The organism is Cyanobium sp. ULC082, from assembly GCF_977927535.1.
On record NZ_OZ376398.1, the window covers coordinates 776,587 to 1,140,949 of the forward strand.

Sequence of the window (364,363 nt, forward strand, 5' to 3'; positions counted from 1 at the left end):
CGGCCCGTGCCGCCGAGCTGGCCCTGCTGGCCGGCCAGGGGCTGGGCAGCGAGGCGCTGGAACCCCTGCTCAACCCCGCCGATCTTGAGGAGCTGCAACGGCGCTCCGCGGCGCAACGGGCCGAACCGGCGCTGATCGCCTACGTGCTCGACCTGGTGCAGCTGAGCCGCCAGGCTGGATTCAATGGTGCACCGCTTTCGCCGCGGGCTGCCCAGGCCCTGCTGGCCGCTGCCCGGGCCTGGTCGCTGCTGGAGGGCCGGGAGTATGTGATCCCCGCCGATGTGCAGGCCGTGCTGGCCGCGGTCTGCGATCACCGCCTCGATGGCGGTGAACCGGGCTCATCCAGCAGCCGCCAGCTTCAGGCCGGAGTGGATGGTCTTCGCTGAACGGTCCGGGAGGCGGTGGTTGCCAGGGGGTGGCGGCCGCCGTCTGTTCCGCCCCCAGCAGGGGACGCGGCTGCGCCTGAATGGCTGGAACCTCTACATCCTCCCCACCGGCTTCGGTTTCCTGTGGCTCACCGGGGCGGGGGTGCTGCAGCTGGTGGGCATTCAGCAGCAGAGCAACGGGCCGCTGTTCATGTCCTTCCTGCTGCTGGGACTGTTCGTGCTTGCCCTTCACCTCACCGCCGGCAACCTGCAGGGACTGGAGCTGGCCTGTGGCGAGCCGGCGGCTGGCTTCGCCGGTGATCCCCTGCCCTACCCCCTCCAGATCCGCAGCCGCTTCCGCCGGTACCAGGTGGAGCTGAGTTTTGAACCCGCGTCCCGCTCCTGGGGAGCGCTGCAGGGGCGGGGTGAGGCCAGGGGGCTGGTGATCGAGCCAGGGGATCAGTGGCTGGCGATCGCCTGGCCCGCCAGCCGCCGTGGACTGCAGCGCCCCGGCACCCTGCGGGTCCGTTCCACGGCGCCGCTGGGGTTGTTCCGTTGCTGGTCACTCTGGCAACCGGAGGTGGCGCAGCTGGTCTACCCGGCCCAGCGCCCCGGGCCGGTGCTGGAGCGCAGTTCCGCTCCGCTCGGCCCCGAGGCGGAGGCGGCCGGTTCCGGCCTGACCAGCGGTGCGGGCGACTGGTGCGACCTGCGGCCCCACCGGGCCGAAGAGGGAGTGGCGCGCCTGGCCTGGAAGACCTTGGCGCGGGGGCGTGGGGCCCACAACAAGGTGTTCGACGCGCCGGCGCCCCAGGCCTGCTGGCTCAGCCCGCAGCCCGGGCTGGCCAGGGAGCAGGCCCTCGAGCACCTCTGCGAGCGTCTCTGCCGGTTCAGTGCCGCCGGGCTGCCCTTCGGACTGGCCGTGGGGGAGCAGACGATCGCGCCGGGGCTGGGACCGCGCCACCGCGACCGCTGCCTGGCCGTGCTGGCCCTTCTGCCATGAGGCGGGTGCGGCGGCTGCACTGGCTTGGACTGGGGCTGCTGGGGCTGCAGCTGCCGGGCCTTGACACGGCCCTGCCGCTCAGCTGGGGGGCGATCGCCCTGGTGGTGCTGGGCGCCCTGAAGCTGCGGGAAGCCCGCCGCGCCGCCGAGCTGCGCCGGATGAGTCTGCTGCTGCTGGTGGCCACGGGGGTGATGGCGGCCCTGTTGCCCGGCCTGGGTCCAAGCCTGCTGCAAGTGCTCACCACCCTGGTGGCCCTCGCCGCGCTGCTGGCCCAGGAGCTCGGCGATGGCCTGCTGCCACGGCAGTTGCTCGGCAGGAGTTTCCGGTTGCTGGCCGCGGCGCTGCCCCTGGTGCTGGTGCTGTTCCTGTTGCTGCCGCGGCTGGGTCCGGTGTTCAGCGTGCCGCTCAACCAGGCGGCCCGCACGGGGCTCAGTGACCGGATCGAGCCCGGCTCGATCGCCAGCCTGGTGGCGATCGACGCGCCGGCCGTGCGGATCGGCTTCGAGGCGGGCCAGCCACCGGCCGAGCCGGAGCGTTATTGGCGGGTGCTGGTGCTGAACCGCTTCGATGGGCGTCGCTGGGAGCGGGACGCCCCCGACCCCCCGTTCCGCGGTACCCGCCCGCCGCTGGCCGCCAGCCGCGACGAGCTGTGGCTGGCGGAACCCTCCAGGTTGCCGCTGCTGCCCTGGAGTGGCCGGGGGCAGCCGCTCCAGTCGGAGCTCTCCGTCGGCAGCGCCGGCGAACTGATCAATGACCGGCCGCCAGGCGAGCGGCGGGGCTATGCCCTGGGCGCCACCGACCGAACCAGCGACTGGCAGACGGCGCCGCTCTCGGCGGGGGCGGTGGCGGCGGCGACGGCTTTCCCCACGGGAGCCAATCCGCGCCTGGAGGGCCTCGGCGCTGGCTGGGCCTCCGGCCAGCCGCCGGAGCGGCGGCTGGAGACGGCGCGGCAGTGGTTCCTGAGTCAGTCGTTTCGCTACACCCTCCAGCCCGGCTCCCTCTCCGGCCAGGCCCCGCTCGATGCCTTCCTGTTCGACACCCAGGAAGGCTTCTGTGAGCACTACGCAGCCGCCTTCACCGCCCTGATGCGGGCGGCGGGGGTGCCGGCCCGGGTGGTGGCCGGCTACCAGGGAGGGCGCTGGGTGCCGCAACTGGGCGGCGGTGGCTACCTCGATGTGCGGCAGAGCGATGCCCATGCCTGGAGCGAGGTGTGGCTGGCGGGGGTCGGCTGGCAGCGGGTGGACCCGACCGGCTGGGTGGCACCGGCCCGGATCAATCCGGGCCTGCCAGGCAGCACGGAGCGTCGCGCGGCCGAGACCGGTCCGCTCGTCTGGCTGCAGCAGCAGTGGCGCGGCCTCGACCTGCGCTGGACCGGCTGGGTTCTCGGCTTCAACCGTCAGGCCCAGGCGGCCCTGCTGGAGCGGTTGCTCGGTGCCCGCCGCGACTGGCTGGGGCTGCTGCTGCTGGCGGCGGTGGCGTTCTGCCTGGCGGTCACGTTGCCCCTGCTGCGCTGGGGCCAGAACCGTGGTGGCGTCGACCCTTTGCGCCGCGAGCTGGAGCGTGGCCTGGTGCGGCTGCGGCGGCTGGGCTTCGAACCGACAGCCGGCGAGGATCTGGGCGGGTTCTGTGCGCGGGTGGCGGCTGATCGGCCTGAGCTGCGCACCCCGTTGCGTCGCTTCGCCAACCTCTACCTGGCCCAGCGCTTCGGCCCGCCGGGCTCAGCCGCTGAGCAACGGGCTGCCCGGCGCCTCCTGGGGCGATTGCTGCCCCGGGGGCTGGCGGCGCGCCCCGATCAGCCGGAAACTGGTTAGACAACCTTCCTGCCGCCGCCTTCGGCCGTGATCCCAGCCACCGCTCCCCCTGCCCGACTCCCGTTGCCGGGCCTGATCGGGCTGGCCTCGCTGGTGTTGCTGCTGCCGGCGGCGGCGCTGGCGGCCGACAGCCAGGCCCTGATCCGTCTGTTGAGCACGAAGCGCTGCGAGCAGTGCCGCCTGGCCGATGCCGATCTGGTGCAGGCCGATCTGCGGGATGCCGAGCTGAATGGCGCCCAGCTCCAGCGCGCCAACCTCAGCGGCGCCCGCCTCGATGGCGCCCGGCTGGCCGGCGCCGATCTGAGCTTCACCAGCCTGCAGGGGGCCTCCCTGCGGGGGGCCGATCTGCGGGGTGCCCGCCTGCTTGGCACCGATCTGCGCGACGCCGACCTGGGCGGGGCCCTGCTCGATGCCAGCGCGCTCGCCAGCAGCCACTGGCAGGGCGCCCGGGGCATCGACCCGGCCCAGCAGAGCTATGCCACCCTCCACAACGCCGGTGTGGACGCCGCCACGCGGGGCCGCTTCCCGGAAGCGGAGCAGTTCTTCAGTGCGGCGATCGGCCGGCAACCGGAGGCGGCGATCAGCTGGGTGGCGCGGGGCATCAGCCGCAGTGAGCAGGGCAACACGGTGGCGGCGGCCCAGGACTTCACCTATGCCGCTGGCCTCTACGCCCAGGAGGGTCAGATCGACACGAGCAAGCAGCTGAAGGAGGCGGCCCTCCAGCTCGATGCCACCCCCGACAAGGGGAAAGGCGGCAACGGGCTGGGTCCCCAGATCCTCAGCGGCACGATGGGAGTGCTGCAGTTCCTGGCACCGCTGGCGATCAAGGCCTTCGTGCCGCTGGCGTTCTGAGCTACCGGGGGTTGCTCACGAACTGACGCATCTCGCGGCTGGAGGGCTGGAACCCGTAGCCGAAGGTTCCGCCGTCGTCGTCGCGGATGATCCGCGGGGTGACCATGATCACCAGCTCCCGTTTCTGGCGCTGGTTGCTCGAGGCCCGGAAGAACTGGCCCACCAGGGGCAGATCGCCAAGGATCGGCCACTTCGAAACCTCCGCCACGTCGAAGTCGGAGATCACGCCGGTGAGGATCAGGGTCTGCCCCTCCCGCACCCGCAGGGCGCCGGTGTCAAGGCGCCGCACGCTGAGGATGCTGATTTCCGAGGTGCAGGAGGGAGGGCCCGGCACCGTGTCGGTGACAGCGGAAACCGACGGGGAGAGCGAGAAGGTGACGAAGCCGTTGTCATCGATTTTCTCCACCCGCGCGCCGAGCGTCAGCCCGGCTGTGGAGAGCTCGAGCTGGCACTGGGCGCTGCCGCTCACTGAATCGGAGGGGGTGACCTCCACATTCGTGATCACGTTGGTGCCGACACGGACGGCCGCCTCATTGGCCTGGCTGCGGCCGATCGGAGAGTCGATCGTGTATTCATCCAGGCCGCCGGTGCTGCCTGAAGCGGACGCACCACCAGCGGCTCTCAGTTGGGAAGCATTCTCTTGGAGGATCAGGGTGGGGCTGGCCAGCAATTTGGTGTTGCGGGAAACGATCTGAGCCTGAACGAAGTCAAAGAAGGCATCTTTGGGGTAGTTCAGGGCAGGATTGGGCCGTCGAAATCCTGAGAAATCAGAAGATGATGAATTCGTCGAATTGGAGCTTTGTTGTAAGTTAATTGTGCGACCAAGAGCATTCGATAAAATCCCTTCGATCGATGAAGTCAGGCTAGATCCAGTGCGGGTAATCTCCGAATTAATCTGAAGCAATGTCCCGGAAGGTAAAAGTTCAAAACCTGTCTCCCGAGCCAAGCTCGCATTGATTGAAGAAAGTTGTTTTAGCGTGAGGTTGTTTGTGATGGAAGAATCAAGTGTAAGTTGTCCAGAGGATGATGAATTTGATGAACTTGATCGCGTGATCGATTCGGTTGCCGAAAAGCTGTCTGCGGTGGCGGGTAGGTTTCTTCCGAACGCACCCAGTAGCTGGCCGTTGTCATTGACGATGAAATTGTTGCCCCAGCGGAAGGCGAAGCTGTTGGCGATTTCCTGATCGTTCTCTAGATTGACATCAAGCAGCCGCACCGAAAGAGCCACCTGGCGCTGGCGCAGATCCAGTTGTTTGAGATAGTTTTCGGCGATCAATACGATCGAGGAATCGCCCACCAGGGTGATCGTGCCCAGGCGGGAGTCGGTGGTGCCGATCAGACCAAGCAATGGCCCCTGGCCGGCTCCAAAGGAGTTGATCTCCGTGGTTGTGGCGGTTGTGGCGGTGGAATTGGCGGTGTTGTTGGCGGGTGTGCCGGTGGACAACACCTCACTGGAGGTGGAGGTGGTGGTGTAGGTCTTGTTGATCGTGGCGCCAAGGCTGGCGAGATAATCGGCAGCGGAATTGGCCGAAACCTGATTGAGCCGATACACCTTCGAGAGCTGGGTGCCGAAGGTTTTGCTCAGCACTTTCGGACCGGCAATGATCAGATTCCCCTCCAACTTGCCCTGAAGGCCGGCGGCCAGCAGGATCGAGTTCACGGCCCTGGCATAGCCCTCATTCCGGAAGGCGATCGATACCAGCCTCTGGGCGCTACTTGGTGGGCTCAGCGCTCCTGGTGAAGGAGTATTTGTCAATGTGTCATCCACATACACGAAGCCGTACCCTCCCAACTGGGCCACGGCCATCAGGGCATCTCGGGCGGGAGCATTCCGCAGGGTCATCGTGACGCTCGGCCCCCGCACGTTCACATAGCTGGGGTTGCGCAGCACCATGCTCCCCACCGCCATGTCCCCCAGCGGTGGCGCGGCGGCCCGGGGCTGCAGCGGCGGCACGAAGGCGGCCTGGGGCACCCGGCCAGGGGTGTTCAGGTCGAGCCGGCCGGTCTGGAAGGACGACTGGGGAACGGCGGGAAAACTGAGGATCAGATTGCGGCCATCGGCGCTCACAACGGGCCGGTTCACCGGGCCGTTCGCCACCGGCGTGACCTGAATCACGAAGCGATCGCCCACCCCTTCCAGGCTGATCGTCTTGAAGCCGGCCTCCGGCAGGGCCAGTTGCTGCGGCCCCCGCCGCAGGCCACTCGGCCTGGGCAGGATCAGCTGGCCTTCCCAGCCGGCGCTGTTGGTGAACTGCTGCAGCTGGGGACCCGGGCCGGTGCCCTCGATCACCACCTCCACCGCATCAGGCAGCCGCCGCACCTTGAGCTCCAGTGCTCCTTCCCCAGGCAGGGTTTGCACCGGAATCGGTTGGATGGCCTGGGCCAGGGCGGCGGGTCCGTTGAGGAGCCCCGCCAGGGGCAGCGTGGCAGCCAGCGCAAGCGGCAACGAAACAGCCCGGCGCAGAGCCGCAGCCGGATGGCACCCCGTTGGCTTCTGGTTCACGCGATGCAGCATCGGAGCTTTGCTGGGACGTTATCGCTCTGCAGTGCCCTCAACCAGAGGGGGATCCGGTGGATTCAGCTCAGCTGGCGGGTTTGGCGGCAGGGGGCGCTGGCTCCTTGCTGTAGAGGGACAGGTTCAGCTTCAGCTCGGTGAGTGGTGGCGGCGCGTCCGCCTTGACCTCCTCGGTGGTGAGGGTCAGGTCGCTCTGCACCACCAGCAGGCCGAGCCGCTCCAGCCGACGAACAAAATTGAGCAGGTTCGGAAACCGGCCCCGGGCACTGAGCAGGGTGGTGGATTTCTTCAGGCCCTGCGCTTCCAGCGGGTCCGGCGGTGGCGGTGGCGGCTGCCCTTCCGCCGGGGTGGCCGCAGGTGGTGGTGTGGAGGGATTGGCGCCCTTGGCATCAGCTGCCGGCGCTGCCGCCGCTGCGTCGGGTTCGAACAGGTTGAGCTGGACGCCGGTTGCGCTCGCCTCCCGGTTGAGCTGGGCCAGCACGGTGCCGATCCCGCCGCTGCCGGCGATCAGCTGGAGCAGGCCCGTCTGCTGGACCTTCACCTTCTCGGCCGCCGTGATCTGCTGCAACTGCTGCTGACGCAGCAGGGGAAGCCGCTGCTCCATCGCCCGCAGCTCGTCGAGGCGGATCTGGTCCTGGCGGATCTTGCTCCAGGGCTGCCAGACGCCTCCGACAACCACCAGCCCCGCCAGCAAAAGGCCTGCCCCGATCGGCAGCCCCAGCAACAACGCCGTGCGGGCCTGCTCCGAAGGCGGTTTGACACCCTCCTGAAGGTTCGTCATGGCAGCAGGCCCTCCCGCTGGAGCAGCTGCAGGCGCAGGGCCATGCCATCCGCCCCCAGCCTCTGCAGCAGCCGAAGCTGGGCTTGGCCGGTGAGTGGCTCCCGGAAGGCGGCGGTGAGCTCGAAGTTGACCAGCGATGCTGGACCCGGCTGCGTACCGGATTCGGGGGCGGTCCGTTCGGCGCGACCCAGTTTGACCCTGGCGGGATCCAGCAACGGTGAGGTTTTCAACCGCAACACCAGGGCATTGATGCGCTCGAAGGCGCCCGGGTCGCTGCTGCGGCCCTTGAGCTCCAGGTCGTCCTTGTTCACCTTCAGCGCGGTCAGCTGCAGCCCGGTGGAGGTCCGCCCGGCCAGGTCGCTCATCAGGGCGGTGCCGGAGCGCACCGCCACCAGGCCCTCGGCCAGCTGCTGGTTGGCCTTGCGGCTGGTTTCGATCGCGGCACGCTCCACAGCGAGCTGCTTCTCCAGGGTCTCCACCTGGGTCTGCACCGGGGCCAGGCGCTCCAGTTCATTGCTCAGCATCTGCTGTTGCCAGCGGAGTAGCAGCGCCATTCCCAGCGCCGCTGTCACCAGGCCGGCCGCCACCGCGGCACCGATCAGCAGCAGGCGGCGTGGATCGGCGGGACGGGGTGGGTCGGCCGGCAGGCCAAGCTCAAGGCGCCGCTCCCTGAGCAGATCAACGGGGGTGAGAGTGGTGGTCATCGAGGCAGCTCCCTGGCGCCCGAGCTCGCCTGGCCTGGCTCCGCTCGATTCAGGCCGCTCAGGCGCAGCAGCGAGGAACCGTCCAGATCGGTGGGGCTGAGCGGATCATCGGCACCCGGGTCCCAGGGCAGCCAGTCCAGTTCGATCGGATCGACGATCTCGACCTTCCAGTCGCCCGCTGCCGCCAGGGAATCGGCCAGGTCGTCGAGCCCACTGCCGGAGCTGATCAGCAGCAGCCGCACCTGGCTGACAGCCGGATCCCGCTGGCGCCAGTAGTGGATGCATTGGTGCAGGCCAGCGATCAGGTCGGCCTGCATCGCCGGCAGGTGGCGGCTGAACTCGGGAATGCCGTGGCGGATCAGGGTCAGCTCTGCCCCGCCGCTTCGCCACTCGAGCAGGGCGATCAGCTGATCGGTGGGGGCATCGGCCACCAAGGGCTCGATCGCCCGCAGATCCGCCACCTGGGCGGGTTCGAGCCGCTCCAGATGCAGCTCGGCGATCGAAAACACCTCGATCCAGGCCAGAACCAGCGAGCGCGGTGCCGTGACCAGCAGGGAAGTGAGCGGCAGCTGGGGATCGAAGCCGATCAGGGGGGTGAGGCTGAGGTAGGCCTGGTTGAGGGGGTAGCCCATGGCGAGGTCGGGATCGATCTGGCGCAGGGCCTGCTCGGGCTCCTCAGGCCAGGCATCGAACGGCCACTGCACCACCCGGATCCCGGCGGCCGAGCGCGGCAGGCTGGCGACCACGTGGGCCCCCTGCAGGCCCAGCTCGAGGCTCAGGTCGCCGATCAGGTCGCCGAGGGCGGCTTTCTGGAGCGGCAGGCCGTCGACGCAGGCCCCCCGCGGCAGCGGCACCCGGCGCAGCCGGTTTGAGCCCGCCTGAAAAGCCTGGCCCGGCAAGCCCAGCAGGGTGAAGGCGTCGTCGTCGAGGACCAGAAGGATGCGGGGAGGGAAAATCCTCGCCAGCAGCGGATCCAGTCGTTCCCGTAACCCGGCAAGAACCAATGATTCTGCGCGCAATCCTGGGCGGCAGCCTATCGGCAGGGGAGAGGCTTCGCATCCCCTTCGCCTAGACCCAGGGCAGCCCGCTGCCCACCGCCTCGCTGATCGAGCGGCAGCCGTGGTGATCGAGCTGCTGCTGCAGGCCCTCCAGAATCGCCGGCACCAGGGCCGGCCCCGCATAGATCCAGGCGGTGTAGATCTGAATCAGGCAGGCTCCGGCCGTGATCCGCTCCCAGGCCGCCTGGGGGGAGTCGATGCCGCCGACGCCGATCAGGGGCAGGGCGGGGCCGGCGGTGGCCCGCAGCCGCCGCAGCACCTCCTGGGCCCGCGCCCGCAGTGGCGCGCCACTCAGCCCGCCGGCCTCCTCCGCCAGGGTGCGACCGGTCTGTACCAGGCGCCGGTTCTCCAGTCCCAGTCGGTCCAGGCTGGTGTTCACCGCGATCACACCGGCCAGTCCCTCCTGGTAGGCCAGGCGGGCGATCGTGTCGATCGCGTCGTCCTCAAGGTCGGGGGCGATCTTCACCAGCAGCGGTGGGCAGGCCGGCAGCCGCCGCAACCGCTCCACCAGCCGCCGCAGCTGCGAGGCATCCTGCAGCTCCCGCAGCCCCGGGGTGTTGGGGGAGCTCACGTTGATCACCGCATAGTCCGCCAGGGGCGTCAGCAGTTCCAGCGAGGAGGCGTAGTCATCCGGTGCCAGATCCAGGGAGGTGAGCTTCGATTTGCCGAAGTTGAGGCCCAGCACGGCCGGCCGCTGACCGGGCGGCTCCAGGGCCTGGCGTTCCAGGGTTCGCTTCAGCGCTTCGGCGCCGTTGTTGTTGAAGCCCATCCGGTTCAGTGCCGCCCGCTCCGCCGCCAGCCGGAACAGGCGTGGCTTCGGGTTGCCCGGCTGGGGGTGCCAGGTCACCGTGCCCAGTTCGGCGAAGCCGAAGCCGAACAGGTGCCACAACCCCGCCGCCACGCCGTTCTTGTCGAAACCGGCCGCGAGGCCGAGCGGATTGGCGAATCGGCATCCGAACAGGGTCTGCTCCAGGCGATGGTCGCGGCGTTGCAGTTCTGCCCCGAGTCCAGCCAGGCTGCCGGAGATCAGTGGCCAGTGGCGACGCGTCGACGCCGCCCCGAGGGCCGCCAGGGTGAGCCGGCTGAGCTGTTCCGCATCTGCCCCCTCGTCCTGGCAGAGCAAGGGCGCCACCCAGCGCTGGTAGAGGGAGCCGGTGGTGGGGGGAGTTGCCATCAGATCCGCTCCAGCCGCCAGCGGTCCTCACCGGCGGGGCTCACCCGCCAGTCACGCCAGCTCCAGGCCTCCTGCTTCTCTTCCAGTCGGGCCAGGGGCAGCTCCACCAGCTGGGCCAGCTCGGCCGGTCGGAGCGTGTACCCCCCGGTCGCCAGGCGATCGGCCAGCTCCAGCCGGCTGAGCAGCCGGCTCAGGCCTGGCGGCGCCGGATCCTTCAGGGCTCGATCCCCAGACGGTTTGGCCTCCGCCAGGTGTTTGGTCTCCGCCAGCGGTGGGCGCGATCCCTTGGAGTAAGCCACCGCAATCGCGTCGCAGCGTTCGTTGTCGGGATCGCCGCTGTGGCCGCGCACATGTTCGAGGGGGACAGCCGGGAGCCGGGCCCGGTCCAGCGCTTCCCAGAGGTCGCGGTTCAGGACCGGCGCACCCGAGGCGGTGCGCCAGCCCTTGCGCTTCCAGCCCGCCATCCACTTGCCCAGTCCATCGATCAGGTAGCGGCTGTCGGTGCGGATCGTCAGGTCGGGGTGGAGGGGGAGATCCCTGAGCTCCTCGAGCACGGCCAGGGCGGCGGTGAGTTCCATGCGGTTGTTGGTGGTGTTCGCCGCTGCCCCGCCCAGTTCCCGCACGGTGCCGTCTTCGAAGCGCAACAGCGCTCCCCAGCCGCCTGGACCGGGGTTGCCGCTGCAGGCCCCATCGGTGGCTGCAGCCACCACCCGTGGCGGGTCATTGGCCACTGGGTGGGGCGGCGAAGGTCGGGTAGAACGTGTTGCCGGAGCCGGGTCGTTGAATCACCACCATGAAGCGAACTTACCTTGCCCTGGTTGGACTGGGCATCGGCGCCCTGACCCTTCAGGGTCTGCCCTGGCCCGTCGCCAGCGCCCAAGGGCTGTTCAGCAGCCAGCCCCTCGATGGCTCCCGCTTCGTGATCCTGGGCAAGCCCGTGGGGCTCGCCGACTGGTCTCTGCTGGTGCTGGAGCAGATCCGCAGCCGGCCGCTCTGCTGGGAGCGCCGGCCGGATGGCCTGATCGATGCGAGCTTGAACCGGTTCGATTTCACCGGGATCTGCAGCCGCTACATCGACAGCAATGGCTTCTCGATCCGGGCAGGGGATCAGGATCTGGGCAGCTCCTACCGCCTGCGGTTGCGTCAGGTGGGTCAGGAGGTGCAGCTGCAGGCCATGAGCCCCACCCAGACCGCCACGGTGCTGGTCGGTCGGGGCACGCTGGGGCGGCGTGATCGGGATGGCTTCGTGGCGATCACCCTGGAGCCCGACTGGCAACTCAGCCGGCGGGTGTTCGGCCGCCAGACCCTCAACCACGTGTATTTCGCCACGGCCACCCCGATCACCCAGCTGATCGCCCGGGCTGGCCGCAGCGACCCCTCCGAGTTCCGGTCCGGCCGCGGCAACCCGCAACGGCTGGAGTCCATGGGCCGCTCCAGGCTGTCATCGGGGCGAGCTGAGCGGGCCATCCCCGGGGCCGGGCCGGTGGCCCTCCCGGTGGTGCCGTTCCGGGAGTAGGGCCCTGTTGTAGCGGTGGGGACAGTTGAACCAGCGACCCCCGCCACGGGCGCTCGCCGCTGGATCCCATACATTGCATTCGTGTGAGGGGTGCGGAACCCACTTTCAGGGTCGAAACAAGGACAGACTCCCGAAAGCGTTCCACCTCTAAAGCCCTGCCTTCGGCGGGGCTTTTTTTTTGGCTCGATGGCGCCCGAGCATGAAAAAGCCGGCCCCCGGGGGCCGGCAGGAGGCTAGTGGCCGAGCGGGATCACTTGATCGTGACCTTGCCGCCCACTTCTTCCACGGCCTTCTTGATCGCTTCAGCTTCGTCTTTGGAGACGGCTTCCTTGATCGCCTTGGGTGCGGCCTCCACAAGGGCCTTGGCTTCGCCCAGGCCGAGGCCGGTGACTTCGCGCACGGCCTTGAGCACCTTGATCTTCGAAGCAGCGTCGAAGCCATCGAGGATGGCGTCGAATTCAGTCTGCTCTTCGACAGGCTCGGCGGCGGCGGCAGGAGCTGCCATCATCACGGCGCCGGCGGAAGCGGCGGCTGAGACGCCGAAGGCCTCTTCGATCTGCTTGACGAGCTCGGAAGCCTCAAGCAGCGAGAGGGTTTTCAGGGATTCGAGAATGGTGTCGGTCTTTGTCGTCATGGTTGAGAATCAGCAACAGATCGGGAGATGGGAAACAGAAAATCGGCGCCGTACGGCAGAGCTCAGCTGCCTTCGCCTTCGGCGTGCTGCTTGAGCGCCCGGGCGAGACCGGAAGGAACTTCGTTGATGCCAACCGCCAGCTGGGTGGCCACGGCATTGATCGCACCGGCGATCTGAGCCATGAGCACCTCCTTGGAGGGAAGCTCACCGATGGCCTTGACATCGGCCTGGGAAAGGAGTTTGCCCTCGAAGAGGCCCCCTTTCACATCCGATTTCTTGGTGTCCTTCTGGAAGGACTGCACGGCCTTGACAGCGCCACCGACATCGCCCCTGATCAGGACGAAGGCATTGGTGCCGGTGAGCAGGGGGTCGAGTTCCGACCAGGCACTGTTGCCATCAATGGCCAGGCGCATCAAGGTGTTCTTGGTCACCTTGCAGATGCCGTTGCTGGCCTGCAGACGGGTCCGCAGGTCAGACATCTCCTTGATGGACAGACCCTTGTAATCAAGGACCAGCGCCATTTCAGTTCCGTTGAGGAGCCCCTTGAGCTCTTCGACGATCTGTTGCTTGCTCTCCAGGGAGCGGCCCATAGGAGTGATACGAATCGAGGGAACAAGCCGAACACGCGGCCTCGACAATTCGCCTGACTCGCTCCGCATGGGAACCTGCCAGGCAAACCCGGGGACGGCGGAGCCGACTGGGTTTCGAGGTCGCCTGACGATTCGCAGCCCTGGCGTGACCCGGGGGAACAAAACTTCCGCGTGCACCTCGGCAGGACTTATGACCGCGAACGGATCACCTGCTGTCTTGGGTCGGGCGCGTGCCCTCTGGCCGAAGCCAGTTTTTCACCCTACACCGCAGCAGGAATCAGCCGTCCTGCTTGATGTCCTGGAGGGCGGTGAAATCAACGTCGATGCCGGGCCCCATCGTGGAGCTGAGGGTGAGGCTGCGCCAGTAGCGGCCTTTGGCACCACTGGGCTTCTGGCGATCGATCGTTTCCTGCAGTGCCTTGAGGTTCGCCAGCAGCGCCTCGACCGTGAAGCTGGCCTTGCCGAAGCGAACGTGGACGATGCCGGTGCGGTCGGCGCGAAACTCCAGTTTGCCCGCCTTGAACTCACGGATGGCGCCGGCCAGATCAACGGTGACAGTGCCGGCCTTGGGGTTCGGCATCAGCCCCCGGGGGCCGAGGACCCGTCCCAGCTTGGCCACCTTGGGCATCATGTCCGGCGTGGCGATCAGCAGGTCGAAGTCCATCTGGCCGCCGGCGATCGCGTCCACCAGATCTTCGTCACCGGCCAGATCAGCCCCGGCGGCGGTGGCTTCGGCCACCTTCTCGCCACGGGCGATCACGGCGATGCGGATGGTCTGGCCAGTGCCGTTCGGCAGGGCGACGGTGGTGCGCAGCTGCTGGTCGGTGTACTTCGGATCGATGCCGAGGCGCACATGGGCCTCGATCGTTTCATCGAACTTGGCCGTTGCTGTGTCCTTGACCAGCTGCAGCGCTTCGAGCGGTGCGTAGGCGCGGTCTTCGACTTTCTCGACGAGGGCGGTGAAGCGCTTGGAGGGTTTTGTCATGGTTCGAATGGGGTGCGAGCGACGGGACGGCGGGCCGCGAGGCGGCTCTGGGTCCTGGGTCTCCCCCGAATGGGTGGATGGGTGGAAGGGGTGGGCGAACCGGAATCGGGCCGGCGATCAATCGTTGACGGCGACGCCCATGTTGCGGGCGGTGCCTTCGATGATGCGCGTGGCCGATTCCAGGCTGGTGCAGTTGAGGTCGGGGAGTTTCGTTCTGGCGATCTCCTCGAGCTGGGCGCGGCTGATCGCGCCCACGCTGCCCTTGCTGGACGTGGCGGCACCCTTTTCGATTCCGGCTGCCTTGGAGATCAGCACGGAAGCGGGCGGGGTCTTGGTGATGAAGGTGAAGCTGCGGTCTTCGAAGACCGAAATCTCCACCGGAATCACATAGCCGGCCTTCTCCTGGGTGCGGGCGTTGTATTCCTTGCAGAACGCCATGATGTTCACCCCGTGCTGGCCGAGGGCAGGACCCACGGGCGGCGCTGGGTTGGCTTTGCCGGCATTGAGGGCCAGCTTGATCACGGCTACGACTTTCTTGGCCATCGGCTGGTCTGGGGAGCGGAACTCCCTGGCGGGAGTGGGGACGGAGCTCCCGGGACGGGAGCGATGCGGATCGCCTCACCCGGCGGGGGAGGCGTGGCGGCGGCCCCGCCTGGTGAGGCGGTTCCACCCAGGGCCGCCCTCCGCAGGGAGGCGGCCACAGCGGATCAGTTCTGCTTGCTGATCTGGGAGAACTCGAGTTCCACCGGGGTTTCCCGACCAAAGATCGACAGCAGGGCCTTGAGCTTGCTGCGTTCTCCGGACACCTCGATCACTTCGCCCTGGAAGTCCTTGAATGGACCGGCGGTGACCAGGATCTGATCGCCTTCGGTGATGTCGACCTTGACGACGGGTTTCTTCTCGGCAGCCCGCTTGAAGATCCGCTCGACCTCCTGGCGGGAGAGCGGGCGGGGTTTGATATGGCCCCGGGCACGACCGGTGGCGCGCCGCTCCTCGGCCCCGACGAAGTTGATCACGTTGGGGGTGCTGCGCACCGCCATCATCGTGTCTTCATCGAGCACCATCCGCACCAGGACGTAGCCAGGGAAAACCTTCTCTTCAGTGGATTGGCGGCTGCCGTCTTTCTTGAGCTTGATGGCGGGGGTCTGGGGGATCTCGATCTCGACGATGCGGCTGTCGACCCCGAGGGTGATGGCGCGCTGCTCCAGGGTGGCCTTCACCTTCTTCTCACAGCTGGAGGCCACCTGCACCGCATACCAGCGGGCGGTCTGGGGACGGCTTTCTCCCTCCGCCCCGGCGGCGGGCAGAACGGCGCCCTCGACAGCGGCTGGGGTGCTGTCGGCAGTGAGGAGATCGACTTCGGACACGGGCTGGCTGGCGGGACGGCTGGGGAAGGAGGTGGGCGGGAGGCTCAACGGAACACCTGGGTGGAACCCCAGCTGTAGAAGCGATCCACTGCGGCGATGGCGGCGGCGGAAAGGGTGACCATCAGGATCACCGCCACCGACTCGCTGAACAGCTGCTGGCGGCTGGGCCACACCACCTTGCGGAGCTCCTCGATCAGCGCAGGAACGAAGCCGGCCGGACCGCTGGCCGGAGCTGGGGGAAGCGGCTCGGCGGTCTGGGGGTCTTCGGGGCTGGAGGAGCGGCTGGTGGAGTCCAAGGGTGTCGACCGACCGGTCGACGCGCGTACCGGCAAACAATCACCCTACCGGACGTCCTGGCGACTTTCGCCCAGGGGACTGAACAGCAGCGGACCAGCCGGATCGGCCGCCAGGCTCACCTTCACCCCCCAGGCGCCGGCGAAGTGGTCTTCGAGCAACTCGGTGGCGAGTGGATTCTCGATCTGGCGGCGCAGCACCCGGCGCAGGGGCCGCGCCCCGTATTCCGGTTCGTAGCCAAGGGAGGCCAGACGGTCGATCACCGCTTCATCGACCTGCAGCTCCAGCCGCTGCTCCGCCAGCAGGCTGGTCAGCTCCGCCAGTTGCAGGCGCACGATCCGCTGCAGATCGGTGGCGGCCAGGGGGCGGAAACGAATCAGCTCATCGATGCGGTTGAGGAACTCGGGGCGGAACTGGGCGGCCAGGGCCGCTTCCACGGCGGCATCCAGACCGGCATCCAGCTGCGCTTCGCGCTCAGCCGATGGCTCCTCCTCCTGGCCGCGGCGGGCCCGCTCCAGGATCGCGCGGCTGGCCAGGTTGCTGGTCATCACCACCACGGTGTTGCGGAAGTCGACGGTGCGGCCCTGGGAATCGGTGAGCCGCCCGTCGTCGAGCACCTGCAGCAGAAGATTGAACACCTCAGGGTGGGCCTTCTCCACTTCATCGAGCAGCAGCACGGCATAGGGCCGGCGCCGCACCGCCTCGGTGAGCTGGCCGCCCTCCTCGTAGCCCACGTAGCCGGGCGGAGCCCCCAGCAGGCGGGCCACGGCGTTGCGCTCCATGAATTCGCTCATGTCGAGGCGCACCAGGGCCTCCTCTTCATCGAAGAGCGCCGCCGCCAGCGCCTTGGCCAGCTCGGTCTTGCCGACGCCGGTGGGGCCGAGAAAGAGGAAGGAGCCCACCGGCCGGCGCGGATCCTGCATGCCGGCGCGGGCGCGGCGGATCGCCGCCGCCACCGCCGCCACCGCCTCGGGCTGGCCGATCACCCGTTCCCCCAGCCTCGCCTCCAGCTCCAGCAGCTTCTGGCGTTCGCCGGCCAGCAGCCGCTGCATCGGGATGCCGGTCCAGCGGGCCACCACATCGGCGATGTCGCCCTCCTCCACCTGCTCCCGCAGCAGGGACAGGCCGCTCTGCTGGTCGGCCTTGAGATCGGCTTCGAGGCTGGCCCGGCGCTGCTGAAGTCCATGGAGCTGGTCGTACTGGAGGCGGGCGGCCTCTTCGAGGTCACCGTCGCGCTCGGCCTCGGCGATGGCGTGGCGCAGGTCGTCGTCCCGCTGCTGCAGCTCATGCAGTTCGGCCAGCTGCTCCCGCTCCCCCTGCCAGCGCTGTTGCAGCTCCTGCAGGTGGGCCAGGGCCTGGCGGCGGTCGTCCTGGCGCTGCACCCGCTCGGCCAGCGGTGCGGCTTCGGCCGCCAGCAGGGCCAGCTCGACGCGGCGCAGCTCGGCTTCGGCCTCCTCCACCACCCGGGGCTTGGAGGTGACCTCCATGCGCAGCTGGGCGGCGGCCTCGTCGATCAGGTCGATCGCCTTGTCGGGCAGGCAGCGGTCGGCGATGTAGCGGTCGGCCAGTCGGGTGGCCGCCACCATGGCGCCATCGGTGATCGTGACGCCGTGATGCAGCTCGTAGCGCTCCTTGAGGCCCCGCAGGATCTCCAGGCTCACCTCAAGATTGGGCTCCCGGATCACCACCTGCTGGAAGCGGCGGTTGAGGGCGGGATCCTTCTCCACCGTGCGGCGGTAGTCCTCGGGGGTGGTGGCACCGATGCAGCGCAATTCGCCGCGGGCCAGCACGGGTTTGAGAATGCTGCCGGCATCGGCGCTGGAGCGGTCGGAGCTCACCACGGTGTGAAGCTCATCGATGAACAGCACCACGCCGGCGCCGGCCCCGCTGGCGTCGCTGGCACTCACCTCGGCCAGCACGCTGCGCAGCCGTTCCTCGAACTGGCCGCGGAACTTGGCGCCGGCGATCAGGGCGCCGAGATCGAGGCCGATCAGGCGGATGCCCTTGAGCGACTCCGGCACTTCGCCGGCCACGATCCGCTGGGCCAGCAGCTCGGCGATCGCCGTTTTGCCGACGCCCGGTTCGCCGATCAGCACCGGATTGTTCTTGCCACGCCGGGAGAGTACCTGGATCAGGCGGCGGATTTCGGTGTCGCGGCCGATCACCGGATCGAGCAGTCCGGCGCGGGCGGCGGCGGTGAGGTCGCGGCCGTATTGCTCCAGGGCGGGTGGCTCGGCCGTCAGGGTCAGGCCCTCGGCCTCCGCTGGGGCTGGGCTGCCCTGGGGGTGGGGTCTGGTTGGCCGGGGGCTGGTTGGCTGGGACCTGGATGGGGGCAAAACGGCCGGGGCTGGGCGGGCGGGCCTCGATCGGCGGCGCGGCGGTGGGTGAATCGATCCAGGCATCGGTGGCGACCGCGGCGGGGGCGGGCCGCAACTGCCGCAGCAGCCGTTCTTCGCTCAGGCCCTGGTCGTTGAGCAGGGCGGCGCCGATGCGGGGCTCCTCCAGCAGGGCCAGCAGCAGATGGGGGATGTCGATCAGGCGGGAGCCCCAGTTGGCACGGCGCCGGTCGGCGGCCTCCAGCAGGTCTTCGAGGGCATCGCCGATGAACAGCTCAGCGGCAACGGCGGACGGCTGCTCGGCGCAGAAGCCCTCCAGCTGATCCAGCAGCCTGTCCCCGTCGGTGGCCAGGGGCTCCACCCAGCCGCTGTAGCGCGGATCCTGGAACAGCACCTGGATCAGATGTTCCACATCGAGCTGGCCATGGCGCCAGCGGCGGGCCTGGTCCTGGCCGGCGAGCAGCAGTTCCCAGGCAGCCTCGCTGAATCGATCGGGCTCGCTGGTGAGGCTGCCGAGGCCCACCGATCCTTCGCCCCGGGGATTGGTGTCGAGGCTTTCAGGCAGTGGCATCCGGCCTCCTGCCCAGCTGGATCAGTTCGATCCTGTAGCCGTCGGGATCCTCCACGAAGGCGATCACGGTGCTGCCGTGTTTCATCGGGCCTGGCTGCCGCACCACCCGGCCGCCCTTGCCGGCGATGGCGTCGCAGGTGGTGGTGATGTCCTCCACCCCGAGGGCGATGTGTCCGTAGCCGGTGCCGATCTCATAGGAGCTGGTGTCCCAGTTGTGGGTCAGCTCGATCACACTGTTGTGGCTCTCCTCCCCGTAGCCCACGAAGGCCAGGGTGAAGCGACCCTCGGGATAGTCCCGCCGGCGCAGCAGGGTCATGCCCAGCACCTCGGTGTAGAAGGCCAGCGATCGCTCCAGATCGCCCACCCGGACCATGGTGTGAAGCAGCCGCATCGCTCAGGATTGGTTGGCTCAGCCATTCTGACCGGCTCAGGATCAGGTCTGGGTTGTCAGACCGTGCCCACAGGTACAAAAAGGGTGATCGAAAAGCCCCATAAGATCCCTGCAGCATTGATGCCCAGGCCCCATTCGTGATCGACTCCCTCGACCTGGTGATTGATTCGATTGTGGCCCGGGAGGTGCTCGACTCCCGCGGCACCCCCACCGTGGAAGCGGAAGTGCGGCTGGAAGGCGGCGCCCAGGGCCTCGCGATCGTGCCCAGCGGCGCCAGCACTGGAGCCCATGAAGCCCATGAGCTGCGCGATGGCGGCAGCCGTTACTTCGGCAAGGGAGTTCAGCAGGCGGTCAGCAACATCGAGGACAAGATCGCTCCGGCTCTCTGTGGGCTCAGCGCCCTCGACCAGGGCACCGTCGATGCGGCGATGGCCGACCTTGATGGCAGCGACAACAAATCGGCCCTGGGGGCCAACGCGATCCTGGCGGTGAGCCTGGCGGTGGCGCGGGCCGCGGCCGATGGCGTCGGTCTGCCCCTCTACCGCTACCTGGGCGGGCCGATGGCCACGCTGCTGCCGGTGCCGCTGATGAATGTGATCAACGGCGGCGCCCATGCCGCCAACAACATGGATTTCCAGGAATTCATGCTGGTGCCCCACGGGGCGCCCAGCTTCCGGGAGGCGCTGCGCATGGGCGCCGAAGTGTTCCACACGCTCAAGGGCCTGCTGAGCGCCCAGGGGCTCTCCACGGCGGTGGGCGATGAGGGCGGCTTCGCGCCGGATCTGGAGAGCAACGATGCCGCCGGCGCCCTGCTGGTGCAGGCGATCGAGAAGGCCGGCTACAAGCCGGGCGAGCAGATCTCCCTGGCGCTCGATGTGGCCAGCACGGAGTTCTACAAGAACGGGTTCTATGCCTTCGGCGGCGGCAGTTACAGCGCCGCTGCGATGGTGGATCAGCTCGAAGCGCTGGTCAGCCGCTACCCGATCGTCTCGATCGAGGATGGCCTCGCCGAAGACGACTGGGAGGGCTGGGCCCTGCTCACCCAGCGGCTGGGCAGCCGCGTGCAGCTGGTGGGCGACGACCTGTTCGTGACCAACACCACCCGCCTGCAGCGGGGCATTGAAGAAGGCATCGCCAATTCGATCCTGATCAAGGTGAACCAGATCGGTTCGCTCACCGAAACCCTGCAGGCGATCGATCTGGCGGGCCGCGCCGGCTACACCAGCGTGATCAGCCACCGCAGCGGCGAAACCGAAGACACCACCATCGCCGACCTCTCCGTGGCCACCCGGGCCGGCCAGATCAAGACCGGTTCACTCAGCCGCAGTGAGCGGGTGGCGAAATACAACCGGCTGCTGCGCATCGAAGACGAACTCGGCAGCCAGGCGATCTATGCCGGCGCCGAGGAACGGGGGCCACGGGGGAAGAGCTGAGTTCTGCGGTCTCCAGGCCGCACCCTTTACCTGAACAGCTTCCGGTTGGTCGATCAGGCGGACGGACATGCAGTGGGGGAGCGGCCAGGAAAGCTGATGTCGAGCACGAGGGCGCCTTCATCGGTGCGGAAGGGGCCATGCACCTCACCGGGCGGCCGGCTGGCGTAGTGCCCTGGCTCCAGCCATAGGGCGAAGGCCGCGTCGAAAAGACGGCCGCTGACGATCATGATCTCCTCGGGGAAGGGGTGGGCCTTGCCCCCGAAGGTGGTGGTGTCGGCGCCGGGCAGGAAGCGGGTGAGGCGGGTGATTTCGCCTGTGGCCGCATCCTGGCTGAGAATCAGCTCCTGCACCTGGCCTTCCAGACCATCGAGCCAGCGCCAGTGGTGCGCCTGATCGGCCACCAGCGGATTCCAGTAGGGGGTGGTGGTTTTGCCCATGGCTTGCTGCTCTTGTGCGCGCTGATCATCGTCGCCGTTCGAGATCACCGGCACCGGCATCGGCACCGGCATCCTCAGCTGCGGCAGCTTCCTGGTTGCATCCTTCAGGCGGCGGTGAATCGCTGTGTCTGCAGCACCCAGCACCCGCCGCTTCCCTGATCATTCACTGACGGCCTTGGTGCGCATCGCCGCCTCCAGGCTCCTGATCTCCTCCGGAGACAGCTTGGGCCGATCGAGTTTGAGGGTGAGCTTGTTGAGCGTGCCGGTGAAGCGGAACGGTGGCTGGTAGTCGGCGTCGTTGACGCCGGTGAGGGTGTCGGAGCCCACGTCAAAGCTCTCGTCCCACTGCAGGATCATCGGCAGGGTCTTGGCCATGGTCTTGGTGGCCACCACCTTGCCGTCCACCTTGAGGGTGCCGGTGCCGGGGCGACCGACGCCGCTGAAGTCGTTGAAGGCCAGGGTGCCGGGCCCCTTGCCGTCGTAGACGAAATCGAATTCAACCTTGTGCTTGCCGGGGGACAGCGGTTCGGTGCCCTCCCACTTGAGGCGCTCCAGATCCACCATGTTCCACAGCCACACGGGCTTGCTGTTCTTCAGGTAGAAGCCGTAGCCGCCGAAGCGGCCACCGGAGGTGAGCAGCATGCCCTCGGCGCCGCCGGCCGGCACCTCGATGTCGGCCGTCACGGTGTAGGAGGTGTTCAGCAACATGGGGGAAGCGCCCTGGGGCAGGCCCACCATCGGCTGGGTGTAGACGAAGGTGCTGCGGCCGGCGGTGATGTTGGGCCGGGGCGCCACGAGGCGCGCCGCCACCGAGGCATCGAGCGGGAACACCTGGTAAGTCTTCGCTTCGGCAATGAAGGCTTCCTTCATCTCCTTCAGCTTCTGGGGATTCCGGGCCGCCAGGTCGGTGGTCTGGCTGAAATCCTCGTTGAGGTTGTAGAGCTGCAGCGTCTGGTTGTTGAGCGGGTCCGGGTTGGCCGGGCCGAAGGCGTCCCACGGCGCCCTGTTCACCTTGGTGCTCAACAACCAGCCCTTGTCGTAGAGGGCCCACTGGCCCATCATCTCGAAGTACTGCCGCTCGTGCCTTGAGGGCACCTTGGCATTCCTGCGATCGAAGGTGTAAACGAAGCTCGTACCCTCGATCGGCTTCTGGGGGATCCCATCCACCAGCTCGGGCGCTTTCAGGCCGGCCGCCTCCAGGATCGTCGGCACCACATCGATGACGTGAATGAACTGCTCGCGCAGGGCGCCCTTGTCCTTGATCCGCGCCGGCCAGCTCACCACCATGTTCTGGTTGACGCCACCCAGCCTGGAGGCGTTCTGCTTGAACCAGCTGAACGGGGTGTCGAAGGCCCAGCTCCAACCCGCTGACATGTGGTTGTAGGTGAACTCGGTGCCCCACACATCGAAGAACTTCATCTGCACCTCAACGGGAAGTTTGTTCAGGCCGTTGAAGAAGGCCACCTCGTTGGGGGTGCCCATCGGACCGCCTTCGGCGCTGGTGCCGTTGTCGCCATTGATGTAGATGATCAGGGTGTTGTCGAGCTTGCCGAGGTCATCGAACTGCTGGATCACCCGGCCGATCTCATAATCGCTGTAGGCGGCATAGGCGGCGAACACCTCCACCTGGCGGATGAACAGTTTCTGGGCATCTGGGCTCAGTTGGTCCCAGGGGGTGATCAGATCGGCGGGCCAGGGATCGAGCTTCGCATCGGCAGGAATCACGCCGAGCTTCTTCTGGTTGGCGAAGATACGTTCCCTCAGCTTCTCGTAGCCATCATCAAACAGATGCATGGCGTGGATCCGCTCCACCCACTCCTTGGTGGGGTGGTGGGGCGCATGGGTGGCGCCGGGAGCGTACTTGATGAACAGCGGCTTGGCGGGGTTGATCTGATGCATCCGCGTCATGTAGTCGATGGCGTCATCGGCCATCTCTGTCACCAGGTTCCAACTGCCTGGGGCCTTGCCTTCGAAGGGATAGATCTGGGTGGTGTTGCGGAAGAGGTTCGGCTGCCACTGGTTGGCATCCCCACCCACGAAGCCGTAGAAGTACTCGAAGCCCAGGCCGGTGGGCCACTGATCGAAGGGACCGCTCTGGCTGGCCTGGAAGGCGGGCACGTTGTGGTCCTTGCCGAACCAGGCGGTGGAGTAGCCGTTGTCCTTGAGCAGACGGCCAATCGTGGCCTTGTCGCGCTCGATGATGCTGTTGTAGCCGGGAAAGCCCGTCGACTGCTCCGAGATCACCCCGAAACCGGCCGAGTGGTGGTTGCGGCCGGTGATCAGGGCGGCGCGGGTGGGTGAGCACAGCGCCGTGGAGAACATGCGGTTGTAGCGAAGCCCCGCCTTGGCGACCCGGTCCATCGCCGGTGTGGGGATCACCCCGCCGAAGGTGCCGGGCACGCCGAAACCGGCGTCGTCGGTGATGATCAGCAGCACGTTGGGCGCGCTCTGGGGCGGCGTGATCCGCGGCGCCCACCAGGGTTTGGACTGCAACGCGCCGTCATTGATCACACCGCCGAAGGGGGGAGCGGGGGCCGGCAGTTGGTTGCCGGCGAGCGTGGTGGTGGCGTTGGGGGATCCCGGCGTGCCGGTGATCCGCTGGGCCAGGGCCGGAACACCGCCCAGCTGCCAGCCCACCAGCAGCACCGCCAGCGTCAGCAGAGCGAAGCGGGTGATCGTGGCGCGGACGGAACGCTTAGCCATGGGTGGGGGAGAGCGGTGAAGCGAGTCGGAAACCGATGTGGGACGTGCCGGTGTCGGGGCTTTCGGCCTCCCGGGCGGCCGTGCGATAGCGGCTGCAGAAGTTGGGGGCACAGAGGAAGGAGCCGCCCTTGATCACGTGCTTGGCCACCCCTGGCTCCCGCGGGTCCAGGCTGGCGGCAGGGTCGACCAGCACCGGGTCGTCCTGGCCGGCCAGGAGGTCGTGGCCAGGCCGGTACCAGTCCGCCGTCCACTCCCAGACATTGCCGGTCATGTCGCGCAGCCCGTAGCCATTGGGGGGGAAGCGGCCCACCGGTGCGGTGCCGGCGTAGCCGTCTTCAGCCGTGTTGCGGACGGGAAACTCCCCCTGCCAGGTGTTGGCCAGGCCGGGCCGCCAGGTGTCGCCCCAGCTGAAGGCCCGATCCCGCAGTCCGCCGCGCGCGGCGAACTCCCACTGGGCCTCGCTGGGAAGGCTGGCGCCGGCCCAGGCCGCGTAGGCCTCGGCATCCGCCAGCGACACATGCACCACCGGATGGTCCAGCCGTGCGTCGATCGAGCTGCCGGGGCCCTCGGGATGGCGCCAATCGGCCCCCGGTACCCATTGCCACCAGCTGAGCTCCTGCGGGGGTTCGGCGGCGGAGGGGGGCCGGAACACCACCGAGCCGGGCCGACGCTCAGCGGCCGAGAGATCCGGGAACTGCTCCTGCGGCAGGGGCCGCTCCGCCTGGGTCCGGTAGCCGGTGGCCGCCGCAAAGGCAGCAAACTGACGGTTGGTGACCTCCTCAAGCCCAATGCAGAAGGGCTCCAGCCGCACAGGCGCTCCCGCCTCCTCCGGCAGTCGACCCGCTGCTCCGATCCGATAGCGCCCGCCGGGGATCGGCGCCATCGACGGCGGGCAGGAGTCCGCCGCCTGGGCAGGGGCGGACCCCAGCAGCACCGCCCCCATCCCCAGAGCCAGGATCAGCAGGGTGGCCAGCACCGGAAATTCCCAGGCTTCAGGACGATGCACAAGCAAGGATTCGAGAAAGCACGGATTCGCTGGGCCCTGCGGATGGCTCACGGATCGCATTTTGAGGGCGTGAATGAGCGGTTCAGGGTCGCATTGATCACCTTCGACACACTCGTTGGCAGAGCGGATTGGCACAGCGCGCCGGCGCCGCCATCGGGCGCCCGGCGGCCATTGAATGCAGGACGGCAAGTCTGTCGCCTCGGCGCAAAAGTGCGGCGCGGATCCTGTCATGAACGGCGAGGAACGTGGCACGCTGGTCCGTCCGAAGATCGGACACAGTCCTGAGGGCACCGAAGATCGAGTCCCACGGCTGCGTTCCCGACCCTGCCGCGTCCATCGCTCCCCACTCCCACCCATGCCCATGTCCTGCCCCCGCCACACCGGCCCAGTGCTGCTGGCCTGCCTGGTCCTCGGCCTCGCGGCGATCTGTCCCGTTGCCGGGGCGCAGCCCCAGGCGAATCCTGATCAGAAGGCCGCGCTGAGAGCCGTGGCCAAAATGATGGAAGGCCAGCGCACCTATTACCAGAAGAACGGGGCCTTCCGGGCCACAGTCTCCAACATCCAGCAAGATTTCGGTATCACCCTGCCGGTCTCTTTCGACTACGCCGTTCGCACCACCACAGAGGCCGCCTACAGCTACGTGATTCCAGCGCAGGGGGCGAAGGTGAGTCTTCTCAATGCCTATGTAGGAGCCGCCTTCCTCACCCCCAGCCAGACCCCGAAAATCACCACGATCCTCTGCATGAACAGTCAACCGGGCCAGATCCGTCCCGCCGATCCTCAGCTTGTGCTCGGAACCCTGGTGGCCAATCCCAGCGGCAGGATCGTGCAGTGCGGCGATGGCTCGATCGAGGTGAGGGCCTCGGTCGTCAACGAATGACGGCCACGCCTCCGCTGACGCTGCTGGAGTCGCGGGCGGTGGAGGTGAACGACCCCGACGCCCTGCTCGGTCGGGTGGCCCGGAATTTCCCCCTCAACGCCTTCCTGGAGGGTCCCCAGTGCGGCGGCTTCTTCCATCGCAGCGGCGTGATCCACGTCGGCGACGTGGCCGTGTCCTGCAGCCGCCACTCCCCCCTGGAGATCGGCTTCGATGACGGTGACCTCGCCACCCTGATCCTGCCGCTGGCGGGGGAGGCCCAGGTGGGAACGGATGGACAGACGCTGCGGCTGCAGGGGGGGGCGATGGCCGCCTACCTGCCCGGTGCCGCCTTCACGGCCAGCACCGGAACCTTCGAGGAAGTGATGATCTGCCTGGATCGCCGGAGGCTCGCCGCAACGGCCTCCAGCTTCGCGGGCTCCGGCAGGGATCCCGGCCGCCATTGGCCCCGCTTCGATTGCCCCCTGCTGGTCGATGGCAGCCAGGCGAACCAGCAGGCCGATCTCCTCCGCCATCTGCACCTGGCGCTGCGGATGGTGGACGCCCCGCTGCTGGGCTCGGTGGGCGGAATCGCGGCCCCCCAGCTCGAGGATCTGCTCTATCGGCTGGTGGCAGCGCTGGTGTGCCCGGAAGCGGTCAGGGGAATCAGTGGTTCTCTGCCCGACCCGCGTCAGGATCACCCCTTCGACGACCTCCTGGAGTGGATCCAGGCTCACCTGCACACCCCGATCACCCCCACCGAGCTCAGTCGGCGCAGTGCCTATTCCCGGCGCAATCTGCAGTATCTGTTCCAGCAACGGCTTGGCTGCAGCCCCATGCAGTGGGTGAAGCGGCAGCGACTGGATGCCGTGCAGCGTGATCTGCAGCGGGCCCAGCCCGGGGAAACCGTGGCCGCCATCGCCCGCCGCCATGGCTTCGTGCAGCTGTCCTCCTTCGCCGCCAGCTTCTTGCGCCGCTACGGCATCGCCCCCTCGGTGCTTCTGCGCCGTTCAAGGACCGGCGCCGACTGAGCCGACGGGCACCCCACCTATCCATGGTGGAGCGCTTCGCTATCGATTGGCCTCCCTCCGCCGCTGAAGGCACCTCGGCCGACAATCCCACTCCGTCTTGGACTCCGGTTTCTCTCAGCTTCGTCATGGAATTGCGGCTTTGCGGAGTCACACCCGATGAGATCACCGCTCCAGCTTTCTGCAGAGATTGGTTCCTTGTGAGATGCTCTGGGAATCTGTTTCCAGGTTTCCGAAGGTTGCTGGAAACAGGTCAATTTCTTCCTTTGCCCTTAATTCGTTGGCCAGGCGTCTCCGCACCCTTCCGGTTGGTCATTCTCCGTTGCTGATCCTGGGGATCGGTGCGGGCCTGTTGGGCGGTCTCCTGGGTCTGGCCATCGATCCGACTGCGGCGCGGGCCGCTGAACCGGCTGAGCCTGCCCCTGCTGAGGCCAGCAGCACGGAAGCGTCGCCATCGCCCTGGGCCGCCACCGTGGAGCTCTATGGATTTGCGCCGCTGCGCACGTTCGGGAGCACCACAGTGCGGGGCTTCAGCACCGACTTTGACCTCGACCTCGGCCAGGTGCTCAGGCCCCTGACGGGAGCGGCCACCATCCGCGGCAGCGTGGAGCATGGCCGCCTCGGCCTGCTCACCGACATCAGCTACGTCTCCGTTGCGGGACAGGAAGGCAAGCTCCAGGAGATCAGGACGCGGTCCATCGAAGGCCCCCTCGGCAAACGCAGCCTCAGCCTCACCCCCGATGGCCAGGGCAGCGTGGACGCTGGAATCGCCAACATCCAGGGCATCTACGACCTGGCCCTGCGCTATCGCTTCGGTGACCGTGAAGCAGCTGTGGCACGGCCGGGCAGTTTCACCCTCATCCCCTATGCCGGGATGAGGGTCGTCAACATGCAGTACGACCTGGCTCTGCAGGCTCAGGGCCCCGGCCGGACCCTGACCTTTCGAGGGCCGAATCTGGAGGGTTCCCGGACGCTGCAGGGCCTGAATCTGCGTGGGCAGCAATCCTTCGACAGCACCGTTGTTCAGCCCCTGCTGGGCACCCAGGCGATGGTGTTTCTCTCCCCCCGTCTCAGACTGTTCGCCCGCGCCGACTTCGGTGGCTTCGGATTGAACAATGCCGATGATTACTCCTGGAACGCCCAGGCGGGCCTCGGCTACGCGATCGGTAACTCCGCCCAGCTCAACCTGTCCTGGCGCTATCTGCACCTGGGCGGCACCAATGGTGCCAACCCCGAAAACGCCTTCAACGTCAATGAGAATGGAATCGAAGCTGGCGTGAAGTTCTTTTTCTGATCCCTCCGGTGCTGGGGGGCTTCCGCCGGAATCTGCGGTCAGCCGCCCGCCACCGGCAGCTTTTCGATCCGGCCATCCCGGCGCAGCTTGCCCTGCAGCTTCAGCCAACTGAACCCCACCGGCAGGCCCAGCACCAGCGGCACGGCCGTGAGGGCGGGTCGGCCGCTGGCGGCCAGCAGGGCGGCGGCGATCGCCAGACCACCCAGCAGGAAGGACTGGCCGGTGGATTGCTGGGCGAGGGCCAGCCGCCGCAGCAGGCGGTCGGTTTCTCCGGCCCGGATCTGCACCTGCAGGTCGCCCTGCTCGATCCTGGCCAGGTTGTCTTCCAGGCGCCTCGGCAAACCCAGGGCGCGGCTGCCCACCTCGGCGGCCTGGCGGCCGAGTTCGTTGATGAAGTCGTTGGGGCCGTTACCGCTGGCGGTCATCAGGGGCAGCAGGTAGGGGCGGGCAATCGCCACCAGGCTAAAGCCGGGATCGAGGCCCCGGCCGACACCCTCGAAGGTGGAGAGGGCCCGCATCACGAAGATCAGCTCCGAGGGCAGGCGGAACGGCTGGCCGTACACCAGGTCGTAGAGGTCGCCGGAGAGCTTCTCCAGCACGTTGGAGGAGAACGGTGGGGTCAGGGCATCGTTGAGCATCACCCGCACCAGTCGGCGCACCGGCCCGGTGTCGATGCCGGCGGCGATCACACCGGCCCCCTGCAGCTCCAGCACCAGCGCGGCGGGGTCCCGGGCCGCTGCCGCCCGCACCATCCGACCGAGGCGGCTGCGCAGGCGCTGGGAGATCTGCCCCATCATCCCGAAGTCGTAGTAGATCAGGGCGCCATCGGCGGCCACCGCCAGGTTGCCGGGGTGGGGATCGGCATGGAAGAAGCCGAAGCGCACCAGTTGCTGGAGATAACTGGCCGCCCCTTTCTCGGCCACCGCCGCTGGATCGATGCCGGCCGCCACCAGGGCGGGGCGGTCGGTGATCTTGATGCCCGGCAGGTAATCCAGGCAGAGCACCCGCCGGCTGCTCAGTTCCCAGACCACCGCCGGCACCCGGATGCCGGCATCCTCGAGAAATTGCTGACGGAAGCGAGCCGCATGCTCGGCTTCGAGGCGGAAATCAAGTTCCCGCAGCAGCACCCGCCGGCATTCCTGGGCGATCGGCACCCATTCACGGCCCTGGCCCCAGCGCGGGTGGCGCTGCAGCACGGCGGCCACCTGCTGCAGCACCTCCAGGTCGAGGCGGAACAGGCGCTCCAGGCCGGGCCGCTGGATCTTGAAGACCACCTGGCGGCCACTGCGCAGGCTGGCGCGGTGCACCTGGGCGAGACTGGCCGAACCGAGCGGCCGCTCCTCGAGGTCCACGATCTCGGCGCAACGCTCGCCGAGCTCCTCCTCCAGGAGGTTTTCAACGACGCTGAACGGAAAGGCCGGCACCTTGTCCTGAAGGCTGGCCAGCTCCTCCACATACCCGGCCGGCAGCACATCGGGGCGGGCCGAGAGCAACTGCCCCAGCTTGATGAAGGCCGAGCCCAGGCTGATCAGTTCAGCGGTGAGCCAGCGGGCCCGCAACCGCTGCCGGAGGCTGCGGTGCTCCGGGTTGATCCCACCGCGGTAGCTCCAGGCCTGGCCGTCGATCCAGAGACCGAAGGCCAGCAGCAGCACCGCTCTCCAGATCCGCAGCGACCGCCTCAACCCCTGCCACTGCGCCCAGAGTCGCCCCATCAGGCGTGGTCCTCGAGGCGGCGGGAAAGGGCCGCCACCGTGGCCCTCAGGGCATCGATCCGCTCCTGGGCCTGCCTGGGGCGGGCCGTGGCGGAACCGGTGGCCCCTGGGCCGGCTGGCCCAGGGGAGCTGGCGCTGGATGCGGCGTCGGTTTCCAGACGCTCCGCTTCCTGCTCCACCTCCTGCCAGAACAGTTCCCATTCGTTGCGGAGCCGCTCCGGCGCCTCCTGGGCCAGCACGGTCAGCCCGGCCAGGGAATCGGCCAGACCGCTGCCAAGCCTCGCCTGAAAGCGGTTCAGGGCCGCCTGAATCAAGGATTGGGGCGCACTCATCTCCAGGCCTGCCGGTTGGCCAAACTGTGGCAGATCAGGGCAACGGCGTGGGCGGCGGTGGGGCCAGGGGAGCTGGGGCCTGCGCCGGTGGCTGCGGCTCCGGTGGTCCGGGTTCGGCTGGAGCGGCTTCCGGCGGGAGAAGCGGCTCGAAGGGTGGATCTTCCGCTGCCGCCGGCCTGGTGGCGGCCTCCTCTGCGGCCTGGCGGTCCTCCAGCTCCTGGCGACGCCGCTTCGCTTCCTCCTGCTTCTGGTTGGCTTCGAACTCGAGGCGATCGAGATCGCCCCGGATCTCGGTGCGATCAGTGCCGAAGCGCATCCGCAGGCTCTCCAGACTGGTGCCCGGGAACGGCTTCACCCCGAAGTCCAGTCCCAGCGGCTGCGTCGCGTCGCCACCACGGCTTAGCAGCCGATCGGTGATCGCGTAGCCAAGCCCGAAACAGAGGCCGACCAGCAGGGGAACCAGCCAGTGCCGCCGCGGCGGCAGTGGAGCTTCAGCTGCTGGTTGGCGGCGACGCGGGGGGCGCTGGGCTCCGGCGGAGGGCATGGCGGCAACGGGCGCGATCTGCCCCCATCCTCCCCTCAGCTGCCCACCGGCGTGGCGGGGCGTTCAGGTGGTGTAGTCGGCGTTGATGCGCACGTACTGATCGGAGAGATCACAACCCCAGGCCAGACCCTGGCCGGGGCCGTCACCCACCACCAGGCGGATGGTCACGGTGTCATCGCTGAGATAGGCGCCGGCGGCGCGCTCGGCCATGAAACGGGAGGCGGCCGGGCGGTCGAAGGGCAGGGGCTGACCTGCGGCCATCAGCTGGTGCTCCCCCAGCCAGAGGGCCACCGCCTCGGGGTCGAACTCCACGCCGGCGCGGCCCGCCGCGGCCACGATCCGGCCCCAGTTGGGGTCACGGCCGTGGACCGCGCACTTCACCAGCGACGACCCGCAGATGGTGCGGGCGATGGCACGGGCGCCGGCGTCATCCGTCGCCCCCTCCACCCGCGCTTCGATCAGGCAGGTGGCCCCCTCGCCGTCGCGGGCAATCGCCCTGGCCAGGTGCTGCGACACCGCCGTCAGGCCAGCCTCCAGCGCGTCGAAGTGCTCCGGGCTCAAGGGCTCGCCGGCTGCAAAGGCCAGGAACGTGTCGTTGGTGCTGGTGTCGCCGTCGACCGTGATCGCATTGAAGGAACGGTCCACCGCCCGCTGCACCATCCCTTGCCACAACTCCGCCGGCACACCGGCATCGCAACTGAGGTAACCCAGCATCGTGGCCATGGTGGGGTGAATCATCCCGGAGCCCTTGGCCATGCCGCCGAGGCGCACACGCCGGCCGCCCAGGTCGGCCTCCAGGGCGATCTGCTTGTCGATCAGATCGGTGGTGAGGATGGCCGTGGCGGCGGCGGCGCCCCCCTCGGGGCTCAGGGCCTCCACCAGGGGATCGAGGCCCGCCAGCAGGATCTGCATCGGGATCGGCACACCGATCACGCCGGTGGAGCAGATCAGCACCTCGCCCGCCGCCAGGCCCAGGAGATCGGCGCTGGCCTGGGTGGCGCGCAGGCTGTCGATCAGGCCCAGATCACCCGTGCAGGCATTGGCCTGGCCGGAATTGGTGAGCACCGCCCGGGCGCGGCCGCCGCTGGCCGCCAGGCGTTCGGCGCAGAGATCCACGCAGGCGGCCCGCACGCGGTTGGTGGTGAAGCTGCCAGCGCAGACGGCCCCTGCCGGAGCCAGCAGCAGCGAGAGATCAGGCTTGCCGGAGGCTTTGAGGCCGGCGGTGATCCCGGCGGCCAGGAAACCGGTGGGAGCGGTGAGGCCACCGGGGATCGGGTGCCAGGGGGTGGGTGCGCTCATCGGGCCAGGCACTGCTGGTGGCATCCTGCCGGTGCGCCTCCGCCGATGGTCTGGTCATGACCGCCTCCAGCCCGCGTTCCGCTCAACGCCGCATCGGACTCACCGGTGGGATCGCCAGTGGCAAGAGCACGGTGGGGCGGTTGCTGGCCGGGCGTTTCGGCCTGCCCGTTCTCGATGCCGACTTCTATGCCCGCGAGTCCCTGGCGCCGGGAACCCCCGCCACCGCAGCGGTGCTGGCCCGCTACGGCGCCAGGGTGGCAGCCTCGCTGCCTGCTGCTGCCAGCCTCGACCGGGCGGCGCTGGGTCGCCTGGTGTTCGCCGATCCGGCCGAGAGGCAGTGGCTGGAGGGCCTCGTGCATCCGCTGGTGCGGCGCCGCTTCGCTGTGGAGCTGAACCGGCTGGCGGCTACTCCCGCCGTGGTGTTGATGATCCCCCTGCTGTTCGAGGCGGGTCTGGAGGGGCTCTGCAGCGAGATCTGGCTGGTGGACTGTGACATCCAGCAGCAACGGGAGCGGCTGCGCCGCCGCGACGGCTTCAATGCCGCCGAGGCCGGGGCCCGCCTCGCGGCCCAGTGGCCGATGGCCGAGAAGCGGTCCCGATCCGATGTTGTGATCGATAACCGGGGCAGCGAGGAGGCGCTGGTGGCCCAGCTGGAGCAGGCCCTGCGCTCCGGCCCTTCAGCCCGCTGAGGTGCGCTTGTTACAGCCAACTGCTGCGCTATCTCTATGTTTTGGCCAGCTTGATCCGCTTTCTCAGTTTGCGGCTGGCGCCGAAGGCGATGCCAGCACCAAGGATTGGGAGTGGCCCCGGGACGCCTGGCACAGATTGACCGGAATCGAAGGTGAACACTGTTCCTCTGTTGAGATTGCCGGATCCGCCACGCTGAGCTGTGCCATAGAAGAGGCCACTGGCTCCAGCGGTCAGACTTCCAAACGGAAAGGCGCCGGTGGTTCCTGTGAGAGAAACGGGCGAGGAGATCTGATTGTTGATTGAATTAAAGGTAAAGACCGTCCCGTTGCCAGAAGATCCGCCATTTACATTTGTGCCATAGAAGAGACCACCGTCACCAGCCGTCAGGTTTCCTTGCGGATTGGCGCCATCGGCTGCTGTGAAGAAAGCGGCTGCGGAGATCTGATTGGTGAGTGAATCAAATGTGAAGACCGACCCGGCGCCAGCAAGTCCGCTGCCCGTTTCAGTTGTGCCATAGAAGAGGCCATTGGCACCAGCCGTCAGGCTTCCTTTCGGATTGGCGCCATTGGCTCCTGTAAAGGAAGCGGCTGTTGAGATCTGGTTGGTGATTGAATTGAAGGTGAAGACCGAACCAAAGCCGGAAGATCCGCCCTGTGGAGTTGTGCCATAGAAGAGGCCATTGGCACCAGCCGTCAGGCTTCCTTGGGGAAAGACGCCATTGGCTACGACTGTGAAGGAAGCGGCTGTTGAGATCTGATTGGTGTTTGAATCAAATGTGAAGACCGACCCAAGGTTGGCAGATCCGCCCCCCGCGGTTGTGCCATAGAAGAGGCCACCAGCACCAGCAGTAAGGCTTCCTCGGGGAAGGGAGCCATTGACTCCTGTGAAGAAAGCGGATGCGGAGATCTGATTGGTGAGTGAATTAAAGGTGAAGACCGACCCGCTGTTCGAAGGCCCGCCCTGTTCAGTTGTGCCATAGAAGAGGCCACCCGCACCAGCAGTAAGGCTTCCTAACGGAATGGTGCCATCGGCTAGCGTGAAGAAAGCGGATGCGGAGATCTGATTGGTGTTTGAATTAAATGTGAAGACCGACCCCCTGTTAGAAGGTCCGCCCTGTGTGGTTGTGCCATAGAAGAGGCCGCCGGCACCAGCCGTCAGGCTTCCTTGCGGTCTGGCGCCATCGGCTGCTGTGAAGGGAGCCGCTTGCGTAATCGCAGGTGCTGCAACAGCCGGTAAAGTTGTGCTAAGCAGAACAAGGGAAGCTGCTCCAGGGCAGATGAAGTGCCGGAGGGTGCGATGAAGGCTGAGCAGGCGAGGGGTGAGAGAGTAGAGAGCATCGCAGTCACGCTCGGTACCTCCCTTTCTTATGTATTGAACACATAAACTACTGATTTTCATATTAAATGTCCTTTTTATCCCTCGAAAGATAGCATCAATTCCTGAGTTCCAGCCGCCCCTGCCTCCGTGGGCTCCCGATCGGCGCCGGAGCCATGGCGGAGGTGCGCATGAATCAAGATCCAGCTCATCGCCGGTGCCTTCGCCAACGGCTGGAGCTTCAAGGCGCAGGCCTTGAAGCTCTGGTTCGTGGTGGGCTGGCTCGCCATCCTCGCGTTCACCAAAAGGCAAACCAGGGCTCTCTGTATGACCAAGGTTGGTAGTGGGTAATGGGTACACCCATGGCCATTCACGCCTGCACAACGGCGAATCCGGTGGGTTGATGCGCTCCGGCTCTTCAGCCCGCTGAGGTGCGCTCCGCCAACGCCGAGGCCCAGTCTTCGAACGTCTTCAGGTCGGTGTCCAGCCTGCTCCAGACCTCAGGAAGTGCCTTGATCAGGGCGGCGATCGGTTCCATGCGCAGCTCATCGGCGTAGAGGTTGCGCACCAGATGCCGGAAGCGCAGATACTCCTGCAGCGACGTTTGGGTGCTTTCGCGAAGCACCGCCGGACGCTGATCGGTGGCCATCGCCATCCGCTCCAGCAGCCGCCGATGCCAGCCCTCCCCCTGGCGCGGCGTGCCGCCATTGAGTGTCCGGCTCACCAGAAGCAACACGCGCTCGATCCCGGTGTAAAAGCTGTGAAGCCGCAACGCTGCCGCCTCCACGGGGTCAGGGCCCTCCCCCAGTCGAGGCAGGCTGCGGGCCAGGGACGCCACCAGGTTCTCCAGCCGCTGACGCTCGCGGCTCAGGTCGTCGCGGAGCTCGCGCAGATCCTCAGGTTGCATCGCTGCCGTAGCAACCCGATTCAAGGGGACCTTGGGCAACCCGTGCTCCTGCCGTCAAAGCCCTGCCGTGGCGCAGCAACCGCTCGGCGAGCTCAGGAGAAAGGTCTTCCAGGCGCTTGAGATCAACCGGCAGCGGCCCGGCCGCCTCGGCCAGAGCGATGGCCTTCAGCAGCTGATCAGCGGGCAGACCCTGCACGAGCAGATCGAGATCGGAATGCTCCTTGAATCCAGAGCCCAACAAGGACCCATGCACCCAGAGCCCGCTGAGCTGGGGCCAGTGCTCACGAAAAACCTGCGCGGAGCGCTCAGCCTGGCTGAGGCCTGCCTGGCGCCGCTGCTCCAGCACCTGGCGATCGGCCGCGAAGCGCTGCAGCCAGTAGGTCTCGGCGTGGAGCGTCATGGGATGAGTCTGCCTTCAGCCCTTGAGCTTCGCCACCAGGATCGCGTTGGCCAGCTTCGGATCGGCGCGGCCACCGGTCTGCTTCATCAGCTGGCCCACGAAGAAGCCCTGCAGCTTGGTCTTACCGCCCCGGAACGCCTCCACTTCGGCGGGATGGGCGGCCAGCAATTCATCCACGATTGCGGTGATTGCCGCCGGGTCGCTGATCATGCCCAGGCCGCGATCGGCCACGATCGCCTTGGCTGAACCGCCCTGCTCCAGCAGCTCGGGCAGGATCTCCTTGGCGATCTTGCCGCTGATCGTGCCGTCCTCGATCAGGTTCACCAGTTCGGCGAGATCAGCGGGGCGCAGCGGCAGATCGGCGATCGAAAGCCTGTTGGCATTCACATGGGCGGCGATCTCGCCCGTCACCCAGTTGGCCACTGTCTTTGGGTCGCCGCCGGCCGCCACCGCCGCTTCGAAATACTCGGCCATGGCCCGCTCATCGGTGAGCACCCGGGCGTCGTAGATCGAGAGGCCCAGCAGATCGGCGTAGCGGTGCCGTTTGGCGGCCGGCAACTCGGGCAGCTCGGCGCGCCAGGCCTCGCGTCGCTCCACACTCACCTCAATCGGTCCCAGGTCGGGGTCGGGGAAGTAGCGGTAGTCGCTGGCCCCTTCCTTGCTGCGCATGCTCTTGGTGAACTGCTTGCCCTCGTCCCACAGGCGGGTTTCCTGCACCACCGGCTCGCCCGCCTCGTAGGCCTTGATCTGACGGGCAATCTCGAAATCGATCGCCTTCTGGATCGCCGAGAAGGAGTTCATGTTCTTGATTTCCACCTTCACCCCGAAGGGTTCATCGGGCCCTCGCCGCACGGAGATGTTGACGTCGCAGCGCAGGGAGCCTTCCTGCATGTTGCCGTCGCTCACGCCGAGGTAGCGCATGATGCGACGAATTTCGGAGGCGTATTCGGCCGCTTCCCGGCCAGTGCGAAGATCCGGCTTGCTGACGATCTCGGCCAGGGCCACTCCGGCGCGGTTGTAATCCACCAGGGAGTGGGTGCTGCCCGCCAGGCGATCGCTGCCGGCGTGCACCAGCTTGCCGGCGTCTTCTTCCATGTGCAGCCGCTCGATGCCGATCGTCTTGAGGTAGGTGTCCTTGCCCTTCTCAGCCACCTCCACTTCGATCCAGCCGTTCTCGGCGATCGGCTGGTCGAACTGGGAGATCTGGTAGTTCTTGGGCAGGTCGGGATAGAAATACTGCTTGCGGTCGAACTTGCTGTGCTCAGCCACCTGCAGGTTGAGCGCCAGGGCCGCCTTCACCGCATACTCCAGCACCTTCTCGTTGAGCACCGGCAGGGTGCCGGGCAGGCCCAGCACCACCGGATCGATGTGGGTGTTGGGGTCGTCGCCGAAGTTGGTGGAGGCGGCGGTGAAGATCTTGCTGGCGGTGCCCAGCTGCACATGGGTTTCCAGGCCGATCACCGCCTCCCAGGCCCCTTGTCCGTTCACCGCCGCCATTCCTTCTGCCTGCTTGCACGTGCTGGAAATCGATCCTATGCAGCCGCCCGGCTCACGGTGCCGGGGCCTCGAAGCAGAGCTCGCGGCAGCCGCTGCGGGGATCGAGCACCCGCCTGAACCGCACCCCCACCGGCAGCAGCAGGGCGATCTCGGCGGTGGTGCGGATGCCGTTGCCGGCGAGCAGGTGGCCGCCCCGGCAGTGGCCTCGGGCATCGGCGGCGCTGAGGTGGAGATGCACCCCGTCGGGTCCAAGGCTTCCCTGCAGGCTGAGCAGCTCCCAGGGCCCCGGCAACAGCAGCGCCTGGCTGGCTCCCGCCGGCCGCAGGCTGAGCTGATCGAGGCTGCCGATCGCTGAGGCCACCCAGGCGGCGTCGATCTGTCGCTCGGCCACCAGGGTCTCGAGGGCACCGCGCAGGTCGCAACCCGGGCTCAGCCGCAGGTTGAGCAGCCTGATCTCCCCGGGCTGAGCTGTTGGATAGCTTGAAATCATGGATGCCCTTGCAGCCGATTCCCTGACCGCCCCATTCTCGGCAGAGTCGTTCGATTCAGGTGCGGCTGCCGTGCTGATCCTCGGCGGCGGTCTGATCGGGCTGGCGATCGCCCATCAGCTGGCCCGCCGTGGCCAGTCGGTGCTGGTGCTGAGTCGGCGGCGCAGTGAGGCGGCCGGGTTCGTGGCGGCGGGCATGCTGGCTCCCCATGCCGAAGGGCTGAGTGGCCCGCTGCTGGATCTGGGCCAACGCAGCCTCGGCTCGATTCCCGGCTGGGTGGCCCAGATCGAGGCCGACAGCGGCCTGTCCTGCGGCTTTCGCCCCTGCGGCATCGTGGTTCCCTTCCGCTCCGCCGCTGAGCGGGACGCCTACCCCACCGCCCGCTTCGGCCTGGCCCTCGATGCCGCCGATCTGCGGCACGAGATCGGCGGCATCGGTGCGGCCTGGCAGGCCGGTCTGCTGTTTGATCAGGACGGCCAGATCGACAACCGCCGCCAGTTGATGCGCGCCCTTGAAACGGCCTGCGTCGCCCTGGGCGTGGGGTTTCAGGAGGGCAGCGAGGTGCTGGAACTGCTGGCGCCGGCCGGGCGGCTCGAAGCGATCCGCCTGCGCCGGACGGAGGGTGAGGTGGTGACCCTGCCGTGCCGCCGGGCCGTGCTGGCCTGCGGCGCCTGGAGTGCCCGGTTGCTGCCGGGCCTGCCCGTCCAGCCGATCAAGGGTCAGATGCTCTCGCTGCAGGCACCCCGCCAGGCGCTGAAACGGGTGCTGTTCGGGCCTGGCACTTACCTGGTGCCGCGCGAAGACGGTCTGCTCGTGGTGGGCGCCACCAGTGAGCCGGACGCCGGCTTTGCGGCCGGGCTGACGCCCCAGGGCCAGAGCCAGCTGGAGCAAGGCCTTGTCAGCCTCCTGCCGGAGGCGGCCCACTGGCCGCCGATGGAGCGTTGGTGGGGATTCCGGCCCGGCACCCCCGATGGCCTGCCCCTGCTCGGCCCAGCAGAGATCGCCGGCCTCTGGCTGGCCACGGGTCACTACCGCAACGGGGTGCTGCTCGCCGCGATCAGCGCCAGCCTGATCGCGAACCTGATCGAGCCGGGCGCTTCCGGCGATGCGGCGCTGCTCGCCCCGTTCGATGCCAGACGCTTTGGCCGCCCGGCGCCCGGCGATCAGCTGGGGAGGGCAACGGGGCTCGGCTCGGCGTCAGCCACGGTGTAAACCGGGATCATGCCCATGCCTTTCACCTGCTGAGGTTCGAGCGCACGGACCGGCAGCTCCTGCTCCACCAGCTCCGCCGTGCCGGCATCGATCACGATCGGCACATCCAGCAGCCGCGTGAGCCCCTCCAGCCGGCTGGCCAGGTTCACCTTGTCGCCGATCACGGTGAAATCAAGGCGGCGGGGGCTGCCGATCTGGCCGACGATCACCGAGCCGCTGGCCAGGCCGATGCCACTGCTGAATGGCTCGATGCCCTCGGCCAGCCACTGGGCGTTGAGCTCCTCCAGCCGGGTCCGCATCGCTTCGGCGCAGCGCAGCGCCGCCAGGGCCTCCTGCCGGGGCCCACGCCCGATCGGTGAACCGAACACGGCCATCACGGCATCGCCGATGAACTTGTCGACGGTGCCGCCGTGGGCGCTGATCACCTCGACCATGCCACCGAGATAGTCGTTCAACTGGCGCACATGCAATTCAATCTGGCCTTCGGCGCTGCGTTTCTGGGTGAGCTGGGTGAAACCCTTCAGGTCGCTGAACAGCACGGTGACGGGCAGCAGTTTTCCCCGCAGGATGCCCTCGGCCGCATCGGGATCCGAGAGGATCTCGGCCACCACGCTGGGGGCCACATAGCGCTCGAAAGTGCGTCGCAGCCTCCTCTTCTCCTTCTCCTCCCGCAGGTAGGCGTCGCCGCCGTAAAGCAGGCCCAGCAGCACCAGGCCGCTGGCCGGGGCGAGCAGCGGCAGCCAGCGATCCAGCTGGCGCAGCACCACGAAGCCCGCCACCAGTTGAAGGACCAGCACGCTGATCACCAGCCCCAGCCGCCACGGCAGGCCCGACCGCCGCAGCCCAAGAGCCGCCACCAGCAGCAACGGTGCCATCGCCAGCAGGCCCCTGGCCGGTGCCGCTGCCGGCCAGGGACCCAGGCCATCTCCCTGGAGGGAATTGGCGGTGGCGGTGGCCAGCATCTCCAGGCCCGAGATCCGGCCGAAGGGGGTTGGATTGCCCGCCTCGCCCTGGGACACCACAGGCCCCACCAGCACCAAAGCATCCTTCAGCATTCCCCGGCTGGAATGGCGCTGCCAGCGAGCCGGATCGAGCACCTCCCAGGCGGAGATCCTCTGGAAACTGCCTTCCGGCCCATAGAAGTTCAGGGCCATGGCGGGGTCGTTCTGGCGGCTGGGGCGTCCCAGCAACCGCAGGGCCGTGCCAGCCAGGGAGGGGAAGGGCTCCACGCCGTTGGCGGGCAGGAGGCCGCGGCCATAGGCATCGGGGTGACGGGCCGGCTGGCCGGCTTCCCTGGGCAGGGTATTGGTGAGACCCAGCGGCCCGTCACCGCCCAGGGCGGGGATGAACGGATCCGGACGGATCAAGGTGAGGCCGCTGCCGACTTCGCCGTCCTGGGGCTCGAGCATCTCCGCCGCCAGGGCCACATGGCCCCGCAGGGGTTCGAGGCTTTTCGCCAGGGCGGCGTCATCGGCGGGTCCCTGGCGGCTCTGGCCCGCGAAGGTGACGTTGATCGCCACCACGGCCGCGCCGGCCTCCCGCAGCCGGGCAGCCAGCAACCCGTAGGCGGCGCGGGGCCAGGGCAGGGTGTCGATTCCACGGGCCCAGGCCGGAATCAGCTCGGGCTTCTGATCGGCGAACCAGCTTCCCTGCTGAAGCGTGGCGTCATCGATGGCCACCAGCACCACCTGGCGGGGTGCAGGCCTGGGGCCCCGCAACACCACGAGCTGATCTTCCAGGCCACGCTCCCATTCCTGCCAACGCGTCGGCGGCCAGCCGCTCAGCACACCGACGGCGATCACCACCGCGGCTGAGGCCAGGGCCGTGAGGCGGGAGCGCTCGATCAGCACAGATCAGCCCCCATCAGAAGAAGCGCGGCAGGTTCAGGAGAGGGATCAGCGGTGATCCACCGGGAAGGGAGGGCAGCGAAACCCCCGGCAGCCTGGAGCGCAGATAGCTCTCCAAACTGCCGATCGCGGGCAGGGGCGCCGTGAAGCCAAGGAAGAGCGGACCCTCCAGGATGGCGGAGTAATCGCCGCTGCTGAGCTTGAGCAGGGTGAGCACCACGCCTGCAGCGGAAAGACGCAACCGTTCACCGCCGTTGACGGTGGTGCTGGGTTGGCCGGATGGTTCACCCCCCTCGGTCAGGGGTTCCACCTCCACGGAACCCTCCAGGACGGTCAGCTCCGAGCCACCCTCGTCATCCACCCGCAGCACATAGTTCGTGCCCCGCACGCTCAGCCGCGAGGAGCGGGTGCAGCCGCTCTGCCTGCCTGAGACGAGCACTTCACCCTTGCGGAGCAGGAAGCAACCGCTGCCGAGCCGCAGCTGGGAGTAGCGATTGAGCCGCCCGGCCGCGCCGGAGGCGAAGCTGAGCTGGCCGCGGCTGTTCTCCGTGCTGATCTCCTGCGGGCTGACGGCCTGCTGGTTCAGCCTGGCCTGGCGGGCATCGATGAACAGCTCATTGCCATCCAGGATCTCCTTCACCGTGGCCGTTTCAGCTGGGGTGGCCGCGCAGACCGGTGCCCCCAGGTGGAGTGAGGCGGCCACGATCAACAGCAGCCCGATGCGTTCAGGATTCCGCTGGCCCAGGCAATGAAACACCTTGGAACGTCTCGGTGATGTAACGATACAGCGCCTCGAATTCGGGCATCGTGGTGGTGAATCCGACAAACAGCGGACCATTCAGAATGGCTTTGTAGTCGTCAGGGCCGAGCTTGACGCTGGAGAGAACCTTGCCATCCGCAGAAAATCTGAATCGGTAACCGGCCTTGATCTCAACCGACGGAGGCACAACTGCGGCTGTCTGGTCGTTCTTCAGGGTCAGGCAGACGATCACCTCTTTTTCAGTGTTGGTTTTGGGTTGCGACCAGACACAACCGATTGACGTGGCGTTCTGGGACGTGAAGACAATCCGCTGGTGGATGGGTGATCCCCACCAGAGCTTTGCCAGTGATTCCGGCGTGTAGAGCCCGCCTTGGGCCGGGCAGCCCAGCACCTCACCGAGCACAGACCAGCCGGCAGGAAGCTTGATGGCCGCAAAGGGTGAGCCCACTCCAGCCTTGCCGCCGTGGAAACAACCGCCATTGTCTTTCATGGCCTTGATCAGGGAGTTCCCATAGCTGTTGATTTCCTCCTGAACAGCCTCCGGCAACGCTTGAAAGCCTGGAGTGCCGAGTTGCTGGCGCTGATTGTTGAGTTGTTCGAGAAGCTTGGTGAGCAGTTGCGATTGTTCGGCTGGCTGAAGAGCATCGGTGTTGGAATCAGCGACCACGGTGCCTTCCAGAACGATCACATCGGTGCTGCCATCCTCATTGGCGAGGACGATGTAATTCGTGCCGCGCGAGCTTAATCTCAGTGATTTTGTGCAGCCACTCTGCTTGCCGGAGACCAGCACCTGACCCTTGGCGAGCAGGAAACAGCTCTTGCCAAGGCGTAACTGGGTGAACCGGTTGATGCGGGCGGCGGCTCCGGACCTGAACAGCAGCTGGCCGCGGCTGTTCTGGGTGGTGATCTCCTGCGGGGTGAGAGCGGTTTGATTCACCCTGGCCTGGCGGGCATCGATGAACAGCTCGTTGCCATCGAGGATGACCTTGACCGTGGCTGCTTCTGCAGCCCGGGCTGAAGGTGCCATGGCCAGCAATCCAGCCAGAACAGGCAGAGCCAGCACAGGCAGTGCCAGCACAGGCAGGATGGTTGAGGGGCGGGCCAGCATCGCCAGGGGCCGAAGCAGCGGCAAGGGGGCAGCCGGGGGAATTGATCCGGCAGAGCTTACTGGATCTCCCAAAGGTGATCCTTGCTGCCGTTGCGGCCCGTTCCATCGGGTTGGTCAGAATCACTTTTTCTGATCCGCTGGGGATCCTGCTGGAGTGGCTGTCCTGAGCTGGTCGCGCAGCTGGCGATCGAGGGCATCCTGCTCCAGCAGGGTCGAGACAAAGCCCAGAAAGAAAGGTCCTCCCAGAATGGTGGTGTAGTCGCCTGCCCCCAGTTCGGCGGACGAGAGAAACGACCCGGTGTCCGAGAATCTGAACCGTCGGCCGGCGTTGATGATCAGTGGTGCGGCAGCCACAGCAGCCTGGCCTTCATGTCTCACCGTCAGGCAGACCATCGCCTCGGTGTCGTGCTTGCTCTGGGCTGTTGACCAGACACAGCCGATGGCGGTGGCCTTCCGGGAGTCATAGACAATCCGCTTGTGGCTGGGGGACTCCTGCAGCATCCGCGCCACGATTGCCGGGTCCCAGACTCCTGGTACTGCCGGACACCCCAGCACTTCACCGACGACGGACCAGCCCCTGGGAAGTTTGACGAAATCAAAGGGTGAAGCGACCCCATTGCTGCCACCGTGGAAGCAGCCACCGGTTCGTTTCATCGCATTGATCAGCAGAAGGCCGTAGGGCTCGATCGCAGCCTGAACAGCGGCGGGAACGGATGGGAACGCTGCTTTGCCGAGTTGCAGGCGCCGTTGATTGATTTCTAACAGCAGTTCACTGAGCAAGACCGAGAGGTTGTTCGATGGCTGCTCGAATGGCGCCGCGTTCTGGAGGTGCTCGGCTTCCACTACCCCCTCCAGCACCATCACATCGGTGCTGCCATCGGCATTCACGGAGATGATGAAAGTGGTGCCGCGTGAACTCAGCCGCAGTGATTTTGTGCAGCCACTCTGTTTGCCGGAGACCAGTACCTGACCCTTGGTGAGCAGGAAACAGCTCCTGCCGAGCCGCAACTGGGTGAATCGATTCAGACGGGCCGTCGCACCCGATCGGAAGGTGAGGTGAGCGCGACTGTTCCTTGTGTTGAGTTGCTGGGGCGACAGGGCCGTTTGATTGATCTCGGCCTGGCGGGCATCGATGAACAGCTCCCTGCCATCAAGAATCTCCACCACCCTGGCCGTCTCCGAAGCCCTCACAGCTGAGGCATGACTGCTGAGAGCAGTCAGCAGGGCCGCAGCCAGCAGAGCAACTCCACGAACCTGTCGCAGCCAGGCGCACCGAGAAGCCATTGCTGTCCTCCAGTGCTTGAGCGGATGGGCCGAAAGGCTGTCTTGCTGCACCTGGCAGGAAAGGAGTTGTTCAGATTGTCTGGGAATGGCTGTGATCGGCAACCACACCGTCCCAGCTTCAGCATCGGATGGTTCAGGGCTCCAGGCGCCACACCTGATCGGCCGGGGTCCAGTCGCTCAGTTCGGAGGGGCTGAACCAGAGGCCGATCTCGAAGACGGCGGTTTCCGGAGCGTCGGAGCCGTGGATCACATTGCGGCCGATGTTCACCGCCAGATCGCCGCGGATCGTGCCGGGCTCAGCCTCCAGGGGCTTGGTGGCGCCGATCAGCTTGCGGGCACTGGCGATCACGCCATCGCCTTCCCACACCATCGCCACCACCGGACCGCTGGTGATGAACTCCACCAGGCCGGCAAAGAAGGGCCGCTCGCGGTGCACGCCGTAGTGGCTTTCAGCCAGCTCCCGGCTGGGCACCAGTTGCTTGAGGCCCACCAGCTTGAAGCCCTTGCGCTCGAAGCGGCCGAGGATCTCGCCCACCAGCCCGCGCTGCACCCCATCGGGCTTGATCGCGAGAAACGTGCGTTCGGTGGCCATGGAACCATCAGACAAAGATGTAGCCATCGTCTGCGCTGGGCCTGCCGCTTGGCAAGCAAGCCCTGAGCTGACAAGCGCCATACGATCGGGCCTGCGGCTGGATCTGAGTCGATGCCTGCAGCGCCAGCCTTCACCGCCACCTGGCTGGCGGCACCGCGGATCGGCCCCAACCTCCGGCTCGGCCTGCGCACCACCGTGGCCAGCGTGCTGCCGCTGCTGGCGGCCGCGCTGCTGCCTGAGCCCGCCCTGATCTGGATGGCTCTGGGGGGGCTCTACGTGAACATGGCCGACACGGGCGGCGCCTACCGCACCAGGGCAACGGCGATGGCCTGCGCTTCCCTGCTGGGCGCCGTGGCGCTCGGCGGGGGGATCGGCCTGGCCACCTGGCCCTGGCTGTGCGTGCCGGCCATGTTCGCCGTCGGGCTGGGCTGCGGTCTGCTCTCGCTCTACGGCAATGCCGGTGCCCTGATCGGTCTGGTGACCGCCTGGTGCTTCCTGATCGGCATCAATGTGGCCGGTCCCGACCCAGCCAAGGCCCTGTCCTTCTCCCTGCTCTACCTGGCCGGAGGGGCCTGGGCCACCCTGCTGGCGGTGGCCATCTGGCCGCTGCGGCCCTACCGGCCTGTCCGGCTCGCGAGCGCTGAACTGCTGGGGGCGATCGCTGAGTTCTGCAGCCAGGCCTGCCCAGGGAGCGGCGGGAGTCCAGCCGCTGAGGACCAGCTCTTCCAGGGCAAACTCCGGGTCCGCGCCGCCCTCGCCACCGCCCGGGCGACCCTGGCGGATACCCGCAGCGGCCGCCTCGGGGACAGCCCGGCCGATGGGGCCTTCACCCGCCTGATCGAGTCCGCCGACGCGCTGTTCGTGACCAGCGCGGCGATGGGCAGCCTGCTGGCGGAGATTCCGCAGCCGGAGGTCTCCCAGCTCCGCCTGCGGCTCGATGCGCTCAATCGGCACGGTGTGGTGGCGCTGCAACAGCTGGGGCAGGCGCTGCTGGCGCGCGCCGGGCTGCCCCCGTGCCAGGAACTCGTGATCGAGGCGCGCCGGATCGCGGCAGCGATCGAGGCTTCGGCTGCACCCGGCATCGCTCTCCAACAGGCCCAGCTCAGCCAGCTCCAGTGGATCACCACCCTCGCCGAGCTGGGGGAAGCCATTCCGGCTGCGGCGCTCAACCGCCGATCGTCTTCGCCTGGGCGCCCCGGCGGCGCGCTGCGGGCTGCTGTGGTCCAGGGCTGGAGAACCCTTGGAGCGAACCTCACGCTCGACTCGAGCGTGTTCCGCCACGGTCTGCGCTTCGGGGTCGCCTCGGCCGCTGCGGTGAGCATCTACACCCTGTTCGCCCTGCCGATCGGTTACTGGATCACGCTGACCGTGTCGGTGATCCTGCGGCCCTCGGCCGGTGAGAGCCTCAGGCGCACCAGCCAGCGGGTGCTGGGCACGGTGCTGGGCGGGATCCTGGCGATCGTGCTGGCCACCCTCTTCCCCCATCCCCTGGTGATCGTGCTGCTGCTGGTGCCGCTCACCCTGGTGATGATGGCGATGCTGCCGGTGAACTACGGGCTTTTCGTCTTCTTTCTCACCCCCTGGATCGTTCTCTACAAGGACATCGCCCAACCCGGCGACTGGAGCCTGGCCCTGTGGCGGATCGCCAACACCCTGATCGGCGCCGTCCTGGCCCTGGCCGCCATCCACCTGATCCTGCCCCGCTGGGAACGGGAGCAACTGCCGGCCCGCCTGGCGGAGAGCCTGCGCTGCCAGGCCCGGTTCGTTTCGGAGGTGCTGGATCGGGTTCTGGAGGGCCCGCCAACCAGCGCTGGGCTGCCCAGCACTCCTTTCGCCGTGCGCCTGGCGATGGGGAACGCCCAGGTCTCGATCCAGCGGTATCTCAGCGAGAAGGCTTCGCACCGGCCGATGGCGCTGCCTCTGATGGCGTTTCTGCTGCACAGCCAGCGTCTGATCGATGCCCTCCTGGTGCTTGGGAGTGGTGGTCGCCAGGCCGCTGGCAGCCCGGCAGCGCTCAGCCTCCGGCCGCTGCGGGACCAGATGCTGACCACACTCACGGCCCTCGCCTCGGCTCTGGATCGCCGTGAGCAGACGGGGCCGCTGCCGGATCTGCGCCGGCCGGAGCTGGCCGACGACCTGCTCCAGCAGCAGCAGCTGGAGCGCCTGGTTGAACCGATCATCGGGCTCCGCAACGCCACGGAAGCCTGGAGCGCCGGCATCGCCCCCCCTGGCTGCTGATCAGGACGGCAGGCCCTGGATCCAGTGCGGCAGCGGCTTCCCGCCTAGATTTCCGTCCAAAGATTTCGCCGCAAGCCAGGCTCCGATGGTGCTCGCCGACCCGACCCGCCCGCCGGGCGCGCTCCCCGGTGCTTCCGCCCCCTGGAGCGTGGCCGACAGCACGCGGCTGTACGGCCTGGAGGGGTGGGGCGAGCCCTATTTCAGCGCCAACGGTCGTGGTCACGTGATGGTGCAGCCCCGTGGTGATCGCGGTGGCTCCCTCGATCTGGTCGACCTGGTGGAGGGCCTGCAGAGCCGCGACCTCTCCCTGCCGCTGCTGATCCGCTTCGACGACATCCTCGAGGACCGGCTGGAGCGGCTCCATGCCGCCTTCGAGCGGGCGATCGCCCAGTACGGCTACGCCGGCCGCTATCAGGGGGTGTTCCCGGTGAAGTGCAACCAGCAGCGCCACGTGGTGGAGCAGCTGGTGGAGAGCGGCCGCCGCTGGCATTTCGGCCTGGAGGCCGGCAGCAAGGCGGAGCTGCTGATCGCCCTCTCCCTGGTGGACGATCCAGAAGCGCTGCTGATCTGCAACGGCTACAAAGACCAGCGCTACATCGAAACGGCGATCCTGGCCCGCCGGCTCGGCCGCCAGCCGGTGGTGGTGATCGAGCAGGCCGACGAGGTGGAGCGGATCATTGCCGCCAGCGCCAGTCTGGGGGCGGCGCCGTTGATCGGCGTTCGCGCCAAACTTTCGGCCCGCAGCAGTGGCCGCTGGGGCAGCTCGGTGGGAGAGCGGGCCAAATTCGGCCTGTCGATCCCCGACCTGCTGACCACCGTGGAGCGGCTGAGGGCTGAGGGGCTGCTGGGGGAGCTGCGGCTGCTGCACTTCCACGTGGGCAGCCAGATCAACGACATCGCCGTGATCAAGGACGCCCTGCAGGAGGCCGGCCAGATCTATGTGCAGCTGGCCCAGCTGGGGGCGCCGATGGGCTATCTGGACGTGGGTGGTGGCCTGGGCATCGATTACGACGGCAGCCGTACCGCCACTGCCGCCTCCACCAACTACTCCCTGCAGAACTACGCCAACGACGTGGTGGCGACCGTGCGGGAGTGCTGTGAACCCCTGGGCGTTGCCCTGCCCACCCTGGTGAGTGAGAGCGGCCGGGCGCTCGCCAGCCACTTCAGCGTGCTGGTGTTCGATGTGCTCGGCGCTTCCGGCGTGCCGGATGCGGTGCCCGAAGTGCTGGAGGGTGAACCGCTGATCGTGCGCAACCTGCGTGACACCCTGGCCGTCATCAGTGCCACGGAGCACGGCGACACCCGGCCCCTGCAGGAGGCTTGGAATGATGCGCTCAAGTTCAAGGAAGACGCCCTCTCTGCCTTCCGTCTCGGCTACCTGAGCCTGCCGGAACGCGCCATGGCTGAGCAGCTCACTTGGGCCTGCTGCCAGTCAATCGCCCAGCGGCTGCCGACCGTCGGGGTTCCGGATCAGCTCAAGGGTCTGCAGGCCGCCCTGGCCACCACCTACTACGCCAATCTCTCGGTGTTCCGCTCGGCGCCCGACACCTGGGCGATCGATCAGCTGTTCCCAGTGATGCCGATCCATCGCCTCGATGAACGCCCGAGCCGCCTTGGCAGCTTCGCCGACCTCACCTGCGACTCCGACGGCAAGCTGGCCCGCTTCATCGATGGCGGCCAGGTGAAGCCGCTTCTGGAATTGCACGCGCACCAGCCCGGCGAGCCCTACTGGATCGGCCTGTTCCTGGGCGGGGCCTATCAGGAGGTGATGGGCAACCTGCACAACCTGTTCGGCAGCACCAATGCCGTGCACATCCGCCTGGCCGCCGCCGGCGGCTACCGGCTTGATCACGTGGTGCGTGGCGACACCAATGCCGATGTGCTCAAGGCCATGGAGCACCAGCCGGAGTTGTTGCTGGAGCGGCTGCGGGTGGCCAGCGAGGCGGCGATCAGCAGCGGCGATCTGCGCATCAGCGATGCCCAGCGGCTGATGGCTCACTTGAAGAGCAGTCTGGGGCAGATCACCTACCTGCAGTGATCGGATCGATGCATGCCCAGATCCACCCTCTTCATCAAAACGCTGCGCCTCCCATCTCTGGCGGTGAGAGGGATTGCCGTATCGCTCCAGTGAGCTCCTGGAGTCAACACGTTCCAACCCAAGGGGAAATAGCCCAGGACACCACTCACCAAGGGGTGCCTAGCAACACAATGCCCGCCCAGAAAAACGGATGCTCCAGCCCACCGCCGATGCGTCGCTGCTGGGCAGTGGTCAGGCCGGAGAGGAGCACATCGCCTCCGGCCCCGATCACCTGATCGCCGATGAGCCGCATCGTGCCGCTCGCCATGGCCCGGCGGGTGAATTGAAGGGCCTCTGCCTTGGGAAGGCCCCGATCCAGGAAGCGGTAAAACTGCACGAATAGAGCCGATGTGGCCACATCGTCGACGTACCAGAGACTGCCGATTGCACTGCGGGAACCGGCCTGCAGTGCCAACCCCGCGAAGCCCAGTTCACTGTCCGCATCTCCGAGGGCAGTACGGCAGGCACTGAGGCTGAACAAATCCAGTTGATCCTCACCACGTCGCTGGCGCAGCTGGGCTAGCTGGTCGAGGGACATGGGTCCGATCCCTGAGTAAAGTCGAGCCGCCGCCGGCCCCCCCGGCAGGAAATCGGCGTGGGTGGCCACATGCACCCGATTGATGCGAGGGTCACTGGCTTTCTCGAGAAGCACCTGGGGCGTGAAGCTCTTGTTGAGGAAGATCAGGGTTGTCTTGTCCTTGCCCACCCGGTTCAGTTCCTGGGGGACGAGTGGCAGTGGGTTGAGGCCCACGAACTCGGAGGCGCCGACCGCCAGCAATTGTGGATTGGCCTTCTCGGGCAGCAGCGTCAGTTTGGTGAGCCCCAGGGCCGGCGTAATGGAGATGGCGTAGCGCTCACCCAGGTAGGCCTGGCCGTCATGGAGGGCGGCGAAGGGCACCGCTTGCAGGCCCGCATCGGCGGAGATCAGCAGAGTGGTGATCTTGTTCTTCTGCAGGTGCTCGGCAATTGGCTGGATCAGAATCGAGTCGAGCTGCCTGGCCGATGAGCTGGGATCGCTCACATCCAGTGGTGATTGGCTGGCCAGCTGGCCGTAGAGCTTGCGCAGCAGCTCGTTGAAGCGCTTCAGCGACACCTCAATGCGGGAGCCCTGCACGTCCCCATCGGGCGGCACCAGGGTGAGATCGAGGAAGGCATCCGCCTGGGGATTGGCAGTTTTCCCCTTGGCTTCACTGAAGCCGATGCGCAGAATCGCTGGGTTGTAGAGGGCCGGATCGAAGGGCGATGCACCGTCGGATGCCCGGTTCAGGAGTGGTTGGGAGGGGTTTGGCTGCAACGCAAGGGCACCTGGGGGGGCCAGGGCGAGCCCGAGGAGCAGCGGCAGCGAGGTCGCCAGACAACGGTTCCGCCAGTGGCGCGAAAGCCTGCTCATGGTTGGCTCCCGCGGATCCGCTTGCGCACGGCGTTGATCACCTCTCGCAGGCTCGCCTGCAGCTGGGAGGGGGAGGGTGCCGCTCGGCGGTCGGTTGGGTCGAGCCCCAGTTTCGCTGCGGTCTCTTCCATCGCCCGTTGCTCGGCGGTGGTGAACTGTTCCTGCACCTGAAGGAGGGTGAGTTGCTGCACCGTCCGATCAAATACCCCGGATTCACCTGTGGATGGAAGATCCCCCAAGCTCAGATCGGCAGAGAGGAAGGCGGATTGCGTGAGGGTGAAGGCGAGCGGATCGATTCCCAGTTCTGCCCATTGGGAGAACAGCGCTGATCCCGGTGCGGTGTAGTCAATTGTGGCCAGCGGAGAAACCTGACCCAGATTGACGCTGAGCTGGAACCTCCCCTCAGTGGGTAGAGCCACAATCGGTGCCACGTCAACGATCTTGGGAGGCTCGGGCGGCGTAGTTCTCAGAGCTACATCCACCCCGTTCACGAACAACCGGCCACCGACGATGCTGGCGTTGTTCAGGATCGAGCTGCCGAACAGGTTGAACCTGGCCTCGCCGCCTCCCACCAAGGAGGTGAACGCATCGAGGCTGAGGCTGTCGGTGTTGGCTGAGCCCAGCACGATGGAACCGCCACTGAGCCCGAATACGTTGAGGGCGGAGCCATTGATGGCAATACTGGCAGCGTCGATGGTGATTGATCCACCGAGGGCTGGTGGATCGGCGATCAAGCTGGAGTTGCTGATCGTGACGCTGCTGGGTTGGGCCTTGAGGCCGATCTGAATCGAACCGCCATCGCCGGCGCCTGACGTGTTCAGCATGGTGTTGCTGAGGTTGATGCTGCTGCCATCAAGCTGCACGGTTCCGCCGGCACTGCCGCCACTGGCATCGACGCGGGCGCCAGTGAGGTTCAGGGGGCCAGAGCTGTTGATGAAGATCAGAGCGCCGGGGCTGGTGAGCGATGAACCTGATGTGAGCTGGGTTGCCCCGCTGGAGCTGAGGCTGATCAGGCCACCGGCGGAGCTCACCGCGCCGCTGAGGTTGAGGCCGCCTGCCGGGCTGCTGAGGGTGATTGTGCCAAGGGCCCCAACGCCCCCGAGGTTGAGGTTGCCACTGCTCTGGGTGATGGCGACGCTGGAGAAATCGCTGCCGATGCTGCCGCCATTCTCTGTATAGATCCCGTTAAGAACGAGCGGTCCGCTGCCATTCAGAAGCCCCTGGTTGAGCAGGGCGACGGTGGTGAAGTTGCCGCCATTGAGGCTCAAGGTGGCACCCGCTCCCACGGTGGTGGAGCCACTGACTGTCAGGGAGCCACCGGTGAGGTTGAGGCTCTGATTGTTGTACAGGTTCTGGAGGCTGGTGCTGCCTGCGGCGGCGTCGTAGATGAGGGCGCCGCTGCCGGCAGGGATCGCCACGACCGCCACATTGAAGCCGCTGGGCAGGGCATCCCAGTTGGACGCATCGCTCCAATTGCCCGCCGTGCTGGCTTTCCAGGTGGCCAGTGGGCGGATGCTGATGTCGGCGGTGGCCAGTGGAGCGGAGCTTGGTTCGTTGGGGACGCTGGGGAAGCCAATGAGGCTGTAGTTAGCGGCGTCGGGCCCGCTGAGCGTTAGTCTGTTGACGACCACGCGCTTGGCCAGTCCAACGTTGGGGTCGGCGAAGAAGCCGCTGCCGTCAAGACTCACACTGTCGCCGGCAACTAGGCCGTTGAATGTGGCGGTAGTGGTGTTGAGCGTGGCCGAAGTGGTTCCGTCGTACACCTTGTTGTTGGCGCTGACCCCCGTGACGAACAGATTGAGGGGATTGATCGTGTAGCTCGCACGTCCTGTGGTGAAGCCTGAGAAGGAATAGTTCGCGGCGTCGCTGCCTGTGAGTGAGGAGCTGGCGGTTTGGGAGTAGGAGCCAGCGATCGGGTTGCCGCTGCTGCTGACGCCGCCGGTGTTGACGGAGGCGGCGGAGCTGACGAGATCGCCAGCGAAGAGATTGTCAAAGCTGACGGCACCGGGGCTGAGCGCTGAGCCGTAGATCGAGCTGGAGGGTGCGATCGCGGCGCCGGTGAGCGCCAGGGGGGTGATCGCTCCCACGGTGGTGCCACTCGCGTTGGGGCTGGCCAACTGGTAGCCATACACCGTGGCGGCAGCTTCGCTGGCGCCAATGATCGCCATCCCAGCAACCGAAACACCCTTGCCGCTGCCGACATCTTTCAAACCACTCCCCGTGCCGGCCGTTGTGTAGGTCCCGAGCGTGGGATTGTTCAGCTGGATAGTGTCGCCGTCAATCGTGCCACTGACGAAATAGTTGCCAGATGCGATCGGTGCAGCCACGGTGCTGTCATAGGTTTTGCTGATGCTGCCGGTGAGACTTGCTGTGATCGTTGGCGAGAGTCTGTAGAGGAAGCCATTGCCGGCTCCCAGCACGGGGCTTGCACTGCCGTAATCGATGCCGTATTGCTTGAAGGCGTAGCTCAGGCCGCCGCGGTTGTCGTTCAGGGGGCTGGCGGAAAAGACCAGCCAGTGCGCCCCTGGTGCCACCGCAAGCGCTCCGGCGCCGGCCAGGTTGGTGAAAGCGCCCGTGCCGGCATCGAGCACCAAAGCGCTTGCCGTACTCGCGCTGGCATTGAGCGACGCACCCATCTGCAAGGTCAGTCCTGAAGCCCCGCGGCCCAGAAGGGTGGTGGCCGAAACGGGTCCGTCGAGTAGGAGGTTTCCTGCTGTCGCTGTGAATGACACCGGTCCATTGACAGCCCAGGCGCCTGGGCTGAGATCGCCGCTGGCCTGGTTGAGCGTGACCCCGCTGAGGGCGGTGCCCGTGGTTCCGCCCAGGCGTGTGAAAGCGTTGGTGACCGTGAGGCTGCCGTTGCCGTTCAAAATGCCGCCGTTGAATGCCAACGACGATGCGGTGAGGGGAGACTGGATGGTGAGGGTGCCAGCGACCGTGAGATCGCCGGTGAGGGTGGACGTGGTACCGGGATCACTGAGGGTCAACGAACCACCGGGATTGATCGTGAGGCTGTTGCCGGTGATGCTGTTCAGCCCTTTGATGCTCTGGCGGCTGGAGAGGATGACATCAACACCGCTCACCAGGTTCAGATAGGCCACATCGATGGCGGTGGGCAGCTGATCACTACTCCAGTTGGCCAGGGTTTCCCAGAAGGTGTCTCCGCCGCCGCCATCCCAGCAGACTCCGGAGCAGCTCAGGCCAGAGTTGGTGAGGCGGTAGACGCTGCCCACGATCGCCCCATTAAATCCCGATGGCAGATTCGAGCTGGCAAAGCTGCCGCTGGCCGCGCCACCGGAGGCAATCACATCAAAGTTCTGGCTTGGGCTTGGGCTGAAGCCATTGATCAGCTGAGTGTTGATCGTGCCACCGAGGTTCACGTTGCCTGAAACCGCCAGTCGGTCGTATTGGCTGCCGGAGGTGAGGCCGCCCAGCTCAAGGTTGAGTACGGAACTGCTGCCCAAGATCAGGCCACCCGTGAGGCTTAATGTGCCCGCCACGCCAACGCCGCCGGGGCTGATCGTGCCAAGGTTGGTGAGCGTGTTACCGGCGCCAATATCGATGGTGCCGAAGCCCGAGAGGGTGCCAGTGGATGTGTTTGTGAGGCCGCCGGAGGCGACCTGGAAGGTTGTAGCTGAAGCCGTCAGAATCCGGCCATTGTTCTGCATCGCCGTCGTAGGACTGATCGCCAACGTGCCCGAGCTCACGTTCACCAAGCCGTCATTGGTGAGGTTCACCCGGTTGCTGCCCACTCCCAGAGACGCCGTCCCCAGACCGGCGCTCTTGCGCAGCTCTCCACCCGTCAGGTTATTGAACGCCATCGTGAAATTCCCGTTGTTCCCCCAGAAACCATCCGTCTGCACATCAAACAGGCCGCTGTTATTGATCACTCCACTGGCACTGAAATCCACATTGCCGCCCGTCCATTGCAGGGTTCCCTGATTGGTCAATTGGCTCAAGCCATAGGAGCCACCGCCGCTCACCACCAGCGTTCCCCCACTTCCCACCGTCAGCACTCCAGGTCCATTCAGGCTGCCGCCGGCCCATTGCGAAGATCCATTCAGTGTCAACGCTCCATTGGTGGTCAACACGCCGCCGTTGATACTCAGGCCACCATTCAATGTGGAGCTCGTTCCTGGATCATTCAGCGTCAATGAGCCACCGGAATTGATCGTGAGGTTGTTACCGGCGAGGCTGTTCAGCCCTTTGATGATCTGGCTGCTGGAGAGGGTGGCATCGACACCGTTGACCAGGTTTAGGTAGGCCACATCGATGGCGGTGGGCAGCTGATCACTGCTCCAGTTAGCCAGGGTTTCCCAATTGGTGGTGCCGCCCCCGCCATCCCAGCACGCACCCAGGCAGCTGAGGCCGGAGTTGGTGAGGCGGTAGACGCTGCCGATGATCGCGCCATTGAATCCCGAAGGGAGATTCGAGCTGGCAAAGCTGCCGGTGGCCGTACCACCGGATGTGATCACATCGAAGTTCTGACTCGGGCTGGGGTTGTAGGCATTGATCAGCTGGGTGTTGATCGCGCCAGCCAGGCTCATGTTGCCCGAAGCAGATAGCTGGTCGTATTGGCTGCCGGGTGTGGAGCCACCGATGTTGAGATTCAGCACAGAGGTGCTGCCTAGGGCCAGTTCACCGGTGAGGCTGAGAATGCCCGGGACGCCAATGCCGCCAGGGCTGATGGTGCCGAGGTTGGTGAGCGTGTTTCCGGCGCCCACATCGATGGTGCCAGAGCCAGAGAGGGTGCCTCTGGAGGTATTGGTGAAGCCTCCTCTGCGCACCAGTGTGGCCCCGGATGCCATATGGATCAGACCGTCATTGGAGAAAAAGGTGGATGGCAGGACGAGCGTTCCAGCGTCCACATTGAGTGTTCCTGTGTTATTGAGCGTGCTGGTGTTGTTGAAGCTGCCTTCTAAGTTGAACGTGGTGATGGCAGCCGAACCCTCGGCCTTGGTCAACGTGCCGCTGTTGTTAAAGACAATGCTGAAGTTCACGCCAACAATGGGCGTGGCATCGCTGCTCTCTATACGCCAGACGCCGGCATTGTTGACAGTATTAGTGCCAGTGAGGAACACTTTAGAGTTCCTACTTTGTGTCACTGTGCGGCCGGCCAGGTTGTTCAAGGTCTTGCCGCTGAACTTCACTAAGCCGTTCACAAGGGTGTCGGAATCAGTGATCAGCAGGCCCGAGCCGCTGATCACACCACCACTCAAGGTGCTACCACCAGCCAGCGTGAGGTTCCCGCTGCCGTCCAGCGCGCCAGCGACCGTGAGACTTCCGGCAAGGGTGGAGCTCGTTCCTGAATCGTTCAGCGTCAGCGATCCTCCGGAATTGATCGTGAGGTTGTTGCCGGCGATGCTATTCAGCCCCTTGATGCTCTGGCTGCTGGAGAGGGTCACATCGACACCTTCCACCAGATTCAGGTAGGCCACATCGATGGCGGTGGGCAGCTGATCACTGTTCCAGTTGGCTAGGGTTTCCCAATTGGTGGTGCCACCGCCGCCATCCCAGCACGTACCCAGGCAGCTCAGGCCGGAGTTGGTAAGGCGGTAGATGCTGCCGACGATTGCGCCATTGAATCCGGAACGCAGATTCGAGCTGGTGAAGCTGCCGGTGGCCATCCCACCGGATGTGATCCCATCAAAGTTCTGGCCAAGGCTGGGGCTGAAACCATTGATCAACGGGGCATTGATCGTGCCACCAATGTTCACGTTGCCTGAAACCGCCAGCTGGTCGTATTGGCTGCCCGGCGTGGCGCCGCCGAGGTCCAGGTTGAGGACCGAGGTGCTGCCTAGGGCCAGGTTCCCCGTGAGCCTTAAGGCGCCTGCCATGCCAACGCCGCCAGGGTTGATGGTGCCGAGATTGGTGAGTGTGCCCGTACCAAGATCGAGGTTGCCCCCCCCTAGCCCTGGACCACCCCGAATCGTGCCACCCGCCCCATTGGTGAAGCTGCGGTTGCCAGTGCTGATACTGCCTTGGCCGATCTCAAGAACGCCAGCATTGATGAATGGGTTGGTGGTACTGATGCTGAGATTTCCGGTGGTGGCGCCAAGCGTGCCGCTGTTGTTCAGCGTCGTCGGGCTGATCGTGAATGCCTGGCCTGCTGTGCTGGCACGAATCGTGCCCTGGTTGTTCAACGTTGCAGGGCCACTCCACGGGAAGATGCTTCCAAAGCCCTGGAGGGTGAGGCCAGGCGCCAGCGTCAGCGCTCCAGGCCCCCCCCGAGCGATGTACAGCCCACTGCCGTTCGTCTTGGTGATCGTCGCGCTGCCGCTGATCGCTGGTTGCAGGGTGTGGTTGGGGCTAAAACTCCAGTCCCCGGAACTCCAGTTGATCAGGGTTCCATCCGCCAGGGTGGTCGACGATCCGGTGAACAAGATCGATCCACTGGTGGTGAGATTGCTGCCGAAGGTTATGTTTTGCAGCGTTGCATTAATTGAGGTGAGCGCCGACCCCGTGATCGTGCTGCCGATGATCGTTCCTGCCAAGGTGGTGCTGCCGTTGAAAGCCGCCGTGCCGCCGTTGAGCGCGAGGGTGGCGCCACTGGCCAGGATGGAGGCACCGCTACCACTGGCATCACTGTCGGGATTGAGCGAGAGATTCAGCTGTTCGCTGCTGCTACTGATGCTCGCATTGAGGTTGATGTTGTTGTGGGCTGTGAGGGTGAGCGTGGCATCGCCCCCGGCCGTTTTGTTGATCGGTGAAGCCACGGTGATGTTGCCCTCCTGAGTGCCGGCGGCGCTGGTGGCCACACTGACGTTGGTGCCTGCATTCAGGGCGCCCTGAACTGTGGCGGTGGTGAGCACCGCGTTGTCGCCGGTGGTGGTCACGGCCGGTGGACCCGTGACGTTGCTGTCGGGCCCAGCGGCCTGGATCATGACGTTTTTGGGATCGATCAGCCAAGTGCCCCCTTTACCGTTCGAAGCTGAAGCGTCTGGCGCCTGGCTCACTAGCAGCTCGCGGCGACCGGAGGTTTCCACCAGGCCGCCATCGCCACCCTGGGGGCCACCGCGGGCCGAGAGGGCGCCCTCCACCCGGGCACTGTCCGTGCCGTAGATCACCACGGTGCCGCCCGATCCCAAGCCCGTGGCATCGGCGCGGACCGCGCTGGCCGCATCCACGCCCGTGCGTTGGGCGTTGGTGATCGTGGGGTCGGCGCCACGCAGGCCGCCACCCAGGAGCACCTTGCCACCTCCCGTGGGGCCGCTCACATCCACCGTGCTGGATTCCAGTGAGACCGAGGCCCCGGTGATCGCCACCATGGCGGCGGGCGCCTGGATCCCTGCCGCTTGCAGCAGCACGTTGCCGCCCTGGGCATCGAGCAGCAGGCTCTGATCCACCGTGAGCAGGCCGCCTGAGAGGCTCAAATCACCGTTTTTCTGCAGGCCAATTGCCGCCAGGCTGGCTGGATTGGTGAGTGGGCCGGCCGATCCTTGAAGTGGTGTGCCACTGAGCAACGCCGCCTGGCCAGCGGTGGTGCCCGCCGCATCGAAGATTCCGTTGCCCACGCGCCAGCCCGTGGCCGTGCTCAGGTTCAGCTGCTGGATGTTGGCGAATCCACCGGCGCCGCTGATGGCGATGCCGCCCGGGGAGAGCCAGAACAGGTTGCCGGGGCTCGAAAACGAGATCAGCTTGTCGATGAAGCTGCCCAGGGGATTGGTCACCCCCACGAACACGTTTTGGTGCCCACCGGTGGCGAAGTTCACTCCGCTGATGCCGCCGCGGGTGTCGAAGGCCGAAAAACGGTGAAACAGGTTGCGGCCCGCTGCTTTGCCCCCGCCCACTTGGCACAAACCCCCTCCGCAGCTTCCGCCCACCCGGCCGTTCACTGCTGTGCCAAGCCCCAATGCGCCGGCGGTGGCCCTCACCTCGCCTGCCAGGCCCGGAGCCCCAGCCAGCAGGGCCGTTAAGCCCATCGCCACGGCCACGCCCTGCCCAAGCGCTGGGGTCAATGGGGAGCTCAAAGCCATGCAAAGGCCACCATAATGTTGATGAGAAGGGTTGATGACATCAAACTCTCCAGAGCTAGCAGAGGTTAATGGAGGCGATTGTTGCCGCCGACACGAGGTAGCGGATATTCGAGATGTTGGGTAAACACTTTGGCTCTGAGCAATCATGCGACGGTGTTGCGGCCCTTCCAGGGGAAGCACCAACGACAACGATTGGAGGAGTGCGGGGATTGATTGTTTAAGGGGCCTGGAAATCTGCCATATTCAATCACTTCCGATAACTTGCCTTCGGCAACTTCGCTGAATGTTCATGCTCCCCCTGCCGCTGCTGGCCCAGCTGGTGGCTCCGCCACTGCAGCAAGGTCCGGTGCGCCTCCCAGGACCTGGCGCCGGGGAGCAACGGCCGGATCGCGATCGACCCGCCCCATGGATCGATCTGCAGCCGGTGGAGCCAGCGGCCCCGCTCACCCCTGGTCCATCTCCCATCGGCCCCGGTGCACCCACCACCAACCCGCCGGCGACACCCCCCGCCACCACCCAGCCACCTGAGGTGCGGGGCCTCAAGCGCTACTCCAGCGCTGAATTGACCAAAATCTTTCAGCCCTGCCTGGCGATCAGCGATCCGGCCGAGCGGCTCAAGGCTTGCGCCGCCAGCCTCACGGCCCGGCTTGTGGCCGATGGTTATGTCAACAGCCGCGTCTTTGTCGAAACCAGCCCCGCCCCTGGTCGCTTGGAGGTGGTGGAAGGGCAGATCGTGGAGGTGAGGGTCAATGCCAAGAATGCCTGGCTGAGCCGCCGGGTGAGCCGTCTGCTGCGGCCCTTGCAAGGCGCAGTGCTGAACTTGGGTGAATTAGAGCGCCAACTGCGGCTTCTGCAGCGGCAGGCGGGCATCCAGAGCATCCGTAGCAACCTCTCGCGCTTGGGAAGCGACCCTAGCCAGGCTGTACTCACTGTAAACGCGGAGCTGGGCAGTCAGCCGCTCCAGGGCGATCTCTCCCTGCGCAACGACGGCTCCAGTGGTTCCGGCGAAGGCCGGGCGGTCGCCACCCTCCTGAAGGGGGGGTTGGCAGCACCCGGCGACATCCTGCTGCTCTACGGCGAGCTCAACTTCAACAATGACCCTTCCCTGGGGACCCTGATCAGCTCCACCAGCTACACCTATCCCCTCAGCGACCAGTTCAACCTCACGGGCTCCTTCGGCTACAGCCGCCGCAACCTGATCGAGCTGCCTGCTCCTGCGAATGAATTCAGCACCCGCCAGTTCCAGGGGCTGGGGCAGCTGGAGTGGGTGTTCAAGGAATCCCTCACCCAGCGCTGGGCCGCCTTCGCGGGGCTGAGCATCAACCGCAGCGACACCTACCTGGCAGGCAAGGCCCTGCCCAGCTTCCTGCCCGAAAGTGTGCGCTCCCCCCGCACGGGTTTCCTGCGAGTGGGGCTGAGCGGCAGCGGCCTGAGCCAATCCGTGGGCTGGAGTGGCAACGCCTACCTGCTCCAGGGGATCGGGGCTTTCACCCCAGCCACTCAGATCAGCGAGCTGTCCCAGGGGGGCATCTCCCCCGGTCAGGCCACTGCCCTTGGGGCTTTGATCTCGGCCGCCTGGGGATTCGCACCGAATTGGCAGCTCAATCTGAGGGGCGGTGGGCAGGTGGCTTACAACCCGCTCACCTCCTCGATGCAGTTCACCCTCGGCTCTGATGTGGGCCTGCGCGGCCTGCCGGGCCAGCTGATCAGCGGGGACAGCGGCTGGCTGGGCACTGCTGAACTGGTCTGGACCTTCTGGGAAAATCAGCAGCAGGCGCTGCAGCTGGTTCCCTTCTTCGGCTACGGAGGCGTTTACACCCAGTTGAAACATGGCAGTTTGATCGACTATGTGGGCTCGACCGGCATCCTCGCCCGCTGGCTCGTCGGCGACGACTGGACCCTGGAAGCCGGCTGGGTGGACCAGCTTGATACCGGCACTAACCTTGGCCCTTGGGCCGACTGGACACTGAGCAAGGGCTTTTACGGCAAGGTGCAATACCGGTTCTGAGCGCCTCCATGGGCCAATCATCTCGCCCCAATCGTTTGAGCCAGGTGCTGCTGCTGACGGCCCCTTACGGAGTGGCAGCGCTTTTGGTGGTGGCGCTTCGGGTCACGGGTATCGGCGAATCATTGAACCTGCTGCTCTACGACCTGATCACCTACCTGCGGCCGGCGCCATCAGGAGCCACGACGCCAATCGTCATCATCGGCATCAGCGAAGCGGACATCACTCGCCACGGCTGGCCGATCGATGACCGGCTGCTGTGCCGGGCCATCGACACCCTGAGCGCCGATGGCGCCCGGGCGATCGGCTTGGATCTCTACCGCAACAGGGGCGTCGGTCTCAAGCAGAGGTGCCTGCGTTCTCAAGCCCGTGCCAATCCACGGTTGGTATCGATCTTCAACGTGGCCGAATCGATCGGCCCGATCCTGGGCACCCCTGCGAACCGCATGGCCTTCAACGACCTGGTGGTCGACGCCGATGGCGTCGTACGCCGGGACCTGGTTCATGTGTCTGGCCAGGATGCCGCCACCGTGGCCTTGCCCCTGCGGCTGGTGGAAGTGTTTCGCGGCAACGGCGAACTGCGTAGACGCCTTGAGGCTCGACCCAACGCCGAGGGCTGGATCGAGCGCGATTCGGGTGGTTACTTCGACCTCGATGCCGCAGGCTTCCAGCAGATGCTGGCGTTCCATCAGCCGGGCAGCTTTCCCGTCTGGTCACTGGATCAGCTGCTCAGCCAGCAGGTGCCCAAAGCACAGATCAACAGCCGGATCGTGCTGATCGGCAGCACCGCCCCCACCCTGCGGGATCTGTTCAACGTTCCGTACACACGCTTTGTGCTGGCGGCCCGCCAGATCCAGATGCCCGGCGTGGAGCTTCATGCCAACCGCACCGCCGCCCTGCTGGCCCTCGCCGATGGACAACCCCATGGGATTCGGGCTCTGCCGGGCTGGAGCGGCACGCTGCTGCTCCTGCTGGCCCTTGGGCTGGGGGTGGCCCTGGGGGAGAGCTTCGCCACCTTGCGACGGAGCATCCTCGCCGTGACCGCTGTGGTGATGTTGGGCCTGGGCGGCGCCGTGGCGCTGTTGTTCAACGGGGTGTGGGTGCAAACCACCCTGCCCATGGCCGCTCTCACTCTGATGGCGGGGGCCGCCTGGCTGCGGCGCGGGGCGGCCAGCCAGCAGCAGCGCCAACAGATCCAACGCCTGCTGGGTCAAACCACCTCACCGGCGGTGGCCCAGCAGCTCTGGGAGCAACGGGATGAACTGCTCAGCGACGGGCGCTTCGAAGGCCGCCTGCTTGCCGTCACCGTGCTCTTTTCGGACACCTGTGATTTCACCTCCCTTTCCGAGCGAATCAAGCCAGCCCAACTGCTGGCCTGGCTGAACCGCGGCATGGCCATCTGCGTACCGGCGATCACCGAGCGGGGCGGCATGGTCAACAAGTTCACCGGCGACGGCTTCCTGGCGGTGTTCGGGGCACCGCTGGGCAAGGGGGAGGTGGCCGACGCCGCCGATGCCATCGACGCCGCCCTGGCAATCCAGCACGGCTTGGAGCAACTCAACGGCGAGCTGGCCGCCGATGGGGAACCCGCGATGCGGATGCGCATCGGCATTCATTCCGGCGCTGTGCTGGCGGGATCGATGGGCAGCAGCGAGCGGCTGGAGTACGCCGTCATTGGCGACACGGTCAACTGCGCCTCGCGGCTGGAGAGCTCGGAGAGAGAGCGTCAGAGCGGCCTCTGCCGGGTGCTGGTCTCCTCCGTGACGCGCGATCTGGTGCTTCTGAGCGCTCCCAAAGCCGTGGAGTGGGAGGCCTGGGGCAGTTTGCAGGTGAAGGGTCGAACGGAACCGCTTGATGTCTGGGAACTCAGGGGCAGCGCACCGGTAGCGATGCCGGCCAGTCCGCACCAATGACGTCTTCGAGGCCGAAAGTCCTGGCCAGCTCCGCCTTGGCCACCTGGGAGCCGCAGAGATTCTTGAGTTTCTTCAGATTCGCCTGAAGGCTCCGGTCGTCGGCCGAGCCTTCGCTCACCAGCAGGCTCAGGGCCGGGGGTGCCACTGTTTCGACGAAGTTGATTGGATCGTCAGCCACGGGCTGAGCATCGGCATCGCAGCGGAAGGAGGATTCCCAGACCTGGGTGTTTGTGAAGCTGGTCAGCTGGAGCAGAGTGACTCCCGCCACAGAAGGGGGCAGCTCCCGTTTCACGGCGGGGCCGGCGGCCGTGCCTCCGGGGCCCTGGGGCCGGAACTGAACCTGCAGGGGTCGGGGGGTGGGCGTGGGTCCCTCCAGTAGGGCTACTGAGAGCGCCGGGCCTGGGGCGAAGACGCTGTCCCTGGGCACCAGGTGGGCCAGCACCCGTGCGGTGCACTCACCGCGGGTGCCGCCACCGATGCGGCGGCCGGGGAAGGTTGAACGCAGGTTGGTCTGGGCCAGGGAGGCCGTGGCCTCAAAGCTGAGGACAGCCACAGCGAGGACTCCCAGCAACCTGCGGGTAACGTAGGTATGAATGTGGATCATCGTTTGGGTGCGAAGTTCGCTCATTCCTGACTTCACCATCGCACCAGCACGAAAGTCCAAAACAGTTTGGTAGCCAGGTGGATTGTCTGATCCCCAGGCAGGCGGTAAAAGTGCCGGCACTTGCCGATGTCGGTGAGGGAGTGGGCCACCCATTCCGCCAGCCCCAGCAGAGGCACGCCGGTGATCACACCCACCAGGAAGCCGTGGATGGCGGCATGAGCTCCGAGCCACCAGTACCAGGGCAGGGTGACGTCATGACCCGGGCATTTCTCCGTCGCCATGCGGTCGCTCTGCAGGCCGAAATCCCCTAGGAAATGCCCCATGACGAGCATCAGGAACAGGTCCAGCGCATGCAGGTGATGAGAGGAGTCAGCGAGCACGGCAACTGGTGCCGACCGGCCCGACTAGAAAAAATAGCCATGGCCTGAGCCGCACTGGAAGTGCGGAAACGGTTGATGTTGGCCCTGGGTCCTGGTGCCTATCTCGTCCTGAAGCACCTATCGAAGCTGTGGCGCAAGTTCTTCCGTTCAAAATTCTGCTGCTACCCCTTTCACAGGAAGCTTCAGTGGGCGCAGAACCGCACGAGCATGCTTGTGCGGTCGGTGGGCGGGGGCAACTCTGCCGGATCAAAGGGCGAGGAGGCATCAGAGGTCGCGGCCCTGTTCATCATAGGACGGACGCCTCTATCAAGCTGCACTTCCAAAGGGCTCAGCTGGGCCAAGCCGATGGCCCCAGCCAGCTCCCGTGCCTGGGTCAGGGCATCCTGGTACGCCTCCCGCAGCAATTGCCGCTGAACAACTGCGTCGTCCCCCCTGCCGGCCTCGCTGCTCACCGGTGCCAGGCGAACCCCCGGCAGGGCCCCCACCGTGCGGATCAGGTTCTGCAACTGGGCGGGGGGCAGTTGCCCGCTGACCTGCAGGTTGGCCTGCACGGCTGCGGGCTGGTTGCGGCTGGCCGGCCGCTGCCAGGTGGACGGTGAGCTCACTTCCAGCTCCCTGACGGCCAGCTGCCGCAGGGCCAGCCGCACCGCTGCCAGGCGCTCCTGCAGGGCAGCGAGGGCCCCATCAGCCGTGGCGGCATCGGCCTCCAGGGCCAGCGAGAGGCGCAGGCTCTCGATGCTGCGCTTCCGCTCGGCCTGGCCCGAGGCCTCCAGCAGGGTGCCGTCGCAGCGGAGCTGCACCTGCTGGGCCACCGCCGCCGGGGTCAGCGTCAAGCTGAAGGGCAGGATTCCAAGCACCACTGCCAGGCAGCGGATTCGTCGGGAGAACTCCATCAATGATCGGCAGGGGAGCTTCCAGCTTGCTCGCCGGTTCTGACTGAACCATGACCATCGCAGCCTTTATCGTGCCGAATTCCTTCTCGGCTGGGATCGTCCCAGCCACGCACTCCTGCCCATGATGCGAGTCCTGGCGGTGTTGCTTCCCGCGATCGGTGTGGTGGCCCTGCTGCTGCTGGTGAGGTTGCTCAGCCGCCGCATCCGTCTGACGCCTTTCCCGCTGCGGTTGCCGCTGCTGGCCACCGGGGCGTGGGTGTTGGTGCGGATCCTGCCTGTCGCCCTGCTTCCGGCGAGCTATCGCCCCTGGGTGGAGCTGATCGATGAGCTGATGCTGAGCTACGCCGGCCTCCGCGTTCTGCTCTGGGCCGGGATCGAGGTGCCGGCATCACTCGGTGCCTGGGCGCAGCCACCGCCGGTCCTGCTGCAGCTGTTGATGCTCACCAGCGGCTCGGTGGTCACGGTGGTGGTGTTCAAGGAGCTGGCCCGTTTCGATCTGCTCGGCCTGGTCACCACCTCGGCCGTGCTCACCGCCGTGCTCGGCCTGGCGGCCCAGGAGCCGCTCAAGGATCTGTTCGCCGGCTTTGAACTGCAACTGGATGATCAACTCAAGGTCGGCGACTTCATCCGCGTCAACGAGACCACCGAGGGGGTGATTGTTTCGATCGACTGGCGTGACACCTGCCTTCGTGATGTCACCGGAGCGATGGTGATGGTGCCCAACGCCGTGATCACCTCGGTGGTGCTGCGCAGTTACGGGGCCTTCGGATCGATGGGGAATCGCTTCGCTATCGCCCTGGATTACGGCATGCCTCCAGCCCAGGCACGCCGCATCCTGCTGGGAATCGTCGGCAGCCATCCCCGCATCCTCAGTGAGCCCGCCGCCGCCGTGCGGATCAAGGGCTTCGGAGAGTATGCGATCGACTACGAGATCATCGTTTTTCAGAAGCCCGGCAACCTGGCGGACGTTCTGGATCTGCGCAGCGAGCTGCTCGAGCAGATCTGGTATGCACTGGATCGGGAAGGGGCCTCAGTTCCCTATCCGGTCCGGGAGCTGCGCCGGCAGCGGCCTTCAGCGGATGGGACTCTGTCGATCCTCCGCAGTGAATCGACCCGGGCCGGGATTCTCCGCGTCAACCCGATCTTCGCCGGGCTCACCGATCAGGAGATCGCCAGCCTCGCCGCCAACACCCGCTGCCTGCGCTTTGCGCCAGGGGAAACGGTGATGCAGGAAGGGGAAGCCGGTGGAGCTATGTACCAGGTGGTCACCGGTCAGGTCGAGGTGCTGAAGCGGAAGCCGAATGCAGAGGAGCTCCAGCTGGCCTGCCTTGATTCAGGCGAGATCTTCGGTGAGATGTCGATGCTCAGCGGCAGCGAGCGCAGTGCCACCATTCGCGCCCTCCAGGAGTCGATCCTGCTGGAGGTTTCCAGGGAGCAGCTGGTTCCCCTGCTGAAGCGGAATCCTGCCCTGATGGACGGCCTGGCCCATCTGGTCAGCAAGCGGCGCGGCCAGCTGGAAGGCCTGGAGCGGGAAACGGTTCAGATTCAGGAGAACCAGCTGCTGAAAAGAATGCAGCAACTGTTTGCGTCTCTGATCCAATGAATCTGGAGTGTTACAGATACTCCATCAACATCAATTGAAAGCTGGTGACCCCAAGTTTCTTGCCAAGGTCGCCGGTGAGAGCCAGGAGCATTTCCGTCACCGTGTTGGGGTCTTTGAGCCGCAACGCATCGAAAGCGGGCCGAGACAGGACCCAACAACTGCCAGGCAGATCAGCGATCACATCAGCGCTGCGTGTCTGCCTGGAGAGGAAAGCGATCTCACCGAAACACATTCCCGGTTCGAAGGTGGCGAGGCGGGATTGATGCAGGATGCCGTCCTTGCCCTGAAGATCGATTGTGACGGTGAAGCGACCACTTTTGACGATGAAGAGCTCATCGCCGGCATCTCCTTTTCTGATCACGTGATCACCAACGTCAAAGGTTTTCAGCTCGGCGATTGAGAAGAGAATCTGGTGATAGCTTGGATCCAGCAACTCCAGGAAGCCCCCATAATCATGCTCTTCTTGCATGCTTTGATCAAGCTTCTCTGGTTGCACTGATTCCAGCAGCAGATCTTCAGCCCGCTCAATCGCCTGATCCAGATGCAGAAAGGTCATCGGTTGATGATCCAGCCCAGCCAGGGGTTCGGCTTCCAGGCCGAGGTGATGGCATCGCACCAGCAGCACGATCACCCCTTCACAGCGCAGTGAGGCCAGCTCCTGGACCAACAGGTGCCTGGATTCTTCCGGCAGCTCGGAGACATTGGCGAAATCGATCACCAGGATCCAGGAATTGATCAGCAACTGAGCCAGTTCGGCAATCAGCCGCTCAACAGCGGCGAAATCCAGCACTCCCTGAGCGTGAACGATGCGCAGCGAGTCGCGATTCTGCTGGAGGCAGCTCAGCTGGGCCGGTGGCCTGAACCGTCGCGAGTGACGCTGGGAGCCCTTGTAGGAGCGGCGGATCGTGGTGCTGTTCTCCGGATACTGGTTGAACAGGCTGAGGCCGAGCTGCTTGGAGAGCTCCTGGCAGACCGCGATGCCACGCACGCTGTTGCCGAGCGAATCAAGTGCCGGTGAATAGGTGGCAATGCCAAGACGGCCAGGCACCACGGCCAGTACGCCACCCGCCACCCCACTCTTGGCAGGCATGCCCACGTCGTAGAGCCATTGCCCGGCGAAATCGTAGGTGCCGCAGGTGGCCATCAGGGCCAGAATCTTTGTGGTGGTCTGAGAGGTGAGTGGTTGTGAACCGGTGAACGGATTGCCACCCTGGCAAGCCAGGGTGGCGGCCATCACAGCCAGGTCATGACCATTGACCAGAATCGAACATTGCCGGAAGTAGAGATCGAGGGCCTGCTCAGGATCGGACTCGATGATGTTGAAATTTCGCAGCAGATGGCTGATTGCCCTGTTGCGATGGCCGGTCGCGCGCTCCGACTGATAAACCTGTTCATCAATCATCAGCCGTCGACCGGCCAGGGCGGCGAAGTAATCGAGCAGGATCTCCTCGGCATTGTCCGGGTCATTACTGCTGATCTGCGCGGTTGTGGCGATTGCCCCCGCATTGATCATCGGGTTGCGGGGCTTGCCGGTGGCGGGGTCGAGGCTGATTGCATTGAAGGCTTCCCCAGAGGGCTCCACACCCACCTTCGCCTTCATGCGTTCGGTGCCGAGCAGATCGAGCGCCAGGCCATAAACGAATGGCTTGGAAATCGATTGGATCGTGAACAACTTGTTCGTATCTCCCACGCTGTAAAGGCGTCCATCCACCGTGGCGATGGCAATGCCGAAGTCATGGGGATCGGCCTTGGCCAGTTCAGGGATGTAGTCGGCCGGTGCACCCTCATCCAAGGAGAGAAAACGATCATGAAGTCCCTCAAGCAGCCCCTGGATCACGGTCGCCTTGGGACTGGAAGACGCCATCAAGAGGTCGGAGCAAAGCAGAGCCCGATCTGAGGCCATCAAGATGGCGTTAGCTGTAACGGTTGTTACCGTGCTTCCTGGCCTTCGGGCTGGCCACCGCTCTCGCCCAACAGGGCTTTCAGGGTGCTGCGGGCCTCGGCGAGTGCGCCATCGAGGGCGGCCGCATCGCGCCCACCAGCCTGGGCCAGGTTGGGCCTGCCGCCACCGCCACCACCGCAGAGCCTGGCGATCGTGCCGATGAAGACACCGGCCTTGGGGCCCCTGGCGATCACCTGCTGGCCGAAGGCGGCCACCAGAGAAAGCTTGTCGGCTTCGCCTGGATCCGGCACGCCGCCCAGCAGCACGGCCGCCCCACCGCCGAGGCGCTCCTGCAGTTGCTGGCTCACCGTCTGCAGCGGTCCGGCATCCACCCCGTCCAGCCGCGCCACCAGCAGCTGGAACTCCCCGACGGGTTCGGCCTGGCCCAGCAGCGCCGCCGCCTTGGCCAGGGCCAGCTCGCCACGGGCCTCGGCCAGGGCCTTGCCGTTGGCCTTGAGCTCCTCCTGCAGAGCGGCCACCCTGGCCACGATTTCGCCGGGCTGGGCCTTGAAGCGTTCGCTGAGCTGCTTCACCACCGCATCGCGGGCGTTGAGGTAGGCGAGCACGGCCGGGCCTGCCACCGCTTCGATACGACGGACTCCAGCCGCCACCCCGACTTCAGAGGTGATCTTGAACAGGCCGATCTCGGCGGTGTTGGCCACGTGGGTGCCGCCGCAGAGCTCCATCGAGACGCCGGGTACGTCCACCACCCGCACCCGGGCGTCGTACTTCTCGCCGAACATCGCCACAGCGCCGGCGGAGCGGGCCCGCTCCAGCTCCATCTCCTGCACCTCCAGCTCGTGGGCGTCCGCGATCCAGCCATTGATCAGTGCTTCGATTCGCTCCAGCTCGGCGGGGGTCACGGCGCGGGGGCAGTGAAAGTCGAAACGCAGTCGATCGAAGTCGACCAGCGAACCGGCCTGGGCGATCGCCGGATCCACCACCTGTTTGAGGGCCGCCTGCAGCAGGTGGGTGGCGGTGTGGTGGGCCTGGGCACGGCGGCGGCAGGCCCTATCAACCCGGGCCAGCACCCTGTCACCGAGGCAAAGGCGGCCCCGTTCGATCCGGCCATGGTGCACGAACAGTTTGCGGTTCTTCGCCACCGATTCGATCCTGACGATCAAGCCGTGATCGGCACCTTGATCTGGACCGGGATCGAGACTGTGATCTGGACTGGGATCTGGACTGGGATATGGACCGGGATCGGCTGAACCGGAACCCTCTTCGGTGAGCAGCCCACGGTCGCCGATCTGGCCACCCGACTCCCCATAGAACGGTGTGACGTCGAGGACCACCTGCACGCTGTCTCCGGCAACCGCCTGGCTGGCTGGTTCACCGTTCGTGACCAGGGCGATCACCTGGCTGGGGTGATCGAGCCCGTCGTAGCCGTTGAAATGGGTGTCGGGCAGCTCCGAGCCGATCGCCTCGATCGCCCCCTGCAGGGTGAGATCCAGGCTCACCGCCGCCGCCTTGGCCCGCTGGCGCTGGGCCACCATCGCCGCTTCGAAGCCCTCCAGGTCCACGGTGAGGCCATGCTCGGCGGCGATCTCCTCGGTGAGCTCCAGGGGGAAGCCGAAGGTGTCGTAGAGCTCGAAGGCCTGCGCTCCACTGATCCGGCTGGGGCTGGCGGCCAGCAGCTCGCTCAGGAGCTTTTCGCCCCGCTCGAGGGTTTCGAGGAAACGGGCCTCTTCCCGCACCAGTTCTGCGGTGATCAGGTCACGGCGCTCCAGCAGCTGGGGGTAGGCAGGGGCCATCAGGCTGATCGCCGCCGCACCCATCGCGGCCAGGAACGGCTGCTCGATCCCCAGCAGGCGACCGTGGCGCACCACCCGGCGCAACAGGCGGCGCAGGATGTAGCCACGACCGAGATTCGAGGCGGTGACGCCATCGCCGATCAACTGGGTGATGGCGCGGCTGTGGTCGCCGATCAGCTTGAGCGAGGTCTGCCTTTTCGCGTCGAGCTGGTGATAGTCCACACCAGCCAGGGCCGCGGCTGTTTCGATCAGCGGGAAGATCAGATCGGTTTCGTAGTTGTTCGGCACGCCCTGCAGGATCTGGGCCATGCGCTCCAGCCCCATGCCGGTGTCGATGTTGCGGTTCGCCAGCGGCGTCAGCGTGCCTGCGGCGTCGCGGTTGGACTGCATGAACACAAGGTTGTAGAACTCGATGAAACGGCTGTCGTCGTCGAGATCAATGGCCGCGTCACCACGTTCGGGGTGGAAGTCGTAGTAGATCTCCGAGCAGGGGCCGCAGGGGCCGGTCGGACCCGACACCCAGAAGTTGTCGGCTTCATCCATGCGAATGATCCGGTTCGGGTCCACGCCGATGGCATCGCGCCAGATCGTCTCCGCTTCGTCGTCGTCACGGAAGACACTCACCACAAGCCGCCCGGGATCCAGGCCGAACTCCTCGGTGCAGAGTTCCCAGGCCCAGCTGATCGCCTCCGCCTTGAAGTAATCCCCGAACGAGAAATTGCCGAGCATCTCGAAGAAGGTGTGGTGCCGTGCCGTGCGGCCCACGTTCTCGATGTCGTTGGTGCGGATGCATTTCTGAGCGGTGGTGGCCCGAGCTGCCGGCCGCTCCGCCTGACCCAGGAAGACCGGCTTGAACGGCAGCATGCCGGCGATCGTCAGCAGCACGGTGGGATCGTCCGGCACCAGGGAGCTGCTGGGCAGGCGCCGGTGGCCCCGCTGCTCGTAGAAGGCCAGGAAGGCTTCGCGGATCTCGGCGCCGCTGCGGGGCCTGGGCTGGCTGGCGGCCGCGCCACTTGAAGAAGAAGCAACTGCCATGACCTGATGCGGCGTGACACCTCTGAAGAAGGCATGATCGCCCAGGACAGGTCCCGACCCGCTTGCGCCCCGCCGTGCCCACTCCTTTGACGCCTGCAGAGGACCGCCGGCTGCTGCGGCTGCGCTCGATCGGCTGGGCCCTGCTGGCCGCCGCCGGCGCCATGGGCATCGGCCTGGCCTTCGGTCTGGAGCCAGCCCTCAGGGCCGGTGGCAGTGGGTTTTTCTATGGGCTGCTGGCCTTTCACCTCCAGCGGGTCGACCCCGACGATGGCCATCTCCAGGCCGGTCTGATCGGGGCTGTCTGCGGCCTGCTGAGCCTGGGGGTGTCCGCCGAGCCGGCCCTCACGGCGGCGGGGAATCTGCCCGGGGGCTTCTCCAGCCTGGTGCTTCAGCTGCTGCGCGACTGGTGGCCGCGCTGGCTGCCCCTGGTGGGCGGTGCCCTGCTGCTGCAGGCCGGAGTGCGTCTTTTCCCGGCGATGCGGCCATGCCGGCCGTCCTGAGCGGCTCATCTGGCCCCGGGGCCGGCGATCGGAGATGATGGCGCCGATCCGTACCTGGCCGCGCCTCGGCGATGAGCCTTCTGCACGCCACCTGGCTACCGGCCGACGCCAGCGGAATGGCGGTCGCCGGTCTGCTGCTCTGGGCCGATACCTGGCGCGTGGCCGGCCCGGCCACCCCCACCAACGCGCCCCTGGCCCATCCGCTCAGCCTCGATCAGGACGATCTGGGGGCCTGGCTGGAGGAGTGGGATCTCTGGACCGAATCCTTCCGGCCCGCCACCGCCTGCCTCAGCCTGCCCAGTCGCCGTCAGAGCTCCCGGGGCCGGAAGCAGGATGAGATGGCCGGCTGGAGCGGGCTGCCCCTGCAGGCCGGCGAACCGATCCCGAAACAGGTGGAGTGGTGGCCCTGGCAGGTGGAGGGCCTCTGGCTGGATCCAGCCGCCGCCTCGCTCTGGCTGGAGCGTCTGCCGCTCTCCGGCAACCATCCCGACCTGGCCGATGAACTGCGCTGGTGGAGCCATCTGCAGCGCTGGAGCCTCAGCCTGATCGCCAGGGGGCGCTGGTTGCCCCAGGTGGAGGAGGGCCGGGCTCAGTGGCTTCCCCTGCTCAACCGTCAGGACGACCGGCGCCGGCTGGAGGATCTGGCCACCCGGCTGCCCCAGGTGGCGGTGGCCGCCCTCTGGCGCGGTCCCCTCACCAACGGCACCCCTCCCCTGGCCTGCTGGCGTCCGGGCTCAGGGCGGTTGCGGCTGGTGGAGATCCTCTCCCGTCTGGTGGACGCCCAGCTGCGCTGTGGCTTCAGCCCCAGCGTTGATGGCCTGGATCCGTTGCTGGCGGCCTGGCAGCAGGCCCTGGGCCCCGGCAAGGGGGAGCTGCGGCTTTCAGGCGAGGAGGTGGAGAGGCTGAGCACCACCACGCACCACTGGCGAGAGGCGGTGGCCGGCCGGTTGGCCCCGGCCCGGGCCTGCCTGGAGCTGGACACGCCTGCGGAGGGCGATGAGCTCTGGGAGCTGCGCTTCTGTCTTCAGGCCGAGTCGGATCCCAGCCTGACCTTGCCGGCGGCAGCGGTCTGGGCCGCCGGTGAAACCAATCTTCAGCTCGGTGAGGTCACCATTCCCCAGCCCGGTGAGCTGTTGCTGGAGGGCCTCGGCCGGGCCCTGCAGGTGTTCGAGCCGCTTGAGCGGGGCCTCGATGCCGCCACTCCCCAGCGGATGCAGCTGGCCCCGGCGGAGGCCTTCGTGCTGGTGCGCACCGCCGCGGCCCGGTTGCGGGATGTGGGCGTCGGCGTGCTGCTGCCGGCCAGCCTCAGCGGAGGTCTGGCCAGTCGCCTGGGGGTCTCGATCGAAGCCGAGCTGCCGGCGACGTCGCGGGGTTTCAGCCTCGGCGAAACGCTGCAGTGGCGCTGGGAGCTGATGATCGGCGGTGTCACCCTCACCCTCAGGGATCTGGAGCGGCTGGCCGGCAAACGCAGCCCGCTGGTGCAGCACAAGGGGGTCTGGATCGAGTTGCGACCGGGTGATCTCCGCAATGCCGAGAAGTTCTGCGCCCTCGATCCCGCCCTCAGCCTCGATGACGCCCTGCGGCTGACCGGTAACGAAGGCGAAACCCTGCAGCGTCTGCCGGTGCACCGCTTCACGGCCGGCCCCAGGCTGCAGGCGGTGCTGGAGCAATACCACCAGCAGAAGGCTCCTGATCCCCTGCCCGCCCCGGCCGGCTTCGCCGGCCAGTTGCGCCCCTACCAGGAACGGGGCCTTGGCTGGCTGGCTTTCCTGCATCGCTTCGATCAGGGGGCCTGCCTCGCCGATGACATGGGGCTGGGCAAGACGATCCAGTTGCTCGCCTTTCTGCAGCACCTCAAGGCTGAGCAGGAACTGAAACGCCCGGTGCTGCTGGTGGCTCCCACCTCGGTGCTCACCAACTGGAAGCGGGAGGCGGCGGGCTTCACCCCGGAACTCATGGTGCTGGAGCACTACGGTCCGAAGCGGCCCTCCACGCCGGCGGCCCTGGCCAAGACCCTGGAGGGTGTGGATCTGGTGCTCACCAGCTATGGGCTGCTGCAGCGTGACAGCACGCTGCTGGCCTCGATGGACTGGCAGGGAACGGTGATCGACGAGGCCCAGGCGATCAAGAATCCCGCCGCCAAGCAGTCCCTGGCGGCGAGGGAACTGGCCCGCTGCGGCAAGCAGGGTGGTGGCGGCCGCTTCCGGATCGCCCTCACCGGTACCCCTGTGGAGAACCGGGTCAGCGAACTCTGGGCGTTGATGGACTTTCTCAACCCGAAGGTGCTCGGCGAGGAGGAGTTCTTCCGCCAGCGCTACCGGTTGCCGATCGAGCGCTACGGCGACACCGCATCGCTGCGGGATCTCAAGGCAAGGGTGGGGCCGTTCATCCTGCGCCGGCTCAAAACCGACCGCTCGATCATCTCCGACCTGCCCGAAAAAGTTGAGTTGCGGGAATGGGTGGGCCTGACCCCGGAGCAGACCAGGCTCTATCGCACCACCGTCGATGAAACCCTTGAGGCGATCGCCCGCGCGCCCCTCGGCCAGAAGCACGGCCAGGTTCTTGGCCTGCTCACCAGGCTCAAGCAGATCTGCAACCACCCGGCCCTGGCTCTCAAGGAATCGGAAGTGGGTGAGGGTTTCGGAGCCCGCTCCGCCAAGTTGCAACGGCTCGATGAAATCGTCGAAGAGGTGATTGAAGCCGGTGATCGGGCCCTGCTGTTCACCCAGTTCGCCGAATGGGGACATCTGCTCCAGGCCCACCTGCAACAGCGCTTCCGTCAGGAGGTGCCCTTTCTCTACGGCAGCACCAGCAAGAACGAACGCCAGGCGATGGTGGATCGCTTCCAGGACGACCCGCGCGGCCCGCAGCTGTTCCTGCTCTCGCTGAAGGCCGGCGGTGTGGGCCTCAACCTCACCCGGGCCAGCCATGTGTTCCACATCGACCGCTGGTGGAATCCGGCCGTGGAGAACCAGGCCACCGATCGGGCCTACCGGATCGGCCAGACCAACCGGGTGCTGGTGCACAAGTTCATCACCAGCGGCTCGGTGGAGGAGAAGATCGACCGAATGATCCGCGAGAAGGCCCGTCTCGCCGAAGACATCGTGGGTTCAGGAGAGGAGTGGCTGGGCGGGCTAGACCCCGGTCAGCTCCGCGATCTGGTGGCGCTCGACGAGTGACCGGATAGCGACAGAGCCGCCAGTGCTCTGCCGCTATCCGGCGCCGGCGCTGATCAGAGAAAAGCGGTTTGAGCTTGGACGTCGGTAACGACAGAATTGGCAACGTAGCTGTAATAGGAACTTCCGCCGCCGAGCTGAGCCAGAATCACTGATCCGGATCCAACCTGATGAAACTGCGTGAAAGGCTGTACGGATATTGGCAATATGATCAGTTCAGGTGTTCCGCCCACAGACCAGTCAGCGATATAATCAAACTCGTTGGCAACGATGTCGTTTCGCAAGTCGAAGAAATCAAGCCCATCTCCTCCGTAGAGAACATCATTTCCCTGGTTGCCAATCAGAACGTCTGATCCCATGTCACCAAGCAGGATATCATTTCCCTGGTTACCGATCAATACATCTGATCCCTCTTGGCCGAGTAAGATATCATTTCCTTGGTTGCCAATCAGGTTGTCATCGCCGCTCCCCCCGAAAAAGCTAACTGCATTTTCGGTCGTGGAATAGAGAAGGTCGTTCCCATCTCCGCCAAATCCAAAGTCTTTGCCATTGGCAATGATCGTGTCATCACCGCCTTCACCGAAGGCACTCGATGAGGCGACTTCTGTCGATGGTGCTGTGCCTGCAAAGAAACTTGTGTATAGAAAGTCTTTCCCCTCTCCACCGAGGAGCCAGTCATTTCCTGTTCCCCCAAAGATCGAGTCGTCGCCAGAATTGCCAAGGATCAGGTCACTGCCGTTCCCACCAATGAGCTGGTCATTCCCGAGCCCTCCCAGTAACTGGTCGTCATCGTTGCCGCCATCCATCTGATCATTGCCAGCCCCACCCAGGAATTGATCACTACCGGCGCCACCGAAGAAGCTGTCATCGGCTGCAGTGCCGCTGAAGACATCAGATCCAGCCGTGGCTTCGTAGGTGGAACCTGTGAAGATTGTATCAGCAGTGAAGATTTGATTCTGAATTCTCTGGTCAAGATTCGCTGGCGTGTCAGCCTGGTCGAAGGCCGTGGCTGGACTGCCATATTCGGCGAGAAGATGGGTCTGAAAAGCTTTTTGCTCTCCCAGGATCGTTAGAGCGCTTTGACCAACCGTTGTGAATGTCGAGCTGGCTGTGAAATCGAGTGTCTCATCGATGGCAGAACTGATGCTGCCATCTGCCAGGAGATATCGGAAGTTATGACCGTTTGCCTTGATCGGGTAGCCATCGCCTCCATTGGCAAGAAAATTCAGTGTGACGACACTGATGCTGCTCGGCGCATCAATGCTGACTTCACCATTCTCAACAAGGCGGGCGATTACCGTGTCATCTTCAGCGATTGCAGCGATGCTGGTAATGCGCGATCCAGCGGCAAGGTCGGGGTCAAAGGAAAAGCTGATTCCACCGATCTGCGGGAAGCGGCCCTGGTTGCCGAGCACCGCAACACTGTGTTCGAGAATGGCCTTGAGGCCCGCCGCGTCGGTGTCGAACACGATCAGCAGGTTGTTGAATCGGAGCGAGTTCTCGATGTCAAGCTGCGAGATGCCGCCCTCCGTCTTGCCTGCACCGGGGTTCGCCAGAGGCGGGTTCTTGTCGCCCGAACCGACTTCCACAGAGCCGATTGCGGTTCGGATGCCGCCACCGTTCTTCAGCGAGGCCACGATCGTGCCCCCGACGAGGGCCGCTTCTGCTGCCGTTTTGTTGGCGTCGGCGCTGAGGTTGCCGAGGTTGGTCTCCTGGTTGCGCACGAGGTTGCGCTCACCTTCGAGATAGACGTCAGTGAAGCCGAAGAGGTTGCCGTCCTTCGCTTCAATCACTGCCTGCACGGCCTCGGTGATTTCAGCCACCTGCTCACCTTTGGTTCCTTCGGCAAAGGCTGTCGTGGCGAGATCGGCGGCATCGACGCCCCAGGCCGCTGCCACGTTTTCAGTGGTCGAGGCATAGGCGCCGTTGATGTCCTTGTCGAGGCTTTCAACGATGATCTTGCCCGCCTCGTCGAAGTCCACGACGAGGCGGCCGAGATAGGTGTATTCGTTGTCCGTGTTGACGATCAACGTCGTACCTCCATCTGCGCCCGTGGCGACAATGGGATAGGTGTTCGCAAAATCCGCAGCATGGCCTGGGAAGAGCACGGCTTGATCAGTTTCGTCACCAAGCCGGGTGTTGGAGCCGGCTGCCAGGATGATGTCCACGCCGCGCAGAAGGGTGGCCAACTCCTGTTCGAGGGCGATCTGCTGGAGATGCGCCATCACGATGATCTTGTTGACACCCTGTGCGATCAGATCGTCGATCACAGGCTGAAGTTGCGCCGCGAGCAACACCATGTTGTTGGCCTCGGTTCCTTCCGCGAAGCCCTTCACCTCGACATTGCCTGTGGAGGAGATGGTCTCGATGATCTGTGTCGTGGCACCGACCAGGCCGATCTGCTCGCCGCCGGACGTCACCACAGTGGAGGGCACAATCTTGCTCGCGAGGCTTGCGGCTTCCTCGAGTCCACCCACGGCTACCGTCTCCTGGAAGCGAGTCACGATGTCTCTGTCACCCGTGAAGTCGAGGTTGGAGGAGAGATAGGGGAAGGCAGCGTCAGCGACGATATCGCTGAAGACGCGCGTGCCGAAATCAAACTCGTGGTTGCCGATGGTCGAGGCCTGCACACCGATGCGATTGTGGATTTCGATGTCGGCGGCGCCGGGGTTGTCGCCCCTGTTGTGTGTAGCTGAGACGGTCGGATCGGTACCGGCGGCGAAGAAGGGGCCTGGAATGTAGTTGTCGCCGCCTGCCAGTATCAGCGTATTGACGTAATCGTCGTCGAATGCATCGACCAGTGCAGCCAGATTTGGTGCCGTCTCGGCAGCCAACAGCCCCGCCTCCCCATCGGCAAAGTGCAGGAGTTGCAGGCGGAAGTTTGGCGCCACGCTGAAGATGGAGAGTGTGTTGCTGACCTCGTTGCTTGTAACCAGCAAGGCAGAGCCGGTTGGGCTGTCCTCGGCAGCGATGACCAGCAGACCCTCTGGGCTGACATCACCGGGCCTCAAGGCTGAGCCGGTATAGCTCACTTCATTGGGATTTGTTATATCAAAGGCAAGTGTGATGTTGGAGCGTTCGAGCCCGACGAAGGCGTAAGTGCTTTCACCAATAGTTGCGACCTCGATGCCTTCAGGTTCGGGCCCCTTGTTGTCGCTCCGAGCGTCGTCGAATAGAGAGGGAAATTCGGTGGCGATGATTCGCTCAATCATGTCGCCGCTATCGAAGACAATTGCACCGTTTTCATCAAGAATCGAGAAAGATCGTGCCCCATAGGCAAGAATCTGGTCGATGTCACCATCATTGTCTGTATCGCCACGTAGCCCGGGCGCATTCGACACTGTAAGGCGGCCTAAATCAGTGTTGGCTTTCAGTAAGGCCTCATCTGGAAAGATAGTGTCATCGAGATCGTAGCTGGAGTTGCCTAGGCGAATAGTTTCATCCGGATTCAGAAAGTCGTCGCGATCATCACCCTCGTTCGCGATCACGAAAAAGCTTGAACTCCCAACCTGATAACTATCGATTGCATCGGGCATGTAGAGGCCAGAGACTGGATTACCGGTTGTCAGATTCATCAGATTGCTGCTTTCAGGCCCGTCACGATCGGAGAAATCAGTAAAGAGACCTGCGTAACTCTTACTTCCCAGTGGCACGATTTCGGTGAAAGTGGCCGTCGTAATATCGAGTATCGCCACTGCATTGGCTTCCTGCAGGGTCACCATGGCCGTACTTCCATCGGCCGAAATGGCGATGTACTCGGGCTCCACGTCGAGTGAAACTGATTGCCCGGCAAAGATGCGCACGCCCGCCGCTCGCAGAGCTGTTTCCTGACCGTTGAAGGCGGTGAAGTCGACGGTCACCTCAGTGGAGTTGGTGCCGTTCAGCGAGATGATCGATACGGAGCCCGCGCCTCCTGCTGTGCCATTGCTGAGGAATTCACCCTCATTGGCAACCAGCAGCTTGGTGCCATCCGGCGTGAAAGTCAGCATGTCTGGTACAGCGCCGACTCCCACGTCGCCGATCAGGCTGCCATCAGCAGCGTTCAGCAACACGACATGACCGTTGTCGGCCTTGTTCAGTGCTGGCAGAGCCACAGCCACGATTCCCCCCTTCACAGCAACAGAAGTGATATCTGTTCCGGCGAAGCCGAGTGATCTGAAGTCGATCAGTTCGATCAAGCTTGGGGAGGTGGGATCTGCCAGGTCGACGATCTGAAGACCGCTGCTCGAAGTGATGAAGAGGCGATTGCTGCCAGGGTCGAAGGCAGAGATTTCAGCGCCTGCCAAGGTTGTCGTACCAATTGGAAGAATGCGCAATGCATTCGTCGGAAGCACAGTGGGAATGGCGGCAGTTGACATGGGATCAGCAATCCAATCTGGTTGGACCATGACATGCCATTCAGCGATTAAGAACAAGAACCCGTTAACTTGCCATTAAGTTCTCGTCAATCCTGCCTGCCTGCTTAATTCATTTAGCTGATCAAGAGATCTGCCTCCTTTCACCTGTTTTCTTCTGGGCTCTATGGGGAAATCGTAGCCAATTGGCAATTCTGAGTAGTCAATAATGGCGATTCTTGGATGATGCTTTTGCGGTCCAGATTGAATTGAGTTCCTTGTGGCTGGTTTTAATGTGGAGGCGGAGATTCAGTTGAGGGGAATGTCGATGCCCAGCCACGGCTCCTTTTTCCTCGACGCCTGGTTATGTACTCATTGATCACGACCCATGGTAGAGCCGGCCCTTGGGCAAGACCCGATTGGTACAACTCAGCAGGCCGACACGTGGTGGGGCTTGACGACATCTGGCCATGGGGCTTCATGGCGACAACGATTGTCTGTGTTGCTGATGATTTGCCTTGCTCTTTTATTTTCGGTTTAGTCTTGGAACCACTTTCGTTCCGAGAGTTTCCTGAGTTGATGTTGCTGGCAGAATCACCACTCCTCCGCGCTGGCTGCTGCAGACTGAGAACACTTCGGGAGCCAGCAGGGTCAGTAGCCCGAGGAGCCGGGTGGCGGAGCACTGGCCGGAAACCGCTTCAGGAAAGTGGCCACCTCGATCGGGCGGGGCTGGTCGTAGCCCACCGGCAACCAGATGTCGCCGGCAGCGGAGCCGAAGTGGATGTCCCAGTTGTAGAGCCCCACATAGGCCCTGGGGTCCTCCTGGATCAGGGAGGCGTAGGTGAGCACGGCGATGCCGTAGTTGTCGCTGTTGTTGTAGCCCCAGAGTCCCTTGCGGATGTCCTTGAGGCCCCCCCGGCGAACGAGGTAGCGCGCCGCGGCCTGGATGGCGTCGTGGGGATCGCGGATGCTCCCCTTGCCGATGCCCGCCTGGCTCCAGGTGGTGGGCAGAAACTGCATCGGCCCCTGGGCGTTGGCCACCGACACCCCATCGATGCGGCCCATCCCCGATTCCACCAGGTTCACCGCCGCCAGCACCTCCCAGGCGATGCCGGTGGCCGCCTCGGCTTTCTTGTAGTAGCCGATCAGGGCTTCGGCTGGCTCTGGTTGGATGATCCGCCAGGCCGGCAGGGTCGTGGGCTTGCGGCCCCGGCGATGCATGGCCAGAAAGGCCCGCCGCGCCACCAGATGCCGGTCGTAGGTGCTCAGCCAGGCGGCGGGAAGGAAGCGGCGCACCTGTTGCGAGCGGGTTTCCTGGTGTGAGAGAACCCGATAGATCACCTGCTGCTGATGGCCGAGGCCCGGCAGCTCGGCGGCGGGGGTCTGCGGTGAGCGCAGGGCCTCCTCCACGCCAGCCAGCAGGGTCGCCAGCTCGGCCGGATCGGTGGGAACAAGGGGGTACTGGCGGCCGCTGGCATCCCTGGGCCGGGCCGGATCAGCGGGCAGGTTGATCGCGGCAGCAGCCAGGGGCTTGATCGCCGCTGCGGTGGTGCCCGCCACCTGTGTCGCCCCCGACAGGCCAGGCGATTGCCTCAGGACCAGGGCGAGCGCCAACGCTCCAGCCGCACCAGCGACGACCAGCAGACGGTTGGACGGCTTGCGCATCGGGGGTGGGGTCCGGGGTCTGGGGTGATCCTTGGACACGAGGCTAGAAGAGGCCCCTGGTGTCAGCCTGGCTGACCCGCTGCCTTCCCTGCTTGGCGACCGCCGCCCTGCTTGAGCTGCTCCTGCCGGCCCTGCGCTCCCCGGCAGGGGCCGTCGCTTTCATTCCGCTGTATGCGCTCTGGGTGACCCTGCTGCTGCCGGGGGTCTGGGCCTCGATGCTGGCTGGCGCCCTCTACGGACCCTGGGTAGGCAGCGCCGTGGTGTTCACCGGTGCGAGCGGCGGCGCGATCGCGGTGTTCCTGCTGGGCCGTGGCTGGCTGCGCAACTGGGCACGGCGGCGGCTGGCAGCCACCCCGAAGCTGCTGGCCATCGAGCAGGCTGTCAGCCGTGAGGGCCTGAAGCTGGTGCTGCTCACCAGGCTCTCGCCTGTCTTTCCGTTCAGTCTGCTCAACCTGGCCTATGGCCTCAGCGAGGTGAGCTTCCGTGATTACGTGATCGGCCTGGTGGCGATCCTGCCGGGCACGATCCTGTTCTGCGGCCTCGGCGCCCTGGCCGGGGATGTGGCCCGTTTCGGCGCCGTGCTCTCCGGTGAGGCCGATGCCACCACCTGGTCCCTGCGGCTGCTGGGAATCGGCGCCACCTTGGGCTCGATCTGGCTGGCGGGGCGGGCGGCTCGCCGGGCCCTGGAGACGGGCACGGGGGGGCGTGATCAGGGCTGAGCCGGCAGCCGCCAATCCCGGATCGCCGCCACCAGCACGAACCAGGCCAGGCGCAGCCGGGCCAGCGGGCCCCGGCGAGCCGCCAGCTCGGCGTGCTTGGCCCGACCGCAGTCGGTTTTGATCCATCGGTGCGCAGCCGGCACGCCGGCGGGATCGCGGTTCATGGCGGCGGCTGGCTGGGAAGGACGGTGCCGGGCGTTGGAACCTGCCCGGATTCAACGCTAGCCAGCGCTTCAAGCAAGTCCCGCAGTCCCGCCTCATCAAGCACGGCCACACCGAGCGCCTCGGCTTTGCCGAGCTTGCTGCCGGCCTCCTCGCCCGCCACCACATAGCTGGTTTTGCGGCTGACCGAACCGCTCACCTTGCCCCCGGCCGCCTCGATCAGGGCCTGGGCGGCACTGCGGCTCAGGCTCGGCAGGGTTCCGGTGAGCACGAAACTCAGGCCGGCCAGGGGGCCGCCACCTGGAGCCTGCCCGCCGCCGGCCGGATGGTCGCTCTGGCGGGCCGCGAGCGAGAGGCCCAGGCCCGCCAGTTCGGCGACAAGCGCCCGGTTGGCCGGAGTTCCGAACCATTGGCGCAGGGACTCGGCGATCTCGGCGCCGATGCCGAACACTGCTGTGATCGCCTCGGGGTGCTCGGCGGCGGCGGTGCCGAGCGCCGCCACTGAGGGGAAGACCCGCGCCAGTGCCTTGGCGTTCACAGCCCCGACATGGTGGATGCCGAGGCCATAGAGCTGCCGGTGCCAGGGCTGGGCCTTCGAGGTGGCCAGGGCCGCCACCAGGTTCTCGGCCGACTTCTCCCCCATCCGCTCCAGGCTGGCGAGCAGGGCTCGATCGAGGCGATAGAGATCGGCGATCGAGGCCACCAGGCCCCGGTCCACCAGTTGTTCAACAAGTTTGCCACCCAGGCCATCCACGTCGAGGGCTGCCTTGCTCACCCAGTGGCGCAGGGCGCCGCGCAGGATGGCCGGGCAGCTGCTGTTGACGCAGCGGGTCGCCGCCTCCCCCTCCTCCCGCACCAGCTCCGAGCTGCATTCGGGGCAATGGCTGGGCAGCTCCAGGGGCCTGGCGCCGGCTGGCCGCAGTTCGCTGAGCACCCGAACCACCTCCGGGATGATCTCACCGGCTTTGCGCACCACGATGGTGTCACCGGCGTGCAGGTCGAGCTCGGCCAGCCGGTCGGCGTTGTGGAGAGTGGCACGGCTGACGCTGGTGCCGGCCAGCTGGACCGGTTCGAATTCGGCGACCGGGGTCACGGTGCCGGTGCGACCCACCTGAACCGCCAGGCGCAGCAGCCGGCTGGGGGCTTCCTCGGCGGGGTACTTGAGGGCGATCGCCCAGCGTGGGTGAGTTTCTGTGAAGCCGGCACTGTCCTGGAGCCGCAGGTCGTCGAGCTTCACCACCACCCCGTCGGTGGCGTAGGCCAGCTCGCTCCGCCTGGTTTCCCAGGCCGAGAAGAAGGTTTCCACCGCTGCCAGATCGGCGCAGCGCTCAGCGTTGGGGTTCACCCGGAAGCCCGCCGCCGCCAGCCACTGAAGCGAGTCCCATTGGCTGCTGGGCCGCGCCGGCCGCCAGTCGCCTGGCAGGTGCAGGGTGTAAGCGAAGAAATCCAGCCGACGGGAGGCCACCACCTGGGAATCGAGCTGGCGCAGGGTGCCGGCGCAGGCATTCCGTGGGTTGGCGAAGGGGGCCTCATTGCGCCCCAGCCGCTCGGCGTTGATCTCGGCGAAGGTGTCGTCGCGGATCAGGGCCTCACCGCGCACCTCCACCCAGGGCGGTGGATCCTCCAGCTGCAGCCGCAGCGGCACCGCCTGGATCGTGCGCACGTTGGCGGTGATCTCCTCGCCGCGCTCCCCGTCGCCGCGGGTGGCGGCCCGCACCAGCAGGCCGTGCTCGTAGCTGAGGGCGAGGGCGTTGCCGTCGATTTTGAGCTCGCTGACCATCGTCAGGTCAGGCCTGGGCTCACCTGCAGTGGGAAGACGATCGAGTTCCCTGAGCAGGCGGGTGTACCAGGCCTCGAGTTCCACCCAATCCCAACCCTTCCCCTCCGAAGAATCTTTTGATTTGGCCTGAACGAAGCCGTTCTTCAGGCTGAACAGTGGAATTCGGTGCTCCACGCTGAAGAATCCTTGCGCCGGCTCCCCACCGACCCGCTGGGTGGGGCTGTCGGCGGTCACCAGTTCGGGATGCCGGCGTTCCAGCTCCTCCAGCTCCCGGTACAGCCGGTCGTAGACGGCGTCCTCCAGCTCAGGAGCGTCGAGCACGTAGTAGGCGTGGGCGGCACGGGCAAGCAGCCGACGCAACTCGATGGCCCGGGTGTGCTGGACGGGGGTCGCCGCGGGCCGCTCGTCGTCGCTGAGTGAGAGGGTGGTCACGGGCGTCGGGAGGGCGTGGCGGCCTTCAGGCCGCAGCCAGCTTGCTGATCCGGTCCACCCGCCAGGCCTCATCCACCTTCACGAAGGTGAAATCAAGCGGCAGTTCGTCCTTGGCTTCCGATTTCAGCTTCACCGTCAGGATGACCTGACCGTCCTGAAGGCGGGGCCGCCCGGATTTGAGGTTGCGAAACTTGTTCAGCTGCAGCCCTGCCAGGAAGCGGATGAACTGCTGCCGGTTCACATGGGAGCGATAGTTCTTGGTGGTGAGCAGGTAGGCGCCGTCAATCTGCCCTGAAGCCACCTGGGTGAAGAACTGCTTGAGCAGGGGGTTGATGCCGCGGGCGCTGAGCACCAGCTTCACGGCCGTGTAGGTCCAGTAGAGCAGGAGGGCGCCGGCGGCACCCAGCAGCAGTTTGGTGCCGATCGTCTGGGCCAGACCCCAATCCATTGTGTGCGAAGGCGCTTTCAGGGTTCAGAGTCTGACCGACGATCCCACCAGACTGGTGAACGTCCAGGCACGAAGCCGAAGCGGCATGCCCCTTGAGCCCCTGCTTCCCCTGTTTCATCGCCTCGACCGGGAGCATTTCGAGGGTTCCCTGGCCCCCACCGGTCGCAGCCTGGTGGAGCTGCGCTGGAGTGATGGCCGCATGAGTCGCACCGCTGGCCTCTACCGCAGTGGCCGCCGCCCGGATGGCACGGACCTCTGTGAGATCGTGCTCTCCCGGCCGTTGCTGGAGCCCCTGCCACGCGAGGCGATGCTCGGCACCCTCTGCCACGAGATGATCCACGCCTGGATCGACCGGGTGCTGGGGGTGCGGGAAGTGCACGGTCCCCACTTCCGCGCCCGGATGGCGCGGATCAACGCGGAGCAGAGCAAGTTCCAGGTGAGCCTCCGCCACCGTTTCCCGCTGCCGCTCACCACAGCGCGCTGGCTGGCCCGCTGCCCCTGCTGCGGCGTCACCGCCCCCTATCGCCGGCGGGTGCGGGGGGTGGCCTGCCGCCTCTGCTGCGACCGCTTCCACGGTGGCCGCTGGAATGCCGCCTGCCTGCTTCGCTTCGAAGCCTCGGCCCCAGGAACCACTGCCACCTAAGGTTCCCGCTGCTGCAGGCCGCAGGCATGGATCTTTTCCTCTGGGTGCTCCAGGCTGGCGGCGTCTCGATCACGCTGGTCGGACTGGCCCGGGAGCGCTGGCTGCGGCAACGCGTCCGGCCGGGGCCCAGCCGTTAACGTTGGTTCAACACCAGTTTGCGCGCAGGTCAGGCAAGGCCATGAACGGTTCCGGTGATCCTCCACGCCGAGGCAGACGCCGCTCAGCCGGAGGCACCCTCGATCAGTGGATGACGGCGGGCCGGCAGCTCGTTGATGGGGTTTCCGGGGCTCGCCCCGGCTCCCGCTCCCAGGGGCGCTCCAGCAGCGGCCCCCCTTTGGGCAGCTCTGCGTCCAGCGGCGGCTTCCAGGGGCTCGGCCGCTGGGTTGAAGATCGCCTCGACTGGTTCATGGAAGAGGAGGACGACTGGCCCGAACCCTGGCAGGAGCGGATCCCCGAGCGGGAGGCTGCCCCTCGGTCCCTGTCTTCCACCCCACCAGCTTCCCCCTCGTTCCGAGCTCCTGGCCGCCCTGCTCAGATTCCCCAGAATCGCCCCGAGCCCCCTGGCGGCGCGGCCCAGCCGCCACGGCGAGCCCTTGAGGCCATCTCCCGCCGCGCCGCCCCCTGCTGCCGCCGGCCGCGGAGCAGGGGGAGGCCATCCCGCGAGAGCTACGACCTGCCGCGCTGGCAGCGGCCTGAACCCGCAAACCCGGTGCAGCCCGCTCCCCCAGAGGCCCTGCCCCGCTCCAGCCGGAGCCGTCCTTAACCCTCCAGCGGCCCCGGGGCCTCTAGGTTGAACAGGACATCCGACCCATGGACCGAGCTGGCATGAGCAACCTGATCGTGGTGGGCTTTCCCAAGGCAGAGGAGGCCGATTCGGTGCGGCGGGAACTGGTGAACATCCAGCAGGAGCATCTGATCTCCCTGGAGGATGCGGTGGTGGTCGAGCACGACGACAACGGCCAGGTGCAGTTGCGACAGGCCGTCAACCTCACGGCCGCCGGAGCTCTCGGTGGAGGCTTCTGGGGGTCGTTGGTGGGCCTGCTGTTTCTCAATCCCCTGCTCGGCGCGGCAGTCGGTGCCGGCGTCGGTGCCGCCTCCGGAGCCCTCAGCGACCTGGGCATCAATGACAACTTCCTGCGCGAAGTGGGGGAAACCCTGCCGAAGGGCAGCGCGGCCCTCTGCCTGCTGGTGCGCGATGCCACCCCCGACCGGGTGATCGAGCGCCTGCGCAGCTACGCCCCCCAGGCGAAGCTGCTGCGCACCAGCCTCAGCCACACCGACGAAGACCGCCTGCGGGAGCTGCTCGAGCAGAGCCGTAAGCAGGCCGAAGCCCTGCGGCTCGGCTGAACTGGGCCGCGATCACCCGGAGCACTGGCTGGGGCCAAGCCAGTGCTCCAGGGCCGGCGAGAACACCTCCCGGATCACGGTGAGCGGCTTGCCGCCCCGGAAGAAGCGGTAGTGACGGCTCCAGAACGGACCCTGCCGCTCGAAGCCTTGCTCCAGCCAGGCCGCCGACACCTGGGCAAGCCCATCCACTTCCCGGAACAATTCAGCCCGATCGGCGCTGAGGCTGCGCCAGATCGGCAGTTGACGGTCGCGAAGACTCTGATCCGCTTCGATCTGATTCCACCAGCTCTCAGCCCAGGCCAGGGCCACCCCATCGCAACGCAGCCACACCTGACGTCGCAGCAGGGGGATGTTCAGCTCAGCCACCTCGACCGGCACCCGGTTATCGGCGGCCTGATCGGCTGCCATCGTGATCAGCTCCACTTCCACAGGGGCCCCTGTGAGCAGCTCCAGGTGGCGGGTGGGGCTGCCATCGCCCAGCAGCAGCAGTCGCCAGGGGCCGCTGAGAAGCTGGCTGGTGCTGGCCTCGGCCAGCGCCCCGAAGGGTTTCTCCCAGATCGGCTCGGGTGAGGCGAACGCAGGGCCCGCCAGCGGTCTGCGCAGCCCTTGATCGGGGCCGGAGCAGGCCGATTCCGTCATCTCAGGGGGAGCCGCCGATGCTGACCCGCTGCTGCTGGCCATTGCGTTCGATCACCACGGAATCACCGGAGGTGGAGTGCAGCCGCCAACCGGTGGAGCCGATCGGTTCTCCAACCGCGGTGCTGGTGGCATTGCCCTCGAGGCTGAAGATGGCGGATCCACCCCTGCCATTGGCCTGGACCACCCCGACCAGCTCTGGCGCCGAGCCGATCGCCACCGCGCCGGCACCGGCGCCGGCGCCGAAAGCGGGGCTGACGGATTCCCCGACGCCGATCGGCCGGGCGTTGCCCAGCACGGGGGCCGCGGGCACCGGACGTTGCAGCGTTCCGCGCAGGGGCACCAGCAGCGGTCGGGCCTGGATCGCCTGGCCGCCACCTTCGAGCGAACCCAGCTCCTGCAGCCAGGGTTCCTGCGGCGGTGGCGGCGGCAAGCTGGGATCAACGGGCAGGCCTTCCGCCCCACCCAGGGCCGCGATGGCGGCGGGTGGGGCGATCGCAGATCCGCTGTCGGGGGGAGCGGCCCCGAGTGAGCGCAGCCGCTCCAGGAGTTGAAGGTTGCGTTCCTGAACCAGGGCCTGGTTGCTGATGCTCCACTGCTGCCAGAGCAGCAGGGTGGTGCCGATGCCCAGCAGGGAGAGCAACGCCAGCAAGGCCAGCACCAGGGGAGGCTGGCCGCGCTTCGGCTCCGGGCTGGTGGCGGCGACCCCGGCGGGCTGGGGCCGCCAGGGCGGTTCGTCCCGCACCACCACATCGATCGGCGCGGAGTCCACCGACCCGAGCGGCGCGGCCGCGGCCCGGATCGCCGGCGTCGACGCAGCGAACACCCGGTCCATCACCTGATCGGTCTTGAGTTCCCAGTAGGCGCGAGAACTGGTGATGCCGCGGGAAGTTGCCATCGAGGCCGCTGGGCTCAAACGTCGGGCGCGCCCACCGTAACGACAGTCCCGGTGCTTGACGAGGGGCCGGTCGCGGCCAGGGAGCGGCGCCGGTTGAGCTCGAGCCAGAGCAGCAGGGCCGTGACATCCGCAGGGCTCACCCCCGGGATCCTGGAGGCCTGGCCCAGGTTGCAGGGCTGCACGGCACTGAGCTTTTCGCGGGCTTCCTTGGAGAGGGTGGTGATGGCGTGGAAGTCGGTGTCGGGGGGAATGGGGCGATTCTGTTGCTTGCCGGTCTGGTCGATCTGCTGCTGCTGACGGGCCAGATAGCCGCTGTACTTCAGATCGATCTCGGCGGCTTCGCGCACCTCACGGGGCAGGGCGGGATCGGCCAGGCCATGGTGCACCAGGTCGGCGCTGTGGAAGCCGGAGCGCCGCAGCAGGTCGGCCAGGGTGATCGAGCCCCTGATCGGCGCGCCGGTCTGAGCCTCCACCGCCGGCGCCACCGGGTCGCTCGCCTTCAGACGCACCGTGGCCAGCCGCTGTTGCTCGGCCGTGATCGCCGCCTGCTTGCGCTCGAAGATCTGCCAGCGGCGCGCGTCGATCAGCCCCAGCTCGCGGCCCAGCGGTGTCAGGCGCCGGTCGGCGTTGTCGCCCCGCAGCACGAGCCGGTATTCGCTGCGGCTGGTCAGCACCCGGTAGGGCTCCTTGAGGTCCTTGGTGACCAGATCGTCGACCAGGGTGCCGATGTAGCTGCCCTCGCGGGGGAAATGCACGGCTTCCTGGCCGCGGATCCGGCGGGCGGCATTGAGGCCGGCCACCAGCCCCTGGGCGGCGGCCTCCTCGTAGCCGGTGGTGCCGTTGAGCTGGCCGGCTGTGAACAGGCCAGCCAGTCGCCTGGTTTCCAGGGAGGGCTTGAGCTGGGTGGCCGGGAGGTAGTCGTAGTCAACGGCGTAGGCGGGCCGGAGCATCACGCAGCGCTCCAGCCCCGGCAAGGTGCGCAGCAGCTCCAGCTGCAGCCGCTCCGGCAGGCCCGTGGAGAACCCCTGGACGTAGAGCTCAGGGGTGTCGCGGCCCTCTGGCTCCAGGAAGATCTGGTGGCTGTCCTTGTCGGCGAAGCGCACGATCTTGTCTTCGATCGAGGGGCAGTAACGCGGGCCCTTGCTGTCGATGAAACCGCCATGGACCGGCGTGAGGTGGAGGTTGTCGCGGATCAGCTGGTGGGTGGCCGCCGTGGTGCGGGTGAGGTGGCAGCTCATCGGTTCACCGCTCACCCAGGCGGCGGGATCGAAGGAGAAGAACTGATCGGCTGCGTCGCTGGGTTGTTCCTCCAGCTGGTCCAGTGCCACGCTGCGCCGGTCCACCCGGGCGGGGGTGCCGGTCTTGAGACGGCCTGTCGTGAAGCCCAGCATCTGCAGCGCCTCGGTGAGCCCCTCGGAGGGCTGCTCCCCGGCCCGGCCCGCCGGCATCGACTGGCTCCCCACCCAGATGCGCCCCCCCAGGAAGGTGCCGGTGGTGAGGATCACGGCAGCGGCGGCGTAGGTGCTGCCGAAATAGGTGCGAACGCCGATCACCCGGCCGTCTCCAGCTGCGGGATCGCCCTCCACTTCCAGGTCGACCACCATCGCTTCGCGCAGGGAGAGATCGGGGGTGTGCTGCAGCAGCTGCAGCATCTGGCGGGCGTACTGGCGTTTGTCCGTCTGGGCGCGCAGGGCCCACACCGCCGGTCCGCGGCTGGCGTTGAGCACCCGTTTCTGCAGGGCGGTGGCATCGGCGAGCCGGCCGATCACCCCGCCGAGGGCATCCACCTCGTGCACCAGCTGGCTCTTGGCCGGTCCGCCCACGGCTGGATTGCAGGGCTGCCAGGCGATCCGATCGATGTTGAGCGAAAACAGGGCGGTGTTGATTCCCAGCCTCGCGGCGGTGAGCGCCGCCTCACAACCCGCGTGGCCGCCGCCGACCACGATCAGCTCGAAGGATTCGGTGGGGTCTGCGCTGAAGGCCATGACTTGAATTTATGGTGGGCCAGGCGGAGATGGGGCAAGGTCTGGAGCAAACGCCCGGTGAATGGGCCCGATGGCTGAAATGTCCAGCAGTGCAGACCGCTCTGGTGCTGATTGATCGGATCAATAACATCGCCAACCCCGTCGTAAAGATCACCACCTCAACATTCCGAGGTGACGCGACGTTGGTAGCTGGAGACCGCTATCAGGGAACTGAGATCGGCCTCCGCCTGCAAGATTTGTGCTCAGAGTGGTGAAGCATCGACTGAGCCCTTTCCAAGCCAACGTCTTTGATGGGGTGCTGCGGGGGGCACTACCACCTAAGCCACCACCTAAGCCACGATCATGGCTACACGATCATTCAGCCTGAGGATGTCTGTGCGGCGGAGCCCTTCCAGAAAGGCAGAAGATGAAGCGGGCAGCCTTCCCGCCTGGCCACCGGACGACGGGTTTGGATGGGCTGGACTGCATCCTGATGACCTAGAGGACAAACTTACTTGGTGCTGAAGGAGCCGGTCTCGTTGGAACGAGCTTTTGATGGGATCCATCATTCCCCTGGGTTTTCGGATGAAAGGGGAGGTGGCTAAATAGTGGAACATGGCAGGCACCAAGCAAGGAGTGACCGGCGGCGAAGGTTCAGGAGGCCATGATCTGGATGTTTGTGGCGGTAAGTGCTGGCAGCCCTGTCAGTTGTGCGAACGACACAGCTCCCCCAAGGCCACTGCCATCAGCATCAAAGCTGAGGATGCCAGTGGCGCCGTCGTAGACAAATACTGCCGAAGCGGGCAGTGGCTGGGCAGCAAGGCGGAAGTTTGCCGCAGCCAAGGTGCCTAACGGCAGGGCACCAAAGCCAGCGCTGACCACCTGGATCTGTTCGGACGCGGCGGTGAAGTCGGTGATGAGATCAAGTCCCTGGTTCGAGGCGAAGTACTTGAACTGATCCACCCCACTGCCGCCGGTCAGGGTGTCGGCGCCACTGCCGCCAACCAGAAGATCATTGTTGCCCCCGCCATCAAGTGTGTCAGCGCCGAGACCACCCAGCAGGGTGTCGTTGCCGTTACCCCCCAGAATCGAATCATTGCTGCGTCCGCCATCAAGGGTGTCGGCAGTGGTGGATCCGGTGATCACGTCACGGCCTTGGGATCCCTGTACGGCCTCGATTCCAATCAGCCTGTCCTGGTCACCAACACCGAAATCGGTGAGCCCTGTGGCCAGATTGATTGACCCTCCCACAGCCGAATAGCTGTAGTCCGCCAAATCCCCGAGCCCGAGCCCGCCATTGAGCGTGTCCGCTCCGAGACCACCCAGCAAGGTATCGATGCCATCGTCGCCGAAAAGAGAATCGTTACCTGCCAGGCCACTGAGTTGGTTGGCTGTGGCAGTGCCGGAAATCGTGTCGTTACCGGCACCACCCACGGCATTCTCGAAGTTGAGGACGGTGGTGTTTCCGATGCCCGTGATCACCGCCACGGTGGTGAGCAGGTTGATGGCTCCTCCATTGGCACCACCCAGGAAACTGAAGTCAACGGTGTCGATGTCGAGGCCCCCATCGAGGCTGTTGACTTCGTTGCCACCGAGCAAGGTGTCATTGCCGCCAAGACCAAGCAGGGTGTCAGTGCCACCACGTCCATCAAGGAAGTTGGAGTCGGCGGAACCCGTGATCGAGTCGTTGCCATTGCTTCCGATCACATTCTCAATCGATGTGAACGATTCATTGACTCCGCCGATCGAGCTGGTGCCCGTGGGAAGAGCGATGGCTCCACCGGTGGACGAGAAGCTGTAATCGATCAGATCCGAGCCAACGCCGCCATCAAAGCTGTCAATGCCTTCCCCACCGATGAGGGTGTCGTTGCCATCCCCCCCGATCAGGGTGTCGTTGCCACCGGAGCCCCGCAGATTGTCAGCAACGGCACTGCCGATGATCGAATCATCACCGCCCTGGCCATCGATGAAGTCAAGACCCGTCACCGTGATGCCGGTGAAGTTGAGGTTGTCGTTGGTGGTGGAGCCGAAGCTGGAGCCGCCGTAGATCTCCTGGCCGTTGGCCAGCACTTGTTCGATCCCGTTGCCAGCCAGGCTGAAGCTGCTGCCGATGAACCACCAGGCGCCGCTCACGATTGACACCGTGTCGATGCCCGTACCTCCATTGAGGTTGTAGGCCTGGTCGTTCCACACCTGGATCAGGTCGTTGCCGACATCGCCGAGGATGGTGTCGGCTCCGAAGGCGAACAGGGTGTCGTTGCCGATGCCGCCATTCAGGAAATCGTTGCCGCTGCCGTTGGAGGTGTCGCTGTCCAGGATGTCGTCACCACTGGCGCCAATCAGCGTGTCGTTACCACTGTCTCCGTAGAGGGAATCGTTGAGCAGGCTGCCCAGAATCGAATCGTTGTCGTTGCCACCGAAGATCCTTGAAGCAGCCGCCAATCCCCGGATCGTGTCGTTGCCGCCTTGGCCTGCGATGAAGTCGAGACCTGTCACCGTGATGCCGGTGAAGTTGAGGTTGTCGTTGGTGGTGGCCCCAGAGGTCGCCCCGCCGTAGATCCCTCGGCCATTGGCGAAGATGGCCTCGATCCCGTTGCTCGCCAAGCTGAAGCTGGTTCCGATCAACCACGAAGTATTTGCGATCGATACCGTGTCGATGTCGGTACCGCCCTGAATGTTGTAAGACTGGTCCGACCAGACCCGAATCAGATCATTGCCGGCATCGCCGCGAATCGTGTCGCCTTGGAAGGCAAACAGCGTGTCGTTGCCGTTGCCGCCGATCAGGGAATCGTTGCCAGTGCAGCTGGCCTGGGTGTCGAGGATGTCGTCGCCATCTCCACCGATCAGGATGTCGTTGCCATTGTCACCGGTGAGGGTGTCGTTGAGCAGGCCGCCCAGGATCGAATCGTTGTCGTTGCCCCCACGAATCTGTGAGGCCCCCACCAGTCCCTGAATCGTGTCATTGCCGCCCTGGCCGTCGATGAAGTCAAGGCCCGTCACCGTGATGCTGGTGAAATTGAGGTTGTCGTTGGCGAGGCTGCCATAGATTTCCTGGCCATTGGCCTGGATGGCTTCGATCCCATTGCCCGCCAGGCTGAAGCTGCTGCCGATGAACCACGAAGTATTTGCAATCGACACCGTGTCGATGTCGGTACCGCCGACGTCGGCACCGCCCTGAATGTTGTAAGTCTGATCCGACCAGACCAGAATCAGATCGTTGCCGGCATCGCCCCGAATTGTGTCGCCCTGGAAGGCGAACAGCGTGTCGTTGCCGTTGCCGCCGATCAGGGAATCGTTACCGGTGCAGGTGGCCTGCGTGTCGAGGATGTCGTTGCCATCACTGCCGATCAGGGTGTCATTGCCATTGTCACCGATGAGGGTGTCGTTGAGCAGGCCGCCCAGGATCGAATCGTTGTCGTTTCCCCCACGAATCTGTGAGGCCCCCACCAGCCCTTGAATCGTGTCATTGCCGCCCTGGCCATCGATGAAGTCAAGGCCCTTCACCGTGATGCCGGTGAAGTTGAGGTTGTCGTTGGTGGTGGCTCCAAATCCCGAGCCGCCGTAGATTTCCTGGCCGTTGGCCAAGATGGTTTCGATTTCGTTGCCCGCCAGACTGAAACTGCTGCCGATGAACCACCAGGCAGCGCTCACGATCGACACCGTGTCGGTGTTAGTACCGCCATTGAGGGTGTAGGCCTGATCATTCCAAACCTGGATCAGGTCGTTGCCGGTATCGCCAAGGATGGTGTCGGCTCCGAAGGCGAACAGGGTGTCGTTGCCGATGCCGCCATTCAGGAAATCGTTCCCAGTCGCTGCTGAGGTGTTCAGGTCAAGAATGTCGTTGCCCGAGCCTCCGATGATGGTGTCATTGCCGCCATCCCCATTGAGGGTATCGTTGCCACTGCCACCATTAAGTGAGTCGTTATCGGAGCCACCGCGAAGTTGATCGGCGATGGTGGAGCCGGTGATCGTGTCGTTGCCGCCCTGGCCGTCGGTGAAGGTCACCCCACTGAGGGTGATTCCCGTGTAGTTGATCTGATCGGCGGTGATGGCGCCGATGCTGCCGCCGGCGTAGATGCCGAAGTTGTTGCCCTGGATGAGCTCGATACCGTTGCTTGCCACGCTGAAGGCGGTGCCGGCTAACCAGTAGCTGGATTGGATCGAGAGGGTGTCGGTGTTGGCTCCTCCTTGGAGGGAATAGGCCTGGTCATTCCAGACCTGAATCAGGTCGTTGCCGACATCGCCAAGGATGGTGTCGGCTCCGAAGGCGAAGAGGGTGTCGTTGCCGATGCCGCCATTCAGGTAGTCGTTGCCGGAGGCATCGGTGGTGTCGATGAGATCGTTGCCATCACCACCAATCACCGTGTCGTTTCCCGCGTTGCCGGAAAGTGTGTCGTTGCCGAAGCCCCCGTTCAAGGAGTCGTTATCGGCACCGCCGCGGATGGAATCGCCTCCTGCAGATCCGGTGATCGTGTCGTTGCCGCCCTGGCCGTCGGTGAAGGTCACCCCGGTGAGGGTGATTCCCGTGTAGTTGATTTCATCGGCGGTGCTGGCGCCGATGCTGCCGCCGGCATAGATCCCGAAGTTGTTGCCCTGGATGATCTCGATGCCGTTGCCCGCGAGGCTGAAGCTGGCGCCGGCCAACCAGTAGCTGGATTGGATCGAGAGGGTATCGGTGTTGGCTCCTCCTTGGAGGGAATAGGCCTGGTCATTCCAGACCTGGATCAGGTCATTGTCCGCACCCCCGTCGATGGTGTCGGTGCCGAAGGCAAACAGGGTGTCATTGCCGATGCCGCCGACCAGGGAATCGTTGCCTGAAGCATCGATGGTGTCGAGGATGTCGTCACCATCACCGCCGATCAGAGTGTCGCCATCACCATTGCCGTTGAGTGTGTCATTGCCAAAACCGCCGCTGAGCAAATCGTTGCCCGCGCCACCACGGATCAGGTCGGATCCGTCGGAGCCCTCCACGGTGTCGTTGCCGGCCTGGGCATCAATGAAGCTGACGTTGGTGAGCGTGGTGCCGTTGAAGCTGATTGAGTCGTTGCTGTTGGCGCCGATGCTGCTCCCCCCATAGATCGCGAGGCCATTGCCCTGAACGATCTCGATGCCATTGTCAGCCAGATTGAAGCTGCTGCCGATGAGCCAGTAACTGCTGGTGATCGAGACGGTGTCGGTGCCGGAGCCGCCTTGCAGGGTGTAGGATTGATCGCTCCAAACCCTGATCAGGTCATCATCGGCACCACCATCGATGGTGTCTGCGCCGATGGCGAAGAGGGTATCATTGCCGGCGCCACCAACCAGATAATCATTTCCTGCGGCCGTGGAGGTGTTGGTGTCGATCAGGTCGTTGCCATCACCACCCAGCACGGTGTCGTTGTCTCCATCCCCATTGAGGGTGTCGTTGCCACCACCGCCATCAATCAGATCGTTGCCTGCGGCGCCTGAAATCAGATCAGCCAGGTCGGAGGGGATGCCGCCGACGATGCCATTGGTAATGTCATCGGGAGTGATGACATCGGCATTAACGGTTCCGTTGATGAGGGCCATGGTTACAGTTTGAGACTGCGGGGAAAAGAGCAAAGCGACGAAAATCCTATCTGCAGACAATCAATTTGAGCTGCTGTTTCAAGCCGGATGCGTTGCTAGATCGAATTCAAATTGCTTCATCAACCTTCATGATAAAGCGGCTGCATCTGCCCCCAGCCTTTGTCTAGCACGTTTTTCGCCTTCAACGTGTCATCGTGGGAATGGTGTCAAGGCACGGCTTCCTTGACACACACTCACGAATTCATTCGAAACCATTTTTTAACGTGCCTTTCTGCTATGTCGGTCCAGGCCGCAGTGTCGTCGCACTGTCGCCATCCGGTCGCTCCTCAGGCTGGGCCAGTCAGGGAATAACAGACTTGGCATAGGACGGATCCTGGGTGCCGCAGACCAGATCCCAGAAAGTGAAATAGAGCCCGAAATGAATGACGTGGCGGCGGTGATGCAGGGAATGGTGGGCAGGCCCGATGAACCAGCGGCCGAGCCAGTGGTGGGGGAAGCCCATGGGAAGCCTGTCAAGGCCCAGGTGGTTGACCACCGCCCACACGGTCATGGTGCAGAGCACCGCGACCAGGGTGACGGTATGCAGGGGGACCACGAACACCACTGCCACCAGGAAAAGTGCTTGCACCACGGCTTCGATCGGATCAAAAGCGAAGGAGGTCCATGGGGTGGGCTGGCGAGAGCGGTGGTGGCCTTCATGCAGCCAGCGGAACACTGCGGGGTGATGGAAGAGACGGTGGCTGGCGTAGAAGAAGCCGTCCTGAAGAATCAGCACGGCCGCGTAGCTGAGTCCCAGGTACCACCAGCCGTGCTGGTCGGGCCGCTCGTAGAGGCGGGTGAGCCCCAGGCCGCGTAATGAGAGCACGCCGGCAGTGGCCAGAGCGAACACCCCCGCCGAGATCACCGACAACTGGATGTCGTCCCTGATGGCCCGGTTCGAGATCGGCTCGAGCGCTGGAGTGGCGGCGCAGCCGGCGGGCTGCTGCCTGGCATAGAGCAGCCAGTAAGAACCTCCGGCCACCAGGAAATAGCGTCCGAGGATGATTCCGAAAAAAACCAGGACCCAGGTCCAGAAGGGAAGCTCGTCCATGGATGTTAGGGCTGATGGGGTGGTCTGTTCTTCGCCGCCCTTTCCCGGACCGCCCTGATCAACACCGCCATCACCTGAATCCCAATCCTAGGGTCCCAGGCAGGAAAATCTGCAGAGCAGCGACATGGCGCCCTCAGCCTGCCGGCGTAGCTGCTCAGCTCGCGCCTGAGCGCAGCAGTTCCAGGCCCCGGGGCAGGCAGTGACGCTGCAGATCGAAGCGCTCCAGTACCGTTGCGCGGGCCTGGCGGCGCAGGCTCTCCGCCTCGGCGGGCGCCTTGAGAGCGAGCAGCACCTGAGAAACCAGCTGGTCGGGATCGAAGAAATCCACCAGCCAGCCGTTCGCTCCGTGCTCCACCACCTCCAGCACCGGTGCCACGGCGGAGGCCACCACCAGGCAGCCGGCGGCCATCGCTTCAAGCAGCGACCACGACAGCACGAACGGGTAGGTGAAATACACGTGCACCGCCGAAACCTGCAGCACCTGCAGATAGATGGTGTAGGGCACGCGGCCGAGGAAGTGGAGGCGGCTCCAGTCGAGCTGCCCATCGAGTTCGGCGCTCAGGGCCTGCCGATAGGTCTGGCCGTCGGCACGCACCCGGCCATAGCTCACCTCATCGCCTCCCACCACCACGATCTGGGCGTTGGGGTGGTTGGCCTGGATTGCCGGCAGGGCACGCATGAACCGGTGGAAGCCGCGGTAGGGCTCCAGGTTGCGCGACACATAGGTGACCACCGGATCGCCGGGGGCCAGCTCCAGCTCGCCGATGCGCAGGCGGGCCGCAGGATCGGGCCGCACGCGATCAGTGTCAACACCCTCGTGCAGCACCTCAATCCGGGGCTGCAGGATGGCCGGATAGAGGCTGCGCTGCCAGAGGGTGGGGCTGAGACCCAGATCGGCCGCTTCGATCGCCGAGAGATGGCTGAAGTTGCGCGCGCGGATGCGGCCGATGTCGTCGGCTCGGGCGGGAAACTCGGGATCGAAGCCCACATCCGCGCCCTCCGCCCGGTAGAAAAACTCGCAGTACGACACCAGGCGCGCCGCCGGAAACACGTCACGCAGAAACAGGGTTTCTCCCCAGCCGGGATGGCCCACGATCAGGTCGGGGCAGAAGCCACCCGCCGCCAACTGCCGGGCGATCTTCGATACCACCTGGCCGCGGATCACGGCCGCCTCCACATCCTTGAGCCAGGGGTTGGTGGTGCTCACCCGCTGGCCTTCAAGGCTGTAGCCCAGCCGCCGAATCGCCGGATGGCACGGCCCCTGGCGTTTCAAGTTGGCGGCTTCGCCGATCGCCACCAGCTGATAGGCCGGATCGGCCGCCAGGGCGGCGGCGAGATGGCGGAACTGGCCGGGGAAATTCTGGTGAACGAACAGGACGCGCATCAACCGGAGGGCCCAGACCGCCGGAGGGGCCGGGGATCGCGAAGGCCTCTCACTCTGGGCCAGTGTCCGGCGAAGTGGCTCAGCCGCCGGATGGGCTCGCCAGATTGCGGAAGCGGGTGAACTGGGGCTCGAACAGCAGCTTCACCGTGCCCACCGGGCCGTTGCGGTGCTTGGTGACGATCACTTCGGTGATGCCGCGATCGGCCGTCTCCGGGTTGTAGTACTCGTCGCGGTAGATCATCAGCACCAGGTCGGCGTCCTGCTCGATCGAGCCCGATTCCCGCAGATCGCTGAGCATCGGCCGCTTGTTGGTGCGGCTCTCCACGCCGCGGCTGAGCTGGGAAAGGGCGATCACCGGCACGTTGAGTTCACGGGCCATCCCCTTGAGGCCGCGGGTGATTCGGGAGAGCTCCTGCACCCGGTTGTCGGGGGTGGTGCCCTCCATCAGCTGCAGATAATCAATCACGATCAGGCCGAGCTCCTTGCCCTGCTCGGCCATCAGCCGGCGGCAGAGCGAGCGCATCTCCAGCACGCCGGCATTGGGCTTGTCGTCGATGAACAGGGGCAGCTGGCCGAGCGTGTTGATGCCCTGGCCGAGCAGCGGCCATTCCTCCTGCTGCAGCCGGCCGGTGCGCAGCCGGCCGCTTTCGATCCCAACCTCCATCGACAGCAGCCGGTAGGTGAGCTGCGCCTTGCTCATCTCCAGGGAGAACACGCACACCGGCAACTGGTGGAGCTGGGCCACGTTCTTGGCGATGTTGAGCACGATCGAGGTTTTGCCCATCGCCGGCCGGCCCGCCACGATGATCAGGTCGCTGCGCTGCAGCCCCTGGGTGATCGCGTCGAGGTCGTAGAAGTTCACCGGGATGCCGGCCACCGAGGTGCCTAGAGACCGGCTCTCGATCTCGTTGAAGGTGCTGGTGAGGATCTCGGCGGTGGGGGTGAGCCCCACCGAGGGCTTCTCCTGGCTGATCGCGAAGATCTGCTGCTCAGCCTCATCGAGCACCTGATCCATCGGCTTGGCCTGATCGAAGCCGAGCCGGATCACCTCGTTGCCTGAGCGGATCAGCTGACGCCGCAGGTATTTGTCCATCACCAGGCGGGCCACCTGGTCGATCGAGGCGGTGCTGAGCGTGCGCTCGACCAGCTCCACCAGCCGGTTGCTGCCGCCCACTTTCTCCAGCTGGCCCGTGTCGGCCAGCCAGGCGGCCATGGCGGTGAGATCGGTGGGCTTGCCCTGGCTGTGCAGCATCAGGGCGGTGCGGTAGATCTCCCGGTGGGCGCTCAGGTAGAAGGCTTCCGGCCGCAGCAGATCGGCAATGCGGCCGAGGGCGTCGGGATCGAGCAGGATGCCGCCCAGCACGGCCTCCTCCGCCTCCAGGTTCTGGGGCGGCACCTGATCAGGCAGGGCCTCGAAGTGGGCCTCGGCCTGGTCGCGCCCCCGCCGCCGGTTGACGGGAGCCAGGGCGGGGCCAGGTTCCGAGCCGGCGCCATCTGGGGTTGGCAGGGGGAGGCTCACCATGGCGTCAGGCTAGGTCCACCGATCCGGCGGGCATGTGGTGATCCATGCCAAAGCCGGGATCTGGCGAGGACGGAGCGAACCGATCGGCCAGGCAGCTTCAGTGGCTGGCCACTTCCAGGTTGATCTCGGCCACCACCTCGGGATGAAGCTTCACCTGCACTTTGTACGTGCCGGTGCGATGGATTTCGGGCACCAGGATGTCGCGGCGGTCGAGTTCCTTCTTGGTGGCCGCTTCGATCGCTTCGGCCACATCGCCGTTGGTGACGGTTCCGAACAGCACGTCGTCGCCGCCGGTCTGCTTCTTGACGGTGAAGCGGCCGATCGTGACCAGGGCCGTGCGGAAGGCTTCAGCCTCCGCCTTGAGGGCGGCCTGCTTCTCGGCCTCCTTGGCCTGACGGTGCTCCACCTGCCGCAGCACCGCCGGGGTCACCGGCACGGCCTTGCCCTGGGGCAGCAGGAAGTTGCGGGCATAACCCGGTGCCACCTCCACCAGTTCACCGTTCTTACCGAGGCTGACAACGTCCTCGCTGAGGACGACGGAGACGCGTTTGGCCATGAGAGATGCGGAACGGTGAGAGGGGAACGGGCTCAAGCGAGCGGAGCCTGTGGCGATCGATCAGCCTAGGCCACGGGTTGTTGACCCCCAGGCAGGCGCACGGCGGTGGCCAGGCCCAGGCCCTTCAGCAGCCGGATGTGCTGCCAGGTGAGATCGATCTGGCCGGGCTCAAGCCCATGGCGGGCCGAATGGGGGAAGGCGTGGTGGTTGTTGTGCCAGCCCTCGCCGAAGGTGAGGGCCGCCACCCAGGGGTTGTTGCGGGAGCAGTCGCCGCTGTCATGGCTGACCTGGCCCCAGCGGTGGGTGGCGCTGTTCACCAGCCAGGTGCACTGGTAGACCACCACCAGGCGCAGGGGGATGCCCCACAGCACCAGGGCCCAGCCCCCGGCGCCGGTGACCGTGCCGATCCCGAACAGCAGAACAGCCAGGGGGAGTTGCAGCAGCAGAAAGTTTCTGTTCAACCAGCGGTAATAGGGGTCGCGATACAGATCACCGGTGAGCCGGGGCACCGCCGCCATGGCTGGGATCTCGTGGAGCATCCAGCCCATGTGGCTCCACCAGAAGCCGCGGTGGCTGTTGTGGTGATCAACATCCGTATCAGAGAATTTGTGGTGATGGCGGTGCAGTCCGACCCAGTCGATCGGTCCGTGCTGGCAGCTGAGGGCGCCACAGGTGGCGAAGACACGCTCCAGCCAGTGGGGCACCCGGAAGGAGCGATGGCTCAGCAGGCGGTGGTAGCCGATCGTGACGCCCAGGCAGGCGGTGACCCAGTAGAGCACCAGGAAACTGGCGGCGGCTGGAAGGCTCCAGAACTGGGGCAGCAGGGCGATCAGCGCCAGGGCGTGGAGGACCACCATGTAGATCGCCACATCCCGGCCGCTGCCGGACGCCGCAACCAGGGGCAGGGGTGGTGGCGCCAGCCTGGGGCGAAGGGGGGTGAGCGTCATGGGGACAGGTTCCGGAACAGTCATTTAGAATGGTATCAGTAAGAATCCGTATCGCGTGGGATATCAGGAAGAAATCGCATCGGGCCGTGAAGCGTTCGGGCACCTGATCAAGGTCTGGCACGAGCGCAACGGCTGGTCCCACCGCATTCTCCCCGGTCTGGCAACTGTGTTCGATTTTGGCCGCATCCATAACTCACAGGTGTCGATGCTGCGCAACCGCAAGCTCGCCGCTCCCGGCCCGGAGGTGTTCCTCGCCCTTGGGCGCATCAACCAGTGGCTGGCCGATCCCGACCCCACTCGCCTGGCTTCGCTTGCCGCGCAACCGGAGCTGGCGGCCGCCCTGCAGGCGGGTGATCTGCCCCTGCTCGGCAACGACGGCATCCCGCTCGGCCCTGGACCGCTGCTGGAGATCTTCGTGGGGATGCGGCCGCCCCCGGCCGCCTTCGACCTTCGCATCGGTGAGGCGGAAGCGGCTTCCCTGAGTTCTGCCCTGGCGGAGTTGCTCAGCGCTGGACGGACCTGGCGCGGCTGTCGGGAACAGATCCTGGCGGCCTATCCGGTCGAGAAAGCCCAGCGGCGGGAGCGGTTTGCCGCCGTGATGGCGGGCCAGCGTGACTACAGCTCCAGTGAACTCGATGGGGAGCTGCTGGATCTGCATCGCACCGTGGTGGCTCTAGGGGTGGCCAGTGAGCCGGAACTCAGTGCTGATCAGTTCCTTGAGGCGCTGCGCAGAAAAGCCCGCCTGCAACAGCAGACGGGCAACCTCGAACTGGCGGCGGCGATCCGTCAGGAACTGGCGGCGGCGGAAACGGCAGGTTCGTAACGGGCCACCCGCACGCGACGGGCCAGGCCGAGCCACTGCAGCAGTCGGATGTGCTGCCAGGTGATGTCGAATTCGAACCAGCGCAGCCCATGGCGGGCGCTGGAGGGGTGGGCGTGGTGGTTGTTGTGCCAGCCCTCGCCGAACGAGAGGATCGCCACCCACCAGCAGTTGCGCGACAGATCGGGGCTGTCGAAGTTGCGGTAGCCGAAGGCGTGGGTGGCGCTGTTCACCAGCCAGGTGACGTGATAAACGACCACCAGCCGCAGGGGGATGGCCCAGAGCACGAGGCCGAGGCCACCACCAGGCACGCCACTGTGTTGCCCGTACCACCAGAGCGCGGCGCCGAGGGGGAGTTGCAGCAGCAGGAACCAGCGATCCAGCCAGCGGTAGAAGGAATCCCGCTGCAGGTCGCCGGTGAAGCGCTCCACCTGCTGCACCGCCGGGATGTCGTGCAGCATCCAATCGCTGTGGCTCCACCAGAGGCCGCGGCCGGCGTCGTGGTGGTCGTTTGGCTGGTCGGAATACTTGTGATGGTGGCGGTGCAGACCCACCCACTCGATCGGGCCGCTCTGGCAGGCGAGGCTTCCCATCAGCACCAGGGTGCGCTCCAGCCATTTCGGTGCCACGAAACTGCGGTGGGCCAGCAGGCGGTGCAGACCGAGCGTGACGCCGAGAACGGTCATCCAGTAGAGAACGGCCATCACGACCAGCGCCTGCCAGCTCCAGAAGCGGGGGAGCAGAGCCGCCACAGCGCCCACATGCATCACCAGCATGAATCCAGTGGTGCCGAACTTGTATGGCCGCTGCTTCGGCGGCAGCGGAGCGCGACGGGAGCGGACGGCGGAGCGGATGGCCTCCTCCAGGTGGTCGGAAGCGTGCACACCCTGGCTGTGAAGCCTGGGGAGGGAAGGGGAGTTTCCCGGCTGCAAAGGGGCCTTGGCGGTGTCTGAGGCGGCGACCAAATCAACTCTCGCGATGGTGGGCAGGCTGGAAGTCACCCCCTCGCCACCAGCAGGCCTGGCCCGCCGCATGGAGCCCCATGGGGGCGGAGCTGATCACCGGAACCTGGGGAATCGGCGGGGTGTCGCCGATCGAACGGTTTGAAATCTAGCGGTGAGGGCGGGGGGGCAGGCACGATGGCCAGAAGGGGTTGTGATCGGCCATGTCAGGGCAGGACAGCAATGGGTTGCAGGGCCCTGGCGCCGCCTGGGCGGCTGAGCGGGTGGCCGCCGCCGGCGAACGGATCGGGCCGATGGCGGCCCGCCACACCGCAGCGGTGAGGGGAGGGCTCGCCAGGGTCCTGGAGGCGTTCAGCGCCGAGCGGCTGGGCCCCCATCATTTCGCTTCTGTGAGCGGCTACGGCCACGGCGATCTGGGTCGCGCCGTGCTGGATCGGGTCTACGCCAGGGTGCTCGGGGCCGAGGCCGCAGCTGTGCGGCTGCAGTTCGTCAGTGGAACTCACGCCATCGCCGCCGCCCTGTTCGGGGTGCTGCGTCCCGGTGATCGTTTGCTGGCCCTCACCGGTCGTCCCTACGACACCCTGGAGGAGGTGATCGGCCTGCGCGGCAGTGGCCAGGGCTCCCTGGCCGAGTTCGGCATCCGCTACGCCGAATTGCCCCTCGATCCGGCCGGACGGGTGGACAGCGACGGCCTGGCCGATGCCCTCTCGCCTCCGACCCGGATGGTGATGATTCAGCGCAGTTGTGGCTACAGCTGGCGCCCCTCGCTGCCGGTGGCGGCGATCGGTGCGTTGATCGAGCGGGTCAAGCGGCTGCAACCTGACTGCGTCTGTTTCGTTGACAACTGCTACGGGGAGTTCGTTGAGGCCTCCGAGCCGCCGGCGGTGGGAGCCGATCTGATCGCCGGTTCCCTGATCAAGAACCCCGGTGGCACGATCGCCCCCACCGGCGGCTATCTGGCCGGCCGCGCTGATCTGGTGGAGCAGGCCTGTTGCCGTCTGACCGCACCGGGGATCGGCAGCGAGGGCGGCACCGGCTTCGATCTGTACCGCCTTTTGTTCCAGGGCCTGTTCCTGGCTCCCCAGATGGTGGCGGAGGCCCTGATCAGCGCCGAGCTGGTGGCAGCGGTGTTCGACGGGCTGGGTTATGGGGTGCTGCCGTTGCCGGGAGGGGAGCGCAGCGACGTGATCCAGGCGGTGCGATTCGGCTCGGCAGCACCGCTGCAGACGGTCTGCCGAGCCTTCCAGGCCTGCTCGCCGGTGGGCGCCTACCTCGATCCTGTCCCCGCTCCGATGCCTGGCTACGGCAGTGCCCTGGTGATGGCCGGCGGCACCTTCATCGACGGCAGCACCAGCGAGTTCTCCGCTGATGGCCCCCTGCGGCCGCCTTACGTGCTGTTCAGCCAGGGCGGCACGCACCATTGCCATGCCGAACTGGCGCTGGAGCAGGCCCTGATCGGCCTGGAGGCGGCCGGACAGTTGCTGGATCAGCCATAAATCTGATCGGCCCATCCAGGACCCTGGGTTCTCAGTCAGAGTGGGGGCTCCACGCTTCAGCCATCGATGGCGCTCAGCTACCCCGACGACTGCCGCTATGCCGACAGCCATGAATACGCCCGCCTGGAAGGCGATCTGGTGCGGGTGGGGATCAGCGCCTTCGCTGTGCAGCAGATGGGAGACATCGTCTTCGTGGAGCTGCCGGAGGTGGGTGCCAGCCTGGAGCGAGGCGCCAGCTTCGGCTCGGTCGAGTCGGTCAAGGCGGTCGAAGATGTGTACGCGCCGATCAGCGGCACGGTGGAGGTGCGCAATGAGGCGGTGCTCTCCAGCCCGGAGGACATCCAGAGCGATCCCTTCGGTGAGGGCTGGCTGCTGCTGATCCGTCCGAACACAGCCGCCGAGTTCGATGACCTGCTGGATGCCGCCAGCTACCGCTCCAAGGTGGAAGGGAGCTGACCGTCTGACTGGTGATTGTGGGTGAATCCCCGTGATGGTCACGATCACGCCCGGCCAGCCGTCTGAATCTCCTTAAAGTCGGCCCCATTCCCGTTGGCCGCTCTGCCATGACCTCAGCTCCCGCAGCCATGGCGACCGGCCGTTCCGCCTCCCCGGCAGCTCCGCAGGTCCCGACCGCTGCTGTCGGCGGCGGCGGAGAGGTTTCCCCCTTCCTGCAGCGCCACATCGGCCCGTCGACGGAGGAGCAGGCCCGCATGCTCGAGGAACTCGGCTGCGACGACCTCGAGAGCTTCGTGGCGGAGGTGGTGCCCCCGGACATCCTCCTGCCGGTCTCAGCGGCGTTGGACGATCTACCAGCGGGTGTCGGCGAAGCCCAGGCCCTTGATGAACTCAGGGCCATCGCTGCCGCCAACCAGGTGCTCCGCAGCCTGATCGGCCTTGGTTACTACGGCACGGCCACCCCGGCGGTGATCCAGCGTCATGTGCTGGAGAATCCCTGCTGGTACACCGCCTATACCCCCTATCAGGCCGAGATCGCCCAGGGACGGCTGGAGGCCCTGCTCAATTTCCAGACCCTGATCAGCGAACTCACCGGTCTGCCGATCGCCAACGCCTCCCTGCTGGATGAGGCCACGGCCGCTGCCGAGGCGATGGCCCTCAGCTTCGGTGCCTGCAAGCGGGCCAACGCCTCCCGCTTCCTTGTTGATGCGGCGGTTTTCCCCCAGACCCTGGCCGTGCTCCAGACCCGGGCCGAACCACTGGGAATCGTGATCGAGTTGATCGATCCTGCCGATCATCCGCTGGAGGGGCGCGCTGCGGCCAGCGCTCCGGATGATGTTTTCGGGGTTCTGCTCCAACTGCCCGGCAGCGGCGGCCGGCTCTGGGATCCTCGCGACCTGATCGCCGCCGCCCATGCCGCCGGGGCCCTGGTCACAGTGGCCATCGACCCCCTCGCCCAGGTGCTGCTGGAGCCGGTCGGCCACCTCGGCGCCGACATCGCTGTGGGCAGCAGCCAGCGTTTCGGCGTACCGCTCGGCTGCGGCGGTCCCCATGCCGCGTTCTTCGCGACCACGGCGGCCCATCAACGCCAGATCCCCGGTCGGCTGGTCGGCCAGTCGGTGGATGCCGAGGGAAACCCTGCCCTGCGGCTCGCCCTGCAGACCCGCGAGCAGCACATCCGCCGCGACAAGGCCACCAGCAACATCTGCACCGCCCAGGTGCTGCTGGCGGTGATGGCCAGTTTTTACGCCGTGCACCATGGTCCCGATGGCCTGGCGGCGATTGCCCGGCAGGTGCTGCTCCAGAGAGCCGCCCTCGCTCTTGGCCTGGAGCGGCTGGGCTATGCCGTCGAGAGCGGCCCTGGTTTTGACACCCTCTGCCTGCGCAGCCCCGGGGCGGCAGCGTTGCTCGCGCGCGCCGAAGCGGCCGGCTTCAACCTGCGGCCCCTGGCCGCCGGTTCCCCATTTCCAGCTGCCGATGCCATCGACGGCCTGGCGATCAGCCTCGATGAGCGCACCGACACCACGGAGCTGGATCGATTGCTGGCCCTGTTCGGTGGCGGCGAAGGCTCCCCGGGCGCCGAAGCGCTGATCGCCGAGGTGGAGGCCGGAGCCGCCTTGGCCGGCGCCGGCCTCGAGTCTCACCTGCTCACGGGCCTCCCGCTCCGTCAGCGGCCCTGGCTGGCCCAGGAGGTGTTCCACCGTCACCGCAGCGAAACCGAACTGCTCCGTTACATCCAGCGACTGGTCTCGAAGGACCTCTCCCTGGTGCACGGCATGATTCCGCTGGGAAGCTGCACGATGAAGCTCAACGCCGCCGCCGAGCTGGCCCCGGTGAGCTGGCCGGAATTTGCCCAGCTGCACCCCTTCGCCCCCGCTTCCCAGACCCGCGGCTACCAGAAACTGGTGGCCGACCTCGAGGGCTGGCTGGCCGCCTGCACCGGGTTTGCCGGGGTGTCGCTCCAGCCCAATGCCGGCTCCCAGGGGGAATACGCCGGCCTGCTGGTGATCCGGGCCTGGCACCACAGCCGCGGCGAAGGCCACCGCGATATCTGCCTGATTCCCACCAGCGCCCACGGCACCAACCCGGCCAGTGCCGTGATGGCCGGCCTCAAGGTGGTGCCGGTGTCCTGTGATGCCGAGGGCAACATCGATCTGGTCGACCTGGAGACCAAGGCCCAGCTCCATGCGGCTGCGCTGGCGGCCGTGATGGTGACCTACCCCTCCACCCATGGGGTGTTTGAAACCGGCATCCGCCGCCTCTGCGACGCGGTGCACCGCCACGGCGGTCAGGTTTATCTCGATGGCGCCAACCTCAACGCCCAGGTGGGACTCGCCAAGCCCGGCCTGTTCGGCGCCGATGTCTGCCATCTCAACCTCCACAAGACCTTCTGCATTCCCCATGGCGGCGGCGGGCCCGGGGTGGGGCCGATCGGCGTGGCGGCCCATCTGGTGCCCTTCCTGCCCGGCCACCCCCACAACCAGCCGGGTGCTGAGGGGTCTGGAGGTCTGGCGATCGGGCCCGTCTCCGCCGCCCCCTGGGGCAGCGCCGGCATCCTGCCGATCAGTTGGATGTATGTGCGGATGATGGGTGGCGCTGGCCTGCGCCAGGCCAGCGCCGTGGCCCTGCTCGCCGCCAATCTGATCGCCAAGCGCCTTGAGCCCCACTACCCGGTGCTGTTTCGCGGTGCCGGTGGGCGGGTGGCCCACGAATGCATCCTGGATCTGCGTCCGCTCAAGCGCAGCGCCGGGCTGGAGGTGGACGACCTGGCCAAACGACTGATGGACTACGGCTTTCACGCTCCGACCGTGAGCTGGCCTGTGGCCGGCACGGTGATGGTGGAACCCACGGAAAGCGAGTCCCTTCAGGAAATTGAGCGATTCTGCTCGGCCATGGTGGCGATCCGTGGCGAGGCGGCCGCGATCGAATCCGGTGTGGCCGACCCGCACGACAACCCTCTGCGCCGGGCGCCGCACACCCTGGCGGCGGTCACCGCCGATGTCTGGGGGCGGCCCTACAGCCGCGCTCAGGCGGCCTTCCCGGCCGGCGATGGCCAGCGGAACAACAAGTTCTGGCCGGCTGTGGCCCGAATCGACAATGCCTATGGCGATCGCAACCTGGTCTGCACCTGCCCTTCAGTCGAAGAGCTGGCGATCCCGACCCCTGCCTAGCCTGCAACGGTCGGTATCCGTGGGTTCCTTTTCCAGCCGGAATGGATACCAGCAGCAGAGGCCTATGCCTGGGCGGCAAAGCGCGTTACATTCGCGGCATCAAGGAATGGGAAAGATATGGCGTTCCCTTTCCGGCTGCATCTCCTCTCCGGGGTCATGAACGACAACGACGGCACGTCCGCAACCCCATCCCCCCAGGATCGCCCTGGGCGGCAGCCCCTCAGCCTGAAGGGCCTCACCATCGGAGAGAACCCCGGGCCTGGAGCCAGTGGTCGGCGCTCACCCGAGTTGCCTCCGGTCAGCGGTTCGCTGGCCCACTCCCATTCCCGTGGTGAAACCCTGCGCATCGATGGAACCAATGTGGTGCGGGTGCCGTTCGGGGTTCGCCGGGCCAGGCGGGCCAGGCCAGAGCGCCCCGACCGCTGGGTCACCCTGGTGCTGCCGTTTCAATCGGCGCCAACCCCCACGCCACCTCAGGCGGCCTGATTGAGCCGCCAGTCCACCAGAGCTTTCACATCATCGAGCGAGCTGGCTGGGGTGCGGAACGGCAGCACGCCCATCGGGCTGCGCTCCGGACGCACCAGCCAGGTGAGATCCGGCTGGGGCAGCAGCACGAAGCCCCGGTAACGCACCATCCAGGGGCGTGCCTGCTGGAGGCCCCCTGGCAGGATCGCGGCAACCCTGGGATCGGGGAACTGTCGGACCTGGGCCATGGTGGGGCTCCTGAACATCTGCTCACAGTTCAGGCGATGGGGCGGCGCCCTGCCGCATCGTTCGATTCCTTTTGGGTGGTGCTGGCCGCTTCCTCATGTCATTCTCATCCTGTGAAGCCACGGATCGAGCCTGGATCGGGCTCAGGCGAGCTCGAACAGCAGCAGATCAGCGCCGCTGGCCGCGGCCTTCAGCACCCCTCCGCCGTTGCAGCTGAAGCCCAGGCCATCACCCCGTTGGAGCCGGTGGGTTTCGCCTGACTCCAGCTCCAGCATCACTTCCCCTTCCACGAGCTGGATCCAGCCGGTTCGGCCGGCCGGCAGGGGAAGGCTCAGGCTGGTGCCGGGCAGGGGGCAGGCCCGCCACAGCCGCATCGGACGGTGGATCGCCATGGCCCCCTCACGACGATCAGGATCGAGCAGAAGGGTCCAGCCGGGGCTGAGCGGGTAGGGCCGTTGTTCATAGGCCGGCGGGATTCCAAAGCTGCTGGGCTCGATCCAGATCTGCAGCAGCCGGCAGGGGGCCGACCCCTGGTTGATCTCGCTGTGCACCACGCCGGTGCCGGCACTCATGCGCTGCACCTCACCGGCCCGCAGCACCTCGCCGTTGCCCATCGAATCGCGGTGGCTGAGCTCCCCTTCCACCATCACCGTGACGATCTCCATGTCGTTGTGGGGATGCATGCCGAAGCCACGGCCGGCGGCGATCGTGTCGTCGTTGATCACCCGCAGCGGGCCGAAGCCCATCCAGGCGGGGTCGTGGTGGTTGGAGAATGAGAAGCTGTGCCAGCTGTCCAGCCAGTCGAGCTGGCTGTGGAAGCGCTCGGCGGCGGGCCGGAAGACAGGTTGGGTGGCGGTGCCGCTGGAGGTGGTCATGGCAGGAAGGGGTAGTCGGTGTAGCCGGCGGGGCCGGGGCTGTAGAAGGTGGCGGGATCGGCGGCGTTGAGCGGAGCGCCGCGCCGCAGGCGCTCGGGCAGGTCGGGGTTGGCCAGGAAGGCACTGCCGAAGGCCACTGCGTCGATGGCGCCGGCGCTGATGGCGGCATTGGCGCCTGCGGCGTCGTAGCCCATGTTGGCCACCAGAACCCCGTTGAAATGCTCCCGGATCGGGGTGAGCAGATCACCGTGCTGCTGCTGAAAAAAGTCGCCGCGCATCAGGTGCAGGTAGGCCAGCCCCGTGTCGTTCAGGCGCTTGGCCAGCCAGGTGGAGAGCCCGATCGGATCGCTGTCGAGCATGGAGTTGTAGCTGTTCAGCGGCGAGATCCGCAGCCCCACCAGCTCCGTTTCAGCGCGTACGGCCTCGATCACCTCCAGCAGCAGCCGCGCCCGGTTCTCGATCGGGCCGCCGTAGGCGCCGCTGCGTCGGTTGCTGCCATCGCGCAGGAATGAATCGAGCAGGTAGCCGTTGGCGCCATGCACTTCCACGCCATCGAAGCCGGCGGCGATGGCGTTGCGGGCAGCCAGCCGGAACCCCTCCACAATGGCGGGGAGTTCCCCGTCGGCGAGCTCCCGGGGCAGCACATAGGGCTGCTTGCCCTCCGGGGTGTGCACCTCATCGCCGGTGATCGCGATCGCGCTGGGGGCCACCGGTTGGCGGCCGTCGTTGAGCAGGGGGTGGCAGGCGCGGCCCCCGTGCCAGATCTGCAGCACGATCCGGCCGCCGCGCCCATGCACGGCGTCGGTGGTCAGGCGCCAGCCTTCCACCTGGGCTGCCGAATGGATGCCGGGCTCGCGGATGAAGGCAGAATTACCCTCCATCACCATCGTGGCCTCGGCGATCGAGAGGCCGGCGCTGGCGCGCTGGCCGTAGTACTCCGCCATCAGCGGGCCGGGGATATGGCCCGCTTCGGCGCGGGCACGGGTGAGCGGCGCCAGCCAGACCCGGTTGGGCAGCTCCAGGGACCCCAGGCTGAGCGGCGTGAACAGGTCGGTGGTCATGGCGGGGCCGTGTGCGTTGGACTGGTGTCGTCCATGATTCCCTGGCAGTCCAGTGGAGCCATTTTCCCCTGTTGATGGCCTGATCCTTGGCGATGCGTCGTTCCCCATCCCAGGCCCCTGTGCCCCGTTCCCTGCGGCTGCGCCGCCAGGACGGCGGTGGCTTCCGGGCTGACAATCTCGACGACTGGCGCCAGCACTGGCGTGAGCCTTATCACCTGATGCTGGCCGTGCCCTGGCCGGGCTTCCTGCTGCTGATCGCCACCAGCTACCTGCTGCTCAATCTGGGCTTCGCCCTGCTCTTCCTGCTCGACGCCCGCGGCATCGGCGGGGTGGCGGCGGGCACGGTGGCGGGGTTCCCGGAGGCCTTCTTCTTCAGCGTTCAGACCCTGGGTTCGATCGGCTACGGAGTGCTCCACCCGGCCAGCCTGGCGATCAATCTGCTGGTGACCCTCGAAGCCCTGGTGGGACTGGTGTTCGTTGCCGTGACCACCGGCCTGGCCTTCGCCCGCTTCTCCCGCAGCCGTGCCCGGATCCTGTTCAGCGAGGTGGCCACGATCCAGCCGTGGAACGGCGTGCCCACGCTCACCTTCCGGATCGCGAATGTGCGTCGCCACAGCATTCTGGAGGGCCGGATCAAGGCGTTTCTGGCCCTCGAGGAGACCAGCAGCGAGGGTTTCATGATGCGGCGGATGCTGCCCCTCGCCCTGCACCGCGACCAGTCGATTCATTTTCAGTTGATGTGGACGGTGATGCATCCGATCGATGCCGCCAGCCCCCTGCACGGCCTGACCCCGGAGTTGATCCTGGCGCGCAACGGCGAGGTGGTCGTGGCCTTTCAGGGCATGGACGAAACGGTACGGGGCCCCGTCCATGCCCGCTGGACCTACCGACCTGCCGACTTGCGCCTCAACGCTCGCTTCGCGGACATCGTCGTCGACAGCGAGGACAGCCGGGAGCTTGATTTCAGCCGCTTCCACCAGACGGTTTCGTGCGGTGTGCCCGGCGTCAGGCCGTCAGCAGGACCGGTTCCCGGTAGGGAATGAAGTTGGCCTTGCGGGCGCCGCAGAGCGGGCAGACCCAGTCGCCAGGGATGGCTTCGAAGGGGGTTCCGGCGACGATGCCTGAGTCGGGATCACCCAGAGCCGGGTCATAGATCATCGAGCACACCTTGCAGATCCACTTGCCGGCCACGGGCTCGGCGGCCTCGCCGGCCGTGCCTTTGCCCTGGAGCGCTTCGAGGGCGATTGAGTAGCGATCGGCGTGGTGGTGCTCGATCGGCGTGAGCAGGCCGAAGTTGCTGGCTGCCTTGTGGAAGAGGCCGGCGTGCTGCTCGGATTCGGTGATCTGCTCGTTGAATTCGGCCTCGGCGTCGCCATCGCGGTCAGCGTGGGCCTGGGCGGCGAACTCGGGGTACATGGTGGTGTACTCGTAGGTTTCGCCTTCGATCGCCAGCGCCAGGCAGCGCGCCAGAACGCTCTGCTTTTCGGCCTCGGAGAGGGCGCTGGGGTCGGCCACCACCAGCTCGGGGTGCAGCAGTCGGAAATGGGCGAAGGCGTGTTCGGTTTCCTGGGCGGCGGTGTCGCGGAAGAGTTTGGCGAGCTCGGAGTTGCCGAGCTGCTTGGCCACGTCGGCGAAGAAGAGGTATTTGCGGTTGGCCATGCTCTCGCCGCCGAAGGCGGCTTCGAGGTTGGCGAGGGTGCCGGGCTTGGAAAGGTCCATGGGTGGGTGACGGATCGGCCGACGCCACGGGAGCGCCGAAGATCCCGAACCTAGCACTAAAGCGGAGTGAGTATGAGTTAGGAGGGTGGCCGGGCTTGGCGATGCCGCCAGCTCCTGCTGCCAGCATGGAGCCTGCTCTCGCCAGCCGCTGTCCTGCCTGGATCCATCCACCGGCTTCCATGACCCAGAAGGGTTCACCCCATCGGCCCTTGCAGGCCCTCGCTACGACCGCTCTGGTGCTGGTGCTCAAAGCCTCAGTCGCCGCCCCTGCCGAGGCCCTTCCGCGCACGGTGATCCTGCTGCGCCACGGCGACAAGGTGGCCGCCGGGGATGGCAACTACAACCTCTCGGTGGATGGCTTTCTGCGCTCCATCACCCTGGCGCGCCTGATTCCCGCCTGCTTCGGCCCGCCCACGCAGATCCGCACCTTCTTCCTCAACCCGGAATCCAGCAAGAACGCCCGCAGTTACCAGAGCGCCGTTCCCCTCGGGGTGGCCACGGGCGTGAACATCTCGATCGCCCAGTCCTCCCGCGACAACTCCTTTCTGGACGGCCAGGAGATCCTGAGTCAGCCCACCTACGAAGGCGGCACTGTGGTGCTGTTCTGGGAGCACCGCCGCATGCCCGAACTGGCCCGGGGGTTGGGCTGGGCCTCGATGAAACCCATCGGTGCGACGGAGTTCGGCCAGATCTTCGTGCTGCGCTAAAGCAAGCCGGGTGTGCCGCCCAAGGTGGAGATCCTCAGCCAGCGTGAGCTGTTCGAGACGCCCTGTTTCCGTGAGGCCCGCTCGCCGCTGCCCGCTGTTCCCCTGCCTCGCTGAGCAGGGGAAGCTGGGCCCGGCTCAGTAATTGGCGCCGCTGCGGCGCTGGTGCACGGCGGTGATGCCGCTGCCATCCAGCAGGCCGCCATGGCTCACCTGGGCATAGACCAGCCAGTGATCGCCACACTCCATGCGCTGGCTCACGCTGGCCTCCAGCCAGGCCAGGGCTTCAGGGAGCACCGGCTGACCCGCCGGGCTGTGTTCCAGCTCCAGGCCCGCCAGCCGGTCGGCGCCAGGGGAATAGGGCTGCAGGAAGCGCTTCATCGGTCCGCTCTCGCGGCCTTCGGCCAGCACGTTGAGCACGAAGCGGTCGCCCACGTGCAGCAGGCTTTCCACGGCACGGTCTTTTGCCACCGCCACCGTGAAGCCGGGCGGCGTGAAGCTGGCCTGGCTCACCCAGCTGGCCACCATGCCACCGTTGAGGGCCGCGGCACCCTCCCCCTTCACGCAGGTGAGCACACAGAGCGAACCCACCACGCGCCCTAGGGCCAGCACCGCCGGGTTGCTGCGGCTCTCGCTGAGGCCGCCTGCCACCACACGCCGCTGACGCTTCTGCTGGTTGAGCAGTTGCCGCCCCAGGGCCGTGCCCGTTTCCTCCATGCGCTTGAGCGTGGGCGGATCGGGGCTGAACTTCACCCGGATCGGCTCGAAGGCGAAGCGGAAGCCGCCATCGCGCAGCTTGGTTTCGAGGAGATCGATGGCTTCGCCGCTCCAGCCGAAGCTGCCGAACACCCCCACCGGCCTGGCCCGGTCGCCTTCGGCCAGCAGGGTGCCGAGCGCCGAGACGATCGGGGTGGGGGCGTGGCCGCCCAGGGTGGGTGAGCCGATCAGCACCGCATCGCAGCTGCGGATCGCTTCGAGCAGCTGGTCGGGGGGGGCGAACTCACAGTTGATGCTCTCCACCCGCACGCCCGTGCGCGCCACACCCTGGGCGATCGCATCGGCGAGGGCGGCGGTGTTGCCGTAGGCGCTGGCGTAGAGCAGCGCCACCGACAGGCGGGTTTTCGCGAGGTTTTCCCCCCAGCGGCCGTAATCGGCCAGCAGGCTGCGCCAGCTCTCGGTGATCGCCGGGCCGTGGCCGGGGGCGATCGTGCGGATCTCCAGTTCCTCGAGCCGTTCGACCACCGTTTCCACCTGGCGGGCCATCGGCGCCATCAGGCAGTCGTAGTAGTGACGGCGATCTTCCTCGGTGCTGCCGCGGTTGGCCTCGGCGTAGGCCTCGCTGCAGAGATGGGCGGCGAAGAACTTGCCGCTCATCAGCAGACCGGTGCGTTCCTCGAAGGCAATCAGGGCACCCGGCCAACGGGGGGTGGGAGCGGGCAGCAGGGTGAGGCGGAAGCCAGCGGCCAGCTCGCGGCTGACCTCCTGCTTCACCACATCGATCGGCGGCAGGGGGGGCAGCGGCGGCTCCACCTCTTCGCTGCCCGGAGCAGGGGGCCGGCGTTGCTGCCACAGCTCCTCCACGAGCCGGGCGCCGGTGTTGGAGGCCACCAGCATCAGGGCGGGCCAGCCAGCCGTCAGCTCGCGCAGCAGCGCCACCCGGTTGGGGTTGACGTGACCCAGCACCACTTTGAGTGGCGCCTCCGCAGGCACCAGGGCAGCAAGCTGGGCCAGGAATGGCGCCGTGAACGAGGCACCGGGGGGATGCACCAGCACCGGCGGGATCTCCCGCTGGGCAGTGTTGCGGCCACCGGCGAACAGGAAGGCATTGGCGCTGGTGCCGCGCTCCAGGCCGTATTCCACCTCGAAGCGCAGCCGTTTGGGGCTGAGGCAGCGGAGGCAGGTCAGGCCCGGTTCGATCGGCAGCGTGATGACGCGCCGTTCGCTTGCTTCAGTGACCGGTGCCGTGGGATCGAGTACGCGTTCAGCCATCAGTAATGGTTCCCCACCTTGCGATGATGAACGGCCGTGGCGGCTTCGGTGTCGGACACCGTGCCCTCCTCCACGGCGGCATAGATGATCCAGTGGTCGGGTGTTTCCATGCGCTGCACCACGCGGCAGCCCAGGAAGGCGAGCGCTTCGCTGAGCACCGGGCCACCGGCGGAGACCCCATCGAGGGTGGGCACCCTGGCGAAGCGGTCGGCGCCGGGGGGGAAACGCTTGAGAAAATGGCGCAGCAGGGGCTGGTAGTTGTCTTCGCGCAGGATGTTGAGCACAAAGCGATCGTCTACCTGCATCAGCGCTTCGATGGCGCGGTCTTTGGCCACGGCGATCGAGAGGCCCGGTGGATCGAAGCTGGCCTGGCTCACCCAGCTGGCCACCATGGCGCTGCTGCGTTCCTGCTGGCGGGCGGTCACGATATAAAGGCCGCCGCTGAGCCGCCCCAGTGCCTTGTCCACATCGGCATCAATGGCCTTCATGGCGGCGATCGTTTTCGCCTTGGTGAGCAACTGGCCCAGGTCGGTGCCGGCCTCCTCGCAACGCTGGTAATCGTTGCCATCAGGGACCTGGCGGATGCGCAGCGGCGCGAAGGCCTCTTTCTGGCCCAGACCGCGCAGCTGGCTGGCCACGGTGTCGATCGGTTGATCGTTGCCACCGAAGGCGTCGTAGCAGGCCACCCACTGCTTGGGCTTGAGCGCCGCCAGCAGCGTGCCGATCGATTGCTGCAGATCCCCATCGGGGTTGGCGGGCCAGGTGGGCACCACCACGGCGCTGGCCTCCCCCACCAGGGCGGCCAGCTCCTGGGGGTCGGAGGCGCGCAGATCCACCAGCTGCACCTGGGCCTCCGCCTTGCCGATGCCGCGGGCGATCGCCTGGCTGAGCCGGTCGCAGAAGCCGTACTGGCTCACATAACAGACCGCCGCATAGGTTTCGCCGGCGCTGCGCTGGCTGCTCCAGTCGCGATAGTCGCCGATCCAGAGGCGCAGGTGTTCGCGCAGCAGCGGCCCGTGGCCGGTGGCGATCATGGCGATCTCCGGCAGGCTGTCCATGCGCTTGAGCGCCTGCAGCACGCTGCGGGCGTTGGGGCCCATCAGACAGTCGTAATAGAAGCGGAAATCCGGGGCGATGGCGCCGGGGTCGACATCGAAGACCGCATCGCTGCAGTAATGGAGGCCGAAGGCATCGCAGGTGTAAAGGATGCGGGTGCCGTGGTCGAACGAGAAGATCGTGTCGGGCCAGTGCAGGTTCGGGGCACTGAGGAACTCGAAACGGTGCGCCACACCGCTCTGCGGGTTGGTGCCCAGATCCAGTTCCTCACCGCTTTTCACCGCGCGGCTGCGGAAGGGGCGGTGCACCTGGTCGGCGAGGTAGGCGATCGCCACCTTCGAGGCCACGATCTCGATCTCGGGGTTGCGGTCGAGCAGGTGGCCGATCAGGCCGCTGTGATCCGGCTCGGTGTGGGACACGATCAGGTGATCGATCGCCATCGGATCAATCTGCTGCTCCAGCAGCGGCAGCCAGGTGGCTTCGAATTTGAGGTGGCTGGTGTCGATCAGGGCGGTGCGCTCACCCCGCACCAGGAAGGCGTTGTAGGTGGTGCCGTTGCGCAGGCCGAACTCGATGTCGAAGCGGCTGCGGTCCCAGTCGAGCGAGCGGAGCGTGGTGGTGTCGGGCCCGATCCCCTCACATTGCAAGGAAAGGCGGGGCGGGGCGGGGGGTGCAGCGGTGGCGACAGTCATCGACGGCGTCTGCGAGGACCCCGACTCTAGAAACGCCGTCGGGATTTCTCTGGCACCAGAGGTGTCCTGGAGGCCGCCGGATCGATTCGGCCATCTGATGGCAGCCATAGGCGCGGCTGTCGTGGCCTCGGGGCTGCAGGGCCGGCGGCGGCGGCCGGGCTGGGCGACCACAGCCGCGTCAGCTGCCGTGGGCGGGCCTGCGCGTGAAGAACCACATCGGCCGGGCAAAGGCCTGCCCAAATAACGACCCCCTGACATTTACGATCTCCCAGATTTGGTGCGCCAAAACAACAAGAGGATTTGACTTGTCCGATTTCATCACACTGTTTCTTGAGCAGCTTCAGTCTCCAACGCTTGGCTTTCTGATTGGTGGCATCATTGTTGCCGCCTTAGGCAGCCAGCTGGCCATTCCAGATTCGATCTACAAGTTCATCAGCTTCTTTCTGCTGATGAAGATCGGTTTAACTGGCGGGATCGCCATTCGCAATTCCAATCCCACCGAGATCTTTCTTCCGGCGCTCGCGGCTGTGGGCATCGGCATCGCGATCGTATTCATCGGTCGTTACACCCTGGGGAAACTGCCAGGAATCAGTGTGCCTGACGCCGTGGCCACCGGTGGTCTGTTCGGCGCGGTGAGTGGCTCCACGCTCGCGGCCGTTCTCCCCCAGTTGGATTCCGCCAAGATCCCCTATGAGGCCTGGACGGCGGCTCTCTATCCCTTCATGGACATCCCGGCCCTGGTGACGGCGATCGTGGTGGCCAGCGTTTACATCAGCAAGAAGACCGGCAACGCTGCCGAGAAAGTCGAAATCTGGCCGATCATCCAGGAAAGCGTGCAGAGCTCGGCCGTCACGTCGCTGCTTCTGGGCGTGGCCCTTGGCATTCTCACCAAGCCTGAGCCCGTCTACGAGAGCTTCTTCAACCCTCTGTTCCGCGGCTTCCTCGCCATTCTGATGATCATCATGGGGATGGAGGCCGCCCAGCGCATGAATGAGCTGCGCAAGGTTGCCCAGTGGTTTGCCATCTATGCCTTCATTGCGCCCATCGTGCATGGTTTTCTGGCCTTCGGCGTTGGCCTGATCATTCACAAGATCACGGGCTTCAGCATCGGTGGCGCTGTTGTCCTGGCGGTGATCGCCGCGTCGAGCTCGGATATCTCCGGCCCGCCGACGCTTCGCGCTGGCATTCCCTCGGCGAATCCCTCCGCCTACATCGGCGCCTCCACGGCCATCGGCACGCCAGTGGCGATCGCCATCTGCATCCCGCTGTTCATTGGCATTGCCGAGATGATGCTCGGTCGTTAAAATCTCAACATCACAACTAACTGGAGATTAAGTTCATGAGTCAACAAGTTTGGAAGCTGGTGATCGTTGCAGAGGAAATTCTCTCCAAAAAACTCATCAAGCTGATCAAGGCTGCAGGCGCCACCGGTTACACCGTGAATTCAGCCGGTGGTGAAGGAAGCCGCAATGTGCGCTCCACTGGAGAACCCAGCGTGTCGCACACCCTCTCCAATGTGAAAATCGAGGTGCTCACCGGCACCCGCGAGCTGGCCGACAAAATCACCCATGATATTGAAGCCAAGTTCTATTCGGACTACTCGATCATCACCTATATCTATCAGGTGGAAGCCCTGCGCGATCACAAGTTCTGATCTGGTCTGATCTAAACTGTTCCTTTTCCCGGCCGTGTCACTCCACATGGCCGGGATTTTCGTGTTTCGGGTCTTCGGTGGTGGGCCTGCCCGGTCAGCGCGGTGGTGATGTTCAGGGATTGCACAGCGGGCAGTGCTGCGGATCGGCCTGGCTCAGTCCGTCGGAGCGCGGCCGTGGCTCGGTGTGAGGGCAGCTGGGGCAACCGAAGATCTCGTGCTGGATCCATTCGGTGGGCGAATCGCACCAGGAACAGGGCAGGCCAGCCACCACATCCACCCTCCCCCAGCCAGGGGCGCCGCAGGCCGGGCAGGGCGTGGCGATCCGGCGCACCAGCCGGAAGGCGAGGCGGCGGATCGCGGCCATCCGGGTGGGATTGCGGTGGGCGCGCATGTCGGTTTCGACCAGCGCCAGGCCGTCGGCGGAGGCGCTGGCCGCGGCGATGATGGCTCTGCGCAGCTCGGGAACGCCGGTGATGCCCTTGCAAAGGTGCGGTTCCGCCCCAGGCCATTGGGGGCGCACGATCACGGCATGGGCCGGGAAGCCGATCCGCTCCAGCCATGGAACCAGATCGGTGTCGGCGTCGGCGGTGCAGTGGTCGAAGTTGGTGCGACAACCCACCAGCCGTTCGGTGATCACCTGGCCTTGCGCCTGATCAACCCAGGTCATCCATTCGATCGCCAGTGGCAGGAAGGGGAGCGCCGGATGGGGCCCGAAGCTGCCTTCGCTGGCCAGGCCCAGATCCAGGCCGGTTTCCGCCATGCCGGCTTCGGCCTTGAGCCGACAGGTGGTTTCGGCATCGTCCTGCCGGGGGCGCTCGCCGCTGAAGGTGCCGAGGCTGTCGGTGTCGAAGCCGGCGGCGAGCACCAGCTCCACCCCCAGACCCAGGCGGAAGGGTCTGGCGATCACCTTCTCTTTGCCGTGGCGGGTGGCCAGGCTCACCGGCCGGCCCCGCACCTGCCAGCCCAGTCCTGAAGGTTCGTCACCCAGCCCAGGGGCCACGCGTCCAGCCACAGCGGTCGAATCAGCAATCTATGCCGCCTGATGCTCTCGAACTGACGGAACAACGAGAGCAGAATCCGATCACCAGCGCTGATTGCCTGGATTGAAAATCCTGTCGTCAGGGCTGACCAGAGTCCAGGCTCAAGTCCTTAGGGTTCGGCATCACCCAGCCAACCAGACATCTCTTCAAACGTTGGAGGTGTTGTTCCCTCGTCATGGGTCATGACCAACAGCCTTTCCGTGAAAAAACTTCAGCTCACCCTGGATTCATCCAGCATCCTTCCCTCCCATCTCTGCTGGAGATTGTCCGATGGCTACATCCGCGCCAACACCTGGACAGCCGACGGTGACGTTGTGACGATCGGGTTGGCTGGTCCCGGTGATCTGATTGCGCCCCTGCATCAGAAGGGAGGCGCCTCAGAAATGGCTTGCCTCACCCGGGTGAGCGTCGAGGAAGTCTGCCCTTCGAATGAGGAGCTGGCCGCTTGCCTCAACAACCAGATGGAACAGGCCATCACCCTGCTCCAGATCGGTCGGCTCCGTCCTGTCGATGCCAGGTTGATTCACCTGCTGCACTGGATCGGCGCCCGATTCGGAATCATCAGCAGCCAGGGAACCGTGCTGTCCCTGCAGGACATGAACCTCACCCACCGGATTCTGGCTGATCTCACCGGCATGACCCGGGTGAGCGTGACCAAAGCCCTGAGCCGTTTCAAGGCCAGCGGGCTGATCGTCGCCAAGAGGGATGTTGATCTGCTTCTCCCCAACCCCATCCATGGCCAGCCCTGGACGGTCTGACCAGCCTCCCCCTTCTTCTCCCCTGAGCCCGTTGCCATGAGCCAAGCCATCAGGACGGAAACCCCAGTCACACCAGCCCCAGCGGTTCCCTGGCACCAGCAGTTCAGGCGGGTCCAGATTGTCCAGACCCTGGAGTCGATTCAGGATCTGATCGCCATCTGCCTCTGCGTGGGTCTTTTCTGCGTGATGGTGCTGGAGCTGCGCTCAATCTTCAGGGCACTGCTTAGCGCACCCCAGTTCCATGAGGTCACGGCCGACATCCTCTACATCCTGATTCTGGTGGAGCTGTTTCGGCTGCTGATCATCTATCTGCAGGAGCAGCGGGTGTCGATCGGGGTGTCGGTGGAGATCGCCATCGTTTCGGCCCTGCGGGAGGTGATCGTCAAAGGGGTGCTCGAAACCGATTGGCGCCAGATTCTGGCCGTGTGTGCCTTCCTGATGGCGATGGCCGTGCTGCTGGTGGTCAGGGTCTGGCTGCCGCCCACGTTTGTCGGGGTCGATCCGGAGGGAAAGATGTCGGAGCGGGTACGGCGCCTGAGCGAAGACTGAGCCCCCAGCCCGGTCTGTGGCTGGAACGATTGGCTGCGCTGATTGGTGTCATTGGCAATCCTGCCTGATCAGGGCCCCCAATCACATTGCCCAGCCATTAACTTCTTTCGACCGCCGCAACGGTGACCCATGCTCCATCCCTAGGACCGCCATTCCGGCCATCAATCGTTCATCAAACTCAGGGTCTTCCTTGGTGAACGTTGCTTCATTCAAGTTCTGCAATCCTAGGCTAAAAGTTCAAGTCTTCACCTTTTTCTCCCTATTTTTTAACATGACAAGACGCCGCCGTTTTCTCGCCCTGATGGGCAGCGCCATGCTGGGCACCTCCCTGCTGGCTGGCTGCATGGGCACCCCACCTGATTCTGGTGGTGGCGGCGCCAGCGCACCGGCGCCGGCCACCGCCGACAAGGGGCTTGAGACCAAAACCATCAACCTGGGCTTCATCCCCATTCTCGAGGCTGCGCCCCTGGTGGTGGCCGTTGAGAAGGGTTACTTCGCCAAGCATGGCCTTGAGGTGAACCTCACCAAGCAGGCCAGCTGGCCCTCCGCCCGCGACAACGTGGTGCTCGGTTCCGCCGGCGGCGGCATCGATGGCGGCCAGTGGCAGATGCCCATGCCTCACATGCTCACCGAAGGCGCGATCTCCGATGGCAAGAAGGTGCCGATGTACGTGCTGGCGATGCTGATGAGCCAGGGCAACGGCATTGCCGCAGCCAATGCTGTCAAGGATGGCAACCTCAGCGTCGATCTCAAGAAGACGTCACCAGGCTTCTTCGATGACTTCGCCAAGAAGACCGGCAACAAGTTCAAGGCCTCCTACACCTTCCCGAAGGCGAACCAGGAGATCTGGATCCGCTACTGGCTGGCCGCCGGCGGCGTCGACCCCGACAAGGACGTGGAGCTGCTGACGGTGCCCGCCACCGAAACCCTCCAGGGAATGAAGAACGGCACGATGCAGGCCTTCTCCACCGGCGATCCCTGGCCTTCCCGGATCGTCAAAGACAAGGTGGGCTATCTGCCGGCGATCACCGCCCAGATCTGGAAGTCCCACCCCGAGGAGTATCTGGCGGTGCGGGCCGATTGGGTGGACAAGCACCCCAAGGCCACCGTGGCCCTGATCAAGGGGCTGATCGAAGCCCAGATCTGGATGGACAAGGCCGAGAATCGCGCCGAGGTGGCCACGATCCTCAGTTCCCGCAAGTGGTACAACATCCCCGCCCCGGTGCTGGAGGAGGCGCTCAAGGGCCAGTACAAGATCGGCGCCGACATGAAGCCGGAAACCGATCCGGCGATGGGGCCGCTCTATTGGGCCAGCGATCGCGGTGTGATCTCCTATCCCTACAAGAGCCTCAGCCTCTGGTTCCTGCTCGAATCGATCCGCTGGAAGTTCTATCCAGGTGTGGTGGATACGGTGGATCAGGCCAAGGCGATCAACGACAAAGTGGTTCGCGAAGATCTCTGGATCACGGCGGCCAAGGAACTGGGGCTTCCCGCTGCGGACATCTCCAGCTCCTCCAGCCGCGGCAAGGAAACCTTCTTCGACGGCGTCACCTACGACCCGGAGAACCCTCAGGCCTACCTCGACAGCCTGAAGATCAAGAAGTGAGTTTGAAGTGATCCTTCTCCGGGGGCTCCCAACCCCCGGATTTTTTTTGCGAGGCGCATAGCCAGCCAGCCTCCCACTCACCTAATGTCCACACCCCGGTCTCAACCGTTCCGGACCGTATCCCGTTACCAGAATTCATTTTTCGGAGTCTCCCTTTCATGGTTCCCACCTCATCACGCCGCCCCGGGGCATCCAGCAGTCCCCTGAGATGGCTTGCCCGCAGCTCCGGCAACTGGCTGCCGCCGCTCCTGGGCATCGGCGGGTTCCTGTTGCTCTGGCAGATTCTTTCCTCGCTGCAGCTGATCGCCCTGCCTGCTCCTTCGAGCCTGTTCACCGAAGAGCGCACCCGAAACCTGATTCTTTACCCTTTCTATGACCGTGGCGGCCTCGACAAGGGCCTGTTCTGGCAGACCATGGCCAGCCTGTCGCGGGTGGCCCAGGGTTACACCCTCGCTGCCCTGGTGGGCATCGCCGTGGGGATCACGATCGGCCTCAAGCCCGCGATCAACCGCGCCTTCGATCCCCTCTTCCAGTTCCTGCGCATGGTGGCGCCCCTGGCCTGGGTGCCGATCGCCCTGGTGCTGTTCCAGAACAACCAGCCGGCCGCCATCTTCGTGATCTTCATCACGGCGATCTGGCCGATCCTGATCAACACCGCTGAAGGCGTGCGCCAGATCCCCCAGGACTACCGCAACGTGGCCCTGGTGCTGCAGATGTCGAACCGGCGCTTCTTCACCAAGGTGCTGATCCCCTCCGCTCTCCCCTACATCTTCACGGGCCTGCGCATCTCGATCGGTCTGGCCTGGCTGGCGATCATCGCCGCTGAGATCGTGATGCCCGGCACCCTGGGCATCGGCTTCTTCATCTGGGATGCCTATCAGCAGAACTACGTGGGCGAGATCGTGCTCGGCGTGATCTGGATCGGCGCGATCGGCCTGGTGCTTGATCGCCTGATGGCCTGGCTGCAGACCCGCATCTCCCCGGGCCAGTGAGCGCGTAGAGCTTGCTCCCTTCCCTCCTGTCCCCTACCCCCAGGCCGATCAGAGCCAACCCCCAACGATGACGACATCCCTGGTTGACGTCCGTGCGATCGACAAGAGTTTCGATCTGCGCGGCGGCGGCACCTATCTGGCCCTCAAGGGCATCGATCTGGAGATCAATAAAGGGGAGTTCATCTCCCTGATCGGTCACTCCGGTTGCGGCAAGTCCACCCTGCTCAACATGATCGCCGGCCTGGATCTGCCAACCGAAGGCGTGGTGCTGCTGGAGGGGGAGGCGGTGAAGCGCCCCGGCCCCGACAAGATGGTGGTGTTCCAGAACTATTCGCTGCTGCCGTGGCTCACGGTGCGCGAGAACATCGGCCTGGCCATTGATGAGGTGATGGGTGAGCTGCCCAGGGCCGAGCGCAATGCCATCGTCCAGGAGCACATCGAGATGGTGGGGCTCGGCCCCGCCGCCGACCGGCTGCCCCTGCAGCTCTCCGGTGGCATGCGCCAGCGGGTGGCGATCGCCCGGGCCCTGGCGATCCGCCCCAAGCTGCTGCTGCTCGATGAACCCTTCGGCGCCCTCGACGCGCTCACCCGGGGCAATCTGCAGGAGAAGCTGATGCAGATCTGCAATGAGCACGAACTCACTGCGGTGATGGTCACCCACGACGTCGACGAGGCGGTGCTGCTCTCCGACCGGATCGTGATGCTCACCAACGGCCCCGGCTCGGGGATCGGCGGAATCCTTGAGGTGGACATCCCCCGGCCCCGGGCCCGGCTGGAGGTGGTGCATCACCCCAGTTACTACAGCCTGCGCTCCGAGATCATCTACTTCCTCAACCGTCAGAAGCGCGTGAAGCAGTGGCGGGCCCGGCCCCACCAGACGGTGGCCCGCCACGGCCTCGAGAAGGTGAACCTGGACCTGGGCTTCCTGCCCCTGGCCGCCAGCGCGCCCCTGGCGGTGGCTGAGGCCCACGGCCTGTTCGTCAAGCACGGCCTCGATGAGGTGCAGCTGATCCGTGAACCCACCTGGCGCGGCATCGTTGACGGGCTGGTGGACGGCACCCTCGACGCCTCGCTGATGCCGGCTGGCATGCCCACCTGGATGACCGCCGGCGGCCATGGCGGTACGCCCTTGCCGATCGTGACCTCCCTCACCCTCAGCCGCAACGGCAACGGCATCACCCTGGGCCGTCGCCTGGCCGAGCAGGGGGTGCGCACGGTGGACGATTACCGCGCCTATCTCAAAAGCCATGAGCGTGAACCCCACACGATGGGGATCGTGCACCAGGCCTCGATGCACAACCTGCTGCTGCGCTACTGGCTGGCGGCCAACGGCATCGACCCCGACAAGGACGTGCACCTGCAAGCCCTGCCGCCGGCCCAGATGCTCGCCGACCTCAAGGACGGCAGCATCGACGGCTACTGCGTGGGCGCTCCCTGGCTGGATCGGGCCACCCGCGATGGCCACGGGATTGCGGTGGCCGGTGATCTGGCGATCTGGCCCGGCCATCCCGGCAAGGTGCTGGGCGTACGCGAAGACTGGGCGATCACCTACCCCAACACCCACATCGCCCTCACCAAGGCCCTGCTGGAGGCCTGCCAGTACTGCGCCGATCCGGCCCACTGGGCAGAGCTCAGCGAGCTGCTCAGTGATCGCCGCTACCTGGGCATCAAGCCGGAGCTGATCCGGTTCAGTGAGGCCAGCGCCGATGTGGAGAGGGGCGGACCGGAGAGCGAGGCGGCGGTGCCGCACCACCTGTTCTTCGGGGAGGGACTGAACCGGCCCAGCCGCACCGAGCACCTCTGGATGATGACCCAGATGGCCCGCTGGGGTGACATTCCCCTGCCGCGCAACTGGGTGGAGATCCTGGAGCGGGTCTGCCAGGTGGGGGTGTTCAGCACCGCCGCCCGCGAACTCGGCCTTGAGGCGCTCAGCTACCAGCGCCAGGGCATCGCCCTGTTCGATGGCCAGCCTTTCGATGCCGACGACCCGATCAGCTACCTCAATGCCCAGGTGATCAAGCGGGATTTCAGCATCGCCGAGATCCCCCTGGCGCCACCACGTCGCGGCTGAGACGGCCCGACCACATCCGCCTGCCCTTCCCCCGCATTCTTCCGCACCCAAGCCATGTCCACCCTGATCCAGCCACCCAGTCCCGGCCTCCGTGCGCCGGCTGCTGAGGCATTCCTGCGCTTCGAGAACGTCAGCAAGGTGTATCCCACCGCCAAGGGCCCCTACCCGGTGCTCGATGGCATCGATCTGAGCATCCATGAAGGGGAGTTCATGTGCGTGATCGGCCACTCCGGTTGCGGCAAGTCCACCCTGCTGAACATGGTGTCGGGCTTCTCCACCCCCAGCGACGGCCGGGTGGTGCTGCACGGCAACACGATCACCAAGCCAGGCCCCGATCGCATGGTGGTGTTCCAGGGCTATGCCCTGCTGCCCTGGTTCACCGCCTACGAAAACGTTTACCTGGCGGTGGATTCGGTGAAGCCGGACCTGCCGGCCCATGAGAAGAAGGAGATCACCCGGGAGCACCTGGCGATGGTGGGGCTCACCGATGCGGCCGACAAGAAGATCCTGCAGCTCTCGGGGGGAATGAAGCAGCGGGTGGCGATCGCCCGGGCCCTGGCGATCCGGCCGGAGGTGCTGATTCTCGATGAACCCTTCGGCGCTCTTGATGCGATCACCAAGGAGGAATTGCAGGAGGAGTTGCTCACGATCTGGAACACGCAGCGCTGCACCGTGCTGATGATCACCCACGACATCGATGAGGCTCTGTTTCTCGCCGATCGACTGGTGATGATGACCAACGGCCCGGCCGCCAAGATCGGCGAAATCATGGACATCCAGTTCCCCCGGCCCCGCAACCGCGAGGAGATCATGGAGGATCCGCTGTACTACAGCCTGCGCAACCAGGCCCTCGATTTCCTCTACAGCCGCTTCGCCCACGATGACGTGGAGTGAGGGCGCAACCGCAGCCCCAGCAGCAACAGGCCGAGCACGGTGGTGCTGGTCACCATGATCACCAGGGCTGAAAACTCCAGGTCGGAGATCAGGCCGATCTTGAGGGCACTGGTGGCGAACACCAGCCCCGGCAGCCCTCGTGGGATCAGGCCGAACACCACCACCCAGGGGTCCACGCCCTCCTGGCGGGCCCGCTGGCCGACTCCGAAGTAACAGAGCAGCTTGCTGATCACGGCGATCGCGATCAGCAAGGCTCCGAGCCGCCAGGCCTCGGGCTGCAGCAGGGTTTCCAGCTTCACCTGCATGCCCACCGTCACGAAGTAGAGCGGCACGAACACATCCGAGAACACCGCGAGATTGCGTTCCACCGCCGCATCGGCCGGGCTGAGGCGAGCCAGCAGCACCCCTCCCACCAGGGCGCCGAGAAAGGCGGTCAGGCCGGCTGCCTCTCCAGCCGCCGCGCAACCGACCATCAGCACCATCAGGCCGAAGGGACCCAGCTCCCGCGGGCCATGACGCCGCACCCAGCGGTGGATCAGCCCATAGCCCAGAGCCGCTGCCGCCAGGGCGACCACGATCCAGATCGGCGCCGCCGGAGGGGTTGCCGAGGCGGCGCCCTGGCTGGCCCCCACGGACGCCGCCAGGGCCAGCAAGCCCACCGCCGGAAGGTCGTCGAGCACCGAGACCCCAACCAGCAGGCGGGCAGAGGGGCTGCCCATCGCCTTGAGGTTGGCGAGCGCCCGCAGGGTGACACCGGTGCCGGTGGCCGCCACCACCGCCAGGAAGAGCAGCACCTTGGCGCTTCCTCCGCCTGTGATGGCCTGGAGCGGCAGGTAGAACAACAGCGGAGCCAGGCTGCTGATCAGCACGGTGCGCAGAATGTCGCCACGGCGCTGACTCAGCAGGTCGCCGCGCGTCTCCAGACCGACCAGGAAGAAGAGGCTGATCACCCCCAGCTCGGCAATGCCCCCGACCCCGCCCAGGCGATCGAATGGCAGCAGCAGATTGCCGATCAGGAAGCCCGTCCCCAGCTCCAGCAGGATCGAAGGCACACCGGCGCCCCCCAGGGCCCGTGCCGACAACCGCGCCAGCAGAACCCCCAGCAGCAGCAGCAACAAGCTGGCGAGCAGGGACGGATTGGCCAGAATCAGGTTGGAAGCAACCAGATCACGCTAACGAGAGCCTCGGCGCTCCCTTGCCTGGGGCGAAATCTTTCCTGGGGCGAAGCTATGCATGGAGCGAAACTTTGCCTGGAGCGAAACCGTGCTGACAGAAAAAAGCCCTGACCGGAGGCCAGGGCGGATCTCGTTTCTCGTTTGATCCCAGCTCTGGCCGGATGCGATCAGCTTTCCACTTTCACATTCACGGTGGTGAGTGTCTGGGCCTTGGGTGCGGTGACGGTGAGCAGGCCATCGCGGTAGTGGGCTTCGAGGGCATCACGCTGCAGACCACCGGGGAAGGTGAAGCTGCGGCTCCAGGTGCCATAGCGGAACTCACTGTGCAGGGGGGCCTTGTCCTGGGCTGCGGCAGAGGCCGGGTGCTGGCTGCGGCGCTGGGCGCTGATCAGCAGGGTGCGATCGGTGGCTTTGACCTCGATCGACTCCTTGTCGACACCGGGAAGTTCAAGAATGATCGTGTAGGCCTGGTCGTTTTCGTGCACTTCGGCGGCAGGCACCCGCTCGGCGTTGAGCACTTGCTGCTCGAGGCGCTCGAAAAGATCGTAAGGGGATTGGCGCAGGGTCAACATGGTTGTGTCCTCCACAGATTGGCGGATGGATTGAATTCAGACCCTCTGATTAGGAGAAGGTCGGAGTTGGTGATCAAGGCTGGCTGGATTCACCAACCCACTCACTATGGATGGATTGTTTGCTGCTCCATCCGGCAAGAACCGTCCCATTCGGTTCGGTGTTCATCACCATGGGCGGCCTCCACGACAGCAGGGCCGGAGAACCGTCCTCAGAGCCAGGCCCAGCTGGAAAAGGCGGCGGCCTGGCCAGGGGCATCGCCCGGGTGCTGGCCGGGGCCAGCGGGCAGGTTCCAGAGGCGGGCGCCCTCGATCTGAAAGCGGCGGCCATCGCCGTCGATGCGGATGCCCCGGTAGCCAGAGATGAACTCCTGCTGCAGGACCGTGTTGAGCTGGCGTGCCCGCGCCTGGCGCTCGGCCGGCTCAGCGGTCAGCCGCGACGGCATGCCCACCATCGAGCTCCAGCGATGGCGCCAGAGGCGAAGGGCGGCGGCATTGGCATAGATCAGGCGGGGGTCCGCGCTGCCGTCATGGGCCAGCACCACGGTGGCGGCGACGAAGAGTTCCTGGGCCTGCTGACGTCCGTCGGTGGCGCGGCAGGCGATCAGGGGCCGGCCGAAGTGGCGGCGGTGCGACTCGAGCAAGCCAACGGCAAGTGCAACCGCAGCGGCACTCAGCCAGGGGGCCTGCGGTGGCAACGGCTCAGCTCCCGGCACCCATCGCCTGGGCCATCGCCATCTGACCCATCGCCATCCCCTGGGCCTTGAGCCGGCTGATGAACAGCCGGTTGGCCTCCGGGAACCGGGGCTCAGCCGCCAGGGGCAATTCGCCGGCTTCATCCAGCCCGGTTTCCCCTTCCATGGCCGGGGTGATCACGACCAGGTCGGGATCGAGGCTGGCTGTGTAGGTCCACCAGCGGCTCGGATCGGTGATCGCGCCGTGAACCGGATGGGGCGCCGGCTCGGCCGCCGCTTCCTCGCCACGGGCGGCGGCGGCGCGGCTGGCCAGCAGCTCGCGGCGCCCCGTCGCCAGGTCGGCCAGCAGCTGGCTGCGGCTGCGACCCCGCAACTGGAAGAGCACGAAGGGATCTTCACTGAAGCGATCCCCCATCAGAAAGTAGACGGCACTGATGTGTTTGCAGGGATTGGCCTTGTCGGGGCAGGAGCACTCACTGCGAACCTCCTGCAGCTTGAACGGGAACAGGCGCTTGCCGCTGGCGGCGAAGGCGCGCTCGATGTCCTGGGGCATCACACCGGCCAGCAGCTGCGCCGACCAACGGGCCTTCTGACCGAGCGCTTCGAGCACGAAACCCCAGTCTTCATCGGTGAGGGTGTCGAGCCACAGCTTCACCTTGTAGGGCTCCGCTTCGGTCCCCTGGACCCGCGCATGAACCCGTCTGCCCTCGAAGCGGATCGAGAGCACGTTGCCGGAGCGGGCATAGTCCCAGGCGCGCTCCAGGCGCTTTTTGTAGCGGTAGGAGTTGATCAGCTCCATCCACTGCTCCACCCACCAGGGCTGTTGGCCGAGGCCCAGCTGGCCGAGCTGGGTGGTGATCGGACTCAGGTTGGAGCTGGTCATCGCGGCGTGAGGACGGTGGTTGGCTGAAGGCCGCCACTGCGCTCCAGCAGTTGCACCGGATGCAGCACCGGGATCGGACGGCTGGTGCCCTCCAGATGCTGGCGGATCTGCAGCGTGCAGCCGATGTTGGCGCTGACCGCCAGGTCGGCACCGGTGTTGCTGAGATCGGCGGCCTTGATCCGGCCCAGTTCGGCCGCTTCGTCGGGTTGCACCAGGTTGTAGATCCCGGCACTGCCGCAGCAGACGCCCGCCTCCACCGCTTCCAGGATCCGCACGTGGGGGATCTGCCGCAGCAGACGGCGGGGTTGATCGCGCAGGCCCTGGCCGTGAATCATGTGGCAGGCATCGTGATAAGCCAGACGCAGGGGGCGTTCGGCGCTGGCCGGTGTGCCATCGGCGTGATCGAGCGGCCTGAGCCTGGCCAGAAAGCGCTCGCTCAGCCCCACCCGATCGAGGAACTCCTGAATGTCGGCGACCCGATCGGTGAAGGCGCTGGCCCTGGCGGCCCAGGCGGGCTGGCCAGCCAGGATCTCGTCGAGTTTCTTGAGGGTGTGGCCGCAGCCCGATGCCGCCACCAGCACCGCATCGAGGGGCTCAGGGCCGGCGGCCCTGCCAACCCCGATCACCGCATCGAAGCTCTCGATCAGGCTGGTGGCGAGGGTTCGGGTCTGCTCCAGTTCGCCCTGGTGGTGGGTCATCGCACCGCAGCAGTTCTGGGCCGGGGGGATCACCACTTCGATGCCGTTGGCGCAGAGCAGCCGCACCGCTGCGGCATTCACCTCCGGGTCGAACAGGCGCTGCACACAGCCCAGCACCAGCCCGACCCGGTGGCGCCGTTCCCCTTCGGCGGGCACCACCACCGGGAAGCGATCCGCGAACGCCTCCGTTGCCAGGGGCGGCAGCAGTCGCTCCATCGCTTCAAGCTCCGGACCGAACAGTCGGGTGAGACCACTGAGCCGGGCCAGGCGTTGCAGGGGGGTTCCGGCGTAGAGCCGCAGGGGTTGCAGCACTGCCCGCAGCCGGCCGGGGTAGGGCAGCAGGCGGAACAGCAGGGCCCGCAGGCTGCGCTGCCAGGGGCTGCGCAACTCCACCGCATTGAGTTTGGGGCGGGTGGCCTCGATCAGTTGGTCGTAGCGCACGCCCGAGGGGCAGGCGGTGACGCAGGCCAGGCACCCCAGACAGGACTCGAAATGGCCTGCCACCGTGGCATCGAGGCTGAGCTCGCCGGCTTCGATCGCCTTGAGCATGTGGATGCGCCCCCGCGGCGAATCCATCTCGGTGCCCAGCACCCGGTAGCTGGCACAGCTCGGCAGGCAGAAGCCGCAGTGGATGCAGGGATCGGTGGCGCTGAACGGAACAGCAGCACCGCCCATGGGTTTGGGGCCGACCATGGCGTTGGGGCCGACGGCTGGAGAAGGCATGGCGCTCAGTCTGCCCGGCCCGGGGCCTGCTCAGGCGTTTTCTTCGTCTGGAGAAGGGCTTCGAGCACCGGCTGCTTCAGGCGCCGCACCGCCGCGGCGGTGAGATGGTCGTCGTCGGCCAGTTGCCACTTCAGACCATCGAGAGAACAGCCCTTCGGGCAGATCCACACCATCGGATCGATGAAGCGCACATCACCTGGGAGATTCCGGCTCAGTTGAGCGTTGATCATCCGGGTGGATCGGTCGTCCTCCCGCAGGCTCTCCAGGCAGAGCTCATTCCAGCGGGCGGGGCGGAACCACTCCGGCAGGCAGGTGTCGCGTCCGATCAGCCTCGGACCGGCTCCGAGCAGGATGACCCGCAGATCAGAGGCCCCAGCCCTGTCCGAAAAAGCCTCCAACGCCTCTTTGTAGAGCGCCAGCTTCGCTTCGCTGCCCTGAACCGGCTGTCCGCTTCGATCCAGGAATCCGTCACGGCTGGCCGGCAGGCCGCTGCCCAGGTGACTCAGCTGATAGCCCGCGATCAGAACGGCATCCCCCCGCCGGCCGGCGAGGAGAATCCTGGCCGCCACCTCCTGCTGGAAGCGCTCGCAGCCTGGATCCAGATGGCCGAAGGCGGTGGCCGGGAACGGGCAGCCGGCTTTGGCGAGCAGTGTGATTCCCGCGCCCTCCCGGTGCAGCTCGGCGGCCAGGGGAATCAGGGCAGCGGCATGGCTGTCACCCACCACGAACAGGGTTCGCCCTTCGGCTGCGCCGAGGGGCCCGGGCCCGATTGAACAGGTCTTCGCCATCGCCTCGATCTGAACGGGATCGAGCACATCGTTTCGATCGATCAGACAGGCCGATGAGGTGATGGTGGTGCCGGCAATGCGCTGTTTCTGGCGTTCCTCGGACAACGTGGCCGGCCGCTGGCCGGCATAGAGATGCTGGGAGAGCCCCCCGCTGATCAGCAGCAGCAGCAGGGCGGCGGTGGCGGCATTGATGCCGATGCCGATCAGGATGCTCTGCCGGTTCCCGGGCGCCCATGGCCTGGAGCCAAACGGGGTTTCGATCGTTCGGTAGGACAGCTCGGCCAGTCCCAGGATCAGCAGCAGCTGAAACGGCACACTCCAGGCGTGGATGCCGATTGTCCAGCGACTGAGGACGATGACGCTCCAGTGCCAGAGGTAGAGCGAATAGGAAATCCGACCGATGCGCAACACCGGCGGGCAGGTGAGCAGTCGGCCGAGCAGGGATCGCTCCCGCAGGGTCTGGATCAGGGCGCAGGTCGCCGCCACGCTGATCAGCAGCGGGATCGCACTGTCGTTCTGGGGTGCCAGGATGACGCCGGCCAGCACCAGAAAGGCCCCCCAGGCCAGCCTGCCTTGAAGCACCCAGCGGGCTGGATCCAGCTGTGGATCCTCCCGGGTTGCGCCCAGCAGGCACCCGGCTGCCAACTCCCAGACCCTCGGACCCGTCAGGAAGTAGGCGGCGGAAGCATCAACTTGCCGCATCTGCAGGAACAGGATCAGCGACAGTGCGGCCACCAGGGCCATCGCAAGCCTGAACCGCCTGCGACCTGCCCCCCCGGCTCGGCCCAGGCCCAGCTGCCAGGCTGCCAGGGGAAAGATCAGATAAAACTGATAATCAACTCCCAGAAACCAGGTCTGGGTGAAGGAGTTGAGCTGGCCACTGGCGCCGAAGTAATCGGTCGCCTGCTGGTGCAGGAACAGGTTCGAGGCCCCGGCCAGCGCCAGCAGCCCTGTCCAGAGGGAGGCCGTCGGATCCGGAATCACCAGGCAGCTCAGCAGGCCTGTGACAAGCACACAGGCGGCCAGGGCCGGCACCAGTCGCTGGATGCGCCGGCGGTAGAACGCGGCCAGGAAGGCCCCACGGTTTTCAGCCGGATGCCTTTGTTCAAGCGATCGCGTGATCACATAGCCGGAGATCACGAAAAAAACGTCGACCCCGACATAGCCGCTCGGCAGCAGCGCTGCGTTCAGGTGATTGACGATGACGGCAAGGATGGCGACGGCTCTGAGGCCGTCGATCTCGACTCTGCGAGCGGTCTGGTGGGGAGATCCAGGCATCGCCCGATTCTCCTTGCGGGCGTGGCCCGGGCCAGAGGCCCTCAGCCGCCGAAGTGACGCACCACCGCTTCGGCGAAGCCCGAGCAGCTCACCGGCTCCACCCGGGGTTCCATCAGCCTGGCCAGGTCGTAGGTGACCTCGCCGTTGGCGACGGCGGCGCTGAGGCCGGCGGTGATCAGGTCGGCCGCTTCCTGCCAGCCCATGAACTCCAGCATCATCACGCCGCTGAGGATCACCGAGCCCGGGTTGATCCGATCGAGGCCCGCGTGCTTGGGCGCGGTGCCGTGGGTGGCCTCGAAAATGGCGGCGCTGTCGCCGATGTTCGCTCCTGGCGCCATGCCCAGGCCCCCCACCACCGCGGCGGCGGCATCGGAGATGTAGTCGCCGTTGAGGTTGAGGGTGCAGAGCACTGAATATTCCTGGGGTCGGGTCTGGATCTGCTGGAAGATGCTGTCGGCGATGCGGTCGTCGACCAGCACCATTGATTTCCACTTGCCGTAGCCGTGGCTCTCGCCGATGCTGTCGATCACCCCTTTCACTTCCGCATCCACCGCCGCTTTCTTTTCGGGGGTGAGGCTGTCGTAGCCGGGTTCGATCAGGCGGGCGTTGTCTTCGACGCTGAGGCCGTGGTTGCGCTCCAGGTTGCCGAGGATCCAGCTTTCCCGCTCGGTCACGCACTGGTCGCGGAACTCGGTGGTGGCCAGCTCGTAGCCCCAGTCACGGAAGGCCCCTTCGGTGAACTTCATGATGTTGCCCTTGTGCACCAGGGTCACGTGGCGCTTGGCGCCCTCCAGAGCCAAGGCGTGGCGGATGGCTTTGCGCACATGGCGCTGCGTACCGGCCTTGCTCACCGGCTTGATGCCGATGCCGGCACCCTCGGGGATGCGGCGATTTCCCAGCTTGCCGTTGGCGGGAATCACCGTGTCGTTGAGGTGGGCGATCAGTTCAATGCAGACAGGATCAGTGGCCTCCCATTCGATCCCCATGTAAATGTCTTCGGTGTTCTCCCGGTACACCACCACATCGAGGTCCTGGGGCCGTTTGTGGGGGCTGGGGGTGCCGTCGTAGTAGCGGCAGGGGCGCACGCAGCAATAGAGATCGAAGATCTGGCGCAGGGCCACGTTCAGTGAACGGATGCCGCCACCGATCGGTGTGGTGAGCGGTCCCTTGATCGCCACCCCGAACTGCTCGATCGCCGTGAGCGTGTCCTGGGGCAGGTATTGATAGGTGCCGTAGAGCTCGCAGGCCTCATCACCGGCGAACACCTTGAACCACTCGATGCGTCGCTCACCGCCGTAGGCCTTGGCCACGGCCGCATCCAGCACCCGCTGGGTGGCGGGCCAGATGTCCACGCCGGTGCCATCGCCGCGGATGAAGGGGATGATCGGGTCGGAGGGCACCACCGGCAGGCCGTTTTCGAAGCGGATCGCCGTGCCGTTTTCGGGTGGGGTGAGCTTGTCGTAGGAGGCGGCGTGTGCGATCACCATCGGGGCGTTCAAGCGGGGGTGAAGAGGCTGGAGTTCAGGAGATTCCGGGTGGGGGTTCCTGGCTTTCTGACAACCAGTGCTCGCAGAAGCCGCTGAGACCCTGCAGCATGGTTGGCCGGGTGAGCCTAGGTTCAGCCCGATCCGCTGTTCTGCTCAGGGGAAACCGAGGGGAAATGCCATGAATGCGGCAGATCTGGCCCGCAGCCCGGAGATGGCCGGGGCCATCGCCTCGGCGGCGGCCCTGTTCCGCCGTCAGTTTCCTGATGCCAGGGCCAATCTCACCCCCTGGCGCGATGATCCCGACACCCGGCGTTTCGCCGAGGAGGAGTCGGTGGATCTGGCCTTTCACTTTCCCGGCTGGAGCCCCCGGCTGCAGTGCCGCAGTCTGCTGATCCAGCTGCGCCTGGCCGAAGCGCCCGGCCAGGGGGGCAGCCAGGGGCCACCACGCCTGCTGGGGGTTCTGATCAGTGGCATGACCTTTCAAGGTGAGCAGTGGCGGCTTGCCACCGTCGGGGACTGGCAGGCGAGCGGTCCGAACCTTCCCCAGCCCGAGGTGGTGGCGCTGCTCCAGCAGGTCTGCCGCGACCTGTTCGCCCTGCTGGCCGCGTAACCCTTCGCAACCTTCAGACAGCCCTTGCCCAGCGCCAGCCTTAGTTTGAGCGTTCTCTCCCAGGCTCCCAGCGAAATGGCTGTCGCCCTTGCCACGCAGTTGCGAGAAGGCACCAAAAAGGCCCACACGATGGCCGAGAACACCGGTTTCGTCACCTGCTTCCTGAAGGGAGTGGTCGACAAGGCCAGCTACCGCAGGTTGGTGGCCGACCTCTTCTTCGTGTACAGCGCGATGGAAGAGGAAATCGGTAAGCTCAAAGGCCATCCCGTGGTGGGGCCGATCGCCAGCGATGCCCTCAACCGGCGCGCCACGCTGGAAGCTGATCTGGCCTTCTATTTCGGCGCCGACTGGCGCCAACAGATCCAGCCCACCCCCGGCGCCCAGTCCTACGTGGCCCGGCTTCACCAGGTGGCTGAGCAGACGCCCGAACTGCTCGTGGGTCACCACTACACCCGCTACATCGGCGATCTCTCCGGTGGGCAGATTCTCAAGAACATCGCCCAGAAAGCGATGAATCTGGGCGAGCACGATGGGCTGCGGTTCTATGAGTTCGATGCCATCCCCGATGAGAAGGCCTTCAAGGCCAACTACCGCGAAACCCTCGACCGGTTGCCGATCGACCAGGCCACGGCCGATCGGATCGTGGCGGAGGCCAACCACGCTTTCCACCTCAACATGACCATGTTCCAGGAACTGGAAGGCAATCTGGTGGCGGCCATCGGCAAGGTGCTGTTCGGCTTCCTCACCCGTCGCCAGCGCACCGGCAGCACCGAGGTGGTGGCGGCCTGAGCTTGCGTCCGCTCCGCTTTCTGGTCCCCGGCACCACCGGTCGATTCCGTTGTGGTGGCCTGCAGGTGGAACTGCAGACGGCGCGTCTCACCTCTGAGCTGGTCAGCACCGAACTGGTCACCTACCGCCAGCGGGAGGAGGGTCGCCCCTTCCTCGCTGACCTTCTCCGCCATGAGCCGGCGCCGGGCACGGCCCTCTGGATCGTGAGCTGGGGCTTCGACGTGCCGAAGCTGCTGGGCCAGCTGAAGGGTCGGCCGGTGGCCTACCACGCCCACAGCAGCGGCTATGGCTTTGACCTGCCTGCCGGGGTGCCGGTACTGGCCGTGAGCCGCAACACCCTGGGCTACTGGGGGGATCGGGCACCCCGCAATCCCCTGTTTCTGGTGCCCAATGCACTCGAGAGCCAGTGGCTGGAGCGCGGCGCCCGCCACGACCTGGCCCGGCGACGACCGATCGATGTGCTCGTGCAGGCCCGCAAGAGCAGTTCCTATTTGCTTGATCAACTGGTGCCCGCTCTGCGCCAACGGGGGTTGCAGGTGGAGGTGCAGCAGGGCTGGGTCAACGACCTGGTCGATCTGTTCAACAATGCCGCCGTTGTTCTCTACGACTCCGCCGATTACTGGCGTGGCCGGGGCGTGAGCGAGGGCTTCGGGTTGCCGCCGCTCGAGGCGATCGCCTGCGGCTGCGTGGTGTTCAGCAGCCTCAACCATGCCCTGGCCGATTTCATCGAGCCGGGTGTGGTCGGCCACCAGATCGGTGCCGGCACCCTGGCTGGCGACCTGGAGCGGATCGCGGCGGCGGTGGCCAGGCCCCACAGCTGGCAGCCCGTTGAGGCCAGACGGGCGGTCTTGCTGGCCCAATCGTCCGAAGCCGAATCGCTCTGTCGCTGGGAGCAGGCCCTGACGGCCATCGACGCGCACTGGGATCGGCTGCTGGCGGGCTCACCGGCGCTTCGGCAGCCGTCGCAGCTGCAGCTGCGCACCAGTCAGGCACTCACACGGTTCTCGATCTGTTTCCAGCGCTGGCGTGGACGATCGGTTCTGTGACTGGCTTGTCTGACGAGCCCAGCTAGAACGTGACCGATAGGGTTGATGGATTCTCAGGCAGAGCCATCCATCTCAGTGAGCTTGAGCCTTCCCGTGGCGTTGCAGAGCCAGACCCTGGCCCAACTGGGCCGATTGTTATCTTATTTGCCAAGAAAACGTTTGCAAGGCTTGATTGCCCTGCTTTCCGTCTCCCTGTTGGTGGGACTGTTTGATCTTGTTTTTGTTGGCCTCCTGGCCAGACTGGTTGGTGCGCTGAGCGGCGTGAAGCTTCAGGACAGGATCCCACAGATCTGGTTCTTTGGAGGGGGGATGGCATCCCAATCCCTCTGGATTGTGGGAATCTTGATCACGTTGATCTGGATATCCACTGGCCTCAAGTTTCTGACAGCTGCCCTGCAAAGCTACCTGAGTGCGCAGATCTGGGCTGATTACGGGAACCGCATCTATGCCAATATCCTGATGCAGGATTTTGAGTATTTTCAAACCCAGAAGTCGGCTCACTTGCTTGCCCGTTTGAATCGCATTCTTGGCAAGATTTCAGACGACATCATTCTCCCCCTGCTCACGGTTGTTTCGAGCTCCCTGTCCGTTGGGGTTTTGACGATCGGTGTGGCGGTTGTATTGGGCCCGATCGCCATCATTCTGTTTGTGGCTCTTCTGGCTGCTTATTCATCCGTATCGGCGCTTTTGATCGCTCCTTTGCGCCTGGCCTCGAAGCAGAAATTACGGTTTGCTCTGAGGATCAATTCCCTTCTGATGGAATCGATCCGCTCGATCAGGGACGTTCAGCTGTATGCGGCTGAACAGCGATTCATTGACAAGTTCTGGTCAATCGGAATCACCGGTAAGCGGTATGACAGAATTGCCAAATTGCTACCAGATATCCCGCGCTATATCATTGAGCCGGCGGGCATCACCATTCTCTTCGCGATTGGTCTTCTCCCTATTCTGCTGGATGAAGATCGCAAACTTCAGCAGGCGCTACCTGCCCTCGCTGCCGTCATGTTCGCGGCACTGAGGATATCGGCCCCGATTCAGTCTATTTTCAGGTCGGTGAATCGGTTTCGCGGCAGCCTTCCTGATATTTCAGATGCCTTGCAATTGCTGGATCTGAAATCATCACGGGCCACCCTGCTGAGTCCTGGTACCCCCTCGCCGGCTGGTGTGATGCCGAAAAATACAATCAAACTGTCGAATGTCTGGTTCCGGTATGCCAGCTCGGAAGATTGGGTGATCAAGGGTGTCAGTCTGACGATTCCGATCGGATCCAGAGTTGCTTTGGTGGGGAAAACCGGTGGAGGCAAGACCACAACGGCCCATCTTCTGCTTGCCCTGTTCAAGCCTCAGAGGGGATCGATCCAGCTCGACGGTATTGAGCTGGCCTATGAGGAGATCCCGGCCTGGCAGGCCTGTTGTGCGATGGTACCCCAGGCCATCGTGCTGCTCGATACCAGCATTCGGGAGAATGTTGCCTTTGGTGTGGATGATGCAGACATCAATGATTATGCGGTTTGGGAAGCACTTGAAGCGGCTCAGCTGAATGAGTTTGTCTCGGAGCTTCCCTACGGGCTCTACACCATGATTGGAGAGAATGGCTTGCGTTTATCCGGCGGACAACGCCAAAGGCTGGCTCTGGCTAGAGCTTTTTACAAGGATGCGAAAGTCCTTGTTCTGGATGAAGCCACCAGTTCTCTTGACAACAAGACAGAGAGCAGTGTGCTGGATTCTCTTGAGCTGATCGGCAGACGCTGCACCACGATTGTGATTGCCCACCGACTCAGCACTGTCAGGCATTGTGATCGCATCTACGAGTTTGCCGATGGTCAGATCAGGGCCCATGGAAACTATGAGCAGCTGCAGTTGAGATCGGAGTCATTTCGTGAGCTTGTATCATTAGACAATGGCTGATATCACCCTTCTGTCAACCGCAGATTGGGATCAACTTCTCTGGACAAATAAGCAGCATGTTGCCTCGGAGTTGGCCAGTCTTGGCCACCGTGTTCTTTATGTCGAGTCTCTGGGCCTTCGTGCTCCAAGGCAGCAAGCTCAGGATTTCAGGAGGATCGGGCGCCGCCTGCTGAGGTCCCTGAGGCCACCTCGGCTGGTCAGGCCCAACCTCTGGGTCTGGTCGCCGTTGGTTCTGCCCGGGGTTCGCGGAGCACTGGCCAGGCAGATCAACCGACTGCTGCTGCTGCTTGGCCTGGCCAGTTCACGCCGCTGCTTGAAGCTGCGGCCTGATTGGTTGTGGACCTACAACCCGAAAACGATTGCCTATGGTCTGCCCCATCCCTATAGGACCTTGATCTACCACTGTGTGGATGAGATCCAGGCCCAGCCGGATATGGATGCAGCCGATCTCTCGTTCTGGGAGGAGCAGCTCTGTCGTGCGGCAGACCTTGTTTTTGTGACGTCTCCAGCCTTGCTGGAAAGCCGAATTCAGTATAATCAGAACACCCATTTCTTCCCGAACGTAGCTGATCACAGCCACTTTGCCAGTGCGCTTGATCCTGGTCTGGCCATACCCGATGATCTCGTGGCCATCCCAATGCCACGCATCGGTTTTGTCGGCGCGATCAGCGGTTACAAGCTTGATCTCGACCTGCTCGCCGAGCTGGCGGATCAAACCCCTGAGTGGTCCTATGTGATGATCGGGCCGGTGGGCGAAGGTGACCCTGGCACGGATCTTTCCAGGCTGCGTTGTTGCAGAAATGTGTATTGGCTCGGCGCCAAGCCTTACCCGATCCTACCGGCTTACATGAAAGGCTTGGATGTTGGCCTGCTGCCACTCCGCTTCAACCGCTACACCCATTCCATGTTTCCAATGAAGTTCTTTGAGTACCTTGGAGCGGGTTTGCCTGTGGTGGCTTCGGCGATTGATTCCCTCCGGGATTATCGAACGTGCGCGTTGCTTTGTGAGCCGACTGTGAGCACTTTTCGCCAGGCCCTGCAGAGTTGCCTGGATGGGAAAGGCCCCGATCTGCAGCTCCGCCTTGATACCGCAGCCCAGCACACGTATCACGGCCGCACCTTGGCCATGCTCAGCATTCTGGCGACGGGGATGCGGCAGCAAGGATGGATCTTGCCTTGACCAGGATCTCCCTTCTGCCAACTCAGCCCATCTCCAGGCTCCTGCTGTGGCTTGGCTCGATTCAGATCTATGACGGGCTTCTCCCCCTGATCATTGTTCTCCATTCCTACCGCGATCAGAGCAAGACCGCCCTTGGTCTGATGGTGATCTGGATGGCGATCCGGTTGATCATTCCGATGGTTGCGCAGCATCGTCAGCAGCCATCGCAGCCTCCATTTGAGGCGGTTTTCCTGGCTCTGCTGCTGGTCAACACCCGTGTGATTGTTCTGCGTGAGGATCTGCATGGCCCCACCGACTTCCTGGTCATCGCGATCGGCCTGGTGATTGGTGCGCGTCAGAGCTGGCGGCAATGGCGGATTTCCTTCGGCTGGCTCGCCCTCACTGCCGTTCTGTTGGCCATCAACCTGGTTTGGATGCATCCCGCCACGCTCAGTTGGACCTCCACGGTGGTTCGGGATATCTATGAGTTCAGTTTGAATGGCCATGGTGGAATCAATCGCTTTGCGACGATCTTGCTGTTCGTCACCCTCAGCGCCACATCTTTTTTCTTGCTGAGCTCAACGCGTCTGGCCCGTCTTTATGGCCTCGGCATGGCTCTGATCGGTTACGCGATGTGCTTAAGCACTGACTCGCGGCTGGCCCAGTTGGCACCGCCAGTGGCACTCCTGCTTGGCTGGTTGACGCCCCGCATCTGGCAGGGCTCGACGAAAGCCCTGAGGCTGGCCATTGCCAGTCTGACGACGGCAGGATTGATCGTCGGACTCTGGTGGTTCTATCTGGCCCCTGATGCCCAGGTGAATCAGATCTCCGATTTAGGTCGGTTCGAGGCTGGGGCCTGCTGGTTGTCTCTGATGTTCATGGGAAGGAACCGCTTTCTCTATGGAGTCGGCTTCGGCCCCAAGGCGGATCAGATGTGTGGCTATCTCAAGGGTGGAGAAGGATTCGGCCATGCCCACAACACGATCGCCCAGATGGGTGGCCAGCTTGGAGTGCTCGGCATCATGGCGTTTTTCATCCTGGTTCTGATCGTGCTGTTCGGCCTGTCGCGGCAACGCCTGCAGTGGATGTCCGGGGCTGGTGGGGCCATCGGCATGATCGCCACCAGCCGCTGGATTCAGGTGGTGGTTGGTCTGAATGCTCTGCTGCTGATGAATGCTCTGGCCACCACGATCTATCGCGGGAATCAGGTGAACCAGTGTCTGATTGGTTTTCTGGCTTCCACCTCACTGTGCTGGCTGCTCGCCCCGCCCAGTCCTCCGCTGGCTGAAGGCCTGCCGGGGCCAGCCCCGCTCAGGCACGGCTGATGATCGCGAGGAGCAGGGAGAGGCCGTGAACGCACCAGCGAGAAGGCGAATCCGCACCTACCTGCCTGAATGGCTCCTGGCCTGGGTGACCGTGGCTGCTGCGGGCCTGTTGCGAGGTTGCGGCCAGGCTGGAGCTGGCTTTCAGCTGCTGAAGCGGTTTCAGCAGCGCTGGCCTCGCAATCCCGTCGTGCTGGCAGCGATCATTCCTGGGGCGATGGCACGGCAGGAGTATCCCTTCGGGGTGCGGATGATCGAGGATCTCTGGCTGAATTCCGGCCACACCCACTACCTGCATCGCCTGTTGTTCCGGCGTTCGACGCGACCTGCCGACATCGATCAGCGCCTCTGCCTGTTTCCGTTGATCGCCGCCAGTGAAAAGCTTCCGTCCCACTACCGCGCCTATGCCCTGATCGTGATCGCTTACCAGGCCATCAGCCTGGACGATGCGGCCCGGATCGGATCCGTTTCCAGGGATCTTGAGCGTCTGGTTGACGCACTGACGGCGGATCAAACGACGTTCAGCTGTCAGCGCTCCAATCGGGAGAACCGTATCAAGTTGCTTGTCTCTGTGTACACGGCCCTGTCCAGGCTGTACCTGGCCAGCTCAGAGTTCTCCTCCTTCGCCAGCGTCGGCTCGCGGGTGGCGGCCTTGCTGGATCATCTCGATTTCCATGCCATTGATCGTGACAGTTCCTACCGCCTGACCCGGAACTTGATACGTTGCCTAGCCATCGATGCTCTGCAGGCCTGGTACCTCCAGGACGCGGAGAACTGGCAGCGGGCCTTGCTTCGTCTGCGTCGTGCCCATGATCATTGCCAGGAGCCGATCTTTGATCAGAGCAACGCCCAGGAAGATCATCGGGGTTTTGCCAGGGAGATGCTGCAGGCGGTTGCCATTGTCGAAGCCTCAGACTGGCCGACTGAGAAGCGGGATGAGCAGATTCATCATCTGATCACGTTGATCATCAAGACCACCTACGAGCCGCGCTTTCTGGTCAAGATCAGATCCCTGTTCGCTCCCTACCTCACGGCTCCACCATGACCAGGCGGGTGGCCTTTTACATTGATTCTCTCAAGACAGGTGGCGCAGAGCGTGTCACTTTGCGAATGGCCGTCTGGTGCCTTGAGGCCGGTCTTGATCCGCTGCTGCTCACCCACCGTTCGCCGACGGCAGATTTCTATCCCGTTCCGGCGGGCATCGAACGGCATGTGGAGTCGCCCGACGCCGCCTGGCTGGCCCGCCTGGGCTGGCTTGGATTTCCCTGGCGTGTCCTGGCACTGCGCCGTTGGCTGATTCGGAACAGGATTGACACGGCGATCGGGATGACCACTCTTCCCGGCATCAAGCTTCTGCTGGCAGCCAGGAACCTTCCCCTGGCCTGCTGGGTTTCAGAACGCAACTATCCCCCCGCCAAGCGTCCCTCGCTTCCCTGGCGCCTGTTGCGCTGGCTCACCTATCGATGGGCGGACCTTCACCTCGTCCAGACAGCCCAGACCGGTGACTGGCTCAGGCGTCGGCTCAGGGCGACCCCGCAATTGCTGCTGCCGAATTCGATCGTCTGGCCCTTGCCGTCGTTCGCGCCGCTGGTGGAGCCGGCCGCACTGCTGAAGCGCTCCGCCGCTGGTGGCCAGGCGGACTCCGCTGACCGGCCTGAATTCCTGCTGGCTGTCGGAACCAAGGCTTTTCAGAAGGGCTTCGACCGATTGGTGCGCGCTTTTGCCCTCCTGGCCCCCGCCCTGCCCCAGCTGCACCTGGTGATCGCCGGGCTGGGGGAGGGCGATTATCACGGCCTGGATCAGCGGGCCGCTCTCAAGGGCTTGCTGAATCCGACCAGCTCAGCTCTGGCGCGCCTCCATTTCCCAGGGGTGGTGGGCAATATCGGCGATTGGTATGCCGCCTGTCAGATGTTCATCCTCCCTTCCCGTTACGAGGGGTTCCCCAACGTTCTGCTGGAGGCGATGGCTTCCGGCTGTGCCTGCGTGGCCTTCGATTGCTGCACCGGCCCGGCTGATCTGATCCGGGATGGGGAGAACGGGCTGCTCCTGCCGGCCACGGCCACGGATCAGGCTCTGGCAGACGCCATCCTGGCTCTGCATCGCAACGCCGATCGGCGCCGGCGCCTCGCTCAGCAGGCCAGGGCGGTTCGCGACCAGTTCAGTGACGCGCGCCTCAGCCGGCGGTTCATCGAGGCCCTTGATGGCTGATGACCTCTGGATCGTGGTGCCCCATCTCGGTGCGGGAGGTGCGCAGAAGGTGGCGATGCTCGCCGCCGCCCATTTCGCTGCGCTGGGATATCGGATCACCGTCGTCAGCCTGCTGCCCGACAAGACCCAGGTCCACAGCGTGCCTGCCGGGGTGCGCCTGCTTGATCTGGGCGAAGCCGTCAAGGCAGCCCAGCGCGGCGACTGGTGGGACCGCTCCCTGCTGGCCCGCAGTCGCCGCTTCCTCAGGCTGTGGCTGCCGCGCCTGGCCTCCTGGTTTCTGCTGATCACCCTCTGGCCCTGGCTGCGGCAGCTGCGTCCCCCCCGGGGCGCCGCACTGATCCGTTGGCTGCTGCGCGGCGTGGGTGGTCCCCAGGCCTCCCTGCTGCGGCAACTGCTGGTGGCGGAGCAACCGCCGCGGCTGCTGGCCCTGCTCACCAAGACCAACATGCTGGCCGCCCAGGCCAGCTGGGACCTGCCCCTCCACCTGGCAGTGTCCGAGCGCAACGACCCCCGCCTCCAGACCCTCGGTTTTCCCTGGCAGCGGCTGCGGCTTCTGCTCTACAGGCGGGCCGATGCCCTCACCGCGAACACCCGGGGAGTGCTGAGAACCCTTGCCGACGACCTGGCCATGCCCCAGGCCCGCCTGCTGCCCAACCCCCTGCCGCCGGGGATCGGTCTGGCTGCTGAATCCCCCGCCAACGCCAACGCCAACACCAACGCCAACGCCAACGGTCAGCGCTCTGCGGACTGCCTGGCCGTGGCCCGGTTGGTTCATCAGAAGGGCCTGGATGTGTTGCTGGAGGCCGTGGCCCTGATGGCAGCCAGGCCGATCGGCTGGAGGCTGGTGATCGTGGGGGATGGTCCCCAGCGGCCGGCCCTGGAAAGCCAGGCCCGCCAGCTGGGGATCGAGGCCTGGATCCGCTTCGAAGGATTTCAGGCTGATGTGATGCCCTACTGCCGGCGGGCCCGGATCTTCGTGCTGCCCTCCCGTTTCGAAGGAATGCCCAACGCCCTGCTGGAGGCGATGGCGAGTGGGTTGACAGCGATCGTGACCGATGCGTCGCCAGGGCCGCTTGAGCTGGTGGAGCACGGCCACACCGGACTGGTGGTGCCGGTGGAGAACCCCAGGGCCCTGGCCGCAGCGATGGAAGCCCTGCTGGCCGATCCCGGGCACTGCGAGCGCCTGGGTCGGGCGGGCCGTGAGCGGCTGGCAGCGCAGGACTGGCAGGTGATCGAACCCCTCTGGCGATCGGCACTGAACCTGCCGGCCGTTTCGCCGGAACGGGATGGCTGAGCGGCTCCTGCTGCTGGTGCCGAGCCTGAAGGCACCGTCGGAAACGTTCATCCGTGCCAATGCCGCCGGCCTGCCCTTCGACACGGTCGTGGTCTGCGCGGATGAGATCCCCTGGCGGGGTCCACCGCTGCGCAGCGCCTATGGGTTGTCGATCCTGTTCAGCAAGCTCTGTTTCAGGCTGGCGCCCAGCCTGCCGCAGGCGCTGGGGCTGGCTGTGCAGCGGCTCGGCAGCTGGCTGCCGTCGCAGCTGATGATCCGGATCTGCCGGGTCGAGCGGCCCGACCTGGTGCTCGTCGAATTCGGCTTCCATGCGGTGCAGGTGATGGAGCTGGTGCCGGCCACCGGTCTTCCCCTGATCGTCCATTTCCGCGGAGCCGATGCCTCCGCTCACCGCTACCTGGTTCAGTTGCGGGTTCCGTACCGGCGGCTGCTGGCGCTCGCCAGCGCGGTTGTGGTCAAGTCGGGGCTGATGCGCGACACAGTGCTCGGTCTGGCCGCAGCCCGCGAACCTTCCCTGCGGGTGCTGGTGAGCCCCTCAGGGGCCAATCCAGACCTCTTCCACGGCGCCGCCCCGGCGGCGGCGCCACCGCGCTTTCTCTGTGTCGGCCGCTTTGTGGCCAAAAAGGGGCCCCTGCTCACCCTTCAGGCCTTTGCCCAGGCGGCCAGGAGCTGCCCTGAGCTGGAGCTGGTGATGGTGGGGGATGGCCCCCTGCTCGCCGAGGCACGTCAACGGGCCAGCCAGCTCGGTCTGGCCGGGCGGGTGCGTTTTGCAGGGCTTCTGCCCCCTGCCGAGATCGCCCAGCTGATGCGTGGCAGCCGAGGCTTTCTGCAGCATTCGCTCACGGCTCCCGATGGTGATCAGGAAGGCTCCCCGGTGGCGGTGATGGAAGCCCAGCTCAGCGGCCTGCCGGTGGTGGCCACCTGGCATGCCGGCATTCCGGACGTGGTGGTTGATGGGGAGACCGGGCTGCTGGTGGTGGAGGGGAACTGGCAGGCGATGGCGGCGGCGATCAGCCGGCTGGCCGCAGATCCCACCCTGGCGGCAAGCCTGGGCCAGGCCGGCCGGAAGAGGGTCCTGAAGGGCTTCACCCAGGCGCATCACTGGAGAGCGTTGCAGGACTTGGTGACTGCGGTTGTGATCGAGCGGAGGGCAGATCAGGGCCTTGCAGATGGAGAGCCCTGACCAGTATTGGCCGGAATGTGCTGGAGTGAGACAGGTCAGAAGGACGATTTCAAGTATTCTTTTCGGGCCTATTCATTGATTGGTTGAAACATTTTCGGGGCCCGCATTCCAGCCGCTCAGCAACGACGTCTCTGCCCGTTCTGACAGTGATCCAGGGTCAGGTTGCGCTGCTCGATGGGATAGATTCACGGGCTGATGAGTTTCCTTGCCGGCCTCAATGACGCCCAGCGCCGGGCGGTGGATCACCACAACGGCCCGATGCTGGTGGTGGCGGGAGCGGGGAGTGGCAAGACCCGCGCCCTCACCCACCGGATCGCCCACCTGATCGGCCACCACGGCGTTGACCCCGCTCAGCTGCTGGCCGTCACCTTCACCAACAAGGCGGCGCGGGAGATGAAGGAGCGGCTGGAGCTGCTGCTGGCCCAGAAGCTCGCCCAGAGTCAGTTCGGCCAGCCGCTGGGCACCCTGAGCGCCCAGCAGCAGCGCCAGCTGCGCAGCCGCATCTACCAGGAGGTGATCAAGGAGCTGTGGATCGGCACCTTCCACGCCCTGTTCGCCAGGTTGCTGCGCTTCGACATCGACAAGTACAGGGACCCGGATGGGCTCACCTGGACCCGCCAGTTCTCGATCTACGACGAATCCGACGCCCAGACCCTGGTCAAGGAGATCGTCACCCAGGAGCTGGGGCTTGATCCCAAGCGTTTCGAGCCCAAGAAGGTGCGCTGGGCGATCAGCAACGCCAAGAACCAGGGCTGGCTGCCCGAGCAGCTGGAGCAGGAGCAGCCCGGGCAGCGGGGCAAGCAGGTGGCCGACGCCTACCGCCGCTACCGCCGCGCCCTGGCGGCCAACAACGCCCTCGACTTCGACGACCTGCTGCTGCTGCCCGTGCAGCTGCTGCAGAGCAACGAGCAGGTGCGCCGCTACTGGCACGGCCGCTTCCGCCATGTGCTGGTGGATGAATACCAGGACACCAACCGCACCCAGTACGACCTGATCAAGCTGCTGGTGACCGGCGGCGCCGAGCCGGAGCAGTTCGACGACTGGGGCGATCGCTCCGTGTTCGTGGTGGGGGATGCCGATCAGAGCATCTACAGCTTCCGCGCCGCTGATTTCACGATCCTGATGGGCTTCCAGGACGATTTCGGCGATCGGGCCAGCGATGAGGCCACCCGCACGATGGTGAAGCTGGAGGAGAACTACCGCTCCACCGCCACGATCCTGGGGGCCGCCAACGCCCTGATCGCCCACAACACCGAGCGGATCGACAAGGTGCTGCGGGCCACCCGCGGCGAGGGGGAGCCGATCACGGTGACCCACTGCGACGACGAGATCGCCGAAGCCGAGGCGGTGGTGCATCGCCTGCGGATGCTGGAAGCGGCTAACCCGGAGCTGCGCTGGGGCGGCATGGCCGTTCTCTATCGCACCAATGCCCAGAGCCGGGCGATGGAGGAATCGCTGGTGCGTTGGGGCATCCCCTACATCGTGGTGGGAGGCCTGCGCTTCTACGACCGGCGCGAGATCAAGGACGTGCTCGCCTACCTGCGGCTGCTGGTCAATCCGGCCGACACGGTCAGCCTGTTGCGGGTGCTGAACGTGCCGCGCCGCGGCATCGGCAAGACCACCGTGCAGCGCCTCACCGATGCCGCAGCCCAGCTGGGCCTGCCGCTCTGGGAGGTGGTGAACGATGCCGAGGCGGTGCGCTCGCTGGCGGGCCGCTCGGCAAAGGGTCTGCTGCAGTTCGCCGAGCTGATCGCCGACCTGGGCCGCCGCATCCAGGACGCCCCCCCATCGGAGCTGGTGCAGCGGGTGATGGAGCAGAGCGGCTACCTGGCCGAGCTGATCACCGAGGGCACCGATGAGGCGGAGGAACGCCGCCGCAACCTGCAGGAGCTGGTGAACGCGGCCCTGCAATACCAGGAGGAAAACGAGGAGGGCTCGCTGGAGGGTTTCCTGGCCTCCGCCGCCCTGGCCAGCGACGCCGACAGCAAGGACACCGAGCAGGACCGGGTCACCCTGATGACCCTGCACGCCAGCAAGGGCCTGGAGTTTCCCGTGGTGTGCATGGTGGGCCTGGAGCAGGGCCTCTTCCCGAGCTACCGCTCGCTGGAGGATCCCGCCGCCCTGGAGGAGGAGCGGCGCCTCTGCTATGTGGGCATCACCCGCGCCAAGGAGCGCCTGTTCCTCTCCCACGCCAGCGAGCGGCGGCTGTGGGGCGGCATGCGCGAGCCGGCGGTGCCGTCGGTGTTCCTCTCGGAGCTGCCGCCGGAGCTGGTGCAGGGCGATCTGCCCCGCAGCGGCGGCGCGGCCCTGCGCCGTGAGCAGCGGCTGGATCGGCTCACCCGCGTCGACCGCGAGGAAAGCTTGCCGGTGGCGGCCAATGCGGTGCGGCGGCGGGCACCCAGCAAGCTCTGGGCCGTCGGGGACCGCCTTCACCATGCCAACTTCGGCGATGGCCACATCACCCATCTGTTCGGCAGCGGTGAGAAGATCTCGATCGCCGTGAAGTTCGAGGGCATGGGCCCGAAGATCCTCGATCCCCGCCTGGCGCCGATCGAACCGTTGCCATGAGCCGTTGTCGCCGCTTCCGATGAAGCGGGCCCATCGCCCTGCGCCCACCCCTGGAGCCAGCGGCGCTCCGGCCGGCTCACCAGGGCTGAAGGGCTTCATCCTGCTGGCTGTCCTGATCGGGCTGGGCCTGCTGGCATCGCGCGGATGGCTTCGGGCTTACTCCTACTGGCATGACGAGCTGTTCTCGATCGGTGCGGCCAGTGCCGATTCATGGGCGGATCTTTTTCAGGCCTGGATCCTTCCCGATACCCACCCGCCTCTCCATCTGGTTCTGCTGAAACTCTGGATCGGCCTGTTCGGATCCGGTGAGATTCCCGCCCGGCTGCTCAGCCTGATTCCGACCTGGCTGAGCCTGATCGCCATCGCCGTGGCCACCCGCCGCGGTGGCTTCACGCGCCAGTTGATCGCCGTTCTGTTTGTGGGCACCAGCCCGCTGTTCAGCCTGTATTCCCAGGAGGTCCGCCCCTATGGCTGGGCCCTGCTGTTCGCCACGACTTCAGTGGCGACGATGACCCTGCTGTGGCGATCACAGCTTCAAGGCGGTGCGATCAGCACGCCGCAACGGCGCCGACTTCGTCTCGGCTTTGCCCTGTCGCTTCTGCTGCTCTCTCTCACCCATTACTTCGGCCTGATGTATGCCGTCACCCTGATCGCCTTGGATCTCCGCGCAGGGGCACCGTGTCTGGGCCGCCGCCGCCATGGACTGCTTCTGCTGCTCTCGCTTGCCGTCTGGCCGCTGCTGCATGGGCTGCTCGGCAGCGGTGGCGGTCGGGCGGGTTGGATTCAGTCGGAGCCGGTGATCAGTGTGATCAAGGCGGCTTTCAATGCGGTCTTCCCAGCCTTCAGCGTGGCCCTGGCTCTGATCGCCGGCCTGAGCCTGGCGCTGATGGCACGGCAGCAACGGCAGGAGCGGCCAGCCTCCCTGCAGCAGGCCCTGAGGCAGGAGCCCAACGCCGCTGAAGCGGTTCAGCTGCTCGTCGGCATGGCTGTGTTCGTGGGCCTGATCTGCCTGATCGACCTGGTCAAACCCCTGTCGGTGGAGCGCTATTTCATTGTGCTGCTTCCCGCCCTGGCGCTGGCCCTCGCCGATGCTGGGCAGGCCCTGGTCAACGTTGGCAGCAGGCAGGCCAGGCATGCGACTGTGCTGGTGCTGGTGGTGGTGCTCTCGATGCATCTCTGGCACGCCCAGGAGGTTCTGGCGGCCAAGATCCATCCCCAGGAGAACTACAAGCAGCTGGCCGGTTTTCTCCGCTCAACAGACCTGTGCCACAGCGGCTGCTCCAGTGTGTCTGCGAAGCAGAACCGGCTCAGGCCCTATTTCGATGCCATCAAGATGATCCGCATCGACCTGGATCAGCCAGACAGCCTGGCCACGGCGCGGCTGCCATTCGTTGGCCTGCATGGAGAGCAGAAATTGATCCGGCCCCTGCTCGCCTCCCACCCTCAGGCCAGCTGCTGGGAACCCCGGCAATCTTCGCCTTCCAGCACGTTCGTGGTGCTGGATCCGGATCCCGGTGTGCGGCCCCGGTCCTTCGGTCTGCGGACCTGTGATCGGCAGAAGGGTGCGGCGTGAGGAGGGTGGCCGATCAGCCGGCAGCCCTAAAATCAGCGATTCAGCCAGGCCCTGTCTTGCCCAACCTGTTGCTGATTCGAGGCCTCGGCCACAGCGGCAGCACCATCCTTGATCTCGCCCTTGGCTCCCATCCGCAGATCGTCGGGCTCGGTGAGGCGGCCCGCCTGCTGGCCGTGCCTGCCCCCGGTGAGGAGTTGCGGGCGCCAGCGCAGTTGCGCCGCACAGGGGTCGGAAGCCTGCGACAAACCCGCCGTTGCAGTTGCGGCGAACTGGCTGTCGATTGCCCTGTCTGGGGTCCGATGCTCGAGTGGTTGCCAGGCCACGATGATCAATCCCTGGCCAGGAAGATGGGGCAATTGCTTTCCTCGCTGGAGCGCCACCAGTGCCGTGGCGGGGCGCCGCTGTCTTGGGTAGTGGATTCATTCCAATCCGACCGGACACTGACCTCGGGCCATCCACTGCCACCGGAGTTGGGCGATTGTCAGATCCGGGTGTTGTTTCTGGTGCGTGATCTTCGTTCCTGGGTTCATTCAACCTGTCGTCGATCCGGTCGCAACCCGTGGAGGGCCCTGGCCCGCTGGTGGCGGGAGAATCAACGGATTGAGGCCCATCTGCGCCGCAGCGGCATCCCTTTTCTCCAGCTTGGCTATGAGGAACTGGCCCTGGCTCCGGAAGCCGCCTTGCGGCTGATCAGCGGGTGGCTGGAGCTGGATTTCCACTCCGCCATGCTGGCTCCGGGTCAGCACAGCGGCAGCCATGTTCTCTCCGGTAATCGGCTGCGCCATGACCCAGCCCGCATCGCCCGCATTCACTACGATGGGGCCTGGCTCTCAACCCGTTCGCTGCCGGTCGCCCTGGCTCCACTGCTGCCTGGGGTGAGTGCCATGAATCAACGGCTGGTCTATTCAAACGGGCTGCTGATTTAGTCCATTCAAAGCTGGCAATCGTGATCAGCAACCAGGATCTCCTGCCTGAAACTTCTCTGCCTGAAACTGCTTCCTGAACAGGCGCTCAGAAACTGCAGGCGCTCAGAAACTGGCGCTCAGAAACTGGAGGGAGCCGGTGCCTCGCCGACAGCGCCGTGGAGCGCCACCAACTGCTCCAGCAAGGCCTCCAGGCGGTGGAGCGGAACCATGTTCGGCCCGTCGCTGAGGGCCTTGTCCGGATCGGGGTGGACTTCCATGAACAGGCCATCCACCCCCACCGCCACGGCGGCCCTGGCCAGGGGCGCCACGAACTCCCGCTGGCCGCCCGTGCTGCTGCCCAGACCACCGGGTTGCTGAACGGAATGGGTGGCGTCGAAGATCACCGGACAGCCCAGGTCGCGCAGCTGGGGAAGGGCGCGATAGTCGACGACCAGGGTGTTGTACCCGAAGCTGGAGCCCCGCTCGGTGAGCCAGAGCTTCTCCAGGCCGGCGGCGCGCAGCTTGGTCACCACCTGGGCCATGTCCCAGGGAGCCAGAAACTGTCCCTTCTTGACATTCACTGTCCGTCCCCAGGTTTGTGCCGCCTCGGCGGCCGCCAGCAGCAGATCGGTCTGACGGCAGAGAAAGGCGGGGATCTGCAGCACATCCACCACTTCGGCGACCGGGGCCGCCTGCCAGCTTTCGTGGATGTCGGTGAGCACCTTCAGGCCGAAGCGTTGCTTCACCTCCGCGAGCACAGCCAGCCCCGCCTCCGCCCCCGGGCCGCGGAAGGCCTGCCCGGAGCTCCGGTTCGCCTTGTCGAAGCTGGCCTTGAACACGTAATCGATGCCCAGGCGATCGGTCATCGTCTTGACACTGCCGGCGATCTCGAAGGCCAGCTCCGGGCTTTCGATCACGCAGGGGCCGGCGATCAGGGTGAGGGGCATGGCAGCGGGCGTCTCGGCGGTCCGCACAACCGGACTTGCGCCCAGCATGCCTGAGCTCTCCAGCCTGAGGCCTGCCGGAGGGCCTGTTGGGGAGAGGCAGGGCAGTCAGGAGCGAGCGGTAATCTCCTGCAATGACAGGCCCCATCCCCATCTTCATCGGCTACGACCCCAGGGAGCGGGCAGCCACCAACGTGCTGATCGACAGCCTCTATCAGCGCAGTTCGGCCCCGCTGGCGATCACCCCGCTGGTCACGCCGCAGCTGGAGGCCCAGGGGCTGTACCGGCGCGACCGTGATCCCAGGCAGAGCACCGCCTTCTCCTTCAGCCGCTTTCTGGTGCCTCACCTGATGGGTTATCGGGGTTGGGCCCTGTTCATGGATTGCGACATGCTCTGCCGCGGAGACATCGCCGAGCTGTGGGCCCTGAGGGATGGGGCCTATGCGGTGATGTGCGTGAAGCACGCGCACGTTCCGCAGGAAACGGTGAAGTTTCTCGGCGAAACCCAGAGCGTTTACGAGAAGAAGAACTGGAGTTCGATGATGTTGCTGAACACCGACCGCTGCACGGCCCTCACGCCCGATTACGTGAACAGCGCCAGTGGACTGGAGCTGCACCGTTTCCGCTGGTTGGCCAGTGAGGACGAGATCGGCTTTGTTCCCGACCGATGGAATCATCTGGTGGGTGTTCAACCCCCCCCTGCCACCGGCGCGAGGGGCGATGCTCCAGGGCTCCTGCACTGGACCCTGGGTGGGCCCTGGTTCCGGGAGAACCGCACCATGGGCGGTGATCTGGCAGCCGAATGGTTTGCCGCCAGGGATGACGCCCACAGCCTCTGGAACTGACCGCTGCAGAGGACCGCTGGCGCTAGTCGTTGCGCTGCCGCCAGCCTGCGCCATTGATCTCCTGCCAGAGCGGGGTGCCGCGCAGCAGGCGCTCGGCCAGCTCCCGCACGGCTCCCTGTCCTCCCCTGCTCCTGAGCACCAGGTCGGCCTGGCGGCGCAGGCCCGCTGCCGCATCGGCGGTGGCCACCAGCAACCCGACCCGGGGCCTGACGGCCAGATCGTTGAAGTCATCCCCGATGAAGGCGGTGTGCTCCGGTGTCTGGTTGAGTTGCCGCTGCAGCTCTGAAAGGGCGGTGGGTTTGTCGCCGACCCCCACCAGGCAGTGCCGGATCCCCAGCTGCTCGGCCCTGCGCTCGGTGGCACCACCGCCGCCGCCGCTGAGAAAGGCCACCTCGAGGCCGGCCCGTTGCAGCAGCTTGATGCCGAGGCCATCCCTGACATCGAAACGTTTGGTCAGCTCACCTTCGGGGCCGTACCAGAGCCCCCCGTCGGTGAGAACGCCATCGACATCCAGCACGAGCAGGCGCACCCTGCCCAGCCGGGAGGGCAGGCTCCACCGTTGCCTGAGTCTGTGGATGCGTCCCATCGGCCAGCTGCTCAGCAGGGCTGAGCCAGACCGGGGACGCAACGGGCCCCGGCGATAGGCTCAGCCTGCAGACCGATCAACAGAGCATGCGGTTCGTGGTGGCGGTGCCGGCCCGTCTCGCATCGACCCGGTTGCCCGGCAAGGTGATGGCCGAGATCGGCGGCAAGCCGATGCTGCAGAGGGTGCTGGAGCGCTGTTGCCAGGCCCGCTGCCCCGCAGCGGTGGTGTTGTGCACCGACAGTGAGGAGCTGATCGCGGCCGCCACCGGCTGGGGGGTCACCGCCCTCGCCACCAGTGCCGCCTGCAGCTCGGGCAGTGAGCGGATCGCTTCGGTGGCGGAGCGCCTCCTGGCGATCTCGGCCTCGGCCGCCAGCGACACCGTGATCATCAATGTGCAGGGGGATCAGCCGTTCATCGATCCAGGCGTGATCGATGCCATGGCGATCGAGTTCGAGCGACGGCAGCCGATCCCGGCGGTGATGACCCCCATCTACCGGCTTGGGGCCGACAGGATTCACGATCCGGATGTGGTGAAGACCCTGGTGGCGGCGGATGGACGGGCGCTCTATTTCTCCCGGTCCGCGCTGCCCCACGTCCGTGGTGTCGATCCCTGCGATTGGCATGCCCAGGCGCCCTATTGGGGACACGTGGGAATCTATGGCTATCGGGCCGATGTGCTGCTCCGGTGGAGCGATCTGCCCAGTTCTCCCCTGGAGATCACCGAGAAGCTGGAGCAGCTGCGCCTGCTGGAGGCGGGCATCGGCATCGACACCTTCGTGGTGGAGGGGGAAGCCCTGTCGGTGGACACGCCCCAGCAGCTGCAGCAGGCACGGCAGCTGGCCAGCGGGATGCAATCAGGCTGAGCCCGGACGGGTCAGCCCCGCCTGGACCAGGTCATGGAGCCTGAGCAGGCCGAGCATCCGCCGGTCTGCGGAGACGACCGGCAGCACACCGATCGGTTTGCGGCGATTGCTCTCCATGCGTTCCAGCGCCGTGATGGCCAGGGTGCCCTCCGTAATCGTGACCGGATCGGCGGTCATCAGATCCACCGCCCTGAGCTGATTCCAGCCATCCGGGCTGCGGCTCACCAGGGCGCGGCGCAGGTCGCCATCGGTGATGATCCCGCCGAGCCGTTCGGCATTCTCCGGGTGGGCCACCCAGCAGGCGCCGACACCATCGGCGGTGATGTGGGCGATCACCTGGGCCAGGGGGGTGTCGGCTGTCAGCGGGGCGAGGCGGCTGACCGGCACCATCAGGTCGGCGGTGGTGAGGGTGAGCTGCCTGCCGAGCGAGCCGGCCGGGTGGTTGAGGGCGAAATCGGCCGGAGAGATGCCACGCCGCTCCATCCAGACCGCCGCCAGGGCATCGCCGATCGCCATCGCCACGGCGGTGCTGGCGGTGGGCGCGAGGTTGAGGGGGCAGATCTCCCGGTCGACGGATCCATCCAGCACCACATCGGACGCCCTCGCCAGGCTGGAATCGACCCTGCCGACCAGGGCGATCCGGGCGGTGCCGCGCCGCCGCAGGTGGGGAACGATGCCGATCAATTCCTGGGTTTCACCGCTGTTGGAGATCAGCAGGCTCACATCCTCGGAGCCAACCACCCCCAGATCACCGTGCAGGGCATCGACGGGATTGAGATAGATGGCCATCAGGCCGATCGAGGAGAAGGTGGCGGCGGTCTTGCGCGCCACGATGCCGCTCTTGCCCACACCGGTGATCACCAGCTTGGCGCGCTTGTCGGCGCAGCCATCCAGCAGGCTCAGGGCCGCCTCCACCTGGGCAGCATCGAGGCGATGGGCGCTGGCCTCGATGGCGGCCGCCTCCTCGATCAGGCAGCGGGTGAGCGCGGACACGAAACAACTCCGGGAGGATGGGGCCATTCTCAACCTGCGGACTCGAGAAGGCCCCGTCGATGACCGCCGCCGATCAGCCAGCTGGAATCCCGACGGAGCTGATCACGCGGCTGCTGGAGGCGGCCGCTGACGCGCCGATCGCCCTGGTCGGCGGCGCGGTGCGTGATCTGTTGCTGCACCGGGTGCACCTCGACCCCTGGCGTGGGGTGCCTGATTTCGATCTGGTGGTCGAGTCGCCGCCGCCGGGCGCCGGGCGCCAGCTGGCCGCGCCTGATCCGGCTCAGCCGGCCGCGCTTGATCTGGCCCGTCGGCTGCGGGACCGCCTCGGCCCGGCGGTGGTCATCACCTACCGGGAGCATGCCGCCTACGGAACGGCCGAACTGCAGCTCCGCCAGCCCCAGGGTGCGGTGTTCCTCGACCTCGCCAGTGCGCGGCGGGAAGACTATCCAGTGCCTGGAGAGAACCCCCAGGTCCGCTTCGGGGTGCTGGGGGACGACCTGTCCAGGCGGGATTTCACGATCAATGCCATGGCCCTGCCGTTGGGACCGGATCCATCCGGTGGCGACCTGGCAGCCGCCCTGATCGATCCCCATGGCGGTCAGGCCGACCTGGAGCGCCGACAGTTGCGCTTTCTGCATGACGGCAGCCTGCGGGATGATCCAACCCGGATCGTCCGCGGGGCGCGCTACGCGGCCCGGCTGGGTTTCAGCCTGGCGCCGGAGAGCCAGGCGCAACTGCGGGCCACCCTGGAGGAGTGGCCATGGGGATGGCGGATCGGCGACCACCCCGATCGGGTTCCTGCGGCGCTCGGCACCCGGCTGCGGATGGAGCTCGAGCTGCTGTTCGATCGCGAAGCCTGGCAACCGGCCCTGGGCGCCCTGCAGGCCTGGGGTGCCCTCCCCCTGCTCGATCCGGCGCTCCAGCAGGATCCGCAGCTGTTCCGGCGTCTGCGCTGGGCCAGGCGGTTCGGCCTGCCGTTGCTGGTGGCCTTTCTGGCTGGAGCCGGCGATCCCCTCGCCCTGGCGCAGCGGCTTCAACTGGCGCAGAAGGATCAGCAGATCCTGGCCGGCCTGCTCAGCCTGCGCCAGCAGCTGCCCAGCCTCCCCCCTCGCAGCCCCTCCCAGTGGTGCGCCCTGCTGGAGGCCCCGGGCCGTTCGCCGGAAGCGGTTGCCCTCGCGTTGGCCTGCGGCCAGGGGCCCCGGCGGCCCCTGTTGCGCTGGTTGTTGCGCTGGCGGCGGCTGCGGGCGGTGGAATCGGCGGCTGAGCTGATCGCCCAGGGACTTGTTGCGGGGCCGGCCCTCGGCCAGCGGCTGCGGGAACTCAGGAACCAGCGGCTCGATCAGGAGCGCCGCTGATCAGCCGATCTTCAAAGCCTGGCCATCGCCGAGCGCACTTCCCGGTCGGCGTCCTTGCGGCGCTCGTCCTGGCGCTTGTCGTGCAGCTTGCGGCCCTTGGCGAGGCCGAGCGTGAGCTTGATCCACGACCCCTTGAGGTGGAGGTTGAGCGGGATCAGGGTCAGCCCCTTCTGGTCGAGGGCGATGCGCAGCTTGTCGATCTCGCGGCGATGGGCCAGCAGCTTGCGGGTGCGCAGCGGCTCGTGGTTGTAGTAGGCGCTGGCGTGGCTGTGGGGGGAGATGTGGACGTTGTGCAGCTGCAGCTCGCCGCCGCGGATCAGGCAGAAGCCGTCGCGCAGGTTGGCCTTGCCGGCCCGGATCGATTTCACCTCCGTTCCCACCAGTTCGAGGCCGGTTTCGATGGTTTCGAGGATCTCGTACTGGTGGCGCGCGAATCGATTGTCGGCCAACAGCCGGTTGGCCGCATCCCGGGCTGCCCTGGCCGCCTTCTTGCCTGCCCCCTTGGCCATCTCCCTCCCCAGCGCTGAGCTGACCCTAAACAGGCCCCAGCCTGCCTACTGTTCAGGCCATGGCGATCGTTTCCTCCGGAGCCGGGCGGGGTGGCCTCCAGCCGCCCCCTCGCCCGCCCGCCAAGCCGGCGGGGCGGCTGGTCGATCCCGCTGCCCAGGCCTTCGAGGAGGGCGAGGCCGAGGCGCCGCTGCCCAACCGGGAAGACAGCCTGCGGCCCCGACGGCTGGCTGATTACATCGGCCAGCGGGAGCTCAAGGAGGTGCTCGGCATCGCCGTGGAAGCCACCCGCAACCGTGGCGAGGCGCTCGACCATGTGCTGCTCTACGGCCCTCCCGGGCTTGGCAAGACCACCATGGCGCTGGTGATCGCCGAGGAGCTGGGGGTGCGCTGCCGGATCACCAGCGCCCCTGCCCTGGAGCGTCCCCGCGACATCGTCGGCCTGCTGATCAACCTGCAGCCCCATGAGCTGCTGTTCATCGATGAAATCCATCGGCTCAACCGGGTGGCCGAGGAACTGCTCTATCCGGCCATGGAGGATTTCCGCCTCGATCTCACCGTGGGGAGAGGCAGCACGGCCCGCACCCGCTCGGTGCCGGTGGCGCCGTTCACCCTGGTGGGGGCCACCACCAGGGCCGGCTTGCTGAGCTCACCGCTGCGTGATCGCTTCGGCCTGATCCAGCGGCTGGAGTTCTACGACCTGGCCGATCTCCAGGCGATTGTGGAGCGGGCCGCCGGCCTGCTCAGCCTGGAGCTGGAAGCGGCAGCCGCCGCCGAGGTGGCCCGCCGTTGCCGCGGCACGCCGCGGATCGCCAACCGCCTGCTGCGCCGGGTGCGCGATGTGGCGAGTGTGCGCGGTGAGCCCCGCATCGGGCCGGCCCTGGTGGCTGAAGCGCTCAGCCTGCACCGGGTCGACGACCGTGGCCTCGACGCCAGCGACAGGCGCCTGCTGGAGCTGCTGCTGACGGGCTACGGCGGCGGTCCGGTGGGGCTCGACACACTGGCCGCCGGTCTGGGCGAGGATCCGATCACCCTGGAAACCGTGGTGGAGCCCTACCTGCTGCAACTTGGTTTTCTGTTGCGCACCCCGCGGGGCCGGGTGGCCACGGCCGCGGCGCGAGTGCACCTCGGCTGGCCGGAGCCGGAGGCGGCCTGATGGGCTGGCTGCTGGCCGTGCTGCTCGCCACCCAGCTCAGCCTGCCCCAGCTGTTCGACCAGGCGCTGGCGGCCAGCCGTGACGGGCAGTTCGGTGAGGCGCTGCCGCTCTGGGACCGGGTGCTGGAGCAGGCCCCCGACGACGCCTCGGCCTGGAGCAACCGGGGCAACGTGCAACTGGCGCTCGGCCATCCCGAAGCGGCCATCGCCGACCAGAACCGGGCGATCGAGCTGGAGCCGGGCAGCGTTGATCCGCACCTGAACCGGGGCACGGCCGAGGAGGCCCTGGCTGAGTGGGATCGGGCGGCGGCCGACTACCAGTGGATCCTGGAGCGGGATCCGGCCGAGGCCTCGGCGCTCTACAACCTGGGCAATGTGGAAGGTTCGCGGGGCGACTGGGCGGCGGCGGAGCGTTGCTACGAGGCGGCCGCGGCGGCCCGGCCCGGCTTCGCGATGGCCCGCTCCAGCCTGGCCCTGGCCCGCTTCGAGCGAGGTGATCTGGGTGGAGCCGAGCGGGAGTTCCGCAATCTGATCCGCCGTTATCCGTTGTTCGCCGACCCCCGCGCCGGGCTCACCGCCCTGCTCTGGCAGCGGGGGGCGCTGGGGGAAGCCGAAAGCAACTGGGCGGCGGCTTCGGGCCTTGATCCCCGCTACCGGCAGCCAGAATGGTTATCGCGGATTCGGCGCTGGCCCCCCGGGCCGGTCCACGCTCTCGAAGCCTTCCTGGATCTGGCCAGTTGATGAGTCCTGCCGCCTTCCCCACTCCTGCCACCGCCAGCGTCAGCGCCGCCGAGCTGTGGCGGCGCCTGGGTCTGGAGCAGGCCCTGGCGCAGGCGCTGCCCGAGCTGATCGGTCTGCGGCGCCACATCCATGCCCACCCGGAGCTGAGCGGCGCTGAGCACCAGACGGCGGCGCTGGTGGCCGGTGAACTGCGGCTGCTGGGCTGGGAGGTGCGTGAAGGGGTGGGCCGCACCGGCGTGGTGGCCGAGCTGGGCCCGGTGGGGGCGCCGCTGGTGGCCCTGCGGGTCGACATGGACGCCCTGCCGGTGGAGGAGCGCACCGGCCTGCCGTTCGCCTCCTGCCACCAGGGGCTGATGCACGCTTGCGGGCACGATCTGCACACGGCGATCGGCCTGGGGGTGGCGCGGCTGCTGGCACCCCTGGCGGATCAGCTCACGGCACGGGTGCGGCTGTTGTTTCAGCCTGCCGAGGAAATCGCCCAGGGGGCGGCCTGGATGCTGGCCGACGGCGCCATGCAGGGGGTTGAGGCCCTGTTCGGCGTGCATGTGTTTCCGAGCCTGCCGGTGGGCAGCATCGGCGTGCGCAGCGGCAGCCTCACGGCGGCGGCGGGTGAGCTGGAGGTGGAGGTGCTGGGTGAGGGGGGCCATGGGGCACGGCCGCACCAGAGCACCGATGCCATCTGGATTGCGGCCCGGGTGGTGAGTGGGCTGCAGGAGGCGATCAGCCGGCGGCTCGATGCGCTGCAGCCGGTGGTGGTGAGCTTCGGCAAGATTGAGGGTGGCAAGGCCTTCAATGTGATCGCCGACCATGTGCGGCTGCTCGGCACGGTGCGCTGCCTCGACACCGAGGTGCACGCCGAACTGCCGGGCTGGATCGAAGACACCGTGCAGGCGATCTGCCGGGGCTACGGCGGCGAGGCGCGGGTGCGCTACCGCTGCATCGCGCCGCCGGTGCACAACGATCCGGAGCTCACCGAGCTGGTGGAGGAGGCCGCCCTGGCGCTGCTGGGGCGGCCGCAGGTGCAACGGCTCCAGCAGCCATCGCTGGGAGCCGAGGATTTCGCCGAGCTGCTCACGGCGGCGCCGGGCACGATGTTCAGGCTGGGGGTGGCGGGCCCCGAGGGCTGCGCTCCGCTGCACAACGGCACGTTCAATCCCGATGAGCGGAGCGTGGCGGTGGGTGTGAAGGTGCTCAGCCTCAGCCTGCTGCTCTGGATGGGGCGACGGGGATGAAAGCCGCCCGCCCGACCACCCATCCGTTGCTGGCCCTGGCGGCGCCCCTGCTGGTCGTGCTGGCGGCGATCAGTTTCACCGTGCGGCACGGCAGCCAGCGGCTGCAGGCGGTTCCGGCCCTGCTGATCGGCTGCGGACTGGTGGTCAGCGGCCGGCTGCGGCGTTCCCGGCGCCGCCATTCCCTGGCCCAGGCCCTGCGGTCGCCGCCGCTGTCACCACCGCCCGGTTGAGGGCGGCTCCAGCCGGCTGGGCTGTGGGAGGGTGAAGTGATGAGCACCACCCCTCCCGAACCGGCATCCCCGGAGCCGACTCCACCGGCGGATCTTGCGGCCCTGCGCGAGGCGATCGGCTCGGGTGATCCAGTGCGCGCCATGCCGGCCCTGGCGGGCCTGCGGCAGCTGGAGGCCGAGCAGGCCGTGCCGCTGCTGCTGCTGGGGCTCGAGCAGGAGCCGTTCCTCGTGCGCTCGCTCAGCTGCAGCGGGCTGGGCATCAAGCGCAATGAGGCCGGCTGGCAGGCCCTGGTGGCCGCCCTCGCCGCCGATGGCGATGCCAATGTGCGGGCCGAAGCGGCCAATGCCCTGGCTTCCTACGGCGTGGAGCGGGCCTGGCCGCTGCTGCGTGAGAGCTTCGCGCGGGACGACCAGTGGCTGGTGCGTTGCAGCATCCTCTCGGCCCTGGCTGAGCAGCCGCAGATCGCCAGGGAGCTGCTGCTGGAACTGGCCGAGATGGCGATCGCCGATGCCGACGGCACCGTGCGGGTGGGCGGTGCCGAGATCCTGGGTCGGCTGGCCCAGGAAGCTGCCCGGGCGGATCCGCCGGTGGCCGGCGGCTGGGGCGATGCGGCCCGCCAGCGGCTGCGGCTGTTGCAGCAGGATCCCGACCACCGGGTGGTGGCCGCCGCACTCAACGGCCTGCAGAGCTGAAAAGTTGCTAGGTTTCGCTCGTCACTAGGGGTGCCCGGCCGTCTTCGGCTGTGGGCTGAGATCACACCCTCCGAACCTGATCCGGGTCATGCCGGCGCAGGGAAGTGTCCCGATTTCTGCTGTGGCCTTCGGTTGCGGCCGTGTTCGGAGCCGGAGATGTGCCCGCTCGGTCCGGCCCCGTCACTCAGCAGCCGATCATGCGCAGTGCCTGGATTGAGAAGCGTCGCGGCCACGCCAACGTGTCGCAGATGCACTATGCCCGTCAGGGTGTGGTCACCGAAGAGATGGCTTTCGTGGCCAGGCGGGAGAACCTGCCCGAATCGCTGGTGATGGAAGAAGTGGCTCGGGGCCGCATGATCATCCCGGCCAACATCAACCACACCAATCTCGAGCCGATGGCGATCGGCATCGCCAGCCGCTGCAAGGTGAACGCCAACATCGGTGCCTCGCCGAATGCTTCCGACCTCGATGAAGAGGTGGCCAAGCTGCGGCTGGCGGTGAAGTACGGCGCCGACACGGTGATGGATCTCTCCACCGGTGGCGTGAACCTTGATGAGGTGCGCACGGCGATCATCAATGCCTCGCCGGTGCCGATCGGCACGGTGCCTGTGTATCAGGCGCTGGAGAGCGTGCACGGCTCGATCGAGAAGCTCGATGCCGATGATTTCCTGCACATCATCGAGAAGCACTGCCAGCAGGGGGTGGATTACCAGACGATCCACGCCGGCCTGCTGATTGAGCACCTGCCGCTGGTGAAGGGCCGCCTCACCGGCATCGTGAGCCGTGGCGGTGGCATCCTGGCCCAGTGGATGCTGTATCACCACAAGCAGAACCCACTGTTCACGCGCTTCGACGACATCATCGAGATCTTCAAGCGCTACGACTGCAGCTTCTCGCTGGGCGATTCGCTGCGGCCCGGCTGCCAGCACGATGCTTCTGATGCCGCCCAGCTGGCGGAGCTCAAAACGCTGGGCCAGCTCACCCGCCGCGCCTGGGAGCACGACATCCAGGTGATGGTGGAGGGTCCGGGCCATGTGCCGATGGATCAGATCGAGTTCAATGTGAAGAAGCAGATGGAGGAGTGCAGCGAGGCGCCTTTCTATGTGCTCGGTCCACTGGTCACGGACATCGCCCCCGGCTACGACCACATCACCAGCGCGATCGGCGCGGCGATGGCCGGCTGGTATGGCACGGCGATGCTCTGCTACGTGACCCCGAAGGAGCACCTGGGCCTGCCCAATGCCGAGGATGTGCGTGAGGGCCTGATCGCCTACAAGATCGCCGCCCACGCCGCCGACATCGCCCGCCACCGCCCGGGCGCCCGCGACCGCGACGACGAACTCAGCCGCGCCCGCTACGCCTTCGACTGGAACAAGCAATTCGACCTCTCGCTCGATCCCGAGCGCGCCCGCGAGTATCACGACGAAACCCTGCCTGCCGACATCTACAAGCAGGCCGAGTTCTGCTCAATGTGCGGGCCGAAGCACTGCCCGATGCAGACCAAGATCACCGACGAAGACATCGAGGGTCTGGAGAAGGTGCTGGCGGAGCAGCAGAAGGCCGGGGAGCCGGTGGGGGTGTGAGCGTTTTGCTCGCAGGCTGAGCCCGGATCGCCTGAGGGCGGGAACACTGAAGCCAGTTGGCTGAAGTGGAAATGGTTACGACGCCGGGCCCACGGTTGCTGGAGCGGTTCAGGCAGGAGCTGCAGGTGCGGCATTACGCCCGACGAACCACACAGACTTACGAGCAGTGGGTGCGTCGCTATCTGCGCATCCATGGCCTCAGGCATCCGCGCGAGATGGGCGAGGCCGAAATCAATGCGTTTCTGTCGCACCTGGCGACCGAGGGGCAGGTGAGTGCCTCCACGCAGAACCAGGCGCTGTCGGCCCTGCTGTTCCTTTACAGGCAGGTGCTCGGCAACCAAAGCGGTTGCCTGTGGTGCTAACCGTGGCGGAGGTGCGGGCGGTGCTGGAATGCCTGGACGGAGTTGAGCAGCTCGTGGCGAAGTTGCTTTACGGCAGCGGCCTGCGGCTGATGGAAGCGTTGCGGCTCCGGGCCCAGGATATTGACTTCCAGTCCAGGCAACTGATCATTCGCAATGGCAAGGGCGCCAAAGACAGGGTGACCGTTCTCCCCGTCAGCCTCGGTAAGCCCTTGCGGGACCACCTGCAGGCGGTGCGTCGTCTGCATCAGGCCGACTTGACGGCGGGTTGGGGCAGGGTGGTTCTGCCGATGGCATTGGGACGGAAGTACCCGAACGCGGCAGCAGAGTGGGTGTGGCAATGGGTTTTTCCACAGGTTCATCGATGGAAGGATGCGAAGGCAGAAACTGAGGGCCGGCACCACATCGACCCATCGCTGATCCAGAAGGCGGTGAAGAGAGCCGTGCTGAGTGCCGGGATCTGCAAACGGGCGAGTTGTCACACGTTTCGGCATTCCTTCGCTACCCACTTACTGGAGCGCGGGCAAGATATTCGAACGATCCAGGAATTACTGGGCCACAGCGATGTGAAAACCACCATGATCTATACGCATGTACTGAATCGTGGACCCTGTGGTGTGGTCAGTCCCGGAGACCTTCTGTAGCCAAATGAACATTTGGTTTGCGGACCCGCCCATCGTCCCCACCATCCTGAAGCCAAATCACGCACATGCACTACGCTGGAGGGAGTTTCAAGATCAGCTCCGCAGATCCAGAAGCTTCTTAGGCGGCTGTAGAGCCCCGAGTGGGATGGATACCGGACCCGCCGAAATACTGTTAGGCCTACGTTGAACTCCCTTGGGAACGAGCTACTCTAAAAAGCGATGGCTTTAACGGCATGAACACCTATAGATCGTTGTGGGTACGAATGAGCGCGCTGACCGCATCTCTACTGCTGGCGTCTTTATCCGCATGTTCTAGCCAGAATACGTCATATACAATGGTTGGCTCACCAGAGGATTCCAGTATTCCTGCTGCCAAGCGGGTCTCTGCGAGAATTGTTATTCCAGAAGGCCGAACTCGACAAGAAGTAATAGGAACGTTGGAAAGAGCAGCCCGCGAGCTTTCTGACAAGACAAGTGCCGACGCGGCAATGGTCTTTGCATTTAGGCCTGGAGACCCAACGGACGGAATGTTCAGCGTAGGAAGGGCTGTTTTTGCGCCAGGAGGTAAATGGGAGAGCGCAACCAGCAACGAAAACAAAGCGATAACAACCGAGCTTGGTGAACTTTACTTTTCTCCCAAGAGGCAACAGCCAAGCATTGCAGAAGTCATCACCCTAAAAAGCACTTACTCAAGCTACGTCGCAGTCTCAAATGAGTATGGGAGCTGGAATGACAGCAACATCATCGCAAGAGTGGATAACGGGACAAAGGCTAATATACTAGAGATCCGAAAAGAACCCATTGGGAATCAAGAACTTGTCCGTTTTCGAATTAGAGTTCAATCAAGCACGCCTACGGAGGGATGGGTGCATGCTTTCGACGCGGGCTTTAAGTAGCTCATAACTTACTGCGCTCAGATTAGAGGCGAGGCCTAACAGCCCACTGCAGCCGACGGGATAGACAACTGCTTAATGCCAGGAACCTACGGTTGCCATCGGCTCTCTCCCGCGGCTGAGTGGGAGCGTTAGACCTACCTCTAGAATGTCCCCCGATAGGCCCCAAGGGTATGAGCAGCTTTCTTAGAACTCTGGGTTTTACAAGCAATCCCTTCTCAAGCTACGTAGCCGAGAAAGAGCCCGATATCGAGCAGTACTTTGTCAAGCCCCCTTACTATTCTGAGATTCTTGCAAGAGGCAAGACCGCAAACTCATTCATTCTTTTCGGAGCTCGAGGGTCAGGCAAGAGCGCATCACGAATAGCTTTCTACAAGGCGTGCTGGAAGCGAAGAAAGCAAGGCAAATCTGCACCGCTTGCCATTGTTCTTGATGATTACCAGCGAATTCTTAGCTCAGGCTTAGACAAGGTAGATGTTGGCAGCTTCGTGGAAGAAGTTGCCTTTCTCGTCTTAGAGGGCCTGCTCGTGTGGCTCTCCGCGCTGGGCCCAAGCGAAAGAGAGATATACGTGGATGGACTAACCTCAAATGAACTTGAGCTTGTCGTAGAGTTTCTCAAGCGATTCTATTTCGATCGCCCACAATTAACTCGAGCTACGTCAGCGAAGCAAGCGCTACGCTTGCTAAATCAAGCTTGGCCAACTGAATTAAAGCTGTGGGTCGAAAAGAAGTGGGATGCTCTCGCAGACCTTATCGCGAATCTTTCCACTGCACTTGCAAATCGAGCGTCACAAGCCGAGACCGGACTGTTGCCCGGACTGAGAGACCTGCTGAAGCTGAACAAGGCCCAGCTCAGCAACAGCGAATACGCGAGAGCCCTGCTCTCTAAGCTTGTTGACGTATCCAAAGTATTTGAGTTTGATGGCATAGTAGTTTTGATTGACAAAGTGGATGAAACTTCTAAAACTAACAACTCCGCCGCGTCAACCGCAAGGCTGCTTTACCCGCTGATGAGCACCACTCAGTTGCTCGAAGTAGATGATTTCGGCTGGTTAGTTTTTTTTTGGGACAAGGTGAAGGAGCTGTATGGGCCAAATGAACAAGGGGTGCGCATTGACAAGATCGCCAACGCGACGATTCAGTGGCCAGAGAGGTTTTTGGTCGAGCTTGTCGACAAGCGGTTGGCTTTTTTCTCGCAACACGCAATCACTAGTTTCACGCAGCTTTGCTCCGAAGAACTTAGGCAACGGTTAATCCTAAACGAGATTATACGGATGAGCATGAATTCTCCTCGAGAGCTGATTCGGATACTCGATATAACCATTCGTGAGCACGATGAATCTGGAACAGATGGCCTTCTTGTCGGATCGACGGTAGAGAGTGCCCTGGATAAATATGTGATAGAGCGACTTCCCAGTCTTTACCCCAAGCAAGTATTGCAGCAGGTCTCAAGGATCAACCAGCTTCAATTTACCAATAGTGATCTGCAGCCGATTTTCAAGACAGATGCTCAGAACGTTAGGAACCGTATCAAGAGATGGCAGGACTGTGGGATTGTAGGCCAAGTCGGCTCTCGCCCTGCGCAAGGCGGACAGCAAGGACGAGACGCATACCTATATGCCGTAATTGATTCTCGCGTTCACAGACTCATTTCGCGTTCCCTAGTGCTAGGACCTGAGTATGCAGCAGGAGAAGATGTAGATGACTTAGAGCCAGCTCAATAGAGGTCTAACATCAAGATCCAGAAGACGGGAGCAGAGGCTATCCCCAAGGGCAAAGCCTCTACCCGCTTCTGATCTTGAGCGTTAGCTGGTCTGGTCATTGATCAATAGGTCTTGAACAGTTATGATTGAACTATGACGTGCCCATTACCTGAAGCAGCCAAAATACTTGCCAGTGCGATCCAAGTTGCCGCCATGAAGCTTCTTGCGAAAGTACCGGGATTTCTTTTAATAGTATTCGCGTGCGCTGTTTCTGTTATTTATATCCAAAAGGCATCTGGGCCGGTCAGGTTGACTGACCTTGAAAATGCCCTATTTCAGGTAATTTCATTGGGCATTGGAATCCTTGGGTCTTTTCTTCTTGGGGGTGCAACGGCCAAAGAAAATGCAATGAACATCGTTAGGCCTCATGCAAGAAGTGCCTTTAGAAGGGTTTTATCTCTCTACGCCAGCTTATTCAGGCTACGCGGAACTATGGAAAGCATCATGAGGCGACTTGACGGGAACCCTGAGGCAATGACAGCATTAGAGAGGTTGAGAGACGTGGTGAACGAACAAATCGAAACTTCTGCTGGTACACTTGAGGATTGGGAAGATCTTGTTCCTGACGAGGTTGCGAAGCTCAAGGAAAAACTATCCGCCCTTCAGGCAACTCAGTTAAATCAATGACCAGCCAAATTCGTGGAAAAGTCGCTCAAGTTCTGAACTCTCGTGAGTTGGCGCTAAACGTCGGCACAGATCATGGCGTGCAAGTGGGAATGTTGTTTGATGTTTTGGACCCAAAAGGGGAAGATATCGTTGATCCTGACACCGGTGATGTTCTTGGCTCTTTGGCCCGGCCCAAGGTCAGGATAAAAGTCATTTCTGTTCAGCCCAAGCTGGCTGTAGCGTCGACATACAAGAAAGCACGTATTAATATTGGTGGAGTGGGCATAGGCTCAGCGGGATTGGCTCAATTGCTGTCGCCTCCTGAGTACGTCACCCAGTACGAGACATTGAAAACTACAGAGAAAACATGGGAAGATATCTCAGAAAAGGACAGCTATGTAAAACGGGGAGACCCCGTTGTCGAAGTAAAAGTAGATCTTGACTGAAAGCTACATCAGCTCAGCTAACATCAAGATACAGAAGTCGGTAGCGAATGGTGTCGCCTATGCCAAGGCCATCGCCCGCTTCTGATCCTGAGCGTTAGGCGATTCGGGAAAAGCTGCTATCATCCACAAATATCAGTAGGGAATGACATGCCATCTTCAGAGCAACCAAAGTGCCCAATCTGTGAAAGCAAGGATTTCGTTGTAATGGTGAACTTGGGAGAAGCTGTAGGCACAGTAGCCGGCACTGCTGGTGGAGCAATAGCTGGTACTGGCGGCGCAGTGAGTGGAGCAGCAGTTGGTGCAGCAATTGGCTCAATCGTTCCCGGCTTAGGCACTGTGATTGGTGCTACTACAGGTGGCATCTGGGGAGCATTAGCTGGTGCTGCTGCCGGCGGCGTAGCAGGAAACAAGATTGGTGAGCAAATTGATAAAGCACGTAAGCTCTATAGGTGCAACAAGTGCAAAGTGGAGATCAGTGGCTAATCATCGCCTAACACTTCAATTCAGCGGACCCCGTACCGGGGCCGCTGATCTTGGCGTTAGGCACACTTGGAGGCATCATGCTTGACCTCGCGATATTGGGCAGAACTTTTCGCGATCTTCAGAATTCATCGGGAAAGATTTGCCGAGAACGTCCGCAGCCACTTTCGGCTAACGACTATGAACGATTGATGGGCTTCGGAATCGCATCAGACTGGACCGGATGGGCTCATGCGCTCAAAGAGCTCACTTATACTGTGAAAAGACGTACCAACTCAGACCGAGCCGGAAGCGTCAATGAAGCAACTCGCTTCACGTTCATGTGGACGGCAGCCAACGCCCTTTTCGTTCGCCCAACGATTACAGACTTGATTGCGCAGCGAAGTACCAGATCAGAGCTGGACCGCTTCCGAATCTTGTATGAAAAGACGGCCATGGACCACGCAGAAGAGACAAGATTGCTCACTACGTTGCACAGCCTGCTTAGCGTCACGGTAAAGGTGAAGCATTTCCCATGGCAAACCGTGGGCGCCTATCCGACGTTGCTTGAGTTGATCTTCCACAAGCATACAGTTCCCGATCAGCAAAGTATGGGGATAGGAAGAAAGATGCATCAGGCCATCAATTCAAATAACCTCAACCTGCTTGACTTGCCAGATCTGATTTACGCCACAAGAAATTGGACCATTCACGGTGTGCTGTTGTCGAGCAGCTTCAGAGGTACAAGCAAGAAGTTCAAACTGTGGATTGACACTGCGAATCATGCGCTAGCGCGAACTTTAGAGGGCAGTAGCAGCTTCTTATTGTCAGCTCTGTAGCCACTTGGCGCCTAACAAGCCCCTCGAGTAGACAGGCCCACCACCAGCACCCTGCTACGCCTCTCTCAGCTTCCTGCCTGCCCCTCAGGGGCAGCGTTATGCGGTCAGATTGGAGACGTGGCGTGACAGCTACGTCGCGAGATGGTACCTATCTTGTCTGATTGCATCTTAGCGGGATCAGCGCACTCACCACAAATAGATTATAGTTTAAGGATTCCTTTGCTACGATTCACTAGACTCATGCCGTCAGTTTCCTTTGGTCGTGATTGACTGCCTTGAGCCCTTGCAGCAAAGTCTAACCCGAGTCTCCCTAAGGGCTACTTATCTCATATTGACAGCAAAGTCTAGTTGGACTAATCTTGATTGTAACAATGCAAGCAGAAAGTGAGTGCTACTGCCTCTGAAGGGCATCCACTAGTGAATCCAGCCGAAGGGCTGGAGAACAAGTATCCAGATTGTGCCTTTCTAAAACTGCACCTTGCAGGAAAGGTAAGCATTCCATGCGCACCAAGGATTGATGTGGCCAGCAGTGGTGATCAACATCTCGAATCAACGGGCTTGGTTCAAGATATTCACTCATCTACACCCGAGCTTTTGCTTTCAATTCGCTTTGGGAAGCAATGCCAGAAGGTACCAGGAGGATCAATTTGGTTTGGCCTGAGAAGGGTTTCGCTTTCAGTAGAACTTTCAAGCGGAGTAATGCCAATTGAGAAACAACACACTTTCAATCCACTTCCGATACAGGATGCATCAGAAGTGGATAATACATTTGACTCAGAGACCACGACAGGTTTTAGTGCGTCGAAGCAAGGGCTAAGTATAGGCGCAAAAAAACGATCCTCTTCAAAGCAAAGCACTACCAAAACTGTTTATACAATTTCCTCTGGAGGGACTGAGCAATGTCCTGTTTGGAGATTTGAACAGCCCGTAAGTGATGCTATTCTCTATGGTCAGCTGACGCAAGTGCCTCTAGGTTCGATTTGCTCCTCAACGAGCCCATTAAAAGTTACTGGGGAGCTAGTCATACGTGGACAACGTGACATTGGGATCCTAGAGGCTGAGGGCTTATTGGCCAATGATCTCGGTCGCAACAAACTTGCTATACTTGAACGGGAGCTGTTTCTAAGATTTTTGATGAAAAGACTTTCTCCTTACATTAGTCGGACAGAGGTAGTGCATGAATAACAATATGGAGCTGGAAAACCTATTCAGACTTATCAATGACTCTGCTACAGACAGCATTTGTGAGTTAGCTAAGATCTGTGGCAGAGACATCAAACGCGATTATGCAGGTGCCGACCTTTCCAAGGTAGACTTGTCGGGAGCAGACTTGTCAGAGGCTGATTTCACATATGCTGACTTTACTGGAGCTAATTTAGCAGGAGCTAATTTAACTGGAGCAAATCTTAAGGGAGCTGTTTTTGCAAATGCAGATCTTCAAGGCGCTATACTAACAAATGCAATAATAGAAGATGCAGACTTCACCAATGCACTTCTAGATGCTGATGCATTGAGATCGAGGCCCGGTGGTAGGTATGCCAACAATGAACAGATTGTTGGCCATATAAGTGACACTCGCATCGATGTTGATTGCCCAGCTTTTCAATCAATCCGTAAACCAGATAGCGAGCTTGCCGATGGCGAGCTTGAGTGGAAGTTCTATCAAGATGACCACCCGCGCATCTCAGTTTTCGGTGTGGGCGGGGGCGGCAGCAACGCGGTCAACCACATGATTGCCTCCGATCTCCAGGGCGTGGGCTATCGGGTGCTAAACACCGACGCCAAGGGCCTGCTGCTGTCGACGGCCAAGCAACGGTTGCAGCTGGGCAAGAAACTCACCCGTGGCCTCGGTTCCGGCGGCAACCCAGTAATTGGCCAGAAAGCGGCCGAGGAATCCCGGGCCGAGCTGGCCCAGGCCCTTCAGGGTACCGATCTGTTGTTCATAGCCGTCGGCATGGGAGGGGGCACGGGCACCGGGGCCGCGTCGATCATTGCGGAGGTGGCCAAGGAGGTAGGGGCCCTCACCGTGGCGATCGTTACCAAGCCGTTCAGTTTTGAGGGCCGCAAGCGTCAGCGCCAGGCTGAAGAAGGTATCGCCCGCCTGGCAGAGCACGTGGACACCCTGATCTTGATTCCCAATGACCGGCTTCGGGAGTCCATCGCCGGGGCACCGTTGCAGGAGGCGTTCCGCGCTGCCGACGATGTGCTGCGCCAGGGGGTGAAGGGCATCAGCGACATCATCACCAAGCCTGGTCTGGTCAACGTCGACTTCGCCGATGTGCGCTCGGTGATGACCATGGCCGGCACGGCCCTGCTCGGCATCGGCGTGGGCTCCGGCCGCTCCCGTGCCACCGAAGCGGCCCAGGCCGCCATGAGCAGCCCGTTGCTGGAGTCGGGCCGGATCGACGGCGCCAAGGGTTGCGTGATCAACGTCTGCGGCGGCAAGGACATGACCCTTGAAGACGTGGGCAACGCCGCCGATGTGATCTACGACATGGTTGATCCCGACGCCAACATCATCATCGGCGCCGTCGTCGATGAGCGTCTCGAGGGTGAGATCCACGTCACGGTGATCGCCACGGGCTTTGATGCGGGCAACACCTACCGGCCCCAGCCTTCGATCAGCAGCTTCGTGGACTCCCTGAACCACCCGCTCACACCCGACGAGGCGGAACCCAAAGCCTCCAAATAGTTCAGCCTCGTCGATGGAGGGGGCTTGATAAAGCTGAGCATTTTGGTGTATTTGGTGTGCTCTTCTCGGAGGCCGCATAACATCAAGATACAGAAGACGGGAGCGGTGGAATTCGGCTATCGCCATGGTCGCCTGCCCGCTTCTGATCTTGAGCGTTAGGCGTATGCCCAAGCCGAGTTTTGGACACTGAGAGACATTTGGGGTAATCCGTGGAAACTCATTCTTAGATTTTGACAATGAAGCTCGGATACGCGATTCTGTATGTCGACGATGTAGCTTCTTCCCTTGGTTTCTACGAACGTGCATTTGGGTTTAAGCGACGCTTCCTTCATGAATCAGGATCATATGGAGAACTTGAAACTGGAGATACAACGCTTTCATTCGCTTCGCACGAACTTGGCGATGCGAATTTTCCTGGTGGCCATATTCGTGCCAGTGAATCCATCGCGCCCCTGGGGATGGAAATCGGCTTGGTAACGCTTGACGTTGCAGCAGCCCATGCCCATGCATTAGGGGAAGGCGCCATTGAATTGAGTGCGCCTGCCCGGAAAGCCTGGGGGCAGATCGTTTCGTATGTTCGAGCGCCGGATGGCTGTCTCATTGAACTCTGCACGCCAGTTGGCGAGTAGAAGCAACGCCTCCCATCACGATCCAGCCGCTCTTCCACGAAGCGGTTCGGGTCGCGGCCCTCAAAGAGATAGCGCGCCTTGTCTTCCCGCCGCCGGCAGGGCTTCGGCTGCTCAGGGCCCTTCCTCGACGCGGACATCAGCACCGAAACCGAGCTGCTGATCGTTAACTGCCAGGCCCTGCTGCAGGGCACCGTGCTCCCCTGTGCGCTCATGCCCCTGCCGCGATCCGCACACGCCAGTGAGGCCATCAGGCCGCAGAGGCCAGCGGCTGATCCAGGCGCCGGGCGGCGTCCGGCCCCTCCTTGATGGCGATCACCATGGAATCCGGGCCGACAAGATGCTCGGTTCGCGGCCTGGAAAATCCGGCTTCCTGCATCCAGGAGGCGCAATCCTGACCGGTGTAGTCGAACCCACCCGGCGTTTCGATCAACATGTTCAGGCTCATCATCAGCCCGAATGCATTTGTTGAACGGTCATCGTCGATGATCGCTTCGTAGACAATCAGCGCTCCGCCGATCGGCAGCGCCTCGAAGGCTTTCCGGATCAGCATCTTTTTGGTGGGCAGATCCCAGTCATGCAGGATGTGCCCCATCAGCACAACATCGGCTGCGGGAATCGCCTGGTTGAAGAAGTTGCCTGGTTCAAAGCTGAGCCGGTCTGCCACGCCTGCCTTCTGCGCGTAATCCTCGAACATGGGCGCCACTTCCGGCAGGTCGAATCCAGTGCCTTGCAGGTGTGGGTTGGCCAGGCAGATCTGAACGGCCAGATCCCCCTGCGCCGTGCCCACGTCGACGAATGATCGGTAGTTCTTCCAGATCGGAGCATGGGCGATCACCCGGTTGGCCCCGCGGCTGATGCCGGTCATCGCCCCGAGAAAGGCCCGCAGCTGGCTCGGATCGGCGTAAAGGCTCTCAAACAGCCCGGCCGATCCTGTCCTGGCTTCGTTCTGCTGAGTGCCCGTGCGCAGCGCCTCTGTGAGGTGCCCCCAGAACGGATACAGGCGGTTGTTGGCCATTTCCAGAATGCCGCCGATGTAGGAGGGCTTGTTCCTGTCCAGGAAGAAATCCGTTTCGGCTGTGTTCGCATAGTTGTCAGCCGTGCGAACCAGGAAGCCCAGCGCCACCAGCGCATCGAGAAAGTCGCGGGCTGACCGGGGGTGCAGGCCCAGCCGGCCACTCAGGGAAGCGAAGCACAGCTCCCCTTGCGAGAGTTCTGTGAAGACGCCGATTTCGATCGCACTGAGGAGGGTTTTGGCTGGCCAGAATCCAAAGCCGGTCTGCAGGATCTTCTCCGGATCCAGTGGATCGCCCATCCCTCTTTGCTGCTCTGGGAGGCCAATTTAGCCGATCAGACTGAAGGGGTTTCCGGGCTCCGCCCTGTTCTGCGCCGCCGGCTTTCTTCTGCTGGCCTGTGGTTATCCGCCGGCCAGAATCGCCCTGCAGCGCCCGCAGATCCGTCCGGTCAGTTCGCTGGTCAGAGCGTGGTCCTGCACGTCGGTTTCGTAGTGCCAGCAGCGCTCGCATTTCTCGCCGCCGGCCCTGGCGATTCGGATCGTCAGGCCCTCCAGCTCGGCGTTCACCAGGGGCTCGGCCAGGGGGGCTCCGCCGATCTGCAGCTCCGACACCAGCAACCAGTCGGCCAGGTTGTCGACCTCCGGGCAGGGGCTCCGCTCCAGCAACTCCAGGGCGGCGCGCAGGCCGGCGGCCGCCTCGCCAGGGGGCAGCAGCAGCTGCAGCTTCGCCTCGAGCGAGGAACCGATCCCGGCCTGGTCGCTCTTGAGGTTGCGGCAGGCTTCCAGCTGACGGTTCACCTGGGAGCGCAATCCCTGCAGGCTGCTGATCGCCGCCTGTTCGGCTTCGCTGAGTTTCCAGTCCCGGCCGGCCAGGGGCCAGCCCCGCTCGAACACCGAGCGCTCCGCCACCGGGTAGGGCAGGTTCTGCCAGATGTCTTCCGCCATGTGGCAGAGCACCGGTGCGATCAGCCCGGCCAGCCGCTCCAGCACCAGCGCCATCACCGTCTGGCAGCTGCGTCGGCGATGCGACCCCGCCGCGCTCACATAAAGCCGGTCTTTGGCGATATCGAGATAGAAATTCGACAGGTCCACCACGCAGAAGTTCTGCAGTGCCTGGAAGAAGCGGTAGAACTCGAAGCGCTCGAAATCGCCGCTCACCTCCTCGATCAGATCGGCGGTGCGTTGCAGCATCCAGCGGTCCAGCAGCGGCAGGTCCGCCACCGGCAGCGCATCGCCTCCCGCTTCCACCGGCCCTGGATCGAAGTCGTGAAGGTTGCCCAGCAGGTAGCGGGCGGTGTTGCGCACCTTGCGGCTCACATCCGCCAGTTGTCTGACGATCCCGGGGCCGAGCGGCACATCGGCGGAATAGTCGACCGAACTCACCCACAGCCGCAGCACATCGGCGCCGAAGGCCGGCTCCTGCTTCTCGTTCCTGCCCCCCTCCACGATCACCGCCGGGTCGACCACATTGCCCAGGGATTTGCTCATCTTGCGACCCTTCTCATCGAGGGTGAAGCCGTGGGTGAGCACCCGTCGGTAGGGCGCCCGGCCGTTCACGGCCACCGAGGTGAGCAGGCTGCTCTGAAACCAGCCGCGGTGCTGGTCGGATCCCTCCAGATAGAGATCGGCGGGGTAATGGAGATCCCCTTCGGCCCGCTCCGGCTCCAGCCCCTTCAGCACCGCCGCCCAGGAGGAGCCGGAGTCGAACCACACGTCCATCGTGTCGCTGCCCTTGCGCCATTGATCGGCCTCGCCGGCCCGGCCGGGGGGCAGCAGCTCCGCCTCGTCGCGCTCCCACCACACGTCCGAGCCGTGCTCGGCGATCAGCGCCTGGATGTGATCGAGGCTGGCGGCATCGAGCAGCACCTCGCCGGTTGTGCGGTGATAGAAAACGGGGATCGGCAGGCCCCAGGTGCGCTGGCGGGAGATGCACCAGTCGCCCCGGTCGCGCACCATCGCCTCGATCCGGTTGCGGCCACTGGCCGGCAGCCAGTCCACGGCCGCGATCGCCGCCATCGCTTCGGCGCGGAAGCCCTCCACCGAGGCGAACCATTGCTCGGTGGCGCGGAAGATCGTCGGTTTCTTGGTGCGCCAGTCGTAGGGGTAGCGGTGGGCGTAGCTCTCCTGCTTCAACAGGGCGCCGGCCTCCTCCAGGGCGGCGATGATCACTGGGTTGGCGTCCTTGAGCACGTTGAGGCCAGCGAAGCGCCCCGCTTCCGCCGTCAGGGTGCCGCCCTCATCCACCGGGCAGAGCACCGGCAGGCCATGGGCCCTGCCGGTGTTGAAGTCGTCGACGCCGTGGCCCGGGGCGGTGTGGACCAGGCCGGTGCCCGCCTCCGTCGTGATGTAGTCGCCGCCGATCAGCACCGGGCTGCTGCGCTCCAGCAGCGGGTGGCGATAGGTGACGCCCTCCAGTTCGCTCCCCTTCACCGTGAGCAGGGGTTCCAGGCTGAGGCTCAGGCTGGTCTGCAGGCTGTCCACCAGCTCGGCGGCCACCACCAGGTGGCGGCCGCAGGTAGCCGCGCCGCCGGGCCCGCTGGCCCGGCAGATCGAGTAATCGAGCGAACCGTTCACCGACACCGCCAGGTTGGCGGGCAGGGTCCAGGGGGTGGTGGTCCAGATCGCCACAGCCAGCTGTCCATCGGCCCAGCCACCACTGCTCGGTGCCAGGCCCACCGTGGCCAGGCGCTGGGCCAGGGGGGCCGGCACCGCCGTGACCGCGAAGGTCACGTAGACGCTCGGTGAGGTGTGACCGTCGGGGTAGTCGAGTTCGGCTTCGGCCAGGGCCGTGCGGGAACTCGGGCTCCAGTGCACCGGCTTCAGCCCCCGGTAGATGTGGCCGGCCAGCACCATCTGGCCGAACACGCCGATCTGGGCGGCCTCGTAGCCCTTCTGCAGGGTGAGATAGGGGGCGTCCCAGTCGGCCCAGATGCCCCAGCGGCGGAAGCCGGCCTTCTGACCCTCCACCTGCTCGAGGGCATAGGCATGGGCCCGGCGGCGCAGGGCGATCGGGGTGAGGGCGCGGCGCTCCTCGCTGTCCATGCCCTGCAGCACCTTGAGCTCGATCGGCAGGCCGTGGCAATCCCAGCCCGGCACGAACCGCGCCCGCCGCCCCTTCAGCAGGGCGTACTTGTTGATGATGTCCTTGAGGATCTTGTTGAGCGCATGGCCCACATGCAGGGCGCCATTCGCATAGGGCGGCCCGTCGTGCAGGGTGAACACCGGGCCGGGATTGCCGCTGCTCAGGCGCTCGTAAAGGCGCTGCTCAGCCCAGAAGGCCTGCAGCTCCGGCTCGCGCGTCTTCGCGTTGGCCCGCATCCCGAAGGGGGTCTTCAGCAGATTGAGCGTGTCCTTGTAGGAAGCCGGGCTGGCGGTCACAGCGCCTGGTGGGCAGCAAGCACGGATTATCAACCCCGGCCCAATCAGGCTTCGATCGTGGCGCCTTCCGCCTCCGGCTCGGCTGACACCGCCGCCGGCTGATCAGCCTCCTCGCCGGCCCCTGCCACCGAAGGCAGGGGGCCGGCGGGAGCGGCGACCTGCTGGAGCAGCTCGTCGATCTCGGTGAAGGAACGCACCTCCACCACGGCCGGGGCCTGGGTCGCGGCTGGGACTGGGGCCTGGGTCGGGGCTGGGGCCGTGGATTCCTCCGGCCGCACCCAGCGTTTGCTGGGGGTTTTCGGCTTGGCTGTGGCCCGTTGCTGCAGCCAGGCGGCCGCACCGCCCAGGCTCGCCACCACCAGTCTCAGCAGCCTGGCCGCGGCGGTGCGGAGCTGCAGCAGGCTGGTCTGCCAGCGCTCTGGGGACCAGAAGCGCTGCTGCTCCTCACCGCTGAGCTGGCGCCATCGCCCCAGGCTCACCTCGCTGCCCAGCCGGCCGATCAACAGCCCGCCGCAGAGCACCGCCAGCATCGGCGCGCCACTGAGCCGCTCGGCGCTGGTGACCAGCACCAGGCCCAGCAGCAGCACCAGGGCGCCCCAGAAGGCGTCGCGGGGCCGGCTCAGCTCCGGCAGCAGCAGGGGGATCAGCAGCACCACCAGGCCGGCCAGCAGCGCAAGGATTCCACCGAGAGTGGCGAGCATGGTGGGGGGACGGAGTTGAAGCCATTCTGATCCGCTCGATACAGTTGGGGCCACGCCCACCTGGCGGAATTGGTAGACGCGCTGGTTTTAGGGTCCAGTGGCTTCGGTCGTGGGGGTTCAAGTCCCCCGGTGGGCATCGGCGCCAGAGCGCTGCTGAGGAGATCGCCTGGGTGGTACCCGCTCCCTGAGGTCCACCATCAGCTGCATGGTTTCGATCGAGAGATCCCGGAGGTCCTGGGTGAGGGGGGCGGCGCTGCCGGGGCCGAACCATTGATCGAAGATCGCCGTTTCCCTGGGCTGGCCGGCAATGAATCCCTGCATGTAGCGGATCAGCGCCATGTTGACGATCCGCTGAAAGGCGGGATCGCTCTGGGGCAACATGCAGGCGATTCCTTCCTTGGAATAGGAGCGATCCCCCACCTGAAAGCCGGTTGGCTGGGGCTGACGCTGCAGCCAGGAATAGAGCAGAACGCCATCATCGGCAAAACCATCGATCGTGCCATCCTTCAGGGCCTGATAGCCGCTGTTTCGATCCTCCAGTAACACAGGAATCGCTTTGGGTTGCTGCTTGCGAATCGCCAGCTCGCTGGTGGTTCGCGGCAGGATGCCGATCCGCTTGCCTGCCAGCGATTCCTGGGAGGAGAGATTCGAATCGCGGCGAATCAACAGCTGGGTGCCGGTGATGCCATAACTGACTGAAAAATCAACCTTTCGGTCCCGTTCCCAGGTGAAGCTGCTGGCATCACAAACCAGGCTGACCTTCGAAGACTCCAGGCTGGAAATGCGTTCGTCGGTATCCAGCGCGATCAACTTCAGCCGAACCGGACGTCCCAACTCAAGCGCCAGTTCCTCGGTGATCCGATGCATCATGTCGATGGAATAGCCCACCAGGTCACCAGCCCCGTTCTGATAGGCATAGGGGAAGGCATCTTTGCTGGTTCCAGCCGTCAGGACACCATCCCGGGCAATCTGCTCGATCACCGGCCCCGCCAGAGAAGGCCCGGCGATCAAGGCTGCCGCCAGCACACCCAGAGTGGAAAAAACTAGCCGAACAACCACAGATTTCTCTATGAATTGGCAGCCAAAGTACCATGGAGCCACTGCGTGGATCAGCGGCTTTTTCCGTGATCTGCCGCGCCGGCCACCCTGAGCCTTTTCCCCATGTCTCCAGTCAAGCTTGAGCTGGGCCGCGACGACTGGCTGCGCATCCGTGATGCCCTGCGGTATCAGGGGCGCGATCTCCATCACCGCTCCTACGGAGTGACGGCCGACCGGCGGGAGCTGCTCTGGGCGGAGCTGGACCGCTGCCTCAGCCTGGCCGCCCGCATCGAGGCGCAGATCGCCGGCGAGGAGAGCTGAGCAGCCCTCGGCCTTCAGCCGCTCAGTTCTTGATCTTGGCCACCTCCGCCCTGGCCCGCTCCAGCACATCCCCCTTCAGCGGCACGAAGCCAAGTCCGGCCGCAAGCTTCTGGGGCCCGGGTTCCAGCGCCCAGCTCAGGAAGGTGCGCACCGCCTCGGCCTTCTCCTCCCCCTGGCCGCTCTGGTACGCAAGGATCCAGGTGAAGGCCACGATCGGGAAGCTCGCTTCGCCGGCAGGGTTGCAGTCTTCTCCCCCCAGCCGTTCATCGAGGCTCACCTGATTCAGGGCCGCCGCTCCGGATTCGGAATCGGCGATCACGAACTTGCCTGCCTTGTTCTGCAGGGCCGCCGGTTTGATCACCCCCCGCAGAAACGCCTGGTTGACGTAGCCGATCGAGCCCGGCGTGTTCTGGATCACCCCGGCCACCCCTTCGTTGCCCCGGCCACCGATCCCCACCGGCCAGTCGACGGCCTTGCCACGGCCCACCCTGGTTTTCCATTCCTCCGAGAAACAGGAGAGTGAATTGGTGAATCCGTAGGTGGTGCCGGAGCCATCGGAGCGGTGGGCCACCACGATCGGCCGGGCCTGGCAACCCAGGGCGCTCCAGTTGGTGATCTTGCCGAGGAAGATGTCGGCCAGCTGGGCCTGGGTGAGCTTGAGGTCGGGGCAATCGGGGTTGTTGTAGGCCGGGCTGATCGTGCCGCCCAGCATCGGAATCTGAACCGCGCCACGCTTGCCGGCCATGCCCTCCTTGAAATTCTCTTCGCTGAGCTGCTCGTCGGTGGCGCCGAAATCAACGGAACCGGTGAGGAAGGAACGCACCCCGGCGCCGGATCCAACCGACTGGTAGTTGACGAGAAAGCCCTTCTCCGTTTTGTAGTCGGCGGACCAGCGCTGGTAGGCGGGAGCCGGGAAGGAGGCCCCTGCCCCGTTCAGCGAGGGCAGGCGTCTGCCGCCGCCGCCGCAGGCAGCCGTGCTGAGCGCTACCACGACCAGGCTGATCGGCACCAGCCGCTGGGGGCTTCGCAGGGCCTGGGTCAACTGTTGGGACAGGAAGGAAACCATCGCCAGAACCGCCGGGACGCTGCACAACCAGCTGATTCTCCGATCTGGTCCTTATCGGTGGCTTAAGGGTCCGCTCCCCATGTCCCGCTGGGCACGAGCTCAGCCGGGCTCCTGATCCAGGTCGCCCTCGATGCCAACCCTGCTGAGCAGGGAACAGCGCACCCCCAGCCGGTTGAGTTTCCCCTCCACCAGCCGTCCGAAGTCTTCATCGAGTGGGTCGCTGAGGTGGGTGCCGCCGTCGAGCAGATCGGCCATGGCTCCGGGCGGCTTGTCGAAATAGCGGCCCAGGCATTGCTTCAGCTCGAACTGCGCCTCCGCCGGCAGATGGGCTTGGAGCTGCAGCCGCCAGCCGGGTGGATCCAGCTGGCCGAGTTCGATCCGGCGCAGGCCGGCCAGGTTCGAGAGAATCACCACCTGGTCGCCGGCGCGCAGCACGGTCTCCGGCGCCGGCAGGGCCCTGGCCCCGGGTGTGCGGGGCTGAGAGTGGCTGATCACCGTCACCCCGTAGCCGTTTTCAAAGCGGGCGATGCTGTGGCCGCAGAGGCTGTCGCCTGCTCTGAGCTCATAACGCACCACCAGCAGATTGCTGCCGTTGAGGCGGGCGATCCCTTCGACGCGCTCGCCGAAGGCGGTGGCCACCAGGGCATCGCAGGCCAGCTCCATCGTCGAGATCACCGTGACCCCGCCCAGCAGTTCCCCCAGCCGCTCGGCCGCCTCCACCGCATGGCTGAGGATCACCAGCCTGGCCAGCGGCCAGCGCTGCTGCAGCGAAAGGGCCCCCTGCAGGTTGGCGAGCAAGTCGCTCGAGAGCAGACCGATCGCCTCCACCCGGCAGTGCTTCAGCAGGGTTTCGGCGTTCTCCAGCCGCTCCACCACCACCGCCTCCCCGCTGGCGCCAGCAGCGTTGCCGCCGGCCTCAACCCGTACCACCTTCAGACGTGCCCGCGTCAGGGCCCTGCCCACCTGACTGGCCAGGGTGCCCCCATGGAGCAGCAGGATCTGGGCACTTCCACGCTTCAGTCTGCGGGGCCTGGCGATGCCGAAGCGGGCACTGAGCAGGCGCTCGAGGATCACCGCCACCAGGCCGGAGGTCAGCAGCGTGCCGATCAGCGAGTAGAGCAACGTACCGGCGATCAGCCGCCCATCAACGCTGGCGAGGCTCTGGTTCGGGCTCTGGGCCAGCAGCACGTTGACGGGATCGACATACTCCCCCTTGAGCAGGGCCAGGGTGACGAACAGGCCCTGCTGCCAGCCGCCCCGCAGGGAAAACACACCGATGCCGCCCGCCAGCAGCAGCAGCAACGCGGTGGTGGCGATCCACTGCAGGGCGGTGCGCTGCCGCCCCCATTCCCAGCTGCGCTGCCAGGGCCGCAGGCGTTGCAGGGCCTGGATCACCCCCGGTTGCCGCCGGCCGCCGCCGCCGGCTCCCCTGCCGTCGGCGCGCGCCTGGGGCAGGGCCTGGCTGCGGCGGAACCCCAGCGGGCTGACCACCATCCGGCCCTGGGGCCTGGTTCCCCAGCCGGTTTCAGGAGGCAGCCTGAGGCTGCGGAACTGACGGTCGTAGGCGGCCGCGGCAGCCACCTCGGTCGGTTCGATGGCGTCGTACACCTCGAAGCGGTGGCCATCCACCTCCAGCTGGGCCGCCTGGTCGCCTGAGCGCAGGGACTGGGCAACCGCCTCGGCGGTGAGCAGCAGGGGATCGACGACGGCGATTCCGGGCAGCCGTTGTTCCAGCAGAGCGCCGAAGGAGGCATCCCGGCTGGAGGAGCGAACCACGATCTCGGCACTGGCGTTGAGCAGGCGGACCTGGAGCGCCGCCTCGAAATTGACCGTGCTCTCGGAACTCAGCAAGAGCACGGCCCTGGCCTCGATCACCCCGGCCCGGCGCAGGATCTCCGGTCGGCGCATGTCGCCGAGAACCACTCTGGCCGCGAGCGCCTCGGCCAGAGCGGTGTGGCCCCAGGTGGGCGCGATCAGGTCGAGGCCAACCAGCGCGGCCTCGAAGTCGAGCAGCCGCAGCAGGCAGGCCTGGCCCAGGGAGCCGAGTCCGCAGACCACGATCGGCCCCTGGCGGAACCTCGGCTGAATCGGCAAGGAAGCCATGGATCCCATGCTGGCCGCCGCCGGTTAAGGGATGGTCAATCCAGGCGCATGAAACAGAATCGGTGCCCGGTCCGATCTTCCCAATCCCATGACAGAACCCAGCTCAGCTCAGTCCGCGGCTGGCCAGGGGGCCGGCTCGATGCCCTGGCCGTTGCTGTTGCGCTGGCCCATCGCCCTTGTGGTCACGGCGCTCATCCTGGCAACAGCGCTCGCTCGGGTGCTGTCCCAGCCCATCAAGATCCAGCTGGTCATGGATGCGCCGTTCCCGGTCACCGGGCAGGTGGATGTCGGCGGCGTCAGAACGCCGCTGCTGGTGGAGAGGATCGAGAACCCGATCCGCACCGAGCCGATCGTGACCAGGCCGATCGCGGCCAATGTCACCCTGGTGGAAGGGGTGGAGCTGGCTTCGCCGCTGTCGGTTTCCGTCCCCGAGCTGGGCAAGGGCCTCGGGGTGTCGGTACGTGGGCCCGTCAATGCCCAGGTCGGTGGGGAGGTGAAGGCCCAGGTCGCCGGCAACGTCGGCGCGAACGTGATCGGCGATGTTTCAGCGGTGCTGCGGGGCAAGGTCGATGCCGACGTGAAAGGCAGGGTTGATGTGTCGGTGCCTGAGCCCCTGGAGCACCGTCGCATCAAGCTGGGGCTTTGAGCCTTCTGCCCGTTGGGGGGTCACCGCCGCCACCGGGTTCCTCCGCAGTTCACAAATCCTTACATTAGATTGATCGGCAATTCGGGTTGTCCGCATGGAAGCCTTTTTCGGGATCGCCTATTTCATCTGCTTCGCCGTGATTGCCGGCGGTGCCTTTGCGCTGATGCGCCAGAACCTTCAGGCCACCGATTGGAGCAGCAGAACACCAGCTGCCTCTTCCCATCCGGAGGCCCCCAGTCCGGGGGATCAGCTTCTTTATGTCGATCTGAACCGCGAACGTCTGGAGCGTCTCCTCGAAGAAACCGCTTGAGCCGGTGTTGGCGGATCGGAGCCTAGATCACAACGGAATCCAGGTTTCTGAGCGGGCTCTCGCTCATCGAATCAACTTGAAAAGTGGTCCAGGTTGCTGTGGTGCCCGGCTTTGATCCAAGCAGAGGGAAATCAATCCGCCTGTGTTGATAGGTCAATCCCACACAGGTCAGGTTTGATTGATCCGCCATCAATGACCACAGCACTCTCAGCTCAGCCCTGTCATAACAATGGTTTGGGCCACGATCAAGCTGCTCGAAAACATGGCCTGGATGGCAGCTGATTGTCTGTTGATTTTCCCAGGAGAGGTAACGGCCGTCCTCAGTGGGGTAGAACCAGCAGGTGTCATTGCTGGCCTCCTGCAGCGGCAGGCAATCGACGCGCCTGACGGCGGAATTGGCTGAATCGGGTTGCTCCAGTTCGTAGACTTCAAGCCACTGACTGGCCGGATTGAAGCTTGGGATCAGGGCTTTGCAAACCAGGCGGCGTTGCTGCTGGTCGGTTGGATTGTCGATTTCAAGGCCTGGTCCAAACGGATCCTTTCCGGAACTGTTCAGGGCGTCGCTGGCGATCAGATCCTGAAGGGAACCGGCCCACGAATCTGGACATCGATAGATGGTCAGGTGAAAGCCGCTGCGCAGGGACGCCTCCTGGCGAAGCACCAGATCCGACCAGCGATCCAGCGGTTGGGCGAATTCCGGCGGCCCCGGATTGAGAACAAAACGCAGTGCATTCGTCATTGGCCCAGGTGAGCAGAGGATCCATGGCCGGGATGGCTGGAAACCGGCTGATTCCAGACATTAAAAAACCAGGTCCGCCGGACTCGGCGAACCTGGTTTGCTGAGCGGGGCTCGGGCTTCAGCCGAGACCGATCTGGGTGAGGATGCCTTGGCCGGTGAGCAGCTCGGTGGCGATACCGATCACGAAGCCGAGCATGGCGAGGCGGCCATTCCAGGTTTCGGCGAACTGAACAAAGCCAAAGCGGGTGGTGGATTCAGTCATGGCTGGTGCGGGGTTGACTTCACGAAGTGTAACACGATTCTTGCGTTCTGTGACGGATCGGCTGATGGGGGTTGCGCAATCCGCCGGTGCCCCGGCGCCTTCGGTTCACGGTGCCTTCGGTTTTGGCTTGGCGGGTGCGCCTGTTGCCGGTGGCGTTCTGGGGGGGGATGTGGTCGCGGCCGGGCCGGCGGCAGGTTTGGCGTTGGCGCAGAGCGATGCTGCCATGCGGTCCTCGCCGCCGATGGTCTTCGACTCCTCGGCTGAAAGCGGCAGCCGCCACTCTTCCCAGGCTCCCGAGCCGGTTCGCCGGGTGAGCTTGAGGCTCGGGCAATGCACGGCCACGCTGCCGGCAACCGCCGGATCGCCGCATTCGACCGCGGTGGAGCGCACATCTCCCTCGCTGAGCCGCCAGGCACTCCAGTCATAACGACAGGAACCGAAGCTTCGCCAGCGTGGAGCCTTGAGCTTGCGGATGCGTTCCAGCAGCTCCTTCTCTTTGGTGCTGGGGCTGGAATCGGTGCTGGGGCTGGAGTTGAGTTCGCCGCTGGATTCAGCCGTTCTGCCTGGTTCGGGCTTGAGGGCCGGCCTGGATTGCAGCGGTGGTGGGGCCGTCGGCTGGCTGCGGGCCGCAACACTGCCCAGAAGCCAGAACGAGAGAAGCCCAAGAGCAAGCAGCGGAGTGCTGATTGCTCTTGGGCCGTTGAACGATTTACCAGGCCGGTGGGTAGAGGTTTCCATGGACATCCTTGCTGCCTCGAACGCCACGAACAGGGCTCAAGCCTGCCATGGCAGAGACTGCGGGCTGGGGGTTTGAGGTCCCAGCCGGGTCGGGCTCAGTCTTCGTCGCTCTCGTCGCTGCCGACAGGCACCAGGCGAATCTGCTTGCGGCCCAGCTTCAGCTCGAACTCATCACCCGGCTTGAGATCCAGCAGGCCGGTGTAGGCCTTGCCGACCAACAGGTTGCCGTTGCCTTGAACCGTGGCGATGTAGCTGAGTTTGCGACCGGCCTTGGCTCCCAGGCCGCCGCCACCTCCGTTGCCGAGGCTCACACCCTTGGCTTCGAGAAGGGCCTCGTAAAAGGCAGTGAAGTTGAGGCGTTCGCTTCCATCCTTCTTGATGCTCAGGTAGCCGCAGCTGCGCACCAGGTCGGATTTGGAAGCATCGCCGAGCTCCTTGACTTTGGTCAGCAGGTCGGATCCAGTCAGCATGATCTTGGAAGAGGTAACTGATTTAACATAGCAATCCATCGGGGGATATTCAATGGTCGAAACCGCGTTTCCGCCCGATTGAACTCCTTTGTCAGCAGGACTGAACCGATCCGAATTCTGTCGGGCCAGGCGATGGGAGATCAATGGGGAAGTGATCGCCCCAGGCCGGGCAGCGCCACTCATCGGAGACAGAGAATTCCGTCCTGAGCGGAACGGCAATGCTCCGGTATGCAGAGTCAGATTCTGTTCGCTCACCCAGCCCATCGCAGTGCCATCAGCAAGCAGTGACCGCCTGGGAGAACCCACACCTTGCCTTGTTCTGGAGTTTCAGCCTGGCTCTGTTTCCGATCCGTTTCTGCCCTGGCAGCCGCCGCAGCGCTGAAACGATGCCATCGGAATCACTCGGCCTGAATGGTTGGCGCCAACTTCGCGCTCAAGGATCGCCAGCGGTGACGAGGCCATGCCAATGGCTTGAGCGATGTGGTGATCGGAACCTTTTCAAGCCGGATTGTCATCTGCGAAATCCCATGGGCCTGTGGGCCGAATGATCCGCTCTGATCCCAGCAAGGAGGGCTCATCCAGTGAAATCCGAACCAGCGCAGGAAGGGCCAGTGGGCCTCAATCCAGTTGTCGTGAGTCCAGCCAGTTGCCGCGTGGCCAGCTGGCGCTTGACCAGTTTGCGGTTAATCCAGTTGGCGCGTGATTGGATGATTTTTCAGAAAGTTTAGGCCATTGACAGGCTCACTTGGTGCGCGGGCCTGTCAATTCGGCCTGTTGTCAGCTTGGTTGTCATCCTCCCGGGCCTGGGTTGGCGCCTTTTTCTTCACAAAAAAGGGCAGGAGTTCTGGGGGATTGTGCTTTGCAGGGGCACCTTCCTGGATCAGCCCTGCCCGCCTGTGCTCACCCTCTGCAGGCTCTCTTCCTTGCTTTTGAAAATTCCCAGGCGCGATCGCGGCGGGTCTGGACTCAGCCGATCCAGCCGGCCAGGTGGGAAGCGGCACCGGAGCCGACCAGGGCCCGGGCGGCGGGCAGGGCAGGCTCCAGCTGCAGGGAACGGAACGGTGGCAGGTTGCGGCTGCGCAGCCAGGCCCCCCAGCGAAATTCATGGAAGGGGATCAGCGGCGCCGCCTCGATCCGTTTCTCCCGCTTGAGTGCCCAGACCAGGCTGCGGTAGGGGTCATCCTGCAGGTCGTGGAGCCCGGTGGGCAGCCGCTCCGGTGGGTGTGGCCCCTGGCCGCGGGCGTCGTACAGGTAGAGCCAGCCCCGCTGCAGCAGGGCCTGGAGCACCGCGGGGCGATCGGGTAAGTCCAGCTCCAGAACCACATAACCGAAGGCGGTGGCGTCGGGATCCACCGCGATCAGGCCGCTGAGGCGGTGATGCCGATCAAGCATCCACAATCCACCGTCGGTGTTGCGGACCAGCGGCACGGGTTTGCCGCGCAGATAGCTGCGCCGATCCTTGGCGCTTTCTTCGGCGAAATCAGCGCGGCGGTGGCGAACTTCCGCCAGACCCACGCACAGCTGGGTGGGTTGCAGCCGGGCCACCGGTACCTCCAGGAATTGTTTCGGAGCGTTGGGTGGAGGTGGGAGCGGCTGGAAGGGAGGGAGCTGGAGCGCCATGCGGAGGGGTCAGTTGAACAGTTTGGGCGGGATTGCGGCCAGACCGAACAGAGCCGCAAGGCACCCTACGGAAGGACGTGTACCAAACTATTGACACGTTCTTAACCACGGCATAACACGGTGGCTCCACCTTGCCTGCTAAGAATCGGTGGACTCTTGATTGGCTTCTCTGATGACCTTCGCCAAGAAGGCCTCGATCTTCACCGTTCTTGCCGTCCTCGGCACCGGTGCAACGGTTTCCGCCCAGAGCGCCCTCAATGGTGCAGGCGCCTCATTCCCTGCTCCTTTCTATCAACGGGCCTTTGCGGATCTTGCTTCTGCCGGTGGCCCCAGGGTCAATTATCAGTCGGTGGGCTCCGGTGCGGGCGTTCGCCAGTTCATTGCCGGCACCGTTGACTTCGGCGCCACCGATGAACCGATCAGCGCCGCCGATGCCGCCAAGGTGAGCCGTGGCGTGGTGCAGATCCCCACGGTGGGGGGCACGATCGCAATCGCCTTCAACCAGCCCGGTTGCAACCTCAAACTCACCCAGAAGCAGGCTGCCGAGGTTTTCCTGGGGGTGATCAACGATTGGAAGCAGCTGGGTTGCAAGGCAGGCAAGATCTCGGTTGTGCATCGCTCCGATGGTTCCGGCACCACCTTCGCCTTCACCAATTCGCTCTCGGCCTTCTCCCCGGCCTGGAAGAGCAGGGTGGGTGAAGGAAAATCCGTGAAATGGCCCGTGGGTATTGGCGGCAAGGGGAATGAGGGCGTGTCTGGCGTGATTCAGAACACGCCCGGCTCGATCGGCTATCTCAACCAGGCCTTCGTGAAGGGCAAGATCAAGGCGGCTGCCGTGCAGAACAAGGCTGGCAAGTTCGTCCTCCCCAATCTCAAGAGCGGCGCTGCCGCCCTCAACAACATCAAGCTCAACGCCATGCTGGCTGGAGAGGATCCCAATCCCGCCGGTGCCGAGAGCTACCCGATCGCCACCCTCACCTGGGCGCTCGCCTACAGGAAGGGAAATGGAGCCAAGGCCGGTGACATCCGTAAGGCGATGACCCACCTGCTCAGCCCCGGCGCCCAGGGCAAGGCCGATGACCTCGGCTATGTGCCCTTGCGTGGTGCCATCCTCAACAGCGCCAGAAAGGCAGTGGCCAACATCGGCTCCTGATCCCGTCCAGCCCTCCGGCTCGCAGTGGTTCACGAGATTCAGCTGGGGGGCGGTAGCCCCCCTTTTTTGTGTCAGGCCCTTAGCCAGGGGTTAACCAACCGCTCACTCTTCCTTTGCTCTTCTGTCTGTCGCCCTCCATACACTCCGCTTGTGTCATTCGGTCGTGGCCATGGTTTCGAGCCCCTTTCGCAATACCGGCCGAAGTGATGCGATTCGCGAGGTGCTGGAAACCAGCTACCGCAACCGCAATCTGCTCCACATCACGGCTGGAAGTGCCGTTCCCCTGCTCAAGAACTGCATCTGGCTGGTGGTGCGGGGCATGGTCAAGCTGGAGGCCGTCACCATCCACGGCGACCCGCTTCTGCTGGGGCTGGCCGGCCCGAATGAGCCGTTCGGCGAACCGTTCACCAATGTGGTGGCCTACGAAGCCTTCACCCTCACCGACAGCGACCTGCTCTGCCTGACCGGCGCGGAGATCGAGCAGTCGCCCCACCTGGCCCTGGCGATGATGCAGGCGGTGGTGAGCCGCTACCGCCAGGCGGAAACCATGCTTTCCCTGCTTGGCCTGCGGCGGGTCGAGGAGAGGGTGCGGGGTTTTCTGGAGCTGCTGGCCCAGGAGTACGGCCAGGCCTGCGATGAGGGACTGCGCCTCAATCTGCGCCTCACCCATCAGGAACTGGCCAGCGCCCTCTGCACCACCCGGGTCACGGTGACCCGGGTGATCGGCCTGCTGCGGGATGAAGGCTGGCTCAAGATTGATGCTCAGCGTCACCTGGTGATCAGTCATCTGCCGAAACGGCGCTGATGGCCCCGCCTGATCGCCTAGCGTTAAAAGTGTGATAAGTGCCATCGGCATGCCGCGCCTGCTGATCGTCGATGACGACGAAAGCATTCGAACCACGTTGTCTGAAGCGCTCCAGCACGAGGGTTTCGAGGTGGACTGCGCGGCGGATGGCCGCCAGGCGATTCAACAGCTCGATGCCCGCCAGGCCAGGGGAACCGGTGGCTTCGATCTGGTGTTGCTGGATCTGATGCTGCCTGGCATCGGCGGGCTGGATGTCTGCCGCCATCTGCGCCGCTCCGACTCCCGCACCCCGATCCTGATGGTGAGCGCCCGCGACACCGAAACCGATCGGGTGCTTGGCCTTGAACTCGGTGCCGACGACTATCTCGTCAAACCGTTCGGGCTGCTGGAGCTGGTGGCCCGGTGCCGGGCCCTGTTGCGCCGATCCCAGCAGGGCAGTGAGAAGTTCCCTGTGGGGGTGGTGCTTCAGCACGCCGAGATCATCCTCTATCCGGATGAATTCCGCGTCACCCGCGACGGCCAGAGCGTGAACCTCTCTCCGAAGGAGTATCGATTGCTCGAATTTTTCATGCAGAATCCCGGCCGGGTCTGGAACCGCAACCAGCTGATCGATCAGGTGTGGGGAACGGATTACGTGGTGGACACCAAAACCGTGGATGTGCACATCCGCTGGCTGAGGGAAAAGCTTGAGGCCAATCCCTCCGTTCCCAGGCACCTGCTCACCGTGCGGGGCTTCGGCTACCGCTTCGGCTGAGGGGAGTGATGGTTCCGGTTGCAGCTGCCGTTGCCCTGGCTCTGGCTCTGGGCTGCAGCGGGTTCTGGCTGGGGGCGAGGCAGGCCCGGGGCCGCAGCAGCCGGCGGCAGGCGGCTGAAAACCTTCCGTTTTCGATCGGTCAGTTGTCCGCGGTTCTCGAAGCGGCCCCACTCGGTTTGCTGCTGATCGATGGGCAGCTCACGCTTCACTCGCTCAACAGCAAGGCGGAGCGGCTGCTGAACCAGGCACCCGGCCGCTTCAGCCGTGGTCAGCCGTTGCAGACCGTAATCGACTCTGCCAACGTCGATCGGGCCCTGCGCAGTGCCCTGCGCCAGCAGCGACCGGAGCGGGTGGAGTGGCTGGAGGGGGAGGAGCCGATGGAGGCCACGCTGTTGCCGAGCCGGGAGGGCTGGGTGGCGATGTGGCTGAACAGCCGGCGCTCGCTGGAATCCCAGCTCACCCAGCAGGGCCGCTGGGTGAGCGATGTGGCCCATGAACTGAAGACCCCGCTCACCTCGCTGCTCTTGCTCGGCGACAGCCTGGCCGAGCAGGCCAACGTGGCCAATGCTCCTCGGATCGAGCGGTTGCAGCGGGAGCTGCATCGGCTGCAGCAGCTGGTCGGCGATCTGCTGGAGCTCTCCCGGTTGGAGAACAGCCTGCCCGGTGATGACTTGCAGCAGGAGTTGCTTGATCTCGGTGAGCTGGTGGACGAGGTCTGGTCGATGCTGCGCCCCCTGGCCGAGCAGCGCGGTGTGGTGCTCTCCTTCCTGGATCGCCCGGCTGCGCTGCTCTGGGGGGATGGCTCCCGGCTGCATCGGGCCCTGCTCAACCTGCTCGACAACGCCGTGCGTTACAGCCCCGATCAGGCGGCGGTGGAAGTGCGGATCGCGGCCACCGACCAGTGGTTGGAACTCGAGGTGCGGGATCACGGCAGTGGCTTCAGCGAAGCGGATCTGGAGCATCTGTTCGAGCGCTTCTATCGCGGCGACCCATCCCGGGTTCGCAGCAGCCGCTCCGGCAGTGGTCTTGGTCTGGCGATCGTCGAGCAGATCGCCCTCACCCACGGCGGCCGGGTTCTGGCCAGCAACCACCCCGGTGGCGGCGCCGTGCTGGAGCTGGTGCTGCCGAAGGGGGCCTGAGCCGGACCCTGGGCTTGGGTCCGCCGGAGGCTGGAGGCCCTCAGCCGACGCGATAGGGAAACAGCCAGCGGCTGCGGTTGGCGATCGCCACCAGCGCCAGCATCACCGGCACCTCCACCAGCACGCCCACCACGGTGGCCAGGGCGGCGCCGGAGCGCACCCCGAACAGGCTGATCGCCACCGCCACCGCCAGCTCGAAGAAGTTGGAGGCGCCGATCAGGGCACCGGGGGCGGCCAGGTCGTGGGGCTGGCGCCACTGGCGCATCCACAGGGCGGTGAGGGCGAAGATCAGCACCGTCTGCAGGATCAGCGGGATCGCCACCAGCACGATCAACGCCGGGTTGGCCAGGATCGTGGTGGCCTGGAAGCCGAACAGCAGCAGCACCGTGGCCAGCAGCCCCACGATCGACCAGGGCTTCAGCCGCGCCTCGATCCGCTCGATCGCCCGCTCGCTGTTGATCCAGAGCCTGGTGAGCCAGGCGGCCACCAGCGGCACCACCACGAACAGCGCCACCGACAGCTGCAGCGTGCCCCAGGGAACCGCCACCCGGCTCACCCCCAGCAACAGCCCGGCGATCGGGGCATAGGCCAGCACCATCACCAGATCATTGGCCGCCACCTGAACCACGGTGTAGGTGGCGTTGCCACGGCAGAGCTGGCTCCAGACGAACACCATCGCCGTGCAGGGCGCCACGCCGAGCAGGATCATGCCGGCCACCAGCTGGTCGGCCATGGCAACGGGAATCCAGGCGGCGTAGAGGCCGCGGATGAACCACCAGGCCAGCAGCGCCATGGTGAACGGCTTCACCAGCCAGTTCATCGCCAGGGTGACGATCAGCGCCTGGGGTTCGCCGCGAATGCGGCCGACGGCGGAGAAATCCACCGCCAGCATCATCGGAAAGATCATCAGCCAGATCAGCACCGCGATCACGAGATTGATGCGGGCCACTTCCACAGCGGCCAGGGCGGCGAACAGCCCGGGGAACAGCTGCCCAAGCACGATTCCGGCGCTGATGGCCAGCCCCACCCACCCACTCAGCCAGCGCTCGAAGAGGCCCATGGATTCAGAGAAGGGGGGTGGTGGGCAGGGGGTCGCTCAGCCGCAGGGTGCGGCGGATTTCTGACAGTCGGCACTTAACACTGCGAGCCAGCCACGCAGATCATCGAGGGCTTCGGGGCGCAGGCGGTAATAGATCCAGCGGCCCTCCTGCCGGTCGGCCAGCAGCCCGGCCTGCTTGAGCACCTTGAGGTGAAAGGAGAGCTTCGACTGGGCCAGGCCCAGATCGGCGGTGAGATCACAGACACAACGCTCGCCGCTGCCAAGCGTCTCGATCACCTGCAACCGCAGCGGATCGGCGAGGGCCTTGAGCAGCGCTCGGGCCTGGTCGCTTTGGAGGGACGAGGGGGCAACGCTCATCAGATCGGGCCTGCCTGACTCATCAATGCTAGTTGATGGTTTTGCCAGGGATTTTCAGGGCCTTCCAGGCTTAAGCCTTCAGCGCCAGGGCAGGTTGCCATAGTGGGAACACCCCACATTGGGCAAGATCCATGGCCCCTGTTGAGCGGATCGTCAAGGCTGACCAGGCCGGCAGGCTCAACCTGGGCCGCAAGTTGGCAGGACGTGCCTATCGGGTTGTCGAACGCGGCACCAGCTTCGTTCTCGAGCACGTCGAAACCGTCCATGTCCCTGCAGAGGAGGCATGGCTCTACCGCAACGTCCAGGCCCTGGCCTCCGTGCAGCGCGGCCTGCAACAGGTCGCTGCCGGAGAGTTCGCCACCGGCCCCGACCTTGATGCCGCGCGCCAGCTGGCAGCGACGGCTTTCTCTGATGAAGAGGGTCCGGATGACGAAACCGATGCCGGATGAACTTCGAGATCCAATGGACACCTGAAGCTGAATCGCAGTTCAAAGCCCTTCAGGCCTCGGCAGAGAAAGCCGTGCTTCTTGGCAGAACGACCAAACCGTTCGGTCTCTTCTGAACAATCCCCTGAGGCCAGACGAAAAAGTCTTTGAGGCCTACGGCCAGAACCACACACCCGGCGCCTACCGGGTGTTCTGGTGTTACGGCCCACAGAAGAGCCAGATCACCATCGTGGCCATCACGTTCCATTCTTGAGGCATGGGCGTAAGGGCGGTGTCCCACAACACCCTTCCCATCAACCCAACTTGATCTAAGTTGCCGGGATCTCCTCCCCTGGCACGATGAAGATCGGCATCAACGGCTTCGGCCGCATCGGCCGCCTGGTGTTCCGCGCCCTCTGGGGCAGGCCCGGCAACCGCTGCGCGGAAGCCGGAGGCTACGCCCTGGTGCACGTGAATGATCCGGCCGGTGATGCCGCCGCCGCCGCCCACCTGCTCGAATTCGACTCCGTGCATGGCCGCTGGCCCCAGGCGGTGCAGGCCGACGCCGGCGCCGATGGCTTTCGGGTGGCGGGTCAAACCGTGAGCTACAGCCGCCACAAGGATCCCAGCGTCGTGGCCTGGCTTGATGCCGGCGTGGACCTGGTGCTCGAGTGTAGCGGCAAGTTCAAAACGCCCGAAACCCTCGAGCCCTACTTCAGCGCGGCGGGCCTGAAGCGGGTGATCGTGGCCTGCCCGGTGAAGGGGGTGATCGCTGGGGAAGAAGCGCTGAACGTGGTGTTCGGCATCAACCACGCGCTCTACGAACCCAGCCGCCACAGATTGCTCACCGCCGCCTCCTGCACCACCAACTGCCTGGCACCGGTGGTGAAGGTGGTGCACGAGAGCTTCGGCATTCGCCACGGCTCGATCACCACTCTGCACAACATCACCAATACCCAGGTGGTGATCGACAGCTTCAAATCCGACCTGCGCCGCGCCCGCTCCGCCACCAGCTCGCTGATCCCCACCACCACCGGATCAGCCAGGGCGATCGGCCTGATCTTCCCGGAATTGCAGGGCAAACTCAACGGCCATGCGGTGCGGGTGCCCTTGCTCAATGCCTCGATCACCGATGCGGTGTTCGAGCTGGAGCGCGCGGTGAGCGTGGAGGAGGTGAACGGCGCCTTTGCTGCCGCTGCCGCCGGCCCGTTGCAGGGAATCCTGGGCTATGAGGAGCGGCCGCTGGTGTCGGTCGATTACCTCAACGACAGCCGCAGTTCGATCGTCGATGCCCTCTCCACGCTGGTGACGGGCGGCACCCAGCTCAAGGTGTTCGCCTGGTATGACAACGAGTGGGGCTACAGCTGCCGCCTGGCCGATCTGGCCTGCCACGTGGCGGCGCTTGAAGGTGCTGCCGCATGAAACAGCTCAGCGGGCTGCAGCAATACGCGATCGTGACGGCCAATTACTGGGCCTTCACCCTCACCGATGGGGCGCTGCGCATGCTCGTGGTGTTCCACTTCAACCAGCTGGGTTACACCACCCTGGAGATCGCCTTTCTGTTTCTGTTCTACGAATTCTTCGGCATTCTCACCAACCTCTACGGCGGCTGGCTGGGGGCCCGCTTCGGGCTGCGGCTCACGCTCTGGGCCGGAACGCTTCTGCAGGTGGGCGCCCTGCTGATGCTGATTCCCGTCGCCGATGACTGGCCGCGCTGGTGGAGCGTGGCCTACGTGATGGTGGCCCAGGCGATCAGCGGCATCGCCAAGGACCTCAACAAGATGAGCGCCAAGAGCGCCATCAAGACCGTGGTGCCGGAAACCCCAGGCGATCCCAACCGAGGCGAAGCTCAGCTGTTCAAATGGGTGGCGATCCTCACCGGCTCCAAGAACGCCCTCAAGGGAGTGGGGTTTTTCCTGGGCGGGGTGCTGCTCGCCACGATCGGCTTCAATGCCGCCGTTGCGGTGATGGCGGCCGGCCTGTTTCTGGCCTTTCTGCTCACCCTGGTGCTGCCCGGCGAGATCGGCCGCATGAAGGAGAAGCCGGCCTTCACGGCCCTGTTCTCCAAATCGAAGGGGATCAATGTGCTCTCAACGGCGCGCTTCTTTCTGTTCGGCGCCCGCGATGTCTGGTTCGTCGTGGCCCTGCCGGTGTTCCTGCAGACCACCCTCGGTTGGCGCTACTGGGAGGCGGGTGGCTTCATGGGCCTCTGGGTGATCGGCTACGGGATCGTGCAGGGCTCCGCGCCGGCCCTGCGTCGCAGCTGGGGGCGGAGCGCCCCGCCAGGCGTGTCCGCTGTGCAGTTCTGGAGCGCCGTGCTCACGGCCATCCCGGCCCTGATCGCCGTGGCCCTGTGGCGGGAGGTGGCCCAGCCGGGGGTGGCGATCGTGGTGGGGCTGGCCGCCTTCGGCGTGGTGTTCGCGATGAATTCCTCGATCCACAGCTACATGGTGCTGGCCTACACCGACGCCGAATCGGTGAGCCTCAACGTGGGCTTCTATTACATGGCCAATGCCGCTGGCCGGCTCGTGGGCACCCTGCTCTCCGGCGCCCTGTTCCTGGTGGGCGGCCTGCAGGCCTGCCTGTGGGCCTCGTGCCTGCTGGTGGGGCTCGCTTTCCTCACCGGGATCAGGCTGCCGCCGCCGTTGCGGCAGCAGCTCGAAGCGGCCTGAGCGTTCTGGAGCGCAGGCTTTGCCCAACCCTTGAGATCACCCGCCTCACCAGCGAGAATCAGGCCTGATCAGCGTGGGTTTGCAACGTGCAGGAGCGGCTGATGCCTGGCCACGCCGACATGGCGCAGGAGATTCTGCGTTTCTGGTTTGAAGCAACAGAGCCGTGGCAGTGGTTCGTCAAGGATGCAGCGTTTGATGCGTTGGTGGCCGATCGCTGGATCGGCCTGACCCGGGCGGCCCTGGCTGGCGACTGCACTGCCTGGGGAGAAGGCCCGCAGGGCGGCCTGGCGCTGGTGCTCTTGCTCGATCAGTTTCCCCGCCAGATCTGGCGGGAGTCGGCGATGGCCTTCGCCGGGGATGATCAGGCTCTGCGGCTGAGCCTGGCGGCGGTGGCTGCGGGCTGGGTGGCAGCGGAGCCGGAGCCGGCCCGCCGGCAGTTCTGGCTGCTGCCCCAGATGCATGCCGAAGATCTGGCGGTGCAGGAGGCCTCCCTGACCTTGTTCGAGCGCTTCACCGACGCCCGCACCGCCGAGTTCTCGCGGCGGCACCGGGATGTGATCGCCCGCTTCGGCCGCTTTCCCCATCGCAACGCCGCCCTCTGCCGGGTATCGAGCGCAGCTGAGCTTGCCTTTCTGCAGAAGCCCGGCTCCAGCTTCTGAGCCCGCCAAGGCCGATCGCCCCAGCCCCGCCCGGCACCGCCCACCAGCCCAGCAGTGGGCCTTGACAAACTCGTGGGAGGGGTGCAGAATGACGCCAGCTCATTTCAGCTGTTTTTATGTTCGCCTTTATTCGCCTGAAGCAGCTTGCTCCGCTGCTGGCAGTTCCAGCAGCACTTTTGCTGACGCCTGGCAAGGCAGACGCCATTCTCACTTACAACATCTTTCAGTCTGGAGCTGATGTTGTTGTTTCTGCAAGTGGTTCACTGAATACCGCAGCTGCAACGACAGTAACTTCCATTGATTCCACTGGCGTCAACGGCTTTATAAGGCGTAGTATTGCTCGCATTTTGACCGGTACGGGTGCACCTCTTACGACCTATTCAATTTCAGGCCCCACGTCTTTTCTGGGAACATTGTCTACTTTTGCTAATGCAGGAGGAAATACAACAGGATTTACAACAGGTTTATTTGGCGCAACTTCTCAGTTTGGAATTGCCTCATACACTAGTGGTGATTCAATTGTTTCTTCGGCAACCTTTGCAGGCACCACTCTTGCCGCTCTGGGTCTGACCACTCCTGGGTTGGTTGGAACCTGGAATCTGCTTGGCGGAGAAAACATCAGTGTTGACACAATTGAAGTGATTGTTGGAGCTCCAACGGCTGTTCCGGGCCCGCTGCCTCTGCTCGGTGCTGCCGCAGCCTTCGGTTGGAGCCGTCGCCTCCGCAACCGCATTTCGACAGCCAAAACCACCCAGATCGGCTGAGTCAGTCGGCTTCTTCAGCTGATTTGCCCTGCTTCGGCAGGGCCTTTTTTTTGTCCTCTGCCCGCTGCGCCCCGAGTCGATGCCATCCGGATCAGACCCCTCCAGCCCCAGCCCTAGCCAGAGCCCCAGCCAGAGCCCCAGCCCCACCCAGAGCACCACCACCAGCGCTGGCTCCAGCTCAAGCTCCTTGCAACCGATGCGGCTGGTGAGCAGGAGTCTGGGCGTGGTGGCCCTGGTTCTGTTTGCACTGTTCGCCACCATCGTGGCGGGTGCTTTTGTGCCCCTGCAGCCGCTGGCGCCCAGCTGGCAGCTGCGGCTGGCGGCGGCGCTGGTGAATTCCGCTGCCTTTCCCCTGGTGGGGCTGGCCCTGCTCCAGCTCGCCGGTGCCCTCAGCCCCGACGACAATCTTCTCAAGCGCCGCCAGCGCATCTGCAGCCGCCTGGCCGTTGCTGCCGCCCTGGGTTTTCTGTTGTTGCTGCCACTGCAGACCGTCGCCGGCCTCCGTCAGAGCCGCGCGGTCACCACCAACCAGGCTTCCCGCATCAAAGGCGCCGAAGTGAAGCTCGCCGCCCTGCGCCAGGCCGTGGCGACAGCTGGCAGCGGAGCCGAGTTGAAACAGAAGCTCCAGAGCCTGGAGGGTCCGGTGCTGGGTCCCGCCGAACTCAGTCAGCCCCTGCCCAGGCTCAGGGCCCAGCTTGAGGCCGTGCTGGATCAGGCCGAGCAGCAGATTGCCCAGCAACGGCCCCAGGCGGCGGCACCCAGCCCCTGGCTGCTGCTGCCCGATCTGCTGCGCAATGGCTTGGCCTGCCTCGCCCTGGCGATCGGCTTTGCCGCCATGGCCCAGCGCCCGGGACAGTCGATTCCCCTGCTCAAGGAGGTTCAGGATCGCTGGCAGCAATGGACTGAACATCGCCGCGTCCGTCGGTTGAAGGCCAGTCAGAAGCAGCAGAAACGACCGAAGCGCCTGCCGTCGCGTCGTTGAGTGGTCGGTTGAGTGGTCGGCATGAGTGCCTCTGCCCGGGGCCTGTGAGCTCCGCCCATCAGGTGTCTGGCTCAGAAGCACCCGTCTCCTGCGCTTCTCCCTGCGGCAACGGCCGGGCTTCCTGGGCCGGCAGCACCTCCAGTTCGGGGGGATTCGGAGCGGTTTCCGGACCGATCAGATCCACGGCGGTGCGCTGCACCACCAGCCGGAAGCGCAGTGGTGCCTGGTTCGTGTTGATGAAGTCCTGAACAGCTGCCACCTGGTTCGAGCTGGGTACGGCCGGATCAGTGACCCGCACCCGGGCTCGGATCAGTGGTGGGTTCTTCTGCCAGTCGATGCTGATCCCGACGAGATCGATGGCTGGATCGCCGCCGAGCGTGATCGTGCTGCTGCGCAACCGCTGCTCGATCACGGCCTCCAATTGCTGCGCCTTGGTCTCCCGGCGGGAGCGATCCAACAGGCGAAAGAAGCTGCCGCCAAGCGGAACCACCAGCAGGGCGGTGAGCACCAGGCTGGTCAGACCGAGCCTGCTGTGCAGCAGTCGTCCCCGGTAGACCCGCTCAAGTGTCCCCAGGGTTGCCATCGCCCCCACCATGATCCCCAGCAGGTTGGTGGCGAACAGCAGCAGCGCCCCATAGGCCTGCGCCCAGAACGCCGAGGCCAGCAGCAGCCCCACCACGCAGATCGGTGGCACCAGGGCCACGGCGATCGCCAGACCGGCCAGGGCCGAGATCGCGTCTTTTCTGAGCTTGGCGTACATCGCCACGGCGCCGGCCACCAGAGCCACCCCCAGGTCCAGCAGGTTGGGGCTGGTGCGGTTCATCACCTCGCTGCCGAAGCTGGGGAAGGCCACCAGATGGCCCACCGCCATGGCCAGCAGCAGACAGATCGCCACCCCGAGCATCAAGGTGCGCAGCGCCCGCAGGAACATCGGCAGGCGACCCCGCAGGATCTCGAACGCCATCGACTGCAGCGGCAGGATCCAGGGGGCCACCACCATGGCGCCGATCACCACCCCCGGACTGTTGGCCAGCAGCCCCAGGGTGGCGATCAGGGTGGCCCCCACGGTGAGCACCACGAACACCTGGCTGAAGCGCGCTTCGTGCTCGAACTCCTTTCGCAGTGCGACCAGCCGTCCGTCGTCGCCAGCGGCGCCGAGGTTGCTCATGGCCGCTCCGGATAGGGCCTGCCCACTCTGGTGTCAATCAGCCCTGAATTCGTTCTTCGGTGGGCCATTCATTAACCGTAAGGTGGGGCACGATGTTTGGCTGGGGCTCCGTATCGAGGCGATGACACAAGTTCTGGCCAAGACGCCTCTCCAGCGCGCCGCCACGGCCAGCCCGGCCCCGTTGTCGCGCTCTGTGCCGCGCCAGTACCTCGACCCCCCAGCGGCCTGGAACCCCACCGTGGTCCTCTTCCTGGCTGGCTACGGATTGGCCGGCCTGACGATCTGGGGCTGGTTCGTCGGCCAGTGGCCCCTGGCGCTGTTGTTGTCGCTTGGCTTCATCGCCCTGCACCTGGAGGGCACCGTCATCCATGACGCCTGCCACAATGCCGCCCACCCCAGCCGCTTCTGGAACGCGGTGATGGGGCATGGTGCCGCCATCCTGCTGGGCTTCAGCTTCCCGGTGTTCACCCGGGTGCATCTCCAGCACCACGCCCATGTCAACGATCCGAAACTGGATCCGGATCACATCGTGTCCACCTTCGGGCCACTGTGGTTGATTGCACCGCGCTTCTTCTATCACGAGGTGTTCTTCTTCCGCCATCGCCTCTGGCGACGCTGGGAACTGCTGGAGTGGGGGCTGGCGCGTGGTTTGTTCCTGACCATCGTGATAGCCGCCGTGAAATTCGGCTTCCTGCCGTTCATCTTCAACTGCTGGTTTGCTCCTGCCCTGATGGTGGGTGTCACCCTTGGCCTCTTCTTCGATTATCTTCCCCACCGCCCCTTCCTTTCCCGCAGCCGTTGGCACAATGCCAGGGTGTATCCAAGTCGGCTGATGAACTGGTTGATCATGGGCCAGAACTATCACCTTGTTCATCATCTCTGGCCCTCGATTCCCTGGTTCGAGTATCAGGATGCCTACCGGGCCACCCAGCCCCTGCTCGATGCCAAGGGCTCCCCGCAACGGCTAGGGCTCTTTGAAACCCGCCAGGATGGGATCAACTTTCTCTACGACATCTTTTTCGGCATCCGCAGCCACAAGCGCCGCCGCAGTCGGCTCAGGCCCCTTGCCGCCCTGATGCCCACGGCCCGCTCCCGCCGCCATGTGCTGGCCCTGCTCCATCGCACGGCCGTTTCGCCGAAGCCCCGCCCCTCCCTGTCCTGACCTCAGTCGGCCAGGATTTTTGGAACCCGGATGAAATCACCCTCCCGCTGGGGGGCAAGCTCCAGCAGCTCGTCGCGCACGGGCGTGGGATTCACCACATCCCGGCGGGTCACGTTCACCACCTCCACAGCCCGGGTGGTGGGCGGAACTCCGGCGGTGTCCACCGTTTCCAGGTGGCCCACGTAGTCGAGGATCCGCTCCAGTTGGCTGGTGTAGGTGGTCACCTTGTCTTCGGCCAGATCGAGCCGGGCCAGCAGGGCCACCTTGCGCACGTCTTGGGCAGTGATCCTTCCCATCGCTTCGATGCCTCGCCTGGCTCAGAACCTAGCGGTCCGCGCCGCCCCGTCCCTGCGGCGCAGGACGGCCAGGCTGTTCAGCCGGCCGGTTCGGCATCGGAGAGGAACGCCTCCAGATCGCCGGCCAGGGCCGTGGCGGCCAGATCCAGGAAGCGGGCACCATCGGCCGCGCTGGCCAGGAAGGGGTCGGAGCCCATCCGCCCATCCGGGTGGCGTCGCCGGAAATCCTCCGGCCCATGGATCGGCCCGGCCGGCGCTGATTCCGGCAAGGGCCGCTGCTTGGCGATCAGGCTGGGCTCCAGGTGCAGGGTGAGGGCGATCTCGCTGGGGGTGGCGTGGTGCCCTTCCCGTTCCCCGTAAAGATCCCGCGCCTCTCGCATCACCGGCCCCGCCATGAACCAGTTGGCCAGCCTGCAGCGCAACCGGGGGGCGGTGGCCAGTCCGCGGAGCGTCGCGGCGCCATAGGCCTCGGCGAAGGCGGCCCGACAGGTGGCGATGTTGCCGCCATGGCCGTTGATCACGAAGATCCGCTCGAAGCCGTGTCGGGCCAGGGACAGCACCACATCCTGGAGAACGGCCAGCAAGGTGGAGGGCTGCAGGCTGATCGTGCCGGCGAAGCCCAGGTGGTGTTCCGCCATGCCGAAGGGCTGGGGTGGTGTCACCAGCACACCGGTGCGCCGCCCCACCTCCAGGGCGACGGCGTCGGCGGTGAGGGCGTCGGTGCCGATTGCTCCGGTGGGGCCGTGCTGCTCGGTGGAGCCAAGCGGCACGATCACCCCCTTGCAGGTGGTGAGATAGGCCTCCACCTCAGGCCAGCTGCGCAGCTGCAACCTGATGGCTTCGTGCTGGTCGACGGCTCCAGGGGTGGTCATGGCGTGGTGGTGTAACGGTTCCCTGCATCATCCCTAGGATTGGCACTGTCCGGACCTGATCCGGCCACGGCTGGCTGCCGCCGGAGAAGGAATGCTGCATCGCAAGCTCGATCAGTTCTGCAGTGAGCAACGCCCGGTCTGGGTGTACCTGCGGGATCAGCAACGCTGGATCGAGAAGGCCCTGGTCGTGCAGATCGAAGGGGATCTGGTCACCCTCCGCTATGACGCCGAAGAGGACGACGAACTGCACAGCTGGGAAGAGAGTGTTCGGCTAGAGTCGATCGGTGCGGTCAGCACCCGCCTGGCTTTCTTCAGCCGCAGCACCCAGGCCGAAGACCTGGAAGTTGCTGAAGATTGCCCGGAATCGGAGCAACTGCGCAGCAGCCAGGGATGAAGCTGGATCCGGTTCAGCGGCCTGGATTCCGATCGGCTCTCAGATCGGCTCTCAGTGCGCCGTGCCGTTGCCTTCATAGGCTTCGGTGTCGTAGTAGCCGCCCCGGGTGCCGAAGTAGAGCGTGGCCAGACAGAACAGGCCGCTGGTGGCCAGCAGCACGGTGCCGAGGTTGAAACCGGAGAGGGCGCTGGACACAAGTGGAGGGCGGTGGAGTCTTCGAGCCGGAACGATCTGAAATCGTTGACTTCCTCCAGTCTGCCGCTTCCGCCCCACCAGGACCCTCTCCCGGAGCCGCTTCGCGTCGAACCCCTGACCGCTCCCCTCCCCCCGGCCTTCTTCAGCCGTCCCGCCGAGCAGGTGGCTCCGGAGCTGGTGGGCTGCCTGCTGGTGCGGCGGTTCGAGGCGGATCGCCTGCTCTGGGGGATGGTGGTGGAAACGGAGGCCTATTGCCAGAGCGAGCCGGCCTGCCACGGCCATCGGCGCCGGTCGCCGGCCAATGAGACCCTGTTCGGGCCGCCTGGTCGCTTCTACGTTTATCTGATCTATGGCCTGCATCACTGCGTGAATGTGGTGACCCACCGCGATGACTGGGCCAGCGGGGTGCTGTTGCGGGCCGTGGCCATTCCGGGTGAACCGGAGCGGGTAGCCGCTGGTCCGGCCTTGCTGGCCAGACGTTTCGGGATCGATCGCCGTTTCGATCGCCAGCCACTGGCTCCCGCCAGCGGTGCCTGGCTGGCCGCCCGTCCGGCTCCTTTCGGCGCTTGGCTGGCGGCCCAGGCCGCGCTGGGAAACACCCCGATCCTGGCCAGCGGCCGGATCGGGGTGTCCCAGGGACAGGAGCTGCCCTGGCGCTGGTATCTGCGGGCCAGCCGCAGCGTCAGTCGCCGCAGCCGGGGGGATCGTGCCCCCCGCGGCCCTCTGGCTTTCTCGCCCGGGCCAGGGGGGTTGCCGTGAGCTATCGCTGGACCCATCGCCACGTGCTCGATCTGGCGGCCTTCTCGCTGGGCGATTTCGTCACGGTGCTGGAGCTGGCCCAGCGCTTCCGCTCGTTGCCCAGCACCGGTGCCCGCCGCTTGCCGGCCCTGCAGGGCAAGCTCGTCACCAGCCTTTTCTTCGAGCCGAGCACCCGCACCCGCAGCAGTTTCGAGCTGGCCGCCCGGCGCCTCTCCGCCGATGTTCAGACCTTCTCGCCGTCCTCCAGCTCCCTGGCCAAGGGGGAAAGCCTGCTGGACACAGCCCGCACCTATGTGGCCATGGGGGCGGATGTGCTGGTGGTGCGCCATCGCTGTGCCGGGGTGCCGCAGGCCCTGGCGCGGGGCCTCGATGCAGGGGGTGGCGCGCGGGTGGCGGTGCTCAACGGCGGCGATGGACTCCACAGTCACCCCAGCCAGGGGCTGCTCGATCTCTTCACCCTGGCTCGGCATTTCTCTCCTGCTGCCCCCACCCCGGACGCTCTGCGGGGAAAGCGGGTCGTGATCGTCGGCGATGTGCTCCACTCCAGGGTGGCCCGCTCCAATCTCTGGGCCCTGAGCGCCTGTGGCGCCGAGGTGGTGCTGTGTGGCCCCGCCACTCTCCTGCCGGAATGCTTCAGGGCCTTCGTGGCGGCCCCGCCGCCTGGCCAACCGCACGATCCGGTCGAGCGGCGCGGCGGGATCAGTGTTGTGCGCAGTCTGGAGGAGGCTCTACCGGGCGCCGACGCGGTGATGACCCTGCGCCTGCAGCAGGAGCGCATGGACCAGAACCTGCTGACCAGCCTGGAGAGCTATCACCGTCGGTACGGCCTCAGCCATCGGCGCCTTGAGCTCTGTGGCCAGGCGGTGCCGGTGCTTCATCCCGGTCCGGTGAACCGGGGTGTCGAACTGAGTGGTGAGCTCCTCGACGATCCAACCGTCTGCCTTGTGGACGAGCAGGTCCGCAACGGCATTCCGGTCCGCATGGCCTTGCTCTATCTGCTGGCGGCGGCGGAGACGCCGGGGCCCTGAGCCTCAGAGCAATTTGAAGCCTTCCAGCAACAGGCCATACAACCAGCCGACCCTGGCGGCGTCGATCAGCTGAAGCAGCAGTCTGTCGCCGCTCTGGAGCAGGAGCTGGCGGCGGCTGCGCACGCTCAGCTCGATCGGCACCACGCAGAGCAGGGCGGCCAGGGGATCCAGATAGCCCATCGCTCCGGTGAGCATGCCGATCGCACCGCCGAAGAAGAAACCGCTCAGCAGGATGATCAGCTGGAGGGAAAACCGCCGCCATGGATTGGCTGCCCAGCGTTCCAGCCGCTGACCGGCCTGACCAACCTGACGCTGCAGGCGAGTTTGCTGTAGGCGGCTCACGGCATGGGTGGGCAGGCTCTCCGGTTGGCGATCCCCATCACCCGACCCAGCTGCCTGCCGAACCCTTCTTACACCATTTCTGGAGTGCTGGGGAGCTCCTGACCCCATCCATAGGGGATTTCAATCAAACCAGCCGGGGTTCGCAACACAACCAGCTGTCCCACGGCCCCCTGCCGGGGCCAGGATTCAATCCCGGAGTCAGGCTTCGCTTTCCTTGTTCTTGCGGGAACCCTTGCCCTCCAGCAGCTCCAGCAGGGCCTCCATCTGGGCCATCACGCCCCTGACCTCGCCGGCTTCCGGCAGCAACCCATCCTCCATCACCCCCTGATGCATTTCGCGCAACTCCTGGCGGATGTAGCGAAGGTGACTGACCACCTGTTCTCGCTTTGATTGCGACATGGAGCAGGCGTCGGATAGATCCCTCTCTTTTACCTTATCGTCGGCCAGGGCTCCCGGCCGTGAACCGCAGCGTGGACCGCTGCCCCGCCACCTGGGCGATCATTTGCGGGCGAACCGGGCCCGGGCTTCCGCGTAGAACGCCGGATCGATGCTGCTGATACCGGCTTCAGCGGCCAGGCCCTCGATGCGGCGGCGAACTGCCGGCCGCACGAAAAAGGGCACCTCCTTCAGTTTCTGTTCAGCAGCTTCGGTCCAATCCATCGTTTCGGATCGCAGCGGTACCAAGCCATTCCATTGTGCCGCGCTCTGCCGCACCTCCAGCCAGCCATCCTGGCGGACTGACTGATTCGCTGATGTCAAACAGACTGTGAGAGCGGATCAGGAATGCCAATCAGGAATCACAATGGAGAATAGGGGAAACGGCCGACAGGCTTGAGAAAGGCTGAGATCCATTGCCCTGACTGGGTTGGATTTTTGGCCACCGACCTCCTCTGCACCCAACGCTGCACCCAACGCTGCACCCAACGCTGCACCCAAACGCATCAGGGTGATCCGCCACCCGGCACCGTCCCAGCTCGCCGCATGAACCGGGAAACCCCCGTCCTCCTCCGCAAACCACCCAGCAAGCCTGGGGTAGCTCCAGGGCTGGCCTTGCTGCTGCGGGATGGCCAGGGCGCCATCAGTGGCGGCTACCTCCAGGGGAAGCTGCTCGATCCACAGCAGGCCCAGCAGCTGATGGAGCGTCACCCGTGGGGGGAAGTCGGCCCAGGCGAGCAGGCGGTCTGATGGGACGAGCACAGCGCCGGAAACACCAACCCCGTCAGCAGGCCCCCGCTGCCCCTCCACAGGTGGGCGGTGCTTATCGCCATCGGGCGATGGTTACCGGGATGGCTTCGGATCAAGCAGTTGCCCAGCAGGCACGCCGCAGGGGTACGGGTGCCGACAGGAGAACCTCTCCAATCGGGCAGGCCACACATTCACAAAACAGGCGTTTTACAGCTTGCTCTTTACAAAACAGCCAAATCCCTTGTTGGTTCGTTATGAGAAACACTGGACACCCCCAGCCGAATCAGAATGAAACCCTTTTTTCTCGCCGTTTTCCTCGTTGCCGTAGCCAGCCCTGCTGACGCTCAGTGCGGCGCCTACGGCATGTCCCCTCACTCTCCCGGCGGCTGTTCCGTCAGGGATGACTACGGCAACCCGGCTGGGTCGATTCGCTCCACGCCGTCAGGTGGTTACGTGTTGACCCCTGAGCGGCGCTGGGACCCGTCGCAGCCGAACGTGCCGGGCATGCGGGATACCAACCCGTATCGAACCGGGCCTCGTTTTTAGACGACCCCCCACAGCCATGATCGGAACCCTTCGCCGCTACCCCAAGTTGGCTAACTGGATTCCTAGTGTTTCAATAACCGGTCATCGATCAGCTCATCCGGCAGCGCCAGACACGCCTCTGCCGTGCGCTGGAAATCGGGATCACGCTAGACAAGCGTGGAGGGGTCAATACGTTGCCAGTCGGTGATTGTTGGAGCCTGGATGCAGCAGTCAATTCTGACTCTTGCAATTCACCCACTCATCTTGAAAGCCAAGGTGAAGAACCTGTTCTCACTGGTGATGATTCAAATGACTTCAGCTACGCCTGAACCATTTTCTGATGCCGTTGCTGGCTTGCTGACCCGTCGATAGTGATTGAAGTTTCTCGATCTTACGATTGATTTGGTCCAGCTCTTCCTGAATCACCTCTGGGCACCGAGGATGTCCCGCTGCCTTCCGTGCATCAATCTCCTTGACCTGACGATCGATCTCATCCAGCTTTGCCTGAATCTCATCAGGCGTGCTGCGTCTGGCTTTAGGTTTCGCTGACCACCAATCCGCGCCAATGCTTTTGCGTAAAGGTTGTGACTTTAATTCTTCTTTCCTCTGCTTCCTTGCCAGCTGCCGCTCCTTGGTCGGCCAAAACATAATCCCGAAGATCGTTGAATAAAAAATCACACATGGCGCATAAACGCCAAGGGCTAGGAAGCACAGAACACACGCCAGCGCGTACCAACGGAGCCGGAACTTCACTTCTGGTCAGAGCCCACCGAACCCGGTCTGCGCCCGTGAGGCAGGCTTCCCGCTGCTCGCCCCAGCCTTGAAGCTGTTGATGGCGCTCACGCCGGCACTCACGCCACCCAGCACCCCAGTGGCAATGTTGAGGCCCTGGGCCGCGGTGCTCGGGCCGCCGCCTGTGATCGAGGGAGGAGCAGGGGACAGCAGGGCCGGCAGCGGCACGAACGGCGCCACAGGCTCCAGGAACGGCTGCGCTTCGTAGAACGGCTGGGAGTTGTAGGCGCTCAGGTACTGCGCCACCTGGCCGGCCTGCTCACGGGTGTACTGCCGATCCCTGAACTTCGCATTGATCTCTGTGATCGTTTCGTAGTCACCCATCTGCCGGGCGTAGTCGTTGAACAACCGGTCGATCGAGGCCCCCGCCTGCTCGTTTGCACGAACAGCTGACCGCGCCTTCAATGCCGCCACCCCGTACTGCTGCAGCGCAAAGGCGTCCTGCATCGAACGCTCAGCCATCTCCTGGTTGACGGCCTCGCTGCCCTGGACGAAGTTGCCAGCCGCTGATGCCCGGGTGTCTGCCACCACCTTGGCCTGATTGACGGCCCGGGTGAGCTCGTAGTTCCGGTTCGACAGGACGTAAGCCAGCCCCTGGTTGTAGTTGACCGTCTCCTGCCAGTAGGCCTGCTGGCTGTTGGCGTCCTCATAGTTCTTCTTGAAATTCGCCTGCCAGCTGGCGAACCTGCTGTTCGCGCTCTGAAATGCCCTGTCGTTGACGTAGTCCTGTTGCGCGGCAGCATTGCCCGTGATGCCGCCCAGGAGGTTCAGGCCGGTGCCAAGGCCCCCGATCGCCATCCCGGCGAGGGCTGGAGTGATCACAACCATCAGTGCACCATCCAGAGAAGAGAGAACAGTTGAGAGCTTGATTCCGAAGGTGGAGAGGAACGCACCATCACCCCGAAAGGATCGAAGCATGGCCCGATCATACTTCGGCTTTCCTTTCAATGGAATCCTGTTCCCTCATCAATGCGTGGGGAATCGAGTTAGGGGATAGGAATCAACCCCCGAAGAACCTGGGATAATTTTGGCCGAATTATTTGGGGTCGTGTTTTGTCGGGGGGTACCGCGATACCAGCCGGGCTGCATCCCCCCATGCACCCGCTCCCTGATTCTGAGGTGGGGGGGGGGCAGGGTGCCGATCGGTGGGCAATGGCCTACAGTCCAGCTACAGAGCCAGTGGCTGATTAACAGCGGCTCAGTGTAACGAATTGTGACAGAATCAGGCGGCTGGGTGCATCCTCCCATCAGCCCATGGTTAGTTTCAGCGCAGGCAGTGGACCCCGGCAGCAGTGACGCCGGCCACACGCTTCAACAGCACTCAACCGATCACGTCCGCCGCTTGTCGGGCTGCTGCCTGCCATCCCATCGCATCCATGCACATGTCTGACTCCATCACCACCACCGGCTTCATCCTCCCCGCGTTCCTGGGCCATCAGGTGGGCCTCTACGCCGACCGCTGCAGCCAGGGATTCGGGACCGCCCAGGGGCCTTGGACTGACGCCGAGGGCCGCGCCAACACCTTCGGGATCGACTTCGCCACGCTCCGGCTCCGGCTGGTGTCCGAGCGCCTCGATGGCCGCAGGGCTGCCGCGGCCGGTCTCTTCTAAACCTCCAGCTGCGAGGCGTCACCATCAACCACCACAACTCCGGGGCGCTGTCCCAACTGCGCCCCACCCCTTCAACCACCACACCACAGCCAGCCCCGTTCAGGCGGGCATGAGCAGGTTCGAGCCCTGCCGCTGGTGTTGCCCACCGGATGCTCTCCATTCCCGGCCGGGCTCAACAACTTCATGGACACCAACACCGCAGGGCGGGATCCGGCCCTGCTGGCCCTGGTCGCCGCGGCCGCTGCCATCGAGGCCCTGGCCCTGCTGCTCCGGCCCCTGTTGGTGCATGCCCTGGCCCTGGGGCTCACCGTGGCCGGCTGGCGCCCCAGCTGCACCACGGCAGCACCTGAGGACCTGCTGGGGGAACCAGCACCATCACCCACACAACCAGCACCGACCGCCCCGACCGCTGCAGCAGGCGCGTCCAGTGGCCAGCTGGAGGCCTTGCCGGTGCGTGAGCTGCGCCAGCTGGCCCGAGCTGCTGGCCATCGCGCCCTGGCCCGCTCCGGCCGCCGTCAGCAGCTGCTGGAGGTGCTGGCATGACCACCGCCAACCCACCCGTAACAGGCAAGGGAACCCAGCAATCCGTTACGGCACACGCCAGGGCCGCCGCCGGCCCCCTCCAGCTGGTGGCCTACTACCGGGTCAGCACCGACCGGCAGGGGCGTAGCGGCCTGGGGCTCGACGCCCAGCGCCAGAAGATTCACCAGCTCGCCGCCGAGCGCCGCGCCGTGATCGTGGCCGAGTTCGTGGAGATCGAGAGCGGGCGAAAGGCTGACCGCCCCCAGCTGGCCCTGGCGCTGGCCGAGGCCCGCAGATTCAGGGCCGCCGTTGCCGTGGCGAAGCTCGACCGGCTGGCCCGTGATGCTGAGCTGGTGTTGCGGCTTAGCAGGGAGGCCGAGGCCAACGGGCTGCGGGGTTTCTTGTTCGCTGATCTGCCCGACGTTTACGCCACCACCAGCGCCGGCCGGTTGATCCTGTCGGTGATGGCCCAGGCCGGTGCCAGCCTGCGAGCCATGGCGGCGGCGCTGAACGCGGCCGGAGTTGCCACAGCATCAGGAGGAACCAGCTGGAGCCCGGTGCAGGTATCCCGCGCCATCAAGCGGCTTGAGCTGACCCAGCGGTGATGGGGCTCCAATCTTCAGTGAGCCAGCCAGCCCCAGCAGCAGCTCAGGCGGCCGCGGCCTCCTGTCGCGGCCGCCAGCTGACAGCTCCAAGCGTCAGCTCCCCGTCATGGACCACCTGGCTCATGGCCATCCGTAGCGCGGTGTCCCGGCCGCCGAGGGCCTCCCGAAACTGCTCCTCGGTCGCTGCGCGCCTCCCCTGACCGCCGACGGAGGCCACCAGCGGATCGATCAGAAAATGCAGACGCGCACTGTGTGGACCTCGGGCGGCGGGGTCTGGCATCAGCCGCTGCTCCAACTGGGGCAGAGCCTCAAGCTTGGGTCCCTTGCAGCGCACGATCACACCCAGGCGCTTCAATTTGGAGATCGAACGTGTTGTTTCGTTTGAGGTCTTGCCGATGGCAGCCGTCAGCTCGGCCGATGTTGACCAGACTCTTCCGGTGAGCGGGTGCATCCTGGCAATCAGAAGCTGAAAGACGAAAGCGTCGCTGTGAGTCAGCTTGCGGGAAAGCACGAGTAGCTCCAGCGCCTGAATACCTTGGTGATGAACCATGACGAAGCCTGCGAGTTTCTGAGTCGGGTTCATCGAAGGTCAGCGGATTAGCGGAGTGTTGGTATAAGAACGATAGGAAGCGCTGGATGGCCCGGCCAGTGGGGCGCCGTGAGCAGGCGGGTACACCACATCACCCGCTGCCCCACCTCTGCACCAACGCATAGGAGAGGGAGGCTGGAGCCACCTGTGAGAGCCAGGGCTGCCGTGGGTATGTGTGGCAGCGGAATCAGTTGCGCTGCAGTGGTTTTCGGGAGTCGGCCATGCTGCTGCCATGGGTTGCCACACATACCCATGGCAGCGGAATCCTTTGCGCTGCAGTGGTTTTCGGGAATCTGCCACGGGTACCACACATAAACCAACTTTGAGGGGTTGAAAAAAGGCGTAGGGGGCAAGGGCAGGGGTGGGGAGCGTGTGTGGGGCGCTATGGGGGCCTTTATGTGTGGCACCCATGGCAGCGCCTCAGATCCCTTCCAGCGCAACCGATCTAGCTGCCAGGGTATGTGTGGCAGCACCCCTGGCACCTGTGGCAGCACCCCTGGCAGCATCACGCCCCGGGGTAGAACCCCTGGACCCGCCGGCCACCGATCTGTGGGCGGCGCTGTTCCCATCCGATGGCCTCCATCACCTGCCGGAGGCGGGTGGCGATGGCAGGGGTCTGGCGGTCCTTTGGCACCTCCAGGAAGCCCAGCAAATCGGCCGCCTTGAAGGGTGCCATCGCCTTTTTGGTGCTCAGGTAGTCGGCCAGCTCCTCAGCCCACGGGTCGAGCTGCTGGTGATCGGCGTTCCGCACGCTGATGGCCTCCTCCTCCTCTCGGCTGCTGTGCCATGGCACCCCTGAGTGATACCGCTCCAGAGCCCGGGCCCAGATGGCAGGGCGGAGGCTGGCGACCGCTTCGAGGGGGAGGGGCCGCTTCGGCAGGGCGATGCAGACGAACCTGCGAGAACCGCTCAGGTCTCGAAGAGGCGCACCGTTGCTGGTTCCCCAGAAGACCGAGCGGCGGTGTATCACCTCGGATGATCGGGCGTACTTGCGCCGGTCGATGTCCACCTGGCGGGTGAGGAACGCCTTGAGGGCCTCCTGATCAGTCCGTCGGGTGATTCCATCGACTTCGCTCAGCTCCAGTGCCCAGACCCGCTGCAGCCTGGTGATGTCGTCGATGTCGAAGCGGTTGGTCAGGCCATCACCAAAGAACGGCCCCCCGAACAACACGCGGCCGGTCTGGGTTTTGCCGATGCCCTGCGGGCCGATCAGCACCGGAGTCTGATCAGCCTGGCAGCCGGGAAGCATCACCCTGGCTACGGCAGCAATCAGAAACCGTGGCAGGAACGCCGCGGCCACCGGGTCGTCGATGTTGAACAGCAGCAGGTCGAGGCGGTTCCAATCCTCGATCGGTAGCGGGTCGGCGGTGGCAGTGATTCGCTGCAGCTCCTCCAGCACCGGATCGAAGCTGGAGGCGGCGGCCAGGTGCTCCACCGCGTCGGCGGTGGCCTCCTTCGGCCACTTCTCCAGCTCGGTGCTCAACTGCAGATAGAGGCGGGCAGCTTCATCGCCGGACAGGATCCGATCGGCCAGGTGTACGTCACGGGTGCGGATGTTGAGACGGGGATGACTACCGAGGCGATCGGGGAGGAACCGGAGGATCTCGTGATGCTCAAGGCGAACCGGCCTGCTGTGGCCCCGGGTTGGGGCCACCTCCTGCACCGCCGCGGCCATAGCAACCCCAGGGGCGTCCTCGAGGCCGGGGAAGATTGACGCCGCGGCCACCGGCTGCACCTCCACAGCCAGCAGACCCGTCGCCTGCCCCCACTCCTGCCAGGCCTGCCCCCATTCGCATGCCCCGACCAGGGCGATCTCTCCCTCAAGCGCGGCGACACGTTCGGCAGGGGTGCCGGAGGCGTCATCGATTGAGCCGCCCACCGGCAGGCCTGGCCACACCTCTGAGGCCGGCAACACCACCAACGACAGACCAACCGCCGCAGCCGCTTCCAGAGCCTTCTGAGCTCGTCTCGCGCCTGTCAGATCTTCATCTGCCAGGTACACAATCCCGGCGACACCGGCAGCCTTGAGCGCTGCATAGCGAGGCTGGATGTCCTCCAGCCTGTGGGCGTGGCCCGGCTGGCTCACGGTCACCAGGCCACCCTCGCGGGCGATCTCAGCTGCCTTCTCGCCCTCGGCCTCAAGCAACCAGTGGCCCGGGTTGGTCATGGCCGCGGCCACCGCCTCGGCCTGGCGCCAGAGGGGCCATGGGTCTGCACCCTGCTTTGGGATCCAGCTGCCATCGGGGCCTATGGAGCCAAGGCTGAACTTCTTGGCGCCGCCGGTCACGGGCATCAGCCGGATGACCTCCTGGCTCGGCGAGTAGGGATAGACGGCTTCGAGGATGAACTCAGCCTTATCGATCTCCTTGATCGGGCCATCCAGGTCGAGACGCACCACATCGGCCGGCTGCGGGAGGCGCAGCAGAGTGATGGGTGCCTCAGGTGCCGCTGGCAGGGCCGCTGGTGCGGCTGGATGCCGCCTAGCCGCTGATGCCACAGCCAGAGGTCTGCAGCCATTGAAAGCCGCTTGCGAGGGAAGCCCTAGGTGGCGCTCAACTTCTTGGGCAGCCCGCTTGAAATCCCAGCCCTTTACGGTTTGCAGGAGTGCCATCCCATCGCCAGCCGCAGCATCCCTGCCGGGCTGCGCTGGGCACTGCCGACAGATCCAGGTGCCGCGGCCGTCGCGGTCGTCGAAGGTGAATCGGTCGTCTCCCTTGCCGCAGATGGGGCAGCCGCGAGGCTTCCCGTCCAACAGGGAGGGATCGATCCCGCCGGGGCCGCTCAAGATGTTGAACCAATGGCCCTGGGCCCGGTCAATGCAGGCGGATCTGCTCATGCCGCCACCTCCACCAAAGGAGCGAGGCCGGTGATCGCAGCGGGACGATCGGCCACCACATGGAGGGCGTGGGAGGCCCGGGTGATGCCCACGTAGGTCAACTGATTCAGCGATGCCGGGTCAGGATTCCGGCCCACATCGGGATGCAGGAACACCTGCCGAAAAGTGGAACCTTGGGCCTTGTGAACCGTCATGGCCCACACCGGGCTGATCGTTGCGAATGAATCCTTCCGCCGCCAGAACAGGCGCCAGAGGTCCTTCGCCGCGCCCTCGTTGCCAACTTCCTTATGCTCCCGTGCGGCTGCGGCAATGATGTTGTTCGCTTTCCGCCAGCTGGGGAGCTGCTCAAGGGCGAGCACCCGGAAGCTGGCAGTGCGCCATGGGTTGCCTGAGATGCGGGCCTCGATCGCCCACCATTGCCAGGCGGGGATCTGCTCCCCGGCCTTGGTCTTCCGTTTGCCCAGGAGCACTTCCCGAACAGCCTGGAGTTCGTCGCCTTCGATGCTTCCTTCCTCCGGGCAGACATCGGCCAGCTCCATCTCGCAGGTGCTGGAAACGATCGGCAGGCCATCCGGGCCGGGAATGGCACCGACGGAAACCACCGGCTGGCCTACCACCCATGGCGCCGCATCCCGGCCATAGATCGCTGCGTGAAGGATCCCGTTGAAGCGGTCGGCCGCTGCATTCGTCCAGCACAGAACCCGGCTGCCATCTGTGTCTCCTTCCCTGCTGGCGTTGATGCAGGCCTTGAGTGCCGCCCGCTGCCAGGTGGCGAAACCCTTGTGAGCCACCACGGCGCTCTGGTCCCCGGCAGCCGAGACGAATGGCGGCCGACCGCTGCCCAGCTCGCGGGTTGCCGTGGCCAGCTCAAGGATCGGCCCGGCATGACGCACCACCTCCGAAAGGTGGGCACAGATCGGCGCCTCGAACAGCGGGCAGAGGGTGGAGTCACCCACCGGCTGGAGCTGTGCGGGATCACCAATCGCCACCAGGGCCGCACCGGGCGGCATGACCCCCTCCAACAAGCCGGCCAGCTCTGCGGAGATCATGCTGCTTTCATCCAGCACCACCAGAACGGTGCCGTCCCCGATCAGCTGGTTGGCCTGAGGGTCAGGCTGGAAGGTTTCGACAGCCTCGTTACGGACAGGCCGCAAACCCAGCGCCGAGTGGAGAGTGGCCACGCGCACCCTATGGAGCTTGTAGCCGGCCAGGGCCCGCTCCAGTTGCCGGGCGGCTTTGTGGGTCGGAGTGGTGATCACCACGGCGGGAGGCACCTTCCATTTGCCGAAGTCGCCGCGTTCACCCAAGGCGCCGGGGATGGTCAGCGCCAGCTCGATCAACCTGGCGGTGAGGAAGGTTTTGCCCGTACCGGCGAACCCGGTCAACACGCAGCGGGCGCGTGGCGTTTCCCCCCTGAATGTTGGTGCGAGCAGATCGAATGCCTGCTGCTGCCCGTCGGTGAGTGTTTCCTGCCGCGGCCCTGACGCCTCTGGCAAGATTGGGTGGGAGCCAAACCCGTTTCGGCCGTGGGCCGAGGTGATGCCGCGAGCTGGAACTCGGCCGGCATCGCTGTGTTTGGGAGCCATCGATCAGCCCTCCACCGCAAAGGAGGACGGACGCCCGGCCCGCTTGGAGGGCCTCGGATAGGTGCGGATCGTCTGGCCAATGGCAACCAGGCGATCAGGAAGTTCGGGGCCGATGTCGCCGGCCGCGACGTTTTGCGCGAAGTGTTCAACCGCTCGGCGCACAAGCGCTGCGGTGCTGAGGTTCAGCTCCAGAGCCAAACGATCAACGAGCTGGGCGTAGGGAGGCGGGACCCTGAAAGAGACCAAGGAGGTCGCGTTCATCCCACCTGCCGCCATGGATTCGTCCACGGGTCATGACAGGGCTTCGGTTGGGTTGAACGCGACTCTTTCGGGGTATTCCTTGCCGCGCGGGCGGAAGGTCCGAGGCCGTGATCTGCCTTGAAGGCGAAAGAATCACGGTTGAATTGATCTTATCAGCCGATATGCTGGTGTCAACAGATGGTCGGCCATGGCAATAGCGGTAGCCATCCAGTCTCAGGACTACCAAAGTCTCTTCGAGCCAAACCCAATAGGCAGGCTCTGTCGCTGTTGGGAGCGTGGGGAAAGGCCTTGGCCGCAGAAGCCGGAAGGTGATCCTGCCCTGTTCCACATAGCTGCCGTCCACGGGTATCCCGAGCGGGAAGCAAATCGGATTGAGGGCTACCTCGGCAGCAAGGAAGGCCGTCCTACGGCACAGGCTCCATTTGACCGGACCCTCTGGAAGGACCGTCGTCGAATTGTCCACACGGCGATCAGGCTCTACGCCAACGAAAAGAAGTGGATAGGTGACAACCCGGCCTCCTTCAAGGGCATAGCCGGCACGCTCTGCGGCTTTGGCGCACTCCGCGATGGCGCAATCGTCTGCCTGACTGCTGCCGAGCAGCAGAGATTGAGGGGCATCGTCCGGGGCCTGGTGGAAAAGCAGGACATCGATTTGGACTTGCCGGTGCCGGAAGTCGTCATCCTCACGGTCGAGCAACTCAAAGGGCAGCGATTCCTGGAGGTCTTTGTTTCAGCTGAGATCAACCCGGCCACCACACCCCGCGATCAAATGCTGAGGGTGTTCGGCTCAGCCAGGGTTGGCCTTCACCTGGTGGGTGCCCCAGCTGGTTGACTTGATACCCCTTTAGATACGTCTCGCGTTACCATCGGCACATGATCCGATCGTTCCGCTGTGCGGACACCCAGGCCCTTGCCGACGGTGACCGCGTCCGGCGGTTCATCGCCATCGAGCGGGTGGCCCAGCGCAAGCTGGTTCAGCTGCAGTTGGCCTCCACCCTCCAGGATCTGCGCATCCCTCCCGGGAACCGCCTCGAACTTCTCGCCGGAGATCGCCGCGGCCAGCACAGCATCCGCATCAACGATCAGTTCCGTCTCTGCTTCGTCTGGAGTGAGGGAGGTGCTGAAGATGTTGAGATCGTCGATTACCACTGAATCAACCACCACCCCCAACAGGAAGGGCACCATGGCCCAGCTACCACCCATCACCCCCGGTGAGCTTCTCAGCGAGGAGTTCCTAGAGCCCATGGGGATCACCCCGTATCGCCTGGCGAAGGAGATCGGCGTTCCCCTCACCCGCATTGGCGCCATCTTGAAGCAGGGGCGCTCCATCACCGCCGACACTGACCTGCGCCTGTGTCGATTCTTCGGGCTCAGCGAGGGCTACTGGCTGCGGGCCCAGGCCCTCCACGATCTGGTGGTGCAGCGCCGGCAGATTGCCGACCAGCTGGAGCGCATTCATCCGCATCAACCGGCGACGGTCTGAGCGCCCGGGTCACTCCACAGGCGGCACCCATCCCCAGGCCCGCTTCTTCATCGCCGCGGCCAACAGCGCCAAGGGCATACCGCCACGGCTGTATCTCGCGGTCATAGTCTTGGACTCATGCCCCAGGATCTGCTCAATCGCCCGCTGCTCCGCGCCACCATCAACGAGTTGCTGGGCGGCGAAGTGGCGGCAGGAGTGAAACACCGCTGTCGGGTCCTCGATGCCGGCCCGCTCCCTCAGGATCCGCCCCAGTCGGATCGATGCGTAATGGCTCAGCCGAGGGTCTGCCCCCGGTGGCCGGGGTTCCTCGAACAGAAGGCCGTCCGGCATCCCCTCCACCCAGCCGGTGAAACCTTCAGCCACTAGGGCCGCCGGTAGGGGCACCACTCGAGCACTGGCGTCGTTCTTCAGCCGTCGGTCCACGGTCGGCTGGATCTCCACCATCCAGAGGCCAGCCGCCTGTCGGATGTCGCACCGGCGCAGGCCGGCGAGCTCCTCCAGTCGGGCGCCGATGGCCAGTCCCAAGGGGAAGCCCCACCGGTCCAGGGGCCGGCCCTGCTGCTCCCGGCTGATCCGCCACAGCAGCTGGGCCTCCGCTTCGCTGAAGGGTCGCCGCTGCCGTGTTGTCCCAGACGGTGGCCTCAGCCCCCTCCCGGACAACCGATCCAGCACCTCCCGTTGAACCGCCATTCCATCAGCTGCTGCTGCGGCAAGCACGGCCCGCACCAGGGCCAGCTTCCGCTTGCACGTTGCAGGATTCCTTGAGCGCAGCAGCTCCCCCCGCCAGGCCGTCACTTCCTCGCCGCTCAGCCGATCCAGGCGGTCGTGGCCAATGTGGGCAGCCAGCTCCTGCAGCCGGGCCGCGGCATCCAGCCGGGTTTTCGTGGAGGGTTGACGCACGGTCTTCCACCGTTCCAGAGCGAGGGCGAAGGTGGGGCCTCCGTCACCCTCACTGGCCGAGGGCTGCGGCGGTGGCGGGAAGGCTGGCAGCGGTGGCGGCAGCTCGCCGGCCTCGAGCGCGGCGGTCTGACGACCGAGAACAACGGCGGTGCTCGCCAGGCGAAGTGCCACGGCCTGCACCTCCTTGAGGGGCACCACAACCCCCAGGTCCCGCAGCTGCTGCTGGGCTTCCAGCAGCCAGTGGTTGATCCCCTCATGGAACGTGTCGATCACCTCCTGCAGGTGGGCATGGGCCACCCGGGCGGAAGGCTCCTCGCCATGGACCAAGGCGGCCGGCTGCCACCAGACCGATGGATGTGAGAGCTGATCGATCCGGCGTGCCATCAACTGGACCACAGCCCCAAGCCCCGCTGTCTCCACAGGGGGCAGCATCCAGCCAACCGGCAGCGGGATCGGCAGCGTCACACCAAGCTGCTCAATCGCCCACAGCACTGCTGCCGCAGCCTCCTGGGGCGTGGTCTCGCCGCCTTGGGTTGGTGCCTTCATGGCCCACCGGCCTGCCACACCCAGCTGCTCCTGCGGGCTCAACTGGCGCCGCTGCCTGGCTCCGCTGATCCGATGTTCGGCCTCGCTGTGGGCTCTGCTGTAGCTGGCGTGGAACCCCCGGCTCCCCAGGGGCAGCTCCAGCCGCACCGTGATCGTGCTGCAGCCGGTCGCCTCGCGGACCTCAGGGGGCAGCCGCCGCTTGTAGTACGGCTGCTGGCTTGCACCACGGAAGACCAGGTAGGGCAGCGAAAGGCCAGCCCTACGATCGAGGCCTCTGGCACCAGTTGAGAATGCCGCTGCACCCAAGGCTGCACCCAGATCTGCACCCAACTTACGGGGAAACCCCAGTAGGATCACCGGGACTCATTGCAGCGCAGGGGTTTTGCTTGGGTGCAGATGGAGAATAGGGGACTCGAACCCCTGACCTCTGCGGTGCGATCGCAGCGCTCTACCAGCTGAGCTAACTCCCCCCTGGATTGCAACTTATCACCGGCTTTCGAGCAGCCATTGCGCCCCGGGATGCGATGAAATGAGGGTTGAGCACTTCTCCTGAACACCGTGGTCGAGCCCATCTCTGCGTCTTCCTCCAGCCCAGCTGATCCAGCGGCGTCGGCTTCCATGGCGGAATCGATCACTCTCGAGCGGCTCGAGGCTTTTGATGAGGCCTCCACAGCTGCCCTCGCCCAGCGCCTCGACGACGACGACTATCCCTCCCCGTTCGCCGGGCTGCAGGACTGGCACCTGATGCGGGCTCTGGCGATCCACAGGCCTGATCTGGCCCGCCCCTATGTCCACCTGGTGGATCAGGAACCATTCGATGAGGAATGAGGCGGCGGTGCTCCCCGATCCGCTCAGCGGCCGCCGCGTGCTGGTGGGCATCAGCGGCAGCATTGCGGCGGTGAAGCTGCCGCTGCTGGTGAGTGCCCTGGCCAAGCGCGGCGCCGAGCTGCGCTGTGTGGTCACCCCCAGCGCCGCCCGGCTGGTCAGTCCGGTGTCCCTGGCCAGCCTGAGTCGCCATCGCTGTTTCCTGGATGCCGATCAGTGGAGCGCCCAGGCCCCGCGTCCGCTCCACATCGAGCTGGCCGAATGGGCCGAGCTGGTGTTGGTTGCGCCGCTCAGCGCCACCAGCCTGGCCCGTTGGGTTCATGGTCAGGCTGACTCCCTGCTGGCCAGCACCCTGCTCGCCTGCGAGGCCCCGATTCTGGCTGCGGCGGCGATGAACACGGCGATGTGGCGCGCCGAGCCGGTTCAGCGCAACTGGCGGCAACTGCTGGCCATGGAGCGGGTGCTGCCCCTGCTGCCTGGAGCGGGCCTGCTGGCCTGTGATCGACAGGGCGATGGGCGCATGGCGGAATCCACCGTGCTGCTCCTGGCCCTGGAATCGCTGTCGCTGTGGGGCTGGCGGCGCGACTGGCAGGGTCGGCGGTTGCTGGTCACGGCTGGACCCACCCAGGAAAGCCTCGATCCGGCCCGCTGCCTGACCAACCCAAGCACCGGGCTGATGGGGGTGCTGCTGGCCCAGGCGGCCCGGTTGCGGGGTGCCCGGGTGGATCTGATCCACGGGCCGCTGCGGGTGGATCCGGCTCTGCTGGAAGGGCTTGAGTGCCATCCGGTCCAGAGCGCGGCCCAGCTGCAGGCGGAGCTGCGGAGGCTGCAGCCCCGGATGGAGGCCATCGCCATGGCGGCCGCGGTGGCGGATCACCGCCGCGCCGCACCGCTGCTCGGAAAAGTTGCGAAGCACGACCTGCTCACCGCCCTGGAGAGGGGTTGGCAGGAGGTCCCTGATCTTCTGGCGGAACTGGTCGCCCACCGGCCCGCCGGCCAGAAATTGCTGGGTTTCGCCGCCCACTCCGGCGATGTGCTCTCCCAGGCCGGCGTCAAGTTCGCGAGCAAGGGCTGCGACCTGCTGTTCGCCAATCCGATCGATCAGGCGGGAGCCGGTTTCGGATCAGCCACCAACCGTGGCTGGTTGCTGGGCCCAGGCCTGGCTCAGGCTGAGATCCTGGCGGCCAGCAAGCTGGCAGTGGCCCATCAGTTGCTCACGGCGCTGGGCGCCCTGCTCGAGCCGCTGGCCGTGGCTGCCGGGCCCTCTGCCGATCCGGTTGTTGAGAGCCGCAACAGGCTCTGAGGCAAGGGGAATTTGATCGGTAAGATCGCCGGTGGCGCACCGTTCACTCGGTTTTTCACCCTGCCCGTGCGGCTTCTCCCCATGCGTTTCCGACCTCTGCTGGCTCTTGTGCTGGCGCTCTGCCTCACCCTTGTCACGGCCTGCAGCGGTGGCGCCAAGGCTGTGGAGCGGGCCAATGTCACCTACGACGACATCGTCAACACAGGCAAGGCGAACGACTGCCCCACCCTCCCGGATTCCGCCCGCGGTTCGATTCCCCTGGATGGCTCGATCCGCTACCAGCTCCGCGACATCTGCCTTCACCCCTCCGAGGTGTTCGTCAAGGGGGAACCTGCCAACAAGCGCCAGGAAGCTCAGTTCGTGGCCGGCCGGATCCTCACCCGCTTCACCTCCAGCCTTGATCAGGTCTATGGCGATCTGAAGGTCACCGGCGATGGCCTCAGCTTCAAGGAGCTCGGTGGCATCGACTTCCAGCCGATCACCGTGCTGCTGCCCGGCGGTGAAGAAGTGCCCTTCACCTTCTCGAGCAAGGAGCTGCTGGCCACCGCTTCGGGCTCCTCGATCAGCACCAGCACCGATTTCGACGGCAGCTATCGCGCCCCCAGCTACCGCACCAGCAACTTCCTGGATCCGAAGGGACGGGGCCTCACCAGCGGCTACAGCAGTGCCGTCGGCCTCGTGCCTGCCGGCGACGACGAAGACCTCACCACGGAGAACGTCAAGCAGTACGTGGACGGCAAGGGAACCATGAACCTGTCGATCACCAAGGTGGACAGCAGCACCGGTGAATTCGCCGGGGTGTTCACGGCGATCCAACCCTCCGATACCGACATGGGCGGCAAGCTTGCCGTCGACGTCAAGATCACCGGTCAGCTCTACGGACGGCTGGAGGAGGCCTGAGTCGTCCCAGCCGCTGGAGTCCTTAGGATGAATGGCCATCCCTGGGGCTCCGGCAGCGGATCCTGAGAGGTGGTTAACATTCCTTCACCTTCTGATCGAGGCTTTCCAGGTTGAACAAGCGCTGGCGCAATGCGGGGCTCTACGTGCTCCTAGCCGTTGTCGTGATTGCGATCGGCACGGCCTTCCTGGATCGCCCTGATCCTGCCAATGCACCTCGCAACCTTCGCTACAGCGATTTTGTGGAGGCCGTTCAAGGCAACCAGATCGCCCGGGTGCTGATCTCCCCCGACCGGGGCACAGCCCAGGTCGTCGAGAACGACGGCGGCCGCGCCCTTGTCAACCTCGCTCCCGACAAGGACCTGCTCAAGCTGCTCACCGACCACAACGTCGACATCGCTGTGCAGCCCAGCCGGGAGCCGACAGCCTGGCAATCAGCCATCGGCAGCCTGCTCTTCCCCCTGCTGCTGTTGGGTGGGCTGTTTTTCCTGCTGCGCCGCGCCCAGGGTGGGGGCGGCAACCCGGCGATGAGCTTCGGCAAGAGCAAAGCCCGCGTCCAGATGGAGCCCCAGACCCAGGTCACTTTCGGGGATGTGGCTGGCATCGAAGGGGCCAAGCTTGAGCTCACCGAGGTCGTCGACTTCCTCAAGAATCCCGACCGCTTCACGGCCGTCGGCGCCAAGATTCCAAAAGGTGTTCTGCTGGTTGGCCCACCGGGCACCGGCAAGACCCTCCTGGCCAAGGCGGTCGCAGGAGAGGCCGGTGTGCCGTTCTTCTCGATCTCCGGCTCAGAGTTTGTCGAGATGTTCGTGGGGGTTGGCGCCAGCCGGGTGCGTGACCTGTTCGAGCAGGCCAAGAAGAATGCCCCATGCATCGTCTTCATCGATGAAATCGATGCCGTCGGTCGCCAGCGGGGCGCGGGCCTCGGTGGTGGAAACGATGAGCGGGAGCAGACCCTCAACCAGCTGCTCACCGAGATGGATGGGTTCGAGGGCAACACCGGCATCATCATCGTGGCGGCCACCAACCGCCCTGATGTGCTTGATTCGGCGCTGATGCGTCCGGGTCGCTTCGATCGTCAGGTGGTTGTCGACCGGCCTGATTACAACGGTCGGCTGCAGATTCTGGCAGTTCATGCCCGTGGCAAGACCCTGGCCAAAGATGTGGACCTTGATCGGGTGGCCCGTCGCACGCCCGGCTTCACGGGAGCCGACCTCGCCAACCTGCTGAACGAGGCGGCCATCCTGGCGGCCCGTCGTCAGCTCACCGAAGTTTCAATGGACGAAGTCAACGACGCGATCGAGCGCGTGATGGCTGGGCCTGAGAAGAAGGATCGGGTGATGAGCGAAAAGCGGAAGCGTCTCGTCGCATATCACGAATCCGGCCATGCCTTGGTCGGTGCCCTGATGCCCGACTACGACCCCGTCCAGAAAATCAGCATCATTCCGCGTGGACAGGCCGGTGGCCTCACCTTCTTCACCCCCAGTGAGGAACGCATGGAATCCGGCCTCTATTCCCGTGCCTATCTCCAGAACCAGATGGCAGTGGCTCTCGGCGGTCGGGTTGCTGAAGAAATCGTCTATGGCGAAGACGAAGTCACCACCGGCGCCTCCAATGACCTTCAGCAGGTGGCCCGGGTCGCCCGTCAGATGGTCACCCGCTTCGGCATGAGTGATCGGCTCGGACCGGTTGCCCTCGGCCGTCCCCAGGGAGGGATGTTCCTGGGCCGCGACATCGCCGCCGATCGTGACTTCTCCGAGGACACCGCCGCCGCGATCGACGAGGAGGTTGGGTTGTTGGTCGAGCAGGCTTACCGACGCGCCAAGGCGGTTCTGATCGACAACCGCGCGGTGCTTGATGAGCTGGCCGAAATTCTGGTGGAGAAGGAAACGGTCGACGCCGAGGAACTGCAGGAGCTGCTGATCCGCAGTGACGTGCGAGTGGCTGAATACGTCTAGTCCTTTGGCCTTGCTGGCCTCCCTGCGGAGGCAGCCGCTGCTGGTCGTGCTCCGTTGCCAGGCCACTCCAGAGGCTGTTGCCACCATTGACCAGCTCCATCGAATCGGGGTGCGGCACATTGAGCTCGCCTGGAGAGATGATCCCGGCTGGATCGATTTTTGTCTGAGTCTTCAGCGGAGCTACCCCGATCTCCTCTTCGGTTCCGCCTCGGTTTGCCACCGCGCTGCCCTGGAGGCAACCGCTGCAGCAGGCCTGGGCTATGCGATGTCGCCGATCCTCGATCCAGAGCTGTTGGACCAGGCTGACCAGCTCGGGCTCACCTTGGTGCCCGGTGTGATGACCCCCACCGAAGTCGATCGAGCCCGTCGCCTCGGTTGCCGTCTGGTGAAGTTGTTCCCAGCGGCGAATCTGGGACCCCACTACTGGCGACAGCTGGAAGCGCCACTCGGAGTCTTGCCGTTCTGCATTGCTGCTGGAGGCTTGCAGTTGGCAGCGGTGCCTGACTGGCTGGCGGCGGGTGTTGATGCTGTGGCTCTCGGCGGAGCTCTCTTTGCTGGCAGGGATGGCTCCTTCCAGCTGGATCCCGGCCTGAACGGTTTGCTGCACTGGCTCGACGCTCGCCCGCACTAGCAGATTTCTGGCCTGCGTCGAGCGCCTTGAGTTGTCAACTTCAACACAGAGGTGTTACCACTAGGAGACATCACGGCTCATTCGATGGCTCAGCTCACGATTCAGCTCAGCAGCAAGGCCGAGGCATTGATTGCGCAGCTCCAGAAGCAGATTTTCAACCGCCGCCGCAAGAAGGTCTCCGCAGCCGGGGTCGTCGAAACCCTGCTTGAAAGTGGGGCGAAGTCCCAGTCGGATAAGCGCTTCGCAACCTCCTGGCGAAATCTGGTCGATGACATCGAGAAGGCCGCTGAGATCACCCACAGGCACGGCACCAAGCCAGCTGCGATCAGTGATCAGGAGTGGGCCCTGATCCTTTCCCATCGGAGCCGTAACGGCTCTGGCAGCGATGCTTCTGTCGCGGCCAGGCCCCTTCCACGCCAGACCGCGTCCACCAAGTCGACCACCAAGTCGGCCGCCAGGTCGACACCCCGCTCGAAGGCCACCACCACTGTTGCTGCGGCCAAACCAGCCGCTGCCACCGCAGCCAGCCGCCCAGCCAAGCTCAGCCCTGCGAAAGCGTCCCTCGCCTCCGCTGGGTCTTTGAAGTCGGAGCCCATCAAGGCGGCCCGCACTCCCTCAAAGCAGGCCAGGACAACGCCGAAGCCAGCTGCTAAGTCAACTGTGAAGTCAACTGCAAAGGCGATAACGAAGACAGCTCCGAAGACGGCTCCGAAGACAGCTCCGAAGACAGCGCCAAAGCCAAAGGCCACCGCTGCGGCCAAGTCAACGGCTTCCTCTTCCCTGGCCAAGCGCATGGCCAAAGCCGTGAGCAGGCTCAGCACATCCACCGTTGCCCCGCTCAGCAACGGCGATGGTCCCCTGACGCCATCGGCCCCGCCGGCTGCTCCAGCCAACTAGCTACCAGAGGCTGCACTGAGCCTGCTGACGCAGCAGGTGGTCGGCCAGCACCAGAGCCACCATCGCTTCCACCATCGGCACCGCCCGGGGCAGCACGCAGGGGTCGTGGCGGCCCTTGGCTTCCAGCACCGTGGCCTCGCCGGCGGCGGTGATCGTCTGCTGGGCTTTGCGGATCGTGGCGGTGGGTTTGAAGGCCACCCGCAGCACGATGTCCTCGCCGTTGCTGATGCCCCCCTGGATGCCACCGGAGTTGTTGGTGGCGGTGCGCAGGCTGCCGTCGCCGGTGGCGACGAAGGGGTCGTTGTGCTCACTACCCCGCTGCAGGCTGCCGCCGAAGCCCGAGCCGATCTCGAAGCCCTTGGTGGCCGGCAGCGACATCACCGCCTTGGCCAGATCGGCTTCCAGCTTGTCGAAGACCGGCATGCCCAGCCCCACCGGCGCCCGGCGCACCACGCACTCGATCACGCCGCCGCAGGAATCACCCTCGCGGCCGATCGCCTCGATCCGCTCGATCATCTGCTCGGCGCAGGCAGCATCAGGGCAACGCACGATGTTGGCCTCCACGTCGTCGAGGCTCACCCTGGCTGGATCGATCGTGGCCTCGATGGTGTGGATCCGCTTCACCCAGGCGATCACCTCGGTGCCATGGGCTCTGGCCAGCAATTGCTTGGCGATGGCACCGGCGGCCACCCGGCCGATCGTTTCCCGCGCCGAGGCCCGGCCGCCGCCACTGCGGGCCTGGATGCCGTATTTGGCCTGGTAGGTGGCATCGGCGTGGGAGGGACGGAACGCCACCTCCATCTCCTTGTAATCGTTGGGCCGCTGGTCCCTGTTGCGCACCACCATCGCGATCGGCGTGCCCAGGGTGACCCCATCGAGCAGGCCGCTGAGGATCTCGACGCGGTCGTCTTCCTTGCGGGGGGTGGTGATCTTGCTCTGGCCGGGCTTCCTGCGGTCGAGCTCCGCCTGAATGGCCTCAAGATCGAGCGCCAGCCGTGGCGGGCAGCCATCGACGATGACGCCCACGCCACCGCCGTGGGATTCACCGAAGGTGCTGATGCGGAAGAGGTGTCCGAAGCTGCTGCCCATGGGCTGGAGCCTACTGAAACGCTCCGACTGCGGTTCTGCTGGTTCGACCGCCGTGGGGCATCGGCTTCAGCTGCCGGTTTCCCTCATCCTGCCAACGAAGGCCGCTTCGGCCTCCTTGCTGGCCAGGGCGCCCTCATCGACAATGATGATCCGGTCGGCCACATCGAGAATCTTGTTGTCGTGGGTCACCATGATGATCGTAGTCTTGTGATTGGTGGCCATCTCACGCATCAGATTCACCACATTGCGGCCTGATTCCTTATCGAGGGCCGCGGTGGGCTCATCGCCGAGCAGGATCTTCGGTTGCGCCACCATGGCCCGGGCAATCGCCACCCGCTGCCTCTGGCCGCCGGAAAGATTGGCGGGAAAGTAGTCTTCCCGATCGCCGAGACCGACTTTCTCGAGCATTTCTGCCGCCAGCCTGTCCATGTCTTCCTCGTAATACTGATCGTGCAGTTCGAGGGAGAGGCGCACGTTCTTCCTGGCGTTGAGGAACATCATCAGGTTGTGGGCCTGGAAGATGAAGCCCACATTGAGGCGCAGCTTCGCCAGGACCTCCTTGCCGGCTCCATGGAGTTCCTCGCCGAGGATCTTCAGGCTGCCGTCCTGGCAGGCCCGCAAGCCGCCCAGCATGGTGAGCAGGGTGGTCTTGCCGGAACCGGAAGGCCCTGTGCAGATCACGATCTCGCCCGGCTGAATGTCGAGTGTGATGTCCTTGAGGGCTTGCTTGCGGCTGTCGCCGCTGCCGAACCAGTGGTTCACGTGTTTCAGGGAGATCACGGGCTCGCCGGTTGGCAGGGTTTCACCGGTTGGCAGGGTTTCACCGGTGGGCAAGGAATCGCCGGCGGGCAGAGATTCTTCAGTGGGCACTGATTCACCAGTGGGCACTGATCCGGATTCAGAAGACATCGGCTGGATCGAGTTCCACCAATTTGCGGGTGGCCAGGGCGCCGGATCCCACGCACATCACGAAGGTGAGGATCAACACCTGCAAGGCCCGGTTCAGGGTCATGAACACCGTGAGCTTGGTGACGTTGGCCAGCAGGCTGTAAAGACCCATGGAGATGATCACACCCGGCACGAAGCCGATCACCGCCAGAATGGCCGACTGCTGGATCACCACGCTGATCACGAAGGAATCGGTGTAGCCCATCGCCTTCAGGGTGGCGTACTGGGGCAGATTGTTCATCACGTCACCGAAGAGGATCTGGTACACGATGATGCTGCCCACCACGAAGCCCACCAGAACGCCGAGGGAGAAGATGAATCCCACCGAGGAGTTGCGCTTCCAGTAGTTCACCTCCAGTTCGGCCAGTTGAGTGCGGGTGAGCACCTTCACGTCTTTCGCCATCAATGGCTGCAGGGCGGCCTGCACGGCGCTGGCGGAGCTGCCTGGCCGCAGGCGGATCAGGCCCAGTTGGATCATGCGTTGATCCGCCTTGGGGAACATGTAGAGAAAGGTGTTCTCGCTGACGATCAGATTGGCCTCGGCCGCGAAGGTGGCCCCCATCGAGAAGGTGTCGATGATGCGGATCGATTTGCCGTTGATCTCGAGTGGATAGACGCCATCACGCTTCACGACGCCGGCGACATCGCCGTATTGCTTTTTGGAGTTGCGATCGAAGAATGCGCTGCGCAGCGGCTGCAGCCGGAAAGGATCGTTCTCGAGTTCAGGAAAGGCAAGGGAGGGCTTGGTGAGATCCACCCCGAAGGTGTAGATGTCGTAAGACTGCCGGGTGGCGGGGGTGATCCAGACGCCCCGCGAGATGCGCAGTGGCGAGATGCTCTCTACCCCTTCCACCCCGAGGGCCTGGTAGAGCCGGCTGCGTTGGAAGGTCTGCAGCGAGGCGAAGTTGCTGTAGCCCTCACTCACCATCACCAGATCGGCGCGGAGGCGGTCGATGGGTTTGCGCTGGCTGTTGTAGAGGCTGTCCAGCAAACCCAGCTGAAAGAACATCAGCAGGTTCGAGAAGCTCACACCCGCCAGGGCGATCATCATCTTCACCGGGTTGTTGGTGACCTGCAGCCAGGCCACCGGGGTGCGTTTCAGCAGCTTGCGCAGGGGGCTGATCATGGCGCCGGTGCCGGCTTGGGGTCGAACACCACGTTCACCTGGAGATTGGAGGCATAGCCGATCCGCTTCTGCTCGGAGTCATTGAGCTGGAGGTTCAGCTTCACCTCGAATACCCGTTGGTCCTGATTCTCACCAGGCTCCCCGGCAAAGATGGTCTGCTTCTGCACCTGGGGAATCACCTGGTATACCTTGCCCTTGAGGCTGCCCTCGATGCCATCGGCGGTGATGGTGGCGCCCTGGCCCATGCCGATCATGCGCATGTCGGTCTGATAGACCTCTGCCGTCACGACCATGCGGCTGGTGTCGGCCATCTCGAGGATGCCCTGGTCGCTCACCTTGTCGCCTGGCCTGGCGATGATCTTGAGGATGCGCCCGTTCTGGGGCGCGCGCACCGTGGCGAACTCGAATTCCTGACGGGCCCGGTCGCGGGCGGCGACCGCCTTGCGCAATTCATTGTTGGCGGTGGTGATGTCTTCGGGGCGCACCTCCTTGATCTGCTCCAGGGTCTGCCTGGCGCTCTCGATGTCAGAGCGAAGGGTGAGCAGGGTGCCGTCGCGGGTTTCGATCGCCTTGGCCAGATCGGCAGCACTGGTCTCGGAGCGGGTGCGGTAGCGGTCCCGCTCGAGCGCCGATACGCCCCCATTGGCGTACAGGCCGTCGTAGCGCTGCTGTTCAACCCGTGCCTCGTTGGCTTTGGCGCGGGCGGCATTGACGGCCTGATCCTGGGCGAGCTTCTGGGCGGCCAGCTTGCGCTCCAGGCTCTGCACGTTGAACTCCTGCGCGCGGATCTCACCCTGCTTGGCACCGGCCCTCACCTGTGCCAACTTGCTCTGGGCCACGGCCACATTCTCGTTGGCCTCGTCGTAGGACGCCTTGAGGGTGCCGTAGCTGTTCAGCCGGGCCAGGGGTGTCCCGCGCGTCACCCAGGTGTTCTCCTCCACCAGGATGTCTTCGATGCGGTCGCCGCTCAGAGAGCTCGACACAGCCACTTTGCGGATCTTGGTTTCAGGCTCGATGCGCCCCAGTGCGGACACACGCCGAGCTGCGGCGACAGGGGGCGGACCGGCTGGTTTCGGCTGGCAGCCCTGCAGGGTTGCACCCATTCCGATCCAGGAAAGCCCGATCAGAGCGATCGCCAGACCCCCTGGAGATCGGCTCCGCCGTTGCTGGCGATGGGCGATGGTTCCTCCGCAACGAACCTTGAAATACGTGCTCACTTTAGGCAGCTCCTTGTGCCCAAGCCCAGGGGGAAACTGGCATGTGCCAACAAAAAGCCCCCGCCATGGCGGGGGATTGGCTTCAATCCACGCGAAGCAGTTGGTGGACCCTATGGATCCACCAGCCTGGATCAGCCGATCGCCGGAGCGATCAGAGCCACAGGGGTGGCTTCTGCCGAAGCCAGATCGAGCGGGAAGTTGTGAGCGTTGCGCTCGTGCATCACTTCCATACCAAGGCCTGCACGGTTCAGCACATCAGCCCAGGTGTTGATCACGCGGCCCTGGCCATCGAGGATCGACTGGTTGAAGTTGAAACCGTTCAGGTTGAAGGCCATCGTGCTCACGCCCAAGGCGGTGAACCAGATGCCGATCACCGGCCAGGCGGCCAGCAGGAAGTGCAGGCTGCGGCTGTTGTTGAAGGAGGCGTACTGGAAGATCAGGCGACCGAAGTAGCCGTGGGCGGCCACGATGTTGTAGGTCTCCTCTTCCTGGCCGAACTTGTAGCCGTAGTTCTGGCTCTCGCTTTCGGTGGTTTCACGCACCAGCGAGCTGGTGACGAGCGAACCATGCATCGCCGAGAAAAGCGAACCACCGAACACACCGGCCACACCCAGCATGTGGAAGGGGTGCATCAGGATGTTGTGCTCGGCCTGGAACACCAGCATGAAGTTGAAGGTGCCGGAGATGCCGAGGGGCATGCCGTCGGAGAACGAACCCTGACCGAAGGGGTAGATCAGGAACACAGCTGAAGCAGCGGCCACTGGGGCGCTGTAGGCCACGCAGATCCAGGGACGCATGCCGAGGCGGTAGGAGAGTTCCCACTCACGGCCCATGTAGCAGAAGATGCCGATCAGGAAGTGGAAGATCACCAGCTGATAAGGGCCACCGTTGTAGAGCCACTCATCGAGGCTGGCGGCTTCCCAGATCGGGTAGAAGTGCAGGCCGATGGCATTGCTGGAGGGAACAACAGCACCGGAGATGATGTTGTTGCCATACATCAGTGAACCGGCGACGGGCTCACGGATGCCGTCGATGTCAACGGGGGGTGCAGCCACGAAGGCCACGATGAAGCAGATGGTGGCAGCCAGCAGGGTGGGGATCATCAGCACACCGAACCAGCCCACGTAGAGGCGGTTGTTGGTGGAGGTGACCCACTCACAGAACTGACTCCAGGCAGAAGCGCCTTGGCGCTGCTGAAGAGTTGAGGTCATGAGGACGAGAGATAGTGCCCCCGAAGGGACGAGGAAGTAGGGCGGCTGGCGGAACCGGAATTCCTGCCGTGATCTGCCGAAGCAGGATCATCGCCTCAGTAAATGTAACAGATTCTTGCGCTGTGTGTGGAAGGCTTGAGCGCCGCAGCGGAGGCCCCGGGAGCGCGCCTGGCGGCCCTGCCGCCCACTCCCGGTGGTTAGCGTCCAGCTTCACCCTGTCCGGTCCATGGTCCTCGCCGCACGCCAGCAGAGCGCCCCTCGGCTTGCCCTGGCAGACCCTGCCTCCGAACGGGTTCTGCTGATCCGGTTGCCCTGCAACCCGATTTTCCCGATCGGCCCCATCTATCTGGCTGACCACCTTCACAAAGCCTTCCCCGATCTCCCTCAACGGATTCTCGACCTGGCCGCCTCGCCTCTGCTTGATGTGGAGCGGGTGCTGCTGGAGGAGGTGGAGGCGTTCCGCCCCACGCTGCTGGTCTTTTCCTGGCGTGACATCCAGATCTATGCACCGGTGGACGGCCGGGGCGGCAACCCGCTTCAGAATTCCTTCGAGGTGTTCTATGCGGCCAACCCCTTGCGGCGATTGCGCGGCGCCCTCGGAGGCCTGCGGCTGATGGCCGCGTTCTATGGAGAACTCGGCCGCAATCTGCGTCTGGTGAGGCGGGCCCTGCGCCAGGCCCACCGCTTCCAGGCCCGTGCCCGTGTGGTGATCGGTGGCGGTGCTGTGAGTGTGTTCTACGAACAGCTCGGTCGGCGTCTTCCAGCCGGCACGGTTGTCTCGGTCGGCGAAGGGGAGCAGTTGCTCGAGAAGTTGATTCGTGGCGAGGACCTGGCGGCAGAGCGTTGTTTCGTGGTGGGGGAGCCCCCTCGCCCCGGCCTCGTGCATGAGCAGCCTTCCAACCTGTTCAAAACTGCCTGCAACTACGACTACATCGCCTCAATCTGGCCGCAGCTTGATTGGTATCTCGAAGCCGGCGACTTTTACGTGGGGGTGCAGACCAAGCGTGGCTGTCCCCATAACTGCTGCTATTGCGTCTACACCGTGGTGGAAGGGAAGCAGGTCAGGCTCAACCCAGTGGCGGAAGTGGTTGCCGAGATGGGCGATCTCTATCGACGCGGTGTGCGTGGTTTCTGGTTCACAGACGCCCAGTTCATCCCTGCCCGTCGTTATATCGAGGATGCCAAGGAGTTGCTCCGGGCGATTCTGGCCGCCGGGATGACTGATATTCACTGGGCTGCGTATATCCGCGCCGACAACATTGACGCTGAGCTGGCCACCCTGATGGTGGAGACCGGCATGAGCTATTTCGAGATCGGCATCACTTCAGGCAGCCAGGAGTTGGTTCGTAAGATGCGGATGGGATACAATCTTCGAACTGTGCTTGAAAACTGTCGGTTGCTCGCCGCGGCTGGCTTCCGAGAGCAGGTTTCCGTGAACTATTCGTTCAACGTGATCGATGAGCGGCCGGAGACAATCCGCCAGACCGTTGCCTATCACCGCGAACTGGAGCTAATTTTCGGCTCCGACAAAGTGGAGCCCGCCATCTTTTTCATCGGCCTGCAGCCCCACACCCACCTTGAGCAGTACGGTTTCGAGCAGGGCCTGCTCAAGCCCGGCTACAACCCGATGAGCATGATGCCCTGGACGGCGAGAAAGTTGCTCTGGAATCCCGAGCCGATGGGCAGCACCTTCGGTCGTGTCTGCCTGGAGGCGTTTGAAACCAATCCCCAGGATTTCGGCCGCACCGTGATGGCCATCCTGGAGCGTGACTATGGCCAGGCTCCACTCGAGCAGGCGCTGCGCGCTCCCGTTGAAGGGCGCCGGGCCCTTGCCACCGCCGTGCTCTGAGCCTGGCTGAGTGCCCTCAACTCTGCCAGTGCCCGCGCCGCCACAGCAGCAATCCTCCCAGTCCCAGCCAGCCGATCACCCCGCCGATCGGATTGGGGCTGGGCATGCCTGGGCCGATCAGCCAGCCTGGAGCGCTGCTGGAGATCTCCAGCAATCCGGTCTGCAGAACGAACCAGCCACCTACCAGTCCCCCGTGCAGTCCCAGGGCTCCCCAGAGGGAACCCCGGTCGGAGCGACGTTGCAGGGCCAGAACAATTCCGAGCAGGATCAACCCCCCCAGCAGCCCGATCGCGCCTGGGCCGCCCAGCCGATACCAGGGGTGCAGCAGGCCGAAGATGCTGGCCTGGAGCAGCAGGGCCTGCCGGGCCCCGGCCTGCAGGGCCAGCTCCCCCCAGAGCCAGCCGCGAAACAGAAGTTCCTCGGCGAAGCCCACCCCTGCCGCCAGAGCCAGGCCATTGAGCGCAGTCCCCCAACCGAGCCGCCAGGACCAGCTGGCCTGGCCAGCCACCACCAGGACGGCAGTCACCAGAGTCAGCAGCAGGCTGGCCATCAGCAGCCCCCGCAGCAGGCTTCGCAGCCCGTTGGCGAGCGGCAGCCGCAGGCCCAGTCTTTGCCAGGGCCGAGTTTCCCCCCAGACCCGCTCCAGTCTCCGGGGCAAGGTCAGCAGGAGCAGCAGCAGGGCCAGCACCAGTCCGGCCAGGTCGAGCTGGTCGGGTCTGAGAGTTGGGGAGATCAGCGCCAGGGGCCTGGCCGTCAGCCAGCCGACTGCGTAGAGAAGGGGCACATAAAGCAGGGTGCCAAGCCAGCGGGGACCTTCCTGGGCAAAGGCCGGCAACTCAGCCCTCCGGCTCGATCGTGCTGCTGAGCCCTTTGCCTTTGAGGGTTTCGCTGTAGAACTCCGCCGGCTCCAGGTCGCAGACGATCACCAGGCCGACCCCGGTGTTATGAGCTTCGAGCATCACGGCGATGGCATCCTGTTCACTCAGGGAAGGCACCACCTGGCGCAGGGTGCCGACCACGTACTCCATCGAATTGACCGGATCGTTGTGCAGGAGCACCCGATAGCGCGGGGATGGTTTGCGGACACGCTGCACCTCCTTCTCGATCACCGCGGCCCCCCCGGGCGTGCGGGTCGGCGTTTCAACCGACATGGCCACTGCAGAAAGAATGATCCAATCTAGGCAGCGACCTTGCCATGGGAAGCCAGGCCACAGCGGCTGATGCGGCCCATCGCCTCCTGCACATTGGCTCGGCTGTTGAAGGCTGAAAGGCGCAGATACCCTTCCCCAGCGGCACCGAAGCCGCTGCCCGGGGTGCCGACCACATGGGCTTCCTCCAGCAGGCGGTCAAAGAAGCCCCAGGAGTCGAGGCCTGTCGGTGTCTGGATCCAGACGTAAGGGGCCTGCTGGCCGCCATGCACCGTGAGGCCAGCCGCTGTGAGTTGCTGTCGGATGATCGCGGCATTCTCCATGTAGAAGTCGACCAGCGCCTTCACCTGGGCCTGTCCGGCTGGCGTGTAGACCGCTTCGGCACCCCGTTGCACGATGTAGCTCACTCCGTTGAACTTTGTGCTCTGACGGCGATTCCAGAGGCTCCAGATCTCCACGTTCTCCCCATCGTCGCCTCGTCCCATCAGCCCACGGGGCACCACCGTGAAGGCGCAGCGGGTTCCTGTGAAACCGGCATTCTTGGAAAAGGAGCGAAACTCGATCGCGCACTGGCGGGCTCCCTCGATCTCGTAGATCGAATGGGGCAGCTCCGGGTCGCGGATGAATGCCTCGTAGGCGGCGTCGAAGAGGATCAGGGCTTCGTTGGCCAGGGCATAGTCCACCCATTGCTTCAGGTGGTCACGGCTGGCCACCGCGCCGGTGGGGTTGTTGGGGAAGCAGAGGTAGATCAGGTCAACCTGTTGCTCCGGCAGCGGGGCTGTGAAACCGTTGGCGGCCGTGATCGGCAGGTAGGTGAGGCGGCCATAACGGCCGTTCGGGCCGGCCTCATCCGTGCGGCCTGCCATCACGTTGCTGTCGACGTACACCGGGTAGACAGGATCAGTGACGGCAATGCGGTTATCAGGTCCCAGGATGTCGAGGATGTTGCTGCTGTCGCATTTCGAGCCGTCGGAGACGAAGATCTCCTCGGGCTCGATCGCGCAGCCACGGGCCTGGAAATCGTGGGCCGCAATCGCCTCGCGCAGCCAGAGGTAACCCTGCTCGGGGCCATAACCGTGGAAACCGCTCCGGCTGCCCATGGCGTCGATGGCAGCCCGCATGGCTGAGCAGCAGGCCTCCGGCAGTGGTTCGGTCACGTCACCGATGCCCAGGCGGATCAGGGCCGCCTCCGGGTGGGCGGCGGAGAACTGCGACACCCGTCGCGCGATCTCTGGAAAGAGATAGCCCGCCTTGAGCTTCAGGTAATTGGCATTGATCTGAACCACGGCGGCCCCATGCTCCGCAAGTAGGCCGCCATCCTGCAATGGCGCGGCCCCGGGCTGGCGACCATGCTAAATTCCCCAGAAGACGGCAGTCCCGTTTGTAGCTCTCGGATCTGCAAACACTTTCTACGGGTACCGCCTCCTGCGGCCCATCATTCCCGCAGGCACAGTTCCTTGCTTCGGTCGGTTCCATCCAGTTCCGCAAGCATTAACGTGATCCGGGGGGTGAACCTCCAGAGGCGCTTCCTCACCAGATTTTTTTCTTCCGTCTTCCACCTCCTGCAGCAGCAGTCGAGCGGCTTTGCGGCACGCTCTGCTCAGCGGATGGTTGTTTCCGGGGGCTAAGCCCATTCCCTGGCAGAGCTCCATAGAGCCATTTTCTATCCTCCATGCCCCAGCAGATCGTCATTGCGGAGCAACTGCGGATCGCCGCCGTGCTCAACGACGAACGGGTTGATGAACTGGTCGTCGCCCAAGGCCGCTATCAGATCGGTGACGTCTATCTCGGCCGAGTCGAGAATGTCCTCCCTGGCATCGATGCGGCCTTCGTCAACATCGGTGAAAGTGAAAAGAACGGTTTCATCCATGTCACCGACCTTGGCCCCCTCCGCCTGAGGAAAGGAGCAGCCGGCATCACCGAGTTGCTTGAACCGCGCCAGAAGGTGCTGGTTCAGGTGATGAAGGAGCCCACGGGCACCAAAGGTCCCCGGCTCACCGGCAACCTCACGCTTCCTGGCCGCTTCCTGGTGCTTCAGCCCCATGGCCAGGGGGTGAGCATCTCCCGTCGCATCAATGGGGAGAACGAACGCAACCGCCTGCGGGCGCTTGGTGTGCTGATCAAGCCACCGGGTGCCGGTCTGCTCGTGCGCACCGAGGCGGAGGGTGTCAGCGAGGAGCTTCTGATCGACGATCTCGAAGCCCTCCTGCGCCAGTGGGAAGCCATTCAGGAGGCAGCGGAAACGGCCAGCCCGCCTGTGCTGCTCAACCGTGACGAAGACTTCATCCATCGGGTGCTGCGAGATCTCTACAGCCCCGAGGTGCTCAGCGTCGTTGTCGACACACCCTCGGCGGTGGCCAGGGTGAATGCCTTTCTCGGCTCCGACCAGGACAATCTCCTGGTCGAACACCATGCGGATTCCACCAGCATTCTCGAGCACTATCGGGTCAATGCAGCCATCCGGGATTCACTGAAGCCCAGGGCGGAGCTCCCCTCCGGCGGCTACGTGATCATCGAGCCCACCGAGGCGCTCACTGTGATCGATGTGAACTCCGGATCGTTCACCCGATCGGCCAATGCCCGGGAAACGGTGCTGTGGACCAACTGTGAGGCGGCCGCTGAAATTGCCCGTCAACTCAAGCTGCGCAACATCGGCGGTGTGGTGATCATCGACTTCATCGATATGGAGTCCCGGCGTGATCAGTTGATGCTGCTGGAGCACTTCACCCAGGCGGTTCGGAACGACAACGCCCGGCCACAGATCGCCCAGCTCTCCGAACTCGGCCTTGTTGAGCTCACCCGCAAACGCCAGGGCCAGAACATCTATGAGTTGTTCGGTCGGGCCTGCCCCAGCTGTGGCGGTCTTGGCCATGTGGCCGTGCTCCCCGGCACGGACACGCTGCAGCCCCTCGCCAATGTCTCGGGTCTGGTGCGCTCGGCCGCCTCGGCGAGGGCCGAGGTGCCCAGTCCGGCCACCGGTGAGCCCGCCGGTCGCCGCCGCAGTGGGCGTGGAGGCCGGGGCGGCCGCTCCGCGGAGCCGATCGAGCTGGCCGCACCCCTACCCCTGCCCGGCCTCGATCCATCGCCGCCCAGTGAGGGTGCCGACAGTGGATTCGTCGCGGAGCCGCTCAGCCGCCGCCAGGTCCCTGAGCTGGTGGCCGTTCCAATGGAAACCGATCAGGAACTGGTTTATGGCTGGCTCGGTCTCAGCCCTGCGCTTCTGCTCGATTCCCCATCCAATGCCGATCAGCTGATCGTGCGTGTCGTCCGCCCCGGGGATGACCCTGATGCGGTGCTCGAATCGGCCAGGCAGCAGCAGTCGGCGAGTGGCTCCCGTCGCCGTCGTCGTGGTGGGCGGGGTGGGCAGGACACTCCTGCCAACGGTCGCGCGGCCACCGGTCGCGCGGCCACCGAAGACGGTCCGGTCTTCAGCAGCCCGGCGTTCAGCAGTCCTGTCTTCAGCAGCCCGGCCGATCAGGCGGACGTCCTGGTTGAAATCACGCCTTTGCCGATGCACTTTGATGAATCCAGGCCCATCGTCACCACGGTGATCGAGGCGCCGCTGGTGCAGGTTCCGCTGTCCCGCAAGGTCACCCGTACCCGTTCCTCCTCCTCCAGCGAGGAACCGGTTTCGGCATCCCTGCCAGACAATGGAAATCACTCCACCACAGGGGTCGCAACACCTCCCGATCCTGAACCGGAGGCCGAGGCCGGCGAGCCGCGCCGTCGGCGTCGCCGTTCCTCCGCCACGGTCTGACCAGCGAGGCGTTCCTGCTGGCCGCGTTCTGCGGCCAGGATCCTGGCCTTTGCGCCGGTCTGGATGAGGTGGGACGGGGCAGTCTGTTCGGCCCCGTCTTTGCCGGGGCTGTCATGCTGCCCGCCCAGGCACTCGCACCGCTTGCCGCCCTGGGCCTCACCGACAGCAAGGACCTATCGGCAGGCCAGCGTCAGCGCCTCGTCCCGCAGATTCACGCCCTGGCGTTCGCCTGGGCGTTGGGCCAGGCCTCTGCCGCCGAGATCGATCGCCGCGGAATCCGCTGGGCAACCGAGGCGGCCATGCTGCGAGCTCTGCAACGCCTGCCCAGCACCCCCGCCCTGCTCCTGGTCGATGGGGTCTTGCCATTGCGGAACTGGTCGGCCCCCCAGGTCACCCTGGTGCACGGCGACCGGCGCTGCCTGGCGATTGCGGCGGCGAGTGTGCTGGCCAAACAGGCCAGAGATGCCCTGATCCAGCGACTGGCTGAGCGCTACACCGGCTATGGCCTGGAACGGAACGCCGGCTATGGCACCGCTGTCCATCGGCAGGCGATCCTGCGGATCGGGCCCACAGCGCTGCATCGCCAGTCCTTTCTTCGGCGGTTGCTCAGTGCTCCTGGCACCAGTGCCTGAAATCTCCCAGCAGTTGCTGCCCCACCCGCTTGCGCATGCCCAGCAGGATGCCTCCCAGCAGGGAGCGCCCCGTGGCTTCCAGAACCTTCGGGGCGATCAGGCTCAGCACCGCCGGACGACTGACCGACACCGCCAGTCGGGCCTCACCCTCCAGCCCTGTCTCCGTTGCCCGGATCCAGGAGTGCAGGGTCAAGCTGAAGTCGTCCACCAGATCGAAACCGGCCAGTTGGCAGTCGAGGGCTTCGATTTCCAGCCGCTCAGCGGAGCGCTGGGTCTGCAGCTGGACCACAGGCTGGATCTGCAGCTGAAAGGCCCTGAGGGGTTTGACCGCATAGCGGTAGCGTCCCTCACCAAGCTTTTCAAGCTGGCTTGCATCCAGGAGAGCCCGGACGATCCGGTCTTCGTCGTTGAGGTAGAGGGCCAGTCTGTGGGTCTGCTCGGGAACAGGCTGCCTGAGGTACTGGCTGGCGCTGAAGGCCAGGGGCATCGCCGGGCGAGGGGGGCGGCGGGAGATGATCCTATCCACCCACGTCCCTGCCCCCTTCGTCATGCGTCTGGCCTTTCTCGGTCCCATCGGAACCTATGGAGAGCAAGCGGCGAGAACCCTGGCGGATCTGGAGGGGCTCACGGCCGTGGAGCTGGTTCCGCAGAACGGCCACCGTGCCGTGATCCAGTCGTTGGCGGAAGGGCGATGTGATGCGGCGGTGGTTCCGGTTGAGAACTCCGTCGAGGGGGGAGTCACGGCTTGTCTCGATGCCCTCTGGGAGCATCCCGACCTGAGAATTCGCCGGGGTCTGGTGTTGCCGATCCGCCATGCCCTGCTGGGCAGTGGGCCGATCAGCGGAGTCAGCGAGGTGCTGTCCCATCCCCAGGCCCTGGCCCAGTGCAGTCTCTGGCTTGCCTCGCATCTGCCGGCTGCCTGGCAACTGCCGACCAGCTCGACGGCGGAAGCCTCACGCCTGGTGGGTGGCAGCCCTTTCCGCGCCGCTGTGGCGTCGTTGGAGGCCGCCAGAACCCATGGACTGGAGGTGCTCGCCTACCCGATCAATGATGTGCCGGGAAACTGCACCCGTTTCCTGCTGTTGCAGCGGGAATCGGCCAGGGCGTTGGCCTGCACCCACAGCAGCCTCGCTTTTTCCCTCCATGCCAATCGTCCCGGGGGCCTGCTGGAGGCGCTTGGCTGCTTCGCCCGCAGGCAGATCAACATGAGCCGCATCGAGTCCCGTCCTTCGAAACGGGAGATGGGCGAGTATCTGTTTTTTGTCGATCTCGAACTGCCGGACGATCCCCACCGCCTGGAGCAGGCCATCGAAGAACTCTCGGCTCTCTGTCAGCACCTGGCGCTGTTCGGCACCTATCCGATCACCAATCTCAGTGGGGAGAGTGGTGGAGCGGAGCCCGAGGTGGCGCCCAGCAACCCAGCCACTCCCTAGCGACTGGAAGGCGCTGCGATTTGCTTGGACTGGGTTCGGGGCTTCCGGCAGCGGAAGACACCGAACTGCATCAGGCCGGTGCTGAAGGCCCAGTGCATCAACAGCAGGGTCGGGGTTTCCCTGAGTCCCTGGAGCAGGGCCTGGGGGCCAAGACCCAGCACTGCTCCAGGCCGCCGCATGCCTTCCACGATCGAATCAATCCAGGAGGGCAGCGTGGCGGTTGTCCAGTCGGCGGTGTCGACCCTGGCGCCCTGGCCATGGAGGCTCTGTTCCAGATTTCGACGAAAGGAGGAGATGCTGGCGAATTCCGGATGGGCCCATTGATCCAGGAGCTGGCGCATCACCCAGCTCTCCAGGGGGGTGAGCGCACCCTCCGCCGGATCCCGTCGGTTCCAGTCAGCGACGGCGAGCAGACCGCCCGGGCGCAGCACGCGCTGCAGTTCATCGGCGTAGCGCTGCTTGTCGGCCATGTGGGGGCCTGCCTCCACGCTCCACACTGCATCGAAACCGGCGTCCGGCAGGTCAAGCTCGAGGGCGTCCATCACGGCGAAGCGGCAGGTCATGCCGCCGGGTGTGAGCTGACGGGCCCGCTCGATCTGGGCCGGACTGATGCTGATTCCCAGTACCTCGAATCCGTAGTGCTGACTGAGCATGCGGGCACTGCCGCCGATGCCGCAGCCCACATCGAGAATCGTTGAGCCGGCCGGCAGTTGATCAAGGCCGCTCCAGCGCACCAGCTCATGCACGAAGGCGGCCTTGGCTTCGCGAAAGTCGATCGAAACCGGTGGCGTTCCGTAATGGCCGAGGTGGACATGCTCCCCCCAGAGCCTCTCCAGAAGGCGGTCCTGGGTCCAGCGGTCGTAGGCGAGAGCCACACTGGCCGTATCCAGGTAGCGACGGTTGCGGTTCTGCCAGACGCTGTAGGCGAGCCAGCCCAGTCCGGCGGTGCCGGCTCCGAGCAGCAGGGCGGCAGGCCAGATCCCAGTTGCCATCAGGCTGGATCCTGATCAACCTCGCCCATGCCCTTGAAGGTATCCTTCAGCACGGTTCTGGCTGCCAGCTGACGACGGGTCTGGTCCAGGAGGGTGTACTCCTGACGCAACCGTTCGGTGGTGTCGGTGAGCTCCAGCAGAGCCTGCTGATGGTCTGCCACCGGACCACCCAGGTGGGAACCGATCCAGAACGACAGCTCCCTGGGCAGGTCGGGCAGGTCGGTGGGGAGGGTGGTGGGCTTGCCGATCAATTTGCCGGTCAGGTCCACCACGTCGCGCAGGGCCTGGGTGACTTCAACGGCCAGCTGGCTGAGTGCGGCATCCGAGCCACTGGCCTGGTCTTCGATCCAGCTGACCATGCCGACTCGAAAGGGAGCTTCACGGACCACCTCGAGCACACGGAAGCGTTGTTGCCCCATGGTCACGATGTTGCTGCGGTCGTCATCCTGGGTCTGGCACTGAAGAATCTCAGCGCAACAGCCCACGGCTGCCATTCGCTTCTCCTGAGGATCCCAGCGCACAACACCGAAACGACGGTCCGTTTCGAGCACCGTGCGGAGCATCATCCGATACCGGGGCTCAAAGATATGCAGAGGCAGCACCTCTTGGGGGAACAGCACCACATCAGGCAGAGGGAAGAGGGGAAGTTCCCTGACAGCCAGATCAGTCACGTCGTTGGTGCGCAGAGGCGCGTAGGGGTGAAGCGGCGTGAATGCAGGCGGCTGTTGGTGTGCAGCAGACCAGAATCACGACATGACCAGATCCTAGAAAGCCGGAGGCTGGAGTGATGCCGGCTTCGCGAATCAGGCTGAAGGCCTGGCTCAGAGCTTGACTTCAATGTCAACGCCACTGGGCAGGTCCAGCTTCATCAGGGCATCGATCGTTTTGGCCGTAGGGCTGTAGATGTCAATGATGCGGCGATGGGTTCGCGTTTCGAAGTGCTCGCGGGAGTCCTTGTCGACGTGGGGTGAACGCAGGACGCAGTAGATCTTGCGCTTGGTGGGCAGGGGAATTGGCCCGATCGCCGTGGCGGCGGTGTGATCAGCCGTTTCGATGATCTTGTCGCAAGAAAGATCCAGCATGCGGCGATCAAACGCCTTCAGGCGAATGCGAATCTTCTGCTGGGCGATGGCGGTGGACATGGAGGGGAAAGAGGTGCGCGTTGGCAGCCGAAGCCGGCGTCAACTGGATGGTGAAAGGGAATCTGAATCATCCCTGGATTGTCGAGGTGCTCACCGACCGCATCAAACCGGAGGGTGTGTGGATCGGGAGAGGCAGTCGACTGACCACCTCTCCGCCTGGCTGAGGTTGACTCAGGCCACGATCTTGGAAACGACGCCGGCACCGATGGTACGACCCCCTTCCCGGATGGCGAAGCGCATGCCCTGCTCGATGGCCACCGGGCAGATCAGCTCGGCGGACATCTTGATCCGGTCACCAGGCATGACCATCTCAACGTTGGTCCCGTCGTCGGCCGTGAAGGCGGTGATCTGGCCGGTCACGTCGGTGGTGCGGATGTAGAACTGGGGCCGGTAGCCAGCAAAGAAAGGAGTGTGGCGGCCACCTTCCTCTTTCTTGAGAACATAAACCTCACCCTCAAATTTGGTGTGGGGCTTGATTGAATTGGGCTTGACGAGCACCATGCCGCGCTCGATGTCTTCTTTCTGAACGCCGCGCAGCAGCAGACCGACGTTGTCGCCTGCCATGCCCTCATCGAGCAGCTTGCGGAACATTTCCACGCCGGTGACGGTGGTTTCGCGGGTGTCCTTGATGCCGACGATCTGAACGGTTTCACCGACTTTGACCTTGCCGCGCTCGATCCGGCCGGTGGCAACGGTGCCTCGTCCGGTGATTGAGAAGACATCTTCGACAGCCATCAGGAAGGGCTTGTCGATCTCCCGCTCGGGTTCGGGAATGGACTCATCCACTGCATCCATCAGGTCGAGAATCTTGTCGACCCATTCGTTGTCTCCGCGGTTGCCTTTGCCGCCGCCCTGGATGTATTCGAGGGCTTTGAGCGCTGAACCAGCGATGATCGGAATGTCATCACCCGGGAAGTCGTAGCTGCTCAGCAGCTCGCGCATCTCCAGTTCGACAAGCTCAAGGATCTCCTCGTCATCAACCATGTCTTTCTTGTTGAGAAAGACCACCAGGGCCGGCACGCCGACCTGTTTGGCCAGAAGGATGTGCTCCTTTGTCTGAGCCATCGGACCATCGGTTGCAGCCACCACCAGAATGCCGCCATCCATCTGGGCAGCACCGGTGATCATGTTCTTGACGTAGTCGGCGTGGCCCGGGCAGTCAACGTGAGCGTAGTGACGGGGCTCAGTTTCGTACTCGACGTGGGCGGTATTGATCGTGATGCCCCGTTCTTTCTCTTCAGGAGCACCGTCAATATCGTCGTAGGCCTGGGCTTTCGCCTGGCCCAGGGACGCCAGCACATTGGTGATGGCGGCGGTAAGAGTGGTCTTGCCGTGGTCAACGTGGCCGATGGTGCCGATGTTGACGTGAGGTTTGTTCCTCTGAAACTTCTCGCGGGCCATTGAAGGAAAGAATCGGGGGGGTTGGTTGGGGGTGAGAGATCAGGAATTGCCCTGATTCTTGGAAATGATGGCTTCAGCGACATTGCGAGGAACTTCCTCATAATGGCTGAACTCCATCGAGAAAACACCCCGACCCTGGGTCATGGATCGGAGCTGAGTGGCATAGCCGAACATTTCGGCCAGAGGCACCTTGGTCTGGACTTTAGATTGTCCGTTGTCGATGGACTGGCCTTCGACCTGACCACGCCTGGAGGAGAGGTCGCCGATCACAGAACCGAGGTAATCCTCGGGGATCTCGACCTCCACCTTCATCATTGGCTCAAGGAGAACAGGATTGCACTTCTTGACGCCGTCCTTGAAGGCCAGGGAACCAGCAATTTTGAACGCCATTTCAGAGGAGTCCACATCGTGGTAGGAGCCGTCCACCATGGTGACTTTGATGTCGATCATCGGGAAGCCAGCAATCACACCGGATTGGCAGGTTTCTTTCATGCCATTTTCGGCCGGGCCAATGTATTCCTTGGGAACAATGCCACCGACAATCTTGTTGACGAACTCAAAGCCGGAGCCGGGTTCACCAGGCTCCATCTCAATCACCACATGGCCGTACTGCCCCTTGCCGCCAGTCTGCCTGGCGAACTTGCCTTCGCCCTTGGCGCTGCCGCGGATGGTTTCCCGGTAGGAAACCTGGGGAGCACCGATATTCGCCTCGACGTTGAATTCTCTCAGCATCCTGTCAACCAGGATTTCGAGGTGAAGTTCACCCATGCCGGCAATCACCGTCTGGCTGGTTTCGGGATCGGTGGAGACACGGAAGGTGGGATCCTCTTCCGACAAAGACTGGAGGGCTTTGGAAAGTTTTTCCATGTCCCCTTTGGTTTTCGGCTCCACTGCTACGGAAATGACCGGTTCAGGAATGAACAGCGACTCGAGGATGATCGGATCCGTATCCACGCAAAGCGTGTCGCCAGTGGTGGTGTCCTTGAGACCAAGAACGGCACCGAGATCGCCTGCGCGCAGTTCGTCCACCTCTTCCCGATCGTCTGCCTTGAGCAGAATCAGCCGTGAGATGCGCTCCTTTTTGTCTTTGGTGCTGTTGAGCACGTAGCTCCCTTTTTTAAGCACACCGCTGTACATCCTTATGAAGGTGAGCTTTCCATAGGGGTCGGCCATGACCTTGAAGGCAAGGGCACTGAAGGGTGCGTTGTCGTCACAGGCGCGGGTGGCATCTTCGCCATCGGGAAGGAGCCCGTGAATCGGCGGGATGTCGCTTGGAGCGGGCAGATAATCAACAACTGCATCCAGCATCAGCTGAACGCCCTTGTTCTTGAAAGCGGATCCGCAGAGAATGGGGACGAGGCCGTGGTCAACAACCCCAATGCGGATTCCCTTCACAAGCTGTTCATCCGTCAGCGACCCATTTTCCAGATACGCTTCAATGAGTTCTTCATCCGTTTCTGCAACGGATTCCATCAGCTTGCCGCGCCAGAGAGCGGCTTCTTCCTTCATGTTCTCAGGAATATCCTGCTCGATGATGTCGGTGCCGAGATCATTGGTGTAGATGATGGCCTTCTGACGCACCAGATCGATGATCCCTTTGAGATCGCCTTCGGCACCGATCGGCAGCTGGATGGGGGCAGCCTTGGCCTTGAGGCGGTCTTTGATCTGGTCGTAGACCTTCAGGAAGTTGGCTCCGGTTCGATCCATCTTGTTGACGAAAACGATCCGGGGGACCTTGTAGCGGTCTGCTTGCCGCCAGACAGTTTCCGACTGAGGTTGGACGCCCCCCACCGCACAGAACACCGCAACCACCCCATCGAGAACCCGCATCGAGCGCTCGACTTCGATCGTGAAGTCGACGTGACCAGGAGTGTCGATGATGTTGATGCGGTGATCCCTCCAGCTGGTGGAAATGGCCGCAGCTGTGATGGTGATGCCCCGCTCGCGCTCCTGGGCCATCCAGTCGGTGACGGCGGCGCCATCGTGGACCTCACCCATCTTGTGCACCACACCTGAGTAGAACAGAATCCGCTCGGTGGTGGTGGTTTTACCCGCGTCAATGTGGGCGGCGATGCCGATGTTTCTGACGCGATCCAGGGGGTAGGCGCGGGCCACGGGGGAAGATCTCCGAAGGTAAATCGACGAAACAGCGGGTTGAATTTAGGTGGTGTTGGATTTCGACTGGATGGGCCCGCGACCCAGCCAGAACGCTCCGCTCAGTAGCGGTAATGGGCGAAGGCCTTGTTGGCCTCTGCCATTTTGTGGGTTTCCTCCCGTTTGCGGACGGCGTTGCCGGCCTCATTGGCGGCATCCATCAGTTCGCCGGCGAGCTTCTGGGACATGCTGCGTCCATTGCGGGCTCTGGAGAAATTCACCAGCCACCGCAGGGCCATCGCCGTGCCCCGCTCCTGGCGGACCTCCATCGGCACCTGGTAGGTGGCGCCACCGACGCGACGGGCCCTCACCTCAACCAGGGGGGTTGCATTGCGCACGGCCGTCTCAAAGACTTCCAGGGGGTCGGTGCCGGTGCGGTCGTTGATCAGGCCAAAGGCATCGGAGAGGATCCTCTGGGCGGTGGACTTCTTGCCGTGCTTCATCAGCCGTGCCACGACCATCGAGGCCAGGCGGCTGTTGAACTGGGGATCGGGATGGACTGGGCGCTTCTCAGCAGCATTGCGGCGGGACATAATCCTGGAAAGAGGGACTCAGGGGAGGAAAAGTTAGATGAGGGAAAGGCGAGGGGATCAGCCCTTCGGTGTCTTGGCGCCGTACTTGGAGCGGCTCTGACGACGGTCCTTGACACCGGCGGTGTCGAGGGTGCCACGAATGATGTGATAACGCACACCTGGCAGATCCTTCACCCGGCCCCCGCGGATCAGCACAACGGAGTGCTCCTGCAGGTTGTGGCCGATACCGGGGATGTAGGCCGTGACCTCGAAACCCGAGGTGAGCCGCACCCGTGCCACCTTGCGCAGCGCTGAGTTGGGCTTTTTGGGGGTCGACGTGTAGACGCGGGTGCAGACCCCCCTGCGCTCCGGACAGGCCCGCAGGGCCGGTGATTTCGTCTTGCGGGTGAGATGCTGCCGCTCGGTGCGGATCAGCTGCTGAATCGTGGGCATCGAGGGCCGGGGAGTTGAGCCGGATGTCCGACTGTTTTGACAATTGACCACCCTACGCTGTCGGCCGTCCGCCCGATCAATCCCTGCTGAAGGCCGCCCCGCAGGCACAGCACTGGACCCCTTCGCCGGCCCGGATCAGAAACCCTCCCCCGCTCAGATCCCCGCGATAGTCGAGATTGAGCCCCGCCAGCCGGCTGACCTGCTCGGCGGGTGAGAAAAGCGTGATTCCATCGGCCCGGGCGATCGCCACACCGGCCAGGTCCCCGGGACGGATGCGGATCACCCAGCGCTCGCATCCCCCCTCGATCAGGTCAAGGTTCATCAGGCCCGGCGTGCCGGCCACAGCGGCCTGGCGACCGAGCTCGGCGGCGGCGGCGGCTGAAAGGTGCATCGTCAGACCCTTTGGCATGGCGGGGGCTCTGGATCAGCGGGCAGCGTCCAAGTCTCGGACAGCGCCGGACCCGGCCATGGCCCCATCCACCGCGCTGGTCCGGATGTCGCGGGGGACAAGCCCCAGCCCGTTGTGAATGGCGGCGGTCACACCCCGGCCTTTCACGGTCATCGCCCCGGCCACCACCAGTCCGGTGGAGCCCCCTCCGTCGAGATTGAGCGCATCGATCAGGCCGAGCTGCCTGAGCAACAGTGCGGTTTCCGCCAGTGTGGGGCCGCTGTGTTCCACCCCTTCGAGGGTCAGCAGCCAGAGCTCACGCCCATCGCTGCCGATCACCGTTCGTGGTGCGGCCTGCTGCAGGAAGGCCTGGCTGAATCCTTCCCCGGTTCCATTCAGCACGAGCTGACCCTGCAGCAGCAGCAGGGGACCACCGCCCAGCACATAGGGCAGCTGGCCCAGGGGCTCGATCGGCCGGCTGACAATCGCAAGTCGGCTGCCCACAGTCCAGGGAAGCCCGGCTCCGGCCCTTGCCACCAGCAGGGTGTCGTTCGGCCCGAGGCCGACGCCGCGGGCGAGCTCCGGCCCGCTCAGCTGCTGCTGGACGATGCCATCGCTGAGGAGAAGACCAGTCTCCGAGCCGCTCAAGGCGCGGTAGCCCCGCCCCCAGTCCGCCGTGTAACGGGCCACTCCCCGTTCCAGATAGCCACTGTTCACGGTGGTCAGGGCGGAGCGCTGGCCGCTGGGGTCGATCACCCATTCCTCCAGACGGAGGCGGCCGAATCGGGGCAGCTGGCCCGGTTGCCAGCCCACGGCACCGCGGTTGAGGATCGGACCGGAGAGCCAGCGGCCCTGCTGCTTGAGGGCCCCCAGCGGCAACCGCCGCACCCTGTTGAAGAAACCTCCGTTGATCGCCACCAGGGCCTGGTCGCCCTGGGCCAGGGCGGGGAGGGAGCTGAGCCCTTCCATGCCATCGGGGCGGGTGAGCAGACGGAGCTCCAACGGGTTCTGGCGCGGATCCAGGCGAACGCTGTTGATCAGCATCCGTCGCGTTCCGACGGCACGGACCTGGCGCTCGATCGTGACGCTTCTGCTGAGCAGGGCCTGGAGTCGATCGTCGAGGCGTGGGGCCGCCGTGATCCCACTCCCCCTGCCGTCTCGATTGCCGAAACCACCAGCTGCGCCGCCTGAGCTGCTGAGACCGACACCGGCCAGATCGAGCACCACCCTGGCGGGCCCCCCCAGGACCTGAAGCCTGGGAACGGCTTTGCCGAGGCTGAGGCTGAGTCCCTGTTCGTTCTGGCGCACCACGAGACCAAGCGCCTGCAGTTCGGCCCGCTGCGCCGCCGTGCTGCGAAGCCCCACCAGCAGCCGTCCGCTCTCCTGGCGCACGGCGGCGATGCCGCTGAGATCCAGGACCACCCGTCTGCCGCCCAGGGCGGCTGTCCCGCCCGGAGAGGACACCCGAACCCTGACCAGTTCAGGCCTGGGAATCTCGATGCCCAGTTCTTCGCCCCTGGCCTCAAGCCGTGCGCCGGCGGCCTCCAGCACGGCGGCGACGTCAACGGCAACCTCATCATCGAGGCTTCGCTGCTCGGCGGCGGTGACCTTCAGGGCCTGGTCGAACCACTCCAATTCCAGGCTGCCATCAGGCTTGCTGCTGCTGCTGAAGCCCAGCTGTCCCTGCAGCAGATCCAGGGGCAGCCAGAGCTGCACGGGGGCAGATCCAGCGGCATCCCGCCATTGCCAGCGGGCCTGCTGGGCGATCCCATTGATCACGACCCGTTGACCCTGGCGGAGTGCCGGCGGGCGCGCCCAGGCCTGGGCGTGGAGGGTGGCGAGCCCCGGAGGCGGCGGCTTCGAGCTGCCCTGACCGTGGGTTTCGGTCGGCAGCCCAAGCACGAGCAGGCCGAGCACGGCCGGAAAACGCCTGAGGCCATTCCTGAAATGCACGATCGGCCGCGCCATCAGGCCTATTCCGTTGCTGATGAACGCTAACCCCATGTCCCAGTCCCTAAAGTCGGTTTTGCTTACAGGTTGGCTGCCTGCGTCAATCAGGGCTGCCGCTCGTTCTTGCAGGTTGTTCCCGGCCCATGCCTCTTTCTTCCTCTCCGCACTGGCCCCATTGCGACAGCCCGGCGCCGGCCGCCGTAGCCGGGGAGAAGGATGCCTGCGGCGTTGGTTTTCTGGCTCAGCTGAGCGGCGAGGCGTCCCATCGGCTGTTGCAACAGGCCCTGCATGGTCTGAGCTGCATGGAGCATCGCGGCGGTTGCGGCGGTGACAGCGACTCCGGGGATGGCGCCGGCATCCTCTGCGGGATTCCCTGGGATTATCTGGAAACCGTCTGGCCGGAAACCGCTTCGGTGGCGCCGGCAAGGCGTGGCCTGGCGATGCTGTTTCTGCCGGCCGATCCAGAACGGCTTCAACAGGCCCATCAGTTCTGTGAACAGGCTGCCCTGATGCTGGGGCTGCGCAGCGTCGGCTGGCGCTCCGTGCCTGTCGATCCCGCCGTGCTGGGTCCCCTCGCCCGCCAGACGGCGCCTGTGATCCAGCAGTGGCTGGTGGAGGCCGAGGTGGAGGCCGATGCCCTTGAAGCCCTGCTGTTCCGTTGTCGCCGCCGGGTCGGTGATCTGGTCCGCGAAGCCTGGGGGCCAGGTCCGAGCGATCTTTACTTCGCCTCCTTCAGTGGCCGCACCATCGTCTACAAGGGCATGGTTCGCTCAGAGGTGCTGCAGGCCTTCTATGGCGACCTCAGGGATCAGCGTTTTGCGGTGAGCTTCGCGGTGTACCACCGCCGCTTCAGCACCAATACCCTGCCGCGCTGGCCGCTGGCCCAGCCGATGCGGATGCTGGGTCATAACGGCGAGATCAACACCCTGCTCGGCAATCTCAACTGGGCCCGTGCCGCCGAATCCCACCTGGATGCCGCCTGGGGCGAGGCAGCCGTTGATCTCAAGCCGGTCGTGAATGCGGCCTTCAGTGATTCGGCCAATCTCGACGCCATGCTCGAGCTGATGGTGCGCAGTGGCAGGCCGATCACCGACAGTCTTCTGACCCTGGTGCCCGAGGCGTTCCGTCAGCAGCCTGAGCTCGACGGACGGCCGGAGGTGCAGGCCTTCTACGAGTATTCGGCCTGCCTGCAGGAGCCTTGGGATGGACCGGCCCTGCTCGTCTTCAGTGATGGTCGCAGTGTGGGTGCTTCGCTCGATCGCAATGGACTGCGCCCCGCCCGCTACTGCATCACCAGCGACGGCCTGGTGGTGATGGGATCGGAAACCGGCGTCGTGGCGATCGAGGAGAGCCGCATCGTCGAGAAGGGGCGTCTCGGTCCGGGTCAGATGCTGGCGGTGGATCTGGAGAACGGTCGGCTGCTCAAGAACTGGCAGGTGAAGGAGCAGGTGGCTTCGCGTCATCCCTACGGCGCCTGGCTCCAGGAGCATCGACGTTCGCTTCAGGCCCAGCCCTGGCAGATCACCACGGTGATGGGGGAGCTGGATCTGCTGCGCCACCAGACCGCCTTCGGATTCACCGCAGAGGATCAGGATCTGGTGATCGAGGAGATGGCTGGTCAGGGCAAGGAGCCCACCTACTGCATGGGCGACGACATCCCCCTGGCGGTGCTCTCGAGCCGGCCCCATCTCCTCTACGACTATTTCAAGCAGCGCTTCGCCCAGGTCACCAATCCGCCGATCGACCCACTGCGGGAGGAGTTGGTGATGAGCCTGGAGATGCACCTGGGCAGGCGCGGTTCAGCCCTGAGGCCTGAACCGGCTTCGGCTTCGATGTTGCACCTCGATACCCCGGTGCTGAACGAGCAGGAACTTCTCTGCCTCGGCCAGCAGGGCCTCGCCACCGTCACCCTCTCCACCCTGTACTCGATCCTCGATGGCCCGGTTGGCCTGGAGCAGGCGGTCGAGCGTCTCTGCCTGGATGCCGAAGCCGCAGTCAGGGCTGGTCAGCAGATTCTGGTGCTCTCCGATCGGGCCGAAGCGGGCCTTGCCGCCACCCGTTCCTACATTCCGCCCCTGCTGGCCGTCGGGGCCGTCCACCACCATCTTCTTCAGCTTCGCCTCCGTCTGCACTGTTCTCTGGTGGTTGACACCGCCCAGTGCTGGAGTACCCACCAGCTGGCCTGCCTGATCGGTTTCGGTGCCAGCGCCGTCTGCCCCTGGCTCACCTGGGAAACCACCCGTCACTGGCTCGAGCACCCCAGAACCCAGTCGCAGATGGAGAGGGGCAAGTTGCCCCGGCTTGATGTCGCCGCTGCCCAGGCCAACGTGCGCAAGGCCCTGGAGGCCGGATTGCGCAAGATCCTCTCCAAGATCGGTATTTCCCTGCTGGCCAGCTATCAGGGAGCCCAGATCTTCGAGGCGATCGGTATCGGGGCCGATCTGATCGAGCGTGCTTTCAAGGGCACCACCAGCCGGATTGCAGGAATGAGCTTCACCGACCTGGCCAGGGAAACCCTTGTCTTCCATGCCAAGGCCTTCCCGGAGCTGCACCGAACCAAGCTTGAGTTCATGGGTTTTGTCCAGTACCGCACCGGCGGTGAGTTTCACCTCAACAGCCCGGAGATGGCCAAGGCCCTCCATGCCGCCGTGACTGCAGGACCCGGCTACGACCACTTCTCCACCTACCAGACCCTGCTGAAGCACAGGCCTGTCACGGCCCTGAGGGATCTGCTCGAGTTCCGATCGGCTGCGACCCCGTTGCCGATCGAACAGGTTGAGAGTGTGGAGAGCATCTGCAGTCGCTTCTGCACCGGTGGCATGAGCCTTGGTGCCCTCTCCCGGGAGGCTCATGAAGTGTTGGCCGTGGCCATGAACCGGATCGGCGGCAAGAGCAACAGTGGCGAAGGTGGCGAGGATCCGGCCCGCTTTCACCTGTTGCAGGATGTCGATCCAGAGGGCTTTTCTCCCACCCTGCCGACAATCCGTGGCCTGCGGAATGGCGACTCTGCCAACTCGGCCATCAAGCAGATTGCCTCCGGTCGCTTCGGGGTCACCCCGGCCTACCTGCGCAGTGCCCGTCAGCTGGAGATCAAGGTGGCCCAGGGGGCCAAGCCTGGCGAGGGCGGGCAGTTACCAGGCCCCAAAGTGGATGCCTACATCGCCTGGCTGCGCAACAGCAAGCCCGGCGTGGCACTGATTTCGCCTCCCCCCCATCACGACATCTATTCGATCGAGGATCTGGCCCAACTGATCCATGATCTCCATCAGGTCCATCCGGCCGCCAAGGTCTCGGTCAAGCTGGTGGCCGAGATCGGCATCGGCACCATCGCCGCAGGAGTGGCCAAGGCCAATGCCGACGTCATTCAGGTTTCCGGCCACGATGGTGGTACGGGGGCTTCGCCATTGAGCTCGATCAAGCATGCCGGCAGCCCCTGGGAACTGGGGCTCTCCGAAGTTCACCGCAGCCTCCTGGTCAATGGGCTGCGGGATCGCGTGCTGCTTCGCACCGATGGCGGCCTCAAGACCGGCTGGGACGTGGTGATGGCGGCCCTGCTGGGCGCCGAGGAGTATGGCTTCGGCTCGGTGGCGATGATCGCGGAGGGCTGCATCATGGCCCGCGTCTGTCACACCAACAATTGCCCTGTGGGGGTGGCCACCCAGAAGGAGGCGCTGCGCAAGCGTTTCACCGGTCTGCCGGAGCATGTGGTGAATTTCTTCCTCTACGTGGCCGAGGAGGTGCGTCAGCTGCTCAGCGTGCTCGGGGTGGCGCGGCTGGAGGAACTGATCGGCAGGAATGACCTGCTCCGGCCGCGGGATGTGACCCTGGCCAAAACCGGTTCCCTTGATCTCAGCTGCCTGCTTGATCCCCTCCCCCACTCGGAGGATCGCAGCTGGCTGAAGCATCGGGCAGCAGCCCATGGCAATGGGCCGATTCTGGAAGATCTGCTGCTCGCCGATCCCGAGCTGATGGCCGCGATCGAAACCCATGGCCAGCTGAGCCGCACCCTGGCGATCGTCAACACTGATCGGAGTGTCTGTGCCCGCCTTGCCGGCGAGATCGCTTGCCGACACGGCAACGACGGCTTTTCAGGACGGCTTGAGCTTTGTTTCCAGGGGGCCGCCGGGCAAAGCTTCGGCGCGATGTTGCTCAAGGGCATGGAGGTGCGCTTGATCGGTGATGCCAACGACTACGTCGGCAAGGCGATGAATGGTGGACGTCTTGTCGTGGTGCCTCCGGCCGGTGGGAATGATCCCGGCAGCCAGGTGATTCTCGGCAACACCTGCCTGTACGGCGCCACCGGCGGCGAACTGTTCGCCCTTGGTCGCGCCGGAGAGCGGTTCGCCGTGCGGAACAGTGGCGCAATGAGTGTCGTGGAGGGCAGCGGAGACCACTGCTGCGAATACATGACCGGTGGAATCGTGGTGATCCTTGGCAGCACCGGTCGCAACGTCGGTGCTGGCATGACCGGCGGGGTGGCCTTCCTGCTGGATGAACACGGGGACCTGGCGGGCCGCCTCAATTCTGAGACCCTCGCCATGCACCCTCTTGACACGCTTGAGCAGGAGGCCCTGCTCAAGCCCCTGCTGGCGTCCCACCTAGAGCTGACCGGCAGCCGCAGAGCGGCCGAAATCCTGGCCAACTGGCCCCAGTGGCGCGGTCGCTTCAAAGTTCTGGTCCCGCCGAGTGAACTGGCCAGGCTTGGCCTCTCCGAACGGGTCAAGGTGGCGGTTTAACGGGGGTGTTCCCGCATCAGCCGGCGTACTTCGCCGGCGTGATAGCTGCTGCGGGTGAGCGGCGAACTGACCACCTGCAGGAAGCCCAGCTGCTGTTCGCCGTGGCGGCGGAACTGCTCAAACTGTTCAGGGGTCACAAAGCGCTGCACCGGCAGATGCCTGGGCCCCGGGGACAGATATTGCCCGATCGTGATGATGTCGACCTGATTGCTGTTCAGATCGTTGAGCACCGCGAGCACCTCTTCGTCGGTTTCCCCCAACCCAACCATCAGCCCCGACTTCGTGTAGGCGCGGGGCCAGTCGGCGCTCACCCGGTTCAGAAGCTCCAGGGAGCGTTCGTACTCTCCCTGGGGTCTGGCCTGGCGGTAGAGCCGCGGCACCGTTTCGATGTTGTGATTGAGCACATCGGGGCTGGCCGCCATGACGGCGGCGAGGGCACTCCAGTTGCCGCAGAAATCCGGGATCAACAGCTCGATCGTTGTGAACCCGGAGCGGCGACGCACCTGGTCGATGCAGGCCACGAACTGGCTGGCGCCTCCATCGGCAAGATCGTCGCGGTTGACCGAGGTGATCACGACATGGCTCAGGCCCAGCCGCGCCACGGCCTCACCGAGTCGTTCGGGTTCGCTGGGATCAAGCCCCCGTACGCTCTTGTCGAAATCGATGTCGCAATAGGGGCAGGCGCGGGTGCAGCCCGGACCCATGATCAGGAACGTGGCGGTGCCACCGGCGAAGCATTCGCCGATGTTCGGGCAACTGGCCTCCTGGCAGACCGTGTTGAGGTTCAGGTCCTTGAGCAGATCGGCCACGGCACCGATGCGCTCCCGTTGGGGGGCCTTGACACGCAGCCAGTCGGGTTTGAGCAAGAGCCGAAGGCCTCTGCCAAGCGGGTAGCCAAGAATGTAGGAGCTGCTGCTGGCTGATCGCCTAAGCTCAAATCAGCGGGATGTGGCGCAGCTTGGTAGCGCACTTCGTTCGGGACGAAGGGGCCGCAGGTTCGAATCCTGTCATCCCGATTCAGCACCGCTGAGCCAGTGGTTTGCGGCAAGAACACTCCGCTCAACGGAGCTCCGCACCCGGGTATCCACGGGGAGTCACCATCTTCCCGTCCACCAGCCGGGTGGTGCTGTTCCCCACCAGCACCAGGCTCAGCATGTCGACCTGCTCCAGGGGCAGATCCTCCAGAACGTGGAGGCTCACCTGTTCCCCTGCTCTGCCCAGTTGCCTGGCGAGCACCACGGGAATCCGGCCGGAGCGTCCCTCGCTCAACAGCGCCATCGCCCTGGCCAGCTGCCAGTCGCGGCCGAGCGAGCGGGGGTTGTAGAGCGCCACAACGAAATCTCCCGCCGCCGCTGCCCTCAGCCGCTGCTCGATCGTTGCCCAGGGGGTGAGCCGATCGCTCAGGCTGATCGTGCAGAAATCATGCATCAGTGGTGCCCCGGCGCGAGCCGCGGCCAGCTGAAGGGCCGAGACGCCTGGATGCACCGTGAACCCCGGCCTGTTCTCGCCGGTCAGCTCCAGCCATTGTTCCAGGGCCAGGCCGGCCATGCCGTAGATCCCGCTTTCACCGGAGGAGACCAGCGCCACCGTCAGCCCCTGGCAAGCCAGTTCAACGGCCAGCGCACAGCGCTGGCGCTCCTGGGTGAGCTGGCCATCACAGCGCAGTTGATCCGACCGGCGCAGGGGTTCGAGCAGATCCAGATAAAGGCCATAGCCCACCCAGATCGTGCTCTCGGCCAGGGCGCGGCGGGCGGCGGGGGTCAGCAGGTCGAGGCGGCCGGGCCCGCTGCCGATCAGGTGGAGCTGTCCCTGGCCTGGTGCCCATTGCACCGCAGCCATACCAACGGCCAGGGTGGCTGCACCCCGCTCGAAGTCCCTGGCGTGTTCAATCCGCTTGGCGGCCAGCAGCGTTCCCTGTGGACCGGCCGCCAGCAGGGCGGCGGCCTCCGCCACGCTGGCGGTCCCCATTTCCTTTCGAACAGCGTCCGAGGGAGTGGGAACAACCACGGGGGCAAGCTCCTCCGCCTTGAAGAGCCGCAGCGGCCATTGTCTTTGCTCGGCAAGGGCCAGCAGGGCTGGCTCATCGCCTTTGCGATCCACGCTGGCCAGCCCAGCCACAGCTTCCGGTGCGAGCTGCTGGCGTTCCAGGGCCTGATCGACCACCCGCTCCAGCAGGCTGAGGCTGGTATGCCGCTCACAGCCGATTCCGAGCCAGAGGGACGGCGGATGCCAGCGGCAGCCATCGCCAAGCCGGTGGCTGATCACCAGGGACGAAGTGTCCTCCAGGCAGCCTTCGGCATCCGCCTGCCCGGCTGCCGCCGCTTCCAGGTTCTTCCACAGGGTCAGCCCGGTCTCCTGGATGATCAGAGGTAGCTGCCCCTTTGCCGCCGCCTTCATCAGGGCATCCCAGGGGCCCCGTCCCCGTCGCCAGCCCCAACCGAGCCCGAAGCTGTCGAGCGCGAGCCGCCCTGTGCCGCTGCTTGAGCCGGTCAGTACCGCCTGGCCGCCCAGCAGGGCAGCCACCTGTTGGCTGAAGGCTTCGCCGCCCGCCCAGTGTCCCCCCAGCAGGGGAATCACAAATCGGCCGGCTGGATCGACCACCACCACCGCCGGATCCAGGTGCTTGCCCTTGAGCAGGGGGGCGATCAGACGGGCGATCGCTCCGCAGGCTCCAACCGCCACGAAGGCGGCGCTGCTGTCCCAGTGCTCCGCCAGAAAGGCCGCCACCGGGGTTTCCGGGGGAGCAAGCTGAACCAGTCGAGCCTGCTGCAGTTGGCCGAGCACCGAAGCACTGGCTGGACTGAGTCCCAGGCCCCAACAGTTGGGATCAGTCATGGGGCGAGCTGGCAGCGAGGGGTTCAGGCTCATCGTCCTGGACTGAAGAGGGGGCTGAAGAGGGGGTGGGCTCTGGATCAGGCACCAGCTGATCCGCCTCAGCCTGGCTCTCCTCCGGCTCTGTCGGCTCGGCTGCATCGCCTTCCTGCTCGGCAGCCATCTGATCGGCATCGTTCAGGTTGCTTGTGGCAAGCATGGCGGTGGGCTCCAAGGCCGGCGCAGGGGTCCGCCCGAGCCTCTGATCGAGTTCCTGATCCGTGAGTTTGCCCTGCTGCCAACGGTTGCCGCCGGCAGCAAGGGTGACCTCACGCACAAGGCTGTTGAACGGTGGATTGAGCGGTTCCCCCAGGCCATCGAGCAGTTCCAGCTGCAACGCATTGGCACCCGGCCTGAGCCCCTTCAGCCACAGCGTTGCCTGCTGGTCGGTCAGGAAGCTGTCGCCATTGACTGTGACCCGCAGCAGCCACTGGCGATCGTCCCCGCGCAGATGCTGCAGGGGCGCGTCCAGCAGGAGCCAGTCGATCGGAACGGGCTCAGCCATCGGCCAGTCGACGGGAATCGCGCTGATCAGCTGGGCAGATCCCGGTGGGGGAAGTTGCAAGGGATTCGCGGCCACCCGATGCAGCCGGATCTGGCGGAAGCCCCCACGGGACTTGACCGCTTCACCCCAGGGCCGGGCTGCGTAGACCGTCAACCGGTGGCTGCCCGGGCTGAGTGGTTCCATCGGCACCTGCAGGGAGACAGGGCCGCTGCCATCGCCCTGCGGCTCGACGATTCGCCGCGGCGGCTGGTCATCCAGCTGAACCACCAGGTGGGGGCCGATGCCGAGGCTCCCGCCGCCACCGACCAGGGGCCAGTCGTCGAGGCTGAGCTGGAGTTCCCAGGGGCCTGACGGCAGCAGGGCGTCATCTTCCGGAGAAAGAATGCGCAGCTGGGGCTGCAGCTTGGCCAGCCGACCCTGAAGCTGCTGAACCGGCAGGGGAGGGGCCACTTCCTGCAACGCTCCCGAAGGCGGGGATGGGGAGAGAGCCTCTGCAGGAGGGGAGTTCGGCGGCCGCAGGCTCCATCCTCCGATCAGCAGCACAGCCAGACAGAGCAGCATCGCTCCGAGCCCCCGGGCCAGTCCGTTACTCAGGTGCTGAGGAGGAGCTGGATGGCGAGGGTTGATCCATCGTTGTTGGAATAACAAAAGCGGCAATGAATACCAGGACTCAGTGTTAAGTATCCCCTGCCAGAGCCCAGTCTCTGACAGGGGTGCCGCTGGATTGAACCTTTGTTACTTCCCTGCCGAAGGGCCTGAAACTCACCCCTATACTTCCGCCAGCGGTCCCTTCTTTGGGGCTTCAGCTCCAGTTGTGGCAAGGGGTTTCGGCTTTTCGCCGGGTCCTTGCCTTCCTGGTTTCCGTGGTGTCGGTGGGCTTGTTCCGCCCCGCCATGTGACCCACCGGTCCAGGTTTCCCGCCTGTGCCGGAGGGGTGGACCTCCACCTCGATCCCGTCCCTCGAGGAACGTCTCGATGACCATCAGCCCACCAGAGCGTGGGACAAAGGCAAAGGTCTCCGTCGACCGGAACCCAGTTCCCGTCGATTTCGATGTGCTCGGCAAGCCCGGCCACTTCGATCGCACCCTCGCCAAAGGTCCCAAAACCACCACCTGGGTTTGGAACCTCCACGCCAACGCTCACGATTTCGACAGCCACACGAGCGATCTTGAGGAGGTCTCCCGGAAGATCTTCAGCGCTCACTTCGGCCATCTGGCCGTCATCTTCATCTGGTTGAGCGGCGCCTTCTATCACGGTGCCCGCTTCTCCAACTACACCGGTTGGTTGGCCGACCCCCTGCACGTCAAACCCAGTGCTCAGGTGGTGTGGCCGATCTTCGGTCAGGAAATTCTCAATGCCGATGTGGGTGCCGGCTTCCACGGCATCCAGATCACTTCAGGTCTCTTCCATGTGTGGAGAGCCTGGGGCTTCACCAGCGAATTCCAGTTGCTCTGCACAGCAATCGGTGCCCTGGTGATGGCTGGCCTCATGCTTAACGCAGGGGTTTTCCACTATCACAAGGCAGCCCCCAAGCTGGAGTGGTTCCAGAACGTTGAGTCCATGCTCAACCACCATCTGGCCGGTCTGCTGGGTCTTGGCTCCCTGTCCTGGACAGGGCACCTTCTGCATGTGTCGCTGCCCACAACCCAGTTGATGGATGCCATCGACGCCGGCAAACCGCTGGTGCTGAATGGCAAAACCATTGCCTCCGTGGCGGACATTCCCCTTCCCCATGAGTTTCTCAACCAGGATCTGATCGCTCAGCTCTTCCCTGGTTTTGGGGCGGGTCTTTCCCCATTCTTCTCCGGTAACTGGGCCGCCTACAGCGATTTCCTCACCTTCAAAGGTGGTCTGAATCCTGTCACCGGCAGCCTCTGGATGACCGACATCGCCCATCACCACCTGGCGATCGCCGTTCTCTTCATCATCGCCGGCCACCAATACCGGACCAACTGGGGGATCGGTCACAGCATCAAGGAGATCCTTGAGGGTCAGAAGGGTGATCCCCTGCTGTTCCCTGCACCGAAAGGTCACGATGGCCTGTTCGAGTTCATGACCACTTCCTGGCATGCCCAGCTGGCCGTGAATCTCGCCTTGCTTGGCTCGCTGAGCATCATCGTGGCGCATCACATGTATGCGATGCCTCCCTATCCCTATATCGGGATTGATTACCCAACGCAGTTATCGCTCTTCACCCACCACATGTGGATCGGCGGTTTCATCATCGTTGGAGCTGGCGCCCACGCGGCGATCGCACTCATCCGCGATTACGACCCGGCCAAGCACATCGACAACGTGCTCGATCGGGTTCTCAAGGCCAGAGATGCCCTGATCAGCCACCTCAACTGGGTCTGCATCTTCCTTGGCTTCCACAGCTTCGGTCTGTACATCCACAACGACACGATGCGTGCTCTGGGACGTCCCCAGGACATGTTCAGTGACTCGGCCATTCAGCTGCAACCTGTCTTCGCCCAATGGATTCAGGGTCTGCACGCCGCAGCGGCCGGCACCACGGCGCCCAATGCACTCTCCGGAGTCAGCGAGGTGTTCAACGGTGCTGTCGTCGCTGTCGGAGGCAAAGTGGCTGCCGGTCCGATCCCTCTGGGTACGGCCGATTTCATGGTGCACCACATCCATGCCTTCACGATCCACGTCACCGTGCTGATCCTGCTGAAGGGTGTGCTGTACAGCCGCAGCTCCAGGCTCATCCCCGACAAGGCCAACCTTGGTTTCCGGTTCCCCTGCGACGGCCCCGGCCGTGGCGGCACCTGCCAGGTTTCGGCATGGGACCACGTGTTCCTTGGCCTGTTCTGGATGTACAACTCCATCTCCATCGTGATCTTCCACTTCAGCTGGAAGATGCAGAGCGATGTCTGGGGAACCGTCAACGCGGACGGCACCGTCCAGCACATCACCAACGGCAACTTTGCCCAGAGCGCCATCACCATCAATGGTTGGCTGCGTGATTTCCTGTGGGCCCAGGCCGCTCAGGTGATCAACAGCTATGGCTCCTCTTCAAGTGCCTACGGATTGATGTTCCTGGGTGCCCACTTCGTCTGGGCCTTCAGCCTGATGTTCCTGTTCAGTGGCCGCGGCTACTGGCAAGAGCTGATTGAGTCCATCGTCTGGGCTCATAACAAGCTGAGAGTTGCACCTGCGATTCAACCGCGGGCGCTGAGCATCATCCAGGGTCGCGCCGTTGGCGTGGCTCACTATCTCCTGGGCGGTATCGCTACCACCTGGGCGTTCTTCCTGGCCCGACTTGTCGCGGTCGGCTGACCTCCTCCTGACCTTTCCACATGGCAACGAAATTTCCTTCGTTCAGCCAGGGTCTGGCACAGGACCCCACAACCCGCCGTATCTGGTACGGCATCGCCACGGCTCACGACTTCGAGAGCCACGACGGAATGACGGAGGAGAAGCTTTACCAAAAGCTCTTCTCCACCCATTTCGGCCACCTGGCGATTATCGGCCTCTGGGTTTCTGGGAACCTGTTCCACATCGCCTGGCAGGGCAACTTTGAGCAGTGGGTCGCCGATCCGCTGCATGTCCGTCCCATCGCGCATGCGATCTGGGATCCTCACTTCGGCCAGGGGGCCATCACCGCCTTCACCCAGGCAGGTGCCACCTCCCCGGTGAACATTGCCTATTCAGGCTTGTATCACTGGTGGTACACGATCGGCATGACCACCAATGCCGAGCTGTACCAGGGATCGATCTTCATGATGATCCTTTCGGCCTGGGCGCTGTTCGCCGGCTGGCTTCACCTCCAGCCCAAGTTCCGGCCTTCCCTGGCCTGGTTCAAGAACGCTGAATCCCGGCTGAACCATCACCTGGCTGTTCTGTTCGGCTTCAGTTCCATTGCCTGGACCGGTCACCTGGTCCACGTGGCCATCCCTGAGTCCCGCGGTCAGCATGTCGGTTGGGATAACTTCCTGAACGTTCTGCCCCACCCCGCCGGTCTTGCTCCGTTCTTCACCGGAAACTGGGGGGTCTACGCCGAAAATCCTGACACCGTCAACCAGATTTTTGGCAGCTCAGAGGGATCCGGCACAGCCATCCTCACTTTCCTCGGTGGTTTCCACCCCCAGACTGAGTCGCTCTGGCTCACGGACATTGCCCATCACCACTTGGCGATTGGTTGCATCTTCGTGATCGCTGGGCACATGTACCGCACCAATTTCGGGATCGGTCATTCGATCCGGGAAATTCTGGAGGCCCACAATCCTCCCAAAGGCACTCCATTCGGTGGTGCCCTGGGTGCGGGCCATAAAGGGCTCTACGACACGATCAACAACTCGCTGCACTTCCAGCTCGGTCTTGCTCTGGCTTCGCTCGGAGTGATCACCAGCCTGGTGGCCCAGCACATGTATGCGCTGCCGTCCTATGCGTTCATCGCCAAGGACTACACAACCCAGGCGGCTCTTTATACCCACCACCAGTACATCGCCATCTTCCTGATGGTCGGTGCCTTTGCCCACGGTGCGATCTTCTTCATCCGTGATTACGATCCTGAGGCCAACAAGAACAACGTTCTTGCTCGGATGCTTGATCACAAGGAAGCGATCATCAGCCACCTGAGCTGGGTATCCCTGTTCCTCGGATTCCACACCCTCGGTCTCTACGTTCACAACGACGTGGTCGTGGCCTTTGGTACCCCCGAGAAGCAGATCCTGGTAGAGCCTGTCTTTGCCCAGTTCGTGCAAGCAGCAAGCGGAAAAGCCCTCTATGGCTTTGATGTCCTGCTCTCCAATCCTTCCAGTGCCGCCAGCCTGGCTTCGGCCAACATCCCTGGTGATCACTTCTGGTTGGATGCCATCAATGGCAACACGGATGTGTTCCTCCCGATTGGCCCCGGTGACTTCCTTGTTCACCATGCCATCGCCCTGGGCCTTCACACCACCACGCTCATCCTGGTGAAGGGTGCGCTGGATGCCAGGGGTTCGAAGCTGATGCCCGACAAAAAGGACTTTGGCTACTCCTTCCCCTGTGATGGACCTGGCCGTGGTGGCACCTGCGACATCTCTGCCTGGGATGCTTTCTATCTCTCGGTTTTCTGGGCGTTGAACACGGTCGGTTGGGTCACCTTCTACTGGCACTGGAAGCACCTCGCCATCTGGCAGGGCAATGTGGCTCAGTTCAACGAATCCAGCACCTATCTGATGGGCTGGTTCCGCGACTACCTCTGGCTGAACAGTTCCCAGTTGATCAACGGGTACAACCCCTTCGGCACCAACAACCTGGCTGTGTGGGCCTGGATGTTCCTGTTCGGCCACCTTGTCTGGGCCACCGGCTTCATGTTCCTGATCTCCTGGAGAGGATATTGGCAGGAACTGATCGAAACCATTGTCTGGGCGCATCAGCGCACACCACTGGCCAACCTGGTTGGCTGGCGTGACAAGCCAGTGGCTCTCTCGATCGTTCAGGCTCGTGTGGTTGGGCTGGCTCACTTCTCAGTGGGCTACATACTCACCTACGGTGCATTCCTGATCGCCTCTACCTCTGGCAAGTTCGGCTAACCGTTTCTGCCAGTTCGATCGATCCGATCCACAGTTCAGCTTCCATTTCGAGGGACGTTCCTCCTCATTCACCCCCGGCCTCGGTCGGGGGTTTTTTGTTGCTCAGCTTGGTTGACGATGCGGCCACCATTTTCTTCCCTCAATCAATTTCATTTCGAGGTATACCACCGGCACCACAAAGAGGGTCAGGAGGGTGGCGGTCAACAGTCCGGAGAACACCACTGTGCCGATGCTGATGCGGCTCGCTGAACCCGCACCGGTGGCGAACACCAGGGGCAGAAAGCCCACCAGCGAGGAGATTGCCGTCAGCAGGATCGGGCGCAGTCTGCTGATCGCAGCGTGTTCAATGGCCTCGCGCAGCCCGATTCCCTGTTTGAGTTGCTGATTGGCAAATTCCACGATCAGGATGCCGTTCTTGGCCGACAGACTCACCAGCACCAGCAGGCCCACCTGGGCGTAGATGTCAAGGAAGAGGCCGCGGCCAGCCAGGCCGATCAGTGCTCCCAGCAGGGCCAGGGGCACCGTGATCAGGATGATCAATGGGTCGAGGAAGCTTTCATACAGGCCAGCCAGAACCAGATAGACCACCACCATTCCAAAGGCGAACAGTTGCCAGGTTTTGCCACCGGCCTGGCGCTCCTCTCTGGCCAGCCCGACCCATTCGAGATCGGTGAGTGGGTTCGCCTGTTCTTGCTGGATCGCTTCGAGCCTGGCGATCGCCTGTCCCGTGCTCAGTCCGGATCTGGGGATGGCCTGGATGGTGATCGACCGTGACAGCCTGCTGTGGTTGATCGTGGTTGGTCCTGTGTCCTGCTCGATCGCCACGACCGCGCTCAGCGGGATCAGATCACCCGCCCGGCTGCGAACCTGCAGGGCCAGCACATCCGCTGCGCTGCTCCTGCTGTTGCCATCCAGTTGCACCACCACCCGCCGCACCCGGTCGCTCTCGAAGCTGTCATTCACGTAACGACTGCCGAAACTGGAGCCGAGGGTCTCGACCAACGTGCTCAGGTCCACTCCCAGCGAGGCCATGCGCATTCGATCCGGACGAAGCCGAAGCAGGGGTGAGTCGGCACTGAAGCGTGTGCTGACCCGCTCAAAGGCGGGATCGGCATTGGCGATGGCAATGAAGCGCCGAGCCTCCTGCTCGAACGCCGCCAGGGTGAGCCGGCCGGAGCTGACATCGAGGATCTCAAGTTCCAGTCCACCTTCGCCGCTGAAGCCGCGCACCGCTGGCGGCACGCTCACCTGTACTGCTGCTTCGGTGATTTCCCGCCGCAGCTGTTCCCCCAGCCTGCGGGCCACAGCTGCGTTGCTGTTCGCCCTTGACAGACCCCGCTCGCTGAGCTCCTTGAGGCGGATGAAGAAGAGGCCCCTGTTGGGAGAGTTGTCACCGAAGGAGCGACCGGCATAGAAGTTGGCGACACGCACTGTCGGCTCCTTGGCAACGGATTCACGGATCCGCTCCATCACGGTTGCCGTGGCCTGAATCGAGGCTCCGCCAGGCAGGGCCACCACACCGCGGATCTGGCCGTCGTCCTCCTGGGGAATGAAGCCGGTGGGCAGCTGGCCCAGCCCCCAGACCGCCAGCATGAGTCCGCCTGCCAGCCCCAGCAGCACCAGGCGTCGATACCGGAAGCTTCGGTCCAGGGCACGGCCGTAGTGATGGCCAAGCTGCTCCAGCCAGATCTGAGGCCGTTGCATCAGCTTCTGAAGCCGGGCCGGTTCCCTCCAGCCGTGGGTCAGCAGCCATGCGGATGCCACGGGCGTGAAGGTGAGTGCATTGATCGTCGAGAACAGGATCGTGGCGCTGATCGTGAGCGCGATCGGTTGATAGAGCCGTCCGACGCTGCCGGGCATGGCCAGAACCGGCAGGAACACCACCACCAGCACCAGGGAGGTGGCGATCACGGCTCCACCCAGCTCCTTCATCGCCTCGCGGGCGGCCTGCTGGGGCGATTCCCCCAATTCGAGCCGCCTGCCGATGTCTTCGCTCACCACGATGGCGTCGTCGACCACCAGGCCAGTGGCCAGCACCATGCCGAAGATGCTGAGGGTGTTGATCGAGTTCCCCGTGACCCACAGGATGCTGAGGCTGCCGATCAGGGCAACAGGCACAGCAACAGCCGTGACCACCGCAAGCCTGCTGTTGCCAAGGGCCAGCAGCAGCACCAGGAGCACCAGGATCACAGCGTCGCGGAGGCTGGCCTGGGTGAGGTCAATGCTTTCCCGCACGGAGTCGGCCACATCGACGATGCGCTGCACGTCCAGTCCGGGGGGGAACTGGGACTGCAGCCTCTCCAGGGCGGAGTTCACCGCGTCACTCACTTCCAGGGCATTGCTGCCGTCGCGCTGGAAGATCTGTACCGCCACCACGGGATCCCCGGCCAGATTGCTGGCGGTGCTCTCGAAGTTCTCCAGATCGAGGGTCACTCTCCCCACGTCCTTGAGCAGGACCACACTGCCTTCGCTGGTCCGGCTGACCACCAGACCCTCCAGCTCGATGACGCTGCGCAGCCGGCCTTCCATCTCGAGTGGCAGGGTGGTTTGCTGGCCGGGGGGGCTCGGCGCGTCCCCCACCTGGCCGAGGGCGGCCAGCACGTTCTGCTCCACCAGGGCGCGTTCCACATCGGCGATGGTGAGTTGGCGCTGCTCCAGAGCCACCGGGTCGAGCCAGAGACGGAAGGCGAGCTCGCCCCCCCCGGCGACCGTGATGTTGCCGACCCCGGGCACCCGCTGGAGGGTGTCGCGCAACTGCTGATCCACCCAGCCACTCAGAAAGGCCGGGGCATAGACGCCTTTCGGCGCACTGAAGCCCAGCACCATCAACAGGTCGTCGGAGCTGCGACGCACCTGCACCCCAAGCCGCGACACCTGAGGGGGGAGCTGGCGGTTGGCCAGGGTGGCCTCGTTCTGGGCGTTGATCTGGTTGAGCTCGGGGTTCCCCCCCTCGAAGGTGAGTGTGATCGAGCTGCCATTGGCCGAACTGCTGGAGCGGATGCTCTCGAGGCGCTCCAGGCCGTTCAACTGGCGCTCCAGGGGAGTGGTCACCCCTTGTTCCACGGCAGCGGCTCCGCCGCCGGGGTAGCTGGCGCGGACGTTCACGCGGATCGGCGCGATCGGCGGCAGGTTCTCGACCTGCAAGGCAGGCAGGCTGATCAGGCCGGCCAGCAGGATCAGCACGGTCACCACCAGGGTGAGTACCGGCCGGCGCAGGAATGGATCTGAGACAGACATCGATCCGATACCGCAAGGCTCAGGGCTGTCAGACACCAATCTTTACAGCAAGTGCGCGACCCCTGCTCCTCCAGGCCCAGAGCCGTTCCTCCCGCCGCCGCTCAGCTGTTCAGCTGATCAGGCTGGACCATGAAAAAACCCCGCCTGGGCGGGGTTCTGTGAGCAGGGGTTGTGACTACCGGAGCTCAGTTGCTGATGCGGCAGGGTCAGCTGACGCTCCAGAGCCCACCGGTGAGCTTGACCAGGGGGGAGCCCATCACACTGCCTGCCAGGAACCAGGCGAAGGCGGCGCCACCGCAACCACCGAGCCAGAAGCCGCTGGCGAATTCAGCCCAACCTGCCTTCGTGAACAGATCGGCGGGTGGATTGTCGATCGTGGCATCGGGAGGTTGGACATTGGGACCGGTGCCTGCCGTGCCGTAGATCGAGAGGCAGATCGTGAGGATGGAAACCAGTCCGATCGCCGCGAGCAGGCCGGCGGTGCTGGCGTATTCGGTGAGGCGGAGGGGGCCGGTCATGGCAAAGGGGCCATACAGCAGAAAGCCATGGGCCATGCCCACCTCTAGCCCGCGTCGATTCGGAGACAGGGAAGGGCGGTAGGCAGGCAGGGCGTTCAGGAAGGCCTTGCTGAAGTAGCTGCTGTTCACAGGTGTGGCCAGATTGCCGACAGTGGCATCGGCGACGGGGTGCACGGTCATGGAGAAAAGCGGGAGAAGGAACGAACCCGGCGAGCTCGCAGGGTGAAGAGGCGGAAGAGGATCGTCGATCCCTGGTCTTCAGTCGCGGGATTCGATCACGTTGAACAACAGGGCCATGGCCATGGCCGGGCCAAGGATTCCAACAAAGGGAACGAGGATGGACGGCAGCCAGGCGGCAGCGAATTCTCCAGTCATGGCGCAGGCCAATACAGCAACCACCCGCACTGTATCCATCTGTTCCTGGCCTGCCCTGTCGGCCGATCAGTGGCGACATAAAAGTTCAATGCGAAACCATCCAGCTCTCCAGCCCCACCGGTTCGAACGCCATCGGGCCAGCGGAGCCGCAGGGCGTCAATCGCTCTGACTGCCGCGCAACGTGGCCCTCACCCGGTAGATCGGTCGGCCCTGGCTTTCGTGGTAAGTGCGCATCTGCAGCTCGGCGAGCAGGCCGAAGCAGAACAGCTGAATTCCCGCAACGATGGCAAGCACGCCGACCGAGAGCAGAGGGCGGTTGCCGATGTCGGCATCGAAGAACACCTTCTCGCTCAGCAGGATCAGGCCGATCACCACTCCCACGCTGAGGCTGGCGAGGCCACCGAAGCCGAACACATGCATCGGCCGGGTCAGGAATCGTTTCATGAACCAGACGGTCAACAGGTCCATCAGCACCCGGAAGGTCCGATCGATCCCGTATTTGCTGGCACCGAAGCGACGAGGGTGATGGTTCACCTTCACCTCGCTGATCCTGGCTCCTTCAATGAAGGCAAGCGCCGGCAGAAAGCGGTGCAGCTCCCCGTAGAGGTTGAGGTCGGCAACCACTTCACGGCGGTAGGCCTTGAGAGAACAGCCGTAATCGTGCAGCTTCACGCCGGTGACCCTGGCGATCAGGCGGTTGGCGATCTTCGAGGGGAGCAGTCTCTGCAACGCCGCGTCCTGGCGCTGGTGTCTCCAGCCGCTGACCAGGTCGAATCCCTGCTCCAGCCGCTCCAGCAGCAGGGGGATGTCGGCGGGATCGTTCTGCAGATCGCCGTCCAGGGTGATCAGCACAGCGCCGCTGCTGGCATCGAATCCGGCCGCCATTGCGGCTGTCTGGCCATAGTTTCGGCGCAGCAGCACAGCCACCAGTTCCGGCGTTGCGCGGGCCAGTTGCTCGAGGATGACATCGGAGCCATCGCTGGAGCCATCGTCAACGAGCACCAGTTCGAACCTGCGTCCCATGGGCCTCAGAACCGCAATCACCTGCTCCACCAGCAGGTGCACGCTGTCGTGCTCGTTGAAGAGGGGGATGACCACCGAGAGTTCGAATCCGCTCGGATCGCCCATGGCACTTGGGGCAGGAAGGTCTGCAACTTACGGGAACCACCGGTATGCGGTCTCCGGCAGGGCCTCAGGGCAGGGTGGTGCCGTCATGGCAGCGCACAACACGGCCGGCCCCCCGCAGCTCGTTTCTGTAGTGACGGCCGACCGGATCCTGATCATGGGCTGTGAGCTGATTGATGGCCAGCCCGTCATGACCATGCTCCCGGCCGGAGCTGTGCAGATAGCGACCTTCCCCCAGGTAGAGCGCCACGTGGGTGCAGCGCTGCGGCCGGCCGAAGAAGATCAGATCCCCTGGCCGCAGCAGGCTGAAGCTTCCCGGCCTGACGGCGACCGGTTGGCAGAAGCGCTCCTGTTGATAGGCATCCCGCGGGATCCAGATCCCGGTGCTGGCGTAGGCGCTCTGCACCAGGCCGGAGCAGTCGAAGTCGGGGCCTGTGGTGCCACCCCACAGGTAGCGGTTGGGCTGGCTGGCCGCCTGGTTCGCGTAGCCGATCACGGCTGGTATGGCGGCTGTGATCGCGGCTGAATCCAGCAGCCGCGGGAGTGGCTTTCTGCTCGCCACGGCGGCGCCCAGCAGGTCGCGCCGCTCCAGCCAGCAGGGGTAGCCATCTTCAAGCAGCCTCACCCTCAGCCTGCCGATCGATCCGGCCGGCTCCAGCACCTGAAGCCGGCGGCCCGCGCTGGCCTGGGTGGCGAGGCCCTGACCCCGCGCTCCGCTGTAGCCGTCGAGCTCTGCTGTCAGCCTCCAGCAACTTCCACCCAGCAGTAAGTCCGGTGCGGCGGGCGTGCCTGGTGTCGGCAGATCTTCGCCTCGATCTCCCTGGGGCTGGGTGCCTAATCTCTGCATTCCTGCGGCCACGAGTGATGGCGTTTTACCGCCCGGATCGGGCGATGGGCGTAATCCTGGAGGATCGGATCCGGTCCCTGGAGCTTGATGGCCGGCCGGGCCTGGGCAGCCAGCTCTCGATCTGCTGGCTTCGCTACGACCGTTCCCTGGTCGGCAGCGCTGACTCCCTGAGTGATCCGGCTGCGTTCTGGGCTGAGCCGGCGGCCGGGGCCAGCTGGCGCGGCGATCAGGCCGCCTACCCGGCCAGCGTCGTGAAGCTGTTCATCCTGGCGGGAGTGGAGGCCTGGTTGCAGCGTTGCCTGATCGAGGACAGCGACGAGCTGCGCCGTGCCATGGCCGACATGATCCGTGATTCAAGCAATGACGCCACCTCTCTGCTGGTGGACGTTCTGAGCGGAACCACAAGTGGTCCGGAGCTTCCCGAGGTCCCCTTCCGGGCCTGGGTCGCCCAGCGCCAGCTGCTCAATCAGTGGTTCGTCGGCTTGGCCTGGCCGGAACTGAAGGGGTGCAACCTCTGCCAGAAAACCTGGGGTGATGGACCCTACGGACGTGAGAGGCAGTTTTACGGACCGGCGCTCGAGAACCGCAACAGGCTCAATGTCGAGGCCACGGCCCGGTTGCTGCACGCCATCGTGGCCGGCAGCTGCGTGTCGCCACCGGCCAGCGCCCGGATGCGTCAGTTGCTGCAGCGATCACTGGATTCAACCGAGCGTGCTGCCGATCCCGAGAACCAGGTGGATGGATTTCTCGGCGAGGGGCTTCCGCAAGGGGCGAGGCTTTGGAGCAAGGCCGGCTGGATGAGTCAGGCTCGCCACGACGCCGCCTATGTGGAGATCGATGGCCATCAGCCCTTCCTGCTGGTGGTGTTCACGGAGGGGGCGGAGCGGGCCGGCGATGAGAGCCTTCTGCCCGGCCTGGCAAAAAGCCTCAGCGAAGCCTGCCGAAGGGAGATCTGCCCAGGCGCCTGAGCTTCGGCAGCCTGCCCAGGCAGGCAGGGTGCATCGGGAACGGAGAGGGAGGGATTCGAACCCTCGACAGAAGTTGCCTCCTGTAACTCCTTAGCAGGGAGCCGCTTTCAACCACTCAGCCACCTCTCCAGAGGCAGGTAGAGCTTATCAGCGCTCCAGCCTGCTCTCGCCGGCCAGCAATCGGGGCAGGCGGTGCTTGAAACCGCAGAGGATCTCCCAGGCGATCGTTCCGCAGGCCTCGGCCCATTGCTGGGGGGCGATCGCCAGTCCGCCATCCCGACCCAGCAGGGTCACCACGGAACCCACGGCCAGCTGGGGGCAATCGGTGGCATCGATCATCAGCTGATCCATGGTGATGGCCCCCAGCTGGGGCAGCCGCGTTCCGGCGAACAGGACGTCCATCTGATCGGACAGTTGTCTTGGCACACCATCGGCATAGCCGATCGCCACCACAGCCAACCGGCTCGGACGGTTCGTCTGGAATCGGTGCCCGTAGCTGACCCCGACCCCGGCTGGCACGTCACGAAGCAGGGTGACCCGGGCTCGAACGGCCATGGCGGGCGCGAGGGGCAGGCATCCCGCCAGATGGGGAGCGGGAGAATGGCCGTAGAGGGCGAGACCCACCCGCACCAGGTCGTAGTGAAGTGTGGGGCAGCGCAGGGTTCCGGCGGAGTTCGCCAGGTGACGTCGACCGGTGCTCAGATCAGCGCGGCCCATCGCCTGCAGGGCGCTGTCAAAACGCTGCTGTTGCAGCGCGGTCAGGCCGCTGACACCGCCGTCCGCTGCGTCGGCACCGGCCAGGTGGGAGTACACCCCGCCGACGGCGACGGCATCAAGCTGGTTCAGGAATGCCAGCAGCTTGGCCCCCTCGGCCCAGGCGACGCCAAGGCGAGCCATGCCGGTGTCGAGCTTGAGATGGACGGCCATGGTTCGGCCGCTGCCCGTGGCCAGATTCTGGCAGAGCTGCGCTTCCCGGCTGCTGCTGATCGTCGGCATCAGCCCCCAGTGAAGGCAATGGGCAAGGTCTTCCGGTTGGACCAGGTTGCCCATCACGAGCAAGGGCGCCTGAATTCCGGCCTGGCGCAGCTCCACTCCCTCCTGCAATGTGGCTACCCCAAGCGAGCCGGCACCGCCCTGCAGGGCGGCCCGCGCCACCGGCAGTGCACCATGGCCGTAGCCATCGGCCTTCACCACCGCCATCAGCTCGCAGCCTGGTGCCAGGAAGGCCCGAAGACTGCGGGCATTGCGGCTGATCGCGCCCTCGTCGATCTCCACCCAGGCCCGTTGACGGGGGTGGAGGCGACAGGAGGGAGCCGTCGTTTCAGAGGCGGCGGCCATCAAAGCTGAATCCGGGATCAGGCTGTGGTCGGTCAGCCGACCTGAGCAGTGCATTCTCTCCGACCGTAGGGCGGATGGAATGCAGACTGGAGCGGAGCGACTAACATTGAAATATCGATTGGATCTGGCATCACGCCATGGGCAGAGCGCCATGAGCCAGGTTCTTGTCCTCAACGCCTCCTACGAGCCTCTCAACATCACCACCTGGCGGCGGGCCACCGTGATGGTGTTGATGGGCAAGGCTGAAGGGCTTGAGCATGATTCTGGTCATCGGATCCGAGGCGATCTGCTTCTGCCGACGGTCATTCGCCTCAGGCAGTTCGTCCGAGTGCCGTTCAAACAGATGCCCCTGACCCGCCGCAATGTCTTCCAGCGCGACGGACAGGCCTGTCAGTACTGCGGCTATCAGGGCGAGCAGCTTTCGATCGACCATGTGATCCCGCGCAGCCGCGGTGGAGTCGACAGCTGGGAGAACGTCACCACGGCTTGCCTGCGCTGCAACGTTCGCAAAGGCAATCGAACCCCGCGGGAGGCGGCCATGCCCCTGGCAAAGGTGCCCCGCCGGCCCGTGAGCACCCTGTATTTCGAAGCCACCCGGCAGATCCGCTCCGGGCGCCGGGAATGGGCCAAGTATGTGATCGGTGCCTGAGGGGCGATCTCTGGGTTGTCGGGACGCCGCGCGCGGGTGGCCCGTTCAGCTGATTCCGCTGGCCTCGGCTGCCAGCTTCTCCATCCGGTTGCGCTGATCGGCGGCGACGGAGGCCCCGATCAGCTCGCCGAGCTGGCCTGCCAGCACGGGCTCCAGGCTGAAGTTTCGATTCAGGCGGTGATCGGTGACCCGGTTGTCCTTGACGTTGTAGGTGCGGATTTTTTCGCTGCGATCGCCGCTGCCGACCTGGGCCCGCCTGGCTGAGCTCTCGGTGGCGGCGGCTTCGGCCCTTTCCCGTTCGAGCAACTTGGCCCGGAGAATCTCCAGGGCTCGCTCCTTGTTCTGCAGCTGTGAGCGTTCCTGGGTGCAGAACACCCGGATTCCGGTGGGTTTGTGCAACAGGTCGACGGCTGTTTCCACCTTGTTGACGTTCTGGCCGCCGGCACCGCCGGATCGTGCCGTGCTGATTTCCAGGTCGGCGGGGTCGAGCCGCACCTCAACCGGATCGGCCTCAGGCATCACCGCCACGGTGGCCGTGGAGGTGTGAACCCGACCCTGGGATTCGGTGGCGGGAACCCGTTGAACCCGGTGCACTCCGGCCTCGTATTTCAGCTGGCTGTAGACCCCCTGACCACGGATGGCCAGGATCAGCTCCTTATAGCCGCCCAGGTCGGCTTCGGAAGCACTCAGTGGTTGGACAGACCAGCCGAGGCTCTGGGCGTGGCGTTCGTACATCCGGGCCAGATCACCGGCCCAGAGAGAGGCCTCATCCCCACCGGCTCCTGCCCGGATTTCCAGCATCACACTGCGTTCGTCGCGGGGATCGCTGGGCAGCAGAGCCAGGATCAGCCGTTCGCGGATCGCCTCGATCCGGCCGGAAAGATCACTTAACTCGTCCTGAACCAGGACTTCCATGTCGAGGTCTCCGCGGCTTTCCTTGAGCAGACGCCTCGCTTCTGCGGCCTCTTGCTCCAGGAGCTTCAGTTGATCCTGGCCAAGCACCAACGGTTCGAGCCGGGCTCGCTCCCGGGCGAAGCGCTCGAGCTGGACGGGGTCACTGGCCACCTCGGGGTCGGCCAGCTGTTGTTCCAGTGCCGCGAAAGTGCTGGAGGCTGCCTGGAGCCGGTCTGCCAGGAAGGTGATGTCCATCAGCCGAGATCCGCCAGAGCAGCACGAAAAAATCGTTCGACCTGCCAAGCCAGGGATGGATCAGGTCTCCTCTGGAGAAGCCGAATCCGCTGCCATGGCGAAGCGTCAGGCAGCGGTGTCGTTCGAGCTGGCTTCGGGAGCTGGCTTGGCGGCTGCCGTGTCAACGCCACCCATGCCGTACTTCCGCATGAAACGATCAACCCGTCCCTCGGTATCGAGGATTTTCTGGGTGCCGGTGTAAAAGGGGTGATTGCCGCTCCAGACGTCGACATGGAGCTCAGGGTGTGTGGAGCCGGTGGTCATGACCACTTCTCCATTGCAGATCACCTTGGCTTCGGGATACCAGGTGGGGTGGATGTCGGCCTTGGGCATGGGAGGGGTCAGCGCTTGGAGAATTGGGGAGCCTTACGGGCTTTCTTGAGGCCGTACTTGCGGCGTTCCTTGGCACGGGGATCCCGGCTGAGGTGACCTTCCGTCTTGAGCGGCTTGCGGTTGTCAGGGGAGAGTTCACAGAGGGCGCGCGCCGCTCCCTGCTTGATCGCATCAGCCTGGCCGGTGAGGCCACCACCCTTGACATTGACGAGAAGGTCGTAGGCGGTGGCAAGACCCAGGGTGTCCAGTGGGGCTTTCACCGCTGCGAGATAGCTGGGATTGAAGTTGAGGTAGTGGTCCCCGGGGCGTCCGTTGATGGTGATCGTCCCGGTGCCGGGGACGACCCGAACCCGTGCAACGGCGGTTTTACGGCGGCCGGTTCCCCAGTAGACAACGCGGTTGGATGGGCTGCTCATTGGGCGGTGGCGGAAGGATCGAGGGTCAGGATCTTGGGCTGCTGGGCCGCGTGAGGGTGTTCAGCACCCTTGTAGACCTTGAGTTTGCGAAACAGCTGACGACCCAGGGCATTGTGGGGGAGCATTCCTTTGATCGCCTTTTCGACGATCCGCTCCGGCAGACGGGCCTGCAGGGCGGTGAAGGTTTCGGTTTTCATGCCCCCGGGCCTGCCGGAATGGCGGCGATAGATCTTCTGGCTGGCCTTGTTGCCGCTGATGCGGATCTTGTCGGCGTTCACGATGACGACGAAATCACCGGTGTCCAGGTGGGGCGTGAAGCAAGGTTTGTTCTTGCCCCGCAGCACGCTGGCCACTTCGGTGGCCAGGCGGCCGAGGGTCTGGTTCTCAGCATCCACCAAGTACCACTGGCGCTCGAGGGAATCCAGGGAAGGAACGGAGGTCTTGTTCATCGCGCCGGCAGGCCGGATTCAGATAACGCCCCATCTCACAGGAAGGGGCTGGACAGGTTTGGAACGTACAGGGAACACGCTGAGGCGCCTTCCGCTTTGTGCATTCACAGCTTTTCAGCTTAGCTCGTCATGGGGACCCCCTCCCTGGCTCGCCGCTGGTGGATCCGTGCTGGCCAGGACGAACCGTGGTTGGCAATCGAACCAGAGCTCTTTGGGGAACAGCTCCTCGCCGTAGCCCACCCGCAGGAGACACAGCCCCTGGGGAGGGGCCGCCTCCTTGACGTCCTGCCGCGCCCTTGTCCTCCAGCGCTGTTCAAAGGCTGCTGGTGTCAGTTTCTCTTCTCCGACCAGGGCGAGCTGCCTCACCAGGAATCGCACCATTCCATAGAGGAAGCCACTGGCCTGGACCTCGATGATGATCTGATCCCCCTGCCGCTCCAGGTGGACGGCCTGGATCGTGGTTCGCGAATGACTCCTGCGGCTTCCGGCCTTGCGGAACGCCGCAAAATCGTGGTAGCCCAGCATCCCCTCAAGGGCCTGTGCCATGGCTCGCTCGTTGAGATGGCGCTGATGCAGGTGCCAGCTGAACGGAGCCAGGAAAAGGTTGGGGGTGCGGCCGTTGTAGATCGTGTAGCGATAGCGCCGGTAATGCGCTGAAAAACAGGCATGCCAATCAGGCCTGACCTCGGCGGCGGCGCGCACCCGGAGTGTCGGCGGCAGCCGACCGTTGAGGGCCTTGGGCCAGCGCTGGGCCGGAATCGGCCCGACGGCCTCGAAATGAACCACCTGGGCAGCGGCATGAACTCCGCTGTCCGTCCGTCCTGCGGCCACGCAGAGCATGGGCCTGTGGGGATCAAGAGCCGTCAGAGCCTCCTCAAGAGTTGCCTGAACACTGGCCTGACCCCTCTGACGCTGCCATCCACAGAAGGCTGAGCCTTCGTATTGCAGGCAGAGAGCGATTCTCCGGGGGGTGTTCAGACCAGCTCGATGATGGCCATCTCGGCATTGTCGCCGCGCCGTGGCACGGTGCGGATGATCCGGGTGTAGCCACCCTGGCGCTCGCCGTAGCGCTCCTGGGCCTTGTCGAACAGGGCGTGGACCAGCTGTTTGTCGAAGATGTAACCGATCGCCCGGCGGCGCGAAGCGAGGCTGCCCTCCTTGGCCAGGGTGATCATCCGCTCGGCTTCACTGCGAAGCGCCTTGGCGCGAGCTTTGGTGGTCGTGACACGACCTTCCCGGATCAACTGGGTGGTCAGGCCACGCAGCAGCGCTTTGCGTTGGTCGGCGGGGAGCCCTAACAGAGGGACTCGGCACTGGTGTCGCATGGTTCTGGTGCGTTGAAGGGAATGAGGAAGGCGGCCGCTCAGGCGGTGGTCCGACTCTGGGGCAGGGAGATGCCGATGCGTTCAAGAGCCTCGATCACCTCATCTGCAGACTTGGAGCCGAAGTTCTTGATCTCTAGCAGATCTTCGTAGCTGAAGCCCATCAGATCGGAAACGGAATTGACCTGGGCGCGCTTCAGACAGTTGTAAGCACGGACCGAAAGGTTCAGCTCCTCAAGAGGGATCTGGCTTTCGGCGGAAACGTCGGGCTCAATCCCAGGCTCCTCGACCATGGTGAGGCTGGCCAGGGGCTGGAACAGGGCGATCAGCTGATTCGCCGCCTGGGCCATGGCGTCATCCGGGGTGATGGCGCCACTGGTGTGAATGTCGAGCCGGAGGCGTTCGCGGGCTGAGCCGCCTTCGCCGACGGCCGTTTCATCCACGGTGTAATTCACCCGGCGCACCGGCATGAACACCGCATCGATCTGGAGAAGATCGATGGAGCTGGTGTCTTCCTGGTGGCGGTCGACGGGCCGGTAGCCAACGCCGCGCTCGACGTGAACTTCGAGCTCCAGGCTGTGGCCATCAGCCACGGTGGCGATCGGGCGATCGAAATCGATCACCTGCACCTGGGAAGAGAACTGCAGATCGGCTGCTGTGACGGTGGCCGGTCCGTTGACCACCAGGCGGCCGATTTCAAGGTCGCGGCTGCGACTGTTGACAACGACCTCCTTGCAGTTCAGGAGGATGTCGAGAACATCTTCGCGAACCCCTGGCACGGTGGCGTACTCGTGGTTCACCCCGGCAATCCTCACGGCCGTGATGGCGCTGCCCTCCATGCCTCCCATCAGCACCCTGCGCAGGGCATTGCCGAGGGTGACAGCCTGGCCACGATCGAGGGGGCCGATCACGAACACTCCGGTCTGGGAGCGGTCGTCGGCAATCTGGTGCTCTACGCGGTCGATCTGATACTGATGCACGGCCTGAAGGTGGTGTGAAGGGACGCCCGAAGGCTGGTGTGGCAAGCGGGATCAGACCCGGCGTCGCTTGGAACGGCGGCAGCCGTTGTGGGGGAGAGGCGTGACATCGCGGATCAGGGTGATCTCAAGACCAGCGACCTGCAAGGCGCGGATGGCGGTTTCACGGCCGGAACCAGGACCTCTGACCAGTACCTCGATCTGCCTCATGCCTTGCTCCAGGGCGCGACGTCCGGCTGCCTCGGCTGCTGTCTGGGCGGCGAACGGGGTGCCTTTGCGGGCCCCTTTGAATCCGCTGGCTCCAGCGGATGACCAGGAGATCACCTCGCCGGCCGTGTCGGTGATCGACACGATCGTGTTGTTGAAGGTGCTCTGGATGTGGGCAACACCGTTCGGTACGTTGCGCTTCGATTTTTTGGCGCCGGTTTTCTTGGCTGGCTTCGCCATGGACAGTGGCCTGTGGTAGGGGAATGGAGGAGCTGAGCGCCCCAATCAGGAGCTCAGGCAGGGAGTCGGCTTACTTCTTCTTGCCGGCCACGGTTTTGCGGGCACCCCTGCGGGTGCGTGCATTGGTGCGGGTGCGTTGGCCCCGGACCGGCAGACCCATGCGGTGGCGACGGCCCCGCAGGCAACCGATGTCCTGGAGGCGCTTGAGGGCCATCCCTTCCTGGCGGCGCAGGTCGCCTTCCAGGGTGAAGGATTCGGCGGCGACACGCAGTTTCTGAATGTCGGCGTCGTCGAGATCCTTGACACGGATGTCAGGGCTGACCCCCGCTTTGGCAAGAATCTGCTGGGCCCGCGTCAGCCCCACGCCATAGACGTAGGTGAGCGAAATTTCGACCCTCTTGTCACGAGGGATATCAACACCGGCAATCCGAGCCACGAATGAAACGATCAGTTGGGCAGAAGGGGCGGCCCAGTGAAACACCGGGCCATGGCGATCTCAATGGACCGCCTGTGTGGAGCTTTGCTCAGGTCAGCCCTGGCGCTGTTTGTGCTTGGGATTGGTGCAGATCACCATCACCCGGCCATGGCGACGAATCACCCGGCACTTGTCGCACATCTTCTTGACCGATGCACGCACCTTCATGGGCGGCGGCTCTCCAATTTTTCAAACAGCTAACTTACCACAGAGCTATACCACAGCAGCCAGGATCCGGGCGGCGATCTCCTCGATCGAGCCGGTTGCCTCGATCGGCTCCAGCAGCTTCCGCTCCCGGTAGAACCCGATCAGGGGTTCGGTCTGCTGCCGGTAAACCTCGAGGCGGTTGCGAATCACCGCTTCGTTGTCATCGGCGCGGCCGCGGCCCAGCAGCCGCTCGACCAGGCTCTCGTCGTCGAGCTCCAGCAGCATCACCTGCTGGATCGGTTGATCCAGTTCCTCGAGCAGCAGGTTCAGGGATTCGGCCTGGGCCAGGTTGCGGGGAAAGCCATCCAGCAACCAACCGCCGTGGTGCGTCTCCAGCCGCTGGCGAACGATCGCCAGCACCAGCTGGTCGCTGACGAGTTCGCCGCTGGCCATGACCGCCTCGGCTTCGCGGCCGAGATCAGAGCCTGCCTGGACTTCGGCTCTGAGCAGTTCGCCGGTGGAGAGGTGAAGGAGCTGCCGCTGCTCGGCAAGCCGCTCGGCCTGGGTGCCCTTCCCAGCGCCGGGAGGACCGAGAAAAAGAATTCGATGGGTCATTCGCGCACCATTCCTTCGTAGCGTTGGGAAATCACGTAAGTCTGCACCTGTTTGGCTGTGTCAATGGCCACTCCCACCAGGATCAGCAGGGAGGTGGCTCCCAGCCCCTGAAATGTACGGACCTGGGTGGCCCCCTCCACGGCCGAGGGGATGATCGCCACGGCACCGAGGAACAGGCCGCCCAGCAGGGTGAGCCGGTTCTGCACACCGCCGAGATAGCTGGCCGTGGCACTGCCCGGCCGCACCCCGGGGATGGCGACGCCGGTGCGCTTCAGGTTGGTGGCGATGTCGACGGGATTGACGGTGAGCGATGCGTAGAACAGCGAGAATCCACAGATCAGGGCAAAGAAGACGAGGGCATAGAGCCAGGGGGTGCTGCTGTTCGGGTTCAGATAGCCCGCCACGCGGATCAGCCAGGGTGATCGGGTGAAGTTGGCGATCGTGAGGGGCAGGAACACCACCGCAGAGGCAAAGATGATCGGCATCACGCCACCGGCGTTCAACTTGAGCGGTAGATAGCTCTGACGGGCGGCCAGCATGCTGACCTGCCCCACCTGGCGTTTGGCACTCACGATCGGAATGCGGCGGCTGCCTTCCTGAACGAAAATGATCCCGACGATCGTGACCAGGAAAATCAGCACCAGGATCACGATGCCTCCGACCGTGGCCCGGTCGCCACTCTGGGCCAGTTCCACGGTGGAGCCGAGTGCCCGGGGCAGGGTGGCCACGATGTTCACGAAGATCACCAGGGACGCCCCCTGGCCGATGCCCCGCTCGGTGATCACCTCACTGATCCACATCACCACCATCGAGCCTGTGACCAGGGCGAGGCTGGTCTGAATCACGAAGACAGGCTGGGAAACGCCAGGCAAGGCGTATTGCCGAAGAATCAGGGCGAAGACGGTGCTCTGAAGAATTCCCCAGCCCAGTGCCACGTAGCGGGTGATCTGGGCGATCTTGCGTCGGCCGGCCTCCCCTTCGTTCTTCTGGAGATCTTCGAGCTGGGGCAGGGCGGCGGTGAGCAGTTGGAGGATGATCGAGGCGTTGATGAATGGCAGGATCCCGAGGGCGAACACGCCGAGCGTCGAGATGCCGCCGCCGGTGAAGATGTCGAGGAAGCCGATCAGCTGCCCCCCCTGCTGGATGAACTGTTGAAAGGCCACCCGGTCGATGCCGGGAACCGGGATGTAGATCCCGAGGCGAACCAGCAGCAAGAGGCCGAGGGTGGTCAGCACCCTGTCGCGCAGCCCCTTGGACTGGATCAGTTGAATGATGATTTCCCCTGCACTGGGGTTGCGCCCCCGGCTGACGAGCATGGTGTGAACGGGCGAAGGTCGGAGGAAGGACAGCAATGCTGAAAGCCGCCTGCTCAGCCGGGGATCGGCGGGCAGACGGCTCAGGCTTGTCAAACAGCTTGGTCGAACAGCACGGGAACAACCCGATCGGAGGTCAGCCGATCAGGTCGCACTGACCACCGGCGGCCTCGATTTTTTCGCGGGCGCTGCTGGTGAACGCTGCCGCCTGCACCGTGAGTTTGACCCCGAGATCACCGTTGCCGAGGATCTTGAGCGGGTGCTTCGGACTGGTGACCAGCCCGGCCTCAACCAGGGAATCCAGATTGACCAGGCTGCCGGCTTTCAACCCAGCCAGCTTGGCGACGTTCAGAACGGTGAACTGCTTGGGGTTCACCAGGGTGAAGTGCTTGAGCTTCGGCAAGCGGCGATAGAGAGGCATCTGGCCTCCCTCGAAGCCGGGGCGGGTTGGGCTGCCGGAACGGGATTTCTGGCCACGCATGCCGAAGCCGCAACTGGCGCCCTGGCCGGCGGCGATGCCGCGACCCTTGCGAAGTTTGCGGCGGCGTGAGCCTGCCTGGGGCTTGAGAGTTTGAAGGGAGAGTGTCATCACGGGCTCAGGAGTAGATCTGCTCAAGGGAAATGCCCCGTTCTTTGGCGGTTTCCTTGTGGGTCCGCAGCACCTGCAGGGCTTGGATGGCGGCGCGGGCATTGTTCAGCGGGGTTTTGCTGCCCAGCCGTTTGGCCAGCACGTTCTTGATGCCGGCCAGTTCGAGCACGGTGCGGATCGAACCGCCGGCAATCACGCCGGTGCCCGGGGCCGCGGGGCGCATCAGCACGCTGGCGGCCCCGTCGACGCCACGGCTGTCAGTGGGAATCGAGCTGGTGCGGGTGAGGGGGACCTTGACCAGATGCTTCTTGCCGTCCGCCACGCCCTTGCGAACCGCTCCGATCACGTCACCGGCTTTGCCGACGCCGACGCCCACCTGGCCCCGTTCGTTGCCGACCACCACAATGGCCCTGAAGCTCATTTTCTTGCCGCCCTTGACGGTCTTGGAGACCCGGCGGATCTGAACCACCCGTTCCTGCCATTCGGAGTCGCGCTCCTGGCCACGGCGGTTGTCGCCCCGCCGTCCACCTCCGCGTCGGTCGCCTCCTTTGGCATCAGCACCTCCCCGGCCGCCGCGCCGCTCCTGCTGGCCCTCGGCAGCGGCCGGAACATCGGCGGCCCCGGGAATCTCGCTGGACTGGATCTGTTGGTTGATTTCGCTCATGGTTGGATCCGGTTCAGAACTCGAGGCCCGCTTCCCGGGCAGCGTCGGCAAGGGCTTTGACCCGACCGTGGTACAGCTTGCCACCGCGGTCGAACACGACCTGCTGGATGCCCTTGGCCAGTGCCCGCTGGGCAACCAGCTGACCCACCGCCACGGAGGCATCGCAGGAAGCGCTGGCCTCGAGGCTGGTGCGCAGGTCCTTGTCGAGGGTCGAGGCGGCGCAGAGGGTGCTCTGGGCTTCGTCGTCGATGACCTGGGCGTAGATGTGGTTGTTGGAGCGGAACACGGCCAGGCGCGGGCGCATGGCGGTGCCGTTGAGGTGGCGACGCAGGCGGCGGTGACGCTTCTGGGTCTGCTGTTTGCGGGAAACGGTGGACATGGCAGGTAGGGATAGGGAGGCTCAGGCCGTCCTCATTTCTTGCCGGTTTTGCCGGCTTTGCGCAGGATGCGTTCACCCTCGAACTTGATGCCTTTGCCCTTGTAGGGCTCGGGTGGCCTGATGGCGCGGATTTTGGCGGCTTCGTTGCCCACCAGCTCCTTGTCGGAACCGGAGACCAGCACCTGGGTGTTGTTCTCCACCAAAAAAGTGATGCCCTCGGGAGGGTTGACTTCGACGGGGTGGCTGTAGCCGGCGCTCACCACCAGTTTGCGGCCCTGCACCTGGGCGCGGTAGCCGACCCCGATGATTTCGAGCTTGCGGGTGAAGCCCTTGCTCACGCCCTCGACCATGTTGGCCACCAGGGTGCGACAGAGGCCGTGGCGCTCCCGGGAGCGCCGGGTTCCATCGGCCGCGGCGACCAGCAGGGTGCCCTTCTCCTCGCTGATCACCACGCCATCGGGAAGGACGCGACTGAGTTCACCCCTGGGACCTTTGACCGATACCGCCAGTCCATCCAAGGTGATGGACACCTTGTCGGGGATGGGAATCGGAGCTTTACCTATACGTGACATGGTTGGCTCTCAGATCAGTAGATGTAGCAGAGCACTTCACCGCCGACGCCCTGCTTGCGGGCATCACGGTCGCTCATCACACCCCTGGAGGTGGAGATGATCGCCACACCAAGGCCGCCGAGCACCTTGGGCAACTGCCGCGTGTTCTTGTAAATGCGCAGGCCAGGCTTGCTGACCCGCTGGACAGAGCGGATCGTGGGCTGGCGATGCTTGCCGCTGTATTTCAGCTCAAGCACAAGGTGCTTCAACACCCCTTCGCCTTCTTCACTGATCTCGGCGATGAAGCCTTCCTTCTGGAGCACCTTGGCGATGCTGTGGGAGAGGCGGGAAGCAGGCACCTTGGTGGTCTGGTGCTTTTTCTCACTCGCATTGCGGATGCGGGTGAGCATGTCTGAAATCGGGTCGTGGTTGGCCATGGGTGGGTCCGAAGAGGGCTCAGTTGCTGCGGAACGGCATTCCCATCTCGCGGAGGAGGGCCCGGCCCTCTTCGTCGGTACGGGCACTGGTCACGATGGTGATGTCCATGCCGCGGATGGCGTCGATCTTGTCGTAGGAGATTTCCGGGAAGATGATCTGCTCGCGAACCCCGAGGGTGTAATTGCCGCGGCCATCAAAGCTTTTGGGGCTGACGCCGCGGAAATCACGGATTCGGGGCAGGGCCAGGTTGATCAGACGCTCCAGGAAGGCGTACATCCGCTCGCCACGAAGGGTGACGGCCACGCCGATCGGCATCCCCTCCCGGATCTTGAAGGCGGCGATCGCCTTCTTGGCCCGGGTCACCACCACTTTCTGACCGGTGATGGTGGCCATCTCCGCGATCGAGGCCTCCAGAGCCTTGGCATTCTGGGCGGCTTCGCCGAGGCCCCTGTTGACGGTGACTTTCATCACCTTGGGAACTTCGTGGATGTTGGAGAGGTTGAGATCCTTGAGCAGCTTGGGCTGGATCGTCTCCCGGTAACGCTGTTTGAGTGACATGGCGGGCGGAGGAGTTGCGCTTCTGGACGTTGTCAGAGAGCGAAGAAGGGAGGAAAGGAGCGTGGGTGGCAGCTGGAGCGGGACTGGATCGGCTGACGGATCAATCGATCAGTTCGCCGGTTTTCTTGAGACGACGTTTCTTGGTGCCGTCGGCCTGGATGGCGATTTCCACCCGGCTGGCCACGGCCGCGCTGGTGGAATACAGCATCAGGTTGGAGGCATGCACAGAGGCTTCCTCGGTGGCGATGCGGCCGCTCTCACCTTCCTGGGTGGGTTTGATGTGGCGGGTGCGCAGGTTGATGCCCTGCACGATCGCCCTGTTCTCATTCGGCAGGGTGCGGAGCACTTCGCCGGTTTTGCCTTTGTCCTTGCCGGCAATCACCTTGACGGTGTCGCCTTTGCGGATGCGCATCTTGATGCGCTCGGCGGGCTTGGTTCTGACGGTTGCCGTGGCCATCTCAGATCACCTCCGGAGCGAGCGAAACGATCTTGGTGAAGTTACGTTCACGCAATTCGCGGGCAACGGGTCCGAAGACCCTGGTGCCTTTCGGATTGTTGTCGGTGCCGAGGATCACGGCAGCGTTGTCGTCGAAGCGAATTGAGTTGCCGGTATCCCGACGGAGGGTGGCACGGGTTCTGACCACCACGGCCTTCACGACATCCGATTTCTTCACGCCCATGTTGGGCATGGCGTCCTTTACGGCCGCCACGATCACATCGCCCACATGGGCGTAGCGACGGTTCGTGCCGAGCACCCGGATGCACTGGATGCGTTTGGCGCCGCTGTTGTCAGCGACATTGAGGAAAGTTTCTTGCTGAATCATGGTGGGATCTGCTCAGCTTGCGCCGGATGGATTGAGAACCTCGGCCACGGCCCAGCGCTTGGTGCGACTGAGCGGACGGGTTTCGGTGATCCGAACCCGATCCCCCACCTGACAGCGGTTCTCCTCGTCGTGGGCTTTGTAGCGGGTGGTGCGGCTGACGGTCTTTTGATAGATGGGATGGGGGAAGCGGTTTTCGACCGCCACCACCACCGTTTTGTCCATCTTGTCGCTGACGACGGTGCCGACCCTTTCCTTGAGTGCCATGGTTGGTATGAGGGGGATCAGGAGGCGGACAGGGCGGAGCGCTGACGCTCCTTCTGCACCGTCAGCAGGTGGGCCAGCTTGATGCGGCTCTGCTTGAAGCGGTGTGGTTGCTCCAGGCGGCGGGTGGCCTGCTGGAAGCGGAGGTCGAACAGTTCGCGGCGGCAGCCACTGATCTGTTCTTGGATCTCGGCGTCGGTGAGGTTGCGGACCTCGGTGATGTCAGGACGGGCCATGGTCAGGAGTCCCCGGAGAGGACGGTTTCCAGAACGGGTTCTGGAGTGGACACGGGTGCCTGGTCATCCAGGGCCAGAAATTTTGTTTTGACCGGCAGTTTGTACTGAGCCAGGCGCATCGCCTCCTTGGCGATGGTTTCGGTGATTTCCGGACCGCCCATCTCAAAGAGAATGCGACCGGGTTTGATCACGGCCACCCAGAATTCCGGGTTGCCCTTACCGGAGCCCATGCGGGTTTCGGCAGGACGCATCGTGACGGGCTTGTCAGGGAAGATCCGAATCCAGATTTTCCCTCCCCGCTTGACATGGCGGGTCATGGCCCTGCGGCTGGCTTCAATCTGGCGGGAAGTGATCCAGCCACATTCCTGGGCTTGCAATGCAAACTGACCGAAGGCAATCGTGTTGCCCCGGGTAGCGGTGCCGCACATGCGGCCTCGCTGCTGTTTGCGGAATTTGACGCGACGTGGACTCAGCATGATTCAGGTCTCCTGATCACTCCTTGTTGGAGCGGTCTTCAAATTCTTGTGGACGCCGGCTGGTGCGGCGTCGGGCGGCTCCATCCGCAGGCAGCTGTTCCTTCTGCCCGGGTAGCACTTCCCCTTTGAACACCCAGACCTTGATACCGAGCACTCCATAGGTGGTGGTGGCCACCTTGGTGGCGTAGTCGATATCGGCTCGGAGAGTGTGCAGCGGCACACGTCCTTCGCGGGTCCATTCAGTGCGGGCGATCTCAGCGCCGTTGAGGCGACCGCTCACCTGAATCTTCAATCCCAGCACACCGGCCCGCTGGGCACGTTGAACGGTCATCCGCATGACGCGGCGGAAGGCCACGCGCTTCTCAAGTTGCTGGGCGATGTACTCGGCCAGCAGAAAAGCGTCGGCATCGACCCGCTCCACTTCCACAACGTTGATGCGCACCTGGCGGTGGCGATCCCCGAGGGTGGTCTGGATTCCGGTGCGCAGATCTTCGATCCCGCTGCCCTGGCGGCCGACAAGCACGCCGGGGCGAGCTGTTTTGAGCTCAACTTCAAGCTGATCGGCCTTGCGGGCGATCAACACGTCGCTGATGCCGGCACTGGCGTACTTCTTGTGGATGAACTTGCGGATCCGATCATCCTCCTGAAGCAGGAGGGGATAGGTCTTGCTGGGTGCATACCAGCGCGAGCGGTGTTCCTGGGTGATCCCCAGGCGCAGGCCGGTTGGATGGATCTTGTGTCCCATCGGTCGGTGTCCTCGGGGGTCAGGTGATGGGTGCTGCCACAGCAATGCTGATGTGGCAGGTTTGTTTTTTGATGGCGAAGGCTCGCCCCTGGGCGCGTGGACGGAATCGCTTCAGGGATGGACCCATGTCGGCGATGGCCGTGCTGATCACCAGGGAGGCGGGATCAAGGCCCAGGTTGTGTTCCGCGTTGGCAACTGCAGAACGCAGCACCTTCGTGATCGGACCGGTGGAGCGGTAGGGCATGAACTCAAGCAGAATCAGCGCCTCGCGATAGGAGCGGCCGCGAATTTGGTCGAGCACCCGACGCACCTTCGATACGGAACCGCGGATGTAGCGGCCGTGGGCGCGGGCTTCTTGGCTGGTGGAGGTTGGATTGGCCATGGTGTTTCGCTCCTTAACGGGCACCTTTTTTGTCCTTGATGTGGCCGCGGAAGGTGCGGGTGGGGGCGAACTCCCCCAGCTTGTGGCCCACCATCTGCTCCGTCACGTAGACGGGCACATGGCTCTTGCCGTTGTGAACAGCGATTGTGTGGCCGATCATCATCGGCAGAATCGTCGAAGCCCGTGACCAGGTCTTGATCACGGATTTGTCGCCGGCGCTGTTCTGCGTTTCGACCTTACGCAGCAAGTGATCGGCAACAAAAGGTCCTTTTTTGAGTGAACGTCCCATGGCGGTTTAAGCAGAGTGCAAAACGGGGTTGTTGGCCATCACGAATCCCGTCCGCCACGGCTCCGCTTGGAGGTGCGGCGACGTTTGCGCAGCACAAACCGATTGCTCGGCTTGTTCCGCTTACGGGTTTTGAGGCCCAGGGCAGGTTTGCCCCAGGGGGTGACCGGGCCGGAGCGGCCGATCGGTGCCCGACCCTCACCACCACCGTGGGGGTGATCGCAGGGGTTCATCACACTGCCGCGCACCTCGGGACGGCGGCCCAGCCAGCGTTTGCGGCCGGCTTTGCCGAGGCTGGTGTTGCGGACCTCGGCGTTGCCCACTTCGCCCAGGGTGGCGTAGCACTCGCGGCGTACCAGCCGGACTTCCGTGGAAGGCAGTTTCAAGGCGACGTAGTCGCCCTCCTTGGCCATCACCTGGGCACTGGCTCCGGCGGTGCGAACCATCTGGCCACCACGCCCGGCGTAGAGCTCAACGTTGTGAACGCTGGAGCCAAGTGGAATGGAGGAGAGCGGTAAGGCATTGCCGGTTTCGATCGGCGCTTCCGGACCCGAAACCACCGTCTGGCCCACCTCAATCCCGGCCGGAGCCAGGATGTAGCGCTTTTCGCCGTCGGTGTAGAAGAGCAAGGCCAGCCGGGCGTTGCGGTGGGGGTCGTAGTGGATGGCGGCCACTCTGGCCACCACGTTGTGCTTGTCGCGGCGGAAGTCGACCATCCGGTAGAGACGCTTGTGGCCACCACCGCGGTGACGGCAGGTGATCACACCGCGGTTGTTGCGACCTTTGTTGCGGTGCTTGGCCATGACCAAGCTCCGCTCCGGTTTCCGCTCAGTGACTTCACTGAAGTCACTGGCGGCACGACCGCGGGTGCCGGGGGTGTAGGGACGGTAGTTGCGAATTGCCATAACGGTTCAGTTCCCTCAGGCCTCTGGGAAGAGCTGGATGCTGTTGCCTGCGGCAAGACGGACCACCGCTTTCTTCACTTGGGCACGCTTGCCGGCGAACCGCCCGACGCGTCGGGACCGACGCGGGGGATTCATGGTGCTCACCCCGATCACCCGTACGTCGAAGAGTTGCTCGACGGCGGCTTTGATGTCGGGCTTCGCGGCCCGATGATCCACCTCAAAGGTGTACTGGTTGAGTTCCAGAGCACGGGTGGCCTTTTCGGTGATCAGCGGCTTGCGGATCACGTCCGCCAGCCGACCTTCAAAACGTTCAGTCATCGCCGTAGACCTCCTGAATCTTGGCCAGTGCCTCCTCGCTCAGCACCAATCGCTTGGCATTGAGCAGATCGAACATGTTCAGCTGATCGGCAGCGATCAGTTTCACCTTTTCGAGATTGCGCACCGACAGGCGCACCACCTCGGATGGGGCATCGAGCACCAGCAGCACCTTGTTGGTGGCCGGGATGTCCCAGCGCAGCAGGGCTGCCACGATCTCCCGTGTTTTGGGTGCTTCGAGGGCTGTGGCGAATCCCTTCACCACCGTGATGTCGGCGGCCCGACTGATCAGCGCCGTGCGCAGGGCAAGCCGCCGCTCCTTCCGGTTCATCGAAACGGCGTAGGAGCGTGGCTTGGGACCGAACACCACGCCGCCGCCTGGGCGGAGCGGGGTGCGGATCGAGCCCTGACGGGCCCGACCGGTGCCTTTCTGCTTGTAGGGCTTGCGACCGCCACCGCGCACTTCGGCGCGGGTGAGGCTGCTGGCAGTGCCCTGGCGCGCATTGGCCAATTGCCGCACCACGGCGCGGTGCACCAGGCCGGCCGCTGACGAATCCTTGGCGACCTTCAGGTTGAGAGAGGCTTCACCAGCCTCCTTCCCCTGCCAATCACGAATGACGCATTGAATCATGGTTGACATTCTCAGCTCGCCTCCTTGTCACCGACCCGCTTGGCGGGGCGGATGTTGAGCAGGGCCCCGGGCTTGCCCGGCACCGAACCCTTGACCACCAGAAGGTTGCGCTCAAAATCGACCTTGAGGATCGTGAGGCCCCGGGTGGTGGTCTGCTTGCCGCCGTAGCGGCCGGCCATCCGCTTGCCGGGATAGACCCGGCCGGGGGTGGTGCCCGCTCCGGTCGAACCGGGCTGCCGGTGATTCTTCGAACCGTGGCTCATCGGACCACGGCTGAAGCCGTGCCGCTTCTGATAACCACTGAAGCCACGCCCCATGGTGTCGCCGCTGACGTCGACCTTCTGGCCGGCTTCGAAACGCTCAACCGTGATTTCTTCTCCGAGCTCCAGGCCGTCAACCGAGTTGAGCCGGTATTCGGTGAGATGGCGCAGCGGATTGGGGCCGGATTTGGCCAGGTGGCCGGTGGCCGGCTTGTTGACGAGTTTCTCGCGAATCTCGCCGAAGCCGAGCTGAACGGCTGTGTAACCGTCGGAGGCTGGGGTTTTGACCTGGGTGATGCGGCAGGGACCCGCCTCGATCAAGGTGACCGGGATGGACTTGCCTTCTGCCGTGAAGAACTGGGACATACCCAGTTTCTTCCCGAGAATGCCGATGGACATGGGATGGGATGGACGCCAGCAAGGACAATGCTTCCCCGTTCAATGATGAACCGGAAAGACCTGGGGCTGCTTCGTGGAACTCGCTTTGGTCCGACTTGGATGGCTGGGTCTGACAGGGTCTGACGCGGCCTGACTGGGTCTGACGCGGTTTTGACCTGAGCAGTTCAGTGAACAGTTCAGGGCAAGACCGATTGAGCTAGCGGTGGAGCGAAACAGCAGGCCGGGACTTTCCCGCTCGATCGAAACCGAGCGACAGTTTCCCGCCAAATCCTGGATTCCTGTGGCTGGGCTGGTTCAACCGGTGGGTTGAAATTCAACTCAGACGAGGGAGTGGATCAGGAAATGGGTTTGCCTCGAAAGGAGTCATCGCCAGCGATGACTCCGCGCAGAGATCCGGAGGCCCGGCTAGCGGACGGGCGCAGATCAATTGCACAGTCATTCAACATACCTCACGATCAACCCAACCATTTTCAAGGGGTTCTCCTGTCAGAATCGGACCCATTGGTGCGGACCTTCCCATGCCCTTGCTGCTCAGTGGCCGTCGCTTCCGTGCCGACCTGGAGCAGGCCGGAGCGCTCGCGCTCTACGCCCCGCTGGAAGGTGGCGCCGAAACCCGTCTGCTGCGCCGCCTGCGGGCAAGTGGCTACCGCGCCCAGATGACCTCGGCGCGGGGTCTTGGTGACCCCGAAGCTTTTCTGTTCGAGTCGCACGGGATCCGACCTCCCCACCTTGGTCATCACAGTGTCGGCCGTGGTGCTGCCGTCGGCACGGTCCAGCGGGTGATGCCTCAGCTCGGATCCCTGCTTGAGGGCGACAGCCCCATTCTGCTCTGGTTGCTGGAGGCCCAGGTCCTTTCAGCCGCAGAGCGCGCTTCGCTCTGCTCCCTGACCCGGCGGGAACCGCGCCTGAAGATCGTTGCGGAGATGGGGGGTTCGCGCAGCCTGCGCTGGGAGCCACTGGAGCTGTGTGCGGCCTGAGCAGGCCCTGGCCCATGGCCACTGGGTCAAGCTGATCTGCGGTGCCAGCAACCAGGATCCCGCCGGCATCGAAGACCTGTGTGGGATCTATACCCTGGCCGGTGTCCATTGCATTGATGTGGCGGCCGATCCTGCGGTGGTGGCTGCAGCCCGACGGGGCATCGGCTGGGGGCTCGATCAGTCTGATTCGGCCACTCCGAGCCGTCCCTGGCTGATGGTCAGCCTCAGCGATGGTGAGGATCCCCATTTTCGCAAGGCCTGGTTCGATCCGCTCCGCTGCCCGCCCCGTTGTCCACGTCCGTGTCAGCGGGTCTGTCCGGCCCTGGCGATCGCTGCTGAGGGGGGTGTCCGGGCCGAGAGCTGCTACGGATGTGGTCGCTGTCTTCCTGTCTGTCCCCAGGGCTTGATCGAGGAGCGAGGCCAGGTCCTCTCAGCCGCCCAGGTTGCTCCGCTTCTGGCCCGGTTGAAGCCCGATCTGGTCGAGCTCCATACCCAGCCCGGGCGGGGCGAGTCTTTCGCCCTTCGCCTCGATCAGGTGATCGCCTCAGGTCTGCCGCTCAGGCATCTGGCGGTGAGCTGTGGCTGGGGAGAGGGCCCTGATCCTGCCAGCTCCACCAGCAGGGAGCTCTGGCAGCGTTTCGCCTTGCTGCGCCACCACCAGCTGTGTCCGATCTGGCAGCTGGACGGCCGGCCGATGAGTGGGGACATCGGGGACGGCACCGCCCATGCGGCGTTGCGACTGCTCACGGCCATGCGGCCCTTGGCGCCGCCTGGACCGCTGCAGCTGGCGGGTGGCACCAACGGGCTGACCTTGCCGTTGCTCCGGCGCCAGGCGGGCTCCGCCCTCGCCGCCCGGGCTCAAGCCGGTGGAGTGGCCTTCGGTGGAATGGCCCGTTCCCTGCTCCAGCCATTGATGCTTGAGGCGGAGCGGGGTGGCCGCCGCCTGCTCGAGGATGCCGCCCTCTGGCCTCTGGCCCTGGAGCGGGCCCGTCGGCTGGTTGGCCCCTGGTTGGCCCCCTGATCGCTAGAACTGGCGATCAGGGGGCCGATCCGGCGGGGAGCGTCAGCCCCGTGATCCCGATCGGTCCTGCAGCTCCCCCTCCCGGACCGGTTATGGCCGCCACCCAGCCGTTCAGCCCCTGGCGGATCACCGATGACCTGGCAGCCTTGCTTGAGGTTCTGCCGGCCGGGGTGCGCCAGGCCCTGGCCAGCCCAGCCCGGCAGGAGGGATTGCTGGAGGTGGTGCTTGATCTGGGGCGGAGTCCCGAGGCCCGTTACCCCGGCCGTGCCCTGATGCTCGGAACCCGGCCAGTCGAGCGAGCCGATCTGGCGGCGGTTGTGGAACGGCTTGGTGCCTTCGGCGGCGACAACCGGGCCGGAATCGAGCGCACCCTGCACCGGATCAGTGCCATCCGCAATCGCTCCGGTGAGGTGGTGGGACTCACCTGCCGGGTCGGCCGCGCCGTGTTCGGCACGGTGGCGATGGTGCGCGACCTGCTCGATTCCGGTGATTCGCTGTTGCTGATGGGGCGACCGGGTGTCGGCAAGACCACCGCTCTGCGCGAGATCGCCAGGGTGCTGGCCGATGAGCTGGAGCGGCGCGTGGTGGTGATCGACACCAGCAACGAAATCGCCGGCGACGGTGACATTCCGCACCCGGCCATCGGCCGGGCCCGGCGCATGCAGGTGGCGCGGCCGGAGCTGCAGCACCAGGTGATGATCGAGGCGGTGGAGAACCACATGCCGGAGGTGATCGTGATCGATGAGATCGGCACCGAGCTGGAAGCCAGAGCCGCCCGCACGATTGCCGAGCGGGGCGTGATGCTGGTGGCCACGGCCCATGGCAATGAGCTCGCCAACCTGATCCGCAATCCCACCCTTTCCGACCTGGTCGGTGGGATTCAGTCGGTGACCCTCGGGGATGAGGAGGCACGGCGGCGCGGCAGCCAGAAAACCGTGCTGGAACGCCGCGCCGAACCCACCTTTCCACTGGCAGTGGAGATCCGCAGCCGCAGCCGCTGGCTGGTTCATACCGATGTGGCCCGCACCGTCGATGGCCAGTTGCGAGGGCAGCCCGCCACGCCCCAGGTTCGTGAACTCGATGCGGCTGGGCTGCTGCGGGTGGAGCAGCCGCTGTCTCCCGGACTGGAGCTGCCCCCGCGCAGACGACCTCTCCTCTCCTCTCGCTCCTCCGTTCGCACCCCCTTCGCCCCGGTGCCGCTGCCGGATCCCCTCCAGCCGCCGCCCCATCGCCGGCTGGAACCCAGGCCCAGCGAGGAGCGCCTGAGCCTGTATTGCTGCGGGGTGAGTGATCAGCTGCTCGATCAGGTGGTGCGCAGCCGCCGCTGGCCTGTCGAGCGGGTCGCCGTTCTGGAGCAGGCCGACGGAGTGCTTGCCCTGCGTAGGCAGCTGGGCCGTGATCCGGAGGTGCGGCGGCTGGCTCAGCAGCTTCGGCTGCCGATTCTGGTGATCAAGACCGACACCCTGCCTCAGATTCTCAGGGGTGTGGAGCGGCTGTTGCGTCGCAGCCGGGAACCCTTGCCGGCTCCGGTCCCGTCGCGTTGGCAGGGGGCTGAGCGGGTTCAGGTTGATGGAGGTTTGCCCCCGGCCCGGATCGGAGTGCGGCAGGGACAAGCAGCGGCGCCCGGAGATGGTTCTTCCCTGGCCGGCGCGGGGGGACTCTCGACCTCGTCGGCCTGCGCACCGGAGATTGACGAAGGACGGCCCGCTGTGGGTAACTAGCAGGACACCCGGTACCGAGACGTTCGCCTCCACCGGTGCATTGGGCCGTCGCCAAGTGGTAAGGCAGCGGGTTTTGGTCCCGCCATTCCTAGGTTCGAATCCTAGCGGCCCAGTTTTTCAGTCTTCTTTCTGATTCCGTGCCTTCCGGGCCCCTGCTTGTCTTCGATTTCGATGGCGTTCTGGTTGACGGCATGGCGGAGTACTGGTGGAGTTCCCGTCAGGCCGCCTGTCTCCTGAAGCCTGGCCTGGTCCTCCCGGATCAGCTGCCTGAGGCGTTCGTCAGGCTGCGACCCCTGATTCACCAGGGTTGGGAGATGGTGCTGGTGGCGGCGGAGCTGGGCCGCTCCGGCTTCGACCCGGCGGCCTTCGAGGCTGATTATCCCGGTGCCCTCCGCCGAGCGCTGCTCCAGACGGGTTGGCAACCGCAGCCCCTGCAGGCGGCCCTGGAGGAGGTGCGTCGCCAGGCGATCGCCACCGTTCGGCCGCAGTGGCTGGCCCTGCACCGTCTCTACCCAGGGGTGAAGGAGCGCCTGCAGGGCCTTGCCGGCGAAGGGGCCGACTGGGTTGTGCTCACCACCAAGGGAGCAGCCTTTGCGGCCGAGCTGCTCGCCGCTGAGCAGTTGGCGCCGCTGCAGTTGTACGGCCATGAGCAGGGCAGCAAACCGGCTGTGCTGCTCCAGTTGCGGGAACGGCAGCGTCCGCTTTGGTTCATCGAAGACCGCCGCCCCACCCTGGAGACCGTGCGGGCCACCCCTGGACTGGAGCAGGTGCGCTGCTTCCTGGCCGGGTGGGGATACCTCAAGCCCGGCGATGGTGCCGACCTGCCCGATGGGATCACCCTGCTGGAGCCGAGCGCCTTCCGGGCCCCCTTGGCGATCTGGCCCTGACCCGCTAGCGTACGTCTGTACTAATTCCCGCTTGCCGCAATCGCTTCTCCCGGCCCGGTGCTCGCAACTGATCCAGTTTTTGCAACTGGTCCAGTTTTTGCAACTGATCCGGTCATCACAGCCGATTCGGTTTTCTGACTGGTTCCCTGCCCACAAGTGATACAGCGCCCGCCCTTGGTGGCACTGGTTCCCTGAGCTCGCGGCCCTTCCCCTGCCGGAATCGCCGCTCCGCTGCCTGTTCCTTTTCCTCTTCCGCCATGCCCGCCGACCCCAAGACCACTGACCTGAGGCTTGCCCATCCCCGTTCCGCCGCCGCTGGTCCCAGTGCCGCCGCCAGCTCGGAACGCGACAAGGCCTTGAATCTGGTGTTGGGCCAGATCGAGCGCAACTTCGGCAAGGGTTCGATCATGCGCCTCGGCGACGCTTCCAGGATGCGGGTGGAAACCGTGTCAACCGGGGCGCTCACCCTGGATCTGGCCCTCGGTGGCGGCTACCCCAAGGGTCGGGTGGTGGAGGTGTATGGCCCGGAGAGTTCCGGCAAAACCACGCTCACCCTGCATGCCATCGCCGAAGCGCAACGGCGAGGCGGTGTGGCGGCTTTCGTCGACGCCGAACATGCCCTTGATCCTGTCTATGCGGCTGCCCTGGGCGTTGATATTGAGAATCTGCTGGTGTCACAGCCCGATACCGGCGAGATGGCGCTGGAGATCGTCGATCAGCTGGTGCGCTCCGCCGCCGTTGACATCGTCGTGGTCGACTCGGTGGCGGCCCTCACTCCCCGGGCTGAAATCGAGGGGGAAATGGGCGATCTGGCGGTCGGCAGTCAGGCACGCCTGATGAGCCAGGCGATGCGCAAGATCACCGGCAACATCGGCAAATCTGGCTGCACGGTGATCTTTCTGAATCAGCTGCGCCAGAAGATCGGTGTCACCTACGGCAATCCGGAAACCACCACCGGTGGGAATGCCCTGAAGTTCTATGCCTCGGTGCGGCTTGACATCCGCCGCATCCAGACCCTCAAGCGGGGTACGGAGGAATACGGCATCCGGGCCAAGGTCAAGGTGGCGAAGAACAAGGTGGCACCGCCGTTCCGCATTGCCGAATTCGACATCCTCTTCGGCCGGGGCATCAGCACCCTTGGCTGTGTTCTGGATCTGGCGGAAGAAACCGGCGTGGTGGTACGCAAAGGTGCCTGGTACAGCTACGAGGGTGACAACATCGGTCAGGGTCGTGACAACACGATCACCTGGCTGGAGCAAAACCCCGAGCAGAAAGAGGCCATCGAAAAGGAAGTTCGCCGCCAGCTCACGGAGGGAGCCGACGTCACGGCCAACTCGATGAAGCCCCTGGCCGCTGCTGCCGCAAAACTGGCTGCCGGCTCAGTGGGCGTTGATTCGGAAGCGGTGATTGCCGTGGCTGAAGCCAGCTGAGCGATCAGCCGGACGCCACAGCCAGAACGGCGGGCGTCGGGAGAAGACCGTCCTGAAGAAAGAGGGTGACCCTCTGCAGTTCCTGAATTGCCTCGGCACCCTCCAGCTTCACCAGCTCCCGGCCATTGCGGGATTCCACCCAGCTGATCCCGAAGTCAGAGACGAGGAAACGGACCATGTGTCCATCGCCGAGGTCGGCTACGAAGGAGGCACCATGGCTTTCCTTGCCATCGCCGCAGACGTAGCAGGTGGCTGCCATGCCCTTGGCTTGGAGGCAGCTGGAGAGAGCCTGGAGGCTCATGACCAGATCCTGGACCAGGCACCGATATTGCTCTGCAAGTCGTTGGAACATCTGAAACCGGTTCCGAATGAGCCGATTCTAATGTTTTCTTTTGATTTGCGGAGGTAAAAATACTCAGATCCGCACCCGACCGATCAGCGGCCGTCGGCGAGCTCCCACCAGCCGGCCGTCGGCCCGATGAAGCGAACCGCGATCCAGAACAGCACCAGGGCTGCAATGCCGATCCAGGCGCCGCGGGTGGTGAGTTGAACGAACCGATCTGCCTGGTTGCGGCTGAGGGGAATCCAGGACACCAGCCGGGGTGAATTGTCTTTGGCGGACTCGGCGCTTTTGGTCTGGCGGGGAGGCAGGCCCTGGGCGGAGCGCCGCTTTGCTTCTCCCATCACAGTTCAGGCGGGTGGAATGGCAAAGGTTAGGTGGGTAGCAGCCTGCTCAACTCGACCCACGGTTCCAGACTGGTCAGAACCTGCTGTCCCCAGCTGCGGCTGCGCACCCGGCCGTCGAGCAGGGCCAGGCGGCCCGTGGCCCTGCGCAGGCTCGCCGAGGCCCGTTGCAGCTGGAGGACGGCTTCGGGCAGCAACAATTCCCGAAACCAGTCCCGTCCCTGCTGGCGCAGATTGGCCACCCTGGCGGCGGTCAGTGGGTCTTCGAGGCTGCTGATCGGTAACGGCCCAACGATCACCTGACAGGGCAGCGGCAGGCGGTTCTGGTGGTCGAGCCACCATCCCCAGCTGCAGCAGATCACACCGTTGCTCGCCGGTGCCGTGTTCTGGTGCACCACACGGCTGCCAAATTCGGCGGCGAGACCACTGGCCAGGGTGAGCCGCAGCGACGCATCTTCCACCAGCACGATGCTCAGGCCTGTCTGGGCCAGCACCAGGCGGCGGCTGTGGTCGAGCAGGTGGTCGCTGTAGTGGGGACTGTTCGGTAACGGCTGACGCCAGGGCACATAAAGGGGAAGCGGGTCCGCCAGGGGTGGTTCGGCCAGGTCCACCACCACCTTGGGTGTGATTCCGGGCAAGCCCGTTTCCTTCCCCAGCAGCCCGACCACCACGGTTCCCCGTCCATCGAGCAGCCCAGCGGCGACCTCGAGGGGTTCGAGCGGCTGGCGATGCAGTCGCCACTGCAGTTGGCGACGATCCACAGTCGCCCAGCTGGTCCAGTGGCGATCGTCCGCAGCCATCCAGGCCGGCCAGGGATCCGGCAGGGGACCGAGCAACCTGAGCAGCTGGCGAAGCGGGGCCTCGTCCTCCGGTGCCACGGCCACCTGGTTGCTTGGAGCGGCTGGCTGGCTCAGGATGCGTCGACTCAGCCGTTCATGCAGGGCGAGCAGGCTGGAGTCTGCGGCCGGGAGGCAGCGGCGGAGCTGCTCCCAGTGGCTGCTCTCCAGATTGATTTCGAGCGCTTCCCGCAGGCGTGATTGAACCAGTTCCGCCTCCGGAAACACCAGTTGCCGGGCTCCCAGTTCACCGCTTTGCCAGGCCCGGAGCAGACCCTCGTGACTCAGCAGCCAGAGGCGGGCCTGCTCCGGCGCCTTTTCACCTTCCCAGCAGGACAGAGCCAGGCCGGCGGCGCGGAGCCGCGGCAGCTCCACCTGCAGCAGCCTGCGGCGCATGGCCTCCGTTGCCACAAGGGCAACAGAAACTTCCCCCATCGCCAGGGGCACCATCAGGCCAACGAGCCAGTTGGGATCACTGCCGGCGGCCAGCCGGATCAAGGTGTGGTCGGCCCGTCGCAGGCTGCGCCCCACCAGCCGGCAGAGCGTGAGGTGATGGGGCCAGTCGCCACCGCCTTCCTGCCGAAGCAGATGCTTGAGCTGGTGGTGGGCCCGGGCTTCCAACATCGGCGAATCGTAGGAAGCTGAGCCCAGAGAGCCGTGCCGATGATGACAACCCAGTGGCGAGAGCATCCGGTGGGCCTGGTCGGGCTGGGGCTGATCGGCGGATCCCTCGGCCTTGATCTGCTGGCCCGGGGTCTGGAGGTGCGGGCTCTGGTGCACCGGCAGGCCACGGCCGAGCGGGCCCGGCAACGGGGCCTGGCCTCAAGGATCAGCACCGAACCCAGTGTGCTGGCGGGCTGTGGCCTGGTGGTGCTGGCCCTGCCGCTCGATCGGCTGCTCGATCCGCCGCCGGAGCTGGTCGCCGCGCTGCCGCCCGGTGCTGTGATCACCGATGTGGGCTCGGTGAAGGGGCCGGTGCTGGCGGCCTGGCACGATCTGGTCCCCCGTTTCGTGGCCAGCCATCCGATGGCGGGCACGGCGGCAGCCGGTGTGGAGGCCGGCCAGCCCGATCTCTTCTGCGGCCGCCCCTGGGTCGCCACCCCTGCCCCGGCGACCGACCCTGCCGCCCTGGCGATGGTGAGGGAGTTGGCCGAAGCGGTTGGCGCGCAGTGGCTGGAATGCGCCGCCTCCGACCACGACCGGGCGGTGGCGCTGATTTCGCATCTGCCGGTGCTGGTGAGTGCCGCCTTGCTCCTGGCCGCGGATCGGGGGGGCGCCGCCGCTGCCGGTGCCGTTCCAGCTCTGGCGCGTTCGCTCGCCTCCAGCGGTTTCGCCGACACCACGCGGGTGGGGGCCGGCAACCCGGAGCTGGGCACCCTGATGGCCCGGTGTAATCGGGAAGCGGTGCTGCAGGGTCTGGCGCATTACCGCAAGGCGCTGGAGGAGCTGGAGTGCCTTGTTCAGCAGCAGCACTGGCCGCAACTGGCGGCTGAGCTCGAGCAGTGCCGTCAGTTGCGACCTCCCTTTCTGTGACGCGCAGCTGTTTTTCCAGAGCCATCCAAAGCATCCATCTGCTTCAGGGCGGCGATGGCTCCCTCCCCCGCCCCGCCAGCAGCTGCCGGCAGACCATCTGCGCCGAGAGGCTGACGCCCGCGGTGCCTTCGCCGGGATAGATCGCATCGCCGCAGAGCCAGAAGCCCGGCAGGGGGGTGCGGCTGGCCAGCCCGAAGGGGCCGAAGCGGGAAGGCTGCTGGCCCAGCCCGCCCACGAAGCCGAAGGGCCGACTTGTCCAGCGCTCGAAGCTGCGCGGAGTGGACAGCTCAGCGTGGCGGTAATGCGCCGTGGTGAGCCCCAGCAATTGGCTGAGCCCGGCCTGAAGGCCCGCCAGCGCCTTCTGTTTGCGGGCGAGATAACTGGATGCGTCGCCCTCGAACCAGGGCCGCGCCGCAGTGAACACACTGGCGATCACAGTGGCTTCTCCCGCTGGCGCCCGGCCATCGCCCTCGCGGCTCACCGACACGAACAGGGAGCCGGGGTCGGCCCAGTCGAGCTGCAGATGGGCGGGACAGTCGCCTGGCAGGGCGCTGCGCTCGACCGCCGCGTAGAGCACCAGGGCGCCGCTGGGATCCCCGAAGCCCTCCAGGCGACGCCTGTACCCAGGTGGCAGGGCCTCCCCCAGTAACGCCGGCAGGGCCTGGGGTGGCGCCGTGCAGATCAGCTCCCTGCCGTGCAGCTGGAACGGTTGCCCCCCGGGGCCTTCCCCCTCCAGCTGCCAACCTCCCCCGGGCGCGGGCCCCAGTCCCGTCACCCGGTGCCGCAGCCACAGCCTGCCGCCAGCTGCTGAGAGGGCCTGCTCCAGGGCGCTGCTCAACCCCTGCATCGAACCTTCCAGATGCCACAGCCCGAGGGGCTCCTGGGCCATCGCCAGCACGCTGGCTCCATACAGGGCGGCGGTGCGCTCGGCCGGTTCCTGGGAATAGAGCCGCAGCTGCAGATCAAGGAAGCGCCGCAGCCGTGGATCGGCAGCGCAGCCGCTGAGCCAGAGCAGATCGGCCACGCTCGCCCCTGTCAGCAGGCCACTGGCCAGGTTGGCCGGCCGCAGCGCCCCCAGCAGCTGGCCCAGGTCCCAGAGGTTGCGGGGCGGCAGCACCGGCTCACGACCGGCAAAGCCCCAGTTGGCCTGGTGGATGGCCTGGCAGAGGCTCCAGAACCGCTCTGAGCCCGGGAACTGCCGTTGCCGCTCGGAAGCCCAGCGCTCGGGGTCGCGCCAGAGGGCGACCGGGGTGCTGCCGTCGGCGAGATCCACCAGGCAGCCGGGATCGAGCGGTGTGGCTGCCGGTGGCTCCACGCCCAGCTGGCGGAAGAGGCGGTCGTGGATGCCGCCGGGCTCCAGCCCGGCCACCTGGGTGGCGCCCACATCGAAGGTGTAGGCACCGCGGCGGAAGGTGCCGGCGCAGCCGCCGCTCTGGTGGTGGGCCTCCAGCAGCTCCACCTGCAACCCCTCTCTGGCCAGCAGGGAAGCGGCCGTGAGGCCAGCGATCCCTGCCCCCACCACCACCACATCGGCGTGGGCCTCGGCAGCGATTCGGCTTGGGGCCATGCGGCCTGGTTAACAGGAAGAAGGCATGCTGGCAGCCTGGCGAGGTGGGCCGATGGCACAGCAACTGAGCGGCTGGACCGAGCGGCAGCTCGCCACCACCCTGCTCAGCAGCAGTGCGGTGGCCGGCGGCTGCATCCACCGGGCCTGGTGCCTGGAGCTGGCCGATGGCCGGCGCCTGTTCGCCAAGACCAACAGCGCCGCAGCCCTGCCGGTGCTGGCTGCTGAAGCCGCTGGCCTCAGGGCCCTGGCACCGTTGGCGGATGCTGAGCTGCTGGTTCCCGCGCCGCTGTTCTGCGGCCTGGAGGGCGGGCGGGCCCTGCTGGTGATGGAGTGGCTCCAGCTGGCCCCAGCTGGTTCAGGCGAGGGGTGGCGGCAGCTGGGGGCGGCGCTGGCCAGGTTGCATCGCCGCAGCAGTGGCCAGGAGTCGGTGGCTTTCGGATGGAACCAGGACAATTTCATCGGTTCCGGCCCCCAGCCCAACGGCTGGTGCTCCGATTGGGGGCACTTCTTTGCAGAACGCCGGATCAGGCCCCAGCTCGAGAGGGCCCTGGCGGCCCACAACCCGGCGGGATCCCGGTTGGCCGGGCCACTGCAGACCCTCCTCCGGCGGCTTCCAGCCTGGCTGAACGGCCACCAGCCAGTTTCGTGTCTGGTGCATGGTGATCTGTGGAGCGGCAACGTCGCCCTGCTGGCTTCAGGCCGTGCCTGCGGCGCCCTGTTCGATCCTGCGGTGTATCGCGGTGACCGGGAGGTGGATCTGGCGATGGCCCGCTTGTTCGGTGGCTTCCCTGAGCCCTTCTTCCAGGGCTATGGCGCTGAGTGGCCGCTGCCCGAAGGCCATGAGCAGCGCTGTTCTGCCTACAACCTGTACCACCTCCTCAACCATGCCAACCTGTTCGGAGGTGGCTACTGGAACCAGGTGGAAAGCTCGGTTGAGCAGCTGCTGATGCGCGTCCCTCCCAGCCAAGCCTGATCGGATCGCTGCAACGGGCTGGTCTCCGGTGAGATTGGTGGACCGCCGCCCATGGCTGGGGCTCAGCCCAGATACTCCTGGCGAAGGGTCTGCAGGCGGCTGACCACGGCGGAGCGCTTCTCGCTGGTGGTGAGGTTGTGCCAGCTCCACTGACCGACGATCACCAATCCCAGCAGCTCCAGGAGGCCGGGGATCACCGGCAACAGATTGATCGTGTCGAGCACACCCTTGATCAGGATCTGGGCGACGATCACGGCCAGAAGAATTCCTCCTGCCTTGCCGATGCGGCCGGCCTGACTCCAGTCGACCCGGTCGAGGCTCTGGTTGATTTTGCCGAGGATTTCGCTGTAGCGCTCCGTGAAGTTCACGCCGGAGTCGGTTGCTGATCCTTCAGCAGATCCGCTCGACACAGTTTGCTCTCCTGACACGGTTTCCTCCTGCTGCTCGGTGCTGGCTTCGCTCATCAAGGGAGAGGCGATGGATCTGGGATTCAAACCCATAAGGTATCGGTGTGGAACAGACCTGGCCAGAGCTGCTGCACATCGATCGGGATCAGCTGACCTTGCTGGAGGCGATTCTCACGGCCGAAACCCCCAGAGAAAGTTGCGCTCTGCTGCTGGGGCCATGGTTTGGAGCTACATGTCGCCCGTCGATCGGGGCGATGGCCGGCCCGGAACCGATCTGGATCGCAGCTGTCTGGCCTTGCCTGAACGTGTGGGATCCCCCTTCCGAGCGCCACGGCCGCTTCGCGGTTGATCCGCGTGAGCAGCTGATGGCCCAGAAGTGGGGGCGTCAGCGCGGCTGGCAGCTGATCGGCACGGCCCACTCCCATCCAGGCGGTCAGCCGGTTCCATCGCCGCTGGACCGGAGCCTCGCGGTGGCTCCCACCTTGATGCTGATCGCCGGGGCCACTGGCCAGTCTTCGCCCCTCGAACCAGCCGGCGTGACCATCCGGGCCTGGTGGCTCACGGCTGGGGATGACGATCCCGCTGAGCAGATGGCGGCTGCCCGCCCCCTGACCATCCGGATCGGGGATTTGGGACACTAGGGGGATGGCCGCGCCAGGCGGCTGCCCATGGCCGCGGCCTTCTGACCATGCTTCCTCCTGATACCACCGGCGTTCAGCTCAGTCCAGATGAGGTGGCGCGGTTCTCCCGACACCTGATTCTTCCGGAGGTGGGCATGGAGGGCCAGAAGCGCCTCAAAGCCGCCTCGGTGCTTTGCGTCGGCACCGGTGGACTGGGTTCACCACTGTTGCTCTACCTCGCTGCAGCAGGGGTCGGCCGGCTCGGCATCGTTGATTTCGATGTGGTCGACACCAGCAATCTGCAGCGCCAGGTGATCCACGGCACCAGCTGGGTGGGCAAGCCGAAGATCGAATCGGCGAAGCACCGGATCCACGAAATCAATCCCCACTGCCAGGTGGATCTCTACGAGACCGCTCTCACCAGTGAGAATGCCCTGGAGATCATCGAGCCCTACGACCTCGTCTGCGACGGCACCGATAACTTCCCCACCCGGTACCTGGTCAACGACGCCTGCGTGCTGCTCGGCAAGCCGAACGTCTACGGCTCGATCTTCCGTTTCGAAGGTCAGGCCACCGTGTTCAACCTCGATGCGGCCAGCCCCAACTACCGCGATCTGTTCCCCGAGCCCCCCCCGCCTGGCATGGTCCCTTCCTGTGCGGAAGGGGGTGTGGTGGGTGTTCTGCCCGGGATCATCGGCATGATCCAGGCCACCGAGGCGGTGAAGATCATCACCGGCATCGGCACCAGCCTGAGCGGCCGGTTGTTGCTCTTCGATGCCCTGAAGATGTCTTTCCGGGAGCTGAAGCTGCGGCCAAGTCCGGAGCGGCCGGTGATCGACAGGCTGATTGATTATCAGGAGTTCTGCGGTGTCGGCGGCTCGGCGCCGGGGATGGAGGAAGCGGGTGCGATGCGGGGGATTTCGGTGACCGATCTCAAGGCACTGCTGGACCGCCAACCGGCCGAGCTGCTGCTTCTGGATGTGCGCAACCCGCCCGAGGCGGAAATCGCCGTGATCCCGGGCGCGGTGCTGATCCCCCTCGATCGAATCGAGAGCGGCGAAGCCGTGGAGGAAGTTCGGCGGCTGGCCGCCGGCAAGCAGCTGCACGTTCACTGCAAGCTCGGGGGGCGCTCCGCCAAGGCCCTGCTAGCCCTCCAGCGCCATGGCATCGAGGGTGTCAACGTGGACGGGGGCATCAATGCCTGGAGCAGGGAAGTGGATCCCTCTGTTCCACTCTATTGACCCTCGCCTTGACCCATCACCCTGAGCCGTGATCCTGACCCGGTTGATCCAGCTCCAGGCTGGGCCGGATCAGTAGTCGACGCCCCGTTTGAGTTCCACTCCCCGCTCGGCGTAGTGCTTGTGGCAGACCATTTCTGAGTGCACGCTGGCCAGATCGAAGTAGGCCGGGGGGTTCTTGCAGCGGCCGGTGATGATCACCTCCGTTTCGGCGGGCTTGCGCAACAGCGTCTGCACGATCGGCTCCACCGGGAGGAGCTCAAGGTCCACGGTGGGATTGAGCTCATCGAGGATCACCGTTTTGTAGAGGCCGCTGGCGATCGCCGCCCTGGCGATTTCCCAGGCTCGCTCGGCTTCCACGTAATCAATCGGAAGCTGCTGGCCGCGCCAGACGATGGCATCGCGCCCGGAGCGCAGGTGATCCACCAGGTGGGGAAAGCTTTCGCGCAGGGCGGCGATCGCCGCATCTTCGGTGTAGCCGCTGCCGCCTTTGAGCCATTGCAGGATCAGCACCCGGTGGCTCTTGTCCTGGCTGATGCCCCGGCCGATCGCCTGCAGTGCCTTGCCCAGGGCGCTGGTGGATTTGCCCTTGCCATCACCGGTGTAGATCTCGATGCCGGCCAGGCCGGCATCCCTGGCCTGGGGGTGGTGATGGGCCCGCATCTCCGAGTGAAGATCGGCCAGTTGCACCAGAGGCAGCGGAGCTCCCCGGCCCGTCACGATCACCTCCATCCCCTCCGCCTTGGCGGCGAGGGTCTTCACCACGTCGCTGGTGTCGAGCAGGCCGAGATCGAGCACGGGATTGAGCTCATCGAGCACCACCACGGAGTACAGGGCACTGGCAATCGCCCCCTTGGCGATGTCCCAGCCGCGCTGCGCCTCCTGGCGGTCGAAGCGGCTGGCTTCCGCGGCAGTGAAGAAGTCACCCCGGCCGGTTCGCACCTGATCGATCAGGTGGGGGAAGCCCTGCTGCAGGGCTTCGATGGCCGCATCTTCATCGTAGGAGCGCCCTGGCCCCTTCAGAAATCGCAGCAGCAGGACCCGGGTGCGTCTGCGCTCACAGATTCCCAGGCCGATTGTCCGCAGCACAACGCCAAGGGCCGCCTGGCTCTTTCCTTTGCCTTCGCCGTCATAGACGTGCAGCTGACCATGGCTGCGTTCGTTGCTGCCGGCAGCGGTGCGGATGCCGATGCCGCGGCCAGTTCCGCTTGAAGTCGCTGTCATCGACGGCCTTCTACGGTTGAACTCTAACGAGCCGAACCCGGGGCCATGTCGTCATCGGTTCAGCATCCTCTGGTGGAAACCCTTCCGGAGGGTCTCCAGAACCAGCTCGATCGTCTGCGCCGGTTCTTCGCCGCGCCGGAGCCCATCGTCGTCGCCTATTCCGGCGGTGTGGACAGCGCCCTGGTGGCGGCGATAGCAGCTGAGCAACTCGGTGAAAGGGCCCTGGCGATCACCGGTGTCTCTCCGGCCCTGGCTCCCCATCTGTTGCAGGAAGCCCGTTGGCAGGCCAGCTGGATGGGGATCCGTCATCGCGAGATCGCCACGGCGGAGCTGAGCGATCCCGCCTATGCGGCCAATCCCAGCGAGCGCTGTTATGCCTGCAAGAAAGAGCTGCACAGTCTGCTGGCTCTCTTGGCCGCCGAGGCGGGCGCTGCTCGGGTGATCGATGGTGTGAACCTTGACGATCTCGGCGATCACCGACCCGGAATCCGGGCGGCGAGCGAGCGTGGTGTGGCATCACCACTGGCGGAGCTTGGCATCGACAAAGCTTCGGTGCGCCAGCTGTCTCGAGCCCTTGGATTCCCCTGGTGGGACAAGCCTGCCCAGCCCTGTCTGGCCTCACGCTTCCCCTATGGAGAGCCGATCAACGCGACGCGGCTGGACAGGGTGGCTGCTGCCGAAGACTGGTTGCGCCAGCAGGGTGTCCGCGAGATGCGGGTCCGCTGCCAGGGAGAAACCGCCAGGATCGAAGTGCCGGTCGCGTCCGTTGATTCGTTGCTTCAGACCCTGCCCCGTCAGGAGCTTGTCAGCGCGTTCCTTGCCCTTGGTTTCACGGCGGTGAGCCTGGATCTTGAAGGTCTGGTGAGTGGCAAGCTCAACCGCCGGAGCCTCGGGAAGAGCCCCAGCCAGGCAAGCTAGGGCCAGATTGGCGGGCCGCCCGGTTCGGGGGGCTGGGACTGAAGCCTCCGAACCGGCGATGGCTGGCTCAGGCCGCCAGCACCACCGGTAATCGGATCTCGCCGGTGATGGCCAGAGGCGTTTCACGCCGGAAGCTCTTGAGCTTGTGGTGGCCGGCCGTGAGTTCCTCGCTCAGCACCTGACAGGCCCGCTCCGGCATGGTGTGATCGCCGCAGGTGAACACATCGACGGCGGCATAGCCCGATTCGGGCCAGGTGTGGATCGAGATGTGGGATTCAGCCAGAAGAGCCAACCCCGTCACGCCCTGTGGTTCGAACCGGTGGGTGATCAGGTTCAGGAGTGTGGCGCCAGCACGCTTTGCTGCGTTGGTGATGGCGCTCCTGAGAAATGCTTCGTCATCGAGCTTGGCGGAGTCACAGTCGTAGAGCTCGAGGATGCAGTGTTTCCCCACCATTTCGGGGGCACTGGGAGCGTGGGGCTGGGGGATGTCGCTGCTTTGGGCTCCACTCCATCCCGGGTTGGGGTGGAGGCAGGGCAGGGTCTGGGTCATCGAAGTCGATCGAACAGCTATTCATCCTAGGCACCACCCTATGGGATCGGCACCACCGCCCCGCCACAGATGTTCACCTGCTGGGATCGCGCTGCCCAGCCGGCACCGAACCTCTCCACATGGGTAGCGCTGATCAGGCACTGGTGGCCATCACCCACAGCTTCCAGCAGGAGTTGCTGGCGTTGGGCGTCGAGTTCGGCCAGGACGTCATCGAGCAGCAGCAGGGGCGGTTGCCCCCAGAGCTGTCGCACCAGCTCCAGTTCGGCCAGCTTCAGGGCCAGCACGAGGGTGCGTTGCTGGCCGGCCGACCCGTAGCGCCGTGCCGGTTGTCCGGCCAGCAGCATGCCGATCTCATCGCGATGGGGACCGACAAGGCAGTGACCAAGGCGGATTTCCTCTGCCCTCTGCCCCCGCAGCTGTTCGCTGAGCGCTTCCCGCCAGGGTGCCTCCTCCTCCTGGCCGTCGAGACGGCTGCCGGCCTGATACACCAGCTCCAGTCTCTCCTTGCCGCCGCTGAGGTGTTGTTGCCAGGCGGCGGCAAGGGGCTGCAACCGAGCCAGGGCCCGGCGGCGGCGGCGATGCAGCCGTGTGCCCACCAGGGCCATCTGCTGGTCGAAGGCATCCAGCAGGTCGGGGTGCTGATCCGCTCCCAGGCCCCGTTTGAACAGGTGGGCGCGCTGGCGCAGCAGCCGTCCATAGCGGCGCAGCAACTCGCTGTAGACCGGCTCGAGCTGAAGAACCACCCGATCCAGCCAATGGCGCCTGAGGGCCGGTTCACCCCGTACCAGCTCCAGGTCGAGGGCGCTGAACCCAACCACCCGCAGGGGACCGATCAGGTCGTGCTGGCGCTCAAGCGCTTTGCCATTTCGCCTGGCCAGACGGCCGCCGCGCCGTCTGAGCTCCAGCTCCAGCTGGTCATCGCCGCAGCGGGCCAGGATCCTGGCGGCGGGCTGGCCATGTTCGATCAGATCCTGGTCGTTGGCGGCGCGGTGCGAACGGAGGCTGCCCAGCAGTTCGACGGCCTCCAGAAGGTTGGATTTGCCTTCGCCGTTGGCGCCGATCACCAGCAGCCTCGGGGCCTCCAGGTCGAGCGTCAGATGGGAGTAGTTGCGGAAGTGATGCAGCTCCAGTCGGTTGAGCTGAATGGGACCGGGGCGACGTGCCGCTAAGGTACCCCGATCAGGACAGGCAGCCGCCTGGGCCTGTGCGGTTTCTTGCCGCAACACGGGCATGTAGCTCAGCTGGATAGAGCATCAGATTCCGGTTCTGAGGGTCGGGGGTTCGAATCCCTCCATGCTCGTTTCACCCTTGCTCAAAACCGGTGCTTCCAGGGAGAGCCCCATGGCGCGGATTCCCCCTGGATCCACCAGAAAGCCGTGATGTTGCAGAGCCTGAAGGGCCGCAGGTGGAGCCGCCACGGAAACACTGCAGCCGCTCAGCTCTTTTCTCAGGCGAGCCAGGGCCTTCTGCACCAGCACCGAGAACAGGATGGCCTGCTCCTGATCGGTCGGGGAGGCGGCCAGATCCCAGAGATTGGCATTGAGGGCCTGATCGCTGGTGGCCCGCACGAAACCCACCAGCGTTCCGGATCGGTCACGCACACTGAAGTGCCAGGCACTGCGTTCCAGCCCCAGGCGCAGGCGCTCCGGTTTCCGGCCTTGTTCCCCGCAGGACATCAGCAGTTGATTGAGTTCCGCTGGACTGGGCAGATCCTCACTGCTGAGCGTGTATCCCTCGGGGAGCCGCGGAGAGGCGGGTTGACTGCGAAAAGGAATCAATCGCTGTTCAGCCCGTGTTGCGCATGCCGGCAGCGATGCCGTTGATCGTCAGCAGCGCGCCGCGCAGCAGTTCACTGCGGCTGTAGGTGCGTCCATCGCCCCGCTCGCCGCTCGCTTCGCTCATCGGTGGTTGACGGTTCTGATCCCGCAGCCTTCGCAGCAGGGCCACCTGCAGGAAACCCAGCGGAATGATCGTGCGGTTGCGCAGGTCTACCGAGAGCTGCAGTGCCGGGTCGCCATCGAGCAGCCGTTTGTGGCCGGAGATCTGCAGGACGAAATCACGGGTGAGAATGAACTCAGCGGCGATCACCTCGAAGATCTGCTCGAAAGCCTCGCGGTTTTCCGGCCGGCCGAGGGCCTGCACATAATGATGGGCCAGATCGAGGTCGACCTTCGAGAGGGTCATCTCCACCTTCGAGATCAGCATTCGGAAGAAAGGCCAGCGCTGGTAGAGCAGCCGCAGCAGCTCAAGCTGGCCTGGGTCCTGCTCCAGTTCCTCCTGCAAAGCGGCCCCGACCCCAAACCAGCTGGGCAGTAGAAAACGGCTCTGGGTCCAGCCGAACACCCAGGGAATCGCCCGCAGGCTGGAGAGATCCTTGGCGCCGCTCTTGCGCCGGGCCGGCCGGCTGGAGATCTGCAGTTTGCTGATCTCCTCGATCGGCGTGACCTGCTGGAAGAAGGCCACCAGATCAGGATTCTCGTGGACGAGCTTGCGGTAATGCCGGCGCGAGCTGGCCCCCAGCCTGGCCATCAGGGCATTCCAGCTGGGCGTGTCATCGAGGCTGGTGCTGACCAGACTGTTCTGGAGCACGGCAGTGGTCATTGTTTCGAGGTTGTAGAGCGCCAGCTCCGGCAGGGAGTATTTCGAGGCCAGCACCTCACCCTGCTCGGTGATCTTGATCCGCCCGTTCATGGTGCCGCTGGGTTGGGCCAGAATCGCCTGGTAGGCGGGACCGCCGCCGCGGCCCACCGATCCACCCCGACCGTGGAAGATGCGCAGGGCCACATCGTGCTGGCTGGCCAGACGCTGCAGGGAGATCTGAGCCTTGTGGATCTCCCAGTTGCTGGAGAGGAAGCCGGAATCCTTGTTGCTGTCTGAGTAGCCCAGCATCACTTCCTGCAGCGGCTTGCCCGTGTCACTGCTGCTGGCCAGCAACCGGCGATAGAAGGGTTCGGCGAACAGCCGATCCATCACGGCCGGAGCCCGTTGCAGGTCTTCGACGGTTTCGAACAGGGGCACCACCAGCAGCTGGGTGCTCACGGCCTGAGGGTCCACCAGACCGGCCTCCTTGGCCAGAAGCATCACCTCCAGCAGATCCGAGACCGTATGGGACATCGAGATCACGTAACTGCTGCAGATCCGGGTGCCGAACTCCCGCTGCAGCCGCTCCAGCATGCGGAACACACCAAACGATTCGGCGGTGGAGGCTGTCCAGGCAGCGGCTGGCGGCAGCAGGGGGCGGCGGGTCTGCAGCTCATCGAGCAGCCAGACGATGCGCTGTTCCTCATCCATCTCGCCGTAGGGAATCGGCAGTTGCAGGTAGCGGCTCAGTTCATCCAGGGCGTCACTGTGTCGGGTGCTTTCCTGGCGGATGTCGAGGGTGGCGAGGCTGAAGCCGAAGATGTGCACCTGGCTGAGCAGCTTGCGCAGTGGCTCACAGCTCAGCCCGGTGTTCTCGAGGCTGTCGCGGAGCAGTTCGAGGTCGGTGCGGAACGCATCGACGGAGTCGTAGTGAAGATCCTCGGCCGGGGAGGAGACCAGCCCGGTGCCGATGGATGACAGCCCGATCGGATTGCTGGGACCGTCGCAGGGGGATTCCCAGCCAGCTTCAGCCAGTTGCTGGTTGCGCTGGTGGGTGAGCTGGAGCCGCTCCAGGGTGTAACTGAGCTTGAGCCGATAGGGTTCGAGCCGGTAGCGGGCGGCCCGCTCCTCGTAGATGTCGGGGAAGCGCAGCCGATCGATTTCCAGCGATTCGAGCAGCGGAGCGCTCACCTGGCTCCATTGCATGGAGATGCTGAGCTGGTCGCGCAGATCTCCGACGGCGCTGATGTAGCGCTCGATCATCATCTGACGCTGATAACAGGCGGTGCGCCAGGTGATGTCGGGTGTGACGGAGGGGTTGCCATCCCGGTCTGCGCCCACCCAGGAGCCGAAGGTGCAGAACGCATCACGGGGTGGTTCGACATCGGGGTAGCTGCCGGCCAGGGCGCTGTGGATGCGCAGGCGCAGCAGGGGCAGGGCGTCAAAGAGCACCTGCTGGAAGTAGTGCAGGGCGTAATCCACCTCGTCGAGCACGGAGGGCTTGAACTGGTGCAGCTCGTCGGTGCGCCACCAGAGGCGAATCTCCTCCTCAAGCTGCAGCCGCAGGTTGCGTTCATCGTGCAGTTCGGCCGGACTGTCCTGCTGCAGCTTCTGGATCAGGGAGGCGACCCGTCGCTGCTTATGCCTGACCGTGTGCCTGACGATTTCGGTGGGGTGGGCCGTGAAGACGAGGCGGATGTCCAGCTCCTGCAGCAGCGTTTCGAGCTGGGCGGGGGGGACGTTCAGGCCGCGAAGACGGGTGAACAGCTCCTTGAAGGTGGCTGGATCGGTCTGGCTGGCCAGGGGGGGGGCGAAGGGGTCCGGGCTCGGAGGTGGCAATCCGTCCTTGAGGCTGGCCAGATAACTGTCTTCCTCGATGTGTTGCTCGAGGATGTTCACCAGCTGGAAGTAGAGGGAGAAGGCCCGGGCCGCGGCGATCGCTTCGGCCAGGTCCATGTCCCGGATCAGCTGCACGATCGGGGTGATGCACTCCAACCCATCGGGGCTGCCGTTGGGCTCGCTGAGTTCCTTCAACCTCAGCAAACGCCTGGCTTGATCAGGCGGACACTCACTGAGCAGAACTGTTTTCCAGAGATCCTCCACCAGCTCCAGTCGTTCGCCGAGCAGCCGGGTCACCCTCGGGGCGGGCAGGGTGGGATCCAGGCCTTGGGGATCATCCACGGCGGCTGATTGGGCGGTCAGAGACTGCCGCATGGGAGCCGGCTCAGCGAAGGAAGGGCTCATGATCATCCCAAAGGGTTGAGGGCCGCTGTGTTGCGTGGTGCCGCCTGGCGTTCGCTTTCCGCCATTCCCTGAATCTCAGCGCTGAGAATCGAGGCGATGCTGGCCCCCTGGCTGTGCAGGGCCAACCAGCGCATCGCCTCATTGCCCCGCTCCAGCACCGGGTCCAGCGGAGCGAGCCAGCGGTCGAGGCCCAGCTGCCGGGCCAGGGGCTGCATCGCCGAGAGCTCCGCCTGAATCCAGGCGCGGGCCTGGCGATGTTCGCCCGTGCGCCAGTCGAGCAGGCTGGCATCCAGGCTGCCGCGGGCCGCTGCGAGATCATTGCTGTCGGCCAGTTCAGCCAGCTCCAGCGGGCTGAGCCTGCTGGCCTGCAGCGGATCGTGGGCGGCAGGATCCTGGCCCAACTGGTGCAGGCGCAATTCCGCAAAGGCCGTGATGGCCAGCAGCACCAGTGGATCGCTGATCAGGTCGCAGATGCGGATCTCAAGCCGATTCAGGTCGTGGGGGCGGCATTCACCGTTGGGGCGCACCGAGGTCCAGAGATGTCTCACGTTCTGCATCGTGCCGGCCAGCAATTGCTCTTCCATCCAACCGATGTAGTGGGGATGATTCAGAAACAGGGGAACTTTGGCCGGGGTGAGCGGGAACTGGAGCCAGCGCTGCGAATGGGCTCCGGTGGCCTCGCCATCGAGGAAGGGGGAACTGGCGCTGAGGGCAAGCAGCAGTGCGGCTTCGCAGCGGATCAGCCTGCAGGCGGCGAAGAGTGGTTCCATCGCCGTGATCCCCAGGTTGATATGCACGCTGGCGGTGACCACCCGGGTGCCGTAGGAGGCCTCGATGAAGCCGTGATACGCGTTGGCGGGATCGGACCGCTCGAATCGGCTGCTGTCCCCCAGGCTCAAGGTGCTGCCCGGCAGCAGGGTGAGTTGCCGCTTCTGCAGCCATTGCCGCAACTGACGCCGCGGCTCCTGAAGCATGGTCAGCTGATCGCTGTAGTGGGCATCCGGATGAGTGATGTACTCCAGGTTGCGGTGGTCCGGTTCGGTCACGAAGCCGGGCAGGGTTGCGGCCACCTGCTCGGCGACGCCGACCACGCTGCCATCGGCCCGGCCGGTGAACAGCTCAACCTCGAAGCCCTTCAGAAGCAAGGGACCACTCATGGCGTTTCATCCTCCAGGCAGGCGAGGGCCTTGAGCAACCCCTGGGCCTTGTTGAGGGTCTCCTGATACTCGGTGGCCGGGATGGAATCGGCCACCAGTCCGGCGCCCGCCTGGACCTGCACCCTCCATCCGCCCTCAGGGTGAGGCAGCACCACCATGGTGCGGATCGTGATGGCGGTGTTGAGCGCTCCGCAGAGGTCGACGGCTCCGTACACCCCGGAGTAAGGCCCCCGGGCATCGGGCTCAAGCGCATGGATCAGTTGCATGGCCCTGATTTTCGGCGCGCCACTGACTGTGCCTGCCGGGAAGGAGGCTTTCAACAGGGCCCAGATGTCCTGGCCGGGAGCGAGAAGTCCTTCCACCTGGCTGACGATGTGCATGACGTGGGAATAGCGCTCGATCACCATCAGCTCGGTGACCGCGACGCTGCCGGGTCGGCAGACCCGCCCCAGGTCGTTGCGGCCCAGGTCCACCAGCATCACATGCTCCGCCCGCTCCTTGGGATCGGCGAGCAACTCTTCCTCCAGGCGTTGATCCTCCGCGTCCGTGCCGCCTCGGTGCCGGGTTCCGGCAATCGGTCGCAGCGAGGCCCGGATCCCCTGATCGGCGGGCTCGGCTTTCACCATCACCTCCGGGCTCGAGCCGATCAGAGACCAGCCACCGAAGTTGAAAAAGGCCATGTAGGGGGAGGGGTTCACCATCCGCAGGCTGCGGTAGATCTCGAACGGATCCCGCCGCATCCTGGTTTCGAGCCTTTGACTGATCACCAGCTGGAACACGTCGCCGGCGGCGATGTGTTCCCTGGCCGCCACCACCGCCGTTTCGTAGTCGGCCTGGGTGCGGTTGCCTGTGGTGATCAGATCCCGGCTCGGTTCTGAGGTCCACTCCAGAGGTGCCACCCCGCTGGGGAGCGGACCGCGCATGCGCTGCTCCAGGGCGGCGATGCGGGTTTCGGCCACGGCGTAGGCCTCCTCCGGGCTGGCGCCGTTGCTGAGATCCGCATAGGCCAGGGCGGTGAGCTGGCGTTTCACCTGGTCGAACACCAGCAGGCTGTCGGCCAGCATCCAGCAGCCTTCCGGTGGCCCTTCGGGATCATTGGGATGGACAGGCACCGTGGGTTCGATCCAGCGGATCAGTTCGTAGCCCCAGAAACCGAACAGCTGCCCCAGCGGCGGCAGACCCGGCACCCGTGCCGAACGCAGGCCCTCCAGGCAGCGGGGCAGCAGTTCGAACGGGTTGCCCCGGTGCTCCGTTTCCCGACCATCCCGCCAGCACTGCAGGGCCCGCTCGCCCCGAACCGTGAGGGTCCAGAGCGGCTCAGCGACCACGAGACTCCAGCGCCCCAGCCGCTCTCCCCCCTCGACGGATTCGAGCAACACGCCATGGCGACTGCTGGCCCCCACCTTGAGCCAGGTGGTGAGAGGGGTTTCCAGGTCGGCGGGCCAGCGCTTCCAGACCGGGATGTAGGTGTTGCCGGCAGCCACAAGCTCAGCGAAGCCGGCGTGATCGGGAAAGGGCATCACGGCTGCATCCAGGCAAAAAAAACGGGGCACCTGGCCCCGCCTTTCTAAGGGTTGAAGGGTTGGCCCCTCTCAGGGCGCAGAACGCTTCAGGTGTCGAAGCTGCTGCGACCGCTGAATTTGATCGTGGAAGGATTTGGATTTTCACCGATCCGGCGGGGGTTATGGCCGACCATCTGCCGCCCTTCGTTCACTTTCTCCGGGAAGACTCCGTCCTTCGGGTGCAGATACTCGGTGTCGCCGCCGGGGAAGATCCGGTAGATCTTGTAGTCCTCGATACGGGGCTTGAACTTGGTCCGCAACTGGGTTCCGAGTGCCAGGCACTGCTCCTTGCGGGCGAAGTACATGATGTTCTCGCCTTCATTCATTTCAGCAGCGCCACCGGTGGGAAGTTCGAAGGCCTGAGCCTTGCTGCTTGTCCAGGTGATGGCGTACTTCTCCTCGGTTTCAGCGGAATTGAGCAGACCGCCGGTGCTGCCGATGTACTTGGGGAGTTGACCGCTCAGCGCCGTTGCTGTCATGGCTGTTGGGGGAGGTGAGTTGGCGTTCCCCGAAGGGCCGCGGAACCATTTCGGCTGGAAGTTAGCACCGTGATTCCTGGCCTTTTCGTTGCGGCTGCGCACTCGTCACACCCGTCAACAAACCTGGGTTCCGGTTCAGGCGCCTGGCTGGGGGGGAGCACCGGCCAGCGGGAAGAACACCGTGAGCCCCTGGCCGGCCCGCTCAGTCAGGCGACCACCCAGGCTGTGGAAGATCTGCTGGGTGGCCTGATGGCTGAGCTGAAGGCTTCCCGTCAGGGGGTCCCAGCTCAGGACAGGGCCAACGGCAGACGGGGCTGCAGCAGTGGGTGCCGCTGTTCCTTCCGCCGGTGGATTGACACAGCTGAGCTGCAGTTTCAGGCGCGATCCGGCCGGCTGCAGGCGAACCAGCATGGTGCTCCCGGCCGGCAGGCTGCGGGTGAAGCGGTCGATCAGCCCGCCGAACATGGTTTCCATCAGGCTGGGATCGCTCAGCACGGGTGGCAGGTGGGGCTCGATCTCGTAACGGAGCCCCAGCTCCCTGCGCCCCAGTTGCCGCTCCCAGAGCGGCTGGAGCTGGTACAGCAGCGCTGTGAGATCAGTGCGGGCGAGGGTCTGGCGGGGCTGGGGGCGTCGCTGCAGTTCAGCGGCGTGGAAGATCAGGCCGAATCGATCGATCTGCTCACTGCATTCGCCGTCAATCTGCTCCAGCCGTTGTCGCACCCCGGTGGGAAGGTCCAGGCGGCGCAGGAGCAGGCGGATCAGGGTGCGGATCGTGGCCAGTGGGGTGCGCACTTCGTGGGTGAGTGCTTCCAGCAGCCGCAGTTCCCCTCTGGCGTCGGCCGCCTGACTGCCCTCCCGCGGCGCCTGGGTCTGGACGACGGGCTGCAGGGTGATGCTGGGGGCCATCGCCGCCAGCCGCTCCCCCAGCCGGGGCCAGAAGGTCAGGGCCGTGTTCTCTTCACAGCGCAGGGCCCCGAGCTCCTTGAGGGCACTGCGCAACTGGCGGGCTGCCTCTGGGCTGCGGCTGTGCAGCCGTTCGTCCACCAGCCGCAGGGCGTCCGCCAGGGTGGCGGGGTCGAAGCGCAGGATCAGCCGACGCCGCTGGGGCTCCCCCTCCAGGGCCATCGCCACCTGGAACTGGGGTGTGAACAGCAGCAGAAACGGGTCTGTGCCGTCGTCTTCATCGAGAATCAGTCGCTCGAAGCCGTGGGGAGCGGCGTCGGCAGGGCGGGCCTGGCCCGTCAGGCTGCCAGGCAGCAGGGGTGGCCGATCTTCCAGCACGGAACCGACCTCCGGCGGAGTCCACACCCATCCCCTCAGTTGTCGCAACAGCTCGGGTTCGTAGAGGGCCGGCAACGGCGAGGCGATCCAGAGACCCCGCAGGGGTTGGAGCGGCAGCAGGAAATCTTCCTGCAGGGTGGCAAGGGCGGCCCACCACTGGCGCCGGACGCCGTCCTCATCGCCTCGCCCGGCCGGAACCCCCTCCGCCAGCCGCTGCCTCAGCCGATGCAGGCTGGGGCCTCTCACCACCCCCCCTGGCTGGTGCGGCTGTGCCGGTGCACCGAGGCGCAGAGGCCGAGGGCGATGAAGTTGACGAGCATGGAAGAGCGGCCATAGCTCATCCAGGGCAGGGGGATGCCGGTGACCGGACCCAGGCCGATCGTCATGAAGATGTTGACCACCACCTGGAACATCACCATGGCCCCGACCCCGACCACGATCAGGGATTCGAAATCGGAGCGGGCTTTGCCGGCGATCTGCAGCAGCCGCCAGATCAGCGTGACGAAACCGATCACCACCAGCATCGAACCGATGAAGCCGGTTTCCTCCCCAAGGGCGCTGAAAATGAAATCGGTGTGCTGCTCCGGGATGAAACGGAGCTTGGTGAGCTGGCCATGCATCAGGCCCGTTCCCCACAGTTCGCCGGAACCGATGCCGATCTTGCTCTGCAGGAGGTGATAGCCCCCACCCAACGGATCCTTGGAGGGGTCGAGGAACATCACCAGCCTGTCGCGCTGATAACCCTTCAGCCCATGCTGCCAGAGGTAGGGGGTGAGCAGGGAGGCCAGCCCCTGAATCGCCAGAACGATCGCCAGGCCGGTGCGCTTCCAGGGCAGAGAGCGGTAGGCGAGCACTCCCATCAGGGGAATCAGGGCCAGCAGGGCCAGCGGGAAGCTGCCAGCCAGAATCGCCGCGGCGAGCGGTGAGAGCAGCAGGATCACCCAGGCCAACGGCATCCCGGCCCAGAACAGCATCACCAGCAGGATGGCTCCGAAGACCAGGGATGTGCCCAGGTTGGGTTCGATGAACACCAGCAGCCAGGGGATCAGGAACACCCCCGTCGGCCTCAGCAGGTCGACGGGCCGCTCGACCGGGAAACGGGAGAGAACCCCCGCCAGCAGCAGGATCGCACCGAGTTTGGCGAACTCGGATGGCTGCACATGAAAGCCGGCGATGTTGATCCAGCGCTGGGCACCGAGGGCTGAGGTGCCGATGAAGCGCACGCTGATCAGGCTGAGCACAGTGAGGCCATACAGAGGCAGGAGCAGGCCGTTGAGCCGGCTCAACGGCAGGCGGGCCAGCAGCAGGGCCAGGGCCAGCCCCACCGCCCCGGTGATCCAGTGCTGGTACCAGTCGGCGTAATCGGCCTGACGCTGGGTGCTGGCGATCAGAATCCCGGCCAGAAAGGTCATGGCCAGAGGGATTCCCCACAGCACCAGATCCACCCCGTGCAGCCAGGCGCGCCGGGCCGGGCGCGCCTGGCTGAACACACTGCGCCGCCCGCTCCGTGAGGACATCACGCTCAGGCGTGGCTCAGGCTTGGCAGCAGCAGCGTTTCGGCGAGGGCCATAAATGCCTCGGCGGTGCTGGATTGGGGCTGGGCCACCACCACCGGCAGGCCCCGGTCACCGGCTTCGACCACCTGCAGCTCCAGGGGCAGTTGTGCCAGCAGGGGCACGTTGGCTTCACTGGCGAGTTCGGCGCCGCCACCGGAGCCGAAGATGGCGTAGCGGGCATCAGGGCGATCAGGAGGGATGAACACACTCATGTTTTCGATCACACCCAACACGCTGACGCCCATTTGCAGAAACATCGCCAGGCCCCTTCTTGCGTCCTGAAGCGACACCTTCTGGGGAGTGGTGACGATCACCACTCCGGCCATCGGAACGGCCTGAGCGAGGGTGAGCTGGGCATCGCCGGTGCCGGGCGGCAGATCAACCACGAGCACATCGCGCTCGCCCCACTCCACCTGGTACAGAAACTGGCGGATGATGCCATTCAGCATCGGCCCGCGCCAGACCACCGGCTGGTTCTCCTGGATCAGCAGCCCCATCGAGACCATCGCCACACCACAGACTTCGATCGGCGTGAGGATCTGCTGGTCGCCACTGCCGCGCACCTCCGGAGTGCGATCGGCCACCCCCAGCATCGTGGGGACATTCGGCCCGTAGATGTCGGCGTCGAGCAGACCGACCCGCAACCCCAGGCGCGCCATCGCACAGGCCAGGTTCACCGCCACGGTGCTCTTGCCCACGCCACCTTTGCCGCTGCTCACGGCGATCACCCGTTTCACCCCTGGGATGCCCTGCTTGGAAGGCAAAGAGGACCCGCTGGGGGGGCCATGACCATGCCCGTGGCCGGAATCAGGGGCCTCAGGCTGGGAGATTTCGATCTGCACGTCATCGATGCCCTCGAGCTTCAGCAGGGCAGCACGGGCATCGGCGGCGATGCGCTCCCGCTGACTCGTGGCATAGCCGGGCAGGGCCAGGCGGAACACAGCCCGGCTGGCGTGGACCCGCACCTGGCCGATCCAGCCCAGATCGAGAAGGGTTCGACCACTGCCGGCGTCGTGCAGATGGTTCAAGGCCTCAAGCGCCTGATCAGCGGTGGCCATCCCCTCGGCATTCATTCGAATGGCGATCCTAGGCGTGATGCCCGTGACAGAGGCTCTCGAAAGGTTGTGGAGGGGCAGGGTGACCTGGAAAGGTGAGCAGGATTTCCTCGCCCCCCGGGGGTGATGCTGAGTGGCTGACCAACCCGTGAGGCGAAACGCAGTGGCCCAGCAGACAGGAGCGGATCCGGCCGGGCTCGAGACGCCTCCCCCCGATTCCAGGGCCCGGGCGAAGCAGCTGCTGATGGGGCTTCAGGACAGCATCTGTGCTGGCCTCGAGGCCCTCGACGGAGAAGGTAGCTTCCAGGAGGAGAGCTGGGAGCGGCCGGAGGGGGGCGGTGGACGCTCCCGGGTGATGACGGCTGGGCGCGTCTTCGAGCAGGGCGGCGTCAATTTCTCTGAAGTGAAGGGGGAGCGTCTTCCCCCATCGATCCTCAGTCAGCGGCCCGACGCCGAAGGCCACCCCTGGTTCGCCACCGGAACCTCGATGGTGCTGCACCCGCGCAACCCCTATGTGCCGACGGTGCATCTCAACTACCGCTACTTCGAGGCCGGGCCTGTCTGGTGGTTCGGGGGCGGTGCCGACCTCACGCCGTTCTATCCCTTTCTCAGCGATGCGATTCACTTCCACCGCACCTTGAAAGCTGCCTGCGACAGCGTCAACCCGGCCTTCTACCCGGTTTACAAGGCCTGGTGCGACGAGTACTTCTACCTGAAGCACCGCGGTGAAACCCGTGGCATCGGCGGCATCTTCTACGACTACCAGGATCCGGCCGGTGCGCTCTACAAGGGCCAGGACCCTGAGGGTCCCGCCGCGGAGCGGGCCGCCGCCGCTGGTGTGCAACAGCAGAGCTGGGAGCAGTTGTTCTCCCTGGCCCAGGCCTGCGGTCACGGCTTTCTGCCGAGCTATGGGCCGATCGTCGCGAAGCGCCAGGACACTCCCTACGGCGAGCCTGAGCGCCAGTTCCAGCTCTATCGCCGCGGTCGCTATGTGGAGTTCAATCTGGTTTTCGACCGTGGCACGATCTTCGGGTTGCAGACCAATGGCCGCACTGAGTCGATTCTGATGTCGCTGCCTCCCCTGGTGCGCTGGGAGTACGGCTACCAGCCGGAGCCGGGCAGTCGCGAGGCCCTGCTCACCGATCTGTTCACCCGTCCCCAGAACTGGCTGGGTGATGACGCGCTCAGGGAACGTTGCCAGCCCCATCAGGCCGTGGACTGAGGCCCGCCGCAAAGGCGTCCACAACCCGCGTGGCGATCGCGTTGAGGGTCACTTCGCGGCTGGTCGGATCGTGCAGGGCCGCCTCCAGGCTGCCCTCCAGTTTGCCGATCTCCAGGATCGCGATCCCCCGCCGCGGTGCCCCGAGCCCCTCCCTGAAGTTGGCGGGATAGGCCCCGAAGGCAGCGGCAAGGCTTTCATCCAGGCGACTGAACGGTCGATGCAGCGGGGGGATCAGGCCCGAGCCGAAGCCATCGGGGCCGTAGGCGTCGAAGTGGATCTCAAGGGCGTAGCCGCCACCCTGGGCGAAGGCCTTGCCGACACTCCAGTTCGTGCGCGGATCGTCGCCGTCGGCGATGGTGCGCTGCGGAGGCACATAGAGGCTGACGTTCAGGCCTCGTTGCTGAGCCAGGCTGACCACCCGTTGGGCGGTGAGCAGGTTCCAGTGGAGTTCGTCGCGGATCAGCGGATCCATCGGCGCCGCCCCGAAGCGGGCGACCGCTTCGCCGGGGGTGCCCGCACCCGCCATCGCCTGGGAGTCGGCGTGGCCGGCCATCACCAGGATCGCTGCGTTTTCGGGGAGGACGGCGCGGCCGATCCAGTCTTTGTTGAGCGCTGCCCGCGGTCCGGTGAGTGGGTCGATCGCTGGAATCGCCGGAGCCCGCACCGCCGTGGCGAGGATGAGGCTGAGCAGGGCCAGCAACGCCAGTTGGAAGCCAGGAGAGGGGCGCACGGCAGGGATCAGATCGGTGAGCTGAGCAGGGAGCCATCACTGGAGAGCTGGAGGCTGGGAGCCATCTCCAGTTCCAGGGCGATCAACTCATCCCGGTGGGCCCGCAACTGCAGCCTGCTGTCTGGAGCCCCGTCCTCGCTGATCAGGCGGAGCTCCACCTGCTCCAGGCGAGCGGCCCGTCGCCGGTAGATCCATCCGGCCAGGGGGCCCAGCAGGGTCAGGGACAGGGGCCACCAGGTCTGGCCGCCGATCAGCTGCCTGAGCACCAGGCCTAAGCAGGCACCTCCCACTCCACCGAGCAGTGACAACAGCAGGGCAAGCGGCAGGCTGGAGGCCACCTGGCCCCGAAACCGCAGCAGCCTCCGTTCAGGATCACCCGCTTCAGCCTGCCAGCCCCGTTCCAGAAGCCATTGGTTGAGACCCTCCAGCACGTCGAGGGCGGGCCTGGGGGAATGCACCTCCACAACGGTCGTTCGGTCCTTGCTGGCTGCCCGCAGGAAAAACACCAGCCCCACGGTCATCAGCAGGGTGAGCAGCAAGGTGGAGCCCAGGGCAACGGGCATGACGGTCGGCCGCAGATGGTTTCATCCTGGCCCAGGCGGCGCTGGAGGCGACGATGGCAGCCGTTGCCGTTTTGTGCGATGGCCTCCGCTTCCCCCACCCCCCCTGCCCGCTTTGCGGTCTTCGACACCGATCTCGATTCCGAGTGGCTGGCCCTGCTCTCAACGGCTCCCGCCCTGGCGGTCGATACCGAGGCGATGGGGCTGGTCCATGGCCGCGATCGTCTCTGCCTGGTCCAGATCGCCGACGCTCGCGACAACGTCTGCTGCATCCGCATCGCCCGCGGCCAGCAGGCGGCTCCGCGGCTCCAGCAACTGATGGAGAGCACCACGGTCGAGAAGGTGTTCCATTTCGCCCGCTTCGATGTGGCGGCCCTGGGGGAAGGGCTCGGAATCGCCGTGGCGCCGTTGTTCTGCACCAAGGTGGCCAGCCGCCTGGCCCGCACCTACAGCTCCCGGCATGGCCTCAAGGAGGTGGTGCAGGAGTTGGTGGGGGTGGAACTCGACAAACAGGCCCAGAGCAGTGACTGGGGCCGGGTGGAGGAGCTGGGGGAAGCGCAGCTGGCCTATGCCGCCAATGATGTGCGCTTTCTGCTGCCGGCCTACGAGCGCCTGACCGCAATTCTGGAGCGGGAGGAACGCCTGGAGCTGGCCCGGCGTTGTTTCGCCTGCATCCCGGTGTTCTCGGAACTGGATCGGCGCCGATTCGGTTCGGTCTTCGAGCACTGAGGGGCGTGCGCCAGGGCATGGCGCCGCTGCGCCTCAGTCTTCGTCGAGATAGTTCGCCTCATCGGTTTCGGCAATCAGCAGCGAATCCAGTAAGCGGGTCTGGGCCTGGGTTGAGCCCCGCGCCTGTTCGATCATCCGCTCGGCGATCGCCACCCGCCCGCCGGCATCCCGGATCTCTTCACGGGCGGCCTGCTGATCGACCCGGCGCCTTGCCGAGGCGATGCTGATCCCAAGCAGGCTGGCCAGATTGCCGGTAACGGTGGCGTAGGCCCGATCGATGGGGGCGGGCATTGGCGGGTCACGGGCAGGTCTGAAGGGTCATCATCCCTGCTGCCGGTCCAGCAGTTTCCTCTCCACCAGGCCGGCCAGCCGCTCGCTGCCCCCTGCCTTGCCCATGCGCCGCTGGCCGATCCGCCCGAGGGCGCGACGTTCGGAGGGGGATGCCAGCAACCGGGCAAGCTGCTCGGCCAGGGCTTGCGAGGTGGGGCAGACCCGCACGGCTCCACCCAGCAGGCGGCTCTGGCGCCGGGCGAATGCCTTCTGGAACTGGGGCCCCGGCCCCGGCAGGGACAGGGCCGGAATGCCCAGGCCCACCAGTTGTTCGGTGGCGGTGCCGGCCGTGGCCAGTCCAATCTCCCCCCAGGGCGCCCAGCGCTGGAAGCATCCTTCCCCGATCAGCAGCATCTGCTCCCCCCGTTGCCAGGCCGCGCTGGCCCCGCATCCTTCAGGCGGGGCGGTGGGGACGAACCGCTCCAGCCGCAGGACCGCTGCCAGTTCCCCGGCTGTTGGTCGAGCCCCGGTGGGGCAGAGCACCACGATGGGCCCCTGGTGGCGAAGCAGGGCAAGGGCCTGGAGAAGGTGTTGAACGTTGCGAAGCGCTTCGGGCAGGCGACTGCCGCCCAGCAGCACCACTCGGCGCTGGCGGGCCAGCGCCGGCGGCACGGGCAGCGGCGTGAACCCATCCATCATCGGGTTTCCAGGTGCCAGGGCCTGCACACCTCGACGGAGCAATCCCCGTGCCGTCAAGCCATCCCGCATGGCCACCAGCCGGCAGCGGGCGGTGCGCATCAACGCCCACTCCCATGGGTCCCATTCGCTGCCCTTGCAGCGGTGATAGCGATCATCCGGCCAGTGCCTGCCTGGGCCGCTTCGCCAGGTGTAGTCGCTTTTCGGAGTGCCGATGAAGCCATAGGAAGAGCCGCCACTCCAGGCCAGCAGCAGGGGCAGCAGATCGCCGATCGCCAGGATCGGATCGCCCCGGCGGCCCCAGCGGCGCACGATCCGGAACTGGCGCCAACTGTTCAGGGGCAGCCCCGCCCGGAGGTCGGCGAGCAATCCCCTGAGGCTCTGGTTGCTGAATCCTCCGCTGGGCAGTGGGCGCCTGGGACCGACCAGGGCCAGTTCACCGGCGGCTTCCGCAGATGCAAAGCCGAGCCCCTGGCCCACCAGGGGCAGAACCACCAGCTCCAGGTCCGGTCGGCGTTGGCGCAGGGCCCGGATCACCCGCAGGGCGATCAGATCCTCCCCGTGGCCGTTGCTCAGGACCAGCAGACGGGAGTGCATGCCATGGCTGATACGATCCGGTTCAGGGAGTTTGCTCCCGGCGCGGCGGCATGGCCAAGTGGTAAGGCAGAGGATTGCAAATCCTTTATCCCCAGTTCGAATCTGGGTGCCGCCTCTCTTCTGATCGTTCCTGGGGGATCTGGGCTGCGGTCGTGGGTCAGAAGCCGGCCTCGGCGCTCCAGAGTTCCTGGCTCAGGGCCCTGGCTTTGCAGCGCACCTGGTTTCTTTCCACCTGGCAGCTCCCATTGGCAGGCCAGGCCTGGGGCAACCCCTTGGCCAGACCGCGGCCATCGAAGCTCCGTTCACTGACGCTGGCCACCGTGGTGCTGATTGCTTCCCTGAGCTGGCAGCGGCCCTGCTGACAGTCCATCGGTGGGCTGCCGGGCGCCAACACCCCCACGAAGACGAGTTGGTTGCTCTCCTCCGGCTGCAGGCCCGCACTGATGAAGCGAATGGTCAGCTGGCCCGTCTGCTGCTCGAACTGCACGGAACTGCAGGGGGCCTGGGGGGCTTCTGCCAGGTTGCTGCTGCAGGTGCGGGCCGCGAGCTGCAACCGGCCGATCGGGTCGCTCGGCGGGGTGGTTCGGGGTTCGGCGTTGGCGGCGGCTGCAACAGCCACGCTGCCGGCCAGGAGGCTCAGCAGGGCGGCGCAGTGCATGGATCGAGGCATGGGTCCAGGCATGGCGAGGAGGCTTGATCGATCCATTGCACCCATTCTCGGTTGCGGCCCGGATCAGGTCTCGGCATCCGCCACGCAGAATCCCTGGCACCGGCGGCCATTGCTGGCGGTGCGGCCGCAGTGATGGCAGAGCACAGCATCGCTGGCGGGTGCGGCGGGCTGGCATGGAACAGCTCCTGCCGGCTCAAGGCGGGAGGGTGGAGCGTGCGGGTCCAGGCGTCGATGGCGGAGAAGATGATCATGGCGTCAACAGGCTGGGAGCTGCGCTGCGATGGGTGTTGCGAAGGTGGTGGCTTCAGCGACCGGGCATTCGCCTCCGGCTCCCGCCGGCCAGCCTTCGATCGGAGTGGGCACCTGGGCCTGGGGAAATCAGTTCCTCTGGGGCTACCGACCCGAGCGGGATGACCAGGCTCTTGAGGCCACCTTTCATCGAGCCATCGAGCTGGGGCTGCGTTTCTTCGACACGGCCGATTCCTACGGGACAGGCCGTTTCAATGGCCGCAGCGAAGCTTTGCTGGGCCGTTTTGCGGCCTCCCTGGCTCCGCAGCAGCGAGAGGCCCTCTGTGTGGCCACCAAGTTGGCCCCCTTTCCCTGGCGCCTGGGCCGCCAGGGCTTCGCACGTCCCTTCGCGGCCTCGCTCCGGCGCCTGGAGGGGAAGCTCGACAGGGTGCAACTGCACTGGAGCACGGCCCGCTATGCCCCCTGGCAGGAAGGTCCCCTGCTCCAGGGGCTGGCCGACCTGGTCGAACGGGGCGCCGTGGCCAGTGTCGGCGTTTCGAATGTGGGGCCGAGGCGCCTGGGCGAGCTCCAGCGGTTGCTCGGCGAGCGAGGCCTCCCTCTGGCCAGCCTGCAGGTGCAGCTCTCCCTTCTGTCACCGCAACCGGTGGCGCCCGGCGGCCTTGCCGACCTGTGTCGCCAGACCGGTATCGAGCTGATTGCCTACAGCCCCCTTGCTCTGGGGTTGCTCACCGATGCCACCGGACAGGGACAACCGCTGCCCCGCGGTCCGCGCGGCCTGCTGTACAGGCGTCTGCTGCCGAGAATCGAGCCCTTGCTGGTGGAGATGCGTCGTGTCGCCAGCTCGCACGACGCCAGGGTGGCGGAGGTGGCGATCAACTGGTGCCGCTCCCATGGCGCCCTGCCGATTCCTGGGCTTCGCAGTGTGGCCCAGGCCGAGATGGCTGCCGCTGCCCTGGCCTGGACGCTCAGCGATGCGGAGGTTGCCGGCCTGGATCGACTGGCCTTCGCCTTGCCTGTGGGGATGCCGGCCAATCCGTTCCAGTCCGGTTGACTCAGCCCACCGCCCGGGGTGCCGTGGGGTCAGGGCTGAGCACGACCGGCAGCGAAGCGGGCCGCGGCAGGTTGACCAGAGCTGGCCTCGGCGGTGCGGCGCTCAGCCTGAGCGGCTCGCCGGCCGCCTCGGGATGGCTGTCGCCGTCATCGCCATCACAGCTGGCGATCGCTTCCTGCATCAGGGATTCGAAGGTGTTGCCGGGGAGCCGGTGCCTGGCCAGTTCCAGAAAGGTCCGGGCAATGGACTCCTGGGCCGCCCCCTGCAGGGCCGGGTTGTTGCGCCGTTGCTCCTGTTCCTCCTCGATCGAGCGGATGAAGCGCTCGGTCACATCCCGTTTGGTGGTGGCCCTGATCCGGGTTTCCTGCTCCAGGGGGGAGAGGACCAACTGCTGGGCAAGTTCCTGCAGGCGCCGGGTCAGGCTCTCGAGCACTTCGCGGGCTTCCTGGCCGATCAGGTTGAGCTGGCCCTCGGAGAGGCGGGGCAGATCCGAGACATACACCTTGCCGTGGTCCCTGAGGGTCAGGAAGGTGGCCCGCATCGGACTGGGATGGGGTGTGACCTCCCTTGATCGGCGGGGGTTGGGGGTAAGGGGCCTGCGGAGCTGCGCCGCCGGGTGAGGCGTCCATTGGTTGAAGTCATCGGATATCCGGTTGCTGCCAGTCAGGGGAAGTTGGCTTGTGCCCAACCGCTGACGTTGTCGACAGCACCATCATCCAATGCCGACTGGCCCAGCCGTGGTTGGGGGGGATGGCGGTTCAAGGGGCAGGCCCTCCAGCCCTTGCGCGGGGGCAGGTCCGGGCTCGACGGCTCCAAGACACCAGGCGCCCACACCCAGCTCGGCGCAGAGGGCGATCGCGGCGGACTGGTCCTGCTCGGGAACCACCAGGCAGAAGCCCACGCCGAGATTGAAGGTGTTCCAGAGATCCGGCTCGGGCACCTCTCCCTGCTGCTGAAGCCAGCGGAACAAGGCAGGCCGCTCCCAGCTGTTGGCATCGATCCGGGCGTGAACGCCTTCGGGAAGGCAGCGGGGCAGGTTTTCCGGCAAGCCCCCGCCGGTGATGTGGGCCATGCCATGGGGATGGATCCCCGCTTCCCGCAGGGCTTTCACCACCCGGACGTAGAGGCGCGTCGGTTGGAGCAGGGCCTCGATCACGGTCTGGTCACTGCCGGGCAGCTGGCAGTCAGGCGGAACCTCCCGCGCTTCGAGGATGCGCCGGACAAGGCTGAACCCGTTGCTGTGGACGCCGCTGCTGGCCAAGGCAATGATGCGATCGCCAGCGACCACCTGGCTGCCGTCGATGAGTTCGTCTTCTTCCACCACGGCGACGCAGAAGCCGGCCAGGTCGTAGCGACCGGGGGCGTAGAAGCCCGGCATCTCGGCCGTCTCCCCCCCCAGCAGGGCACAGCCGCTCTGACGGCAGCCCGTGGCGATTCCCTCCACAACGGCGGCCATGGCGGCGGGCGTGAGCTTGCCGGTGGCGATGTAATCGAGGAAAAAGAGTGGGTCGGCACCGCTGGTGATCACGTCGTTGACGCACATCGCCACCAGGTCGATGCCCACCGCATGGTGGTGGCCGTGGGCCTGGGCCAACTCGAGTTTCGTCCCCACCCCATCGGTGCCTGCCACCAGCAGGGGCTTGCGCATGCCGGCCGGCAGGCGGCAGAGGCCACCGAAGCCGCCGAGGCCGCCCAGCACTTCGGGGCGACGGGTGGACTCCACACTGGTTCGAATCCGCTCGACGAAGGCCCTGCCTGCGGCCACGTCCACTCCTGCTGTGCGGTAATCCATGGCTTCAGGTCGGTGAGGACATCGCTGCAACCCGCTGATCCTCTGATGGAAGGCGGCGGTCCTCGTGCCCCAGGAAGGCAAGACGGCGCCAACAACAGTAGACAACTTCAGAATTGGCACACATGAAGATCAGTTCTGCTGATGTGTCCGATCCGATTCGCTGATCGATCCGGCAACGCTGTGGCCGGTCCTGGCACTGTCCTGGTGGGCGATGTCGGCAATGATGATGATTCCTGATCATTACTTGGCGCCAATTTGCAGCACCCAGGATTTCAGGAATGCCATTAAGTTCCACTCGTCGTTGTTTTTCGCCAGGAACTCCATCGCTTGATTGCTTCCTCTCAGCCATTTCATTCGAGAGGAATTGATCGTTGATGGGCCGCTGATTGATCAGCGGTGGCTGTCAGTAGGCAGCGTTTTCCGCTTGTTATGTCTTCCAACCTTTCGCTCGGCGCCCTCGCGCTTCTGCTCTCCGGCAGTGGTCTTGCCATTCCTGCGCTCGCCGATGGCAGCCGCTCCGGCAATCCACAGCTGGTCGCCATGGTGCAACCCGTTGAACCCTTCAATCCGGCTCAGGCACCCTCCGGCGATGTCGCCATCAGGGAGGTTCAGCCTGAGCCCAGCCTGGAGCCGAAGCCTCGTCCGGTAGTTCCCCAGCCGATCGCTCCGGTCCCCCAGCCTCGCCGTGTCAAGCATGTGAGCAGCGGTGAAGCCAGCTGGTATGGCCCTGGCTTCTTCGGCAATCGGACCGCCAACGGTGAAGTCTTCCGCCCCGGCACCATGACCGCTGCCCATCGCACCTTGCCGTTCGGCACCCGGGTGCGGGTGACCAATCTGTGGAACGGGCGCAGCACCGAGGTCCGTATCAATGATCGGGGGCCTTTCCACGGCAATCGTGTGATCGATCTGGCCCACGGAGCTGCCCAGAAACTCGGGCTCACCGCCAGCGGGATCGCCCAGGTGCGCCTGGAAGTCCTTCAGTAGGTTCGCTCTACCAGGCTGGAGGTTGAGCTTCGTCTCCAATCTCCTGTGATCCTGCTGCGAACCTGTGATGAATTGCGCCGCTGGTGCGGGCACCCCCAGCGGCGTCAGCGGCCGCTTCATTTCGTCCCCACCATGGGGGCGCTGCATCCCGGCCATTTCGGGCTGATCCGCAGCGCCCTTCAACCCCGATCCGGTTCCGGCGGTGATGCCCTGGAGCCGAGGGTTCTGGTCAGCCTGTTCGTCAACCCGCTGCAGTTCGGCCCTCGCGAGGATTTTGCTGCCTATCCCAGGGATCTGGAGGCCGACTGCCGCTCAGCGGAAAACGCCGGTGCCGATGCTCTGTTCGCTCCGAGCGAAGTGGAGCTGTTCCCTTCCGGCGCGGTCAGGATCACCCGGGTGATCCCTCCGCCGCGCCTGACGTCCACGCTCTGTGGCCGCGCCCGCCCTGGCCATTTCGAAGGTGTCGCCACGGTGGTGGCAAGGCTGCTGGGCCTGATCCGACCTGACTGCCTTCTGCTCGGCGAGAAGGACTGGCAGCAGCTGGTGATCCTCAGGGGGATGGTGGCTGACCTGGGTCTGCCGGTTGAGGTGCGCGGATGTCGCACCTGGCGGGAGCCCGATGGGTTGGCAGGCAGCTCCCGCAATCGCTATCTCTCGGCCAGGGAACGGCTTCAGGCCGCGGCCTTGCCGGCGGCGCTTCGGGCGGCTCGCGCCAGGCTTGCGGCAGGGGAGCCGCTTGGTGAGGCCCTGGTCGAGAAGCTCAGGCAGGAGCTGGAGGCGGCTGGCCTGAGCGTGGAATACGCGGATCTGGTGGATCCCTCCAGCCTCCAGCCCCTGCCTACGCTGCCGTCAGGCCAGGGACTCGCCCTGCTTGCTGTGGCGGTTCGCTGCGGCCCCACGCGCCTGATCGATCACCTTGTGCTGATGCCCCGCCTGCCCATTGTTGCCATCGACGGCCCAGCCGGTGCCGGCAAGAGCACGGTGACCCGCGCCTTTGCACGGCAGTTGGGGCTGGTCTATCTCGATACCGGTGCCATGTACCGGGCCGTCACCTGGTGGGTGCAGCGGCACGGGGTCGATCCGGCCGATGCTGCTGCCATCGAAGCTCTTCTGACGGGTCTGGAGCTGGGCCTGGAGGGAGCCGGCGAGGGTGACCTCCTGGTGCGGGTCAATGGCCAGGACGTGACGAAGGCGATCCGTGATCCTGCGGTGACGGCCCAGGTGTCGGCGGTGGCGGCCCATGGCTGTGTGCGTGAGGCCCTGACCCGCCAGCAGCAGGCAATGGGCGAGAAGGGGGGGCTGGTGGCCGAGGGGCGCGACATCGGCACGGCCGTTTTCCCCGGTGCCGATCTGAAGGTGTTTCTCACCGCCACAGCGGCGGAGCGTGCCCGGCGGCGGGCCCATGACCTCAGTGAGCGGGGCTATGGGGTGCCGGATCTGGCCGAGCTGGAAGCCCAGATCGCTGAACGCGACCGGTTGGATTCGACCCGCTCGATCGCCCCGCTGCTCCAGGCCTCCGATGCGGTTGAGCTGGTCACCGATGGGATGGGAGTGGAGGCGGTGATCGCGGAGCTGGTGATGTTGTTCCGCCAGAGAATTCCAGAGGAGGCCTGGCCCGTTCCTGATTGAACGGTCCCTCAGCTGTGGTCGTGGAGAAGCTCCTTGAGCAGGCCGGCGCAGGCGTGCTCAAGCAGATCCAGCACCTGCTCGAAACCCCCAGCGCCGCCGTAGTAGGGGTCAGGCACCTCGGTGATCTGGAGCGAGGGGCAGTAACGGGTGATCGGCTCGATCCTGGCTTGATGGTCCACGCCCCTGGCAAGGCCCCAGACGGCCCTCAGGTTGTCATTGTCCATGGTGAGAATGTGATCGAAGCGAAGCAGATCCGCTCTCTCGATCTGACGGGCCCGACTGGGCAGGGTGATTCCCCGCCGCGTGGCGGCTGCCCGCATGCGGGCATCGGCCGGCTGGCCTTGATGCCAGCCACCGGTGCCTGCCGAATCCACCTGGAAGGCGTGCCCCAGCCCTTGCCTGGACAGCAGATGCAGGAAGACCCCTTCGGCGGCCGGGGAGCGGCAGATGTTGCCGAGACAGACGAACAGGAGGCGCTGGGGGGTACTCATGCCAACCGCTCCAGGGCCAGGGCGGCGCGCAGCCGCACCACAGGCGTGTCTTCGCTCGCATCAGAGGCCAGCGCGGCCAGGCCGGCCAGGCCACGCTGGTGGCGCCCATCTCGGGTTGTCGTCGGCCTCAACAGTTGCTCAAGACCAACGGCCACGGCATAACGCACCACCCATTCGCTGTCTTCACAGGCGGCCAGCAGGGCTTCCAGGCAACGCAGACGCAGGGCGGCCTGTTTGTCGGTCTCCAGCGACTCCAGCCTGAGCTTGCCCAGGCCCGTGGCTGCGGCACGGCGCACGCTGGGGCCGATGTCGGTGGCCAGGGCCCTCTCCAGCACCTCCACACCCCGCACATCACCGATCCCGGCGAGAGCGCGCACCGCCCAGGCCCGTGCTCCGTAATTGTGTCCGTCGAGGTTGCCGAGCAAGGGCTCCACCGCCTGCGGCCCCAGGGCGATCAGTCCGTCCACGGCGGCGACGGCAGCACCGGGGTTGTTGAAACCCAGCACCTCGACCAGGGCGAGGGCGGCGCCGGGAAAGCGGGCTGCAGCCAGGTTTCTGGTCGCCTGCAGGAGGCTGGTGGGACTGTCCGCCTGCTGCAGGGCCTGGATCAGGGCGGCTGGATCGTCGGGTGAAGCCATCGGGGCGGGGGCGGCTCGGTCGCTCAGAGCAGATCATCCATGGCGGCAAGCACCGCCCTGATCTCGGGATCGTTCAGCGCCGAACAATCTTCTGCTGGCGCTGGCCCCTGTTCGATCAGTCCACGCAGCGCGATCAGCTTGAGGCTGTTCTCCGCCAGGGTGCGGCGGATCGGCTCCAGTCCGGCTCGCCAGCCGGCTGCACCGAGATCCATCAGGGCGGCACGGCGAACCTGAAGTTGGGGATGCACGAGCAGCTCCAGCAACAGGTTGCCCCAGTGTGCCTCCCCGGTCAGCTGCAACAGGGCCCGGCAGGCGGCGCTGCGGATCAGGGGTCTGGGGTGGAGGGTGAATGGTTGCACCACGGCGAGCACGGCTGGGCTGCCTACGCCGATTTCGCCGAGGGCCTCGAGCATCGCCTCGCACGGTTCCTGCAGGCGACTGCTGCCAGCCTGTTCTGCTCCTGCCTCGGATGGCCCGCTTGCCAGGCGAGCGCAGAGGGGTTGGACCGCCTCCCGGCTGCCCAGTTCCCCCAGTGCCCTGGCCGCGGCTTCGCGCAGGCCGTCATCGTCATCTTCCAGGGCGGCGAGCAGAGCCCCAGCTGCCGCCGCTTCGCCGAGCTTCCCCAGGGCGCGGGCGGCGTTGCGGGCGACGGCGTTGCTTTCCACTCCCGCCTCTGGCTGCCTGGGCTGTCGCTGGCCCAGGGCGGCACAGAGCAGGGGGATGGTGTGCGGATGCCGGCTCCGCATCCTGCCCAGCCACCAGGCGGCGTAGTACTGCAGCGACGGGTCGTCGGTCTGACGCAGACGCTGCAGAGCCTCTTCCTCCGTGATCGGAACTCCGCCAGCCTGGGGGCTGGGCGGCTCCGGTTCTGAGGTCGCGTCCATGGCGGTCGTCCTCGCAATTGCCAACAACAGAACGGGTCGCCCCAGGCAAAAACCATGGGGCCTGAGACCCTGCCCCATGGTTGGCTTGCCCTGGGCCTGAAGGTTAACGAACGGAGACGTTTCTGATCTTTCCACCCATCCGGTTGACTCGCCGCAACGCTTCGTTCATGCGGGTGTACGGCACACGCATCACGTAGTCGGCACTGCGTACAACGTCATTGCAGGCCAGTCCACTCACCGTGATCGTCACGGTTGCCCTGCTTCCATCACCGGTGGCACGGCTGCCGGAAGCCCCGCAGAGGCCCTCCTGGCGATGGGCTCCAGATGGGGAGCGACGGGGGCCGCCGATGGTTCCATCACCGAAGCTGGAGCCGATCCTGGCCCGGAAAGATCCTCCTGACGCATTCGGTCCAACCACCGGCAAGGCGCGATCCTGATGAAGGGCATTGCCGAGGCGGAACTGATTCCCGGCGGCATCTCCCCGTACCGAGGCTCCCGCACCTCGTGCGAGTTGCATCAGCCAGGAGAACTGGCGCCCTTCGTGGCCGATGGAATAGTCCCAACCGTGGAGGTAGGGAACCCCATCCTGCCCGAAACGGCCTTGATACTCGGCACTGTCGATGTAGGAATCAATTTCTGCGTCATAGCCCTGATCCTGAAGGATGGTGAAATGGCGGAGCATCTCAGCCTTGTTCTGGGGGGCCCTGCCAAGCAGATGCTTGTGGTTGAGTTCGATGAACCGGTAGGCGTTGCAATTCTCAAAGAAGCGTGAGCGATACAAGCCGCTTTTGGCCACTGTGCGAACCAGCTCACTGACGGTGAGGTAATCGTTTCGAAACAACGACTCGGCGCCAGTGAGCCGCTCGTTATCCATGAGATATTGCTGCCCGAGTACCTGCCGATACACGGAATTGATGATGGTGTTCTTATCCTGCTCAGAGGCATGGGCCCAATTTTCTTTGTCACGGTCATTGGCGAATCTCTCGATACCCAGATAAGGCGCTTGAAGTAATGCCATGGGGCCAACGTGGAGAAAGGAAGGTTCCACGGATGTCGCTCAGCGAGGCCGTGGAGAGCCCACGTTAATCAGCATTTCCGTCAGGATTTCCTGAGATCCATGATTCGTGATAGCCAAAGTCACACCCGCCATGAAAAAAGGACCCCGTAAGGGGTCCATCGTTGCCGTGGGGCGAACTGCTGACTGGTGTCAGGAGTTCAGACGAGTGCGTTGATGGCGTAGTCGATGTAGTTGTTGGCGATCACACCGGGATCACCAGCGATGCCGTGGTTGGCCTTGATGTAGCTCAGGGCTTCCACATACCAGGAGGGGGAGAGCTCGAAAGCGCGGTTGATTTCATCCAGACCGGCGATCAGGTACTCGTCGAGGGGGCCGGTGCCACCAGCCACCAGGGAGTAGGTGATGTGACGGAGGTAGTAACCGATGTCACGGGAGCACTTGGCCTTGCCTTCCGGGGTGGAGGCGTAGTTGGGTCCCTGCTGCTGGGTGGTGTAGGGATACTTGTTGTAAACGGCCTGGGCGGCGCCGTTGACGAGGGAATCAGCGTTGGCGGTGAGTGCCTTGGCGGCTTCCAGAGCGTTCTTGGCGCGCTCGAAGCGTCCGAAGGCGGCATTGAGCTCGGTGTTGCTCAGAAACCGACCCTGGGAGTCGGCGGCGGCAACGGCCTCGGTGAGTGGAGTCTTCGACATGGTGGAAGGAGAGGAAGGGGAATCGAAGGAAAAGAAGGATCAGCCGACAGCGGCGGCGGCGCGATCGAAGTAGGTGCCGATTTCGGAGACCAGGGCGGAGCAGTCACCGGGGGTGATGCCGTTGCGGTCGTTGACGAGGCCGAGGGCGGCATCCTTCATCTTGCGGACACCTTCTGCCACCGAAGCGCCAGGCACGCCGAGGGCGAGATAGGTTTCGCGGAGGCCGTTGAGGCAGCGATCTTCCAGGACGGAAGCATCACCGGTGAAGACGGCATAGGTGACATAGCGGAGGATGATCTCCATGTCACGCAGGCAGGCGGCCATGCGGCGGTGGGTGTAGGCGTTGCCACCGGGTGCGATCAGGGCGGGCTGCTGAGCGAAGAGCTCGCGGGCCGCGTTGGTGACGAGGCTGGAAGCGTTGGAGGTGATCCGGTTCACGGCATCCATGCGCTTGTTGCTGTCAGCAACGACCGAGGCCAGGGCATCGATCTGGGATGGGCTGAGGAATTCGCCGCGGGCATCAGCCTGGGCAACGACCTTGGTGAAGGCGTCGAACATGTCTTGAAAGCTCCTGTTCTCGAAAGATTGGGCCGGGAGTTGGTTGAAATGACGACCGGACTAGCCCGATCGACTTTATGCAGTCTCCCTGGGAATTCCCTTCATTGTCGAGAAGTTCACAAAGGGTCACCAAGGGCTGAAGTGGTTGCGTGTGTCGACATGTAATCCGTGGAGTTTCCGCCTGTCACCGACAGGAGATCGCTGAAAAAAAGCCCGGCAAGGTTAGTTGCCGGGCCGGGAGGGAAACGATCTCAGGACCTCTGCGGTCCTGTGTCAGGGCGCCGAGTTCAGCTCACGGGGGAGACGCTGGCCACCTTGCCACCTTGGCGATGAATCATCTGTTGATATTCCAACATCTTGTTGAACGGAACAAACCGAACAGTATTGCTGCGCTTGTGCAGTCGATAGTTGGTGAGTCCGGTGACTTCCACTCGATACATCCTGGACTTCTGGCCAATACCCTGGGCCATTTGGGTGATTGATTCATTGGCCACTTTGGTGGGTTGAAAGGATGCCCCTTTCGAATTTGGGCTCACCACTGGGACCGCCCTGTCCTGATGGAGAGCTTTGCCGAGCCGGAAGTTGTAGCCCGACGAATCACCCTTCATTGAGGCGGCGGCTCCGCGCGTGAGTTGCATCAGCCAGGAGAACTGGCGACCAACCTGGCCTGTGGAGTAGTCCCAACCATGCAGATAGGGAACCACTTCCTCGCCAAAGCGATTCTGATACTCGGAGCTGTCGATATAGGAATCAATCTCAGCGTCGAAGCCCTGTTCCTGGAGAATCGTGAAATGGTGCAACATCTCTGCTTTGCTCTGGGGCGCTCGACCCAGCAGATGCTTGTGGTTCAGTTCAATGAAGTGATAAGGATTAGAGTTTTCAAAGAATTTTTCGCGATAGAGGCCACTCTTGGCCATCATCCGAACGAGTTCGCGGATGCTTAGGAACCCATTGTTGAAAAGGGACTCTGCGCCTTCAAGGCGCTCACTTGCCATCAGATATTGATAGCCAAAAACCTGACGGTAAACAGCACGGATCAAGCGCTTTTTATCTTGATCAGATCCATTGGACCAGTTTTCATTACCGCGATCATTGGAATAGCGGTCGATGCCCAGATAGGCAGCATTCACAAGTGTCATGGTGTCGGGTCGTGGGGAGAGGGGCAAGCAGATCAGAACTCAGGAACACCTACAAAAAAGGAGGCCTGATGGCCTCCTTTGCACTGTTCAGAGCACTGTTCAGAAGTGAGAATGTGACAGGAGATCGCGCATTCCCGCTTCGGATCAGGAGTTCAGACGAGTGCGTTGATGGCGTAGTCGATGTAGTTGTTGGCGATCACACCGGGATCACCAGCGATGCCGTGGTTGGCCTTGATGTAGCTCAGGGCTTCCACATACCAGGAGGGGGAGAGCTCGAAAGCGCGGTTGATTTCATCCAGACCGGCGATCAGGTACTCGTCGAGGGGGCCGGTGCCACCAGCCACCAGGGAGTAGGTGATGTGACGGAGGTAGTAACCGATGTCACGGGAGCACTTGGCCTTGCCTTCCGGGGTGGAGGCGTAGTTGGGTCCCTGCTGCTGGGTGGTGTAGGGATACTTGTTGTAAACGGCCTGGGCGGCGCCGTTGACGAGGGAATCAGCGTTGGCGGTGAGTGCCTTGGCGGCTTCCAGAGCGTTCTTGGCGCGCTCGAAGCGTCCGAAGGCGGCATTGAGCTCGGTGTTGCTCAGAAACCGACCCTGGGAGTCGGCGGCGGCAACGGCCTCGGTGAGTGGAGTCTTCGACATGGTGGAAGGAGAGGAAGGGGAATCGAAGGAAAAGAAGGATCAGCCGACAGCGGCGGCGGCGCGATCGAAGTAGGTGCCGATTTCGGAGACCAGGGCGGAGCAGTCACCGGGGGTGATGCCGTTGCGGTCGTTGACGAGGCCGAGGGCGGCATCCTTCATCTTGCGGACACCTTCTGCCACCGAAGCGCCAGGCACGCCGAGGGCGAGATAGGTTTCGCGGAGGCCGTTGAGGCAGCGATCTTCCAGGACGGAAGCATCACCGGTGAAGACGGCATAGGTGACATAGCGGAGGATGATCTCCATGTCACGCAGGCAGGCGGCCATGCGGCGGTGGGTGTAGGCGTTGCCACCGGGTGCGATCAGGGCGGGCTGCTGAGCGAAGAGCTCGCGGGCCGCGTTGGTGACGAGGCTGGAAGCGCTGGAGGTGATCCGGTTCACGGCATCCATGCGCTTGTTGCTGTCAGCAACGACCGAGGCCAGGGCATCGATCTGGGATGGGCTGAGGAATTCGCCGCGGGCATCAGCCTGGGCAACGACCTTGGTGAAGGCGTCGAACATGTCTTGAAAGCTCCTGTTCTCGAAAGATTGGGCCGGGAGTTGGTTGAAAGGCAGAAAAGAATTGAATCCTTTTCAATCGCCGAGTCAGTTGCGTCCGACGTTGGCCTGAGCGTCAGGCCTCAGTTGGTGACCCCCGACTGGACATAGGTATTGTTGGACTTGGCCTGTCAATTGTGCGGAAGGCGTAACAAACGGTCACCGGAATGGCAAGGCCCCTGTCTTGCAGAGGGTCTTAGGGAGTACTCAGGTGGCTATCTGAGCGGTTTTAAGCTTAAGTTACCAGCCAGTGTATCAACCTGAGCAGATTTTCATCCCGATTTTCTCGTGCAGCGGGGAATCCCCGGGAAGCTCTGCCCGGTGGGAGGGGGTTCTGTTCTGCTCGCTCCAGGAGAGCCCCACCCTTCGCCGCCTGATTGGCAAAAAAAAATCACCCCGCTGGGGGGTGATGCCTGGCATGGAGCAAACAGAGTTGATCAGTTCTCGGCGCGCTTTTTGGATTTGCGGGCGGGTGGTGCCACAGCGGCGATGTCGCCACCGCTGACGGTCACGGCGGTGACCTTGCCACCAAGACGGTTGACCAAGCGCAACGTGTCATTCATGCGGATGTATGGAATCTGCATGGTGCAGTCGGAACTGCGCACATAGCTGTTGTTGACCAAGCCGGTGACCGTGATGGTGACCTGCCGGTTGCTGCTGAAACTGCTTCCCCGGGTACCTGCAGAAACTTTCATGATGAAAAGGCAAGAGAACGGATGGTCGTGATCAATTCACAGGGGTCAGGCTGGCAATTCGTCCACCCTCTTTGTGGATCTGCTGATTGTATTCCAACAGTTTTTCAAAGGGAATAAAGCGCACCCGATTGCTGCGCTTGTGCAGGCGGTAGTTGTTGAAACCTGTGATTTCAACGCGATAGGTGCGACCCTGTTCGCCCGCGCCCACGCCCATACGGGTGACACCATCCGCCTCGACTTTGCGGAATCCAGAGCCTTTGGCATTGGGGCTGACCACCGGAATGGCGGCACTTTTGTGAACGGACGGATTCAGCCTGGACTGATTCTTGGCCAGATCACCCTTGATGGATGCTGCGACTCCTCTGGTCAGTTGGAGAAGATACGAGAACTGAAGGCCCTGTTGGCCCACGGAGTAGTTCCAGCCATGCAGGAAAGGAACCTGATCTTCCCCGAAGCGATCCTGATACTCAGCACTATCAAGGTAGGAATCAATTTCAGCATCAAAGCCCTGCTCTTGCAGGATCGTGAAATGATGGAGCATTTCACCTTTGTTTTGTGGTGCTCGACCCAGCAGGTGCTTGAAGTTCAGCTCGATGAAGCGATATGGATTGGTGCTTTCAAAGAAGCGTTGCCGATAAAGATTGCTTTTGGCAATCTGGCGCACAAACTCCCGAACACTGAGATAGCCACGCCGGAAGAGGGATTCAGGCCCTTCGAGGCGCTCGCTTTTCAAGACGTATTGGTAGCCAAGAACCTGCTGGTAGACAGCCCTGATCAGGCTGGCCTTGTCGACTTCGGTGGCGTTCGACCAATCCTGCTTGTCCCTGGAATTTGTGAACCGATCGATGCCCAGATAGGCAGCGTTGACGAGTGTCATGGGCGAGTGGGCCGAGGAAGGGGGAGGGCAACGTGTTGCTGGAAGGGTGGGCTCTCTTGCTACACCTTCCTAGTTGGACACTGAATGCTATGGAATCCTATGGGTCTCCTTCCAGGGATGTCGTCGGTTTTTGGAATCGTTACAAAATCCAGGCCTGGCGAGCCGATCCAATCCCGATACCATCTCGATAACAGCGCTCCAACCGGCCAATGACGTTGACCCCGTCCAACCTTCCCTGGTTCCAGCGCCTCAGCGAGCAACTTCAATCGCTCAGTCTGCTGAGCGAAGCGCTCACCCTTCGCCTGTTGGAACTGGAGGAGCGGCTCACAGGCTGCGAGCTGCATCTCGGTCAGTTGGATGGTTCCTCGCTTTCCGCTGTCGACGGCTCCGAGGCGGTGCTTGACCTGCTTGAGCAGACAGAGCAAAGGCTTGGGCGCCTCGAAAACCTTTTGGTGAAAGATCCGGCCCCTTTCCAGCCAGGGCTTCCAGGGCAGCCCCGGCTTCAGATTCTCCATGCCCAGCCTGTGCCGATGCCGAGAAATCCAGAAGACGGGGAAGCCCAGCAGGCACTCGGCCTCGATCCTTTTCCAGAGGAGGTTGAGCAGCCGTTCATGGATGAGCTCAGCGCCTGAACAGAACAGGTTCGTTGCCTGGCGCGGGTGGGATCAGCCTCCGGGCGATCCGGTGCTCAGCATGGCTGCGCCGGTGGTGATCACAATCCTCACCAGCTCCAGTCCGCCAATAGCGGCGAAAGCCAGCCAGGCTGTTTGGGCAAACTTGGGAGGCTTTCCACCCGCCCAGGCAGCCGACATCTGACCACCGACAAATGGGCTGGAAGGGGCCCGCTTGGCGCTGATGTCGCGCCAGTAAGCGTTGTAGCGGGGGGCTTGCTGGTTGAAGGGAAGCTCCCCGCCAGGTCTGCCGGCGAGCACCCGGGAGCGTTGATAGGGGACCTCGTCGTCCCCGAAGGTGCTGCGGTATTCGTCTGAGTTCAGAAGCCTGTCGACAAAGCATTCCAATCCATTCTCAGCTATCAGAATGGAGAGAGCAATCCGTTCCCGTTCGCCATGGACGGGCCGCCCCAGCACCCTGCCGATCGTCTGCTCGACAATGACGTAATTGCTGTTGCAGCGATAGAAGCCTTCGCGGAACTTTCTAGATAGCAATAGCCCTCGGATGAATTGTTTCGTGGTGATCATTCCACGCCGCAACCTTGATTCCAGAACGGGCTCGCGGTCTACCTTGAAGGCATGAAAAAAGATCTGACGATAAGCACGCTCGATCAATTCATCCATGGCCTGAGGATTGCGTGTAGCCCCCTCTGGAGAACGGCGTGGCTCCTCTTCGCTGCCGACAAGAAAGCTCTCAACCCTGGCGTTCTGGGTGAACGGGGGAGCTTCCAGCAGGGTCAAGGCCATTGCGAATCGGTACAAGGGGGGCATGAATGTAACCCAGGTTAGTGAGCACAAACGCTCAGGCTCCCAGGCCATCACACACCTTCATGACCCGCCTTCTTGACACAGCTGCATGCCACAGCACCTCTGCCAGATGGATGGCCTGCCGGCACCGATGCTCAGCTGGAGAGCCAGCCGGCAGGGATGTCTTGGCTGAAGTCATCGGTGCGCCGAAACTGGAATGGTCCGGCCACCGATCCCCACAGTTGCTCGTGGGTGGTTGGATCGTGGCCACGGTCAATGGTGCGCATGCCTTCCGAATCAAGCTCGAAACTGCTCACCAGGTAGGCGGTGCAGCCTTTGCGCTCCACCAGACAACGACATCCCGGCTCCACCTCGCCCACGAAGCCATCGCCGACTGCCCGGACCACGTAGGAGCAACCCTCCAGCGGACGGAGATCTTTGGCTTCGAGCAGGGCCATGCGCCCTGGGTCGCTCGTTGCCCCCCAGAAGCGCCGTTCAGCTTCGATGGCCTGGTTGTGGATCAGCAGGGTGTCCCCCTCCCGCACGGCCCTCAGCACCCGAATCCGGTAAGGGTCAGCCGGCGCGAAGGCGTAGGCCTGCTCAAGCAGCAGAGACCCTGGAGCCAGCTGGGGCAGCGGTCTGAACCGCACCAGGATGTGGGCGTACAGGGGTGGATTGTCGAAGGCCTGGTCCTGGTTGCTGAAGCCGGCGCTCAACATCCGCACCAGACGCTGCAGGGAGCTGTCCATCCTCAAATCCTATGGGCTCGCTCAGAGCCGCAGCAATCGAAGCCGAAATTCGGCCACCTGGCGAATCAGTTCCGGTGAACTCTCGGCGAATGGATGCCCGGCCAGCTGACCCAGGATCAACTCCAGCTTCTCCGCCCGGCTGAGTGCATGGTTCGGATTCTCCAGGTTGTGCCGGCGCCAGGCCTCATCAAAGACAATGCCGAAGCTGTCGGCATTGTTGAAGAGCTGGTTGGGATTGCGCTCGGGAGGGGTACGCATCTGGCGATCAGGCGAATGGGATGGGGGCCCGGAACAGCTAACCGCAGCGCGCCTTGCGGGATTCTCTGGCACCGACCCGCTCATGAACCCAGAGGCCAGTGTGGAGACGTTTCAGGACCACTCTTGCGGATGCCAGGACCCAGATTTGAACTGGGGACACGGCGATTTTCAGTCGCCTGCTCTACCAACTGAGCTATCCCGGCTTGCTACAGCTGTAGCAGCCATGGATCTTAGATCACGGCCCGGGGCTGGTGTCCGGGCCAGGCAGAGCAGGCCTGCCACCAGGAACCCTTCAGCCTGCAGGGCCGAGGCGGCAGCTCCGGCGGTGGCTCCGGTGGTGAGGATGTCGTCAACCAGCAGCACGGGCCTTTGCCGCCTGTTCCGGATCTCTCCATGGCGGCTGGCAGCCTCGCAGACGAAGGCGTTCTCCTGGTTGAGCAGCCGCATGGCTCGGTTCAGATGGTGTTGGCCGAGGGTGGGCCGCCGCCGCCTGAGGGGCTGGATCTCAGGCCGGTCAAGCCCCTGGCAGATCAAGTCTGGCAGTGGATTGGAGCCCCGTTTTTTCCAGCTGGGAATGGCCACCAGCACGGCCCGATCGATCAGCTCGGCAGGCACTGTCTGGCGCAGGGCTCCGGCCAGCCCTCGTAGACAGTCCGGCCGCGGGGTGCGTCGCTGGCCCAGCAACATCTGGCGAAAGGATCCCTGATACCAGCCCAGGCTCCACCAGGGAAGCGGTTGTTCTCCCTGCAGCCCGTTGCCGGGCAGCTCCAGGCGCTTGTGGCAATGGCTGCAGAGCGGCTGGGGCGGAGCCGTTTCGAGAGGCTGATGACAGAGGGCGCAAGTGGGAAGAGTGATGAGCTCAAGGCAGCCCTTGAGAAGGGAGCTGATCTGAATCAAGGCTTCCAGCCAGAGGATTGGGGCCTGCTCAGTGTTCCCCTGGCTGATCCATTTGGATGACAGCGTCGCCGCTCAGCCCCTCGGCAGAGCGCGCAGCATCGCCACCAGGGTTCGATGGGCATCTTCGCTGTCGGTGAGGGGATGGTCGAACGGGATCTCCACGGTGGTGCCGTCCACCTCCAGCTCCATCGCCTCCGGACGCACCTCCAGCATCCGAGCCGCCTGGGCAGCTTTGATCCCGCCGTAATGGCGTGCATAAGAGAGCACCGCCTCGCCGTGATCGTCGTTCATGTGAAGGCAGATCCTTGCGCTGACAGCGGGAGTGAGCGGATCGGAGGCCATGGCGCAGAAGGTGAGAAGCACTCCGATTCTGGCGCTGTGCCGGCTTGCCGTGTTTCCTCATCCCAGTCCGAATCGTTGCCAGAGCAGGACCGCAAGCCTGAGTCCACTGAAGGCCACGAACCCGGCCAGGACGACGAACAGGCCCATCGATGCCACGGTGCGGATCCGTTCGTTCATGGCGGTGGTGCCGATCAAAGTGAATGACACCCATCCTCGGGCCTGAACGGCACGGTTCGGCAGGTGATTCAGCCGCGGCCGCGCCAGGCCAGCTTCGCTGCGCCGAGGGCTGAGGACAGGGCAGGCCTGTTGAGCACCGGCACGCCAAGGGCCTGCTGCCTGAGTTGGCGCCACTGGGGATTTCTGGCCCCACCGCCCAGGCTGATCACCCGTCGGATCGGCGGGGCGCCCAGCTCCCTGAGACGCTGCCACCCCTGGGCTTCAATCATGGCCAGACCCTCCAGCAGCCCCTGAAGGTAGAGCGCGTCGCTGACGGGCCTGGGCCCCAGGATCGGCTCCAGGCCTGGGTCGTCGATCGGGAATCTCTCTCCGTTTGCCGGCAGGGGACGCAGGTTCAGACCGCTGGGACGCTTGGAATCGATCTGGCGGCTCAGCGCCAGAAGCTGGTGATCGCTGAAAAAGCGACGCAGCACTCCTGCCCCGGCGTTGGAGGCTCCCCCCAGCAGCCACCGTCCACCGATTCGATGGCAGCTCACCCCGGGCGCCTCGATCGGATCAGAAACGAACTGCTTGAGCACCAGGGTGGTACCGAGAACGGTGATTCCATCGCCATCCCTTGGGTCGGCGGCCAGCACGGCGGCATTCGCGTCGGTGGTGCCTGCCACCACCCTGCAGTCGAGAGGCAGGTCCAGCTCCTTGCCGGCGAGAGGGCTCAAGGGACCGAGCTGGCTCCCACTGGGCACCAGTTGGGGCAGGGCGGCGCTCCAGGGCTGGTGGCTGATGCTCCCCTGCCAACTTCCCGTCAGCAGATTCCAGCCCAGACGCAGGTTGTTACCTTCCTCGCCCCAGCGCCAATGGCCAAGCAGCCAGCCCATCAGCCAATCGGCCTGATGGCGCAGCAGGATCGGTTCACCCCAGCCCTGGCTCAGCAGCCGAAGTGCCCGGGCCAGGCTGCTGCTGGGGCTTGCTGCCAGGCTTCCTCCCGGCACCAGGGCCAGAAGGGCTTCCGCTTGCTCCGGACAGGCGAGGGCATAGGACAAAGCTTCGCCAAGACTGGAGCCATCGGGTCGACAGGCCAGCAGCGTGCCTGACGTGCCGTCCAGACAGATCGCACCAACCTGCTGGCGAAGGCCACTGGAAAGGCTGAGCACCAGTGCCTTGAGGCCGATCAGCCAGCCGATTGGATCGCTGAAGGCGCGTGGGTAAGCACAGGACCGTTCAGCTCCAGCGATGGGTTTGCCCCGGCCATCCACGAGGGCAAGGCGCAACCCACTTGTGCCGAAGTCGATGCCCAGGGCCAATCTCCCAGCTGCCAGGGGCGGGGCGGGCGTTGATTCAGGGCAAGGGGGACAATCGGCAGCAGCCTGATCAGGCAGCACTCCCTGCGGCAACCCGTCCGGAGGTGGCTTGACGCAGCATGGTGGCGGTGGCCTCCACGTTTTCCCAGGGCAGATTCAAGTCGCCACGGCCGAAATGGCCGTAGGCAGCCACATCCTGATAGAAGCGCCCGCCCCGTTCGCCAGGCAGGGTACGCAGCCCGAACGACTCGATGATGGCGCCGGGGCGCAGATCGAAATGCTCCTGGACAAGGGCGGTGAGGTCGTCGTCGGCGAGCTTGCCGGTGCCGAAGCTCTGCACCAGGATGCTGACCGGCCGCGCAACGCCGATGGCGTAGCTCAACTGCACTTCCACCCTGTTGGCGAGCCCAGCAGCCACCAGGCTTTTGGCCACGTGGCGGGCGGCATAGGCAGCGGAGCGATCCACCTTGGTGGGATCTTTGCCTGAGAAAGCCCCGCCGCCGTGCCGGGCTGTGCCGCCATAGGTGTCGACGATGATCTTGCGGCCGGTGAGACCGGCATCACCCTGGGGCCCCCCCACCACGAACTTGCCGGTGGGGTTGACCAGAAAACGGGTGGAGGCTCGATCCGGCTGGATCGCCAGATCCGCAGTGGCAGGTTCAACCACGTGAACCCAGAGGTCGTTGGCAATCCGCTGGCGGATCCCGGCTTCATCGCTGATGCCATCAATCTCAGCCACGTGCTGGGTGGAAATCAGCAGGGTGTCGATTGCTACGGGTTGATCGTTCTCATAAACAACGCTCACCTGGGTTTTCCCATCGGGCAGAAGATAGGGAAGGGTGCCGTTGTGGCGAACTTCGGCCAGGCTGCGGGCCAGGCGGTGGGCCAGGCTGATGGGCAGTGGCATCAGTTCAGGGGTTTCGTCGCAGGCGAATCCGAACATGATCCCTTGGTCGCCTGCTCCCACCTTGTCAAGTGGATCGCCGTCGTGGTCGTCGGCCTCGTCCACACCCTGGGCAATGTCCGGGGATTGCTGATCCATCGCCACCAGCACGGCGCAGCTGTGGGCATCGAAGCCGCCGGCCCGGGCACCGCTGTAGCCGATTTCTTCGATCACACCTCTGGCCAGGGTTGTGAAGTCCACCTTGGCGGTGGTGCTCACTTCGCCTGTGAGCAGACACAGACCGGTGTTGACGACCGTTTCACAGGCGACTCGACTGAGTGGATCCACACTGAGAATCGCATCGAGAACAGCATCGCTGATCTGATCGCAGATCTTGTCGGGGTGGCCTTCCGTTACCGATTCAGACGTGAAAACGTAGCGGCCCATTCCTGAATCTTGCGGGGTGGATTGGCGTGGAGCCTATCCCAGATTCACGGCCAGGAACGGTGAAACCTGCCAGGTTTGGATCTGCAAACCCTCAGCTCACGGTGAGCTCCGACCAATGATCGATCAGGGGGTGCCCAGCGGCCAGGACTGGTTTGTTGGCCCAGCCGGCGGTGTAGCCGAGGGCATGGGGCAGGCCGGCGGCGACAGCCATGCTCAGGTCGCTGTTGGAGTCACCAATCAGGGCGCTGGCCGCAGGGTTGACTCCCAGCTGGGAGCAGAAGCGCAGAACGGCTACGGGATCCGGTTTGGTGGGGTGGTGATCGGCGCTCCAGATGCCGCGGATGTGGTGGGCGAGGCCATGGGCGGCAAGAAAGCTCTCAATGCCGTGGGTTTGGTCGTTGCTGATCACTCCGAGGATGACGCCAGCCTGATCGAGATCTGCGAGAAGACGGCCCAGCCCGGCGGTGGTGGGGGCGACAGTTCGTGCTGTCGCCAGCCCGCCGCCGGGATCGGCTTCCGCTTCCGTGCCGCTGAACACTGCTTCGCTGTGGCTGAGGGCTTCAGGCCAGCCGCAGCCCACCTGGGAGAAGGCTGTGGCGGTGGCGATCAGGTTGTGGAATCTGCTGGCCACCGCCGTGATGCCGGCGGGATCGAGTTGCTCTCCTTTGAGGCCATAGGCCCGAATGAGCAGATCCCGCAGCGAGGGGCGGCGTTCCATGCCCACCCTTTCCAGGCATGCCAGCAGTCTTGATTGAGCAAGGCGCGCCAGGTTTGGTTCGCTGTGGCTCAGGGTGCCGTCCTTGTCAAACAGAACGGCTTCGATGGTGCCCAGCGGAACGCCGCGCAGCAGAAGCTGGGCCATGGGAGGAAATCAGAGCAGGACTCAATCGAGGGTGACACCCATCGGTTCAGTTTCAGCCTGCTCAAGCAGCATCTGCTTGTAACGGGCGGCCATCTCTTCGGCTTTGTCGAACACCTTCTGGGGATCGGTGAGCATGTCGCCGGGTTCCGGTTCGAGAGCTTTGGTGGAGAGGGAGATGCGGCCCCGCTCGGCGTCGAGGTCGATGATCATCACCTTCATCTGATCGTTCACATTGAGCACCGTATGTGGTGTCTCGATGTGCTCGTGGCTGATCTCGGAGATGTGCAGCAGGCCGCTGACGCCGCCGATGTCGATGAAGGCGCCATAGGGTTTGATGCCCCGTACGGTGCCGATCACCACCTCGCCGACCTCGAGCCGGTTCATCTTCCGCTCCACCAGGGCGCGGCGATGGCTGAGCACCAGACGGTTGCGCTCCTCGTCCACCTCCAGGAATTTGAGGGGCAGGAAGTCGGCCACGAGATCTTCCTTCGGCTTGCGCGTGCTGATGTGGCTGCCGGGGATGAAGCCGCGCAATCCTTCCACCCGCACCAGGGCACCGCCGCGGTTGGTGGCGAACACCTCGCTGTAGATGGTGGCGTCTTCCTTCTGGAGCTGACGCACGCGCTCCCAGGCCCGCTGATACTCGATGCGTCGGATCGAAAGCGTGAGCTGGCCGTCTTCGTTTTCTTCGCTGAGGATGAAGAATTCGCGGATCTCGCCGGGCTCCAGCACATCGCTGAGGTTCTCCACCCGGTTGATCGAGACCTCCTGCAGAGGCATGAAGGCGGCCGTCTTGGCGCCGATGTCGATCATGGCGCCCTTGGGTTCCATGGCGAACACGGTTCCGTTCACCACATCGCCGGGCTTGAAGTTGTAGTCGTACTTGCTGAGCAGGGAGGCGAATTCTTCGAGCGTGAAGCCGGCGTTCTCAAAATCCCTCGGAACGGCACGGCTGGCTGGATCGTCAGCGGTGGGGACCTCTTCCAGGATGTCAAGGTCAAAGTCAGCTGCTTCTGGAGCGAGATCGCTGACGGCCTCGGTGCTGCTGATCTCGGAAGGGGTCACGGTCATGAAGGAAAGGCGGCCTGCCTTGGGCAGAACGAAGGAGAGATGCAACTGCCCGCCGACAGAACGCATCCGATCCAAGATCATACAAAAGCGGCCTCCGCCTGGCTAAAAAGCCTGGGCGGGGGATCTGGACGCAGCCGCTGTCAGTTCACGACAGCAAGGCTTGGGGCGTTGCCATCACCCCGCTGACGGGAGTTGCGCCGGCTGAGCCCCTCAAGCGTGGCGACGAAGTCGTTGATGCCCTGAAACTGGCGATAGACCGAGGCAAAACGCACGTAGGCCACCTCACTCATCTCGCTGAGCTGGAGCAGAACAAGCTCACCGATTTCACTGCTGCTCACTTCGCGACCACTGCGCTGTTGGAGTTGCAGTTCGATCTCATCGACGACCATCTGCAGCCGGAGCGGCTCCAAGCCTGTCTTTTCACAGGCTCTCAGCAAGCCGTGCAGCAGTTTGGAACGGTTGAACAGCTCTCTGACCCCGTTCCGTTTGACCACGGTGATGGGCACTGTTTCAACCCGTTCATAGGTGGTGAAGCGAAATTCACAGTTCAGGCATTCACGTCGCCGACGCACACTTCTGCCGCTGTCGGCGGAGCGGGACTCAAGCACCCGGCTGTCGGTGTGTTGGCAGGAGGGACATTGCATCCCACGGGTACCCAAACAGTTTCAATCCAGTGTAAACAGTAACGCCTGAAATGAGAAGAGTTGCGCCGCAACCGATCTGGATGTTCATCGCGCCGGCTGAGTGGCTTGTTGGCAGCGGTTTCAAGCAAAAAGCCCCCCCTTGCCGATGCAGGGGGGGCTGAGGGCTGGCTCACCAGCCCGAGGTCACTTGCCGATCTTCGGGGGATCGCGGAAGGCGATCGCGAAGAAGAGTGTGGCCAGGGCCAGCGTGAGGATGAGGATGTAGGCGAAGCTCTCCATCAGGAATCTCCGGGAGTGAAAGGATCAGCTGATCGTGCTGCTGCCAGAGGGCGTGGCTGTCTGGGCGGTACGGCGAGTGGTTCGATCGCCCAGCTTCTGGAAGAGGCCGAACTCAATCTGCTCGCCCAGGTCGGGATCGATCCCGGCGAACACATCTCGGTAAAGGGTGCGGGCACCATGCCAGATGTGGCCGAAGAAGAAGAGCAGAGCGAACGTGGCATGCCCGAAGGTGAACCACCCCCTTGGCGAACTGCGGAAGGTTCCATCGGAGTGGTAGGTGGTGCGATCGAATTCGAAGGCCTCACCCAGCTGGGCCTTGCGGGCCAGGCGTTTGACGGCAGCTGGATCGGTGAAGGTCTGGCCGTTGAGCGCTCCCCCATAGACCGTGGCTGTCACACCGGTTTGCTCGAAGGAATACTTCGCTTCTGCCCGCCTGAAGGGGATGTCCGCTCGGACGATGCCCTGGCTGTCTTCAAGAACAACGGGGAAGTTCTCGAAGAAGTTGGGAAGGCGGCGCACCTGAAGATCACGGCCGTCCTTGTCGGTGAAGCTGATGTGGCCCAGCCAGCCGGTGGGCAGGCCATCGCCATTCACCATCGGACCAACCCGGAACAGACCTCCCTTGGCAGGGCTGTTGCCGACATAGTCGAAGAAGGCGAGCTTCTCAGGAATGGAGCCGTAAGCCTCTGCCTTGGAAGCTCCGTTCTCGAGGGCCGTTGCCACACGACGATTGATTTCGGTTCTGAAATAGCCCTGATCCCATTGGTAGCGGGTTGGACCGAACAGCTCAACGGGGGTGGCCGCTGAGCCGTACCACATGGTTCCAGCCACGATGAAGGCTGCAAAAAACACCGCGGCGATGGCGCTGGCCAGGACTGTTTCGATGTTGCCCATGCGCAGAGCCTTGTAAAGGCGTTCCGGCGGACGGGTGGTGATGTGAAAAATGCCCGCGATGATCCCGACGATGCCGGCCGCGATGTGGTGGGCGACGATCCCTCCAGGGTTGAAGGGGTTGAAGCCTTCAGGGCCCCACGATGGTTGGACGGGCTCCAGATGGCCGGTGATGCCATAGGGGTCAGAGACCCACATGCCCGGTCCGAACACACCAGTGAGGTGGAAAGCACCGAAGCCGAAGCAGCCAAGGCCGGCAAGCAGCAGGTGGATGCCGAAGATCTTGGGGAGATCCAGGGCGGGTTCACCGGTGCGGGGGTCCTGCCAGATCTCGAGATCCCAGTAGGTCCAGTGCCAGATGGCGGCAAGGAACAGCAGGCCACTGAAAACGATGTGGGCGGCAGCTACCCCTTCAAAACTCCAGAAGCCAGGATCGACGCCGGTTTCTCCGGTGACGCTCCAGCCCCCCCAGCTGCCTGTGACGCCGAGGCGGGACATGAAGGGCATGACGAACATGCCCTGGCGCCACATCGGGTTCAGAACAGGGTCGGATGGATCAAAAATCGCGAGCTCATAGAGCGCCATGGAGCCGGCCCAGCCGGCGACCAGAGCGGTGTGCATGAGGTGCACGGCCAGAAGGCGGCCCGGGTCGTTGATCACGACCGTGTGCACCCGATACCAGGGCAATCCCATGGGGGTAAGGTCCGGGGAACAAACAGCTGCCGCGGCCAGGGCCAAGGCAATGGACGATCGATGGGATCGATCCGTTGGCTGATGGTAAGGGGTTGGGGCTGCGCAAGGTGGATGCCTCGCAGAGCTGAAATGAGCCGTGACGCTTGATTCAGGCGGGAAGCGGGGTTCGATCCGATTGATCACAGCGCAGTTACAAAACGCAACTCCGTCTTTCACAATGGGACCTGCCCTTCAGGAAGCTCCATGCCCGTCATCCGTTTTGTGCGTGAAGGTTGCGATGTGGAGTGTTTTCCGGGAGAGAACCTTCGAGACGTGGCCCTGCGCTCCGGCGTCGAGCTGTATGGCCTGAAGGGAAAACTCGGCAACTGCAGTGGGTGCGGTCAGTGCATCACCTGTTTCGTGGGCGTCGCCGACAACCTCACAGGGCCGCCCGCCCTGAGTGCCTTGACTCCTGTCGAGCAGCGAAAGCTTCGCGGTCGGCCTCGCGGTTGGCGGTTGGCCTGTCAGGCGATGGTGGAGCACTCCCTTGTTGTGCTGACAAGGCCCCAGCTGGGCTGGGCCCAGGGAGAAGGGCTGCTGGCGGCCGCTGCTGAGGCCCCGCTGCCTGCCGGTCCGATCGCCTGGCCGACTCCGCCTGAGGATCCGGCCGCAGAGACCGAGCAATCCGCAACGGCCGATGAAGCGGGAACGGATGGGCCGATTGCCGGTGATACGGTCCGGTGATTCCCGTACCTACCGATGGAAACCAACGATCTCGGTTTCGTGGCCAGCCTGCTGTTCGTGCTGGTTCCGGCGGTTTTTCTGATCATCCTCTACATCCAGACCAGCAGCCGTCAGCAGGGTTGAGGCCCGGCCGCCTCCCTGCTCAGCGGCCCCTTTCTGGTTCCCGCACCAGCAGCACAGGCGCCGGAGCATGGACCCGGATGTAGTCACTGACCGAGCTGCCCAGCAGTCGATCGATATCGACCAGGCTTTTTGCCACCAGAGGTCGCCTGTCCTGGGAAGCAATCACCAGAAGATCGGCGTTGAATTCCTTGGCGGCCAGGCAAACGCCCCTGCCGATGTCGCCGGAGCGATGCACGCCGTTCAGCTCCACGCCGAAGCTGCGGGCTTTCTGAACAGCCTTCTCCAGGACTTCGTCAGCGGGGCTCCTGCCGCCCCGGCTCGGAGCAATGTCCTGGCGGGTGATGTGGATCCCGGTGAGTGTGCCGCCTGGGATCTCACGGACCAGTTCGCAGGCGATGCGCAGGGCGTCTTCCCCCACGCCGGTTCCATCGATCGTGACCAGCAACCTGTTCACATGGCGAACGTAAAGGTCATCGCGCACCAGCAGCATCGGTCGGGTGGCCAGCTGAAACACGTATTGACTGGAGCTGTTGGCGAGGATCGACTGCAGTCGTCCAAGGCCCCTGGACCCCATCACGATCAGATCAGCATTGAGCTCATCAGCCACCTTGAGCACGGTCTGCTTGGTGTCACCCTGTCGGATGATCGCGTTCACATCGCCGGGGTTGAGCCCAAGCCGCTGGATGGCCTCGGCCACCAGCCCCGCGGCCCGTTGCCAGTGGTCCTGGAAATCCTCACCGGCCTGTTCGGTCACAACATGAAGGATGTTGAGCCGAGCCTGCTGGAAGCTGGGAAGGTCGCGCAGCATGCGCACCATCTCCTCCACGTGGCCCTTGCCGGAGTCGGCGATCAAAAGGTTGCGAAACACGAGGCTGTCGCGGTTCTGCAGCAGCCTATGGCGCAGCAGCGATCCTCGTCCGCAAGGCCGGAGAGGTCGTAATGGACCAACAGCCCGGCCGAATGGGGTGGTGTCTCCGTCGGCGCGTTCTGCCACAGCACACCGACCATGCCGGCGTGATGTGGCATGGGGCCTACCTCGGCTGGCTGGAGGAGGCGAGGGTGGAGGCCCTGGCCGCTGCCGGGCTGGCCTATGCCGATCTCGCCGCCAGGGGGCTGGAGTTGCCGGTGGTGTCGCTGTCGATCAACTATCGACAGGCCCTGCGCCACGGGGACGCCGTGGAGCTCTGGAGCGTGATTGAACCCCGGCGGCGGATCCGGCTTCGATGGTGCAGCCGTTTTCTCGGCCCCATGGGTGCTCTGGCGGCGGAGGCAACGGTGGACCTGGTTCTGCTGGATCTGGGCCGGGGTGGCTCGCGGCGGCTGGTGCGCACGTTCCCGCCTGACCTGGAAGCGGCGCTGGAGCAGTTGCTTGAGACGCAGGCCGCATCAGACTGATTGCCTTAGTACATTTGTACTGAAGTTCACGCAGGTGCCTTGGGCGATCTCGTTGTTGGAGCGTTCCCGCTGAAGGCCACGGGGGAGACCGTCGTCGGGCGGCAAAGCGATCGCTCCCCCTGGTCTGATCGGCGGCGGGGCTGGTGGTTGCTTTGGTGCGGCTGCCCAGGCCTTGGCTGGAGGCGGCTTCAGCAGCTCGAAGCTGCCTTTGGCGGCCTGGCGATGGCGTGGGACGCCTCCCCGGCGCGATTGGCTCGTCTCACCGGTTTTGGCCCTGTGCTGCTGAATCGCATCGAGATCCATCGCCGTCGCTGGGGTCCCGATCCATGGGGAGGAGCCGGTCCGTCACTCCCTGGTTCTCGGCGGGTGCTCCTTCCCGGTGATCCGGCCAATCCCCCCGCTCTGGCCCGGTTAGAGCGCCCACCCCTCGGCTTGTACTGGCGGGGGCGCGGCAGCCTCTGGCCCCAGCTTCGTCGCCGCCGGGCCATTGCCGTGGTGGGTACCAGGCGGCCATCCCCGCACGGCATCTCGATGGCGCAGGCGCTTGGCAGGGCTCTGGCTGAGGCGGGCTGGCCGGTGGTCAGCGGTCTGGCCGAGGGGATCGATGCGGCCGTTCACCGAGGCTGCCTGGATCGTGGCGGCCGGCCGGTGGCGGTGCTCGGCACACCGTTGCAGCGCATCTATCCCCGCCATCACGGTCCCCTTCAGGCCGAGGTCGGCAGCAGGGGTTTGCTGATCAGCGAGCAGGCTCCCGGGGCCGCTGTCCAGCGTGGGCATTTCGCTGCCCGCAATCGATTGCTGGTGGCGTTCGCTCAGGCCGTCGTCGTGGTCGAGTGTCCCCACAGCAGTGGCGCCCTCCATTCCGCTGATCTCGCCTGGCAGGAGGGCCTGCCGCTCTGGGTGGTGCCGGGCGATGCGGGCAAGGCTTCTGCCGCCGGCAGCAACCGTCTGCTGGTGCGGGGGGCCACCCCGTTGCTCGAGCCCGCCGATCTGATCCGTCAGCTTGGCGGAGGTCCGCTTGCCCCGATCGCCGATCCGGCACGCTGTTTCATCCCTGCCGCTTCGGCCGATTCCCCCTCGGATCAGGATCTGCTGGCCACTCTCGGGGCGGGCGCGTCCCTTGAGGAGCTCGGCGGGGCGTTGGGGCTTTCGGTGGCCGAGCTCTCCACTCGCTTGCTGGGCCTTGAGCTGGCCGGGCGGATCAGGGCGGAGCCGGGCCTCTGCTGGCGGCCGATCTGAAGGTCGTTTTCTAGGCTTCGGCGAAATCCTGAGGCATCGTTGCGGCGTGCACGCATCCGCTGAAGAAACCCTTTCTGGAGCCGGTCTGTTGGCCTGGCGCCGTGCCCTGCTGCTCCAGGGTGGCCTTGCCGCAAACTTCGACTGGTTGCTGGATCTGGCTGGCGGGCTCGACGGGCCAGCGCGTCAACGGCTGTGGTTGGATCCCCACCAGCCTGTCCCTCTGCATCGCAGCCGGGCTGATCTTGAGGCTCTCTGGTTCCGGCATCGGCGTGATCACACACCTCTCCAGTACCTGGTGGGGCGCTGTCCATGGCGCGATTTTGATGTTCAGGTCGGCCCTGGTGTGCTGATCCCCCGCCCGGAAACCGAGCAGCTGATCGATCTGGCCGTGGAGGCGATGGGGCCAGCAGCGCTGAAGGCCCCCCTCCGCTGGGCCGACCTGGGCACCGGATCCGGCTGCCTGGCCCTGGCCTTGTCCAGGCTGCTCCCAGCCAGCAGGGGTGTGGCCGTGGATTTCAGCGCGGCGGCACTCCTCCAGGCTGAAGCGAACCTGCAGGCGGCCGACCTGCTGCACCGCGTTGACCTCAGGGAGGGCTGCTGGTGGTCTCCGTTGGAACCTCTTGACGGTGGGCTGGATCTGGTGGTCAGCAATCCGCCCTACATCCCGTCCCCGTTGCTGCCTTGTCTCGATCCTGTCGTCCGTCTTCACGAGCCCTGGCTAGCCCTGGACGGTGGCGAGGATGGTCTGGAGGCCTTGAGGCAGATCATTCAGAGCGCGGGGCGGGCTCTGGCCCCGGGGGGATGGTTGCTGTTGGAGCATCACCACGACCAGGGCGAATCGGTCCGGGGCCTGTTGGCGGCCGCAGGGCTCGAGCAGGTGGGCTCCCACCAGGATCTCGAGGGCCGTTGTCGGTTCAGTGGCGCCCGCCACGGCGAAGTTCCCTCTGCCTGCTATCGATGAATCCTCCAGTCGATCTTGAACGGGATGGGCGGTTGCTGGATGGGCCCAGCCTGGCCGCCGCCCTGGCTGCCGGTTCAGCGGCCCTTTTCCCCACCGACACCTTGCCCGCCCTGGCCTGCCTTCCCGCCACGGCCAGTCAGCTCTGGGAGCTCAAAGGCCGGCCCATGCAGAAGCCGCTGATCCTGATGGGCGCTGAACCGGAAGCCCTGTTTGCCGCATTGGCCTTGCCTGTGCTGCCTGCCTGGCGATCGATGGCGGCCCACTGCTGGCCCGGTGCCGTAACCCTCGTGCTGCCAGCACAGGGCGCCATCGTGGCGGCGCTGCAGCCTGAGGGCCCCGCCGCGGGCGCCAGCCTTGGGCTGCGGATTCCTGCCTGTGGCGCTGCCCTTGCCCTGCTGGAGCGAACAGGCCCTCTGGCCACCACCAGCGCCAACCGATCCGCTCAGCCGCCCTGCCTGGATGCAGCTTCAGCGGCAGCGACCTTCCCCTCCCTGCCTCTGCTCGCGCCGGTTCCCTGGCCCGTCGTTCTGGGGGAGGCCAGCACGGTGATTCGTTGGAATGGCGAAAACGATTGGCAGGTGTTGCGTGCCGGTGCTGTGATTCCTGAAGGCTGCCGCCCCTAGGCCGCCGTTGCCCACGTCCCGGTGCGCCCATGCTTGAGCTCTGCCTGATGATTGCGGTGCTCTTCACTGTTTTTCATGGGGTGATCGAGCCCCTGATTCAGTGGGGAACACCCCTGTTTGAGCTGCGTGGCTGGATCTGGCTCCCTCTCCTGCTGGCGGGATGGTCGCTCGCGGGCCAGCGCCGTTGAGCGGGCCAACCCATGCAGGGCCGCTTCAGCTGCGCTGCCAGTCGTCGGGAGGATCGGGCTGATCGTTGCCACTCAGGGAGGGGAACGTGGCCCTGACCAGGGCCAGCAGATTGCTGCGAACAGTCGCTCGGAAGGATCTGGCGGCTTCAGCGTCCAGGACGGGATAGTCCTCCTGAGGGCCTGCAGTCGCGGCTGATCGGATCGACTTCCAGCTCGTTTTGCCTGTTTGCCGGAGAACCTCCAGCGGGGCCTCGAAGTCGTAGGTGAGGATTCGGGCTTGTGCTGCCGCTTCGCTCACCCATTGCTCCCGGGCGGGAATGAAGAGCTTGGCCTTGTGGGTGTCGGCCAATCCGAGCACCGGTTCGAAGTAGTCGAGCGCGCGCAGTTCCTCTTCCAGGAGGATCGGCCAGGCGCCCTGTTCACCAGCCTCAATGCCGGCCACAGCTCCAGGCTGTGTCATGGCTTCAAGATGGAAAGCGAGCCAGCGGTAGTGCGATTTTTCCTGGGTGGTCTTCTTCTGGGAGCCTCCTTGGCCGCTGGCGACCCGTTTGGGAAGCTCGCTTTCAGCTTTTCTGAGGAATCCCCGCTCTTCGGGATCAAGGTTGATGGCTCCCCAGCGCTGCCTGTATTCCCAGAGCCGCTCGTACTGGCTGATGGCCTCTGCGGGCCAGCCCAGAGCCTTCAACTCAACCGCACGACTCTCCTGGACTTTGATCAAAAGAGGGATATCCGTAGCAATCAACAGCCTAGATGGACCCTGCTGCACAACCCCAAGCCGGCTAACGGATTTGAACCGATGGCCTTCGCTTTACAAAAGCGCTGCTCTACCACTGAGCTAAGCCGGCAAGGCACGAGCTTATCGCTCGCCGAGGGCCCAGAGCAGCAGCTGGCTGCGGTTGCTGCAAGCCGTTTTGGCCAGCAGCTGCGACACATGACTCTCGACCGTCCGGGGGCTCAACACCAAGGCTGCGGCGATCGCCTTGTTGCTCAGCCCGTGGCGCAGGTGCTCCAGGACTCTCAGCTCGGCCGGGCTGAGGCAGGTGGGGGCTGGGAGCTGGGCCATGGCTGGGTGAGCAGACTTCAGCCAGGGTTCCCAGCTTTCGTTCCACTGGTTCGCTCGGGTGGCCATGCCAGCGGATTTGCCAGTGGATTTGCTCAGGCAGAGGCGACTGAGGCTGGCAATGGTGTGGTGCGGGCCCGCTTGATCGGCAGGTTGGCCACCAGCGCCGTGACCCGATCCTCGGTTTCCAGGCTCACATCACCCTCTTCCAGGTCGATTTCCACGTAACGCGAAACCACCTCGAGGATTTCGCGGCGCATCTGCTCGAGCAGTTCAGGGTTGAGGTCGCTGCGGTCGTGGGCCAGCACGAGTTGCAGACGCTGCCGCGCTGTGGTGGCACTGGCCGCCTGGCGGCCCAGGAGTTTGTCGATGAAATCGCGCAGGGTCATCACGGATCAGAAGATCTTGGTTTGCATCAGCCGACTGAACCGGGCCCGCAGACCCTGGGGTTCCTTGCTGGGATCGACGATCGGCACCTCCTCGCCACGCAGGCGCCTGGCCACGTTGGTGTAGGCGAGACCGGCGGGGGAGCGGCTGCCATTGAGGGTGAGCGGTTCGCCCCTGTTCGTTGAGACGATCACCTGCTCGTCTTCCACCACAAGACCGAGCAGCGGCAGAGCGAGGATGTCAGTGACATCACCGACCGCGAGCATTTCCTGGTTGGCCATCATCCGTGGCCGCACCCGATTGAGCACGAGCTGGATCGGTTCGATGGCACGGGTCTGCAGCAGGCCGATGACCCGATCGGCATCGCGCACCGCCGAAACTTCCGGTGTGGTCACCACGATGGCTTCCCTGGAAGCTGCCGCGGCATTCTTGAAACCATCCTCGATGCCGGCCGGGCAGTCGATCAGCACGAAATCGAAGCGTTCCTCCAGCAATCCCACGATTTTCTGCATGTCGTCGGGGGTGAGCCACTCGAGCATCCGAGGGTTGCCGGCCGGCAGAAGGGAGAGGTTCGGCTCCTGCTTATGCCTGACCAGAGCCTGCTCCAGACGGCAGCTCTCGGCAAGCACCTCCTGGGCCGTGTAGATGATCCGATTTTCGAGCCCGAGCAGGAGATCGAGATTGCGCAGGCCGAAGTCGGCATCGAGTACGGCGGTGCTGGCACCTTGCCGCGCCAGGGCGATACCCAGATTGGCGGTCAGGGTGGTTTTACCAACCCCGCCTTTGCCGGAACAGATCAGAATCGTGCGGCTCAATGCGGAAGTCTCGACACTGTCGGGGATCACCCCAGGCTAAGGCCTGTAGAACAGTGCCATTCGAGCTTCCTTGCAGATGGCCGTCTCCGGACTCCAGTATCAACAGTTGCTGGTGATGCCCGATGACGGTGCACCAGCAGTGGTGGCCCTGATTGATGCAGCCCGTACGAGCCTGCTTCTCAAGCAGTTCAAGCTTCAGTCGGAGCAGATCGAGCAGGCCCTGCTGCGGGCCCATCAGCGCGGCGTGGTGGTGCAGGTGATGCTCAACCCCCACACCTCCGGCGGCGACCGCTGGAACGATGAAGCCTTCACCTGGCTGCAGGCCAACGGCATGGCGGCGGCCTGGACCAGCGAGGCCTTCCCTGTGACCCACGAGAAATCCATGGTTGTGGACCGGAGCCTGGCCCTGATCGCCAGCTTCAATCTCTCTGATAAGTACTTCACGGAAACCCGTGATTACGGAGTGGTGACCCAGGCCAGAGCGGTGGTGGATCAGGTGATCGCCGGTTTCGAGGCTGACTGGAACCGCACCGGCTTTGATCCGGATCTCGGGGTTGGCCTGGTCTGGAGCAGCCTGCACAGCCGTGGTCAGATGGCCAGGTTGGTGGATACCGCCAGGGACTCACTCTGGATCCAGCACCCCAAGTTCGTGGACGCGGTGATTCTCGATCGGATCATCTCCGCCAGCGAGCGGGGGGTGAAGGTGCGGGTGCTCTGCGGCGGCAAGCACGGCATCAGCGACTGGGACATCTACGACACGTTTTCGTCGCTGCGGGTGATGGAGAGATTCGGGGTCAAAGTGCGCCGCCAGAAGCATCTCAAGCTGCATGCCAAATTGATCCTGGTGGATGGTGCCTTCGCTCAGACAGGCTCCATGAACATCGATCGCAGTGCCTTCGATCTGCGCAGAGAGCTCGGCATCGAAACCGATGCTCCTGCCGTGGTGGAGCGGCTCAGGGAAACCTTTGAGGCGGACTGGGATCAGGCAAGCCACTACCACGCCCCCGATCCCCTCGATCCCAGCCTGCACGAGCAGGGAGAGTTGCCGCCTGATCCACACTTCGTGCACGAGTAGCCATGCCCCCTTCCCTGCCCGCGGCCGTTGAGCATCTTGCTCCGGCCCCCGGATTGGCTGATCTGTTCATCGGCATGCAGGAGGTGGCCCTCTCCTCCTTCGGCGGCGGGCTTTCGGCCTGGAGCCAGCGAATCGTGGTGGAGCAGCGGCGTTGGATGACCAACGAAGACTTCCTCACCGGACTCACCGTGGCGCGGTTGTTCCCTGGACCCAACCAGATCAACATGGCGATTTACATCGGCGCCCGTTTCGGTGGTTTGCCAGGTGCCCTTGTGGCCCTGGCGGGGATGCTTCTGGTGCCGTTCAGCCTGCTGATGCTGCTGGGCCTGGTCTACTTCCAGGTCCACCGGATTCCCCAGGTGGACAGGGTGCTGGCCGGGGTGGTGGCCGCGGCGGCCGGCATGGCTCTGTCGATGGGATTCAAGATCCTTGATACCTACCGACAGGACCCGGCGGCATTGGTGCTGGCGGCCGGCATCTTCGTGGCCATGGTGTTCTTCCATGTCCGCCTGATTCCGCTCGTGCTCGTGGTGGCCCCCCTGGCGATGGCCTGGTACTGGCCGCGCTCTGCGAAACCTGAGCTCCGATGATCGGGATCGGGCCCGACAGCCTGGCTGCGGCCGCGGCGCACTGCACCCCCGCTTCGCTCTCCGATCTGGGTCGGCTGGCTCAGGTGATCTGGACCTTCCTCTCCCTGTCGCTGTTTTCCCTCGGCGGCGGCAACACCCTGCTGGCGGAGTATCACCACCTCACGGTCGATCAACTCTGCTGGCTCACCAGCGCCCAGTTCTCCGATCTCTATGCCCTTGCCGAGGCGGCCCCGGGGCCCAGCTCGATGATCGTCGGCCTGCTCGCCATGGGAGCGGCCTGGAAGGAAGGCCCGCTCTGGGGCCTGCTGAGCGCCTTCAGCGGCGAGCTGGCGATCCTGCTCCCCTCCACCCTGCTGATGGTGGCGGCCTCCCTGAGCTGGAATCGGCTCAGGGATTCCCCCTGGCGGGTGGCCTTCGAGCGGGGCCTGGGTCCGATCACCCTCGGCATCCTGTTCGCGGTTGGGCTGAAGATTCTCACCACGGCGAACCATGGCCCCCTGGCCTATCTGGTGTCCTTCGTGGTGTGCGCGCTGATGCTCCGCACGCGGATCTCGCCGCTGTGGTTCATGGCTGTGGCTGGCGTGCTCGGTGGCCTGGGCGTGATCAACCGCTGAGCAGCCCTGGGCGGGCGGAACTCCTCCTGGCTCCGGCATCCTCAGACCGGCTTCATCGTCCGAGCGGCCAGAGGGGTGGGGCGGGCTCGATCAGGATCTGTCCATCGACAAGTCGGGCCTGCTCGGTGAAGCCGGCTGGCGGTGGATCAGCGGGACCTCTGGCCACGGCTTTGCCGATGCGGAGCTGAAGGGGGCGGAGTTCCAGCGCCACGATCCTGGCCTCTCCATCCCCTCGGCAGCCGGCATGGGCGATGCCCCGCAAGCGCCCCAAGATCAGCACGTGGCCCACGGCACTCACCCGGGCGCCGGGATTCACATCTCCCAGCACCAGCACCGACCCCTCAACCGTCATGTGGTCACCGGAGCGCAGGGTGCCGCGGTGGATCGTCAGCCTGGCTTCGTCAAGCCGGTTGAGGTTGTCTTGCTCTTCACCCGGGCCATCTGCTGGAGACGGGCTGGTGCGGGTGTACAGGCCAAGGGCAGCGGCTCCAACCAGGGTGGTTTCGATCCTGCTGTTCACTTCGATCAGCTCCAGCGAGCGTTCGCTCAGGTGCCCTTGCAACTCCCTCAGTGCGGGCAGGGTCAGCGGCCAGTCGCCGCTGTGGAGCACAACAGGGCCAGAAGGCGGGCGGGAGCCCAGCCCATGGATCACTTCCTCCAGGGCGCTGCCGGTGCGGTTGGCTCTCTGAGGCAGCAAAAGCTGGTGGGGAAGACCTGACCGTTCGGCCCGAATGAAAACGGCAGCCATCGCCGCACCCGAAGGCGATCAACTTAATCAGCTGGCTGCCTGGGTTCTGTTCTCAGGCTGCGCTCGGCCTGCTTCAGGGCGGTGCCGACCTCAGCTGGATGGATCAACCAGGCCAGCGCCACCGGTTGGGTGAGGCTGGCCACCAGGCTCGAGCTTGCTTCCAGAGCCCTGAGGGATTCACCATCCCAGAGCCGAAGGCCTCCTTTGTAGGGGTGATATCCCTGACTCTGACGTTGATGCAGGGCGCAGCAGAGGCCTGAATCGAGGCCAGCCTCGCTGCTCAGGCGCTGGGCTCTGGCCAGAAGCTCCAGTTGCTGGCCCTGGTCAAGCCGGCTCACGTCGAGGGCCTTGAGCAACTGACGCTCAAGGATCCGGCGGCTGACGGTGGCCAGGGCCTCCGGGCCTTCTTCTTTCCAGCGCATCAGGTGATAGCCCGTGCGCACATCGTCGTTGGCGAGGAAGCTCGTCAGGTCGATCGCATCCGGTCGCCAAAGCCAGCGGGCCATCACCGCGTCGGCGAACACCTGGGAGGGGCCAAGGGCTCGGGCCAGGGTGATCGCCTGGTTGAGCAGCCAGTTGCACACCACGTTGAGGCGGTGGTTGTAGACGCTCCGGTACATCAGATCGCGAACCACCAGGTAGTGCTCCACAGCCATCAGGCCCTTGGGATGAATGGCGAGACTGCCGTCAGGGGCGATGGCGAGAGCGGCGAGAATCCGCTCCAGGTCGAGCTGGCCGTAGCAGGTTCCAGTGCTGTGGCTGTCGCGCAGCAGATAGTCGAGTCGGTCGCAGTCCAGCTGGCCGCTGACCAGAGCCGCCACGGCGGGGCAGCAATGCTGTCCGTGCTCGAGCAGCTCGGCCACAGCCATCGCACTGCCGGGCTGGAACTGCTCCAGCCGGTCGCGCAGAGCGGGATGTTCGCGCACCAGTCGCGCTGACCAATGCTCATGACGCAGCCCGAACATGTCCTCGCCGGAGTGACTGAGTGGGGCATGGCCCACGTCATGGAGCAGGGCAGCGGCAAACAGCACTCCTTGATGGCTGCTCAGATCGGGTTGCTGGCGGCAGAGCTGACCCAGGGCGCGGCGGGCAAGCTGCAACACGCCGAGGCTGTGGGTGAAGCGGCTCGATTCGGCTCCATGGAAGGTCAGGAAGGCCGGGCCCAGCTGGCGAATCCGACGCAACCGCTGGAACGGAGCCGTCTCGATCAGATCCATGACCAGGGCCTCTGCCGGCAGGGCACGATCCAGGCGGATGGCCCCATGCAGCGGATCGTGGTAAGTGCGGCTGGTCATGTTGTTTCAATCAGGGCGTTCAGCTGCTCCTGGGCCTCAATCAACCAGGTGTCGCCCTCGCCACCGGGGTTGAGCGGTTCAGGCTCCCCCAGTTGGAAATCGGGATCGATCCCGAGGTTCTGGATGTCCCGACCGCTGGGGGTCACGTAGCGGGCCACGGTGATCGCCAGGCCGCTGCCGTCTCCCAGGCTGATCAGCGTCTGGATCAGGCCCTTGCCGAAGGTTCGCGTTCCCAGAAGCAGAGATCGGCCGTCGTCCTGGAGGGCACCGGCCAGGATTTCGCTGGCGCTGGCGGTGCCGCCATTCACCAGTGTCACCATCGGCCCGGCATACCAGCTGCCTGGTGAGGCCTGGATCGGATCCCTGAGGCCCTTTCGATCCAGCGTTTCCACGATCGGCTGCCCATCCAGCAGCCCATTGGCCACCGCCAGGCCCGCCTCCACCAGCCCCCCCGAGTTGTTGCGGAGATCCAAAATGAGGCCGTCGATGCCTCGGCCGGAGAACGCCTGCAGGATCCGATTCACCTGCTCCGGCACCTGCTGACTGAACTGGGTGATCCGCAGATAGCCCAGGCGCTGACCGTTCCGCTCCAGCTCTCTGCTGAGGACAGGGCGAAGGTTCACCTCCCGCCGCTGCAGCAGGAGCTGCCTTGTCGATCCTTCTGGAGATCGCAGCAACAGCTGGACCCTGCTGCCGGCCGCCCCCCGCAGCCGACTGGCCGTGGCCTCGAGTCCCATGGCCACGGCCGAGGCCCCATCCACTTCCAGAATCTCGGTTCCCGAGCTGATCCCGGCTTCGGCGGCGGGTGATCCTTCCAGGGAGGTGATGGCCACGATCCGTTGCCCCGGTCCGCTGCTGCCAAGTTGAAGGCCGATGCCGCTGACGCTTCCCTGGGTGGCCGAACGCAGCACCTTGTAGTCGTCAGGTCGAAGCAGGCGGGTGTAAGGGTCGGCCAGGGGGGCCAGCATTTCGGTGATGGCCGCATAGGCGGCTTCGCTGCTCTCGATCGGCCGCTCGAGGGCCTTCTGTCGCAGCTGGCGCCAGTGCACCACTTCGAAGCGGGCGGGATCCACGTAGCTCTGGTTGACCAGCCGCCAGGCTTCGACGACGAGTTGCTGGCCATCGTTGAGGGCGAGGAGTGAGCCTGACGGGACCGACAGGATCGCCACCACCACCAGGGCGAGGAAGCCTCTCCAGCAGGGGCGAAACCGGATCGCGCCGGCTGCACCCGGATCGGTAGACTCAGCCAACCCCAAACCTCCCGTTGCTTCATGGCGAACTCGTCTCCCGCCTCCCAGTCGTCTCCGGTGTACGACTGGTTCGAGGAGCGCCTGGAGCTCCAGGCGATCGCAGACGACATCTCCTCCAAGTATGTGCCGCCGCACGTCAATATCTTTTATTGCCTCGGTGGCATCACCTTGGTTTGCTTCCTGATCCAGTTTTCCACTGGATTTGCAATGACGTTTTACTACAAGCCCACCGTTGCTGAGGCCTACAGCTCGGTCCAGTATCTGATGACCGATGTGAGCTTCGGATGGCTGATCCGTTCGGTTCATCGCTGGAGCGCCAGCATGATGGTTCTGATGCTCATTCTTCACGTTTTTCGGGTTTACCTCACCGGGGGCTTCAAGCGCCCACGGGAGCTCACCTGGATCACCGGCGTGACCATGGCTGTGATCACCGTTGCTTTTGGTGTCACTGGCTATTCTCTCCCCTGGGATCAGGTCGGTTACTGGGCCGTCAAGATCGTCTCCGGAGTTCCTGCGGCTGTTCCTGTTGTGGGCGATTTCATGGTGGAGCTGCTTCGTGGTGGTGAAAGCGTTGGCCAGTCCACTCTTACCCGCTTTTACAGCCTCCACACATTTGTGATGCCATGGCTGCTCGCGGTTTTCATGCTGATGCACTTCCTGATGATTCGCAAGCAAGGTATTTCAGGTCCGTTGTGAACCGCTAAAGCCTCCCCGATCCGCTTAGATTCCGAGTTCACACCCGTCTTCATTCATCGTCTCTTCGGCTCTCGCCATGCACATCCTCAAGAAGCCTGATCTCAGCGATCCCAGCCTTCGCGCCAAGCTTGCCAAGGGCATGGGCCACAATTATTACGGGGAACCTGCCTGGCCCAACGACCTGCTCTACATCTTTCCGGTGGTCATCCTGGGAACGATTGCCTGCGTCGTTGGATTGGCCGTGCTTGATCCAGCCATGCTTGGCGACAAGGCTGATCCGTTTGCAACTCCGCTGGAGATCCTGCCTGAGTGGTATCTCTATCCTGTTTTTCAGATTCTTCGCGTTGTTCCGAACAAATTGCTTGGCATTGCCCTGCAAACGATGGTTCCACTTGGCTTGATGTTGATTCCTTTCATTGAGAGCTTCAACAAGTTTCAGAATCCTTTTAGGCGGCCCGTTGCCATGGCAGCTTTCCTGTTCGGAACCGTGTTCACCATCTATCTTGGTATTGGTGCTGCCATGCCGATCGACAAGTCCCTTACCCTCGGATTGTTCTGATCGGAGATTTCTCTCAGCCAAGTTGCCTGGGTTGGGCTCAATAAAGATGCTGTTTCGCTCTTTCGGAGCAGTACCCCCTCAGTTTGATTCAGCCCTTATCTGACCCATCCATCCACTACCTCTTCACTGCGGCTCACCCCGCAGTTTTTTTTGGTTTTTTGCCGGTGTTCAACGAAACGCAGGGCAGATCCAGCCGTTGCATTGGCAAGGGTGCTGGCTCAATGGCCTCTGGAGGGTGCCCCTGGGCCTCTCGTCCGCCCCTGATGGGCCAACGGGTCAAGGAGGGGCTTGCTGCTTCATGCAGTGGCCCCAGCTCCCCGGTGGTGTGTCGGCGGCTACAGAGCCGGCAACCATCTTCGAATGCTTCTCCGGTGCTCAACCTGCGCGCCCCTGGTTCCGCTTGGAAGCGGCCGCAGCTCGCGGCTGTGCGGCAATGGCATCAGGGGTGTCGACACGCCAGTTGGGGATGGCTGGGACTCCCCTGGGCAGAAGCACTAGTGGACGAGAGCTGATGTGATAGGTTATTGGACTGCGCGTGAGCCGGAAGGCAAAGCGCTGCAGGGCTTAGGGCAGAGGGAAGCGGAAGCCCCCGATGCTGTAAGTTTCAGAAGCGGCTGAGAGGCCGCCGAGCCAGAAGCCCCTGAGAGGGGGTGAGTATGGCGCACCTGGACAAAAGAAAAGTTTAGGAACTGACGCTTTTGCTGCGTCATCCTGGTTGCGAGCGAGGCGAGAGGATTGTGAAATCAGGCGCGAGCTTGGTTGATCAACCTGGAAGTCTGTTTGCAGCGAATGGATGACGAGATAGCAGCAGAGGTGTGAGGTCCCGTCAAAAAGAACAAAGCAGATTGATGGATGGAATGTTGAAGGAGAGGCTGTCACGGGTCACGACTTCAATGAAAAGTTCCATGATCATCAAGACTGCGACCGGATCTGAGTGATTTGGAAAGTCGTTGCCATGTCTGTGTGAGCCGCGAGGTGAGCAGAGAGATGAGGAACGCACTCTCGAACCCTTCCACCGGAAGGAGGCCAAGAAGGACAAGCTTGCTGCGAGGCAAGTATTTAGTCTGGAAGGCGGCATTGATTGCGACGAGTTTGTTTTGAATTGAGCGCGAGTTTAAGGCAAAGCGAATAAGTTTAAAGGATCAGTGACTACAACGGAGAGTTTGATCCTGGCTCAGGATGAACGCTGGCGGCGTGCTTAACACATGCAAGTCGAACGGACCTTCGGGTTAGTGGCGGACGGGTGAGTAACGCGTGGGAATCTGCCCTCAGGAGGGGGACAACAGCTGGAAACGGCTGCTAATACCCCATATGCCGAGAGGTGAAATGAAATTCGCCTGAGGATGAGCCCGCGTCTGATTAGCTAGTTGGTGTGGTAAAGGCTCACCAAGGCATCGATCAGTAGCTGGTCTGAGAGGATGATCAGCCACACTGGGACTGAGACACGGCCCAGACTCCTACGGGAGGCAGCAGTGGGGAATTTTCCGCAATGGGCGCAAGCCTGACGGAGCAACGCCGCGTGAGGGACGAAGGCCTCTGGGCTGTAAACCTCTTTTCTCAAGGAAGAAGACATGACGGTACTTGAGGAATAAGCCACGGCTAATTCCGTGCCAGCAGCCGCGGTAATACGGGAGTGGCAAGCGTTATCCGGAATTATTGGGCGTAAAGCGTCCGCAGGCGGCCCAGAAAGTCTGTTGTTAAAAAGTGGAGCTCAACTCCATCCAGGCAATGGAAACTACTGGGCTAGAGTGTGGTAGGGGCAGAGGGAATTCCCGGTGTAGCGGTGAAATGCGTAGATATCGGGAAGAACACCAGTGGCGAAGGCGCTCTGCTGGGCCATAACTGACGCTCATGGACGAAAGCCAGGGGAGCGAAAGGGATTAGATACCCCTGTAGTCCTGGCCGTAAACGATGAACACTAGGTGTCGGGGGAATCGACCCCCTCGGTGTCGTAGCCAACGCGTTAAGTGTTCCGCCTGGGGAGTACGCACGCAAGTGTGAAACTCAAAGGAATTGACGGGGGCCCGCACAAGCGGTGGAGTATGTGGTTTAATTCGATGCAACGCGAAGAACCTTACCAGGGCTTGACATCCTGCGAACCCCTGAGAGATCGGGGGGTGCCTTCGGGAACGCAGTGACAGGTGGTGCATGGCTGTCGTCAGCTCGTGTCGTGAGATGTTGGGTTAAGTCCCGCAACGAGCGCAACCCACGTCTTTAGTTGCCAGCATTCAGTTGGGCACTCTAGAGAGACCGCCGGTGATAAACCGGAGGAAGGTGTGGATGACGTCAAGTCATCATGCCCCTTACGTCCTGGGCTACACACGTACTACAATGCTACGGACAAAGGGCAGCAAACTCGCGAGAGCTAGCAAATCCCATAAACCGTGGCTCAGTTCAGATCGTAGGCTGCAACTCGCCTACGTGAAGGAGGAATCGCTAGTAATCGCAGGTCAGCATACTGCGGTGAATACGTTCCCGGGCCTTGTACACACCGCCCGTCACACCATGGAAGTTGGCCATGCCCGAAGTCGTTACTCCAACCCGTAAGGGAGGAGGACGCCGAAGGTGGGGCTGATGACTGGGGTGAAGTCGTAACAAGGTAGCCGTACCGGAAGGTGCGGCTGGATCACCTCCTAACAGGGAGACAAAACTGACTTTGATGTCTGACCCAATTTTGTGGTGAGGCCAGAGTCCTGTCATCTCGAAGGTCGATCGGTACCTCAAGGGATGAACCAGCAAGAAGGAAGTACTTACCAGCGATGGTGGGGATAAAGATCTGTGTTGGATTCATTTTTTCAGTTCCTAAACTTTGTCTAGGTCTTACCTCACAAGGGTTTTCCTGGGCCATTAGCTCAGGTGGTTAGAGCGCACCCCTGATAAGGGTGAGGTCCCTGGTTCAAGTCCAGGATGGCCCATTCGTGTTTGGGGGTTTAGCTCAGTTGGTAGAGCGCCTGCTTTGCAAGCAGGATGTCAGCGGTTCGAGTCCGCTAACCTCCACTGACCAAACCAGCCGGAACGCGAAGGCGACAGGAAACACTGCTCAGGACTAAGACTAGATCGTCAGCTGCGAATGGACCCCAGCTTCCTTTCAAGTTTTGTGTGATCAGGAGATCAACAGAACGAACGAAAAGACGCTGGGCTCTGATCAGCCTGGTTACTGGAACCAGGCTGAGAGTGCACAGCAGAACCTTGACAACTGCATAGATAAGTCTGAATATAAAGCATCTCATGGATGCTCAATTCAAACGAAATCATTTTAACTGATAGGCTGTATCTGCGAAAGCAGGTATCAGTCTTGAGGATTTTGTGATGAGAATGAATTGAGAGATTCTAGAAGTAAAGCCGAGCTCTGCATGCTTCCTGGCTGCTGCCGAAGCAGTCGGGTTTGATTTTGTTTTTGATGGGCTTGATAGCTCACGATGAAATCTGCTGCTGGAGTCATCCACTGGTTGGATGGTGAAAGTTGGGAGGTTGTAATCAGCCTGGTTTAGGCCAGGAGAGCAGGATAGGCCGATGGAAAGCAAGAGAATCTGCGTACAACCGCAGCAATGGCATGGAGAGAAACATTGGTCAAGCTACAAAGGGCTCACGGTGGATACCTTGGCACACAGAGGCGATGAAGGACGTAGTTACCTGCGATAAGTCTCGGGGAGCTGGAAACACGCTTTGATCCGGGAATTTCCGAATGGGGCAACCCCTAGAACGGCCAGCTGAATCCATAGGCTGGCTCGAGCCAACCCAGCGAACTGAAACATCTTAGTAGCTGGAGGAAAGGAAAGTAAAAACGACTCCCTGAGTAGCGGCGAGCGAACGGGGAAGAGCCTAAACCGATGGCTTAGGCCATCGGGGTTGTGGGACAGCAATGTGGACCAGGGACGTTAGAGGAAGCGTTTGAATGGCGCGCCAGAGAGGGTGAAAGCCCCGTACTCGAAAACGAAACTGGCCTAGCTGTATCCCGAGTAGTACGGAGCACGTGAAATTCCGTATGAATCTGCGAGGACCACCTCGTAAGGCTAAGTACTCCTGTGTGACCGATAGCGCAACAGTACCGCGAGGGAAAGGTGAAAAGAACCCCGGGAGGGGAGTGAAATAGAACATGAAACCGTGAGCTTACAAGCAATGGGAGCCCGACTGATCGGGTGACCGTGTGCCTGTTGAAGAATGAGCCGGCGACTTATAGGCACTGGCAGGTTAAACCGGTAATGGTGGAGCCATAGCGAAAGCGAGTCTGAATAGGGCGATCGTCAGTGTTTATAGACCCGAACCCGGGTGATCTAACCATGGCCAGGATGAAGCTTGGGTGATACCAAGTGGAGGTCCGAACCGACTGATGTTGAAAAATCAGCGGATGAGCTGTGGTTAGGGGTGAAATGCCAATCGAACCCGGAGCTAGCTGGTTCTCCCCGAAATACGTTGAGGCGTAGCGTCTAGTGCTATAGCAGGGGGGTAAAGCCACCGTTTCGGTGCGGGCTGCGAGAGCGGTACCAAATCGATACGAACTCTGAATACCCTGTGTGAAACTAGGCAGTCAGACTGTGGGGGATAAGCTCCATGGTCGAAAGGGAAACAGCCCAGACCGCCAGCTAAGGTCCCCAAATCAATGCTGAGTGATAAAGGAGGTGGGATTGCCCAGACAACCAGGAGGTTTGCCTAGAAGCAGCCATCCTCAAAGGAGTGCGTAATAGCTCACTGGTCGAGCGATCCTGCGCCGAAAATGAACGGGGCTAAGCATTGTACCGAAGCTGCGGATTTAATTGTTCTTAGGAACATTCGAATGGTAGGGGAGCGTTCCATGTGGGGTGAAGCGTTAGCGTAAGCGGGCGTGGACTGCATGGAAGTGAGAATGTCGGCTTGAGTAGCGAAAACATGGGTGAGAATCCCATGCCCCGAAACCCTAAGGGTTCCTCCGGCAGGCTCGTCCGCGGAGGGTTAGTCAGGACCTAAGGCGAGGCCGAAAGGCGTAGTCGATGGACAACAGGTCAACATTCCTGTACCTGTCATGTTTTGGGAAGGGGGACGGAGAAGGCTAGCCCAGCCAGATGTTGGTTACTGGTTCAAGCGTTCAAGGCGTTGAGGAGCGGAGAAAACGCTCTGAGCTGAGGCGTGAGCACGAGCTGCTACGGCAGCGAAGTGGGTGATGTCAAGCTTCCAAGAAAAGCCCTATACCCGTTAAGGCATGACGGCCTGTACCCGAAACCGACACAGGTGGGGTGGTAGAGAATACCGAGGGGCGCGAGATAACTCTCTCTAAGGAACTCGGCAAAATGGCCCCGTAACTTCGGGAGAAGGGGTGCCACCGCAAGGTGGTCGCAGTGAAGAGGCCCAGGCGACTGTTTACCAAAAACACAGGTCTCCGCTAAGTCGCAAGACGATGTATGGGGGCTGACGCCTGCCCAGTGCCGGAAGGTTAAGGAAGCTGGTCAGCGAAAGCGAAGCTGGCGACTGAAGCCCCGGTGAACGGCGGCCGTAACTATAACGGTCCTAAGGTAGCGAAATTCCTTGTCGGGTAAGTTCCGACCCGCACGAAAGGCGTAACGATCTGGGCGCTGTCTCGGAGAGAGGCTCGGCGAAATAGAATTGTCTGTGAAGATGCGGACTACGTGCACCCGGACAGAAAGACCCTATGAAGCTTTACTGTAGCTTGGTATTGTGCCCGGGCTCGCAATGCGCAGGATAGGTGGGAGGCATTGATCCATTGCTTGTGGGTGATGGTGAGCCAACGGTGAGATACCACTCTTTGCGAGCTAGGGTTCTAACAGCCACCCGTTATCCGGGGGCTGGACAGTATCAGGTGGGCAGTTTGACTGGGGCGGTCGCCTCCTAAAAGGTAACGGAGGCGCGCAAAGGTTTGCTCAGGCTGGTTGGAAATCAGCCGACGAGTGTAAAAGCAGAAGCAAGCTTGACTGTGAGACCAACAAGTCGAACAGGGACGAAAGTCGGCTTTAGTGATCCGACGGTTCTGAGTGGAAGGGCCGTCGCTCAACGGATAAAAGTTACTCTAGGGATAACAGGCTGATCTCCCCCAAGAGTTCACATCGACGGGGAGGTTTGGCACCTCGATGTCGGCTCATCGCAACCTGGGGCTGAAGTCGGTCCCAAGGGTTGGGCTGTTCGCCCATTAAAGCGGTACGCGAGCTGGGTTCAGAACGTCGTGAGACAGTTCGGTCCATATCCGGTGCATGCGTAAGAACATTGAGAGGAGTTCTCCCTAGTACGAGAGGACCGGGAGGAACGCACCTCTGGTGTACCAGTTATCGTGCCAACGGTAAACGCTGGGTAGCCATGTGCGGAGAGGATAACCGCTGAAAGCATCTAAGTGGGAAGCCCACCTCAAGATGAGTGTTCTCATGGCTGAAGCCAGTAAGGTCACGGGAAGAACACCCGTTGATAGGCTCTACGTGGAAGCGCAGCAATGCGTGAAGCGGAGGAGTACTAATAGACCGAGGGCTTGACCAACACTTGGCTTTGCTCAATGAAGCATGGTGTGCTTGTATTCAGACAGACCAGTGAAAAGCTGATCCATTATCTATGCAGTTCTCAGGGCTCACCTGAGGAGAAGAGATTATTTCTTGGTGTTCATGGCACTGTGGCCCCACTCCGATCCATCTCGAACTCGGTTGTGAAACGCAGTAGCGGCGACGATAGTTGGAGGGAAGCTTCCTGCAAAAATAGCTCAATGCCAGGATAAAACTCTTGATCCATGACCAGCCATTCACTGTTGATTCAGTGAACGGCAAGACAGAAGCCACCCT

General features: G+C 64.6%; 347 protein-coding genes, 11 tRNA genes, 3 rRNA genes, 3 pseudogenes and 1 riboswitch (1 of these 365 cut by a window edge). Of the genes and pseudogenes, 147 read left to right on the forward strand and 217 right to left on the reverse strand.

Going from position 1 to position 364,363, the window contains the following annotated elements; translation table 11 throughout:
* The 4 genes in view from ACXMDY_RS13280 to ACXMDY_RS13295 are tightly spaced (at most 27 nt apart) and all read left to right on the forward strand, a layout consistent with a single transcriptional unit that may run on beyond the window.
* A protein-coding gene (locus ACXMDY_RS13280) for an AAA family ATPase (protein ID WP_457767643.1) crosses the window boundary here: on the forward strand, window positions 1-386 show its final stretch. The gene continues 493 nt to the left of window position 1, outside the view; the window shows 386 of its 879 coding nt (coding positions 494-879); its start codon lies off the left edge, out of view; the stop codon is at window positions 384-386.
* A gap of 19 nt (window positions 387-405) precedes the next feature.
* A complete protein-coding gene (locus ACXMDY_RS13285) occupies window positions 406-1,365 on the forward strand; it encodes a DUF58 domain-containing protein (RefSeq protein ID WP_259701772.1) in 960 nt (319 codons plus the stop codon).
* Window positions 1,362-3,176 carry a transglutaminase family protein gene (locus ACXMDY_RS13290; protein ID WP_259701773.1) on the forward strand — a complete coding sequence of 605 codons (1,815 nt, stop codon included), beginning with the start codon at window positions 1,362-1,364 and terminating at the stop codon, window positions 3,174-3,176. The genes ACXMDY_RS13285 and ACXMDY_RS13290 overlap by 4 nt, the downstream gene beginning before the upstream one ends.
* Before the next feature lie 27 nt (window positions 3,177-3,203).
* Window positions 3,204-4,028, forward strand: a complete 825-nt coding sequence (locus ACXMDY_RS13295; RefSeq protein WP_259701774.1) for a pentapeptide repeat-containing protein — start codon at window positions 3,204-3,206, stop codon at window positions 4,026-4,028.
* 1 nt (window position 4,029) lies between these two features.
* Here ACXMDY_RS13295 and ACXMDY_RS13300 read toward each other — a convergent pair whose 3' ends face one another.
* The 6 genes from ACXMDY_RS13300 to ACXMDY_RS13325 form a co-directional block, all read right to left on the reverse strand.
* Complete coding sequence (locus ACXMDY_RS13300; RefSeq protein WP_457767644.1) at window positions 4,030-6,474, reverse strand: type II secretion system protein GspD; 2,445 nt, start codon at window positions 6,472-6,474, stop codon at window positions 4,030-4,032.
* A gap of 136 nt (window positions 6,475-6,610) precedes the next feature.
* A complete protein-coding gene (locus ACXMDY_RS13305; protein WP_259701776.1) occupies window positions 6,611-7,324 on the reverse strand; it encodes a hypothetical protein in 714 nt (237 codons plus the stop codon).
* On the reverse strand, window positions 7,321-8,028 hold the full coding sequence (locus ACXMDY_RS13310) for a PilN domain-containing protein (RefSeq protein WP_259701777.1): 708 nt from the start codon (window positions 8,026-8,028) through the stop codon (window positions 7,321-7,323). The genes ACXMDY_RS13305 and ACXMDY_RS13310 overlap by 4 nt, the downstream gene beginning before the upstream one ends.
* Window positions 8,025-9,047 (reverse strand): type IV pilus biogenesis protein PilM, encoded by a 1,023-nt coding sequence (gene pilM / locus ACXMDY_RS13315; protein WP_259701778.1) that lies wholly within the window; start codon window positions 9,045-9,047, stop codon window positions 8,025-8,027. Before pilM ends, ACXMDY_RS13310 begins: the two co-directional genes overlap by 4 nt.
* 49 nt (window positions 9,048-9,096) lie before the next feature.
* Window positions 9,097-10,260, reverse strand: a complete 1,164-nt coding sequence (locus ACXMDY_RS13320; protein ID WP_259701779.1) for a quinone-dependent dihydroorotate dehydrogenase — start codon at window positions 10,258-10,260, stop codon at window positions 9,097-9,099.
* A complete protein-coding gene (locus ACXMDY_RS13325; protein WP_259701780.1) occupies window positions 10,260-10,991 on the reverse strand; it encodes a ribonuclease H family protein in 732 nt (243 codons plus the stop codon). The genes ACXMDY_RS13320 and ACXMDY_RS13325 overlap by 1 nt, the downstream gene beginning before the upstream one ends.
* Window positions 10,992-11,053: 62 nt before the next feature.
* Here ACXMDY_RS13325 and ACXMDY_RS13330 point away from each other — a divergent pair, with 62 nt between their 5' ends.
* On the forward strand, window positions 11,054-11,776 hold the full coding sequence (locus ACXMDY_RS13330) for a DUF3747 domain-containing protein (protein ID WP_259701781.1): 723 nt from the start codon (window positions 11,054-11,056) through the stop codon (window positions 11,774-11,776).
* Between the two features lie 250 nt (window positions 11,777-12,026).
* Here ACXMDY_RS13330 and rplL read toward each other — a convergent pair whose 3' ends face one another.
* From rplL to gloA, 9 genes and pseudogenes are all read right to left on the reverse strand, one after another.
* Window positions 12,027-12,410, reverse strand: coding sequence for a 50S ribosomal protein L7/L12 (gene rplL, locus ACXMDY_RS13335; protein WP_259701782.1), 384 nt, complete (start codon window positions 12,408-12,410; stop codon window positions 12,027-12,029).
* A 62-nt stretch (window positions 12,411-12,472) separates the two neighbouring features.
* Window positions 12,473-13,000 (reverse strand): 50S ribosomal protein L10, encoded by a 528-nt coding sequence (rplJ, locus tag ACXMDY_RS13340; RefSeq protein WP_259701783.1) that lies wholly within the window; start codon window positions 12,998-13,000, stop codon window positions 12,473-12,475.
* A gap of 277 nt (window positions 13,001-13,277) precedes the next feature.
* Window positions 13,278-13,985: a 50S ribosomal protein L1 gene (gene rplA, locus ACXMDY_RS13345; protein ID WP_259701784.1), complete on the reverse strand. Its 708-nt coding sequence runs from the start codon at window positions 13,983-13,985 to the stop codon at window positions 13,278-13,280.
* A 117-nt stretch (window positions 13,986-14,102) separates the two neighbouring features.
* Window positions 14,103-14,528 (reverse strand): 50S ribosomal protein L11, encoded by a 426-nt coding sequence (rplK, locus tag ACXMDY_RS13350; protein WP_259701785.1) that lies wholly within the window; start codon window positions 14,526-14,528, stop codon window positions 14,103-14,105.
* 164 nt (window positions 14,529-14,692) lie between these two features.
* Window positions 14,693-15,352 (reverse strand): transcription termination/antitermination protein NusG, encoded by a 660-nt coding sequence (gene nusG, locus ACXMDY_RS13355; RefSeq protein ID WP_259701898.1) that lies wholly within the window; start codon window positions 15,350-15,352, stop codon window positions 14,693-14,695.
* Between the two features lie 44 nt (window positions 15,353-15,396).
* On the reverse strand, window positions 15,397-15,648 hold the full coding sequence (gene secE / locus ACXMDY_RS13360; RefSeq protein ID WP_259701786.1) for a preprotein translocase subunit SecE: 252 nt from the start codon (window positions 15,646-15,648) through the stop codon (window positions 15,397-15,399).
* Window positions 15,649-15,693: 45 nt separating this feature from the next.
* Window positions 15,694-17,982, reverse strand: a complete 2,289-nt coding sequence (locus ACXMDY_RS13365) for an ATP-dependent Clp protease ATP-binding subunit (protein WP_457767645.1) — start codon at window positions 17,980-17,982, stop codon at window positions 15,694-15,696.
* 154 nt (window positions 17,983-18,136) lie between these two features.
* Window positions 18,137-18,553: pseudogene (locus ACXMDY_RS13370) on the reverse strand (Clp protease N-terminal domain-containing protein); the annotation flags it as partial.
* Window positions 18,540-18,944, reverse strand: coding sequence for a lactoylglutathione lyase (gene gloA, locus ACXMDY_RS13375; protein WP_259701788.1), 405 nt, complete (start codon window positions 18,942-18,944; stop codon window positions 18,540-18,542). The pseudogene ACXMDY_RS13370 and the gene gloA, both read right to left, overlap by 14 nt.
* 137 nt (window positions 18,945-19,081) lie before the next feature.
* Between gloA and eno the strand changes: the two genes are divergently transcribed.
* Window positions 19,082-20,377 (forward strand): phosphopyruvate hydratase, encoded by a 1,296-nt coding sequence (gene eno / locus ACXMDY_RS13380; RefSeq protein ID WP_259701789.1) that lies wholly within the window; start codon window positions 19,082-19,084, stop codon window positions 20,375-20,377.
* A gap of 53 nt (window positions 20,378-20,430) precedes the next feature.
* Here the strand turns inward: eno and ACXMDY_RS13385 are convergent, their stop codons facing one another.
* The 3 genes from ACXMDY_RS13385 to ACXMDY_RS13395 form a co-directional block, all read right to left on the reverse strand.
* The gene (locus ACXMDY_RS13385) at window positions 20,431-20,886 is read right to left on the reverse strand and encodes a cupin domain-containing protein (protein WP_457767646.1); all 456 of its coding nucleotides are present in this window, start codon (window positions 20,884-20,886) and stop codon (window positions 20,431-20,433) included.
* Window positions 20,887-20,973: 87 nt separating this feature from the next.
* Window positions 20,974-23,517 carry an arylsulfatase gene (locus ACXMDY_RS13390; protein WP_259701791.1) on the reverse strand — a complete coding sequence of 848 codons (2,544 nt, stop codon included), beginning with the start codon at window positions 23,515-23,517 and terminating at the stop codon, window positions 20,974-20,976.
* Complete coding sequence (locus ACXMDY_RS13395; RefSeq protein WP_311133937.1) at window positions 23,510-24,523, reverse strand: formylglycine-generating enzyme family protein; 1,014 nt, start codon at window positions 24,521-24,523, stop codon at window positions 23,510-23,512. Before ACXMDY_RS13395 ends, ACXMDY_RS13390 begins: the two co-directional genes overlap by 8 nt.
* A 355-nt stretch (window positions 24,524-24,878) precedes the next feature.
* Between ACXMDY_RS13395 and ACXMDY_RS13400 the strand changes: the two genes are divergently transcribed.
* The 3 genes from ACXMDY_RS13400 (at window position 24,879) to ACXMDY_RS13410 (ending at window position 27,701) form a co-directional block, all read left to right on the forward strand.
* Complete coding sequence (locus tag ACXMDY_RS13400; protein WP_457767647.1) at window positions 24,879-25,403, forward strand: type IV pilin-like G/H family protein; 525 nt, start codon at window positions 24,879-24,881, stop codon at window positions 25,401-25,403.
* The gene (locus tag ACXMDY_RS13405; RefSeq protein WP_259701793.1) at window positions 25,400-26,410 is read left to right on the forward strand and encodes a helix-turn-helix domain-containing protein; all 1,011 of its coding nucleotides are present in this window, start codon (window positions 25,400-25,402) and stop codon (window positions 26,408-26,410) included. Before ACXMDY_RS13400 ends, ACXMDY_RS13405 begins: the two co-directional genes overlap by 4 nt.
* Window positions 26,411-26,759: 349 nt before the next feature.
* Window positions 26,760-27,701, forward strand: a complete 942-nt coding sequence (locus ACXMDY_RS13410) for a hypothetical protein (RefSeq protein WP_457767648.1) — start codon at window positions 26,760-26,762, stop codon at window positions 27,699-27,701.
* Window positions 27,702-27,739: 38 nt separating this feature from the next.
* On the opposite strand, the gene ACXMDY_RS13415 is transcribed toward ACXMDY_RS13410, so the two are convergent.
* The 4 genes from ACXMDY_RS13415 to argJ all read right to left on the reverse strand — a co-directional run bounded on the left by ACXMDY_RS13415 (window position 27,740) and on the right by argJ (window position 31,588).
* Complete coding sequence (locus ACXMDY_RS13415; protein ID WP_259701795.1) at window positions 27,740-29,413, reverse strand: ABC1 kinase family protein; 1,674 nt, start codon at window positions 29,411-29,413, stop codon at window positions 27,740-27,742.
* Window positions 29,413-29,745 (reverse strand): hypothetical protein, encoded by a 333-nt coding sequence (locus ACXMDY_RS13420; protein WP_259701796.1) that lies wholly within the window; start codon window positions 29,743-29,745, stop codon window positions 29,413-29,415. The genes ACXMDY_RS13415 and ACXMDY_RS13420 overlap by 1 nt, the downstream gene beginning before the upstream one ends.
* A 34-nt stretch (window positions 29,746-29,779) precedes the next feature.
* On the reverse strand, window positions 29,780-30,289 hold the full coding sequence (locus tag ACXMDY_RS13425; protein ID WP_259701797.1) for a hypothetical protein: 510 nt from the start codon (window positions 30,287-30,289) through the stop codon (window positions 29,780-29,782).
* Between the two features lie 63 nt (window positions 30,290-30,352).
* Window positions 30,353-31,588: a bifunctional glutamate N-acetyltransferase/amino-acid acetyltransferase ArgJ gene (argJ, locus tag ACXMDY_RS13430; protein ID WP_399243925.1), complete on the reverse strand. Its 1,236-nt coding sequence runs from the start codon at window positions 31,586-31,588 to the stop codon at window positions 30,353-30,355.
* Between the two features lie 56 nt (window positions 31,589-31,644).
* Here argJ and coaE point away from each other — a divergent pair, with 56 nt between their 5' ends.
* Window positions 31,645-32,277, forward strand: a complete 633-nt coding sequence (gene coaE, locus ACXMDY_RS13435) for a dephospho-CoA kinase (RefSeq protein WP_259701799.1) — start codon at window positions 31,645-31,647, stop codon at window positions 32,275-32,277.
* Between the two features lie 34 nt (window positions 32,278-32,311).
* Here the strand turns inward: coaE and ACXMDY_RS13440 are convergent, their stop codons facing one another.
* The 5 genes from ACXMDY_RS13440 to ACXMDY_RS13460 form a co-directional block, all read right to left on the reverse strand.
* Window positions 32,312-33,904 (reverse strand): choice-of-anchor tandem repeat GloVer-containing protein, encoded by a 1,593-nt coding sequence (locus ACXMDY_RS13440; RefSeq protein ID WP_457767649.1) that lies wholly within the window; start codon window positions 33,902-33,904, stop codon window positions 32,312-32,314.
* Window positions 33,905-34,010: 106 nt separating this feature from the next.
* Window positions 34,011-34,499, reverse strand: a complete 489-nt coding sequence (locus ACXMDY_RS13445) for a ribonuclease toxin HepT-like protein (protein WP_259701801.1) — start codon at window positions 34,497-34,499, stop codon at window positions 34,011-34,013.
* Window positions 34,489-34,899: a nucleotidyltransferase domain-containing protein gene (locus tag ACXMDY_RS13450; protein WP_259701802.1), complete on the reverse strand. Its 411-nt coding sequence runs from the start codon at window positions 34,897-34,899 to the stop codon at window positions 34,489-34,491. Before ACXMDY_RS13450 ends, ACXMDY_RS13445 begins: the two co-directional genes overlap by 11 nt.
* A 15-nt stretch (window positions 34,900-34,914) precedes the next feature.
* Entirely contained in the window at window positions 34,915-36,396 is a 1,482-nt protein-coding gene (gene gatB / locus ACXMDY_RS13455) for an Asp-tRNA(Asn)/Glu-tRNA(Gln) amidotransferase subunit GatB (RefSeq protein WP_259701803.1), read from the reverse strand.
* A 52-nt stretch (window positions 36,397-36,448) separates the two neighbouring features.
* On the reverse strand, window positions 36,449-36,886 hold the full coding sequence (locus ACXMDY_RS13460; RefSeq protein ID WP_259701804.1) for a PPC domain-containing DNA-binding protein: 438 nt from the start codon (window positions 36,884-36,886) through the stop codon (window positions 36,449-36,451).
* Between ACXMDY_RS13460 and ACXMDY_RS13465 the strand changes: the two genes are divergently transcribed.
* On the forward strand, window positions 36,885-38,096 hold the full coding sequence (locus ACXMDY_RS13465; RefSeq protein ID WP_259701805.1) for an FAD-dependent oxidoreductase: 1,212 nt from the start codon (window positions 36,885-36,887) through the stop codon (window positions 38,094-38,096). The genes ACXMDY_RS13460 and ACXMDY_RS13465 overlap by 2 nt on opposite strands.
* On the opposite strand, the gene ACXMDY_RS13470 is transcribed toward ACXMDY_RS13465, so the two are convergent.
* The 5 genes from ACXMDY_RS13470 to ndk form a co-directional block, all read right to left on the reverse strand.
* Entirely contained in the window at window positions 38,048-39,946 is a 1,899-nt protein-coding gene (locus tag ACXMDY_RS13470; protein WP_259701806.1) for an adenylate/guanylate cyclase domain-containing protein, read from the reverse strand. The genes ACXMDY_RS13465 and ACXMDY_RS13470 overlap by 49 nt on opposite strands.
* A 13-nt stretch (window positions 39,947-39,959) precedes the next feature.
* Window positions 39,960-40,646: an iron dicitrate transport regulator FecR gene (locus tag ACXMDY_RS13475; RefSeq protein WP_457767650.1), complete on the reverse strand. Its 687-nt coding sequence runs from the start codon at window positions 40,644-40,646 to the stop codon at window positions 39,960-39,962.
* A gap of 22 nt (window positions 40,647-40,668) precedes the next feature.
* Window positions 40,669-41,493, reverse strand: coding sequence for a hypothetical protein (locus tag ACXMDY_RS13480; RefSeq protein ID WP_259701808.1), 825 nt, complete (start codon window positions 41,491-41,493; stop codon window positions 40,669-40,671).
* A 438-nt stretch (window positions 41,494-41,931) separates the two neighbouring features.
* Complete coding sequence (locus ACXMDY_RS13485; RefSeq protein ID WP_259701809.1) at window positions 41,932-43,002, reverse strand: FecR family protein; 1,071 nt, start codon at window positions 43,000-43,002, stop codon at window positions 41,932-41,934.
* Window positions 43,003-43,228: 226 nt separating this feature from the next.
* Window positions 43,229-43,687 carry a nucleoside-diphosphate kinase gene (gene ndk, locus ACXMDY_RS13490; protein ID WP_259701810.1) on the reverse strand — a complete coding sequence of 153 codons (459 nt, stop codon included), beginning with the start codon at window positions 43,685-43,687 and terminating at the stop codon, window positions 43,229-43,231.
* Between the two features lie 111 nt (window positions 43,688-43,798).
* On the opposite strand from ndk, the gene ACXMDY_RS13495 reads away from it, so the two are divergent.
* Window positions 43,799-45,925, forward strand: coding sequence for an FUSC family protein (locus ACXMDY_RS13495; protein ID WP_259701811.1), 2,127 nt, complete (start codon window positions 43,799-43,801; stop codon window positions 45,923-45,925).
* A gap of 85 nt (window positions 45,926-46,010) precedes the next feature.
* Window positions 46,011-47,963: a biosynthetic arginine decarboxylase gene (speA, locus tag ACXMDY_RS13500; protein ID WP_259701812.1), complete on the forward strand. Its 1,953-nt coding sequence runs from the start codon at window positions 46,011-46,013 to the stop codon at window positions 47,961-47,963.
* 145 nt (window positions 47,964-48,108) lie between these two features.
* On the opposite strand, the gene ACXMDY_RS13505 is transcribed toward speA, so the two are convergent.
* Window positions 48,109-49,392: a CHAT domain-containing protein gene (locus ACXMDY_RS13505; RefSeq protein ID WP_259701813.1), complete on the reverse strand. Its 1,284-nt coding sequence runs from the start codon at window positions 49,390-49,392 to the stop codon at window positions 48,109-48,111.
* Complete coding sequence (locus ACXMDY_RS13510) at window positions 49,389-57,350, reverse strand: YDG domain-containing protein (protein ID WP_259727007.1); 7,962 nt, start codon at window positions 57,348-57,350, stop codon at window positions 49,389-49,391. The genes ACXMDY_RS13505 and ACXMDY_RS13510 overlap by 4 nt, the downstream gene beginning before the upstream one ends.
* A 301-nt stretch (window positions 57,351-57,651) precedes the next feature.
* Between ACXMDY_RS13510 and ACXMDY_RS13515 the strand changes: the two genes are divergently transcribed.
* Window positions 57,652-59,376 carry a ShlB/FhaC/HecB family hemolysin secretion/activation protein gene (locus tag ACXMDY_RS13515; protein WP_457767651.1) on the forward strand — a complete coding sequence of 575 codons (1,725 nt, stop codon included), beginning with the start codon at window positions 57,652-57,654 and terminating at the stop codon, window positions 59,374-59,376.
* A gap of 8 nt (window positions 59,377-59,384) precedes the next feature.
* A complete protein-coding gene (locus ACXMDY_RS13520) occupies window positions 59,385-61,286 on the forward strand; it encodes a CHASE2 domain-containing protein (RefSeq protein WP_259701816.1) in 1,902 nt (633 codons plus the stop codon).
* Here the strand turns inward: ACXMDY_RS13520 and ACXMDY_RS13525 are convergent.
* From ACXMDY_RS13525 to ACXMDY_RS13535, 3 genes are all read right to left on the reverse strand, one after another.
* Window positions 61,240-61,839, reverse strand: coding sequence for a hypothetical protein (locus tag ACXMDY_RS13525; protein ID WP_259701817.1), 600 nt, complete (start codon window positions 61,837-61,839; stop codon window positions 61,240-61,242). The genes ACXMDY_RS13520 and ACXMDY_RS13525 overlap by 47 nt on opposite strands.
* An 83-nt stretch (window positions 61,840-61,922) precedes the next feature.
* Window positions 61,923-62,270: a DUF3307 domain-containing protein gene (locus tag ACXMDY_RS13530; protein ID WP_311133817.1), complete on the reverse strand. Its 348-nt coding sequence runs from the start codon at window positions 62,268-62,270 to the stop codon at window positions 61,923-61,925.
* A 182-nt stretch (window positions 62,271-62,452) separates the two neighbouring features.
* Window positions 62,453-63,163 (reverse strand): SIMPL domain-containing protein, encoded by a 711-nt coding sequence (locus tag ACXMDY_RS13535; protein ID WP_259701818.1) that lies wholly within the window; start codon window positions 63,161-63,163, stop codon window positions 62,453-62,455.
* A gap of 121 nt (window positions 63,164-63,284) precedes the next feature.
* On the opposite strand from ACXMDY_RS13535, the gene ACXMDY_RS13540 reads away from it, so the two are divergent.
* The gene (locus ACXMDY_RS13540; RefSeq protein WP_259701819.1) at window positions 63,285-64,766 is read left to right on the forward strand and encodes a mechanosensitive ion channel family protein; all 1,482 of its coding nucleotides are present in this window, start codon (window positions 63,285-63,287) and stop codon (window positions 64,764-64,766) included.
* 10 nt (window positions 64,767-64,776) lie between these two features.
* On the opposite strand, the gene glsA is transcribed toward ACXMDY_RS13540, so the two are convergent.
* On the reverse strand, window positions 64,777-66,630 hold the full coding sequence (gene glsA, locus ACXMDY_RS13545; protein WP_259701820.1) for a glutaminase A: 1,854 nt from the start codon (window positions 66,628-66,630) through the stop codon (window positions 64,777-64,779).
* 65 nt (window positions 66,631-66,695) lie between these two features.
* Window positions 66,696-69,497, reverse strand: coding sequence for an alanine--tRNA ligase (gene alaS, locus ACXMDY_RS13550; RefSeq protein ID WP_259701821.1), 2,802 nt, complete (start codon window positions 69,495-69,497; stop codon window positions 66,696-66,698).
* A 74-nt stretch (window positions 69,498-69,571) separates the two neighbouring features.
* Here alaS and ACXMDY_RS13555 point away from each other — a divergent pair, with 74 nt between their 5' ends.
* Together ACXMDY_RS13555 and ACXMDY_RS13560 are read left to right on the forward strand one after the other, a co-directional pair.
* Window positions 69,572-69,997, forward strand: a complete 426-nt coding sequence (locus ACXMDY_RS13555) for a hypothetical protein (protein ID WP_259701822.1) — start codon at window positions 69,572-69,574, stop codon at window positions 69,995-69,997.
* 71 nt (window positions 69,998-70,068) lie between these two features.
* A complete protein-coding gene (locus ACXMDY_RS13560) occupies window positions 70,069-73,176 on the forward strand; it encodes a DEAD/DEAH box helicase (protein WP_259701823.1) in 3,108 nt (1,035 codons plus the stop codon).
* Between the two features lie 53 nt (window positions 73,177-73,229).
* Here ACXMDY_RS13560 and ACXMDY_RS13565 read toward each other — a convergent pair whose 3' ends face one another.
* Together ACXMDY_RS13565 and ACXMDY_RS13570 are read right to left on the reverse strand one after the other, a co-directional pair.
* The gene (locus ACXMDY_RS13565; RefSeq protein ID WP_259701824.1) at window positions 73,230-77,531 is read right to left on the reverse strand and encodes a choice-of-anchor I family protein; all 4,302 of its coding nucleotides are present in this window, start codon (window positions 77,529-77,531) and stop codon (window positions 73,230-73,232) included.
* 627 nt (window positions 77,532-78,158) lie between these two features.
* Entirely contained in the window at window positions 78,159-79,172 is a 1,014-nt protein-coding gene (locus ACXMDY_RS13570; RefSeq protein WP_259701825.1) for a lytic transglycosylase domain-containing protein, read from the reverse strand.
* Window positions 79,173-79,264: 92 nt separating this feature from the next.
* Here ACXMDY_RS13570 and ACXMDY_RS13575 point away from each other — a divergent pair, with 92 nt between their 5' ends.
* The gene (locus tag ACXMDY_RS13575) at window positions 79,265-79,891 is read left to right on the forward strand and encodes a TVP38/TMEM64 family protein (protein WP_259701826.1); all 627 of its coding nucleotides are present in this window, start codon (window positions 79,265-79,267) and stop codon (window positions 79,889-79,891) included.
* Here the strand turns inward: ACXMDY_RS13575 and ACXMDY_RS13580 are convergent.
* From ACXMDY_RS13580 to ACXMDY_RS13590, 3 genes are read right to left on the reverse strand one after another with little or no spacing between them, the layout of a single operon-like run.
* The gene (locus tag ACXMDY_RS13580) at window positions 79,882-80,055 is read right to left on the reverse strand and encodes a hypothetical protein (protein ID WP_259701827.1); all 174 of its coding nucleotides are present in this window, start codon (window positions 80,053-80,055) and stop codon (window positions 79,882-79,884) included. The genes ACXMDY_RS13575 and ACXMDY_RS13580 overlap by 10 nt on opposite strands.
* Window positions 80,052-82,265: an NAD-dependent DNA ligase LigA gene (gene ligA / locus ACXMDY_RS13585; RefSeq protein WP_259701828.1), complete on the reverse strand. Its 2,214-nt coding sequence runs from the start codon at window positions 82,263-82,265 to the stop codon at window positions 80,052-80,054. Before ligA ends, ACXMDY_RS13580 begins: the two co-directional genes overlap by 4 nt.
* A 25-nt stretch (window positions 82,266-82,290) precedes the next feature.
* Complete coding sequence (locus tag ACXMDY_RS13590) at window positions 82,291-82,713, reverse strand: hypothetical protein (RefSeq protein ID WP_259701829.1); 423 nt, start codon at window positions 82,711-82,713, stop codon at window positions 82,291-82,293.
* An 85-nt stretch (window positions 82,714-82,798) separates the two neighbouring features.
* Between ACXMDY_RS13590 and ACXMDY_RS13595 the strand changes: the two genes are divergently transcribed.
* The 3 genes from ACXMDY_RS13595 to ACXMDY_RS13605 all read left to right on the forward strand — a co-directional run bounded on the left by ACXMDY_RS13595 (window position 82,799) and on the right by ACXMDY_RS13605 (window position 84,703).
* Window positions 82,799-83,356: a SprT family zinc-dependent metalloprotease gene (locus ACXMDY_RS13595; protein WP_259701830.1), complete on the forward strand. Its 558-nt coding sequence runs from the start codon at window positions 82,799-82,801 to the stop codon at window positions 83,354-83,356.
* A gap of 178 nt (window positions 83,357-83,534) precedes the next feature.
* Complete coding sequence (locus tag ACXMDY_RS13600; protein WP_457767652.1) at window positions 83,535-84,119, forward strand: hypothetical protein; 585 nt, start codon at window positions 83,535-83,537, stop codon at window positions 84,117-84,119.
* Window positions 84,120-84,181: 62 nt separating this feature from the next.
* Complete coding sequence (locus ACXMDY_RS13605) at window positions 84,182-84,703, forward strand: DUF1269 domain-containing protein (protein ID WP_259701901.1); 522 nt, start codon at window positions 84,182-84,184, stop codon at window positions 84,701-84,703.
* A gap of 12 nt (window positions 84,704-84,715) precedes the next feature.
* Here the strand turns inward: ACXMDY_RS13605 and ACXMDY_RS13610 are convergent, their stop codons facing one another.
* The 9 genes from ACXMDY_RS13610 to ACXMDY_RS13650 form a co-directional block, all read right to left on the reverse strand.
* Window positions 84,716-85,342, reverse strand: a complete 627-nt coding sequence (locus ACXMDY_RS13610; protein WP_259701832.1) for a chorismate lyase — start codon at window positions 85,340-85,342, stop codon at window positions 84,716-84,718.
* Between the two features lies 1 nt (window position 85,343).
* Window positions 85,344-86,237 (reverse strand): hypothetical protein, encoded by an 894-nt coding sequence (locus tag ACXMDY_RS13615; protein ID WP_457767653.1) that lies wholly within the window; start codon window positions 86,235-86,237, stop codon window positions 85,344-85,346.
* Window positions 86,238-86,251: 14 nt separating this feature from the next.
* Window positions 86,252-88,222 (reverse strand): tRNA uridine-5-carboxymethylaminomethyl(34) synthesis enzyme MnmG, encoded by a 1,971-nt coding sequence (mnmG, locus tag ACXMDY_RS13620; RefSeq protein WP_259701834.1) that lies wholly within the window; start codon window positions 88,220-88,222, stop codon window positions 86,252-86,254.
* Window positions 88,223-88,855: 633 nt separating this feature from the next.
* Entirely contained in the window at window positions 88,856-93,751 is a 4,896-nt protein-coding gene (locus ACXMDY_RS13625; protein WP_311133934.1) for a beta strand repeat-containing protein, read from the reverse strand.
* A gap of 340 nt (window positions 93,752-94,091) precedes the next feature.
* Window positions 94,092-94,841, reverse strand: a complete 750-nt coding sequence (locus ACXMDY_RS13630) for a sterol desaturase family protein (RefSeq protein WP_259701835.1) — start codon at window positions 94,839-94,841, stop codon at window positions 94,092-94,094.
* A gap of 154 nt (window positions 94,842-94,995) precedes the next feature.
* Window positions 94,996-96,225 carry a glycosyltransferase family 4 protein gene (locus ACXMDY_RS13635; protein WP_259701836.1) on the reverse strand — a complete coding sequence of 410 codons (1,230 nt, stop codon included), beginning with the start codon at window positions 96,223-96,225 and terminating at the stop codon, window positions 94,996-94,998.
* 79 nt (window positions 96,226-96,304) lie between these two features.
* Window positions 96,305-97,747 (reverse strand): replicative DNA helicase, encoded by a 1,443-nt coding sequence (dnaB, locus tag ACXMDY_RS13640; protein WP_259701837.1) that lies wholly within the window; start codon window positions 97,745-97,747, stop codon window positions 96,305-96,307.
* 97 nt (window positions 97,748-97,844) lie between these two features.
* A complete protein-coding gene (gene rplI / locus ACXMDY_RS13645) occupies window positions 97,845-98,303 on the reverse strand; it encodes a 50S ribosomal protein L9 (protein ID WP_259701838.1) in 459 nt (152 codons plus the stop codon).
* Window positions 98,304-98,368: 65 nt separating this feature from the next.
* Window positions 98,369-99,160 carry an acyl-CoA desaturase gene (locus ACXMDY_RS13650; RefSeq protein ID WP_259701902.1) on the reverse strand — a complete coding sequence of 264 codons (792 nt, stop codon included), beginning with the start codon at window positions 99,158-99,160 and terminating at the stop codon, window positions 98,369-98,371.
* A 145-nt stretch (window positions 99,161-99,305) separates the two neighbouring features.
* On the opposite strand from ACXMDY_RS13650, the gene ACXMDY_RS13655 reads away from it, so the two are divergent.
* Entirely contained in the window at window positions 99,306-100,073 is a 768-nt protein-coding gene (locus tag ACXMDY_RS13655; protein ID WP_259701839.1) for a hypothetical protein, read from the forward strand.
* Here the strand turns inward: ACXMDY_RS13655 and ACXMDY_RS13660 are convergent.
* Window positions 100,037-101,035: an acyl-CoA desaturase gene (locus ACXMDY_RS13660; protein ID WP_399234705.1), complete on the reverse strand. Its 999-nt coding sequence runs from the start codon at window positions 101,033-101,035 to the stop codon at window positions 100,037-100,039. The genes ACXMDY_RS13655 and ACXMDY_RS13660 overlap by 37 nt on opposite strands.
* A 200-nt stretch (window positions 101,036-101,235) precedes the next feature.
* On the opposite strand from ACXMDY_RS13660, the gene ACXMDY_RS13665 reads away from it, so the two are divergent.
* From ACXMDY_RS13665 to ACXMDY_RS13680, 4 genes are all read left to right on the forward strand, one after another.
* Window positions 101,236-102,528: a methionine gamma-lyase family protein gene (locus ACXMDY_RS13665; RefSeq protein ID WP_259701840.1), complete on the forward strand. Its 1,293-nt coding sequence runs from the start codon at window positions 101,236-101,238 to the stop codon at window positions 102,526-102,528.
* Between the two features lie 66 nt (window positions 102,529-102,594).
* Entirely contained in the window at window positions 102,595-102,984 is a 390-nt protein-coding gene (gene gcvH / locus ACXMDY_RS13670) for a glycine cleavage system protein GcvH (RefSeq protein WP_259701841.1), read from the forward strand.
* A gap of 254 nt (window positions 102,985-103,238) precedes the next feature.
* Window positions 103,239-106,154 carry an aminomethyl-transferring glycine dehydrogenase gene (gene gcvP / locus ACXMDY_RS13675; protein WP_399243974.1) on the forward strand — a complete coding sequence of 972 codons (2,916 nt, stop codon included), beginning with the start codon at window positions 103,239-103,241 and terminating at the stop codon, window positions 106,152-106,154.
* Window positions 106,155-106,310: 156 nt separating this feature from the next.
* Window positions 106,311-106,640 (forward strand): hypothetical protein, encoded by a 330-nt coding sequence (locus ACXMDY_RS13680; RefSeq protein ID WP_399234744.1) that lies wholly within the window; start codon window positions 106,311-106,313, stop codon window positions 106,638-106,640.
* Here ACXMDY_RS13680 and ACXMDY_RS13685 read toward each other — a convergent pair.
* The 3 genes from ACXMDY_RS13685 to ACXMDY_RS13695 form a co-directional block, all read right to left on the reverse strand.
* Window positions 106,628-106,867 carry a hypothetical protein gene (locus ACXMDY_RS13685; RefSeq protein WP_259701908.1) on the reverse strand — a complete coding sequence of 80 codons (240 nt, stop codon included), beginning with the start codon at window positions 106,865-106,867 and terminating at the stop codon, window positions 106,628-106,630. The two genes, ACXMDY_RS13680 and ACXMDY_RS13685, sit on opposite strands and share 13 nt — an antisense overlap.
* A gap of 141 nt (window positions 106,868-107,008) precedes the next feature.
* Window positions 107,009-107,740 carry a pirin family protein gene (locus ACXMDY_RS13690; protein WP_259701843.1) on the reverse strand — a complete coding sequence of 244 codons (732 nt, stop codon included), beginning with the start codon at window positions 107,738-107,740 and terminating at the stop codon, window positions 107,009-107,011.
* Window positions 107,737-108,801, reverse strand: coding sequence for an alkene reductase (locus ACXMDY_RS13695; protein ID WP_259701844.1), 1,065 nt, complete (start codon window positions 108,799-108,801; stop codon window positions 107,737-107,739). The genes ACXMDY_RS13690 and ACXMDY_RS13695 overlap by 4 nt, the downstream gene beginning before the upstream one ends.
* Before the next feature lie 92 nt (window positions 108,802-108,893).
* Between ACXMDY_RS13695 and ACXMDY_RS13700 the strand changes: the two genes are divergently transcribed.
* Window positions 108,894-109,844, forward strand: a complete 951-nt coding sequence (locus ACXMDY_RS13700) for an ion channel (RefSeq protein ID WP_259701845.1) — start codon at window positions 108,894-108,896, stop codon at window positions 109,842-109,844.
* Here ACXMDY_RS13700 and ACXMDY_RS13705 read toward each other — a convergent pair.
* Window positions 109,807-110,520 (reverse strand): rubrerythrin family protein, encoded by a 714-nt coding sequence (locus ACXMDY_RS13705; RefSeq protein WP_311133935.1) that lies wholly within the window; start codon window positions 110,518-110,520, stop codon window positions 109,807-109,809. The genes ACXMDY_RS13700 and ACXMDY_RS13705 overlap by 38 nt on opposite strands.
* 125 nt (window positions 110,521-110,645) lie before the next feature.
* Here ACXMDY_RS13705 and ACXMDY_RS13710 point away from each other — a divergent pair, with 125 nt between their 5' ends.
* Window positions 110,646-111,227: a hypothetical protein gene (locus tag ACXMDY_RS13710; RefSeq protein ID WP_457767654.1), complete on the forward strand. Its 582-nt coding sequence runs from the start codon at window positions 110,646-110,648 to the stop codon at window positions 111,225-111,227.
* 135 nt (window positions 111,228-111,362) lie between these two features.
* Here the strand turns inward: ACXMDY_RS13710 and ACXMDY_RS13715 are convergent, their stop codons facing one another.
* Both ACXMDY_RS13715 and ACXMDY_RS13720 read right to left on the reverse strand, forming a co-directional pair.
* On the reverse strand, window positions 111,363-113,213 hold the full coding sequence (locus ACXMDY_RS13715) for a diflavin flavoprotein (RefSeq protein WP_259701847.1): 1,851 nt from the start codon (window positions 113,211-113,213) through the stop codon (window positions 111,363-111,365).
* Window positions 113,213-114,961, reverse strand: a complete 1,749-nt coding sequence (locus ACXMDY_RS13720) for a diflavin flavoprotein (RefSeq protein WP_259701848.1) — start codon at window positions 114,959-114,961, stop codon at window positions 113,213-113,215. The genes ACXMDY_RS13715 and ACXMDY_RS13720 overlap by 1 nt, the downstream gene beginning before the upstream one ends.
* Window positions 114,962-115,266: 305 nt before the next feature.
* Between ACXMDY_RS13720 and ACXMDY_RS13725 the strand changes: the two genes are divergently transcribed.
* Both ACXMDY_RS13725 and ACXMDY_RS13730 read left to right on the forward strand, forming a co-directional pair.
* Window positions 115,267-116,265: a sodium-dependent bicarbonate transport family permease gene (locus tag ACXMDY_RS13725; protein ID WP_259701906.1), complete on the forward strand. Its 999-nt coding sequence runs from the start codon at window positions 115,267-115,269 to the stop codon at window positions 116,263-116,265.
* A gap of 35 nt (window positions 116,266-116,300) precedes the next feature.
* The gene (locus ACXMDY_RS13730) at window positions 116,301-116,615 is read left to right on the forward strand and encodes a P-II family nitrogen regulator (protein ID WP_259701849.1); all 315 of its coding nucleotides are present in this window, start codon (window positions 116,301-116,303) and stop codon (window positions 116,613-116,615) included.
* Between the two features lie 112 nt (window positions 116,616-116,727).
* On the opposite strand, the gene ACXMDY_RS13735 is transcribed toward ACXMDY_RS13730, so the two are convergent.
* Window positions 116,728-117,627 (reverse strand): DUF6671 family protein, encoded by a 900-nt coding sequence (locus tag ACXMDY_RS13735; RefSeq protein ID WP_259701850.1) that lies wholly within the window; start codon window positions 117,625-117,627, stop codon window positions 116,728-116,730.
* Window positions 117,628-117,837: 210 nt separating this feature from the next.
* On the opposite strand from ACXMDY_RS13735, the gene ACXMDY_RS13740 reads away from it, so the two are divergent.
* The 6 genes from ACXMDY_RS13740 (at window position 117,838) to ACXMDY_RS13765 (ending at window position 124,525) form a co-directional block, all read left to right on the forward strand.
* The gene (locus tag ACXMDY_RS13740) at window positions 117,838-118,413 is read left to right on the forward strand and encodes a Crp/Fnr family transcriptional regulator (protein WP_259701851.1); all 576 of its coding nucleotides are present in this window, start codon (window positions 117,838-117,840) and stop codon (window positions 118,411-118,413) included.
* Between the two features lie 36 nt (window positions 118,414-118,449).
* Window positions 118,450-118,962, forward strand: a complete 513-nt coding sequence (locus ACXMDY_RS13745; RefSeq protein ID WP_259701852.1) for a phosphate-starvation-inducible PsiE family protein — start codon at window positions 118,450-118,452, stop codon at window positions 118,960-118,962.
* Between the two features lie 271 nt (window positions 118,963-119,233).
* Window positions 119,234-120,568, forward strand: coding sequence for a CmpA/NrtA family ABC transporter substrate-binding protein (locus tag ACXMDY_RS13750; protein WP_259701853.1), 1,335 nt, complete (start codon window positions 119,234-119,236; stop codon window positions 120,566-120,568).
* Between the two features lie 158 nt (window positions 120,569-120,726).
* Window positions 120,727-121,560, forward strand: a complete 834-nt coding sequence (gene ntrB, locus ACXMDY_RS13755; protein WP_259701854.1) for a nitrate ABC transporter permease — start codon at window positions 120,727-120,729, stop codon at window positions 121,558-121,560.
* A gap of 67 nt (window positions 121,561-121,627) precedes the next feature.
* A complete protein-coding gene (locus ACXMDY_RS13760) occupies window positions 121,628-123,631 on the forward strand; it encodes an ABC transporter ATP-binding/substrate-binding protein (protein ID WP_259701855.1) in 2,004 nt (667 codons plus the stop codon).
* Between the two features lie 54 nt (window positions 123,632-123,685).
* Complete coding sequence (locus tag ACXMDY_RS13765) at window positions 123,686-124,525, forward strand: nitrate ABC transporter ATP-binding protein (RefSeq protein ID WP_259701856.1); 840 nt, start codon at window positions 123,686-123,688, stop codon at window positions 124,523-124,525.
* Here the strand turns inward: ACXMDY_RS13765 and ACXMDY_RS13770 are convergent.
* From ACXMDY_RS13770 to ACXMDY_RS13800, 7 genes are all read right to left on the reverse strand, one after another.
* A complete protein-coding gene (locus tag ACXMDY_RS13770; RefSeq protein WP_259701857.1) occupies window positions 124,492-125,643 on the reverse strand; it encodes a cation:proton antiporter in 1,152 nt (383 codons plus the stop codon). The two genes, ACXMDY_RS13765 and ACXMDY_RS13770, sit on opposite strands and share 34 nt — an antisense overlap.
* 224 nt (window positions 125,644-125,867) lie before the next feature.
* Entirely contained in the window at window positions 125,868-126,272 is a 405-nt protein-coding gene (locus tag ACXMDY_RS13775) for an Hsp20/alpha crystallin family protein (RefSeq protein WP_259701858.1), read from the reverse strand.
* A gap of 209 nt (window positions 126,273-126,481) precedes the next feature.
* A complete protein-coding gene (locus ACXMDY_RS13780) occupies window positions 126,482-126,967 on the reverse strand; it encodes an MEKHLA domain-containing protein (RefSeq protein ID WP_259701859.1) in 486 nt (161 codons plus the stop codon).
* 4 nt (window positions 126,968-126,971) lie between these two features.
* A complete protein-coding gene (locus ACXMDY_RS13785) occupies window positions 126,972-127,847 on the reverse strand; it encodes an SWIM zinc finger family protein (RefSeq protein ID WP_259701860.1) in 876 nt (291 codons plus the stop codon).
* Entirely contained in the window at window positions 127,844-129,238 is a 1,395-nt protein-coding gene (locus ACXMDY_RS13790; protein ID WP_259701907.1) for a (Fe-S)-binding protein, read from the reverse strand. The genes ACXMDY_RS13785 and ACXMDY_RS13790 overlap by 4 nt, the downstream gene beginning before the upstream one ends.
* Window positions 129,239-129,273: 35 nt before the next feature.
* Entirely contained in the window at window positions 129,274-131,334 is a 2,061-nt protein-coding gene (locus ACXMDY_RS13795; protein WP_259701861.1) for an acyltransferase family protein, read from the reverse strand.
* A gap of 41 nt (window positions 131,335-131,375) precedes the next feature.
* Window positions 131,376-132,821, reverse strand: coding sequence for an NADP-dependent isocitrate dehydrogenase (locus ACXMDY_RS13800; RefSeq protein ID WP_259701862.1), 1,446 nt, complete (start codon window positions 132,819-132,821; stop codon window positions 131,376-131,378).
* 178 nt (window positions 132,822-132,999) lie between these two features.
* Between ACXMDY_RS13800 and ACXMDY_RS13805 the strand changes: the two genes are divergently transcribed.
* From ACXMDY_RS13805 to ACXMDY_RS13865, 13 genes are all read left to right on the forward strand, one after another.
* Window positions 133,000-133,431, forward strand: a complete 432-nt coding sequence (locus tag ACXMDY_RS13805) for a hypothetical protein (RefSeq protein ID WP_259701863.1) — start codon at window positions 133,000-133,002, stop codon at window positions 133,429-133,431.
* Between the two features lie 75 nt (window positions 133,432-133,506).
* Window positions 133,507-134,220: a biliverdin-producing heme oxygenase gene (locus ACXMDY_RS13810; protein ID WP_259701864.1), complete on the forward strand. Its 714-nt coding sequence runs from the start codon at window positions 133,507-133,509 to the stop codon at window positions 134,218-134,220.
* Between the two features lie 2 nt (window positions 134,221-134,222).
* Window positions 134,223-135,266 (forward strand): glycosyltransferase, encoded by a 1,044-nt coding sequence (locus ACXMDY_RS13815; protein ID WP_259701865.1) that lies wholly within the window; start codon window positions 134,223-134,225, stop codon window positions 135,264-135,266.
* A gap of 81 nt (window positions 135,267-135,347) precedes the next feature.
* The gene (locus ACXMDY_RS13820; RefSeq protein ID WP_259701866.1) at window positions 135,348-137,174 is read left to right on the forward strand and encodes an ABC transporter ATP-binding protein; all 1,827 of its coding nucleotides are present in this window, start codon (window positions 135,348-135,350) and stop codon (window positions 137,172-137,174) included.
* 226 nt (window positions 137,175-137,400) lie between these two features.
* Window positions 137,401-138,354: a glycosyltransferase gene (locus tag ACXMDY_RS13825; RefSeq protein WP_259701867.1), complete on the forward strand. Its 954-nt coding sequence runs from the start codon at window positions 137,401-137,403 to the stop codon at window positions 138,352-138,354.
* On the forward strand, window positions 138,351-139,658 hold the full coding sequence (locus tag ACXMDY_RS13830; protein WP_259701868.1) for an O-antigen ligase family protein: 1,308 nt from the start codon (window positions 138,351-138,353) through the stop codon (window positions 139,656-139,658). Before ACXMDY_RS13825 ends, ACXMDY_RS13830 begins: the two co-directional genes overlap by 4 nt.
* Window positions 139,659-139,683: 25 nt before the next feature.
* On the forward strand, window positions 139,684-140,700 hold the full coding sequence (locus tag ACXMDY_RS13835; RefSeq protein ID WP_259701869.1) for a hypothetical protein: 1,017 nt from the start codon (window positions 139,684-139,686) through the stop codon (window positions 140,698-140,700).
* The gene (locus ACXMDY_RS13840; RefSeq protein WP_259701870.1) at window positions 140,697-141,863 is read left to right on the forward strand and encodes a glycosyltransferase; all 1,167 of its coding nucleotides are present in this window, start codon (window positions 140,697-140,699) and stop codon (window positions 141,861-141,863) included. The genes ACXMDY_RS13835 and ACXMDY_RS13840 overlap by 4 nt, the downstream gene beginning before the upstream one ends.
* Window positions 141,856-143,157 carry a glycosyltransferase gene (locus ACXMDY_RS13845; protein WP_259701871.1) on the forward strand — a complete coding sequence of 434 codons (1,302 nt, stop codon included), beginning with the start codon at window positions 141,856-141,858 and terminating at the stop codon, window positions 143,155-143,157. Before ACXMDY_RS13840 ends, ACXMDY_RS13845 begins: the two co-directional genes overlap by 8 nt.
* Window positions 143,150-144,340, forward strand: a complete 1,191-nt coding sequence (locus tag ACXMDY_RS13850; RefSeq protein WP_259701872.1) for a glycosyltransferase — start codon at window positions 143,150-143,152, stop codon at window positions 144,338-144,340. Before ACXMDY_RS13845 ends, ACXMDY_RS13850 begins: the two co-directional genes overlap by 8 nt.
* 195 nt (window positions 144,341-144,535) lie before the next feature.
* Window positions 144,536-146,908, forward strand: a complete 2,373-nt coding sequence (locus ACXMDY_RS13855) for a UvrD-helicase domain-containing protein (protein WP_259701873.1) — start codon at window positions 144,536-144,538, stop codon at window positions 146,906-146,908.
* Between the two features lie 19 nt (window positions 146,909-146,927).
* Window positions 146,928-148,481 (forward strand): hypothetical protein, encoded by a 1,554-nt coding sequence (locus ACXMDY_RS13860; protein ID WP_259701874.1) that lies wholly within the window; start codon window positions 146,928-146,930, stop codon window positions 148,479-148,481.
* Window positions 148,482-148,537: 56 nt separating this feature from the next.
* A complete protein-coding gene (locus tag ACXMDY_RS13865; RefSeq protein ID WP_259701875.1) occupies window positions 148,538-149,407 on the forward strand; it encodes a sulfotransferase in 870 nt (289 codons plus the stop codon).
* Window positions 149,408-149,523: 116 nt separating this feature from the next.
* Here ACXMDY_RS13865 and kdsA read toward each other — a convergent pair whose 3' ends face one another.
* On the reverse strand, window positions 149,524-150,381 hold the full coding sequence (gene kdsA / locus ACXMDY_RS13870) for a 3-deoxy-8-phosphooctulonate synthase (protein WP_259701876.1): 858 nt from the start codon (window positions 150,379-150,381) through the stop codon (window positions 149,524-149,526).
* 83 nt (window positions 150,382-150,464) lie between these two features.
* On the opposite strand from kdsA, the gene ACXMDY_RS13875 reads away from it, so the two are divergent.
* The gene (locus ACXMDY_RS13875; protein WP_259701877.1) at window positions 150,465-151,175 is read left to right on the forward strand and encodes a glycosyltransferase; all 711 of its coding nucleotides are present in this window, start codon (window positions 150,465-150,467) and stop codon (window positions 151,173-151,175) included.
* 22 nt (window positions 151,176-151,197) lie between these two features.
* Here ACXMDY_RS13875 and ACXMDY_RS13880 read toward each other — a convergent pair whose 3' ends face one another.
* Window positions 151,198-151,761, reverse strand: a complete 564-nt coding sequence (locus tag ACXMDY_RS13880; protein ID WP_259701878.1) for a KdsC family phosphatase — start codon at window positions 151,759-151,761, stop codon at window positions 151,198-151,200.
* Window positions 151,762-151,847: 86 nt separating this feature from the next.
* On the opposite strand from ACXMDY_RS13880, the gene kdsB reads away from it, so the two are divergent.
* The gene (kdsB, locus tag ACXMDY_RS13885) at window positions 151,848-152,624 is read left to right on the forward strand and encodes a 3-deoxy-manno-octulosonate cytidylyltransferase (protein ID WP_259701879.1); all 777 of its coding nucleotides are present in this window, start codon (window positions 151,848-151,850) and stop codon (window positions 152,622-152,624) included.
* Here the strand turns inward: kdsB and ACXMDY_RS13890 are convergent.
* Window positions 152,616-153,617: a KpsF/GutQ family sugar-phosphate isomerase gene (locus ACXMDY_RS13890; protein ID WP_259727735.1), complete on the reverse strand. Its 1,002-nt coding sequence runs from the start codon at window positions 153,615-153,617 to the stop codon at window positions 152,616-152,618. The genes kdsB and ACXMDY_RS13890 overlap by 9 nt on opposite strands.
* A gap of 59 nt (window positions 153,618-153,676) precedes the next feature.
* On the opposite strand from ACXMDY_RS13890, the gene ACXMDY_RS13895 reads away from it, so the two are divergent.
* Window positions 153,677-154,972: a tRNA nucleotidyltransferase/poly(A) polymerase family protein gene (locus tag ACXMDY_RS13895; RefSeq protein ID WP_259701881.1), complete on the forward strand. Its 1,296-nt coding sequence runs from the start codon at window positions 153,677-153,679 to the stop codon at window positions 154,970-154,972.
* Window positions 154,973-154,983: 11 nt separating this feature from the next.
* On the opposite strand, the gene smpB is transcribed toward ACXMDY_RS13895, so the two are convergent.
* Window positions 154,984-155,481, reverse strand: a complete 498-nt coding sequence (smpB, locus tag ACXMDY_RS13900; RefSeq protein WP_259701882.1) for an SsrA-binding protein SmpB — start codon at window positions 155,479-155,481, stop codon at window positions 154,984-154,986.
* Window positions 155,482-155,540: 59 nt separating this feature from the next.
* On the opposite strand from smpB, the gene ruvB reads away from it, so the two are divergent.
* From ruvB to ACXMDY_RS13990, 18 genes and pseudogenes are all read left to right on the forward strand, one after another.
* Entirely contained in the window at window positions 155,541-156,635 is a 1,095-nt protein-coding gene (gene ruvB, locus ACXMDY_RS13905; protein WP_259701883.1) for a Holliday junction branch migration DNA helicase RuvB, read from the forward strand.
* Window positions 156,635-157,375: a tetratricopeptide repeat protein gene (locus ACXMDY_RS13910; protein ID WP_259701884.1), complete on the forward strand. Its 741-nt coding sequence runs from the start codon at window positions 156,635-156,637 to the stop codon at window positions 157,373-157,375. The genes ruvB and ACXMDY_RS13910 overlap by 1 nt, the downstream gene beginning before the upstream one ends.
* Entirely contained in the window at window positions 157,375-158,607 is a 1,233-nt protein-coding gene (locus ACXMDY_RS13915) for an amidohydrolase (protein ID WP_259701885.1), read from the forward strand. Before ACXMDY_RS13910 ends, ACXMDY_RS13915 begins: the two co-directional genes overlap by 1 nt.
* Window positions 158,604-158,837 (forward strand): DUF3188 domain-containing protein, encoded by a 234-nt coding sequence (locus ACXMDY_RS13920; RefSeq protein ID WP_259701886.1) that lies wholly within the window; start codon window positions 158,604-158,606, stop codon window positions 158,835-158,837. The genes ACXMDY_RS13915 and ACXMDY_RS13920 overlap by 4 nt, the downstream gene beginning before the upstream one ends.
* A 39-nt stretch (window positions 158,838-158,876) precedes the next feature.
* Window positions 158,877-159,530, forward strand: a complete 654-nt coding sequence (locus tag ACXMDY_RS13925) for a HEAT repeat domain-containing protein (RefSeq protein ID WP_259701887.1) — start codon at window positions 158,877-158,879, stop codon at window positions 159,528-159,530.
* A 16-nt stretch (window positions 159,531-159,546) separates the two neighbouring features.
* Window positions 159,547-159,650, forward strand: a riboswitch (TPP riboswitch).
* A 77-nt stretch (window positions 159,651-159,727) separates the two neighbouring features.
* Window positions 159,728-161,113, forward strand: coding sequence for a phosphomethylpyrimidine synthase ThiC (gene thiC / locus ACXMDY_RS13930; protein WP_259701888.1), 1,386 nt, complete (start codon window positions 159,728-159,730; stop codon window positions 161,111-161,113).
* Window positions 161,114-161,178: 65 nt separating this feature from the next.
* Window positions 161,179-161,475: a phage integrase N-terminal SAM-like domain-containing protein gene (locus tag ACXMDY_RS13935; RefSeq protein ID WP_457767668.1), complete on the forward strand. Its 297-nt coding sequence runs from the start codon at window positions 161,179-161,181 to the stop codon at window positions 161,473-161,475.
* A gap of 2 nt (window positions 161,476-161,477) precedes the next feature.
* On the forward strand, window positions 161,478-162,116 hold the full coding sequence (locus tag ACXMDY_RS13940) for an integron integrase (RefSeq protein WP_457767655.1): 639 nt from the start codon (window positions 161,478-161,480) through the stop codon (window positions 162,114-162,116).
* A 263-nt stretch (window positions 162,117-162,379) separates the two neighbouring features.
* A complete protein-coding gene (locus ACXMDY_RS13945) occupies window positions 162,380-163,012 on the forward strand; it encodes a hypothetical protein (RefSeq protein WP_259701889.1) in 633 nt (210 codons plus the stop codon).
* Between the two features lie 170 nt (window positions 163,013-163,182).
* The gene (locus tag ACXMDY_RS13950) at window positions 163,183-164,733 is read left to right on the forward strand and encodes a P-loop ATPase, Sll1717 family (protein WP_259701890.1); all 1,551 of its coding nucleotides are present in this window, start codon (window positions 163,183-163,185) and stop codon (window positions 164,731-164,733) included.
* A 192-nt stretch (window positions 164,734-164,925) separates the two neighbouring features.
* Window positions 164,926-165,399 (forward strand): hypothetical protein, encoded by a 474-nt coding sequence (locus tag ACXMDY_RS13955; RefSeq protein WP_259701891.1) that lies wholly within the window; start codon window positions 164,926-164,928, stop codon window positions 165,397-165,399.
* Complete coding sequence (locus ACXMDY_RS13960; RefSeq protein WP_259701892.1) at window positions 165,396-165,824, forward strand: hypothetical protein; 429 nt, start codon at window positions 165,396-165,398, stop codon at window positions 165,822-165,824. The genes ACXMDY_RS13955 and ACXMDY_RS13960 overlap by 4 nt, the downstream gene beginning before the upstream one ends.
* A gap of 147 nt (window positions 165,825-165,971) precedes the next feature.
* Window positions 165,972-166,307: a glycine zipper domain-containing protein gene (locus tag ACXMDY_RS13965; RefSeq protein ID WP_259701893.1), complete on the forward strand. Its 336-nt coding sequence runs from the start codon at window positions 165,972-165,974 to the stop codon at window positions 166,305-166,307.
* 77 nt (window positions 166,308-166,384) lie between these two features.
* Complete coding sequence (locus tag ACXMDY_RS13970) at window positions 166,385-167,122, forward strand: hypothetical protein (RefSeq protein WP_259701894.1); 738 nt, start codon at window positions 166,385-166,387, stop codon at window positions 167,120-167,122.
* Window positions 167,123-167,539: 417 nt separating this feature from the next.
* Complete coding sequence (locus ACXMDY_RS13975; RefSeq protein ID WP_259701895.1) at window positions 167,540-168,307, forward strand: hypothetical protein; 768 nt, start codon at window positions 167,540-167,542, stop codon at window positions 168,305-168,307.
* Between the two features lie 4 nt (window positions 168,308-168,311).
* Window positions 168,312-168,608 (forward strand): annotated as a pseudogene (locus ACXMDY_RS13980) (pentapeptide repeat-containing protein); the annotation flags it as partial.
* Window positions 168,609-168,803: 195 nt separating this feature from the next.
* Window positions 168,804-169,814, forward strand: coding sequence for a cell division protein FtsZ (gene ftsZ, locus ACXMDY_RS13985; RefSeq protein WP_457767669.1), 1,011 nt, complete (start codon window positions 168,804-168,806; stop codon window positions 169,812-169,814).
* Window positions 169,815-170,050: 236 nt separating this feature from the next.
* Window positions 170,051-170,443, forward strand: coding sequence for a VOC family protein (locus tag ACXMDY_RS13990; protein WP_259701333.1), 393 nt, complete (start codon window positions 170,051-170,053; stop codon window positions 170,441-170,443).
* Between the two features lie 247 nt (window positions 170,444-170,690).
* Here ACXMDY_RS13990 and ACXMDY_RS13995 read toward each other — a convergent pair whose 3' ends face one another.
* From ACXMDY_RS13995 to ACXMDY_RS14005, 3 genes are all read right to left on the reverse strand, one after another.
* Window positions 170,691-171,755 carry an acetylserotonin O-methyltransferase gene (locus ACXMDY_RS13995; protein WP_259701334.1) on the reverse strand — a complete coding sequence of 355 codons (1,065 nt, stop codon included), beginning with the start codon at window positions 171,753-171,755 and terminating at the stop codon, window positions 170,691-170,693.
* Window positions 171,756-171,857: 102 nt separating this feature from the next.
* Window positions 171,858-174,833, reverse strand: coding sequence for an isoleucine--tRNA ligase (ileS, locus tag ACXMDY_RS14000; RefSeq protein WP_259701335.1), 2,976 nt, complete (start codon window positions 174,831-174,833; stop codon window positions 171,858-171,860).
* A gap of 44 nt (window positions 174,834-174,877) precedes the next feature.
* Window positions 174,878-175,534 (reverse strand): Ycf66 family protein, encoded by a 657-nt coding sequence (locus ACXMDY_RS14005; protein ID WP_259701336.1) that lies wholly within the window; start codon window positions 175,532-175,534, stop codon window positions 174,878-174,880.
* A gap of 54 nt (window positions 175,535-175,588) precedes the next feature.
* Here ACXMDY_RS14005 and ACXMDY_RS14010 point away from each other — a divergent pair.
* Window positions 175,589-175,670 (forward strand) — tRNA-Leu (locus ACXMDY_RS14010).
* Here ACXMDY_RS14010 and ACXMDY_RS14015 read toward each other — a convergent pair.
* Window positions 175,652-176,545, reverse strand: a complete 894-nt coding sequence (locus ACXMDY_RS14015; protein WP_259701337.1) for an amino acid ABC transporter substrate-binding protein — start codon at window positions 176,543-176,545, stop codon at window positions 175,652-175,654. The two genes, ACXMDY_RS14010 and ACXMDY_RS14015, sit on opposite strands and share 19 nt — an antisense overlap.
* 150 nt (window positions 176,546-176,695) lie before the next feature.
* Here ACXMDY_RS14015 and ACXMDY_RS14020 point away from each other — a divergent pair, with 150 nt between their 5' ends.
* Window positions 176,696-176,893, forward strand: coding sequence for a hypothetical protein (locus ACXMDY_RS14020; RefSeq protein ID WP_259701338.1), 198 nt, complete (start codon window positions 176,696-176,698; stop codon window positions 176,891-176,893).
* A gap of 22 nt (window positions 176,894-176,915) precedes the next feature.
* On the opposite strand, the gene pstS (ACXMDY_RS14025) is transcribed toward ACXMDY_RS14020, so the two are convergent.
* Window positions 176,916-177,959: a phosphate ABC transporter substrate-binding protein PstS gene (gene pstS / locus ACXMDY_RS14025; protein ID WP_259701339.1), complete on the reverse strand. Its 1,044-nt coding sequence runs from the start codon at window positions 177,957-177,959 to the stop codon at window positions 176,916-176,918.
* Window positions 177,960-178,058: 99 nt separating this feature from the next.
* Window positions 178,059-180,062, reverse strand: a complete 2,004-nt coding sequence (locus ACXMDY_RS14030) for an NAD-binding protein (RefSeq protein WP_259701340.1) — start codon at window positions 180,060-180,062, stop codon at window positions 178,059-178,061.
* Window positions 180,063-180,150: 88 nt separating this feature from the next.
* On the opposite strand from ACXMDY_RS14030, the gene ACXMDY_RS14035 reads away from it, so the two are divergent.
* Together ACXMDY_RS14035 and ACXMDY_RS14040 are read left to right on the forward strand one after the other, a co-directional pair.
* On the forward strand, window positions 180,151-180,708 hold the full coding sequence (locus ACXMDY_RS14035; protein ID WP_259701341.1) for a hypothetical protein: 558 nt from the start codon (window positions 180,151-180,153) through the stop codon (window positions 180,706-180,708).
* Window positions 180,709-180,802: 94 nt separating this feature from the next.
* The gene (locus ACXMDY_RS14040; protein WP_259701342.1) at window positions 180,803-181,018 is read left to right on the forward strand and encodes a hypothetical protein; all 216 of its coding nucleotides are present in this window, start codon (window positions 180,803-180,805) and stop codon (window positions 181,016-181,018) included.
* Between the two features lie 22 nt (window positions 181,019-181,040).
* Here the strand turns inward: ACXMDY_RS14040 and ACXMDY_RS14045 are convergent, their stop codons facing one another.
* The 5 genes from ACXMDY_RS14045 to ACXMDY_RS14065 form a co-directional block, all read right to left on the reverse strand.
* Window positions 181,041-181,757, reverse strand: a complete 717-nt coding sequence (locus ACXMDY_RS14045; RefSeq protein WP_457767656.1) for a hypothetical protein — start codon at window positions 181,755-181,757, stop codon at window positions 181,041-181,043.
* Between the two features lie 118 nt (window positions 181,758-181,875).
* On the reverse strand, window positions 181,876-182,019 hold the full coding sequence (locus ACXMDY_RS14050) for a chlorophyll a/b-binding protein (protein WP_259701344.1): 144 nt from the start codon (window positions 182,017-182,019) through the stop codon (window positions 181,876-181,878).
* Between the two features lie 105 nt (window positions 182,020-182,124).
* A complete protein-coding gene (locus ACXMDY_RS14055) occupies window positions 182,125-182,757 on the reverse strand; it encodes a hypothetical protein (RefSeq protein WP_259701345.1) in 633 nt (210 codons plus the stop codon).
* 95 nt (window positions 182,758-182,852) lie between these two features.
* On the reverse strand, window positions 182,853-183,227 hold the full coding sequence (locus ACXMDY_RS14060; protein WP_259701346.1) for an AbrB family transcriptional regulator: 375 nt from the start codon (window positions 183,225-183,227) through the stop codon (window positions 182,853-182,855).
* 966 nt (window positions 183,228-184,193) lie between these two features.
* The gene (locus ACXMDY_RS14065) at window positions 184,194-184,847 is read right to left on the reverse strand and encodes a ParB-like protein (protein ID WP_259701347.1); all 654 of its coding nucleotides are present in this window, start codon (window positions 184,845-184,847) and stop codon (window positions 184,194-184,196) included.
* 172 nt (window positions 184,848-185,019) lie between these two features.
* Here ACXMDY_RS14065 and pstS (ACXMDY_RS14070) point away from each other — a divergent pair, with 172 nt between their 5' ends.
* The 4 genes from pstS (ACXMDY_RS14070) (at window position 185,020) to ACXMDY_RS14085 (ending at window position 188,698) form a co-directional block, all read left to right on the forward strand.
* Entirely contained in the window at window positions 185,020-186,000 is a 981-nt protein-coding gene (gene pstS / locus ACXMDY_RS14070; RefSeq protein ID WP_259701348.1) for a phosphate ABC transporter substrate-binding protein PstS, read from the forward strand.
* 169 nt (window positions 186,001-186,169) lie between these two features.
* Window positions 186,170-186,805 (forward strand): Crp/Fnr family transcriptional regulator, encoded by a 636-nt coding sequence (locus ACXMDY_RS14075; RefSeq protein WP_259701349.1) that lies wholly within the window; start codon window positions 186,170-186,172, stop codon window positions 186,803-186,805.
* Window positions 186,806-186,854: 49 nt separating this feature from the next.
* Window positions 186,855-187,559 (forward strand): response regulator transcription factor, encoded by a 705-nt coding sequence (locus tag ACXMDY_RS14080; protein ID WP_259701350.1) that lies wholly within the window; start codon window positions 186,855-186,857, stop codon window positions 187,557-187,559.
* A gap of 8 nt (window positions 187,560-187,567) precedes the next feature.
* Window positions 187,568-188,698, forward strand: a complete 1,131-nt coding sequence (locus ACXMDY_RS14085) for a sensor histidine kinase (protein WP_259701351.1) — start codon at window positions 187,568-187,570, stop codon at window positions 188,696-188,698.
* Window positions 188,699-188,738: 40 nt separating this feature from the next.
* Here the strand turns inward: ACXMDY_RS14085 and arsB are convergent, their stop codons facing one another.
* Together arsB and ACXMDY_RS14095 are read right to left on the reverse strand one after the other, a co-directional pair.
* Complete coding sequence (gene arsB / locus ACXMDY_RS14090) at window positions 188,739-189,758, reverse strand: ACR3 family arsenite efflux transporter (protein WP_259701352.1); 1,020 nt, start codon at window positions 189,756-189,758, stop codon at window positions 188,739-188,741.
* 36 nt (window positions 189,759-189,794) lie between these two features.
* Window positions 189,795-190,115 carry an ArsR/SmtB family transcription factor gene (locus ACXMDY_RS14095; RefSeq protein WP_259701353.1) on the reverse strand — a complete coding sequence of 107 codons (321 nt, stop codon included), beginning with the start codon at window positions 190,113-190,115 and terminating at the stop codon, window positions 189,795-189,797.
* Between the two features lie 131 nt (window positions 190,116-190,246).
* Here ACXMDY_RS14095 and ACXMDY_RS14100 point away from each other — a divergent pair, with 131 nt between their 5' ends.
* The 6 genes from ACXMDY_RS14100 to ACXMDY_RS14125 all read left to right on the forward strand — a co-directional run bounded on the left by ACXMDY_RS14100 (window position 190,247) and on the right by ACXMDY_RS14125 (window position 195,617).
* On the forward strand, window positions 190,247-190,564 hold the full coding sequence (locus tag ACXMDY_RS14100; protein WP_259701354.1) for a hypothetical protein: 318 nt from the start codon (window positions 190,247-190,249) through the stop codon (window positions 190,562-190,564).
* 336 nt (window positions 190,565-190,900) lie between these two features.
* Entirely contained in the window at window positions 190,901-191,962 is a 1,062-nt protein-coding gene (locus ACXMDY_RS14105) for an ArsJ-associated glyceraldehyde-3-phosphate dehydrogenase (RefSeq protein ID WP_259701355.1), read from the forward strand.
* Window positions 191,959-193,212, forward strand: a complete 1,254-nt coding sequence (gene arsJ, locus ACXMDY_RS14110) for an organoarsenical effux MFS transporter ArsJ (protein WP_259701356.1) — start codon at window positions 191,959-191,961, stop codon at window positions 193,210-193,212. The genes ACXMDY_RS14105 and arsJ overlap by 4 nt, the downstream gene beginning before the upstream one ends.
* Window positions 193,213-193,313: 101 nt before the next feature.
* Window positions 193,314-193,871, forward strand: a complete 558-nt coding sequence (locus tag ACXMDY_RS14115; protein ID WP_259701357.1) for a DUF924 family protein — start codon at window positions 193,314-193,316, stop codon at window positions 193,869-193,871.
* Between the two features lie 116 nt (window positions 193,872-193,987).
* The gene (locus ACXMDY_RS14120) at window positions 193,988-194,635 is read left to right on the forward strand and encodes a hypothetical protein (protein WP_259701358.1); all 648 of its coding nucleotides are present in this window, start codon (window positions 193,988-193,990) and stop codon (window positions 194,633-194,635) included.
* Between the two features lie 79 nt (window positions 194,636-194,714).
* Window positions 194,715-195,617, forward strand: a complete 903-nt coding sequence (locus ACXMDY_RS14125; RefSeq protein WP_259701359.1) for an HpsJ family protein — start codon at window positions 194,715-194,717, stop codon at window positions 195,615-195,617.
* A 58-nt stretch (window positions 195,618-195,675) separates the two neighbouring features.
* Here the strand turns inward: ACXMDY_RS14125 and ACXMDY_RS14130 are convergent, their stop codons facing one another.
* The gene (locus tag ACXMDY_RS14130; protein ID WP_259701360.1) at window positions 195,676-196,785 is read right to left on the reverse strand and encodes a DUF389 domain-containing protein; all 1,110 of its coding nucleotides are present in this window, start codon (window positions 196,783-196,785) and stop codon (window positions 195,676-195,678) included.
* 121 nt (window positions 196,786-196,906) lie between these two features.
* Here ACXMDY_RS14130 and crtR point away from each other — a divergent pair, with 121 nt between their 5' ends.
* Window positions 196,907-197,947, forward strand: a complete 1,041-nt coding sequence (gene crtR, locus ACXMDY_RS14135; protein ID WP_259701361.1) for a beta-carotene hydroxylase — start codon at window positions 196,907-196,909, stop codon at window positions 197,945-197,947.
* 2 nt (window positions 197,948-197,949) lie between these two features.
* Here the strand turns inward: crtR and gatC are convergent, their stop codons facing one another.
* Window positions 197,950-198,243, reverse strand: a complete 294-nt coding sequence (gatC, locus tag ACXMDY_RS14140) for an Asp-tRNA(Asn)/Glu-tRNA(Gln) amidotransferase subunit GatC (RefSeq protein ID WP_259701362.1) — start codon at window positions 198,241-198,243, stop codon at window positions 197,950-197,952.
* Window positions 198,244-198,320: 77 nt separating this feature from the next.
* Window positions 198,321-199,115, reverse strand: coding sequence for a creatininase family protein (locus ACXMDY_RS14145; protein WP_259701363.1), 795 nt, complete (start codon window positions 199,113-199,115; stop codon window positions 198,321-198,323).
* A gap of 91 nt (window positions 199,116-199,206) precedes the next feature.
* Between ACXMDY_RS14145 and ACXMDY_RS14150 the strand changes: the two genes are divergently transcribed.
* The gene (locus tag ACXMDY_RS14150; RefSeq protein ID WP_259701364.1) at window positions 199,207-199,509 is read left to right on the forward strand and encodes a DUF6679 family protein; all 303 of its coding nucleotides are present in this window, start codon (window positions 199,207-199,209) and stop codon (window positions 199,507-199,509) included.
* A 51-nt stretch (window positions 199,510-199,560) separates the two neighbouring features.
* Here the strand turns inward: ACXMDY_RS14150 and ACXMDY_RS14155 are convergent, their stop codons facing one another.
* Window positions 199,561-199,704, reverse strand: a complete 144-nt coding sequence (locus tag ACXMDY_RS14155; RefSeq protein ID WP_259701365.1) for a hypothetical protein — start codon at window positions 199,702-199,704, stop codon at window positions 199,561-199,563.
* 114 nt (window positions 199,705-199,818) lie between these two features.
* Here ACXMDY_RS14155 and ACXMDY_RS14160 point away from each other — a divergent pair, with 114 nt between their 5' ends.
* Window positions 199,819-200,463 carry a DNA-3-methyladenine glycosylase gene (locus tag ACXMDY_RS14160; protein WP_259701394.1) on the forward strand — a complete coding sequence of 215 codons (645 nt, stop codon included), beginning with the start codon at window positions 199,819-199,821 and terminating at the stop codon, window positions 200,461-200,463.
* The gene (locus tag ACXMDY_RS14165; protein ID WP_259701366.1) at window positions 200,460-201,491 is read left to right on the forward strand and encodes an aspartate carbamoyltransferase catalytic subunit; all 1,032 of its coding nucleotides are present in this window, start codon (window positions 200,460-200,462) and stop codon (window positions 201,489-201,491) included. Before ACXMDY_RS14160 ends, ACXMDY_RS14165 begins: the two co-directional genes overlap by 4 nt.
* Window positions 201,492-201,494: 3 nt before the next feature.
* Here ACXMDY_RS14165 and ACXMDY_RS14170 read toward each other — a convergent pair whose 3' ends face one another.
* The 3 genes from ACXMDY_RS14170 to ACXMDY_RS14180 all read right to left on the reverse strand — a co-directional run bounded on the left by ACXMDY_RS14170 (window position 201,495) and on the right by ACXMDY_RS14180 (window position 202,547).
* Window positions 201,495-201,833, reverse strand: coding sequence for a DUF565 domain-containing protein (locus tag ACXMDY_RS14170; RefSeq protein WP_259701367.1), 339 nt, complete (start codon window positions 201,831-201,833; stop codon window positions 201,495-201,497).
* A 198-nt stretch (window positions 201,834-202,031) separates the two neighbouring features.
* On the reverse strand, window positions 202,032-202,232 hold the full coding sequence (locus ACXMDY_RS14175; protein WP_259701368.1) for a hypothetical protein: 201 nt from the start codon (window positions 202,230-202,232) through the stop codon (window positions 202,032-202,034).
* A gap of 99 nt (window positions 202,233-202,331) precedes the next feature.
* On the reverse strand, window positions 202,332-202,547 hold the full coding sequence (locus ACXMDY_RS14180; RefSeq protein ID WP_457767657.1) for a PCP reductase family protein: 216 nt from the start codon (window positions 202,545-202,547) through the stop codon (window positions 202,332-202,334).
* Between the two features lie 267 nt (window positions 202,548-202,814).
* Between ACXMDY_RS14180 and ACXMDY_RS14185 the strand changes: the two genes are divergently transcribed.
* Complete coding sequence (locus tag ACXMDY_RS14185; RefSeq protein ID WP_259701370.1) at window positions 202,815-203,018, forward strand: hypothetical protein; 204 nt, start codon at window positions 202,815-202,817, stop codon at window positions 203,016-203,018.
* Window positions 203,019-203,858: 840 nt separating this feature from the next.
* Here ACXMDY_RS14185 and ACXMDY_RS14190 read toward each other — a convergent pair.
* The gene (locus ACXMDY_RS14190) at window positions 203,859-204,191 is read right to left on the reverse strand and encodes a hypothetical protein (protein WP_457767658.1); all 333 of its coding nucleotides are present in this window, start codon (window positions 204,189-204,191) and stop codon (window positions 203,859-203,861) included.
* Window positions 204,192-204,302: 111 nt separating this feature from the next.
* Complete coding sequence (locus ACXMDY_RS14195) at window positions 204,303-205,253, reverse strand: hypothetical protein (protein ID WP_259701372.1); 951 nt, start codon at window positions 205,251-205,253, stop codon at window positions 204,303-204,305.
* A 464-nt stretch (window positions 205,254-205,717) separates the two neighbouring features.
* On the opposite strand from ACXMDY_RS14195, the gene ACXMDY_RS14200 reads away from it, so the two are divergent.
* From ACXMDY_RS14200 to ACXMDY_RS14210, 3 genes are all read left to right on the forward strand, one after another.
* On the forward strand, window positions 205,718-205,945 hold the full coding sequence (locus tag ACXMDY_RS14200) for a hypothetical protein (RefSeq protein ID WP_259701373.1): 228 nt from the start codon (window positions 205,718-205,720) through the stop codon (window positions 205,943-205,945).
* Window positions 205,946-206,080: 135 nt separating this feature from the next.
* Window positions 206,081-206,488 (forward strand): hypothetical protein, encoded by a 408-nt coding sequence (locus ACXMDY_RS14205; protein ID WP_259701374.1) that lies wholly within the window; start codon window positions 206,081-206,083, stop codon window positions 206,486-206,488.
* Window positions 206,485-207,072, forward strand: a complete 588-nt coding sequence (locus tag ACXMDY_RS14210; protein WP_259701375.1) for a recombinase family protein — start codon at window positions 206,485-206,487, stop codon at window positions 207,070-207,072. The genes ACXMDY_RS14205 and ACXMDY_RS14210 overlap by 4 nt, the downstream gene beginning before the upstream one ends.
* A 43-nt stretch (window positions 207,073-207,115) precedes the next feature.
* On the opposite strand, the gene ACXMDY_RS14215 is transcribed toward ACXMDY_RS14210, so the two are convergent.
* The 5 genes and pseudogenes from ACXMDY_RS14215 to ACXMDY_RS14235 form a co-directional block, all read right to left on the reverse strand.
* Window positions 207,116-207,655: a hypothetical protein gene (locus ACXMDY_RS14215; RefSeq protein WP_259701376.1), complete on the reverse strand. Its 540-nt coding sequence runs from the start codon at window positions 207,653-207,655 to the stop codon at window positions 207,116-207,118.
* A 511-nt stretch (window positions 207,656-208,166) separates the two neighbouring features.
* The gene (locus ACXMDY_RS14220; protein WP_457767670.1) at window positions 208,167-210,059 is read right to left on the reverse strand and encodes a VapE domain-containing protein; all 1,893 of its coding nucleotides are present in this window, start codon (window positions 210,057-210,059) and stop codon (window positions 208,167-208,169) included.
* A 228-nt stretch (window positions 210,060-210,287) separates the two neighbouring features.
* A pseudogene (locus ACXMDY_RS14225) lies at window positions 210,288-210,497 on the reverse strand (primase-helicase zinc-binding domain-containing protein); the annotation flags it as partial.
* On the reverse strand, window positions 210,494-212,083 hold the full coding sequence (locus ACXMDY_RS14230; RefSeq protein WP_259701378.1) for an ATP-dependent DNA helicase: 1,590 nt from the start codon (window positions 212,081-212,083) through the stop codon (window positions 210,494-210,496). The gene ACXMDY_RS14230 and the pseudogene ACXMDY_RS14225, both read right to left, overlap by 4 nt.
* Before the next feature lie 3 nt (window positions 212,084-212,086).
* Window positions 212,087-212,371, reverse strand: a complete 285-nt coding sequence (locus ACXMDY_RS14235) for a ribbon-helix-helix domain-containing protein (RefSeq protein ID WP_259701379.1) — start codon at window positions 212,369-212,371, stop codon at window positions 212,087-212,089.
* A gap of 160 nt (window positions 212,372-212,531) precedes the next feature.
* On the opposite strand from ACXMDY_RS14235, the gene ACXMDY_RS14240 reads away from it, so the two are divergent.
* The 3 genes from ACXMDY_RS14240 to ACXMDY_RS14250 are packed head-to-tail and all read left to right on the forward strand — an operon-like array spanning window position 212,532 to window position 213,827.
* The gene (locus tag ACXMDY_RS14240) at window positions 212,532-213,176 is read left to right on the forward strand and encodes a hypothetical protein (RefSeq protein ID WP_259701380.1); all 645 of its coding nucleotides are present in this window, start codon (window positions 212,532-212,534) and stop codon (window positions 213,174-213,176) included.
* A 41-nt stretch (window positions 213,177-213,217) separates the two neighbouring features.
* Window positions 213,218-213,496 (forward strand): type II toxin-antitoxin system RelE/ParE family toxin, encoded by a 279-nt coding sequence (locus ACXMDY_RS14245; RefSeq protein WP_259701381.1) that lies wholly within the window; start codon window positions 213,218-213,220, stop codon window positions 213,494-213,496.
* A 31-nt stretch (window positions 213,497-213,527) separates the two neighbouring features.
* Window positions 213,528-213,827: a HigA family addiction module antitoxin gene (locus ACXMDY_RS14250; protein WP_259701382.1), complete on the forward strand. Its 300-nt coding sequence runs from the start codon at window positions 213,528-213,530 to the stop codon at window positions 213,825-213,827.
* Window positions 213,828-213,836: 9 nt separating this feature from the next.
* Here the strand turns inward: ACXMDY_RS14250 and ACXMDY_RS14255 are convergent, their stop codons facing one another.
* Both ACXMDY_RS14255 and ACXMDY_RS14260 read right to left on the reverse strand, forming a co-directional pair.
* A complete protein-coding gene (locus tag ACXMDY_RS14255; protein WP_259701383.1) occupies window positions 213,837-215,579 on the reverse strand; it encodes a tyrosine-type recombinase/integrase in 1,743 nt (580 codons plus the stop codon).
* A 91-nt stretch (window positions 215,580-215,670) separates the two neighbouring features.
* Window positions 215,671-215,743: transfer RNA gene (locus tag ACXMDY_RS14260), tRNA-Ala, on the reverse strand.
* A gap of 148 nt (window positions 215,744-215,891) precedes the next feature.
* On the opposite strand from ACXMDY_RS14260, the gene isiD reads away from it, so the two are divergent.
* The 5 genes from isiD (at window position 215,892) to ACXMDY_RS14285 (ending at window position 220,887) form a co-directional block, all read left to right on the forward strand.
* Window positions 215,892-216,101 (forward strand): protein IsiD, encoded by a 210-nt coding sequence (gene isiD, locus ACXMDY_RS14265; RefSeq protein WP_259701384.1) that lies wholly within the window; start codon window positions 215,892-215,894, stop codon window positions 216,099-216,101.
* Window positions 216,091-217,401 carry a bifunctional phosphopantothenoylcysteine decarboxylase/phosphopantothenate--cysteine ligase CoaBC gene (gene coaBC / locus ACXMDY_RS14270; RefSeq protein WP_259701385.1) on the forward strand — a complete coding sequence of 437 codons (1,311 nt, stop codon included), beginning with the start codon at window positions 216,091-216,093 and terminating at the stop codon, window positions 217,399-217,401. The genes isiD and coaBC overlap by 11 nt, the downstream gene beginning before the upstream one ends.
* An 81-nt stretch (window positions 217,402-217,482) precedes the next feature.
* Window positions 217,483-218,301: a photosystem II manganese-stabilizing polypeptide gene (psbO, locus tag ACXMDY_RS14275; RefSeq protein ID WP_259701386.1), complete on the forward strand. Its 819-nt coding sequence runs from the start codon at window positions 217,483-217,485 to the stop codon at window positions 218,299-218,301.
* Window positions 218,302-218,411: 110 nt separating this feature from the next.
* A complete protein-coding gene (gene ftsH3, locus ACXMDY_RS14280; protein ID WP_259701387.1) occupies window positions 218,412-220,256 on the forward strand; it encodes an ATP-dependent zinc metalloprotease FtsH3 in 1,845 nt (614 codons plus the stop codon).
* A 10-nt stretch (window positions 220,257-220,266) separates the two neighbouring features.
* On the forward strand, window positions 220,267-220,887 hold the full coding sequence (locus ACXMDY_RS14285; protein ID WP_259701388.1) for a bifunctional 4-hydroxy-2-oxoglutarate aldolase/2-dehydro-3-deoxy-phosphogluconate aldolase: 621 nt from the start codon (window positions 220,267-220,269) through the stop codon (window positions 220,885-220,887).
* Window positions 220,888-220,947: 60 nt separating this feature from the next.
* Here ACXMDY_RS14285 and ACXMDY_RS14290 read toward each other — a convergent pair whose 3' ends face one another.
* The 7 genes from ACXMDY_RS14290 to psbA form a co-directional block, all read right to left on the reverse strand.
* Window positions 220,948-221,193: a hypothetical protein gene (locus tag ACXMDY_RS14290; RefSeq protein ID WP_259701389.1), complete on the reverse strand. Its 246-nt coding sequence runs from the start codon at window positions 221,191-221,193 to the stop codon at window positions 220,948-220,950.
* A 26-nt stretch (window positions 221,194-221,219) separates the two neighbouring features.
* Window positions 221,220-221,714, reverse strand: coding sequence for a hypothetical protein (locus ACXMDY_RS14295; RefSeq protein WP_259701390.1), 495 nt, complete (start codon window positions 221,712-221,714; stop codon window positions 221,220-221,222).
* Between the two features lie 70 nt (window positions 221,715-221,784).
* Window positions 221,785-222,873 carry a chorismate synthase gene (gene aroC / locus ACXMDY_RS14300; RefSeq protein ID WP_259701391.1) on the reverse strand — a complete coding sequence of 363 codons (1,089 nt, stop codon included), beginning with the start codon at window positions 222,871-222,873 and terminating at the stop codon, window positions 221,785-221,787.
* Between the two features lie 66 nt (window positions 222,874-222,939).
* A complete protein-coding gene (locus ACXMDY_RS14305) occupies window positions 222,940-223,707 on the reverse strand; it encodes an ATP-binding cassette domain-containing protein (RefSeq protein ID WP_399243741.1) in 768 nt (255 codons plus the stop codon).
* A gap of 64 nt (window positions 223,708-223,771) precedes the next feature.
* Window positions 223,772-224,947 carry an ABC transporter permease DevC gene (gene devC, locus ACXMDY_RS14310; protein WP_259701392.1) on the reverse strand — a complete coding sequence of 392 codons (1,176 nt, stop codon included), beginning with the start codon at window positions 224,945-224,947 and terminating at the stop codon, window positions 223,772-223,774.
* The gene (locus ACXMDY_RS14315; RefSeq protein WP_259728021.1) at window positions 224,944-226,050 is read right to left on the reverse strand and encodes an efflux RND transporter periplasmic adaptor subunit; all 1,107 of its coding nucleotides are present in this window, start codon (window positions 226,048-226,050) and stop codon (window positions 224,944-224,946) included. The genes devC and ACXMDY_RS14315 overlap by 4 nt, the downstream gene beginning before the upstream one ends.
* A gap of 245 nt (window positions 226,051-226,295) precedes the next feature.
* Window positions 226,296-227,375, reverse strand: a complete 1,080-nt coding sequence (gene psbA, locus ACXMDY_RS14320) for a photosystem II q(b) protein (protein WP_259728032.1) — start codon at window positions 227,373-227,375, stop codon at window positions 226,296-226,298.
* Window positions 227,376-227,601: 226 nt separating this feature from the next.
* Here psbA and ACXMDY_RS14325 point away from each other — a divergent pair, with 226 nt between their 5' ends.
* Window positions 227,602-229,224, forward strand: a complete 1,623-nt coding sequence (locus ACXMDY_RS14325; protein ID WP_259700740.1) for a photosystem II high light acclimation radical SAM protein — start codon at window positions 227,602-227,604, stop codon at window positions 229,222-229,224.
* A gap of 16 nt (window positions 229,225-229,240) precedes the next feature.
* Here ACXMDY_RS14325 and ACXMDY_RS14330 read toward each other — a convergent pair whose 3' ends face one another.
* The 3 genes from ACXMDY_RS14330 to ACXMDY_RS14340 are packed head-to-tail and all read right to left on the reverse strand — an operon-like array spanning window position 229,241 to window position 231,658.
* A complete protein-coding gene (locus tag ACXMDY_RS14330; RefSeq protein WP_259700741.1) occupies window positions 229,241-230,059 on the reverse strand; it encodes a CPBP family intramembrane glutamic endopeptidase in 819 nt (272 codons plus the stop codon).
* 1 nt (window position 230,060) lies between these two features.
* A complete protein-coding gene (gene clpS / locus ACXMDY_RS14335) occupies window positions 230,061-230,375 on the reverse strand; it encodes an ATP-dependent Clp protease adapter ClpS (protein ID WP_259700742.1) in 315 nt (104 codons plus the stop codon).
* A gap of 26 nt (window positions 230,376-230,401) precedes the next feature.
* Complete coding sequence (locus tag ACXMDY_RS14340; protein ID WP_259700743.1) at window positions 230,402-231,658, reverse strand: LL-diaminopimelate aminotransferase; 1,257 nt, start codon at window positions 231,656-231,658, stop codon at window positions 230,402-230,404.
* Window positions 231,659-232,044: 386 nt separating this feature from the next.
* Here ACXMDY_RS14340 and ACXMDY_RS14345 point away from each other — a divergent pair, with 386 nt between their 5' ends.
* Both ACXMDY_RS14345 and ACXMDY_RS14350 read left to right on the forward strand, forming a co-directional pair.
* Complete coding sequence (locus tag ACXMDY_RS14345) at window positions 232,045-234,129, forward strand: Rne/Rng family ribonuclease (protein ID WP_259700744.1); 2,085 nt, start codon at window positions 232,045-232,047, stop codon at window positions 234,127-234,129.
* Between the two features lie 59 nt (window positions 234,130-234,188).
* Window positions 234,189-234,761 carry a ribonuclease HII gene (locus tag ACXMDY_RS14350; RefSeq protein WP_259700828.1) on the forward strand — a complete coding sequence of 191 codons (573 nt, stop codon included), beginning with the start codon at window positions 234,189-234,191 and terminating at the stop codon, window positions 234,759-234,761.
* Here the strand turns inward: ACXMDY_RS14350 and ACXMDY_RS14355 are convergent.
* Window positions 234,736-235,248, reverse strand: a complete 513-nt coding sequence (locus tag ACXMDY_RS14355) for a DUF1997 domain-containing protein (protein ID WP_259700745.1) — start codon at window positions 235,246-235,248, stop codon at window positions 234,736-234,738. The two genes, ACXMDY_RS14350 and ACXMDY_RS14355, sit on opposite strands and share 26 nt — an antisense overlap.
* 61 nt (window positions 235,249-235,309) lie before the next feature.
* Between ACXMDY_RS14355 and pheA the strand changes: the two genes are divergently transcribed.
* Complete coding sequence (gene pheA / locus ACXMDY_RS14360) at window positions 235,310-236,194, forward strand: prephenate dehydratase (protein ID WP_259700746.1); 885 nt, start codon at window positions 235,310-235,312, stop codon at window positions 236,192-236,194.
* Here pheA and ACXMDY_RS14365 read toward each other — a convergent pair.
* The 9 genes from ACXMDY_RS14365 to ACXMDY_RS14405 all read right to left on the reverse strand — a co-directional run bounded on the left by ACXMDY_RS14365 (window position 236,191) and on the right by ACXMDY_RS14405 (window position 245,204).
* Window positions 236,191-237,186: a methyltransferase domain-containing protein gene (locus ACXMDY_RS14365; protein ID WP_259700747.1), complete on the reverse strand. Its 996-nt coding sequence runs from the start codon at window positions 237,184-237,186 to the stop codon at window positions 236,191-236,193. The genes pheA and ACXMDY_RS14365 overlap by 4 nt on opposite strands.
* A complete protein-coding gene (locus ACXMDY_RS14370; RefSeq protein ID WP_259700748.1) occupies window positions 237,186-237,857 on the reverse strand; it encodes an LON peptidase substrate-binding domain-containing protein in 672 nt (223 codons plus the stop codon). Before ACXMDY_RS14370 ends, ACXMDY_RS14365 begins: the two co-directional genes overlap by 1 nt.
* Before the next feature lie 150 nt (window positions 237,858-238,007).
* Window positions 238,008-238,328, reverse strand: coding sequence for a 30S ribosomal protein S10 (rpsJ, locus tag ACXMDY_RS14375; protein WP_071800890.1), 321 nt, complete (start codon window positions 238,326-238,328; stop codon window positions 238,008-238,010).
* A gap of 171 nt (window positions 238,329-238,499) precedes the next feature.
* On the reverse strand, window positions 238,500-239,729 hold the full coding sequence (gene tuf, locus ACXMDY_RS14380; RefSeq protein WP_259700749.1) for an elongation factor Tu: 1,230 nt from the start codon (window positions 239,727-239,729) through the stop codon (window positions 238,500-238,502).
* 39 nt (window positions 239,730-239,768) lie between these two features.
* On the reverse strand, window positions 239,769-241,844 hold the full coding sequence (gene fusA / locus ACXMDY_RS14385) for an elongation factor G (RefSeq protein ID WP_259700750.1): 2,076 nt from the start codon (window positions 241,842-241,844) through the stop codon (window positions 239,769-239,771).
* 101 nt (window positions 241,845-241,945) lie between these two features.
* The gene (gene rpsG, locus ACXMDY_RS14390) at window positions 241,946-242,416 is read right to left on the reverse strand and encodes a 30S ribosomal protein S7 (RefSeq protein ID WP_071800895.1); all 471 of its coding nucleotides are present in this window, start codon (window positions 242,414-242,416) and stop codon (window positions 241,946-241,948) included.
* Between the two features lie 57 nt (window positions 242,417-242,473).
* On the reverse strand, window positions 242,474-242,848 hold the full coding sequence (gene rpsL / locus ACXMDY_RS14395) for a 30S ribosomal protein S12 (RefSeq protein WP_259700751.1): 375 nt from the start codon (window positions 242,846-242,848) through the stop codon (window positions 242,474-242,476).
* Between the two features lie 76 nt (window positions 242,849-242,924).
* On the reverse strand, window positions 242,925-243,257 hold the full coding sequence (locus tag ACXMDY_RS14400) for an AIR synthase (protein WP_259700752.1): 333 nt from the start codon (window positions 243,255-243,257) through the stop codon (window positions 242,925-242,927).
* A 15-nt stretch (window positions 243,258-243,272) separates the two neighbouring features.
* The gene (locus ACXMDY_RS14405) at window positions 243,273-245,204 is read right to left on the reverse strand and encodes a phosphodiester glycosidase family protein (protein ID WP_259700753.1); all 1,932 of its coding nucleotides are present in this window, start codon (window positions 245,202-245,204) and stop codon (window positions 243,273-243,275) included.
* 125 nt (window positions 245,205-245,329) lie between these two features.
* Between ACXMDY_RS14405 and ACXMDY_RS14410 the strand changes: the two genes are divergently transcribed.
* Window positions 245,330-249,922, forward strand: a complete 4,593-nt coding sequence (locus ACXMDY_RS14410; protein WP_259700754.1) for a glutamate synthase-related protein — start codon at window positions 245,330-245,332, stop codon at window positions 249,920-249,922.
* Here the strand turns inward: ACXMDY_RS14410 and lipA are convergent.
* Window positions 249,919-250,788 (reverse strand): lipoyl synthase, encoded by an 870-nt coding sequence (gene lipA, locus ACXMDY_RS14415; protein ID WP_259700755.1) that lies wholly within the window; start codon window positions 250,786-250,788, stop codon window positions 249,919-249,921. The two genes, ACXMDY_RS14410 and lipA, sit on opposite strands and share 4 nt — an antisense overlap.
* A gap of 76 nt (window positions 250,789-250,864) precedes the next feature.
* Between lipA and ACXMDY_RS14420 the strand changes: the two genes are divergently transcribed.
* Window positions 250,865-250,938: transfer RNA gene (locus ACXMDY_RS14420), tRNA-Pro, on the forward strand.
* 43 nt (window positions 250,939-250,981) lie between these two features.
* Here ACXMDY_RS14420 and cobJ read toward each other — a convergent pair.
* Together cobJ and ACXMDY_RS14430 are read right to left on the reverse strand one after the other, a co-directional pair.
* Entirely contained in the window at window positions 250,982-252,757 is a 1,776-nt protein-coding gene (gene cobJ, locus ACXMDY_RS14425) for a precorrin-3B C(17)-methyltransferase (RefSeq protein WP_259700756.1), read from the reverse strand.
* A complete protein-coding gene (locus ACXMDY_RS14430) occupies window positions 252,750-253,859 on the reverse strand; it encodes a hypothetical protein (protein WP_259700757.1) in 1,110 nt (369 codons plus the stop codon). The genes cobJ and ACXMDY_RS14430 overlap by 8 nt, the downstream gene beginning before the upstream one ends.
* A gap of 414 nt (window positions 253,860-254,273) precedes the next feature.
* Between ACXMDY_RS14430 and psaA the strand changes: the two genes are divergently transcribed.
* Both psaA and psaB read left to right on the forward strand, forming a co-directional pair.
* Window positions 254,274-256,577, forward strand: a complete 2,304-nt coding sequence (psaA, locus tag ACXMDY_RS14435) for a photosystem I core protein PsaA (RefSeq protein WP_259700758.1) — start codon at window positions 254,274-254,276, stop codon at window positions 256,575-256,577.
* A gap of 20 nt (window positions 256,578-256,597) precedes the next feature.
* Window positions 256,598-258,817, forward strand: coding sequence for a photosystem I core protein PsaB (gene psaB, locus ACXMDY_RS14440; protein WP_259700759.1), 2,220 nt, complete (start codon window positions 256,598-256,600; stop codon window positions 258,815-258,817).
* Between the two features lie 102 nt (window positions 258,818-258,919).
* Here psaB and ACXMDY_RS14445 read toward each other — a convergent pair whose 3' ends face one another.
* The 5 genes from ACXMDY_RS14445 to ACXMDY_RS14465 all read right to left on the reverse strand — a co-directional run bounded on the left by ACXMDY_RS14445 (window position 258,920) and on the right by ACXMDY_RS14465 (window position 264,919).
* Window positions 258,920-262,054, reverse strand: a complete 3,135-nt coding sequence (locus ACXMDY_RS14445; protein ID WP_259700760.1) for an efflux RND transporter permease subunit — start codon at window positions 262,052-262,054, stop codon at window positions 258,920-258,922.
* Between the two features lie 206 nt (window positions 262,055-262,260).
* The gene (locus ACXMDY_RS14450; RefSeq protein ID WP_259700761.1) at window positions 262,261-262,752 is read right to left on the reverse strand and encodes a photosystem I reaction center subunit XI; all 492 of its coding nucleotides are present in this window, start codon (window positions 262,750-262,752) and stop codon (window positions 262,261-262,263) included.
* 78 nt (window positions 262,753-262,830) lie between these two features.
* Window positions 262,831-262,947, reverse strand: a complete 117-nt coding sequence (locus tag ACXMDY_RS14455; RefSeq protein WP_259700762.1) for a photosystem I reaction center subunit VIII — start codon at window positions 262,945-262,947, stop codon at window positions 262,831-262,833.
* Between the two features lie 156 nt (window positions 262,948-263,103).
* Window positions 263,104-264,075: a glycosyltransferase family 2 protein gene (locus ACXMDY_RS14460; protein WP_259700763.1), complete on the reverse strand. Its 972-nt coding sequence runs from the start codon at window positions 264,073-264,075 to the stop codon at window positions 263,104-263,106.
* Window positions 264,076-264,139: 64 nt separating this feature from the next.
* Entirely contained in the window at window positions 264,140-264,919 is a 780-nt protein-coding gene (locus ACXMDY_RS14465; RefSeq protein WP_259700764.1) for a C40 family peptidase, read from the reverse strand.
* 17 nt (window positions 264,920-264,936) lie between these two features.
* On the opposite strand from ACXMDY_RS14465, the gene ACXMDY_RS14470 reads away from it, so the two are divergent.
* A complete protein-coding gene (locus ACXMDY_RS14470) occupies window positions 264,937-265,887 on the forward strand; it encodes a class A beta-lactamase-related serine hydrolase (protein WP_259700765.1) in 951 nt (316 codons plus the stop codon).
* Between the two features lie 40 nt (window positions 265,888-265,927).
* Here ACXMDY_RS14470 and ACXMDY_RS14475 read toward each other — a convergent pair.
* Both ACXMDY_RS14475 and alr read right to left on the reverse strand, forming a co-directional pair.
* A tRNA-Ser gene (locus ACXMDY_RS14475) sits at window positions 265,928-266,016 on the reverse strand.
* 18 nt (window positions 266,017-266,034) lie between these two features.
* A complete protein-coding gene (alr, locus tag ACXMDY_RS14480) occupies window positions 266,035-267,225 on the reverse strand; it encodes an alanine racemase (protein ID WP_259700766.1) in 1,191 nt (396 codons plus the stop codon).
* A 151-nt stretch (window positions 267,226-267,376) separates the two neighbouring features.
* Between alr and ACXMDY_RS14485 the strand changes: the two genes are divergently transcribed.
* Window positions 267,377-267,874 (forward strand): HNH endonuclease, encoded by a 498-nt coding sequence (locus tag ACXMDY_RS14485; RefSeq protein ID WP_259700767.1) that lies wholly within the window; start codon window positions 267,377-267,379, stop codon window positions 267,872-267,874.
* A 45-nt stretch (window positions 267,875-267,919) separates the two neighbouring features.
* On the opposite strand, the gene prfA is transcribed toward ACXMDY_RS14485, so the two are convergent.
* From prfA to rplC, 30 genes are all read right to left on the reverse strand, one after another.
* Window positions 267,920-269,023: a peptide chain release factor 1 gene (gene prfA, locus ACXMDY_RS14490; protein ID WP_259700768.1), complete on the reverse strand. Its 1,104-nt coding sequence runs from the start codon at window positions 269,021-269,023 to the stop codon at window positions 267,920-267,922.
* A 105-nt stretch (window positions 269,024-269,128) separates the two neighbouring features.
* Complete coding sequence (gene rpmE, locus ACXMDY_RS14495; RefSeq protein ID WP_259700769.1) at window positions 269,129-269,395, reverse strand: 50S ribosomal protein L31; 267 nt, start codon at window positions 269,393-269,395, stop codon at window positions 269,129-269,131.
* A gap of 8 nt (window positions 269,396-269,403) precedes the next feature.
* The gene (gene rpsI, locus ACXMDY_RS14500; RefSeq protein ID WP_259700770.1) at window positions 269,404-269,811 is read right to left on the reverse strand and encodes a 30S ribosomal protein S9; all 408 of its coding nucleotides are present in this window, start codon (window positions 269,809-269,811) and stop codon (window positions 269,404-269,406) included.
* The gene (gene rplM / locus ACXMDY_RS14505; RefSeq protein WP_259700771.1) at window positions 269,808-270,260 is read right to left on the reverse strand and encodes a 50S ribosomal protein L13; all 453 of its coding nucleotides are present in this window, start codon (window positions 270,258-270,260) and stop codon (window positions 269,808-269,810) included. Before rplM ends, rpsI begins: the two co-directional genes overlap by 4 nt.
* 114 nt (window positions 270,261-270,374) lie before the next feature.
* Entirely contained in the window at window positions 270,375-271,238 is an 864-nt protein-coding gene (truA, locus tag ACXMDY_RS14510) for a tRNA pseudouridine(38-40) synthase TruA (protein WP_259700829.1), read from the reverse strand.
* Entirely contained in the window at window positions 271,235-271,585 is a 351-nt protein-coding gene (gene rplQ, locus ACXMDY_RS14515) for a 50S ribosomal protein L17 (protein WP_259700772.1), read from the reverse strand. Before rplQ ends, truA begins: the two co-directional genes overlap by 4 nt.
* Window positions 271,586-271,623: 38 nt before the next feature.
* Complete coding sequence (locus ACXMDY_RS14520) at window positions 271,624-272,562, reverse strand: DNA-directed RNA polymerase subunit alpha (protein ID WP_259700773.1); 939 nt, start codon at window positions 272,560-272,562, stop codon at window positions 271,624-271,626.
* Between the two features lie 51 nt (window positions 272,563-272,613).
* On the reverse strand, window positions 272,614-273,006 hold the full coding sequence (rpsK, locus tag ACXMDY_RS14525) for a 30S ribosomal protein S11 (protein WP_259700774.1): 393 nt from the start codon (window positions 273,004-273,006) through the stop codon (window positions 272,614-272,616).
* Window positions 273,007-273,076: 70 nt separating this feature from the next.
* Window positions 273,077-273,442 (reverse strand): 30S ribosomal protein S13, encoded by a 366-nt coding sequence (gene rpsM / locus ACXMDY_RS14530; protein WP_259700775.1) that lies wholly within the window; start codon window positions 273,440-273,442, stop codon window positions 273,077-273,079.
* Between the two features lie 93 nt (window positions 273,443-273,535).
* Window positions 273,536-273,649, reverse strand: coding sequence for a 50S ribosomal protein L36 (gene rpmJ, locus ACXMDY_RS14535; RefSeq protein WP_006173336.1), 114 nt, complete (start codon window positions 273,647-273,649; stop codon window positions 273,536-273,538).
* Window positions 273,650-273,694: 45 nt separating this feature from the next.
* Window positions 273,695-274,243 carry an adenylate kinase gene (locus ACXMDY_RS14540; RefSeq protein ID WP_259700776.1) on the reverse strand — a complete coding sequence of 183 codons (549 nt, stop codon included), beginning with the start codon at window positions 274,241-274,243 and terminating at the stop codon, window positions 273,695-273,697.
* Entirely contained in the window at window positions 274,240-275,559 is a 1,320-nt protein-coding gene (gene secY, locus ACXMDY_RS14545; protein WP_259700777.1) for a preprotein translocase subunit SecY, read from the reverse strand. The genes ACXMDY_RS14540 and secY overlap by 4 nt, the downstream gene beginning before the upstream one ends.
* Before the next feature lie 133 nt (window positions 275,560-275,692).
* Window positions 275,693-276,145 (reverse strand): 50S ribosomal protein L15, encoded by a 453-nt coding sequence (gene rplO, locus ACXMDY_RS14550; RefSeq protein ID WP_259700778.1) that lies wholly within the window; start codon window positions 276,143-276,145, stop codon window positions 275,693-275,695.
* Window positions 276,146-276,152: 7 nt separating this feature from the next.
* The gene (rpsE, locus tag ACXMDY_RS14555; protein WP_259700779.1) at window positions 276,153-276,809 is read right to left on the reverse strand and encodes a 30S ribosomal protein S5; all 657 of its coding nucleotides are present in this window, start codon (window positions 276,807-276,809) and stop codon (window positions 276,153-276,155) included.
* 13 nt (window positions 276,810-276,822) lie between these two features.
* Window positions 276,823-277,188 (reverse strand): 50S ribosomal protein L18, encoded by a 366-nt coding sequence (gene rplR, locus ACXMDY_RS14560; RefSeq protein WP_259700780.1) that lies wholly within the window; start codon window positions 277,186-277,188, stop codon window positions 276,823-276,825.
* A gap of 32 nt (window positions 277,189-277,220) precedes the next feature.
* On the reverse strand, window positions 277,221-277,760 hold the full coding sequence (rplF, locus tag ACXMDY_RS14565; RefSeq protein WP_259700781.1) for a 50S ribosomal protein L6: 540 nt from the start codon (window positions 277,758-277,760) through the stop codon (window positions 277,221-277,223).
* Between the two features lie 14 nt (window positions 277,761-277,774).
* Complete coding sequence (rpsH, locus tag ACXMDY_RS14570; RefSeq protein WP_259700782.1) at window positions 277,775-278,176, reverse strand: 30S ribosomal protein S8; 402 nt, start codon at window positions 278,174-278,176, stop codon at window positions 277,775-277,777.
* Window positions 278,177-278,195: 19 nt separating this feature from the next.
* On the reverse strand, window positions 278,196-278,735 hold the full coding sequence (gene rplE / locus ACXMDY_RS14575; protein WP_259700783.1) for a 50S ribosomal protein L5: 540 nt from the start codon (window positions 278,733-278,735) through the stop codon (window positions 278,196-278,198).
* A gap of 100 nt (window positions 278,736-278,835) precedes the next feature.
* Window positions 278,836-279,192 carry a 50S ribosomal protein L24 gene (rplX, locus tag ACXMDY_RS14580; RefSeq protein ID WP_259700784.1) on the reverse strand — a complete coding sequence of 119 codons (357 nt, stop codon included), beginning with the start codon at window positions 279,190-279,192 and terminating at the stop codon, window positions 278,836-278,838.
* Between the two features lies 1 nt (window position 279,193).
* The gene (rplN, locus tag ACXMDY_RS14585) at window positions 279,194-279,559 is read right to left on the reverse strand and encodes a 50S ribosomal protein L14 (protein ID WP_255089360.1); all 366 of its coding nucleotides are present in this window, start codon (window positions 279,557-279,559) and stop codon (window positions 279,194-279,196) included.
* A 12-nt stretch (window positions 279,560-279,571) separates the two neighbouring features.
* The gene (rpsQ, locus tag ACXMDY_RS14590) at window positions 279,572-279,823 is read right to left on the reverse strand and encodes a 30S ribosomal protein S17 (protein WP_255089359.1); all 252 of its coding nucleotides are present in this window, start codon (window positions 279,821-279,823) and stop codon (window positions 279,572-279,574) included.
* Between the two features lie 17 nt (window positions 279,824-279,840).
* A complete protein-coding gene (gene rpmC / locus ACXMDY_RS14595; protein WP_259700785.1) occupies window positions 279,841-280,056 on the reverse strand; it encodes a 50S ribosomal protein L29 in 216 nt (71 codons plus the stop codon).
* Window positions 280,057-280,058: 2 nt separating this feature from the next.
* Window positions 280,059-280,532 carry a 50S ribosomal protein L16 gene (gene rplP, locus ACXMDY_RS14600; RefSeq protein WP_259700786.1) on the reverse strand — a complete coding sequence of 158 codons (474 nt, stop codon included), beginning with the start codon at window positions 280,530-280,532 and terminating at the stop codon, window positions 280,059-280,061.
* A gap of 16 nt (window positions 280,533-280,548) precedes the next feature.
* Window positions 280,549-281,277 (reverse strand): 30S ribosomal protein S3, encoded by a 729-nt coding sequence (gene rpsC, locus ACXMDY_RS14605; RefSeq protein ID WP_259700787.1) that lies wholly within the window; start codon window positions 281,275-281,277, stop codon window positions 280,549-280,551.
* A gap of 19 nt (window positions 281,278-281,296) precedes the next feature.
* The gene (rplV, locus tag ACXMDY_RS14610; protein ID WP_259700788.1) at window positions 281,297-281,659 is read right to left on the reverse strand and encodes a 50S ribosomal protein L22; all 363 of its coding nucleotides are present in this window, start codon (window positions 281,657-281,659) and stop codon (window positions 281,297-281,299) included.
* Between the two features lie 13 nt (window positions 281,660-281,672).
* Complete coding sequence (rpsS, locus tag ACXMDY_RS14615) at window positions 281,673-281,948, reverse strand: 30S ribosomal protein S19 (protein WP_255089353.1); 276 nt, start codon at window positions 281,946-281,948, stop codon at window positions 281,673-281,675.
* Between the two features lie 38 nt (window positions 281,949-281,986).
* Window positions 281,987-282,850: a 50S ribosomal protein L2 gene (gene rplB, locus ACXMDY_RS14620; protein WP_259700789.1), complete on the reverse strand. Its 864-nt coding sequence runs from the start codon at window positions 282,848-282,850 to the stop codon at window positions 281,987-281,989.
* 15 nt (window positions 282,851-282,865) lie between these two features.
* Window positions 282,866-283,168, reverse strand: a complete 303-nt coding sequence (locus ACXMDY_RS14625; protein WP_259700790.1) for a 50S ribosomal protein L23 — start codon at window positions 283,166-283,168, stop codon at window positions 282,866-282,868.
* Window positions 283,161-283,796, reverse strand: a complete 636-nt coding sequence (rplD, locus tag ACXMDY_RS14630) for a 50S ribosomal protein L4 (protein ID WP_259700791.1) — start codon at window positions 283,794-283,796, stop codon at window positions 283,161-283,163. The genes ACXMDY_RS14625 and rplD overlap by 8 nt, the downstream gene beginning before the upstream one ends.
* An 11-nt stretch (window positions 283,797-283,807) precedes the next feature.
* Window positions 283,808-284,455, reverse strand: coding sequence for a 50S ribosomal protein L3 (gene rplC, locus ACXMDY_RS14635; RefSeq protein WP_259700792.1), 648 nt, complete (start codon window positions 284,453-284,455; stop codon window positions 283,808-283,810).
* A gap of 518 nt (window positions 284,456-284,973) precedes the next feature.
* On the opposite strand from rplC, the gene ACXMDY_RS14640 reads away from it, so the two are divergent.
* From ACXMDY_RS14640 to recA, 6 genes are all read left to right on the forward strand, one after another.
* Window positions 284,974-285,432: an NAD(P)H-quinone oxidoreductase subunit N gene (locus ACXMDY_RS14640; protein WP_259700793.1), complete on the forward strand. Its 459-nt coding sequence runs from the start codon at window positions 284,974-284,976 to the stop codon at window positions 285,430-285,432.
* Entirely contained in the window at window positions 285,422-286,453 is a 1,032-nt protein-coding gene (locus ACXMDY_RS14645; RefSeq protein WP_259700794.1) for a Light dependent period protein LdpA domain-containing protein, read from the forward strand. Before ACXMDY_RS14640 ends, ACXMDY_RS14645 begins: the two co-directional genes overlap by 11 nt.
* A gap of 92 nt (window positions 286,454-286,545) precedes the next feature.
* Entirely contained in the window at window positions 286,546-288,174 is a 1,629-nt protein-coding gene (locus ACXMDY_RS14650) for an AAA family ATPase (RefSeq protein ID WP_259700795.1), read from the forward strand.
* Between the two features lie 41 nt (window positions 288,175-288,215).
* Window positions 288,216-288,287, forward strand: a tRNA-Gln gene (locus tag ACXMDY_RS14655).
* A gap of 24 nt (window positions 288,288-288,311) precedes the next feature.
* Complete coding sequence (locus tag ACXMDY_RS14660; RefSeq protein WP_259700796.1) at window positions 288,312-289,061, forward strand: HAD family hydrolase; 750 nt, start codon at window positions 288,312-288,314, stop codon at window positions 289,059-289,061.
* A gap of 257 nt (window positions 289,062-289,318) precedes the next feature.
* Window positions 289,319-290,491, forward strand: a complete 1,173-nt coding sequence (gene recA, locus ACXMDY_RS14665; RefSeq protein WP_259700797.1) for a recombinase RecA — start codon at window positions 289,319-289,321, stop codon at window positions 290,489-290,491.
* 4 nt (window positions 290,492-290,495) lie between these two features.
* Here recA and ACXMDY_RS14670 read toward each other — a convergent pair whose 3' ends face one another.
* The 3 genes from ACXMDY_RS14670 to ACXMDY_RS14680 all read right to left on the reverse strand — a co-directional run bounded on the left by ACXMDY_RS14670 (window position 290,496) and on the right by ACXMDY_RS14680 (window position 292,635).
* Window positions 290,496-290,843 carry a DUF1815 family protein gene (locus ACXMDY_RS14670; RefSeq protein WP_259700798.1) on the reverse strand — a complete coding sequence of 116 codons (348 nt, stop codon included), beginning with the start codon at window positions 290,841-290,843 and terminating at the stop codon, window positions 290,496-290,498.
* Window positions 290,844-290,926: 83 nt separating this feature from the next.
* Window positions 290,927-291,175 (reverse strand): DUF2839 domain-containing protein, encoded by a 249-nt coding sequence (locus ACXMDY_RS14675; RefSeq protein WP_259700799.1) that lies wholly within the window; start codon window positions 291,173-291,175, stop codon window positions 290,927-290,929.
* A gap of 29 nt (window positions 291,176-291,204) precedes the next feature.
* On the reverse strand, window positions 291,205-292,635 hold the full coding sequence (locus tag ACXMDY_RS14680; protein ID WP_259700800.1) for an ATP-dependent DNA helicase: 1,431 nt from the start codon (window positions 292,633-292,635) through the stop codon (window positions 291,205-291,207).
* A 42-nt stretch (window positions 292,636-292,677) separates the two neighbouring features.
* On the opposite strand from ACXMDY_RS14680, the gene ACXMDY_RS14685 reads away from it, so the two are divergent.
* Window positions 292,678-293,544 (forward strand): prephenate/arogenate dehydrogenase, encoded by an 867-nt coding sequence (locus ACXMDY_RS14685; RefSeq protein ID WP_259700830.1) that lies wholly within the window; start codon window positions 292,678-292,680, stop codon window positions 293,542-293,544.
* A 43-nt stretch (window positions 293,545-293,587) separates the two neighbouring features.
* On the opposite strand, the gene crtD is transcribed toward ACXMDY_RS14685, so the two are convergent.
* Window positions 293,588-295,111 carry a C-3',4' desaturase CrtD gene (gene crtD, locus ACXMDY_RS14690; RefSeq protein WP_259700801.1) on the reverse strand — a complete coding sequence of 508 codons (1,524 nt, stop codon included), beginning with the start codon at window positions 295,109-295,111 and terminating at the stop codon, window positions 293,588-293,590.
* 52 nt (window positions 295,112-295,163) lie between these two features.
* On the opposite strand from crtD, the gene ACXMDY_RS14695 reads away from it, so the two are divergent.
* Window positions 295,164-296,084 (forward strand): fructosamine kinase family protein, encoded by a 921-nt coding sequence (locus ACXMDY_RS14695; RefSeq protein ID WP_259700802.1) that lies wholly within the window; start codon window positions 295,164-295,166, stop codon window positions 296,082-296,084.
* Between the two features lie 62 nt (window positions 296,085-296,146).
* Here ACXMDY_RS14695 and ACXMDY_RS14700 read toward each other — a convergent pair whose 3' ends face one another.
* Window positions 296,147-296,548 carry a CAAD domain-containing protein gene (locus ACXMDY_RS14700; protein WP_259700803.1) on the reverse strand — a complete coding sequence of 134 codons (402 nt, stop codon included), beginning with the start codon at window positions 296,546-296,548 and terminating at the stop codon, window positions 296,147-296,149.
* A gap of 47 nt (window positions 296,549-296,595) precedes the next feature.
* Here ACXMDY_RS14700 and ACXMDY_RS14705 point away from each other — a divergent pair, with 47 nt between their 5' ends.
* The gene (locus ACXMDY_RS14705) at window positions 296,596-297,132 is read left to right on the forward strand and encodes a M67 family metallopeptidase (RefSeq protein ID WP_259700804.1); all 537 of its coding nucleotides are present in this window, start codon (window positions 296,596-296,598) and stop codon (window positions 297,130-297,132) included.
* Window positions 297,133-297,179: 47 nt separating this feature from the next.
* Window positions 297,180-298,352 (forward strand): molybdopterin-synthase adenylyltransferase MoeB, encoded by a 1,173-nt coding sequence (gene moeB, locus ACXMDY_RS14710; protein ID WP_259700805.1) that lies wholly within the window; start codon window positions 297,180-297,182, stop codon window positions 298,350-298,352.
* 69 nt (window positions 298,353-298,421) lie between these two features.
* Here the strand turns inward: moeB and ACXMDY_RS14715 are convergent, their stop codons facing one another.
* Entirely contained in the window at window positions 298,422-299,573 is a 1,152-nt protein-coding gene (locus ACXMDY_RS14715) for a cob(I)yrinic acid a,c-diamide adenosyltransferase (protein WP_259700806.1), read from the reverse strand.
* 45 nt (window positions 299,574-299,618) lie between these two features.
* Here ACXMDY_RS14715 and larE point away from each other — a divergent pair, with 45 nt between their 5' ends.
* Window positions 299,619-300,491, forward strand: a complete 873-nt coding sequence (larE, locus tag ACXMDY_RS14720; protein ID WP_259700807.1) for an ATP-dependent sacrificial sulfur transferase LarE — start codon at window positions 299,619-299,621, stop codon at window positions 300,489-300,491.
* 67 nt (window positions 300,492-300,558) lie between these two features.
* On the opposite strand, the gene speD is transcribed toward larE, so the two are convergent.
* Both speD and recF read right to left on the reverse strand, forming a co-directional pair.
* The gene (speD, locus tag ACXMDY_RS14725) at window positions 300,559-301,041 is read right to left on the reverse strand and encodes an adenosylmethionine decarboxylase (RefSeq protein ID WP_259700808.1); all 483 of its coding nucleotides are present in this window, start codon (window positions 301,039-301,041) and stop codon (window positions 300,559-300,561) included.
* Between the two features lie 38 nt (window positions 301,042-301,079).
* The gene (gene recF / locus ACXMDY_RS14730) at window positions 301,080-302,171 is read right to left on the reverse strand and encodes a DNA replication/repair protein RecF (protein ID WP_259700831.1); all 1,092 of its coding nucleotides are present in this window, start codon (window positions 302,169-302,171) and stop codon (window positions 301,080-301,082) included.
* Window positions 302,172-302,267: 96 nt separating this feature from the next.
* Here recF and ACXMDY_RS14735 point away from each other — a divergent pair.
* Window positions 302,268-302,341: transfer RNA gene (locus tag ACXMDY_RS14735), tRNA-Arg, on the forward strand.
* Between the two features lie 485 nt (window positions 302,342-302,826).
* Here ACXMDY_RS14735 and ppc read toward each other — a convergent pair.
* From ppc to ACXMDY_RS14770, 7 genes are all read right to left on the reverse strand, one after another.
* The gene (gene ppc, locus ACXMDY_RS14740; RefSeq protein ID WP_259700809.1) at window positions 302,827-305,835 is read right to left on the reverse strand and encodes a phosphoenolpyruvate carboxylase; all 3,009 of its coding nucleotides are present in this window, start codon (window positions 305,833-305,835) and stop codon (window positions 302,827-302,829) included.
* Window positions 305,836-305,867: 32 nt separating this feature from the next.
* On the reverse strand, window positions 305,868-307,022 hold the full coding sequence (gshA, locus tag ACXMDY_RS14745; RefSeq protein ID WP_259700810.1) for a glutamate--cysteine ligase: 1,155 nt from the start codon (window positions 307,020-307,022) through the stop codon (window positions 305,868-305,870).
* Window positions 307,019-308,542 (reverse strand): anthranilate synthase component I family protein, encoded by a 1,524-nt coding sequence (locus tag ACXMDY_RS14750; RefSeq protein ID WP_259700811.1) that lies wholly within the window; start codon window positions 308,540-308,542, stop codon window positions 307,019-307,021. Before ACXMDY_RS14750 ends, gshA begins: the two co-directional genes overlap by 4 nt.
* 89 nt (window positions 308,543-308,631) lie before the next feature.
* Window positions 308,632-309,063 carry a photosystem I reaction center subunit II PsaD gene (psaD, locus tag ACXMDY_RS14755; protein ID WP_259700833.1) on the reverse strand — a complete coding sequence of 144 codons (432 nt, stop codon included), beginning with the start codon at window positions 309,061-309,063 and terminating at the stop codon, window positions 308,632-308,634.
* Between the two features lie 135 nt (window positions 309,064-309,198).
* Window positions 309,199-310,593 carry a sensor histidine kinase gene (locus ACXMDY_RS14760; protein WP_311133924.1) on the reverse strand — a complete coding sequence of 465 codons (1,395 nt, stop codon included), beginning with the start codon at window positions 310,591-310,593 and terminating at the stop codon, window positions 309,199-309,201.
* The gene (gene rodA / locus ACXMDY_RS14765; RefSeq protein ID WP_259700812.1) at window positions 310,587-311,861 is read right to left on the reverse strand and encodes a rod shape-determining protein RodA; all 1,275 of its coding nucleotides are present in this window, start codon (window positions 311,859-311,861) and stop codon (window positions 310,587-310,589) included. The genes ACXMDY_RS14760 and rodA overlap by 7 nt, the downstream gene beginning before the upstream one ends.
* Window positions 311,862-311,866: 5 nt before the next feature.
* The gene (locus ACXMDY_RS14770; protein ID WP_259700835.1) at window positions 311,867-312,958 is read right to left on the reverse strand and encodes an Mrp/NBP35 family ATP-binding protein; all 1,092 of its coding nucleotides are present in this window, start codon (window positions 312,956-312,958) and stop codon (window positions 311,867-311,869) included.
* 145 nt (window positions 312,959-313,103) lie between these two features.
* Here ACXMDY_RS14770 and hemF point away from each other — a divergent pair, with 145 nt between their 5' ends.
* Complete coding sequence (gene hemF, locus ACXMDY_RS14775; RefSeq protein WP_259700813.1) at window positions 313,104-314,177, forward strand: oxygen-dependent coproporphyrinogen oxidase; 1,074 nt, start codon at window positions 313,104-313,106, stop codon at window positions 314,175-314,177.
* On the opposite strand, the gene ACXMDY_RS14780 is transcribed toward hemF, so the two are convergent.
* A complete protein-coding gene (locus ACXMDY_RS14780) occupies window positions 314,140-314,907 on the reverse strand; it encodes a dehydrogenase (RefSeq protein WP_259700814.1) in 768 nt (255 codons plus the stop codon). The genes hemF and ACXMDY_RS14780 overlap by 38 nt on opposite strands.
* 8 nt (window positions 314,908-314,915) lie before the next feature.
* The gene (locus ACXMDY_RS14785; protein WP_259700815.1) at window positions 314,916-315,470 is read right to left on the reverse strand and encodes a cofactor assembly of complex C subunit B; all 555 of its coding nucleotides are present in this window, start codon (window positions 315,468-315,470) and stop codon (window positions 314,916-314,918) included.
* Window positions 315,471-315,548: 78 nt separating this feature from the next.
* Between ACXMDY_RS14785 and ACXMDY_RS14790 the strand changes: the two genes are divergently transcribed.
* On the forward strand, window positions 315,549-316,196 hold the full coding sequence (locus ACXMDY_RS14790; protein WP_259700816.1) for a ribonuclease D: 648 nt from the start codon (window positions 315,549-315,551) through the stop codon (window positions 316,194-316,196).
* 33 nt (window positions 316,197-316,229) lie between these two features.
* On the opposite strand, the gene ACXMDY_RS14795 is transcribed toward ACXMDY_RS14790, so the two are convergent.
* Both ACXMDY_RS14795 and ACXMDY_RS14800 read right to left on the reverse strand, forming a co-directional pair.
* Window positions 316,230-316,487 (reverse strand): hypothetical protein, encoded by a 258-nt coding sequence (locus tag ACXMDY_RS14795; protein WP_259700817.1) that lies wholly within the window; start codon window positions 316,485-316,487, stop codon window positions 316,230-316,232.
* A gap of 30 nt (window positions 316,488-316,517) precedes the next feature.
* Window positions 316,518-317,759, reverse strand: coding sequence for a lipid-A-disaccharide synthase-related protein (locus ACXMDY_RS14800; RefSeq protein WP_259700818.1), 1,242 nt, complete (start codon window positions 317,757-317,759; stop codon window positions 316,518-316,520).
* Between the two features lie 44 nt (window positions 317,760-317,803).
* Here ACXMDY_RS14800 and ACXMDY_RS14805 point away from each other — a divergent pair.
* A tRNA-Cys gene (locus ACXMDY_RS14805) sits at window positions 317,804-317,874 on the forward strand.
* Between the two features lie 42 nt (window positions 317,875-317,916).
* Here the strand turns inward: ACXMDY_RS14805 and ACXMDY_RS14810 are convergent.
* On the reverse strand, window positions 317,917-318,429 hold the full coding sequence (locus ACXMDY_RS14810) for a hypothetical protein (RefSeq protein WP_259700819.1): 513 nt from the start codon (window positions 318,427-318,429) through the stop codon (window positions 317,917-317,919).
* Window positions 318,430-318,709: 280 nt separating this feature from the next.
* Here ACXMDY_RS14810 and ACXMDY_RS14815 point away from each other — a divergent pair, with 280 nt between their 5' ends.
* Complete coding sequence (locus tag ACXMDY_RS14815) at window positions 318,710-319,729, forward strand: aldo/keto reductase (protein WP_259700820.1); 1,020 nt, start codon at window positions 318,710-318,712, stop codon at window positions 319,727-319,729.
* Window position 319,730: 1 nt separating this feature from the next.
* Here ACXMDY_RS14815 and ACXMDY_RS14820 read toward each other — a convergent pair whose 3' ends face one another.
* Complete coding sequence (locus ACXMDY_RS14820; RefSeq protein ID WP_457767659.1) at window positions 319,731-320,270, reverse strand: hypothetical protein; 540 nt, start codon at window positions 320,268-320,270, stop codon at window positions 319,731-319,733.
* Window positions 320,271-320,441: 171 nt separating this feature from the next.
* Window positions 320,442-321,521, reverse strand: coding sequence for a phosphoribosylformylglycinamidine cyclo-ligase (gene purM / locus ACXMDY_RS14825; RefSeq protein ID WP_259700822.1), 1,080 nt, complete (start codon window positions 321,519-321,521; stop codon window positions 320,442-320,444).
* Between the two features lie 429 nt (window positions 321,522-321,950).
* Between purM and ACXMDY_RS14830 the strand changes: the two genes are divergently transcribed.
* Both ACXMDY_RS14830 and ACXMDY_RS14835 read left to right on the forward strand, forming a co-directional pair.
* A complete protein-coding gene (locus ACXMDY_RS14830; protein WP_259700823.1) occupies window positions 321,951-322,505 on the forward strand; it encodes a septal ring lytic transglycosylase RlpA family protein in 555 nt (184 codons plus the stop codon).
* Between the two features lie 45 nt (window positions 322,506-322,550).
* Window positions 322,551-324,134, forward strand: a complete 1,584-nt coding sequence (locus ACXMDY_RS14835; RefSeq protein WP_259700824.1) for a bifunctional pantoate--beta-alanine ligase/(d)CMP kinase — start codon at window positions 322,551-322,553, stop codon at window positions 324,132-324,134.
* 8 nt (window positions 324,135-324,142) lie between these two features.
* Here ACXMDY_RS14835 and ACXMDY_RS14840 read toward each other — a convergent pair whose 3' ends face one another.
* From ACXMDY_RS14840 to ACXMDY_RS14890, 11 genes are all read right to left on the reverse strand, one after another.
* The gene (locus tag ACXMDY_RS14840; RefSeq protein ID WP_259700825.1) at window positions 324,143-324,625 is read right to left on the reverse strand and encodes a low molecular weight protein-tyrosine-phosphatase; all 483 of its coding nucleotides are present in this window, start codon (window positions 324,623-324,625) and stop codon (window positions 324,143-324,145) included.
* On the reverse strand, window positions 324,622-325,263 hold the full coding sequence (locus tag ACXMDY_RS14845) for a HEAT repeat domain-containing protein (RefSeq protein ID WP_259700826.1): 642 nt from the start codon (window positions 325,261-325,263) through the stop codon (window positions 324,622-324,624). Before ACXMDY_RS14845 ends, ACXMDY_RS14840 begins: the two co-directional genes overlap by 4 nt.
* A gap of 23 nt (window positions 325,264-325,286) precedes the next feature.
* A complete protein-coding gene (locus tag ACXMDY_RS14850; protein WP_259700827.1) occupies window positions 325,287-326,147 on the reverse strand; it encodes a HEAT repeat domain-containing protein in 861 nt (286 codons plus the stop codon).
* A gap of 103 nt (window positions 326,148-326,250) precedes the next feature.
* Window positions 326,251-327,165 (reverse strand): phycobilisome rod-core linker polypeptide, encoded by a 915-nt coding sequence (locus ACXMDY_RS14855; protein ID WP_259700836.1) that lies wholly within the window; start codon window positions 327,163-327,165, stop codon window positions 326,251-326,253.
* 197 nt (window positions 327,166-327,362) lie between these two features.
* A complete protein-coding gene (cpcA, locus tag ACXMDY_RS14860; RefSeq protein WP_457767516.1) occupies window positions 327,363-327,854 on the reverse strand; it encodes a phycocyanin subunit alpha in 492 nt (163 codons plus the stop codon).
* A 39-nt stretch (window positions 327,855-327,893) separates the two neighbouring features.
* Window positions 327,894-328,412 (reverse strand): phycocyanin subunit beta, encoded by a 519-nt coding sequence (locus ACXMDY_RS14865; RefSeq protein ID WP_457767517.1) that lies wholly within the window; start codon window positions 328,410-328,412, stop codon window positions 327,894-327,896.
* 287 nt (window positions 328,413-328,699) lie between these two features.
* Window positions 328,700-329,551, reverse strand: a complete 852-nt coding sequence (locus ACXMDY_RS14870) for a phycobilisome rod-core linker polypeptide (protein ID WP_457767660.1) — start codon at window positions 329,549-329,551, stop codon at window positions 328,700-328,702.
* Window positions 329,552-329,703: 152 nt separating this feature from the next.
* Window positions 329,704-330,195 (reverse strand): phycocyanin subunit alpha, encoded by a 492-nt coding sequence (gene cpcA / locus ACXMDY_RS14875; RefSeq protein ID WP_457767516.1) that lies wholly within the window; start codon window positions 330,193-330,195, stop codon window positions 329,704-329,706.
* A 39-nt stretch (window positions 330,196-330,234) separates the two neighbouring features.
* Window positions 330,235-330,753, reverse strand: coding sequence for a phycocyanin subunit beta (locus ACXMDY_RS14880; protein ID WP_457767661.1), 519 nt, complete (start codon window positions 330,751-330,753; stop codon window positions 330,235-330,237).
* Window positions 330,754-331,226: 473 nt separating this feature from the next.
* Window positions 331,227-331,484 (reverse strand): phycobilisome linker polypeptide, encoded by a 258-nt coding sequence (locus ACXMDY_RS14885; RefSeq protein WP_259703326.1) that lies wholly within the window; start codon window positions 331,482-331,484, stop codon window positions 331,227-331,229.
* Window positions 331,485-331,515: 31 nt separating this feature from the next.
* A complete protein-coding gene (locus tag ACXMDY_RS14890) occupies window positions 331,516-332,361 on the reverse strand; it encodes a phycobilisome linker polypeptide (protein ID WP_259703327.1) in 846 nt (281 codons plus the stop codon).
* Window positions 332,362-332,570: 209 nt separating this feature from the next.
* On the opposite strand from ACXMDY_RS14890, the gene ACXMDY_RS14895 reads away from it, so the two are divergent.
* Window positions 332,571-332,993, forward strand: coding sequence for a hypothetical protein (locus tag ACXMDY_RS14895; protein ID WP_259703328.1), 423 nt, complete (start codon window positions 332,571-332,573; stop codon window positions 332,991-332,993).
* Window positions 332,994-333,026: 33 nt separating this feature from the next.
* Here ACXMDY_RS14895 and ACXMDY_RS14900 read toward each other — a convergent pair whose 3' ends face one another.
* From ACXMDY_RS14900 to psbB, 14 genes are all read right to left on the reverse strand, one after another.
* Window positions 333,027-333,779 (reverse strand): phycobilisome rod-core linker polypeptide, encoded by a 753-nt coding sequence (locus ACXMDY_RS14900; protein ID WP_259703329.1) that lies wholly within the window; start codon window positions 333,777-333,779, stop codon window positions 333,027-333,029.
* 155 nt (window positions 333,780-333,934) lie between these two features.
* A complete protein-coding gene (locus ACXMDY_RS14905; protein WP_259703330.1) occupies window positions 333,935-334,528 on the reverse strand; it encodes a chromophore lyase CpcT/CpeT in 594 nt (197 codons plus the stop codon).
* 21 nt (window positions 334,529-334,549) lie between these two features.
* A complete protein-coding gene (locus ACXMDY_RS14910) occupies window positions 334,550-334,786 on the reverse strand; it encodes a hypothetical protein (RefSeq protein ID WP_259703331.1) in 237 nt (78 codons plus the stop codon).
* A gap of 130 nt (window positions 334,787-334,916) precedes the next feature.
* Window positions 334,917-334,989 (reverse strand) — tRNA-Phe (locus tag ACXMDY_RS14915).
* Window positions 334,955-335,683 (reverse strand): ComF family protein, encoded by a 729-nt coding sequence (locus ACXMDY_RS14920; protein ID WP_259703332.1) that lies wholly within the window; start codon window positions 335,681-335,683, stop codon window positions 334,955-334,957. Before ACXMDY_RS14920 ends, ACXMDY_RS14915 begins: the two co-directional genes overlap by 35 nt.
* 72 nt (window positions 335,684-335,755) lie before the next feature.
* A complete protein-coding gene (locus ACXMDY_RS14925; protein WP_259703333.1) occupies window positions 335,756-336,025 on the reverse strand; it encodes a DUF2470 domain-containing protein in 270 nt (89 codons plus the stop codon).
* A gap of 57 nt (window positions 336,026-336,082) precedes the next feature.
* A complete protein-coding gene (locus ACXMDY_RS14930; RefSeq protein WP_259731272.1) occupies window positions 336,083-336,232 on the reverse strand; it encodes a hypothetical protein in 150 nt (49 codons plus the stop codon).
* A gap of 38 nt (window positions 336,233-336,270) precedes the next feature.
* Complete coding sequence (locus tag ACXMDY_RS14935) at window positions 336,271-337,503, reverse strand: FGGY-family carbohydrate kinase (RefSeq protein ID WP_259703334.1); 1,233 nt, start codon at window positions 337,501-337,503, stop codon at window positions 336,271-336,273.
* Window positions 337,504-337,570: 67 nt separating this feature from the next.
* The gene (gene metK / locus ACXMDY_RS14940) at window positions 337,571-338,830 is read right to left on the reverse strand and encodes a methionine adenosyltransferase (protein ID WP_259703335.1); all 1,260 of its coding nucleotides are present in this window, start codon (window positions 338,828-338,830) and stop codon (window positions 337,571-337,573) included.
* A gap of 91 nt (window positions 338,831-338,921) precedes the next feature.
* Complete coding sequence (locus ACXMDY_RS14945; protein WP_259703336.1) at window positions 338,922-339,692, reverse strand: HAD family hydrolase; 771 nt, start codon at window positions 339,690-339,692, stop codon at window positions 338,922-338,924.
* Window positions 339,693-339,713: 21 nt separating this feature from the next.
* Window positions 339,714-340,763, reverse strand: a complete 1,050-nt coding sequence (locus tag ACXMDY_RS14950) for a 30S ribosomal protein S1 (RefSeq protein WP_259703337.1) — start codon at window positions 340,761-340,763, stop codon at window positions 339,714-339,716.
* 140 nt (window positions 340,764-340,903) lie between these two features.
* On the reverse strand, window positions 340,904-341,407 hold the full coding sequence (nrdR, locus tag ACXMDY_RS14955; RefSeq protein WP_259703338.1) for a transcriptional regulator NrdR: 504 nt from the start codon (window positions 341,405-341,407) through the stop codon (window positions 340,904-340,906).
* A gap of 183 nt (window positions 341,408-341,590) precedes the next feature.
* Window positions 341,591-341,686, reverse strand: a complete 96-nt coding sequence (locus tag ACXMDY_RS14960) for a photosystem II reaction center protein T (protein ID WP_043368769.1) — start codon at window positions 341,684-341,686, stop codon at window positions 341,591-341,593.
* A 24-nt stretch (window positions 341,687-341,710) separates the two neighbouring features.
* Entirely contained in the window at window positions 341,711-343,270 is a 1,560-nt protein-coding gene (psbB, locus tag ACXMDY_RS14965) for a photosystem II chlorophyll-binding protein CP47 (protein WP_259703339.1), read from the reverse strand.
* A 243-nt stretch (window positions 343,271-343,513) separates the two neighbouring features.
* Between psbB and ACXMDY_RS14970 the strand changes: the two genes are divergently transcribed.
* A complete protein-coding gene (locus ACXMDY_RS14970; protein ID WP_259703340.1) occupies window positions 343,514-343,993 on the forward strand; it encodes a 2Fe-2S iron-sulfur cluster-binding protein in 480 nt (159 codons plus the stop codon).
* 15 nt (window positions 343,994-344,008) lie between these two features.
* Entirely contained in the window at window positions 344,009-344,116 is a 108-nt protein-coding gene (gene psbM, locus ACXMDY_RS14975; protein ID WP_255090228.1) for a photosystem II reaction center protein PsbM, read from the forward strand.
* A 19-nt stretch (window positions 344,117-344,135) separates the two neighbouring features.
* On the opposite strand, the gene ACXMDY_RS14980 is transcribed toward psbM, so the two are convergent.
* Window positions 344,136-344,984, reverse strand: a complete 849-nt coding sequence (locus ACXMDY_RS14980; protein ID WP_259703341.1) for a universal stress protein — start codon at window positions 344,982-344,984, stop codon at window positions 344,136-344,138.
* A 92-nt stretch (window positions 344,985-345,076) separates the two neighbouring features.
* Between ACXMDY_RS14980 and ACXMDY_RS14985 the strand changes: the two genes are divergently transcribed.
* Genes ACXMDY_RS14985 through ACXMDY_RS15005 form a run of 5 tightly spaced genes read left to right on the forward strand, consistent with a single transcriptional unit; the run spans window position 345,077 to window position 348,522 of the window.
* Entirely contained in the window at window positions 345,077-345,511 is a 435-nt protein-coding gene (locus ACXMDY_RS14985; RefSeq protein WP_259703342.1) for an acyl-CoA thioesterase, read from the forward strand.
* Window positions 345,512-345,550: 39 nt separating this feature from the next.
* Window positions 345,551-346,750, forward strand: a complete 1,200-nt coding sequence (locus ACXMDY_RS14990; RefSeq protein ID WP_259703343.1) for a DNA-processing protein DprA — start codon at window positions 345,551-345,553, stop codon at window positions 346,748-346,750.
* Between the two features lie 46 nt (window positions 346,751-346,796).
* Window positions 346,797-347,711: a peptide chain release factor N(5)-glutamine methyltransferase gene (gene prmC / locus ACXMDY_RS14995; protein WP_259703344.1), complete on the forward strand. Its 915-nt coding sequence runs from the start codon at window positions 346,797-346,799 to the stop codon at window positions 347,709-347,711.
* Complete coding sequence (locus ACXMDY_RS15000) at window positions 347,708-348,334, forward strand: L-threonylcarbamoyladenylate synthase (RefSeq protein ID WP_259703345.1); 627 nt, start codon at window positions 347,708-347,710, stop codon at window positions 348,332-348,334. The genes prmC and ACXMDY_RS15000 overlap by 4 nt, the downstream gene beginning before the upstream one ends.
* Window positions 348,335-348,363: 29 nt before the next feature.
* Window positions 348,364-348,522: a hypothetical protein gene (locus ACXMDY_RS15005; protein WP_259703346.1), complete on the forward strand. Its 159-nt coding sequence runs from the start codon at window positions 348,364-348,366 to the stop codon at window positions 348,520-348,522.
* A gap of 25 nt (window positions 348,523-348,547) precedes the next feature.
* Here the strand turns inward: ACXMDY_RS15005 and ACXMDY_RS15010 are convergent, their stop codons facing one another.
* The 5 genes from ACXMDY_RS15010 to minD all read right to left on the reverse strand — a co-directional run bounded on the left by ACXMDY_RS15010 (window position 348,548) and on the right by minD (window position 350,784).
* Window positions 348,548-348,982, reverse strand: coding sequence for a hypothetical protein (locus ACXMDY_RS15010; protein WP_311133960.1), 435 nt, complete (start codon window positions 348,980-348,982; stop codon window positions 348,548-348,550).
* 313 nt (window positions 348,983-349,295) lie between these two features.
* Window positions 349,296-349,367 (reverse strand) — tRNA-Thr (locus ACXMDY_RS15015).
* An 11-nt stretch (window positions 349,368-349,378) separates the two neighbouring features.
* Entirely contained in the window at window positions 349,379-349,585 is a 207-nt protein-coding gene (locus ACXMDY_RS15020; RefSeq protein WP_259703348.1) for a response regulator transcription factor, read from the reverse strand.
* Window positions 349,586-349,677: 92 nt separating this feature from the next.
* Window positions 349,678-349,971 carry a cell division topological specificity factor MinE gene (gene minE / locus ACXMDY_RS15025; protein WP_259703349.1) on the reverse strand — a complete coding sequence of 98 codons (294 nt, stop codon included), beginning with the start codon at window positions 349,969-349,971 and terminating at the stop codon, window positions 349,678-349,680.
* A 6-nt stretch (window positions 349,972-349,977) separates the two neighbouring features.
* Entirely contained in the window at window positions 349,978-350,784 is an 807-nt protein-coding gene (gene minD, locus ACXMDY_RS15030; protein ID WP_259703350.1) for a septum site-determining protein MinD, read from the reverse strand.
* Window positions 350,785-350,860: 76 nt separating this feature from the next.
* On the opposite strand from minD, the gene ACXMDY_RS15035 reads away from it, so the two are divergent.
* The 3 genes from ACXMDY_RS15035 to ACXMDY_RS15045 are packed head-to-tail and all read left to right on the forward strand — an operon-like array spanning window position 350,861 to window position 353,063.
* A complete protein-coding gene (locus ACXMDY_RS15035) occupies window positions 350,861-351,859 on the forward strand; it encodes a phospholipase D-like domain-containing protein (RefSeq protein ID WP_259703351.1) in 999 nt (332 codons plus the stop codon).
* Between the two features lie 2 nt (window positions 351,860-351,861).
* Window positions 351,862-352,449: a chromate transporter gene (locus tag ACXMDY_RS15040; protein ID WP_259703352.1), complete on the forward strand. Its 588-nt coding sequence runs from the start codon at window positions 351,862-351,864 to the stop codon at window positions 352,447-352,449.
* Window positions 352,446-353,063, forward strand: coding sequence for a chromate transporter (locus ACXMDY_RS15045; RefSeq protein ID WP_259703353.1), 618 nt, complete (start codon window positions 352,446-352,448; stop codon window positions 353,061-353,063). The genes ACXMDY_RS15040 and ACXMDY_RS15045 overlap by 4 nt, the downstream gene beginning before the upstream one ends.
* Before the next feature lie 52 nt (window positions 353,064-353,115).
* Here ACXMDY_RS15045 and ACXMDY_RS15050 read toward each other — a convergent pair whose 3' ends face one another.
* From ACXMDY_RS15050 to ctpZ, 3 genes are read right to left on the reverse strand one after another with little or no spacing between them, the layout of a single operon-like run.
* Window positions 353,116-353,811: a septum site-determining protein MinC gene (locus ACXMDY_RS15050; protein ID WP_259703354.1), complete on the reverse strand. Its 696-nt coding sequence runs from the start codon at window positions 353,809-353,811 to the stop codon at window positions 353,116-353,118.
* Window positions 353,812-353,834: 23 nt separating this feature from the next.
* On the reverse strand, window positions 353,835-355,106 hold the full coding sequence (locus ACXMDY_RS15055) for an HD domain-containing protein (RefSeq protein ID WP_259703355.1): 1,272 nt from the start codon (window positions 355,104-355,106) through the stop codon (window positions 353,835-353,837).
* A complete protein-coding gene (gene ctpZ, locus ACXMDY_RS15060) occupies window positions 355,103-356,356 on the reverse strand; it encodes a carboxyl-terminal processing protease CtpZ (RefSeq protein WP_399244567.1) in 1,254 nt (417 codons plus the stop codon). The genes ACXMDY_RS15055 and ctpZ overlap by 4 nt, the downstream gene beginning before the upstream one ends.
* 21 nt (window positions 356,357-356,377) lie before the next feature.
* On the opposite strand from ctpZ, the gene petB reads away from it, so the two are divergent.
* The 7 genes from petB (at window position 356,378) to rrf (ending at window position 364,296) form a co-directional block, all read left to right on the forward strand.
* On the forward strand, window positions 356,378-357,052 hold the full coding sequence (gene petB / locus ACXMDY_RS15065) for a cytochrome b6 (RefSeq protein WP_259703356.1): 675 nt from the start codon (window positions 356,378-356,380) through the stop codon (window positions 357,050-357,052).
* A gap of 76 nt (window positions 357,053-357,128) precedes the next feature.
* Entirely contained in the window at window positions 357,129-357,611 is a 483-nt protein-coding gene (gene petD / locus ACXMDY_RS15070; protein WP_259703357.1) for a cytochrome b6-f complex subunit IV, read from the forward strand.
* Window positions 357,612-358,762: 1,151 nt separating this feature from the next.
* Window positions 358,763-360,248 (forward strand): 16S ribosomal RNA (locus ACXMDY_RS15075).
* A 204-nt stretch (window positions 360,249-360,452) separates the two neighbouring features.
* Window positions 360,453-360,526, forward strand: a tRNA-Ile gene (locus ACXMDY_RS15080).
* A gap of 9 nt (window positions 360,527-360,535) precedes the next feature.
* A tRNA-Ala gene (locus ACXMDY_RS15085) sits at window positions 360,536-360,608 on the forward strand.
* Window positions 360,609-361,179: 571 nt separating this feature from the next.
* Window positions 361,180-364,067 (forward strand): 23S ribosomal RNA (locus ACXMDY_RS15090).
* 112 nt (window positions 364,068-364,179) lie between these two features.
* Window positions 364,180-364,296, forward strand: a 5S ribosomal RNA gene (gene rrf / locus ACXMDY_RS15095).
* Together the 16S, 23S and 5S rRNA genes with 2 tRNA genes alongside form the textbook arrangement of a ribosomal RNA operon.
* The last annotated feature ends 67 nt before the right edge of the window (window positions 364,297-364,363 follow it).

What these genes read in the sequence shown, in the direction of transcription:
- ACXMDY_RS13290 (WP_259701773.1), top strand. Translation starts at nt 1,362, where the DNA reads ATGAGGCGGGTGCGGCGGCTGCACTGGCTTGGACTGGGGCTGCTGGGG.
- ACXMDY_RS13305 (WP_259701776.1), bottom strand. Translation starts at nt 7,324, where the DNA reads ATGACGAACCTTCAGGAGGGTGTCAAACCGCCTTCGGAGCAGGCCCGC.
- ACXMDY_RS13310 (WP_259701777.1), bottom strand. Translation starts at nt 8,028, where the DNA reads ATGACCACCACTCTCACCCCCGTTGATCTGCTCAGGGAGCGGCGCCTT.
- ACXMDY_RS13320 (WP_259701779.1), bottom strand. Translation starts at nt 10,260, where the DNA reads ATGGCAACTCCCCCCACCACCGGCTCCCTCTACCAGCGCTGGGTGGCG.
- ACXMDY_RS13330 (WP_259701781.1), top strand. Translation starts at nt 11,054, where the DNA reads ATGAAGCGAACTTACCTTGCCCTGGTTGGACTGGGCATCGGCGCCCTG.
- rplL (WP_259701782.1), bottom strand. Translation starts at nt 12,410, where the DNA reads ATGACGACAAAGACCGACACCATTCTCGAATCCCTGAAAACCCTCTCG.
- rplJ (WP_259701783.1), bottom strand. Translation starts at nt 13,000, where the DNA reads ATGGGCCGCTCCCTGGAGAGCAAGCAACAGATCGTCGAAGAGCTCAAG.
- rplA (WP_259701784.1), bottom strand. Translation starts at nt 13,985, where the DNA reads ATGACAAAACCCTCCAAGCGCTTCACCGCCCTCGTCGAGAAAGTCGAA.
- rplK (WP_259701785.1), bottom strand. Translation starts at nt 14,528, where the DNA reads ATGGCCAAGAAAGTCGTAGCCGTGATCAAGCTGGCCCTCAATGCCGGC.
- gloA (WP_259701788.1), bottom strand. Translation starts at nt 18,944, where the DNA reads ATGCGGCTGCTTCACACCATGGTCCGGGTGGGCGATCTGGAGCGATCG.
- ACXMDY_RS13385 (WP_457767646.1), bottom strand. Translation starts at nt 20,886, where the DNA reads ATGCCGGTGCCGATGCCGGTGCCGGTGATCTCGAACGGCGACGATGAT.
- ACXMDY_RS13390 (WP_259701791.1), bottom strand. Translation starts at nt 23,517, where the DNA reads ATGGCTAAGCGTTCCGTCCGCGCCACGATCACCCGCTTCGCTCTGCTG.
- ACXMDY_RS13400 (WP_457767647.1), top strand. Translation starts at nt 24,879, where the DNA reads ATGCCCATGTCCTGCCCCCGCCACACCGGCCCAGTGCTGCTGGCCTGC.
- ACXMDY_RS13405 (WP_259701793.1), top strand. Translation starts at nt 25,400, where the DNA reads ATGACGGCCACGCCTCCGCTGACGCTGCTGGAGTCGCGGGCGGTGGAG.
- ACXMDY_RS13415 (WP_259701795.1), bottom strand. Translation starts at nt 29,413, where the DNA reads ATGGGGCGACTCTGGGCGCAGTGGCAGGGGTTGAGGCGGTCGCTGCGG.
- ACXMDY_RS13420 (WP_259701796.1), bottom strand. Translation starts at nt 29,745, where the DNA reads ATGAGTGCGCCCCAATCCTTGATTCAGGCGGCCCTGAACCGCTTTCAG.
- ACXMDY_RS13425 (WP_259701797.1), bottom strand. Translation starts at nt 30,289, where the DNA reads ATGCCCTCCGCCGGAGCCCAGCGCCCCCCGCGTCGCCGCCAACCAGCA.
- argJ (WP_399243925.1), bottom strand. Translation starts at nt 31,588, where the DNA reads ATGAGCGCACCCACCCCCTGGCACCCGATCCCCGGTGGCCTCACCGCT.
- coaE (WP_259701799.1), top strand. Translation starts at nt 31,645, where the DNA reads ATGACCGCCTCCAGCCCGCGTTCCGCTCAACGCCGCATCGGACTCACC.
- ACXMDY_RS13445 (WP_259701801.1), bottom strand. Translation starts at nt 34,499, where the DNA reads ATGCAACCTGAGGATCTGCGCGAGCTCCGCGACGACCTGAGCCGCGAG.
- ACXMDY_RS13450 (WP_259701802.1), bottom strand. Translation starts at nt 34,899, where the DNA reads ATGACGCTCCACGCCGAGACCTACTGGCTGCAGCGCTTCGCGGCCGAT.
- gatB (WP_259701803.1), bottom strand. Translation starts at nt 36,396, where the DNA reads ATGGCGGCGGTGAACGGACAAGGGGCCTGGGAGGCGGTGATCGGCCTG.
- ACXMDY_RS13465 (WP_259701805.1), top strand. Translation starts at nt 36,885, where the DNA reads ATGGATGCCCTTGCAGCCGATTCCCTGACCGCCCCATTCTCGGCAGAG.
- ACXMDY_RS13460 (WP_259701804.1), bottom strand. Translation starts at nt 36,886, where the DNA reads ATGATTTCAAGCTATCCAACAGCTCAGCCCGGGGAGATCAGGCTGCTC.
- ndk (WP_259701810.1), bottom strand. Translation starts at nt 43,687, where the DNA reads ATGGCCACCGAACGCACGTTTCTCGCGATCAAGCCCGATGGGGTGCAG.
- ACXMDY_RS13495 (WP_259701811.1), top strand. Translation starts at nt 43,799, where the DNA reads ATGCCTGCAGCGCCAGCCTTCACCGCCACCTGGCTGGCGGCACCGCGG.
- speA (WP_259701812.1), top strand. Translation starts at nt 46,011, where the DNA reads ATGGTGCTCGCCGACCCGACCCGCCCGCCGGGCGCGCTCCCCGGTGCT.
- ACXMDY_RS13505 (WP_259701813.1), bottom strand. Translation starts at nt 49,392, where the DNA reads ATGAGCAGGCTTTCGCGCCACTGGCGGAACCGTTGTCTGGCGACCTCG.
- ACXMDY_RS13515 (WP_457767651.1), top strand. Translation starts at nt 57,652, where the DNA reads ATGTTCATGCTCCCCCTGCCGCTGCTGGCCCAGCTGGTGGCTCCGCCA.
- ACXMDY_RS13520 (WP_259701816.1), top strand. Translation starts at nt 59,385, where the DNA reads ATGGGCCAATCATCTCGCCCCAATCGTTTGAGCCAGGTGCTGCTGCTG.
- ACXMDY_RS13535 (WP_259701818.1), bottom strand. Translation starts at nt 63,163, where the DNA reads ATGGAGTTCTCCCGACGAATCCGCTGCCTGGCAGTGGTGCTTGGAATC.
- ACXMDY_RS13540 (WP_259701819.1), top strand. Translation starts at nt 63,285, where the DNA reads ATGATGCGAGTCCTGGCGGTGTTGCTTCCCGCGATCGGTGTGGTGGCC.
- glsA (WP_259701820.1), bottom strand. Translation starts at nt 66,630, where the DNA reads ATGGCGTCTTCCAGTCCCAAGGCGACCGTGATCCAGGGGCTGCTTGAG.
- alaS (WP_259701821.1), bottom strand. Translation starts at nt 69,497, where the DNA reads ATGGCAGTTGCTTCTTCTTCAAGTGGCGCGGCCGCCAGCCAGCCCAGG.
- ACXMDY_RS13560 (WP_259701823.1), top strand. Translation starts at nt 70,069, where the DNA reads ATGAGCCTTCTGCACGCCACCTGGCTACCGGCCGACGCCAGCGGAATG.
- ACXMDY_RS13565 (WP_259701824.1), bottom strand. Translation starts at nt 77,531, where the DNA reads ATGTCAACTGCCGCCATTCCCACTGTGCTTCCGACGAATGCATTGCGC.
- ACXMDY_RS13570 (WP_259701825.1), bottom strand. Translation starts at nt 79,172, where the DNA reads ATGCGCAAGCCGTCCAACCGTCTGCTGGTCGTCGCTGGTGCGGCTGGA.
- ACXMDY_RS13580 (WP_259701827.1), bottom strand. Translation starts at nt 80,055, where the DNA reads ATGAACCGCGATCCCGCCGGCGTGCCGGCTGCGCACCGATGGATCAAA.
- ACXMDY_RS13590 (WP_259701829.1), bottom strand. Translation starts at nt 82,713, where the DNA reads ATGGATTGGGGTCTGGCCCAGACGATCGGCACCAAACTGCTGCTGGGT.
- ACXMDY_RS13595 (WP_259701830.1), top strand. Translation starts at nt 82,799, where the DNA reads ATGCCCCTTGAGCCCCTGCTTCCCCTGTTTCATCGCCTCGACCGGGAG.
- ACXMDY_RS13600 (WP_457767652.1), top strand. Translation starts at nt 83,535, where the DNA reads ATGAACGGTTCCGGTGATCCTCCACGCCGAGGCAGACGCCGCTCAGCC.
- ACXMDY_RS13605 (WP_259701901.1), top strand. Translation starts at nt 84,182, where the DNA reads ATGAGCAACCTGATCGTGGTGGGCTTTCCCAAGGCAGAGGAGGCCGAT.
- ACXMDY_RS13610 (WP_259701832.1), bottom strand. Translation starts at nt 85,342, where the DNA reads ATGACGGAATCGGCCTGCTCCGGCCCCGATCAAGGGCTGCGCAGACCG.
- ACXMDY_RS13615 (WP_457767653.1), bottom strand. Translation starts at nt 86,237, where the DNA reads ATGGCAACTTCCCGCGGCATCACCAGTTCTCGCGCCTACTGGGAACTC.
- mnmG (WP_259701834.1), bottom strand. Translation starts at nt 88,222, where the DNA reads ATGGCCTTCAGCGCAGACCCCACCGAATCCTTCGAGCTGATCGTGGTC.
- ACXMDY_RS13625 (WP_311133934.1), bottom strand. Translation starts at nt 93,751, where the DNA reads ATGGCCCTCATCAACGGAACCGTTAATGCCGATGTCATCACTCCCGAT.
- ACXMDY_RS13630 (WP_259701835.1), bottom strand. Translation starts at nt 94,841, where the DNA reads ATGGACGAGCTTCCCTTCTGGACCTGGGTCCTGGTTTTTTTCGGAATC.
- ACXMDY_RS13635 (WP_259701836.1), bottom strand. Translation starts at nt 96,225, where the DNA reads ATGCGCGTCCTGTTCGTTCACCAGAATTTCCCCGGCCAGTTCCGCCAT.
- dnaB (WP_259701837.1), bottom strand. Translation starts at nt 97,747, where the DNA reads ATGGTGAGCCTCCCCCTGCCAACCCCAGATGGCGCCGGCTCGGAACCT.
- rplI (WP_259701838.1), bottom strand. Translation starts at nt 98,303, where the DNA reads ATGGCCAAACGCGTCTCCGTCGTCCTCAGCGAGGACGTTGTCAGCCTC.
- ACXMDY_RS13650 (WP_259701902.1), bottom strand. Translation starts at nt 99,160, where the DNA reads ATGGTGGTCCTCCACGCCCTGGCGCTGATCGCCCTGCTGCCCCAGTTC.
- ACXMDY_RS13665 (WP_259701840.1), top strand. Translation starts at nt 101,236, where the DNA reads ATGTCAGGGCAGGACAGCAATGGGTTGCAGGGCCCTGGCGCCGCCTGG.
- gcvH (WP_259701841.1), top strand. Translation starts at nt 102,595, where the DNA reads ATGGCGCTCAGCTACCCCGACGACTGCCGCTATGCCGACAGCCATGAA.
- gcvP (WP_399243974.1), top strand. Translation starts at nt 103,239, where the DNA reads ATGCTCGAGGAACTCGGCTGCGACGACCTCGAGAGCTTCGTGGCGGAG.
- ACXMDY_RS13680 (WP_399234744.1), top strand. Translation starts at nt 106,311, where the DNA reads ATGAACGACAACGACGGCACGTCCGCAACCCCATCCCCCCAGGATCGC.
- ACXMDY_RS13685 (WP_259701908.1), bottom strand. Translation starts at nt 106,867, where the DNA reads ATGGCCCAGGTCCGACAGTTCCCCGATCCCAGGGTTGCCGCGATCCTG.
- ACXMDY_RS13690 (WP_259701843.1), bottom strand. Translation starts at nt 107,740, where the DNA reads ATGACCACCTCCAGCGGCACCGCCACCCAACCTGTCTTCCGGCCCGCC.
- ACXMDY_RS13695 (WP_259701844.1), bottom strand. Translation starts at nt 108,801, where the DNA reads ATGACCACCGACCTGTTCACGCCGCTCAGCCTGGGGTCCCTGGAGCTG.
- ACXMDY_RS13700 (WP_259701845.1), top strand. Translation starts at nt 108,894, where the DNA reads ATGCGTCGTTCCCCATCCCAGGCCCCTGTGCCCCGTTCCCTGCGGCTG.
- ACXMDY_RS13705 (WP_311133935.1), bottom strand. Translation starts at nt 110,520, where the DNA reads ATGGACCTTTCCAAGCCCGGCACCCTCGCCAACCTCGAAGCCGCCTTC.
- ACXMDY_RS13710 (WP_457767654.1), top strand. Translation starts at nt 110,646, where the DNA reads ATGGAGCCTGCTCTCGCCAGCCGCTGTCCTGCCTGGATCCATCCACCG.
- ACXMDY_RS13715 (WP_259701847.1), bottom strand. Translation starts at nt 113,213, where the DNA reads ATGGCTGAACGCGTACTCGATCCCACGGCACCGGTCACTGAAGCAAGC.
- ACXMDY_RS13720 (WP_259701848.1), bottom strand. Translation starts at nt 114,961, where the DNA reads ATGACTGTCGCCACCGCTGCACCCCCCGCCCCGCCCCGCCTTTCCTTG.
- ACXMDY_RS13730 (WP_259701849.1), top strand. Translation starts at nt 116,301, where the DNA reads ATGAGTCAACAAGTTTGGAAGCTGGTGATCGTTGCAGAGGAAATTCTC.
- ACXMDY_RS13740 (WP_259701851.1), top strand. Translation starts at nt 117,838, where the DNA reads ATGACCAACAGCCTTTCCGTGAAAAAACTTCAGCTCACCCTGGATTCA.
- ACXMDY_RS13745 (WP_259701852.1), top strand. Translation starts at nt 118,450, where the DNA reads ATGAGCCAAGCCATCAGGACGGAAACCCCAGTCACACCAGCCCCAGCG.
- ACXMDY_RS13750 (WP_259701853.1), top strand. Translation starts at nt 119,234, where the DNA reads ATGACAAGACGCCGCCGTTTTCTCGCCCTGATGGGCAGCGCCATGCTG.
- ntrB (WP_259701854.1), top strand. Translation starts at nt 120,727, where the DNA reads ATGGTTCCCACCTCATCACGCCGCCCCGGGGCATCCAGCAGTCCCCTG.
- ACXMDY_RS13760 (WP_259701855.1), top strand. Translation starts at nt 121,628, where the DNA reads ATGACGACATCCCTGGTTGACGTCCGTGCGATCGACAAGAGTTTCGAT.
- ACXMDY_RS13765 (WP_259701856.1), top strand. Translation starts at nt 123,686, where the DNA reads ATGTCCACCCTGATCCAGCCACCCAGTCCCGGCCTCCGTGCGCCGGCT.
- ACXMDY_RS13775 (WP_259701858.1), bottom strand. Translation starts at nt 126,272, where the DNA reads ATGTTGACCCTGCGCCAATCCCCTTACGATCTTTTCGAGCGCCTCGAG.
- ACXMDY_RS13785 (WP_259701860.1), bottom strand. Translation starts at nt 127,847, where the DNA reads ATGACCAGCTCCAACCTGAGTCCGATCACCACCCAGCTCGGCCAGCTG.
- ACXMDY_RS13790 (WP_259701907.1), bottom strand. Translation starts at nt 129,238, where the DNA reads ATGGTCGGCCCCAAACCCATGGGCGGTGCTGCTGTTCCGTTCAGCGCC.
- ACXMDY_RS13795 (WP_259701861.1), bottom strand. Translation starts at nt 131,334, where the DNA reads ATGCCTGGATCTCCCCACCAGACCGCTCGCAGAGTCGAGATCGACGGC.
- ACXMDY_RS13800 (WP_259701862.1), bottom strand. Translation starts at nt 132,821, where the DNA reads ATGGTGATCGCACACGCCGCCTCCTACGACAAGCTCACCCCACCCGAA.
- ACXMDY_RS13805 (WP_259701863.1), top strand. Translation starts at nt 133,000, where the DNA reads ATGAATGCGGCAGATCTGGCCCGCAGCCCGGAGATGGCCGGGGCCATC.
- ACXMDY_RS13810 (WP_259701864.1), top strand. Translation starts at nt 133,507, where the DNA reads ATGGCTGTCGCCCTTGCCACGCAGTTGCGAGAAGGCACCAAAAAGGCC.
- ACXMDY_RS13840 (WP_259701870.1), top strand. Translation starts at nt 140,697, where the DNA reads ATGACCAGGCGGGTGGCCTTTTACATTGATTCTCTCAAGACAGGTGGC.
- ACXMDY_RS13845 (WP_259701871.1), top strand. Translation starts at nt 141,856, where the DNA reads ATGGCTGATGACCTCTGGATCGTGGTGCCCCATCTCGGTGCGGGAGGT.
- ACXMDY_RS13850 (WP_259701872.1), top strand. Translation starts at nt 143,150, where the DNA reads ATGGCTGAGCGGCTCCTGCTGCTGGTGCCGAGCCTGAAGGCACCGTCG.
- ACXMDY_RS13855 (WP_259701873.1), top strand. Translation starts at nt 144,536, where the DNA reads ATGAGTTTCCTTGCCGGCCTCAATGACGCCCAGCGCCGGGCGGTGGAT.
- ACXMDY_RS13860 (WP_259701874.1), top strand. Translation starts at nt 146,928, where the DNA reads ATGAAGCGGGCCCATCGCCCTGCGCCCACCCCTGGAGCCAGCGGCGCT.
- kdsA (WP_259701876.1), bottom strand. Translation starts at nt 150,381, where the DNA reads ATGCTGGGCGCAAGTCCGGTTGTGCGGACCGCCGAGACGCCCGCTGCC.
- ACXMDY_RS13875 (WP_259701877.1), top strand. Translation starts at nt 150,465, where the DNA reads ATGACAGGCCCCATCCCCATCTTCATCGGCTACGACCCCAGGGAGCGG.
- ACXMDY_RS13880 (WP_259701878.1), bottom strand. Translation starts at nt 151,761, where the DNA reads ATGGGACGCATCCACAGACTCAGGCAACGGTGGAGCCTGCCCTCCCGG.
- kdsB (WP_259701879.1), top strand. Translation starts at nt 151,848, where the DNA reads ATGCGGTTCGTGGTGGCGGTGCCGGCCCGTCTCGCATCGACCCGGTTG.
- ACXMDY_RS13895 (WP_259701881.1), top strand. Translation starts at nt 153,677, where the DNA reads ATGACCGCCGCCGATCAGCCAGCTGGAATCCCGACGGAGCTGATCACG.
- smpB (WP_259701882.1), bottom strand. Translation starts at nt 155,481, where the DNA reads ATGGCCAAGGGGGCAGGCAAGAAGGCGGCCAGGGCAGCCCGGGATGCG.
- ruvB (WP_259701883.1), top strand. Translation starts at nt 155,541, where the DNA reads ATGGCGATCGTTTCCTCCGGAGCCGGGCGGGGTGGCCTCCAGCCGCCC.
- ACXMDY_RS13910 (WP_259701884.1), top strand. Translation starts at nt 156,635, where the DNA reads ATGGGCTGGCTGCTGGCCGTGCTGCTCGCCACCCAGCTCAGCCTGCCC.
- ACXMDY_RS13915 (WP_259701885.1), top strand. Translation starts at nt 157,375, where the DNA reads ATGAGTCCTGCCGCCTTCCCCACTCCTGCCACCGCCAGCGTCAGCGCC.
- ACXMDY_RS13920 (WP_259701886.1), top strand. Translation starts at nt 158,604, where the DNA reads ATGAAAGCCGCCCGCCCGACCACCCATCCGTTGCTGGCCCTGGCGGCG.
- ACXMDY_RS13925 (WP_259701887.1), top strand. Translation starts at nt 158,877, where the DNA reads ATGAGCACCACCCCTCCCGAACCGGCATCCCCGGAGCCGACTCCACCG.
- thiC (WP_259701888.1), top strand. Translation starts at nt 159,728, where the DNA reads ATGCGCAGTGCCTGGATTGAGAAGCGTCGCGGCCACGCCAACGTGTCG.
- ACXMDY_RS13945 (WP_259701889.1), top strand. Translation starts at nt 162,380, where the DNA reads ATGAGCGCGCTGACCGCATCTCTACTGCTGGCGTCTTTATCCGCATGT.
- ACXMDY_RS13950 (WP_259701890.1), top strand. Translation starts at nt 163,183, where the DNA reads ATGAGCAGCTTTCTTAGAACTCTGGGTTTTACAAGCAATCCCTTCTCA.
- ACXMDY_RS13955 (WP_259701891.1), top strand. Translation starts at nt 164,926, where the DNA reads ATGAAGCTTCTTGCGAAAGTACCGGGATTTCTTTTAATAGTATTCGCG.
- ACXMDY_RS13960 (WP_259701892.1), top strand. Translation starts at nt 165,396, where the DNA reads ATGACCAGCCAAATTCGTGGAAAAGTCGCTCAAGTTCTGAACTCTCGT.
- ACXMDY_RS13965 (WP_259701893.1), top strand. Translation starts at nt 165,972, where the DNA reads ATGCCATCTTCAGAGCAACCAAAGTGCCCAATCTGTGAAAGCAAGGAT.
- ACXMDY_RS13970 (WP_259701894.1), top strand. Translation starts at nt 166,385, where the DNA reads ATGCTTGACCTCGCGATATTGGGCAGAACTTTTCGCGATCTTCAGAAT.
- ACXMDY_RS13990 (WP_259701333.1), top strand. Translation starts at nt 170,051, where the DNA reads ATGAAGCTCGGATACGCGATTCTGTATGTCGACGATGTAGCTTCTTCC.
- ACXMDY_RS13995 (WP_259701334.1), bottom strand. Translation starts at nt 171,755, where the DNA reads ATGGGCGATCCACTGGATCCGGAGAAGATCCTGCAGACCGGCTTTGGA.
- ACXMDY_RS14005 (WP_259701336.1), bottom strand. Translation starts at nt 175,534, where the DNA reads ATGCTCGCCACTCTCGGTGGAATCCTTGCGCTGCTGGCCGGCCTGGTG.
- ACXMDY_RS14020 (WP_259701338.1), top strand. Translation starts at nt 176,696, where the DNA reads ATGTCTCCAGTCAAGCTTGAGCTGGGCCGCGACGACTGGCTGCGCATC.
- pstS (WP_259701339.1), bottom strand. Translation starts at nt 177,959, where the DNA reads ATGGTTTCCTTCCTGTCCCAACAGTTGACCCAGGCCCTGCGAAGCCCC.
- ACXMDY_RS14030 (WP_259701340.1), bottom strand. Translation starts at nt 180,062, where the DNA reads ATGGCTTCCTTGCCGATTCAGCCGAGGTTCCGCCAGGGGCCGATCGTG.
- ACXMDY_RS14035 (WP_259701341.1), top strand. Translation starts at nt 180,151, where the DNA reads ATGACAGAACCCAGCTCAGCTCAGTCCGCGGCTGGCCAGGGGGCCGGC.
- ACXMDY_RS14040 (WP_259701342.1), top strand. Translation starts at nt 180,803, where the DNA reads ATGGAAGCCTTTTTCGGGATCGCCTATTTCATCTGCTTCGCCGTGATT.
- ACXMDY_RS14045 (WP_457767656.1), bottom strand. Translation starts at nt 181,757, where the DNA reads ATGACGAATGCACTGCGTTTTGTTCTCAATCCGGGGCCGCCGGAATTC.
- ACXMDY_RS14050 (WP_259701344.1), bottom strand. Translation starts at nt 182,019, where the DNA reads ATGACTGAATCCACCACCCGCTTTGGCTTTGTTCAGTTCGCCGAAACC.
- ACXMDY_RS14055 (WP_259701345.1), bottom strand. Translation starts at nt 182,757, where the DNA reads ATGGAAACCTCTACCCACCGGCCTGGTAAATCGTTCAACGGCCCAAGA.
- ACXMDY_RS14060 (WP_259701346.1), bottom strand. Translation starts at nt 183,227, where the DNA reads ATGCTGACTGGATCCGACCTGCTGACCAAAGTCAAGGAGCTCGGCGAT.
- ACXMDY_RS14065 (WP_259701347.1), bottom strand. Translation starts at nt 184,847, where the DNA reads ATGGCGCTCCAGCTCCCTCCCTTCCAGCCGCTCCCACCTCCACCCAAC.
- pstS (WP_259701348.1), top strand. Translation starts at nt 185,020, where the DNA reads ATGACCTTCGCCAAGAAGGCCTCGATCTTCACCGTTCTTGCCGTCCTC.
- ACXMDY_RS14075 (WP_259701349.1), top strand. Translation starts at nt 186,170, where the DNA reads ATGGTTTCGAGCCCCTTTCGCAATACCGGCCGAAGTGATGCGATTCGC.
- ACXMDY_RS14080 (WP_259701350.1), top strand. Translation starts at nt 186,855, where the DNA reads ATGCCGCGCCTGCTGATCGTCGATGACGACGAAAGCATTCGAACCACG.
- ACXMDY_RS14085 (WP_259701351.1), top strand. Translation starts at nt 187,568, where the DNA reads ATGGTTCCGGTTGCAGCTGCCGTTGCCCTGGCTCTGGCTCTGGGCTGC.
- arsB (WP_259701352.1), bottom strand. Translation starts at nt 189,758, where the DNA reads ATGGGCCTCTTCGAGCGCTGGCTGAGTGGGTGGGTGGGGCTGGCCATC.
- ACXMDY_RS14095 (WP_259701353.1), bottom strand. Translation starts at nt 190,115, where the DNA reads ATGAGCGTTGCCCCCTCGTCCCTCCAAAGCGACCAGGCCCGAGCGCTG.
- ACXMDY_RS14100 (WP_259701354.1), top strand. Translation starts at nt 190,247, where the DNA reads ATGGCCCCTGTTGAGCGGATCGTCAAGGCTGACCAGGCCGGCAGGCTC.
- ACXMDY_RS14105 (WP_259701355.1), top strand. Translation starts at nt 190,901, where the DNA reads ATGAAGATCGGCATCAACGGCTTCGGCCGCATCGGCCGCCTGGTGTTC.
- arsJ (WP_259701356.1), top strand. Translation starts at nt 191,959, where the DNA reads ATGAAACAGCTCAGCGGGCTGCAGCAATACGCGATCGTGACGGCCAAT.
- ACXMDY_RS14115 (WP_259701357.1), top strand. Translation starts at nt 193,314, where the DNA reads ATGCCTGGCCACGCCGACATGGCGCAGGAGATTCTGCGTTTCTGGTTT.
- ACXMDY_RS14120 (WP_259701358.1), top strand. Translation starts at nt 193,988, where the DNA reads ATGTTCGCCTTTATTCGCCTGAAGCAGCTTGCTCCGCTGCTGGCAGTT.
- ACXMDY_RS14125 (WP_259701359.1), top strand. Translation starts at nt 194,715, where the DNA reads ATGCCATCCGGATCAGACCCCTCCAGCCCCAGCCCTAGCCAGAGCCCC.
- ACXMDY_RS14130 (WP_259701360.1), bottom strand. Translation starts at nt 196,785, where the DNA reads ATGAGCAACCTCGGCGCCGCTGGCGACGACGGACGGCTGGTCGCACTG.
- crtR (WP_259701361.1), top strand. Translation starts at nt 196,907, where the DNA reads ATGACACAAGTTCTGGCCAAGACGCCTCTCCAGCGCGCCGCCACGGCC.
- gatC (WP_259701362.1), bottom strand. Translation starts at nt 198,243, where the DNA reads ATGGGAAGGATCACTGCCCAAGACGTGCGCAAGGTGGCCCTGCTGGCC.
- ACXMDY_RS14145 (WP_259701363.1), bottom strand. Translation starts at nt 199,115, where the DNA reads ATGACCACCCCTGGAGCCGTCGACCAGCACGAAGCCATCAGGTTGCAG.
- ACXMDY_RS14150 (WP_259701364.1), top strand. Translation starts at nt 199,207, where the DNA reads ATGCTGCATCGCAAGCTCGATCAGTTCTGCAGTGAGCAACGCCCGGTC.
- ACXMDY_RS14175 (WP_259701368.1), bottom strand. Translation starts at nt 202,232, where the DNA reads ATGTCGCAATCAAAGCGAGAACAGGTGGTCAGTCACCTTCGCTACATC.
- ACXMDY_RS14185 (WP_259701370.1), top strand. Translation starts at nt 202,815, where the DNA reads ATGAACCGGGAAACCCCCGTCCTCCTCCGCAAACCACCCAGCAAGCCT.
- ACXMDY_RS14190 (WP_457767658.1), bottom strand. Translation starts at nt 204,191, where the DNA reads ATGTTTTGGCCGACCAAGGAGCGGCAGCTGGCAAGGAAGCAGAGGAAA.
- ACXMDY_RS14195 (WP_259701372.1), bottom strand. Translation starts at nt 205,253, where the DNA reads ATGCTTCGATCCTTTCGGGGTGATGGTGCGTTCCTCTCCACCTTCGGA.
- ACXMDY_RS14200 (WP_259701373.1), top strand. Translation starts at nt 205,718, where the DNA reads ATGTCTGACTCCATCACCACCACCGGCTTCATCCTCCCCGCGTTCCTG.
- ACXMDY_RS14210 (WP_259701375.1), top strand. Translation starts at nt 206,485, where the DNA reads ATGACCACCGCCAACCCACCCGTAACAGGCAAGGGAACCCAGCAATCC.
- ACXMDY_RS14215 (WP_259701376.1), bottom strand. Translation starts at nt 207,655, where the DNA reads ATGAACCCGACTCAGAAACTCGCAGGCTTCGTCATGGTTCATCACCAA.
- ACXMDY_RS14230 (WP_259701378.1), bottom strand. Translation starts at nt 212,083, where the DNA reads ATGGCTCCCAAACACAGCGATGCCGGCCGAGTTCCAGCTCGCGGCATC.
- ACXMDY_RS14240 (WP_259701380.1), top strand. Translation starts at nt 212,532, where the DNA reads ATGGCAATAGCGGTAGCCATCCAGTCTCAGGACTACCAAAGTCTCTTC.
- ACXMDY_RS14245 (WP_259701381.1), top strand. Translation starts at nt 213,218, where the DNA reads ATGATCCGATCGTTCCGCTGTGCGGACACCCAGGCCCTTGCCGACGGT.
- ACXMDY_RS14250 (WP_259701382.1), top strand. Translation starts at nt 213,528, where the DNA reads ATGGCCCAGCTACCACCCATCACCCCCGGTGAGCTTCTCAGCGAGGAG.
- isiD (WP_259701384.1), top strand. Translation starts at nt 215,892, where the DNA reads ATGGCGGAATCGATCACTCTCGAGCGGCTCGAGGCTTTTGATGAGGCC.
- coaBC (WP_259701385.1), top strand. Translation starts at nt 216,091, where the DNA reads ATGAGGAATGAGGCGGCGGTGCTCCCCGATCCGCTCAGCGGCCGCCGC.
- psbO (WP_259701386.1), top strand. Translation starts at nt 217,483, where the DNA reads ATGCGTTTCCGACCTCTGCTGGCTCTTGTGCTGGCGCTCTGCCTCACC.
- aroC (WP_259701391.1), bottom strand. Translation starts at nt 222,873, where the DNA reads ATGGGCAGCAGCTTCGGACACCTCTTCCGCATCAGCACCTTCGGTGAA.
- devC (WP_259701392.1), bottom strand. Translation starts at nt 224,947, where the DNA reads ATGATCAGCCCCCTGCGCAAGCTGCTGAAACGCACCCCGGTGGCCTGG.
- ACXMDY_RS14315 (WP_259728021.1), bottom strand. Translation starts at nt 226,050, where the DNA reads ATGGGTGCAACCCTGCAGGGCTGCCAGCCGAAACCAGCCGGTCCGCCC.
- psbA (WP_259728032.1), bottom strand. Translation starts at nt 227,375, where the DNA reads ATGACCTCAACTCTTCAGCAGCGCCAAGGCGCTTCTGCCTGGAGTCAG.
- ACXMDY_RS14325 (WP_259700740.1), top strand. Translation starts at nt 227,602, where the DNA reads ATGGTCCTCGCCGCACGCCAGCAGAGCGCCCCTCGGCTTGCCCTGGCA.
- clpS (WP_259700742.1), bottom strand. Translation starts at nt 230,375, where the DNA reads ATGTCGGTTGAAACGCCGACCCGCACGCCCGGGGGGGCCGCGGTGATC.
- ACXMDY_RS14345 (WP_259700744.1), top strand. Translation starts at nt 232,045, where the DNA reads ATGCCCCAGCAGATCGTCATTGCGGAGCAACTGCGGATCGCCGCCGTG.
- ACXMDY_RS14355 (WP_259700745.1), bottom strand. Translation starts at nt 235,248, where the DNA reads ATGCCCCTGGCCTTCAGCGCCAGCCAGTACCTCAGGCAGCCTGTTCCC.
- pheA (WP_259700746.1), top strand. Translation starts at nt 235,310, where the DNA reads ATGCGTCTGGCCTTTCTCGGTCCCATCGGAACCTATGGAGAGCAAGCG.
- ACXMDY_RS14365 (WP_259700747.1), bottom strand. Translation starts at nt 237,186, where the DNA reads ATGGCAACTGGGATCTGGCCTGCCGCCCTGCTGCTCGGAGCCGGCACC.
- rpsJ (WP_071800890.1), bottom strand. Translation starts at nt 238,328, where the DNA reads ATGTCCACCGCCATCGCCCAGCAGAAGATTCGCATTCGCCTGAAGGCG.
- tuf (WP_259700749.1), bottom strand. Translation starts at nt 239,729, where the DNA reads ATGGCCCGCGAGAAGTTTCAGAGGAACAAACCTCACGTCAACATCGGC.
- rpsG (WP_071800895.1), bottom strand. Translation starts at nt 242,416, where the DNA reads ATGTCCCGCCGCAATGCTGCTGAGAAGCGCCCAGTCCATCCCGATCCC.
- rpsL (WP_259700751.1), bottom strand. Translation starts at nt 242,848, where the DNA reads ATGCCCACGATTCAGCAGCTGATCCGCACCGAGCGGCAGCATCTCACC.
- ACXMDY_RS14400 (WP_259700752.1), bottom strand. Translation starts at nt 243,257, where the DNA reads ATGCCAAAGGGTCTGACGATGCACCTTTCAGCCGCCGCCGCCGCCGAG.
- ACXMDY_RS14405 (WP_259700753.1), bottom strand. Translation starts at nt 245,204, where the DNA reads ATGGCGCGGCCGATCGTGCATTTCAGGAATGGCCTCAGGCGTTTTCCG.
- ACXMDY_RS14410 (WP_259700754.1), top strand. Translation starts at nt 245,330, where the DNA reads ATGCCTCTTTCTTCCTCTCCGCACTGGCCCCATTGCGACAGCCCGGCG.
- cobJ (WP_259700756.1), bottom strand. Translation starts at nt 252,757, where the DNA reads ATGACTGATCCCAACTGTTGGGGCCTGGGACTCAGTCCAGCCAGTGCT.
- ACXMDY_RS14430 (WP_259700757.1), bottom strand. Translation starts at nt 253,859, where the DNA reads ATGCTGCTCTGTCTGGCTGTGCTGCTGATCGGAGGATGGAGCCTGCGG.
- psaA (WP_259700758.1), top strand. Translation starts at nt 254,274, where the DNA reads ATGACCATCAGCCCACCAGAGCGTGGGACAAAGGCAAAGGTCTCCGTC.
- psaB (WP_259700759.1), top strand. Translation starts at nt 256,598, where the DNA reads ATGGCAACGAAATTTCCTTCGTTCAGCCAGGGTCTGGCACAGGACCCC.
- ACXMDY_RS14445 (WP_259700760.1), bottom strand. Translation starts at nt 262,054, where the DNA reads ATGTCTGTCTCAGATCCATTCCTGCGCCGGCCGGTACTCACCCTGGTG.
- ACXMDY_RS14450 (WP_259700761.1), bottom strand. Translation starts at nt 262,752, where the DNA reads ATGACCGTGCACCCCGTCGCCGATGCCACTGTCGGCAATCTGGCCACA.
- ACXMDY_RS14455 (WP_259700762.1), bottom strand. Translation starts at nt 262,947, where the DNA reads ATGACTGGAGAATTCGCTGCCGCCTGGCTGCCGTCCATCCTCGTTCCC.
- ACXMDY_RS14460 (WP_259700763.1), bottom strand. Translation starts at nt 264,075, where the DNA reads ATGGGCGATCCGAGCGGATTCGAACTCTCGGTGGTCATCCCCCTCTTC.
- ACXMDY_RS14465 (WP_259700764.1), bottom strand. Translation starts at nt 264,919, where the DNA reads ATGCAGAGATTAGGCACCCAGCCCCAGGGAGATCGAGGCGAAGATCTG.
- ACXMDY_RS14470 (WP_259700765.1), top strand. Translation starts at nt 264,937, where the DNA reads ATGGCGTTTTACCGCCCGGATCGGGCGATGGGCGTAATCCTGGAGGAT.
- alr (WP_259700766.1), bottom strand. Translation starts at nt 267,225, where the DNA reads ATGGCCGCCGCCTCTGAAACGACGGCTCCCTCCTGTCGCCTCCACCCC.
- ACXMDY_RS14485 (WP_259700767.1), top strand. Translation starts at nt 267,377, where the DNA reads ATGAGCCAGGTTCTTGTCCTCAACGCCTCCTACGAGCCTCTCAACATC.
- prfA (WP_259700768.1), bottom strand. Translation starts at nt 269,023, where the DNA reads ATGGACATCACCTTCCTGGCAGACCGGCTCCAGGCAGCCTCCAGCACT.
- rpmE (WP_259700769.1), bottom strand. Translation starts at nt 269,395, where the DNA reads ATGCCCAAGGCCGACATCCACCCCACCTGGTATCCCGAAGCCAAGGTG.
- rpsI (WP_259700770.1), bottom strand. Translation starts at nt 269,811, where the DNA reads ATGAGCAGCCCATCCAACCGCGTTGTCTACTGGGGAACCGGCCGCCGT.
- rplM (WP_259700771.1), bottom strand. Translation starts at nt 270,260, where the DNA reads ATGAACAAGACCTCCGTTCCTTCCCTGGATTCCCTCGAGCGCCAGTGG.
- rplQ (WP_259700772.1), bottom strand. Translation starts at nt 271,585, where the DNA reads ATGCGACACCAGTGCCGAGTCCCTCTGTTAGGGCTCCCCGCCGACCAA.
- rpsK (WP_259700774.1), bottom strand. Translation starts at nt 273,006, where the DNA reads ATGGCGAAGCCAGCCAAGAAAACCGGCGCCAAAAAATCGAAGCGCAAC.
- rpmJ (WP_006173336.1), bottom strand. Translation starts at nt 273,649, where the DNA reads ATGAAGGTGCGTGCATCGGTCAAGAAGATGTGCGACAAGTGCCGGGTG.
- ACXMDY_RS14540 (WP_259700776.1), bottom strand. Translation starts at nt 274,243, where the DNA reads ATGACCCATCGAATTCTTTTTCTCGGTCCTCCCGGCGCTGGGAAGGGC.
- secY (WP_259700777.1), bottom strand. Translation starts at nt 275,559, where the DNA reads ATGCTCGTCAGCCGGGGGCGCAACCCCAGTGCAGGGGAAATCATCATT.
- rplO (WP_259700778.1), bottom strand. Translation starts at nt 276,145, where the DNA reads ATGACACTCTCCCTTCAAACTCTCAAGCCCCAGGCAGGCTCACGCCGC.
- rpsE (WP_259700779.1), bottom strand. Translation starts at nt 276,809, where the DNA reads ATGAGCGAAATCAACCAACAGATCCAGTCCAGCGAGATTCCCGGGGCC.
- rplR (WP_259700780.1), bottom strand. Translation starts at nt 277,188, where the DNA reads ATGTCCACCGTTTCCCGCAAACAGCAGACCCAGAAGCGTCACCGCCGC.
- rplF (WP_259700781.1), bottom strand. Translation starts at nt 277,760, where the DNA reads ATGTCACGTATAGGTAAAGCTCCGATTCCCATCCCCGACAAGGTGTCC.
- rpsH (WP_259700782.1), bottom strand. Translation starts at nt 278,176, where the DNA reads ATGGCCAACCACGACCCGATTTCAGACATGCTCACCCGCATCCGCAAT.
- rplE (WP_259700783.1), bottom strand. Translation starts at nt 278,735, where the DNA reads ATGTCACTCAAACAGCGTTACCGGGAGACGATCCAGCCCAAGCTGCTC.
- rplX (WP_259700784.1), bottom strand. Translation starts at nt 279,192, where the DNA reads ATGGCCACGGCAACCGTCAGAACCAAGCCCGCCGAGCGCATCAAGATG.
- rplN (WP_255089360.1), bottom strand. Translation starts at nt 279,559, where the DNA reads ATGATTCAGCAAGAAACTTTCCTCAATGTCGCTGACAACAGCGGCGCC.
- rpsQ (WP_255089359.1), bottom strand. Translation starts at nt 279,823, where the DNA reads ATGGCACTCAAGGAAAGGGTCGGCACCGTCGTCAGCGACAAGATGGAC.
- rpmC (WP_259700785.1), bottom strand. Translation starts at nt 280,056, where the DNA reads ATGGCCCGTCCTGACATCACCGAGGTCCGCAACCTCACCGACGCCGAG.
- rplP (WP_259700786.1), bottom strand. Translation starts at nt 280,532, where the DNA reads ATGCTGAGTCCACGTCGCGTCAAATTCCGCAAACAGCAGCGAGGCCGC.
- rpsC (WP_259700787.1), bottom strand. Translation starts at nt 281,277, where the DNA reads ATGGGACACAAGATCCATCCAACCGGCCTGCGCCTGGGGATCACCCAG.
- rplV (WP_259700788.1), bottom strand. Translation starts at nt 281,659, where the DNA reads ATGGCCAATCCAACCTCCACCAGCCAAGAAGCCCGCGCCCACGGCCGC.
- rpsS (WP_255089353.1), bottom strand. Translation starts at nt 281,948, where the DNA reads ATGGGACGTTCACTCAAAAAAGGACCTTTTGTTGCCGATCACTTGCTG.
- rplB (WP_259700789.1), bottom strand. Translation starts at nt 282,850, where the DNA reads ATGGCAATTCGCAACTACCGTCCCTACACCCCCGGCACCCGCGGTCGT.
- ACXMDY_RS14625 (WP_259700790.1), bottom strand. Translation starts at nt 283,168, where the DNA reads ATGACTGAACGTTTTGAAGGTCGGCTGGCGGACGTGATCCGCAAGCCG.
- rplD (WP_259700791.1), bottom strand. Translation starts at nt 283,796, where the DNA reads ATGATTCAATGCGTCATTCGTGATTGGCAGGGGAAGGAGGCTGGTGAA.
- rplC (WP_259700792.1), bottom strand. Translation starts at nt 284,455, where the DNA reads ATGTCCATCGGCATTCTCGGGAAGAAACTGGGTATGTCCCAGTTCTTC.
- ACXMDY_RS14640 (WP_259700793.1), top strand. Translation starts at nt 284,974, where the DNA reads ATGCCCTTGCTGCTCAGTGGCCGTCGCTTCCGTGCCGACCTGGAGCAG.
- ACXMDY_RS14650 (WP_259700795.1), top strand. Translation starts at nt 286,546, where the DNA reads ATGGCCGCCACCCAGCCGTTCAGCCCCTGGCGGATCACCGATGACCTG.
- recA (WP_259700797.1), top strand. Translation starts at nt 289,319, where the DNA reads ATGCCCGCCGACCCCAAGACCACTGACCTGAGGCTTGCCCATCCCCGT.
- ACXMDY_RS14670 (WP_259700798.1), bottom strand. Translation starts at nt 290,843, where the DNA reads ATGTTCCAACGACTTGCAGAGCAATATCGGTGCCTGGTCCAGGATCTG.
- ACXMDY_RS14675 (WP_259700799.1), bottom strand. Translation starts at nt 291,175, where the DNA reads ATGGGAGAAGCAAAGCGGCGCTCCGCCCAGGGCCTGCCTCCCCGCCAG.
- ACXMDY_RS14680 (WP_259700800.1), bottom strand. Translation starts at nt 292,635, where the DNA reads ATGTTGGAAGCCCGGGCCCACCACCAGCTCAAGCATCTGCTTCGGCAG.
- ACXMDY_RS14685 (WP_259700830.1), top strand. Translation starts at nt 292,678, where the DNA reads ATGACAACCCAGTGGCGAGAGCATCCGGTGGGCCTGGTCGGGCTGGGG.
- crtD (WP_259700801.1), bottom strand. Translation starts at nt 295,111, where the DNA reads ATGGCCCCAAGCCGAATCGCTGCCGAGGCCCACGCCGATGTGGTGGTG.
- ACXMDY_RS14695 (WP_259700802.1), top strand. Translation starts at nt 295,164, where the DNA reads ATGGCACAGCAACTGAGCGGCTGGACCGAGCGGCAGCTCGCCACCACC.
- ACXMDY_RS14700 (WP_259700803.1), bottom strand. Translation starts at nt 296,548, where the DNA reads ATGAGCGAAGCCAGCACCGAGCAGCAGGAGGAAACCGTGTCAGGAGAG.
- moeB (WP_259700805.1), top strand. Translation starts at nt 297,180, where the DNA reads ATGCTTCCTCCTGATACCACCGGCGTTCAGCTCAGTCCAGATGAGGTG.
- ACXMDY_RS14715 (WP_259700806.1), bottom strand. Translation starts at nt 299,573, where the DNA reads ATGACAGCGACTTCAAGCGGAACTGGCCGCGGCATCGGCATCCGCACC.
- larE (WP_259700807.1), top strand. Translation starts at nt 299,619, where the DNA reads ATGTCGTCATCGGTTCAGCATCCTCTGGTGGAAACCCTTCCGGAGGGT.
- speD (WP_259700808.1), bottom strand. Translation starts at nt 301,041, where the DNA reads ATGACCCAGACCCTGCCCTGCCTCCACCCCAACCCGGGATGGAGTGGA.
- ppc (WP_259700809.1), bottom strand. Translation starts at nt 305,835, where the DNA reads ATGCGGCAGTCTCTGACCGCCCAATCAGCCGCCGTGGATGATCCCCAA.
- gshA (WP_259700810.1), bottom strand. Translation starts at nt 307,022, where the DNA reads ATGAGTGGTCCCTTGCTTCTGAAGGGCTTCGAGGTTGAGCTGTTCACC.
- ACXMDY_RS14750 (WP_259700811.1), bottom strand. Translation starts at nt 308,542, where the DNA reads ATGCCCTTTCCCGATCACGCCGGCTTCGCTGAGCTTGTGGCTGCCGGC.
- psaD (WP_259700833.1), bottom strand. Translation starts at nt 309,063, where the DNA reads ATGACAGCAACGGCGCTGAGCGGTCAACTCCCCAAGTACATCGGCAGC.
- rodA (WP_259700812.1), bottom strand. Translation starts at nt 311,861, where the DNA reads ATGTCCTCACGGAGCGGGCGGCGCAGTGTGTTCAGCCAGGCGCGCCCG.
- ACXMDY_RS14770 (WP_259700835.1), bottom strand. Translation starts at nt 312,958, where the DNA reads ATGGCCACCGCTGATCAGGCGCTTGAGGCCTTGAACCATCTGCACGAC.
- ACXMDY_RS14785 (WP_259700815.1), bottom strand. Translation starts at nt 315,470, where the DNA reads ATGCCCGTTGCCCTGGGCTCCACCTTGCTGCTCACCCTGCTGATGACC.
- ACXMDY_RS14790 (WP_259700816.1), top strand. Translation starts at nt 315,549, where the DNA reads ATGGCCTCCGCTTCCCCCACCCCCCCTGCCCGCTTTGCGGTCTTCGAC.
- ACXMDY_RS14795 (WP_259700817.1), bottom strand. Translation starts at nt 316,487, where the DNA reads ATGCCCGCCCCCATCGATCGGGCCTACGCCACCGTTACCGGCAATCTG.
- ACXMDY_RS14800 (WP_259700818.1), bottom strand. Translation starts at nt 317,759, where the DNA reads ATGCACTCCCGTCTGCTGGTCCTGAGCAACGGCCACGGGGAGGATCTG.
- ACXMDY_RS14810 (WP_259700819.1), bottom strand. Translation starts at nt 318,429, where the DNA reads ATGCCTCGATCCATGCACTGCGCCGCCCTGCTGAGCCTCCTGGCCGGC.
- ACXMDY_RS14815 (WP_259700820.1), top strand. Translation starts at nt 318,710, where the DNA reads ATGGGTGTTGCGAAGGTGGTGGCTTCAGCGACCGGGCATTCGCCTCCG.
- ACXMDY_RS14820 (WP_457767659.1), bottom strand. Translation starts at nt 320,270, where the DNA reads ATGCGGGCCACCTTCCTGACCCTCAGGGACCACGGCAAGGTGTATGTC.
- purM (WP_259700822.1), bottom strand. Translation starts at nt 321,521, where the DNA reads ATGGATTACCGCACAGCAGGAGTGGACGTGGCCGCAGGCAGGGCCTTC.
- ACXMDY_RS14830 (WP_259700823.1), top strand. Translation starts at nt 321,951, where the DNA reads ATGTCTTCCAACCTTTCGCTCGGCGCCCTCGCGCTTCTGCTCTCCGGC.
- ACXMDY_RS14840 (WP_259700825.1), bottom strand. Translation starts at nt 324,625, where the DNA reads ATGAGTACCCCCCAGCGCCTCCTGTTCGTCTGTCTCGGCAACATCTGC.
- ACXMDY_RS14845 (WP_259700826.1), bottom strand. Translation starts at nt 325,263, where the DNA reads ATGGCTTCACCCGACGATCCAGCCGCCCTGATCCAGGCCCTGCAGCAG.
- ACXMDY_RS14850 (WP_259700827.1), bottom strand. Translation starts at nt 326,147, where the DNA reads ATGGACGCGACCTCAGAACCGGAGCCGCCCAGCCCCCAGGCTGGCGGA.
- ACXMDY_RS14855 (WP_259700836.1), bottom strand. Translation starts at nt 327,165, where the DNA reads ATGGCATTACTTCAAGCGCCTTATCTGGGTATCGAGAGATTCGCCAAT.
- cpcA (WP_457767516.1), bottom strand. Translation starts at nt 327,854, where the DNA reads ATGTCGAAGACTCCACTCACCGAGGCCGTTGCCGCCGCCGACTCCCAG.
- ACXMDY_RS14865 (WP_457767517.1), bottom strand. Translation starts at nt 328,412, where the DNA reads ATGTTCGACGCCTTCACCAAGGTCGTTGCCCAGGCTGATGCCCGCGGC.
- ACXMDY_RS14870 (WP_457767660.1), bottom strand. Translation starts at nt 329,551, where the DNA reads ATGACACTTGTGAATGCTGCCTATCTGGGCATCGACCGCTATTCCAAT.
- cpcA (WP_457767516.1), bottom strand. Translation starts at nt 330,195, where the DNA reads ATGTCGAAGACTCCACTCACCGAGGCCGTTGCCGCCGCCGACTCCCAG.
- ACXMDY_RS14880 (WP_457767661.1), bottom strand. Translation starts at nt 330,753, where the DNA reads ATGTTCGACGCCTTCACCAAGGTCGTTGCCCAGGCTGATGCCCGCGGC.
- ACXMDY_RS14885 (WP_259703326.1), bottom strand. Translation starts at nt 331,484, where the DNA reads ATGAAAGTTTCTGCAGGTACCCGGGGAAGCAGTTTCAGCAGCAACCGG.
- ACXMDY_RS14890 (WP_259703327.1), bottom strand. Translation starts at nt 332,361, where the DNA reads ATGACACTCGTCAACGCTGCCTATCTGGGCATCGATCGGTTCACAAAT.
- ACXMDY_RS14895 (WP_259703328.1), top strand. Translation starts at nt 332,571, where the DNA reads ATGACGTTGACCCCGTCCAACCTTCCCTGGTTCCAGCGCCTCAGCGAG.
- ACXMDY_RS14900 (WP_259703329.1), bottom strand. Translation starts at nt 333,779, where the DNA reads ATGGCCTTGACCCTGCTGGAAGCTCCCCCGTTCACCCAGAACGCCAGG.
- ACXMDY_RS14905 (WP_259703330.1), bottom strand. Translation starts at nt 334,528, where the DNA reads ATGGACAGCTCCCTGCAGCGTCTGGTGCGGATGTTGAGCGCCGGCTTC.
- ACXMDY_RS14910 (WP_259703331.1), bottom strand. Translation starts at nt 334,786, where the DNA reads ATGCGTACCCCTCCCGAGCGCAATCCCAACCAGCTCTTCAACAATGCC.
- ACXMDY_RS14925 (WP_259703333.1), bottom strand. Translation starts at nt 336,025, where the DNA reads ATGGCCTCCGATCCGCTCACTCCCGCTGTCAGCGCAAGGATCTGCCTT.
- metK (WP_259703335.1), bottom strand. Translation starts at nt 338,830, where the DNA reads ATGGGCCGCTACGTTTTCACGTCTGAATCGGTAACGGAAGGCCACCCC.
- ACXMDY_RS14945 (WP_259703336.1), bottom strand. Translation starts at nt 339,692, where the DNA reads ATGGCCCAGCTTCTGCTGCGCGGCGTTCCGCTGGGCACCATCGAAGCC.
- ACXMDY_RS14950 (WP_259703337.1), bottom strand. Translation starts at nt 340,763, where the DNA reads ATGACCGTGACCCCTTCCGAGATCAGCAGCACCGAGGCCGTCAGCGAT.
- nrdR (WP_259703338.1), bottom strand. Translation starts at nt 341,407, where the DNA reads ATGCAATGTCCCTCCTGCCAACACACCGACAGCCGGGTGCTTGAGTCC.
- ACXMDY_RS14960 (WP_043368769.1), bottom strand. Translation starts at nt 341,686, where the DNA reads ATGGAGAGCTTCGCCTACATCCTCATCCTCACGCTGGCCCTGGCCACA.
- psbB (WP_259703339.1), bottom strand. Translation starts at nt 343,270, where the DNA reads ATGGGATTGCCCTGGTATCGGGTGCACACGGTCGTGATCAACGACCCG.
- ACXMDY_RS14970 (WP_259703340.1), top strand. Translation starts at nt 343,514, where the DNA reads ATGCCCGTCATCCGTTTTGTGCGTGAAGGTTGCGATGTGGAGTGTTTT.
- psbM (WP_255090228.1), top strand. Translation starts at nt 344,009, where the DNA reads ATGGAAACCAACGATCTCGGTTTCGTGGCCAGCCTGCTGTTCGTGCTG.
- ACXMDY_RS14985 (WP_259703342.1), top strand. Translation starts at nt 345,077, where the DNA reads ATGGGGTGGTGTCTCCGTCGGCGCGTTCTGCCACAGCACACCGACCAT.
- ACXMDY_RS15000 (WP_259703345.1), top strand. Translation starts at nt 347,708, where the DNA reads ATGAATCCTCCAGTCGATCTTGAACGGGATGGGCGGTTGCTGGATGGG.
- ACXMDY_RS15005 (WP_259703346.1), top strand. Translation starts at nt 348,364, where the DNA reads ATGCTTGAGCTCTGCCTGATGATTGCGGTGCTCTTCACTGTTTTTCAT.
- ACXMDY_RS15010 (WP_311133960.1), bottom strand. Translation starts at nt 348,982, where the DNA reads ATGACACAGCCTGGAGCTGTGGCCGGCATTGAGGCTGGTGAACAGGGC.
- ACXMDY_RS15020 (WP_259703348.1), bottom strand. Translation starts at nt 349,585, where the DNA reads ATGGCCCAGCTCCCAGCCCCCACCTGCCTCAGCCCGGCCGAGCTGAGA.
- minE (WP_259703349.1), bottom strand. Translation starts at nt 349,971, where the DNA reads ATGACCCTGCGCGATTTCATCGACAAACTCCTGGGCCGCCAGGCGGCC.
- ACXMDY_RS15035 (WP_259703351.1), top strand. Translation starts at nt 350,861, where the DNA reads ATGGCCGTCTCCGGACTCCAGTATCAACAGTTGCTGGTGATGCCCGAT.
- ACXMDY_RS15040 (WP_259703352.1), top strand. Translation starts at nt 351,862, where the DNA reads ATGCCCCCTTCCCTGCCCGCGGCCGTTGAGCATCTTGCTCCGGCCCCC.
- ACXMDY_RS15045 (WP_259703353.1), top strand. Translation starts at nt 352,446, where the DNA reads ATGATCGGGATCGGGCCCGACAGCCTGGCTGCGGCCGCGGCGCACTGC.
- ACXMDY_RS15050 (WP_259703354.1), bottom strand. Translation starts at nt 353,811, where the DNA reads ATGGCTGCCGTTTTCATTCGGGCCGAACGGTCAGGTCTTCCCCACCAG.
- ACXMDY_RS15055 (WP_259703355.1), bottom strand. Translation starts at nt 355,106, where the DNA reads ATGACCAGCCGCACTTACCACGATCCGCTGCATGGGGCCATCCGCCTG.
- petB (WP_259703356.1), top strand. Translation starts at nt 356,378, where the DNA reads ATGGCGAACTCGTCTCCCGCCTCCCAGTCGTCTCCGGTGTACGACTGG.
- petD (WP_259703357.1), top strand. Translation starts at nt 357,129, where the DNA reads ATGCACATCCTCAAGAAGCCTGATCTCAGCGATCCCAGCCTTCGCGCC.